Source organism: Cupriavidus sp. H39 (assembly GCF_050271075.1).
Lineage (GTDB): Bacteria > Pseudomonadota > Gammaproteobacteria > Burkholderiales > Burkholderiaceae > Cupriavidus > Cupriavidus necator_B.
Window position 1 is genome coordinate 3,043,025 of sequence record NZ_CP189848.1, and the last position, 453,442, is coordinate 3,496,466.

The window sequence follows — 453,442 nt, forward strand, 5'->3', positions numbered from 1 at the left end:
CCGCGCCCGGCCGTGGATGATGACCTGCGCGCCGGTGTCGCTGCTGGGCTTGAGCAGCACCGGGTTCATGTCGGTATGCGGCAACAGCCGCGCGGCCTGCGCCTGCAGCGCCTGGGCCCGGCCGATCTCGCCGCCGTCGGCGGTGACGGCGCTGTTCAGCGCCATGTTCTGCGGCTTGAATGGCACCACGGGGGTGCCGGCCCGGGCCAGCACCCGGCACAGCCCAGCCACGATGGTGCTCTTGCCGGCATCCGAGGTGGTGCCCTGGACCATCAACGTGCCGCGCAGGGCACCCGGCAACTGGAATTGCGAAGAGTCGGATTGCATCGGCGAATTATCGCACCGCCCCGCACGCGGGCCGTGCCATGCCCGGATGCGGCGGCTACAATACGCGGATGGAAACCCCGGCCATCGCACCCGCCACCGCGCCCGCCGCGTCCGGCACCAGCCCGGCCACCCAGCCGCACGCCGCCGCCAGCGGGGCCGGCAGCCGCCAGCTGACCCTGGTGCTGGGCGGCGCCCGTTCCGGCAAGAGCCATTTCGCCGAACAGCTCGCCACCGATCACGCCACCATCACCGGCGGGCCGGTCACCTACATCGCCACCGCGCACCAGGACCCGGCCCACGTCGACCAGGAGCTCGAGGTCCGCATCGCCCTGCACCGTGCCCGCCGCCCCGCCGACTGGCGCCTGGTCGAAGAGCCGGTGCACCTGGCCGATGCGCTCTACGCCAACGCGCGCCACGACGGCTGCATCCTGGTGGACTGCATGACGTTGTGGATCAACAACCTGTTGTTCCCCGAGGGCCGCGACTATCCCGAGCATGGCGTGATCACGCCGCCGGCTGCCTTCACGGAAGAAATCGAGGCACTGCTGAACGCCCTGCCCACGCTGCCCGGCCACGTCATTCTGGTCTCGAACGAGATCGGCTTCGGCGTGATCCCGATGGGCGCCATCACCCGCTTCTATGTCGATGAACTGGGTCGCCTGAACCAGAAGCTTGCCGCCGCGGCCGACTGCGTGCGGCTGCTGGTGGCGGGCATCCCGGTTGCGGTAAAGGGCGCCGATCCCGCATGCTGATGCTGGCCTGGCCGGCATGCGTGGCAGCGGCGTGGATCGGGGCACTGCTGGACCGCTGGCTCGGCGAGCCGCGCCGCTGGCATCCGCTGGTGGGCTTCGGCCGCCTCGCGGCCGCGCTGGAACGCCGTCTCAACCCTCCCGCGCAACGCGTGGCGCCATGGCGCCAGCGCCTCGCCGGGCTTGCCGGCTGGTGCGTGCTGGTGCTGGTCCCGGCCGCGCTGGCAGGGTGGCTGGCGGCCGCGGCGGCCGCCTGGCATCCGCTCGCCGCCCTGGCCATGCATGCGCTAGCGCTGTACGCGGCGCTGGGCGCACGCAGCCTGCATCAGCATATCGCCCCGATCGCCAGTGCCCTTGCCGCGTCTGACCTGCCCACCGCGCGCGCGCTGACTGCCCGCATCGTCTCGCGCGACACCGCCGATGCCGATGCCGAAGCGCTGGCCCGCGCCGCCTGCGAATCGGCGCTGGAAAACGGCAACGACGCCGTCTTCGGTGCGCTGTTCTGGTTCCTGGTGGGCGGCGCACCCGCCGTGATCGTGTTCCGGCTGGCCAATACGCTCGATGCGATGTGGGGCTACCGCACGCCGCGGCTGGTGTATTTCGGCTGGGCCGCGGCGCGCCTCGACGATGTCCTGAACCTGGTGCCGGCACGGCTGACCGCGCTGTCCTATGCCTTGCTCGGCGCCACCGCGCAGGCGTTGCGCTGCTGGCGCACACAGGCGCCGGCGTGGTCGAGTCCCAACGCAGGACCGGTGATGGCAGCGGGGGCCGGTGCCATCGGCGTGCAGCTTGGCGGTGCGGCGCGCTATCACGGTGAAATCGAACAACGCCCGCCGCTGGGCGCTGGCAGCGTGCCTGGCGCGGCGCACGTGATGGCGTGCCTGCGGCTGGTCGAACGCACACTTTGGCTGTGGCTGGCGCTGGCCGGAGCCAGCGCGCTGGCGGCACTGACGATATCCGCACCAGCATGAGTGCCACCGTGTCCCCGATCCGCCACGGCGGCGACCTGCTGGCCGCGGTGCGCCGCTACGGCCGCCCGGCCGACGACTGGCTCGACCTGTCCACCGGCATCAACCCCGACGGCTATGCGGTGCCGGCGCTGCCGGCGCAGGTGTGGCAGCGGTTGCCGCAGGACGACGACGGCCTGGCCGAACTGGCCGCGGTGGCATGCGGTGCGCCCCATGCGCTGCCGGTGGCTGGCTCGCAGGCCGCGATCCGCACGCTGCCGGCCCTGCTGCGCCCGGGCCGGGTTGGCGTCGCCGCGCTGGGGTACAGCGAATACGCGCCGGCGTTCGCCGCCGCGGGACATGCGGTGGTGCCGCTGGACGAGGCCGATTTCGCGCGGCCCGGGCTGGCCGACGCGCTCGACCATCTGGTCGTCGTCAACCCGAACAACCCGACCGCGCGCGTGCTGCCCGCCGCCACGCTGTTGCACTGGCATGCCGCGGTGTCGGCGCGGGGCGGCACGCTGCTGGTGGACGAAGCCTTTATCGATGGCCTGCCCGGCCATTCCGTCGCCGCGCACAGCGGCATGGACGGCCTCGTGGTGCTGCGCTCGATCGGCAAGTTCTATGGCCTGGCCGGCATCCGCTGCGGCTTCGTGCTGGCACAGCCGGCGCTGCTGGCGGCGCTGCGCGCGCGGCTGGGCCACTGGACCGTCTCGGGCCCGGCGCGCGAGGTGGCGCGGCTCGCGTTGGCCGACCATGCCTGGCGGCAAGCCACCCTTGTCCGCCTGCAAGCGTGCGGGGCCAGGCTGGCAGCGCTGCTGGACCGCCATGGCCTGCCATCCGTGATGCATCCGCTGTTCTGCTGGGTGCCGCATCATGACGCCGCGGCGCTGCACCACAAGCTGGGGCAACGCGGCGTCTGGACCCGTTACTTCGATGCCGCCGGTGGCTGCCCGCCGAGCCTGCGCCTGGGCCTGCCGCCGGAACAGCCGCACGCCTGGCAGCGGCTGGACGCGGCGCTGGCCGCGGTCACTGCCTGAACAACACTGCCGAATGCCATGCCGAACTGTCTGAACCCTGTGATCGCCGCCGCTCTGCTGCTCGCGTCACTGCCCGCGGCCGCGGCGGTGTCCGCCGTCGATGACGCGGGCCAGACCGTGACGCTGCAGCAGCCGGCGCGCCGCGTGATCGCGCTGGCGCCGCACGTCACCGAAATGCTGTTTGCCGCCGGCGGGGGCGACCGCATCGTCGGCACGGTCAGCTACAGCGACTACCCGCCACAGGCGCGCGAGATCGCACGTGTCGGCGACAACAAGGCGCTGGATCTCGAGCGCATTGCCGCGCTCAAACCGGACCTGATCGTGGTGTGGCGCCATGGCAATGCGCAGAAGCAGACCGACCGGCTGCGCGCGCTCGGCATCCCGCTGTTCTACAGCGAGCCGCGCAAGCTCGCGGCGATTCCGGAGAACATCGAGAAGCTCGGCACGCTGCTGGGCACCGAAGCCACCGCGCGGCGGGCCGCCGATGGCTTCCGCCAGCAGGTGGAGACGCTGCGCAAGACTTATGCGGCACGCCCGCCGGTGACCGTGTTCTACCAGGTCTGGCAGCAACCGCTGATGACGCTCAACGGCCAGCACCTGGTCAGCGATATGCTGGCGCTGTGCGGCGGGCGCAATCTGTTCGCGGCGGAGACGCCGTTGGTGCCGACCGTGTCGGTCGAGGCGGTCATCGCGGGCAACCCGGAAGCCATGCTGACGGCGGGAATAGGCGCCACGCGCTCGGACCAGCCGCTGCCCGATTTCGAGATGTGGCGGCGCTGGCAGCACGTCACGGCGGTGGCGCGCAACAACCTGTTCGTGATCGACGGCGACCTGGTCAACCGTGCCGGCCCACGCGCGGTGCAAGGCGCCGCGCAGATCTGCAAGGACCTCGACACGGCGCGCAGCCGCCGGCCCGCACGCTGATTCAACCAGCGCGGTTCCACCAGCGCAGCCGCGCCGCGCCCTCCTCCAGCCGGAAGCGGCAGCTGGCACCAAAGCCCAGCTCCCAGTTGAGCGTGGCCCCCAGCGGCACGCCCAGCCAGTGCGCCGCCAGCATGCGCATCGGGCCGGCATGGCCGACCACCCAGACGCATTGATCGCGTGCCCCCGCCAGCGTCGCGGCCCAGCCGACGACCCGCGCCATCGCCTGCGCCGGCGCTTCGCCGCCATGCGGGCGCGCGTGCAGCAGGTCAGCCGCCCACTGGTCGAGTGCGCTGCGGTCGATCGCATCCCAGGCCAGGCCCTCCCAGCTGCCGAAGTCGATTTCGCGCAGCGCGGGTTCGATGTCGATCACCGGAAACGGGTCGGGCCATGCCTGGGCCAGCGCCTGGACCGTGCCCAGCGCACGCGCCAGCGGGCTGGCCACGATGCGATCGGGGGCCGGCAGGCCGGCGATGATCCGTGCGGCGGGCGGCCTCAGCGGTGCCGCCAGCGGCAGGTCCAGGCAGCCATAGCAGGTACCTGCCGCCACCTGTGGCTGCGCGTGGCGGATCAGGACCACGTCCATGCCGCGGCCACCAGGTAGAGCAGGATCTCGGCGCATTGCTGGGCCATGCCCAGGCAGTCGCCGGTGTAGCCGCCGAGGCGGCGCACGAAGTAGCGGCCCAGCAGCAGGCGCAGACCCAGCAGCGCGCCGACAGCCGCGGCGCAGAACCATGGCGATACCAGCCACAGCGGCACCAGCCCGCACAGCAGCGCGAACACCAGGCCCGCGCCGGCCAGCTTCTGCGCCACCGGCTTGGCCTTGCCTTGCGCGCGCACATAGGCCAGCGTGGCGAGATAGCTGACCGCCATCGCCCGGCTGGCGCCATGCGCGGCAACCAGCACGGCGAGCAGCACCGCCATGCCGCCGCGCCCGGCAATGGCCACCAGCAACTGCCACTTCAGCAGCAGGGCCACCACCAGCGCGATCGCGCCGAACGCGCCGATGCGTGAATCATGCATGATGCGCAGCACGTCCTCGCGCTGCCACGCGCCGCCGAAAGCATCGACGCAATCGGCCAGTCCGTCTTCATGGAAGGCGCCGGTCAGCAGCAGCGTCGCGACCATGCCCAGCAGCACCGCCACGCCGGGCGGCCACCAAAGCGCCGCGCCCCACGTGACCAGCGCGCCCGCCCCGCCGACCAGCAGCCCGACCAGCGGGAAATAGCGCGCCGCGGCGTGCAGGTAATGCGGTTCGAAGCCGACCCAGCGCGCCAGCCAGCCCGGCAGCGGCACGCGCGTGAAGTAGCCCAGCGCCGTCAGGAAATAGCGCAGCTCGCCCGCCACGCCCGCGGGGCTGCGGGGGGCGGGTGCGGGTACCGGGTCGGTCGGCACGCTCATGGCGTCGCGGTGCTGACGCCAGCGCCGCTGAACGTAGCCATCTCGTTCAGGAATGCCGCCGCCGAGGCCAGCAGCGGCCATGCCAGCGCGCAGCCCGTGCCTTCGCCCAGGCGCAGGTCCAGCGCCAGCAGCGGCGCGGCACCGAACTGCGCCAGCAGCGCACGGTGGCCGCGCTCATGCGAGCAATGCGTGAACACGCAGTACTGCAGCACGTTGGGGTCCAGGCGTTGCGCCACCAGCAGCGCGGCCGTGGCGATAAAGCCGTCGACCAGGATCACCATGCGGCTGGCCGCGGCGGCCAGGAAGGCGCCGGCCATCATCGCGATCTCGAAGCCGCCGAAGGTGGCCAGCACGTCCAGCGGCGCCTGCGCATCGGCATGCAGCGCCAGCGCGCCCGCCAGCACCTCGCGCTTGCGCGCCAGGCCGGCATCGTCCAGCCCGGTGCCGCGCCCGATGCAGTCGTCCAGCGGCAGGCCGGTCAGCCGCTGCATCAGGCACGCCGCGGCCGACGTGTTGGCAATGCCCATCTCGCCGAAGCCGATCACGTTGCAGCCCTGCTGCGCATGGCGCAGCACGCGCGCCATGCCCGCGGTCATCGCCGCGGCGGCCTGCGCCGGTGTCATGGCGGGCTCGGCCGCGAAGTTGCGGGTGCCGTCGGCAATGCGGCAATTGACCAGGCCCGGCGCCGCCGGCAGCGGCACGCGCACGCCCGCGTCGACGATCTCCAGCGCAATGCCGTGCTGGCGCGAGAACACATTGATCGCCGCGCCGCCGGCCAGGAAGTTCTGCACCATCTGCGCCGTGACCTCGGCCGGATAGGCGCTGACGCCGGCGTCCGCGACGCCGTGGTCGGCGGCAAACACGATCACCGTGGGCCGCCGCAGCGCCGGCCGCGCCGTGCCGAGGATCAGGCCCAGCTGCAGGGCCAGCGCTTCCAGCCGGCCCAGCGCGCCGAGCGGCTTGGTCTTGTCGTCGATGGCGGCCTGCAGCACGGGGCGCAGCGCGTCGTCGAGCGGAGTGATTTCGGGAAACTGCATGATGCCTTGACTCGGTAATCCAGAAAAATGGGGCTACATTTCCACGCCGCGCTGGGCCTTGATACCCTGCTGGAACGCATGCTTGACGGGGGTCATGTCGGTGACGGTGTCGGCCGCCTCGACCAGCGCCGGCGGCGCGCCGCGGCCGGTAATGACGACGTGCTGCATCGGCGGGCGCGCGCGCAGGTCGGCAATGACCTGCTCCACATCAAGATAGTGCAGCTTGAGCGCGATGTTCAGCTCGTCGAACAGCACCAGGCCGATGCCGGGATCGCGCAGCATGCCGCGCGCCACTTCCCATGCGGCCTCGGCCTTGGCCACGTCGCGGCTGCGGTCCTGGGTTTCCCAGGTATAGCCCTCGCCCATCACGTGAAACGCGCATTCATCCGGGAAGCGCCGCAGGAACATCTCTTCGCCGGTGGGCTGCGCGCCCTTGATGAACTGGACCACGCCGGTGCGCATGCCATGGCCAAGCGCCCGCACCACCATGCCAAAGCCCGAGCTGGACTTGCCCTTGCCATTGCCGGTGGTGATGACGATCACGCCGCGCTCATCCTGCGCGGCGGCGATCTTCGCGTCGACGACTTCCTTCTTGCGCACCATGCGCGCCTTGTGGCGGGCATCGCGGTCCGGGTCTTGCACAGGGGGATTCTGGTTTTCAGTCATGGTCTGGTTTCGGTGGGGGCGGGCGCGCGCCATCGGGAATCAGCGCGGTATGCGCGCCGTCGCTGACGCTGACAATGGCGGTGCGCAGCGCCCGCGAGCAGTGTTCGGGGGTCAGCACCTGCGCCGCGGGGCCGTGCAGCGCGGTGCCATCTTCGGCCATCAGCAGGGCATGGGTGGCGTAGCGCAGCGCCAGCGTCAGGTCGTGCAGGATCACCACCACGGCATGGCGCCCTGCCCTGGCCAGCGCGGCCAGTTGATCCAGCACCAGGATCTGGTGGCGCAGGTCCAGGTGCGATACGGGCTCGTCCAGCAGCAGCAGCGGCGCCTGCTGCGCCAGCGCCGCGGCCAGCGAGACGCGCTGGCGTTCGCCGCCGGACAGTGTCAGCACGTCGCGCGCGGCCAGCGCCTCGATATCCATGGCGCGGATCACGTCATCGACGATACGGTCGTCCTCGCGCCCGGTCCAGCCCCAGCCGGACAGGTGCGGATGGCGGCCCACGCGCACGGCATCGACCACTGGCATCGGGAAGGTGTCATGGACGGCTTGCGGCAGGTAGGCGCGCTGGCGCGCCAGCACCGCCGGCTCCACCAGCGCCGGTGCGGTGCCGTCGATCTCGGCGCTGCCGCCGTCGGCATGCCGCAATCCGGCCAGCACCGTCAACAGCGTCGATTTGCCGGCACCGTTCGGGCCGGCGATGCACCACAGCTCGCCGGGGCCGATGGTCATGGTCAGGCGATCCACCAGCACGCGCTTGCCGGCGCGAAGCCGCACGTCGCGCAGCGCCAGCCGCGGGCAGGCCGCGAGCGGACGGGACCAGTGCGGGCTTCCGCTCATCGCGGCCTCCGCAACAGCAGGTAGAGGAAGGTCGGCACGCCCAGCAGCCCGGTGATCACGCCCACCGGCAGCTGCGCCGGTGCCACCACGGTGCGTGCGATCAGGTCGGCCGCCATCAGCAGCGCTCCGCCCAGCAGCGTCGCGGCCGGCAGCAGTAGGCGCTGGTCGTTGCCCCAGGCTAGCCGCACCAGGTGCGGCACCACCAGCCCGACAAAGCCGATCGACCCGGCCGTGGTGATGGCCGCGGCAATGCACAGCGACGCCAGCATGAAGGTCGCCAGCCGCACGCGGCCGACGCGCACGCCCAGCGACTGCGCCACGGTCTCGCCCAGCAGCATCACGTTGAGCGCGCGCGCCATCGGCATGGCCAGCAGCAGCGCCGCCGCCAGCATGGCGAGCGCGCCGCCGTAGCTGGCGGTGCCGCTCAGGTCGCCGGTCAGCCAGAACAGCATGCCGCGCAGGCGCGACTCCGGCGCGACCGACAGGATCAGCGTAATGACCGCGCCCCAGCCGGCGGCCAGGATCACGCCGGTCAGCAGCAGCCGCGCGCCGGCTTCGCGATGGCCGCCCTGGACGTGCGGGTGCAGCAGGTCGCGCCGCGCCAGCGAGGCCACCAGCACCATCGCCAGCAAGGCACCGATCGCCGCGGCGGCCTGCACGCCCCACCACGGCGCCAGCGCCAGCATTGCCAGCAGCGCGGCGGTGGACGCGCCGCCCGATACGCCCAGCACATAGGGCTCGGCCAGCGGGTTGCGCAGCAGCACCTGCATCAGCGCACCGGACAAGGCCAGCAGGCCGCCGCAGGCAAAGGCCGCGGCCGCGCGCGGCAGGCGCAGCTCGCGCACGATGGCGCCGGCGGTGCCGGTGTCGGCCCCGGTCAGCGCCTGCCACAGCGCGCGCGCATCGAGCGAAACGCTGCCGAGCGCCAACGACAAGGCGAACGCCAGCAGCGCCGCGAGCGCCAGCACCAGCCAGATCGCCAGGGCGCGCCGGAACTCAGACATGGCGCGCCCGCGCGCTCATCGCTGGCGCCAGCCCAGCGTGATGAAGCCCGCGCGCCCCTGCGTGTTGTAGGGGTAGGCGAGCTGGTAGTCCTTGTCGAACAGGTTTTCGACGCGGGCGGCGATGAACCATTGCTTGTCGATGTTGTAGCGTGCGTTCAGGTTGACGATACCGTATCCGCCCAGCCGGCGCGAGCCGGCATCCATGCGCGACGACGACAGCAGCCATTCGCCGCCAAAGCGCCAGTTGCCGAAGTTGCGGCCCACGTCGAGCGCGGCGTGGCGGCGCGCGCGGCGCAGCAGCTGGGTGTCGGTCTGCTCGTCGACAGGGTTCTGGAAGGTCACGCTGGCGCCGATATCGGTGCCGTAGACGCTGGCGCGCCACGAGGCCTCGATGCCCTGCACCTTGGCCTTGTTGACGTTCTGCGCCAGGAACATGCCGTTGGGCTGCAGGGCCGACACGATCAGGTCGTTGTAGCGCGTCTCGAACGCGGTCACGCGCAGCAGTCCGGCGCTGGCGGTGGTGTACTGCACGCCGGCCTCGACCGACTTGGCGCGCTCGGGCTGCAGGTTGGGCTGGCCGAAGTTGGGGTAGTACAGCTCGTTGAAGGTCGGCGCGCGGAACGCGTTGCTGACGTTGGCGATCAGCTTGAACGCGTCGGTCAGGTTGTAGCCATAGCCGGCGAAGAAGCTGCCCTGGTTGCCGAAGTCGGAATAGTGGTCGTTGCGCGCATTGAGCTGCAGCTGGTGCTTGCCGAAGCGCCCGTCATAGCCGCCGAACACCGAGAACACATTGCGCGTGGGGGCGCCGTAGGCGCTCGAGTCCAGCTCCTGCTGCAAGTAGTCGGTGCCAAACAGCAGCGTGTGGCCGGCGGCCAGCGCATACTCGTTCTGCCAGTTGAACTGGCGGTTGCGGGTATTGAAAGTGCCGTTGGGGTTGCCGTTGAGGAAGGTGTCGCTGCGGTCCTCGCTCTGCGACAGCTTGAAATGCGTGGTCCAGTCCGCGCCGAGCTTGCCGTTGACGAACGCCGACAGCGTGTACAGCTCGCTGTTGGTGCGGTTCTCGTCGGTGGGACGGCCAAAGGCGCTGTCGAACGACAGCTTGCTCTTCGCGTAGTAGCCGGTGATGCCCGCATCCCAGTCGGGCGTGAAGCGGTGCTTCACCTGGCCCGACACGCTCTGGTTCTCGTACGGGTTGTCGTTGGGGTTGGCGCGCGGTGCCTGCCTGGTGTTGATCGACGAGAAGCCGTCGGTCTTGAACGCCGACCCGGTCAGGTTGAACGAGGTATCGCCGACCTGGCCGCCATAGCCGACCGTGCCCTGGCGCGTGTTGTTGCTGCCGTACTCCACCTGCGCATTGGCCGCCGGCGCCTGGCCCGCACCGCTCTTGGTGAAGATCTGCACCACGCCGCCAATCGCGTCCGAGCCGTACAGCGCCGAGACGTTGCCGCGCACCACCTCGATCCGGTCGATCTGGTCGGGCAGGATATTGGCCAGCTGCGCGGTGCCGCTGCTGGCCGACGAGACCCGCACGCCGTCGATCAGGATCAGCGTCTGGTTGGAATTGGCGCCGCGCATGAACAGCGAGGTGTTGCTGCCCATGCCGCCGTTGGTGGAGAACTCCACCCCGGCCTGGCTGCGCAGCAGCGTGCGCAGGTCCGGCGCCTGCGAGTTCGCAATGTCCTGCTGCGTGACCACCGTGGTATGCGGCAGCGCCTCCGTAATGGCTTGCGCGGTGCGGGTGGACGTGACCACCACCGGCGCAAGCTGCGCGGTGCTGCTATCCGCCGCCTGGGCGAACGCAGTACCGGGAACCAGGGTGAACGAAGCCATGGCCGCCAGGATGGCGGGCACGGACGGACGCACCGCCGGGCTTGCCGGGCGGGTCGACCTGTGGAGCGATGAACGCATGATGCAGGACTGGATAGGAACGGCCGGGCCCGTTCCCCCGCGGGCCATATGGCGATGAGGCGTGCCGCGCACGGGCGGCAGCCCGCGTTCAGGCCGGTATCCGGGCTGGCGACACGAAACCGGCGCCTTCCCGAACCTGCGGTTCAGTGGCGTGTGGCCGGTCCTGCGGGCATGTGGCCTGGCATCCGATGACGGATGGGGCTTGCCAGCGGAGGCCGACAGTGGCTGTCGGCGAGGCTGGCGGATGCGCACCGCGGTCGCTTACCGTTGCGGGGGCAGCACAGGTTGGCCTGTCCGGCGCGCAGCTGGCCCGGCTCCCTGTTTCCCGTTGAACTGCCCTTTCGCCAGGGACGAAAAGGCGAGCACCTGGAACGTGCGCGAGTCTAGGGCGTTTCGCCCCCCGCGTCAACGCGGCGACCGCGCGCCGACAGTAGCGTTTTGTCACACTCTCGCGGCGTCTTGTGTGCAGAAGCCTGCAACTTCCATGCGGGCGGCCGGTCACAAACCTTTCCTCCGCATTGTGCATGCCGGCGCATCGGCTAGAATCGCGATACCTGACACTACTCCCATCATGACAGGCCCTATGCTCACCGAACTCGAACAACTGGCCGCCAAGATCGGGCGCGTGCTGCACCATGCGGACACCCTGGCGGCGGAGAACCAGCGGCTGCGCGACGAGATCGCACGGCTGGAGGGCGAAGCCGCGCAGTTGCGCGGCGAGCGCGAGGCCATGGCCGCCGACCGCGAACTGCTCAATATCAAGATCGAGGAAGCGCAGCTGCGCATCCAGTCCATCCTTGACAAGCTGCCGACCGCCAGCGACACACGCCAGCTCGACCTGCTCGGCGAAGCGGCCGCGGCGCAGGGCGCCGAAGCGCACAAGGCCCCCGGAGAACACGCATGAGCAACAAGCAAGTCGAAGTCAACATCGCCGGCCAGGCCTACCGCTTTGCCATCGCGCCCGAGAACGAGGCCGCGCTGCTCGAGGCGGTCGCACTGGTCGACACGCAGATGAACAAGCTGCGCAGCGGCAGCGCGGCCAAGGGCGTGGAGCGCGTGGCGGTGATGGCCGCCATCAGCATTGCCTCGGACCTGCTGTCGATGCAGCGCAAGCAGCAGGCCGAGGGCGCGATCCCGGTCGACGCCATCCGCGCGCGCATCCGCGAACTGAACGACCGCGCCGACGAGGCCCTGCGGCAATATGCCCACGTGGGCACCGGTACGCGCGGCTGAGCGCGGCAATGGGATGTGCTGCGGATGCCGCGCTGCCGCGCAAAATGTAACGACACGCGCGAGTGGACTTGGTATGCCCTGCGACGCGGTGTATAGTGTAGCCAGACTGCACGAGGCACCACAGAAGTGCAGCTGACAGGTCGGGTTATCGCGCCCGGCCGCCGTTTTCATCCCATCCTAGTCCGAAACGGCAAACGTCTGATATCCCGCACGTGGAGAGTCAGACGTTTGACAGTTTCCCTGCCTGGTTCGTGAGGGTCATAAACTCCTTGAACCGATATGCATTGCATGGTGCGGGATTATGTCGCGTGGGCGAGCGCGTCATCGCATTCATAGTCCGGGCCTGGCCTGGACTCCCTGAGTGGATGATGTACCCGAAATGCGACTTCCGCAGCCACTCTGAACCTCACTTGGGTTCAGGATGCCGATCCAGCGGCCGAGGCGGGGACCCCCTTAAAAAGGCGGTGGTTTTCTGAACCATCGCCTTTTTTCTTGCCTGCATGCTTGCCCCTGTTTTCTCGCACGGGCCTTCCTTTCCTGAGCAGCGCCGTGAGCCCTAACCAGAACCAACGCGCCCGCCAGTACTGGCTGATGAAATCGGAACCGGACGAAGCCAGCATCGATGACCTGGCCCGGGAACGCACGCTGCCGTGGACCGGCGTGCGCAATTACCAAGCACGCAACTTCATGCGCGATGCCATGCAGGTGGGCGACGGCGTGCTGTTCTACCACTCGTCGTGCCCGGAGCCCGGCATTGCCGGCCTGGCCGAGGTCTGTTCCCCACCCTACCCGGACCCGACCCAGTTCGACCCCAAGAGCCCGTATTTCGATGCCGCCTCGAAGGCCGAGGCCCCGCGCTGGCTGCTAGTCGACGTGCGCTTCGAAAGCAAGAGCCGCCTGATCCCGCTGGCCGAACTGCGCGAGCATGAAGCGCTGGCCGACATGGTGGTGCTCCGGCGCGGCAACCGGCTCTCGATCACGCCGGTGACGCCGGCGGAATGGCGCTTCATCACCGGCAAGCTGATGCGCTGAGCCCGGATGCGCCGGGCCCTGCCCCGCGCGCGGCAAGGCTGCCGACCACAATAACAACGACCTTCCAGACACGATGCCGTTCGACAACCTGCCGGTGCTGATCCCCGCGCTGCTGGCGCTGGGCGCTTTCACCGGTTTCTGCGCCGGCCTGCTGGGCGTGGGCGGCGGCATGATGATGGTGCCGTTCCTGACGCTGCTGTTCACCAGCCTGGGCTTTGCCGGCGAAGCCATCGTCCATATGGCGATCGCCACCTCGATGGGCACCATCCTGTTCACCTCGCTGTCGTCCGTGCGCGCGCACCACAAGCGCGGCGCGGTACGCTGGCCGATCGTGCTGGCGCTGGCGCCAGGCATCGTGATCGGTGGCATGGTCGGCGGTGGCAAGGTCTTTGCGGCGCTGAAGACCAGCTGGCTGTCGCTGGCGTTCGCGGGCTTCGTCGGCTTCTCGGCGCTGCAGATGCTGCGCAACCGCCGGCCCAAGCCCGGGCGCCAGCTGCCGGGCTTTGCCGGCATGGCCGGCGCGGGCGGCGTGATCGGCTTCCTGTCGAGCCTGGTGGGCGCGGGCGGCGCCTTTGTCTCGGTGCCGTTCATGACCTGGTGCAATGTGCCGATCCACAACGCGGTGGCGACCTCGGCCGCGCTCGGCTTCCCGATCGCCGCCGCCAGCGTGGCAGGCTACATCTGGAGCGGCTGGCAGTTGCCGGGCCTGCCGGCGGGATCGCTCGGATATATCTACCTGCCCGCGCTGCTGGTGATCGTCGGGGCCAGCGTGCTGACCGCGCCGCTGGGGGCGCGCACCGCGCATCGCATGGACGTGGGCCAGCTGCGCAGGATCTTTGCCGTGCTGCTGCTGTGCCTGGCCACGTATATGTTGTGGAAGGCCAGGCAGACGTTCTGACGGGCGATGTCACCCGCACGGGGGAAGCAAGGGTCTGGCGCGACGGCGTCGCAACAATCGTTTGCAATGTCGCGGAACGATCGCCCGGCGGGCCCCGTCTGATACCCATCATGTTTGAATGGGAGAACCACATGAAACAATGGCTCGCCGCCACCCTGCTCGGCACCACCGCCATCGTCGCCTCGGCGCACGGCGGCCCCGCGGAAACGCCGTCGGGCGTGCTGTCGCTGACCGCGCAGGCCGTCACCGAGGTGCCGACCGATATCGTCCACCTGACGCTGGCCGCGGAACAGGAAGGCGCGGAACCGGCGGCCATCTCCTCGGGCCTGTCGAGCCGGACCCAGGCCGTCATCACGCAGGCGCGCCGCGTCCAGGGCGTGACCGCCGAATCCGGCGGCTTCACCATCCATCCCAGCACCGACCGCAACGGCCGCATCAGCACGTGGCGCGGGCGCTCCGAGGTCATCCTGAAGTCGCGCGATTTCTCGGCGGTGTCAAAGCTTGCTGGCGAGCTGGCCAGCCAGATGCAGGTGCAGAACATCGCCTTCTCGCTGTCGCGCGAAGCACGCGAGGCCGCCGAGGCCAAGCTGGCCGAGCAGGCCATCGCGTCGTTCCGCAGCAAGGCGCAGGCCACCACCCGGCTGTTCGGCTACAACAGCTTCACCATCCGCGAAGTCAGCGTCAACGAGACCGGCATGGTGCCGCCGATGCCGCGCATGTACGGCGCCGCCAAGGCGATGATGGCCGACGCCGCGGTGCCGGTGCCGGTTGAAGGGGGCAAGACGCAGGTGACGGTGTCGGTGAATGGGTCGGTGCAGATGCTGAAGTAAGTTGGCGCTTTCGACCGACCGCTTGTGTGCTCCCCTCTCCCGCAAGCGGGAGAGGGAGCAAACCGCTCAGTGGTTGAAACCCCACAGGAAACCCCACGGCGTTTCGCGACCTTCCTCAAAGCACCGCGAACTGTTCCCGCAACACGTTCTTCTGCACCTTGCCCATGGTATTGCGCGGCAGCTCGTCCACCACGTGCACGCGCTTGGGCACCTTGAAGTTGGCGATGCGGCCCTTGAGGGTGCCGATCAGCGCGCCCTCGTTTATGTCCGCACCGGGCTTGCGCACCACCACCGCCACCACCGCCTCGCCGAAATCCGCGTGCGGCACGCCGATCACGGCACTCTCCGCCACGCCCGGCATCTCGTCGATAAAACTCTCGATTTCCTTGGGGTAGACGTTGTAGCCGCCCGAGATGATCAGGTCCTTGCTGCGCCCGACGATGGTCAGGTAGTGGTCCGGCACCGCGCGCTCACCGGCCTGGCTGACGATGGCGCCGCCGAAGCGGCCGACGTCGCCGGTCTTGAACCAGCCATCGTCGGTGAACTCTTCCCGGGTCTTCTCCGGCATGCGCCAGTAACCCTTGAACACGTTCGGGCCGCGGACCTCGACATTGCCGATCTCGCCCGGCGCGCACGGCTTGCCTTCGCCGTCGACCACGCGCACCGACACGCCCGGCAGCGGCATGCCCACGGTGCCGCCGATGCGTTCGCCCAGCGCCGGGTCATACGGGTTCGACACCAGCATCACGGTCTCGCTCATGCCGTAGCGTTCCAGGATGGTATGGCCGGTGCGCTCGCGGAAGGCATCGAAGGTTTCCAGCAGCAGCGGCGCCGAGCCCGATACGAACAGGCGCATGCGGCGGCAGGTGTCGTCGTCGAAGCGCGGCTCCTGCAGCATGCGCACGTAGTAAGTTGGCACGCCCATCATCACGGTGCAGCGCGGCAGGAATTTCAGCACTTGCGCCATGTCGAGCTTCGGCGCCCAGATCATCTTGGCGCCGGCCAGCAGCGCGCCATGCGACGCGACGAACAGGCCGTGCACGTGGAAGATCGGCAGCATATGCAGCAGCACGTCGTCGCTGCGCCAGCCCCAGAAGTCATGCAGCGTCTGTGCATTGGAGGCCAGGTTGCGGTGAGTCAGCATCGCGCCCTTGCTGCGCCCGGTGGTGCCCGAGGTATAGAGGATGGCGGCGAGGTCATCGTCCGCGCGCGCCACCGTGTCGAAGGCATCGGCCTTGCCCGCCGCGCGCGACAGCAGCGAGCCGCTGCGGTCGTCGTCCAGCGTAAAGACGTGGTTCACCCCGTGCCGGAACGCCACCTTGGAGACCCAGCCGAAGTTCTTGCTGCTGCAGACCACTACCGACGGCTCGGCATTGCCGACGAAGTAATCGATCTCGGCTTCCTGGTAGGCGGTGTTCAGCGGCAGGTAGACGTAGCCGGCGCGCAGCGTGGCCAGGTACAGGAACAGCGCTTCGGGAGATTTTTCTACCTGCACCGCCACGCGCGCGCCTTCGGGCAGGTGCAGCGAGGCCAGCAGGTTGGCCAGCTTGGCGGTGGCGCGGTCAAGGTCATCCCAGCTGTAGTACAGCCCGTCATGCGTCTCGATGCAGCAGGCGCTACGGTCAACGGGAAAGCGGGATTCGAACAGGGCGAACAGGTTGGCGTTCATGGCGAGGGTCGAACGAAAGGCTAAGAAAGCGAAGCAAGCGATGGTGGGAAGCAGTGCCGGCGGTGCGCCCTACTTCCCCTGGAACTGCGGTGGGCGGCGCGCGAGGAAGGCGGCGACGCCTTCGGCGTGGTCGGCGCCTTCGGCATAGGCAAAATGGGCGTCCAGCTCGGCCGGCGAAAGCGGTGCCGGCGACGGCGCCAGCCGGCGGATGGTGGCCTTGTTGATGCGCGCCGCGGCAGGCGCGCCGGCGGCGATGCGGCGCACCGTGGCGTCGACCTCCGCGGCCAGCGCACCGGGCGCGACCACGCGGGTCAGCAAGCCTTTTTCGCGCGCCTCGGCGGCATCGAAGACACGGCCCTCGAGCAGAATCTCGAGCGCCGCGGCACGCCCTGCCAGCGCCAGCAAGCCCTGCAGCTCGCCGGGCGCCATCGGGAAGCCGAGCCGGTTGATCGGCACGCCGAAGCGGCTGTCCGACGCGGCGATGCGCAGGTCGCAATGGCAGGCGATTTCCAGCCCGCCACCGACGCAGACGCCTTCGATCATCGCCACGGTGGGATGCGCGCATTGCGCCACCGCCGCCAGCGCGGGCGCGATGGTTGCCATGTGGTAGCGGCGCACCGCGACGGCGTCGCCGCGCTCCGCGGGAAACTCGGCAATGTCGGCGCCGGCGGCGAAATTGCCGTCGGCGCCGCGCACCACCACGCAGCGCAGCGAGGTATCGGCCGACAGCCGCGCAAAGCCCGCCGCCAGCTCGCGCCACATCTTCGCGGAAATGGCGTTGAGCTTGCCGGCGTGCGACAGCGTTACGGTGGCGGTGGTGCCTTGCGTGGCAAAGCGCACGGTGCCGCTCATGGGCGCTTCCCCTGGCTACGAATCGGCATTGGCATGGCCTGCGTCAGTCGATCTTGGCGCCGGACTGCTGCACCACCTGGGCCCAGCGGCGGATCTCGGCATGCTGGAACTGGCCGAACTGTTCCGGCGTGAACGCCGGGGTCTCGGAGCCGTTGTTGAGCCAGACTTGCTTGAGCTCCGGCGTGTTCAGCGCCTTCTCGGTCTCGGTGTAGAGGCGGTCGACGATGTCCTTGGGCGTGCCCTTGGGCACCCACATCGCGTACCAGGTCGAGACGTCGTAGTTGGGCACGCCGGCCTCGGCCGCGGTCGGCACGTTGGGGAAGGCGGCCGAGCGCTTGCTCGAAGCCACTGCCAGCGCCTTGATGCGGCCGGCGCGGATATGCTGCGCCGATGAGCCCAGGCCGTCGAACATCAGGTCGACCTGGCCCGCGATCAGGTCGGACAGTGCCGGGCCGGCGCCCTTGTAAGGGATATGGGTGATGAAGGTCTTGGTCTGGAGCTTGAACAGCTCGCCCGCCAGGTGGTGCGACGAGCCATTGCCGGCCGAACCGTAGTTCAGCTTGCCGGGGTTGGCCTTGGCGTAGGCAATCAGCTCCTGCAGCGTGTTGACCTTGACGCGGTTGGGATTGACCACCACCACCTGCGGCGGCTGCGCGATCACCGTGACCGGGATGAAATCCTTCTCGATGTCGTAGTCCAGCTTCTTGTAGAACGACGGCGCGATGGCGTGGTGGGCGCCGCCGATGAACACCGTGTAGCCATCCGGCGCGGCCTTGGCCGCAATGCTGGCGCCGACCGTGCCGCCCGCGCCGCCGCGGTTGTCGATCACGAACTGCTTGCCCAGCTGCTTGGACAGCTGCGCGGTCAGCGGGCGCGCGAAGGCGTCGGTGCCGCCGCCCGCGGGGAACGGCACGATCACCGTGACCGGCTTGGACGGCCAGGTATCGGCGTGCGCGGACGGGGCGGCGAGCATGGCGCCGGCACTGATGCCGGCCATGCCAAGGGCCATGCCCGCTGCGCGCGCGCAGGCGGCCAGGCTGAACTGACGACGATTCATCTTTGTCTCCTCTCTCTTCTGGAAAGTCAATCTGATCGCCGCGCGCGCCTGCAGGGGCGCCGCGCGGCTGGCTTTGCTTCTACGACATGGCTCCCGACAAAAGCCCGCGGCGCTCGCGGCACCGCGGGTGCGCGGGCGATTCCCGTGACCGGACCAGGATCACAGCAGCTTCCCGACGCTACGGCTGATGCGCGGATTGCCTGCGCCCAGGCGGGCCAGATTGTCATCCAGCGCCTCGGGCACGTAAAGGTAATTGACCATCATGCCGCAACTCTGGCTGCGGCCCTTGCGCGACAGGTCGGCGCCCCAGTTGAGCCGCTCCACGCAGGCGCCATTGCCGAGGTGGAAGCGCGCCACCGGGTCGGCCGGCATCGACTGGTTGCGTTCGCGCACCAGGAAATGCGCGGCCAGGGTCAGCGCGGTGTCGCGCACCACGGCATCGGCGGCATCCGGCGCCAGCGCCTCGAGCCACGCGGCGCCGTCGGCGGGCGCGTCGCCGTGCCGCTCGCTCCAGCGCCCCAGTCGCTTGTCACCCAGCACGCGCGCCACGGCGTCGCCGTCCTGCTTGCGCAGCCAGTCGGCAAACCCGGGGATCGGCGACAGCGTGGCGAACTGCTTCACTTTCGGGAATTCGCGCTGCACTTCCTCGATCACGCGCTTGAGCAGGAAGTTGCCGAAGCTGACGCCGCGAAGCCCTGGCTGCGTATTGCTGATCGAATAGAAGATCGCCCACTTGACCCGGCGCAGGTCTTCCAGCGGCGCGGCTTCGTCCAGCAGCGTATGGACATCGGCGGCCATCTCGGGGGCAAAGGCCACCTCGACAAAGATCAGCGGCTCGCGCGGAATGCGCGGGTGGAAGAAGGCGTAGCAGCGGCGGTCGGAATCCAGCCGGTTGCGCAGGTCGGTCCACGAGGCGATCTCGTGCACCGCCTCGTAGCGGATCAGCTTTTCGAGCAGCGACGCCGGCGAGTCCCAGGTGATCGGCTGCAGTTCGAGCAGGCCGACGTCGAACCAGTTGGAGAACAGCGCCTCGAGGTCGTCGTCGAGCGCGCGCAGCCCCGGCATGCGGCGCTGCCAGCGCAGCATGTCGGCGCGCAGCTGGATCAGGAAATGCAGGCCGCAGGCGCTGTTGCCACGCTGGCCGTGCAGCGCGGCCAGCCGCTTGAAGAAGCGGATGCGCGCGTTGGACAGCGCCTGGCCCAGCCCGGCCGGCCCAGCCTGCGCGCGGCCGGCGCGCGCACCTTTGTCGCCATCGGCCGCGACCTCTTCGCTGCCGGCGCTAGCCACCTCGGCCAGCACCGCCAGCATGCCGCGCCGTGTGGCTTCGCCGGCGGCTTCGTATTCGGCCTGCCAGGCCTGCGCGGCGGCATTGGCGGCGCCGTCGGTCAGGCGCGCGTCAAAGCACAGGCGCAGCTGCTCGCGCTGGCGGCGCGCCACGCGCGCCGCCAGCGGCGCCTCGCCATCGACCGGCGTGGCGGCCTTGGCATCGCCGGCATTGGCCTTGGCGTCGCCATCGCCCTTGCGCCCCCACCAGCGGCCCAGCCGCGACAGGATATTGGAGCCCGACGGCTCGCTCTCGCCCAGCGGCGCGCTGATCTTCTGGTCACCCGTGTCGAAGGAGTTCATGCGGTACCTGCCTTGGTGCATCGATCGGAACGTGGGAGAAAAATTCGGACTGGCATAGCGCGCGTTCGGAAGCTACTCTTCCGCGCCCGCCACGCGCAAGGCCGGCGGCGCGCGCACGGCCTTTACGTCTTGCGCGATCGCGGCGCCGCCGGCATCGAGCGCCTGCAGCGCGGCGCGCTGGCGCAGCAAATGGGTCTTCATCATGGCTTCCGCGCCTTCCGGGTCGCGCGCCTTGAGCGCGGCAAAGACGGTCAGGTGCTCGGCGCAGGATTCCTGGATCCGCCCCGGCAACTTCAGGCTCTTGTGGCGCGACAGCCGCAGCACCTTGCGCAGGTCGCTGATCAGCCCGCTCAGCCAGCGGTTGCCCGCCAGCCGCTGGATCGCTTCATGGATCTGGGCGTTGGTCTCGTAGTAGGCGTCGATCTCGCCGGCCTGCGCATAGCGCGCCAGGTCGGCGTGCAGGCCGTCGAGCGCGTCGAGGTCGGCGCGCGTGGCGTTGCGGGCCGCTTCATAGGCGCAACGCCCTTCCAGCAACGCCATCAGCGGGAAGATCTCGTCCAGGTCCTGCTCGGACAGTTCATTGACGAAACAGCCACGGCGCGGCTCCAGCCGCACCAGGCCCTCGGCGGCGAGGACCTTGAGGGCCTCGCGCAGCGGGGTGCGCGAGATGCCCAGGGTTTCGGCCATCGCGCTTTCATCGATCCATGCGCCGGGTACCAGCGTATGCGCGTCGATCATCGCGCGCAGCCGGTCTGCCACTTCCAGGTACAGCGCCTGCTGGACGATGCGCATCCCATCTCCTGTATCTCGCAGACCTACGGGCGCGTGCCCCTAAGTCATAATTCATAATTATGGATTAGGGCGCGAACGATACAAGGGATTTCGATGCTGCGCCGCAAGGCACGCAGGACAGCTTAGGGATCGGGGAATGAGGTGCGGCGGACGTTCCTTGCCTCCCCGCAAGGAACGCCCGCGCCTGAAAGAACTGCAAGTACCGCTTGATCATCGCACGCGGACACCGATGGCATCCGATGCGTGGGTCCATGGATTGACCTGGCGCTGGCCCTGCGCCACCCCTGTTGCAAACGCGCGAAGCGCGTGGATTTTCCCGTGCCCTTTGATCCGTGCAGCGCGGCTAACGCAATTCGACCCGAGAGCCGTACCCCCCCCTGGGCACTGCCGTGGCGGCTGTGGCTCGCCGCTCATCTTGTAACAAGAATACTAGCGATTTACGTGCCAATCGGGCTAAGCCCTTGATTTTATGGATGGCACCGGCTCAAAATTTGTTACAGGACGAGATCAGTGTAACAGAATGTTTCCGAAGCGTTACGAGGGTTTTCCATGGTGAGGACGTTGCGGCATAGGCCGGCCGCAAGCTCCGATGCAATTTGTGCCGTCGGCGGTATTTATCGGTGTCAGAATGTGAGGCCGTCGCCGCAATTGCCTTGGCTGGCATCGTTGCGATTTTGAAACAGCGCCGGCCACCGCAGGTTTCCCCGCTGGTTTCCCTGTATCAATCGCACATCCCTGGAGTTCACACCATGCAAGCTGGCAGCAGCGATTTCACACTGGCCCCCGCCCGGGCAGAACCAACATCACCCGCCGGCCCGCGCGCTGCCCCACTGCGGCCGCTCGGTCTTCGCTTCACCGGGTCGGGCTCCGAGTATTTCCGTATCTGGATTGTCAATGCGCTGCTGACCCTCGTCACCTTCGGCGTCTATTCGGCCTGGGCCAAGGTGCGCACGCTGCAGTATTTCTATCGCAATACTCAGCTGGACGGCGCCAGCTTCGACTACCACGGCAAGCCGTCGGCCATCCTGAAAGGCCGTGCCATCGTGTTTGCGCTGGTGCTCGCCTTCCAGTTGGCCTCGACCTTCTCGCCGTTCCTGGCGCTGGCGATGCTGCTGGTGCTGCTGGCGGTGTTCCCGTTGCTGCTGGTGCGCTCGCTGCGGTTCCGCATGGCCAACTCCAGCTACCGCGGCCTGCGCTTCGCCTTCACCGGGGGCGATGCCGCGGCCTACCAGGTGTTCGTGCTGTGGCCGCTGGCCGCGGTGGTCACGCTGGGCTTGCTGGGGCCGGTGGCGCACCAGCGCTTCAAGCGCTACCAGCACAACCACACCCGCTTCGGCACCGCACCGTTCGGCTTCCACGCCGGTGCGGGCGATTTCTACCGGGCCTATCTGCGTGCCTTCGGCGTGGTGCTGGCGGCCACGCTGGTGGCGGCCGTGGCCGGCTTCGTGATGGCGCCGGGCATCGGCAATTTCGGCGCGGCGGCGCTGCTTGGCTTAGGCATCGCCGGCTTCTACCTCGGCATGCTGGCGGTCAGTCCCTACCTGAGGGCGCGGCTGCAGAACGTGGTGTGGAGCCACACCACACTGGCGCCGCACGCCTTCCGCAGCGAGGTGGGGGCCGCCCGCCTGGTCTTTATCTTCGTCACCAACCTGATTGCCATCGCGCTGACGCTCGGCCTGTTCTTGCCGTTCGCGCGCGTGCGCACCGCGCGCTACCGGCTGCAATGCGTGACCATGCTGACGGCCGGCTCCCTCGACAGTTTCGTCGCCGGCGAGGTCCAGCAGGTGGGGGCACTGGGAGATGCGGCGGTAGACTGGTACGACATCGACATCGCGCTCTGACGCGCCATGATCCCGGTCACCTTCTTCGACGGCCGCTCGTCGCGCGCGCATCCGGCCACGCTGGCCGTGGAAGCGCAGCAAGCCGTGCTGCGCGACGCCGACGGCGCCGAATTGCGGCGCGCGCCGCTGTCGCAGCTGCGCGTGTCGGAGCGCGTGCGGCGCGCGCCCCGGCTGGTCACGTTTGATGACGGCGCCTTCTGCGAGGTCACGGACCATGCCGCCTTCGACCGCCTGCTGGCCGCCACCGGCCACCGCGACGGCCTGGTGGCGCGCGCGCAGAACAGCTGGCGCCTGGCCGGCCTTGCCGTGGCGGCGCTGGTGGCGCTGCTGGTGCTGGGCTACTACGTCTTGCTGCCGTGGGGCGCGGGCATGATGGCACGCGCGGTGCCGCCCGAACTCGAGGCCCGGCTCGGCCAGTTGACGCTGGCGAGCCTGGACCAGGGCATGGTCGGGCCGACCCGGCTGCCGGCCGCCGAGCAGGCGCGCATCCGTGCCAGCTTTGCGGCCCTGCGGCGCCCGAGCGACGCCGCGCACGACTACCGGATCGAATTCCGCCAGGGCGGTGAAATCGGCGCCAATGCGCTGGCCTTGCCGGGCGGCACCATCATCGTCACCGATGAACTGGTCGGCCTGGCCGGCACCGGCGCCGGCCTGATGGGCGTGCTGGCCCACGAAGCGGGCCACGTGGCGCGCCGCCACGGGCTGCAGCAGGTGATCCAGGGGTCGGCGCTGGCCGCGCTGTCGGCCTATCTGTTCGGCGATATCTCGTCGGTGCTGGCGGGAGTCCCCGCCGCCATGCTGACCTTGCGCTATTCACGCGACCACGAGCGCGAGGCCGACGCCTATGCCATCGACATCATGCAGCGCAACGGCCTGCCCCCGGCGGCGCTGGCCGACGTGCTGGTCGCGCTGGAACAACGCGCAGGCAAGCCGGCCGACGCGCAGGCGGGGCGTAGCGAAGAGTTCCTGTCGACGCATCCGCACACCCAGGCGCGCATCGACGCGCTGCGCCGCGCCGCCAGGTAGCCAGGTTCAGGCCGCCGGCTGCGGCGCGCCGGCGCCAGGCTGGCGGCGGTAGGCCCAGATCACCATGGCAATGCCCGCCAGGATCATCGGCAGGCTCAGCCACTGCCCCATCGACAGCTTCAGCGCCAGCAGGCCCAGGAAGTTGTCGGGCTCGCGCGCGAATTCCGCGGCGAAGCGGAACGCGCCGTAACCGATCAGGAAGACGCCCGACACCGCCCCCATCGGGCGCGGCTTGCGCGCGAACAGCCACAGGATGATGAACAGCGCCACGCCCTCGCCGGCAAACTGGTAGAGCTGCGACGGATGGCGCGGGATGTTGTCGCCGGCCTGCGGGAAGATCATGCCCCATGGCAGGTCGGTGGCACGACCCCACAACTCGCCGTTGATGAAGTTGCCGATGCGCCCGGCCGCCAGCCCGCAGGGGATCATCGGCGCAATGAAGTCGGTCACTTCCATCCAGTGGCGCCGGCGCAGCCTGCCAAACAGCCACATGGCCACCACCACGCCGAGGAAGCCGCCATGGAAGGCCATGCCGCCTTCCCATACCTTGAAGATCTCCAGCGGATGCGACAGGTAGTACGACGGCTTGTAGAACAGCACGTAGCCCAGCCGCCCGCCCAGGATCACGCCCAGCACGCCGAAGAACAGCATGTCGTCCAGGTCGCGCGTGGTCCAGCCCTTGGCGGCGATGTGCGGCTGGCGGATACGCAGGCGCCCGAACCACAGGAACATGACGAACCCGGCCAGGTACATCAGCCCGTACCAGCGGATCGCAAGCGGGCCCAGGTGGATGGCAACCGGGTCGAACTGGGGATGAATCAGCATGTTGGCGTGAATGGTGGTTGTGAAGGCCGCGGCTGGATTCAGCCAGACCAGGCCAGGTTCGACGTCCGGGTGCGGCGAAGGTTGCACCGCGATGCCGGCACCAGGCCCGCGCGCGCATCGTAGCCCGTAATGATGTCACAAAACCCCACCCGCCTCGGCGGCCAGCCCACCAGCCCGGCGCGCGATCACGGCCGAATAATCCATTTGACACACTAAAACGCAGGCGTCATTCTTGGCCCACAACATCGCCTGCCATGCCGTCGCGTGGCGGCATAGAACGAAAATTCCGGAGACTCCACCATGGCATTCAACAAGCGCTCCCGGCATATCACGCAAGGCGTGGCGCGTTCCCCCAACCGCTCGATGTACTACGCGCTCGGCTACCAGAAGGAAGACTTCGACAAGCCGATGGTGGGCATCGCCAACGGCCATTCGACCATCACGCCGTGCAACGCCGGCCTGCAGCGCCTGGCCGACGCGGCCATCGACGCGATCCGGGCCGCCGGCGCCAACCCGCAGGTGTTCGGCACCCCGACCATCTCGGACGGCATGTCGATGGGCACCGAGGGCATGAAGTACTCGCTGATCTCGCGCGAAGTCATCGCCGACTGCATCGAGACCGCGGCCCAGGGCCAGTGGATGGATGGCGTGGTAGTGATCGGCGGCTGCGACAAGAACATGCCGGGCGGCATGATCGCGCTGGCGCGCACCAACGTGCCGGGCATCTATGTCTACGGCGGCACCATCAAGCCGGGCCACTGGAAGGGCAAGGACCTGACCATCGTGTCGTCGTTCGAGGCCGTCGGCGAGTTCACCGCCGGGCGCATGAGCGAGGAAGACTTCGAAGGGGTGGAACGGAACGCCTGCCCGTCCACTGGCTCGTGCGGCGGCATGTACACCGCCAACACCATGAGCTCGTCGTTCGAGGCGCTGGGCATGTCGCTGCTGTACTCGTCGACCATGGCCAATCCGGACCAGGAAAAGGTCGACAGCGCCGCCGAATCGGCGCGCGTGCTGGTCGAGGCCGTCAAGCGGGATATCAAGCCGCGCGACATCATCACGCGCCGCTCGATCGAAAACGCGGTGGCGCTGATCATGGCCACCGGCGGCTCGACCAACGCGGTGCTGCACTACCTGGCGATCGCGCATGCCGCCGAAGTGGAATGGACCATCGACGACTTCGAGCGCATCCGCCGCAAGGTGCCGGTGATCTGCAACCTGAAGCCCTCGGGCCAGTACGTGGCCACCGACCTGCACCGCGCCGGCGGCATCCCGCAGGTCATGAAGATCCTGCTCAAGGCGGGCCTCTTGCATGGCGATTGCCTGACGATCACCGGCCGCACGCTGGCTGAAGAGCTGGAGAACGTGCCCGACACCCCGCGCGCCGACCAGGACGTAATCCTGCCCATCGAACGCGCGCTCTACGCCGAGGGCCACCTGGCCATCCTGAAGGGCAACCTGGCCGAAGAAGGCGCGGTGGCCAAGATCAGCGGCCTGAAGAACCCGGTGATCACCGGCCCGGCGCGCGTGTTCGAGGACGAGCAGAGCGCGATGGACGCCATCCTGGCCGACCGGATCAACGCCGGGGACATCCTGGTGCTGCGCTACCTGGGGCCCAAGGGCGGCCCCGGCATGCCGGAAATGCTGGCGCCAACCTCGGCCATCATCGGCAAGGGCCTGGGCGAGTCGGTCGGCTTTATCACCGACGGCCGCTTCTCGGGTGGCACCTGGGGCATGGTGGTCGGCCACGTCGCGCCGGAAGCGTGCGTGGGCGGCACCATCGCGCTGGTGCAGGAGGGCGACTCGATCACCATCGACGCGCACCAGCTGCTGTTGCAGCTGAACGTGCCGGACGAAGAATTGGCCCGGCGCCGCGCCAGCTGGAAGGCGCCGACCCCGCGCTATACGCGCGGGGTGCTGGCAAAGTTTGCGCGACTGGCGTCGACCGCGAGCAAGGGGGCGGTGACGGACTGACTGCGGAGTTGGTGGATATCTGAAAACCTGCGCGTGGTCGCAGGCTTTTGTTGTCTGGAGAGCGCTTGCAGGACCGTCGTCCCTGGCGGACGCACCCCTCTCCCGCAAGCGGGAGAGGGGTGCAAACCCTCAGTCCGTTCCCGGCGCCTTCTCCATCTCTTCCAGCGTCGCATCCAGCCACTCCACCAGCCGCGCTTCCAGCGACTGGGTCAGCTCGCTGGCCAGCTGCGCCGTCAGCGGTGCCAGCCGCGCCTGCAGCGTGGCTTCGGTGTGGGCGGCGACCACCTGCGGCCATTCGGTGCGAAAGCGCATCATCACGCGGCTCAGCAGTTCCGTGCGCAACGCGCGCAGGTCGTCCTCGCCGCCGTCCGGGGCTGCGGCCGGTTCCCCGTCGGGCTGGGCCGGCGCCAGCGCGTTGTCGAGCGCGGCGTCGCCGGTATCGCCCACCTGCATCACCAGCCCGGCATCGTCCATGCCGAAGGTGTCGATCACGCCATCGTCGGCCGCGGCGCCCGCCTGCGCCGGCGCCGCGGCGTCGGCATCGGGCAGTTCCACGACCTCGGTCAGCAGCGGGATGCTGTCGTGCGGCTCTGGCCGCGGGATCACCCGCGAAGTGGTGCGTTCGCTCATGCGGCGTCTCCCTTGGGCTGGCCGATGTCGTGGTGCGTCAGCGGATAGCCGCGTTCGCGGTAGAAGCGATAGCGCTGCCGGCCGGCCTCGCGCGCCACCTCACCCGCGCCCACCACCTCGATCAGCCGCTCGAAGCTGGCAAACTGGGCCGGGGCCTGGTCAGCCAGGTTGATCAGCAGCTGGTGGTGCGGCACGCCTTCGGTGGTGGCGGCCAGCAGGATCGGGGTGATCGCCGCGTTCGGGCTTTCCAGGCCGCAATGCGGCAGGAAGTCGAGCGCGGAGAAGGTCCACAGGCGCGCGTCCAGGTCGGCCAGCTGCGCCGGCGCGCCGTGGATCACCACCTTCTGCCCGGCGCCGTACGCCTTGCGGACCAGGCGGCAGACATAGCCGAGCACGTCCGGCACGTTGCTGTGGAAGTCGATGCGCGTCATGGACGGTTTCCGCTCCGGCTCTGTGGCGCCGCGGTCAGGCGGCGCGGTCCATCAGGAACTGCGTCAGCAGCGGCACCGGACGGCCGGTGGCGCCCTTGGCCGCGCCGCTCTTCCACGCGGTGCCGGCGATGTCCAGGTGGGCCCAGTCGTATTTCTCGGTGAAGCGCGCCAGGAAGCAGGCCGCGGTGACGCTGCCTGCCGGGCGCCCGCCGATATTGCCCATGTCGGCAAAGTTGGACTTGAGCTGGTCCTGGTACTCGTCGTCCAGCGGCATGCGCCAGGCGGTGTCCATGGCGCGGCGGCCGGCCTGCAGCAGCGCATCGGCGAGCGCGTCGGAGCGCGCGTACAGGCCGCTGTTGACGTGGCCGAGCGCGATGATGCAGGCGCCGGTCAGCGTGGCGACGTCGATCACCGCGGCCGGCTTGAAGCGCTCGACATAGGTCAGCGCGTCGCACAGGATCAGGCGGCCTTCGGCGTCGGTGTTCAGGATCTCGATGGTCTGCCCCGACATGCTGGTGACGACGTCGCCCGGCTTGGTGGCGATGCCGCTGGGCATGTTCTCGCAGGTGGGGACCACGGCGACGACATTGAGCTTCAGCCCCATCTCGGCCACGGCCTGGATGGTGCCCAGCACCGAGGCGGCGCCGCACATGTCGTACTTCATCTCGTCCATGCCCTCGCCCGGCTTGAGCGAGATGCCGCCGGTGTCGAAGGTGATGCCCTTGCCTACCAGCACCACCGGCGCCTGCTTGGCGCCGGCGCCGTCATAGCGCAGCACGATGAACTGAGGCGGCTCTTCGCTGCCCTTGGTCACGGCCAGGAACGCGCCCATGTTGAGGGCCTCGATCTGCTTGCGGCCGAGGATCTCGGCCTTGAGCTTGTGGCGCTTGGCGATGCTGCGCGCGGTATTGGCGAGGTAGGTCGGGGTGCAGATATTGGACGGCAGGTTGCCCAGGTCGCGCGTCAGCTCCATGCCGTTGGCGATGGCGGTGCCGCGCACCGCGGCCTGGGTGGCGGCGCGGGCGTCGCCGCTGTCGACCGCGATCACGACCTTGCGCAGCGACGCCTGGTCGTTGCCATTGGGCTTGCCGCTGGCGGCATGCTGGGCGTTGGCGCGCTTGAGCCCCGGATGGCGCTCCAGCAAGCGGTAGCCGGCCTCGCGCACCAGCGTGATGGTGGTGATCACGGCCCAGGCCACGTCGCGCTGCAGCGGCGCCTGCTGCGCCAGGCACCACAAGGCCGAGGTCGCGCGCGTGGACGACAAGGCACGCACCGCGGCGCGCACGGCATCGGCAAAGGCCTTGTCCGAGAACTCGGCCTCCTTGCCCAGCCCGACCAGCAGCACGCGCGCGGCGCCGACGCCGGCCACTTCATGCAACATCAGGTGGGTGCCGCGCTTGCCCTCGAAGTCGCCCTGCTTGACCAGCCGCGCCACCAAGCCCTTGGTGGCCACATCCAGGGCCTTGGCCACGCCGCCCAGGTTCTGGCCTTCGAACAGGCCGACCACCAGGCAGTCGGTCTTGGTCGCCAGGAAACCATTTTGGCCGGCTTTGCTCAAATCCAGGGCTTTTGTGCTAAATTCCATCGCGCTTCCTTCCAGGGGCTCGTTAGACACGAAAGCCTCCATTATCCGCGATTTTTACCCCGCGACCTGCCGCCGCTGATACGCCCCGGTCACGTTGACAGCACGCTGTGCCGTCAGCCAGCTGTTCTGCCAGGCACCTCGCACGGCACATCGCCCGATCCGGCCGGCAGCCCGGAACCGAACCCGCATGATCCTTCAACAAGCCCTGCGACGCGAGCTTGCCTACACCGCCGGGGCGGTGTTCCTGGTGATGCTGACCTTCATGCTCACCTCGCTCGTGATCCGCATCCTGGGGATGGCCGCCAACGGCAAGGCCAGCCCCAACGACGTGCTGATGCTGATCGGCCTGGCCACCATCGGCTACCTGTCGATCCTGCTGTCGGCCACGCTGTTCATTTCCACCCTGATCGTGCTGACGCGCTGGTACAAGGACTCGGAAATGGTGGTGTGGTTCTCAGCCGGCATCTCGCTGCGCGACCTGGTCAAGCCGGTGCTGCAGTTCGCCGCGCCCTTCATCGTGCTGGCGCTGCTGCTGGGCATGTTCGCCTGGCCGTGGGCCAACCAGCAGAGCGCGCTGTTCCGCGACCGCTTCGAGCAGCGCGGGGTGATGTCGATGATCGCCGCCGGACGCTTCATCGAGCCGGCCAAGGCCAACTACGTGCTGTTCATCGAGGGCATCGACGCCGACATGAAGCATGCGCGCAATGTCTTCGTCGCCAATGCCGAAGCCAACAAGATCGGCGTGGCGCTGGCGCACCAGGGCCAGTTCGAGACCATGCCCAACGGCGACCGCCTGGTGGTGATGGAGCACGGCCGGCGCTATTCCGGCACGCCCGGCCAGATCGACTACCGCATCGTCGAGTTCGAGCGCTATGCGGTCAAGATCGACAACAAGCCGCCCGAGTCCGAGGCCAGCCTGCCGCCCAAGAGCCGCGACACCATCGACCTGATCCGCAATCCCACGCGCGAGAACCTGGGCGAGCTGGTGTGGCGCATCTCGCTGCCGATCCTGGCCTTCAACTTCGTCATGATCGCGATCCCGCTGGCCTATGTGAACCCGCGCCTGGGCCGCTACACGCCGCTGGTGTTCGCGGTGCTGATCTACCTGACCTACAGCAACCTGATCAACCTGTCGCAGTCCTGGGTACGCAATGGCTCGATCCCGTTCTGGCTGGCCTGGTGGCCGATCCACCTGACGGTGTTCCTGGGGGCGCTGCTGCTGTTCCGCTATCGCCAGAACCGCAGCCTCGGCGGCTGGCGCGCCGTGTTCGGCATGCGCGGGCGCGATAGCCAGGCACGCGCTGCCACCGGAGGCCGGGCATGAGGATCCTGCGCGTCTATGAACGCTATTTCGGCCGGCTGGTGTATGGCGTGTTCGCCTTCATCCTGTTCGCGGTGCTGTCGCTGTTCGTGTTCTTCGACATGCTCAACGAGCTGGAGAACGTCAACGCCCAGTACACGTCGCTGATCGCGCTGTTCCACGTCCTGCTGCAAGCGCCCACGCGGGTGTACGAGGTGCTGCCGATCGCGGTGCTGATCAGCGCCATCTACGTGTTCTCGCAACTGGCCAGCCAGTCCGAGTACACCATCTTCCGCGTGGCCGGGCTGAACACGCGCCAGGCGCTGTTTTCGCTGTTCAAGCTGGCGGTGCCGCTGGCGCTGGTGACCTTTATCTTCGGCGAGTTCATCGGCCCGCGCGCCGAGCAATACGCGCAGAAGGTCAAGCTGGAAGCGATCGGCGCCACGGTGTCTGCGGGGTTCCGCTCGGGGGTCTGGGTCAAGGACCGCGACAAGAATGACGATGCCGGTGGCGAGATCACCCGCTTCGTCAATGTGGCGGGGCTGCGGCCGGACCAGACCATCACCGGCGTCACCATGTATGAGTTCGACCCGCAATACCGGCTGCGCGTGATCCGCGTGGCGCAGGAGGGGCGCTATCAGGGCGGCCAGTCATGGGAGCTGCAGAACGTCAGCGAGACCCGCTTCGTCGAACTGTCGCCACACGCGCAGGGCCCGCAGCCGGCGGCCGCCGCCGCGCGCGACGCGCTGGCGCCCGACTTCCGCGCCGAGCAGGTCAAGTTCCCGCGCGTGGCCATGCACTCCGAGCTGACGCCGCAGATCCTGTCAGTGCTGCTGGTCACGCCGGAGCGGATGTCGACGCTTGACCTGTTCCGCTATATCCGCCACCTGCGCGACAACAAGCAGGACACGCAGCGCTACGAGATCGCGTTCTGGAAAAAGGTCATCTACCCGCTGACGCTGTTCGTGATGGTGGCGCTGGCGCTGCCGTTCGCCTACCTGCACGCACGCGCCGGCGCGGTCGGCGTGAAGGTGTTCGGCGGCATCATGCTGGGGCTGTCGTTCCACCTGTCGAACACGCTGTTCTCGCACGTCGGCTTGCTGCATACATGGCCGCCGATCATCTCGGCGCTGGTGCCAGGCACGCTTTACCTGATGGTGGCGCTGCTGGCGCTGCGTTGGGTGGACCGGCATTAGGACAGGGATTGCCATGACCGCACCCGCCCAAGCCCTGGTCCTGTTCGCGCACGGCGCGCGCGATGCGCGCTGGCGCGAGCCGTTCGAGCGGCTGCAACAGAAGCTGGTTGCTGCCCTGCCCGGCTGCGACGTGCGGCTGGCGTTCCTGGAGCTGATGTCACCGCTGCTGCCCGATGCGCTGGCCGAACTCGCCGCGCGTGGCGTGGCCGAGGTCACGGTGGTGCCGGTGTTCTTCGGCCAGGGCGGCCATATCCGGCGCGATTTGCCTGCGCTGATCGACCAATGCCGGCAGGCTTACCCCGGCCTGCGCATTCATTGCGCGGACGCGGTGGGTGAGTCCGATGCGGTGCTGGAGGCGATTGCGGCTTACTGCGTGGCGTCGTTGCCTGGGGCTGCGCCCGCTTCCTGAAGTCCTGACCGCCTCAATGAAAAATACCCCGTGCCGGATTACCGCACGGGGTATTTTCTTTGACGCATCGATGCCGCCGGTTTGCTCCCCTCTCCCGCGAGCGGGAGAGGGGCCGGGGGTGAGGGCAGGCGCTGGCAATCACCATGGCGCCTCACTTCGTGGAGACTCCCGCCCTCACCCCCGCCCCTCTCCCATAAATGGGAGAGGGGAGAAAACCCTCAGGCAGCGCGCGGCGCGCGAACGTCCGTCACGCCCGCATCCTCCCGCGGCGCCTCGGTCGCGCGAGCCGCCAGCGCCGCGCCGATCATCAGCAGGCTCGGCTGCACCGGGTCGATCCATGCCGCGGCTTCCCCGGCCGCCATCCCGCCGAGCGTGAACTCACGGCTGCGCTGGCGCGGCGTGGTGGCGGCTTCCACCACCCACGCCGGCGTCGATGCGGGCTTGCCGTGCGCGATCAGCTGCGCGGCAATCGACGCCGCCTGGTCGCGGCCCATGTAGTAGACCAGCGTATCGGCCTTGACCGCGGCTTCGATATCGGGCGAGCCCTCGCCATCCGCCGCCTTGGCCTGGGTGGCAAAGGCCACGCTGCGCGACACGCCACGCTTGGTCAGCGGCTTGCCGATGGCCGACGCGGCCGCCAGCGCGGCGGTGATGCCGGGCACCACTTCATACTCGATGCCGGCCGCTTCCAGTGCCTGCAGTTCCTCGTCGGCACGCCCGAACAGCATCGGGTCGCCGCCCTTCAGTCGCACCACGCGTTCGTACTTGCTGGCCAGGTCGACGATCTGGCGGTTGATGAACAGCTGCGCGGTGGAGCGCTGGCCGCAGCGCTTGCCGACTTCGACCAGCTCCGCCTGCGGACACCAGGCCAGCATCTCCGGCGCCACCAGCGCATCGTGCAGCACCACCTGGGCTTCGCCCAAAAGCCGTGCACCACGCACCGTAATGAGGTCGGCCGCACCGGGGCCTGCCCCGATCAGGGTCACCTTGCCGTAAGCCTTCTGCGCCTGCTTGTCCATCTGCTGCCCCTTCCTGTCAGTTACCGATCAGGAGAACGCACGGATCATGCCTGCCGCGACCGTGTGGTTGGTGGCTTCGTCGATCAGCACGAACGCGCCGGTGGCCGGATTGTCGCCGTAGGCATCGCACACGATCGGCTTCTGCAGCGAGATCTGCACCGAACCGATGTCATTCAGGCGGATGTCGTGGCGGCCGGTCTCGTGCGACAGCGTATGCACGTCCAGCACGCGCTCCACCGCCGACACGCGCGCGAACACGCTGGCCGTGGTGTGCTTGAGCACGTACTTGCGCGACGGGTTCAGCGACTCGTCGTCAAACCAGCACAGGTCGGCCTGCAGCTTCTTGGCGGAAGCCGCGGTCGCATCCGCGGCGACGAACATGTCACCGCGTGATACATCGACGTCATCGGCCAGGCGCACGGTGACGGTGTCGCCGACGTTGGCCGATTCGGCGGCGCCGTTGGGCGTCAGCACTTCAGCCACGACCGCTTCGCGGTTGGCGGGCAGCACGCGCAGCTTCTGGCCGACGCGCACGGTGCCGGCTTCGACGCGGCCGGCATAGCCGCGGAAATCGTCGGATTGCGAGCCGTCCTGGCGGATCACCAGCTGCACCGGAAAGCGCAGCGCGGCGTCGTCCTCGGGCGCGGCTTCTTCCACCGGCAGGTCTTCCAGCAGGGGCAGCAGCGGCTCGCCCTGGTACCACGGCATGGCGTCGCTCTCGTGCACGATATTGTCGCCGCGCAGCGCCGAGACCGGCACGTAGCGCACGTCCTTCAGGCCCAGCTGTTCGGCCAGCTCGGCGTAGGCGGTCCGGATCTCGTTGAAGGTCTGCTCGCTGTAGTCGACCAGGTCCATCTTGTTGACGGCGACGATCACGTGCCGGATCTCCAGCAGCTTGAGGATCGCCGAATGGCGCTTGGTCTGCGCCAGCAGTTCGGCGCGGCCGTCCGTGACAGTCACGCGCGTGGCATCGACCAGCACGATGGCCGCGTCGGCGGTCGACGCGCCGGTGACCATGTTGCGGGTGTACTGCTCGTGGCCCGGCGTATCCGCGATGATGAACTTGCGGCGCGCGGTCGAGAAGTAACGGTAGGCCACGTCGATGGTGATGCCCTGCTCGCGCTCGGCTTCGAGGCCGTCGGTCAGCAGCGAGAAGTCGATCTGCTCGCCGGCGGTGCGCTTGTTCTTGGCGTTGGCCAGCGCGGTCAGCTGGTCCGACAGCACCGCCTTGCTGTCATACAACAGGCGGCCGATCAGCGTGCTCTTGCCGTCGTCGACGGAGCCGGCGGTGATGAAGCGCAGCAGGCCTTGATGGGTTGCTTGGTGAGTCATGTCTGGATCCTTTGCTGCGTGCGGCTTAGAAGTAGCCTTCCTTCTTGCGGCGCTCCATCGAAGCTTCGCTGGTCTGGTCGTCCATGCGGGTGGCGCCGCGCTCGGTGATCTCGGTCACCGCGGTCTCGGCGATGATCGCTTCCGGCGAATCGGCAACGCTGGCCACCGGGCAGGTGCAGCTGATGTCGCCGACGGTGCGGAAGCGCACCGACAGCACTTCGCTGACGTCGCCGTCCTGCTTGGGCGTGATCGGCGTGACCGGCACCAGCAGGCCGTTCTTGCGCACCACTTCGCGCTGGTGCGCGTAGTAGATCGGCGGCAGCGCCAGGTTTTCGCGGGCGATGTACTGCCACACGTCCAGTTCGGTCCAGTTCGAGATCGGGAACACGCGCATCTGCTCGCCCTGCGCCATGCGGGCGTTATACAGGGTCCACAGCTCGGGGCGCTGCGCCTTCGGGTCCCACTGGCCGAACTCGTCACGGAACGAGAAGATGCGCTCCTTGGCACGGGCCTTCTCTTCGTCGCGGCGGGCGCCGCCCATCAGCGCGTCGAACTTGTGCGCCTCGATGGTTTCCAGCAGTGTCACGGCCTGCGCGGCGTTGCGCGAATCGGTGTCCTTGCGCAGGCGCACGGTGCCGCGCTTGATCGAATCCTCGACATGGCCCACCACCAGGCGCGCGCCCAGTTCCGCCACGCGCTGGTCGCGGAAGGTGATCACTTCCGGGTAGTTGTGGCCGGTGTCGATATGCACCAGCGGGAACGGCAGCTCGATCTTGCGCTCGCCCAGGCGGAACGCCTTCAGCGCCAGGTGCAGCATCACGATCGAGTCCTTGCCGCCCGAGAACAGCAGCGCCGGGTTGCGGCACTCGGCCACCACCTCGCGGATGATGTAGATCGACTCCGCCTCCAGGCGGTCGAGATGGTCGTTCTGTACCTGCAACAGGTGAGCCACGCTATTGGTGGCTTCTGCGATGTCGTTCATGATGCCCATTTTGTTCCGGCCTCAATGCTTGATGTTCTGTTCGTGGAGCCCGCACTCTTTCGAGTCCTTGCTCTCCCACCACCAGCGCCCCGCGCGCACATCCTCGCCCGCGCGCACGGCACGCGTACAGGGCTCGCAGCCGATGCTGGGATAGCCCTTGGCGTGCAGGTCGTTGACCGGCACGTTGTGGCGCTTCAGGTAGGCCCACACCTCGGCCTCGCTCCAGTCGGCCAGCGGGTTGAACTTGGGGATACCGCGGGCCTCGTCGAGCTCCTCGAACGGCAGCTCGGCGCGCGTCACGGCCTGCTCGCGGCGCTGGCCGGTCATCCAGGCGTCGGCGTGCGACAGCGCGCGGTTGAGCGGCTCGACCTTGCGGATGCCGCAGCACGACTTGCGCGCGTCAATGCTGTCGTAGAAGCCGTTCAGGCCGTGCTTCTTCAGGTAGTTCTCGACGGCCTCGGCGTCCGGCGTGTACTGCTCGATGCTGTAGCCGTAGTGCGCCTGCACCTTGTCCAGCACCGCGAGCGTCTCGGCGTGCAGCCGTCCGGTCTGCAGCGTGAACACGCGGATGCCCGCACGCACGGCTTCGCTGCCGCGCAGGATCGCGTCGGTCAGCACCATGTCTTCGGCGGCCAGGCTCGAGGCAAAGCGCGCACGGAAGAAGCGCGCGGCGATGCCGGCCAGGCGCTCGTCCAGCTCGCGCTCTTTCTGCGCCAGCGCCTCGACGCTGCCGGTGTACTGCGGCGCCACCCACAGCGCGGGCGGGCGCAGGCCCGACACCGCGCCGCTGGCGTCCACCACCGGGATCTCGTTGAGCACCGCGCTCATGCCGTTTCCTTCGCCTGCGCGCCAACCTCGGCGCGCGCGCGGCGGAACAGCGGCAGCGGCTCGTCCACCGACGCCTGGTAGGTCACGGTGAACTCGGTGAAGCCCTTGATGGCGTCGTCGATGTTCTTGTCGGCGCGCACCGCGAAGGCGTCGAAGCCGCAGCGCTTCATGAAGTTGAGCTGGTCGCGCAGCACGTCGCCGATGGCGCGCAGCTGGCCCTGCCACTGGTAGCGGGTGCGCAGCAGGTAGGCCGTGGAGAAGCCGCGGCCATCGCGAAACACCGGGAAGTCCACCGCCACCAGGGACACGCGGTCGAAAACCGCGGCGGCGTCGCCCGGCTCGTCTTCCGGGGCCAGCCACACGCCGGTGCGGGCCACGTCGCGGCCCGCCAGCAGCGCTTCGTTGGCCTGCCACACCGACAGCGGGAACAGCACCGCGTCCTGGCTTTGCGCCGCGGCGGCGATCTGCTCGTCGGTCAGCGCTTGTTCCGCGGTGCCGCGCAGCACGGTCCAGGCGTCATCGACGATAACGGGGGTCACGTTGGCGCCGTCGCGTTGCAGTTGAATGATCTTTGCCATGTTCAGTCTCCGGTCCTCAGGCTTCGGCGCGCTCGCGCGGCTGCTTGTCTGCATACACGCGTTCCTTGAACGGGGCGATGCCGATGCGGGACAGGGTTTCGATAAAGCGCTCGTCCTCGATGCGGTTAGCAACGAAGGTGTCGATGATGCGGCTCACCACCTCGGGCATTTCCTCGGCGCTGAACGACGGGCCGATCACCTTGCCCAGCGCGGTCTGGTTGCCTTGCGCGCCGCCCAGCGTGACCTGGTACCACTCGGAGCCGTCCTTGTCGACGCCCAGCACGCCGATGTTGCCGACGTGGTGGTGGCCGCAGGCGTTGATGCAGCCCGAGATGTTCAGCGAGATCTCGCCCAGGTCGTAGACGTAGTCGAGATCGTCGAAGCGATCCTGGATCGCCTGCGCGATCGGGATCGACTTGGCATTGGCCAGCGAGCAGAAGTCGCCGCCCGGGCAAGCGATGATGTCAGTCAGCAGGCCGATGTTGGGGGTGGCCAGGCCGGCCTTCTTGGCCAGCTGCCACAGCGCGTACAGGTCCTGCTTCTTCACGTCCGGCAGCACCAGGTTCTGCTCGTGCGCCACGCGCAGTTCGCCGAAACCGAACTGGTCGGCCAGGTCGGCCACGGTTTCCATCTGCGCGTCGGTGGCATCCCCCGGCGGCGACACCAGGCCCGGCTTGGTCGACAGCGTCACCGCGGCGTAGCCCGGCACCTTGTGGCCGTGCACGCTGCGGCTGACCCAGCGCGCGAACGCCTTGTCTTCGAGCAGGTGCTTCTCGTACGAGGCGTCGGTGTCGGCCAGCTTTTCATAGGCCGGCGGCGTGAAGTACTGTGCCACGCGGTCGAATTCGGCCTGTGTCAGCGTGGCCGGGCCGTCCTTGCTGTGCTGCCATTCTTCCTCGACTTCCTGCGCGAACTTGTCGGCGCCGATCGCCTTCACCAGGATCTTGATGCGGGCCTTGTACTTGTTGTCGCGGCGGCCATAGCGGTTGTACACGCGGATGGCCGACTCGATGTAGGTCAGCATGTGCTGCCACGGCAGGTCGTCCTTGATGATCGTGCCCAGGATCGGCGTGCGGCCGAGGCCGCCGCCGGCCAGGATGCGCAGGCGCACTTCGCCGTCGGCATTCTTGTAGGCGTAGACGCCGATGTCGTGCATCTGCACCACCGCGCGGTCGTCGGCCGAAGCGGAGATGGCAATCTTGAACTTGCGCGGCAGGAAGGCGAATTCCGGCTGGAACGTGCTCCACTGGCGCAGCAGCTCGGCCAGCACGCGCGGGTCCACCGATTCGTCCGGCGCGACGCCGGCGAAGTGGTCGGTGGTGATGTTGCGCACGCAGTTGCCCGAGGTCTGGATGGCGTGCATCTCGACGCTGGCCAGCTCGGCCAGCACGTCGGGCACGCGCTCCAGTTCCATCCAGTTGTACTGGATGTTCTGGCGGGTCGAGAAGTGGCCGTAGCCGCGGTCGTATTCGCGTGCGATATGGGCCAGCTTGCGCAGCTGCTTCGACGACAGCAGGCCGTACGGAATCGCCACGCGCAGCATGTAGGCGTGGCGCTGCATGTACAGGCCGTTCTGCAGCCGCAGCGGCAGGAATTCTTCCTCGGTCAGCTCGTCCGACAGGCGGCGGCGCACCTGGTCACGGAACTGGGCGACGCGCTCGGCGACGATGCGCTGGTCATATTGGTCGTACTGATACATGGCGGGGTCCGTTCAGTATTCGTTGAATTCAGGAGACGAGCTTGATGGCGACGAGCGTCAGCGTGGTCGCCAGGGCGGCGCGCACCAGCCGCTCGGGCAGCGCCCGCGACAGTTGCGCGCCCAGCCAGATGCCGGGGATCGAACCCACCAGCAGCGCCAGCAGCAAATTCCAGTTGACGGTGCCAAGCCACACATGGCCCAGCCCGGCCAGTGCCGTCAGCGGGACGGCGTAGGCAATGTCGGTGCCGGCCACTTCGGCCGGCTTCATATGGGGATACAGCAGCAGGATCAGCGTAGCGCCGACCGCGCCAGCGCCGATGGACGAGACCGTCACCAGCACGCCAAGCACCACGCCCACCACGATGGTGGCGCCCGCCTGCTTGCGGCCTTCGAGCTGGAAGCGCGGATTGCGCGCCAGCCAGGCCAGCAGCTGCTTGCGGAACAGCAGCGACAGCACCGTCAGCAGCACCGACACGCCGATGGTCACGCGGATCGCATGCAGCCACTGCGCGTTGAGCTCGCCGGCGCTTTTCAGCACCAGGATGGCGGCCACGGCCGCCGGCAGGCTGCCGATGCAGAGGCGCCGCACCACCTGCCACTGCACGTGGCCGTGGGCGCGATGCGCGATGGTGCCGAAACCCTTGGTGATGGCCGCGAAGGCCAGGTCGGTGCCGACCGCGGTGGCTGGCGAGAAGCCGAACAGCAGCGTCAGCAGCGGTGTCATCAGCGAGCCCCCTCCCACGCCGGTCAGTCCGACGAGGACGCCTACAAACAGACCGGAAACGGTATAGGCCAGGGACATGGGGACTCGGTGGGCCCTGCCTGTGAGGCTCGCATCACAATTCGGGGGCTGCGAGCGGACGCACTAAGGGCAGGACGTTCATTAACAAAGTTCGAGAATCGTAATAAACTGGCCTCATACCTCAAACTAATAAGAAGTTGTTTGTTTATACGATGCGAGTTATATGAACCTGCACCAGTTTCGCTTCGTGCGCGAAGCCGTCCGGCAGAACTACAATCTGACCGAAGCCGCAAAAGCGCTCTACACGTCACAGCCAGGCGTCTCCAAGGCCATCATCGAGCTGGAAGAAGAGCTGGGTGTCGATATCTTCACGCGCCACGGCAAGCGCATCCGCAGCCTGACGGAGCCGGGTCGGCGCATTCTCGGCTCCGTGGAGAAGATCCTGCAGGAGGTCGAGAGCCTGAAGCGGGTCGGCATGGACTATGCCGCACAGGACCAGGGCAACTTCACCATTGCCACCACGCATACACAGGCACGCTATGCGCTGCCGCGAGTGATCGGCGAGTTCACCAAGCGCTACCCCAAGGTCCGGCTGTCGATCCAGCAAGGCAACCCGTCGCAGATCGCCGACATGCTGCTGCATGACCACGCCGATATCGGCATCGCCACGGAAGGCATCACCGACGACAAGAACCTGGTGTCGCTGCCGGGCTACCAGTGGACGCATATGGTGATCACGCCACCCGACCATCCGCTGCTGGACAAGAAGCACCTGGCGCTGGAAGACCTGATGGGCTACCCGCTGATCACCTACGACCCGAATTTCGCCGGCCGGCCCAAGATCGACAAAGCGTTCGAGCTGCGCCACCTGAAGCCGGACATCGTGCTCGAGGCGATCGATGCCGACGTGATCAAGACCTATGTCGAGATCGGCCTGGGCGTGGGCATCGTCGCTGGCGTGGCCTATGATGCCGAGCGCGACCGCAACCTGCGCGGGATTTCAGCCGGGCACCTGTTCGGCAGCAATGTGACGCACCTGGCGGTCAAGCAAGGCGCCTACCTGCGCAGCTTTGTCTACACCTTTATCGAGCTGTTCTCCCCGACGCTGAACCGCAAGCTGGTCGAACAGGCCATGTCGGGCGAGCACGAAGCCTACGAACTCTGAGCGCGGCAGCCCGTCGCCTCGCCATATAAGAAAGCAGAACCCAATATGCATTCCCAATCCGTCACGCCGCGCCGGCCGGAGGCGCTGTGAGCGAACCCATGAACGTACCCATGAGCGAAGCCCCCAGCGAACTGCCCCGCATCCACTGGACCGAGGACGGCACCGAGCGCAGCGCCGCCTGGCGCTCCGAGGCCGGCAACCCGCCGCCGCGCCGCGTGGTGGTCGCCGACGACACCACCAGCGCCGACACCGCCTACCGGCTCGCCTGCGAAGGCACGGCGCTGCTGTGGCGCGGCGACTTCCAGAACGCGCGCCAGCTGCTCAACGCCATGGCGCGGCGCACCGAGCGCAAGCCCAAGAAGGCAAGCCGGCCGGGCCACAAGGCCAAGGACGCGCCCGGATCCGTCACCGAGGCCTTCCACCTGCACCGGCTGGCACAGTCGCAGCGCGCCCGCACGCTCGGCATGCTGCTGCTGCCGTTCGAGGCCGACCACAGCGTGCCGCTGCGGCGCGCGCCCGATGTGCGCGAAGCCTGCGAACAGGTCTACGGCCCGGCCGGCGAGCCCTACGTGGCTTCGCTGCGCGAGCTGCTGGGCATGATCGGCGCCTTCGAATGGCGCAGGAAGGGCGTGGAGATCGCCGCGCTGGAAGACCGCATCCACCCGTGGTACGGCGTGTTCTCGCCGGTGCGCGGCGAGTACGTCGACCTGGTCGCGGCCGAACCGCTGCCGGCCACGACGCTGGCCTTCGATATCGGCACCGGCACCGGCGTGCTGGCCGCGGTGCTGGCCCGCCGCGGCGTGCAGCGGGTGGTGGCCACCGACCAGGACCCGCGCGCGCTGGCCTGCGCGCGGGAGAACATCGCCCAGCTCGGCTACGCCGCTCAGGTCGACGTGGTCGAGGCCGACCTGTTTCCCGCGGGCCGCGCGCCGCTCGTGGTGTGCAACCCGCCGTGGGTGCCGGCACGGCCCAGCTCGCCGGTGGAGCGCGCGGTCTATGACCCGGACAGCGCCATGCTGCGCGGCTTCCTGCAAGGGCTGGCCGAGCACCTGGAACCCGGCGGCGAGGGCTGGCTGGTGCTGTCCGACCTGGCCGAGCACCTGGGCCTGCGCCAGCGCGGCGAACTGACGGGCTGGATCGAAGCCGCCGGGCTGAAGGTGCTGGGCCGCTCCGACATCCGCCCGCGCCACCCGCGCGCGGCCGATGCCGCCGACCCGCTGCACGCGGCGCGCTCCGCCGAAATGACCTCGCTCTGGCGCCTGGGCGTACGCTAAAGCCGCTGCGGCGGGACCGGGGTGCCCCGCCCCGCCGAGTTCGGCTATCCTTCCCGTCACATATAAGAACGGAGGAGACGATGCTGAAACTGCCCCTGCGCCCCCTGCTGCTTGCCGGCGCGCTGCTCTTCGCCGGCGCCGCGCAGGCCGACATCCGCGTCGGCATCGATGTGTCCACCACCGGGCCGGCCGCCTCGATCGGCATCCCGTCCAAGAACACCGTGCTGATGTGGCCGCAAACGCTGGGCGGCCAGAAGGCGCACTACATCATCCTCGACGACGGCACCGACCCGGCCGCGGCGGTGCGCAACGTGCGCAAGCTGATCTCCGAGGAAAAGGTCGACGTGATCGTCGGCCCCAACATCACGCCCACCGCCATCGCCGCGCTCGACGCCGTGGCCGAGGGCGAGACGCCGATGGTGGCGCTGGCGGCCTCGGCCGCCATCGTCGAGCCGCAGAGCGACGCCAAGCGCCGCTGGGCCTTCAAGATGCCGCAGAACGACTCGCACATGGCCACCGTGCTGACCGAGTACATGAGCAACCACGGCGTCAGGACGGTCGGCTTTATCGGCTTTGCCGACGCCTACGGCGAAAGCTGGTGGCGCGAATTCTCGAAGCTGGCCGAGGTCCGCAAGATCAAGGTCGTTGCCAACGAGCGCTTCTCGCGCAACGACACCTCGGTCACCGGGCAGGTGCTCAAGCTGATGGCGGCCAACCCCGACGCGATCCTGGTCGCCGGTGCCGGCACCCCATCGGTACTGCCGCAGAAGACGCTGGGCGAGCGCGGCTACAAGGGCAAGGTCTACCAGACCCACGGCATCGCCACCTGGGACTTCCTGCGCATGGGCGGCAAGGACGTCGAAGGCACGCTGTTCCCGACCGGGCCGGTGGTGGTCGCGCGCCAGCTGCCCGAGAGCCACCCGGTGCGCAAGGTGGCGCTGGACTTCGTCAACCGCTACGAGGCCAGGTATGGCGCCGACAGCGTCACGCAGTTCGCCGGCGATGCCTGGGGCGCGTGGATGCTGCTCGACGACGCCGCCCGCCGCGCGCTGAAGCGCGGCGCCCAGCCGGGCACGCGCGAGTTCCGCGCGGCCATGCGCGACGCGCTGGAATCCACCACCAATCTCACTATCCCCAACGGCGTGATGAACCTGAACCCGAAGGACCACCAGGGCTTCGACCAGCGTTCGCGCGTGATGGGGGTGATCCGCAATGGCAAGTTTGCCTATGCGGGCGACAAGTAGCCCGCCGAATCAACGCATCAGGAAAGGAAGCATGGCATGAGCACCACTCAAACCCCCACCACTGTCGCCTTTATCGGCCTGGGCGCCATGGGCTCGCACATGGTGCGCAACCTGCTTGGCGCCGGCCACACCGTGCGCGCGTTCGTGCGCCGCCCGGAAGCGGCGGAGGCCGCGCGCCAACTGGGGGCTGAACCGTTCTTCACGCCGGCCGAGGCGGCACGCGGCGCCAGCGTCGTCTTCACCAACGTGACCTCGTCCGAAGACGTGCGCGAAGTCCTGCTGGGCGCGCAGGGCGTGATCCACGGTGCCGCGCCGGGCACCATCTGCGTGGACCACAGCACCATCTCGCCCATCGTCACGCGCGAGATCGCCGCGGCGCTGGCCGCGCGCGGCATCGAGGCGCTGGACTGCCCGGTGTCGGGCGGCACCATGGGCGCCGAGGCCGGCACGCTGACCATCATGGTCGGCGGCAAGCCCGAGATGCTGGAGCGCGTGCGGCCGCTGCTGCAGCGGCTGGGCCAGACCATCACCCATATCGGCGATCACGGCGCGGGCCAGGTCGCCAAGCTGTGCAACCAGATCGCCCAGGTGGTCAATATCGAAGGCATCGCCGAGGCCATGCGCTTCGCCGCCGCGCAGGACGTCGATACCGGCCGCGTGTTCGAGGCCATGGCGACCGGCATGGCCGGCAGCCGCATGCTGGACCTGATGGGCCCCAAGATGGTGGCGCGCAACTTTGCCGCCGGCATCGAGGCGCGGCTGCACGACAAGGACTTCGGGCTGGCGCGCGATATCGCCGAGGAAATCGGCCTGGAGCTGCCGGCGATGCAGGCCACCTCGGCGCAATTGCGCGCGCTGATGGACAAGGGCTGGGGCAAGGACGATACCTCGTCGCTGCTGCGCGTGCTGGAAGGTTGAGGCGCTGGCGCGCGGCGGGCGCTCAGCGCTCCATCAGCCGCAGTACCGCGCGCGTGAGGGCGCCGTCCGCGCGGGTCAGGCTGTCCAGCACATTGAAGTGATGGCAGTCCGGCAGCACCAGGTCGCTCGCCGCCGGATGCGCCACCTTGGCCGGCCACGCCGCGCGGATCAGCGCATGCTGGCGATGGTATTCGGCGGCCTCCAGCTCACCCACCGCGATGGCCAGCGGCGCCGCGTCGGCCGGCGCCATGTAGGCGGGCGACAGCCGCGCCACATCGGCTTCGGATAACTTCAGGTCGCACTGCAGGAAGGCCGCGCGCCGCAGCGGCTCCATGTCGTACAGCCCGCTGACCGAAAGCCCGCCCCGCACCAGGCCCGCGGGCAGGTCCGCGCCCAACTGCGGCCAGCGCGCGGCCATCAGCATCGCCACCAGGTGGCCCCCCACCGAATGCCCCGCCACGAACAGCCGGTCCGGATCATGGCCCAGCCGGTCCGCCTGCCGGTACAGCCAGGCCACGCTGCGCAACACCTGCCGCACGATCTCCGGCACCGTCGCCGCCGGCACCAGCGTGTAGTTGACCACCGCCACCGACACGCCCAGCGCCGGCAGCGCGCTGGCGACGAAGCTGTGGTCGTGCTTGTCCAGCGCGCGGTAATAGCCGCCGTGGATAAATACCAGCAGCGGCGGCAGGGCCCCGTTGGCGCGTTGCGCGGGGAAATAGTCCAGCGTCTCGCCCTGCGCATGGCGCGTGTCCTCGCCGGCATAGCTCAGGTCCGCCAGAAAAGGGCCGCGTGCGCGTACCTGCGCCGACCAATGCGCCCAGCGCGCCAGATGCGCCGGGTTGTCCGGCACATTGGCGCGATTGTTGTACTCACGGTCATAGAAGGCCGGATCCTGCGAAGGCAGGCTGGCAAGGCGCGCAAGCAAGTCTGGGTGGGTCATGGCGGTCTGGGGTGCGGTCGGGGATGCCGTCCGGGCGGCCGGCAGCGGCAAGGCTGGGCGCCATGCTACCGGATTTGCGCGGCGGCCGAAGCCCGCGTCTGCGGTTGTCCGGCGGCGCGATTTCCGGCATAATCCCCGGCTCAGCCAGGCGCCGGTTCCGGCGCCCCACACCTGCCCGGGTGGTGAAACAGGTAGACGCAGGGGACTCAAAATCCCCCGCCGCAAGGCGTGTCGGTTCGAGTCCGACCCCGGGCACCATCAATTCAGGCGCAAAGCCTTATCCCATAAGCCTTTCCGGGTGGTTCGGTCGCGTTTCTGTGGTAACTTCTGTGGTAAGTTGCCCATGTTAATCAAACGCGGCGTCATCTCCATCACCTTGAAATACTGCTACCTGCGCTCAGGGGTCTACTACTTCCAGCGGCCAGTTCCACGGGACCTTCAGGACCGGTACGGGAAAAAGCTGGTCAAGACGAACCTACGCACCTCTGATACAGCCACGGCTGCCCGAGCAATCGAGCGGATGAACCGACAGCTTGAGGAGGACTGGGCGATGCTCCGGGCTAGCCCGAACTCTTCCCTCAAGGCCACCAAGAAGCACGCTGAGGCATTTCTAGCTTCATGGGGCATCACCCCCTCAGGGGAGCTGGACGAGGCCGCTGAGGCCGCCCTATCGCTGCTGTATGACCACCTGGATAAGAAGCGAGAGGCTCACGCTGATGGCGATGAGGAGGTCTACCGCTCAGCAAGCGGGACTGAATTCCTGACCCCAGTAGAGGCCGCCGCCATTCAGATGGTAACGGGCACCCTCAAGCCCGCCCTGAGTGACATGCTGGACCTCTACCTTGAGACCCACCAGAAGCGCGGGGATGCAAAGTTTGAGACCTATGCCAAGCGTGCATTCGGTGGTCTGCTTGCCGCTATCGGGGACAAGCCCATTGATGAGGTAACACGCGAGGATGCCCGCAAGTACATCGCCAAGCAGCTTGAGAAGGGCAACAAGACCACCACCGTCCGGAGGCGGCTGAATACCTTCAAAGCGGCCATGACCATCTACATCCGCGAGAAGGAGCTGAACCGAGCTAACCCCTTTGAGGCCATCAAGATTGCCGCTGAGGGGTCTGATGCGGAAGACAGGGAGCCATTCACTCCTGAGGAGCTGGCGACGTTGGAGAAGAAGTGCCGGAGCCAGGACGATGACATGCGCTGGCTCTTGGCGATGCTCGCTGACACAGGGGCACGGCTGGCGGAGGTTGCCGGTCTCACGCTGGGGGAAATCAACCTCAAGGCAGACGTTCCCCATATCGTCATCCAGAGGCAGCCTTGGCGGGACCTGAAGACTGATTGGAGCGTCCGTGAAGTGCCCCTTATGGGGATGGCTCTGTGGGGTGCTAAGCGCGTGGTAGAAAGCGCCAAGCCAGGGCAGCGGTTCGCCTTTCCTCGCTACACGTCTGAGCAGAAGGGGTGCAACGCTGAATCTGCATCAGCGGGGGTAGCCAAGTGGCTCCGTACCAATGGCCTTGACCATACCGCCCATGAGCTGCGCCATACGATGGCTGACCGGCTCCGTGAGGTGCATTGTCCGGAGGAAGTCCGGCACTCCATCGGGGGATGGGCTACCCGGGGGGAAGCCGCAAGATATGGGAAGGGCTATTCCTTGCTCGTAAAACGGGAGTGGCTGAGCAAAGTCTGCCGGTAGCAGTTCTCACATTGATCCAACAACCAAGAACAATTACCAGATGGCCTCGCGATTCTCGGACAGAATTGGTGTTACTCAACCCCTTACCATCTTGCAACTCGATGGAATGGGCACATCGCTTCGCACATCATTGTGGAACGTACTCCACAACCACTTCGAGCACAAGACGGAGGACAGGTGGCGAAGCCTCGCTAGAATAGTCGCGCAGTATTTCCGGAAGACCCCAATAGATGACGTGCCAATTTTGGACCGTCAATGCCGTGAATGGATGAAGAGCTATTTCAACGCGCTTCAATGGCATGAGGTCTACAACCTTATCGAGTTCATAGCTGAGAACTTCCGCGCAGCGCAAGGCGCCTACGGCGCGGACAGCAGAAGATTCGTAGTCTCGATCAATTCGGCTCTCGAAAGCGAATGCTCGGGCTATCGTTTCGTGGGTGGCGTCCTATGTCCCGTGACGTCCAGTGATGAACTTTCCTCGATTGACGAAGCCATCAGATGCACTGCGGCATCGCGACTTCAGGGAGCGCAGGCGCATATTAAGACCGCCCTTTCGCTGCTCAGCAAGAAGCCAGAGCCCGACTTTCGGAACTCCATCAAGGAATCGATTAGCGCCGTCGAATCTGTAGCAAAGGTACTCGGCAAGGATGACGCGCAAGGACTGTCCGGAGCACTGAACGAGCTTGCCAAGAAGGCCCCGATTCACGGGGCTCTCAAGTCAGCCTTTGTCTCCCTCTATGGCTACACCAGCGATGAGAAGGGCATTCGCCATGCCCACCTGACTGAAGACTCGTCTGTAGGCTTTGATGAGGCCAAGTACATGGCGGTTGCCTGCTCCGCTTTCGTCAATTACCTCATCTCGAAGGCAAACAAGGCGGGACTACTCTAACAGCGGAGCTGCCCTCGGACTGGAACGCTGAGGCTCCTGACTGTCAATCCAGAATTGGGAACTCACTAAAGCGCCTGTCGCTCAAGTGGAACGACGTTCCCAACTGGACCAGTATGGGATACGCATGGGGCCTTCAGCAAGCCTCCACGCCCCTGCTATGGTCTCCCTATCGGCTACCCGAGGGAGGCCCTCCATGCCCTACCAGATTGCCGCTATGCGAGAGGGGCGCCACGTCTGCACGATTACCTTCCGTGTCAAGCGTGATGCCTTCGCAGTAGCCCGCGTCTGCGGATGCCTGCTGAAGTTCTCCGGTCCCGAGATGGACCAGCTTGATGCCAACCAACTCAGGCCCGACTGGCCCATCGTTAGGGTCGAAGGGTTGGACGGCTGGGTACAGGTGAAGAGGCTTGAGTGAGCTGAGGTCCGAGCGGCTACTCTTCCCCGCTTCCTCTCTCTCTCTGGGGCGCTGCGATAATAACCTGGCCGAAGAGTAGCGGCCTTAACGCAGAGCCCATCTTCCAAGTAGGCTTAGTAGCCCCCTAGCCGCGCCTCGACCGCCAAGGCAAAATCCGTCGCGAACCGGATGCAGAAATCCACATCGTCCGGGCTAGGCGCTTCGGAGTTCCTCTTAGACCGATAATAGGTTCCGCTAAGAACTCGCTGCAAGCCCGGCACGAACTCATTGAATCTCTGAAGTGCGGCAAGGTCGATAGGTAGCGAAACCGTGACGGCCATTCGTCGCAACGCGGTGATGTTCCGGTCGATATGCTTTGGCAAGTCTCTCCACGCTTGCTCCGTTTTGCGATCATGCTGAACGATGTCGGGAAGAAAGGAATACCTGGCGCTGTTAGGCAAGACATCCAGAAGTGCCAACACAGACAAATCCACGGCCTCTGCCGCTAGCCCCAAGGCTTCGTCTGACTCCCCTCGGCGTGCCGCTTCCGTGGCTGCGTGAAGCCGCTCTCGAATATCCGAGGCTTGCACAAGGTCCCCAAGAGAGATGCCTTCAAAATCTTGCCCAAAGAAACGCTGCGTTGCGGCGCCAAAAAAATCTGAGGCGTACTCCAGCAGTTGACGTGCGTCTGTTCGATCTGGGTACAGGCCATAGTGCTTAAAATTTACGCGCGCCTTATTTAGGTCTGTGAGCCGAGCCCGAAACGGAACCCTCAACTCCTCTTGCGCGCCAGCCGCCTGGTCAATGCGGTCAATTACCCCTGTGAAGTCCTTGGGCTCCTGACCCGTGCCACAACGCTGCTTGTAGACCGCACGCAGGAACATCTCCACCGCGTCCTGAGCCAGCGACACGGCAAGGCCGCTGTGAAGTGCACTCTGCCGCCGCTGGAAGTTTGTTGCCTCCGTGAACAATTGCTTCGCCAGCACGACTTGACGCAACTCCATACACGTATTCTCCGATTGGTATTGCGGGGGCGGCCCACTGAATGTCACAGTTCCGGAAGTGTCCGGAAGGGCTCCTATGATATAGCGAATGGGTTGTCTAGGTCCGCGAGGGCTTAAGGCCCCACCATATGGAGAGACCCCCGTGCGATTACTATAGATATAGGGAGAGACTGGCTATGGCTGGTTACTCTTCTACTTCTACCCTTCCAGTCACTCCAGCAACAGCAAGGAAGCTCTCTTCCATGATTGTTCTTGCATGATCCACCTTGGAGGCAGGGACCAGCACTGCGTCATGAATGGGTAGCCCAGTAACCCCAATCTCTCTGAGAGCCAGCAGCACACGGACCATTGCTTGACTCTCGATGAAGGGGACTGTCTGCCCCACCCCATTGAAGAGGAGATGCGCCACCTCCGCATTGTGGTCTAGCACTGCATCAACCACCTCCCGCACCTTCAGGCCAGCGAAGGCGCCCTTCAGCTCCTCCGGGAACTGGGTCAGCCGCTTCTTAGTATTGAGCATCGCCCCAAAGAGCTTCTTGATGCTGTCCCTGTACTCCCCCGCATAGCCTGGCACTGCATAGGCATCTCGGCCATCGTATGGGACACCAGCAAGGCCATAGAGAATCCTCGGGCCAGCCTGCGAATAGTCGAGCGAGACTGCCGGCTCACCGTCAATGGTGATTGCCTTCCTGTCCTCGCGGCGCAAGCCCATCCAGAAGCCGCCATACAAGCGCCCGCCTTGCGTGAATGAGCCATTGGTGAAGATGCGCTTCAGCGTTCTGTCAGCCGTGCAAACGTCAGCCCTTCCTGCAACCACTGGGCAAAGCCCGAGGGCTGCCGATAGAAGGCCGCCATTGATGGTATGCATCTCACTGCGGTAGCGGTGCGTGGTCTCATCGTCCTCATATTCCAGCGTTTCTACCTTAGCGTTTGCAATGCCGGTCTTCCGCCCCTTCTCCTTCCTCAGCTCGATAGCTTCCGCTCCGAGGTCAATGCCAAAGTCGGCATAAGTCAAGGAAGCAACCCGCAGCTTGGAGAGCAGCGTTGGGCCAGCTCGCATAACTGTCTGCTTGGTCTTGTCGCTAATATCCCCGCGCACCGCTTCCACCATACCGAGGGCTTCGAGGCTCCCGAGCACTGGCGATAGGGTCTCATTGATGATTGGCGAGCGGTAGCGGGACCGCTTCCGGTTCTGTTTACCGAGACCGATACGGACCCACGCGCCAGGTGATACCAGATGGCGAAGACCAACGTTGCAAACGATGGCCTCCACTTGTTCCCTGAAAAATCCGCTGTCCGGCCTCGGTCCGCTGGCGTTGACGAGTGCCCAAGCGGCCCTCCAGTGCCTCTACCTCCTGTCTCACTTCGTCAGCCAGGAGCCCCAGCCGCTCCCCAGCAGCGCGCCGATGTGGGTTGAACTTGGGTTCTCTTGTCATTGCATGTCACTCCTGTTTCACGACGCGTGGAGCCTTCAGCCGGGTCAGCTTCTTGTCCTTCGCCAGTTGCCGCATCAGTTCCCTGCCGACCTCCGTAACGAAGACCACAGCGCGGCCATTAACATCTCTGGACTCGAACCAGCGGCGGTCACCGTCACGGGCCTTGCGGGGGACATATTTGCCCTGCCTGCGGACTAGGTAGCCAAGCTCATTCAGGTCTCGGCACACGGCAACCGCATTGATGCCCTTGAGGGTCTTGGCGAAGTCGATAAGGGGTACTGGCGGGTCCGGATTGATGGGCGCATCCCAGTCAATCCATTCAGGTCCAGTAATGACCTTGACCTTCCGGGCTGCTGCCCGAGCAGCTGGAGCGGGCCTCTGGCTCCCGTTCGGGTCGTTCTTTCCCGCGAGTGCCGCTGCAGCTTTGGTCCCGGCCAGTTGGTCTTCCCCCTCCCACGGGAGCAAGCTGGCTTCTTCGATGCGCTGGCTCATTGGAATGCGCTCGATGGGAGGTTAGGAAGGAAGTCCACGCTGTAGGCAAACTCTCGGTCTTCCCACGGTTTGACGATGCCGGCGCTATAGCCGAGCGCCTCAGCAAGCCAGGCTGAATCAGCAGCCTCAGGAACCAGCGTGAGGAACTCAGGCGCTAGACCTTTCGCCCCTTGCCAGCCATATACCGAAAGCTGTCCCTCTTTGGCTTCTGCGCCCGGGAACCGCCAGAACCACTCAGCGTCGCCATCTGGGGAACTGATAACGCCGGACACAGCAATGGCCCTGCGCTCCTCGGCCAAGATGCGGAGGTGGTAAGCCAACTCACCTACAGTGACCCCGCCGTTTTCAAAAAGCACCGTGCCGCGCTTCGAGCGGGCAATAGCTGCCATGAGCGCATCCAGCGCGCCCTGCTTATGTTCATTCATGGGAATCTTGAAAAGAGAAAAAAGAAAGCCCCAGCGGGAGATGCCGGGGCAAAGTGAACTGTCTACTGCGAAAGCCGGGAGGCTTCCCGAATGCCTTGCACGAACGCTGCGGGGCCAGCAATCATCAACGCCCGCAGTTTGTTTCGGCGGACATCCTCCACGCGGCTCCCTTCAGAGTTCACGTAGGTAACGCGCAAGGCGTCCTGAAAGCCCTGAGCATCACCAGCAGCCAGCTTGCCAAGAGCCGTCTTGAACTGAGCTGGGTTGCCGGTCTGGTATGCCACATCTGCGAGAGCGGCCTTCTGGCCCTCGCTCATGGTTCCCCACATGCCTGGCTTGATGGCCTCTACCGATTGCTGAGCGAGGCCCACGTAGCGGGGCTTCGTGACACGTAGGAGCCGTGCTGCTTGCTCCTGCGTAATCTGCACCGTGCCTTCCTTGATGCCTTCTAGCTTCTCAGCAGGAATTCCGGCACGGCGGAAGTCTTCGGCCATCGTTTCCTTATTGGCGTTCAGGTTGTACCCGTAGCCGATGTTGTTCCCCGCCTTTGGGTTCGGGTCCTGAGTCGCCTTCAGGACCAGCCCTTCTCCCATTGCTGTGAGAGCAGCGAAGTGTTCCCCCTCTGCCACGAAAGACGCAGCTTGGTTCACCTGAATCTTCGAGCCCTGACCGGTAAGGCGGGACCCAGCGAGGCCAGTAAAATCGGGCTTGTCAGTGGGGAACAAGAAGCGCCGGGAGCTTACATCCGTGAATGCTTTCTCCTGAACCTGTTTAAGTTGCCGCGCTGTAGTCTCGTTGATCTGCCCCAGGCTCTTGGCTTTGGCAAGCAAGTCAGCGTTCTGTGCAAGGTCCTGCGCCGTGACAGAGCCGTCATTGAGCTTTTGCTTCAGCGCGCTCATGGAGGCCCGTTCGGTATCCGAAAGAATTTTCTGGGCTGCACCATACGTCATGATCTGACTAAACGTTACGTCCTCCAACTTGTGAATAGGAGCACCATTTACAAAGGCGGTGAGTTGGTAGTTGCCATCTTTGCTGTAGACCAGCCCAACGGATTGCATTGGTGACCGCGTTCCGCTGACAAACTCGCTCACCGACTCCATCGCGCCATGCAGGATGCCATCTTGAGGCACCATGCCGTACTTCTCTTGAGAGGCCTTGACGAATGAGCTAATTGCCCGGGCCACATCTGGACTAGCTTGACCATCCGGAACCTGCACATTAATTCGATTCGCTTGGTCATAGATGAAGTTGCCCTGAACCCTGCCCATGATGTACCTCCTAGCCTGCTCCGGAGTCGCGCTGGGATTTCGCTGGTAGTACCGCTGAAGGTCAGCTTGAGACCAGTTCGTAACCACGTTCTCATTGAGGGGAGCGCCGTAGCCGAACCGCTCAGCCATCCAGCCGACAAGGGGCCAACGCTGCCACCAATCGGTAGTAAGGTTCGCCACGGTTGCCGCTGTCTGCGCCTTCCACTCCGGTGTGCTGGAAAGCTCCTTTGCGAATTTGACAGACTCAGGCGATACGGCACGGTAGCCATTCTCCATTGCAGTCTTGGCACCAATGCCCCCTCGCACGTCGCGCGCGAAGGTATCGAAGACGGTGTCTGCCTTCTCGTCAAAGTACAGTGAACGCACTTGATCTGGGAGACCAGAATAGAGGGCCGCTGCAAGCATGAACTGACTTGATGGCTCCCCTCCTTTTGGCGGCACTGCATTGACCGTTCCGTCAATCAGAGCCTTCAGCCGAGAGTTCGCAATGTCACTGCGCCCTGAGCGCCCCGTGATGTCCACAATGGAACGAATCGCCTGTTGGACCTCAGGGAGCTGTGAGGGGTCGCCCCCTTGAGCTGAGGACGCAACCTGCATGAGAGTCTTCACGTCAGGGTCAGTGATGGTGTCCATCGCCTTCTGCGCGTGTTCCTTCGTGAGTCCCCATGCGGTCCCATTGCCGATGGCAGCCACAGACTGAGTGGTCACCTTCGCCTTTTCTGCCAGCTCCGTGTGATGTCGCCACGCAGTCAGCGCAGCGCCGGCGTTCTGGTACTGGTTAAGGGGGCCGATGCGGCTCACATAGGATTCAATCGGAGCCACATTGCCAGCCTTCGCTGCGTCCTCATCGGCTACTGCCTGCTTGAAGAAGTCAGCCTGCTGGCCCTGCTCAATCCGCTTGTTCTGCTGATTGACCGCCTGTTCCCGAGCGGAGGCAATGTGCGCCTTCATCTTCGGGTTCATATCAGCCAGCGTCAGGCCCGTTGCGGGGTCCTTGAAGTTGGTGAAGATGTCGAACAGCTCAGGCTGACCCCCAGCCTTGGCCGAGTTCATCTGCGCCTGCTGCAAGACCATCTCGGCCATCTCAGCGCGGGTCTGTAGGCCCATCTGCTTACGCACGGGCTCTACATCACTGACCAGCGCTTGGTACTGCTGCTCGGCTGTCTTCGATGGGTCCATAGCGGAGCCCAGCAGAGAGGACAGCGTTTGCGTAGCGTTCTCCTTCAAGCGCTGAAGTTGCACCTGGCGGAAGTCACCACGGACACTAGCGGCGGTCGCAGCGATGGACTTAGCGACAGCCTCACGGATTGCCGGGTCAGTGATGCCCTGTGTCTGCTCGCGGGTGTGCTGAGCTAGGAAGGCTTCCGGATTGAAGTCCTCAGCGTTCTTGCTCTGCTCATACTGGCCCAGAATGTCATTGCTGATCTGATTGCCAATCTTGGCCCCCACAGCCTGGCGGTAGCCCTGCGCGAAGGTGGGTGCGAAGGCGGGGTCAATCTGCTGGCCTTCAGGTAGCGCAGGGACTTGCACAGGACCATGCTCGGTGGGACCAAGGGTGTCCGCCAGTTGCCCGTTAGCTGCGCCAGCCTTGAATGCTGCGTCAGCCTCCTTGGCCCCCTGAACCTGCACGTACTGCTCAAGGGCTGGATTGAAGCTCTTCAGGCCCGTGATAAGGCCATTCAGAGTGGGGTCCTGAATGGGAGCTGCGAAGGTATCTACGGGGTGCGCTTGGGGGGTACTGAAGGTGGTCCGCTGGGATGCGCTGGCGGGGCCTTGTGGGCGCGCTGTGATGTCGCGCGGTGCTTGTTGTGGGTTCGGCATGGTGGTGGTGGTTCAGTGGGGATAGGATGTCACCCGCGAAGGGCTCTGAATTGCGAAGGAAACAGATGGGCGAAGACAAACGCTCGAACATCTGAAGGGGCTCGCCAGGAGCCCTGTAGAGGTCAGGTGGAGCCCTTAACGGTGGCATCGCCCTTCAGCTTGTTCATGCTGGTCTGGTAATTGACATACGCCCCACCGATTTGCAGCCCAGTACCAATGAGGCTTGGCGGTTGAATCTGAGCCTGCCTGCTTGTGACTGTGGCGTAGCTACCACGGGCTTGCTGGGCAAGCTGACGCTGAGCCGCCTGAGCATTGCCGCTGATGGCTGCCATGTCTTGACCGGCGTTGAAGTTGGCTTCGTTGTCCACGCGGTCATTCGTTCCGCCAGTGGTCCCAGACTCAGCCGATAGCGCCCTCAGGTGGGCGGTCTCAACCATCGCCTGGCGCGCGCGCTCGGACATCTGGTCCTTCGCCTGAGCATCCTGCTCGGCCTGCTGATTGCGAGCCTGAACTACGCTGTCGTCATAGGCGCGCTGGTTCGCATCGCTCTGCTTACTGGCCGCATGGTCAGCCTGCACAAAGCTGGCCGCAGCGGTGGCAGCACTGATTGCAAGAGAGGTCACCAGTAGCGTCGTAGTGGTCGGCTCACACATTGCCTAGGCCCCGGAAGAACAGACGGAAGACCTCGCCAGGCTTGCCGAAGCCAGCGCACTCATTACCAATGATGAAGCCCAAACGCTTGAGCCAGGCCACCGTAGCGGTGTTGTGGTCGCTCACCGCATTGCAGAGCATGCTGTAGCGGCCCTTGATGCTGTCCAGCCATGCGCGGGGGTGTTCGAACATGAGGCGCGGGTGCTGCTCCACCTCAGGGGCGCACAGCATCCAGACCATGCCCAGTTCCCCGTTACGCCCTACTCCGAAGGTAGCGACCACGTCACCGTTCTTCAGACAAGACCAAGCCTCATCGGAAAACCGGATTCCATCCAAGAGGCGGTCAACGGAGGGCCGATCACTGACCCGATAGAGTTCATCAAGGTCACTAGCGCGGAGCCGTGGGGCCAACGCAGCGGCGTCCTCTGGGGTTGCTGGGCGGTACTCGATACCGTCTCGAGTGGGCGCAGGGGGCCATACGGGCGTGCGCTGGCCTCGCTTGGCGCGATGTTTGTTTGCTGACATGGTTATGACTGGAGGACGAAAGGGAAAGCCGCAGGGATGGCAGGTGCCACCTCCACGGACCAGACCGGACAGGGAGTGTCTATCCCCCAGTGGCGCTGAAACGGTCAGATGGGAAGCGCCGGGTGAGAAGCTGCATATCGGGAAGTGCCATCAACGCTATCCCGCAAAAATCAGCTTTTTATCGAAAGGCGGGTTTTAGGGGTGCAATTGCCCGCTGCCCCTTGCTGTATAAGGCTTTGCGGGCTCCAGAAACGACAAAAGCGCCGACCGATTACCGGAGGGCGCTTCTTGGTGCGGCTGCCGGGGCCGCTGCGGATTACTCGCGAGAGTGTGGGTTTAGGCTTCCAGCGATGCAGACACCAGCCAGCGGCGCAGGATGAGCAGCTCCCAGCTACCCTTCTCCTCGCCTGCGTAGGCCTCGAACATGCGCGGGATGCGGGCACGCTCTACGTAGTCAGGACAGATGTGCAAGGCTCGCTTGCCGATGCGGAGGATGCTGGAGGCGCCGTCAATGGACAGCGAGAGGGGAATGCGGGGGAAGCGGGCGATACTGAAGACGGACATGCTTAAACACTCCAACAGAGCAAGTGCGCTTGGCAGGGCTGCTTCGCGTCACTGAGACCTCATGATACATACGCTGTATGTATGCGTCAATTCATCGTGTTGGCTTGAAATCTGGATGCTCGCCCAGCTTGATAAGGAGCAGCTCCCACGCAGCCAAGGGCATAGGTCGATGGTTCGAGCTTCCTTCCGGGGCGCTCCAAGCGTGCCAGGCCGTTACTGAAGCGTGGACCAATTGAGCGGCTTCGCCCCGGGTCAGTCCGTGCCGCTTGATGGTCTCGCGGAGCTGCTCCGGAGTGGGCTTCGTGAGTGTGAGCATGTGGGGAGCCTTGCGGTGTCAGTTTTCGATACCTGAAAGTTTACGCGGGGTCACAGCCGTTTACCACTGGCTTACCATGTGGCCTTTCGCTTATCCCATTCGGAGACCAAGGTGGAGGCAGACAACCACTACAAGCCAGTAGCAGACACATCTAACCCTCAGGCCCCCGGAAGGCTTCAGCGCCTTCTAACCATGCTCATCAAAGAGCGGGCCATCTGCGGCGCTGTCCTTACCATGGGGTGCTACTTCATAGGCTCAACGTACCACTCACGGTTCCTTGGTCATTTCCATCTGGATAGTCAGCTATTCCCGCTCGATACCGCGCGCTATTTCGTTCTAGGGGCACTAGCCGTCTTTAACTTCTGCGCCAATGCCCTAGGCGCGATGAACAGCCACCCGGCCCAAACAGCTCTTTGGGGCCTCGCGGTTGCCGCCTATGTGGCTGGCGTGGCCTGGCTCTTCGGCACAGAGCCCAAGGGCAGCCCAGCGAGTGGGAAGCGTTTCGAGACTGTGCGGCGCTGGCTTGAGAAGCTGAGCGAAATGCAGAGGCTCAAAGCAGCGATGCTGTGGGTCTTGATGGCGGTCCTTGGCCTGTACCTCATCCTCGCCTCCTTACTTGCCATCCTGCTGATAATTGGCTTGCCGGCCATCATTGGAGAGGTCGCAGCAAAGGCCGACTATCGGGATACCGTAAAGGCGTATGAGTCAGGGTGCAACGCTCCCGGCCCTGTCAGGTGCTTCCGGCTGGAACAAGATGGCAAGCCACCAATCGAGGGCTTCATCGTTGCATCTTCGCCAGAGCAGGTTGCCCTGTTTAACAAAGGCAGCATCAGTGTCCTTCCGCTGAAGGGCAACAGGCTTACATCGGTTGAGCCCCAAGGGAAGCAGTAGCATCCCGCTCAGGGTCCGGACGAAGGTCGTAAGGGACTCCTGCCTGTCTGCGATGACTTCATCAAACGCGGCAGCCTTCGGAGCCAGTACGGCCTTCTCAGCTTCCTGCTCGTCCACCCGTTTGCCCAATCCCATGACAATCTCTCCCTTGGCCTTCTCGGACAGATTGGGGAGGTAATGGGAGACAAACGCTTCCGCAGCGTTGGTCGTGGGGGCTACGTAACCGCCGTGCTTACGGATGCTCGGGAGGACTTCTGAGGTAACCCAGCGTTTGAACACCTTGGCCTCTGGCTTCTTACTGCTGAGGATGAGGGAGTACAGGCCGGATTCGTTGATGGATGATGCCCTCGGATTGCCCCGGGTATTTCCATAACGATTCGTTAGGGTATTCAGGTCGATAGGCTTCCGGTCATCGTCGTCCACGTGGTCAGCCAAGGACTTGCTGACGTTCACGTAGCCCAGCACATCGCAGATGTCCTTAGCGATGAACCAAGGTTCTCCCTGCTCGTCCGTAACGGTGCGGATTTGGTGGGCTTTGAAGGCGAAGGTGGTCAGATGGTTGATGGTGGCGTTACCAGAAGGACAAAGAGCCGGGATTGCCCCGGCCCTATTCAATGCGCACGTCACGATGGCATCTCTGCGGCCTACCCCTTTTTGAGCATGCCGCGCATGACAAACACTGCGACAACACTTAGAACCAAGGCCCCAACTAGCAGATTAGCAGTGGTGAACAACTTCCCCACAGCTATGTCATGCTGATAATCAGAATTAGCCTGAAGGGATGCGAAGCAATCCTTTCGCAGCTCAGGGAGACCCGTGTAGTTCTTCCCGCAATTATCCCGAGCCTCCTCCGCCGATTTCCTGTGCTCAGCTCCATATGTTTGAGCAAAGGGCATGATCGTACTTGCGATAAGCCCGCCAACAAGACCCGCCCCTAAGGCTATCTCTGCATCTGCCAAAGCACGCCGATGTTCTGCACGGGATTGATATAGCCGTTCATACCGGTCATTCGCTCTTTCCAGCCGGTCATATAGTCGGCCATCGCTGACGCTCTGCCCCCCAGCCGCCATGGAAGCACTGACAAGCTTTAGAAATACTGTGAAGTGCTTTCTCAATCGAGACACACCTGACGCTCCCAGAAGCTCCCAAGGGGTTCGATACACCGCCACAAGATAGGATTCCCGATGCGGCTTGGACCATGCTGAGCGATGGGGATGAACCGTGACGGTACACATCCCGCTTACATGTAGCGAATAAACTAGTGCCGCATGCTCCTCCATGACTGGGCTACTCTTGCCATCAAAGGAATCGATTGTCAGAGGGCGAAGGAGGCGGTTTGCGATGGCGTTGACTTGAAAGCTGTAGGCTCCTGCTGGCTGACTCGCCACAAAAAAACGATGTGGGCCGCCCTCAGTCAAGGTAGTCAACTCACTAGCCATTTCCCCAAGTAAGGGCTCCAGGCAAATTCGCCAATTCAGATGCGCAAAATCTGCAACATCTGTAGCGCGCGCATTGACCAAACGCTCGGCAGATGCGAGTTCCCTAATAGTCTTCCTCTTCCACATCCAGCCCATTGCCGTCCCTTGATCTCTTTGAGGGCGCCATGTTAGCGGAAATCACTGAGCTACTTAGGACTGCCTTAGGTACTGATACAGGGTCTCCCTGCTGATTCCCAAGTCCCGTGCAATGGCAGCCTTCTTCTCCCCTGCCTCCGCCCGCTGCTTGAGCAAGGCTACCTGCTCAGGGCTCAGCGATGCCTTACGGCCCTTGTAGACGCCCTTCTCCTTGGCGATAGCGATGCCCTCACGCTGGCGCTCGCGAATCAATGACCGCTCGAACTGTGCGAAGCCGCCCAGCATTGTCATCATCAGGGTAGCCATCGGGTCATCGTTCTGGCCGCTGAAGGTGAGCCGCTCCTTCACGAACTCGACGCTAACATGCTTGGCGGTCAGTTCACGGACCATGCGGAGGAGGTCTTCAGTGTTCCGGGCCAGGCGGTCCATTGAGTGGACCACCAGCGTATCGCCTTCCCGCAAATAGTCCAGTGCTGCTTGGAGCTGGGGCCGGTGAATGTCCTTGCCGCTGGCCTTGTCCATGAAGGTCTTGTCCACGGCCACGCCCTCAAGCTGGCGTTCCGTGTTCTGGTCTACCGTGCTGACTCGCACATAGGCGACCCGCTTGCCTGCGTTCATATCCTTGGCTCCCTGCCGTCGAAAGTGTCAGGATGAACTCTAAGACCCATCACGGGTAGTGTCAAGAAATTCTGAAATTAACCCTATCCTGACACGTATTGCAGAGGTCACCTGACGCCCAGCATGGGTGTACCCAAAGCTGACATCTCCAGACGCACCACGTCCTCTCTTGTGCTAAAAAGCCGACTGGACTTCACAGAGGTGCGTATGGCGACGATAAATGAAACTGGTAACGTGATTGCGCGATGCCCCACGTGCAAAGGCGCGCTCGCAACCTTCCAATGGCTAAAGGAAGGGCGGCAAGATCATGGTGCCATTGTGCGCGGGGATGATCGTCGCTCCACTCATTACCGGCTATTCCGCTGCGGGGGCTGCGGGCGAGGTGCCCTAGGCATCGTGGACGTTCAAGGCCCGTATCCCGGTTTCATTAGGCAACTGAAGGCCTTCGCATGGGAATCGATTGAGCAGCTTCAACTGCCACCCGCAACGCCGGTTGGGATTGCAGCAGAGTTCCGCGAGGGCGAACGGTGTTTGGAGGCTGGCTGCTTCCGAGCAGCCGCTGGGATGTTTCGTTCGGTCCTAGACAAGACGCTTCGCGCGAATGGCTACAAGGTGAAAAAAGGCACTCCGCTAGAACAGCAAATCGACATGGCTGCCAACGATGGTGTAATCACGGCAGCCAGGCGAAAGCGCGCACATGAAGAGATTCGCGTACTAGGGAATGACGTCTTGCATGAAGCATGGCGAGAGGTCCCTGGCGAAGAGGTGGAGACATCCCGACGCTACGCTCAGCATCTGCTCCATGACTTCTATGACGACAGGGAAACGGTCTTAGCGATACTTCGGGAGAAGGGGCGCGTGGCGGAGGAGGATGTGCCACCAGAAGAAGGCGGGCCAGAAACCTGAGGCATGGGCCGAGGGTTTTAAGGCAATCTTCACAACCCGTTAGAACTCCCGGCTCTTAATTTTCATCAGAGACCAAGCGACAAACATGAGCTGCCGCTTCCGCTCCCACTGGCTGGCATGGAGAGCGCAGCGCGGGAAGACCTCGGAGTAAGCCAGCCAGAGGGGCCTGTAATCGTCCTGCTCGCTGAGCTTGGTAAGTCGGTACTTCTCCTCCGGACTCAGCCGCTGCATGAGGCATTCGATGGTCTCCCCATCCTCAGCTTGCCTGGCAGCTTCATAGCGTTCAGAGACTATCCAGCCCGCAACGAGACTTGCAGCGAAGCCTGCTGCTGCCCAGTAGTGCCACGCCTTCCCAGCCATGTGTCCCCTCTCGATTGCCTATGCTTGGCGGTCGATTCTAGGAGCCAGGCTCTGCTGCCCCCTTCCCCTACCTCAGAGGGATTCATGCTGCTGCCGCTATTGGGTACACGCGCGTGCGTCTAATGGGCTGCGCGCGTTCACTATGGCGCGGGTGCGCATGCTGGCGCGCGAGGGGGTACGGGGGGAACCCGGCGCTGCGGCTTTATCAGATGACCTCTCGCACTTCTTCCATGAACATTTCAGTCCCTACAGGAAAGCCCCACGGAGGTGATAACCTAGCGCGGTCCCAATAGCGCGCCTGCCCGTTCATGAAAGAAGCTACGGTCCACTCCCTAGTAATCGCCCGCACCCTGCTTGAACAGGCCCAGCCGCTCTGCGCCGCAGATGACAGGTACATTGCCTCAGCGGGACTTGTGATCCTTCAGGACGCCCTTGAGGTGGTCCTATACGCCCTACTGATAGAGCTGGGAGTGGACGAAAAGAAGAACCTTGAGTCCAAGAGCTTCGATGAGCTGGTGGGTGAGTTGAAGTCTGCCGGAGTAGTGGTCCCCAAATCCGGAACACTGAAGGCGTTGAATAAGCAGCGCGTGCTGACAAAGCACTATGCACAGGTTGCGGAGCCCATCACAGTCCGCAACTACTACGATGCAGCCTCGGCGGCCATTGATGCGATGACAATGGCGGTAGTGGGCAAGAGCATTCGGGAGCTATTCATCGCGGACATCCTTGAGGATGGCGAGCCGAAAGAACACCTGAAGGCTGCCGAAGCTGCCGTGGCCAAAGGGCGCTATTTAGACTCCCTGATAGAAACAAGGAAAGCAATCTACATTGAGTTTGAAGACACGTACAACGTCTATGGCTGGCGGGACCACGACAGCAGGAAGGAGCTAGGCATACTCGGGATGTTCGGCAAAGGCGGATGGAACGCCCCGAGTTGGACAAAGAACAAGAAGTGGATAGACGAACACGTGAAGGTGCCAACTGATTACATCCAAATCGATTACCAGCATTTCCGCCTCCAAGCTCTGGAGCTGGGAATTCACACCGTCGAGCTAGAGAACCTCCGCCACATGACCCCGGATGTTTTCCGAGTGGACAAGAAGAGTGGTTGGTCTGTCCGTTACGCTGCTGAGTTCGAAGCGAATAATGCGACCGTGGAAAACGCGCGCTACTGCCTCGATAGGGCTGTCTCAATACTGCTCAAGAAGCAGATGCACAGGGACGCGGCGCGGAGGCCAAGTAGCAGCATCCCGTTTGACCCGCCCACGGTCTACATCGGGAGCGAAGTCTACAGCCGCCCAGACACAGGATCAGAAGTCGTGCATGTGGTTGCTGAGGGGTACACCTACTCCATCAAGGCAGTCTTGGACGGACTAGACGGCAAAGACCGCTACTATGAAGTCTGGGCGGAATCGGAGGCGAAGGAGGAAGGCAGTACGGGCAGAGGCTTGCTAGGCATGGCGAAGGATTTCCATCATGGTTACCTGCTGAAGCGCCCAGAATTGCCGGACCTTCCACCTTCGGAATTGCAGGGCGAAGACGTAGGCAGCGCCTAACTACGCAATTCGGTTCCCATCTTGGCTCCCCGGTTCGGTTCCCACTCAGCCAGCTCAGCGTGATCCCCCTCCAGAGTACAAAGGGGGGGGACAGCATCGGTTCGTGGTAACCTCTGTGGTAATTCTTCAATCCTACCACAGCGCAAAGCCAAGCCCAGTAAGGCTTTCCGGCTAGCGTCCTGAGTTCGAAAGTCCGACCCCGGGCACCATCTTTCCAGAGCTCTCCCGAAGTCCGCGCCCCGGTTCCACGAGTGCATTGCGAGCCTCGTCGCCGCAGTCCACCCGCATCAGACCGCATCGGACGCGCCAGCCTGTGCCGCAATCCGCGACCCTGTCGGACTGCGTCCACTGGCACGCCGCCGCCGCGCTTCCTATCCTATGGCATTGCCTTCGACCGGAGCCCGATGTGAAACGACCTGCCCCACGCCGCCCTCTTGCCTCACTCGCCCTTTCCACCCTCGCCTGTTCCGCGCTGCTGGCCGGCTGTGCCGGCGCCAACATGGAAAGCCTGACCCAGGCCGGCGGCAGCCTGTTCACCGCCGCGACCCTGTCGGACAGCAATGTCAAGACTCTGTCTGACCAGTCCTGCGCCGAGATGGACAAGAAGAACACCATCGCGGCGGCAGACAGCACCTACACCCGGCGCCTGGCCACCGTGATGAGCGGCCTGGGCAATACCGGGCTGCCGCTCGACGCCAAGGTCTACGTGACCAAGGACATCAATGCGTGGGCCATGGCCAACGGTTGCGTGCGGGTCTACAGCGGGCTGATGGACCTGTTGAGCGACGATGAGGTGCGTGGCGTGGTCGGCCATGAGATCGGCCATGTCGCGCTGGGCCACACCAAGGCGGCGATGCAGGTGGCCTACACCGCGGCTGCGGCGCGCGGGCTGCTGGGGTCGACCGGCATCGCTTCGCTGACGGCGCTGTCTTCGTCGCAGGTGGGCGCGCTGGCCGAGCAGTTCGTCAATGCACAGTTCTCGCAGCGCCAGGAGACCGCGGCGGACGATTATTCCTTTGACCTGCTGACGAAGAACGGCGCCAATCGCCAGGCGCTGGCGTCGGCGTTCCGCAAGATGTCGACGCTCGACGGCGGGCAATCGAGCATGCTCAGTTCGCATCCGGGTTCGCTGGAGCGCGCCAAGCATATCGAGGCGCGCCTCGCCGGCGGGCGCTGAGACCCGCGCATTCGCTGTTGCCGCCGCACCCGTCCGGGTGAGGCGGTTCTCCCCTGCATCGCCTGCGCAGCACGCGTCGCCCACCCGCGCTCTCGCCCTCGTCCGCCACCGCCGCCTCAAACCGCGCGCGCCATGTTGACGGCGTTTAATTCGCCGACAAAAGCTTTCAGTACCTCCGCCCCAACACGGCAGACATAATCGCTACGCCGCCTCGACACGGCCGCTGCGGACCGCGCGCGGTACTCGTTCCGCACCGCCGCTACGCGCGCCGTCATCGCCATGGCAGTCATTGGCCGTGACCGCCTTCATGCCGAGGGACATCCGGACTCGCCCTTTTCCAGAGGGAGCCCACTGTCCCACGTAGCCGTGCCCGGCGCCCCCGCATCGGATGCAACAACTACCCAACTCGCTTCACTCGCCTCAGGAGCCTTTGATGGATTGGTTGCACGAGATTTTCCAGAAGTCGCCCGAATCCGCACTGTTCCTTGCGCTGTCGGTCGGCTACGCGATCGGCAAGATCACCTTCGGGCGCTTCCAGCTGGGCGGGGTGGCCGGCTCGCTGCTCGCCGCGGTGGTGATCAGCCAGGTCGGCGTCGAGATCGACAACGGCGTGAAGGCGGTGATGTTCGCGGTCTTCATCTATGCGGTGGGCTATGAAAGCGGCCCGCAGTTCTTCAACTCGCTCAACCGCAGTTCGCTGCGCGAGATTGCCATGGCGGTGTTCATGGCGGTATGCGGCCTGGTCACGGTGGTGGTGCTGGCCAAGCTGTTCCATCTCGACAAGGGCCTGGCCGCGGGCCTGGCCGCCGGCGGCATGACGCAGTCGGCCATCATCGGCACGGCCGGCGACGCCATTACCAAGCTGGGCCTGCCGCCCGACCAGGTCAAGACGATGCAGGCCAACGTGGCGGTCGGCTATGCGGTGACCTATGTGTTCGGCTCGCTCGGCGCGATCATCGTTTGCGTCAACATCCTGCCGCGCTTCATGAAATCGGACCTGAAGACCGATGCCAAGAAGGTCGAGGCCCAGCTCAATGGCGGCCTGCCGCAGTATGGCCCGGGCCAGCGCGGCGCGCTGCCGCGAGTGGTCGGGCGGCTGTATCGTGTCAACGATGCTTCCGGCCAGACCATCGCGCAGCTGGAGATGGGCGGCGACGACCTGGTGACCGTGGAAAAGGTGCAGCGCGCCGGCAAGCAGATCGAGGTGACGCAGGACCTGGTGCTGCAGCACGATGACCTGGTGCTGCTGGTCGGCCGCCGCGATGCCATGGTGCCGACGGCGGCGCAGATCGGCAAGGAAGTGGCCGATGCCGACGGCATGGGCGCGGTGATGCAGTCACGCAACGTGGTATTTACCGCCAAGGGCATGAACAACAAGACCGTGGCCGAGATCGTCGACATGGTCGGGCGCGACATGCGCCATGGCGTCTATATCGAGCGCATCGAGCGCTACGACCACCCGCTGCCGCTGCTGCCCGACCTGAAGCTGCAGCACGGCGACATCATCACCATCTACGGCACCCCGGCCGACACCAGGCGCGCGGCGCAGACGGCCGGTTATGAGCTGGTCCCCAGCGAAAAGACGGACTTCGTCTACTTCGGCGCCGGCGTGCTGGTGGGCCTGCTGGTGGGCCTGCTGGTGTGGCGCGCCGGCTCGATTCCGCTGACGCTGGGCGCCGGCGGCGGCGCGCTGCTGTCCGGCCTGGTGTTCGGCTGGGCGCGCTCCAAGCACAAGATGTTCGGCGCCATGCCGACCGCCGCGTGCCAGCTGCTGAAAGACTTCGGCCTGGCCGCGTTCGTCGCCATCGTCGGCATCAATTCCGGCTTGCAGGCCGTGACCACGCTGCGCCAGAGCGGCTTGACCATCTTCATCCTGGGCGCGGTGGTGACACTGCTGCCGCTGTTCCTGACCATGCTGTTCGGCCGCTACGTGCTGCGGTATGACAACGCCGCGCTGCTGGCCGGCGCGCTGTCGGGCTCGCGCAGCGCCAACCCCGCCTTCGGCGGCATTCTCGACAAGGCCGAAAGCCCGGTGCCGACGGTGCCCTTCGCCATCACCTATGCGCTGGCCAACGTGCTGCTGACGCTGCTGGGCCCGCTGGTGGTGGGCCTGGTCTAGCGTTTCTCTTTGCCTCTCCGCTGCTGCGCGGGCCATGCCACGGGCGTTGGCCCGCCAACCAACCGACAAGCGTCTACACAGGAGCAAGCCATGAGCAAGTTCGATATCTCCAAGCTGTCCAGCCTCTCGCCGTTCGAACTGAAGGATGAACTGATCAAGCTGGCCAGCAGCGACGCCGAGCGCCTGATGCTCAATGCCGGCCGCGGCAACCCCAATTTCCTGGCGACGGTACCGCGCCACGGCTTCTGGCAACTGGGCCTGTTCGCGATGCGCGAATCGGAGCGCTCGTTCTCGTACATGCCGGAGGGCGTTGGCGGTTTTCCGCGCCGCGACGGCATCGAAGAGCGCTTCGACCTGTTTGCGCGCGAATACGCCGACATCCCGGGGGTGAAGTTCCTGGCCGGCGCGGTCTCCTACGTGCGCGACCAGCTCGGCCTGAGCGCGGGCGACTTCCTGTACGAGATGTGCGAAGGCATCCTGGCCTGCAACTACCCGGTGCCCGACCGCATGCTCAGGCTGTCGGAAACCATCGTCAGCCAGTACATCCGCAAGGAGATGATCGGCGACCATCCCTTCATCGGCGAGTTCGACCTGTTCGCGGTGGAAGGCGGCACCGCCGCCATGACCTACCTGTTCAACACCATCCGCGAGAACCACCTGCTCAAGGCCGGCGATACCATCGCGCTGGGCATGCCGATCTTCACGCCGTATATCGAGATCCCGGAACTGAACGACTACCAGCTGGTGGAGCTGTCGGTCGACGCCGATCCGGATTCACGCTGGCAGTATTCGAAAGCACAGCTCGACAAGCTGCGCGATCCCAAGGTCAAGGCCTTCTTCCTGGTCAACCCGAGCAATCCGCCGTCGGTGCGCATGAGCGACGAGAGCCTGGAGTACCTGGCCTCGATCGTCGAGGAGCGCCCGGACCTGATCATCCTGACCGACGATGTCTATGGCACCTTCGCCGACAACTTCGTCTCGCTGTTCGCGATGTGCCCGCGCAATACCATCCTGGTGTATTCCTTCTCCAAGTACTTCGGCGCGACCGGCTGGCGCCTGGGCGTGATCGCCACCAACCGCGACAATATCTTCGACCTGCAGATCGGCAAGCTGCCGGAAGCCACCCGCCAGGATCTGAACAAGCGCTACAGCTCGATCACCACCGAACCGCAGAATCTGAAGTTCATCGACCGCCTGGTCGCCGACAGCCGCACGGTGGCGCTGAACCACACCGCCGGCCTGTCGACGCCGCAGCAGGTGCAGATGGTGCTGTTCTCGCTGTTCTCGCTGATGGATACGCCGGACGCCTACAAGAATGCGATGAAGCGGCTGATCCGCAGCCGCAAGGCCGCGCTGTATCGCGAGATCGGCATTGCGCCGGACGCGGACGATCCCAACGCCGTCGACTACTACACGCTGCTCGATCTCGAACAACTCGGCGGCAAGGCGATCGGGCCCGAGTTCGTCAAATGGGTGCTGAATTCGGTCGAGCCCAACGAGCTGCTGTTCCAGCTGGCCGACGAGGCCGGCGTGGTGCTGCTGCCGGGCCGCGGCTTCGGCACCCGCCATCCGTCCGGGCGGGTCTCGCTGGCCAACCTGAACGAAGCGGACTACGCCAAGATCGGGCGCTCGATCCGCAAGCTGTTCGAGGCGTATGTGGAGAAGTACAACGAGGTCACCGGCAGCAAGGTGAGCAAGTACGTGGTGAAGAAGTAGGCCTGCGCCAGGCCTGCCACGGAGCCCGGCATCGCGCCGGGCTTTTCCTTTTCGTCCTGCCGGTCCTCAACGGGACTCGACAAACCCCAGCACCGTCGCCAGCATGCCGCGCAGCGCCGGCTGCAGCGCCGTCGCCAGCGCCTCGTCGTAGGCAAACGGGTAGACCTCGCTCATGTAGGCGCACTGCGACAGCTCCAGCTGCACCGCATGCACGCCCTCGGCCGGCTTGCCGTATTGCCGGGTGATGTAGCCACCCTTGAAGCGCCCGTTGAGCACCGCGGTATGGCCCGGCACCGCACTGGCCTGCTCCAGCAGCTGGCTGGCCAGCGCGGCGTCGCAGCTGTCGCCGTTGGCGGTGCCGAGGTTGAAGTCGGGCAGCTTGCCGTCGAAGAAGCGCGGCAGCACCGAACGGATCGAATGCGCGTCCCACAGCGCGACCGTGCCGTGCGCGGCCTTCAGCCGTGCCAGCTCGGCGGCCAGCGCCTGGTGGTACGGGTGCCAGATCGCGTCGCGCCGCGCGGCGATTTCCGCGTCGTCGGGACCGTTGCCGTCGGCATAGAGCGGCGTCTTGTCGAAGGTATCGACCGGGCACAGGCCGGTGGTGTCCTGGCCGGGATAGAGGTTGGCGTTGTCGGGGGGGCGGTTCAGGTCGACCACATAGCGCGAGTGCGTGGCCACCAGCACCGACGCGCCCAGGTCGCGGGCGAAATCGTACAGGCGTTCCAGGTGCCAGTCGGTGTCGGCCACGGTGCGCGCTTCGGCGGTCAGGCGCTGCGAGACGGACGCGGGCAGGTGCGTGCCGACGTGCGGCATCGACACCAGCAACGGGCGCGTGCCGCGGTGCAGGGTGAAAGCGGAGGTATCGGTGGAAAAGGACATGGTCATTGCGATGCAGTGGGCGTGCGCCCGGGTCTCAGTCGGCCAGCAGGCTGGCGCGTGCCGCGATGAACAGGCGCCCGGCCTCCGCCTGCAGCGGATGCGCGCCATGCTGCACGCGGATGCGGCCGGCGGTGCGGACTTCCGCTAGTGTCTCATGGCCGTGGCAGGCAAACACATGCGTGGCCAGCGCCTGGGCCCCGTCGAGGCCCGCCAGCGTCGGATGCGCGCCGTCCAGCACCACGAAGTCGGCCTGCTGGCCCGCTGCCAGTCCGGCCACCGCGCGGGCCGAGGCGCGCGCGCCGCCGGCCACCGCTTCCAGGTACAGGCGGTCCGCCACCTGCGCATGCGTGTCGGACGCCAGCACGTTGCGCCGCTGCAGTCCCAGCCGCTGCCCGTATTCGAACAGCCGCAGCTCCTCGGCCACGCTGACGCTGGCATGGCTGTCCGAGCCGATGCCCCATGCGCCCTGCTGCGCCAGGTAGGGCGCGGCCTCGAATACGCCGTCGCCCAGGTTGGCCTCGGTGGTCGGGCAGATGCCGGCCACCGCGCCGCTGTGGGCGAGGCGCCGGCGCTCGTCCCAGTCCATATGGGTGGCGTGCACCAGGCACCAGCGCGCATCGACTTCGACATGGTCGAACAGCCACGTCACCGGGCGCGTGCCCGACCATGCGATGCAGTCGTCGACCTCTTTCTGCTGCTCGGCGATATGGATATGGATGGGGGCCTGCGCGTCGATGTCCCGCAGTCCCGCCAGCGCGTGCGCCAGGCTTGGTTCCGGCACCGCGCGCAGCGAGTGCGGCGCCAGCCCGAGGCGCGCGCCGGACTGCGCGCACGCGGGGCGCAGCCGTTCCAGCAGCTTCAGCATCGCATCGGTGTCGTGCAGGAAGCGCCGCTGCCCGGCCAGTGGCGGCTTGCCGCCAAAGCCCGCGGCCTGGTACAGCACCGGCAGCAGCGTCATGCCGATGCCGGTGCGCTGGGCCGCGCGCAGCAGCCGCAGCGACATCTCGGCGGCGTCGGCGTATGGCCTGCCGCCCTCGTCATGATGCACGTAGTGGAATTCGCACACGCTGGTGTAGCCCGCGCGCAGCATCTCGATATAGAGCTGGGTCGCGACCGCCTCCAGTGTGTCGGGCGAGAGCCGCTGCGCGAAGCGGTACATCAGCGTGCGCCAGCTCCAGAACGAATCGGCGCCGGCCGGATCATCGCCCTGCGGGCGGCTGCGGAATTCCGTCAGGCCGGCAAAGCCGCGCTGGAACGCATGCGAATGCAGGTTGGGCATGCCCGGCACTACCGGGCCCGCCGCATGCGGCACGCCGGCGGCGGGCGTTGCCCCCGGCTGCACGGCGGTGAAGCGGCCCGGCTCGTCCCAGGCCAGCAGCACGTCGCGGGCCCAGCCGTCCGGCAGCAGCGCAAATGGCGCAAACAGTTGTCCGCTCATGCAGTGGCTCCCTCGCAGGCATGGACGCGCCCCTGGCGCACCACCGTCGCGACCGGGTTGCGGCCGAACCAGTACGCCAGCTCGGCCGGCGAATCGATGCGCCACAGCGCGAAATCGGCAACCCGCCCCGCCGCCAGCCGCCCGTGGCGATCGGCGGCGCCGAGCGCGCGCGCCGCGTGCATGGTCACGCCGGCCAGCGCCTCTGGCACCGTCAGGCGGAACAGGGTGCACGCCATATTCATCATCAGCAGCAGCGACGTCACCGGCGACGTGCCGGGGTTGTGGTCGGTGGAGATCGCCATCGGCACGCCGTACTGGCGCAGCAGCGCGATCGGCGGCAGGTTGGTGTCGCGCAGGAAATAGTAGGCCCCGGGCAGCAGCACCGCGACCGTGCCGGCTTCGGCCATCGCCGCCACGCCGGCCTCGTCGAGATGCTCGAGATGGTCGGCCGAAAGCGCACGGTGGCGTGCCGCCAGCGCGGCGCCGCCGAGGTTGCTCAACTGCTCCGCATGGAGCTTGACCCGCAGCCCGTGGCGCGCGGCGGCGTCGAACACCCGTTCCGTCTGCGCGATCGAGAAACCGATCGACTCGCAGAAGGCATCGACGGCATCGACCAGGCCTTCGCCGGCGAGCGCCGGCAGCATGGTGTTGCAGACCAGGTCGATATAGTCGTCGGCACGGCCCGCGTACTCCGGCGGCAACGCGTGAGCGCCGAGGAAGGTGGTGTAGACCGAGATTCCGAACTGCTCGCCCAGCCGGCGCGCCACGCGCAATTGCTTGCGTTCGGCTTCCAGGTTCAGCCCGTAGCCGGACTTGATCTCGATGGCGGTAACGCCCTCGGCCAGCAGCGGCTGCAGGCGCGCCGCGGCCTGCGCGAACAGCGTGTCTTCGTCGGCGGCGCGCGTGGCGCGCACTGTCGAGACAATGCCGCCGCCGGCGCGCGCGATCTCTTCATAGCCCGCGCCGGCCAGGCGCATGGCGAATTCGTCGGCGCGCTGGCCCCCATAGACCAGGTGCGTATGGCAGTCGACCAGCCCCGGCGTGATCCAGGCTCCGTTGGCGTCATGGCGCGGGGCACCGCGCCAGGCCTCGGGCAAGTCCGCCGCGACGCCCAGCCAGGCGATACGTCCGCGCTCGACCACCAGCGCGGCATCGCGAACGGCCTGCGCGGGATCGGCATCGGGCAGCAGGTGGCAGTTGTGCCAAACGCCGTCCGCGCTGGGGGCGGGCGGCAAGGAAGTCGGTGTCATTGACCAGGCTCCATGTCGAGGGTGACGCACAGGCACAGGGCCGCATCACCGGCAGGTTCGAACGCCAGCGTCGCTGCCGGGCCGTCCGCGCGAAGCAGCGCGCCTTCGCCCGCTTGCAGCCGCATGGCGGCATCCTTGGCCTGCCAGGCACCGCTGACGGCCAGCAGGCACAGCGCATGGCTGTCGGTGCTGATGGCAAACGCAGCGCGGAACGCTTCGACGCGCGCGCGGCAATGGCCACGCCGCGTCATCACGTTGAAGTCGCGCGTGGCGCCGTCGAGCAGCGCCGCCTGCAGGCTGGTATCGCCGGAGAAGCCGAACGGCTCGCCGACGCGTTCCAGGCGATGGCTGAAGCTGCCGTCGTCCGCGCACAGCGTCACGCCCGCGCCGTCCAGCAGCACGATCTGGCGATCGATGCCCGGAAACGCCGAGAACGGGCCGTCGCGTTCGATATCGGCGACGCTCAGGCGCCAGATAAAGTCATCCATGCCGGCGGCCGGCGGCCACACCGCGATCTCGCGCGTGTTGCCGCCGCCGTTCTTCCAGCGCGTGGGCGCGATATCGGCCAGCGCGAAGGGTTGAGATGGCACCGGGCTCATGCGCCCTTCACCATCGGCAGGTCCAGGCCCTTCTCGTGCGCGCATTCGATGGCGAGCGCGTAGCCCGCATCGGCATGGCGCATCACGCCGGTGGCCGGATCGTTCCACAGCACGCGTTCGATGCGCTTTGCCGCGGCGTCAGTGCCGTCGCAGACGATCACCACGCCCGCATGCTGCGAAAAGCCCATGCCGACGCCGCCGCCATGGTGCAGGCTGACCCAGGTGGCACCACCCGCGGTATTCAGCAGCGCGTTCAGCAGCGGCCAGTCGGACACCGCGTCGGAGCCATCGCGCATCGCTTCGGTCTCGCGGTTCGGCGATGCCACCGAGCCGCAGTCCAGGTGGTCGCGGCCGATCACCACCGGCGCCTTCAGCTCGCCCGACTTCACCATCTCGTTGAAGGCCAGCCCCGCGCGGTGGCGCTCGTCCAGCCCCACCCAGCAGATGCGCGCCGGCAGGCCCTGGAAGGCGATGCGGTCGTGCGCCATGTCGAGCCAGCGGTGCAGGGACTTGTCCTCGGGGAACAGTTCCTTCATCTTGGCATCGGTCTTGTAGATATCTTCCGGATCGCCCGACAGCGCGACCCAGCGGAACGGACCCTTGCCGCGGCAGAACAGCGGGCGGATATAGGCGGGCACGAAGCCGGGGAAATCGAAGGCGTTCTGTACGCCTTCGTCAAACGCGACCTGCCGGATGTTGTTGCCGTAGTCGACCGTCGGCACGCCCATCTTCTGGAAGTCGAGCATGGCCTGCACGTGCCTGACGATCGACGGGCGCGCGGCGGCCTCGACTGACTTGGGATCGTGCTGGCGTGCATGCTCCCACTGCGCAACCGTCCAGCCTTGCGGCAGGTAGCCGTTGACGAGGTCGTGCGCCGAGGTCTGGTCGGTGACGATGTCCGGGCGCATGCCGCCGGCCTGCGCGCGCTTGGCCAGTTCCGGCACGATGTCGGCGGCGTTGCCGAGCAGGCCCACCGAGATCGCCTGCTTCTTCTGCGTGGCCTCGGCGATCATCGCCAGCGCCTCATCCAGCGTGGTGGCCTTCTTGTCGAGATAGCGCGTGCGCAGGCGGAAATCGATGCGCGATTCCTGGCACTCGATCGCCAGCACGCAGGCACCCGCCAGCACGCCCGCCAGCGGCTGCGCGCCGCCCATGCCGCCCAGGCCCGCGGTCAGGATCCACTTGCCCGACAGGTCGCCGCCGTAATGCTGGCGGCCGGCCTCGACAAAGGTCTCGTAGGTGCCCTGCACGATGCCCTGCGTGCCGATGTAGATCCACGAGCCCGCGGTCATCTGGCCGTACATCATCAGCCCGGCGCGGTCCAGTTCGTTGAACTTGTCCCAGTTGGCCCAGTGCGGCACCAGGTTGGAGTTGGCGATCAGCACGCGCGGCGCGTCGGCATGGGTGCGGAACACGCCCACCGGCTTGCCCGACTGCACCAGCAGCGACTCGTCTTCACCGAGGCGGCGCAGGCTATCCAGGATGGCGTCGAAGCATTCCCAGTTGCGCGCGGCCTTGCCGATGCCGCCGTACACCACCAGGTCCTGCGGGCGCTCGGCCACGTCGGGATCGAGGTTGTTCTGGATCATGCGGTAGGCGGCTTCGATCAGCCAGTTCTTGCAGTGCAGCTGGGTGCCGCGCGGCGCGCGGATCTCGCGCTGGCCGCTCTGGAGGGCTTGGGGTTCGGGAGCGTTCATGTTGTGTTCTCCATTGGATAGCGCTGGTAGCGCGAGCAGGCCGGTATCGTGGCGATTGGTATGTCGTCGGTTTTGGGCTACGCTGGCCCTCACCCCCGGCCCCTCTCCCGCGCGCGGGAGAGGGAAGCAAACCACTGGCCTCTCCAGCACTGGCTGGGGTCTCCCCTCTTCCGCTTGCGGGAGAGGGGCGGGGGTGAGGGCCGGCGTATCAACCAGCGTTGGTCGGCAAGATTGCCCGAACCGCCGCAGGCCACCCCGCCCCCGCATCGCCCTGCACCACCCACTGCTTCATCGCCTCGATATCCGGCGCCAGGTAGCGGTCGCCTTCGACAAAATCCACCCTTGCACGGATACGTGCCAGTTCCTGCTCCACCAGCGGCGACGACTTCAGCGGCCGGTGGAACTCGATGCCCTGCGCCGCGGCCATGGCCTCGATGCCGACCACCACCGCGGTGTTGGCCGCCATCTCGCCCAGTCGGCGCGCGCCGTAGGTGGCCATCGACACATGGTCTTCCTGGTTGGCCGAGGTCGGCAGGCTGTCCACGCTGGACGGATGCGCCAGCGCTTTGTTCTCCGAGGCCAGCGCCGCGGCCGTCACCTGCGCGATCATAAAGCCCGAGTTCAAACCCCCGTCGCGCACCAGGAACGGCGGCAGGCCCGACAGGCCGGTATCGAGCAGCAGGGCCAGGCGGCGCTCGGAGATCGCGCCGATCTCGGCGATTGCCAGCGCGATGATGTCGGCGGCAAAGGCCACCGGCTCGGCGTGGAAGTTGCCGCCGGAGACCACGTCGCCCTGCGCCGAGAACACCAGCGGGTTGTCGGAGGCCGCATTGGCTTCGATCTGCAGGATGCGTGCGGCGTGCTGCAGGTTGTCCAGGCATGCGCCCATCACCTGCGGCTGGCAGCGGATCGAATACGGGTCCTGCACGCGGCCGCAGGCCTTGTGCGAGTCGACGATCTCGCTGCCGTCCAGCATCGCGCGCACGGCGCCGGCCACGGCGATCTGCCCGGCCTGGCCGCGGGCTTCATGGATGCGCGCGTCGAACGGCTTGACCGAGCCCTTGATGGCCTCCAGCGACAACGCGCCGGCGACCAGGCCGGCGGCAAAGGCGTCTTCGGCGGCGAACAGGCCCGCCAGCGCCAGCGCGGTCGACACCTGGGTGCCATTGAGCAGTGCCAGGCCTTCCTTGGGGCCCAGTTCGAACGCCTGCAAGCCGGCATGGGCCAGCCCTTCCGCGGCCGGCACGCGCTTGCCGCCCACCATCACCTCGCCCACGCCGATCAGCGTGCACGACATATGCGCCAGCGGCGCCAGGTCGCCCGAGGCGCCCACCGAGCCCTTGGCCGGGATGCATGGCGTCACGCCGTGATTGGCCAGCGCCAGCAGTGCCTCGATCAGTTCGGGACGCACGCCGGAATGGCCGCGCGCCAGGCTGACCGCCTTGGTGGCCAGGATCAACCGCACCGTGTCTTCGGCCAGGTCCGGGCCAGTGCCCACGCTGTGCGACAGCACCAGGTTGCGCTGCAATTGCGCCAGCTTGTCGTTGGGGATGCGCGTCTGCGCCAGCTTGCCGAAGCCGGTGTTGATGCCATAGACCACGGCGTCGGCGTCGATGATGTCCTGCACCGTGGCCTGCGCGGCGCGAACGCCCGCCCAGGCCGATTCGGCCATGGCCAGCCGGACCTCGCCGCGGTAGATGCGGCGCAGGTCGGCCAGGGTGACTTGGCCCGGCTGCAGCGTCAGCAGCGGACGGTTGGCTTGGTCATGTGGGCTCGCAGTCATTTGTATGTTCCTGTCTATACAGCTTAGGTGAAAATTTAGGTCGTCAGGCGGATTCTTGTGGAATCAGCCGAAAGCGGGATTGCCGTCGGCGCGGAAGCGGCTGCCGAGGCGGTAGCGGTTGCCCGGATGCAGGCAGCGCACAAAGGTCACCGGCACGCCGTTGGTCCAGGTGCGGCGCGTCAGCATCAGGCACGCCTGCGTCGGCGGCATTTCCAGCTGCGCGGCCTGTTCCGGCGTGGCAGCAATAGCGTCGACCACATGCTCGACCTGGTCGTAGGGCACATGGCGCAGCAGGTATTCGCCGGGCTGGGTCGCGCTGAAGTCCTGGCTGATGAAGTCTGGCGCCACGCGCGGGTTGACGTAGCGGTCTTCCAGCTGCACCGGCACACCGTCCTCGCGATGCACGCAGACCGAATGGAACACCGATTCGCCGGTGCGCAACTCCAGCGCCGCGGCCACCTCGATCGAGGCCGAGACGCGCTCGACCAGGATCACGTCGCAGGCGTAGTCATGCCCGCGCATGCGGATCTCGTCCTGCAGGTTGACCACCGACAGCAGCGTCGACTGCGGCTTGTGCTCGGCGACGAAGGTGCCCACGCCGGCCACGCGCACCACCCGCCCCTGCTCCTGCAGCTCGCGCAGCGCCCGGTTCACGGTCATGCGCGAGACGCCGAAGCGGTTCACCAGTTCCTGCTCCGACGGCACCCGGTCGCCCGGCTGCCACGCGCCGCTCTGGATCTGGCGGGCGATGTACTCCTTCACCTGCTGGTAGAGCGCGGTGGGAGAGGCAGAAGCGGAAGTCGGGGTGCCGGCGGCGTGGTTCATAAGGTCTTAGTGCTCGGCCGCGGCCATGGCCTCGGCGCGGATTTCCTCGGTCAGCCGCGCCTTGAGCGCGGAGAACTCCGGCGTGGTCTTGATCGTGTAATGGCGCGGGTGCGGAAAATCGACCGCGATTTCGCTCTTGATCCGACCCGGCCTGGCGGAGAACACCGCCACCCGGTTGGCCATGAAGATGGCCTCGTCGATATCGTGGGTCACGAATAATACCGTCTTGCGCGATGCCTCCCAGATGCCCAGCAGCAACTCCTGCATCAGCACGCGGGTCTGGTTGTCGAGCGCGCCGAAGGGCTCGTCGAGCAGCAGGATCTTGGGGTCGTTGGCCAGCGCGCGGGCAATCGCGGTGCGCTGCTGCATGCCGCCAGACAGCTGCTTGGGGAAATGGTGCTCGAAGCCGCGCAGCCCGACGCGCTGGATGAAGAAGTCGCTGCGCTCCTTCTGCTCGGCCGCGCTCATGCCGCGCTCGCGCAGGCCGAAGCGCACGTTCTGCTCGATCGTCAGCCACGGGAACAACGTGTACGACTGGAACACCATGCCGCGGTCCGCGCCCGGCGCGAACACCGGCTGGCCGTCAAGCAGCACGCGCCCGCTGGTCGGGGTATCCAGGCCCGCGACGATGCGCAGCAGCGTGGACTTGCCGCAGCCCGACGGGCCCAGGATGGTGACGAAGTCGTTGTCGCGCACTTCGAAATCGACCGGCTGCAGCGCCAGTGTCTGTCCGCCCCGCGGGTTGGAGAAGGTCCGCGAGACCTGCTGGATGGACAGTGCGCTCATTGGATCGAACTCCACGGGAACAGGCGCTGGTTGGCGCGCTTGAAGACAAGATCCGAGACCAGGCCGATGCAGCCGATCACGATGATGCCGAAGATGATCTGCCCGGTATTGAGCAGCGCCTGGCTGTCGGTGATCATGTGGCCGATGCCCGACGACGAGCCGATCAGTTCTGCCACGATCACGTAGGTCCAGGCCCAGCCCAGCACCAGCCGCAGGATCTCTGCGATCTCCGGCGCGGCGCCGGGGATCAGCACGCGCCGCACGATGCCGGCGCTGTTGGCGCCCAGCGTGTACGCGGCCTCGACCAGGTCCTTGCGCGCACCGCCGACCGCCACCGCCACCATCAGCACGATCTGGAAGAACGAGCCGATGAAGATCACCAGCAGCTTCTGGGTCTCGCCGATGCCGGCCCACAGGATCAGCAGCGGGATGAAGGCCGACGCCGGCAGGTAGCGGCAGAACGAGACAAAGGGCTCGAAGAAGGCCTCGGCCGCCTTGTACGCGCCCATGAAGATGCCCAGCGGCACCGCGAGCACCGCGGCCAGCACGAAGCCGCCGACCACGCGCCACACGGTCATGCCGATGTCGCCGATGAAGTTGTACTCGGTGAACAGGGTCAGGCCTTCCCTGGCCATCGTCATCGGGTCTGCCAGGAACGTGCGCGGCACGAAGCCGCCCAGTGTCACCACGGCCCAGATGCCGAAGAACAGCACGAAGAAGGACAGGCCGAGCATCCAGCGGGTGTTGGGCGCCACCGGCACCAGCGGTGCCAGCCACGGATGGCGCCGGCGCACCGGCGCTTCCCCGGCGGCGGGGGCCGCCACGGCGGCGGCCGGGGCGGGTGAACCAATGCGGGCTTGCGTCATGACGTCACGCCTCCTGAAAACTGCCGGGTTACTTGAGGAAACGCGCGTCGTACAGCTTGGTCACGTCCGGCACCTGGCGGATCACGCCGATGTCCAGCAGCACCGCGGCCGCTTCCTTGCTGAAACTGGCGAGCTCGCCGTCGAAGAACTTCTTGTTGGCCTCGCGATCCTGCCAGCGCAGGTAGGCGGACGACTTGGCGAACTGCTCGCCGGTCTGCTTGACCGCCGCGCCCATGATGTCGTTGGCCTTGGCCGGCTCCTTGCGGATCATCTCGAGCGCCTCGAAGTAGCTGTCGACCAGCGCCTGCGCGGCCTTGGGATTGTCCTTGAGCCACTTGGGCGCGCAGCCGAGCGTGTCGGTCACCATCGGATAGTCGAGCGTGGTCGCCAGGATCTTGCCCTTGTCCGGGTTCTGGCGCACCGTCGACAGGTACGGCTCATAGGTCATGGCGCCGTCGTTCTGCCCCGCCACGAAGGCTTGCGCCGCGGCCTGCGGCGACAGCGTGGTGGTCTTCACGTCCTTGAGCGACATGCCGTTCTTCTTCAGCATCCAGGCCAGGCCGAAGTACGGCGCGGTGCCCGGCGCATCGACGCCGATGGTCTTGCCCTTCAGGTCGGCAAAGCTCTTCACGTCGGTGCGCACGGCCAGGCCGTCTGCGCCGTAGGACTTGTCGAGCTGCACGATCTGGGTGATGGGCACGCCATTGGCGTTCCAGGCCACATGGGTCTCCACGGTGGTCGCCGCGCACTGGATCGCACCGGAGGCCAGCGCCAGGTGGCGGTCCTTCTGCGGGATCATCTTGATGTCGACGTCGACGCCGTTCTTCTTGAAGATGCCGGCCTTGTCGGCCAGCGTCAGCGGCGCGAAACCGGTCCAGCCGCTCATGCCCAGCGTCACCGGCGTGTTATCCGCCTGTGCCGCGCCCGCCCCCCATGCCGCCATCAGCATCGCTGCCTGCACTGCCCTCCGACCGCGAAACCTGCCTGGATTCCTCATCTGTACGCTCCTTTGGTGTGTCCGTCGACGGCGGGCCATGCGTGTGGCCGCGCTCGTTTTCGGGCATTAAACAATGCCTGTATATACAAGTCAACGTAGGGCTTTCACCAAGCAACCAGGAGGATAAATGCCCTGAAATGCGCCTTACATCACGAACGCGGCCCCATGGCGGGCACCACTCTGGCAACAGGGCACCAGTTCTGCGCACAGAAAGCGCTGCTGTATAGACAGGATTCAGACGACGCAGCTAGCCAGCAAACCCCATGCCAGGGCCTGGGATCCGCCGGAGGAAATCAGGCGTCGAAGAAGGCGTTGACGGTGGGATAACGCAGCCGCAGCCGCAGTTCGCGCTTGAGACGGCGGTTGTCGAGCCGGCGCGATTCGCTCATGAAGCTGAGCAGGGTCTTGTCCATGACCTGTAGCGCCTCGCCGCGCGTGATGCGCGGCGGACGCGGCAGCCCGCGGCGCGCGGCGACAAGGTCGAAATAGTCCGCCATGCGCAGCTCGGTATCGTCGCTGGCGTGGACCACGCGCTGCGGGCGCCCGCGGAACAGCGCCGCCACCATGATGCGCGCGAGGTCGTCGGCATGGATGTGGCTGGTATAGACGTCATCCTGCGGCACCAGCGCCGGCGTGCCGCGCTTGAGGCGCGCCACCGGCAGGCGGTCTTCGGCGTAGATGCCGGGGATGCGCACTACGCTGGTGCGCCAGCCGGCGTCGCGGCCGAACGCGCGCACCGCCTGCTCGGCGGCGACACGGCGGCGCGCGCGGGCGGTTTGCGGCCGCACCGCATGGAATTCGGCCACGCGCGCGCCTTGCCTGTCGCCGTAGACGCCGGAGGTGCTGGCGTAGACAAACGCAGCGCGGGGCCGGGTACGGTCGGGTAGAATGGCGGGCTCGCCGGGAAGCATGCCGGCAGCCGTCCTGGCACGGCGCCAGGCCGTCCGGCGCAATGCGGCGAGCAGTGCACGCGTGCGCGGATCGCCTTCGCCCTGCCCGGGTGGCGGCGCCAGGTCAAGCACCCGGGCGGCCAGCCCGCGCAGCCGTGCCAGCGTGGCCGGCCGGTCCAGGTCCGCCACCAGCGGCACCGCGCCGGCGGCACGCAGTTCGGCGCGGCGCGCCGGCTGCGAGGTCACGGCGAAGACCCGCATGCGCGACGACAGGATTCGCAGGCAGCGTGTCCCCACATCCCCGCAGCCTACGATCAGCAGGCGCGGGCGGCCCAGCCGGCGCGATGGCACCGGCAGCCGCGGAAATTGTGGAGCGCGCGCAGGCTGCAGCTTCGACAGAATTTGGCTCATAGACCGATTATGGCTTATCAAGTAACCGTCATGCCCAGCGGCCACAAGTTTGAAGTGGCCACGGACGAAACCATCCTCGGCGCTGCCCTGCGCCACAGCATCGGGCTGCCCTACGGCTGCAAGAACGGCGCCTGCGGGTCGTGCAAGGGCCGCGTGCTCGAAGGCAGCATCGTGCAGGGCGACCACGCCCCTTCGGCACTGACCGCCCAGGAAAAGACCGAGGGCCGCGCGCTGTTCTGCTGCGCCAACGCTGCCTCGGACATCACCATCGAATGCCGCGAAGTCCACGGCGCGGGCGACATCCCGATCAAGAAGGTGCCGTGCCGCGTGACCTCGCTGGAGCGCCTGGCCGACGACGTGATCGCCATCAAGCTGCAGCTGCCCGCCACCGAGCGCATGCAGTACCTGGCCGGCCAGTATGTTGAGTTCCTGCTGCGCGACGGCAAGCGCCGCAGCTATTCGATCGCCACGCCGCCGCATGAGGACGGCCCGATCGAACTGCATATCCGCCATATGCCGGGCGGTGCCTTCACCGACTACGTGTTCGGCGCGAAGGAAGGCCAGCCTGCCATGAAAGAGCGCGACATCCTGCGCTTCGAAGGGCCGCTGGGCAGCTTCTTCCTGCGCGAGGAATCGGAAGCGCCGATCATCCTGCTGGCGTCCGGCACCGGCTTCGCGCCGATCAAGGCCATCGTCGAGCATGCCGCCTACACCGGCATCACCCGCCCGATGACGCTGTACTGGGGCGGCCGCCGGCCCAAGGACCTGTATATGCACGCGCTGGCCGAGCAGTGGGCGCGCGACCTGCCCCACTTCAAATACGTGCCGGTGGTTTCCGACGCGCTACCCGAAGACAACTGGCAGGGCCGCACCGGCTTCGTCCACCAGGCGGTCATCGCCGATCACCCCGACCTGTCGGGCCACGAGGTCTACGCCTGCGGCGCGCCGGTGATGATCAACGCCGCACGCGGCGACTTCACGCGCCAGTGCCGCCTGCACGAGGATGCGTTCTTCGCCGACTCGTTCACCTCCGAGGCCGACATGCACGCGGCCCCCCCGGCGGCCTGAAGGCCGTCCACGCGCCGTTCCGCCAGCGCAACAGTGCCCGGGTCCGCCAAAATTCGTTTTGACACCCGGGCCCATGCGCCTTATATTTGCCCGCATGCACACGACCTTCAACCGACGCCGCAGCTTCCGTACGTCGCTCCCCGCTGGGGTGCCGCGCGGCTGACCGTCGACTGCGTCTGTTCATGTCAACGAGCCACGGGCAACCCCCGTGGCTTTTTGTTTTTGTTCTCGTTGCGTCTTTCGCGCCCGTCCGTCCATCGTTACACGCCGACCCCTGGAGTCCGCCATGGCATTTGCTGAGTATCCCGTCCAATCCCTGATGTACATCACCAACCGGCCCGAGCTCGTGTTCACCGAGGGCAAGGGCTCCTGGCTGACGGATCACAACGGCAAGCGCTACCTGGACTTCGTGCAGGGCTGGGCGGTGAACTGCCTGGGCCATTCCAATCCGGGCATGATCGAGGCGCTGGTGGCGCAGTCGAAGAAGATCATCAACCCGAGCCCGGCCTTCTACAACGAGCCGATGCTCAAGCTGGCCAGGCAGCTGACCGACCACAGCTGCTTCGACAAGGTCTTCTTCGCCAACAGCGGCGCCGAGGCCAACGAAGGCGCGATCAAGCTGGCGCGCAAATGGGGCCGCAAGCACAAGGATGGCGCCTACGAGATCATCACCATGGACCACAGCTTCCATGGCCGCACGCTCGCCACCATGAGCGCATCGGGCAAGGCCGGCTGGGACACCATCTTCGCGCCGCAGGTGCCGGGCTTCCCCAAGGCCGAACTGAACGACCTGGCCTCGGTGGAAAAGCTGATCACCGACAAGACCGTCGGCATCATGCTCGAGCCGGTGCAGGGCGAAGGCGGCGTGATCCCGGCCACGCGCGAGTTCATGCAGGGCCTGCGCGCGCTGGCCGACAAGCACAAGCTGCTGTTCATCGTCGATGAAGTGCAGGCCGGCTGCGGCCGCTGCGGCACGCTGTTCGCCTATGAGCTGTCGGGCGTGGAGCCGGACATCATGACGCTGGGCAAGGGCATCGGCGGCGGCGTGCCGCTGTCGGCGCTGCTGTGCAAGGCCGAGGTCGCCAGCTTCGAGGCCGGCGACCAGGGCGGCACCTACAACGGCAATCCGCTCATGACCGCGGTGGGCAGCGCCGTGATCGAGCAGCTGACCGCCCCCGGCTTCCTCGACGACGTCAAGGCCAAGGGTGAATACCTGAAGGAGCAGCTGCTGGCGCTGTCGGGCGAGTTCGGCCTCGAGGGCGAACGTGGCGAAGGCCTGCTGCGCGCGCTGCTGCTGGGCAAGGACATCGGCCCGCAACTGGTGGAGGAAGCGCGCGACATGGCCCCGCAAGGCCTGCTGCTGAACGCGCCGCGCGCCAACCTGCTGCGCTTCATGCCGGCGCTGAACGTCACGCGCGAAGAGATCGACCAGATGATCGGCATGCTGCGCACGCTGCTGAAGAAGCTGGGCTGACAAAAAAGCCTCGCGGGAGCGAGGCTTGAGAGCTACTGGCAAACGCTGCTCGTCGCAGGTTTGCTCCCCTCTCCCGCTTGCGGGAGAGGGGCCGGGGGTGAGGGCCGGCGTTTGCCAGCGCTACGAGCTTATGAAAACCGTTGGCCCTGCTTGATGTGGTTCCCAGCTAGACCACCCCTCACCCCGACCCTCTCCCCATGAGGGGAGAGGGGGAACACCTTGCTTAGGCTAGTTCGGGCGGCTTGGGAGCACCCAAAACCGTTCGATCTTGCTGGCGCCTTTACTCCCCCAGGTACGCCGCCCGCACCTTCGGATCGTCCAGCATCTGCCTGGCGTCCCCGCTCATGGTGATCAGGCCTGACTCCATCACGTAGCCGCGGTGCGCGGCCTGCAGCGCCAGGCGCGCGTTCTGCTCGACCAGCAGCACGGTCACGCCCTGCGCCGAGATGTCGCGCACGACCTCGAAGATCTTCTCCACCATGATCGGCGACAGGCCCATCGACGGCTCGTCCAGCAGCAGCACCCGGGGCTGGCTCATCAGCGCGCGCGCCATCGCCAGCATCTGCTGCTCGCCGCCGGACATGGTGCCCGCCAGCTGGTTGGCGCGTTCCTTCAGGCGCGGGAAGATGCCGAACATGCGCTCGACGTCGGCCTTGATGCCGGCCTCGTCGTTGCGCGTGTAGGCGCCCATCTGCAGGTTCTCGGTGATGGTCATGCGCGCAAACACGCCGCGGCCTTCCGGCACCATCGCCAGGCCGTGCTTGAGCAGCGCGTAGCTGGGCACGCCCTTGATCGACTTGCCCATGTACTCCACGTCGCCGCCGGCCCAGCCCTGCAGGCCGGTGATGGCCTTCATGGTGGTGGTCTTGCCGGCGCCGTTGGCGCCGATCAGCGTGACCAGTTCGCCGTCCTGGATTTCCAGGTCGATGCCCTTGACGGCCTGGATGCCGCCGTAGGCAACCTTCAGGCCGGAGATCTTCAATACTGTCTGTTTCATTGCAGGCTGATTCATGACGTCCGCTCCCGCGTCAGTGCGCCGAGGTGCCGAGGTAGGCCTCGATCACCGCGGGGTTGTTCTGCACCTCGTGTGGCAGGCCCTGGGCAATCACCTTGCCATAGTCCAGCACCGTCAGGCGGTTGCACAGTCCCATCACCAGCTTCACGTCGTGCTCGATCAGCAGGATGGTCTTGCCATCGTTCTTGATCTTGTCGAGCAGGCCGCGCAGCTCTACCTTCTCGGTCGCGTTCATGCCGGCGGCCGGTTCGTCCAGCGCCAGCAGCTTGGGCTCGGTCGCCAGCGCGCGGGCGATCTCCAGCCGGCGCTGGTGGCCGTACGACAGGTTGCGCGCGGTGAAGTTGGCGTATTTGCCGATGCCGACGTAGTCGAGCAGGTCATGCGCCAGGTCTTCGATGCCGTCTTCCTCACGCCGCACCGAGGGCGGGCGGAAGATCGCGCCGAACACGCCGGCCTTGGAGCGCACGTGGCGCCCGACCATCACGTTCTCGAGCGCGGTCATGTCGCCGAACAGCCGGATATTCTGGAACGTGCGCGCGATGCCGGCCTTGGCCACCTCATGCACGGCGGTCGGCTGGTAGGGCTTGCCACCCAGCACGAACTCGCCCGAATCCGGCGTGTACAGGCCGGTGATCACGTTGAAGAAGGTGGTCTTGCCGGCGCCGTTGGGACCGATCAGCCCATAGATCTCGCCCGGCTTGATCTGCAGGCCTACGTCGGACAGTGCCTGCAGGCCGCCGAAACGCTTGTTGACCCCCTGCACCGACAGGAGGAAATCGTTGTTGCTCATGTCTTCCTCCGGTTTACAGACGGCCGATATTGCCCGCGCGGCGCACCACCGGGCGGTCTTCCTTGCGCGGCGAGGGCCAGATGCCTGACGGGCGGTACAGCATCACGCCGACCAGGGCCAGGCCGAACAGCAGCTGGCGCAGCACCTCGGCATCGACGATCACATGGCCGAACAGGCCGGTCTGCATCGGCTCGGCGACCACGCGCAGCAGTTCCTGGAAACCCACCAGCAGCACGCCGCCCAGGATCACGCCCGGGATATGGCCCATGCCGCCCAGCACCACGATCGCCAGCACGTAGATCGATTCCCACAGCGTGAACGATTCCGGCGAGACGAAGCCCTGGAACGCACCGAACACCGCGCCCGATGCGCCGCCGAACGACGCGCCCATGGCAAAAGCCAGCAGCTTGATGTTGCGGGTGTTGATGCCCATCGCCTTGGCGGCGATCTCGTCTTCGCGGATGGCCACGAAGGCGCGCCCGATGCGCGAGTTCTGCAGCCGCAGGCTCACGAACACGATCACGATGACCAGGAACACCAGCAGGTAGTAGTACATGAACACCGGCGTGAACTTTAGCCCGAAGATCTCGTGCGACTTGGAGAAATCGAAGCCAAAGATATGCACGGGGTCGACCGCGGTGATGCCCTTGGGACCGTTGGTGATGTTGACCGGACGGTCCAGGTTGTTCATGAAGATCCGGACGATCTCGCCGAAGCCCAGCGTCACGATGGCCAGGTAGTCGCCGCGCAGCTTGAGCGTTGGCGCCCCGAGCAGCACGCCGAACGTAGCGGCTACCAGGATCGCGATCGGCAACACGAACCACATCGACACGTGGATGCCGGTGGGGAACAGCTGGTGGATCCACTCGAACTGGTTCGCCAGGTGGGGCGAGCCCAGCAGCGCCATCAGGTAGGCACCCACCGCGTAGAACGCGATATAGCCCAGGTCAAGCAGGCCGGCAAAGCCCACCACGATGTTCAGGCCTAGCGCCAGCATGATGTACAGCAGCGCGAAGTCCAGCACGCGGACCCAGTAGTTGCCGCCCAGGGTCTGGACGAAGAACGGTGCGCACAGGGCGATCACCAGGAAGCCAAGCAGTGCCGCCAGGGTCTTGGCCGGCACCTTGGATGGCGCCGCGACGGCGGCCGTGGATGGAATCGGAGTATTCATGGATTCGCTCTCCTCAGGCGCGATCCGCCACGCGTTCGCCCATGATGCCGGACGGACGGAAGACGAGCACGGTGATCAGTACGATGAAGGCAAAGACATCCTGGTAGTTCGAGCCGAACACGCCGTTGGTCAGGTCGCCGATGTAGCCGGCGCCGAGCGCTTCGATCAGGCCCAGCAGCATGCCGCCGACCATGGCGCCCGCAAGGTTGCCGATGCCGCCCAGCACCGCGGCGGTAAACGCCTTCAGGCCGGGAATGAAGCCCATGTAGAAGTGGGCGTTGCCGTAGTTGGTGGCCATCATCACGCCGGCCAGCGCGGCCAGGGTGGCGCCGATCATGAAGGTGGCGGAAATGACGAAATTGGGGTTCACGCCCATCAGGCCGGCCACCTTCTGGTTCTCGGCGGTGGCGCGCATGGCGCGGCCGAGCTTGGTGCGGTTGACCAGGGCCAGCAGGCCGGACATCACCATCACGGCCATGCCGATGATGACCATTTCCTTGCCGGTGATGGTGGCGCCGGTCGAGCCGATGTCGATCGGGTTGGACGGCAGCAGCTGCGGGAACGTCAGCGGGTTGCGCGACCAGATCAGCATGCCCATGGTCTGCAGGATGATGGAAACCCCGATCGCGGTGATCAGCGGTGCCAGCCGTGGCGCATTGCGCAAGGGCCGGTAGGCGATCCGCTCGATCGAATAGGACAGGATCGCGCAGACCGGCATGGCGATCAGCGTGGCAATCACCAGCGTCAGCCATTCAGGCAGGCCGGGGGCGAACTTCTGCAATCCGAGGATGGCTGACAGGGCGGTCAGCGCGCCGATCATCAGCACGTCGCCGTGGGCGAAGTTGATGATGCCGAGAATGCCGTAGACCATGGTGTAGCCCAGTGCGATCAGCGCATAAATGCTGCCGAGCACCAGACCGTTCACGATCTGCTGGATAAAGATATCCATGAAAACTCCTGCTTCAGTCCCAGACCTTACGGCATGGTGTGGATGCCGGGGGGACTCTGGTGTGTGATGGGTAACGTTGCGGTGGTGGTTTGCTGGTGAGCGGCCTGCCCTGCTCCATCCATGGTAAGGATGCTTCTACATTAGGCCAGGCTAAAAAGAACGGCACCGCAAAATACTCACGGTGCCGTTCGGATGGGCCGGTAAGCCCAGATTACATCTTCACGACGTCGAGGACGGACTTCTTCTTGTCCTTGTACTCGTACAGCGTGATGGTGCCTTCCTTCATGTCGCCCTTCTCGTCGAAGGCGATATTGCCGATCACACCCTTGTAGTTGGTCTTGGGCATTTCGGCCAGGATGGCAGCCGGTTCGGTCGAGTTGGCGCGCTTCATGGCATCGACGACGACCATCACGGCGTCATACGTGAACGGTGCGTAGATCTGCACCGGGGCGTTGAAGCGAGCCTGGTAGCGCTTGTCAAAGTCGGCACCGGTCTCCATCTTCGACAGGGCCAGGCCTGCCTCCGAGCAGATGATGTTGGTCACGGCATCGCCGGCCAGCTCGGCCACCTTGTCGGTGCAGACGCCGTCGCCGCCAACGATCTTGGCGCCGATGCCCAGTTCCTTGGCCTGCTTGGCGAACGGGCCGCCGGTGGCGTCCATGCCGCCGTACATGATCACGTCCGGCTTCTTGCCCTTGATCTTGGTCAGGATGGCCTTGAAGTCGGTGGCCTTGTCGTTGGTAGCCTCACGCGCGACCACGTTCACGCCGGAAGCCTTGGCGGTCTTCTCGAACTCGTCGGCCAGGCCCTTGCCGTAGGCAGTGGCATCGTCGACGATGGCCACGCTCTTGGCGTGCAGGGTCTTGGCGGCGTAGTTGGCCAGCGCCGGGCCCTGCTGGGCGTCGGTGGCGACCACGCGGTATGTGGTCTTGAAGCCTTGCTTGGTGTAGTCCGGGTTGGTCGACGACGGCGAGATCTGCACGATGCCGGCGTCGCTGTAGATCTTCGACGCGGGAATCGACACGCCCGAGTTCAGGTGGCCGACCACGGCCACGACCTTGGCGTCGACCAGCTTCTGCGCCACGGCGGTGCCGGTCTTCGGGTCGGCCGCATCATCTTCGCCGACCAGTTCCAGCTTGACCTTCTTGCCGCCGATCTCCAGGCCCTTCTTGTTGACTTCTTCCACGGCCAGGCGGGCGCCGTTTTCGTTGTCCTTGCCAAGGTGCGCGATGCCGCCGGTCAGCGGGGCCGCGTGGCCGATCTTGACGACGGTTTCGCCGCCGCCGGCTGCCGGCGCTGCGGGAGCCGCTGCTGCCGGCGCCGAAGAGGCCGCATCCGCCGGCTTTTCTTCCTTCTTGCCGCAAGCTGCGACCAGCGCCACTGCGGCCGCGATCGGCAGAATCTTGGCAAACGTGATTTGCATGAGTGATCTCCTAGGATTCACAAAAACAGGGATTTGCAACGCCGCCCGGACGTTTCCCCTGGACCGCCTTTGTTTAGTTTCAATTTGAAACGCGCGCATTGTATCCCCTTTCCAAGTCGATGCAATACGCGACGCAACATCCTTGACGATTTACCGGCCATTTAAGCTAGGGAATTTCCCCAATGCACAGATTGCGGCAATTCCCGCTCACATGACGCGGCCGCCCCTCCTTCTTACAAGAACCGTGCCTGCACCGCCCCAGGCGGCAAGGAAGCATCGCCGGCACCACCTATAATGCACCTTTATTAATTAGGTGTTCCATTTAAATCGCGTGGCGCTGCTCTCTAATGTGCAGAATGTAGCGCCGCACCATAATAGGGAAAACCCCAGCTTCGGGGATTACCCTGATTAGCGCCCCGGCACGAATCGCGGGCGTGCCGGCACCAGCGGCGGGCATTATCCCCAGCCTGGGAGACGCCAGAAACAAAAAGGGCGCCGCAACAGCGGCGCCCTTTTATCAGGCAGGCATTCAAGCGGCGGGCCACGCCCGCAACGCGCTCAGGCGGCTGCACTGGTAGGCAGCAAGCCGCGCGGCAGCGGGAACGCCATGTTTTCCTCGATGCCGTCGAGCGGCCGCACCTGGCGCGCACCCAGTTCGCGCAGGCGCTCGACGATGGACTGGGCCAGCGCCTCGGGCGCCGAGGCTCCGGCGGTCAGGCCGATGCGTCGCTTGCCGGCGACCCACTCCGGCCGCACCTGCTCGGGTGCGTCGACCATGTAGGCCGGCACGCCCAGCCGCTCGGCCAGTTCGCGCAGGCGGTTGGAGTTGGAACTGTTGGGACTGCCGACCACGATCACCACTTCAACCTGCGGCGCCATGAACTTCACCGCGTCCTGGCGGTTTTGCGTGGCATAGCAGATGTCCTGCTTCTTGGGCTCGCGGATCTCCGGGAAGCGGGCCTTGAGCGCGGCCACGATCTCGCGGGTCTCGTCCACCGACAGCGTGGTCTGGGTAACGTACGCCAGCCGCGACGGATCGGCGATCTGCAGCGTCTGGACATCGCCGACCGACTCCACCAGCACCATGCCGCCGTTGGCCTGGCCCATCGTGCCTTCAACTTCCGGGTGGCCGCGGTGGCCGATCATCACGATCTCGCAGCCCTGCGCGCGCAGCTTGCTCACTTCCACGTGCACCTTGGTCACCAGCGGGCAGGTGGCATCGAAGACGTGCAGTCCGCGCCGGGCGGCCTCTTCGCGCACTTCGCGCGACACGCCATGGGCGCTGAAGATGACGGTGGCGCCGGCGGGCACCTCGTCGAGCTCGCCCACGAACACCGCGCCCTTGCGGCGCAGGTCGGCCACCACATAGGCGTTGTGGACGATTTCGTGGCGGACGTAGATGGGTGCGCCGAAGCGCTCGAGGGCGCGCTCGACGATCTCGATGGCGCGGTCCACGCCGGCGCAGAAGCCGCGTGGCTGGGCCATCAGGATTTCTGCAGCGGGTGCGGGGGTCAGGTCGGGCATGCGGCGGTATCCGGACAGGTTCGACGTGGCAACGGTTCAGAGAATGCCGATCAGCTGCACGTCGAACAGGATGGTCTGCCCAGCCAGCGGATGGTTGAAGTCGAACAAGGCGGCGGTCTCGCCGATCTCCTTGAGCACGCCGGCGTACTTACCGCCGCCGGGCGCGTTGAACTCCACCAGATCGCCGGGGCTGTAGTCCTCTTCGAACGAACTGTTCTCGCGCAGCGTGGCCAGCGACACCCACTGCAGCAGCTCGGTGTTGCGGGGGCCGAAGGCCTGCTCCGGCGCCAGGCGGTAGGTCATGCGCTCGCCTTCGGGCATGCCCAGCAGCGCCTGTTCAAGCGTCGGCGCGAACTGGCCCTGCCCCAGCAGCAGCGTGGCGGGCTTCTCCTCGAACGTGCTGACGACCTCGGTGCCGTTCTCGAGCGCGATGCTGTAGTGCAGGGTCAGGAAAGAGTCGGCCTGGACAGTCTTGCGGCCAGCCGTGCCGCCGTCGGCTTCCGACGCGAAAGTTTGCAAATTCATGGGTGATCAACCAGGGAACAACCCGTATTGTATTCGACTGGCCCATAGCCCGCCGCCCCAGGGCCGCAGGCCCCTGTTCCTGACGCGACTACTCTGGATGCCCATGACCATTGCCAAATGGCCCGCCTGCGAGCGGCCCCGCGAGAAACTGCTGGAAAGCGGCCCTGCCGCCCTGTCCGATGCCGAATTGCTGGCCGTTTTGCTGCGCGTGGGCGCGGCCGGCAAGAGTGCCGTGGACCTCGCACGCGAGCTGCTGCACCGCTTCGGCTCGCTGACCGCCCTGTTCGCGGCCGAGGGGCACGCCCTGAGCGGCGTCCGTGGCATGGGCGCCGCAAAGTTCGCCCAGTTGCAGGCCATCCCGGAACTGGCCCGGCGCGCGCTGGCCGAGTCGCTGCGGCTGCCCGCCGGCTTCAACTCGCCGGAGTCGGTGCGCGGCTACCTGCGCCTGACTCTGGCACCGCTGCAGCATGAGGTCTTCATGTGCCTGTTCCTGGATCCCGGCAACCGCATGCTTGCCAGCGAGGAGTTGTTCCGCGGCACGCTGACGCGCACCTCGGTCTATCCGCGCGAGGTGGCGCGCCAGGCGCTGGCGCATAATGCGGCCGGCGTCATCGTTGCCCACAACCATCCGCGCGGCACCACCGAGCCCAGCCAGAGCGACATCCACCTGACGCGCGAACTGGCGCGCACGCTCGACCTGATCGATGTGCGGCTGCTCGACCACTTCATCGTGGCGGGGCATGAAATCCGCTCGCTGGCGGAATCCTGCGAGCGCCTGCCCGGGCTGTGACGCCTACGCCACGACTGAACCGGAGCGCAACACCCGGCTGCGGCAGAGCACAGAAGGCATTGATTCGCCGGGGGAATCCGGTCTATAATGCCCGTTTTGCTGAAGTCTCAACCGCTGCAGTCCGGGCCCGCGCGCCTTTTGTTGATCTGTTGCGAACATTGTCCACGAATAGAAGATTTAGGAGTGCTTCATGGCACGCGTCTGTCAAGTGACCGGGAAAGCGCCGATGGTCGGCAACAACGTTTCCCACGCAAACAACAAGACCAAGCGCCGTTTTCTGCCCAACCTGCAGAATCGTCGTTTCTTCGTTGAATCCGAAAACCGCTGGGTGAGCCTGCGCGTCTCGAACGCCGGCCTGCGCCTGATCGACAAGAAAGGCATCGACTCCGTGCTCGCCGACCTGCGCGCACGCGGCGAAGTCTAATTAGGAGTACATCATGGCAAGCAAGGGCGGCCGCGACAAGATCAAGCTGGAATCGACCGCAGGTACGGGTCACTTCTACACCACCACCAAGAACAAGCGCACCATGCCGGAAAAGATGGAGATCATGAAGTTCGATCCCGTCGCCCGCAAGCACGTCGCTTACAAGGAAACCAAGATCAAGTAATTGATCCGGTATCCCGCCAGAAAGCCCCGCCCTGCCGCGGGGCTTTTTGTTGCCCGGCGATTTCACCTCGGCCCCGTCTACTGATGCACGGGATGGTGCGCCGGGTGTAGACTTTGCCGTTTCCCCCACCTGCCAAGCGCCCTGCCGGCGCTCTCCTTGCACCATGAATTTCGACGTCGCCATCGTCGGCAGCGGCCTGGCCGGCCTTACGGTCGCATTGCAACTGGCCGACACCCACCGGGTGGCCATCCTCAGCAAGCGCGCCATGACGCAAGGCGCCAGTGACTGGGCGCAAGGCGGCATCGCCGCCGTGCTGGATTCTGGCGACAGCCATGATGAGCATACGCAGGACACGCTCGTTGCTGGTGCGGGGCTGTGCGATGAGGAGGCCACGCGTTTTATCGTGGAGCACGGGCGCGAGGCGATCCAGTGGCTGATCGACCGCGGCGTGCCGTTCACGCGCGACGCGCAGGCCGAGCTGGGCTTCCACTTGACCCGCGAAGGCGGCCATAGCCGCCGGCGCATCATCCACGCCGCCGACGCCACTGGCCATGCCGTGGTCAGCACGCTGCTGCAGCAGGCCACGCAGCACCCGAACATCACCATCCTGGAAGACCACTTCGCGATCGACCTGATCACTTCGCGCAAGATGGGGCTGCCGGGCAACCGCTGCTACGGCCTTTACGTGCTGGACGACCGCACCGGGGCCGTGCACACCGTCACCGCCACGCACACCGTGCTGGCCGCGGGCGGTGCGGGCAAGGTCTATCTTTACACCACCAACCCGGACACGGCCACCGGCGACGGCATTGCCATGGCCTGGCGCGCGGGCTGCCGGGTGTCGAACATGGAGTTCATCCAGTTCCACCCGACCTGCCTGTACCACCCCTATGCCAAGTCCTTCCTGATCTCCGAAGCGGTGCGTGGCGAAGGCGGGCTGCTCAAGCTGCCCGACGGCACGCGCTTCATGCCCGAGCACGATGAGCGCGCCGAACTGGCCCCGCGCGACGTGGTCGCGCGCGCGATCGACTTCGAAATGAAGAAGCGCGGACTGGACTGCGTCTATCTCGATATCACGCACCAGCCTGAAGCCTTCCTGAAAGAACACTTCCCGACCATCCATGCGCGCTGCCTGGAACTCGGCATCGATATCACGCGCGAGCCCATCCCGGTGGTGCCGGCCGCGCACTACACCTGCGGTGGCGTGGTCACGGACACCATGGGCCGCACCGATATCGGCAACCTCTACGCCGTGGGCGAAACCGCCTGCACCGGCCTGCACGGCGCCAACCGGCTGGCTTCGAACTCGCTGCTCGAATGCATGGTGATCGGCCGCGCCGCCGCGGAAGACATCGCAGCGCAGGACAAGGCCGGCGCGCCCAATATCGCGCTGCCAGCGTGGGACGAGAGCCGCGTGTCGGATGCCGACGAAGAAGTCGTGGTGTCCCACAACTGGGACGAGTTGCGTCGCATGATGTGGAATTACGTCGGCATCGTGCGCACCAGCAAGCGCCTGGAACGCGCGCAGCACCGCATCGTGCTGCTGCGCGAGGAGATTGCCGAGTATTACGCCAATTTCCGCGTCACGCGCGATTTGCTGGAACTGCGCAACCTGGTGGAGGTAGCCTCGCTGATCGTCGACAGCGCCTACTCGCGCCATGAAAGCCGCGGCCTGCATTTCAGCCGGGACTATCCGGATTCGTTGCCGAAAGCGCTGCCGACGGTCATGCAGCCGCCTGCAGTCCGCAAGCGCTGAGCCGCCAATCCGCCGACTGCGTGCTCCCTCTCCCGCTTGCGGGAGAGGGAAACAAGCCCTCAGCCAATGATCCGCAGCGAGTAATCCGTCGCGCGCACATCCTTGGTCAGCGCGCCCACCGAGATCCGGTCGACGCCGGTCTCGGCGAAGGTGCGGATGGTCTCGGCGTTGACGCCGCCCGACACTTCCAGCAGCGCCCTGCCCTGGTTGATCTTCACTGCGTCCTGCATCATCGGCACGGTGAAGTTGTCGATCAGCACCGACTTCGCCCCGGCGGCCAAGGCTTGTTCCAGCTCGGCCAGGGACTCTACCTCGATCTGCACCGACGCCTGCGTATCGAGCGCCAGCGCCGCCCGCATCGCCGCGCCGATGCTGCCGGCCGCGGCGATATGGTTTTCCTTGATCAGGATGCCGTCATACAGCGCCAGCCGCTGGTTCTCGCCGCCGCCGATACGGACCGCGTACTTCTGCGCCAGGCGCAGGCCGGGCAGCGTCTTGCGGGTATCGAGCACGCGCGCACGGGTGCCGGCGATCAGGTCGGCATAGCGACGCGTGGCGGTTGCCACGCCCGACAACAATTGCAGGAAATTCAGCGACGGCCGCTCGGCGGTCAGCAGCGCGCGGGCCGGGCCCGTAATCTCGCACACCACCGAGTCCGGCGCCATGCGGTCGCCTTCCTGCTGCAGCCATCGCACTGCCAGGGCCGGGTCCACCGCGCGCATGCAGGCATCGAACCACGGCTGGCCGCACAGCACCGCCGACTCGCGCACGATCACGCGCGCGTGCGCGGCCTTGTCCGCGGGCACCAGCAGGCCGGTCAGGTCGCCGCTGCCGACATCCTCCGCGATGGCCGCCTGCACGTTGGCCTGCAGCGCTGCCTGCAGAGCCGGGCCGTAGCTATCGAAAATCGGGTTCACGCTCATGCCGGGCCGATCCCCTGGAACAGCGCCTGCTCTTTGGCCAGGTCGGCCGACGGCCGTACATTGCGCTTCTGCGCGGCAGCGAAGTCCAGCATGCGGTCGATGCACGTGACCGCCTGGCGGCCGATCACGGGATCGACATGAATCTCGTTGCGGCCGGTCTCCAGCACCTCGGCCAGGTTGGTCAGCGCGTTCATCGCCATCCACGGGCAATGCGCGCAGCTCTTGCAGGTGGCGCTGTTGCCGGCGGTGGGCGCTTCGATGAAGCGCTTGCCCGGCGCGGCCATGCGCATCTTGTGCAGGATGCCGTTGTCGGTGGCGACGATGAATTCGGTCGCGTCCAGCTTCTGCGCGGCCTCGATCAGCTGCGAGGTGGATCCGACTACATCGGCCTGCGCCACCACGTTCTCCGGCGATTCCGGATGCACCAGGATCTTGGCGTTGGGGAATTCACGGCGCAGCAGGTCCAGCTCGATGCCCTTGAACTCGTCGTGCACCAGGCACGAGCCCTGCCACAGCAGCATGTCGGCACCGGTCTGCTTCTGGATATAGCTGCCCAGGTGCTTGTCCGGTGCCCACAGGATCTTCTTGCCCTGCGCATGCAGGTGCTCGACGATCTTCAGGCCGATGCTCGAGGTCACCATCCAGTCCGCGCGCGCCTTCACGGCGGCACTGGTGTTGGCGTAGACCACCACGGTGCGATCCGGATGCGCATCGCAGAAGGCGGCGAATTCGTCGGCCGGGCAACCCAGGTCGAGCGAGCAGGTCGCGTCCAGGTCCGGCATCAGCACGGTCTTCTCGGGGCTGAGGATCTTGGCGGTCTCGCCCATGAAGCGCACGCCGGCCACCACCAGCGTCCTGGCTTCGTGGTCGCGGCCGAAACGCGCCATTTCGAGGGAGTCGGAAACACAGCCGCCGGTTTCTTCGGCGAGGTCCTGCAGGTCGGCGTCGACGTAGTAGTGCGCCACCAGCACCGCATTGCGCTCCTTCAGCAAGCGGCGGATACGCTCCTTCAGCGACTGGCGTTCATCAGGCGACAGCACTGGCGGCACCTTGGCCCAGGCATGGGCCACGCAACTGGCGCCTGCGGCGTTTTCGGCATCCATCAGGTTCGGCTTCTCGAACTCGACGGTCTTGATCGATTGTGGGGTCATCTCCGGGTACTCCTCTAGACCTCCGCCAACAGGGTGCGGCCGGCCAGAACATGGGGGAGTTTATCTAAAACAAAAGCCCCGCCATGGGCGGGGCTTTGTCAAACCATACGGCGCGGCCGAATTGTATCAGGCGTAGCGGCGCAGGCGCAGCGAGAAATCATGCAGCGCCTGGATACCGCTGGCCTCGGCACGGTGGCACCAGGCCTGCAGCTGCTGCAGGAGCTGCTCGCGCGTCAGGTTGGAACGGCCCCAGATGGCGGCCAGTTCACGGCGCATTTCGACGAAAGTCTGCAGCGCCTTGTTGTGCTCGACGATGCTCGCCAGCTGCTCGCGCTGCTGCGCGGCCAGCTTGGTTTCCTCGCGGTGGAACCACTTGCCGGCGGGCTTGAAGCTGCGGTACTCAGCCACGCGCCCTTCCTTGAGCTTTTCCAGCTCCTGGCGGAACGCGCCCTTGACGGCCTTGGCGTAGCGCGCCATGACGTCATAGCGGTTGGCAATGATGGCTTCCAGCGTGTTGTGGTCGACCGGACGGGCTTCCACCAGGCGCGCCTTGGGCGGGGTCTTCTTGACCTTGGCCAGGCCGACCGCCTGCATCGCGCGGATATAGCCCCAGCCCACGTCGAACTCATACCACTTGATCGAAAACTTGGCCGAGGTCGGATACGTGTGATGGTTGTTGTGCAGCTCTTCGCCGCCGATGATCAGGCCCCACGGCGACACGTTGGTCGATGCGTCCTCGCAATCGTAGTTGCGGTAGCCCCACCAGTGGCCCAGGCCATTGATGACGCCGGCGGCATGGATCGGGATCCACAGCATCTGCACCGCCCACACGGTCATGCCGATCACGCCGAACAGCGCCAGGTCGATGATCAGCATCAGGCCGACGCCCTGCCAGCCGAAGCGCGAGTACACGTTGCGCTCGATCCAGTCGTTGGGGCAGCCATGGCCGAACTTGGCGACGGTTTCCTTGTTCTTGGCCTCGGCGCGATACAGTTCGGCGCCTTCCAGCAGCACCTTGCGGATGCCGCGGGTCTGCGGGCTGTGCGGATCGTCTTCGGTTTCGCACTTGGCGTGGTGCTTGCGATGGATGGCGGTCCACTCGCGCGTGACCATGCCCGTGGTCAGCCACAGCCAGAAGCGGAAGAAGTGCTGCGCGATGGGGTGCAGATCCAGCGACCGGTGCGCCATGCAGCGGTGCAGGAAGATGGTGACGCCGGCGATCGTGATATGCGTCATCACGAGCGTGTAGATGACGATCTCCCACCAGGTCCAGTTGGCGAGGCCGTTGGCGGCCCAGTCAAGAATAGTGTCGAACAAACTGTTCTCCGTCGGTTAAACAGGGACTTTCCCGTGCAAGCCGGCTCGGCCGGTACACACAACGCGCAGAAAAAATAGCTGCGAATCAGTTGATTGCGATAGCTGTCTGGCGCTTGCCACAGGACCCGAAGTCGCTCCGGGTTCCCCCGGGCAGGCAAGTCTGGTGCCGCCCGTGGCTAGCGGCTCGTGAATGCGAGCCAGGTACGAGCCGCTGCAATCTGGCGGCTGTCTGATGTCGGAGCGGGATGTCTCAACCCGCGACAACCCGGCATTCTACCGGATCGCAAAGGGCGCAAGCATACGCTATTTCCCGGATTTGGACGGGGCGCAACGGTTTTCGTTCCACGGGTGCTGAATCCGCCGCTCCCCCGGCCTGTAGCCTGCCGAGGCGCTCAGGAGGCGTTGGCGGCCTCTGGCAAGGGGTTCGCCGTCGGTGCGCCAGTGCCTGACACCGGGGTCTCATGCATCACACGCAACTCGCGCTGCGGGTATGGGATCGAGATGCCGTGCTCGCGCAGCGTGCGCCAGATGGCGCGGTTCATCGCCGACTGCACCCCGAGCTTGCCGTTTTGCGGATCGGCGACATAGACGGCGACTTCGTACTCGATGCCGCTGTCGGCGAACAGCACCAGGAAGGCGGCCGGCTCCGGATCAGGCAGGACGCGCGGCAGGTCGCGCACGCACGCCGTCAGCAGGGCGATCACGGTTTCCGGATCAGCGCTGTAGTCGGCCTGCACGCGGGTCGCCACGCGCACATTGGTATTCGAGAACGAATGGTTCTGCACCGACTGTGCCACCAGCTGTTCGTTCGGCACCAGGGTTTCGCCATCGCCATTGCGCACCACGGTGTAGCGGGTACGGATCTGCGACACGATGCCGGTGTACTTGTCCACCGTGATCTGGTCGCCCAGCTTGACCGAGCGGTCCAGCAGGATGATGAAGCCCGAGATGTAATTGCTGGCGATCTTCTGCAGCCCCAGCCCCAGGCCCACGCCGAGTGCGCCGCCGAATACCGACAGCACGGTCAGGTCGATGCCCACCAGCGACAGGCTCAGCAGCAGCGACACCAGCAGCAGCAAGGCCTTGGAGATCCGCGTCAGCACCACCTTCAGGTTGCCGTCGAGGTTGGCCGAACGCATCAGCCGCTCTTCCAGCCACGAGCCGAACCACAGCGCCACCAGCACCGTCAGCAGGATCCAGACCACCGCCATCAGGGTCTCGGCGACACCGATCTTCTGCTTGCCGCCAATGGAAAAGCGCACGCTCTCCATCCAGCCCACCACATCGCCCAGCACGCCCAGCACATACAGCGCCATGCCGACCCAGACCAGCGTGGTCAGGACCTTTTCCACCAGCAGCAGCATGCCGTGCAGCTGGCCGCTGCCCGACATCACGCGGCGCAGCACATAGAAGGTGAAATTCAGCGCGGTGATGCCGAACAGCGGCACCAGCGCCAGCCGCAGCACGCTGACCGGGATCAGCGGGGCCAGCGCAAAGCGGGCCACCAGCACCAACGCCCAGCCGGCGAGCGGAAACATCGCGCGCTCCAGGCTGGCGGCGGCAAAGCGCACCGAGAAGCTGGAACCTTCGTAGCGCGCCTCCAACCGCCGCACCACGAAGCGCGCCAGCGGCCACGCCACCGCCAGGCAGCCGGCCAGCACCAGCAATTGCCAGAAAAAGCCGGGACCGCCGGCATCGCGGATCAGGTCGTCCAGCATCTTGCCGAACATCGAATGCGAGGCTTTCAGGTCTTTCAGGCCGCCGAGGTCGGGCAGGGTTTCACCGTTCATGGTGGAGCTTCAGTGTGGGCCGCCCGCACGCGCGGCGGGCGGCGCGGCGGGGAACCGGGATCAGCTGGTGCGCTCCAGCACCGCGGCAAAGAAGCCATCGGTCTGGTGCAGGTGCGGGTACAAGGCAAACATGCCGTTGTCCGGCAGTCCCGCCACTTCGATCTTCTGCTCGGCCAGCACTTCGGCCGCCGGCACCAGTCGGAAGTTGGGGTGCGCCGCCAGGAAGTCGCGCACGATCTGCTCGTTCTCGGCTTCCAGCACGCTGCAGGTTGCGTAGACCACCCGCCCGCCGCCCTTCACCAGCCGCGCCGCGGAATCCAGGATCGCGCTCTGCTTGGCGGTCAGTTCCAGCACCGACTCCGGCGATTGCCGCCATTTCAGGTCGGGATTGCGGCGCAGCGTGCCCAGGCCGCTGCAGGGGGCGTCCACCAGCACGCGGTCGGCCTTGCCGGCCAGGCGCTTGATCTTGGCGTCGCGCTCCGAATCGATCAGCACCGGATGGACGTTGGACAGGCCGCTGCGCGCCAGCCGCGGCTTCAGGTTGGCCAGGCGCTTTTCCGAGACGTCGAAGGCGTAGAGCCGGCCGGTCGAGCGCATTGCCGCGCCCAGCGCCAGGGTCTTGCCGCCCGCGCCGGCGCAGAAGTCGACCACCATCTCGCCGCGCTTGGGCGCCACCAGGTTGCACAGCAGCTGGCTGCCCTCGTCCTGCACCTCGACCAGGCCATTGACGAAGATCGGCAGCTGGTTCAGCGCCGGCTTGCCAGCCATGCGGATGCCGGCCGGCGCCATCGGCGTCGGTTCGGCGCCGAGGCCTGCGGCCTGCAGCTCGGCCAGCGCGGCCTCGCGGCTGGTCTTGGCCAGGTTGACGCGCAGGTCCAGCGGCGCCGGGCGCAGCCAGGCGTCGCCCAGGGCCGCGGCAAAGGCCTCGCCATGCTGGCGCACCAGTTCGTCGTACAGCCACTCGGGCAGGTTGGCGCGCACGCGCGGCGCCAGGCTGGCGCGCTCGATGGTGGTCAGGCGGTCCAGCCATTCGGCTTCATCGGGATACAGGAACGGCGACAGCGTATCGCGGCCCAGCGTCGCCGCCAGTCCCAGCAGCGCCAGGCGGCGCGAGGCCGGCCCCGTGCCGCTCTCGGCAAACTGCGCGAACTCGACGCGCCGGCGCAGCACCGCGTAGATCGCTTCGGCAATGATGCCGCGCTCGCGGTGGCCAAGCTTGGCGTTTTCGCGGAAGTAGTAGCTGACCACCGCATCGGCGGGACGCGCGAACAGCATGACCTTGCCCAGCAGGCGATCGATATGCTGGATATGGGTGGCATGCAGCCCGCCATGCGTGCGCACCGGGGCGCCGTTGGCGTTGGGCGACTTGCGGATCGGGCTGCCCTTGCCCTTGCTGCGCGCGGGGGCGCGGCCCTCGCCGCGCGGCGAACGGTTGCCTGCCTGGGTACGGCTCATGCCTCGACTCCTGCCGCCGGGGTTGCGGCGGAGATGGCCATCAGCAATTGCGGTTCGGCCGGGTTGATAACGTTGACAACGCCGTTCTGGAGCTGCAGCCGGTCCTCGACGAACCACTGCACGGCGCGGGGGTAAATCACGTGCTCGCACGCAAGCAGGCGCTCGGCCAGGGTGGCGGGCGTGTCCGCCGGCTGCACGTCGAGTGCTGCCTGGATCACAATCGGGCCATGATCCAGCTCCGGCGTCACGAAATGCACGGTGGCGCCATGCAGCTTGACGCCGGCATCCAGCGCCTGCTGGTGGGTGTTCAGGCCGGGGAAGCACGGCAGCAGCGACGGATGGATGTTCAGCAGCCGGCCCGCGTAGCGGTCGACAAAGCCGGGCGTGAGTATACGCATGAAACCCGCCAGCACCACCAGGTCGGGGGCGTGCGCATCGATGGCCTCGGCCAGCGCCGCGTCGAATGCGGCCCGGTCAGGGTGCTGGCGATGGTCCACCACGCCGGTTTCAATGCCTTGCTGGCGCGCAAACTGCAAGCCCGGGGCGTCCGGCCGGTTCGACAGGACCGCCGCCACGCGGGCGGGCCAGCCGCCGCCTGCGCAGGCCCGGACGATGGCTTCCATGTTGGAGCCTCGCCCGGAAATCAAGATGACAATTTTTTTCATCGCGCAATTCTACCAAGGCGAGGGGCTAAACTCCGGTAAAGCCAAACCAGTACGTGCTTAATTCACGAGATCCGGACAGGCGCCAAACCGGGCATCTGTGGTAGCGAGGCCGTATCACCCGATTGACGGATTGTGACGCTTCGCCCCCTCTGCTAGAGTGGGCCCCACGTCCACGCGCCATTCCTGTGCATGACACAGGTCCTCTGCAGAGGTGACAACAAGGACGAAACGGGTAAATTGAACGGGAATTCGCATGTCGAACGCTGCACCGACGTTGTTGGTGGTCGATGATCATCCTATGGCCTTGTCAGGGACCACCGCCTTCCTGGCCGAAGTCATGCCGGATGTGGCAGTCCATGCCGCCGGCAGCGCCCGCGAGGCCCTGGCCAGCCTGCAGCAAGGCTTGCGCCCGGATATCGTGCTGCTCGATATCTGGCTGAACGACGGTACCGGCTTCGATGCCATGCAGACGTTCAAGACCGTGATCCCGGGCGCGCGCTTTATCTTCATGTCGGCCGAGGCCACCCCTGAAATCGTCGGCCGCGCCCGTGCGCTGTCGGCGTGCGGCTTCGTCGGCAAGCACCTGGATGCCAATGCCTTCACCGCCGCGGTGCGCAAGGTGCTGGCCGGCGACACCGCCTTCCCTACCGATGAAGCCCTTAACGGGCGCGCGCAGTCGTTCGGCCCGGCCCACGGCATTCCGGTCACGCCGGCGGAACTGGGCCTGACGCCGCGCCAGGGCTCGGTGCTGGCGCTGGTGCTGGAAGGCCTGCCGAACAAGGTGATCGCGCGGCGGCTGGGGCTGACCGAGAACACCGTCAAGGAACACGTGTCCGCCATCCTGCAGCGGCTGGGCGTGCGCACCCGCATGCAGGTGATGTCGCGCATGGAACGGTTCCGGCTGCGTCAGTAGGGCTCAGTAGGGCGAGCCACCGCCCTCACCGCTGGCGTGGGCCCGCCGGCCGCCCCCTAGGCCGGCCGCAGCCAGCGCCGTAGCAGCATCCGCAGCGAGGCCGGATCCACCGGCTTGGGCAGCACGAAATAGCCTGCCTCTTCCGCCGCCGCCAGCGCGGCTGACTTCAGATCCCCCGTCAGCAATGCGCTGCGCGCCTGCGGTTGCGTGTTCTGCCAGCGCTCGAGCAAGTCCAGGCCATTCTCGCTGCCGGGCAGGCGCAGGTCGCAGAAGATGATGTCCGGGCGCAGGCCCTGGGCAAACAGCTTGTCGGCCTCGGCACCATGCGCGGCGCAGGCCACGCGGATGCCCCAGGCCTCCATCAGCGCAATCCAGGCCTTGCGGATCTGGCTGTCGTCGTCGACCACCAGCACCGTGCCCTGCAGGCGATCGGGCTTGGCCTCCTGGGCTTGCGCCATGGCGCGCATCTCGCGCACGCTGGCCACGGTCTCGGCCGGCACCGGCGCCAGCGCGAACCAGAACACCGACCCCTTGCCCGGCACCGAGCGCACGCCATAGGTGCCCCGCATCAGCCGCACGCATTCCTTGAAGATCGCCAGCCCCAGGCCCAGGCCCTGCGACGGATCGCGCTGCGGGTTATGAACCTGGTAGTACGGCGAGAAGATGTCCGGCAGATGCTCGGGCGTGACGCCGGCACCGGTGTCCCAGACTTCCAGCCGCACGTTCTTGCGGCGCTGGCGCGCGGTCACCAGCACGCCGCCGCGCTGGGTGTAGCGCAGCGCGTTCTGCACCAGGTTGAACAGGGCCCGGCGCAGCAGCACCGGCTCGGCCATCGCGTACAGCTCGTCGGGCACGCGCGGGGTCAGGGTCAGCCCGCTTTCACGCGCGTCGGCGGCAAACTGGCTCATCACATCGCGGATCAGTGCGCCCAGTTCGCAGGGCTCCAGCGTGGGCAGCACCTTGCGCCCTTCCAGCTTGGACAAGTCCAGCAGCGAGCGGAACAACAGGTCGATGGTCTGGGTGCCCGCCGCCACCTGCTCCACCAGCGGATGCAGCGCGCTCGACTGGTTGCGCGCGCGCAGCGCCTCGACCAGCATCACCAGCGCATGCACCGGCTGGCGCAAGTCATGGCTGGCCGCGGCCAGGAAGCGCGACTTCTCTTCGCTGGCATGCAGCGCCCGCTCCTTTTCGTCCTGGAACTGCTTGGCCAGGCGCCGGCTGTCGCCCTCCAGCTGGATCGCGCGCACCAGCGTGACCTGCAGGTTGAAGGCGTGGCGCGACAGCATCAGTGCGTAGATCGCCAGCAGGCCCTGCACATAGGCGCCATGGCCCGGGAAAGCGAATTCCGCCATCAGCAGGTTTGGTACCAGGATCGGCACGCCGGCGTAGATCAGGTTCGACGGCACCGGTGCCTGCGATACCGCGCCGCCGGCAAGCACCCCGAGCGTCAGCAGGTACAGCACGCTGGAGAACACCGGCGAGCCTGTATACAAATGCAGCAGCGCCGAACTGCCCCAGGTCACGCCGGTCAGGAAAGCGACCGCGCGCATGTTGTTCCACCACTTGCGCGTGTGCGCGGAACGGCTCATCAAGGCGTGGTCGCGCTGGTAGCCAATGTAGAACCACAGCCCGCCGGCCGTCAGCACCAGCATTACCGCGCACCAGCCCAGCAGCGCAGCGCGGTTGACGTCGTTCCAGAAGCCGATGGTGGTCAGCGCGGGCAGCAGCACCGAGGAGACGATCGCGGTCGGCGCATTCTTGTGCACGATCGCCATCAGCTTGGCGCGCGTTTCGACGTCGAGCTCGGCGCTCGACTGAGGCAGGCCCCGGGGCAGGAGCCGGGAAAAGAACCGATAGGTCAGCGCTTTCAACTGGGAATCAGGAATGGGCGAAGATCGGGCACGCCGCGCGGCGACGCCTGCGGCAGGCCTGTAGTGGGCTACCGCAGTGGCCACCGCAGTGAGCCAAAGTGGCGCCTATCATGCCGCCTTTTGTGGCATAGCGCCATGGCGGGAGGGCCGGTTGCGGCACAAAAGCCGCAGCGCGGGGGCGAGCCCGGGCCGGCGGCAGCGGCAAGCCGACCCATTCGCCTTATAATGCTCGCTTTACCCGAATCCCTTCCCGCCGTCCCCGTGAAAGTCTTCCGCGGCCTGCCCAACGCCGAGAGCCGGGCGCCCTGCGCGCTCACCATCGGCAATTTCGACGGTGTGCATCGCGGCCACCAGTCGCTGCTCGCGCGTGCGCGCGCGGCGGCGGACGCGCGCGGCCTGCCGCTGTGCGTGATGACCTTCGAACCGCATCCCCGCGAGTTCTTCACGCCTGACAAGGCCCCCACCCGCATCGCACTGCTGCGCGACAAGCTGGAAAGCCTGCGCCGCAACGGCGTGGACCGCGTGGTGGTGGAACATTTCAACGCCCACTTTGCCGGCCAGTCGCCGCAGGAGTTCGTCGAGAACGTGCTTTGGCACGGCCTGCATACCCGCTGGCTGCTGGTCGGCGACGATTTCCGCTTCGGCGCCAAACGCGCCGGCGACTTTGCCTACCTGCAGGAAGCCGGGCGCCGCTACGGGTTCGATGTCGAGCAGATGGGCTCGGTGTCCGAAGGTGGCATCCGCATCTCCAGCTCGGCGGTGCGCCAGGCGCTGGCCGAGGGCGACCTCGAGCACGCGCGACGCCTGCTCGGGCACGGCTACGCCATCAGCGGCCACGTGATCCACGGCCGCAAGCTCGGCCGCGACCTCGGCTTCCCGACGCTGAACCTGCGCATTTCGCACAAGCGGCCCGCGGTCAGCGGCATCTTCGTGGTGCAGGTGCACGGCATCGCCGACCAGCCGCTGCCCGGCGTGGCCAGCATCGGCGTGCGCCCGACCATCGAGGACGCCGGCCGGGTGCTGCTGGAAGTCCACCTGTTCGATTTCAATGAAAGCCTGTACGGCAAGCTGGTGCGGGTCGAATTCATGAAGAAGCTGCGCGACGAGGCGCGCTTCGACTCCCTCGACGAACTCACCGCCGCGATCGCCAAGGATAGCGCCGATGCGCGCGCCTTCTTCGGCCTGACGGCGCCAGGCGCCGCGGCGGAAGGCATCGGCAGCCGCGATTTCGCCACCTCGGCCACCGACCGAATTAGGTAGCGGCCGGCGCCCCGCACCCCGCTGCGCGGGCCCGGTTCGCACGCCGCCTGCCCCAGTCTTTTCGCGCGCCCGCCGCCCAGCGCCGGCCGCGCGCCAACCGAATTGCCCTGAGAATCGAAATGTCTGACGACAAACGCGCCAAGCCCGAGAAGAACAAGTATCCCGTCAACCTGCTCGACACGCCCTTCCCGATGCGTGGCGACCTGCCCAAGCGCGAGCCGCAATGGGTCAAGCAGTGGCAGGACAAGCAGCTCTACAAGAAGATCCGCGCGGCGCGCAAGGGCGCGAAGAAGTTCGTGCTGCACGACGGCCCCCCGTATGCCAACGGCGATATCCATATCGGCCACGCCGTCAACAAGGTGCTGAAGGACATGATCATCAAGGCGCGCGGCCTGACCGGGCTGGACGCCGTCTACGTGCCGGGCTGGGATTGCCACGGCATGCCGATCGAGATCCAGATCGAAAAGAAGTTCGGCAAGGGCCTGCCGGTGCAGGAAGTCCAGGCCAAGGCACGCGCCTACGCCACCGAGCAGATCCAGCGGCAGAGGGTGGACTTCGAGCGCCTGGGCGTGCTCGGCGACTGGGACCACCCGTACCTGACCATGAACTACAGCAACGAGGCGGATGAGCTGCGCGCGCTCGGCAAGATCATGGAAAAGGGCTATGTGTTCCGCGGCCTGAAGCCGGTGAACTGGTGCTTCGACTGCGGCTCGGCGCTGGCCGAGGCCGAAGTCGAATACAAGGACAAGGTCGACCTGTCGATCGACGTGGGCTTCCCGTTCGCCGAAACCGACAAGCTGGCGCACGCGTTCAAGGTGCCGGTCGAGCAGATCAACGCCAGGCCTGGCTGGATCGTGATCTGGACCACCACGCCGTGGACCATCCCGAGCAACCAGGCGCTGAACGTGCACCCCGAGGTGGAATACGCGCTGGTCGACACCCCGCGCGGCCACCTGATCCTGGCTACCGAACGCGTCGAAGAGCAGCTGAAGATCTACGGCCTGCAAGGCGAGGTGGTGGCCACCACCACCGGTGCGGCCCTGTCGGAAATCCGCTTCCACCATCCCCTGGCCAGGATGGAGTCGGGTTATGACCGCCTCTCCCCCATCTACCTGGGCGACTACGTCACCACCGACACCGGCTCGGGCATCGTGCACTCGGCGCCGGCCTATGGCGTGGAAGACTTCCAGTCGTGCAAGGCCCACGGCATGCCGGACTCGGACATCATCAGCCCGGTGATGGGCAACGGCGTCTATGCCGCCACGCTGCCGCTGTTTGGCGGGCTGTCGATCTGGGACGCCAACCCCAAGATCGTCGATGCGCTGCAGGAATCGGGCAACCTGTTCAATTCGCACAAGTACACCCACAGCTACATGCACTGCTGGCGTCACAAGACGCCGATCATCTACCGCGCCACCTCGCAGTGGTTCGCGGGCATGGACGTGGATCCGGCGGAAGAAAACGGCAAGCCCGTGCCGACCCTGCGCGAGACCGCGCTGGCCGGCATCGACGCCACCGAGTTCTACCCGGCCTGGGGCAAGCAGCGCCTGCACAACATGATCGCCAACCGTCCGGACTGGACGCTGTCGCGCCAGCGCCAGTGGGGCGTGCCGATGGCGTTCTTCGTGCACAAGGAAACCGGCGCGCTGCATCCGCGCACGCCTGAACTGCTGGAAGCGATCGCCAGGCGCGTCGAGCAGCACGGCATCGAAGCCTGGCAGGCGCTGGACCCGGCCGAGTTGCTGGGCGACGAGGCCAGCCAGTACGAGAAGAACCGCGACACGCTCGACGTCTGGTTCGATTCCGGCACCACGCACTGGACCGTGATCCGCGGCTCGCACCGCGACGACCTGTACGACCCCAGCGCCGACCAGCCCGACGGCCGCCTGGCCGACCTGTACCTGGAAGGCTCGGACCAGCACCGCGGCTGGTTCCACTCGTCGCTGCTGACCGCCTCGATGCTGTATGGCAAGCCGCCCTACAAGGCGCTGCTGACGCACGGCTTCACCGTCGACGGCGAAGGCCGCAAGATGTCCAAGTCGATCGGCAATACCGTGTCGCCGCAGGACATCTCGAACAAGATGGGCGCGGAGATCATCCGCCTGTGGGTGGCGTCGACCGATTACTCCGGCGAGCTGTCGATCTCGGACGAGATCCTCAAGCGCGTGGTGGAAGGCTATCGCCGCATCCGCAATACGCTGCGCTTCCTGCTGTCCAACCTGTCCGACTACGACCACGGCAAGCACGCGCTGCCCGCCGCCGAGTGGCTGGAGATCGACCGCTACGCCGTGGCGCTGACCGCGCAGCTGCAGAAGGAAGTGCTGTCGCACTACGAAGCCTATGAATTCCACCCGGTGGTGGCCAAGCTGCAGACCTTCTGCTCCGAAGACCTGGGCGGCTTCTACCTCGACGTGCTGAAGGACCGCCTGTACACCACCGCGCCCGATTCGAAGGCGCGCCGCGCGGCGCAGAACGCGCTGTATCACATCACCCAGGCGATGCTGCACTGGATGGCGCCATTCCTGTCGTTTACCGCCGAGGAAGCGTGGCAGATCTTCGCCCACGGCACCGCGCACACCGACACCATCTTCACCAGCACCTATTACGCCGTGCCGGAAGTCGACGACGCCGACGACCTGCTGCAGAAATGGCACACGCTGCGCGAGGTGCGCGCCGAGGTCACCCGGCAGCTGGAAGCGGTGCGCGTGGAAGGCGAGATCGGCTCGTCGCTGCAGGCCGAGTTGACGATCCAGGCCGGCGGGCCGGTGCTGGACGCCCTGCAAAGCCTGGGCGACGACCTGCGCTTCGTGCTGCTGACCTCGTCGGCCAAGGTCGCGCCCGCGCCCGAGGCCGGCGACCTGCTGGTCACGGTGACGCCGTCGGCGCATGCCAAGTGCGAGCGCTGCTGGCACTACCGCGCCGATGTCGGCCACAACCCCGACCATCCCACTCTCTGCGGCCGCTGCAACAGCAACCTGTTCGGCGCCGGCGAACACAGGAGCCATGCCTGATGGCATCGACCACGTCCCGTTCGGCGCGCCCGGCGCGTCGCAACAACAAGGCTGCCAGCAGCACCACCCCGCTGTTGTGGATGGCCTTTGCGCTGCTGGTGGTGTTGCTCGACCAGTTCTTCAAGATCGTGATCGTGCGCAGCTTCAGCTACGGCGAATCGCGCCCGGTGACAGGCTTCTTCAACCTGGTGCTGGTCTACAACAAGGGCGCGGCGTTCAGCTTCCTGGCTGACGCCGGCGGCTGGCAGCGCTGGTTCTTCACCGGCCTGGGCGTGGTGGTGGGCGCGTTCATCGTCTGGCTGCTGTACCGCCATACCGGCCAGCGGCTGTTCTGCTTTGCGGTGTCGCTGATCCTGGGCGGCGCGGTGGGCAACGTGATCGACCGCGTGGTCTACGGTCACGTGATCGATTTCCTGGATTTTTACGTGCGCAATTACCACTGGCCGGCCTTCAACCTGGCCGACTGCGCCATCACGGTCGGCGCGGTGCTGCTGATCGTCGATGAACTGCGGCGGGTGCGCAAGCACTGAGCAGCGCCGGTATCATCTCCCTTCCCTCCCCAGCCAGGTTCCTCACCATGGATTTGCGCGGCAAGCACATCGTTCTTGGCCTGACCGGCGGCATCGCCTGCTACAAGTCGGCCGAGCTGGTCCGCCTGCTGACCAAGGCCGGAGCCACCGTGCAGGTGGCGATGACCGAGGCGGCGACGCACTTCATCACGCCGGTGACGATGCAGGCGCTGTCCGGCCGGCCGGTGTTCACGTCGCAGTGGGACGCGCGCATCGACAACAACATGGCGCATATCGACCTCTCGCGCGAGGCCGACGCCATCGTCATTGCTCCGGCCTCGACCGACTTCCTGGCGCGCCTGGCCAACGGCCTGTGCGACGACCTGCTGAGCACGCTGTGCATCGCGCGCGACTGTCCGCTGCTGGTGGCGCCGGCGATGAACCGCCAGATGTGGGCGGCCCCCGCCACCCAGCGCAATGCCGCGCAGCTGCGTGCCGACGGCGTGGTGATCCTGGGCCCGGGCAGCGGCGACCAGGCCTGCGGCGAGGTCGGCGACGGCCGCATGCTGGAGCCCGAAGAGCTGCTCGACGACATCATCGCCTTCTTCCAGCCCAAGCCGCTGCAAGGCAAGCGCATGCTGATCACCGCCGGCCCGACCTTCGAGGCGATCGACCCGGTGCGTGGCATCACCAACCTGTCGTCCGGCAAGATGGGCTTCTCGATCGCGCGCGCCGCGCGCGAAGCGGGTGCCGAAGTACTGCTGGTAGCCGGCCCTACCGGCCTGCCCACCCCGCGCGGCGTGATGCGCACCGACGTGCGCAGCGCCCAGCAGATGCATGACGCGGTGATAGCGCAGCTGGCCGGTGTGGATGTCTTTGTCGCGGTGGCCGCGGTGGCGGACTGGCGCCCGGCCGAGGTCGCGCAGCAGAAGCTGAAGAAGGCCAACGATACCGATACGCCGACGCTGCAGTTCGTGCAGAACCCTGACATCCTGGCCGCGGTCGCGGCCCGCACCGATGCGCCCTATTGCGTCGGCTTTGCCGCCGAGAGCGAGAACCTGGAGCAGTACGGCGAGCAGAAGCGCCAGCGCAAGGGCGTGCCGCTGCTGGTGGGCAATATCGGCCACCACACGTTCGGGCTGGACGACAACGAGATCGTGCTGTTCGACGCCGCCGGCATGACGCGGCTGCCGCGTGCCGACAAGCTGTCGCTGGCACGGCAGCTGGTCGCGGCCATTGGCCAGCGCCTGCCCGGGCCCGCGCGCCCCTGATTGTTAAAACGAATTCTTCGATACCGCTTATGACCCAGCCTCTGAACCCGACCGTCGAAATCAAGGTGCTTGATGCGCGCCTGAACGAGTGGGGCCTGCCCGCCTACCAGAGCGAGATGGCCGCCGCCATCGACCTGCATGCCTGCGTCGACGCGCCCGTCTCGATCGCGCCTGGCACGCCCGCGCAGCTGGTGCCGGCCGGCATCGCCGTGCACATGGGCAATCCGTACATGGCCGCGACCATCGTGCCGCGCTCCGGGCTGGGCCACAAGAAGGGCCTGGTGCTGGGAAATTCCATTGGTGTCATCGATGCCGACTACCAGGGCCAGATCATGGTCAGCGTCTGGAACCGCAACGCCCCGGGCACCGAGCCGATCGTGATCCAGCCGGGCGAGCGCATTGCGCAGATGATGTTCGTGCCGGTGCTGCGGCCGGTGTTCTCGACGGTTGAGGATTTCAGCCAGGACAGCGAACGCGGCGCGGGCGGCTTTGGCTCGACCGGCGTGCATCACGCCAAGGCCGGCGCCTGACCGGCTGTCTGCCTCGGCATCAAGCACTGGCGCCCCGCGGGGCGCCAGTTTGCATTTCAGCCCTGCTGTTCGAACAGCAAGGCCACGCCGCTGGCGGCGTGCACCGGCACCAGCGTCTCGCGCGGGCTCAGGTCATACGTCGGCACACCCTGCTCGCGCCAGCCGGCGCGCGCCGCCGCCAGGTCATCGGTGCGCAGCCGGATCGCCGCATAGCCCGGAACGTCGCGCCGGATATGCGCCGTGCCGGTGGCTGACGCCAAAGCCTGCGGCGTGCTGAGCACCAGTGCGGCATCGTCCAGCGCCAGGCTGCTGACATGTTCGCTCAGCTGCGTCAGCTCGCCGCCGGTCAGTTCCGCATAGGCACGCGCGGCGGCGTCCACCAGGGCCGGTGCCACCACCAGGAACATCGTCGCAATGCTCTGCGCGCCGTTGGCATGGCGCGTCCATTCAGGCCGCCACAGCAGTTCGGGCGTGCGGTGCTCGCAGACGAAGTAGCGCGCGCCCGGGGCGTCGTCGAGCGCGGTCACGCGGAACGTGGCCGGATGCTCGCTGCCATCGTCCAGGCGCACCGGACGCGAAAACTCGATCGGGTCCGAGGTATGCCAGCCGGCCGCGCGCAACCGCGCCGCGGTGGCAAAGGCATCGGCGCTCTTGCACGACATCGCCGCACAGCCGCCGCCGCGCGCCTGGGCGTCCCAGTAATACTGCCGGCTGGGATTGGGCGCGGTCACGTGCAACAGCTCGAGGTAGTCCCGCTGCAGCATGATGCAGTGATTCTGCGAGCCCAGCGTGTGGTAGCCGCGCGGCGTCAGCGTAAAGCCGAGCCGCTGCCAGGCCTGCGCCCCGGCATCGAGGTCGGGGCACACCACCACGGCGTGGTCGAACATTTCTGCTTGCGTTGCCATCGGCTTCCCCCCGGGTCACGGCGCGCGACCGCGCCGGACTGGCTCATTCAAACTGGATATTGGCCTTGCGCGCCACCGCCTGCCATTTGTCATGCTCGCGGCGCACCAGGTTGCCGAGTTCGGCGGGGCTGCCGCCGACAATCTCAAAGCCTTGCGCGGCCAGCGCATCGACCACGCGCGGCTGGCGCAGCGATTCGACCAACGCGTCATGGATGCGCGCAACCGTCGCCGGCGGCAGGTCGGCCGGACCAAACACGCCGATCCACGAATACGCCTCGAAACCCTTGATGCCTTGCTCGGCCACCGTGGGCACCTGCGGCAGCTGGCGCAGGCGGCTGGTGCCGGTCACGCCCAGCACCTTGATCGTGCGCGCGGCCACGTGCGCCTGCACCGCGGCGTAGCTGCTGAAGAAGATATCGACCTCATTGGACAGCACCGCCTGCACAGCCGGGCCGCCGCCCTTGTAGGGCACGTGCAGCATATGCACGCCGGCCTCAGTGGCCAGCGCCTCGGCCGCCAGCTGGTTCAGGCTACCGATGCCCGACGACGCATAGCGCACGCCGTCGTGCCTGGCCTTGGCAAGCGCCACCAGCTCACGCACATTCGACGCGGGCAGTGCCGGGTTGGCGGCAATCACCAACGGAAAGCGCACCAGCTGCGAGATCGGCGTGAAATCGCGGAAGGTGTCGTAGGGCAGCTGCTTGTAGGCAAACGGGTTGATCGCATGCGTGTCGAATGCCATCAGCAGCGTATTGCCGTCGGGCCTGGCGCGCGCCACGGTGCTCGACGCAATCAGCCCGCCCGCGCCGGGCTTGTTGTCCACTACCACGGTCTGTCCCAGTGCCGCCTTCAGACCGGGTTGCAGCTGGCGTGCGACGATGTCGACGCTGCCGCCCGGCGGGAACGGCAGCACCAGCGCGATCGGACGATTGCCCGCCGCGCCATCGGCGGCGCCTGCGGCGGCGGCATGGAACATCGGGCCCGGCACGGCGGCCAATGGCAGGATCTTGAGCAGCAGGCGGCGGCGCCGCGTGCGGTCGGCAGAGGACATCAGGGTTTTCAGGTGGGGCGTCGAGGCGGCCGGGACAAAAGAAACAGGGCGGCCGTGTGGCCGCCCCGCTATTTTGCCCGATGATCGACCCCGTTGCAGGCAACGCGGCCGATCATCGCTCAGGCTTCTGCGCGCTGCTCCTCGGGCGCCTCGGGCGGCTCGGGCTCGATCTCGGAGAAATCGAGCTTGATCTGGTCTTGTTCGTCCAGATCCACCACCACCTTGCCGCCGGAGACCAGGCGGCCGAACAGCAGTTCGTCGGCCAGCGCCTTGCGGATCATGTCCTGGATCAGGCGCTGCATCGGGCGCGCACCCATCAGCGGATCGAAGCCCTTGTGCGCCAGGAACTTGCGCAGCTTCTCGCTGAAGCTGGCTTCCACCTTCTTCTCGTGCAGCTGCTCTTCCAGCTGCATCAGGAACTTGTCGACCACGCGCAGGATGATTTCCTCATCGAGCGAGCGGAAGCTGATGGTGGCATCCAGCCGGTTGCGGAACTCCGGCGTGAACATGCGCTTGATGTCGGCCATCTCGTCGCCCTGCTCACGCGAGCTGGTGAAGCCGATGGTGGCGCGGTTCATGGTCTCCGCTCCCGCATTGGTGGTCATGATGATGATCACGTTGCGGAAGTCGGCGCGCCGGCCGTTGTTGTCGGTCAGCGAACCATGATCCATCACCTGCAGCAGGATATTGAAGATATCCGGATGCGCTTTCTCGATTTCATCCAGCAGCAGCACACAGTGCGGCTTCTTGGTGACGGCCTCGGTCAGCAGGCCGCCCTGGTCAAACCCGACGTATCCCGGGGGCGCGCCGATCAGGCGGCTCACCGCATGGCGTTCCATGTATTCAGACATGTCGAAGCGCAGCAGTTCGATGCCCATGATGAAGGCCAGCTGCTTGGCGACCTCGGTCTTGCCCACACCGGTGGGACCGGAGAACAGGAACGAGCCGATCGGCTTGTCGGTCTTGCCCAGGCCGGCGCGCGACATCTTGATCGCCGAGGCCAGCGCCTCGATCGCCGGATCCTGGCCGAACACCACCGACTTCAGGTCGCGTTCCAGCGTCTGCAGCTTGCTGCGGTCGTCCTGGTTGACGCTCTGCGGCGGGATGCGCGCGATGCGCGAGACGATGTCCTCGATCTCGCCCTTGCCGATGGTCTTCTTTTGCTTGGACTTCGGCAGGATGCGCTGCGCCGCGCCGGCTTCGTCGATCACGTCGATCGCCTTGTCCGGCAGGTGGCGGTCGGTGATGAAGCGCGCCGACAGCTCCGCCGCGGCGGTCAGCGCCGACGATGCGTACTTGACGCCGTGGTGTTCCTCGAAGCGCGACTTCAGCCCGCGCAGGATCTGCACGGTCTGGTCGACCGACGGCTCGACCACGTCGATCTTCTGGAAGCGCCGCGACAGCGCCGCGTCCTTCTCGAAGATGCCGCGGTATTCCGTGAAGGTGGTCGCGCCGATGCACTTGAGCTGGCCCGACGACAGCGCCGGCTTGAGCAGGTTGCTGGCGTCCAGCGTCCCGCCCGAAGCGGCGCCCGCGCCGATCAGCGTGTGGATCTCGTCGATGAACAGGATCGCGTTCGGATTGTCCTTGAGCGACTTCAACACGCCCTTCAGGCGCTGCTCGAAATCACCGCGGTACTTGGTGCCGGCCAGCAGCGCGCCCATGTCGAGCGAGTAGACGGTGGCCTTTTCCAGGATGTCCGGGACTTCGTTCTTGGTGATGCGCCAGGCCAGGCCCTCGGCGATGGCGGTCTTGCCGACGCCGGCTTCGCCCACCAGCAGCGGGTTGTTCTTGCGCCGGCGGCACAGCACCTGGACCACGCGCTCGACTTCGCTCTCGCGGCCGATCAGCGGATCGATCTTGCCGGCCTTGGCCAGCGTGTTCAGGTTCTGGGTGTATTGCTCGAGCGGGCTTTCCTTGCCGTCGCCGCCCTCGCCCTCGCCAGCCGCATCGCCGTGCTTGGCCGGCTCGGACTGGTCCTTGCGGATGCCGTGGCTGATGAAATTGACCACGTCCAGGCGCGTCACGCCCTGCTGCTGCAGGTAATAAACGGCGTGCGAATCCTTCTCGCCGAAAATCGCGACCAGCACGTTGGCACCGGTGACTTCCTTCTTGCCGTTGGAAGTCGACTGGACGTGCATGATGGCGCGCTGGATCACGCGCTGGAAACCCAGTGTGGGCTGGGTATCGACCTCGTCGGTACCCGGCACCACCGGCGTGTTGTCCGCGATGAAGTTCTTAAGGCTGGTGCGCAGGTCCTCAATATTGGCCGCGCAGGCGCGCAAGACTTCAGCTGCCGTGGGATTGTCGAGCAATGCCAGCAGCAGATGCTCCACGGTAATGAACTCGTGGCGCGCCTGCCTGGCTTCGACAAAAGCCATATGCAGGCTCACTTCCAATTCTTGCGCAATCATGCTTCCTCCATCACGCACTGCAGGGGGTGCCCCGCCTGCCGCGCGTGCGTTGACACCAGCTCGACCTTAGTCGCCGCGATATCCCTGGTGTAGATACCGCAGACGCCCTTTCCTTCCCGGTGCACGGTCAGCATGATCTGCGTCGCCGTTTCCCGGTCCCTGCTGAAATACTGCTGCAGGATCATCACGACGAACTCCATCGGAGTGTAGTCGTCGTTCAGCAGCACCACCTTGAACATGGCAGGCGGTTTCAGCGCCTGCTCTTTCCGCTCCAGGATGGTGCCCGCTTCGCGTTGTGGGACATTCGCAAGCCGTGTAGCCATGGCTTTATTCTAACCCTTACTCGCAACTCTGCAATTTGGGGAAAAGGCGGTGGATTCAAGAGTCCGGCCACCGGTTTTCCGTGGTGAATGGGAGCGGATGGTTCCGCGGAAGGCCTTGCAAGGCACGTCGCGGCACCGGCCGAAAAGCCGGGCCGCCGGCCGCCAATTCATGGCAACGGTAACACCGGGCGCCGTCCTGTTCCTGCCACACCCTTCTGGCAGTGGGGAATCCGCCAGCTTGACAGGGTCCGGCTTTGCCAGAAAAATCGGTCGCACACCCACCGAAGGCCAGCGAGCCAAAGCAACAGCCAAGGCGGGTGATCCGTGAGCAGGGAGGCCCACGGCCCGCGGCGGCGAGTCAGCAATCAGACTGGCCGCCGCACGATAGCACCTCGCCGCGCGTCATCGCCGGCCGCATTTCAGCACGCGGCCAGCCATGGCGCCGCAGTCCGTGCCGTCTGGCTGGCAAGCTTCCCCGCTTGAAAAATCTGCTATTTCGTTGGGGGAGTATATGGCAAGCGGTATCGTCAAATGGTTCAATGACGCCAAGGGATTCGGGTTCATCAAGCCGGACGAGGGCGAAGAAGAACTGTTTGCGCACTTTTCGGCTATCCAGATGGCGGGCTTCAAGACGCTCAAGGAAGGCCAGCGCGTCTCGTTCGAGGTGGTCCAGGGCCCGAAGGGCAAGCAAGCCACCAATATCCAGGACGCCAGCTAAAGCGCGCCGCGACCGCATCCCCGGCCACAGAGCCACCGGAGCGGTCAACCAGGGTGTGGGGGATTCCCCCGGGACGGGACCGATGCCAGCGCCCCGCTGGCCGCCAAGGCGGCGCAGCGGGCACCGGCTCGCATCAGCTGCACGCACATCCGATGGAAAGCCCGGCCTGGCGCCGGGCTTTCCGGTTTTTAGGCGCCCTTGCGGCGATCCTGGCGGCGCCCCTTCGAGGCCGTTTCAGGCCCACCCGTCGATTTTCAGGCCGCTGGCCTGTTCGGCCTCCTCCTTGGTGACCTTGCGCACAGTCTGGCCAAAGGTCCAGACATGGCCCTCGGCATCCCGGGCAGTGTAGGTGCGGTCGCCATAGAACTCGTCCTGCGGCTCGCGCACGATGGCGGCGCCGGCGGCCCGGGCGCGCGCGCAATGCTGGTCGAGTCCGTCCGGCAAATGCACGTGCACCGTCTGGGTGTTCTTGCCGCCGATCGATGCCGGGCTGGCGGTAAAGTCGGCCCACTCGCTGCCCACCATCAGGTAGCTGTCGCCGAAACGCATTTCGGAATGCACCAGCTGTCCTTGCTGGTCGCGGATCACCATGACCCGCTCGAAGCCGAACGCCCGCTCCAGCCAGTCCAGCGCCGCCAGCGGATCCTTGTAGAAGAGTGCCGCGCCGAAGGCGGTGCGGCGGAAGGGATCGTCCATGCCAGTCTCCCCGGGCGGGATGCCCGTCGAACCCTGACGTTCTAGCCAACGCCGCGGCGGCCGGCAAGAAAAAACCCCGGTGCCGGGTATCCGGTACCGGGGCTCTGCCGACAGTTCGCCCGCTGCAGCGGGAGTCTGTGCTTACATATTGTCGATCATCACCTGACCGAAGCCCGAGCACGAGACTTGGGTCGCGCCTTCCAGCAGGCGGGCGAAATCATAGGTGACCTTTTTGGACAGGATCGACTTCTCCATCGAAGCAATGATCAGGTCGGCGGCCTCGGTCCAGCCCATGTGGCGCAGCATCATTTCAGCCGACAGGATTTCCGAACCCGGGTTGACATAATCCTTGCCGGCGTACTTCGGCGCGGTGCCGTGGGTGGCCTCGAACATGGCCACCGAGTCCGACATGTTGGCGCCCGGCGCGATGCCGATGCCGCCAACCTGCGCCGCCAGCGCGTCCGAAACGTAGTCGCCATTCAGGTTCAGCGTGGCGATCACCGAGTATTCGGCCGGGCGCAGCAGAATCTGCTGCAGGAAGGCGTCGGCAATGGCGTCCTTGACCACGATGTCCTTGCCGGTCTTCGGGTTCTTGAACTTGCACCACGGGCCGCCATCGACCAGTTCGGCGCCGAATTCCTTCTGGGCCAGCTCATAGCCCCAGTCGCGGAAGCCACCTTCGGTGAACTTCATGATGTTGCCCTTGTGCACCAGCGTCACCGAGGGCTTGTCGTTGTCGATCGCGTACTGGATCGCCTTGCGCACCAGCCGCTCGGTGCCCTCGCGCGACACCGGCTTGACGCCGATGCCCGAGGTGGCCGGGAAACGGATCTTCTTCACGCCCATCTCGTCCTGCAGGAACTTGATGAGTTTTTTCGCCTGCTCGCTTTCCGCGGCCCATTCGATGCCGGCGTAAATGTCTTCCGAGTTCTCGCGGAAGATCACCATATCGGTCTTTTCCGGCTCGCGCACCGGCGAGGGCACGCCCTTGAAGTAGCGTACCGGGCGCAGGCAGACATAGAGGTCCAGTTGCTGGCGCAGCGCCACGTTGAGCGAGCGAATGCCGCCGCCGACCGGCGTGGTCAGCGGACCCTTGATCGACACCACGTATTCCTTCAGCACGTCCAGGGTTTCATCCGGCAGCCACACGTCGGGGCCGTAGACCTTGGTCGACTTTTCGCCGGCGTAGATCTCCATCCAGGCAATCTTGCGCTTGCCGCCATAGGCCTTGGCCACGGCCGCGTCGACCACCTTGATCATCACCGGGGTGATATCGAGGCCCGTACCGTCGCCTTCGATATAGGGAATGATCGGATTGTCCGGAACACTCAGCGAAAAGTCCTGGTTGACCGTGATCTTCTCGCCGGCCGGAACCTTGATGTGTTGGTACATGACGTCTCCAGTACGGAACGGTTGTGACTGCCGCCGGTTCGTGGCCGGGCGGCGAAATTCGGGAGATGGCGCTGTGCATTGTAGCGGGCCTGGATGCTCGCCCATACTGCCGGGCATCATGCCGGCGCCATGCCTGACCGGACTCAGTCTTATATAAGACACAAGACCAATTTTGTATTATGCAGCAATTTTTCATCATCCGCCAATCGGGCCCGACCCCGATCCGGCCGCTCTGACCGACCTGCGCCCGCCTCGCTGCGGCATACTTGCGCCCCATGACCCTGATTGCCCTGAACAAGCCGTTTGGCACCATGAGCCAGTTCTCGGAACACCCGACGCGACCAACCTTGTCGTCGTGCGTGTCCGTACCGGGCGTCTACCCGGCCGGGCGGCTCGATGCCGACAGCGAGGGGCTGCTGCTGCTGACTGATGATGGCGCGCTGCAGGCGCGCATCGCGGACCCGCGCCACAAGCTGGAAAAAACCTATCTCGCGCAGGTTGAAGGCGTTCCCGATGCCGGCGCCCTGGCCCGCTTGCGCGCCGGCGTGGACCTGGGCGATTTCGTGACCCGGCCGGCCAAGGTACGCGCCCTGGAAGCCCCGGACTGGCTGTGGCCCCGCCATCCGCCGGTGCGCTTCCGCGCCGCCATCCCGACGGCATGGCTGGAGTTGAAGATCCGCGAAGGCAAGAACCGCCAGGTGCGCCGCATGACGGCGGCAGTCGGCTTCCCGACGCTGCGGCTGATCCGGGTGGCAATCGGTCCGCTCGATCTGCGCGCCCTCGGGCTGGGGCCGGGGCAAAGCTGCGAGGTGCCGCCGGCCGAACTGGGACTCCCGCAGGCGATGCGGCCGGAGCGCCCTATTCCGGCGCCCGCCGCGGGCGGTTCCAGGAACGCACGGGAGAACGACACCAAGCGGCGCTTTCGTTACAGAAGTTACAAATAGGGCGTCAACGGAGGCAGCAACGGCCTCGTTCTTGTCGGGGACACGTCTACCCACGCGTCACAACTTTTCCGACTGTTCTTATCCTTCGAGGTAATACGCCATGAAAAAACTGATCGCTGCACTGGTTGTTGGCCTGTTTGCCACCGGCGCCTTCGCCCAGGCCGCGGCGCCTGCCGCTGCCGACCCCGCAGCGCCTGCGGCCACCAAGCAAGCCCCGAAGAAGACGACCAAGAAGAAGGTCACCCACAAGAAGCAAAGCAAGAAGAAGGAAGCCGCTCCTGCCGCCACCCCGGCCGCTTAACCGGCGCGGATGTCCCCGCCGGCGCTGTGCCGGCAGTAGAAGAAGGCAGGCCGCCATCCCGGCGCCTGCCTTTTTTTGTTGCTTGCCCGTGGTGGCGTGCTGATGTCGTCCCGCGCGCGCCGTCATGCGGGCAACGTGCGTTATGCTTGCGGCTGCCCGACGCCGTGCCATCCCTGACTGACCATCATGCCCTTGCCGCTGAAAAGCCTGACCTCAAGCTGCTGCTTCCTGGTTGCCGCCCTGTCGGCCGCTGTTGCCAACGCACAAGGCGCAATGCCCGTGGCGCCGCTGACAGCCGGCATGTACGCGATCCAGGCCGAGGTGGCTGCAACGCCCGCCGCGCGCGAGCAAGGCCTGATGTATCGAAAATCGATGGCGCCCAATGCCGGCATGCTGTTCGTATTCGAGCAGAAGGCGGGCCACTGCTTCTGGATGCGCAATACCGAGCTGCCGTTGTCGATCGCGTTCCTCGCCGACGACGGCACCATCGTCAATATCGAAGACATGGCGCCGCGCACCGACAGCAACCATTGCCCGAAGGCGGCCGTCCGCTACGCGCTGGAAATGAACCAGGGGTGGTTCGCGCAGAGGGGCATCAAGGCCGGCGCGAAGATCGGGGGATTGCCGCAGCCGCGCTGACTGGCGGCCGCGAGCGGCGCCGGCACGGAAGCCGGCGCGGGCCGCGCAGTTCAGTCGCGGAAATTGTTGAAGTCCAGCGGTGCTTCGGACACATCCTTGCGCAGCATGGCGATCACGTTCTGCAGGTCATCGCGCTTGGTGCCCGACACGCGCACCGCGTCGCCCTGAATGCTGGCCTGTACCTTGATTTTGCTGTCCTTGATCATGCGCACGATCTTCTTGGAGAGATCGCCGGTCACGCCCTTCTTGATGGTGATCACCTGCTTGACCTTGTCGCCGCTGATCTTGTCGATCTTGCCGTAATCCAGGAAACGCACGTCCACGTTGCGCTTGGCCATCTTGCTGATCAGCACATCCTTGACCTGGTCCAGCTTGAAATTATCGTCGGCAAAGGCGGTCAGTTCGTTTTCCTTGTGCTCGACCCGCGCGTCGGAGCCCTTGAAATCGAAGCGCGTTGAGATTTCCTTGTTGGCCTGCTCGACGGCGTTCTTCACCTCGACCATATTCGCTTCGCACACTACGTCAAACGACGGCATTGCATTCTCCTTGTGATCCGTATGCCCGGAAGCCGGCCGCGCACGGCGCCTTCCGTATAATCCAGCCTACCTCGCAGTTCCGGGTTGCCTGCGCACCAGCGGCGGCCGCGTCACCTTTCTCTTGCATGGCAGATTTCCACGAATTCTATCCCCTGCGTCGCCACAATACATTCGGATTCGATGCGCGCGCGCGCTTTGCGGTGCCTGTGCGCAGCGAGGCCGACCTGCGCGCCGCACTGGCCGACCCGCGCGCCGAAGGCCTACCGCTGGTGGTGCTGGGTGGCGGCAGCAATGTCGTGCTGACCGGCGATCTCGACGCGCTGGTGCTGCTGATGGAAATCCCGGGCTACCAGGCCGAAGCCACCAGCGACGGCGGCGATGCCTGGCTGGTCACCGCCGGCGCGGGCGAGAACTGGAACGCGCTGGTCAACCGCACCATCGCCGACGGCATGCCGGGCCTGGAAAACCTGGCGCTGATCCCGGGCACCGCCGGCGCGGCACCGATCCAGAACATCGGCGCCTATGGGGTGGAACTGCGCGAGCGCTTTGCCGGCGTGCGCGCCTATGACCGGCTGGCCGGCACCTTCGTCTGGCTGGATCTGCCAGCCTGCGAATTCGCCTATCGCGACAGCCTGTTCAAGCGCTCGGGCGCCGGGCGCTACATCATTACCGCGGTCACGCTGCGCCTGCCCATGGCATGGCAACCGGTGCTCTCCTACGGCGAACTGGCGCGGGAACTGGAGGGCCAGGGGGCGCCCGCCGCGGCCACCATCCGCGACGCCGTGGTCGCAATCCGCTCGCGCAAACTGCCCGACCCGGCGCAACTGGGTAACGCCGGCAGCTTCTTCAAGAATCCGCTGGTGAGCGCGACACAGCGCGACGCTCTGCTGCAAGACCATCCGGACCTGGTCAGCTATGCGCAGCCGGACGGCACGTACAAGCTGGCGGCGGGCTGGCTGATCGACCGCTGCGGCTTCAAAGGCCTGACCGACGGCCCGGTGGGCGTCTATGGCAAGCAGGCACTGGTGCTGGTGCACCACGGCGGCGGCACCGGCGCGATGCTGCTGGCGCTGGCCAACCGCATCGCCGATACCGTGCAGGCCCGCTACGGCGTGCGCATCGAGCCCGAGCCGGTGGTGCTGTAAGGCTGACGGGCCAGCCTGGCTGGCCCGCCGCGCCGGTCACGCGAAGTGGCAGACGTAGTCCAGCGTCTCCAGCACCTCGATGTCGAAGCTGCTGTTACCCGGCACGTTGAACTGCTGGCCGGCGCCATAGGTCTGCCAGGCTTCCGCGCCGGCCAGGCGCACGCGGCAGCTGCCGGCATTGATTTCCATGATTTCGGGCGCGCCGGTGTTGAAGGTCAGCGCCGCCGGGAAAATCACGCCCAGCGTCTTGCGGGTGCCGTCCGGGAACAGCACGGTGTGGCTCACGCACTTGCCGTCGAAATACAGGTTGGCTTTCTTGACGACCGATACGTTGTCGAACTGGCTCACTTCCATCTCCTTCACTGTCTTGAATCAGACGTAAAAAGAGGGGCCGTGGCGGCCCCTCCTCTGTGCATTCCGCGCGCGCTCAGTAGCGGCCGCAGAGCAGGTATTCCATCAGCGCCTTCTGCACGTGCAGGCGGTTTTCCGCCTCGTCCCAGACCACGCTCTTGGGGCCGTCGATCACGGCGGCCTCGACTTCCTCGCCGCGGTGCGCCGGCAGGCAATGCATGAAGAGCGCGTCGGGCTCGGCGCGGTCCATCATCGCGGTGGTGACCATCCAGTCCTTGAAGGCGCGCTTGCGGGCGTCGTTCTCGGCCTCGAAGCCCATGCTGGTCCACACGTCGGTGGTGACCAGGCTGGCGCCCTGGCAGGCCGCAAGCGGGTCGTCGAAGACCTTGACCAGGCTGGCGGCGGACGCCGGCACCATGGCCGGATCCAGCTGGTAGCCGGGCGGCGCCGAGAAATGGAAGGTGAAGCCGAGGCGCTCGGCGGCCTGGATCCAGGTGTACGCCATGTTGTTGGCGTCGCCGATCCAGGTGACCGTCTTGCCGCGGATGCTGCCGCGCTGCTCGATATAGGTGAACACGTCGGCCAGCACCTGGCACGGGTGGTATTCGTTGGTCAGGCCGTTGATCACCGGCACGCGCGAATGCGCGGCGAAGCGATCGATGATGTCCTGGCCGAAGGTGCGGATCATGATGATGTCGACCATGCGCGAGATCACCTGCGCCGCATCCTCGATCGGCTCGCCGCGGCCCAGCTGCGAGTCACGCGTGTTGAGGAACACCGCATGGCCGCCCAGCTGGTGGATACCGGCTTCGAACGACAAGCGCGTACGCGTGGAATTCTTCTCGAAGATCATGGCCAGCGTGCGGTCGTGCAGCGGGTGCCAGGTCTCGTAGTTCTTGAACTTGGCCTTCAGGATCCGCGCGCGGTCCAGCAGGTACTCGTACTCTTCGGGAGTGAAGTCGCTGAACTGGAGGTAATGCTTGATCGGGGTTGAGCTCATAAAACAAAGAAGGCGGCTCGGTGGGGACGCGCCGTCACGAACTGTGACCCACTGTTCATGACCCAAGCGCGCCGCGGAGCCGCCTTTTCGCGTCGCATACGCAATTTAACTGCAAGGATCATAAGGGATTATTTCTGCTTTGGCGAGCCCGGATCAACCCGGCCACGGCCTCCCGGCCGGTTGCGCTGACAGCTTCCTGACAGGATTTCGCCCTTATGCGCAACTCTTATATAAGATATAATACTGGCTGATTCACGCGGGGCCCGGCATACCCATGCCAGTGCCCGCCGCCGGCATCAAAAGTGCCCCTGCAGGACACCGACGCCCCGCCTTCCGGCTGGAACCAGCGCGAACCAATCGCGTCCCGGCCGCGTCAAACGGGCGCCCCGTCCAGCGGGCTTACCGTCGAGTCATCCGCCTCACCCGCAGTGTCCAGCCTCATGAACCCCAACGTTCGCGAATACTTTATCCAAGGCATTACCAAGGAAGGCAAGACCTTCCGCCCGAGCGACTGGGCTGAACGACTGTGCGGCGTGATGGCGCAGTTCCGCCCCGAAGGCGACAGCGGCGATCCGCGCCTGACCTACTCACCTTATGTGCGGCCGATCTTTGCCGGCAACGTCAAGTGCGTGGTGGTGGACGTGCGCTTGCGCGACATCGAACCCAAGGCGCTGGACTTCGTGCTGAACTTTGCCCGCGACAACAACCTCCAGCTGGTGGAAGCCTGCTCGCTCGAATAAGCCCGGCGGCACGGCGCCGGAAAAAGCAAAAAAGCTCGTCGGATGACGAGCTTTTTTGTTGGCGCATGCGCCGGTGCTGGGCCGCCTGGGGCGGCCCGCGCAGCTATCAGGCAGCCATCGACTTGATGGCAGCCGACAGGCGCGACTTGTGACGCGCAGCCTTGTTCTTGTGCACGATCTTCTTGTCGGCGATGCTGTCGATCACGGCTTGCGAGTTCTTGAAGATCTCGGCGGCAGCGGCCTTGTCGCCAGCGTCGATGGCCTTGCGGACGGCCTTGACGGCGGTACGCAGACGCGAACGCAGGCTGGAGTTGTGAGCGTTCTGGGCAACGGCCTGGCGGGCGCGCTTGCGGGCTTGTGCGGAATTTGCCATGTAAAAATATCCTGAATTCAGATGCGTGCCGCGGGGGACACAACAATTAAGTCATATCGAGCGACCCGGGATGCACTGACACACGAATCCGGAACGCAACTGTCCTTGTGAATCGGTGATTATACACAGATGCCGCCACACATGGCAAGACTGCAGGGACTTTGCCGGCGCAGGGATGCGCGCGGGGGCGATCGGCGGGACGATCCGTATAATAAGCGCCACATTGTGCCGGGCCACGTGGCGCGCCGGCAGCTTTCCTGCCCGGAGCGCGTCTCAGACGCATCCCGGCCTGCGGTGCCCCGGCACCGGTCCACCGTCCCGCACCCCGTCCGCATCTTGAACCTGCTCAAAGCGCTCGCCACCATCAGCAGCCTGACGATGCTCTCGCGCGTCACTGGCCTGGTGCGCGAGATCCTGATCGCCCGCGCCTTTGGCGCGTCGGACATGACCGACGCGTTCAACGTGGCCTTCCGCATCCCCAACCTGCTGCGCCGCATCTTTGGCGAAGGCGCGTTTTCGCAGGCCTTCGTGCCGATCCTGGGCGAATATCACACCAAGCGCGGCGATGCCCCGACCAAGGCCCTGATCGACGCCGTCGCCACCGTGATGACCTGGGTGCTGATGGGCGTGTCGCTGCTGGGCGTGATCGGCGCGCCGCTGGTGATGACGGTGGTCGCCACGGGTTTTCGCGGGCAGGCCGATACCTACACCGCGGCCGTGTTCATGACGCGGGTGATGTTCCCGTATATCGGGCTGATCTCGCTGGTGGCACTGGCCTCCGGCATCCTCAATACCTGGCGCAAGTTCGCGGTGCCGGCCTTTACGCCGGTGCTGCTGAACCTGTGCCTGATCGTGGCGGCGCTGTTCGTCGGCCCCCATATGGACCAGCCGATCTACGCGCAGGCGTGGGGGGTGCTGGTCGGCGGCGTGCTGCAACTGGCGATCCAGGTGCCGGCACTGCGGCGCCTGGGGGTGATGCCGCGCATCCGCTTCAACCTGCGCGCGGCGTGGTCGGATCCGGGCGTGCGCCGCATCCTGCGCCAGATGGGACCGGCGTTGCTGGCGGTGTCAGTTGCGCAGGTCAGCCAGATCATCAATACCAATATCGCCTCGCGGCTGGCGGCGGGCAGTGTTTCGTACCTGACCTATGCCGACCGGCTGATGGAATTCCCGACCGCGCTGCTGGGCGTCGCGCTGGGGACGATCCTGCTGCCGAGCTTGTCCAAGGCCAACGCCTCGGGCGACCATGCCGAGTACTCGAGCCTGCTCGACTGGGGCCTGCGCCTGACCTTCCTGCTGGCCGTCCCCTGCGCGGTAGGGCTGTTCGTGTTTGGCGCGCCGCTGACCGCGGTGCTGTTCAACTATGGCAAGTTCGACGCCCACGCGGTCGAGATGACGCGCCAGGCGCTGGTCTCGTATGGCGTGGGGCTGATGGGGCTGATCTCGATCAAGATCCTCGCACCCGGCTTTTATGCGCGCCAGGATATCCGCACCCCGGTCAAGATCGCGCTGCTGGTGCTGGTGATCACACAGGCCTGCAACGTGGCATTCGTGCCCTGGATCGGCCATGCCGGGCTGGCGCTTTCAATCAGCGTGGGGGCCACGCTCAACGCGCTGCTGCTGTTCTTGGGCCTGCGCCGGCGCGGCCTGTACCGCCCCGCGCCGGGCTGGTGGCTGTTCCTGGCGCAGTTGTGCGCTTCGGTGCTGCTGCTGTCCGGCATGCTGCTCTGGTTCGCGCGCAACTTCGACTGGATCGGCCTGGGCGCGACGCCGCTGCTGCGCATCGCGCTGCTGGCTTCGTGCCTGGTACTTGCAGCGGTGGTCTACTTCGGTACACTGTGGCTCATGGGACTGCGCTACTCTGCCTTCAGGCGCCGGGCCGGCTGATGGGTCAGCGGCAACTGCCATTGCCGGCTGAGCGGCCGCCAATGGTGACCCACGCTGCGCGCGGTGCCGGCGGCTGCACCGGGAAACCGACATGACATCCACCAAAGTCCTGGATTATTTCGCCAGCCTCGTGGCCGACGAAAACGGCATCCCGCTGACCGAGACCGCGCTGTCCGTCGCGCAGGATGCCTACCCCGACCTGGACCTGCAGGGCGAACTGGCGGCGCTGGACGTGCTGGCGTTGCGCCTGAAGCGCAGGATCGCCGAAGGCACCCCCGCGATCCAGCGGCTGCGATTGCTGAACCATTTCTTCTTTCGCGATCTCGGCTTCGGCGCGAACGCCAACGACTACTACGACCCCGACAACTCCTACCTGAACGTGGTGCTGCGCCAGCGCCGCGGCATCCCGATCTCGCTGGCGGTGCTGCACATGGAGCTGGGCCAGCAGATCGGCCTGCCGCTCAAGGGGGTGTCGTTCCCCAACCATTTCCTGCTGCGGATGACGATCCCGGCCGGCGAAGTGATACTGGACCCGCTCACCGGCGAGACCCTGTCGAAGGAACAGTTGCAGGAAATGCTGGACCCATACCTGGAGCGCGAGGGCATCAGCGACGCCAGCCAGGTGCCGCTGGGCCTGTTCCTGCGCGCGGCGAGCCACCGCGAGATCATCGCGCGCATGCTGCGCAACCTGAAGGCGATCTATCTGCAGGAGTCGCGCTGGCAGCGGCTGCTGGCGGTGCAGAACCGGCTGGTGATCCTGCTGCCGGGGTCGATCGAAGAAGTGCGCGACCGCGGCCTGGCCTATGCCAACCTGGAGTGCTTCCGCCCCGCGCTGGCTGACCTGGAAGCCTATGTCCAGGCCCGCCCCGACGCCGCCGATATCGGCCAGATCCGCGAACGCATGCCGGCGCTGCGGATGATGAGCCGCAGCCTCAGCTGACGCGGCTCAACTGACGCGGCTCAGCGCTCGACGCGCGTGGGCCGGCGCCGGTTGCCGCGCACCAGCTTCCACAGGCCGCCCAGCACCAGCGGCACCACGGCCGCGCCGATGCCGGCCAGCACGATCAGGTTCAGGTACTGGCGGATGAACGGCAGGTTGCCGAAGAAATAGCCGGCAAAGACCAGGCCAACCACCCACGCCACGGCGCCGACCACGTTGAACATCTGGAAGCGCGCGAAGGTCATTTGCGAGACCCCGGCCACGAACGGCGCGAAGGTGCGCACGATCGGCACGAAGCGCGCCATCACCAGCGTCTTGCCGCCGTGCCGCTCATAGAAGTCATGGGTGCGGCGCAACGCATCCTGGTCCAGGAAGCGCCACTGGTGGTCGAATACCTTGGGCCCGATCCAGCTGCCCACCAGGTAGTTGACGGTATTGCCGGAGATGGCCGCCACCAGCAGCAGGCCGATCAGTGCCCATTCGTTCATGGCCCCGGTCGCGCAGAAGGCGCCGGCGATAAACAGCAGCGAGTCGCCCGGCAGGAACGGCAGGACCACCAGCCCGGTCTCGGCGAACACAATCAGGAACAGGATGGCATAGACCCAGTGGCCGTACTGGTCGATGACCGTGCCGAGGTATTTGTCGACATGCACCAGCATGTCGATGAGCTGCAAAGCGAGATCCAAGTCGTTCCCCGTGTGGTGTATTGACTGTTTCGTTTCCATGCGGCGCCGGTGTCCGAGCCACGCCGCCATGGCCTGAATCATACAAGAGCGGCCGCGCCTTTCCCTCACCTCGGCAACCCGTCTGCGTGGGGGAACGTCCACGTATAATCGCCGGATGCCAGCCTCCCCTTCCAGCACCGCCTTGCGCACCACCCAACAACCGCGCCCGATCCGGCCACTGCCGGACCAGCTCATCAGCCAGATCGCCGCCGGCGAAGTGGTGGAACGGCCGGCGTCGGTGGTCAAGGAACTGCTGGAAAACGCGCTCGATGCCGGCGCCACGCAGCTGGGCATCCGGCTCGAGGAAGGCGGCGTGCGGCGCATCGTCATCACCGACAACGGCTGCGGCATTCCTGCCGCCGAGCTGCCGGTGGCGCTGATGCGGCACGCCACCAGCAAGATCGCATCGCTCGACGAACTCGAATCGGTGCTGACGCTGGGCTTCCGCGGCGAGGCGCTGGCCTCGATCGCTTCGGTGTCGCAGCTGTCGCTGACCAGCCGCACCGCGGCCGATGCCCATGCGACCCAGGTCAGCGCCGACTCGGGTACGGTGCAGCCGGCTTCCGGCGGCGTGGGCACCACGGTCGACGTGCAGCACCTCTACTTCAACACGCCAGCGCGCAGAAAGTTCCTCAAAACGGAACAAACCGAGCTGGGCCACTGCCTGGAGATGGTCCGGCGGGTGGCGCTGGCACGGCCGGACGTGACCGTCTCGGTGCACCACAACGGCAAGCCGCTGGAGCACTGGAATGCCGGTGACGTCGCCACCCGCACGGCGCAGGTGCTGGGCACCGACTTCGCCCGCGCCCGACTGGCGCTGGACGAGCACGCCGACACCCTGAGCCTGTATGGCTTTGCCGGGCTGCCCACTGCCTCGCGCGGGCGGCCGGACCAGCAGTACTTCTTTGTCAACGGCCGCTTCGTGCGCGACAAGCTGCTCAACCATGCGGTGCGCAGCGCCTACCAGGACGTGCTGCATGGCGACCGCTTCCCTTCCTACGTGCTGTGCCTGGACCTGCCGCCGGAGATGGTCGACGTCAACGTGCACCCGTCCAAGATCGAGGTACGCTTCCGCGAATCGCGCGCGGTGCATCAGTTTGTCTACCACGCGGTGCAGCGCTGCCTGGCGCGCCAGGCCGGCGCCAACGGCGACAGCCTGCATACCGATGCCGACGGCGTGATCACGCTGCCGCCCGGCGCTGCGTCGCCAGCCGGCGCAACGCCGCAGGCCGCCGGCGGCGCGGGCCAATGGATCAACTATTCGGCGGCACGGCAGACCGAACTGGGCATTGCCCAACCGCGCCAGGCTTACCTGGGCATGGTGCGCGAAGCCACGGCACCGGCGGCACGCCCCTACGGCACGCAGGGGACGGCTTCCGCCGGTTGGGCCGGCGCGTCGGCGCAACCGCCGGCATGGCTGGCCGACGCCCAGGCCGCGCGCGCCGAGGATCCGCCCGGCCTGCTGGACCGGCTGCCGCCGGTTCCGGCCATTGCCGATGCCGACCCCCAGGCCGGCGCGGCCGACGAACATCCGCTCGGCTATGCCATTGCCCAATTGCACGGCATCTACGTGCTGGCGCAGAATGCGCGCGGACTGGTGCTGGTCGACATGCACGCGGCGCACGAGCGCATCCTCTATGAGCAGATCAAGGCCGGACTCGACGCGCGCGACCTGGCCGTGCAGCCGCTGCTGATCCCCGTCACGCTGCCCGCCAGCCCGGTCGAGATCGGCGTCGCCGAAGAACACCAGGAGACGCTGACGCTGCTGGGCTTCGATATCGCCCCGGTGTCGCCGACCACGCTGGCGGTGCGGGCGGTGCCGGTGCTGCTGCAGCAGGCAGACGCCGAAGCGCTGGCGCGCGACGTGCTGCGCGACCTGCATGCCTACGGCGGCTCGCGCGTGCTGGCCGAGCGCCGCAACGAACTGCTCGCCACCCTGGCCTGCCACAGCGCGGTGCGCGCCAACCGCAAGCTCACCGTCGAGGAAATGAACGCGCTGTTGCGCCAGATGGAGCAGACCGAGCGCGCCGACCAGTGCAACCACGGCCGGCCCACCTGGGTGCAGCTGAGCGTGGCCGAGCTCGACCGGCTGTTCCTGCGCGGGCAATAAGCCGCGCCCCTCCCTGGATTCAAGGCTTGTCGATGTCCGCCGTCCCCCACGATTCCGCCGCGCATCCGCCGGTCATCTGCTTGCTCGGCCCCACCGCGTCGGGCAAGACCGCCGCCGCGCTGGCGCTGGCGGCCGACGCGCCGGTGGAGATCATCAGCCTGGACTCGGCGCTGGTGTACCGCGAGATGGATATCGGCACCGCCAAGCCCACGCGCGAAGAGCTGGCCGCGGCGCCGCACCACCTGATCGATATCATCGACCCGGCCGACAGCTACTCGGCCGCGCAGTTTGTCGGCGATGCCGAACGGCTGATCGGGCAGATCCGCTCGCGCGGCCATGTGCCGCTGATCGTGGGCGGCACCATGCTGTATTACAAGGCGCTGACGCAGGGCCTGAACGACCTGCCGCAAGCCGACGCCGCGCTGCGCGCCGAGCTGGACCAGCTCGCCGCGGAACGCGGCTGGCCGGCGCTGCACGCAATGCTGGCCGAGGTCGACCCGGTCACCGCGGCCCGGCTCGCCCCCAATGACGCGCAGCGCATCCAGCGCGCACTGGAAATCCATCGGCTGTCCGGCCAGCCGATGTCGGCACTGCTGGCGCGCCAGGCCGAGGGCCGTACCTTTGCCGGCGCGGCCGACCAGCGCTACCGCGTGATCGCGCTCGAGCCCTCGGACCGGCTGGCGCTGCATGCCCGCATCGCGCAGCGCTATGACGCCATGCTGGCGCACGGCTTTATCGACGAGGTCGAGCGGCTGCGCGCGCGTGGCGACCTCCATCCGGGGCTGCCGTCGATCCGCTGTGTCGGCTACCGCCAGGTGTGGGAATACCTGGACGGCGAGGCCGACTTTGCCACCATGCGCGAGCGCGGCATCGCCGCCACGCGCCAGCTGTGCAAGCGCCAGCTGACCTGGCTGCGCAGCACGCCCGAGCGGCTGGCGGTCGATTGCCTGGCGCCGGATTATGTCGACCAGGTGCGCAAGCTGGCGGACTTCGGGCACTAGGCCAATTGCACGTGAACTGGCTTGGCGCGTGACGGACAGGCGATAATTCCGAATCCCTGTACTCCGGAAAACCGACCCGCATGTCCAAGCCCGCCTTCACGCTGCGCCCCGCCACCGCCGCCGACAGTGAAACGCTGTTCAACCTGATCCTGGCGCTGGCCGAATACGAAAAGCTGACGCATATCGTCGAAGCCACGCCGCAGAAGATCGAGGCCGCGCTGTTCGGCGCGAAGCCGCAGGCCGAGGCCGTGCTGGTCGAAGTCGATGCCGAAGCGGGGCGCAAGGCGGTCGGCTTTGCCCTCTTCTTCCATAATTTCTCGACCTTCCTTGCCAAGCCCGGCCTGTACCTGGAAGACCTGTATGTCGATCCGGCCTGGCGCGGCCACGGCCTGGGCAAGGCTTTGCTCAAGCACCTGGCGGCACTGGCGGTCGAGCGCGGCTGCGGCCGCTTCGAATGGTCGGTGCTGGACTGGAACCAGCCGTCGATCGATTTCTACCAGGCCATGGGCGCCGACGTGTTGCCCGACTGGCGCATCTGCCGCGTGACCGGGGCCGCGCTGGACAAGCTCGGCGCAAAGTGACGCAGCACCGGTCGCCGGCGGTGTTATACACTTGATGTCGAACCGCCATACAATGACGGCACCAACTGTCTTTTTTCGGGACCGCGCCAACCGCCATGCCACGCACCAAAGCCGAACCGCCTGCCAAGCCTTCCGACGGTATCCCTGACACCGACGCGGACGGCGCGCGCGGTGCATCGGTGGAGGAAATCGCGGACCGTATCCTGACCGCGATCTGGGAACACCGCCTGCCGCCGGGCACCAAGCTGGTCGAGGAGAAACTGGGCGGCGTGTTCGGCGTGAGCCGTACCAAGGTGCGGCTGGCCTTCGCCAAGCTCGCGCACGAGGGCGTGCTGACCGTGCATCCCAACCGTGGCACCTTTGTCTCCAGCCCGAGCGTGGCGGAAGCACGCCAGGTGCTGCATTCGCGCCACCTGCTGGAACCCGCGCTGGTGCGCGACCTGGCCGGCGCGATCAGCGCCAGGGGCGTGCGCGCGCTGCGCGACACTACGCGCCAGGAAGCGCAGGCGCGCGACAGCAACGACCGCCGCGCCATCATCCGGCTGTCGGGCGAGTTCCACTGCAAGCTGGCCGAGATGACGGGCAACCAGTACCTCGGCAAGTACATGCGCGAGCTGTGCTCGCTGACCTGCCTCATCATCGCGCTCTATGACGCGCCGGGCGTGCCGTCGTGCCCGCACCATGAGCACGACGATATCGTCGATGCGCTGGAAGCCGGCGACGGCGAACGCGCCGCGCGGCTGATGCGCGAGCACCTCGGCCACGTCGAAAGCACGCTGCGGCTGGAATTGCCCGCGGAAGAAAAGGTAGACCTGGAAGCAGTGTTCGCCGCGGTCTGAGCCGCGGCGTTACCGTCGGGGGAAATGCGGCTTAGCGGTGCTCGATGCGCGCGGCCAGCGCCGCGGGCAAACCCAGCGTGGGCTTGGCATCGGGCCGGCGGAACGTGCCCGCGGTGGCCTTGCGCGGCTGCAGCGCGACCAGCGCTTCGGCCTGCTTGACGGCGGCGGCCATCTGGTCGACCACCGGCACCGCAATGCGGTCGCGCACGCGCGCGGCCAGGCCGGCCAGCGGCGCGCCGGCCAGGATCACCACATCGGCCTCGTCCTCCACCACGGCGCGGTTGGCCAGCTCCACCAGCACCGCTTCCTTCTCTTCCTGCACGTCCGACACCGAGGCAAAGCTGCCGTCGAGCATGCGGATGCCGGCCAGCCGGCCGCGCAGGCCGTGCATGTCCACGCATTCCTCATACCAGGGGCCCAGCGCGCGCGCAAAGGTAACGATGGCAAAGCGCCGCCCCAGCATGCATGCCGACAGCATCGCGGCCTCGGCCATGCCCACCACGGGCAGGTCGAACAGTTCGCGCGCGCCCATCAGGCCGGGATCGCCAAACGCGGCGATGACCGCCGCGTCGAACTGGCCGTGATGCTCGGCCAGCATTTCCAGCGCGATGGCGCCGCCGATCTGCGCCTCGGCGCGGGTGGCGATATACGGCACGCCGCGGCTGGCGGTCAGCGGCACCAGCTCGGTGCCGGGCGCGGCGGCTTCGGTGGCCGCGGCCATCAGGCGCGCGGTGATGCCTTCGCTGGTGTTGGGATTGAGAACGAGGATTCGCATATTGGAGATCAGGCAGGGTTGAGCAAGGACGCCAGCACGCTTTCGGCCAGCTTTGCGGCCGCCAGCACATTGCGGTCGGCACCGCGCGGGCCGGCGATCTGCAGGCCCACCGGCAGGCCGTCGCGGCCGCTGCCGCAAGGCACCGAAATGGCCGGCGCCAGCGCATGGTTGAAGAAGGGCGTGAACACCGCGTGGGCGCGTGGCTCCACCGCGACGCCACCGATCCGCTCCGGCCCCAGCCGGTCGTTGCGCCAGGCCACGCACGGCGTGGTCGGGCATAGCAGCAGGTCATAGCGGGTGAAGAAGCCGGCCAGCGCCAGCGCGATCTGGCGGCTGGCCTCGCGTGCGCGCGCCACCTCGGCGCCGGTCCACGCCAGGCCACGCTCGATCTGACGCGCGACGTCGGCATCGAACTGGTCCGGGTCGCGGCGCCAGGCGTCGCCATAGAGATGGGCCAGGCCGACATGCTGCAGCGGCATCAGGGCGGCCTCGTCGGCGCCCTGCGGCCATGCCGGATCGGCGCGTTCGATGCTGAGCCCGGCGGCCTGCAGCCGGGCCACGGCGTGCTCGAACGCCTGCGCGACGTCGTCGTCGACCGGCGTGTCCAGCCCCAGGCGCGGGCTGACCGCGATCTTCAGCGTATGCAGCGGCCGCGCCGCGCTTAGCGAAAAGCCCAGCGTATCGGGATCGCGCGGATCGGCACCGGCCAGCGCCTCGAACATCAGCTCGGCATCGGCGACGGTGCGCGTGATCGGCGCCATCACCTGGATACCGTTGAAGGCGTGCGGGAAGCCGATTGCATCGGGAATCGCGCCGTAGGAAGGCTTGAAGCCGACCACGCCGGCATGCGCGGGCGGACGCCGGCTGGAGCCGCCGCCATCGGTGCCCAGCGCCAGCGGCGCCATGCCGGCCGCCACCGCCACCGCGCAGCCGCCCGACGAACCGCCCGCGGTCAGCGTGGCATCGAGCGGATGGCGGGTCAGGCCGTAGACCTTGTTGGTGGTCAGTCCCTTGCAGGCGAACTCCGAGGTGTTGCCCATGCCGAGCACGATCGCGCCGGCCCGGCGCAGGCGCTCGACCGCAATCGCGTCAGCGGGCGCGATGAAGTCGCGGTACAGCTGCGAGCCCTGCGTCACGCGCCGGCCCTGGCACCAGATCACGTCCTTGACGATCACCGGCACCCCCGCCAGCAGCGGGCGCTCGCCCTGCGCCAGGCGCGCGCGCAGCTGCGCGAGATCGGCATCGACCAGTTCCTGGCGCTGCTCGAAGACGGCGTTGAGCTGGTCGTTGCGCGCCGCGATGCGGGCCTGGAACGCGGCGGCCACCTCGGCGGGATCGAGGCGGCCGGCGGCAACGCGGGCCGCGATGGTGGCGGCGTCCAGGCGGTTGGTCAGTTCCATATTGGCAGTGTGGGTCAAAACATCACTCACGCAAGGCGGCCGTCATAGCGTGCCACCCGAGGTGCGGTAGCGCGGCCGCGCCATTTCCGGCAGCCCGCACGGCAGGAACTCGCCGTGGCCCGCCTCGGCCATCACCTCGCCCTCGTGCGCCACCACCTTGCCGCGCACCAGCGTGGTCACCGGCCAGCCGGTCACGCGCAGGCCTTCATACGGCGTGTAGTCGACGGCATGGTGGAGGTCGGCGTTGCGGATCGTCACTTCGCGCTGCGGATCCCAGATCGCCAGGTCGGCATCGGCGCCGATGGCGATGGTGCCCTTGCGCGGATGCAGGCCGTAGAGCTTGGCCGGGTTGGTCGAGGTCAGCGCGACGAATTGGTTGACCGAGATGCGGCCGCCCACCACGCCTGCCGAGAACAGCAGCGGCAGGCGCGTCTCCAGTCCGGGAATGCCGTTGGGGATGTACTGGAACGGGACTTCCTGGCCGCCGGGCTTCTTGCCCTGCGCGTCTTCGTAGCGGAACGGTGCATGGTCGGACGAGAAGATGGTGAAGAGGCCGTCGGCCAGGCCGTCCCAGATCACTTGCTGGTTGCTGCGATCGCGCGGCGGCGGGCTGCACACGCACTTGGCGCCGTGGTAGCCGGGCTGGTCGAGGTCTTCGGCGGTCAGGAACAGGTATTGCGGGCAGGTCTCTGCAAAGATCTTCATGCCGCGGTTGCGCGCCCAGCGGATCTGCTCCACCGCCTCCTTGCCCGACACATGGACGATCAGGATCGGCACGTCGACCAGTTCGGAGAACGTAATGGCGCGGTGCGTGGCCTCGCGCTCGATCGCCATCGGCCGCGCCAGCGCGTGGAACTTCGGCGCCGTGTTGCCGGCCGCCTCCAGCTTGTCGGTCAGCCAGGCGATGCAGTCGGAGTTCTCGGCGTGCACCATCACCAGCGCGCCTTCGTGGCGCGCCACCGACAGCACCTCCAGGAGCTCGCGATCGTTCAGCTTGAGGTCGTCGTAGGTCATGTAGACCTTGAACGACGAATATCCCTCGCGGATCAGGCCCGGCAACTCGTCGTTCAGCACTGCCTCGGTGGGGTCGGCCACGATCAGGTGGAAGGCGTAGTCGACCACCGACTTGCCGCCGGCGCGGCGGTGGTAATCGGCCACCGCCGCGCGCAGCGAATGGCCTTTCTCCTGCGCGGCAAACGGGATCACGGTGGTGGTGCCGCCGCACGCCGCCGAGACCGAGCCGGTGCGGAAGTCGTCCGCCATCCGCAAGCCGTCCGGCATCGGCTGGTCCAGGTGGCAGTGCGCATCGACGCCGCCCGGCAGCACCAGCTTGCCGCTGGCGTCGATGGTCTGCACCGCCTCGCCCAGGTCATGGCCAAGCTGCACGATGCGGCCGCCGGCGATGCCGATATCGCACTGCATGGTGTCGCTGGCGGTCACCACGGTGCCGTTGCGGATGATGAGGTCGAACTGTTTCACGGTACGGTTTTTTCAGAAAGACAAGGGAGAGTCCGGCGCTTCAGCGGTCAGCGTCGGAGAGATGCATGCGTGCGGTCTCGCGGGCCGCGAATGCCGCCACCGCGATCAGCGCGCAGACTGCACCCAGGTAGAGCGCCACCGGCATGGTGCTGCCGAAGCGGTCGAGCAGGCCCACCGCGATCAGCGGGGCCAGCGCGCCGCCGAACACGCCGGCGAACTGGAAGCCCAGCGAGGCGCCGGTCACGCGCACCCGGGTGGCGAACAGCTCAGGCAGGAACGACGCCAGCGGCGAGAACATGAACGAGACCAGCACCATGCCGACGAACGACGCCAGCATGATCAGCGCCGGGCTGCCGGTCTTGATCAGCGCGAAGAAGGCGAAGGCCCACACCGCGCCGCCGATGCCGCCGATCATCAGCACCGGGCGGCGGCCAATGCGGTCCGCCAGCAGGCCGGCGATGGGAATGAACAGGATCTGCGCCAGCGCGCCCAGCAGCACGGCATTGAGCGCGATGCTCTTGGGCAGGCCCAGCTTGGTCGGCACGAAGTACAGCAGGAACAGCGTGAACACGTAGAAGGCGATATCGCCGCCCAGCCGTGCGCCGAAGGCGATCAGCAGCTGCTTCTTGTAGTTGCGCAGCACTTCCATGATCGGCGCGCGGGCTTCGGCATGCGATGCCTCCAGCTTCTCGAACATGCCGGATTCCCGTACGTTGGAGCGGATATAGAGCCCCACCCCGACCAGCAGCGCCGACAGCAGGAACGGCACGCGCCAGCCCCAGCTGAGGAAGGCTTCTTCCGAGACCTGCCAGGTCACCAGCGCGAACACGCCGTTGGCCAGCAGCAGGCCGATCGGCGCCGCCAGCTGCACCAGGCTGCCGAGCATGCCGCGCCGCTTACCTTCGGGATCCAGTTCATTCACCATGATCGCCGCCCCGCCCCACTCGCCGCCCAGCGCCAGGCCCTGCACCACGCGCAGCAGCACCAGCAGCAGCGGCGCCAGCGCGCCGGCCGCGGCATAGGTCGGCAACAGGCCGATGCCGAAGGTGGCCAGGCCCATCATGAGCAAGGTGATGATCAGGATGGACTTGCGGCCCATCTTGTCGCCGAAGTGGCCGAAGATTGCCGCACCCAGCGGCCGCGCCACGAAGGCCACGCCATAGCTGGCAAAGGACAGCAGCGTCGCGGTCAGCGGATCGCTCTGCGGGAAGAACAGCTTGGGAAAGACCAGCGCGGCGGCCGATCCGTAGATGAAGTGGTCGTAGAACTCGAGCGTGGTGCCGGCCAGGCTGGCCCCGGCGACGCGCGCGACTGACTGTTTCCGGGTCGACGCGCCGTTGTCGGCGGCGTCGATGCTGACTGCTTGCATGGTTGGATCCTCCAATGGTCCCTGGCCCGCCCGGGTGCACCGGTGATGCCGGCGTCGGATTCAGGCGTTGTCTCCGGACGCCGCATGCTTGTGCGGCGTCTTTGCTCAGTACATTAGGCCATAAACCGCCATACAATCAAGCAAAATATTGTTTGTCAGATGTGGTGCATGTGCATGCTGGAAGTTGGTGCAATGCACTAAGGCAGTTCCTGTCACAACATGGCGGCGCGGGGCTCGGGTAAACACCTAAGCACCCTATCGGGCCAAGCGGGCATAAAAAAAACGGCGCATGCCCGAAGGCATGCGCCGTTTTCTGTATCGAAGCGGAGGTTGCGTCAGATCACGATGGTCTGGGCCTCGCCCTCAGCCCGCTCGCGGATCTCACCGATCTGCCACACGGCTTCGCCAGCAGCCTGCAAGTGCCGGATGGCTCGTTCGGCGTCTTCCTTGGCAACGATCACGACCATCCCGATGCCGCAATTGAACACCCGGTGCATTTCGTCGTCCGCCACGCGGCCCTGCTGCTGCAGCCACTGGAACAGCGGCGGCAGCGTCCAGGCATCGCGATGCAGCACCGCCGTGACGTCCTGCCCCAGCACGCGCGGCACGTTTTCGGTCAGGCCGCCGCCGGTGATGTGGGCCATGCCCTTGACCGGCAGCGTTTCGATCAGCGACAGCAGCGGCTTCACGTAGATCCGGGTCGGCGCCATGATCGCGTCCTGCAGGCGCTGGCCGTGGAAGTCGGCGTTCAGGTCCGGCTTGGCCACTTCAATGATCTTGCGCACCAGCGAGTAGCCGTTGGAATGCGCGCCCGACGAGGCCAGGCCCAGCACCACGTCGCCCGGGGTGATGGTGCTGCCGTCGATGATTTTCTTCTTTTCGACCGCGCCGACGGCGAAGCCGGCCAGGTCGTATTCGCCGTCCGGGTACATGCTGGGCATTTCAGCGGTCTCGCCGCCGATCAGCGCGCAGCCGGCCAGTTCGCAGCCGCGGGCGATGCCCTGGATCACGGTGGCGGCGGTGTCGACGTCGAGCTTGCCGCAGGCGAAGTAATCGAGGAAGAACAGCGGCTCGGCGCCCTGCACCAGGATGTCGTTGACGCTCATCGCGACCAGGTCCTGGCCGACGGTGTCATGGCGATTCAGCTGGAAGGCGAGCTTGAGCTTGGTGCCGACGCCGTCGGTGCCCGACACCAGCACCGGCTCCTGGAATTTCTTCGACAGCTCGAACAGCGCACCGAACCCGCCGATGCCCGCCATCACGCCCTCGCGCATGGTGCGCTTGGCGAACGGCTTGATGCGGTCGACCAGCGCGTCGCCGGCATCGATGTCAACACCGGCGTCGCGGTAGGAAAGGCCTGCCTGGCCGGCGGTCGGGGATGCGCTCATGGGAACCTGCTTGTCCTGGAGGAAATAAAGTGAGGAATTCGGCGCTCGGGCCACCGCCGCTTCCGTCGCTTGGCATCGGAAGGCGGGCGCGAGTCCAGTAGAATCGCAATTTTAACGGATAGAGGCCCCCTGCTTCCAGTTTCCGGCGAGACCGCGCCGCGAAGCGCGCTGCCGCCCTCCCCCAACCATTGATGAATGCCCCGCTGCTGAACCAAGAGGCCAAGCGCATCCTGCTCTGGATCGTCGTGGCGGTCGCGCTGTTCGCCGCCATCATCGCGCTGGCGCCAGTGCTGACACCGTTCCTGTTCGCGTTCATCTTCGCCTATATCCTGAACCCCGGCGTAGACTGGCTGCAACGCCGCCGGGTGCCGCGCGCGATCGGCGTGACACTGATGATCCTGCTGCTGACAGTGATCTGCGTGATGCTGGCGCTGCTGCTGATCGCGGTGCTCCAGCGCGAGATCCCGCAGGTGCGCGAGCAGTTGCCGATCCTGCTGAAGAAGCTCAATTCGGTGGTGTCGCCCCGGCTGGCCGAGTTCGGCGTGCGCGTGCGCTTCGACTTCCCCGGCCTGCGCAACATGCTGTCGGACCGCTTCTCGGCCAGCCCGGAAGACCTGCTGGTGGTGCTGCTGAACTACGTCAAGGTGTCGGGCTCGGCGCTGATTGCGGTGGCAGGCATCGTCTTTATCGTGCCCATCGTCATGTTCTACCTGATGATGGACTGGCATATGGTGATGCGCCGCATCGAGGGCGTGGTGCCGCGCCGCTGGGTGCCCAAGGTGCGCGAGCTGAGCAACGAGACCGACGCGCTGCTGTCGCAATACCTGCGCGGCCAGATCCTGGTGATGGTGATCCTGGCGGCAATCTATTCGATCGGCCTGACCATCGCCGGCTTCGATATCGGCGTGCCGGTCGGGGTCTTCACCGGGCTGGCGGTGTTTATCCCGTATATTGGCTTCGGCGTCGGGCTGGTGATGGCGGTGCTGGCCGCGCTGCTGCAGTTCGGCAACTGGTACGGGCTGGCCGCGGTGGCGGTAGTCTATGGCTTCGGCCAGTTCATTGAAAGCTTTTACCTGACGCCAAGGCTGGTGGGCGAGCGCATCGGCCTGCACCCGCTGGTGGTGATCTTCGCGCTGCTCGCCTTCGGCCAGCTGTTCGGCTTCTTCGGCGTGCTGCTGGCGCTGCCGACCTGCGCGGTGCTGCTGGTGGGCGCGCGCCAGCTGCGGCGGGTTTACGTGGCCAGCGACCTGTACCGAAAATAACGGCTGCCGCGCGCCGCCCGCTCACGAACCTAGCCCGAAGTTAGCCATACGTCATGTCCCCGCGTCCCAAGCAACTGTCGCTCGAGCTGGGCAGCCCGCCGCCTTCGACCTTCGAGAATTTCGTGGTCGCGTCCAACCGCGAGGCGCTGCAGCGGCTGCGCGAACTGCCGCCCGCGCTCGCGCAGGAGCACGCCAGCGACCGGCTGATCTACCTGTGGGGCGAGGTGGGCTGCGGCCGCACCCATCTGCTGCATGCAGTGTGCGAGGCCGGGCCGCAGCACGGCATTCGCTGCCGCTACCTGAGCCCGCACCACCCGCTGTCTGATTTCCTGTTCGACCCGTGGTGCCAGCTCTACACCGTCGACGACGTCGAACTGCTTGACGAAGCGCGCCAGATCGCGGTGTTCTCGCTTTACAACGAGGTGCGCGCGCACGGGCGCACCGCGCTGGTGGTCGCGGGGGGCCTGGCTCCGCGCGCGATGCCGGTGCGCGAAGACCTGCGCACGCGCCTGGGCTGGGGCCTGGTGTACCAGGTGGCGCCGTTGTCCGACGACGACAAGAAGGCCGCCGTGCTGCATGCGGCACGCGAGCGCGGCCTGCAGCTGTCGCCCGAGATCACGCACTGGCTGGTCACGCGGCATTACCGCGACATGCCCAGCCTGATGGCGCTGCTGGACGCGCTCGACACCTACTCGCTCGAACGCAAGCGGCCGGTCACGCTGCCGCTGCTGCGCGAGATGTTCGCCGAATTCCGGGATTAGGCGGCGGCCCCGGCCCGCACGCTCCCCGCCCCCCATCCTGCCTTCAGGTAAAATCGCCGCCCATGAATCTGGCACTCTTTGACCTCGACCACACCCTGATCCCGACCGACAGCGACCATGAATGGGGCCGCTTCCTGGTCCGCCTGGGCGTCGTCGACGAGGTAATCTACCGGCAGAAGAACGACGAGTTCTACGGCCATTACAAGGCCGGCACGCTCGATATCCAGGCGTTCCTGCGCTTTGCGCTGGCGCCGTTGGCGGCCAACCCGCGCGACCGGCTCGACGCCATGCGGGTGCGCTTCATGCACGAGGTAATCGACCCGGTGATCACGCCGCAGGCCCGCGCGCTGGTCTACAAGCACCTCGAAGCCGGCGACCTGTGCGCGGTGGTCACCGCGACCAACAGCTTCGTCACCGCGCCGATCGCCGCGGCCTTCGGCATCAAGCACCTGATCGCGACCGAGCCGGCCACTGTCGACGGCAAGCCCGGCAGCCAGTTCACCGGCGAGGTCGAGGGCGTGCCCAGCTTCCGCGAAGGCAAGATCACCCGCGTCGAAGCCTGGCTCAAGGCCCAGGGCGCGGGCTGGGACAATTTCGAGACCACCACCTTCTACAGCGACTCGGCCAACGACCTGCCCCTGCTGGAGAAGGTCTCCGAGCCGATCGCCACCAACCCGGACGATCGCCTGCGCCACCACGCCGCCGCGGCAGGCTGGCGCATCATGGATCTGTTCTGACGTGATCAAGAAGCTCATTACCCGGCTGCTGGGCAAACCCGGCCCCAAGCAGCGCCGTACCGGCCGCGCCCATACGCCGCGCATCGTCGGCGCCGACGAACACCAGATCGACCCGTCGCTGCTGTCGCGCAATGCGGTCAAGGTCACCTCTACGCTGCAGCAGGCCGGCTACCAGGCCTACATCGTGGGCGGCGCCGTGCGCGACCTGCTGCTCGGCATCAAGCCCAAGGACTTCGACGTCGCCACCAACGCCACACCCGACCAGGTGCAGGCGCTGTTCCGCCGCTCGCGCATCATCGGCCGCCGCTTCCAGATCGTGCACGTGACCTTCTACGGCGGGCGCGAGCAGGAAATCATCGAGGTCTCGACCTTCCGCGCGCTGGTCGACGCCATCGCCAGCGAGACCTTGCCCGAAGGCCGGCGCCTGAAGCGTGCCGAACTCGACAGCAAGACCCATGCGATCGATGCCTCGGGCCGCGTGCTGCGCGACAACGTGTGGGGCTCGCAGGCCGAAGACGCGGAACGCCGCGACTTCACCATCAACGCGATGTACTACGACCCGGCCGCGCAGACCGTGCATGACTACCATCACGGCATGGAAGACATCCGCGCGCGCACGCTGCGCATGATCGGCGACCCGGTCACGCGCTACCGCGAAGACCCGATTCGGATGCTCCGCGTGGTGCGCTTTGCCGCCAAGACCGGTTTCGACATCGACGAGGCCACGCGCGAGCCGATCGCCGGGCTGGCCGAGCTGATCCACAACGTGCCCAGCGCGCGCCTGTTCGACGAGATGCTCAAGCTGCTGATGTCCGGCCACGCCTGGGCCTCGCTGCAGGAGCTGCGCAAGGCCGGCCTGCACCAGGGCCTGCTGCCGCTGCTGGACGTGGCGCTGGAGCAGCCCATGGGCCAGCGCTTCGTGCAGCTGGCGCTGGACAACACCGACCGCCGCGTGCAGGCCGGCAAGCCGGTGTCGCCAGGCTTCCTGTTCGCCGCGCTGCTGTGGCACCACGTGCTGCAGCGCTGGAACAAGCTGCGCGACGAAGGCGAGCACGCCATCGCCGCACTCAACACCGCCATGGACATGGTGCTGGAAAAGCAGACCGGCCAGCTCGCGATCCAGCGCCGCTTTGTCACCGACATGCGCGATATCTGGGGCATGCAGCCGCGCTTCGAGAAGCGCGTGGGCCGCATGCCGTTCCGGCTGCTGGAGTCGCCGCGCTTCCGCGCCGGCTTCGACTTCCTGCAGCTGCGCTGCCAGTCGGGCGAACTGCCCGAGGAACTGGCCGCGTGGTGGCAGGACTTCCAGGACGCCGACCCGGGTGAGCGCGAAGACCTGATCGATGCGGTGCGCGGCGCGCGCGGTGCCGGTGGCCATGGCGGCCAGGGCGGCCAGGCTGGCCAGGCCGGCCAGGGCAGCGAGGGCGAAAGCCCGGCCCGCAAAAAGCGCCGCCGGCGCGGTCCGCGGAAATCGGATAAAGTGTCCTCCCGGAGCGATACGGACGCGGGCGAGGCAGCGCATGCCGGCCCCGGCCAGCCGGAGGAAACTTAAATGACGCTTGCCTTCATCGGCATCGGGGCCAACCTGGGGGACGCCCGCCAGGCCATCAAGGACGCCATCGTGTGCCTGGCCCAGCAGGTCGGCATCACGGTGCTGGCGCGCTCGTCGCTCTATCGCACCGCCCCGGTCGATGCCGGCGGCGACGACTACTACAACGCGGTGGTCAAGGTGCAGACCTCGTTCACCGCGGCGCAGCTGCTGCGCATCTGCCACCACATCGAAGACCAGTTCGGCCGCGAGCGCCCGTTCCGCAACGCGCCGCGCACGCTGGACCTGGACCTGCTGCTGTTCGGCGACGAACAGCATGACCACGAGCACCTGACCGTGCCGCACCCGCGCCTGACCGAGCGCGCCTTCACGCTGGTGCCGCTGCTGGAGCTGGATGCCGCGCTGGCGATCCCGGGGCGCGGCCGCGCCGCCGACTACCTGGCCGGCGTGGGCGCGCAGCGAATCGAGAAGGTCTCGACCTGCAAGTGCCTGCGCATGCAGGCCGCCGCCGGCAAGACGGGCGATGGCGGTACGCCCGGCTGAGCCCGCCCGGCAGCGCCCGCGGCGCTGCGCTTCTCCACACTGACGCCCGGAGCGCCATGCTCGATCACCTGCGCCGCATTGTCGTCGAAGGCCCCGTCGGATCGGGCAAGACCTCGCTGGCCCAGCGCCTGGCGCGCACGCTGCAGGCGCAGGAACTGCCCGACAGCGCCCGCCGCAGCCCCTTCCTCGAGCCGTTCTACCGCGACCCCGCGCGCCATGCGCTGGCGTTGCAGCTGTGGTGCCTGACCCAGCGCGCCACGCAGCTGCAGCAGTGGCAAGCCGGCGTCGCCGCCGGCCAGCGCATGGTCACCAACTTCCTGATCGCCAGGGACCGGTTGCATGCCGCGCTGACCCTGTCCGAAGACGAGCTGGCGCTGTACGACGCCATCGCCGCGCGGCTGGCGCTGCCGCTGCAGCGCGCCGACCTGGTGATCGTGCTGCAGGCCACCCCGTCGCTGCTGCGCGAGCGCATCGTGCGCCGCGGCGAGCCGGGCGAGGCCGGCATCGACGAACACTACCTGCAGCGCCTGGCTGGCGCCTATGGCGAATTGTTCCACCGCTACGACGACGCCCCGGTGCTGGTGGTCGACACCGCCCATTTCAATCCGGTGGACAATGACGACGATTTCCGTACACTACTGTCGCGCATTGAAAACATGCGCGGCCGCAAGGCCTTCCTCAATCTCGCCGCGCCCTGACAGGCCTCGCCTGCCAGACACAACACAATAACGACGGCTGTCGTTGCCGTGCGGGCAGCCCTCCCGGCACCGGCAAGGCCGTCCTACACGGGCACTGCCATGAGCTACCTCCTCGATCCCTCCCGCAAGACCATCACGATTCCCAAACTGCAGGCGATGCGTGACGCCGGCGAGAAAATCGCCATGCTGACCGCGTACGACTCCAGCTTCGCCGCGCTGCTCGACTACTGCGGCGTGGAAATGATCCTGGTGGGCGACTCGCTGGGCAATGTGATGCAGGGCCAGCAGACCACGCTGCCGGTCACGCTGGAACAGATGGCCTACCACACCGAATGCGCGGCGCGCGGCAACCAGACCGCGCTGCTGCTGACGGACCTGCCATTCGGCACCTATCCGACGGCCGAGGCCGCGTTTGCCAGCGCCGTCACGCTGATGAAGGCGGGCGCGCAGATGGTCAAGCTCGAAGGCGGCGACTGGCTCGCCCCGATCGTGAAGTTCCTGGTCGAGCGCAGCATCCCGGTGTGCGCGCATATCGGCCTGACGCCGCAGTCAGTGCATGCGCTGGGCGGCTTCAAGGTGCAGGGCAAGACCGACGCCGGCGCGGCCCAGCTCAAGCGCGATGCGCTGGCCTTGCAGGCCGCCGGCGCCCAGGTGGTGCTGATGGAGGCGGTGCCGGCGGCGCTGGCCGGCGAGATCACGCAATCGCTGACGGTGCCGACCATCGGCATCGGCGCCGGCGCCGACTGCTCCGGCCAGGTGCTGGTGCTGCAGGACATGCTCAACATCTACCCGGGCCGCAAGGCCAAGTTCGTGCGCAATTTCATGGACGGCCAGCCTTCGATCGAGGCCGCCGTGCGCGCCTACGTAGCCGCCGTCAAGGACGGCAGCTTCCCCGCCGTCGAGCACACCTTCTCCGCCTGACGCGGTGGAGATCGGCACCGCCACCGCCGAAGCCTTCCGCCTGCTGGCCAGCGGCGACGCCGGCCTGTGGTTCATCGTCTGGACTTCGCTGATGGTAGCGGTGCTGGGGCTTGCCATCGCCACGGTGCCGGCGATCGCCGCGGCCTGGCTGATCGCCACGCGGCAGTTCCCGGGCCGGCGCGCGGTGGTGGTGGTGGCGCAGGCCTTCCTGTCATTCCCGACCGTGCTGGTCGGGCTGATCCTCTACCTGCTGCTGACGCGGCAGGGTCCGCTGGGCGGCCTGCACTTGCTGTTCACCCCTTCCGGCATGGTGCTGGGCCAGGCGGTGATCGGCTTCCCGGTGGTGCTGGCGTTTGCGCTGTCGACGCTGCAGGGTGCCGACGTGCGCCTGCGCGAGACCGCCTGGGTGCTGGGCGCCGGCCGCTGGCGCACCTTCACGACGGTGTTGCGCGAACTGCGCTTCGGGCTGATGGCGGCGGTGGTCGCCGGCTTTGGCCGGGTGATCGCCGAGGTCGGCTCGGCGCTGATGATCGGCGGCAATATCGAAGGCTCGACCCGCACCATCACCACCGCCATCGCGCTGGAAACCAGCAAGGGCGAATTTGCGCAAGGCATTGCGCTGGGCATGGTGCTGGTGGCGCTGGCGCTGCTGGTCAATATCGGCATGGCCTGGCTGCAGGGTGCCGGAGGCTTTCGCCAATGACTCCGTCCGTGGCCGCCGCCCATGGCCCGCTGCTGACCGTGCGCGGACTGGCGCGCACCATCGGCCTGCGCAAGCTGTTTGCCATCGACACGCTGGTGATCCCGCGCGCCGCCGCGATCGTCATGACCGGCATGAACGGCGCCGGCAAGACCACGCTGCTGCGCATGCTGGCCGGGCTCGAGGCCGCGCCCGGCGCGGTGGCGCAATGGACCGATGCGGACGGCCACGCGCATAGCGCACCGCTGACCCCGCTGCCGCCGGCGCTGCGCCGGCGCATTGCCTACCTGCACCAGCACCCTTACCTGTTCCGCACCTCGGTGCGCGAGAACATCGCCTACGGCCTGCGCGCGCGCGGGCTGCCGCACCATGAGATCGACTGCCGCGTGGGCGACGCGCTAGGCTGGGCCGGGGTCTCGCACCTGCAGGACACCGCGCCCGAATACCTGTCCGGCGGCGAGATCCAGCGCGTGGCGCTGGCGCGCGCCAAGGTGCTGGAGCCGGAATTGCTGCTGCTCGACGAACCCACCTCCAGCCTCGACGGCCACGCGCGCGAGCAGGTCATCGCGCTGGTCGGCGACCTCGCCGCCGAAGGCCGCACCGTGGTGATGATCTGCCACGACCGCGAGCTGATCAACCTGCCGGGCGTGGTGCGCTGGAAGCTCGGTGACGGCGTGCTGGACACCCACCACCCGTAGCCGTCGGACTAGGCGCGCAGCGTTGCCGGCATCACGCCGCGCAACGCGTTGACCAGCACGATGGCATCGGCGCGCGCCAGCATCGCGCGCGTAATCACGGCTTCCGCCACCGTCTCGCCGGGCGCCCCCAGCGCTGCCCCGCCCGCTTCCAGCACTACCGCGCGCATCACGCCCGGCAGGATATCGGCCGACAGCGGCGGCGTCAGCCAGCGGCCCTCGATGCGGACGAACACGGAACTGCGGCCGCCCTCGAGCAGTTCGCCGCACGTGTTGAAGAACAGCCGGTCGAAGCCGCCGGCGCGCTCGGCGGCTTGCCAGCCGGCATCGAAGACGGCGCGCGCACTGGTCTTGTGGCGGCGCAGCGGGTCGGCAACCGGCAATGGGTCCGGGGCGATGTCGATGCCGACCGGGCCCGCGGGCAACGGCGCCAGCGCGCCGCTGGCAAACGCCAGCGTGCCCGACTTGTCGACGCTCAGGCGCAGGCGCCAGGTTCCCGCCCCCAGTTGCGCCGCCTGCGCGGCAGCCGCATCGCGCGCGGAATCGGCATCGAAGGCAAAGCCGAACGCCTGCGCCGACGCCCCGATGCGCGCCAGGTGCCGTGCCAGGTGCGGGCATGCGCCGTCCTGCACGCGCATGGTCTCGAACAGCGTGAAGCCGGGATCGTGCCGGGTCAGGAAGCGCGCCTTCCAGCCGCATTCGGCAAATTCTTCCGCGGCCACGCTGTCATGGACGATGCCGCCGCCCACGCCCATCTCGCCGGCGCGCAGCCCGCTGGCCGCCGGCGGCGCCAGCACCAGCGTGCGGATCGCCACCGACAGGGCGAACGGGCCCGCCACGGCGTTGCCGCACGGAGCGTCGATCCAGCCGATCGCGCCGGTGTACAGGCCGCGCGGCGCGCGCTCCAGCTCGGCAATGATCTGCATGGTGCGCCGCTTGGGCGCGCCGGTGATCGAGCCGCACGGGAACAGCGCCGCCATCATCTCGCCAAAGCCGGTGCCGGGCCGCGCCGTCGCGGTCACCGTGGAAGTCATCTGCAGCACCGCGCCGAACGGCTGCACCGCGAAGCGCTCCGGCACCGCCACGCTGCCCGGCTGCGCGATGCGGCCCAGGTCGTTGCGCAGCAGGTCGACGATCATCACGTTCTCGGCGCGGTTCTTGGCGTCGGCGGCCAGCGCGGCGGCAGCCTGCGCGTCGCGCGCGGCGTCGCCGGCGCGCGGCGCGGTGCCCTTCATCGGCCGCGTCAGCAAATGGCCCTGGCCGTCGTGGCGCACGAACAGCTCGGGCGACAGCGACAGCACCATCGCGCCATCCGGCAACCTCGCCAGCACGCCATAAGGCACCGGCTGCGCCGCGCGCAGCCCCGCGTACAGCGCCACGGGATCGCCGAAGGCATCGCAGCGCAGGCGCTGGGTGTAGTTGACCTGGTAGGTATCGCCGGCTTCGATCCACGCGTGGATGCGAGCGATGGCGTCATCGAAGGCCGCGCGGGAGGTATCGGACCTGACTCCCATCAGGCCCGCCGGGCCCGGGTCCGCATGGGACTGCAGCCATGCCGCGACCGCTGCGGCATCGAGCCGTTGCAGGTCACGGAACCAAAGCAGCCGCAGCGCGCCGTCATGGAACGGCATGGCGTTGCCGGCATGCACCGGGGCATCGACCAGCGCACCGCCGAACTCGTAGGGGGCAAACAGCGTGGCGTGCCAGCCCTGGCGCCAGCCGTCGGCAAGCATGGCGTCGAGACATGCGATGTCGCTGCCGGCGGGAAGGATGTCTTCGTGGAGGAAGGCGGTGTAGAGGCGGGATGCTGCCTGCCCGGCCGGTGCGGTGGCGTCGTCGAGAAGGACGAAGACGTCCTCCCGCACTGAGGGGGTGCTCCCCTCTCCCGCTCGCGGGAGAGGGGCCGGGGGTGAGGGCGGGGGCTGGATGCTTGCTACCACGGGAAATCGTCAGGGGAAAACAGCGGGACGGCGATGCATTATCGCGCGGCGAGACAGGCCGGGAGGATATCTGGAACCTGGTCGCTGCTGCCAGCGCCGGCCCTCACCCCCGCCCCTCTCCCGCAAGCGGGAGAGGGGAGCAAACCAGCGGTTCGCCGATTCCCGGCGCCGCGCCAAAAACAAAACCGGCCACGCTCGCGCATGGCCGGTTCCCTACCGCAACCCGGATCAACTGAAGAAGCTCTTCACCTTGTCCAGCCAGGAGGTTTCCTGCGGGCTGTGGCGCGAGCCGCCCTCATGCACCGAGCGGTCGAACTGGCGCAGCATGTCCTTCTGCGCCTCGGTCAGCTTGACCGGCGTCTCCACGTTCACATGCACGTAGAGGTCGCCCGGGTAGCCGGAGCGCACGCCCTTGATACCCTTGCCGCGCAGCCGGAAAGTCTTGCCGGACTGGGTCGCCTCGGGTACCGGGAAGGTGGCCTTGCCGCTCAGCGTGGGCACTTCCAGGTCGCCGCCCAGCGCCGCGGTGGCGAACGAGATCGGCATCTGGCAGTGCAGGTCGTCGCCGTCGCGCTCGAACACGGCATGCGGCTTGATGTGGACTTCCACATACAGGTCGCCCGGGGGACCGCCGTTGATGCCCGGCTCGCCGTTTCCGGACGAACGGATCCGCATGCCTTCGTCGATGCCGGCCGGGATCTTCACTTCCAGCGTCTTCTGCGACTTCAGCTTGCCCTGGCCGTGGCACTTGGTGCAGGGCTTGGGGATGAACTTGCCGCTGCCGTGGCACTTGGGGCAGGTCTGCTGCATGGTGAAGAAGCCCTGCGACACGCGCACCTGGCCGGCGCCGTGGCAGGTCGGGCAGGTTTCCACGCTGGACCCCGGCTCGGCGCCGTTGCCGTGGCAGTGGTCGCAGTCGTCCCAGTGCGGCACGCGGATCTGCGCCTCGTGGCCGTGCGCGGCCTGCTCCAGCGAGATCTCCATGCTGTAGCGCAGGTCGGCGCCGCGATAGGCCTGCGGGCCGCCGCCGCCGCGGCGGCCGCCACCGCCGCCCTGGCCGAAGATATCGCCGAAGATGTCGCCAAAGGCCTCGGCGAAGCCGCCGTAGCCCTGCGCGCCGCCGAAACCGCCGGCCATGTTCGGGTCCACGCCGGCATGGCCGTACTGGTCATACGCGGCTTTCTTCTCCGGGTCGGAAAGCATCTCGTAGGCCTCTTTGGCCTCCTTGAATTTTTCCTCGGATTCCTTGCTGTCCGGATTGCGGTCCGGGTGGTATTTCATCGCGAGCTTGCGATAAGCCTTCTTGACTTCGTCTTCGCTCGCGTTCTTGCCTACCCCGAGCACTTCGTAATAGTCACGTTTTGCCATGGTGGCTCATTACCTCATTGGCCGGCGGGTGCAAGCGGCACCAGCCGGCGAATAGCAAAAAAGCCGAGCGCGGCATCCGACGGCGGTTTCCCGCAGGTCTGATGGCCGTCGCCCGGCGTCGGGGCGGGAGCGGCGCCGGCCAGTGCCTGCACCGCCGCCCGCGTACCCCGATTACTTCTTGTCGTTGACTTCCTTGAATTCGGCGTCCACAACGTTGTCGTCCTGCGGCTGGGCCTGCTGCTGGCCGCCGGCAGCACCCGCGGCACCGGCCGCGGCGCCTTCGCCAGCCTTGGCCTGCATGTCGGCGTAGACCTTCTCGCCAAGCTTCTGGCTGACTTCGGACAGCGCATTGACCTTGGCGTCGATCTCGGCCTTGTCGCCGCCGCGTGCGGCGTCTTCCAGTGCCTTGATCGCGGCCTCGATCTTTTCCTTCTCGCCCGCGTCGAGCTTGTCGCCGTACTCGGTCAGCGCCTTCTTGGTCGAGTGGATCAGCGCGTCGGCCTGGTTGCGGGCATCAGCCAGCTCGCGGGCCTTCTTGTCTTCCTCGGCGTTGGCCTCGGCGTCCTTGACCATGCGCTGGATCTCGTCTTCCGACAGGCCCGAGTTCGCCTTGATGGTGATCCGGTTTTCCTTGCCGCTGGCCTTGTCCTTGGCGCCCACGTGCAGGATGCCGTTGGCGTCGATGTCGAACGAGACCTCGATCTGCGGCGTGCCGCGCGGTGCCGGCGGGATGCCTTCCAGATTGAACTCGCCCAGCAGCTTGTTGCCGGTGGCCATCTCGCGCTCGCCCTGGTACACCTTGATGGTCACGGCCGGCTGGTTGTCGTCGGCGGTCGAGAACACCTGCGCATGCTTGGTCGGGATGGTGGTGTTCTTGGTGATCATCTTGGTCATCACGCCGCCCAGGGTCTCGATCCCCAGCGACAGCGGCGTCACGTCCAGCAGCAGCACGTCCTTGCGGTCGCCCGACAGCACCGAGCCCTGGATCGCGGCACCGACGGCCACGGCTTCGTCCGGGTTCACGTCCTTGCGCGCTTCCTTGCCGAAGAACTCCTTGACCTGCTCCTGCACCTTGGGCATGCGGGTCATGCCGCCGACCAGGATCACGTCGTCGATGTCGCTGACCTTGACGCCCGCGTCCTTGATCGCGGTGCGGCACGGCTCGATGGTGCGCGTGATCAGCTCTTCCACCAGCGACTCGAGCTTGGCGCGGGTCATCTTCAGGTTCAGGTGCTTCGGACCCGAGGCATCGGCCGTGATGTACGGCAGGTTGATCTCGGTCTGCTGCGAGCTCGACAGCTCGATCTTGGCCTTTTCCGCGGCTTCCTTCAGGCGCTGCAGCGCGAGCACGTCCTTGGACAGGTCGACGCCCTGGTCCTTCTTGAACTCGCCGATGATGTAATCGATGATGCGCTGGTCGAAGTCTTCGCCGCCCAGGAACGTATCACCGTTGGTCGACAGCACTTCGAACTGCTTCTCGCCGTCCACGTCCGCGATCTCGATGATCGAGATGTCGAAGGTGCCGCCGCCCAAGTCATACACGGCGATCTTGCGGTCGCCCTTCTCGTTCTTGTCCATGCCGAACGCCAGCGCGGCCGCGGTCGGCTCATTGATGATGCGCTTGACGTCCAGGCCGGCGATGCGGCCGGCGTCCTTGGTGGCCTGGCGCTGCGAGTCGTTGAAGTAGGCCGGCACGGTGATCACGGCTTCGGTCACCGGCTCGCCGAGGTAGTCCTCGGCGGTCTTCTTCATCTTGCGCAGCACTTCGGCCGACACCTGCGGCGGCGCCAGTTTCTGGTCGCGCACCGACACCCATGCGTCGCCGTTGTCGGCCTTGACGATGGCGTACGGCATCAGGCCGATATCCTTCTGGACTTCCTTCTCTTCGAACTTGCGGCCGATCAGGCGCTTGACCGCGTACAGGGTGTTGCGCGGATTGGTGACGGCCTGGCGCTTGGCCGGCGCGCCGACCAGGATCTCGCCGTCTTCCATGTAGGCGATGATCGACGGGGTGGTGCGGGCACCCTCCGAATTCTCGATGACCTTGGGCGTGTTGCCTTCCAGGATCGCGACGCAGCTGTTGGTGGTACCGAGGTCGATACCGATGATCTTACCCATTATTCTCTCCTCTTGAGCCAGCGCTATCCGCGCCGCTGCAATTCAACCTGAGGCCGAAATGTGGCCGTCCGGGGGCTTTTCAAGGGCAGAACCGGCAAATCCGAGTAATTTTCTCGGTTTCTGCCCCCACTCAACGGCGGGCGCCGCCCAAGCTTGAGCTGGCAGCGCTCACAAGCCGCATTTTGTGGTCGCTAAATTACTTTCAAGAAGCGTCGCGATCACGTTGCCACAGCACGTCCGAGCCGCCGCCGGCCCGGTTCAGCACCCGCGCCAGCACGAACATCAGGTCCGAGAGCCGGTTCAGGTACTGGCGCGGCGCCTCGTTGAGCGGCTCCGCCGCGCCCAGCGCCACCAGCGCGCGCTCGGCGCGCCGGCACACGGTGCGGCACACATGGGCCTGCGCCGCGGCGCGGCTGCCGCCGGGCAGGATGAACTCGGCCAGGCGCGGCAAGTTGGCGTTGTAGTCGGCCAGCCAGGTGTCGAGCCGCGCCACCTGCTCAGGCTTGAGCAGCGTGTAGCCCGGGATGGAGAGCTCTCCGCCCAGGTCGAACAGGTCATGCTGGATATCTAGCAGCGCGGCGCGCACGTCGGCGGGCAGGTCTTCGGTCAGCAGCACGCCGACGTGGCAGTTCAGCTCGTCGACGTCGCCGATCGCGGCGATGCGCAGGCTGTCCTTGCCGGTACGGCTGCCGTCGCCCAGGCCGGTGGTGCCGGCGTCGCCGGTGCGGGTGGCGATCTTCGACAGGCGGTTGCCCATGCCGGTCTCCTTTTCAGCGGTTTGTCGTGGGGAAATGGCGCATTATCGCGCCAGAGCCGATCCATTAGCCATGCGCGCCGCCTTCGCCGGACCCGGCCGCCGTGACGCGGCGGTTGTGCGGCTATCGGCCGAGCCGACGCCGCCTGAAGGTGCATGAGCCGCCGCGCGGCGTAGAATGCCGTTATTCGCCATTCGATAACCGGGTCGCGCCCCCTGCCTGCCTCCGGAAAGCCACTACCGGAACGCCTCGCCGGCAGCATCGCCGGCAACCTCGCCGCGCCGACCCGCCGGAGACCCGCATGAACCACCCCACGCCGTCCGCCTCGCTCTCACGCCGTCCGCTGCCCGCCGCGCTCGGCGACGCCCTCGCGGCCCGCTTCGGCGAGCGCTTCACCACCTCCGCCGGCGTGCGCGAGCACCACGGCCGTGACGAATCGCCGTTCCCGCCGGCGCTGCCGGATGCCGTGGTCTTCGCCCACAGCACCGAGGAAGTGGCCGAGGTGGCGCGGCTGTGCAACCAGCATGGCGTGCCGCTGATCGCGTATGGCGCCGGCTCGTCGCTCGAGGGCCACCTGCTGGCGGTGGCCGGCGGCATCAGCCTGGACCTGTCGCAGATGAACCGGGTGCTGGCGGTGCAGCCCGAGGACCTGACCGTGACGGTGCAGCCCGGCGTCACGCGCAAGCAGCTGAACCAGGAAATCAAGGACACCGGCCTGTTCTTCCCGATCGACCCGGGCGCCGACGCGTCGCTGGGCGGCATGTGCGCCACGCGCGCGTCGGGGACCAACGCGGTGCGCTACGGCACCATGCGCGAGAACGTGCTGGCGCTGACGGTGGTGACCGCCGACGGCCGCGTGATCCGCACCGGCACGCAGGCGCGCAAGTCGTCGGCCGGCTATGACCTGACCCGGCTCTTCATCGGCAGCGAAGGCACGCTGGGCATCATCACCGAGGTCACGGTGCGGCTGTACCCGCAGCCTGAAGCGATCTCCGCCGCGGTGTGCGCCTTCCCCAGCATGGGCAGCGCGGTGCAGGCAGTGATCCAGACCATCCAGCTGGGCGTGCCGGTGGCGCGCGTGGAATTCGTCGACGCGCTGGCGATCCGCGCCATCAACCGTCACGACAACCTGACCCTGCCCGAGACCCCGCACCTGTTCTTCGAATTCCACGGCACCGAGGCCGGCGTGCGCGAGCAGGCCGAGACCGTGCAGCAGATCACCGCCGAGCACGGCGGCCAGGGCTTCGAGTGGGCCACGCGCCCGGAGGACCGCAGCCGGCTATGGAACGCGCGCCATACCGCGTACTTTGCGATGCTGCAGCTCAAGCCGGGCTGCAAGTCGGTCACCACCGACGTGTGCGTGCCGATCTCGCGCCTGGCCGACTGCGTGACCGAGACCGAGAAGGACCTGAACGCGTCCGCCCTGCCCTGCCCGATCGTCGGCCATGTCGGCGACGGCAACTTCCACGTGGCGATCCTGGTCGACCCCGACAAGCCCGAGGAAATGGCGGAAGCCGAGGCCATCAACCAGCGCATCGTCGAACGCGCGCTGGCGATGGGCGGCACCTGTACCGGCGAACATGGCGTGGGCCTGCACAAGCAGCGCTTCCTGGTGGCGGAACACGGCGAAGACGCGCTGGACCTGATGCGCGCGATCAAGAATGCGCTCGACCCCAACCACATCCTGAACCCCGGCAAGATCTTCAGCGCCGCGCGCGCCGGCACGCAGTAAGGCGCCCGACGCAACGCACGGATGGCTTCCATGTTCAACCGCGTGCCGCCGCTGCACCTGCTGATCGCATTCGAGGCCGCCGCGCGCCTGGGCAGCTTCGCGCGCGCGGCCGAGGAGCTGTCGGTCACGCCCAGCGCGGTCTCGCACCGCATCAAGAATCTCGAAGAGCTGTGGGGCGAAGACCTGTTCGTGCGCGCCAACGCCGCGCTGCGGCTGACCGCCGCCGGCACGCGCTACCTGCGCAACGTGCAGGACGCGCTCAAGTCGCTCAACGAGCTGGCGCGGCCCGAATACAACAAGCTGCGCACGCGCCTGCGCGTGGCGATCCCGCCCACCTTCGGGCGCCAGCACCTGGTGCCGCGGCTGCCGGAGTTCGGCGCGCTGTACCCGCATATCGACCTCGAGCTGCACCTGGCGATCCCGTTCCTCGACGTCAAGGCCGAAGACACCGATGTCGAGATCCGCTACGGCACCGGCCGCTACCCGGACCTGAAGACGACCAGGCTGCTGGTGGAGCCGGTGTTCCCGGCCTGCGGGCGCGAATACTATGAGCGCGTCAACGGCCGCGCCATCACCCGGCCCGAGCACCTGCATGGCCTGGTGCTGCTGCGCAGCCCGCTGGAGCCGTGGAAGCCATGGTTTGAGACCGCCGGGCTGGACTGGCCCGAGCCGCAGACCGGCCCGCAGTTCAACGACATCGGGCTGATGCTGGAAGCCATCGCCTCCAACCAGGGCGTGGCGCTGGTGCGCCAGCGCATGGCGCGGCACTGGCTGTCGCTGGGGCAGATGGTGCGGCTGCTCGATGTGGAATCGGTATCGCCGCATGGCTACTACATTGTCGAGCGCGAACAGGCCCCGCTCAAGCCCGAGGCGCGCTATTTCGTCGACTGGCTGCTGAGCCTTGACTGGTAGGAGAACCGCCGCATGGAAATCCGCCTGCTGACCCCGGCCGATGCCGCAGCCTTCCACGCGCTGCGCCTGCAGGGACTGGCAGAGGCGCCCGAAGCCTTCGCCGCCAGCCTTGAGGAAGAACAGGAACTGGCGCCGGAGGCGGTGGCGCAACGCCTGGCGCCGAGCGCGGACAAGGCCATGTTCGGCGCCTTCGCATCGGGTGCCGGCGGCGACGCACCGGGCGGCCTGGTGGGCATGGTCGGGGTCATGCGCGAACCCCGGCGCAAGCACTCGCACAAGGCTTCGATCTTCGGCATGTACGTGGCGCCGGACTGGCGCGAGCACAAGCTCGGCCGGGCGCTGATGCGGCGCGCGCTGCAGCAGGCCGCCGCCATGCCGGGGGTGCGCCAGGTCACGCTGTGCGTCAATGCCGGCAGCGCGGGCGCGGTGCGCTTGTACGAGTCGCTCGGGTTCGAGCGCTTCGGGCTGGAGCCCGATGCGTTGTACGTCGCGCCGCACTTCCACGACAAGCTCGACATGGTGCTGCGGCTGCCGGCCCCTGCCGCGCAGCCGGAACGCTGAACGCAGCGCTACCTTCCGGGGCCGCCGGTGCTACGCTGAAACCGGGGCCAGCGCACGCCCGGCCATGATGAGCATTTTTGATCGGCCTGCCATGCGGAATTCACGTCCGGCGTGATGCCCGCGGCCGGTGCCCTGCGCTATAGTCAGCCGTCCTCCGCGGCCGGCAGGCCGGGCCCCGGCCGCCGCACAGGAGAGGCCCCACAGGAGTCGTTCATGAATGCCCCGCACGAAGCCCAACCCCTCGCCACCGGCAACGCCCAGGCCGCGGCCGACAGCCGCCGCGGCGCGCTGCTGGCCGGGCTGGCGCAGATCCTGCCCGACGCCGCGGTGCTGTGGAAGCCGGAAGACACCGTCCCCTATGAATGCGACGGCCTGGCTGCGTATCGCCAGGTGCCGATGGCGGTGGCGCTGCCCGACACCGAGGAGCAGGTCTGCGCCATCCTGCGGCTGTGCCACCAGCTGGGCGTGCCGGTGGTGCCGCGCGGCGCCGGCACCAGCCTGTCGGGCGGCGCCATGCCGATCGCCGAGGGCCTGGTGCTGTCGCTGGCCAAGTTCAAGCGGATCCTGTCGGTCGATCCGTATTCGCGCACCGCGGTGGTCCAGCCGGGCGTGCGCAACCTGGCCATCTCCGACGCCGCCGCGCCCCACAACCTGTACTACGCGCCCGACCCGTCGTCGCAGATCGCCTGCACCATCGGCGGCAATGTCAGCGAGAACTCCGGCGGCGTGCACTGCCTGAAGTACGGCCTGACCGTGCACAACGTGCTGCGCGTGCGCGCGGTGACGATGGCGGGCGAGGTGGTGGTGTTCGGCTCCGAAGCCCCCGACGCGCCCGGGCTGGACCTGCTGGCGGTGCTGATCGGCTCCGAGGGCATGCTGGCGGTGGTCACCGAGGTCACCGTGCGCCTGATCCCCAAGCCGCAGCTGGCGCAGGTGATCATGGCCTGCTTCGACGATGTCGAGAAAGGCGGCAACGCGGTCGCCGACGTGATCGCCGCCGGCATCATCCCGGCCGGCCTGGAAATGATGGACAAGCCCGCCACCGCCGCGGTCGAGCAGTTCGTGCATGCGGGCTATGACCTCGATGCCGCCGCCATCCTGCTGTGCGAGTCCGATGGCACGCCCGAGGAAGTGGCCGAGGAGATCGAACGCATGAGCGCGGTGCTGACGGCGTCGGGCTGCACCCGCATCGTGGTCTCGCAGAACGAAGCCGAGCGCCTGCGCTTCTGGAGCGGGCGCAAGAACGCCTTCCCGGCGGCGGGGCGGATTTCGCCGGACTATTACTGCATGGACGGCACCATCCCGCGCAAGCACATCGGCACGCTGCTCAAGCGCATCGAGGCCATGGAAGGCAAGTACGGCCTGCGCTGCATCAACGTGTTCCATGCCGGCGACGGCAACATGCATCCGCTAGTGCTGTTCGACGGCGGCGACGAGGACGAGTGGCACCGCGCCGAACTGTTCGGCGCCGACATCCTGGAAACCTGCGTCGAACTGGGCGGCACTGTCACCGGCGAGCACGGCGTGGGCGTGGAAAAGCTCAACTCCATGTGCGTGCAGTTCTCGACCGCGGAGCGCGACGCCTTCTTCGGCGTCAAGGCCGCCTTCGACCCCGCGCGGCTGCTGAACCCCGACAAGGCCATCCCGACGCTGGCGCGCTGCGCCGAGTACGGCAAGCTGCACGTGAAAAAGGGCCTGCTGCCGCATCCCGACCTGCCGCGCTTCTAAGCCACACCCCTGAGCCCCCGCCATGCCCGAAAACCCCCGCCGGCGCCAGCACCAGGAAGCCGTCGTGCGCCAGCGCCTGGGCCAGCCCGAGGCCGGCTGGCGCCAGCGCTGGTACACCATCATCTTCGAGGCCGACACCCGCGAAGGACGCAGCTTCGATGTCGCGCTGCTGATCGCCATCGTCGCCAGCGTGATGGTCGTGATGCTCGACAGCCTGCCGGCAATGAGCCAGCGCCTGGGCCGGGCCTTCACGGCGCTGGAATGGATGTTCACGCTGCTGTTCACGGCCGAATACGCCATGCGCATGCTGGTGGTGCGGCGGCCGTGGCGCTATGCGCTGAGCTTCTACGGCATCATCGACTTCATCTCGATCATGCCGACCTGGCTGGCGTTCTTCGTGCCGGAACTGCATTTCCTGATCGACGTGCGCCTGCTGCGGCTGATGCGCGTGTTCCGGATCCTGAAGCTGACCGTGTACTTCGAGGAAGCCGAGATCCTGTACCGCGCGCTGGTCAACAGCCGGCGCAAGATCTTTGTGTTCCTGGCCGCGGTGTTCATCATCACCGTGATCCTCGGCACCGTGATGTACGTGGTCGAAGGCCCCGAACACGGCTTCCACAGCATCCCGGTCAGCATGTACTGGGCCGTGGTGACGCTGACCACCACGGGCTTCGGCGACATGGTGCCCAAGACGGCGCTGGGGCAGTTCATCACCTCGCTGACGATCCTGCTGGGCTACGGCATCATCGCCTTTCCCACCGGCATCGTGGGTGCCGAGCTGGCCGCCAGCATCATGAAGCGGCCCCTGACGACACGCAGCTGCACCCGTTGCCTGACCGAGGGGCACGAGCCCGACGCGCAGTATTGCAAGCACTGCGGCAGCCCGCTGCCGGCCTATCAGAACGACCGGCCTGAAGTGCCGGGCGGCCGCGATGGCCCGACCGGCCCCTGAGCCCCGCCAGAACCTCCTACCCATTTCGCCCGACTATGCAAGCCACCCTCGACGCCTTCCGCGACGCCGTCCGGCAAGCCACCGAATCCCGCACCCCACTGCGGCTGCGCGGCGGCGGCAGCAAGGATTTCTACGGCCAGCCGCCGCAAGGCCAGTTGCTGGACACGCGCGCCTACACCGGCATCGTCGACTACGACCCGGCCGAACTCGTGATCACCGCGCGCTGCGGCACGCCGCTGGCCGAGATCGAAGCCGCGCTGGCGGAAAAGCGCCAGATGCTGGCGTTCGAGCCGCCCCACTTCGCCGTGCCCGGCCAGCCCGGCAGCGCCACGCTGGGTGGTGCCGTGGCCGCCGGGCTGTCCGGCCCGCGCCGGCAATCGGTGGGCGCGCTGCGCGACTTCATGCTGGGCGCGCAACTGATGGACGGTCGCGGCGAGGTGATGAATTTCGGCGGCCAGGTGATGAAGAACGTGGCGGGCTATGACGTGTCGCGGCTGCTGGCGGGGTCGCTCGGCACGCTCGGGCTGATCCTGCAAGTCTCGGTCAAGGTGCTGCCGGCACCGTTCGACGAGGCCACGCTGCGCTTCGAGATGGCGCAGGACGAAGCCATCCGGCAACTGAACCAGTGGGGCGGCCAGCCGCTGCCGCTGGCGTCTTCGGCATGGCATGCGGGAGTGCTGCATGTGCGCCTGTCCGGGGCCAGCGCCGCCGTGCGCGCGGCCTGCGCCAGGCTCGGCGGCGAGCGCGTGGACGCGGCGCAGGCGGCGGCGCTGTGGCAAGCGCTGCGCGAGCAGACCCACCCGTTCTTCGCGCCGGCGCAAGCCGGCCGCGCGCTGTGGCGCCTGGCGGTGCCCCCCGTGGCCGCGCCGCTGGCGCTGCCGGGCGAGCAACTGGTCGAATGGGGCGGCGGCCAGCGCTGGTGGCTGCCCGAAGACAGCTCGGCCAGGGCCGACGCCGAAAGCGTGCGCGCGGTGGCCCAGGCCGCCGGCGGCCATGCCACGCTGTTTCGCAACGGCGACAAGTCGATGGGCGTGTTCACGCCGCTGGCGTCGCCGCTGGCCGCGATCCACCGCCGCCTCAAAGAGACCTTCGACCCGGCCGGGATCTTCAATCCGCAGCGCATGTATCCCGGGCTCTGAGCCCGCATGCCAACACACCCCAGGCCCAACTTCCCCACACCATGCAAACGACCCTGGCCGATTTTCTCCGCGACACGCCCGAAGGCGAGGAAGCCAAATCCATCGTCGGCAAGTGCGTGCATTGCGGCTTCTGCACCGCCACCTGCCCGACCTACCAGCTGCTCGGCGATGAACTGGACGGGCCGCGCGGGCGCATCTACCTGATGAAGCAGGTGCTTGAAGGCCATGCCATCACCGAAAGCACGCGCCTGCACCTGGACCGCTGCCTGACCTGCCGCAACTGCGAATCGACCTGCCCTTCCGGCGTGCGCTACGGACGCCTGGTCGACATCGGCCGCAAGCTGGTCGACGACAAGCTGGAAGCCGAGGGCGTGCGGCGCCCCGCCAGCCAGCGCATCACGCGCTGGATGCTGCGCGAGGGGCTGACGCGGCCGGCGCTGTTCGGCACGGCGCTGCGCCTGGGCCAGACGGTGCGCCCGCTGCTGCCTGGCACACTGCGGAGCAAGGTGCCGGCGCTGTCCGGCAGCGCCGCGCCGGGCGCCTGGCCGCGTAACGTGCATGCGCGCAAGATGTTGTTGCTCGACGGCTGCGTGCAGCCGGCAATGTCGCCCAACATCAATGCCGCCACCGCGCGCGTGTTCGATCGTGTCGGCGTACAACTGGTGGTGGCGCGCGAAGCCGGCTGCTGTGGCGCGATCCGCTTCCACACCGGCGACCACGATGGCGGCCTCGACAATATGCGCCGCAATATCGACGCCTGGTGGCCGCATGTCGAAGCGGGCGCCGAGGCCATCGTGATGACCGCCTCGGGCTGCGGCGCGATGGTCAAGGACTACGGCCACTTGCTGCGCAACGACCCTCGCTATGCCGAGCGCGCGCGCCGCATCTCGGCGCTGACGCGCGACCTGTCGGAGATCCTGCCGGACTTTGCCGACGACCTGCACGCCGCCGCCGGCGCGGTGCCGCGCCACGGCCGGCGCGTGGCCTACCACCCGCCGTGCACGCTGCAGCATGGCCAGCAGATCCGCGGCAAAGTCGAAGCGCTCTTGACCGGCCTCGGCGTGGAAGTCAAACTCTGCGCTGACAGCCACCTGTGCTGCGGCTCGGCGGGCACATATTCGGTGCTGCAGCCGGAACTGTCCCAGCGCCTGCGCGACGACAAGCTCGCCAAACTGCAGGCGACGCAGCCCGAAGCCATCGTCTCGGCCAATATCGGCTGCATCTCGCACCTGCAGGGCGGCACCGATACGCCGGTCATGCACTGGATCGAACTGGTCGACCGGATGCTCGGCTGACCGGCACAAGGGGCCGGATCACGGCCGCGTGGTTGTCGCCCCTCTCCCGCTTGCGGGAGAGGGAAGCAATGCATAACCAGCGACCGCCCCCATGCTCCAGACCTTTGCCATCCTGTTGGTTTTCCAGTCCGTCGGCGAGGTGATCAGCTACGCGCTGACCCTGCCCGTGCCCGGCCCCGTGCTCGGCATGATCCTGCTGTTCGGCTGGCTCGTGTTCGACGACCGCCTGCTGCCCATCATCCAGGGCACCACCAGCGAACTGCTCAAGCACCTGTCGCTGCTGTTCGTGCCGGCCGGCGTCGGCATCATGGTCCACGCCAACCGCATCGAGGGCGAGTGGCTGCCGATCCTGGTCGCGCTGGTGGTGTCCACGTGGCTGGCCATCGCCACCACCGCCGTGGTCACGCGCATGCTGATGCGCAAGCGCACCGATATGCCCGACGCGCCGCGCACCGACGCCAAAGGGGAGCAGGCATGATGACGCCCCGCCTGAACGAGATCTGGGTCTACCTTGCCGCCAGCCCGCTGGTAGGGCTGACCGCGACGCTGCTGGCCTATGTCTTTGCCTTCCGCATCTATGAGAAATCGCGCTTCTCGCCGCTGGCCAACCCGGTGATGATCGCGGTGGCGCTGCTGGTCACGGTGCTGACCGTCACCGGCACGCCCTACAAGACCTACTTCGACGGCGCGCAGTTCGTGCACTTCCTGCTGGGGCCCGCGACGGTGGCGCTGGCGGTGCCGCTGTACCTGCAGCTGCCCAAGCTGCGCACCCATGTATTCCCGCTGCTGGCGGGACTGGTGGCCGGCTCGGTGGTGGCGGTGGTGTCGGCGGTAGGCATTGCCTGGCTGCTTGGTGCCTCGCCGGAAACGGTGCGCTCGCTCGCGCCCAAGTCGGTGACGATCCCGATCGCCATGGGCGTGGCCGAGAAGATCGGCGGGCTGCCGTCGCTGACGGCGGTGCTGGTGATGGCTACCGGCATCATCGGCGCGATCAGCGCCACCAGTGTGCTGAACCTGCTGCGCATTCGCGACTACAGCGTGCGCGGCTTCGCCACCGGCGTGGCGGCGCATGGCATCGGCACCGCGCGCGCGTTCCAGGTCAACCAGGAGGCCGGCGCCTTCGCCGCGCTGGGCATGGGCCTGAACGGCGTGCTGACCGCCATCCTGGTGCCGGTGATGGCGGCCTGGATGCCGCACTGACATCCTCCTGACAGCACGCTGTCAGCAGCCCCCGCGCATGATGCGAGCTCTTCCTTCCCCTACCTATGGAAACCAGGAGCCCATCATGAGCCATCGCCTGATCAACTGGCTGGAAATCCCCGTCGTCGACATGTCCCGCGCCGTCGGCTTCTACGAGCAGGTGTTCGCGATCAAGCTGCGCCGCGAGACCATGAGCCAGGTCGACATGGCCGTGTTTCCGCACCCCGATCCCGGCGGCGCGCTGGTGGCCGGCGAAGGCTACCGCCCCAGCAACTACTACGGCACCGTGCCGTACCTGCACGCGCCGGAACTTGACACGCTGCTGGAGCGCGCCGCGCGCGCCGGCGGCAAGACCGTGTTCGGGCCGCTGCGCCTGCCGGGCGAGATTGGCCGCATCGCGCATATCACCGACAGCGAAGGCAACCGCATCGGCCTGCACGAACCGGTGGCCGGATGACCCCCATGACCCACGCTGACCGATGAGCCGCCGTGCCGACCGCCTGTTCCAGATCGTGCAGGTGCTGCGCGGCCGCCGCCTGACCACGGCGGCGCTGCTGGCGCAGCGGCTCGGGGTGTCGGAACGCACCGTCTACCGTGATATCCAGGCGCTGTCGCTGTCGGGCGTGCCGGTCGAGGGCGAGGCCGGCATCGGCTACCGTCTGCGCGCCGACTTCGATGTGCCGCCGCTGATGTTTACCGCCATGGAAGTCGAAGCGCTGGTCGCCGGCCTGCGGCTGCTGAAGGCCTGGGGCGGCGGCGCGCTGGCCGCCGCGGCCGATCCGGCGCTGGAAAAGCTGATGGCCGCGCTGCCGCCGCCGCGCCGGCTGGCGGCGCAGCAAAGCCGCGTGTTCGCACCCGAGTACGTCAACCAGGCGCACGTGCGCGAGGCCTTCGATGTGGTGCACGGCGCGCTGGGCGCGCACAAGCTGTTGCTGCTCGACTACTGCGACGTGCAGCAGCGCGTCACCGAACGCGTGGTGATGCCGCTGGGGCTGTTCTTCTGGGGCAATGCCTGGCTGCTGGCCACGTGGTGCACCACGCGCGAGGACTACCGCAGCTTCCGGCTGGACCGCTGCCGCGCCATCCGCATGCTGGACGACCACTTCCACGAGACCCCGGACCGCTCGCTCAATGGTTTCCTGCGGGCGGTGCGCGCCAGCGGCACCTAAGGCTCAGGCGGCAGGGTCGGACAACAGCTTTTCGATATCGGCGCGCAGCTCTTCCGGCTTGGTGGTCGGTGCATAGCGCTTGAACACCGTGCCGTCGCGGCGCAGCAGGAACTTGGTGAAGTTCCACTTGATGCCCTGGGTACCGAGCACGCCACGCTTTTCGGTGGTCAGCCACTGGTACAGCGGATGGGCGGCGGGCCCGTTCACGTCGATCTTGGCGAACATCGGGAAGCGCACCGCGAAGCGCGTTTCGCAGAACTGCCCGATCTGCTGCGCATCGCCCGGCTCCTGCTTGCCGAACTGGTTGCACGGGAAGCCCAGCACCTCCAGGCCGCGCCCGTGGTATTCGTCATAGAGCTTCTGCAGGCCTTCGTACTGTGGCGTAAAGCCGCATTCGCTGGCGGTATTGACGACCAGCATCACCTTGCCCTGGAACTGCGACAGCGGCACCGGCTGGCCGGCGAGCGAGTTGGCTTCGAACTGGTAGACATTGCTCATGGCAGACTCCTGTAGGTAACCAAGCATACCGCCATGCGCATCGCCGCGCAGCCCTCAGATGACATTGAGATGCTCGGTGCCCGCCCCCAGGTCCGTGTCCTTGGCGTGTGTGCTGTGCAGCTTGATCATCAGGCGCAGGTCGTTGAGCGAGTCGGCATTGCGCAGCGCGTCCTCGTAGGTGATCTTGCCTTCCTCGTACAAGTCGAACAGCGCCTGGTCGAACGAGATCATGCCCTGCTCGCGCGACTTCTTGATGACTTCCTTGAGCTCATGGATCTCGCCCTTGAAGATCAGGTCGGCCACCAGCGGCGTGCCGATCATGATCTCCACCGCCGGCACCCGGCCCTTGCGGCCCGCGCGCGGCAACAGGCGCTGCGAGATCATCGCCTTCAGGTTCAGCGACAGGTCGATCAGCAGCTGCTGGCGCTTTTCCTCGGGGAAGAAGTTGACCACGCGGTCGATCGCCTGGTTGGCGTTGTTGGCGTGCAGCGTGGCCAGGCACAGGTGGCCGGTTTCGGCGTACTGCATCGCGTACTCCATGGTCTCGCGGTCGCGGATCTCGCCGATCAGGATCACGTCGGGCGCCTGGCGCAGCGTGTTCTTCAGCGCCACATGCCACGAGTCGGTATCGATGCCGACCTCGCGCTGCGTGACGATGCAGTTCTGGTGCGCATGCACGTATTCGATCGGATCCTCGATGGTGATGATGTGGCCGTACGAGTGCGCGTTGCGGTGGTCGAGCATCGCCGCCAGCGTGGTCGACTTGCCGGAGCCGGTCGCCCCGGTCACGATCACCAGCCCGCGCTTGGCCATCACCACGTCATGCAGCGTCTGCGGCAGGTCCAGATCGGCCACCGAGGGGATACGCGTATTGATGGTGCGCACCACCATGCCGGCCTTGCCCTGCTGGATGAAGGCCGACACGCGGAAGCGTCCGGCCTTGGGCGCGGTGATCGCAAAATTGCATTCGCGGCTGGTGTCGAAGTCCTGCACCTGGCGCTCGTTCATCACCGAGCGTACCAGGCCCAGCGCCTGGGTCGGGTTCAGCGGCTGCTGCGACACCGGCGTGATCTTGCCGTCGACCTTGATCGCCGGCGGAAAGTCCGAAGTGATGAACAGGTCCGAGCCGCGGTTGCTGACCATCAGCTCGAGCAGGTCGTTGATGTACTTGGCGGCGGATTCGCGGTCGAGCATGGCGGTGTCCTGCTGGAGGAAAAGCAAAGGGGGCCTCAGCCCATGAACGCGTCCGGATTCTTGGCAATCGCGCGCGCGTCGTTGTAGCTGATGACGCTGCGCTTGATCAGGTCCGACAGGCACTGGTCCAGCGTCTGCATGCCCAGCCCGCTGCTGGTCTGCATCATCGAGTACATCTGCGCGATCTTGTTCTCGCGGATCAGGTGGCGGATCGCGGGGGTGGCGATCATGATCTCGTGCGCGGCGGTGCGGCCGTTGCCGTCGCGCGTCTTCAGCAGCGTCTGCGAGATCACCGCCTCGAGCGATTCCGACAGCATGGTGCGCACCATGTCCTTCTCTTCGGGCGGGAACACGTCGACCACACGGTCGATGGTCTTGGCCGCGGAGCTGGTGTGCAGCGTGCCGAAGACCAGGTGGCCGGTCTCGGCCGCGGTCAGCGCCAGGCGGATGGTTTCGAGGTCGCGCAGTTCGCCCACCAGGATCACGTCGGGATCTTCGCGCAGCGCCGAGCGCAGCGCGTTGGCAAACGAATGCGTATGCGGCCCCAGCTCGCGCTGGTTGATCAGGCTTTTCTTGGAGCTGTGCACGAATTCGATCGGGTCTTCCACCGTGAGGATGTGGCCCATGTCGTTTTCATTGCGATGATCGACCATCGCCGCCAGCGTGGTGGACTTGCCCGAGCCGGTCGGGCCCGTCACCAGCACCAGCCCGCGCGGCTTCATGCACAGGTCGGCAAACACCGCCGGCGCGCGCAGTTCTTCCAGCGTGAGCACCTTGGAGGGAATGGTCCGGAACACCGCTGCGGCGCCGCGCTGGGTGTTGTAGGCATTGACGCGGAAGCGCGACAGGCCGGCAATCTCGAACGAGAAATCGATCTCGAGGCGTTCCTCGTAGGCCTTGCGCTGGGTGTCGCTCATGATGTCGTACACCATGGCGTGGACATCCTTGTGCGTCATCGAGGCGACGTTGATCCGGCGCATGTCGCCGTGGATCCGCACCATCGGCGGCATGTCCGCGGACAGATGAAGATCGGACGCCTTGTTCTTGACGGCGAAAGCCAATAGCTGCGCGATGTCCATCTATAATGACCCCACCCTGATTTGTTATCGGTACTTGACGTACCTTTTATATATGTTCGCCGGATTATGTCTGTGATTGCCGCCAACTTGCAAGCCGTGCGCCAGGGCATTGCGGCGGCAGCACAACAGGCCGGCAGGCAGCCCGCGGACATCGCCCTGCTGGCCGTTTCCAAGACCGTTTCCCCCGACCGCATAAGGGCCGCATACGCCGCCGGACAGTTCGCTTTCGGCGAGAACTACGTCCAGGAAGGCGTCGACAAGATCGCCGCGCTGGCCGACCTGCGCAGCCACCTGCAATGGCATTTCATCGGCCCGCTGCAAAGCAACAAGACGCGGCTGGTGGCGGAACATTTCGACTGGGTTCACGCCATCGACCGGCTCCGGGTCGCCGAGCGGCTGTCGGCGCAGCGGCCGGCCGGCCTGGCGCCGCTGCAGGTCTGCATCCAGGTCAATATCAGCGGCGAAGCCAGCAAGAGCGGCGTCGCCCCGGCCGAGGTCCCCGCGCTGGCGCATGCCGTCGCCAACCTGCCCGGCCTGCGGCTGCGCGGGCTGATGGCGATCCCCGCGCCCGCCGACGACCCCGCCGCGCAACGCCGCCCGTTCGCCGCCATGCGCGCCATGCTGCAGGCACTGCGCGCCGATGGACTGGCGCTCGACACGCTGTCGATGGGCATGTCGGGCGACATGGATGCCGCCATCGCCGAGGGCGCGACCCTGGTGCGGATCGGCACCGCCATCTTCGGCGCGCGCGGCTGAGCGCCCGCGCCCCGACCGAACCATTTCAGACCCCAGAGACCTACATGCTCGACACCCTCACCTTCGGCTTTCTCGGCGGCGGCAACATGGCTTCCGCACTGATCGGCGGCCTGATCGCCCGCGGCGTGCCAGCCGGCGCGATCCGCGTGGTCGACCCGTTCCCGGAAGCGCAGCAGCGCCTGGCGCGCGATCTCGGCGTGCATGCGGCCGGCGCGCCGGATGCCGCCTTCGGCGCCAGCGATGTGCTGGTGCTGGCGGTCAAGCCGCAGCAGTTCCGCGACGCCGCGGCGCAGCTGCTGCCGCACCTGCCGGCCGGCGGCAAGGGTAACCTGGTGATCAGCGTGGCCGCCGGCATCCGGCTGCAGGAGATGCAGCGCTGGCTCGGGGGTCGCAGCCGCGTGGTGCGCGCGATGCCGAATACGCCGGCGCTGTCGGGCGTGGGCATGACAGGCCTGGCCGCACCCGCCGGGCTGTCAGCCGAAGACCGGGCGATCGCCAGCGCCGTGGCCGAGGCCGTCGGCAAGTGCGTGTGGGTCAATGGCGATGACCAGATCGATGCCGTCACCGCGATTTCCGGCAGCGGTCCCGCCTATGTGTTCTATTTCATCGAGGCGATGCAGCGCGCCGCCACCGAACTGGGCCTGAGCGCCGAACAAGGGCGCGAGCTCGCGGTGGAAACCTTCCGCGGCGCGGCTACGCTGGCGGGACAGTCGCCCGAACCGGTGGCGACGCTGCGCGAGCGCGTGACGTCAAAGGGTGGGACGACCTACGCGGCGCTGACAGCGATGGAAGCCTCCGGCATCGCCGATGCCTTCGTGCGCGCGATGCATGCCGCGGCGGCGCGGGGCAAGGAGATGGGGGCGGAGTTCGGCAAGGATTGAGCCACGCCAGACCGCGGCCGCGCTGACTTGGCTGCCGCCTCTCGCGGACGCTCCCCTCTCCCGCGAGCGGGAGAGGGGAGCAAACCTTCTGCCCGCGTTAGGTCTCACCGCACCGCATACGCCACCGCCGTCCCCGCAAACACACAAGCCCCCAGCCAGTTGTTATGCCTGAACGCCGCGAAGCACCGCATCCGGTCGCGACCCCGGATCAGCGTGTAGTGGTAGCCGGCGCAGCCGATCGCGGCAATCAGCCCCACCCAATACGGCCACCCCAGGCCGAGCAGCACGCCCGCCCACGCCATCAGCGCAAAAAACGCGGCATAGCAAAGCATGATCGCCGCCACGTCGAAGCGCCCGAAGGTGATTGCCGAAGTCTTCATGCCGATCAGCAGGTCGTCGTCGCGGTCCACCATCGCATAGGCAGTGTCATACGCCACCGCCCAGAACACATTGGCCAGCAGCATCAGCCACGCCACCGGCGGCACCTGGTCCTGGATCGCGGCGAACGCCATCGGGATGCCGAAGCCGAAGGCAATACCGAGATACGCCTGCGGAATCGCAAAGAAGCGCTTGAAGAACGGGTACGTGCCCGCCACCACTGCCGCCACCACCGCCAGCCACTTGGTCAGCGCATTCAGCGGCAGCACCAGCGCGAACGCTACCAGCGCCAGCACGGCGGCCACCGCCAGTGCTTCCCACGCGGCGATCTTGCCTGCGGTCAGCGGCCGCTCCCTGGTGCGCTTGACGTGCTTGTCGAAGTCGCGGTCGGCCCAGTCGTTGATGGCGCAGCCTGACGAGCGCATCAGGAAGGTGCCGGCGACGAAGATCCAGAACAATCCCCACGCCGGCGGCCCGTCCGCGGCCATCCACATGGCCCACAGCGTCGGCCACAGCAGCAGCAGCGTGCCGATGGGCTTGTCGATGCGCACCAGGCGCGCGTAGAGGGCAAGGCGTTCAAGCATGGGGGTGGGGGGCAACGGCGAGTGTGTCTGCACGGCGTGGATCCGGGGCGGGCGATTCAATGAAAACGCGCCGCAGCCCGGACGGCTGCGACGCGCAGTGCCGGCTGCCGAAGGCGGGGCAGCCAGGAGAGCGAGCCGGCCTCAGGCCAGCATCGAGCGCAGCATCCACGCGGTCTTTTCATGCGTCTGCATGCGCTGGGTCAGCAGGTCGGCCGAGGGCTCGTCGCCGGCGGCGTCGATCACCGGGAAGATCGAACGCGCGGTGCGCACCACGGCTTCCTGGCCCTCGACCAGCTTGCGGATCATGTCCGTGGCCTCGGGCACGCCCTCTTCCTCGGCGATCGACGACAGGCGCGCGTATTCCTTGTAGGTGCCCGGTGCCGGGTAGCCCAGCGCACGGATACGCTCGGCGATCGAGTCCACGGCCAGCGCCAGTTCGTTGTACTGGGTCTCGAACATCAGATGCAGCGTATTGAACATGGGACCCGTCACGTTCCAGTGGAAGTTGTGGGTCTTGAGGTAGAGGGTATAGGTGTCCGCCAGCAGCTTGGACAGCCCTTCCGCGATCTTCTTGCGGTCCTTGTCGGAAATACCGATATTCACGCTCATCTCGTTCTTCTTTGCCATGGTAGATACGCTCCGTTCTGGTATAGCCACGAGGAGCGCCGCCGGGCTTGCCGATTCGGGGCCGGGCGGCGCGGTACCCCGCATTATTGCACCCGGCAACGGTCCCGGCCAAACCCTGCGCCGGGCAGCCGTTGGCGGCCAGGCACCTACTGCAGGTTCAGCGCCCGCTTCACGCCCTCGCCATAGGCGGGGTCGGCCTTGCTGAAGTGTTCCAGCTGCACGCGCACGATTGCCTCCGGCACGCCCTGCATCGCCGCCGCGATATTGGCGAACAGGCGCTGGCGCTGGCCTTCGTCGAACAGCCGGAACAGCGCGCCGGGCTGGCTGTAGTAATCCGTGTCGACGCGGTGGTCCCAGCGGTCGGCGGCGCCGTCCAGCGCCAGCGGTGGCTCCATGGCACGCTCGCTGGCTGCATAGGCGCTTTCGCGGTTGGGCTCGTAGTTGAGCTTGCCGCCCTGGTTGCCGTCCACGCGCATCGCGCCGTCGCGGTGGAAGCTGTTGTGGAACGGGCATTTCGGCGCATTGACCGGGATCTGGCTGTGGTTGATGCCCAGGCGGTAGCGCTGCGTGTCGCCATACGAGAACAGCCGCCCCTGCAGCATCTTGTCAGGCGAGAAGCCGATGCCGGGCACGATATTGGCCGGGTTCATCGCCACCTGCTCGACCTCGGCAAAATAGTTGTCCGGGTTGCGGTTGAGCTCGACCACGCCCACGTCGATCAGCGGGTAGTCATTGTGCGGCCAGACCTTGGTCAGGTCGAACGGATTGATGTGGTACTTCGCCGCCTCGGCTTCCGGCATCACCTGCACGCGCAGGTTCCAGCGCGGGAAATTGCCGCGCTCGATATGGTCGAACAGGTCGCGCTGGGCGCTCTCGCGGTCGTTGGCGACCACCCGGGCCGCTTCCTCGTTGGTCCAGTTCTCCACGCCCTGCTGCGACTTGAAGTGGAACTTGACGTAGAAGCGCTCGTTATTGGCGTTGATGAACGAGTAGGTGTGCGAGCCGAAGCCATGCATTTGCCGATAGTTCTGCGGCAGGCCGCGATCGCTCATCAGGATGGTGACCTGGTGCAGCGATTCCGGGTGGCGCGACCAGAAGTCCCACACCGCGACCGGGTCGCGCAGGTTGGTGCGCGGGTTGCGCTTCTGCGTGTGGATGAAGTCGGGGAACTTGAGCGGGTCGCGCACGAAGAACACCGGCGTGTTGTTGCCGACCAGGTCCCAGTTGCCTTCATCGGTATAAAACTTGATCGAGAAGCCGCGCACATCGCGCTCGGCGTCGGCCGCGCCGCGCTCGCCGGCCACGGTGGAGAAGCGGATGAACAGCGGCGTTTCCTTGCCGACCTCGGCGAACACCGAGGCCTTGGTGTACTGCGTGATGTCGTGCGTGATGCGCAGCGTGCCGTAGGCGCCGGAGCCCTTGGCGTGCACGCGCCGCTCCGGAATGACTTCGCGGTCGAAGTGGGCCAGCTTTTCGAGGAACCAGACGTCCTGCAGCAGCATCGGGCCGCGCGGGCCGGCGGTCTGCGCGTTCTGGTTATCGGCGACCGGTGCGCCGGCGGCAGTGGTAAGGGTGTCCTTCTTGCTCATCTTTTCCTCTTTGTGGGTGGGCTGCAAGGGGATGCCGCGTCAGAGCGCGGCGGCATAGCAGGCAAGGCAATCGAGCAGGCAGCGCCCCATGCGGAGGGGAATCGGGGGCTTGATCGGTGTCGTTGTCAGTGACTGGGCGCTGGGGCTCATCATCATTTCCTGTCTTGCGTCGACGCCATCCGCATCGACAGGAGCCAGTCTACAAACGATCTATCAAGTTGAGAATTTAATTATTTATACCTATGTATTAGGTCAAATCTATCCCGGATTGCTGCAACGTATAGCGGCATCAGGCCAGTGTCCGAAGACAGCCGGGCCAAATGCCCTGTGCCGTGGCAGAAACGACAACGGCCGCAGCGGAACGTCCGCTGCGGCCGTTGTCATGCCAGTAATGGGGCCGAATGCTCAGGCGGCTTCGGCCAGTTCCTTGGCGTCAAGCATGCGCACGCCGGGCAGGTCGCAGGCGGCCACGGCGTTGGCCAGCGCTTCCATCGCCGGCAGGCGGGTGAAGCTCTTGCGCCAGGCCAGCACCACGCGCCGGTCAGGCACCGGGTCGGCAAACGGCACGTACGACAGCATGTCGCCCTTGGCTTTCAGGTCGGGCACCGAGGTGCGCGGCAGCACGGTGATACCGACGCCGCTGGCCACCATATGGCGGATGGTCTCGAGCGACGAACCCTCGAAGGTCTTCTGGATGCCGTCGGCCGCCTGCGAAAAGCGCGACAGCTCCGGGCAGACGCCCAGCACATGGTCGCGGAAGCAATGGCCGCTGCCCAGCAGCAGCATGGTCTGCTGCTTCAGTTCCTCGGGATCGACCGCATGCGCCTGCGCCAGCTGGTGGCCGCGCGGCACGGCCACGACAAAGGGTTCGTCATAGAGCGGTCGCACCGTCAGGCCGGAATCCGGGAACGGCTCGGCCATCACCGCGCAATCGATCTCGCCCTGCTTGAGCAGCTCGATCAGCTTGTGGGTGTAGTTCTCCTGCAGCATCAGTGGCATCTGCGGCACGGTGTCGATCATCTGCTTGACCAGCGACGGCAGCAGGTACGGCCCGATGGTGTAGATCACGCCCACGCGCAGCGGCCCGGCCAGCGGGTCCTTGCCCTGCTTGGCGATTTCGCGGATGGCCATGGTCTGCTCCAGCACACGCTGGGCCTGCGCCACGATCTGCTCGCCGACCGACGTCACCGACACCTCGGAGGTGCCGCGCTCGAAGATCTGCACGTTGAGTTCGTCTTCCAGCTTCTTGATGGCGACCGACAGCGTCGGCTGCGACACGAAACAGGCTTCGGCGGCCCGGCCGAAATGGCGCTCGCGCGCCACGGCGACGATGTACTTGAGTTCGGTGAGCGTCATGACTTATCAAATCCGGGTAGGCGATAGATTTTACCTTCGATTGCTGGATCTGTCAGAGTGCCCACGCCATGCCAGCCGGTATGCGCCGGCTTCGGCACAAAGCGGCGCTCAAGCCTTCAGGTAATGCTCGCGGCCGCCGAGCCAGCGCGACAGGTGCGCTTCCACCGCTTCCGGATAGCGCTCCAGCATCAGCTCGGCAGCCGCCTGGGCGTACTCCACCAGCCAGGCATCGGTCTGCAGGTCGGCAAAGCGCAACATCGCCTCGCCGGACTGGCGCGCGCCGAGAAACTCGCCCGGGCCGCGGATCTCCAGGTCGCGCCGCGCGATCTCGAAGCCGTCGGTGGTCTCGCGCATGGTGGCCAGGCGCTCGCGCGCGGTCGGCGACAGTGGCGCCTGGTACATCAGCAGGCAGACCGATTCGGCGCTGCCGCGCCCGACCCGGCCGCGCAGCTGGTGCAGCTGCGCCAGGCCGAAGCGCTCGGCGTGCTCGATCACCATCAGCGAGGCGTTGGGCACGTCCACGCCCACCTCGATCACGGTGGTGGCGACGAGCACCTGCAGCCGGTTGGCGCTGAAGTCGTCCATCACCGCGGCCTTCTCCGCCGGCGGCAGGCGCCCGTGCACCAGGCCCACGCGCAGGTCGGGCAGCGCGGCCACCAGGGTTTCGTAGGTCTCGACCGCGGTCTGCAGCTGCAGCGCCTCGCTTTCCTCGATCAGCGGGCACACCCAGTAAACCTGCCGGCCTTCCGCGGCGGCATGGTGGATGCGCCCGATCACTTCGTCGCGGCGCTCGTCGTTGACCAGGCGCGTGACGATGGGCGTGCGCCCCGGCGGCAGTTCGTCGATCACCGAGACGTCGAGGTCGGCGTAGTACGTCATGGCCAGCGTGCGCGGGATCGGCGTGGCCGACATCATCAGCTGGTGCGGCACGGTTTCGGCCACGGTGGCCGCCGCGGGCGCAGCCTCGGCGGCACCGGCCTTGCCGCGCAGCGCCAGCCGCTGCGCCACGCCGAAGCGGTGCTGCTCGTCGACCACCGACAGTCCCAGCTTTGCGAAGCGCACGGTGTCCTGGATCAGCGCATGGGTGCCGATCACCAGCTGCGCCTCGCCCGCTTCCACGCGCGCCACGGCCGCCCGCTTCTCGCGCGCTTTCTGGCTGCCGGCCAGCCATGCCACCGGCACGCCCAGCGGTTCCAGCCACGCGGAGAGCTTGCGGAAATGCTGCTCGGCCAGGATCTCGGTCGGCGCCATCAGCGCCGCCTGGAAACCGGCATCGATGGCCTGGCACGCCGCCAGCGCGGCGACGATGGTCTTGCCGCTGCCCACGTCGCCCTGCAGCAGCCGGTGCATCGGGTGCGGCAGGGCCATGTCCGCGGCGATTTCCTCGACCACGCGCTGCTGGGCACCAGTCAGCCGGAACGGCAAGGCGGCCAGGAAGCGCGTCAGCAGCCCGCCCGCGCGGCGCGGCATGGTCGGCGCGGTCTTGTCGCGGCGCGCCGCGTGCGCGCGCCGCAGCGAAATCTGCTGCGCCAGCAGCTCGTCGAACTTGATGCGCTGCCAGGCCGGGTGCGAGCGATCGGCCAGCGCGGCCTCGCTTTCCTGCGGTGGCGGCGCGTGCAGCAGCCGCAGGCAGTCGGCCAGCGGGCGCAGCTGCAGGCGCGCCAGCGGTCCCTGCAGCACCGGTTGCGGCAGGGTCTCGGGCAAGGGGGTACGGGTCAGCGCGCCGCCGATGGCCTTGCGCAAATAGGCCTGCGGGATGCCGGCGGTGGACGGGTACACCGGCGTCAGGCGGTCGGGCAGCGCTTCGCCCGCCAGCACCGGGCGCACCGTCGGGTGGACCATTTCGGCGCCGAAGAAGCCGCCGCGCACCTCGCCGCGCACGCGCAGGCGCACGCCTTCGGCCATCTGCTTGGTCTGGCTGCCGTAAAAGTTCAGGAAGCGCAGGGTCAGTTCGCCGCTGTCGTCGGCAAGCTTGACCACCAGCTGGCGGCGCGGCCGGAACGTGACTTCGTTGGAGATGACCTCGCCCTCCACCTGCGCCGGCAGTCCCAGCCCGGCACGGTGGACGGCCTCGGCGATTGGCACCACCGTGGTCTCGTCCTCGTAGCGCATCGGCAGGTGCAGCACCAGGTCGACCGGGCGGCGCAGGCCCAGCTTGGCCAGCCGCGCGGCGGCGGAGGATGCGCCCGCGGCCTTGCCCCTGGCCGCGCCGGCCTTGCCGCGCGCGGGCGACGGCGCGTCGTTGGCGTCGGCAGGGTCCTGGATCGGTTCGGCGGCGGTTCCGGGCATCGGCGAAAAAAATGGCAGCAGTCGCTGCGGGCTTCTGGTTGGCTGGCGCGGCGCCGGCAAATGGACGGTATCACGCGCGGCGCGGCGGCAAGCGCGCCCGTGGCCTTACAATATCGGATTCGCCGATTGTACCCATGCCGGCTGCCAACCCGGGCAGCGGAGTGACGCGCCGTGCCCGGCGCCGCCTCCGCCACAGCCTGCAGACCGCGCAGCCCGCCCTTCCCACGATGTTGACGCTTTCCGATTTCGACTTTCCGCTGCCGCCTGAACTGATTGCCCAGAGCGCGCTGCCCGACCGCAGCGCCAGCCGGCTGCTGGTGGTGGACCGGCTCGCCCCCGGCGACAGCGCCGACGCGGTGCGCATGGTCGACCGCGCCTTCAGCGACATCGTCGACTACCTGCGTCCGGACGACCTGCTGGTGTTCAACGACACCCGCGTGATCAAGGCCCGCTTCTTCGGCCACAAGCCCAGCGGCGGCAAGATCGAGGTGCTGGTGGAGCGCGTGGTCGATACCCACACCGTGCTGGCGCAGGTGCGCGCGTCCAAGACGCCGGCCGAAGGCAGCGCCCTGCACCTGGCCGACGGCGCCTTTGCCGTGACCGTGGGCCCGCGCGTGGACCAGTTCTTCACGCTGCGCTTCCCCGAGCCGGCGCTCGACCTGATCGAGCGCTACGGCCGCCTGCCGCTGCCGCCGTATATCACGCACGACCCGGACGCCTACGACGAAACCCGCTACCAGACCGTCTACGCGCGCAGCCCCGGCGCGGTCGCGGCGCCCACCGCGGGCCTGCATTTCGACGACGCGCTATTTGCCCGGCTCGATGCCGCCGGCGTGCGCCGCGCCTTCCTGACGCTGCACGTCGGCGCCGGCACCTTCCAGCCGGTGCGCACCGAAAACCTGGCCGAGCACAAGATGCATTCGGAGTGGTACGCGATTTCCGCAGACTTGGCCCAGGCCGTGCGCGACACGCGCGCGCGCGGCGGCCGCGTGATCGCGGTCGGCACCACCTCGCTGCGCGCGCTGGAATCGGCCGCGCAGCCCGACGGCACGCTGGCCGCCGGCAGCGGCGACACCGATATCTTCATTACGCCCGGCTACCGCTTCCGCCTGGTCGATGCCCTGATCACCAACTTCCACCTGCCCAAGTCGACGCTGCTGATGCTGGTGTCGGCGCTGGCCGGAGTGCAAGCCATCCGCGCCGCCTACCGCCATGCGGTCGCGCAGCGCTACCGCTTCTTCAGCTACGGCGACGCCATGCTGCTGACCCGGCAGCCGGACGCCGCCGCGGCCTGATTTCAGACTATCCCACATGCTCAACTTCGAACTCATCACCACCGACGGCAACGCCCGCCGCGGCCGCGTCACGCTGAACCACGGCGTGGTCGAGACGCCGATCTTCATGCCGGTGGGCACCTATGGCTCGGTCAAGGCGATGTCGCCGCTGGAACTGAACGAGATCGGCGCGCAGATCATCCTGGGCAACACCTTCCACCTGTGGCTGCGCCCGGGGCTGGACGTGGTCAACGCCCACCAGGGCCTGCACAAGTTTATCGGCTGGGACAAGCCGATCCTGACCGACTCGGGCGGGTTCCAGGTCTTTTCGCTGGGCGATCTGCGCAAGATCACCGAAGATGGTGTCACTTTCGCCTCGCCGGTCAATGGCGACAAGCTCTTTCTGTCGCCCGAGATCTCGATGCAGATCCAGCGCACGCTGAACTCCGACATCGTCATGCAGTTCGACGAATGCACGCCGTATGAGATCGACGGCCGCCCCGCCACGCACGAGGAAGCCGCCAAATCCATGCGCATGAGCCTGCGCTGGGCCAAGCGCTCGCGCGACGAGTTCGAGCGCCTGGCCAACCCCAATGCGCTGTTCGGCATCGTCCAGGGCGGCATGTACGAAGACCTGCGCGACGAGTCGCTGGCGGGCCTGTCCGAACTGGACTTCCACGGCTTTGCCATCGGCGGGCTGTCGGTGGGAGAACCCAAGGCAGACATGATGCGCGTGCTGGAACACGTGGCGCCCCGCCTGCCCGCCAACAAGCCGCATTACCTGATGGGCGTCGGCACGCCCGAAGACCTGGTCGCCGGCGTCGCCGCCGGGGTGGACATGTTCGATTGCGTGATGCCGACCCGCAACGCGCGCAACGGCTGGCTCTTCACCCGCTACGGCGACGTCAAGATCAAGAACGCCGCGCACCGCAACGACCCGCGCCCGCTCGACGAGAGCTGCGCCTGCTACACCTGCCGCAATTTCTCGCGCGCCTACCTGCACCACCTGCACCGCGTGGGCGAGATCCTGGGCGCGCGCCTGAATACCATCCACAACCTGCACTACTACCTGCAGCTGATGCGCGAGGTGCGCGAGGCCATCGAGCAGCACCGCTTTGCCGACTTCCGCCGCCAGTTCGCCGCCGACCGCGCCCGCGGCACGCAGTGAACATCCCGGGCGGCGCGAACTTTCGCGCCGCCGGTGGTCGAATAGCCGGTCAAGGCGCGGCGCCCGCCGCGCAAGTTATCCCCAACGCACCCGAACAAACCCGTATTCCGCCCTAGAATGCCAGGGGCGGGCTGAGTGCGAATGGTAGAATGTTCGATTACTGATTGACTTTTGTGACGGAGAATCAACGTGCTGATTTCTAACGCATTTGCCCAGACTGCCGGTGCCGGCGGCGCGGCTGGCGGCCTGATGAGCTTCCTGCCCATCATCCTGATGTTTGGTGTGCTGTGGTTCATCATGATCCGCCCGCAGATGAAGCGTCAGAAGGAATCCAAGGCAATGCTCGAAGCGCTGGCCAAGAACGACGAAGTCGTCACCGCCGGCGGCATCCTGGGCCGCGTGACCAAGGTCACCGACCAGTACGTCAGCCTGGAAATCGCCGAAGGCACCGAGATCACGGTGCAGAAGAATGCCGTGACCACGGTGCTGCCCAAGGGCTCGCTGAAGGCGCTCTGATCTGCGGAGCGCGCGCGCGACTCCCGCCTTTGTCTTTTCCGGCATGCCCGTCCGCGCATGCCCCGGCAGCCGCCTTGATCCAGCCCGACGAAGCCCCCGCGGCTTCCATCCGCGGCTGCCAGGCGGCTGTTTGCCAAACCGGTTCGGCCCCGCCGACGTGGCGCGCCACGCCTGCGCCGGCCCCGCCAACCGCTGAATGACTGGCCCGAGATGAATCGTTATCCGCTTTGGAAATACCTCGTGATCCTGGTGGCCCTGGCCATCGGCATCATCTACACCTTGCCGAACTTCTTCGGCGAGGCGCCTGCCGTGCAGGTGTCCTCGGGCAAGGCCACGGTCAAGGTCGACCTGTCGATGCAGAAGCAGGTTGAAGATATCCTGGCGCAGAACCAGCTGCAGCCCGACGGCGTCTTCTTCGATATTTCCGGCCAGTCGGGCTCGGTCAAGGCGCGCTTCCGCACCACCGACGAGCAGCTCAAGGCCAAGGACGTGCTGTCGCGCACGCTGAACCCGGACCCGGCCGATCCCGCCTACGTGGTGGCGCTGAACCTGCTGTCGGGCTCGCCGCGCTGGCTGACCGCCATGCATGCGCTGCCGATGTACCTGGGCCTGGACCTGCGCGGCGGCGTGCACTTCCTGCTACAGGTCGACATGAAGGGCGCCGTCGACAAGAAGCTCGACAGCCTGGCTGGCGACGCGCGCACGCTGCTGCGCGACAAGAACATCCGCCACGGCGGCATCGACCGCGACGGCGAGCGCCTGACGGTGCGCTTCAACAACGCCGACGACGCCAGCCGCGCCCGCGCGCTGCTCACTGACAACCTGCGCGAAGTGGCCTTCGCCATGGACGGCAACAACATCGTCGGCACCTTCACCGAAGCCGCGCGCCGGGCCGTGCAGGACGCCGCGGTCAAGCAGAACATCACCACGCTGCACAACCGCGTCAACGAGCTTGGCGTAGCCGAGCCGGTGATCCAGCAGCAAGGCGCCGACCGCATCGTGGTGCAGCTGCCGGGCGTGCAGGACACCGCCAAGGCCAAGGACATCATTGGCCGTACCGCCACGCTGGAAGCACGCCTGGTCGACAACGACGCGCCGCGCAGCCCGCGCCCGGGCGACCCGATCCCGTTCGGCAGCGAGCTGTTCACGCAAGGCAACGGCGCCCCGGTGGTGCTGAAGAAACAGGTCATCTTCACCGGCGACCGCATCGAAAGCGCCTCGGCCGGCTTCGACCAGAACCAGCATCCTTCGGTCAACATCAAGCTCGACGCCCAGGGCGGCCGCGTGCTGCGCGACGTCTCGCGCGAGAACCTGAAGAAGCCGATGGCGATCGTGCTGTTCGAGAAGGGCAAGGGCGAAGTGCTGACCGTGGCGACGATCCAGTCCGAACTGGGCTCGAGCTTCCAGATCACCGGCTCGTACTCCACCGAGGCCGCCAACGACCTGGCGCTGCTGCTGCGCGCCGGCTCGCTGGCCGCGCCGATGGAGATCATCGAGGAGCGCACCATCGGCCCGTCGCTGGGCGCCGAGAACATCGAGAAGGGCTTTGATTCGGTCGCCTATGGCTTTGCCGCCATCGGCGTGTTCATGATCCTGTACTACATGCTGTTCGGCGTGTTCTCGGTGGTGGCGCTGGGCGTGAACCTGCTGCTGCTGATCGCGGTGCTGTCGATGCTGCAGGCCACGCTGACGCTGCCGGGCATTGCCGCCATCGCGCTGGTGCTGGGCATGGCCATCGACGCCAACGTGCTGATCAACGAGCGCATCCGCGAGGAACTGCGCGCCGGCGCATCGCCGCAGATGGCGATCGCGGTCGGCTTCGAGCGCGCCTGGGCCACCATCCTGGACTCCAACGTGACCACGCTGATCGCCGGCCTGGCGCTGCTGGCGTTCGGCTCGGGCCCGGTGCGCGGCTTTGCCGTGGTGCACTGCCTGGGCATCCTGACCTCGATGTTCTCGGCGGTGTTCTTCAACCGTGGCCTGGTCAACCTCTGGTACGGCCGCAAGAAGAAGCTGCAGAGCGTGGCCATCGGCCAGATCTGGAAGCCGGGCAATACCACCGACACGCCGGTCGCCAAGTAAGCGGTCCGCAGCACAACACGTAGTACAGAACAGGATTCAACATGGAATTCTTCCGCATCCGGCGCGACATTCCGTTCATGAAGCACGCGTTGATCTTCAACGTGATTTCCTTCCTGACGTTTGCCGCGGCCGTGTTTTTCCTCTGGCAAAAGGGCCTGCACCTGTCGATCGAGTTCACCGGCGGCACGGTGATGGAGGTCAGCTACCAGCAGGCGGCCGACCTGGAAAAGATCCGCGGCCAGGTAAGCAAGCTGGGCTACAGCGACGTGCAGGTGCAGAACTTCGGCACCTCGCGCGACGTGATGATCCGCCTGCCGCTGCAAAAGGGCGCGGACGGCAAGCCCGTGACCTCAGCCCAGCAGAGCGAGCAGGTGATGGGCGCGCTGACCGCGGCTGCGCCTGAGGTCAAGCTGCAGCGCGTGGAGTTCGTCGGCCCGCAGGTGGGCAAGGAACTGGCGACCGACGGCCTGCTGGCGCTGCTGTGCGTGGTGGCGGGTATCGTGATCTACCTGTCGTTCCGCTTCGAATGGAAGTTCGCGGTGGCGGGCATCATCGCCAACCTGCACGACATCGTCATCATCCTGGGCTTCTTCGCCTTCTTCCAGTGGGAGTTCTCGCTGTCGGTGCTGGCGGCGGTGCTGGCCGTGCTCGGCTACTCGGTCAACGAGTCGGTGGTGATCTTCGACCGGATCCGCGAGGCCTTCCGCAAGTACCGCAAGATGACCACCCACGAGGTCATCGACCACGCCATCACCAGCACGATGTCGCGCACCATCATCACCCACGGCTCGACCGAAATGATGGTGCTGTCGATGTTCTTCTTCGGCGGCCCGACGCTGCACTACTTTGCGCTGGCGCTGACGGTGGGCATCCTGTTCGGCATCTACTCGTCGGTGTTCGTTGCCGCGGCGCTGGCGATGTGGCTGGGCGTGAAGCGCGAAGACCTGGTCAAGGGCGAGAAGAAGGCCGACTCGACCGACCGCGACGACCCCAACTACGGCGCGCAGGCCTGAGCTCTGCCCTGCCGGAAAACAGAACGGCGCCCCGCGGGGCGCCGTTTTTCATGGCAAGGCCGGAGCCATTCAGGCCGGCATCGAGAACCGCTCGATCCATGCGGCCAGCCGGTCGGAGGCGAAGCTCTCGCTGCGCGGGGCGGCGCGGCAGACGATGGTGTCGCCGTCGCGGACGAACTTCAGCGCGCCGCCTGCCTCTTCCAGCCACAGCAGGCTGGCCAGCCAGGCGGCGTGCTGGGCCGACACCGCCGTGCCCACGGGCTCGGCAAGAAACTCGGCCAGCGCGGCCGGCTGGGTCCAGACCACCGCATCGCCGTCGCGGCGCACCACCTCGCTGCCAAGCGCGTCGGCAATCACGGCGGCGGCATCGGCAGCGCCCTTGCCGGCATTGGCGCTACGCAGCACGGCCAGGCGGGTGCCGACGGCATGGCCGAAGTTGCCGCTGCGCTCGGCTTCGGCGCGCACCAGGTCGGCATAGTCCATGCGCTGCCAGTCCGGATCGGCGTTGCGAGCCCCCACCAGGTCGACCGCGGCAAGGTAAGTGTCCACCGGCTGGAAATGGCCGGGACCAATCAGGCTCGCGCACAGCGCGTGCAGCATGCCGATGCGGGTCGCCACGGTCTGGGTCTGCAGCACCGCCAGCTTCTCGCGCACCAGTTGGTCCCGCTCCTTGCGCAGCCCGGACATTTCCAGCGCTTGCTTGAGTTCCATGCGCAGCGCGGTGATGTCCCACGGCTTCTTGATATAGCGGTGGATCTGCCCCTGGTTCACCGCCTCGACGGTCTGGTCGAGTTCCGAGTATGCCGTGGTCAGGATGCGCACGATATGCGGGTAGCGTTCGCGTGCATAACGCAGCAATTCGTTGCCATACTCGCCTGGCATGCGCTGGTCCGAGACCAGCACCGCCAGGCTGTCGGCGTGAGCGTCCAGCAGCGTCTTGCCCTCCTCCACCGAGCCGCCAGTCACCACCGGCGCCAGCGCGCCGATCGCGCGCTGGAAATATTTGACGGCGGTCGCTTCATCATCGACGAACAGAATCGCCGGGGGTGGTGCCTGGGTGGCAATCGGTTCGCTCATCGGTCACTCCTAATCATTCGATTCTTAAAATTTGGAAAGTCCAGCGTCACTGTGGTCCCGGCACCGGGCGCGGAGGCGATCCGGATACCACCACCGAAGGACTGCATGACGCGGTTGCAGAAAATCATGCCGAGGCCACTGCCGCCGGCGCTGGCGTGGGTTGTGACCGGATCGACCAGCAGGCGGTCCATCACCTCTGGCGGGATACCCGGGCCGTTGTCGCAGATGCGGATTTCCTGGTTGGGCTGGGTTGTCACGACGAAGCGCAGCGAGGGTTGATCCACGCCCGCCAGCGCGCGCAGCGCGTTGCTCATCACCGACGACAGTACCAGCGCGACGCAGTTGGGCAGCGTCTGCACCGGGAAATCGCCCTGCATGTCGACATCGACCCACTGACGCTGCGCGCCTGCGAACGGATACGTATCCAGCAGGGACGCCACCAGTGCGCCCGCGCTGACCTCGGTGCCGGCGTCGGCCGCTGGCGCCTTGCTGGCCGCGCTGTTGCGCACCGACTCCAGGAACGACGACAACACCGCCAGGCAATACTGCGCGTTGTCGTACATGGCGCCCGCTGCCTGCCCGATCTCACCTTGCCGCTGTTCGCTGTACTCAGCCTGGACGCGGCTTTCGATGCCCCGCGCGAAGTTGGCGATGGCGGCCAGCGGCGTGTTCAGTTCATGTGCCAGAAACGCCAGGGTTTCGTCGATCGCCATCAGACGATGCTGGCGCAGCGCGCGTTCCAGGTGCCGGTCGCCGGCCAGGTGCAGCACCTGGCGCACGTCGCTGACACTCAAAGGCTTTTCCAGGATGCGGAAGACTTCGCCGCTGTTGACGGTCTGCAACAGCATGTCCTTGTCGGCGTAGGCAGTCACCAGGATGCGCACGATTTGCGGATAGGCCTGCGCGACCTCGCGCAGCAGGTCGCCACCATCGCGACCGGGCATGCGGAAATCGGTGACCAGGATCGCGATCCGTCCGCCCTCCGCGCGCAGCGTCGCCATCGCCTCGTCGGCGCCGGCGGCAAGCAGGACCTCATACTCGCTGCCGACCGCGCGCGCAAAGTACTTGCGCGCCATGTCCTCGTCATCGACATAAAGGACGACGTTTGGCCGCGCTTGCTGGACTTCGCTCATGCGACTTACTCCGCGCGTGGCAGGTCGAAGCTGAACGCCGCCCACTGGCCCAGCTCGCTCTCGGCAAAAAGCTGGCCGCCGTGGCGCTCGATCACGGCATAGCTGATCGACAGCCCCAGGCCCAGGCCCTGCCCGACTTCACGGGTGGTGAAGAAGGGCTCGAACACCCGCGCCAGGTGTTCCGGCGCGATGCCTGGACCGTTGTCGCGCACGGACACGTGCAATCGGCCTTCGGTCCAGCGCACTGTGGTATGGATCGCGGGTTCGGTCGTGCCGGCCTTGCGCATGGCTAGCGCCGCGTTGGAAAACAGGTTGATCAGCACGCCGATGATGGCGGCCTCGTCGCCCAGCACCAGCGTATCTGCGGGCAACTCGCGCGTAACCTTGACGCCGCGCAACTCGTGCGCGGTCAGGCGGATCGAGGAATCCAACGCCTTTTCGAACATGAACGGCGTGCCTTCCACCTCCGCGCCCGGCTTGCGATAGGCGAAGGTCTTCAGATCCGAGACGATATGCTGGATGCGCTGCATCCCCTGCTTCGCGTCCACCAGGCATTCGGTCAGCGACTCGCTTTCCTTGGCCTGGGGTTCTTCCATTGCCACCTCGATCGCCATCAGGCAGAAGTTCACCGGATTGTTGACCTCATGCAACAGACCCGCGGCCAAGGTACCGATTGCGGCCATTTTCTCTTGCTGCAGCATCTGGCCCTTGATGTCGACCAGCTTGCGGTTGATGACCTCGAGTTCGGCGTTCTTCTCGGCCACCTCCGCCTTGAGGCGGAACAGCATGAAGCGCGCACGCTCGTTGAAATAGGTGTAGACGCCGCTGGCCGCGGCGGCAAACAACAGGAACAGCGAATTGACGATAAACGTGCCGAGCGGCTCGACGCCGCCGGGGTGAAACAGGCAGGCGAGCACATACAGCAGGTATGAAAGCACGCCGAACACCAGGTTCTGCCACAGGCCAAATGGCAGCGCGATGCCCGAAGCGAAGATCGCCAGGTTCAGTCCGACGCAATAGGGCGACTGCACCCCTTCGGTCTGCGAGATCATCCAGGCGATCATGATCTGCGGCAGCAGCAGCCAGGTCAGCGTCAGCCACGGCGCCAGGCGGCGACCGGCGGCGCTATACAGGACCACCACGACCCCGGCGATCAGCAGCGACACCACGACGCGCGCCACCGCAAAGGCAAACTGCTGCTGCGGATATTGGCCGTAGTCGAGTCCGACGCCCAGCAGGACCAGCACGATCGCGGTATAGGCGCCGCCGCGGCTGAAGGCCAGACGAAAATCGACCAGTTCGGACTGGTAGCCGGCGTAGAGTTGGTTGGTGCTCATGGCGTGGCCCGCGAGGACAGCCTCAGTCAATGGTGGCTTCCGCAAATACGTTGACTCCGGTGCTGTCGACGTAAATGCGGTGCGAATGCGAGTGTTCGGGCAGCAGTTGCGCCATGCCCGCATCGTCGCGATAGATCAGGTACCACTCGAGCAAGTGCTCCATGCCGAATTTCTCCGGATTATTGGCATGGACGTTGGTCACCAGGATCTGGCCGCCCGGCCGCGAGCGCGAGGCGAAATACGACAGCAGCCGGGCGCAGACCTTGTCGGACAGGTAGTCGAACAGGCCGGCGCAATAGACCGCGTCGAATTCCCGCGCAGCGGCATCGTCCGGCGAAATGCGCCGCTTGAGCAGCTCGTGCACCGACTGGTGCACCATCTCGACGGCGAACTTGTGGCCGGCGCTGGTGGCCGAGCGCTCGATCGAATTGCGCGTGTACTCGAGCGTCTCTTCGCTGAAGTCGACCAGCTGGAACGACAACAGCTCCGGGTTGGGGTATTCGCGCACAAAGCGCTGGATCTCGAAGGCCGGACCGCAGCCCACGTTGAGCACCCGGAACGGCCGGCCGGCGGCGCGCGCGCGTTCGGCCTGGCGCGTGAGGAAATCGATCAGCAGATCGATGCGATTGCGGTGCGCGGTCGCCACCGCCGCCTTGAGGAAGGCGGTATTGACGATCTGGAAGTAGGTGGTCGGGCCCTGTTGCGGGTCGCCCAGGATCTGGTTCACCATTTCATAGTCGCCGGCATAGCCGAGCGGCTTGGTGAAGGTGCGGTACACGAATGGCGCGCGCAGCAGCAACGGATGGAGCGCCGACTGCGCGTAAGTGCGGTGCACCGGGGCGATTTCGGCGTCCACGCGCTGGGCCTCGCCCTCGAGCCAGTCCAGGTAGGTCTTGGTCTTGGCCATGATCGGCGTGGCCAGCTCGTAGAACACGTCCTCGCGCAGCTTGCCTTCGGTCTTGGGCAGCGATTCGGTCAGGTCCACCTGCTCGACCCAGCGCGATACCTCGGACAGGAAGGCGCGCATCTCGTTGACCACGATCTGGTAGTCGCGCCGGATATTGAAGCGCGTATCCCAGTCCTGCACGAACAGCTCGGCTTCGCGCGCGACCGACTTGGGCTCGTTGTTCAGGTCGGACAGTTCGCGCCACTCGTCGATCAACGTCAGCGACACCACCGCGGTCAGGCCGGTGTTCACCAGGCTCATCACCACGGCCTTGCCGAGATAGGCATTCTTGGCGCCCATGCGGACGCTGAGCTCGCTCAGCACCTCGCTGACCTGCACGATCGAATACGGATTGTAGATTTCCATCACCAGAGACTTCCTCTGGAGATTGATGATCGTGCCCCGCACCTGCTCGCCCTGCGAGTTGCGGAAACTAACTACCGGATCGATTTGCGTTTTGGAGTACACGGTATAGCGCCAGGGAAAACCGGGAAACGCTGCGGGCCATACAGCCAGGGCAGAACGGCCGGGTACAGCATGAGGGCGAGGGGGTCGCGGGAATGGCTACCGGTGTCGGGACATGCAGCGAATGCTCATAGTGATGCGCTTTAGCCGGTTGCGGGCATGGCTGCCCCCCGCCGTGGCAGGAGTCGCAACACCCGGATCATGGTGAATTGCCGCGGGTCATTGTACTGTGCCCGTCGCAACTCGCACAACAAAGTGCCGTGGCAGCCCCGCGCATGGTGCAATACAACAAAAAAGGCCGGCATGGGCCGGCCTTGACAGCAGTTTGCCCGTCGCAGGGGGCCGCGCGCTCAGTCGGCGCGCACGCCTTCCACCTGGATGGCCAGCTTGACCTCGGGCTTGAAGCCCATCTTGACGCCATAGTCGAGGCCGAAATCGGCCCGGTTGAACTGGCCCACGGCATCGGCGCCGCAGGCTTCGCGCTTGAGCATCGGGTGCTGGATGCATTTGAAGTCGCGGATTTCCAGCTTGACCGGCTTGGACACGCCGCGCAGGGTCAGCACGCCTTCGACCTCGGTCGGCACGTCGCCCTTGAACTTGGAGAACTTGCCCTTGTAAGTGGCCTCGGGGAAGGCTTCGACGTCGAACATGTCGGGGCCCTTGGCGTGCTGGTTCAGCTTGGCATTGCCGAAATCGATCGAAGCCGGATCGATCTTGACCTCGACCGAGCCCGCCTTGGCGGCGCGGTCCAGCGTCACCACGCCGCTGGACTTGTCGAACTTGCCGCGCCAGGTCGACAGCCCGCCCAGGTGGTCGGCCTCGAAGCTGGGGTAGGTATGGGTCGGATCAAGGTTGTACGTCACGGTGTTGGCCGAGGCCACGCCGAAGGCGGCGGTTGCGGAAACGGCCGCGACGGCGGCAACGAGGGAACGCAGTTTCATGGTGTCTCCCGACAAATCAGGGTTGAGATGGAGCGGTTGAGGTAAGTCCTGGGTACGTCAGCGGTATGCCGGCCTTACTTCCTGGCCAGCACGATACGGAATTTGATCTGGACGTCGTCGGCTACCACGGAGGTGTCTTTCCATTCGCCGTCGCCGATATTGAACGCGGTGCGCTTGATCGGCAGCGCACCCTCGAATACCTGCGCGCCGCCCTCCTGGCGGTAGCTCGCGGGCACCACCACGTCCACGGTCTTGCCCTTGATGGTCAGCTTGCCGGCCACGTCGTACTTGCCCGGCGTGCCGTTCTTGATGCTGGTCGACTGGAACACCGCCTTGGGGTATCTGGCAGCGTCGAACCAGTCCTTGCCCTTCACTTCCTTGGTGGTCTCGGCATCGCCGATCTCGAAGCTGGACACGTCGATCTCGATCTTGGCCGATGACGTCGCCAGCTTGGCGGGGTCGAAGCTGACGTTAGCGTCGAACTTCTTGAACTTGCCCTCCATCGGCACGCCGATCTGGCGCGCCACCGCGGTTACCGAGCTTTTGGCGGCGTCGACCTGGGCCCAGGCCAGGTTGGCGGCGATGCCGGTGGCGGCCACGAGGGCGGCCAGGGTGGCGCGGAGAGTGGCCGAGCCGCGGCGGGAATTGCGTTTCATCACAGAAAACTCCTGTCAGGGACGGCGCCAGGGCGCCGCGGTACGAAAAAGTTGGCGCGCCAGGCTCAGCGCAGGAACGGCAGCATCCGGCCCAGCGTGCCGTCGCGGTCGACAAACTGGTGTTTCACCGCCGCCGCCGCATGGACCACGACCACCGCCGCCATCAGGTAGTTCAGCCAGATGTGGGTGAACTTCAGCACTTCCTTCAGGGCATCGCTTTTCTCGATCAGTGCCGGCATCTTCCACAGGCCCAGGTAGACCACCGGCACGCCCGCGGCCGAGCTGTACAGGTAGCCGCTGATGGGGACGATCACGATCAGCAGGTACAGAAGGTGATGCGCCCCGGCCGCCGCCCTGGCCTGCCAGGCCGGCGTGCCGGGCGCGACCGGCGGCGCGGCGTGGGTGGCGCGCCACAGCACGCGCAGCACGGCGACGGCGAAGATCGTCACGCCCAGCCACTTGTGCCAGGAGTACAGCTTGAGCTTGGTCGGCGTCAGCCCTGGAATGCCGGTCATATACAGGCCCAGCCCGAACGCGGCGAATATCGCCAGCGCAACCAGCCAATGCAGGGCAATCGCGGTGGCGCCGTAGCCGGCGGGGGCGGTGGCGGTAGAACGCATCGGATTCCTCTTGCCCGCGGCACGGGCGTTTCACAATTTTGGGGAAGGCAAGGGCGGGATCGAGCCGCCATTGCGCTTAGGATTCTCGCATTATTGCGGCGGGATGTGCGCCGATGCAGGACAGTCCTTCATTAAGTTATTCAAATGCTTTGAAGCGACATTCCGGCGCAGCCGTCACAAAGGCTCGGAAACAGCCCGGCAAGCTGGCCACAAAACAAAAAAAGCCATCCGGAGGATGGCTTTCCTTTCACTGCTGCCCGCCCTTGGGCGCGCGCCATGTGGCGTCAGATGCGCTCGGCGAGCACCACTGCCTTGCCGATATAGCTGGCGGGTGTCATCTCGAGCAGCAACTGCTTGGCGTCCTCGGGGATCGCCAGGCCGGTGATGAAGGTTTGCAGCGCCTCGCGCGAGATGCCCTTGCCGCGGGTCAGTTCCTTGAGCTGCTCATACGGGTTGGCGATGCCGAAGCGGCGCATCACGGTCTGCACCGGCTCGGCCAGCACTTCCCAGCAGTTGTCCAGGTCTTCGTCCAGGCGCTCCGGATTGGTTTCCAGCTTGCCCAGGCCGCGCAGGCAGGCCTCGTAGGCCAGCAGGCTGTAGCCGAAGGCCACGCCGATATTGCGCAGCACGGTAGAGTCGGTCAGGTCGCGCTGCCAGCGCGACACCGGCAGCTTCTCGGACAGGTGGCGCAGCACCGCGTTGGCCAGGCCCAGGTTGCCTTCCGAATTCTCGAAATCGATCGGGTTGACCTTGTGCGGCATGGTCGACGAGCCGATTTCGCCGGCCTTGGTCTTCTGCTTGAAGTAGCCCAGCGAGATATAGCCCCAGACGTCGCGGTTCAGGTCGAGCAGGATGGTGTTGGCGCGCGCGACCGCATCGAACAGCTCGGCCATGTAGTCGTGCGGCTCGATCTGGATGGTGTACGGGTTGAAGGTCAGGCCCAGGCGGGTCTCGATGACCTGCTTCGAGAACGCTTCCCAGTCGAAGCTGGGGTAGGCCGACAGGTGGGCGTTGTAGTTGCCCACGGCGCCGTTCATCTTGCCCAGCAGTTCCACCTGCTCGATGCGGTGGATCGCGCGCGCCAGGCGCGCGGCCACGTTGGCCATTTCCTTGCCCAGCGTGGTCGGGCTGGCCGGCTGGCCATGTGTGCGCGACAGCATCGGCTGGGCCGCATTGAGCCTGGCCAGCTCGACCAGGCGGGCGTGCACGCGCTTGAGCGTCGGCACCACCACCCCCTCGCGCGCGCCCTTGAGCATCATGCCGTGCGAGGTGTTGTTGATGTCTTCCGAGGTGCAGGCGAAGTGGATGAACTCGCTGGCGGCTTCCAGTTCGGCGTTGCCCTTGACCTGCTCCTTGAGCCAGTACTCGACCGCCTTCACGTCATGGTTGGTGACCGCTTCGATTTCCTTGATGCGGGCCGCGTCCGCCTCGCTGAACTTGTCCACCAGCGCCAGCAGCGCGGCCTCGGATGCGGCCGAGAACTTGGGCATGTCGGGCAGGCCGGCCTGCGACAGCGCGATCAGCCAGTGCACCTCGACCTTGACGCGGTTGCGCATGAAGGCCGCCTCGGACAGCCATTCGCGCAGCGCATCGGCCTTGGCGGCGTAACGGCCATCGATCGGGGACAGGGCGGTGAGCGGCGAAAGCGAGGAGGAGGTCATGCTGGAAACCGGGAAGGAAATGGAAGAAGAAGGCGACAAACAAGAGGCGCCGCGGGGGCTGGCGCTGTCAGTGCTGGCGGACGCGAACGGTAGCTGGATGCGCTCGTCACGTCGCATCGGCGGGGCCGCCCGCGCACGCGGCGCCGGCGGCCGGCGCTGCGCAACGCGCGATTTTACCACCCCTGCCCCGGCTCCGGGCAGCGGTAAAGCGCGGCCGTGGGGCATCGGTGCGCGAGCCCGCATTCGCCATGCGCCGCGGGTATACTCGCGCACGCCGTTCCAGTAGCCTGTTATGAAGTGCATCGGGCAAGCCATCGCCGCCTCCCCGCAGCCGCTGCCACCGAGCGACGATGCACTTCATAACAAGCTCAAGGGGAGAACATGAAGCTGTATGCATCCCGGACCAGTCCCTACGCGCGCAAGGTGCGCGTGGTAATGGCGGAGAAGAAGATCGAATGCCAGCTGATCGAAGAGGACGTCTGGTCGCCTGAAACCCGGATCGGCCAGTACAACCCGCTGGGCAAGGTGCCGTGCCTGGTGATGGAAGACGGCGCCGCGATCTTCGACTCGCGCGTGATCGTCGAATATGTCGACACGCTGACGCCGGTCAGCCGCCTGATCCCGCAAGGCGGGCGCGAGCGCCTGGAAGTGCGCTGCTGGGAGGCGCTCGCCGATGGCCTGCTCGACGCCGCGCTGCTGGTGCGCCTGGAGGCAACCCAGCGCGAGCCGCACGAGCGCAGCGAGCGCTGGGTGCAGCGCCAGCGCGGCAAGATCGACGCCGCACTGGTGGCCATGGCCCACGGCCTGGCGGACCGCCCGTTCTGTACCGGCACGCACTATTCGCTGGCCGACGTCGCGGTGGGCTGCGCGCTGTCCTACCTGGACTTCCGCTTCCCGGACATTGCCTGGCGCGAACGCCATCCGAACCTGGCGGCGCTGGAGGAAAAGCTGGCCAAGCGCCAGTCGTTCATCGATACGGAACCGCCGCGCGGCTGATCCCTCGTCGCCGACAGAAAAACACCCGCTCGCGCGGGTGTTTTTTCATGCTGCGGCGGTGCTTACTGAATGATCCCGCCACCCAGACAGACATCCCCGTCATACAGCACCGCCGACTGCCCGGGCGTGACCGCCCATTGCGGCTCGGCAAACCCCAGCGTCAGCGCGCCGGCGTCGACGGCTTGCACCGTGCAGGCGGCATCGCTCTGGCGATAGCGGGTCTTGCCCGCCATCGCCGCGCCCGCGGCCGGCGGCTCGCCGGCCACCCAGGACAGGTCCGACGCGGTCAGCACCGGCGTCAGCAGCCATGGATGGTCGTGGCCCTGCACCACGTAAAGCGTATTGCTCGCCATGTCCTTGCGCGCGACATACCAGGCGTCGCCATTGCCGTCGCGGCTGCCGCCCAGGCCGATGCCCTTGCGCTGGCCCAGCGTGTAGAAGGCCAGGCCGATATGCTCGCCGACCACCTTGCCCTCTGGCGTCTTCATCGGACCCGGTTTGGTCGGCAGGTAGCGGTTCAGGAAGTCGCGGAACGGGCGCTCGCCGATAAAGCAGATGCCGGTCGAATCCTTTTTCTTGGCGTTGGGCAGGCCGATCTCGGCCGCGATCTCGCGCACGCGGGTCTTGGGGATCTCGCCCAGCGGGAACAGCGTGCGCGACAGCTGCGCCTGGTTCAGCCGGTGCAGGAAGTAGCTCTGGTCCTTGGTATGGTCCAGCGCCTTGAGCAGTTCGAAGCGGCCGGCTGGGTTCTGGCGCACGCGCGCATAGTGGCCGGTGGCGATGGTTTCGGCGCCCAGCGACATGGCGTGGTCCAGGAACGCCTTGAACTTGATCTCGGCATTGCACAGCACATCCGGATTGGGCGTGCGGCCGGCCGAGTATTCGCGCAGGAAATCGGCAAAGACGCGGTCCTTGTATTCGGCGGCGAAGTTGACCGCCTCCACGTCGACGCCGATCAGGTCGGCCACCGAGACCACGTCGAGCCAGTCCTGGCGCGTGGAGCAGTATTCGCTGTCGTCATCGTCTTCCCAGTTCTTCATGAACAGGCCGATGACCTCGTAGCCCTGCTGCTTGAGCAGCCACGCGGTGACCGACGAATCGACCCCGCCCGACATGCCCACCACGACACGCTTGGCGGCACCGCTCACGACTGCGCCCCCGCTTGCAGCACCGACGGGTGCGTGTACAGCGCGTCGAGCGCGAAGCGCTTGCCGGCCAGGTAGTCTTCCACGCACGCCATCACCAGCGGCGAACGATGCCGTTCCGGGCACGCGCGCAGTTCGTCGGCACCCATCCAGACAGTGCGCACGATGCCGGTGTCGAGCTGGCGGCCGGCATCGAGCGAGCCGAGGTCGCCGGTAAAGGCAAAGCGCACATAGGTGACGTCGGTACCGGTGCGCGACGACATCGAACGCCCCATGTAGCAACCCAGCAGCGCGCGCGGCTCGAAGGTGTGGGCGGTCTCTTCCAGGGTTTCGCGGATGACGGCGCGGATCAGGCTTTCGCCCGGATCCAGGTGCCCCGCGGGCTGGTTCAGGCGCAGCCCGTCGGCGGTTTCCTCTTCCACCAGCAGGAAGCGGCCGCCGCGCTCGATCACGGCGGCAACGGTCACGCTGGCATTCCAATCACTTGACATGATGCTCAATTTTTAGGCAATCCCGCATTCTACCGGTTGCCGGCCCATCGTGCAGCGTGGCGGCGGGCGCCAGCGCCTCGCTCCAGGCCCGGCAAAAGCCGACCGGCCGGTCACCATTGCATGTCAGATTCCTGTAAGCTGCGGAAAAATTGTGCGCTGCGGCTTAACCTAGGTCCGGCAGCGCGCACGGGCCAGACGTCGGTCCGCCCAACCAGACAAGACGCCAGCTAAAGGAGAAATTGACGATGTACATCGGCATCCCGCAGGAGACGCGGGCCGGCGAGACTCGCGTCGCCGCCACCCCGGAGACCGTCAAGAAATACGTCGCCCAGGGCCACAAGGTAGTGGTGCAGTCCGGCGCCGGCCTCAGCGCCAGCCAGCCCGACAGCGCGTATGAGGCGGTCGGCGCCACCATCGGCAGCGCCGCCGACGCGCTTGGCGCGCAACTGGTGCTGAAGGTGCGCGCGCCCGATGCCGCCGAACTGGCGCAGATGAAGCCAGGCGCGGTGCTGGTCGGCATGCTCAATCCTTTCGATGCCGAGAACAACGCGCGCATGTCCGCGGCGAACATCACCGCCTTCGCGCTCGAAGCCGCGCCGCGCACCACGCGCGCGCAAAGCATGGACGTGCTGTCGTCGCAGGCCAACATCGCCGGCTACAAGGCCGTGCTGGTGGCCGCGCACCACTACCAGCGCTTCATGCCGATGCTGATGACCGCCGCCGGCACCGTCAAGGCGGCGCGCGTGCTGATCCTGGGCGCCGGCGTGGCGGGCCTGCAGGCCATTGCCACGGCCAAGCGGCTGGGCGCGGTGATCGAGGCCTCCGACGTGCGCCCCGCGGTCAAGGAGCAGATCGAATCGCTCGGCGCCAAGTTCCTCGACGTGCCGTTCCTGACCGACGAAGAGCGCGAGATCGCGCAGGGCGTGGGCGGCTACGCGCGCCCGATGCCGCCCGACTGGATGAAGCGCCAGGCCGAGCTGGTGCACCAGCGCGCGCTCCAGGCCGACATCGTCATCACCACCGCGCTGATTCCCGGTCGCAAGGCACCGGTGCTGCTGCAGGAAAGCACCGTGGCGCAGATGAAGCCCGGCTCGGTAGTGGTCGACCTGGCCGCGGCGCAAGGCGGCAACTGCCCGCTGACGGTGGCCGACGAAGTGGTGAACCACAACGGCGTGATCCTGATCGGCCATACCAACCTGGCCAGCATGGTCGCGGCCGACGCCTCGGCGCTGTATGCCCGCAACGTGCTGGACTTCCTCAAGCTGGTGGTCGACAAGGACGGACAGTTCACGCTCAACCTCGAAGACGACATCGTCGCCGCCTGCCTGATGTGCAGGGACGGCCAGGTCGTGCGCGAGGCGGCGTAGTTCCAACGGGCGCAGCGCATCCGGGCCAGCCCCGACCATACCGACTGCCTGTGCCCCAGCCCTCTCCCGCACGCGGGAGAGGGCGCACGCCAACGGTTAATCAAGAGCCACTGACCGATGGCGTGCGCCGACCGTAGTACTGCAAAGAACAACATAGCGACAACACGCTGCATCCCGGTTTCAAAGCAACGGAGGAGAAGTCGATGGAGATGGTGAACCACACGGTGATCAACCTGATCATCTTCGTGCTGGCGATCTACGTGGGCTACCACGTGGTCTGGACGGTCACGCCGGCCCTGCATACGCCCCTGATGGCGGTAACCAACGCGATTTCGGCCATCATCATCGTCGGCGCCATGCTCGCCGCGGGCCTGACCGAGGGCGGCGTCGGGCGCGTGATGGGCACGCTGGCGGTGGCGCTGGCCGCGGTCAACGTATTTGGCGGGTTCCTGGTCACCCAGCGCATGCTGGAGATGTTCAAGAAGAAGGAGCCGAAGGCCAAAGCGCCTGAAGCCAAGCCGGCACTGGCCAAGGAGGGCGCGTGATGACCGGCCTTGTCAGCATGAACCTCGTCACCCTGCTCTACCTGGTGGCATCGGTCTGCTTTATCCAGGCGCTCAAGGGGCTGTCGCACCCGGCCTCGGCGCGCAAGGGCAATGCCTTCGGCATGATCGGCATGGCCATTGCCGTGGTCACCACACTGGTGCTGATCGTCAAGTTGAAGAATGAATTCCTGGCGGCGGGCACGGCCCAGTCGTCGGTGGCCACCGGCATCGCGCTGATCTTCGCCGCGCTGGTGGTGGGCGGCGGCATCGGCGCCTACGTGGCAAAGAAGGTGCAGATGACCAAGATGCCGGAACTGGTCGCGGCGATGCACTCGCTGATCGGCCTGGCGGCGGTGTTCATCGCGGTGGCGGCGGTGGCCGAGCCGGCCGCGTTCGGCATCAGCCCGGCCGGCTCGCACCTGATCCCGCTGGGCAACCGCATCGAGCTCTTTATCGGCTGCTTCGTCGGCGCGATCACGTTCTCGGGCTCGGTGATCGCCTTCGGCAAGCTCGCCGGCCGCTACAAGTTCCGCCTGTTCCAGGGCGCGCCGGTGGTGTTTTCCGGCCAGCACATGCTGAACCTGGCGCTGGCCGTTGCCATGTTCGGCTTCGGCATCGCGTTCTTCATGACGCAGGAGTGGCTGCCGTTCCTGGTGATGCTGACGATCGCCTTCGTGCTGGGCGTGCTGATCATCATCCCGATCGGCGGCGCCGACATGCCGGTGGTGGTGTCGATGCTGAACTCGTACTCGGGCTGGGCCGCGGCGGGCATCGGCTTCTCGCTGAACAACCCGATGCTGATCATCGCGGGCTCGCTGGTGGGTTCGTCCGGTGCCATCCTCTCGTACATCATGTGCAAGGCGATGAATCGTTCGTTCTTCAACGTGCTGCTGGGCGGCTTCGGCGGCGCGACGGCGGCGGCGGCAACGGGCGACCAGCAGCAACGTCCGGTCAAGTCGGGTTCCGCCGACGATGCCGCGTTCCTGATGGGCAATGCCGAGACCGTGATCATCGTGCCGGGCTACGGCCTGGCCGTTGCACGCGCCCAACACGCGCTCAAGGAACTGACCGAGAAGCTGGCCGAAAAGGGCGTGACCGTGAAGTACGCGATTCACCCGGTGGCGGGCCGCATGCCTGGCCACATGAACGTGCTGCTGGCCGAGGCCGAGGTGCCGTACGACCAGGTCTTCGAGATGGAAGACATCAACAGCGAGTTCGGCCAGGCTGACGTGGTGCTGGTGCTGGGCGCCAACGACGTGGTCAACCCGGCGGCCAAGAACGACCCCCAGTCGCCGATCGCCGGCATGCCGATCCTGGAGGCGTACAAGGCCAAGACCATCATCGTCAACAAACGCTCGATGGCCGCCGGCTACGCCGGGCTGGACAACGAGCTGTTCTACATGGACAAGACCATGATGGTTTTCGGCGACGCCAAGAAGGTGGTCGAGGACATGTTCAAGGCGGTCGACTAAGGCCGTCCAGGCCCGCCCCGGCCCGCGCCCGGGCCGGGGCTGTGCCGCCCCTGGCGCGGGCCATGATCCGCGCCCGCCGGCCCTGCAGCAACAAAGGCCGGCCTCCCCTGCTGCCCCGCCGCACGCCGCCCTGGGCGCAAGGCGTGCCTTGCAAGGCAGCCATGGCGCGCTATACTGGCCTGCGAATACGCACGCTGGCTTGCCACTTGCGCCACGCCTGTGCCAACCCCTGCCCGCCGCTCCATGACCTTCAATCCGCACGACAGGAATCTGTCGGTCTTCCATCACCCAGTCCTGACTGTCCTTGTGGATGACAGCAAGTCCTTCATCGACAGCCTGGCGTTCCAGATGGATGCCGCGCGCGGGGTGATCACCTTCACCGACCCGCGCGAGGCGCTGCAGTGGATCCGCGAAGCCTACGCCACCCGCTTCCCGGGTTTCCTGCCGGTGCGCGTCACGCACGACGACCTGACCTTCCTGACCGAGCGCCGCACGGTCCAGCTGGACATCGACCGCATCTACCGCCAGATCCACGACGTCAACCGCTTCCTGCAGCCCGGCGTGGTCGTGGTCGACTATTCGATGCCACAGATGGACGGCCTGGAATTCTGCCAGGCGCTGCAGGACCTGCCGTGCAAGACCATCCTGCTGACCGGCACCGCCGACGAAAGCATCGCCGTGCAGGGCTTCAACCACGGGCTGATCGACCGCTACGTGAAGAAGCACGACAGCAATATGGTGGAGCGGCTGGACCAGGAAATCGAAGCCATGCAGCAGGCGTATTTCGCCACGCTGTCGCGCACGCTGCGCGAGCTGCTGACGCGACATTCGTTCTCGTTCCTGTCCGATCCGGCCATGACCGAGCGCGTGCGCCAGCTGACCGCGCGCTACGGCTTTGTCGAGTACTACCTGTACCCCAATCCCGCTGGCATCCTGCTGCTGACCGCGCAGGGCCACGCCACGCTGATGGTGATCGAGACCCGCGCCGGGCTAATGACGCAGGTGGAATCGGCCGAAGCCTACGATGCCCCCGCCGCGCTGATCGAAGGCCTGCGCGAAGGCCGGCTGGTGCCGTTCTTCTGGCCCGGCAACGGCATGTACACGCCGGCCTGCGTCGACTGGGAACAATATTGCCTGCCGGCCGAGCGCTGCGAAGGCAGGGAAGAGTTCTTCTATGCGCTGTTCGACCTGCCGCGCCACCTGCTGCAGGAACCGGTGGTCAGCCTGCAGAGCTTCCTGGCGGACTTCAGCCGCAACCCGGACGCGCTGACGGGGCGCAAGCGCCCCTGACGCCACAGGACCGGCGGCCGGCCGCGTTCAGTCTGCCTGTAGCGCCCGGTTGGCGCCGCGCACCATGTCGAAACGGAACAGCCGGCACTCGATATTGCCGTTGTAGAGCGGCGTGCGGCGCGATTCCTTCAGCCGCAGCCGGCGCGGGAAACCCAGGTCGCCTGTAAACACCCACGCCTGCCAGCCCGCGAAATGCTGCTTCAACGTGGTGGCGAAGGCGCTGGCGAACTGGTTGGCGGCCGCTTCTTCCACCTCGTCGCGCGGCAGTTCGTCTTCCGGCGCGCGGCGCTGGCCGCGCACCGCGATCCGCTCGCCGTACGGGGGATTCATCAGCAGCAGGCCCGGTTCGTCATAGGGCGGCTGCACGAAGCGCGCGTCCACCTGCTTGGTGCGCGCCTCGCCCGGCAGGCCGGCGCGTTCCCAGTTGGCGCGCGTGATCGCCAGCATGTCGGTGGAGATGTCCGAACCCACCACCTGCAGTTCATCGGCAGAGGCCAGCATGCGGGCGCGCTGCGCGTCCGACTTCAGCTTTTGCCAGGCTTTGGTATCCATGCCCTTGAGCCACTCGAAGGCAAAGCTGCGGCTGCCACCCGGGGCGATGCCCAGGGCCACCTGCGCGGCTTCGACCAGGAAGGTGCCGCTGCCGCACATCGGGTCGTAGAACGGCCGGGAAGTCTGGCCCGGCACCCAACCCGCCAGCCGCAGGATGCCGGCCGCCAGGTTTTCCTTCAACGGCGCCTCGCCCTTCTCGGTGCGCCAGCCGCGCTTGAACAGCGGCTCACCCGTGGTGTCGAGGTAGAGCGTGCAGTCGCGCTCGGTCAGGTGGGCATAGATGCGCACATCCGGGCTGACGGTATCGACGCTGGGCCTGGCTCCCAACCGCTCGCGCATGGCGTCGCAGACACCGTCCTTGACCCGCAGCGCGGTGAAATTGAGGCTGCGCAGCGGCGACTTGTGCGAGGTCAGGTCCACGCGCAGCGACTCGTCCGGCGAGAACCACTGCTCCCAGCGCACGCCGCGCGCCAGCGTGTAGATGTCGTCCTCGTGCCGGTAGCCGCGCGCGGCCACGCGCATCAGCACCCGGCTGGCAATGCGCGAATGCAGGTTGACCGCATAGGCGGCGGCCATCTCGCCCGAGAAATTGACGCCGCCCGGCACTTCCTGGTGGACCGTGAATGGCGCCAGCGCGGCCATGCCCGGCATCGCGGCGATCTCGCGCAGCTCTTCGGCGAGCGCGCTCTCCAGGCCGCGCGGGCAAGGGGCAAAGAAGGCTTGGGTCATAAGAGGGATTCCTGCAAACAAAAACGTCCGCCGTGGCGGACGGGGAAGTATCGGTAGCTTAGGTCAAGCCGCGGCCAGCGCGCGGTCGAGAAAATCGAGGCGGTCCTGGCCCCAGAATGGCTCGCCTTCATACACGTACCACGGCGCGCCGAATACGCCGGCCGAGATCGCATCCTGCGTGTTCTGCGCGTAGGCAGCCTGCACCGACTGCGCCTCGCTGGCCTTGAGCAGGCCGGCGCCATCCAGGCCGGCCTCGTCGGCGATCTGCGCCAGCGTGGCGGCGTCGGCGATATTGCGCTGCTGCGCCCACACCGCCGCGCCGATCGCGCCGGTCAGCGCCATCGCGCGCGCGGTGCCGTGCGCCAGTTGCGCGGCAATGATCAGCTTGCTGGCGGCGTCGCCCGACACCGGGAAGAACGTCGGCGCAAGGTTCAGCGGAATGTTCAGGAACTCGCTCCAGCGCCTGAGCTCCACCAGCCGGTACGCCTGCCGCTGCGGCGGACGCTGCGCCAACGGCAGCCCGCCCGAGACCGAGAACACCTTGCCCAGGTCGCACGGCTTCAGGTTCACCTGCGCGCCATGGCGCGCGGCGATGGCGCTGAATCGGGCATGGCCCATGTAGACATAGGGCGATTGCGGCGTCAGGTAGTAATCAACCAGTTTGCTCATCTCGGTTTCCGCGACGGAATAGGCAGCAATGTAAAGGCGGCCAGCCTCAGAACGGCTTGACCACGACCAGGATCACCACCGCCAGCAGCACCAGCACCGGCAGCTCGTTGAACCAGCGGTAGAACTTGTGCGAGCGCGCGTTGCGCCCCGCCTCGAACTTGCGCAGCAGCACGCCACAGCCGTGGTGGTAGCCGATCAGCACCAGCACCAGCGCCAGCTTGGCATGCATCCAGCCCTGCCCCGCGCCACGGCCGATGCCGTAGCCCAGGTACAACCACAACCCGAACACCACCGCGGGCACCGCCAGCATGGTCATGAAGCGGAACAGCTTGCGCGCCATCAGCAACAGGCGCTGCGTACTGGCCGCATCGTTTTCCATCGCCAGGTTGACGAAGATGCGCGGCAGGTAAAACAGGCCGGCGAACCACGAGACCACGAAGACGATATGCAGCGCTTTGACCCAGAGCATCGGCAGGCAGACGTTGGCGTAAGGTTGTTCTTGTTATCGGCGCTTGCGTCAGGTGCGGATCTCGCCGTGCCCGAAAACCACGTACTTGAGCGAGGTCAGCCCTTCCAGCCCGACCGGGCCGCGCGCATGCAGCTTGTCGTTGGAGATGCCGATCTCCGCGCCCAGGCCGTACTCGAAGCCATCGGCGAAGCGGGTCGAGGCGTTGATCATCACGCTGGCCGAATCGACCTCGCGGATAAAGCGCATGCCCGCCGAGTAGTTCTCGGTGATGATCGAATCGGTATGGTGCGAGCCGTATTCGTTGATATGCGCGATCGCTTCGTCCAGGCCGGCAACGGTCTTGATGGCGAGGATCGGCGCCAGGTACTCCAGGCGCCAGTCTTCCTCGCTGGCATCGACCAGGCCGCTGAAACCCGCCGCCTCCAGCGTGGCGCGGGTGGCCGGGCACACGCGCAGCTCGACGCCCTTCTCCTGATAGATGCGGCACAGCGGCGACAGCGCGGCGGCGGCGATGTCCTGCGATACCAGCAGCGTCTCCATGGTGTTGCAGGGCGCGTAGCGCTGGGTCTTGGCGTTGTCGCAGACGCGCACGGCGCGGTCCAGGTCGGCCTCGGCGTCGATATAGACGTGGCAGATGCCGTCCAGGTGCTTGATCATCGGCACGCGCGCTTCTTCCATCAGCCGCGCGATCAGGCTCTTGCCGCCGCGCGGCACGATCACGTCGACGTATTCGGTCATGGTGATCAGCCGGCCGACCGCGGCGCGGTCGGTGGTCTCGATCACCTGCACGGCCTCGGGCGGCAGGCCGGCCGCGGACAAGCCCTCGGCCACCAGCGCGGCCAGCGCGGTGTTGGATTCAATCGCCTCGGACCCGCCGCGCAGGATGGTGGCGTTGCCCGACTTCAGGCACAGTGCGGCGGCGTCGATGGTCACGTTGGGGCGCGACTCGTAGATGATGCCGATCACGCCCAGCGGCACGCGCATCTGGCCCACCTGGATGCCGGTCGGACGGAACTTCATGTTCGAGATCTCGCCGATCGGGTCGGCCAGCGCGGCAATCTGCTCAAGGCCCGCGGCCATGGTGGCGATGGCCTTGTCCGACAGCGTCAGGCGGTCGATGAAGGCGGCGTCCTGGCCGTTGGCGCGGGCGCGCTCGACATCGCGCGCGTTGACGGCCTTGAGCTGCTCGGCATCGCGGCGGATGGCGGCGGCGATGGTCAGCAGCGCACGGTTCTTGTCGGCGGTCGAGGCACGCGCCATCGCGCGCGACGCCGCGCGGGCCTGGCGGCCGACGCGGTCCATATATTGGTTGAGGTCGAGCTCGGTCATGTCAGTGGCCCTGGAGTGGTGGCCGTCAGTGTGTGTTTCTCCCTCTCCCGCAAGCGGGAGAGGGGAGCAAACCATCAGGGAAGCAACCTTCCGGGAGCAACCCTCAGCGCGCGATCATCAGCGCCAGTTGCTGCAGGCCGTCCCATGGTTCCGCCGGCAGCGGGCTGCCGCCCGGTGGCGGCATGTCCTGCAGGCCCTTGACCTGGCGGTCCAGCCGCGCGGCCAGCGCCAGCGCCGCTTCCAGCCGCGGCTGCGCCAGGCGCTGCGCGGCCTGCGGCACCAGCCGCTCGCGCGGGCCCCAGACGCGCAGTTCGCGCATCAGCACGCCCGCCGGCTTGCCGGCCGCCAGCCCTTGCCGGACCTTGGATAATACGCGAATTTCCTCGGTCAGCGCCCACAGCACCAGCACCGTGGCCTCGCCCTCGCCGCGCAGCCCTTCGAGCATGCGCACCAGCCGCGGCACGTCGCCCGAGAGCATCGATTCCGACAACTTGAACACGTCGTAGCGGGCCACGTTCAGCACCGCGTCGTGGACCTGATCGAAGCTCAGTTCGCCGGGCGGATAAAGCAGCCCCAGCTTCTGGATTTCCTGGTGCGCCGCCAGCAGGTTGCCCTCGACCTTGTCGGCGATGAACTGCAGCGCGCGCCGGCCCGGCTCGCCGCCCTGCACGCGCTGCTGTTGCAGCGCCAGCCGTTCGCCGACCCAGGCCGGCAGCCGGGTGCGGTCCACCGAGTCGACCTTGAGCGACACGCCGGCGCCTTCCAGCGCCTGGAACCAGGCTGACTTGGACGCCGCAAAATCCAGCCGCGGCAGCGTCACCAGCATCACCACGTCAGGCGACGGCTGCGCGGCCACCGCACGCAGCGCCTCGCCGCCATCCTTGCCAGGCTTGCCCGAGGGGATGCGCAGTTCAACGATCTTGCGGTCGCCGAACAGCGACATCGACTGCTGCGCCTCGACCAGCCGGCCCCAGTGGAAGCCGCGCTCGGCCACCAGCACCTCGCGTTCGGAGAAGCCGGCTTCCCGCGCCGTCGCGCGCAGCCGGTCGACCGCCTCCAGCACCAGCAAGTGCTCGTCGCCGTGCACCACGTACAGCGGCGCCAGCCCCTTGGCCTTGGCCTGGCGCAGGTGGGCGTCGAGCCCGTCGAGCTTGAGCTGCATGCCGTAAGCCTGCCCGCGCCCGCTCAGATCGCCTTGACGGCGGCCAGCCGGCGCATCAGCTGCTGCACGATATCGCGCTGCATGTCGCGGTACAGCTGCTGCTCTTCGTAGTCCTTGGCCAGCGTATTGGCTTCGTTGTAGGTCAGGTCGCGCGTCAGCACCAGCTGCGACGGCGCGATCAGTTCCTTGCCGGCGGGGTCGCGCAGGCGGAAGGTGAAGCGCTGGGTCAGGCGGTATTCACGCACCACGCCCTCGGTCGTGATCGACAGGATGGTCTTGGTGCGGGTGTCCTGCAGCACGTCCAGCAGCGCGTCGGCCTCTTTCTGGTCGGCCACCACCTGGGTGTCCGAGCCGCCGCGGATGGCGCGGCGCAGGTCCGCCCCCATCAGCGAATTGGGCGGGATGCCGATATAAAGCCGCTTGAAGGCGAAGTCCGAGTTGCCGCGCATGTGGAAGCCGCAGCCGGCCAGCAGACCCATGGCCGGGACTGCCAGCATTGCCGCGAGCACCTTGCGGCGTCCCAGGTTCAGTCGCTTCATTCTTGGCGATTCCTTTGTCAGGTTCGTGGGGGCAGGCGGCGCCGTCAAAGCACCACGTTGACCAGGCGGCCAGGCACCACCACGATCTTCTTCGGCGCCTTGCCTTCGGCAAACTTGGCCACGGTGTCGCTGGCGGCTGCCGTCGCCTCGATGGCGGCGCGGTCGGCGTCGGCGGGCACGGTGATGCTGCCGCGCACCTTGCCGTTGATCTGGAGCACCAGTTCGATCTCGCTGCGCACCAGCGCGGCTTCATCGACCTGCGGCCACGGCGCGTCGAGCAGGTCGCCGGCCTCGGCGGCGTAGCCCAGCTGTTCCCACAGGCCGTGCGTGATGTGCGGCACCACCGGGTACAGCACCCGCAGCAGGATGCCGAAGCCCTCGCGGCGCGCGGCCGGCGAGGCGGTCTTGGCATCGTCCAGCGCGTTCAGCATCTTCATGGTGGCGGACACCACGGTGTTGTACTGGATGCGCTGGTAGTCGTAGTTGGCCTGCTTGAGCACACCGTGGATCTCGCGGCGCAGCTCGGCATCGTCCGCGCCCGGCGCGCCGGCGGCACCGTCACGAATGGCGGCGGCGTTGGCATAGCCGTAGTTCCACACACGGCGCAGGAAGCGCGACGCGCCCTCCACGCCCGAACCGCTCCACTCCAGCTGCTGCTCCGGCGGCGCGGCGAACATCACGAACAAGCGCGCGGTGTCGGCGCCGTACTGGTCGATCAGCGCCTGCGGGTCGATGCCGTTGTTCTTGGACTTCGACATCTTCTCGACGCCGCCGATCACCACCGGCTGGCCGTCGGCGATCAGCGTGGCGCCCACCGGGCGGCCGCGCTCGTCGGTGCGCAGGTCGACCTCGGCCGGGTTGTACCAGTGCTTCTTGCCCGAGGCGTCTTCACGGTAGTAGGTCTCGTTGAGCACCATGCCCTGGGTCAGCAGGTTGGTGAAGGGCTCGTCGAACTTGACCAGGCCCAGGTCGCGCATGACCTTGGTCCAGAAACGCGCGTACAGCAGGTGCAGGATCGCGTGCTCGATGCCGCCGATGTACTGGTCCATCGGCATCCAGTAGTCGTTGCGCGCATCGACCATGGTGGCCGCATCCGGGCACGTATAGCGCATGTAGTACCAGCACGAATCGATGAAGGTATCCATCGTGTCGGTCTCGCGGCGCGCGGGCTTGCCGCACGACGGGCAGGTGCACTGCAGGAAGCGCGGGTCCTTGGCCAGCGGGTTGCCGGTGCCGTCCGGCACCAGGTCTTCCGGCAGCACCACCGGCAGGTCCTGCTCGGGCACCGGCACCACGCCGCAGCTGTCGCAGTGGATCAGCGGGATCGGCGTGCCCCAGTAGCGCTGGCGCGAGATACCCCAGTCGCGCAGGCGCCAGGTGGTTTTTTTCTCGCCCAGGCCCATCGCGCCCAGGTCGGCCGCGATCGCTTCCACCGCGGCCTGGTAGTCCAGGCCATCGTATTTGCCGCTGTGGATGCAGGTGCCGTGTTCCTTGTCGCCGTACCATTCCTGCCAGGCGTCGGTCGAATACGGCTGGCCCTTGACGTCGATCACCTGCTTGATCGGCAGCTGGTACTTGTTGGCGAAGGCGAAGTCGCGCTCGTCGTGCGCCGGCACGCCCATCACCGCGCCGTCGCCGTAGCTCATCAGCACGTAGTTGCCGACCCACACGTCGACCTTCTCGCCGGTCAGCGGATGCACCACCTGCAGCCCGGTCGGCATGCCCTTCTTCTCCATGGTCGCCATGTCGGCTTCCATCACCGAGCCGTGCTTGCATTCGTCGATGAAGGCAGCCAGTTCGGGGTTGTTCAGCGCGGCGTGCGTGGCCAGCGGGTGCTCGGCGGCAACCGCGCAGAAGGTCACGCCCATGATGGTGTCGGCGCGCGTGGTGAAGACGTAGAGCTTGCCGTCATTGATCGGCTTGCCGTCCTCGCCCGGGATGTCATGGGTGAAGGCAAAGCGCACGCCCACGCTCTTGCCGATCCAGTTCTGCTGCATCACCTTGACGCGCTCGGGCCAGCCCAGCTGGTCCAGGTCGCCAAGCAGCTCCTGCGCATAGTCGGTGATGCGCAGGTAGTACATCGGGATCTCGCGCTTTTCCACCACCGCGCCCGAGCGCCAGCCGCGGCCGTCGATGACCTGCTCATTGGCCAGCACGGTCTGGTCCACGGGATCCCAGTTAACGGTGCCGGTCTTGCGGTAGGCAATGCCCTTTTCCAGCATCTTCAGGAACAGCCACTGGTTCCAGCGGTAGTAGTCGGGGCTGCAGGTGGCGACTTCGCGCGACCAGTCGATCGCCAGGCCCATCGACTGCATCTGCTTCTTCATGTAAGCGATGTTGTCGTAGGTCCAGGCGGCGGGCGCCACGCCGTTGTTCAGCGCCGCGTTCTCGGCCGGCATGCCGAAGGCGTCCCAGCCCATCGGCATCAGCACGTTGTTGCCGTTCATGCGCAGGTAGCGCGCCATCACATCGTTGATGGTGTAGTTGCGCACGTGGCCCATGTGCAGCTTGCCCGACGGGTACGGCAGCATCGAGCAGGCGTAGAACTTGGGCTTTTCCTTGCCGTCGGGCCCGGCTGCATGCTCCGACACGCGATAGGCGTCGATGGCTTGCCAGTGCTGCTGGGCGGCTTGTTCAACGGCGGAAGGAAGGTATTTGTCTTGCATGGTCAAGGCAGCGTCTGCGCGGCAACTGGCCTGCCGGCATCCGGGGAGAATCGTTGGAAGGTAAGCGGCGGGCGCTGTCTGGGCGCCCGCCCGGCGTGCAATGCTAAAGCAATCGATTATAACCGTGGCAGCAGCGCTGGCCGCCCCCCGGGCGCGCCCTTACTTCAGGCCCAGCACGTCCTGCATGTCGAACAGCCCGCTGGGCTTGTCGGCCAGGAATCGGGCCGAACGCACCGCGCCGTCGGCATACGACTGGCGGCTGGACGACTTGTGGCTGATTTCGATGCGCTCGCCGATGCCGGCGAACATCACGGTGTGGTCGCCGACGATGTCGCCGCCGCGGATGGTGGCAAAGCCGATCGAACCGGGATCGCGCTCGCCGGTATGGCCTTCGCGGGCATAGACGGCGCAGGTCTTCAGGTCGCGGCCCAGCGCATCGGCGATCACTTCGCCCATCTTCAGCGCCGTGCCCGACGGGGCGTCGACCTTGAAGCGGTGGTGGGCCTCGATCACCTCGATGTCATAGCCGGTCGACAGCAGCTTGGCCGCCACTTCCAGCAGCTTGAAGGTGGCATTGACGCCGACGCTGAAGTTGGCGGCGAAGACAATGCCGATCGACCTGGCGGCGTCGGCCAGTGCTGCCTTGCCGGCCTCGTCGAAGCCGGTAGTGCCGACCACCATCTTGACCCCCAGCCGCTTCGCCGCGGCCAGGTGCGCCAGCGTGCCTTCGGGACGGGTGAAGTCGATCAGGCAGTCCGCGCCGGCCAGCCCGGCTTCCATGTCCGCCGTAATCGCCACGTCGGTGTTGCGGCCCAGGAACAGGCCCGCATCCTGGCCCAGCGCCGGCGAGCCCGGCACGTCGAGCGCGCCCGACAGCTTCACGCCCTCGGTGTTCAGCACTTGTTCGATCAGCATGCGGCCCATGCGGCCCGATGCGCCTGCGATGGCGATGTTCATGGTGTCTGGCTCAGCGGAATATGCGCGATGCGCGAAAGAGGAACGAGCCGGCCATGAATGGCCGGCCCGGAAAACCGGCGGCGCGCCGCAGCCGGCGCGCATGGTCGATCAGTTGGCGGCTGGCTTGGGCGCGTCGGCCGGCGCGGTGGCTGGTGCCGGGGCCGCCGCTTCGGCTGCGGGCTGGGCCGCTTGCGCCGGCTGCGCGGCGGCTTCCGGCTGCTGCGCCTGCCGCGGTACAAAATTCTCGACCGTGGTCTGCGGCTCGGCCGGGGCCGCGGCGGCGCTGGTGGAGATCTTGCCCGGCGTCTGCTCCTTGAGCGCCTTCTTCATGCCGTCGATTTCGGCAATCAGCTCATACTCGGACGGCAGTTCGTCGCCACCAAACTTGACCAGCCTGTCGCCGTCGAAGAACACCGTGTAGCGGCGCTGCTGCACCACGGGAGTATTGCCGCGGCGGAACGAGAACACATAATCCCAGCGGTTGGCATGGAACACGTCGGTCAGCAGCGGCGTGCCGAGCAGGAACTTGACCTGGTCGCGGGTCATGCCTTCGCGCAGTTGCGAGGCGGCTTCGCGCGAGACGAAGTTGCCCTGCACGATGTTGATCCGGTACGGCGTGATGGCGTTGGCTACCTTGCGCGAGGTGGAATCGTAGGCCGAGCAGGCGCCGGCCAGCAGGGCCGCGGCCAGCAGGGAGACAACCAGCGTCGGACGCATGGCGGACGAACGGATAGAACGCATGGATCTCGCTTCCGGGAGGGAAAGAAAAGTAACGCGGCAAAGGTCGGCTGCGCAGGCATGAAAACGGCGCTCAATGCGCCGATTGCACCACACGAACAGATTGCATCTGCCGCCGCAACCACATGGGACGGCAACCTCGCCGGGCGCGCGATGCCGACCTGGGACATCGTCGGCGCGAGCGACTTTTGCTGCCAAAACCCTTATGATTCAACTATCCAGACATTGTACTCTAGGGAGTCACCCACATGCCGAGTCCGGCGGACCTCAAGAATATCGGCCTGAAGGCGACCGTGCCCAGGCTGAAGATTCTTGAAATTTTTCAAACCAGCGAGCAGCGGCACCTGAGCGCGGAAGACGTCTACCGTATCCTGCTGAACGAGCATATGGATATCGGCCTGGCCACCGTTTACCGCGTGCTGACCCAGTTCGAGCAGGCTGGCCTGCTGTCGCGCAACAACTTCGAGTCCGGCAAGGCGATCTTCGAACTCAACGAAGGCAAGCATCACGATCACCTGGTGTGCCTGGACTGCGGCAGGGTCGAGGAATTCTTCGATTCGGAGATCGAGCAGCGCCAGCAAAGCATTGCGCGCGAGCGCGGCTTCACCCTGCAGGAACATGCGTTGTCGCTGTACGGCAACTGCACCAAAACCAACTGTCCCCACAGACTCAAACGATAAGCCGCTCGCTCCCTTGCCGGAGCGCAGACGTGCAACAAAAAACCGGCGCCTGGCGCCGGTTTTTTTTGTTGGAGGCTTGCCACCGCCGCGGGTCAGCGTGCCTGCAGATCCTGCAGGTCCTGCTCGGTCACCGCCCGGGCCGGGCGTGCCGGCGGCAGGCCGACGAACTCACCCACCACCTGGCGGAACAGGCCGCGCGCCCACACCAGCATCGGGTGGGTGTTGCGGCTGCGGTGCCAGAACATGTTCAGGCCAAGCGTGGTGTTCAACTCCGCCGGCAGCGGGAAAGCCTTCAGGCCATAGGTTTCGCAAGCCATGTCCTTGGTCAGCGCATTGACGGTGAAGATCATGTCCGTCTGCGAGGCCAGCTCGGCCTGGGCCCGCCATGAATGTACCGTCAGCGATGCATTGCGCTTCAGGCCGCGCTGCTGCAGCGCGTAGTCGAGCGGGATCAGCGAAGGCGCCGGGCGGCCCGCACTGCCGGAATGCGCCATGAAGATATGGCCGCAGTCCAGGTATTGCTCGAGCGTGCAATGGCCCTTCAGCACCGGATGGTCCTTGCGCGCGCACACCCACAGGTTGAGCGAGGTGACCATTTCCTCGACGATTTCCGGATGACGGGTCGGGAACGGCGAGAATGCCAGGTCGAGTTCGTTGGCGCGCATCGACGCGACATCGGTTTCCCACGAATGGGACTCGACCAGCTTGATATGCAGGTCAGGCGCCAGCGCCTTGATGCGCAGCACGAAACGGTTGAACACCGTATCGCCCAGTTCCGCGGCAAAGCCGATACTCAGCGTGCCAGTGGCAGTAGCCGGATCGAAGTTGTCCGCATCGCCCTCGTTGATGGACGACCACAGATCCAGCATGTCGCGAATCTTCGGCCCCAGCTCGAGCGCGCGCGGCGTCGGCGTCAGCCCGTGCGGGACGCGGATAAAAAGTGGATCGTCAAAGATTTCGCGCAGCCTGCCAAGCGAATGTGAGACCGCCGGCGCGGTCATGTGCATCTTCTCAGCCACGTAAGTGGCATTGCGCTTGCTCAGCAGCTCGGTGAAGATCACTAACAGCTTTGTGTCTACGTTCACCATGATCAGGCCCCCGGTCAGATTTTTCACAGCTAAGATGGCCCCACCACTTGCACTGGCTGCACATCAGATTTCAACAGCGTCTTAATAGTGTAAGAGGAAAAATCAAGCTCGGAAAGCAAATTCGGCATTTCTGAAAGCGCTACGGATGGCATAACTGCCAAAAATTGCGCGCTTTTGCTGCTATTGATTGCAAATGCGTACATTGCCGGCGGCGCAGCGAGCACTTCCACCGCCGGGTACACCAGCATCCCGGCTTCCATTTTTATCATTCTTTTCTGACGCAGGTATTTCAACGCCCCGGCCAAAGGAACGCCGCCGGCCGCGCAACTCGCCCGAGTCCCTGCCCAATAAACAAAAAACGCGCCCGCAGGCGCGTTTTCCACGGCGGCGGAAGCCGCCGATTACTTGGCCACCACGCGGGCCATTTCCAGCACCTTGTTCGAGTAGCCCCACTCGTTGTCGTACCAGCTCACGACCTTGATGAAGGTGCCGTCCAGCGCGATGCCGGCTTCGGCGTCGAAGATCGAGGTGCGTGCATCGCCGCGGAAGTCCGTGGCGACAACTTTGTCTTCGGTGTAGCCCAGCACGCCCTTCAGCGCGCCCTGGCTCTGGGCCTTCATCTCGGCGCAGATTTCCTCGTACGAGGCCGACTTTTCCAGCTCGACGGTCAGGTCGACCACGGACACGTCCGAGGTCGGCACGCGGAACGACATGCCGGTCAGCTTCTTGTTCAGCTGCGGGATCACCACGCCCACGGCCTTGGCGGCGCCGGTCGACGACGGGATGATGTTTTCCAGGATGCCGCGGCCGCCGCGCCAGTCCTTGTTGGACGGGCCGTCGACGGTCTTCTGCGTGGCGGTGGCGGCGTGCACGGTGGTCATCAGGCCGCGCTTGATGCCCCACTTGTCGTTCAGCACCTTGGCCACCGGGGCCAGGCAGTTGGTGGTGCAGCTGGCGTTGGAGATGATCGCCTCGCCCTTGTAGGTGTCGTGGTTCACGCCATACACGAACATCGGGGTGTCGTCCTTGGACGGGGCCGACATGATCACCTTCTTGGCGCCCGCGTCGATATGCTTCTGCGCGCCTTCCTTGGTCAGGAAGATGCCGGTCGACTCGACCACCACGTCGGCGCCGATCTCGCCCCATTTCAGCTCGGCCGGATCCTTGACCGCGGTCAGGCGGATCTTCTTGCCGTTGACGACCAGCGTGTTGCCGTCGACCGACACTTCGCCGTCAAAGCGGCCATGCACCGAGTCGTACTTCAGCATGTACGCCAGGTAGTCAGGCTCGAGCAGGTCGTTGATGCCAACGACTTCGATGTCCTTGAAGTTGGCGACGGCGGCGCGGAACACCATGCGTCCGATGCGGCCGAAGCCGTTGATGCCGATCTTGATGGTCATGACTGTCTCTCCTGAGGATCGATTGAAACCGGTGGGCGCCGCGTCTGCCGCGCGGCGCACCGCGCGGTTCCAGCGCCCGGATGCTTAGATAAGGGTGTCCTTCACCGTACGGACCACGTTCTCGACGGTAAAGCCGAAGTGCTTGAACAGCACGCCGGCCGGGGCCGATTCACCGAAGGTGTCGATGCCCACCACCGCCTGGACCTGGTACTTCCACCAGAAGTCCGTCACGCCCGCCTCGACTGCCACCCGCGGCACGCCGGCCGGCAGCACGCTGGCCTTGTAGGCGGTGTCCTGCTTGTCGAACACGGTGGTCGCGGGAATCGATACCACGCGCACGTGCACGCCTTCGGCGGCCAGGGCATCGGCAGCGCCGACGGCCAGGCCCACTTCGGAGCCGGTGGCCAGGATCACCGCGTCCGGACGGCCGGTCCTGGCGTTGACGCTGTCGCGCAGCACGTAGCCGCCGCGCGCGATATTGGCGCGGGTAGCGTCGTCGCGCTGCTGGAACGGCAGGTTCTGGCGGCTGAAGATCAGGCAGCTCGGACCGTTCTCGCGGCGGATCGCCTCGGCCCAGGCCACCGCGGTCTCGGTGGTGTCGGCGGTACGCCAGACGTCCAGGTTGGGGATCAGGCGCAGGCTGGCAACGTGCTCGATCGACTGGTGCGTGGGGCCGTCTTCGCCCAGGCCGATCGAGTCATGGGTGAACACGAACAGCGAGCGGATCTTCATCAGCGCCGCCATGCGCAGCGCATTGCGGCTGTAGTCCGAGAAGGTCAGGAAGGTCGCGCCGTAGGGGATGTAGCCACCATGCAGCGTGATGCCGTTCATGATCGCGCTCATGCCGAACTCGCGCACACCGTAGTTGATGTGGTTGCCCCAGGCATCGACGCGCACGGCCTTGCTGCCCGACCAGTTGGTCAGGTTCGAGCCGGTCAGGTCGGCCGAGCCGCCGAGGAACTCGGGCAGCACCGGGCCGAAGGCCTCGATGGTGTTCTGGCTGGCCTTGCGGGTGGCGATGGTCTCGGCCTTCTCCTCGCACTTGGCGATAAAGGCTTCGACGGCGGCGTCGAACGCGCCCGGCAGCTCGCCCTTCATGCGGCGGGTGAACTCGCCGGCCTCATACGGGTGGCGTTCGGCGTACGATTCGAACAGCGCGTTCCAGGCGCGCTCCAGCGCCTGGCCGTTGGCCTTGGCGTCCCATGCGTCATAGACCTCGGCCGGCACCTCGAACGGGGCGTGGGCCCAGCCCAGCGCCTCGCGCGTGGCCAGCACCTCGGCACCGCCCAGCGGAGCGCCGTGCACGTCGTGGCCGCCTTCCTTGTTGGGCGCGCCCTTGCCGATCTTGGTGCGGCAGCAGATCAGTGTGGGCTTGTCGCTGGCCTTGGCCTGCGCGATGGCGTTGTCGACCGCGACCACGTCGTGGCCGTCGATGCCGCGGATCACGTTCCAGCCGTAGGCCTCGAAGCGCTTCGGGGTGTCGTCGTTGAACCAGTGCACGACGTCGCCGTCGATCGAGATGCCGTTGTCATCCCACAGGGCAATCAGCTTGTTCAGCTTGAGCGTGCCGGCCAGCGAGCAGGCTTCGTGCGAGATGCCTTCCATCAGGCAGCCATCGCCAAGGAACACATAGGTGTAGTGGTCGACGATATCGAAGCCCGGGCGGTTGAATTCCTCGCCCAGCAGGCGTTCGGCCAGCGCCATGCCGACCGCGTTGGTGATGCCCTGGCCGAGCGGGCCGGTGGTGGTCTCCACGCCGGGGGTGATGCCGTATTCCGGGTGGCCGGCGGTCTTGCTGTGCAGCTGGCGGAAGTTCTTCAGCTCCTCGACCGGCAGGTCATAGCCGGTCAGGTGCAGCAGCGCGTAGATCAGCATCGAGCCGTGGCCGTTGGACAGCACGAAGCGGTCGCGGTCGGCCCACTGCGGGTTGCCCGGGTTGTGCTTCAGGTGCCGGCCCCACAGCGCCACGGCGATGTCTGCCATGCCCATCGGCGCACCGGGGTGGCCGGAATTGGCCTGCTGGACGGCGTCCATGGCAAGCACGCGGATGGCGTCGGCCATCAGCTTGGCGGGCTGGGAAGCAAAAGGACTTGTGGCGGGATGGGCAAGGGCGGACATGCGGGCGGATTCGGCGTGAGCCTTGGCGGCAGGAAAACCGCAATTTTAGCAGAAGCTAGGGGGTTTTCCGGACCCCCGGGACGCTCCCTGCGGCGGAGTCGGGGCGATCATCGCAGTCCTGCCATGCCATCGCGTGCCTGCAACCGGAACTATCCCGATCCCGGCATGCCTGATGCTTCACCCCCGCGCCCCGCCGACGCCGCCGCGCGCCGCTTCGACAGCTTAGCGCGGCACGCGTAAGATGCACTCTCGCACCGCGCGGCACGCCAGCCGCGCCGGGTTTCCCGCCATCCGGAGACGATCATGACCAGACCGGCCAACACCCCCTGGCTCACCCCCTACCTGACCGTGTCCAACGGGCGCGCCGCGCTGGACTTCTATGGTCGCGCCTTTGGCTTCACCCCCGGCAACGTGGTCGACGAGAACGGCGTCCCCACCCACGCCGAGATGCACTACCAGGGCCAGCTGGTGGTGATGTTCGCGCCTGAGGGCGCCTGGGGCAGCACCGCGCGCACGCCGCGCTCGCTGGGCGTCGAGTGTCCGCAAACCTTCTATGTCTATTGCGACGATGTCGACGCCATGCACCAGCGCGCGGTTGACGCCGGCGCGGTGAGCCTGATGGCGCCGGCTGACCAGTTCTGGGGCGACCGCTATTGCATGGTCGAGGATCCCGATGGCTACCGCTGGGGCTTCGGCAAGCCGCTCGCTCAGGCCAACCAGGCAGGCCAGGCAAGCTGATGGCGCCACGATTTTTCGTCGGCGGCGCAGACGCCGTGCTGGCTGCCGAATCGGATTTCCCGCTGCCCGAACCGGTGGTGCGCCATGCGCAGGTGCTGCGCCTGGCGCCGGGCGACGCCATCACGCTGTTCGACGGCCGCGGCGGCAGCCACGCCGCCACCCTGGTCGAACTGGGCAAGCGCCACGCGCTGGCGCGCATCGGCGCGCATGACGCGGCCGAGGCCGAGCCGCCCTTCCGCGTCACGCTGGCACAGGGCCTGGCGGGCGGCGACAAGATGGACTGGCTGATCGAGAAGGCCGTCGAACTTGGCGTCGCGGCGATCCAGCCGCTGCAGGCCAGCCGCTCGGTGGTACGGCTGTCCGGCGAGCGCGCGCAGAAGCGCCAGGCGCACTGGCAGGCGCTGGTCCAGGCCGCCTGCGAGCAATGCGGCCGAAATCGTTTGCCGGCGGTGGCGGAGGTCACTAACTTGGATACGTGGCTGGCGCGCGTCGCCCAGTCCGGCAGCGGCGGCACCAGACTGCTGGTGTCGCCGCGCGCCGCGCAAGCGCTGCCGGCGCTGGTGGCGGAACGGCGCGAGGCGTTGCTGGCCGATGGCGTCACCTTGCTGATCGGCCCGGAAGGCGGCCTGGCCACCGAAGAAGAACAAGCCGCGCTGCAGGCGGGTTTCACCGGCGTGTCGCTCGGCCCGCGCATCCTGCGTACCGAAACCGCTGGGCTCGCCTGCCTGGCAACTCTGAACGCCTTGCTGGGCGGATTCTGACGACGGGCCACCCCGGCCCTGTGTCACGTTGCAACCCTGACTGAAAGGAGTCGACCATGGGACTACTCGATAGCGTGCTGGGCGGTGTGCTCGGACAGCTCGGCGGCGCGCGCGGAGAGGGCGGCCAGGCCGGCGGGCTCGATCCCAAGCTCATGATGGCGCTCGGCCTGCTGGCAACGCTGGCCATGCGCAGCCGCGCCCAGGGCGGCGATGCCGCCGGCGCGCCCGCGGCCGATGACGGCCTGGGCGGGCTTGGCAGTCTCGGCGGGCTGCTGGGCGGCATGCTTGGCGGCGGCAGTGGTGGCACCGCGCCAGGCGACGCCACTGGCGGACTCGACCTGGGCTCGCTGCTCGGCGGCCTGCTTGGCGGCCAGGGCGGCGCGCCGGCCAACAGCCAGGCGCTGGGCGCGGCCGCCGGCGGCATCGGCGCGCTGCAGCAGATCCTGGCGCAGGCCGGGCTGGGCGAACAGGTCAATTCATGGATCGGCAGCGGCGCCAACCAGCCGGTCACGCCGTCGGCGCTGAGCGACGCGCTGAGCGACACCGGCGCGCTCCAGTCGCTGGCGCAGAGCACCGGCATGTCGCAGGACGACGTGGCGGCACAGCTGAGCGAAGGCCTGCCGGAACTGATCGACCGGCTCACACCGCATGGCCATGTGCCGGCGCAGGAATAAGCGCAACTCGCCCGAAAAGCAAAAAGCCCGCATCAGCGGGCTTTTTGCATGATCGGTCGCAGCTCGGCGCGGTCAGGCGAACGTCAGGCGAACGAATAGAACACGCGGAACTGCACCTTGCGCTCGCCCCAGAACTCCGCAGCGTCGCGGAACACGTCGAGCAGCACTTCGCGGGCTTCCTTGTCGAACTTCTGTGCGATCGGCAGGCCCTCCAGCACGATCACGAAACCCGGCTGCGGCCCAGCCTTGTAGATCATGTCGGTCAGGCAATCCGCCAGCGCGTCGAAATTCTTGCCGAAATGCTTGGGGAAGGTGAACGAGGTGGCAATGGTTTCCAGGATCTCCGCCTTGCTCGCGCAATGCGCGCAATTGGCATAGAGGAAATGCTGGCCGAGATCGGCCGCCGCCTGGGCCAGTTCCGGCACACGGAAGGCGCGGATCGACTGGACGATGTTCGGGCGCACCGTCTTGAACAGGTTCATGGCCCCCTCGCTGGTGCCGTCGTTCCAACCGGGACCGGCGGGCACGGCCACAGGCGCAGTCGCGGGCGGGAGTTTTTGCATGAGCTCGTGGCTCGGCATCATCAGCACGTTGTCGTATAGGTTCTGGGCCTGCTGCTGAGCCCGCTGCCAGCCATCTCCGGCGCCGCGCTCTTCGCGGGCGGCAAGGGCGTCGCCCAGTCCGAAAATGTCAGTCATCATTTGAGTATCCGTTTGAAGCTGTTGTAGTGGTCTTCCGTGTAGTAACAATCGTTGGCAGCGCGCTGTTCCCCGCCGCAGACGATCCGCTTGGCTCCCCGGTTCCCGCTCCTGGCGCTCTTGACCGTGTATTCGCGGTAATAACCGCGATCTCTTTGCGGCAGGATGCGTTCGTAGTTGCCGAATCTCGAGCCGTCCTTGTCATACGGGAACGGGCCGCCGGCTTCGATGCGCTCCAGGGTCTGCCGCGCTTCGTTGGGCAACTGCTGCACTGCAATGGTTCCCGGTCCTTCGGTCTGCGCCTGGCGCGCCAGCGTCGGCTGCGCCAGGGCCAGCACCAGCGCCGCGCCGGTCAGGGACCGGGCCAGCATGCGCGTCACGTGCCGCATCGGAGAAACTTGGAAACCCACGTTGCTTGTCTTGGTTGAACCGGAAATCGAGCCTGCCGCTGGTTGGGTAGACGATCTGTCCGGGCCACCCTGGCCGGCGCCCTGCGCCGCCTGAAGCGAAGCGCGATGGATGCCGACCGCACCGGGGCGCTCATGGCGAGCGCCTATATCAAAGGCGTAAGGTTACGCGCATGCACGCAATTAATCAATCCCGCCTCTGTTGCAGTGCGATTTCTTCAATTGTTTCAATATGTTAAGCGTATGTGTGCGCATACTAACCAATCCAGCATAGCGATAAAAAAAGCCGGGCGAACCCGGCTTTTCGTCACATTGACCCGGTTCGGGCCAGCGCAATCGGCTTAGCGCTTGGCAGCCGCGTCGACCACCACCAGCGACGTCATGTTGACGATGCGGCGCACCGTCGCGGACGGCGTCAGGATATGCACCGGCGCCTTCACGCCCAGCAGGATCGGCCCGATCGCGACGTTGTTGCCCGCGGCAACCTTGAGCAGGTTGTACGAGATATTGGCCGCGTCGATATTCGGGCACACCAGCAGGTTGGCTTCCCCCTTCAGCGTGCCGTCCGGCACCAGCTGGTCGCGCAGCTTCTGGTCCAGCGCGCAATCGCCGTGCATTTCGCCGTCGATCTCCAGGTCCGGCGCCTGCTCGCGGAGGATGGCGAGGGTTTCGCGCATCTTGCGCGCCGAGGGCGCCTCGGACGAGCCGAAGTTCGAATGCGAAAGCAGGCCGACCTTGGGTTCGATGCCGAAACGCTTCAGCTCTTCGGCGGCCATCAGCGTGATCGCGGCCAGTTCCTCGGCGCTCGGATCAACGTTGACGTGGGTGTCCACCAGGAAGATCTGGCGCCCCGGCAGCACCAGGCCGTTCATCGCCGCATAGACCTTGTTGGTGCCGCCCAGCACCTGGTCGATATAGCGCAGGTGCGCCGCGGTGTTGCTGACGGTGCCGCAGATCATGCCGTCGGCCTCGCCCTTGTGCACCAGCATCGCACCGATCAGCGTGGTGCGGCGGCGCATTTCCAGCTTGGCGTACTGCGGCGTGATGCCCTGGCGGGCCATCATGCGGTAGTAGGCGTCGGAATAGTCGCGGAAGCGCTCGTCGTGTTCCGGGTTGACCACGGTGAAGTCCACGCCGGCGCGCAGGCGCAGGCCGAAGCGCTCGATGCGGTGCTGGAGCACGGCGGGGCGGCCGATCAGGATCGGGTTGGCCAGCTTCTCGTCGACGATCACCTGCACGGCGCGCAGCACGCGCTCTTCCTCGCCCTCGGCGAAGACGATGCGCTTCTTCTCCATCTCGACCTTGCGCGCGGCGGCGTAGATCGGCTTCATCACCGTGCCGGAGTGGTACACGAACTGCTGCAGCTGCAGACGGTACGCATCCATGTCCTCGATCGGGCGCGCGGCCACGCCGGACTTCTTCGCGGCTTCGGCCACAGCGGGGGCCACCTTGACGATCAGGCGCGGATCGAACGGCTTGGGAATCAGGTATTCGGGGCCGAACGACAGATCCTGGATGCCGTACGCGGTGGCGACGATGTCGCTCTGCTCCTGGCGTGCCAGTTCGGCCAGCGCATTGGCCGCGGCAATTTCCATCTCGCGCGTGATGGTGGTGGCGCCGCAGTCAAGCGCCCCGCGGAAGATGAACGGGAAGCACAGGACGTTGTTGACCTGGTTCGGGTAGTCGGTACGGCCGGTGGCCATCACCGCGTCCGGACGCACTTCCTTGACCAGTTCCGGCGAGATTTCCGGATTCGGGTTGGCCAGCGCCAGCACCAGCGGCTTGTCGGCCATGCGCTGCACCATGTCCTGCTTCAGCACGCCCGCTGCCGACAGGCCCAGGAAGATGTCGGCGCCGTCGATCACTTCGCCCAGCTTGCGCTTGTCGGTCTTTTGCGAGAAGCGCGCCTTTTCCGGGTCCATCAGCTCGGTACGGCCCTCGTAGACCACGCCGGCCAGGTCGGTCACCCAGATATTCTCGATGGGCAGGCCGATGTCGACCAGCAGGTCCAGGCAGGCCAGCGCGGCCGCGCCGGCGCCGGAGGCCACCAGCTTGACCTTGGCGATATCCTTGCCGACCACTTTCAGGCCGTTGATGATGGCCGCGGCCACCACGATGGCGGTGCCGTGCTGGTCGTCATGGAAGACGGGGATCTTCATCTTCTCGCGCAGCTTGCGCTCGACGTAGAAGCACTCGGGTGCCTTGATGTCTTCCAGGTTGATGCCACCGAAGGTGGGCTCGAGCGCGGCGATGATCTGGACCAGCTTTTCCGGATCCTTCTCGTCGACTTCGATATCGAACACGTCGATACCGGCAAACTTCTTGAACAGCCCGGCCTTGCCCTCCATCACCGGCTTGGAGGCCGCGGCGCCGATGTCGCCCAGGCCCAGCACGGCGGTGCCGTTGGTGATTACCGCGACCAGGTTGCCGCGCGCGGTGTAGCGGAACGAGTTGGCGGGATCAGAAACGATTTCTTCACAGGCCGCGGCCACGCCTGGCGAATAAGCCAGGGCCAGGTCGCGCTGGTTCGACAGGGGCTTGGTCGGCGTGACCGAGATCTTGCCGGGAGTGGGAAACTCGTGATACTCGAGCGCCGCTTTGCGCAGCGCCTCGCGCTGCTGCTGTTTCAGATCGTCTTGGGACGGGGACTGTGGGCTGGTCATCGGCGCATCTTCCAATCGGTGGAGCCGTCATTGACGAGGCGGGGACGATTTGGCGGACCGGCTCCACGCGTCCGCCCTTCTCTTCCTTTGGAACCCAGCATTTTATATAGTGAAATACTATTTCACAATAAGCCTTTTAATTGGGGCACCTTTGCGATTCGGTACAATATGCCCCATCCTCCGGGGCAACACCAGCAAGCGTAGCGTCGACGCGCTGAAGCGGCGCAGCGCATGGCGGTCATGGCTATAGTGCGCGGCAGTATCTTGCTGAAATGCGACCGACACCCCATGCTGACGGTGCGCGCCCGCGGCGGATCTTCCAGCAAATACCACGGATTTCCTTCCAAACGCCGCCACCCATCCCCCGCCCGCCTCGGGCAGTTTCTCCACGATGCCCAACGCCCAGCCCGCCCCGCTTTCCGAATTCGACCTGATCCGCCGCTATTTCACCCGGCCGGTACGCAAGGCGGCGCTCGGCGTCGGCGATGACTGCGCGCTGGTCGAGGGCCGTCCCGGCCATCATCTCGCAATCAGCACCGACATGCTGGTCAGCGGCCGGCATTTCTTCCCCGATGTGGCGCCGCGCGCGCTGGGCCACAAGGCGCTGGCCGTGAATCTGTCAGACCTGGCCGCCATGGGCGCCGAGCCGCGCGCCTTTACGCTGGCGCTTGCCCTGCCCGAGGCCGAGCCCGAGTGGCTGGCCGAGCTGGCCGGGGGCATGCTGGCGCTGGCCGACGAACACGGGTGTGAACTGGTGGGAGGCGATACCACGCGCGGCCCGCTGACGCTGTCGCTGACGGTATTCGGCGACGTGCCGCTGCGCGCCGCACTGCGCCGCGACGCCGCGCGCCCGGGCGACGATATCTGGATCTCCGGCACCCTGGGCGATGCGCGGCTGGCGTTGGGCGACTGCCGCGGCGAATGGCTGCTGCCCGAGCCCGAATTCAGCCAGGTCCGGCCGCGCATGGACACCCCCACGCCTCGCATCGCGCTGGGCATGGCCTTGCGCGGCGTGGCGCATGCGGCCCTGGACATCTCCGACGGCCTGGTCGGCGACCTTGGCCATATCCTGTCGCGTTCGCAGGTAGGCGCGCTGGTCGATGTCGATGCCCTGCCCCGCTCGGCGGTGCTGGCGGGCCAGCCCGACGCCATCCAGCGCGAGTGCGTGCTGGCTGGCGGCGATGACTATGAACTGTGTTTCACCGCGCCGGCCGGCCACCGCGACGCGATTGCCGCGATCAGCGAACGGCTGGCGCTGCCATTGACGCGCGTCGGGGCCATCACGCCCGAACCCGGGCTGCGGCTGGTCGACCGCGCCGGCAACCCGACCCGCTACGAGGGCGCCAGCTTCGACCACTTCGCTGCCCCCTGACACCAGGTCACAGGCATGTCATGATGCCGGCATCGGCGCCTGCGCGGGCACGGGAGTCCCGCACGCATCGCAGCGCAAGCCGGCCATAACCATAAGCCGTATCGGCATCACACGAGCCAACTTTGATGTCCACCTTCCCTCCCGGGGCCGCGCCGCGCGACCCCGCCCTGACCCTGGAAGCCGGCCAGACCGTCAAGGTCACGCGCCCGAGCGCGCGCTTCATGCTGGCCCATCCGGCGCACCTGATCGCCTTAGGCTTCGGTTCCGGCCTGTCGCCGGTCGGTCCCGGCACCGTCGGTACGCTCTACGCCTGGCTCTCGTTCGTGGTGATTTCGCTGTGGATCGAGCCCGCCACCTGGCTGTGGATCATCGCCGGCGGCTTCGTCGTGGGCCTGTGGGCGTGTGCCCGCACCGCGCGCGACATGGGCGTGCACGACCACGGCAGCATGGTCTGGGACGAGATCGTTGCGTTCTGGCTGGTGCTGGCCTTTGTCATGCCGACCGGCTTTTGGGGCCAGTTCGCCGCGTTCCTGTGGTTCCGGCTGTTCGATATCGCCAAGCCGGCCCCGATCGGCCACTATGACCGCAGCCTGAAAGGCCCGGGCCTGCGCGGCGGCTTCGGCGTGATGTTCGACGACATCTTCGCGGCGTTCTACACGCTGCTGGTGTTTGCGCTGTGGCGCTCGTTCTGAGCGACGACGCCCGCCCTGTCATCAGCCATCCCCGCCGATCACCCACCGATTCCCACAAAACAAACCCTGCACCCATCATGTCCGTCAGCCGCCTGCTCGACCAGCTCGCCATCCAGGCCGGCGTCGCCCTAGCCGACAAATCCCTGATGCTGGCCACCGCCGAATCCTGCACCGGCGGCCTCGTGGCCGCTGCCATTACCGACGTATCGGGCTCGTCGGGCTGGTTCGAGCGCGGCTTTGTCACGTATTCCAATGAGGCCAAGTCCACCATGCTGGGCGTGCCCGCCAAGCTGATCCGGGATTACGGCGCGGTCAGCGAGGAAGTCGCGCGCGCCATGGCCGAGGGGGCGCTGCTCAACAGCCGCGCGCAGGTGGCGCTGTCGATCACCGGCGTGGCCGGCCCGAACGGGGGCACCCCCGAAAAACCGGTGGGCATGGTGTGCTTCGGCTGGAGCAACCGCATCACCACCCGTACCGAGACCCAGCGCTTTCGCGGCGACCGCGGCCAGATCCGCCGCCAGGCGGCCGAACACGCGATGCGGGGGTTGCTGGAATTGATCCGCAACGAGGCCTGAAGCAGCCTCCCTCCCGCAAGCGCCGGCGCCGCGCCGTTTTCCCCGCGCCAAAGAACAAACCGCGCCGTTTCTGAACTGCACCCCAAAAGTTGGACACCAACTTTTGGGGTGTTTTCATGTATAGGTACACCGAGCAGTTCAGGCTGTCGGTCATCAAGGAATATCTGGACGGGCAGGTAGGCGCCAGTACGCTTGCCAAGCGCCATGGAATAGACGACGGCACGGTGCGACGCTGGGTGGCAGCCTATCGGCTGCACGGCAAAGCCAGCCTCAAGCGCAGGTACAAGACCTACAGCGCCGAGTTCAAGCTCTCGGTGCTCGAGCGGATGCGCCGCCAAGGCTTGTCGCATCGGGAAGTGGCGGCGCTGTTCGACATTCGCAATATCGGCGCCATTGGCGTGTGGGAACGCCAGTATGATGCTGGGGGTTTAGAAGCTCTGACGCCTCGGCCTAAGGGACGGCGGCCCAGCAAGATGCCACAACGGACTCCCAAGACAAAGCCATCGCGGTCTTCAGACGACCGTACGCGCACACGCGAGGAACTCCTTGAAGAGTTGAACTACCTGCGCATGGAGAACGCGTACCTAAAAAAGCTCGACGCCTTGGTTCAAGCGAGCAAGACCTCTGCGCAACCCAAAAGGCGCAAATAGTGCTTGAGCTGAGGCAGCAGTTTCCATTGTCCGGTTTGCTGAGGGTGGCGGAGCTGGCGCGCAGCACCTTCTACTACCAGCAGGCGGTGCTCCAGGCCCAGGACAAGTATGCGGAGCTGAAAACGCGCATTCGCGAACTCTTCGCCCGACACATGGGTCGTTATGGCTACCGCCGCATCACAGCGGCGATCCGGCAAACCGGCACGGTCGTCAACCACAAGACGGTTCAGCGGCTCATGCGCGAGATGGGATTGAAGTCGTTGGTCCGGCCAAAGAAATACCGATCCTACAAGGGCATGGTGGGGCGTGTCGCGCCCAACGTTCTGCAACGGCGATTCCACGCCGAACGCGCGAATCGGAAGTGGGTAACCGACGTGACCGAATTCAACGTGGCCGGCGAGAAGCTCTACCTTTCCCCGGTGCTGGACCTGTACAACGGCGAGATCATCGCCTACGAGACTGCCCGCAGGCCCGCCTTTGAGATGGTGAGGAATATGCTGAAGAAGGCGTTCCGCCGCCTCGGCCCGAAGGATCGACCCATACTGCATTCCGATCAGGGCTGGCAGTACCAGATGCCGGCCTATCAGCAAATGCTCAAAAAGCGCAGCGTCCGTCCCAGCATGTCGCGCAAGGGCAATTGTCTGGACAACGCCGCCATGGAAAGCTTCTTCGGCACCCTGAAGTCCGAATTCTTCTACCTGAACAAATTCGCCAGCGTCGAGCAACTACAGCAAGGCCTGGCCCAATACATTCACTACTACAATCACGACCGCATCAAACTCAAACTAAAAGGGCTGAGTCCCGTGAAGTACAGGACTCAGCCCTCTCAAGCCTAGCCAATCACTGTCCAACTTTTTGGGGTCAGTTCATTTCGGGCGCGGTTTTTTTGTTTTGGCGCGGCGCTCAGCCGTGCCGATAGCGGTTGATGGTCTCACGCGTCTGCAGCGCGACCTGGCGCGCCGCCGAGGCAAAGTCCTTTTCCCGGCTGGCATAGAGGATGGCGCGCGACGAATTGATCATCATGCCGGTGCCGTCGGCGGTGCGCCCGGCCTTCACCGTGGCCTCGATGTCGCCGCCCTGGGCGCCGATGCCGGGGATCAGCAGCGGCATGTCGCCGACGATCTGGCGTACCCGTGCAATCTCGTTGGGGAAGGTCGCGCCGACCACCAGGCCGATCTGGCCGGTGGTGTTCCAGCGCTCGCGCGCGGCCTCGGCCACCAGCTGGTACAGCGGCTTGCCGTCGACCTGCAGGAATTGCACGTCCGAACCGCCCGGGTTGGAGGTGCGGCACAGCACGATCACGCCGCGGTCCGGGTAAGCCAGGTAGGGCTGCATGGAGTCGAAGCCCATGTATGGGCTGACCGTGACGGCATCGGCCCGGTAGCGCTCAAAGGCTTCCAGCGCATAGTGCTCGGCCGTCGAGCCGATGTCGCCGCGCTTGGCGTCCAGGATCACCGGGATGCCGGGGTGGGCGTCGTGGATATAGTGGATCAGCTGTTCGAGCTGGTCTTCGGCGCGCTGCGAATGGAAGTAGGCGATCTGCGGCTTGAAGGCGCAGACCAGGTCGGCGGTGGCGTCGACGATCTCGCGGCAGAACGAGAAGATGGCGCCGCCCGTCCCGGTCAGGGACAGCGGCAGCTTGTGCGGGTCAGGATCGAGTCCGACGCACAGGAGGGAATCGTTGCGCTGCCAGGCGGCAGCAAGCTGCTCGGTGAAAGTCATGGGTACTCGGAATGTCCTGGTGGCGCCGGCGCCTCATCGTTGAGGCCCATCGTTGGCCGATTGACTCGGCCGGCGCGGTTGGCCGCAGCGGCGTGAAAACCTTTCATCCCTGCAGCATATGTCGCTTTCGGCAATTTTACCCGCTGCGTGCTATGGTTTTGCGCTTCCTCTCAAAACAATGCGCGGCATCCCGCACAGCCGCGTCTCGTCATGTCTCTCGATCGCCGTGGTCTCTTCCTGCTTGTCATGCTGACACTCGCCTGGGGCATCAACTGGCCCATCATGAAAGTGGGCGTGGCGCATTTTCCGGCCATGGGCTTTCGCCTGCTGTGCATGGCCGGCGGCCTGGTGGCGCTGGGGCTGGCGCTGCGGCTGCGCGGCGATTCGCTGGCCGTGCCGCGGCGCGAATGGGCCACAGTATTCTGGCTGGCGCTTCCCAACATGGTGGTCTGGCATCTGTTCGCGATCTGCGCGGTCAAGATGCTGTCGTCGGGCCGCGCCGCCATCCTCGGCTATACCATGCCGATCTGGGCGGTGGTCTGGGGCCTGGTGTTCTTCCGCGAGCGCATCGGCGCGTGGGCCTGGCTGGGCATCGGTTGCGCGCTGGCGGGCACGGTGCTGCTGCTGTCGGGCGAGTTCGCCGCGCTGACCGGCAGCCCGGCCGGCACGCTGCTGATGCTGCTGGCCGCGGCCGGCTGGGGCTTCGGCACCCAACTGATGAAACGCACCCAGACCGACGTGCCGATCGGCGCCATGACCTTCTGGATGCTGGCCGTGACGCTGCCATTCCTGGCGCTGGGCTCGCTGCTCCTGGAAGACGGCTGGCGCATGCCCACCGCCGTCGAATGGGCCGCGATCGCCTACAACGCGGTGGTGGTATTCGCCTTCTGCCACCTGGTCTGGTTCAGGCTGGCGCGCAGCCTGCCGCCGGTGGTGTCGAGCCTGTCGATCATGTTCATCCCGGTGGTTGGCGTGTTCTACGGGATGTGGCTGTTGGGCGAGCAGCCGCACTGGCAGGACTACGCCGCGATCGTGCTGATGTTCCTGGCGCTGTCCTCGGTGATGCTCGCGCCGCTGCTGTGGCGCCGGCTGCGCGGCGTGCCAGGCTGAGCCCGCGGCGCTGCCGCGGTCGCGAGCCGGCAACGGTGCGGGCCAGTCGCGGAGATTTCACTTAACAAGCCACCCTCCGTTGGGCTACACTCGCGGCCATCACAATCCCGGAGAAATTACGTGGGCAGTAGCATCGGGTGTTCGAGTTGCCGCAGCAACGCTGCGACCTCTGCGAATGCCATGTCACTGCGGGCTGCGTAACGACGACCCGCCCGGAGCACCCGGCTCCGCGCTTCGTCGGCCTTGCCCGCAGTCAGAACTGCGGGCGAGTGTCTTTCCATGCCACCGGCGGCGCCTCCATGCGCGCCCACCGTGGCGGATCTTCCCTCTCCCGGCTAGCCAGCCAACCCAGGCAAACGCCATCGCCTTGTCCGCCCTGCCGGTGCAGCCGCGGGACAGCGCGATCACGCTTGCCCGTGGCCCGGCCTTGCGCGGCTTGCCGCCGGGCCATGACGGGGCATGATGCAATACCTGGGAATGCGGCGAGCCGCCTGCGCTTGTCTTCGCGCTTGTCTTTGTTTTTCGTCGCAATCAGCAATAAGGAATCCCGGGGATGATCAACCTGTTCGTCCTGCAAAAAGGCCGGCTTGCCCAGGAGCAGGTCGACGAGCGCAATGAGCTGCTGCAGCACAAGCCGATCTGGATCGATGTCGTCAATCCCGACGACGAGGAACTGAACTGGATCAAGGAAGCCTATGGCGTCGCCCTTCCTGAACTGGAAGACCTGGGCGACCTGGAAGCGTCCGCCCGGTATTTCGAGGGCGAGGACGAGAACATCCATATCCGCACCGACTTCCTGCTCGACGAGGAAGAGGTGTCGCGCAACGTGCGCGTGGCGTTCGTGCTGACCAAGGACGTCCTGTTCTCCATCCACGACGAAGACCTGCCGGTGTTCCGCCTGGTGCGGCTGCGCGCGCGCATGCGACCGGGGTCGGTGCGCAACGCCAAGGACGTGCTGATGGATTTGTACGCGACCGACGCCGAATACTCCGCCGACTCGATCGAGGAAATCTACGAACGCCTGGAAGAGGCCAGCCGCCGCGTGCTGGCCGAGAACGTGACCGATGCCGCCGCGGCCGACGTGCTGGAAACCATCGCCCGCGAGGAAGACCTGAACGGGCGCATCCGCCGCAACGTGATGGACACGCGCCGCGCAGTGTCCTTCCTGATGCGCAGCCAGCTGTTGTCGGCCGAGCAGCAGGACGAGGCGCGCCAGATCCTGCGCGACATCGACTCGATCGAGAACCACACCGCGTTCCTGTTCGACAAGATCAACTTCCTGATGGACGCCACCGTCGGTTTCATCAACATCAACCAGAACAAGATCATCAAATTGTTCTCGGTGGTGTCGGTGGCGCTGATGCCGCCCACGCTGATCGCCAGCATCTATGGCATGAACTTCAAGTTCATGCCGGAACTGGACTGGGGTGCCGGCTATCCGTGGGCGATTGCGCTGATGGCGGTGTCGGCGGCGATCCCGCTGGTGTATTTCCGCAGAAAGGGGTGGCTGAGCTGAGGCGCTGAACCGCCTACAGCTTGACTCCCCTCTCGCGCCTGCGGGAGAGGGGAGCAAACCCATCCCGGCAGCAAAGCCCTCAGTCGGGCAACGTCGCCGCCCCCATCCGCCGCGCGATGATGCCCGCCTTGGCGCGGAAATTCACGCGCACATTGGCGCAGTATTCCTTCTTGTCGAAGCACTTGGGCGCCGGCAGCGCCGCCGCCAGGCGCGCTGACTGGCCCACGCTGAGCTTGTCGGCGCTGGTGCGGAAGTAGTGCTGCGCCGCGGCCTGCGCGCCGAATACGCCCTCGCCCCACTCCACCGAATTCAGGTAGATCTCGTAGATACGCTGCTTGTCGAGCCAGAATTCGAGCATCCACGTGATCGCCAGTTCCTGGCCCTTGCGCAGGTAATGCTGCTCGGACGACAGGAACAGGTTCTTGGCCAGCTGCTGCGTGATGGTCGAACCGCCACGCACGATGCGCCCGCGCTTCTTGTTGCGCTCCCAGGCATCGAGCATGGCATCGAGTTCATAGCCGGGATGGTTGACGAAGTCGGCGTCCTCGCTGGCGATTACCGCGCGCTTGAGGTGGCGCGAGATGCGATCGTACGGCACCCACTGCCGGTCGAGGCCGCAGTTCCACACACGGACGCCGCACAGGCGCCAGCGCTCGGCGCGCATGAAGGTGGTGGTGGTGGGATTGAGATACTGCCAGCTGGCGATCTGCACGAAGAAGTACAGCTGCATCGCCACCACGCCGGCGGCCACGCAGCCCAGCAGGTAGCCGAGCCAGCGCAACGGACTGAAGACCGCGCGGGCAGGCGCGGCAGCGGTGCGGGCCGCACTGGCCGTGCGGTTGCGCTTGGCCACGGCGGGCGGCGTCCCGGTCAGCCCTTGCGTTCCGCCTGCAGCGCGGCGCGCAGCTCGGCCAGCACGGGCGCGGTGCGCGGGCGCACGCCACGCCAGATATAGAAGGCTTCGGCGGCCTGCTCGACCAGCATGCCCAGGCCGTCGCTCACGCGCGCGCCGCAGCGCGCGGCGAACTGCAGGAACACGGTGGGCTCGGCGCCGTACATCATGTCGTAGGCCAGCACGCCGTCGCCCAGCAGGAACTCGGGCACTGGCGGCACCTCGCCATGCAGGCTGCTGGACGAGGCATTGATGACCACGTCGACGGCTTCGTCCTCGGACAGGCCGTCGAGCGCGTCGAGGCCGCCGCCCCACAGCTCGACGCCATACTGGTCGGCGGCCTCGACAAACTCTTCGAGCATGTCGCTGGCGCGCGTTGCGGTGCGGTTGGCCACCACGATGCGCGCCGGCCGGCATTCGATCAGCGGCAGCATCGCGCCCATCGCGGCGCCGCCGGCGCCCAGCAGCAGCACGCGCTTGCCTTCGATCAGCGTGTCCAGGTTGTCCTGGATATCGCGCACCAGGCCGATGCCGTCGGTATTGTCGCCATGGATCAAACCTTCTTCGATCCACAGCGTGTTGACCGCGCCCGCGGCCTCGGCGCGCTCGGTCAGCCGGTCGGCCAGGTCATAGGCTTCCAGCTTGAACGGCACGGTCACGTTGCAGCCGTAGCCACCGTCGGCAAAGAACTGGCGCACGGTGTCGGCAAACCCGTCCAGCGGCGCCTCCAGGCGATCATATTGCACGGCCTCGCCGGTCTGGCGCGCAAAGGCGGCATGGATCGCCGGCGAACGGCTGTGCGCAACCGGGTTGCCGATCACCACATAGCGGTCGGAGCTGGCTTGGGAGGGGTCAGTGGATGTCATCAGCGTGCCTGCAAGCGGGTTTCCAGCCCGCTGCGCGAAAACTTGAAAGTGGATATGACTTCGAGGATGTCCTGGCGCGAGGCCATCTCGGCGGTAAACGCGCCGAACGGCGCGGCCGCGCGCACGATCGCCACCGCCTGGCGGTCCAGCGCGGGATCGCCCGAACTCTTGACCACGTCGATGGCGTCGACGTTGTAGCCGTCGCGGTTGTAGCCGAGCTTGCCCTGCCGGTTGACGTTGATCACCAGGATCAGCTGGCCATAGAGCGGCTTGCCGTTGCGTTGCGGGAAGTCCGTGGTGCCGCGCGCCTCGATCTTGCGGCGCAGCTGGTCGTAGTACTGCGCGTAGTCGACCGCCTGCGCGCTGGTGGCGGTCAGCTGGAAACGCTTGGGCCGCTTGGCGTAGTGCTCGAGGTTGCGGCCGATCTCGGCTTCCAGTTTGGCCATCTCGTCGGTCGAGGTACGCTCGTCCTGGCCGCGCTGCGGCGTGTCCTGGCGTTTCTCGCCCGGCTTGAGCGGCTGGTTGCGCACCGCCGGCGCGGCGTCGCGCGACTGGGTCAGCAGGCGCTGCTGCTCCTGTTCGAGCTGCTCGACGCGGCGCTGCACCTGGCGCACCAGGTCGCCCTCCTGCGTCAGCGTCTGCGCGGGCAGTGGCGTGGTGGCGCGCTGCAGATCATGGTCGCCGCCGCCGTCGAGGTTGGCCTGCGCCAGCGCCGTCGGCTTGCGCGGCTTCTGCGCCGACTTGGCGTTGACCAGCACCACGTCCAGCGCGGCATCGCTGCGCTTGATCTCGAAGACTTCCGGCGCAGCCACCCGCACCATCAGCAGCAACGCGTGCACGGCCACCGAAATGGCCAGCGCCCGGGCCAGCATACTGCTGTGGTGCCACCTGGCATGCCACCAGGGGCGGGAAGCGGCAAGAGTGGCGTTCACGATGGATGGATGAGGGCTCGGGAGACAACCGCGGCAGCACCGGTGGTGCCGGCTGGCAGACCGGGGCTGGGGCGCCCCGGATCAGACCCGCATTGTAAGGGAGCCCCGCGGATTTCCGAAGGCTTCAGCCGGCCGCCGGGGTGCCGGTGTCGCGCTCGCCCGACGCCTTGCCGGCGTCGTCGCCGACCGCTTTGGCCGGCTCGTGGTCGGCCACGACCGCGGCCTGCTCGGCGGCATCCTCGGCCGCCGCCTCGGCAGCGGCTTCGGCGGACAACTCAGCGGCTTCCTCGTCGCTTTCCAGCTCTTCTTCGGGGACTTCGCCTTCACCGGCAAAGATCTCCAGCACCCGGCACGAGACCTCCAGCGTGATCTCGTCGGTCTCGCCGATCTCCAGCAGCACCTGGGTGCCGCGCTGCGCCTGCACCAGCTCGGGCACGCGCGTGACCAGCGGGATCTCGGTGAAACGCACCGCCCCTTCCTTCAGCACCGAAGCCACCATGCGCTCGCGGTTTTCCTGCTTGAGCCAGCGCAGGCACCAGTAGCGCTCCATGGTCGACTGGTGGTCGGCATAGGCGGCGTAGGTGCCTTCGAAGTCGGCCACCGCGGCCAGCAGGTCGGCGTCCTTGGGCTTGAACGGCGCCACCAGCTTGGCGGTCACGCCGTGCTGGGCCACCGCCAGGATCTGCCACTGGTTGACCAGGTCGACATAGCGGCGCAGCGGCGAGGTGCTCCACGCGTACTGCGCCACGCCCAGGCCTTCGTGCGGCGCCGGGTAAGTCTGCATGCGCGTGCGGTGCATGCCCCACGCCTTTTGCGTGCGGTAGATGCCGGGCACGCCGTGGTCGGCCAGCAGCTTGCCCCAGGTGCTGTTGGCCAGGATCATCATCTCGGCGACGATCTTGTCCAGCGGCGAGCCGCGCTTGCGCTGCTCGATGCGCACGCGCTGGCTGCCGTCGGCCTGGTCGTCGAGATAGAAATTGAAGTCGGCACGGTTGTGGGTCTCGGGCCGCAGGCCGCTGGCCAGGCGCGCTTTCTGGCGCTCGTCGTACAGGTAGCCGGCAAAATGCCAGAGCTGCGTCAGCGCGTCGCGGAACGGGTAGTCGCCGGTGCCGTCGGCAAGCGAGGCCTCGGTGATGACCTCGTCGAGCAGGTTATGGCGCAGGTTGGCGGCGATCGGCACCAGCTCGGCGCGGGTTTCGCTGCCGGTGACCAGCCACACCGTCGGGTCCACCGTCACGTACAGCGACAGCGCGGGGCAGGTGCGCCCTTCCTGCAGCGTGTAGCGCTCCACCACCGCGTCCGGCAGCATGGTGATCTTGTCGCCCGGGAAATAGACCGTCGACAGGCGCTGGCGCGCGATCGCGTCGAGCGGCTCGCCGCGGCGGATGCCCAGCGCCGGCGCGGCGATATGGATGCCGATGCGCAGCTTGCCGTCGGGCAGCGGCGTCACCGACAGGGCATCGTCGATCTCGGTGGTGGTGACGTCGTCGATCGAGAACGCCTCGACCTGGGCCAGCGGCAGGTCGGCGGGCGGCTCGGGAACGTCGGTATCGGCAAAGCCAGTGCCCTTGGGAAAACACTCGGCGAGGAACTTGGCCTCGTGCAGCGCGCGCGCGCTGGCCACGCCGCCGGCGGCCACCATCAGCCGCATCGGCGACATGCCGAGCGCAGTGCAGGCGGCATCCATGGCCTTGTACTCCAGGCTGTTCTTGTCCGGCTTGAACAGCAGCTGCAGCACCTTGTTGCGGAACGATTCCGGCAGCGTCAGGGCCTTGAGCTGGTCTTCATACTCGGCCTGCACCAGCGCCTGCTGGCGCTTACGCTCGAGCGCGGCCAGCGCGGCCTTGAGCTGGTCTTCGGGCGCGCGCTGGTAGCGGCCACGGCCCTTGCGGCGGAAGTACACCGGGTTGCCGTGCAGCGCCATCGCCAGCGCCGCCTGCTGCACCGCGCCGGGCTCCGCCCCGTAGTATTCGGCGGCCAGCTCGGCAAAGCCGAACTCAGCCTCGGGGGCGCATTCCCACAGGAAGTCCAGGTCGATCTCGGCCACCAGCTCGCCGGTCTGGCGCAGCAGCTCGGCCGCCGACGGCTGCGCGAACTGCAGCAGCACATCGCGCGACTTGACCTTGGTGCGCTTGCCGGCTGGCAGCTCCACCTGGTAAGCCTCACCCTGCTGGTTCAGCACGGTGCCGGCGCGGATCTCGCCGCCTTCTTCGAACAGCAACTGCATCGATCGGTACTTTCAACTATGCGCGGAACCGCGCCGGGCAGCCCTGTGGCCAGCGCTGGAGCGGATCCTGTGGGAGAAATGGTGCCACCGCGCGCACCCGCCTGAACGCGCGCGAACGGAAACGAATGCGGCGCGCGCGGTGCCAGTGGAGGCCTGTCGCGAGGCGCCGGTCGCGCCGCACGGGCGCGGCCTGAGACCCGGAATGATACCGCACCCCGGTCCGGCCGCCCGGGGGCCAGCACCGGCACGGTGCGTCAGCCTTCGCGGGTTGCGGTAGCTGGCGTCGAAGCGCCTCGGCCTGTGGTCCGCAAATACCTGGGATGCGGTACCGCCTCGGTCCCCGGGGCCGGCCGCGATAGCAGGTCCGGCAGGAACACTTCGGTCACGAGCATCACGCCGTCGCCGCGCCGGAACACCGAGCGCCGCGCGGTCAGCATGGGCACGGGCGCCATGGCCGGCAGCACGCGGTGCAGGGCCTGGCGCAGCGGGTGGTGCGGCAGCAGGCGCGCAAACTGGAACGGCTCGCGCTGCACCGCCGGATCGACGAACAGGCGCCCGCCCAGAGGGCGCTCGCCCAGCCCGCGCAGGAACGGCCAGTCGCGGCGCGCATGGCGCAGGCGCACCACGGTGTGGGCGAATACGGCGGGGATGTCATCGCAGATCAGCAGCACCTCGCGCGCCAGCGCCGGGGTGCGGTCAGGCTGGCCGAGCGCCTGCCATTCGTCGGCCAGCGGGCGCTGCGGCGCCTGGAGCAGCCGCGCCACGCGAAAGCGCGCGGAGGCGGCCACCAGCCGCGCCGTCAGCGAGCCGTCATCGCCGGTGACCCAACGCCGCAGGTTAGGCGGAATGGCCGCATCGAAGGCCAGGTGCGGCCTCCAGCCGCAGCGGCGCACCGACTGCGCGCTCATGCCGGGCCGGCGCCGGCCGGCGTCTTGCCACCGGGACCATAGCCGCAGAAGGCGAGCACATCGTCGACGTAGTCGGCAAATTCGCTGATGCCGTGGTCGCTGCCCTCGATCACGCGGATATTCGCGCCGGGGCAGGCGTGCACCATTTCGCGATAATCCAGCACCTCGTCGCCGGTGGCCGCGATCAGGTAGTAGCGTTCGGGGCGGGTGATGGTGTCCACGCGCAGGTCCAGCAGCTCCTGCAGGTGGCGGCGCTCGACCGTGACCGAACCGCCGCCGTGCCACAGCGGCTGTTCGCCCAGGTATGTCTCGAGGTCGGTCCAGGGATGGATCGCGGGATTGAGCAGGACTGTCTTGCAGCCGTGCTGCTCGGCCAGCCAGCGCGCATAGAAGCCGCCCAGCGACGAGCCGACGATGGCGATTTCCTGGTCGCCACCCGCCTGCGCCGCGCGGATCGCCGCTTGTGCCTGGGCCATCGCCATGGCCGGCGAGACATTGAGCGTGGGACAGGCGTAGTACCGCCCCACGCCCCACTCGCGCATGCGCGCCTGTACCAGCTGGGCCTTGAATGATTGGGGGGAAGAGCGGAATCCGTGCAGATACAGCAGCATGGCGTTGCGTCCGGTCAGCGCGTCGTGCCCTGGGCCAGCGCGTCCAGCAGTTTCTGGTGCACGCCACCGAAGCCGCCGTTGCTCATCACCAGCACATGGTCGCCCGGCTGCGCCGCAGCGCGCACGGCCTGCACCAGCGCGCCCAGGTCCTGGAACGCGGTAGCGGTGGCGCCCAGCGGCGCCAGCGCTTCAGCTAGGTCCCAACCCAGCGCGTCCTTGCCGGCGGGAGCGCCGTAGCCGAACACCAGGTCGGCCTGCTCCAGGCTGGCCGGCAGCTGCGCCTTCATCACGCCCAGCTTCATGGTGTTGGAACGCGGCTCCAGCACCGCCAGGATGCGGCCCTTGCCGACGCGGCGGCGCAGCCCATCCAGCGTGGTCTGGATGGCGGTCGGATGGTGGGCGAAATCGTCGTAGACCGTCACGCCGCCGGCCATGCCGCGCACTTCCATGCGACGCTTGACGTTGGCGAAGCGCGACAGCGACGCGATCGCCTGCGCGGCCGGCACGCCGACGTGGCGCGCGGCGGCAATCGCGGCCAGCGCGTTCATGCGGTTGTGGGTGCCCTGCAGGTCCCAGACCACGGTGCCGGCGACAGCGTCGCCGAACCACACCTCGAACGCATCCTTACCCGACGCTGCCTGGGTGCCGGCAGCGTCGCTCTCGCGCCAGTCGCCCACGCCAAACTGCTCCACTTCGCTCCAGCAGCCGCGCTCCAGCACGCGCGCCAGGCTTTCTTCCAGGCCGTTGACGACGATCCGGCCCTGGCTAGGTACAGTGCGCACCAGGTGATGGAACTGGGTCTCGATCGCAGCCAGATCCGGGAAGATGTCGGCGTGATCGTATTCCAGGTTGTTCAGGATGGCGGTGCGCGGGCGATAGTGGACGAACTTGCTGCGCTTGTCGAAGAAGGCAGTGTCGTACTCGTCGGCCTCGATCACGAAGAAATCGGATTCGGTCACCCGCGCCGAGATGCCGAAGTTCTGCGGCACCCCGCCCACCAGGAAGCCCGGGTTGTAGCCGGCATCTTCAAGAATCCACGCCAGCATCGACGTGGTGGTGGTCTTGCCGTGCGTGCCGGCCACTGCCAGCACCCACTTGCGCGCCAGCACGTGCTCGCCCAGCCATTGCGGGCCCGACACATAAGGCAGGTTGCGGTCGAGGATGGCCTCCATCAGCGGGTTGCCGCGCGAGACCACGTTGCCGATCACGAACAGGTCCGACTCCAGCGACAGCTGGGCAGGGTCGAAGCCCTCGATCAGTTCGATTCCCTGGGCTTCGAGCTGGGTGCTCATCGGCGGGTAGACGTTGGCATCGCAGCCGGTGACACGGTGGCCGGCCTGCTTGGCCAGCACCGCCAGGCCACCCATGAAGGTGCCGCAGATGCCAAGGATATGAATATGCATGGGTTCCCGGAAAGACTTGAAGCCCGCAGGCGTGGGGATTCGGGCCCGGCGGCGCGGCGGCTGGGTTGGAGCCTTTCGGTGCGGCGGCGGCCAGGCAGGAAGCCTTCGATTGTACCCGAGCGCCAGCGCCCTTCGCTGCACTGCGGGAGCCCGCACAACGCGTGGGCGAACGCCTCCGGTATCATGGGGCATGAACCGACGTACCGCCCCTGACCCCTCCCGCCTGCGCGAGGAAATCGCCCAGGCCGCCGCCCGCATGATTGCCGAGGACGGTGCCGACTACGCCACCGCCAAGCGCAAGGCCGCGCGCCAGGTGCTGGGCGAACAGCGCGTCCCGGGCGAATGGCTGCCCGACAACGAGCAGGTCGAGGCCGAAGTGCGCGCCTACCAGGCGCTGTTCCACGCCGACAGCCAGCCGCGCGTACTGGCGCTGCTGCGCCGGCTGGCGGTGGTGGCCATGCAAGACCTGGCGCCGTTCCGGCCCTACCTGGTCGGGGCCGTGCTCAATGGCACCGCCACGGAACACTCGGATATCTATCTGCAGTGCTTCTGCGACAGCGCCAAGGACGCCGCGCTGCACCTGATCAATGCCGGGGTCGACTTCGAAACCAGCGAGAGCCGCCACTTCGGCGGCCGCGGCGAGGTCGAGACGCTCAGCTTCCTGTGGAAGGGCCAGTGGCCCGATCGGCGCGAGGCGCGCCTGCTAGCCGGAGAAGTCCGCGGGGAACTGGGTGCGCCAGTCGGCATCCATATAGCCCTGTATGATGCCGTCGATGAACGCGGCGCGGTGCGGGCAGACGCCTCTGGCCGCGCGGCACGCGCGGATGTGCAAGCCGTGCAAGCGCTGCTGGATGCCTCCGACGCCGCCGGCAACGCCTGACGCACCCACCTTACCTGAGGCACCCACCTTACCTTTACTGGTCCCCACGCGATCCCCATGACTGAAACCGTCGCTCCGCCCGCCCGCCGCTCCCGCCTCTGGCTGTGGATCGCTGTCGCCGTGATTGCCTGCGCCGCCGGGGCGTTCGCCGGGCTGTTCGTGTTTTCGCCCAAGCCTGCCAATGAACAGGCCGTCGAGACTTTGTTCCAGTCGCGCCTGCCGGACCCGGCCGGCACAGAACTCGATCTGGGCAAGTTGCGTGGCAAGACCGTGGTGGTCAACTTCTGGGCGCCCTGGTGCGGGCCGTGTGTCGAGGAAATGCCGGAACTGACCGCGCTGCATGAAGAGTTCAAGCACCGACAGGTTGAGTTTGTCGGCATCGGCATCGATTCCGCCGCGAACATCCAGCAGTTCACCCAAAAAGTGCCGGTGGCCTATCCGCTGGCCGTGGCCGGCTTTGCTGGCACGGAGTTGTCCCGTAATTTTGGCAACAGCGCTGGTGGACTGCCCTACACCGTCGTCATCAATCCTGACGGATCGGTCAAGTACCGCAAGATGGGACGCGTGACAGCGGACGAATTGCGCGCCGTGCTCCCGCGCACCTGACGCATTCTTCTGGCAACGTCGCCGAATTGCGCCGATTTTTTGAGAACTATCAACGTCACGGCCCGTTTTGGGGCGAAAGTGCTCAAAAGGCCCTCGCGGCGGCGTTGGTGGCTGTAAAGCCTTGTATCGCCCGCTAGACAAATCCCTCTAAGCTACGGTAATCTCCGCGCAATTTCGTTGATCTGGTCGAGCCGCCGTGACTGCAACCCGCTCCATCCGTCGCTCACCCCGCTACCGCAAGGTGCTGGTCCTGCATGGGCCAAACCTTAACTTGCTGGGCACGCGGGAGCCAGAGACTTATGGGCACACCACGCTGGCTGATATCGACGCAGCCCTTGCGGAACGTGCGGCGAAAGCCGGCATTACGCTGGATTCGTTCCAGTCCAACCACGAGGGAGCGCTGGTCGACCGCATCCACGCCGCCCGCGTGGCAGGGGTCGAGTTCATCATCATCAACCCGGCGGCCTACACGCATACCAGCGTGGCGCTGCGCGACGCGCTGGCCGGCGTGGCGATCCCGTTCATCGAGGTGCACCTGTCGAACGTGCACCGGCGCGAAAGCTTCCGGCACCACTCCTATTTCTCGGACGTGGCGGTCGGGGTGGTCTGCGGGCTGGGCTGGCAGGGTTACCTGCTGGCGCTGGACTATGTACTGGGCCAGGAGCAGCCCCCACCCGAGAGTTCGGGGAGCTGAACCCCCACAAGGATTTTTTGACAACCTGCGCGCGCCGCCCGGCGGCCTGCGCCCGTTGGCGTGCCTCGGCACGGCGGGCGTGGATTTCCGGTGGCCGGCACAACGATTGTTCCGCCATGGCCCGGTCCGGGCAGCGGCGGGAAACCCGATTCAGGAGGATAAAAAGATGGACCTGCGCAAGCTGAAGACGCTTATCGACCTGGTGGCCGAATCCGGCATCTCCGAGCTGGAAGTCACCGAAGGCGACGGCAAGGTACGCATCGTCAAGCAACCGCCGCAAGTCATCGCCGCGCCGATGGCCATGCCGCAGATGCAGGCCCTGCCGGCCGCCGCGCCGGCCGCGGCCGCTCCCGTCGGCGCCGCCGCACCGGCTGCCGAGCCCGCCGCCCAGCTGCCCGCCGGCCATGTGGTGACCTCGCCAATGGTGGGCACGTTCTACCGCGCCCCGTCGCCGGGCGCCGCGCCGTTCGTCAACGTCGGCGACTCGGTCAAGGAAGGCCAGACCGTCTGCATCATCGAAGCCATGAAGCTGCTCAACGAAATCGAGTGCGACAAGGCCGGCGTCATCAAGGAAATCCTGGTCGAGAACGGCCAGGCCGTGGAATACGGCCAGCCGCTGTTCGTCATCGGCTGACCCTGACCGGCATGCCGGCCCCGGGGCTGCCGCAGGCCGCGCAAGCGGTCCATTGCGGCCCTTCCCGCGCGGCATGCCACGGTGCTTCCCGCGTCAGGGACGTTGTGGGCTTCGCGGCCCGTTCCGTGCAGTTCCATGCAGTTCCCGCAGTTTCGCGGCCCGGATGGCCACAGGCCATCACGGAGCGCGCCCGGCGTGCCATTGCGCCACGCAGCGGGACCGCTACTGTTCTCGCAGAGAGAGACCATGTTTGAAAAAATTCTGATCGCGAACCGCGGCGAAATCGCCCTTCGCATCCAGCGCGCCTGCCGCGAACTGGGCATCAAGACGGTCGTGGTGTACTCCGAGGCCGACAAGGAGGCCAAGTACGTGCGCCTGGCAGACGAAGCCGTCTGCATCGGCCCGGCCCCGTCGCCCCTGTCATACCTGAACATGCCCGCCATCATCTCGGCCGCCGAGGTGACCGATGCGCAAGCCATCCACCCCGGCTACGGCTTCCTGTCCGAGAACGCGGACTTTGCCGAGCGCGTGGAAAAATCCGGCTTCGTCTTCATCGGCCCGACCGCCGACAGCATCCGCCTGATGGGTGACAAGGTGTCGGCCAAGCAGTCGATGATCAAGGCCGGCGTGCCGTGCGTGCCCGGCTCCGACGGCGCGTTGCCCGACGATCCCAAGGAAATCCTGGCGACCGCGCGCCGCGTCGGCTACCCGGTGATCATCAAGGCCGCCGGCGGCGGCGGTGGCCGTGGCATGCGTGTGGTGCATACCGAAGCTGCGCTGATCAACGCCGTCAACATGACGCGCGAAGAAGCCGGCCGCGCCTTCGGCAATCCCGAGGTCTACATGGAGAAGTTCCTCGAGAACCCGCGCCATGTGGAAATCCAGATCCTGGCCGACCAGCACAAGCAGGCCATCTGGCTGGGCGAGCGCGATTGCTCGATGCAGCGGCGCCACCAGAAGGTGATTGAGGAAGCGCCCGCACCCCATATCCCGCGCCGCCTGATCGAGCGCATCGGCGACCGCTGCGCCGAGGCCTGCAAGAAGATGGGCTACCGCGGTGCCGGCACCTTCGAGTTCCTGTACGAGAACAACGAGTTCTACTTCATCGAGATGAACACGCGCGTGCAGGTCGAGCACCCGGTCACCGAGATGATCACCGGCGTCGACATCGTGCAGGAGCAGATCCGCATCGCCTTTGGCGAGAAGCTGCGCTTGCGCCAGAAGGACGTGCAGTTCCGCGGCCACGCGATCGAATGCCGCGTCAACGCCGAGGATCCGTTCAAGTTCACGCCGTCGCCGGGCCGCATCACCGCCTGGCACATGCCCGGCGGCCCGGGTGTGCGGGTGGACTCGCACGCGTATGATGGCTACTTCGTCCCGCCCAACTACGATTCGATGATCGGCAAGATCATCACCTACGGCGCCACGCGCGAGCAGGCCATCGCCCGCATGCGCATCGCCCTGTCGGAAATGGTGGTGGACGGCATCCAGACCAACGTGCCGCTGCACCGCGAGCTGATGATGGACGCCAACTTCGTTGAAGGCGGCACCAGCATCCATTATCTCGAGCATCGCCTGGCAGAACGCGCGAAGGCCTGAGCATCGGTCTGAGCAACCCGCAGCAACAGAAGGAAGCCCGTGGCATTTCAGGAATGTGTGATCGAAGTGGCGCAGGACCAGGCCGAGGCCTGGTCTGACGCCCTGTTCGACCTCGGCGCGCTGTCGGTCTCGGTGGAAGACGCCGATGCCGACACGCCCGATGAACAGCCGCTGTTTGGCGAGCCCGGGCTGGAACCGAAGCAACTCGCGTGGAACCGCTCGCGCGTGGTCGCGCTGTTCGGCGACGACGCCGATCCGGCCGTGGTGGTGGCCGCCGCCGCCAACCAGCTCGACCTCGACCCGGTGCCGGCGTTTGAGCTGCGCGCGGTCGAGGACCAGGACTGGGTGCGGCTGACGCAATCGCAGTTCGAACCGATCCGCATCGGCGAACGCATCTGGGTGGTGCCATCATGGCACGACGCACCCGAGCCCGATGCCGTGGTGCTTGAGCTCGACCCGGGCCTGGCCTTCGGCACCGGCAGCCATCCCACCACGCGGCTGTGCATGCAGTGGCTGGAGCAGAACCTGAAGGCGGGCGAAACCGTGCTCGACTACGGCTGCGGCTCCGGCATCCTGGCGATCGTGGCGCGCAAACTGGGCGCGGGCGACACGGTCGGCATCGACATCGACCCCAACGCGGTCGAAGCGTCGCGCTACAACGCCGAACGCAACCACGTCGAGGCGTCGTTCGCGCTGCCGGAATCCGTGTCCGAAGCCAGCTACGACCTGGTGGTTGCCAATATCCTGTCCAATCCGCTCAAGCTGATGGCCGCCATGCTGAGCGCACGCGTGCGCGCCGGCGGGCGGCTGGTGCTGTCCGGCGTGCTCGAGCGCCAGGCCGAAGAAGTCGCCGCGGCCTACGCGCCCTGGCTGCCGCTGACGGTGTGGCGCAGCGAGGAAGGCTGGGTCTGCCTGCACGGCACCCGCCCCTGAATCCACCCCATGGCCGCCGTCAAGCTAGTCACGCGCTGCCCGGCCTGCCGCACCGCCTTCCGGCTGGTCGCCGACCAGCTGCGCCTGCGCCAGGGGCTGGTGCGCTGCGGCCAGTGCGAAACGGTGTTCGACGCGCGCGAGCACCTGATCGAGATTCCCCTGCCAGCGGGCACCACCGCGGGCAGTGCTCCGGCACCGAAGCCGGCAGCGGCTCCCGCGCCTGCCCCAGCGGCCGCTGAAGCCGCCACGCCGCCCGCATCGGCGCAAGCCGTACCGCCGACTGCCGCACCGACGCAGGCCTTCACCCCGACCATCGACCCTGGCTACGACGTGCCGGCGCTGGATGCGCCGACGATGCTGATGTCGTCGCCCGAGGACACCGCCGTGCCACCGCAGGCCGGCATGGACGATGCCGAGATTGAGCGCGCGCTGCGCGAAGCCAACGCAGCCGTCGCCGACCGCGATGCGCGCGACGCGCAGCGCCAGGCTGAAGGCGCGGTCGCCGAAGCGGCCTCGGCACCGGCGGCGCAGCAGCCCACTCCGGCATTTGCCTGGCCGGCGCTCGATCACGGCGCACTCGATAGCCCGGCCGGGAAACCTGCGGCGCCGGCTCCCGGCGCCATTCCCAGCGCAAGTGAATTCCTGCGCGCGGCATCGGCCGATACCGCGCCCGAGGCCGCGCCGTGGCCGGATCACACGCCGCGCCCGGCTGACATCCCCTCCCACCCGCAGCCGCCCGCGTCGCCGGCCGCGGTCCCCGCCGCTGGCGACGACGACGATGCGCCCGCCGCCGGTACCGACACCATTCCCAGCGCCACCGGCGGCGCCGTCGCGCGCGAGCAGGTGACCCGTCGCTGGGTCCGCGCCGAAGCGCCGGCCGGGCCGGTCTTCGCTCCTGACTTCCTGCGGCACGCGCGCGAGCGCGAACGCGAACGCCAGCCGCGCCAGCCTGTTGCGGTGCCGCGCGCTGCCTGGCCCGTGCTTGCCGTGGTGCTGGCCATCGCCGCACTGTTGCAGCTGGCATACCTGGGTCGCAGCCAATTGGCCGGGCATTTGCCGATGCTGCGCCCGGCACTCGAGGCGGCATGCGCGCCGCTGGGCTGCACCGTGCCGCCGTGGCGCGACATCGATGCGCTGCGTATCGAGACCTCGCAATTGCAGCGCCAGGATGAAGGCGGCGACACCTACCTGCTGGCCGTCACCCTGCGCAACCTCGGCCGCGCCAGCACCGCGCTGCCGGCGATCGAACTGGTGATGACCGACCTGCAGGACCAACTGCTGCTGCGCCGGGTGCTGCAGCCCGGGGAGTACCTGGAGCCGTCGCAGCAGGCCTTTGCCGCGCAAGGGCTGCGCGCGGGCATGGAGCTGCCGGTTCGGGTACGATTCCGGACGCAGCAGGCGCCAGCCAACTATCGCGTGCTGATTTTTTACCCCTGAATTCCTGGCCCGCCGCCGGACCGAATCCGAGTCTGGCGGCGGGCCTTGCCCCCGCTCCGGACCACAACCGGAAACCCATCAGATCTCAAGGAGTAGACATGAGCAACGTCACCCTCGGCGGCAACGCCATCGAAGTCGCAGGCAAGTTCCCGCAAGCCGGCGACAAGGCCCCCGCCTTCTCGCTGGTCGGCAAGGACCTGAAGGACGTCACGCTGGCCGACTTCGCCGGCAAGCGCAAGGTGCTGAACATCGTCCCGAGCCTGGATACCCCGGTGTGCCAGGCCTCCGCGCGCAAGTTCAACGAAGCCGCCAGCGGCCTCGCCAATACCGTGGTGCTGACCATCTCCGCCGACCTGCCGTTCGCCATGGGCCGCTTCTGCAGCGCCGAAGGGCTGGCCAACGTGGTGCCGCTGTCGACCATGCGCGGCGCCGAGTTCAAGGCCAACTATGGCGTCGACATCAAGACCGGCCCGCTCGCCGGCGTGACCGCCCGCGCCGTGGTGGTGCTCGACGAGAATGACACCGTCAAGTACAGCCAGCTGGTGCCCGAGATCAAGACCGAGCCCGACTACGACGCCGCCCTGGCCGCGCTGAAGTAACACGCGGCGCGCCTGCGATGTCAGCGGCCGCCCGCGACCACGGGGCGGCCGCTTCTGTTTTCTGCATGACTGCTTGCGCCCGCAAGGGCTTCTATCCACCAAACCAACCCGACACCTGGAGAGAGCATGGCCAGCCTGATCTGCGGCTCCGTCGCCTACGACACCATCATGACGTTCGACGGACGCTTCCGCGAACACATCCTGCCGGACCAGATCCACATGCTGAACGTCTCGTTCCTGGTGCCCGGCATGCGCCGCGAGTTCGGCGGCTGCGCCGGCAACATCGCCTACACGCTGAAGATGCTGGGCGGCGATCCGGTGGTGATGGCCACCGTCGGCATAGACGCCGAGCCCTACCTGGAATACCTGCGCAAGCTGGAGATCCCCACCGGCCACATCCGCGTGCTGCCGGAGACCTTCACGGCGCAGGCCATGATCACCACTGACCTGGACAACAACCAGATCACCGCCTTCCACCCTGGCGCAATGAGCCAGTCGCAGCTGAACCATGTCAAGGACGCGCTGGGCGGCGCGGCTGCGCCGAGCCTGGGCATCGTCGCGCCCGACAGCCGCGAAGGGATGCTGCACCACGCGCGCCAGTTCGCCGAAGCCGGCGTGCCGTTCATCTTCGACCTGGGCCAGGCCATGCCGCTGTTCAACGGCGACGACCTGCGGGAGTTCGTTGAACTCGCCAGTTACGTGACAGTCAATGACTACGAGGCGCAGGTCCTGCTGTCCCGCACCGCGTGGACCAGCGCCGAGGTTGCCGCGAAGGTCCGTGCCTTCGTCGTCACGCACGGCGAACGCGGCGCCAGCATCTTTGCCGATGGCCGCCAGTACGCGATCCCGGCCGTTGCGGCCGAGCGCATCGTCGACCCGACCGGCTGTGGCGACGCCTTCCGCGGCGGCCTGCTGTTCGGCATTGAAAACGGATTAGACTGGGAAACGACTGGCCGCCTGGCATCGCTGATGGGCTCGGTCAAGATCGCGCAGCAGGGTCCGCAGAACCACTGGTTGTCGCGCGAGGAAATCGGCAGCCGGTTCCAGTCTGCATTCGGGTACCGCTACGCCTGAGTTGCGGCCGCGCGTGGCGATTTTCGGGAACTGACATGAACCACAAGCTACGCGGCGGCGCGATTGCCGTCCTTGGGGCCACCCTGGTTGCCACGCTGGCGGCCGGCTGCGCCACGCAATCCAATTCCAACAGCGTCTACGGCACCGGCCAGGCACAGCGCGAGCAGACCGTGCGCTACGGCGTGGTCGAAGGCATCCGCGAGGTCACCATCCAGGGCTACCAGAGCGGCGCCGGCACGCTTGCTGGTGGCGCCATTGGCGGCATCGCGGCCGGCAGCACCATCGGCGGCGGCAACGGCGCGGTGGCGGCCGGCATCCTCGGCGCGGTGCTGGGCGGAATCGCCGGCAGCGCGGCGGAGAACAAGATCAACCAGCGCCGCGCGCTGGAGATCACCGTGCGCCTGGACAACGGCGAGATGCGCGCGATCACGCAGGAGGCCGACGAAGCCTTCCGCCCCGGCGAACGGGTGCGGCTGCTGTCCTCGGGCGGCGTGACCCGCGTCACGCACTGACGGCCAGTCACCCAAGGCGCAGCCCCAGGCGCCGCACCCGCAAGGGTGCGGCGCTTTTTCTTTGGCCGAGCGGGCGACCCGGCCCGCGCGCCCATGAAAAAACCCGCCGGGCGGTTGCCATCGGCGGGTTGGCAAGACCAGGTGTCTTGCGGACCGGATACGCGGTATCCGGTCATATGGGCACGACTTGCGTGCCGTCGTGGTTCCTTGCGGAACGGGTAAGTCCCACGCCGTGGCGGCGCAGCTTACGGACGGTTGCCCGTCGGGAACGGCCAGGCAGCAGCCGGGTTCAGCGCGGTCTTGGCAGCCGAAGCGGGAGCAGCGGCAGGGGCCGCGGCAGGCTTGGCGGCAGCCTTCTTGGCAGCCGGCTTCTTGGCAGCAGCCTTCTTGGCGGCCGGCTTCTTCGCAGCAGCCTTCTTGGCCGGTGCAGCCTTCTTGGCAGCAGCCTTCTTGGCGGGCGCCTTCTTGGCAGCAGCCTTCTTGGCCGGTGCTGCCTTCTTGGCGGCAACCTTCTTCACCGCGGCCTTCTTGGCCGGTGCCTTCTTGGCAGCAGCCTTCTTGGCCGGTGCGGCCTTCTTGGCGGCGACCTTCTTCACTGCGGCCTTCTTGGCCGGTGCCTTCTTGGCGGCTGCCTTCTTGGCCGGTGCGGCCTTCTTGGCGGCGACCTTCTTCACCGCGGCCTTCTTGGCCGGTGCCTTCTTGGCGGCTGCCTTCTTGGCGGCTGCCTTCTTGGCGGCCGGTGCAGCCTTCTTGGCGGCGACCTTCTTCACAGCAGCCTTCTTGGCGGCCGGCTTGGCGGCCTTCTTAGCCGCCGGCTTTTTCTTTGCAGCAGTTGCCATGGATAACTCCTTCACTAGAGAGTGAATATCGAATGACCTAAGTTGGCGACCCGACCGACCCGAGGCGCGCCACAGCAGCGCGGCCCCAGTCGAGCGAGCGATTCATCGGCGTGCGGCCCGACCACTGCTGCACGCTAATGAATTCGGTTGCAGGCGCACCGCCCATGGCGGTGACTTGGCGGCCGGCGCGAGCCCGCAAGCGGGTCTCGGGCACATGCCGCGCCCTGGAATATTCGATCAGCCCGCACCGCCCGTTGAGCCGGCGCGCGGCCAGAAATGAGGAGATATCGGACAGCTGGCCTGCGGTGCGGGCTTGGCCTCGCGCACGGCAGGCGGCATTCATTCGGTGGTAGCGGGTCCAACCCGTTAATGGACCAAGGGAGACTGCACGCGTTTTAAGAAGCCGGTCGGGCCTGGTCTGCGTCAAAGTTCTCGTGCTCCTCAGCTACTACCTTCGTCATTGCATCGAAGCGCGCATCGCGCTGGTTCGGTTCATCTTGCTTCCTGCTTCGCTGCAATGAAGTGAGACTCTTGTCAAGGCGAATCATAATTCGTTTGCACCATGATGTTAAGAAAAAAGTGCAAAAAAACTTGCCTGCATGTATCGCTCCAACTAGTTCTCACGCGCGTCGTCACGAAGACGTTGCCGACGACATCCAAACGCGTCGCGCGCATGCCAGTGCGGACGCCTACCTCGCATGCTCGCGCACGCTGTGCGATACCCCTTCGCTGATGGCTCGCGCCGCAGCTTTTACACACCGCCGCACGTATCGATGACACGCCGCGCAGCGTGCGCGCGACCACCGCGAAACGCTCTGCCGCGCGTCATCGCGCTTTCCGAAAAGCCGCATGGACAAAGGCTTTGCGGGCGATGCACCGAAACGCGGGCGACACCACTCACGCCGTGCGGCGGCGTGCTTCGACACGCGCGCGACGTGAACACCGGTGCGCGCTCTGCATGCTTTACACACTCGACCCGGCACGCGCACACCGCGCCGAGGCCAGTGCTCGACGACGCCGGCGTCGATCGCTGCGCGACACCATCGCCGAACGTGCGCGAGAGTGATGCGTGCACGCAACGGTTTGCATCGACGCAACATAGCAAGGGCATCGCGGAGGCATTGAAGCGTTGCGATCGAGCCAAGCCGCGACGACAGCGAAGCATCGCGGCAACACTCCGGCAGTCGCTGCGACGAAGTCTCGTCGTGCATGCTTGGCGCGAGCGCTTGCCGTTCGAATCCGGAGCGCGCGCGCTGTGCTCTGCGGATGCGTTCGCGCGCTCTCGAAGCATGCGGCAAGGTGCCGCCTGGCGCGTCGTACGTCCGCTTAGAGGATTGCTTCAACGGCTTCGCGCAGGCGCGTTTTGCTGCGCCACAAAAACCCGCAAACGCCCGCTCCGTGCGGCCTGGCGGGCAGCAGGCAGGGGCCGCCGACAGACCCGCGCCGGTCGGCGGCGGATTGCGGCGCGGCGGCTGCGCCAGTAGATTGGCGTGGCTACGGACCTCAAAGGAGACATCATGCGCAGCCCTTCCCCCCTTGCTTCCACCGTGCGCGCCGCGGTGCTTGCCGCCACCCTGCTCGGCAGCGCCGCGGCGATGGCGCAGGCCACGCCCAGCGGCACGTGGAAGACCATCGACGACAACACCGGCAAGCCGCGCGGGCTGGTCGAGATCACCGAGAAGAACGGCGTCTACAGCGGACGCCTGCTCAAGAGCTTCGTCGACAGCGACGGCAAGCCGCGGGTCTGCGACAAGTGCACCGACGCACGCAAGGACCAGCCGATCATCGGCATGACCATCCTGTCCGGCCTGCGCAAGACCGGCGACAACGAGTGGAGCGGCGGCGAGATCCTGGATCCGGAGAACGGCAAGGTCTACAAGAGCAAGATGTCGCTGGCCGAGGATGGCAACAAGCTCAGCGTGCGCGGCTTCATCGGCATCAGCCTGATCGGGCGCACCCAGACCTGGGAGCGCGAGCACTGATCGCTGCCGGGACTCAGGGTTTCTCCGGGGCATGCCGTGGCATGCCGGCTTGAAGGAGAAACGCCAGGCGAAAAAAAACCGGGCGGTTCATCACCGCCCGGTTTTTTTGTCCACGATGCTGCGCTTTACATGCGGTAGCGCAGGGTCGCCATGACGCTGCGCGGCGCGCCCGGCATGTTGAGGTTGGGGTTGGTCCCGTGCGCCGAGACGATGTAGCCCTTGTCGAACAGGTTGTACAGGTTCAGCTGGGCTTCGAAGGCGCCGCGGCGATACCAGGCCATCGCATCGGCGGTGACGTAGCCGGGCAGGGTCACGGTGTTCTGCGGGTCGGCATAGCGCGCGCCCACCAGGTTGGCGCCGACACCGACACCGAAGCCGTGGCCCAGGTCCTTGGTGACCCAGACGTTGCCGGAGTGGCGCGGCGTGATGGTGGCGCGCTTGCCCTGCAGCGCGGCGGTGGACTTGGTGATGGTGGCGTCAAGGTAGGCGTAGCCGGCCAGCATGCGCCAGCCGCTGCCGAGCTCGGCCGCGCCCGAAAGCTCCACGCCATCGGTGCGCTGCTCGCCGATGGGCAGCAACGCCGTGTTGGTGGCGTTGGCGACCTTGATATTGCTGCGCTCCAGGCGGAACACGGAGATCGTCGTGCTGGCCTTGCCGTTGAGCCAGTCGTACTTGGCGCCCACCTCGGTATTGTTGGTGGTCTCCGGCGACAGGTCCGCATTGTTCGCCGCCAGGGCAAACGCCTCGCCCGACGGCTGGAACGACTTGCTCCACGACACGTAGTACGACTGCGCCTTGGTCGGCTGCCACACCAGGCCGGCACGCGGGCTCCAGGCGGAGTCGCTGCGCGACAGGTCGCGCTGGCCGGCGATGCGGTTGCGGGTCTCCTGCTGGAAGTTGTCGTAGCGCACGCCCACCAGCGCCTTCCACTGCTCGCTGAAGGTGATCATGTCCTGGGTGTAGAACGCGAGCGTATCGAAGATGCCCAGGTTCGAGGTGGTCGGGTTGCCCGGCGCCTGGCGCGGCAGCACCGGCAGCACCGGGTTGAACAGGTCGAAGCTGCCCGGCACCGGCTTGGTGTTGTTGATCTGGTCCTTGTTCTGCTGGCCGATCTCCATGCCGTACAGGATCTCGTGCTTGGTGCCGAAAATCGTCGCCTTCTGGATCAGGTCGGTCTGGTTGAACCAGCCATGTTCTTCGCGGCGGACATTGCCGTGGTTCATGGTGAGGGTGCGCGCCGCTTCGTTGACCGCGGAGGTCAGCGTGTTGTTCCGATCCAGCGAATAGTGGTAATACCGCGTCGCATTGCGGATCGACCAGTTCTCATTGAAGCGATGGTTGATCGTGGCGGTGCCGGAGAACACGCGCGACTGCGAGTAGTCCGCATCGCGCGCGTTGGCCGCGCCGTAGTAGCGCGACGCCGGCACGTCCACGGGCCGCCCCTGGTAAGCCGGGATGCCGAAGTCGGTCACGCGGCGGTCTTCCAGGTAGTCAGCCTGGAACAGCACGGTGGTCTCGGGCGCCACGCGCAGCTCCAGCGACGGCGCGATCGCCTTGCGGTCGAGGAACTGCTGCGAGCGGTAGCTGTTGGCCTTCTCCACCGCGCCCGTGATGCGGAACGCCGCGGCGCCGTCGGCGAACACGCGGCCCACGTCGGCTTCGGCGCGGCGGTCGGCCCACATGCCATAACTCAGCGCGAAATCGGTGACGTCGATGCCCGGCTTCTTGGTGACGCGGTTGATCAGGCCGCCCGACGAACCGCGCCCGTACAGCACGGCCGCCGGTCCCTTGATGACCTCGACGCGGTCGACATTGGACAGATCGCGAAAGTACAGCGCGTCGTCGCGGATGCCGTCGACGAACTGGTCGGCGATGGCGGTGAAGCCGCGGATCGACACCTGGTCGCGCTGGCCATCGCCGGTGGAGAACGACACGCCCGGCACGTTCTTGAGCGCATCCTGCATCGAGGTGGCGTGCTGGTCGCGCATGACCTCGGCGGTCACCACGTTGACGGTCTGCGGGACGTCGCGCAGCGGCGCTTCGGTTTTGGTGGCGCTGACCGCATTGGGCGGGTTGTAGCCCTCGCCCAGCTCGCGGCTGACGTCAGCCTTGACGGTGACTTCCGGCAGCTGCGCCGAAGCCGCCGGTGTGGCCTGTGCCCATACCAGCGTGGGTTGAAAAACGAAGCTCCCCGCCACCGCGGCACATATCGGGTGAAGTTTTATTCTCATGGCCTGTAATCGACTGTAATAACTTTCAATAATCGGGCGCATTATCGATTACGGACTCGTCATGGTCAACGAGATTGCGAATTATTCCCATTCCCAATTCACATATGTTGCTTTCACCACAACTGCAGCGGATAACAAGGCCCGATTTGTGATCTTTGTTCGACTCGCGCGGATCGCGCTCAGGCCAGTTGCACGGCAAGCGCATCGCGCGCCTCGGCAATGAATGCCGACTCCCCACGCCGGCCCGGCAGCAGGAAGAACTCCGCCTCGGGCAGCCGCGGCAGGCCCAGCCGGGCGACGGTGGCGGCGTCGAGCGGCGCCACGCCGGGCCCGATCGCCGACGCGTTCAGGCACGACATGCCCAGCCCCGCCGCCAGCGCCAGATGCAGCCCCGCCACGCCAGACGCGGAGTGCGCGATCTCGAACGGCACCCGCTTGCGCAACAGCCGCTGTACCACGTACTGGTGCAGCGAGCAGGTATCCGGCAGCAGCACCAATGGCAGGGTCGCCGACAGGCTGTCGGCCTCCGCCGGCGCCGCCACCCAGGCGAGCGGCTCGCGCCGCAGCACGGTGCCGCGCGCGGCCGTCCCGCGCGTACCCGGCAGCCGCATGCTGAGGCCGATATCAAAGGCGTCGTGCTCCGCGGCGGCATCGATGGCCGCGCTCTTCATCACCGTCACGTGCAGGCGCAGATAGGGATAGCGCTCGCGCAGGCGCCGCAGCATCCCGGCGATCTCGCCCGGGCGGAAATAGTCGGTCACCGCCAGGCGCAGTTCGCCTTCCAGCGCATGGCCACGCAACTCCTGCAAGGCCAGTTCGTTCAGCGCCAGGATGCGCCGCGCGTGCGCCAGCAGCCGCTGCCCGGCCGGGGTCGGCTGCGCGCCGTGGCGGCCGCGGGTCAGCAGCGGCACGCCGGCGCGCTCCTCCAGCTTGCGCAGTTGCTCGCTGACCGATGACTGCGACAGGAACAGCCTGGGCGCCGCGGCAGAGAGGCTGCCGCTGTCGGCTACCGTCACAAAGGTGCGCAACTGGTCGGTGTCGAATCCACGCATGGCAAGCCTCCGGCAGGGCGAATTGGTTTCGGAATAGTCGATGGAATGTATCGGTTATTCCCGCTTTTCCGATACTACACCACGCCCTACCATGGCTTCACCAACCCGCCCAAACCCAAGGAGCCCGCCATGCCCCACATCGTCCTGCACCTGTCCGGCCAAGCCGATGCCGACCTTACCCGCCGCAGCGCCAGGGCGATTGCCGACCTGACCGAGCGCGCGCTCGGCAAGCAGCGCGACGTGATTGCCGTCACGGTCCAGTACATCCCGCACGACAGCTGGATCATCGCCGACGCGCCGCTGTCCGAGCAGGGCCGCAACGCCTTCCACCTCGATATCAGCGTGACCGATGAAACCAACACCAAGGCGGAGAAGGCGCAGTTCATCGCGGCCGTGTTCGAGACCATGTCGGGCCTGCTCGGCAACCTGCATCCGGTCTCATACGTCCACGTGATCGACGCCCGTGCCGCGGCGTATGGCTACGGCGGGCGCACGCAGGAGTATCGCCATCAGCATGGGTAAAGCTGGCCTTCTCCTTCATGCCGGCGGCCGCCACCGCTGCGGCCGCGGCGAGCCCCGAGGTTTCGCCGCGAGCCAAGCTGTGGCACAGTCGCCGGCTGATCCCTTTTCCTGACGCACAGAAAGAGACAACGCGCCACAAGCGCCGGCCCCCGCGCGGCAACGGACCGCACCTCAGGAGAAGGCAACCCTGAAGGAGATCCGATGTCGTTCCTGATCGTACTGGCAGCCCTTGCCTTTCTGATGTTCGCCGCGTACCGCGGCTACAGCGTGATCCTGTTCGCGCCGATCGCCGCGCTGGCGGCGGTGCTGCTGACCGACCCGTCGGCGGTGGCGCCGGTCTTCACCGGCATCTTCATGGAGAAGATGGTCGGCTTCGTGAAGCTGTATTTCCCCGTGTTCTTATTAGGCGCGGTGTTCGGCAAGGTGGTCGAGTTGTCGGGCTTTTCCGAGTCCATCGTCGCCGCGGCGATCCGCTATATCGGGCGGTCGCGCGCCAACGCGGTGATCGTCGCGGTGTGCGCGCTGCTGACCTATGGCGGCGTGTCGCTGTTCGTGGTGGTGTTCGCGGTCTACCCGTTTGCCGCCGAGCTGTATCGCCAGAGCAACATCCCCAAGCGGCTGATGCCGGGCGCCATCGCGCTGGGCGCGTTCTCGTTCACCATGGATTCGCTGCCGGGCACTCCGCAGATCCAGAACATCATCCCCACCAACTTCTTCAATACCACCTCGTGGGCCGCGCCGGTGCTGGGCGTGGCGGGGTCGCTGTTTATCCTGGTGGTGGGCCTGAGCTACCTGGAATGGCGCCGCCGTGCCGCGGCCGCGCGCGGCGAGGGCTACGGCACCAACCTGCGCAACGAGCCCGAACGCAGCCAGGCCGGCAAGCTGCCGCATCCGCTGCTGGCGCTGCTGCCGCTGGTGGTGGTGGGCGTGGCCAACTTCTGGCTGACGCGGATGATTCCGCTGTGGTACGGCGCATCCAGCAGCGTGGCGCTGCCCGGGCTGGCCAACCCGGTGGAAACCAAGATCGCCAGTGTCACCGCGATCTGGGCGGTGGAAGGCGCGCTGCTGCTGGGCATCGCCGTGGTGCTGGTGACCGCCTTCGGCGCCCTGCGCGAGCGCTTTGCCGAGGGCACCAAGGGCGCGGTCGGCGGCGCACTGCTGGCCTCGATGAACACCGCGTCGGAATACGGCTTTGGCGGCGTCATCGCCGCACTGCCCGGCTTTCTGGTGGTCAGCGATGCGCTGCGCGCCATCCCCAATCCGCTGGTCAATGCCGCGGTCTCGGTCAGCACGCTGGCCGGCATCACCGGCTCGGCCTCGGGCGGCATGAGCATTGCGCTGGCGGCGATGTCGCAGACCTTTATCGCGGGCGCGCAGGCCATGCAGATTCCGTTGGAGGTGCTGCACCGGGTGGTGTCGATGGCCAGCGGCGGCATGGACACCCTGCCGCACAACGGCGCCGTGATCACGCTGCTGGCAGTCACCGGCCTGACGCACCGCGAGTCCTACCGCGATATCTTCGCGGTCACGCTGATCAAGACCGCCGCGGTGTTCTTTGTCATCTCCGTGTATTTTCTGACCGGACTGGTTTGAAGCGTTGCCGGCCCGCGCGGGTTGTACATTGCCGGTGTTGTTAACTAGTGTGGTTGGGTGCCGCCGGGCGCCCGACCCGGCCAAACTGGAAGCCACCGATGAAGCAAGTCACCCTGCCCGACGGCGAGCGCGTCCCGGCGCTCGGCATGGGCACATGGAATATGGGCGAGTCGGCCGCCGCGCGCGCCGAAGAGATCGCCACGCTGCGCCTGGGGCTGGACCTGGGCCTGCGCCTGATCGATACCGCCGAGATGTACGGCGAAGGCCAGTCCGAGGCCATGATCGGCGAGGCCATCGCCGGCCGGCGCGACCAGGCCTTCCTGGTCAGCAAGGTCTACCCCTTCAATGCCAGCCGGCGCGGCACCGTGCAGGCGTGTGAGCGCAGCCTGAAGCGGCTGCACACCGACCGCATCGACCTGTATCTGCTGCACTGGCGCGGCGGCGTGCCGCTGGAAGAGACCGTGCAGGCCATGGAGGCGTTGCAGCGCGACGGCAAGATCCGCCACTGGGGCGTCAGCAACCTGGACCTGTCCGATATGCAGGAGTTGTGGGACGCGCCCGGCGGCAGCCGCTTGGCTGCCAACCAGCTGTTGTACAACCTGGGCCGGCGCGGCATTGAATGGGACCTGTTGCCATGGCTGCGCCAGCGCGGCGTGCCGGTGATGGCCTATTCGCCCATCGAGCAGGCACGGCTGCTGGGCAACCCCGGGCTAAAGCGCTTCGCCCGCGACCACGGCATGACCGCCGCACAGGCGGCGCTGGCGTGGCTGCTGGCGCAGGACGGCGTCATCGCCATCCCCAAGACCAGCCGGCGCGAGCGCCTGCAGGAGAACCTGGGCGCGCTGTCCAAGACGCTGTCGCCGGCCCAGCTGGCCGAGTTCGACCGCATCTTTCCGCCGCCCGACGGCCCCGGGCCGCTGGAAATGCTCTGAAGCGCGGCCGGCCCGCCGTCAGTTCTGGCCGGCCAGGTAGCGCTCGCGCTCGACGTAGCGCACCAGGTAGCTGCGCGCCTTGTCGCGGGTGTCGGTGGTTACGCGCGCCGCCGCCTGGCGCGCGCTGCTCTTGCCGTGCGATGACGACATCTGCGCCTCCAGATAGCCGCGGAACGCATCGTGCATCGCTTCCAGTTCAGGCTGGCACGCGGATAGCGCCAGGTCGGCCACGTCCTTCGACTGGCCCTTGGCCGACAAGTTGTCGTTCGCCCTCTTCTGCGTGCAGTCCATGTACTTGGCGCGCAGCGCCTGCCAGCCACTGGCGGGATCGGCGGCCGCGGACGCGCTCGCGCTGACATCGTTGGACGGACCCGGGGGCTGGGAAGCGCAGGCGGCCAGCAGGGCCAGCGAGGCCAGTGGCAGGGCGGTGAGAAGTTTTTTCATGGCGAATCGAGGCGGTCACAGGGCGCAGCGGCGTCACATGGGAGTTGGCTATGGGACGTACCGGGCGCAAGGCCCATTATTTTTGCCGCGAACGGCCATCCCGTACCACCTTCGTCACAAATGGAAACGACTCCTTGGCCTGAATCATTTGCCGGGGTGATTTCGGCGCCTATGCTTCAAAGACGACAACAACACCAAGGAGACGACATGAAACGTCGAACCTTCCTTTCGGCCAGCGCGGGTCTGGCCCTCGGCAGCCTGGCCATGGGCGCCTGCACCACCACCAAGCCCGGCGCGCCCAGCGACAAGGCGGCACGCCGGCGCGAGCTGGACTCTGGCGCGGACGCCACGCTGTCGCGCCTGTACAGCACGGTCAACGGCTCGCGCGAGCTGGGCAACCGCGCGCGCGGCATCCTGGTGTTCCCGAAGACCCTCTCGGCCGGCTTTATCGTCGGTGGCGAGTATGGCGACGGCGCCTTGCGCTCGGGCGGCGCCACGCGCGGCTATTACCGCCTGATTGCGGGCTCGGTGGGCTGGCAGATCGGTGCGCAGTCCAAGGCCGTCATCCTGATGTTCATGACGCAGGAAGCCTACGACAAGTTTGTGCGCAGCAGCGGCTGGACCGCGGGCGTCGATGCCACCGTGGCAGTGGCCACCGTTGGCGCAAACGGCGTGCTCGATACCAATACCGCCCAGCAGCCCATCGTCGGCTTCGTCATGACCAATGCCGGCCTGATGGCGGGCCTGAGCTTCGAGGGCAGCAAGATCAGCAAGCTCGACCTGTAACGGCGGGCTTGCCGTGGTCCGCCGCGGGGCCGTTGTGCCGCGCGGCGCCCTGCATTTTTCGCGGCCGTGGTCCGCGAGCGGATAGAATTCGTCCCTTTGGCCGAATTCCCATGTGGTTCAAGAATCTGCAGGTCCATCGTTTCGCCGCCCCGTGGTCGCCTAGCGCCGACGAGGTCGAAGCCAGCCTGGCGAAGCACGCCTTCTTTCCCGGTACCAGCCTCGAAATGCAGACGCAAGGCTGGGCCTCGCCCCGTGACAACGGCCAGCTGGTCCATACCGTCGGCCGCCAGATGCTGCTGACGCTGCGCACCGAAAAGAAGCTGCTGCCGACCACCGTGGTCAACCAGGTCACGCGCGCCCGGGCTGCCGAGATCGAAGAGCAGCAAGGCTACAAGCCGGGCCGCAAGCAACTGAAGGAACTGAAGGAGCAGGTCACCGAAGAGCTGCTGCCGCGTGCCTTCAGCATCCGCCGCGACACGCGCGTGTGGATCAACCCGGACCATGGCTGGCTTGCCATCGACGCCGCCGCCGCGGCCAAGGCCGATGAAGTGCGCGGCATGCTGTTCAAGGCGCTCGACCCGCTGCCGCTGATCAACCTGCACGTCAACCAGTCGCCGGTGGCGGCCATGACCGAATGGCTGGCCGGCGATGCGGCCCCCGGCGGCTTCACCGTCGACCAGGAAATCGAGCTGCAGTCCGGCGCCGAAAGCAAGGCCACGGTCCGCTATGTGCGCCACCCGCTCGACCCGGAAGACCTGCGCCGCCATATCGCCGCCGGCAAGCGCTGCACGCGCCTGGCGATGACCTGGAACGACCGCGTCTCGTTCGTGCTCACCGACGGGCTGGTGGTCAAGAAGCTGGCGCCGCTCGACGTGATCAAGGAACAGGCCGACGGCACCGCGCACGATGAAGACGAGCGCTTCGACTCGGACTTCACCATGATGGCGGGCGAGCTGTCCGGCCTGCTGGCCGACCTGACCGAGGCGCTCGGCGGCGAGCGCAAGGCCTGACCCCGACCCTCTCGGAGGCGCTGCCACCGGGCAGCGCCTCGCCGGCGGCTATTCCACCCAGTTCACCTTCGGGAAGCGCCCGGCGAATCCCGCCGGCATCGCCACTACCCGCTTCGCCACGTAGTCGAAAAAGACGAAGCCCGACTTGGCCATCGCGATCAGCGCGCCATCGGCCGGCCGCGTGATGCGGAAGATGATATCGCCGCCGTACTTGTTGAAGTCCATCACGCCCACTTCGAACAGCAGCTGGTCGCGTGCATGGGCCTCGTTGCGGTACATCGTGGCCAGGTCGGTGACGATGATGCCCACCCCTTCCTCGCGCACGTCCGCGCCGCCGAATTCAAACAGGAACCGCGCCCGCGCCTCGGAGATCATCGAGATCATCGAATCGTTGGCAAGGTGGTTGGCCGAGTTGATGTCGGTCACGCGCACGGTCAGGTGCGTGGCGTAGCAAAGCTGGTCGGCGGGCAGGTCGAGTTTGAGGCGGGCCATGATCGGTCGGGCAAGAAGAAATGGATCAAACGCCGCACGCGCCACAAGGCGCCGGCAGCGGGCGCCATCATAAGCGATGCGCCGGCGCCGCCCGTGCCCCGATTGCACCGCCGCCTTCATCCGGGTAAGTACTCCCCACCGTTTTCGTCCATCCCGCCGATGCCACGGCGCATGGCGGCCTCGTACGCTGCGCTTTGCCATGGCCACCGGCGCATCGACGCCGCGGAGCCGCAAGCCGACACGATGTCAACGACTGGAGGAAACACCATGCAAGCCGACCGCCGCAAGGCACTGCAATGGCTGGGAGCCGGATCCCTGGCCGCCACCGCTTCAACCCTCGGCATCGGCCGCGCCTGGGCCCAGCAGGCCTGGCCGGCGCGCCCCGTGCGGCTGGTGGTGCCCTACCCGCCCGGCGGCGCCACCGACGTGCTGGCGCGCGCGCTGGGCGACCCGCTGGGCAAGCTGTGGCAGCGCCCGGTGATCGTCGAGAACCGGCCCGGCGTCGGCGGCATGATTGGCGCCGACGTGGTCGCCAAGGCGCAGCCGGACGGCTACACGCTGCTGCTGGCCCTGCCCAGCCTGGTACAGACGCCCTACATGGTGGCCAAGCCGCCGTTCGACCCGCTGCGCGACCTGACCGCCATCGGCCAGCTGTGCACCTCCAGCCTGGTGCTGACCGCCAGCAGCGCGATGCCGCGCACGCTACCGCAAATGGTGAGCCTGGCCCGGTCCCAGCCGGACAAGTACTCCTATGGCACCTACGGCATCGGCACCGGCGCCCATCTCTACATGCAGGTCTTCCTGAAGAATGCCGGCGCGCAACTGGTCCACGTGCCGTATAAAGGCGAGGCCCCGATCGCCACCGACCTGATCGGCGGCCAGATCTCGCTGGGCACGCTGTCGCCGATGACGGTGCGCCAGCACGCGCGCACCGGCAAGCTGCAGCCACTGGCCATGACCGGCAACACCCGCGCGCCGATGCTGCCCGACGTCCCCACCTTCCAGGAACTCGGCTTCAAGGGGCTGGACGGCCCGGCCTGGCTGGGCCTGTTCGCCACGGCCGGCACGCCGCAGGCCATCGTCGACAAGATCGCGGCCGACGTAGAAACCGTGATGACCGCGCCCGACATCCGCCAGCGCCTGGGCGACCTGGGGCTGATCGTCAAGACCACGCAGCCGGCTGCCTTCGCGGCGACGACCCGGGCCGACCAGGCGTACTGGGGCAACGTGATCAAGGAAAACAATATCCGCCTGGAGTGAGGCATGGCAGCGCCGGCGTCTGCTTGCAGATGCCGGCTATCCCGCACCGGCGGGGCGCCGGCGGAACATCGCAGCGGCATCGAGGGCATGGCGCAACGCGTGGCCGAGATCCAGGCGGCATTCGAGGAGAACGCCGAACTGGTGGCGGGCGCGGCTGAAGCCGCGCGGGCACAGCGGGCGCAGACGGAAGGCTTGAACCGGGAGGTCGGTGTGTTCCGGCTGGACTGAGGCCCGGCCGGGGATTAATCGTCTTTTTCGTCGCCCGGCGTGCCGCCTCAGGCAACCAGCTTGCGGACACGGCGCTCCATTGCCGGGACGATGTATCCGGCACTCTTGGCCAGATTGACCTGCATCGCGGCCGCAGCGACGTCCATCAGCGACGGTTCGATGTCGTAACCCTTCGCGTTCATCCACAACAGCACCTCCCACAAATGCCAGAGGGCACTGGCGCCTTCGTGCACCGGAGCGGGAAAGGAAGCCGGATGGCCGAGCATCAGCTTGCGCATGTTCTGGCGCGACATGCCGACCGTATCCGCAATGTCCGTCAGGCCAACCAGGTCCGGTGCCGCTTCGATCAGCGTGGCGGACGGCATGGCGCGCCTAGCATCGGTGAGCGCGCTGACGATGGCGTCGGCCGCTGATTCCGCCTCGCGGTCGAACGCCAGCGCAATCCGGCCGACCACGCCCATACCCACGGTCGCATCGTCGCATCCGGCTTCATAGAGGCGTTCGACCAGCGTGTCGGGATCGCTGTCATCCGCCGGCAACTGGTATCTCAGGGTGAACGCGTATTCCATGGCGGTGGTTTCTCCGTCAGCTCGATTGGCACCACGACTTCGTACCGATGCAAGCAGTTGTCCACGATCCGACGGATTCGGGTGGCGTGGTTGGATGGGCTCATGGGTGTGCAATAGATGCTGATGACACAGAATTCCCCAGCACGGCATGCGCTGTCATTGTGCGAACAGTAGATCCGTCCCCAGGCATGGCCCCTGCCTTTCGCCGCCTCGACACGCCAGCCGCGAGACTCGGCGTGGGCTAGCGCACCTTCGATTTCCTTCTTGGGGTGTTGGGCACGGGCCATCGATTTCTCCAAGGCTAGAAGCATGGTCCAAGGTTGTCAAGTGACAACCACGAACACAAGCTATCTGCGATGCAAGGGGAGAATTGTCCGGCTATGCGCCGTTCGTGGCGTTAGGACGACTCTGTAAGCACGGCCTGCTGGCAGGTACGGAATCGCCAACCAGGCGCGGCAGACGCTGTCGTCGACCACTCCGACTCACGCCACCGCCGCCGCCCCACTCAGCCGGAACACCGCCACCGCCTCGCGCAGCGCCCGCGCCTGCTCCGCCATCGACTGCGTCGCCGCCGAAGCCTGCTCGACCAGCGCGGCGTTCTGCTGCGTGACCTCGTCGAGCTGGCCGACCGCCTGGTTCACCTGCTCGATGCCATGGCGCTGCTCGCCGGACGCCGCGGCGATCTCGTTCACGAAGCGCGAAACCTGCGCCATGGCCGCCGTCATCTCTTCGATCGTGCCGCCGGCGTTGCCGACCAACGCGTGCCCGGCCGCGACGCGCTCGACCGCCACCTCGATCAACGCCTTGATTTCGCGCGACGCCACCGCGCTGCGCTGCGCGAGCGTGCGCACCTCGTTGGCGACCACGGCAAAGCCACGCCCCTGCTCGCCGGCGCGCGCCGCCTCGACGGCGGCGTTCAGCGCCAGCAGGTTGGTCTGGAACGCGATGCCTTCGATCACGCCGACGATATCGCCCACCTTGGCGGAGCGCTCGGCGATCTCCTGCATGGTGGTGACGACATGCCCCATCACATCGACACTGCGCCCCGCGATATCGCGGGCCAGCGCCGTCTGCCGGGAAACCTGTTCAATATTCTCGGCGTTGGCGCGCACGGTCAGCGTCAGCTCATCCATGCTCGCGGCGGTCTGTTCCAGCGAAGCCGCCTGCTGCTCCGTGCGTGCCGACAGGTCAAAGTTGCCGTTCGCGATCTGCGCATTGGCCGCCGCCACGCCTTCGGCATTGCGCCGCACCAGGCCGACGACATCGGACAGGCTGTGCTGCATGTCGTGCAGCGCCTGCATCAGTGCGGCGATCTCATCCTTGCCGCGCGTATCGATCGGCGTCGACAGATTTCCCCTGGCCACCGTCTGCGCCACATTCAGCGCACGGGACAGCGGTCGCGTCAGCGCGCGGCTGAACACCATCGCGCCGGCCAGCCCGCAGGCGAACGCGGCGAGCATCAGCGCATAGCTCAGCATCGCGGCGTGGCTGGCGGTCGCGGCGGTCTGCGCGGACACAGCCGCGGCGTCCGCCGCGATCAGTCGCGCGGCCTCCTGCAGCAGGCGCGCCGGCTCGCGGTCGACACCGGCCACGACGCGGTCACCCGCGGCCGGATCGAACTGCGCCGCCTTGAAGGCCTCGAGGCCGCGCCGGTAGCCCTCGCCCATCGTGGCATGCGCGCTGGTGAACTGCGCCACCAGCGCTTTCGATTTGCCATCGGGCAGGCGCCCAGCCAGCGCCGCGCCACGTGCGCGGATCGCCGACTCGCGCGCGGCAAAGGCGGCCCAGTGCGTGTCCAGCCGCGCCGTGTCGCTGCCGCGCAGGATCGTGTTCTTCCACTCCTGGATCTGCTCCTTGAAATCCACGAGCATCGCCGTAACCAGCCGTTCTTCCTCGACCCGTTCGAGCACGACATGGTTGTAGTCGTCGATCGAGCGGTTCAAGGTACTCAGGCCGTACAGCGCGCCGGCGAACATGACGATAAGCGCCGCCGCGAAAGCGAGCGGGAGTTTGACTGCGATCTTCATTACGGATTTCCGATGGGCATGGGGACACCCCAGCGCAAGCGCTGGTATGGCATGGCTCTTATCGGCAGGGAGATCGGTAAGTTGAGGAGAGTATCGGGGCCCGGCCCCGTCAAAGTTGGGCAGCTTTCCTGCCGCGCGGCGCCCCGTGAGCGGCACGTACGCAGAAGCCGTCACGGTGCCGCCCGGTACGACCTTGTCCGTGGTGGTGCGCTGAGTGCGGGGGCACGGGATCGCGTGGCCGCGCCGGATACCGCAAGTGGGTGGGACCAGCAGGCGTACACTGGTGGTAACCGGTTCGCACCCGAGCGACCGACCCAGCCTACCCCATGCCTGTGTCCGCCCTGCCGATCTACTCCGAGCGCCTGACCCTGTCACCCTTCTGCGGACACGACGCAGCTGAGGCCTGGCCCTGCATCACCCCCACGCTCGCCCGCTACATGGATTGGGACCCCGCCCCGTCGCCCGAGGCGTTTCGTGAGGTATGGCAGGCATGGCTGCCGGCCATGGAAGACGGAACTGATTTTGTTTTCACCGTCCGCCGGACCAGCGACGGTCGTTTCCTTGGCCTGGCCGGGCTGCATCATGCCGACACGCCGGCACCGGAGTTCGGCATCTGGATCCGCGAAGACGCCCATGGCCACGGCTATGGCAAGGAAGCGGTGCTTGCCGTGGCAGGATGGGCAACGGCCGCATTGCGGCCAGCGCGCTTTGTATATCCGGCCGCTGAGCAGAACTGGAAGAGCCGCCGGATTGCGGAAGCGATGGGCGGCGTCGTGGTGGACCGGCAGCCGGCGCCCAAGTTCGTGCGGGTGGTCTATTCGGTGCCGGTGAAGTCGCTGGCTTGACCCATGGGCAACAGCGACCGAAGCACGCCAGCCAGTGAACGGGCCCCACACCACCGTTCAGGGCGTCGGGCTGATCAAAAATTCACCGCCCCTTCCACACCGGCGGGCGCTTGCCAACGAACGCTTCCACCCCCTCCCGGAAGTCGTCGCTGCCATAACACTGCCGCACGAGATCGTCGGTATCGGCCACCGCCGCCACGGTCTGGCGGCGCAACGATTCCTTGATGACCGCCTGCGTCACCGGCGCCAGTGCGCCGAGCCGTTCGCACAGCCCGGCGACTTCCGCTTCCAGCGCCTCGGGCGCATGCACGCCTTCAAGAAAACCGCAGGCCAGCGCCGCATCGGCATCGAGAATCTGCGCGAGCAACAGCATGCGTCGTACCGGTTGCAGCCCCCACGCCGCGCGCAGCTTGGCCAGGTTCTGCGCGGAAAGCGTGTTGCCCAGCGTCTTCGCGATCGGCACGCCGAAGCGGGCCTTGGGCGTTGCCAGCCGGAAGTCGCACGCGGTGGCGATGGCCAGTCCACCGCCCACCGCCCAGCCTTCGACGACCGCCACGGTAGGCATCGGCAACTGCTCGACCAGCGCGATGCCTTCATCGATACGCGCTTCATACGCGACCCCGTCATCGCCGCCCGAGAACTGCCGGAACTGCGCGATGTCGGTGCCGGCGACAAAGGCCTCGCCGCCCGCGCCGCGCAGCACCACTACGCGCGCGCCGGCCGTGCCTTCCGTGGCGAGAGCGCGACAATGCTCAGCAAGCTGCCCGTACATCGCCCACGTCATCGCATTGCGCGCGGCCGGGCGGTCGAAGGTAAGCGTCGCGATAGAGCCCTGCCGTGCCAACGTGACCCGGCCTTCGACGGGTGCCTGCTGCGGGGCGCTCATGCGCCGAACGCGCCGGCTGCCGCCAGCGACTGCTGTTCGTCCTGCGACAGGCCCAGCTCGGCGAGAATCTCTCCGGTGTGCTGGCCCAGCAGCGGTGGCGGTCGCCGTACCTGCTGCGGCGTGCCGCCCATCTTCACCGCGAAGCCGATATTGGGCACCTTGCCTTCGATCGGATGATCGATCTCGATGCGCATCTGGCGGTGCTTGCCGTGATCGCTATCGAACGCCTGCGGGTAGGTCAGGATCGGCCCGGCCGGAATGCCGACTTCAAGCAGCTGCTCGATCCAGTGGTCGGCGCTCTGCTTGACGAAGCTCTCCTCCAGCGCGCCGATCAGTGCCTGCCGGTTGGCCAGGCGCAGCGCGACCGTGGCAAAGCGCTCGTTCGCGAGCAGGTCGGGCCGGTCCAGCGTATTGCACAGCAGCTGCCACAGCTTCTGATTGGTCGCTCCCATCACGAAGTAGCCATCCGCTGCCTTCATCGCCTGGTACGGCGCGCTCATGCGGTTGGCGGTACCGAGGGGCTCAGGCTCGCGCCCGGTGCCCCAATATTCGCAGGTGTCCCACACCGAGAATGCCAGCGCCGAATCGAACAGCGACGCATCGACATACTGCCCCTTGCCGGTCTCCTTCGCGCCGATATAGGCGGACAGCATGCCGTAGGTGGCAAACAGCGCGCAGCCGATATCGGCCACCGGCACACCGGCTTTCACCGGCGCGCCGCCCGGGTAGCCCGTGACGCTCATCACGCCCGACATCGCCTGCGCCATCAGGTCGAATCCGGGCCGCGTGGCCCACGGCCCGCTCTGGCCGAAGCCCGAGATGCTGCAGTAGACCAGCTTCGGGTTGATCCGGCTAAGCGTCTCGTAGTCGATGCCCAGCCGCTTCATCACGCCGGGGCGGTAGTTCTCGACCAGGATGTCCGCCGTTTCGGCCAGCCGATACAGCACGGCGCGGCCGGATTCGGTCTTCAGGTCCAGCGTGACGCTGCGCTTGTTGCGGTTCATGTTCAGGAAGCCCATGCTGTCTGGCCCCTTCATCTTGAACCCCATCGAGCCGCGCGTCTGGTCGCCGCCGTCCGGCGGCTCGATCTTGATCACGTCGGCGCCAAGGTCGGCCAGCAGCATGCAGGCGTAAGGGCCGGCCATGACCTGGCTGACGTCGAGCACGCGCACGCCGGCCAGCGGCAGGGGCGTGGCGTTGGTCTGTGCCGCTTGGGCGCCGGAGTCGCGGAAATCAGTCATCGGTTGCGTCCTGGGAAATTGGTTCGTACTGCGCGCATCGGTGCGTCGGCGCTCGGCCATCAGCTCTCAGCCTTTACGCCGGCGTCCTTGATCACCTTGGCCCATTTGATCGATTCCGCGGTGATGTAGGCGGCGAACTGCTGGTTCGATCCGCCCGAGTCCTCGGCGCCAAAGCTCTTCAGCCGCTCGGCCACGTCCGGCATGGCCAGCACGCGGTTGACGTCTTCGTTCATGCGCTGCGCCAGCGCCGGCGGCATCCCCTTCGGGCCCACCAGCCCGTACCACGACGCCGCGTCCAGGCCCGGGAAGCCCGACTCCGCCAGCGTCGGCACGCCCGGATGGCTGGCCGCGCGCTTCAGGCGCGTCTGCGCGATCGCGATCACCTTGCCCTGCTGGATAAACGGCGTGGCCGCGGTCATGGTGTCGAACGCATAGTCGATCTGGCCGCCGAGCAGGTCCGCCACCAGCGGCCCCGAGCCCTTGTACGGCACGTGCACCACGTCGATCTTCGCCTGCATCCGGAACAGCTCCAGTGCCAGGTGCTGCGCCGAGCCGATCCCCGACGAGCCGAACGAAATCTTGCCCGGGTTCTTGCGGCACAGCGCCACGATGTCCGAAACCGTGCGCACCTTCTGTTCCGGACGGCAGGTCAGCATATTGGGCGTGACCCCGACCATCGAGATCGGCGTAAAGTCCGCGCGCGGGTCGTACTTGACGTCCAGCAGCGCCGGCGCGATCGCATGGCTGTTGACATGCGCCATCAGCAGCGTGGTGCCGTCCGGCGGCTGCTTGGCCACATAGGCCGCGGCGATGGCGCCGGTCGCGCCCGGCTTGTTCTCCACCAGCACGCTGGTGTTCCACATGACGCCCAGCTTCTGCCCGATCACGCGCGCCAGCACGTCCGTGCCGCCGCCGGGCGCGAAGCCCACCACGATGCGAACCGGCCCCGCCAAATTAGCCGCGCGCGCCAGACTAGGCACCGCCAGCCCGGCCGCTGCCGCCAGAAGAAATTGTCTGCGCCGCATTGCGTGTCTCCTCTCATCGTTATGGAGCCATCTTCCGCAATGCACCCGCCCAGGGCTATCGCTATTTTCAGGATTCAGGTTTCGCGTTTTGCGCAAGCACCTGCAGCACGCTCAACGCCGCCGACGACAGCGCGCCATGCGGCCGATGGCACAGCACAAAATGCCGCACCGCCCACTCCCCCGCAATCGGCAGCCGGACAAAGCCGCTGCCGCCCGCCACCTCGCGCGCAATCGCCTCCGGCATCACCCCGCCCCCCAGGTTCTGCGCCACCAGCGCCGCAATGCTGTCGAACCCGCTCACGCGCATGCGCATGCGCAGCACCCGCCCCGCCTCTTCCGCCAGCCGCTCCAGCCCGACCGAGATCGCCGAACTCTCGCCCAGCACGATCAGGTCGCAGTCCAGCACCTCCTCCGTCGTCACCTTCTTGCGCTTCGCCAGCGCATGCCCGCGCGCCACCACCAGCACCAGCCGGTCGCTGCGATACGGTGCGGTGGGCAGGTCGACCACGCCCAGGCTGCCCTCGTAGATGCCGATATCCACCGTGCCACGGCGCAGCGATTGCTGGACTTCCTGGCTGTTCATCTCCTGCAGGTCGATGCGGACACCGGGGCATTCGGTGGCACAGCGCTGGATGTCGAACGGCAGGAACTGGATCACGGCGGACTTGGGGGCGGCGACCCGCACCACGCCGAGGTCGCCGCCGACGAACGAGGCGGCATCGTCCTGCATGCGCTGGACGGTGTGGGTGATGCCGCGTGCGTGGGCCAGCAAGGCGCGGCCGGCCTCGGTGCAAGCCATGCCGTGGGGCAGGCGCTCGAACAGGGAGACGCCGAGTTGGGATTCCAGTTCGAGGATGCGTCTTGAGGCGGCGGCTGCGGCCAGATGCAGGCGTTCGGCGCCGCGGGTGATGCTGCCTTCATCGGCTACGGCGATGAAGAGCTGGATGGTGGTGAGGTCGAAATGGAGACGGGGTTGGCGTGAGTGGGCGGGGGACGTCACGGCGGGCGTTATTGGGGCGAGCTTTGGATAGGAGTTGGAGGAACCGGCACGGGCAAATTGAGCAGCGACTGCTGCGCGTGCCGGGCCATCTTCCGCTCAACGTCGCGCCTGGGCAATTGCGGGTTTCCCATGTGCCGATCGACGAACCTCAATGGTGTCGCATCCTAACTTGCTCACTCATAGCGCGGCATACCGAGGCAACAAATCCTGATCAGCTAGCCGAATCTCGATTGCGTTTGCCACACGAACATGCTCGGGGTTGAGTTCAGAGAATGGCTCGTCGGTGATGCTAATCACGAGACCGCACTGCAAACGAAGCCTGTCGCATCGAGCACGAAGTGGTGGCGCAAAGCGGGAAGCAGATTCTGTAGGGCGAGCCCAAGAGCGAGGCGTGGCGACGCGCCCGCCCCTCCACGCACAAAACACCTGACTAACGAGGCTTCTTGTCTGCTCGCTTGTTCGCTGCACGGGTGCGCGCTGCCTTTTGGGCCGCTTCAGAGCGGCCCGCTGCGCCCTTTGTCTTGGCCGCCTTCTCGGCGGCCGCGGAGCGATCTGCCGCGGTACGCTTGCTAGCAGCACGCTTGGCCTGGGCTGACAGTGCCTGAGGCGAGGCCCCGGCCGTGCTCTCTCGCTTGAGCGCCTTGATAGCGGCGCTGCGACGCTTGGCCGTGCTTTCGGAACTAGGCCGCCTTGGCGCCTTTTCGCTGGCACTCTTGGCTGTGAGCTTGGCCGCACTCTTGGCCGTCGCGGATTTGGAACCAGCCTTAGGGGGCAGGTCGACGCCCGCGCGGCGCGCTTCCGACAAGCCGATGGCGATGGCCTGCTTGGCCGAGCGCACGCCATGCTTGCCATGGCGAACGGCTTCGATCTCGTCACGGACAAAATGACTTGCCTGGGTGTTCGCCGATTTCCCCGCCCGCTTGTCCGCCTTTGCCTGCGCAATGCTGGATGCTTTTGGCATGATCGTCTCCATGATGTTCGCCGAAGTTGTTGAACCGAGGCATATGCCGTGCCAAGCTTCTAGGTGGTGGATACCGTCACTCATGAAGGAAAGCCTCGTTGCATCAGCCTGCGACAAGTGCACTCCGTGCGAAGAATCTACAAGTGGTTGGCTAAGGCATCGTTTGCCCGTTACTGGCGCCGGAAAACACTTGGGATAGCCGAACATCAACTTGCGCATGTTCTGGCAGGGCATGCCGACTTCATCGGCAATATCGGTGAGCCCACTAGACCGGCACCGCTCCGATCAGCGGACGGCATGGGGGGCCGGACCCGGTAAGGGCGCTCGCCATGGCCGCCTTCTCTGAATATGCCTCACGGACGACTGACAACGCCACGCGTCCTGGCAGGCCGGTACCCACGAGTGCTTCATCACAGCTTGCCTCGCCCAGGCGTTCGACCCGTGTTTCGATGTCGTGGATCTTCTGGGAGAAGGATGCTTTCGCCGCCCATGAGCTAGGTGCCAGGGAACGACGTCAGACCGTGGCTTGCGGTACCGCAATGCAGAGTTGTCTCATTGGCGGCAGTATCCGCAATCCTTAGCCTAGCTATCGGTGCTGAACACACCCCCCGCAGCGTTGCCACGTCCGACAGTCGTGGCGTGTCTTCCATAGCTTTCTGCTAAGGCCGGGCAGCGCGCATCGATACAAGACCCGAAAGGGGAAACATGCGGGCCGATCTGCGGGCGGTGTTCAAGTGCCCGGCCGCCCGGTTTGCACGGGCGAATCCAAATTTTGTTGGAGTTCGCTATGCGAAAAAACTCTTCCTCTGCGCACGTGCGCACATTCACTACCAGCTACCGGCATTTCCGCGTCAAGGCAACTGAAGGTAATCGCTATAGTGGGATGCGATGCGTTCCATGGATTCGACTAGGCGGCGTATGGTTGGAACGCGCTGGCTTCAAGATCGGGCAAGCGCTCAAAGTGGAAGTACGGAACAAGGTTGTCGTGATTTGGTCGGAGTAGCCGCAGCGGGTAGGGATTCGTAGCTACTTTTTTAGCTGCGAATCCCCAAATATTGCCAGCGACAAAGGAGACCAAAATAGGCAATCGCAAGCGATGGCGCGGATTGACAAAAGCAAAGGACAAGCCTCCCCGATTGGGCTGCAAATCTCTATGCTTCTTCTTTACTGTCCTGTTCGGCCAAGGCTATCTCAACCGACTTGCCTGCTGTATCCTTCCAAATACGACGAAGAGCGACGCCTTCCAAAATAGGGCTGGATCTCATCTTTTCCTTAGCAGATTTATCAGAGTTAGTCATACCCGCCATCTTCGAGTACTCGTAAAAAATACCCTTATTTTGTGCGAGAGTCCTATCAAAATGCTCGAACGTAAAGTCAATATTAATTGGCTGATAATCGTGTCGCTCCTGCACACCAATTGGCTGACCGAAGCGCTCGATATATAGAACAGAGTTGTGCTTGAGCGTTGCAATCTTAAATTTTAACGGCGTATCCTTGCAAAGCCGATGAATGTAGTCAGCAACGAATGGCTGATCCGCTCTATTGAGATGATAGAAATCATCAATTTGAACAAAGACGGCTTTTAATTTTCCAGATATTTTGAAAAAATCTCGAATCTTTGCCTTGTACCCCGGAAGATTGTGATTCAGGCGCTGCAACTTGTTTTCGTTGTGCGTGTATTTCTGCTCTATATCCGAAGAAGTTTTAAACAGCTTCTCCTGCGACATACTCGCATTTACCTCGATCGCCTCAACTTTCCCGCCAGCTTTAAGCGCAGCGGAATTCTTATCTTCTTGCTGATTGCTAGCGTTTGTTTTGACATCGATGGTCTGCTCGTCCGGCGACGAGCGCAACTCTGCAAGACTAGAGCGCAGATCATTAAGCGTGCTCTTTAAAGCCTTACTTTTACCAAACCACCCCAAGAGATTTCTGTCCAGCTCATTAAAGATAGCCTCGAGCAACTCGATGAGAACGTTCGGAAACGAATGATGCTTGAAATCCTCGCAATTTACATAAATTGCCCGCACTTCCCTTGGTAACTCGCGACGGGAATGATGCAGCAACAGCGTTTTACCACAGCCGCGACGAGCAAAAATACAATGACTCTGCTTTGCAGCCACATCACTAACAGTATGGCCAGTACTGATGTAGTCCACACGATCGTTGTTGAGTTGCGTGCGGAGATTTTCGTTAATAATGTCGCGTAGTTTAAGGAGCTTTTTATCTTGCGCCGTCATCAATGGACTCCACTAATCTGTAGTTTTTTTATTGAAAAGACCTATAACCCAACAAACAAGAAATTCTAACGAGATCGATTCCTGCCCGTATAAAAAAAGGCGCGGCGATCAACGAATCGCCACACCTCATTAGCAGAAAAGTCGACATGCGAGCTTGTGCGGTGGAATCGACCTTTACCTCACCGTCATTATCCTTTTCAATCCCAGCTCAACGCCCCACCCGTCTGATATTCAATCACACGCGTCTCAAAGAAGTTGCGTTCCTTCTTCAAGTCAATCATCTCAGACATCCACGGGAACGGATTCTCTTCGTTCGGGAACAGCTGATCCAGCCCAATCTGCTGGCACCGCCGATTGCAGATAAAGCGCAGATACGACTTGAACATCGGCGCATTCAGCCCCAACACCCCACGTGGCATCGTGTCCTCAGCGTACCGATACTCCAGATCAACAGCCTTCTTGAACAACTCCGTAATCTCAGCCTTAAACTCAGCCGTCCAAAGATGCGGATTCTCCAGCTTGATCTGGTTAATCAGGTCAATCCCAAAATTGCAGTGCAGCGACTCATCCCGGAGGATGTACTGATACTGCTCCGCAGCCCCAGTCATCTTGTTCTGCCGCCCCATCGCCAGGATCTGCGTGAAGCCCACATAGAAGAACAGCCCTTCCATGATGCAGGCGAACACGATCAGCGACTTCAGCAGCTTCTGGTCGTTTTCCGGCGTGCCGGTCTTGAACGACGGGTCGGTCAGCGTGTCGATGAACGGGATCAGGAACTCGTCCTTGTCGCGGATCGACTGCACTTCGTGGTACGCGTTGAAGATCTCGGCTTCGTTCAGGCCCAGCGATTCAACGATGTACTGGTAGGCGTGCGTGTGGATGGCCTCTTCAAAGGCCTGGCGCAGCAAGTACTGGCGGCATTCCGGCGCGGTGATCTGGCGGTAGGTGCCCAGCACGATGTTGTTGGCGGCCAGCGAGTCGGCGGTGACGAAGAAGCCGAGGTTGCGCTTGATGATGCGGCGCTCGTCTTCGGTCAGGCCGTTGGGGTCTTTCCACGTCGCGATGTCGCGCGACATGTTGATTTCCTGCGGCATCCAGTGGTTGGCGCAGCCGGCCAGGTACTTTTCCCACGCCCACTTGTACTTGAACGGGACCAGCTGGTTGACGTCGGTCGAGCCGTTGATGACGCGCTTGTCGGCGGCGTTAACGCGGCGGTTGCTTTGCGCGGCGGCGGCGTTGGGGTTGTTGCCCAGGATGCCGGCTTGCGTGGCGCTCGGCGGCAGGACGCCTTGCTGGTCAGCCGTGACGGCGGCAGCGGGTTGCAGGGCAGGCTGCGGTGCGGCCTGCGGGGTGGCTTGAACGTCGTCGTCCCAGCTCAGCATGATTGGTCCTCCGTGATTCGGTTGGGGGGGCGCGGTGGTTGGTCAGGTTTGACGCTTTACTTCGTTGATGCGCCGGCCCTCACCCCCGCCCCTCTCCCGCGAGCGGGAGAGGGGAGCAAACCGGGGGTTGTTTTTACTCTCTGGTTCTTCGCCTTACTGGCACGCTTCGCACTCTTCGAACCCAGGATCACCCGGGCGCATCGTGCAGACCGCGCCTTCGGCTTCCGGCATGGCCGGGGCCGATGCGGCGGCTGCGTCCAGGGACGACGTGCTGTCGCTACCCGACGACACCGCGTTCAGCGAGCCGCGCGACACGGTGGACTTCTCCACGTGGGTGGCAGCCATGGTGCGCAGGTAGTAGGTGGTCTTCAGGCCGCGCAGCCAGGCCAGCTTGTAGGTATCGTCCAGCTTCTTGCCGGAGGCGCCGGCCATGTAGATGTTCAGGGACTGGGCCTGGTCGATCCACTTCTGGCGGCGGCTGGCGGCTTCGACCAGCCAGGTCGGCTCGACTTCGAACGCGGTGGCGTAGATGTCGCGCAGGTCTTGCGGAATACGGTCGATGCGGGCCAGCGAGCCGTCGAAGTACTTCAGGTCGGCAACCATCACTTCGTCCCACAGGCCGCGTTCCTTCAGGTCGCGCACCAGATAGTCATTGACCACGGTGAACTCGCCCGACAGGTTGGACTTGACGTACAGGTTCTGGAAGGTCGGCTCGATGCACGCGGACACGCCGATGATGTTCGAAATGGTCGCGGTCGGGGCGATCGCGATGCAGTTCGAGTTGCGCATGCCGTGCTGCTTGATGCGGGCGCGCAGGCTGTCCCAGTCCATGGTGCTGGACAGGTCCACTTCCAGGTAGCCGCCGCGCTCTTCGGCCAGCAGCTTGAGCGAATCCTGCGGCAGGATGCCGCGGTCCCACAGCGAGCCGGTGTAGGTCTCGTAGCGGCCACGCTCTTCGGCCAGCTCGGTGGAGGCCTGGTAGGCGTAGTAGCACACGGCTTCCATCGAGGTGTCGGCGAACTTCACCGCAGCGTCGCTGGCGTACGGGGTGCGCAGCACGTGCAGGCAGTCCTGGAAGCCCATGATGCCCATGCCGACCGGACGGTGGCGCAGGTTGGAATTGCGGGCCTTTTCGACAGCGTAGTAGTTGATGTCGATGACGTTGTCGAGCATCCGCATGGCGGTGCGGATGGTCTTCTGCAGCTTGGCGTGGTCAAGCGCGTAAGAGCCATCGGCCTGTTTGGCCAGATGAGCGACGAGGTTGACCGAGCCCAGGTTGCAGACGGCGATCTCGCTGTCATTGGTGTTGAGCGTGATTTCCGTGCACAGGTTGGAGCTGTGCACCACGCCGACGTGCTGCTGCGGGCTGCGGATGTTGCACGGATCCTTGAAGGTGATCCACGGGTGGCCGGTTTCGAACAGCATGCCCAGCATCTTGCGCCACAGTTGCAGCGCGGGCAGCTTCTTGAACAGCTTCAGTTCGCCGCTGGCGGCCTTGGCTTCATAGCCCAGGTAGGCCTTCTCGAATTCCTTGCCGACCTTGTCGTGCAGGTCCGGGCAGGTGGCGGGCGAGAACAGGGTCCACTCGCCGCCTTCCATCACGCGCTTCATGAACAGGTCCGGAATCCAGTTGGCCGTGTTCATGTCATGGGTGCGGCGGCGGTCGTCGCCGGTGTTCTTGCGCAGCTCCAGGAATTCTTCGATGTCCAGGTGCCACGTTTCCAGGTAGGCGCAGACCGCGCCCTTGCGCTTGCCGCCCTGGTTCACAGCGACGGCGGTGTCGTTCACCACCTTCAGGAACGGCACCACGCCTTGCGACTTGCCGTTGGTGCCCTTGATGTGCGAGCCGAGCGCGCGCACGTTGGTCCAGTCATTGCCCAGGCCGCCGGCAAACTTGGACAGCAGCGCGTTTTCCTTCAGCGCTTCGTAGATGCCTTCCAGGTCGTCCGAGACGGTGGTCAGGTAGCACGACGACAGCTGCGAGCGGCGGGTGCCGGAATTGAACAGCGTCGGCGTGGACGACATGAAGTCGAACGACGACAGCAGCTGGTAGAACTCGATGGCGCGCGCTTCGCGGTCCTTCTCGTTCAACGCCAGGCCCATGGCGACGCGCATGAAGAAGGCTTGCGGCATTTCGATGCGGGTTTCATCGATATGCAGGAAGTAGCGGTCGTACAGGGTCTGCAGGCCCAGGTAGTTGAACTGGAAGTCGCGGCCGGCGTCCAGCGCGGCGCCCAGGCGGGCGAGGTCGAAGGTGGCCAGCTTTTCGTCGAGCAGTTCGGCTTCGATGCCGCGCGCGATGAACTTCGGGAAGTATTCGGCGTAGCGGGCCGACATCTCCGACTGGGTCACTTCGGTGCCCAGGATTTCCTTGCGGATGGTGTGCAGCAGGATACGGGCGGTGACCTGGCTGTAGTCCGGGTCTTTTTCGATCAGGGTACGCGCGGCCAGGATGGCGGAGTCGTACACCTGCGTCATCGGCACGCCTTCGTACAGGTTCTTCAGCGTTTCCTTCAGGATCGGCTCGGCGCTGACGGCCTTGCCCAGGCCGGAGCAGGCGTTGTCGATCAGGGCGTGCAGTGCGGCGACGTCCAGCGGCTTGGTCACGCCGGCATCGGTCACGTTAACGCTGATGCCGCCTTCCTGCACGCGGGCCACGGCCTGGGCGTTGGCCTGGGCGCGCTCGTCCTTGCGCTTCTCGCGGTACAGCACGTAGGCGCGGGCCACTTCATGCTCGCCCGAGCGCATCAGCGACAGCTCGACCTGGTCTTGCACGTCTTCGATATGGATGGCGCCACCGCTCGGGCGGCTGCGCACCAGTGCGCGCACCACGTTGTCGGTCAGCTGCTCGACGATCTCGCGCACGCGCGCCGAGGCCGCGCCCTGCCCGCCGTTGACGGCGAGGAAGGCCTTGGTCATGGCGACGGCGATCTTGGACGGCTCGAACGCCACCACGGCACCGTTGCGACGAATGATCTTGTGGTCCGGGTAGTTCGTATTGGCGGCGTTGGCGGGGGTCTGCTGCGCGGTCGGTGCGATACCGGCGGCGGCGCCACCCGTGGTGATTTCGTTCTGGGCCGTTTGCATGAGAACTCCTGTTTTTTACCCTGGAAATAAGAGACAAAAGAGCCCCTGGCGAAATGCGGCGAGAAAGAACGTCCCTCCCGGCTCGAAAGTGGGGGCGGACAGACTGCCTTTACGTGAACATTTCGCCAGGGACTCTTGTGATTCGCAGGCCTTGCAGGGAGGTTTGCAGTCGATGCGCGAACTTCGCGGCTGCTGCCTCGCCTGGGGCCGGCTCCCCGGTTTGACTACTAGATATAGTGGGTGATGCGGAAAACTGGGCTAAGTATAGTGAAAGGAATCCGAATGACCAGTCTTGACAACCGCTATTTGGGGCGCGCCGGCGCCTGTGCGGCAGCGCCACATGCCCGCAAGCCTAGTACGCGCAAGGGTTTCGGCCAGACCGTTCGCAACTGCACATTTCACAAAAATTTTTTTGATTGTTGCGAGGTTGCGATAGCCCCACACCGACGTGGGGCATGTGCGCCGGAATGGAGCGCGTACGGCGCCGAATGACGTTAGGAATTCGTCACCTGCCCCGCGGCGCCGGGGCACTGGTAAGGCAACATTGCGGGGACCACCCCTGCCTGCCTGGCAAACCGCGCCCAGTCGAAATGCGGGCCGGGATCGGTCTTGCGGCCCGGGGCGATATCGCTGTGGCCGGCAATCGCGCGCACCGGATAGGCGGCCATCAGCGCGGGCACCAGCGTGGCCACGGTGTCGTACTGGGCCAGCGTGAACGGCAGGTCGTCGCAGCCTTCGATTTCGATGCCGATGGAAAAATCATTGCAGCGCGCGCGCCCGAAGAAATCTGACTGCCCGGCATGCCAGGCCCGCTGGGTGCACGGCACGAACTGCACCAGCTCGCCGGTGCGGGTGACCAGGAAGTGCGCGGACACCTGGACCTGGTGGATGGTGGCAAAGAACGGATGCTTGCCGGGATCGAGCCGGTTCTGGAAGAAGGCCTCGATGTCGCCGCTGCCGAACTGGCCGGGGGGCAGGCTGATGTTGTGCAGCACCACCAGGTCCACCGGCATGCCGTCCGGGCGCGCGTCGAAGTTGGGCGACGGAACGCGGCGCGCGGCGGCAACCCAGCCGTCGGCATCAGGCAGATAGGGGGAACGCGCGGGCGCGGTCATGTCGTTCCCTCGCCTTCCGCTGGGCCGCGGTCGGCGGCATCCATGGCTTCGCGGATGCCCAGTTGCTGGATGCGGTAGCGCAGCTGGCGCAGGTTCAGGCCCAGCAATGGCGCGGCTGCGGTGCGATTGAAATTAGTCTGCGCCAGCGCCTGCAGGATCAGCTCGCGCTCGACGGCCTCGAGCCTGGCCGGCAGGTCGATCGGGAACACGATGCCGCGGCAGGCGCGCTCGGCAGGGTCGCCGGCGGGCTCGCGTTCGGGTGTTGCTGCGGTGGCAGTTGCTGCCGCCGGTGGCGGCTCAGCCTGAACCGGCGCGGGCGTGGCGGGTGCCGGCACGACCGGGACGCCCGCAGTGCCCCACGCGGCGTAAGCAGCGTAAGCGGGAGGCGGCACCGGCTGCGGCACCATCGCGGGCACCGGCGGGTGCAGCAGCCCGGCGTGTCCGGCGCCGGCGTCCAGCGGGCCCAGGTCGGCCAGCTCGATGTCTTCGCTTTCGGCAAACGCGTAGGCGCGCTCGAGCAGGTTTTCCAGTTCGCGCACATTGCCGGGAAACGGATAGGCCACCAGCCGCTGCAGCGCCGCCTGCGACAGCCGCTTCGGGTGCGCATCGCCGTAGCGCACCGCCAGGTGGTCCAGGATGGCGCGCGCCAGCACCGGGATATCTTCGCCGCGCTCGCGCAGCGTGGGCATGCGCAGCGCCAGCACGTTCAGGCGGTAATACAGGTCTTGCCGGAACTGCCCTGCCGCCACCATCGCGGCCAGGTCCTTGTGGCTGGCGCACATCACGCGCACGTCGACGGCGTCTTCGCGGCTGGCGCCGATCTTGCGCACGCGGCGCTCCTGCAAAGCGCGCAGCAGCTTGACCTGCATCGGCAGCGGCAGGTCGGCCACCTCGTCGAGCAGCAGCGTGCCGCCGTTGGCGGCCTGGAAGAAGCCGCCGCGCTCGGCGTCGGCGCCGGTGAAGGCGCCCTTGACGTGGCCGAAGAACTCGGACTCCATCAGGTTCTCGGGGATGGCGCCGCAGTTGACCGCGACAAACGGATGCGCGGCGCGCGCGCTGGTGGCATGGATGGCGCGCGCGGCGCGCTCCTTGCCGCTGCCGGATTCGCCGCTGATCACCACCGGCGCCATGCTGCGCGCCAGCCGCGACAGCGAGCGGCGCACCTCCTGCATCGCCGCGGAATGGCCGGGCAGCAGCGCCGCAGCGCGGTCGGCGGCCTGCTCCGCCGCCACGGCGGCGTCGGCATCGGCGCTCTCGCGCGGCGGGCGCCCCAGCGCATTCAGCACCAGGCTGCGCAACTGCTCCAGCGACACCGGCTTGGCGATGTAGTCGAAGGCGCCGGCCTTGAGCGCTTCCACGGCGTTGTCGGCGCTGCCGTAGGCGGTGATCACCGCCACCGGGATGCGTTCGGGCGCGGCCGACAGCTGGCGCACGATCTCGATGCCCAGCCCGTCGCCCAGGCGCATGTCGGTCAGCACCAGGCTGTAGCGGCCCTGCGCCAGCTTGTCGCGCGCCTCGGCCAGCGAGCCGGCCAGCACCACGTCATGGCCCATGCGGCGGATCGAGATGTCCAGCAGCTCGCGCAGGTCGGCCTCGTCGTCGATGACCAGGATGGGGTCGGGCGCGCGGGACGTTCGGGATGGCATGGGGCAGTGGCGGGATGGAGGACGGTTCAGGCGGCGGCCGCCGCGGCGGCTTCGGCGCTCTCGATGCGCAGCGTCAGCACGAAGGCCTTGGCCGGCAGTGTAGCGCGCGCGGCGGGGGCCAGCATGCCGGTGCGCTCGATCAGCGCCGGCAGCGAGATGGCGCCGTAGCGCACCTGGGCGTCATTGGCGCCGCACAGCTCGCGCGCCATGAACAGGCCCAGCCCGGTGCCCTGGGCATTACTGGTGAAGAACGGCTCGAACAGGCTGCGCTGGTGTTCGCGCGCCACCTCGGCGCCGTCGTTCCAGACGATCAGCTCGGCATGGTGCTGGTCCAGCGCATGGGCCAGCAGCCGTATCGAGCCCGGCAGGCGGCTGCAATAGCGCCAGGCGTTGTCCAGCAGGTTGCCCAGCACCTGCTGCAGCTGCGCGGCGTCGAACACCACCGGCTGGGCCACGTCGACGGTCAGGCGGATGGCATTGGCGTTGATGTCGGCGCGGCCCGCCGGGCGGGTCTCGCCGGCGCGCGGGCGGCGCTGGTGCATTTCGGCGCGCCAGCGCTCGACGATCTCCGGCAGCGCCTGCGTCAGGTGCACGGTGCTGCGGCCGGTGCGCGGCCGGCGCGACATCTGCAGCACGTCCGACACGACCTGGTCCAGCCGGCGCACGTTGTCGTGGATGATGCGCAGCAGGCGGGCGTCGATATCGACATCGGCCCCGCCGGGCTCCCGCGCGTCCGGGTCGTGCCGGCCGGAATCGCCGAGCAGCTCGCTGGCCTGGCTGATCGCCGCCAGCGGGTTGCGGATCTGGTGCGCGATGCTGGCCACCAGCCGGCCCATGGCAGCCAGCTTTTCCTGCTGCACCTGCTCGGCAATGCGTTCCCAGCTTTCGATATGGACCAGCACGGTGTCGCGCATCTCGCTGCGCAGCAGCGCTTCGTCCTCCTGCGACCACGCCATCGCCTCGTTCTGCGCAATGGCCAGGCGCAGGCGCCCGGCGGCTTCCGGCGACAGTTCATTCCAGGCGGCGGTGTCCAGCGCGGCCGGCACGGTGCGGCCATGCGCCATGGTCGAGCGCAGCCCGGCCAGGCCCGGCAGCACGAAGCGCAGGCGCAGCCGGGTATGCTGCATGGTGCCGTCGGCCAGCGCGGGGCCCGAGGCCATCGGCAGCAGCTGCAGGATGCGCGGCACATCGTCCTTGCTGCGCAGCCAGTCGCGCAGCATTTCCATCAGCGGCTGCAGGCGCGGGATGCGGCGCAGGTCGAACAGCACGGTATCGCCGCCGCCCCGCACGGCTTCGCCACCCGGCGCACCGCCCAGCTTGCGCGAGTAGATGCGCTCATGCGGTTGCACGCCCAGCAGCACCACTGCGGCGGGATTGGCGGCCACCACCGCGCCGTTGGCGCGCACCAGCATCACGCCGTCCTGCATATCGTTGACCATCAGCCGGTTGACCAGCTGCTGCAGGCGCAGCTCCTGCTCGCGCGCCAGCGCCAGACGCTCCTGCGCGATCTGGCGGTTGGCCAGCATATACATCAGCAGCGCGGCGATCATGAACACCAGGCCGAACAGGCCCGAGCCCAGCAGCCCGGCATCGGCCTGGCGCAGCAGGATGGTATGCATGAACGGGCCGCTCATCACCACCAGCGCGGAGATTGCGGCGGCAAACAGCGCGAATAGCAGGCTGGTCAGCGCGCCCGCTTCCAAAGCGGGCACCAGGAAGATCATGGCCAGGCCATCGGCCTGGCCGCCCTGCCCCAGCACGCTGAAGACCAGCGCCAGCAGCGCCAGGTCGGCCAGCACCTGCACGCGCACGCGCAGATGGAAATGCCGGCGCCACAGCGTCCCGGCCAGCATCGCCAGCGCAATGCCCAGGTAAGGCACGGCGACGGCCATGGCCGCGGCATGCTCGATCCCGCCCATGGCCTCCAGGCCAAAGGGCAAGGCCGGGATCGCGGCAGTGATGGGGGAAGCCGCCGTGCTGGCGGCGCCGGGGATCGGCTCGCCGCGCCGCATCAGCGCAAAGCCGACCAGCAGCAGCCCGACGGCAACGCGGGTCCAGCAGAAATAGCGCAGCAGGCGCCAGTGGAAGTCAGGCGGCTCGGGCTGGCGCCACAGCTGCGCCAGGCCGCGCCAGGCGTTCAGCCGCTGCCAGGCCGAGGGCGCCGGCCCGGTCATGGGCGCGGGCCGCTGCTGCCGTCGCCGCTGCCGTTGCTGCCTTCGGTCCGGCTTTCGTCAGGCAGGTGGCTGCGCCGGCAGTAGTGCAGGCCGCGCCAGGCAATGGCGTCGCCCTGCGGCAGGTGCACCCCGCACTGGGCGCACTGGACCATGCGCTCGGCGCTGGCGTCGGGCGTGCCGGCGGCGGCGTGCGCGCTGGCTTCGCGGGCCTGGCGGTCGCGATGCTCGGCCAGGCGGGCCTCGGCGCGGGCGCGCAGCCACCAGAAGACACCCAGCACCACGGCCAGCAGGATCAGGATACGTGCCATGAAAAATCAGAGCCGGTGCAAGACGACTTCAATCACGAAACGGCTGCCGACATAGGCCAGCAGCAGGATGCCGAACGAGGCGATGACCCAGCGCAACGCCACCTTGCCGCGCCAGCCCCGGAAGATGCGCCCGGCCAGGATGCCGCCGAACATGGCCCACGAGATCAGCGCGAACACCGTCTTGTGGTCCAGCCGGAACGCGCGCCCGAACAGCTCTTCGGAGAACAGCAGGCCCGAGCCGATGGTCAGCGTCAGCAGCACGAAGCCGGCGCCGATCAGCCGGAACAGCAGCTTTTCCAGCGTCAGCAACGGCGGCAGCAGGTCCAGCCAGCGCCCCAGCCACTGGCTGGGCTGCTGTTGGGGGGTCCGTGCCGGCGCATGCCGGAACCCGTGCAGGCGCCGCTCGGCCAGCAGCATCAAGAAGGCGTGGAACGCCGCCAGCGTGAACAGCCCGTAAGCCACGTTGGCGATGATGAAATGCAGCTTGAACAGCGGCCGCGCCGCGTAGCCCAGGATCTGCGAGCCGGGAAACGCCAGCGGCATCAAGCTGGCCACCAGCGCCACCGGGATCACGATCAGGCCCAGCCCCGCCAGCGAGAAGAAGAAACTCTCGATCCAGTAGATGCCCACGCCCAGCCACAGCATGGCCGACAGCGCAAAGGCAAAGCCGAACATCATGCGCTCGGCCGGGAAGATGGTTTCATGCAGCAGCATGCCGTGGCTGGCCAGCGCCGCCAGCATCAGCACGTGCCACCAGGCGGGGCGCCCTTCGCCGTGCGCGCCGCCCGCGGGCGGGACGGGGCCGCCGCCCGCCACCAGCACCGCGGTGGCAGACCCGCCGGCCGGGCCGGCAGCCGCCGCCACGCGCGGATGGCGCGTGGCCCAGCCGTGCCAGGCCAGGCCGCAATAGAGAAGTGCCGTCAGGGCATACAGTACAATGACCATTTACGCAGTTTACCTTAGTGCCCACGGCCGGTGGCGGCCCGCTTGAACCGGTGTCGCCGATGTTCCAGGCCTGCCCCGTGTGCCGGACCGCCTCCGATTTCAGCCCCGAGCCCTGCTCCGACTTCTCCCCCGATTCCTGCCATGCTGGACAATCTCACTCAACGCCTGGCGCGTGTGGTCAAGACCATGCGCGGCGAGGCGCGCCTGACCGAGGCCAACACCGCCGAGATGCTGCGCGAAGTGCGCCTTGCCATGCTCGAAGCCGACGTGGCGCTGCCGGTCGTGCGCGAATTCGTGGCCCGCGTGAAGGAAAAGGCCATGGGCGAAGAGGTGGTCAGCAGCCTCACCCCGGGCCAGGCCCTGGTCGGTGTGGTCCAGCGCGAGCTGACCGCGGTGATCGGCGGCGCCGATGCCGCCAGCGGCAACAACAAGGAAGCGGAGCTGAACCTCGCCGTGCAGCCGCCCGCGATCATCCTGATGGCGGGCCTGCAGGGCGCCGGCAAGACTACCACCGTGGGCAAGCTGGCCAAGTGGCTCAAGGAAAACAAAAAGAAGAAGGTGCTGACGGTCTCCTGCGACGTCTACCGCCCCGCCGCCATCGCCCAGCTCAAGACCGTGTCCGAGCAGGTCGGCGCCGAGTTCTTCCCGTCGCAGCCGGACCAGAAGCCGGTGGACATCGCCCGCGCGGCGGTGGACTGGGCGCGCAAGCATTACCACGACGTGCTGATCGTCGACACGGCCGGCCGGCTGGGCATCGACGAGGCGATGATGCAGGAAATCGCCGCGCTGCACGCCGAGCTGAAGCCGGCTGAGACCCTGTTCGTGGTCGACGCCATGCTGGGCCAGGACGCGGTCAACACCGCCAAGGCCTTCAACGACACCCTGCCGCTGACCGGCGTGGTGCTGACCAAGCTGGACGGCGATGCACGCGGCGGCGCGGCGCTGTCGGTGCGCCATATCACCGGCCGCCCGATCAAGTTCGTCGGCGTCGGCGAAAAGCTGGATGGCCTGGAGCCGTTCTACCCGGACCGCATGGCCCAGCGCATCCTGGGCATGGGCGACATCCTCGCGCTGGTCGAGGAAGCCCAGCGCGGCGTGGACATGGAAGCGGCCGAGAAGCTGGCCAAGAAGATCAAGAAGACCGGCGACTTCGACCTGGAAGACTTCAAGGCGCAGATCGGCCAGATGAAGAAGATGGGCGGCCTGGGCAGCCTGGTCGACAAGCTGCCGGCGCAGTTCGCCCAGCAGGCGCAGGGCGCCAACATGGACCAGGCCGAGAAGCAGGTGGCGCGCATGGAAGGCATCATCAACAGCATGACGCCGACCGAGCGCGCCAAGCCCGACCTGATCAAGGCCAGCCGCAAGCGCCGCATCGCCGCGGGCGCCGGCGTGCCGGTGCAGGAGGTGAACCGCCTGCTCAACCAGTTCGACCAGATGCAATCCATGATGAAGAAGCTCAAGGGCGGCGGCATGATGAAGATGATGCGCCAGATGGGCGCGATGAAGGGCGGCATGAAGGGCCTCTTCAACCGCTGAAGCCCGCTGCCGTACCCCACTGCCTCCCCGCAAAAGAACAGGAAAGACATCATGATGAGCGCCGAACAGGCCCGCGAGCTGTGGGCCAACTCCGAAGAAATCGTCTCCGCCGAAGAAGTCCAGGCCTCGCTGGACCGCATGGCCGCGGACATCACCGCCAGGATGGGCAATGCCTTCCCGCTGGTGCTGTCGGTGATGGGCGGCGCGGTGGTCTTCACCGGCATGCTGCTGCCCAAGCTGGCGTTCCCGCTTGAGTTCGACTACATCCACCTCTCGCGCTACAACAACAAGACCGTCGGCGGCGAGATGCAATGGCGCGTGGCCCCGCGCGAATCGGTCAAGGACCGCGTAGTGCTGGTGCTGGACGACATCCTCGATGAAGGCGAGACCATGGCGGCCATCCGCCAGCGCATCATGGACATGGGCGCGAAAGAATTCCACGCCGCGGTACTGTGCGAGAAGACGCTGAGCAAACCCAAGCCGATGCATCCGGACTTCTGCGGCTTTGCCGTGCCGGACCGCTATGTGTTTGGGTGCGGGATGGATGCGAAGGGGTATTGGCGCAACCTGGATTCGATCCGGGCGCTGGTTTGAGTCATCTGAAGGACTGACAGTTTGCTCCCCTCTCCCGTGCGCTGGAGAGGGGAGCAAGCATGTTACGCCTGGTGCGGCGCCAAAATCGGCCACAGCGACGCCAGCAGCAGCACCGCCATCCCGATATTGAACCCCCGCAGCACCCTGGGCCGCGCCAGCCAGCGCCGCAGCGCCGAGCCGCACAGCGCCCACAGCGCCACGCTGGGCAGGTTCACCACCCCGAAGATCGCCGACAGCAGCAGCACGTTGAGCCACAGGTTGCCGTGCAGCACATAGGTACTGCACGCGCCGACGGCCATCACCCACGCCTTGGGGTTGACCCACTGGAACGCCGCGGCGGCCCAGAAGCCCATCGGCCGCGCCACCTGCCGGTCCTGCACGCCGCCGGCCGTGGCCAGCTTCCAGGCCAGCCAGACCAGGTAGACCGTCGCCACCACGCGCAGCACCTGCCAGGTCCACGGGAAGGCGTGGAACAGCGATCCCAGGCCCAGCCCGACCAGCCCCACCATCAGCGCAAAGCCGATGCTGACACCGAGCAGGTGCGGCACGGTGCGCAGGAAGCCGAAGTTCACGCCCGAGGCGAGCAGCATCGTGTTGTTCGGACCAGGGGTGATCGACGACACCAGGGCAAAGCCGGCAAAAGCGGCAAAGACGCCGGTGCCGGCGGCGAGTTGGGACACTTCCATGACTGACTCCAGCGGGCGTTCATGTGTTTTCGGGAAATCAGTCTACGGCCACTTAACGGTACAGTACCGGTACACTTTGAGGAAAATGCGCCGATACAGGGCGGCCCGATTCGCCGCCCATCGCTCACCGTAGCGCGTGCCAGGCGACGCCCAGCGCCAGCAGCCACAGGACGGCGCCCGTCAGACGTTCGACCCATCGCACCGAACGCCCGAAGCGCGCGGCCAGCGCCGGATGCCCGATGCCATAGGCCACCAGCAGGTCCCAACCCAGCACGACGGCGAACATCCAAGCCCCATAGGCCAATTGCACCGCCTGGGGCGTGCGGCTGGCGGCCAGCACCGAGAACAGGCTGGCGTAGAACAGGCCATTTTTCGGATTCAGCACGGCGGACAGGAAACCGCTGGCAAGCTGGGCCAGCCAGGCTACGGGCGCGGCCCTGGCCGCAGCATCCGCCGCCGGGATCGACAGTTCGCCATTCGCGCGCAGCAGGCGCCAGCCCAGCCACGCCAGGTAAGCACAGCCTGCCCACTGCAGCGCCGCGAACCATTGCGGAGCATCGCGCATCGCCGCCATCCCGCCCAGCGCCAGGCCGATAAAGACGCCATTGCCCAGCGCAATGCCCAGGCAGACGGCGCCGGCGCGCCGCGGCCCGTGCAGCAGCGCACTGCGCACCACCAGGAAAAAATCCGGCCCGGGGCTCAGCAGCGCCAGCGCATGCGCGCCGGCCACCATGGCAAATTGCTGCCACGGCAACACCCCCGGTCCAAGATCGAAAACCATGTCCATGCCGACCCTCCGTGAAGAGTCCGCAGTGTCGTGCGCACCGAGGTGGCCGGTCTTGAAGAAAGTTGCGGTGGCGGCGCGGGCGGCGCCAGGGCTGGAGCCTCAGGCGGCGCGCTGGTAGCCGCGCGGTGTCATGGCCACGCGCTGCTTGAAGGCGCGCTGGAAATGACTCTGGTCGGCAAAGCCCAGCGCCAGCGCCACCTCCGCCAGCGCCGCGCCCTGGCGCAGCAGGCGGCGCCCCTGCTGGATGCGCAGGTCGAGCTGGTAGGCGTGCGGCGTCATGCCGGTTTCGGCGCGGAAGGCCCGGATCAGGTGGTAGCGGCTCAGGCCGCTGGCGCGCGCCAGTTCGGCCAGCGGCAGGCGCTCGGCATGGCGTTCGTGCAGCAGCTCGCACAACTGCGCCACGCGGGCGGAGACCGCAGCCGGCGCCGGCAGGGTCCGGCTGGCTGCGCCGGTGTCGATGGCGGCATGCAAGTCACCGATGAAGGCCACCAGCGCGGCGTCTTTCTCGACGCTGTCGGCGGGAGAGAACAGCGTGCGGTTCAACTCGCAGACCAGCCGGTAGGCCCGTGGGGACGCCATCACGCGGGCCGGCAGGCGGGCTTGTGCCGCGCTGTCTTCGTCCAGCACGGCCGCCACCCACGCCGGGTCGAAATGCAGCATCTGGTAGCTCCAGCACCCGTCCGGCAACGGGTTGCAGGCATGGACCTGGTGCGCGGGAATCAGCACCACCGTGCCCGGCCCCAGCACAGCGCGTTCATCGCCGCAGGCAAAGCGGCTGGTGCCGCCGTCGACAGCGCCGATCGACAGCGTGGGATGGGTATGCGGCAGGTAGCTGGCGCTGCTGTGGCGGGCGCGACGGCTTTCGGCAAACGGCAGCGCGGGATCGGCCCACCAGCAGCCGGCGGGTGGTGCGGCCACGGCGCGGCTCACGCCGCGCTGCGGTACGGACGTTCGCGCAGCCATTTGGTGGCAATCCACTTTTCGCCGGTGGCCACCGGCAGGCCGGCGTGCAGGGTGCGGTCATCCAGCGTACCGTCGGGCAGCAGGTAGCTGAAGTAGACCGCGTTGCCCTTGACCGGCGCCACCTCCAGGCCCACGCGCGGGAACGCGGTGGCGCCGCCCGCCTCGGGGGTGTTCAGGTAGATCACCAGGGTGGCGATGCGCTGCCCGCCGACGGCCAGCTGCCGCGCTTCGCCCGGGCGCTGCGGGTTGAAGTAATCGAAGTGCGGCTGGTATTCGCCGCCGGGCTTGTAGTTGAGGATCTGCAAGCCCTCGCCGTGATCGGCCGGCACGCCGGTGACCGCGGCGATGCGGGCCTCGATGCGCGCGATCAGCGCGTGCTCGGCCACCTGGAACATCGCCCCCATGCTGGTGCGGGCATCGATCAGGTTCTCGTCGCCGGTGTCGGGATTGACCACCGGCGAGCGCGCCAGCCGGCCGCGCGACAGCGCCACCAGGGCATCGCATTCGTCGTCGCTCAGCAGTTGCTGGAACAGCTGCACCTGCGGCGACGCCAGGCGGAACAGCACGGGCACCCGGCGGTCACCGCCATCGGCGGCGTAGGCCAGGGGCGTGCCGGTGGCGGCGGTTTCGATCTCGGGCTGGGCCGGCGGGGCCGCCGCCGCAGGGTCTTGCGCAAACGCCGCGGCCACTGAGCGGCGCGCGAACGCGTCGTCGTAGCCCGAGCGCAGCATCGACAGCACCAGCGCATCGGCCGCAAAGCCCTTGGCGATATGCCGGGCCAGCCATTGTTCGAGTTCGGGCGAGGATTCGGTGTAGCCGGCCTTGCCGCCGGCAACGGATGCTTCGCGGATCATGACGGATTGGCTGCGACGCGTTGCGACGAGAACGGGTTGCGGGCGGGCGGCTCCGCCACCGGCGCGCGCGGGCGCGACGGCGCGATCTCGGCATCGCCGGCGACGGTGACGGTGGCTTCGGAATACTGCCAGCGCTTCCACGCCGCCAGCACCGCGTTGGGATATTCCGGGCGGCCGCGGCTGCCGTTGTAGCGGCCCAGCGCCAGGTACAGGTCGCCCTGCTCGCGGTCCAGGTAGTAGCGCAGGATGGTGCAGCCGTAGCGCAGGTTGCTCTGCAGGTGGAACAGCTTGCGCGCATCGCTGTCGCCGATGGCGCGCACCCAGAACGGCATCACCTGCATCAGCCCGCGCGCGCCGGCCGAACTGATCGCGTACTTGCGGAAGTTGCTTTCGACCTGGATCAGGCCCAGCACCAGCGCGGGCTCCAGGCCGGCGCGCTTGGCTTCGTAGTAGGCCACCTCGATCAGCTCAACCCGCACCTGCGGCTCGGGGATGCGCGCGGCGAGCCGCGCCGACATCTCGCCCAGCCACTTCAGGTAGGCCAGGCGCTCGCCGCCGGAGGCGAACACCGGCCGCAGCGGCCGGTCATCGGCAATGGCCGCGGCGAGCGCGCCGCGCACCGAATCGGCCAAGTCTTCTTCCTTCTGCGCGCCGGCGTGCGCCGGCGTGGCCGCCAGGGCCAGCAGTGATACCAGCAGCGCGCCCGCCAGGCGGCGGGCGGCGGCGGTCATGCCGCGGGCGGCGCGCATGGGGTTCAGTTCGCCAGCAGGCTGCGCACGTGGCCGACCACTTCGGCCACGCTGACGGCGGTGGCCTGCGCGTCGCGCCGGCCCTGGTACTCGACCTTGCCTTCCTTCAGGCCACGGTCGCCCACCACCACGCGGTGCGGCACGCCGATCAGCTCCCAGTCGGCAAACATCACGCCCGGGCGCTCGCCGCGGTCGTCGAGGATCACGTCCACGCCGGCGGCGAGCAGCTCGGCATGGATGCGGTCGGCCTCGGCCTTGACGGCCTCGGAGCGGTCATAGCCGACCGGGCAGATCACCACCGCGAACGGGGCGATCGCTGCCGGCCAGATAATGCCGCGCTCATCGAAGTTCTGCTCGATCGCCGCGCCCAGGATCCGGGTGACGCCGATGCCGTAGCAGCCCATCTGCATCGGCTGGGTCTTGCCGGTCTCGTCCAGGAAGGTGGCGTTCATCGATTCCGAGTAACGCGTGCCCAGCATGAACACGTGGCCCACCTCGATGCCGCGGCAGATCTCCAGCGTGCCCTGGCCGTCCGGCGAGGCGTCGCCCGCCACCACGTTGCGCAGGTCGGCGACGATCGGCTCGGGCAGGTCGCGGCCCCAGTTGACGCCGGTGTAGTGGTAGTCGCGGTAGTTGGCGCCGCAGACAAAGTCGCTCATGTTGGCGACGGTGCGATCGGCGACCACCTTGACCGGCTTCTTCATGTCGATCGGGCCCAGGTAGCCGGGCGGCGAGCCGAAGGCTTCGACGATCTCGTTCTCGGTGGCAAAGCGGAACTCGGCCAGCCCCGGCACCTTGGAGGCCTTGACCTCGTTCAGCTCATGGTCGGCGCGGATCAGCAGCAGCCAGATCTGGGTGCCGGCGTCGCCGTCCGTGGCCAGCACGATCGACTTGACGTTGGTCTCCAGCGGCAGGTTCAGGAACTCGGCCACCTGCTCGCACTTGACCTTCTCCGGGGTGAAGGTCTTGACCAGCTCTTGCGTGGGCGCGGCGCGCTCTGCCACCAGCGGCAGCGCCTCGGCGGCCTCCATGTTGGCGGCGTAGGCGGAGGTGGGGCAATAGACGATGGCGTCTTCGCCGGTCTCGGCGATCACGTGGAACTCATGCGAGCCCGAGCCGCCGATGGCGCCGTTGTCGGCCGCCACGGCGCGGAATTCCAGCCCGAAGCGGCGGAAGATGCGCACGTAGGCGTCGTACATGTTCTCGTACGACTTGCGCAGGCCGTCGGTATCGCGGTCGAAGGAATAGGCATCCTTCATGGTGAACTCGCGCCCGCGCATGATGCCGAAGCGCGGCCGGCGCTCGTCGCGGAACTTGGTCTGGATCTGGTAGAAATTGACCGGCAGCTGCTTGTAGCTGCGGATCTCGGAGCGGGCGATGTCGGTCACCACCTCTTCGGAGGTGGGCTGGACCGCGAAGTCGCGCTCATGGCGGTCCTTCAGGCGCAGCAGCTCGGGGCCCATCTTGTCCCAGCGGCCGGTTTCCTGCCACAGCTCGGCCGGCTGGATCACCGGCATCGACAGCTCCACCGCGCCGGCGCGGTTCATTTCCTCGCGGACGATGTTTTCCACCTTGCGGATCACGCGCAGCCCGATCGGCATGTAGTTGTAGATGCCGGCACCCAGCTTCTTGATCATGCCGGCGCGCATCATCAGCTTGTGCGAAACGATTTCCGCGTCGGCGGGCGCTTCCTTGAGGGTGGAAATGAAGAATTGCGAGGCTTTCATCCGTAATTTCTCTCTGGGCCGCCAAGGTCGGAAAAATCCGTCCCGGCACAATCCGGGGGGCCGGCGGCGCTGAATTATGCGCACGCGCCTGAAACTGCCCTTCTGCTCGGGGAAAACCACCATCCCCCGGTCCGGGCCCGGCTGCGCGCTTCCTTTATAATCAGCGTAATTCTAAAGGATTCGAGGTGCAGTCATGCTCGATCGTGAAGGCTTTCGCCCGAACGTCGGCATCATCCTCCTCAACGCAAGAAACGAGGTTTTCTGGGGCAAGCGAATCGGCGAACACTCATGGCAGTTTCCGCAAGGCGGCATCAAGTACGGCGAAACGCCGGAACAGGCCATGTACCGCGAACTGCATGAGGAAATCGGCCTGCTTCCGGAGCACGTCAGGATCGTCGGTCGCACGCGCGACTGGCTGCGTTACGAGGTGCCGGACAAGTTCATCCGCCGCGAGATCCGCGGCCACTACAAGGGCCAGAAACAAATCTGGTTCCTGCTGCGCATGGCCGGCAGGGACTGCGACATCCACCTGCGCGCCACCGAGCACCCGGAATTCGATGCCTGGCGCTGGAGCCATTACTGGGTCCCGCTCGAGGCCGTGATCGAATTCAAGCGCGATGTCTACCAGATGGCGCTGACGGAATTGTCACGCTTCCTGAACCGGCATCCGCGCGTGCCGCTCAGTCCGTATGGTACGCATGGCGCCCATGGTGGCCACGGCGTGCACGGGCGCCACGGCGGGCCGCGCGGACAGGCGCTGAGCCGCGCCCAGGCCGCGCAGCAGGCCGACGCCGACGGCAATGCCGAAGCCCCCGGCACGGCCGAGTACGTTTCGCCGGCGACGCCGGTATCCACTTCACGGAGCACTGATGACTAGTTTGACCGGCGTGGGCCGCCGCAGCGGCCTGAGCGCGGCCGGATTGCTGCTTGCCGCGGCCAGCCTGGCCCTGGCCGGCTGCAAGACCACCGGCAAGGAGATGGCGGCGGAAGAAAGCACCTGGAACAACCCGTTCGCGCCCAAGACCTTCGAAGAAGCCAAGGCCATGCTGCCGGCCTTGCCGCAGGACGCCAACCTAATCCCGTTCTCGGTGGCGGGCACCGGCACGCTGTCGTTCGCGGTGGACAGCAAGTCGATCTCGGTGGGCAAGGATAACGTGGTGCGCTACACCGCGGTCACCACCAGCCAGAGCGGCGCGCGCAACGTGACCTTCGAAGGCCTGCGCTGCGACGCGTTCGAGCGCAAGCTGTACGCGACGCTGCCGAAGGGTGCCACCGAGTGGGTGCCCAACAGCAGCGACTACGGCGAGACCTGGCACCGCATGGAAACCGGGGCGCGCAACGCCTACGCCGCCACGCTGGCGGTGGATTTCTTCTGCGAGGGCCGCACCGTGGCCGGCACGCCCGCGGACATGGTGCGCGAGCTGCAATCGCGCGCACCGCGCCAGCGCTGAGCGCGCGCATCCGGCATAAAAAAACGGCGGAACTGCCTGGCAGTTCCGCCGTTTTTGCTGCCGTCGCTCAGACCAGCACCAGGTTGTCGCGATGGATCAGTTCCGGCTCGTTCAGGTGGCCGAGCACGGCTTCGATCTCGGACGAAGGCTTGCGCGCGATCAGCCGCGCTTCGGCGCTGGAATAGTTGGTGATGCCGCGCGCCACCTCTTTGCCTAGCGCATCGACGCAGGCGATCACCTCGCCGCGGGCGAATTCGCCCTGCACTTCGACCACGCCGATCGGCAGCAGCGACTTGCCGCCGCTGGTGAGCTTCTCGACCGCGCCGTTGTCGATCACGACCCGGCCGCGTAGCTGCAGGTGGTCGGCCATCCACTGCTTGCGCGCCGTCAGCCGGCCCGTCGGCGCCAGCAGCTGGGTGCCGATCGCCTCGCCGGCCGCCAGGCGCTCCAGCACGTTGGCCTCGCGCCCGGAGGCGATGGTGGTATGGGCGCCCGATTTGGCCGCGCGCTTGGCCGCCAGGATCTTGGTCAGCATGCCGCCGCGGCCGATCGACGTGCCGGCGCCACCCGCCATGGCTTCCAGCTCGGGCGTGCCGGCTAGGGCTTCGTCGACGAACTGCGCAGCCGGGTCCTTGCGCGGATCGGCGGTGTACAGGCCACGCTGGTCGGTCAGGATCACCAGCGCGTCGCCTTCGATCAGGTTGGTGACCAGCGCACCGAGCGTATCGTTGTCGCCGAACTTGATTTCGTCGGTGACCACGGTGTCGTTCTCGTTGATGATCGGCACCACGCCCAGCGACAGCAGCGTCAGCAGCGTGGAGCGGGCGTTCAAGTAGCGCTCGCGGTCGGCCAGGTCGGCGTGGGTCAGCAGCACCTGCGCGGTACGGATGCCATAGCGGCCGAACTGGCTCTCATAGACCTGCGCCAGCCCCATCTGTCCAACCGCCGCGGCGGCTTGCAGTTCATGGATTTCCTTCGGGCGCCGCACCCAGCCCAGGCGCTGCATGCCTTCGGCGATAGCGCCGGAGCTGACCAGCACCACTTCCTTGCCGGCCACGCGCAGCTTGGCGATCTGGGCCGCCCAGCGGGCGATGGCGTCGTGGTCGAGCCCCTTGCCGTCGTTGGTGACCAGGCTGGAGCCCACTTTGACGACGATGCGCTTTGCCTGCGCGATGACCGATTGCATGGTGGAAATCCTGTCTGCGATTGTGTTTCCCTCTCCCCCCTCAGGGGAGAGGGCAGGGTGAGGGGTGGTTTGACAAGGCGCCACGCCCGATCGGGCCCCCGCCCTCACCCCCTGCCCCTCTCCCGCAAGCGGGAGAGGGGAGCCAACCAGAGGCACGCGTCAGGCGCGCCGCTTATGCCTCGCCCTGCCCCTGGTCGACGTTATGCAGCCGTTCGTCCAGGCGGATGTCCGGCTCTGCCAGCGCCGCGGCCTCCTCGGCCTTGATCGCCTGCAGGTGGTCCTTGATCGCGTAGATCAGCTCGCGGCAGCCTTCGCCGGTCAGCGCCGAGATCTGGAACACCGGGCCCTTCCACTTGTAGCGCTTGAGGAAGTCCTTTACGCGGGTGGCACGCTCGTCCTCGGGCACCACGTCGAGCTTGTTCAGCACCAGCCAGCGCGGCTTCTCGTACAGCGTTTCGTCGTACTTCTTCAGCTCGTTGACGATGGCCTTGGCCTCGGCGACCGGGTCGACCGCTTCGTCGAACGGTGCCAGGTCCACGATATGCAGCAGCAGCCCGGTGCGCTGCAGGTGGCGCAGGAACTGGTGGCCCAGGCCCGCGCCCTCGGCCGCGCCTTCGATCAGGCCCGGAATGTCGGCGACCACGAACGATTGCTCGTGGTCCACGCGCACCACGCCCAGGTTGGGGTGAAGCGTGGTGAACGGATAGTCCGCCACCTTCGGGCGCGCATTGGAAATATGCGAGATAAAGGTCGACTTGCCGGCGTTGGGCATGCCCAGCAGGCCGACGTCGGCCAGCACCTTGAGCTCGAGCTTGAGCATGCGGCGCTCGCCCGGCTTGCCGTCGACCTGCTGGCGCGGCGCACGGTTGGTACTGGACTTGAAGTGCAGGTTGCCCCAGCCGCCCATGCCGCCTTCGGCCAGGCACACGCGCTGGCCATGCTCGGTCAGGTCGGCAATGACTTCGCCGGTGTCCATGTCGGTGATCAGCGTGCCTACCGGCATGCGCAGCGTGATGTCTTCACCGGCCGCGCCGTAGCAATCGGAGCCGCGGCCATTTTCGCCGTTCCTGGCCACATGCTTCTTGGCGTAGCGGAAGTCGATCAGCGTATTGATATTGCGGTCCGCCTGGGCGAACACGCTGCCGCCCCGGCCGCCGTCGCCACCATCCGGGCCGCCGAAGGGCACAAACTTCTCGCGCCGGAACGAGGCGCTGCCATTGCCGCCGTTGCCGGCAATGGCTTCGATTCGGGCTTCGTCGATGAACTTCATGATGGATTTTCCGTGATGGATCGGCAGATCGGGGACCGGCGTAGTTTACTTCGCCAGAAAAGAAAAAGCCCCGCAAGCGTTGCGGGGCCTTTCATCCTGCAAAGGCTGTGATCAGGCCGCCGGGACGACGCTGACTTGCTGCTTCTTGGCAGGGCCCTTGACGGCGAACTGCACGTGGCCGTCGATCAGGGCGAACAGCGTGTGGTCCTTGCCCACGCCGACGTTGTCGCCGGCATGCACGCGGGTACCGCGCTGGCGCACGATGATGCCACCGGCGTTGATGGCCTGGCCACCAAACACCTTCACGCCCAGACGCTTCGATTCGGAATCACGGCCGTTCCGCGTGGAACCGCCGCCTTTTTTCTGTGCCATGTCTTACTCCTGTCGCTTTACCGGATTACGCTCGATCGATCAGGCAACGATCTCTTCGATGCGCAGTTCGGTGTAATTCTGACGATGGCCCTGACGCTTCTGGTAGTGCTTGCGACGGCGCATCTTGAAGATCTTCACCTTGTCGTGACGACCCTGGGAGATAACGGTAGCCTTGACGGAAGCCCCGCTCACCAGCGGCGTACCAAACTTGATTTGGTCGCCGGCGCCCACTGCGAGCACCTGGTCGAGCGTGATTTCTGCGCCAATGTCTGCCGGTATCTGTTCTACTTTCAGTTTTTCGCCAGCAGCAACCTTGTATTGCTTGCCGCCGGTTTTTACGACCGCGTACATTGTCGAACCTCTCGGATGTGAATAAAACGCCGAAACCGCGCGATGCGGCCCCGGTTATCCCCCACCGGCAAGGACCCGCAAGGCGAGCGACTACCGGAGGAAACCGGGAATTGTAAACGAGATCTGGGAAAACCGCAAAGAAAACAGGCACATAGCCTGTGAGCGGCGCGGCCGGCACACCCGGTGACGGCTTCGCTCAGGTCAGATCGGCGAGAAGAAACCCCGCCAGTGCGGCAAACGCCACCCACCAGGCGGTGCGGCGCAGTGGGCGGCGAGGTACGGGCTTGTCCATGCCCGGATTATAGTAGCGCCGCTTATCGACGCCCTGCACGCATAGCCTGAGCCGCCGCCCGGCAAGAACCCGGGGCATGCATGCGTAGAACGCCGCGTGCATCGCATATAATCGACCGGTTTTGCGTAACGGTGATCTCATCTTGCCCCAGCCTTCCGCCACTGCCTTGCTTGCCCCGGTCGCTGCAGACATGCGCGCGGTCGATGCTGTTATCCGCCAGCGGCTGTCTTCCGAAGTCCCGCTGATCGAACAGATTGGCGAATACATCATCGGTGCCGGCGGCAAGCGCCTGCGCCCGGTGATCCTGCTGCTGACGGCGCGCGCGCTGGGCTACGACGGCAACCGCCACCATGAGCTGGCCGCCGTCGTGGAATTCATCCATACCGCGACCCTGCTGCACGACGATGTCGTCGACGAGTCCGAGCTGCGGCGCGGGCGCGACACCGCCAACGCCGTGTTCGGCAATGCCGCCAGCGTGCTGGTGGGCGACTTCCTCTATTCGCGCGCGTTCCAGATGATGGTCGATGCCGGCAGCATGCGCATCATGGAGATCCTGTCCAACGCGACCAACGTGATCGCCGAGGGCGAAGTGCTGCAGCTGCTGAACATGCACGACCCCGACGTCACCGTCGAGCGCTACCTGCAGGTGATCCGCTACAAGACCGCCAAGCTGTTCGAGGCCGCCGCGCAGCTGGGTGCGGTGCTGGCCGGCGCCGACGCACAGATGGAAGAAGCCGCCGCCGAATATGGCCGCCGCATCGGCACCGCGTTCCAGCTGATCGACGACATGCTGGACTACACCGCCAGTGCCGAGCAGATGGGCAAAAACGCCGGCGACGACCTGCGCGAAGGCAAACCCACCCTGCCGCTGCTGCACCTGCTGGAGCACGGCACCGCGGAGCAGCGCCAGCTGGCGCGCGACGCGATCGTGCAAGGCGGCACCGAGCATTTCGACGCCGTCTTTGCCGCGATCCACGCCAGTGGCGCGCTCGGGGTCACCTTCGAAGCCGCACGGCGCGAGGCCGAAGCCGCCGAGCAGGCGGCCCGGCAGTTCCCGCCGTCCGAACTGAAGGAAACTCTGATCCAGCTCTGCGCGTTCTCGCTGCAGCGACAGTCCTGACCCGGGACGCGCGGCGTTTGCCTCCGCCCTCTTCCATTCCAAAAAAAACACTGCTAAACTTACGTTCTTTGCTGCTGACGCCAAAACGTCTGCCGGCAGACCAAATCGGGGTGTAGCTTAGCCTGGTAGAGCGCTACGTTCGGGACGTAGAGGCCGGAGGTTCGAATCCTCTCACCCCGACCAGATTTAAAAAGGCCGAACTCAGTGAGTTCGGCCTTTTGCCATTCTGGCTCCGCGGAATTCCGCCACCCTTGTTGCGCCACGACGCTGGCGGACGGTCCGAAGCCCCCAACCCTGTCATTTATCAGCGCCATTTCTCCCCGCGCAAGTAGGGTTGCGCCCGTGTCGCGCAAACGCCAATACCCCGCCGTCATCGCCTTTACAAAAAGTGACCCCAGCGTCAAACTGCCCCGAGCCGGGGACGTGGGTACGTCCGCCCTTGCCTGCATGCCTTACCGCCTAACTGCATCGCGCACCTGCCATGACACTCGGACTTGCCCTGGCCCAGAGCCGGCGTATCGCGCCCGCCCTGCTTGCTCAGCTGGAGCAGGCCGCGCGTGAAAAGCAATCGCAGCTGATCGACGAGATCGTCGGCAGCGGCACCATGAGCGCGCACGACCTGGCGCTGTTCGCCGCGGACAAGTACCAGCTGCCGCTGCTGGACCTGGCCCAGTACAACCTCGCCAAGGTGCCGCCGGCGCTGGCCGGCAACCGCGAATTCCATGCCCACCGGTTGCTGCCGCTGGGCCGGCGCGAGAACCGCCTGGTCCTGGCGATCTCCGATCCGTCCAACCAGGCCGGCCTGGACGCGATCCGCGACAAGTACAAGCTGCCGGTCGAAGCGGTGGTGGTCGAGCACGACAAGCTGATGAAGCATGTGCGCGCCGCCGGCGAGGCGCTGGGCACGCTCAAGAACATCTCGCCGGTGCAGGCCGAGCGCAAGATGATCGAATACGATCCGGTGGCCGCCGCCGGCAACCAGCGCAACCGCACCACGGCCGACAACATCGACGACGCCCCAGTGGTGCGTTTCCTGCAGAAGCTGCTGACCGAAGCCTTCCACCGCGGCGCGTCGGACCTGCACTTCGAGCCGTTCGAGACCTTCTACCGCGTCCGCTTCCGCGTCGATGGCGTGCTGCAGGAGGTCGCGCGCCCGCCGCTGGACATCCGCGACAAGATCGCAACGCGCATCAAGGTGCTGTCGCGGTTGGATATTTCTGAAAAGCGCGTGCCGCAGGACGGCCGCATGAAGCTGCTGATCGCGCTGCCCAAGGACAAGGACGCCAAGGAAACCGTCGAGAAGGCGGTGGACTTCCGCGTGTCGACGCTGCCGACGCTGTTCGGCGAGAAGATCGTGATGCGGATCCTGGAATCGTCGTCCGACAAGCTCGATATCGACCAGCTCGGCTATGAGCCGGAGCAGAAGGCGCTGCTACTGGACGTGATCAAGCGCCCCTATGGCATGGTGCTGGTGACCGGCCCCACCGGCAGCGGCAAGACAGTGTCGCTGTACACCTTCCTGAACCTGCTGAACCAGGGCGACATCAATATCTCCACGGCCGAGGACCCGGCCGAAATCCAGCTGCCGGGCATCAACCAGGTCAATGTCAACGACAAGGCGGGGCTGACCTTTGCGGCGGCGCTGCGATCGTTCCTGCGCCAGGATCCGGACATCATCATGGTCGGCGAAATCCGGGACCTGGAAACCGCCGACATTTCGATCAAGGCCGCGCAGACCGGCCACCTGGTGTTGTCGACGCTGCACACCAATGACGCCCCGACCACGCTGACCCGCCTGATGAACATGGGCGTGGCCGCCTTCAACATTGCCTCGAGCGTGCTGATGATCACCGCGCAGCGGCTGGCGCGGCGGCTGTGCACCTGCAAGCGCGAGGGCGAGATCCCGCGCGAGGCCCTGCTGGAAGCGGGCTTTCGCGAGCACGACCTGGACGGCAGCTGGCAGCCCTACCACCCGGTCGGCTGCGAGCGCTGCAATGGCACCGGCTACAAGGGCCGCTGCGGCATCTACCAGGTGATGCCGATTACCGAGGCCATGCAGGAGATCATCCTGGCGCACGGGACCGCGCTGCAGATTGCCGAGCAGGCGCGCAAGGACGGCGTGCTATCGTTGCGCGAAGCGGGGCTGCTGAAGGTGAAGCAGGGCGTCACGTCACTCGAAGAAGTGCTGGCGACCACTAATACGTAGGGAAGCACCACACAACGTAAAGACAAGACGCAGAACAAGCGTCATTTGCATCGGGGGTCAATACCATGGCGACGCGCGCACCAGCAGCGAGCGCCCGGACGGGGGCACCGTCACGGGCCAAATCAGGGAAGGGACGCAAGGCCCCCACCCAGTACATCTTCGAGTGGGAAGGCAAGGACCGCAAGGGCAAGACCTTCACTGGCGAGCTGCGCGCCGAAAACCAGGCCGAAGTCACCGCCACGCTGCGCAAGCAGGGCCTGACCATCGTCAAGCTGAAAAAGCGCAAGGCCGCGCGCGGGCGCAAGATCACCGAGAAGGACATCGCCTACTTCACCCGGCAGCTGTCGACCATGCTCAAGGCCGGCATCCCGCTGCTGCAGTCGATCGATATCATCGCGCGTGGGCACGTAAATCCCAACTTCACCCAGCTGCTGTCCGACATCCGCTTCGACATCGAGGCCGGCAGCAGCATGGCCGCGGCGTTCCGGCGCCATCCGAAGTACTTCGACACGCTGTATTGCAACCTGATCGACGCGGGCGAACAGGGCGGCATCCTGGACTCGCTGCTGGAGCGCCTGTCGCTCTACATGGAGAAGACCATCGCGCTGAAGAGCCAGATCAAGTCGGCAATGATCTATCCGATCGCGGTGCTGACCGTGGCATTTGCCGTCACGGTGATCCTGATGCTGTTCGTGATCCCGGCGTTCAAGGGGGTGTTCTCCAGCTTCGGTGCCAACCTGCCCGCGCCGACGCTGCTGGTGATCGCGATCTCGGATTTCTTCGTCCAGTACTGGTACCTGGTGATCGGCGCACCGGTGGCCGGCATCAGTTTCTACCTGCGCGCACTGAAGAAATCCGAGAAGGTGCAGCGCGCCACCGACCGCGCACTGCTGAAGCTGCCGATCTTCGGCAACCTGTTCCGCAAGGCCGTGATCGCGCGCTGGACCCGCACGCTGGCGACGATGTTCGCGGCCGGTACGCCGCTGGTGGAGTCGATGGAGTCCGTGGCCGGCGCCGCCGGCAACTGGGTCTACTACGACGCCACCCGCGAGATCGAGCAATCGGTGCGCATCGGCACCAGCCTGACCAACGCGATGCAGGCGACCCATGTGTTCGACAACATGGTGCTGCAGATGACGCAGATCGGCGAAGAATCCGGCGCGCTGGACAACATGCTGCTGAAGGTCGCGGAGTTCTACGAGCGCGAGGTGGACGATGCCGTCGCCGCCATCTCCAGCCTGATCGAGCCGCTGATCATCGTGGTGCTGGGCGTGCTGATTGGCGGCATGGTGGTGGCGATGTACCTGCCGATCTTCAAGCTGGGCCAGGTGGTGTAAGCGATGCAGCCTGTGTGGTCCGCATCTCCCTATCCGACCGGCACCGCGCCGCTGCTGCACGCGCTGGCGGCGCTGCCGCCCGCCTTCCTGGTGGCGGCAGCGGCGCTGCTCGGGCTGGTGGTCGGCAGTTTCCTCAACGTGGTGATCCACCGCGTGCCGCGCATGATGGAGCGCGACGAGGCCAACTACATTGCCCAGTTGCGCGGCGACCCGCTGCCCTACCCCGGCCGCTACAACCTGATGGTGCCGCGCTCGGCCTGCCCGCATTGCGGCCACGCCATCGCCCCGTGGGAAAACGTGCCGGTGCTGAGCTATCTGTTGCTGCGTGGTCGCTGCTCGGCATGCAAGGCGCCGATCAGCGTGCGCTATCCGCTGGTGGAGCTGGCCTGCGGCGTGCTGAGCGCGCTGGTGGCTTGGCGCTTCGGCCCGGGCGCGCAGGCGCTGGCCGCGCTGGTGCTGGTATGGGGCCTGCTGGCACTGACCATGATCGATGCCGATACGCAATTGCTGCCGGACCAGATCACGCTGCCGCTGCTATGGCTGGGCCTGCTGCTCAACCTGGCCGGCCTGTTCGTGGCGCTGCCCGACGCGGTCATTGGCGCCGCCGCCGGCTACCTGGTGCTGTGGATCGCGTACTGGCTGTTCCGGCTGCTGCGCGGCAAGGAAGGCATGGGTTTCGGAGACTTCAAGCTGATGGCGGCGCTGGGCGCCTGGTTCGGCTGGCAGGCGCTGCCGGCGCTGGTGCTGCTGTCGTCGGTGGCCGGCGTGCTGTTCGGGCTGGCCAATATCGCGCTGCGTCGCCAGGAGCGCGATACGCCGTTCCCGTTCGGGCCCTTTATTGCGCTGGCCGGCGTGGTGGTGCTGCTGTTCGGCCCCGGCGTGCTGCCGTGGTTTGCCTGGTAACGGCCTGCCGCGGTGCCCGGCGGCTGCGGCCATGATGGAATAGCGGTTGAAGCCGCCGAAGCTGGTATCGTTGCGGCAACCAACGCCTGACTGAACCCCACATGCTGGAAATCGGACTGACCGGCGGCATCGGCAGCGGCAAGACCCGCGTGGCCGACATGTTCGCCGCGCGCGGCGCCGCGCTCATCGATACCGACCTGCTCGCGCATGAAATCACCGCCCCCGGCGGGCGTGCCATCCCGGCGCTGGTCGAGGCCTTCGGCCCGGGTTGCCTGCGCCCGGACGGCGCCATGGACCGCGATGCGATGCGCGCGCTGGTGTTTGCCGACCCGGCCGCCAAGGCGCGGCTGGAAGCCATCACGCACCCGCTGATCCGCGCGCTGACCACCGAACGCGCGCAGTCGATCCGCGCCGGGGGCGCGCATCCCTACCTGATCTACGTGGTGCCGCTGCTGGTGGAATCGGGCTCGTGGCGCGAGCGCGTGGGCCGCGTGCTGGTGGTCGACTGCAGCGAAGCCACGCAGGTGGCCCGGGTGATGTCGCGCAACGGCTTCAGCCGCGAGCAGGTATTGGCAATCATGGCCAGACAGGCGACACGCGGCGCGCGCCTGGCATGTGCCGACGACGTCATCGATAACGACGGGCCGGTCGAAGCCCTGGTGGCGCAGGTCGACCGGCTCGACCGCTACTACCGTGAACTGTCCGCCGCGGGCACGGTCCATCCATAACGCGCCGGGCCGGCGCTCTGGCGCATTGCATCACGCACGCGACATTGTCCTCCGACCTTGTCTCGCATAGAATGCGCTGGAACATGCCGGGAAATCGCCGCATAGTGCCGGTATCCAACGCGCATAGATCACCCTTTCCGGTATTTCCCGGGCCTCATTCTGCACCGGGCCGCCCCTGAAGCGCCCGACGCCCTGCACGGACACAGCACTTGATTCTGTACGAATACCCTTTCAACGAACGCATCAGGACACTCCTGCGCCTGGAGGACCTGTTCGATCGGCTGGAATACTTCCTCGGCCAGGATCATGCCCAGCAGCACCATGTCGCGCTGACCACGCTGTTCGAGATCATCGACGTCGCCGGACGCGCCGACCTGAAGACCGACCTGATCAAGGAGCTGGAGCGCCAGCGCCAGGCTCTGGCGCCGCTGCGCGCCAATCCGCAGATCGACCAGGACGCGCTCGACGCGGTCATCGGCGAGATCGAGCAGGGCATCGCCCTGCTCAACCAGACCGTGGGCAAGGCCGGCCAGTTGCTGACCGACAATGAGTGGCTGACCAGCATCCGCAGCCGCGCCATCATTCCCGGTGGCACCTGCGAGTTCGACCTGCCCGCCTACTATGCGTGGCAGCATCGTCCCGCCGAAGACCGCCGCGCCGACATCCTGAAATGGGCGCGTCCGCTGGTGTCGCTGCGCATGGGCACCACCATCGTGCTGCGCCTGCTGCGTGAAGCGGGCCAGAGCGGCAAGGTGATCGCCACCGGCGGCAGCTACCAGCAGATGCTGTCGGGCCGCAGCTACCAGCTGATGCAGGTCTACCTGGACGATTCGCTGCTGGCCTTCATCCCCGAGATGAGTGCCAACAAGTACATGCTGTGGGTGCGCTTCACGCAACAGGACGGCGACCTGCGCCCGCGCTCGGTCGATGCGGATATCCCGTTCCTGCTGAAACTCTGCAATTTCTGAAGCCTGCTGAACGCCATGCCTGCTGTCGTCAAATGCCCCACCTGCGGCACCGAGGTGGCCTGGGTGCCCGACAACAAATTCCGCCCGTTCTGTTCCGAGCGCTGCAAGCAGATCGATCTCGGCGCCTGGGCGTCGGAGAAATACGTGATCGGCGGCAAGCCGGGCGAGACCTCCGCCGACCAGCCTGAAGACGAGGACGACTGAAGGCGCGACGCAGGCGCACTCGCCTTCAGTGCGCCGCCGCCAGCACGCGGCGGTAGAAGCCCACGCACACCAGCACGAACACCGCCAGGCCCAGCCATTGCGCGGTCGCTTCAAACCCGCCCCCGACCAGCGCCAGCGGCGCATCGCTACCTGACAGGCCGATCACCGCGGCCAGCATCACGCCGACCAGGCTTTCACCGACGATCAGGCCGGACGCCAGCAGCGTGCCGCGCCGCTCGGCATGCGCCAGCGCCAGCTTCACATCGTCGCCGCGCGCGGTGGCGCGGCGGCGCTCGGCACGCAGCAGGAGCCACGACAGTACGGCGCCCACCACCAGCGCCGAGCTGATCGTCGGCGGCAGGTAGATGCCGATGCCCACCGCCAGCACCGGCAGCTGCGCCGGACCGGCACGGCGGCGCAGGACCTCGTCGATCGCGATCAGCACCACGCCCAGCCCGATGCCGATCAGGATCATGGTCCAGTTGAGCTGGTGGGTGAAGATGCCGGTGGCGATCGCGGTCATCAGCGTTGCCTGCGGCGCGGCCAGTGCCTGGTTGGGGTCCATGCCCGCGCGCGGCAGCGCGCCGGCGAAGCCGTAGGCGCTGTAGAGCAACTCCAGCACCGGTGGGATCACCGCGGCGCCAACCACGCAGCCGATCAGCAGCGCCACCTGCTGGCGCCACGGCGTGGCGCCGACCAGCCAGCCGGTCTTCAGGTCCTGCAGGTTGTCATTGGCGATGGAAGCCACCGCCACCACCGCCGAGGTGGTGAAGATCGCCAGCGCGATCGCGAACTTGCTGCCCTCGGACGTGTCCAGCAGCCCGTCGGCCTGGCCCGCCAGCAGGATCAGCAGCGACACCAGGATCACCGCGATGATGCCGATGCCCGAAATCGGGCTGGCCGACGAGCCCACCAGCCCGGCCATGTAGCCGCACGCCGCCGCCACCAGGAAGCCGAAGATGAACGCGAACACCACCGCATAGACCACCAGGCGCCAGCGCGCCGCGCCATCGAGCGGCGCCGGCGCGAGGAACCAGGCGAACACGGTCACCAGTACCACCAGCAGCGCCAGCATTACCAGCCCGATCCACTTCGCCGGCATGTCCTGCTGGGTGCGCGGCATCTTGCCTTGCCCCGCCGGGCCGCCCTGCAGCGCGCCGAACGAGGCGCGGATGCCTTCCAGCATCGGCCTGGCCAGTGACAGCAGCGTCCAGATTGCGGCGATGCCGATGGTGCCGGCGCCGATGAACCGCGCCTGCTGGCTCCACACCAGGGTGCCGAAGGCCGACAGCGTGGCGCCGTCCGGGCGCGGCGTGACGGCGGTCAGCCACGGCACCGCCACGCCCCAGGTCAGCACCAGCCCCAGCAGCATCGCCAGCCCGCCGACGATACCGACCAGATAGCCTGCGCCCACCAGCGCCAGCGAGAAGCCCATCGACAACCGCACCACCGAGGCGCCCGCCGACAGCCAGAAATTGGCACCCTCGGCCAGCACGCGCAGCCCGCCGGCGGCGAAGCTGAACAGCCCCGCCACCAGGCTTCCGGCCATCAGGTCGGCCAGGCCGGTCGCCTGCGGCTTCTGGCCCGGCGTGGCCTGCGCCGGCGCGGCGCTGCCCACGCGCAGGATTTCCGCCGCGGCTACGCCCTCGGGGTATGGCAGCTCGCTCTGCACCACCATGGCATGGCGCAGCGGGATGCTGAACACCACGCCCAGCATGCCGCCGGCGGCGCAGATCGCCAGCGTCTGCCAGAAGGGAAAGCCCTGCCAGTGGCCCAGCATGACCAGGCCGGGCAGGATAAAGATGATCGACGACAGGGTGCCGGCGGCCGACGCCTGCGTCTGCACCATGTTGTTTTCGAGGATGTTGGCGCCGGGAAAGAGCCGCAGCACGGCCATCGAGATCACGGCCGCCGGGATCGCCGACGAGAAGGTCAGGCCGACCTTCAGGCCCAGGTAGATATTGGAGGCGGTGAACACGACCGTGATCAGCGCACCGAGGACAATGCCGCGCAGGGTCAGTTCAGGCAGGGAAACGTCGTCGGCGATACGATCGACACGTAGCATGCTGGGTTCCTTTCCTGTGGATCCGGGCCGGCCCGGCCCGGGCGGCGCACAAGCGGGCGCCGCGGCCGCTTGTCAGTGATGCGGACGGCAAGCTCAGCCGTGGCGCGATTCCTCGGCCAGCCACGCCACCACGGGAATGGTTGCCGGCAGCAGCGGCCCCACCGTCACCGGCGTGCCCTGCCACGAGAACGCCTGGCCTTCGCGGCCGACGGGTTCGCCCTGCCAGGCCGTGACCTTGCAGAAATGCAGCCGCACATAGGCGTGCGGGTAGTCATGTTCCAGGATGTGCCAGCGCTCGCTTTGCGTGACATCAAGACCCAGTTCTTCATGCAGCTCGCGCGCCAGCGCCGCCTCCACCGATTCGCCCGGCTCGAGCTTGCCGCCGGGAAATTCCCAGTAGCCCTCGTAGGGCTTGCCGGCCGGGCGCTGTGCCAGCAGGAAGCGGCCGTCGGGCTGCACCAGCACCCCGACCGCCACCTCGGTCACCTTGCGCGGCGGGTTGCCGCCTGTGGTTGCAGGGTTCTGCGTCGCCACGCTCATGCCTTCGCCTCGCCGGGAACTTCCGGGAGATACGGCTTGCCGTGCTTGCCGCCCCAGTCGCGCGCGAACTGCCAGGCCACGCGGCCCGAGCGCGAACCGCGTTCCAGCGCCCACACCAGCGCGTCGCCGCGCGCGGCGGCGATGTCCTCGTCGGTACAGCCGAAGTGGCGGAGCCAGTGGCCGACGATGGCCAGGTACTCGTCCTGCTTGGGCGGGTAGAACGACAGCCACAGCCCGAAGCGCTCCGACAGCGAGATCTTCTCTTCCACCACTTCGCCGGGGTGGATCTCGCCGTCGTCGGTGTGGCGGTAGGTCTCGTTGTCCTTCATGTACTCCGGCAGCAGGTGCCGGCGGTTGGACGTGGCGTAGATCAGCACGTTGTCCGACTGCGCCGCCACCGAGCCATCCAGTGCCGACTTGAGCGACTTGTAGCCCGACTCGCCTTCCTCGAACGACAGGTCGTCACAGAAGATCACGAAGCGCTCGGGGCGTTGCGAGACCAGCTCGACGATATCGCCGAGGTCGCCCAGGTCGTCCTTGTCGACCTCGACCAGCCGCAGCCCGTCCTTGACGAAGGCATTGAGGCACGCCTTGATCAGCGACGACTTGCCGGTGCCGCGCGCGCCGGTCAGCAGCACGTTGTTGGCGGGCAGGCGGTTCACGAACTGGCGCGTATTGCCGACGATGGCGTCCTTCTGGCGCTCGATGTTCTTCAGGTCGTCCAGGTGGATCGGCGGCAGCTGGCGCACCGGCTGCAGGTAGCCGATATTGCCGAACAGGCTTTGCCGCTTGCGCCAGCGAAATGCCACGGCCTCCTGCCAGTCGGCGTCGCCCAGTTGCGGCGGCAGCCATTGTTCGAGTCGGGCGAGGAAATTGTCGAGGCGGGCGGCGAGGTCGGACATGGCGGGGACAATGACAGATTAGGAACGGTAGTCGGCGTTGATCGACACGTAGTCGTGCGACAGGTCGCAGGTCCAGACGGTGGCTTCGGCATGGCCGCGGCCGAGCGCGATGCGCACGGTGATCTCGGCCTGCTTCATCACGCGCTGGCCGTCTTCCTCGCGGTAGTCGGGGTTGCGGCCGCCGTCGCGGGCGACCCAGACATCGTCCAGCCACAGGTTGACGCGATCGACGTCCAGATCATCCACGCCGGCGTAGCCAACCGCGGCCAGGATGCGGCCCAGGTTGGGGTCCGAAGCATAGAACGCGGTCTTGACCAGCGGCGAGTGCGCCACCGCGTAGGCGATCTGGCGGCATTCCGCCACATCCTTGCCGCCTTCCACGCGGATGGTCATCAGCTTGGTGGCGCCTTCGCCATCGCGCACGATCATCTGCGCCAGCTCCTGCGCCAGCGCGGTCACCGCATCGCGCAGGGCCTCGAACGCGGGGCCTTCGGCGCGGTCGACCACCGCGCCGGATTTGCCCGTCGCGATCAGCACGAACGAGTCGTTGGTCGAGGTATCGCCGTCGATGGTGATGCTGTTGAACGAGTGGTCGGCGGCATGCGACACCAGCGCCTGCAGCACCGGCTGGGCCACGGCGGCATCCATGGCGATGAAGCCGAGCATGGTCGCCATGTTGGGGCGGATCATGCCGGCGCCCTTGCTGATGCCCGACAGCGTCACGGTCTTGCCGTCGATCTGCACCGTGCGCGAAGCCGCCTTGGGCTGCGTGTCGGTGGTCATGATGGCCTCGGCGGCGGCCAGCCAGTTGTCCGGCTTCGCGTTGGCGATGGCGGCGGGCAGGCCAGCCACCAGGCGGTCTACCGGCAGCGGTTCCAGGATCACGCCGGTCGAGAACGGCAGCACCTGCTCGGCGCCGATGCGCAGCTGCGCGGCCAGCGCGTCGCAGGTGGCGCGGGCATTGGCCAGGCCGGGTTCACCGGTGCCGGCGTTGGCATTGCCGGTATTGACCACCAGCGCCCGGATCCCCTTGCCCGACTTGTCCGCAACAGCGAGGTGTTCGCGGCAAACCTGCACCGGCGCGGCACAGAAGCGGTTGCTGGTAAAAACGCCGGCCACCGTGCTGCCTTCGGCCACGCGCACCACCAGCACGTCCTTGCGGTTGGCCTTGCGGATGCCGGCTTCGGCCCAGCCCAGCTCCACGCCGGCGACGGGTTTCAGGTGCTCTGCCTGCGGCAGCGGAAGATTGACGGGCATGTGGAACTCCTCTGTTGGAAGCGCGCTTCTGTTGTTGCTTGTTTCAGACGAACATGCCCGCGAAGGCGGGCATGTTCGATTACCTCTTGCGTCACTCCCCTGCGGCGGGGAGCAACGTCATGCCGGATGCCCGGCGTGGCTCAGTTCAGCTGAGCTTGCCGTGGCACTGCTTGAACTTCTTGCCCGAGCCGCACGGGCACGGGTCGTTGCGGCCGACCTTGGGCATGCCCGCCAGCGCCAGCTCGGCGGCGGCCATGGCCGTGCCGGTGCGGTGCGACGGCGCTTCCTCGACCGGCTCGCGGCCTTCGGCGAACTCGTCGTGCTTGTACTGCACGTTCTCCAGGTGCGACAGGCCTTCCTCGATCTCCTCGGAGGCCTGCTCGAGTTCTTCCGGCGACTGGATCTGCACGTTGAAGGTCACGCGCGTGACTTCGTTCTTGATCACGTCCAGCAGGCGCGCGAACAGCTCGAACGACTCGCGCTTGTATTCCTGCTTGGGATCCTTCTGCGCGTAACCGCGCAGGTGGATGCCCTGGCGCAGGTGGTCGAGCGCGGCCAGGTGCTCGCGCCAGTGGGTATCGATGCTCTGCAGCATGACCGAGCGCTCGAAACCGGCAAACGACTCGCGGCCGACCATCGCCACCTTGCTGTCGTAGCGCTCCGCCGCCGCCTTCATGATCAGGTTGAGCAGCTCTTCGTCCTCGATGCTCTGCGCGCCCTCGATGGTCTGCGCCAGCGGCACTTCCAGGCCCCAGTCCTCGCGCAGGCGCGTTTCCAGGCCGGCGATGTTCCACTGCTCTTCCATGGTGTCGGCCGGCACATGGTCGCGGAACAGCTCGACCAGCACGCTCTCGCGCAGGTTGGCCACCATCTCGCCGACGTCATTGGCTTCGAGCACGTCGTTGCGCAGCTTGTAGATTTCCTTGCGCTGGTCGTTGGCGACGTCGTCGTACTGCAGCAGCTGCTTGCGGATGTCGAAGTTGCGGCCTTCCACCTTGCGCTGCGCCGATTCGATCGAGCGCGTGACGATGCCGGCTTCGATCGGCTCGCCCTCGGGCATCTTCAGGCGCTCCATGATGGCGCGCACGCGGTCGCCGGCGAAGATGCGCAGCAGCTGGTCGTCCAGCGACAGGTAAAAGCGCGACGAGCCCGGGTCGCCCTGGCGGCCGGCACGGCCGCGCAGCTGGTTGTCGATGCGGCGCGACTCGTGACGCTCGGTGCCGACGATATGCAGGCCGCCGGCGGCCTTGACCTGCTCGTGCAGCGACTGCCATTCGTCTTCGAGCTGCTTGATGCGCGCCGCCTTGTCGGCATCCGACAGGCTGGCGTCCGCCGCGATGAAGCCGGATTGCTTTTCCACATTGCCGCCCAGCACGATATCGGTGCCGCGGCCGGCCATGTTGGTGGCGATGGTGATCATCTTCGGGCGGCCGGCCTGGGCCACGATCTCGGCTTCGCGCGCGTGCTGCTTGGCGTTGAGCACCTGGTGCGGCAGCTTCTCGCGGTCGAGCAGGCCCGACAGGTATTCCGACGTCTCGATCGAGGTGGTGCCCACCAGCACCGGCTGGCCACGCTCGTAGCAGTCGCGGATGTCGCGCACCACGGCGTCGTAGCGTTCCTTGCCGGTCTTGTAGATCTGGTCCTGCAGGTCCTTGCGCTGGGCCGGGCGGTTGGTGGGAATCACCACCACTTCCAGGCCGTAGATCTCCTGGAACTCATAGGCTTCCGTGTCGGCCGTGCCGGTCATGCCGGCCAGCTTCTCGTACATGCGGAAGTAGTTCTGGAAGGTGACGGTGGCAAGGGTCTGGTTTTCCTGCTGGACGCTTACGCCTTCCTTGGCCTCGACCGCCTGGTGCAGGCCGTCCGACCAGCGCCGTCCGGTCATCAGGCGGCCCGTGAATTCATCGACGATCACCACCTCGTCGTTCTGCACCACATAGTGCTGGTCGCGATGGAACAGGCTGTGCGCGCGCAGCGCCGCATACAGGTGGTGCATCAGGGTGATGTTCTGCGGCGCGTAGAGCGACTCGCCCTCGCCGATCAGCCCTTGCTGGACCAGTATTTCCTCAGCCTTTTCGTGGCCGGCCTCGGTCAGGTAGACCTGGTGGCCCTTTTCGTCGACGTAGTAATCGCCGGGCTTCTCGACGCCGGTGCCGTCGGCCTTTTCCTCGCCGATCTGGCGCTCGAGCAGCTTGGGGATGCCGTTCATGCGCTGGTAGAGGTCGGTCTGGTTCTCGGCCTGGCCGGAGATGATCAGCGGCGTGCGGGCCTCGTCGATCAGGATCGAGTCCACTTCGTCGACGATGGCATAGTTCAGCGGCCGCTGCACGCGCTGCGACGGGTCGTAGACCATGTTGTCGCGCAGGTAGTCGAAGCCGAACTCGTTATTGGTGCCGTAGGTGATGTCGGCGTTGTAGGCAGCCTGCTTTTCATCGTGCGCCATCTGCGACAGGTTGACACCCACCGACAGGCCCAGGAAGTTGTACAGCTTGCCCATCCACTCGGCGTCGCGCTGGGCCAGGTAGTCGTTGACGGTGACCACGTGCACGCCCTTGCCGGTGATGGCATTCAGGTACACGGCCAGCGTCGCGGTCAGGGTCTTGCCCTCGCCGGTGCGCATTTCGGCGATCTTGTTGTCGTTCAGCACCATGCCGCCGATCAGCTGCACGTCGAAGTGGCGCATCTTCATGACGCGCTTGCTGGCCTCGCGGCAGACGGCGAAAGCCTCGGGCAGCAGCGCCTCGAGCGATTCGCCGCCGGCGTGGCGCTGCCGGAAGGCCTCGGTCATGCCGCGCAGCTCGTCGTCCGAGAGCTGTTCGAACTTCGGCTCCAGCGCATTGATCTGCGCCACCGTGCGGCGATATTGCTTGATCAGCCGCTCATTGCGGCTGCCGAAGACTTTCTTGAGAAGGCCCGTGATCATCGATTGCTTTCACCTGCGCGGAACCGGGCTGGCATCCCCAGGGAAGGCGGGCTGCTCCGGCGGCCGGGCGCGGTAATGGATAGATTGGCGCAAAACGCCGAGTTTATCATGTGCCGGGGTCACGGCCGGCCGCGCGGGCGCTTGCGCAGGACCCGACGCCCCCTTGCTAGAATGGACGCATGCGCCGCTTCACCCATCCCGCCCTGCAGACCCCCGCGGCCAAGCCGCTCAATGACTGGTTGGCCAAGGCCGGCCCGGTCTCCGGACTGCTGCAGACCGCGCGCCAGCTGTCGGTGCTGGAAGCCGAAGTGCTGGCGCTGCTGCCGGCCGGCATGCGCGCCGGCCTCGCCGTGGCCGGCGTCAAGCGCGATCCGGTCGACCCCAACGGCCAGGTGCTGCTATTGCTGGCGGCCCATGGCGCGGCCGCGGCACGGGTGCGCCAGGTCGTCCCCACGCTGCTCGGTCGCCTGCAGCAGCGCGGCTCGCCGGTCACCTCGATCCGCGTGCGGGTGCAGCCGGAGGTGCAGCGCCATTCGGACTGGGAAGTCGAGCCCGTGGCACGGCCCCGCACCGGCGGCCGCATGACTGCCACCGGACTCGCCAACCTGGATCAGCTGGCACGCAGCCTGCCGGATTCGCCGCTGCGCGATGCGCTCAATACGCTGCTGGCCCACCACCGCTGACATGGCGGCCGGTGCCCCAAAAAAAAGCCGACCCTTGCAGGTCGGCTTTTTTGTCTTGGCGACGTGGCTCAGGCGAACGCCGGCTGCGCTTGCGGCAGGAACGCCACCGGCGCTTCCTCGACGCGGTCGAAGGTGACCAGCTCGTAAGCCTCCTGGTCCGCCAGCAGCGCGCGCAGCAGCTGGTTGTTCAGGCCGTGGCCGGACTTGTTCGCCACATAGGCACCGATCAGCGGGTGGCCCACCACGTACAGGTCGCCGATCGCATCGAGGATCTTGTGGCGCACGAACTCGTCGCCGTAGCGCAGTTCCTCGTTGTTCAGCATGCGGTGCTCGTCCAGCACGATCGCGTTGTCCAGGCTGCCGCCGCGCGCCAGGCCCATCTCGCGCAAGGCTTCGACCTCGTGCGCAAAGCCAAAGGTGCGGGCGCGCGCAATCTCGCGCACGTAGCTGGTGTCGGCAAAATCGATCGAGAAGGTCTGGCCGGTCTTGTCGACCGCCGGGTGGCGGAAGTCAATGGTGAACGACAGCTTGAAGCCGAAGAACGGCTCGAGCCGCGCCAGCTTGTCGCCTTCGCGCACTTCCACCGGCTTCTTGACGCGGATGAAGGTCTTCGGCGCGTTCTGTTCTTCAATGCCGGCCGACTGCAGCAGGAATACGAAGGACGCGGCGCTGCCGTCCATGATCGGGATTTCCTCGGCGTCGACGTCGACGTAGAGGTTGTCGATGCCCAGCCCGGCGCACGCGGACATCAGGTGCTCGACGGTGGAGACGCGCGCGCCATCCTTCTGCAGCACCGACGCCAGGCGCGTGTCGCCGATGGCCGACGCGGCCACGGGAATCTCGACGGCCTCGGGCAGGTCGACGCGGGTAAAGACGATACCGGTGCCGGCGGCCGCGGGACGCAGGGTCAGCGTGACCTTGCGGCCGGAGTGCAGGCCGATGCCAACCGTCTTCACCAGGGATTTGATCGTGCGCTGTTTGAGCATGACAGCCTCAACTATTATTAAAATCTATCGTGTTATCTTTTTGATTAAGGGATTTTACCACCACCTCAGGGCCGCTGCAGCCGGGTTTTGTTTCCGGCTGTTAACACACCCTTAACAAGTTGCGTATTTTCCACGTTTACCCGAACGACTGTGTCAGCCGCGCAACGCCGCCAGCACGGACTCCGCGCTGCTGACGCGGAATTCGCCCGGGGCCTCGACGTCAAGCCGGGTCACGACGCCGTCGTCGATCACCATCGCGAAGCGCTTGGCACGCACGCCCATGCCGCGCGCGGTGAGGTCCTGCTCCAGGCCCAGCGCGCGGATCCACTCGGCGCTGCCGTCGGCCATCATCCGCACCGTGCCGGCCACCTGCTGCTCGCGCCCCCAGGCGCCCATGACAAAGGCGTCATTGACCGAGACGCACCAGACCTCGTCCACGCCGGCTTTGCGCAGTGCCGCGGCGTGCTGAACAAAACCGGGCACATGCTTGGCCGAGCAGGTCGGCGTAAAGGCGCCGGGCAGGCCAAACACCACGATCTTGCGGCCGCGGACCAGGTCCGCCACCTTGAACGCATTGGGGCCGAGCGCGCAGCCATTGCTTTCGGTATCGAAGAATTCCTGCAACGTGGCGTCCGGGACGCGGGAACCGACAGTGATCATGGCTCTTGGTTTTCCTGGAGTGTCTGAAGGATAGGACGGATGCGCAGGCGCATGGGAATCGCGCCGGTGAAGGGCAACCTAACGATCATAGGCGCACTGTCCGCGTTGCTAAAGCCGGATCACATCCGGTGACATTCGCATGGATTGCGATACACGTTGCGGCAGCGGCGCAGGGCGAATCCGTGTGGAAGCTTGCTTGCGGACGCACCTACAAAGACGTCCGCGCGGCGCACCTTTTGGGTGCGCCGCGCGGACGGCGATACATCCCGACCGGGAAGGCGGGAAACCAGTCCGGGGAGGCGGCCAGCGGCACGCCCGTCCCGGCGACGGGATGCGGGTGAAGCTCAGTCCGGCGCAGGCGCGGCGCCGCCAGCAGCCCAACGGTTCACGTCAATCCATGCAAGGCACGCGCGGATGGGGAGCGCACGTGCATCGCGACCAGGCGACGCGTTCCGTCAGGCGGCCGGTGGAGGCACCGATGCCGCGCCAGGCAGCTTCAGTCTGCCTGCTTGCGCAGGAAGGCCGGGATATCGTACGTATCCACACCCTTTTCCTGCAGCGCCGCCACGTGGGCCGATGCCGACTCACGCGAGCTGCGCCACACTGCCGGCGTATCCAGGTTGCTGTAGTCCGGCGAGCTGTGCGTGGCCGCAGCAGCGCTCATGTTGGCCATCATCTGCACCGGCATGTTGTCGGTGCCGGTCTTGAGCAGGGTCATCGGCTGTTGCTTCTTGGCCGAGCGGCCCAGGCCCGTGGCCACCACCGTCACGCGCAGCGCGTCGCTCATCGAGTCGTCGTACACCGTACCGAAGATCACGGTCGCATCTTCCGCGGCGTAGCTGCGGATGGTGTTCATGACTTCCTTGGTTTCCGACAGCTTCAGCGAACGGCTCGCGGTGATGTTGACCAGCACGCCGCGCGCGCCGGACAGGTCCACGCCTTCCAGCAGCGGGCTGGCCACGGCCTGCTCGGCCGCCAGGCGGGCGCGGTCCACGCCCGACACGGTGGCCGTCCCCATCATGGCCTTGCCCTGCTCGCCCATCACCGTCTTGACGTCTTCGAAGTCGACGTTCACCAGGCCGTCAACGTTGATGATCTCGGCAATGCCGGCCACCGCGTTGTGCAGCACGTCGTCGGCGCACTGGAAGCACTTGTCCATCTCGGCGTCGTCGCCCATCACTTCGAACAGCTTCTCGTTGAGCACCACGATCAGCGAGTCGACGCTCGATTCCAGCTCGCTGGAACCGTGCTCGGCCACCTTGGCGCGGCGCGCGCCTTCGAAGTCGAACGGCTTGCTGACCACGCCCACGGTCAGGATGCCCATCTCCTTGGCGACCTGCGCAACGATCGGCGCGGCGCCGGTGCCGGTGCCGCCGCCCATGCCGGCAGTGATGAAGACCATGTGCGCGCCACGCAGGGCGTCGGCAATCTGCTCGCGGGCCTGATCGGCGCAACCGCGGCCGACTTCCGGCTTGGCGCCGGCGCCCAGGCCCGTATTGCCGAGTTGCAGCACGCGCGAAGCGGTCGAACGCTTGAGCGCCTGGGCATCGGTATTCATGCAGATGAATTCCACGCCCTGTACGCCGCGGCTGATCATGTGCTGCACGGCATTGCCGCCCGCGCCGCCCACGCCAACCACCTTGATGATGGTGCCGTCCATCACTTCCGTTTCGATCATGTCAAAGTCCATCACTGCCTCCGAGAAAAATCAGTCCCCAGACGATGCGGCCTCCCCGCCGCAACCCCTGGTTTCTGAACAAGAAACCAAAAAAAAGAAAATCTGAAAACTTCTCACCTGACACGCAGGCCTGTCCGGTAGACCGTCCTGCCTGCGCACCGTTGCATCGTCAGCGCGTCAATTTCCGCATCGATCAGAAATTGCCGACAAACCATTCCTTCATGCGGGTCCACACCTGCTTGACCGATCCGCTCTGCACCGCCACCTTGCGCCCGCGCATGCGTTGCACGCGGCCTTCCAGCAGCAGGCCCATCACGGTCGCGTAGCGCGGGCTCTTCACCACCTCGTGCAGGTTGCCGCGGTACTCCGGCACGCCCACGCGCACGGGCTTGAGGAAGATGTCCTCGCCCAGCTCGACCATGCCCGGCATCATCGCGGTGCCACCGGTGATGACCACGCCGGACGACAACAGTTCTTCGTAACCCGACTCGCGCACCACCTGGTGCACCAGCGAGTACAGCTCTTCGATGCGCGGCTCGATCACCGCGGCCAGCGCCTGGCGGCTGAGCGTGCGCGTGCCGCGGTCGCCCACGCCCGGCACCTCGATCATGTCTTCCGGGTCGGCGATCGCCTGCTTGGCGATGCCGTACTGGATCTTGATGTCCTCGGCATCCGGCGTCGGCGTGCGCAGCGCCATCGCGATGTCATTGGTGATCTGGTCACCGGCGATGGGGATCACGGCCGTATGGCGGATCGCGCCTTCGCTGAAGATGGCGATGTCGGTGGTGCCGCCGCCGATGTCGACCAGCACCACGCCAAGCTCTTTTTCGTCCTCGGTCAGCACCGCCAGGCTCGACGCCAGCGGCTGCAGGATCAGGTCATGCACTTCCAGGCCGCAGCGGCGCACGCACTTGACGATGTTCTGCGCGGCGCTGACCGCGCCGGTGACGATATGCACCTTCACTTCCAGCCGGATGCCGCTCATGCCGATGGGCTCGCGCACGTCTTCCTGGCCGTCGATGATGAATTCCTGCGTCAGGATGTGCAGGATCTGCTGGTCGGTCGGGATATTGACCGCCTTGGCGGTCTCGATCACGCGCGCAACGTCGGTCTGCGTGACCTCCTTGTCCTTGATCGCCACCATGCCGCTGGAGTTGAAGCTGCGGATATGGCTGCCGGCAATGCCGGTGAAGACCTCCGAAATCTTGCAGTCGGCCATCAGTTCGGCCTCTTCCAGCGCCTTCTGGATCGACTGCACGGTGGCCTCGATGTTGACCACGACCCCTTTCTTCAGACCCTTGGACTCAGACTGGCCCATCCCGATCACCTCGTAGCTGCCGTCGGGGCGCAGTTCCGCCACCACGGCCGCCACCTTCGAGGTGCCGATATCGAGACCGACCAACAGGTCCTTGTATTCCTTGCTCATCGGGTTTTCTCCGCGTTCTTGCTCTTCAGTCGCGTCGGATTGTTGTTGGAAGTACCTGAAACCGTTGCTGTCGCCGCCGGCCTGGGTGCATTCGCGGGTTTCGCCTTCGCCGCTTTCTCGGCCCGCACCGCCGCCGCGATCTGCGCCTCGGTCAGGAAGCGCGCGTTGGCGGCGCGGATGGCGAAGCCGTTGGGATAGCGCAGGTCGGCATACTCGATCTGGCTGCCCCATTGCTGCGTGACCTGCGGCCAGGCCGCGACGAAGCGGCGCACGCGCTGGTCCATCGCGGTGCGGTCCTCGTCGTTCTGCTCCCGGCCCAGTTCGACCTCCATGCCGTTGGACAGGCGTGCGCGCCAGGCATAGCGGCCGGACAGGGCCACCGCCAGCGGCTCGGCCTTGAGCGGCGTGAACCACTGGCGCATGACCTCGAGCTTCTCGATCACGTCGCCTTCGCTGTCGGGCGGCCCATCCAGTGCCAGCAGCTGCGCGTCTTCTTCCGCCTCGGCGGTGTTGGCGACAAAGATCTCGCCATAGGTATTGAGCAGGCGGCCGCTGTCGGGCGAGCCCCAGGTGCCGAGCGCCTCGTGTTCCTCGACCTCGACCGCCAGGCCGTTGGGCCATTCGCGGCGCACGCTGGCACGCCGCACCCATGGCACCGACTCGAAGGCCTGGCGCGCCGCGTTGAGGTCCAGCGTGAAGAAGTTGCCGGTCAGCTTGCCCAGCGCGCTGGCGCGCACGCTGGGCGCGTTCACGTGGCGCAGGGCGCCGCCGTCCATCGGCCCGATCTCGACGTGGGTGATGGCGAACACCGGCCGCTGCGCCAGCCACAGCAGGCCCGCCGCGAGCGCCATCAGCGCCACCACCGCATACAGCGTGGAGGCGATCAGGTTGAGCAGGCGTGCGTTATGCCACATGGTCCGGTGCGGTCCTGTCGGGTGGGGTTATTCGGGTTTCCAATGCTCGTTGGGATGCAGGTCCAGCGTGGCGGCGGCGATCACCTGCAGCACGAAGTCCTCGTAGCTGATGCCGACCGCGCGCGCCGCCATCGGCACCAGCGAATGGCCGGTCATGCCGGGCGAGGTATTCATCTCGAGCAGGAACGGCGTGCCGTCGGCGCGCAGCATCACGTCGGCGCGCGCCCAGCCGCGGCAGCCCAGCACGCGGTAGGCCTGCACCGCCAGCGCCTGGACCTGCCGTTCGACTTCGGCATCCAGGCCCGACGGGCACAAGTACTGGGTATCGTCAGTAAAGTACTTATTTTGATAGTCGTAGTTGGCCTCGGGCGCGACGATGCGGATCACCGGCAGCGCTTCGGCGGTGTCGCCCTCCCCCACCACCGGGCAGGTCAGCTCGGCGCCGTCGATGAAAGTCTCGGCGATAACGTCGTTGTCCAGCGCCGCAGCCTTGTCAAAGGCCGCGCGCATCTGGTCCGCCGCGGTGACCTTGCTCAGGCCGATCGACGAGCCCTCGCGCGCCGGCTTGACGATCAGCGGCAGGCCCAGCTCGGCGGCCACGGCGTCGAAGTCGGTGTCCGCATGCAGCATGGCGAAGCGCGGCGTGGCCAGCCCGTGCGTCATCCACAGGCGCTTGGTGGCCTGCTTGTCCATGGCCAGCGCCGATGCCAGCACGCCGCTGCCGGTGTACGGCACGCCCAGCTGTTCGAGCAGGCCCTGGATGGTGCCGTCCTCGCCGTAGCGGCCATGCAGCGCAATGAAGACGCGGTCGAAGCCGGCCGCGGCCAGCTCGGCCACGCCCTGCAGGCCCGGGTCGAAGCCGTGCGCGTCCACGCCGCGCGATTGCAGCGCGGCCAGCACGCCGTGACCGGACATCAGCGAGATCTCGCGCTCGGCCGAGCGCCCGCCCAGCAGCACGCCGACCTTGCCCAGCGACTTGGGATCGATATTGGGATGGGCGACGAAGCTCATGCCAGGCCCCCTTGCTGCAGCGGTTGCTGGTGCGACACCAGTTGTCCCGGCACGCCGCCAATCGAGCCCGCGCCCATGGTCACGACCACATCGCCGGTCCGTACGGCATTCAGGATGGCCTGCGGCATCTCTTCCATCTGCTCCACGAAAACAGGTTCGACCTTGCCGGCCACGCGCAGCGCGCGGGTCAGCGCACGGCCATCGGCGGCGACGATCGGCGCCTCGCCGGCGGCATAGACTTCGGCCAGCAGCAGGGCATCGACCGTGCCCAGCACCTTGACGAAGTCCTCAAAGCAATCGCGCGTGCGGGTAAAGCGGTGCGGCTGGAACGCCAGCACCAGGCGGCGGCCGGGGAACGCACCGCGCGCGGCGGCCAGGGTGGCGGCCATCTCCACCGGGTGGTGGCCATAGTCGTCCACCAGCGTGAAAGTGCCGGCGCCATCGGGGGTAGCCACTTCTCCGTAGCGCTGGAAGCGGCGGCCGACGCCGTGGAATTCACGCAGCGCCTTGACGATGGCGGCATCGGGCACTTCCAGCTCGGTGGCGATGGCGATCGCCGCCAGCGCGTTCTGCACGTTGTGCAGGCCGGGCAGGTTCAGCACGATCTCCAGCGGCGGCTCGGCATGGTGGTTGAGCTGGCGCAGCACCGTGAAGTGCATCTGGCCGTCGACCGCGCGCGCATCCACGGCGCGGATCTGCGCGTCTTCGGCAAAGCCGTAGCGCACCACCGGCTTGGACACGAACGGCAGGATCTCGCGCACGTTGGGGTCGTCGACGCACAGCACCGCGATGCCGTAGAACGGCAGCCGCTGGGTGAATTCGATGAACGCCTGCTTGAGCCGGGCGAAGTCGTGCCCGTAGGTGTCCATGTGGTCGGCGTCGATATTGGTGATGACCTCGATGACCGGGAACAGGTTCAGGAACGAGGCGTCCGACTCGTCGGCCTCGGCCACGATGAAGTCGCCGGTGCCCAGGCGCGCATTGGCGCCGGCAGAGTTCAGCCGGCCGCCGATGACGAAGGTGGGGTCGAGCCCGCCTTCGGCCAGCACCGATGCCACCAGGCTGGTGGTGGTGGTCTTGCCGTGCGTGCCGGCGATGGCCACGCCCTGCTTCAGCCGCATCAGTTCGGCCAGCATCACCGCGCGCGGCACCACCGGGATGCGCTGGCTGCGCGCGGCCAGCACTTCGGGGTTGTCGCCGCTGACCGCGGTCGACACCACCACCGCGTTGGCGCCGCGCACGTTGGCGGCGTCATGGCCGTGCATGACGGTGGCGCCCAGCGACGCCAGGCGCCGCGTGGCGGCGTTGTTGCCCACGTCCGAGCCCGAGACCTTGTATCCCAGGTTCAGCAGGACCTCGGCGATGCCGCTCATGCCGGCGCCGCCGATGCCCACGAAGTGGATGTTCTTGACGATATGCTTCATGCGATTGCTGCTTGTATAGGCTTCAGTCCCTGGCCAGCTGACTGCAGATCTCGGCGACGCGCCGGGTTGCCTCAGGTTTGGCCAGTCCGCGCGCCAGGCGCGCCATGTCTTTCAGCTGCGGCCGGGTCAGGCTGGCAATGGTCCGCGCCAGGCCCTCGGCCGTCAGGTCTTTTTGCTGCACGAGCAGGGCCGCGCCCTGGCTCGACAAAAACTGTGCGTTGGTGGTCTGGTGGTCGTCCACCGCGTGCGGGAACGGCACGAACAGCGCCGCCACGCCCGCCGCGGCCACTTCCGACACCGTCATCGCGCCGGCCCGGCAGATCACCAGGTCCGCGTCGGCATAGGCCCTGGCCATGTCGTCGATGAAGGGCAAGGTCTGCGCCGGGACCTGCGCCGCGGCGTAGTTGGCGCGCAGCGTATCGATCTGCTTGGCGCCGGCCTGGTGCGTCACCACCGGGCGCTCGGCCGCGGGCAATAGCGCGATGGCCTTGGGCACCACCTCGTTGAGCGCGGCGGCGCCCAGGCTGCCGCCCACCACCAGGATGCGCAGCGGGCCGTCGCGCTGGTCGTAGCGCGCCTCCGGGGCGTCCAGCCGCGCCAGTTCTTCGCGCACCGGGTTGCCGGTCCATTCGCTGCCGGGCAGCGCATCGGGGAACGCGCACAGCACGCGGTCGGCCACCCTGGCCAGCACCTTGTTGGCCAGGCCGGCGATCGAGTTCTGCTCGTGCAGCACCAGCGGCCGGCCCAGCAGCGAGGCCATCATGCCGGCCGGGAAGGTGATATAGCCGCCCATGCCCAGCACCACGCTCGGGCGCACCCGGCGCAGCGCGGCGAGGCTCTGCCAGAATGCGCGCAGCAGGTTCAGCGGCAGCAGGAACTTGGTCACCAGGCCCTTGCCGCGCAGCCCGCCGAACTGGATGAACTCCATCGGGATATCGTGCTTCGGCACCAGCGTGGCTTCCATGCCGGTGCGGTTGCCCAGCCAGACCACTTTCCAGCCCTGCGCGCGCAGCGCGTGCGCGACCGCCAGCCCGGGGAATACATGTCCCCCGGTGCCACCGGCCATCACGAGCAGCGTGCGCGGCTGCGTCATACCTTCCCTCCGCGCATCAGCATGCGATTTTGGCTTCGGCCGCTGCGCTTAACTTCCTGCTGACGCAGGAAGTTAGCCTTCGCCGAAACCGTGTATTGCTGCGCTCCGGTCATACCTTCCCTCCGCGCATCAATACACGGTTTTCGTAATCGATCCGCAACAGGATCGCCAGCGCTACGCAATTCATCAGGATGCCCGACCCGCCATAGCTCACCAGCGGCAGCGTCAGCCCCTTGGTCGGCAGCAGGCCCAGGTTCACGCCCATGTTGATAAAGGTCTGCCAGCCGATCCAGACGCCGATGCCCTTGGCCACCAGGCCGGCAAAGGTGCGGTCCAGCTGCAGCGCGGTGCGGCCGATATTGAAGGCGCGCCGCACCAGCCAGTAGAACAGCACGATCACCACCAGCACGCCGATAAAGCCGAATTCCTCGCCGATCACGGCGAGGATGAAATCGGTATGCGCTTCGGGCAGGTAGTGCAGTTTTTCGATGCTGCCGCCCAGCCCCACGCCGGCCCATTCGCCGCGACCGAAGGCGATCAGCGAGTGCGTGAGCTGGTAGGCCTTGCCCAGCGCGTTGCTCTCTTCCCACGGGTTCAGGTAGGCAAAGATCCGCTCGCGCCGCCACGGCGAGGCGGTGATCAGCAGCGCGAACGCGCCCACCGCCACCCCGACCAGCCCGGCAAACAATTTGCCATTGATGCCGCCCAGGAACAGGATGCCCATCGCCACCGCGGCGATCACCAGGAACGCGCCCATGTCAGGCTCCAGCAGCAGCAGCATGCCCACCACCACCACCGCCACGCCCATCGGCAGGAAGCCCTTGGACACGGTCTGCATCCACTCCTGCTTGCGCACGGTGTAGTTGGCCGCATACAGCACCACCGCCAGCTTCATCAGTTCGGACGGCTGGAAGTTCATCACACCCAGCGGAATCCAGCGCCGCGCGCCGTTCACGCCCTTGCCGACGAACGGCACCAGCACGATCACCAGCAGGATCAGCGCGAAGATAAAGAGCTTGGGCGCGTAGCGGTCCCATACCTTGACCGGCACCTGGAACGCGGCCAGGCCGACCGACAGCCCGATCCCCAGCGCGAAGGCATGGCGCAGCAGGAAGTGGCTTTCGCGATAGTTGGCGTAGCGCGGCGAGTCCGGCAGCGCGATCGAGGCCGAGTAGACCATCACCAGGCCGAGCGCGAGCAGCACGATCGAAACCCACAGCATGGGCTGGTCGTACTCCATCATGCGCGAGCGGGTCGGCTTGACGCCCGACACCGCGTCGCGCAGGCCGCCCCAGGCATTGCCGATGGTGGCGCCGATAAAACCGCTGCGCTTGACCTGTGCGTCGTTCATGGCAGGATCCCCCGGGACAGGGCCAGTTCTTCGACCGCGCCGCGGAACACCTCGGCGCGATGCACGTAGTTGCGGAACATGTCGAGGCTCGCGCACGCGGGCGACAGCAACACCGCATCGCCGGCTTCAGCCAGCCCGGCGGCCTGCGTCACCGCCTGTTCCAGCGTGGCGGCGTCGACCAGGCTGGCGCCGCTGCCCTGCAGCGCATCGCGCAGCTCCGCCGCGGCGCGGCCGATCAGCACCACCGCGCGCGCGTACTGCGCCACCGGCGCGGCCAGCGGCGAGAAATCCTGGCCCTTGCCCTCGCCCCCGGCGATCAGCACCACGCGTTTGTCCAAACCCGACAGCGCGGCCACGGTGGCGCCGACGTTGGTGCCCTTGCTGTCGTCGAAGTACTCGACGTCGTCGATGGTGGCGACCCACTCCACGCGATGCGGCTCGCCGCGGTACTCGCGCAGGCCGTGCAGCAGCGCGTTCATCGGCAGGTCGATGGCGCGGCACAGCGCCAGCGCGGCCATCGCGTTGGTGGCGTTGTGCATGCCGCGGATATGCAGCGCGTCGGCCGGCATCAGGCGCTTGTGGCGCACCGGCACCGCTTCCGGGGCGGCCTCGGCGGCCTTGCGGCGGCGCGGCTTGCCCTCCCCTTCCGCGTCGGGATCCGGCTCGGCCAGCACCAGCCAGGGCATGCCGCCCTCGCGCAGGATGCCAAAGCTGCCCGGGACTTCGGGCAGGTCGATCCCGAAGGTCACGGTGCGCGAGCCGGGGCGTGCCATGTCCAGCGTCAGGCGGTCGTTGCGGTTCAGCACCTGCACGCACTCGTTGCCGGCCGGGCCGAAGATGCGCGCCTTGGACGCGGCATACGCTTCCATCGAGCCGTGCCAGTCGAGGTGGTCCTGCGTCACGTTGAGCACGGTGGCGGCATGCGGCGCCAGCGTATGGGTGGTTTCCAGCTGGAAGCTCGACAGCTCGAGCACCCACACCTCCGGCAGCGACGCCGAGGCGATGCAGGCCGACAGCTTGTCCAGCGCCGACGGGCTGATATTGCCCGCCACTGCCACGCTCTTGCCGGCGCGCTCGACCAGGCGGCCGGTCAGCGCGGTGGTGGTGGTCTTGCCGTTGGTGCCGGTGATCGCCAGCAGCTTCGGCGCATAACCGGACTGGGCTTCGAGGTGGCGCAGCGCGCGCACGAACAGCTCGATCTCGCCCCACACCGGGATCCCGCGCGCCTGCGCCGCGGCCAGCAGCGCAGCGGTGGCGGGTTCCAGCGGCGACAGGCCGGGGCTGATCGCCACCAGGCCGATGCCTTCGAGCAGGCGCTCGGCGAACGGGCCGCCGACGAATTCGGCCGAAGTCAGTTCGGCCTGCAGGAAGACAAGGTTGGCGGGCGCCTCGCGCGTGTCGGCCACGCGCACCGCGCAGCCGTTCAGGCCACACCAGCGCGCCATGGCCAGCCCCGACTCACCGAGGCCCAGTACCAGCACATGAGGTTTTTGCAGCTCGCCGAACACTTCGATTTCCTGCCTTTGGTTTCCTGTATCTATCTAAAGCGCGCCGCGGGTCTTACCCCCGGCGCAACCATCAACGCAGCTTCAGCGTCGACAAGCCGATCAGCACCAGCAGCATGGTGATGATCCAGAAGCGCACCGTGACCTGGGTTTCCTTCCAGCCGCCCAGTTCAAAATGGTGATGCAGGGGCGCCATCCGGAACAGCCGCCTGCCTTCGCCATAGCGGCGCTTGGTGATCTTGAACCACGTGACCTGCGCCATGACCGACAGGGTTTCGACCACGAAGATGCCGCCCATCACAAACAGCACGATCTCCTGGCGCACGATCACCGCCACCGTGCCCAGCGCGCCGCCCAGCGCCAGCGCGCCCACGTCGCCCATGAACACCTGCGCCGGGTGCGCGTTGAACCAGAGAAAGGCCAGCCCCGCCCCGCCCAGCGCCGAGCAGAAAATCAGCAGCTCGCCCGCGCCGGGGATATGCGGGAACAGCAGGTACTTGCTGTAGACCGCGTTGCCCATCACATACGCGAACACGCCCAGCCCGCCGCCGACCAGCACCACCGGCATGATCACCAGGCCGTCCAGGCCGTCGGTCAGGTTGACGGCGTTGCTCGAGCCCACGATCACCAGGTAGGTCAGCACGATGAAGCCGGCCACGCCGAGCGGGTAGCTGATCTCCTTGAAGAAGGGCACGATCAGGTTGGACTTGTACGGCATGTCCAGCGACAGCCCGCCCTCGACCCAGTTCAGGAACAGCTCCCAGACCCGCACATTGCTGCTCTCGGATACCGAGAACGCCAGGTAGACCGCTGCCACCAGGCCGATCAGCGTCTGCCAGAAGAACTTCTCGCGGCTCGACATGCCGCGCGGGTCGCGATACACCACCTTGCGGTAGTCGTCGACCCAGCCGATCGCGCCATAGCCGAACGTGACCAGCATCACCACCCAGATAAAGCGGTTGCCCCAGTCGCACCACAGCAGCGTCGACACCGCGATCGACACCAGCACCAGCACGCCGCCCATGGTGGGCGTGCCGGACTTGACCAGGTGCGTCTGCGGGCCGATGGTGCGCACCGCCTGGCCGACCTTCAGCTCGGTCAGCTTGCGGATCACCCACGGACCGAACGCGAGGCCGATCACCAGCGCGGTGACGTTGGCCATCACCGCGCGGAAAGTCAGGTAGTTGACGACCCGGAGGAAGCTGTAGTCGTTTTGCAGCCACTGGGCCAGAGCCAATAACATCGTGTTGTCTTATTTAGTGTGCGGAAGTGTCTGCGACCAGCGCCGCGACCATCCGTTCCATGCGCATGAAGCGCGATCCCTTCACCAGCACGGCGCCCGCTTGCGCCACCATGCCCCCGCTGTCTTCCTCCAGTGCCTTCACCAGGGCTTCGGCGCTGCCGAAATGCCGGGCGCCAGCGCCGAACGCCTGCACCGCATGCACCGCCAGCGCGCCGGTGGCCCACAGCGCATCGATGCCGCGCGCCCTGGCATAGGTGCCGATCTCGTCGTGGAACGCCGGGCCCTGGTCGCCCACTTCGCCCATGTCGCCCAGCACTAGCACGCGCGGCGCGGCAAAGCCGGCCAGCACGTCGATGGCGGCGCGCATCGAGTCGGGGTTGGCGTTATAGGTGTCGTCGATCACCACCGTGCCGGCCGGCGTGTACTTGACCTGCAGCCGGCCCTTCACCGCCTTGAACCCGGCCAGGCCCGACTGGATCGCCGGCACATGCACGCCTGCCGCGAGCGCGCAGGCGATCGCCGCCAGCGCGTTGCGCACGTTGTGCTCGCCCAGCAGCGCCAGCCGCACCGCGAAGGCATGGCCCGGCGCGCGCACCTGCATCACCTGCACGCCGTCGACCAGTTCCACGGTGGCATGCACCTCGGCCTGCTGCGAGGTGCCGAACGACAGCGCACGGCGCGTGCCCGCGGCCGCGCGCCACACCGGTGCGTAGGCGCCGCCGCTTTCCGCGTCGAGCGGGAACACCGCCACGCCGTCGGCCGGCAGCGCCGCGATCGCGGCGGCGTGCTCGTGCGCCACGGCTTCCACGCTGACCATGAACTCCTGGTGCTCGCGCTGCGCGTTGGTGATCACCGCCACGGTGGGCTGGGCGATGCCGGCCAGGTAGACGGTTTCGCCCGGATGGTTCATGCCGAGCTCCAGCACTGCCAGCTGGTGCGTCGCGCGCAGGCGCAGCACCGTCAGCGGCAGGCCGATATCGTTGTTCAGGTTGCCGCCGGTGGCGAGGCGCTGGTCTTCGCCCACGGCCGCGGCAAAGATCGCCGCGATCATTTCCTTGACCGTGGTCTTGCCATTGCTGCCGGTCACCGCCACCGCCGGCAGCGTGAACTGGCGGCGCCAGCCGGCGCCCAGCTCGCCCAGCGCGATACGCGTGTCCGGCGCGACGATGGCCGGCACCGCGGCATCGACCGCGCGGCTCACCAGCACCGCGGCGGCGCCGCGCGCCACCACGTCGGCAATGAAGTCGTGCGCATCGAAGCGCTCGCCCTGCAGGGCCACGAACAGGTCGCCGGGCTCGACGCTGCGGCTGTCCGTATGCACGCGTGTGAACGTCACGGCGCCGTCGCCGCAGACGCGCGCGCCGGCGATCCAGCCGGCGGCTTGCTGCAAGGTGGTCATGGGGGTCTGGCTCATGCCGATACTCCGCGTGTGGCCAGTGCCAGGCGTACGTGTTCGCGATCCGAGAACGGCCGCTTGCGGCCCTGGATCTCCTGAGTGGCCTCATGGCCCTTGCCCGCCACCAGCACCACGTCGGCCGGCGCCGCGTGCCGGATGGCATAGAGGATGGCGGCGGCGCGGTCTTCGATCTGGCGGCCGCGCGCGCGCTCGGCCATGCCGTCGGCAATCGCGTCCAGGATGTCCTGCGGGTCTTCGCTGCGCGGGTTGTCGCTGGTCAGCACGACCTCGTCGGCCAGGCGCTCGGCGACGGCGCCCATCAGCGGGCGCTTGATCGGGTCGCGGTCGCCGCCGCAGCCGAACACGCACCACAGGCGGCCGTTGCGTGCCTGCGCCACCGGGCGCAGCGCGGCCAGGGTCTGCGCCAGCGCGTCGGGCGTGTGCGCGTAGTCGACCACGGCCAGGGGCGCCTGCGCGGCGTCGTGGCCGCTGCCCGCGCCGAACAGCTCCATGCGCCCTTCCACCGGCGCCAGCGCGCGCAGCGCGGCGATCGCCGCGTCCCACGCCACGCCGTTGGCCAGCGCCGCACCCAGCACCGCCAGCAGGTTGCTGACATTGAAGGCGCCGATCATCGGGGTCGCCATTTCCACGTGACCGAAGCTGCCGTCGATACGGAAGGCGGTACCGGTTGCCGTGGCGCGCACGTGGGTGGCACGCAGCCATTCGCCGCGTGGGCGGCGCACCGTGGCGGCGGCGGGGCCGTCGATGCCGTATTCGATCACGTGCGGCGCGGCGATGGCGGCGGCGTCGGCCGCCAGCAGGCGCTGGCCCATGGCGTCGTCGCGGTTGATCACCGCGGTGCGCAGGCCGTCCCAGCGGAACAGGCGCGCCTTGGCGGCCTCGTACTCGGCCATCGAGCCGTGGTAGTCGAGGTGGTCCTGGGTCAGGTTGGTCAGCACCGCCACCGAGAAATGGGTGCCGGCCACGCGCTCCTGCTCGAGGCCGTGCGAGGACACTTCCATCGCCACGGCGCGCGCGCCGGCATCGTGCAGCGTGGCCAGGCTGGCTTGCAGCTGCACCGCGTCGGGCGTGGTGAAGCCGGTTGCCCGCAGCGCGTCCGGGAAGCCGGTGCCGAGCGTGCCGATGGCCGCGCAGGGCGTGCCGGCGGCCTGCAGCACCCGCGCCAGCCACTGGCTGCACGAGGTCTTGCCGTTGGTGCCGGTGATGCCGGTCACGGCCAGGCCGCGCGCCGGGTTGCCGTGCCAGCCGGCGGCGATCGGGCCCGCCAGCTGGTGCAGGCGGCTTACGGCCAGGTGTGGCACGACGTCGCCGTAGGGCCAGTCGTAGCCATCGGCCTCATAGATCACGGCGCCGGCGCCGGCAGCGATCGCCTGCGCGATATAAGGCCGGCCGTCGGTGGCAAGGCGCGCGTTGCCGAGCACATAGGCGAAGAACACATCGCCGCGCGCCAGGCGCCGGGTATCGCCGCTCAGCTGCGCCGCGGCGGCCACGTTGGTACGCAGCCAGGCCAGCGCGTTGCTGGCCTGGGCGGTGACCTCGAGGGGGAGCAGGGGCTTGGCCGTCATCGGGTCGATCTCATTGGGTCGAGCTCCACGGTTCGCTTTCCTGCACCTTGTCGCTGACCACCAGCTGGCGGATCGGCGAATCGGGCTGGACGTTCAGGGCGCGCAGCGTGCCGCCGGTGATGGCCGCGAACGCCGGGCCGGCCACCAGGCCGCCGTAATGGCTGCCGGCGGTGGGCTCGTCCACGCTGACGGCGACGATGATGCGCGGGTTGGACATCGGCGCCAGGCCGATGAACGAAGCGCGGTACTTGCTGCGGTTATAGCCGCGCCCTTCATGCTTGTAGGCGGTGCCGGTCTTGCCGCCGACGCGGTAGCCCATCACCTGCGCCTCGGGCGCGGTGCCGCCGGGCGCGGTCACGGTTTCCATCATCGCGCGCACGTCGCGCGCCACCTGCGGCGACAGGATGCGCTCGCCGGTGGCGGGGCCGTTGGTGCGGAACATCGTGACCGGGATCAGCTCGCCGTCATGCGCGAAGATGGTGTAGGCGTGCGCCATCTGGAACAGCGACACCGACAGGCCATAGCCATACGACATGGTCGCCTGCTCGATCGGGCGCCAGCTCTTGTACGGGCGCACGCGCCCGGCCACCGCGCCCGGGAAGCCGATCTTGGGCGCCTGCCCCAGGCCGATGCTGGTGTACATGTCCCACATTTCCTGCGGCTTCATCAGCATCGCGATCTTGGTCGTGCCGATGTTGGACGACTTCTGGATCACGCCGCTCACCGTCAGGGCCCCGTAATTGTGGGTATCGCTGATGGTGGCGCCTTCGAAGTTGTACTTGCCGGTGGTGGTGATCACCGTCGACGGCGTCACCCGCTTGAGCTGCAGCGCCAGGCCGACGGTGATCGGCTTCATCATCGAGCCCGGCTCGAAGGTGTCGGTCAGCACGCGGTTGCGCAGCTGTTCGCCCGACAGCCGGGTGCGGTCGTTGGGGTTGTAGGTGGGCCAGTTGGCCAGCGCCAGCACCTCGCCGGTCTGGGCGTCGAGCACCACCGCGCTGGCAGCCTTGGCCTTGTGCTTGTCGACCACGGCCTTGAGTTCGTTATAGGCCAGGTACTGGATCTTGGCGTCGATCGACAGCTGGATGTCCTCGCCGTCGCGTGGGGTCTTGAGCACGCCGACGTCCTCGACCACGCGGCCGAGCCGGTCCTTGATCACCTGGCGCGCGCCGGCGCGGCCGGCCAGGCCGTTCTCGCGCGCCAGCTCGACGCCTTCCTGGCCGCGGTCTTCCACGTTGGTGAAGCCGACGATATGCGCCATCGCCTCCCCTTCCGGGTAGAAGCGCTTGTATTCGCGGGTCTGGTGGATGCCTTCGATCTTCAGCGCGGCGATCTTGTCGGCGACGTCGGGCAGCACCTGGCGCTTCAGGTAGACAAAGCCCTTGTCTTCGGACAGCTTCTTGCCCAGGTCCTTCTCGGACATGCCGAGCAGCCTGGCCAGCTGGCGGATTTTCGCGGCCTCGACCTGGTTGGGCACGTCCTCGGGCACCGCCCAGATCGCCTTGACCGGCAGGCTGGTGGCCAGCACCAGGCCGTTGCGGTCGAGGATCTTGCCGCGCGTGGCCGGCAGTTCCAGCGTGCGCTGGAAGCGCTTCTTGCCCTCGGCCTCGTAGAACTGGTTGCCGGGCCCCTGGATCCAGGCCGCGCGTACCGCCAGCGCGACAAACGCGGCGAACATCAGGAACACCACCAGCTTGGAGCGCCACATCGGCAGGCGCAGGCCCAGCACCGGGCTGGCCGCGAACTGGCCGCTGCGCGGCCGCGAGGCGGTGCCGTTGCGGTCACGGCGGGGCGGGTTGGGGCGGGCCATGCTCATCAGCGCGCCTCCGCTGCGCTGGCCGGCGCGGACGGTGCCGGCGGCAGCACGATGCCGGACAGGTACTGGGTCTTGCCGGGATTGACCGGCGCCATCTTCAGCTGCGCGCGCGCCGCATCGGCAATGCGCGCGCTCTTGCCCAGCGCGCTCTGCTGGTACTGCAGGCGCGACCAGTCGATATCGAGCTGCTTTTCTTCCGCCTGGGCGCGCTCCAGCGCGACGAACAGCGTGCGCGCCTGGTGCTGCGCGCTCACCAGCGACAGCGCGCACAGGATCAGCGCGGCGAGCAGGAAGAAGGTCAGGCGGTTCATGCGCGCGCACCTCCGCCGGCGGGCGCCGCGGACGGGGCCAGCTTTTCGGCCACGCGCATCACCGCCGAGCGCGCGCGCGGATTGGCGGCCACCTCTGCGGCGCCCGGCTTGTAGCGGCCCAGCAGGCGCAGCGTCGGCTGCGGCAGGTCGGCGGCGCGCAGCGGCGCGCGGCGCAGCGCCGGGTCGGCATCCTGCTGGGGACGGGCGTGCGCCGCCATGAACCGCTTGACAATGCGGTCCTCCAGCGAGTGGAAGCTGATCACCACCAGGCGCCCTCCGACCTGCAGCAGTTCATAGGCCGCCTTCAGCCCTCTTTCGAGGTCCTCAAGCTCTTGATTGACGTGAATCCGTAGAGCCTGAAAGGTGCGGGTCGCAGGGTCCTGACCCTTCTCGCGTGTTTTGACGGCTTTCGCCACGAGCGCGGCAAGGTCGGCAGTAGTGGCGATGGGTCCGCCATCGCCGGATTCGCTCCGGCGAGCAACAATCGCCTTTGCAATCTGTACAGCAAACCGTTCTTCCCCATAGTCTCGTATCACCCTGGCAATGTCCTGCTCTTCCGCCTGCGCCAGCCACTGGGCGGCAGTGATGCCGCGCGTGGTGTCCATGCGCATGTCCAGCGGGCCCTCGAAACGAAAGGAAAACCCCCTCGCCGCCTCGTCGATCTGGGGCGAGCTGATCCCCAGGTCGAGCAGCACGCCGGCGACGTGGCCGCGCCCCGACAGGCGCTCGGCCATGGCCGCAAAGCTGGCGTGCTCAATGGAGAAGCGGGCATCCTTGATGGTGCCCGCTTCTGCGATTGCTGCTGGGTCCTTGTCGAACGCAACCAGGGCCCCGTCTGGCCCCAGCCGGGCCAGCACCGCCCGGCTGTGCCCTCCCCTGCCGAAGGTGCCGTCGACATAGACCCCGTCGGGCCGCCAGACCAGAGCGTCGACGGCCTCGTCCAGCAGCACGGTGCGATGGTGCAGGGCGGGGGTTGCCGGGGTTCCGGTAGGACTCATGACCTCTTCAGAAAGAGAAATTCTTCAATGCTTCGGGCATGCCCTGCGCCATCGCCTGCTGTTCCTTGGCGGCGTAGGTTGCGGCATCCCACACTTCGAAATGGCTGCCCATGCCGAGCAGCATGACTTCCTTGTCGAGCATGGCGGCACTGCGCAGCTCCGGTGCGATCAGCACGCGGCCCGCGCCGTCCATTTCCACGTCGGCGGCGTTGCCCAGGAAGATGCGCTTCCACCAGTGCGCATCCATCGGCAGCGCTGCAATGCGCGTGCGGAAGTTTTCCCACTCGGGCCGGGGAAACAGCAGCAGGCAGCCATCCGGGTGCTTGGTCAGCGTCACCCGGCCCTCGGCCTGCTGTTGCAGCGCTTCGCGGTGCCGGGACGGAATGGACATCCGCCCCTTGGCATCCAGCGACAGCGCCGATGCTCCCTGAAACAAGCTCGCTCCCGGTCCACGCCGGCGCCGCGAGTGGTTCGCCGGCCGGCATGCGCGTGAATCCTTCCGTTCCGACTATGGCGAGAATCATCCCATGGCCGGGGCCCAATTTCACACAAAAATACACTTCCTCACACTATTTCCCACTTTAGAGGAAGCGATATGGCCGGTCAAGGCTGCAGGCAGGGCAGCAAACGAGATTTTTTTAATCAGAACAATGACTTAGCGCGCACACTTCACGCACCGGAAAAGTGAATCCTTAATGAAATGAAGATCTTAGGGAGGAAAGCAGAGAAACCACCTGAGAACCACTTGCGGAGGAACTGCCGACCGCGCGGGAAAGACCTGTCCCGGCGCGCGCCCAGAGGATACAACAATTGCCCGCCAGCCCCGATGAATTAGGGCCTGGCGGGAGCCGCCCGGGGTCGAGCGGCGGAACTCAGATGCGGTAGGCGGCGGTGGTCATCACGCGCGAGGCGCCGCGCATCAGCGCCCGCACCGGGGCGGGCAACGGCATGCCGCCGGCCTCGCGCGCGGCGTCGCCGTGGCGGATCTCGTCGTCGCGCATCTGTTCGAGGATGGCGCGCGAGCGGCCGTCGGCCTCGGGCAGGCGGTCCAGGTGTCCGCCCAGGTGGTGCTCGACCTGGCGCTCGGTCTCGGCAACGAAGCCAAGGCTGACGCGATCGCCGGCACGGCCGGCGACCCACCCGATAGCGAAGGCGCCGGCGTACCAAAGGGGATTGAGCAGGCTGGGACGCGAACCCAGCTCGCGCAGGCGCTCGGCGCACCAGGCCAGGTGGTCTTCCTCTTCGCGCGCGGCGGCGTCCATCTGCGCGCGCACGGCGCCGTTGCGCGCGGTCAGCTTCTGCGCCTGGTACAGGGCCTGCGCGCAGACTTCGCCGACATGGTTGATGCGCATCAGGCCGGCCACATGGCGGCGCTCCTCGGCGCTCATCTGTTCAGTGTCCGGCGCCAGCCGGTCAGCCGGGTTAGCGCGCGCCGAACGCGTGGCGCCGGCAATGGCGCGCAGGGCCACGTCGAATTCTTTGATCAGGGTGTCCATGTCGCAGAGGCGGTTGGTCTCGGTGCCCGGCAGCCCCTGCCATGGTGGGCTGCGCGGCCGCGGTGCGGCGCGCCGGGGCGCCATCGGGATTACCCGTATTGTAGCTTGCCTCTAATCGCCGCCAGCCCGCATCCCGCCTTGCCTTGTTACGCCCGGCTACTCAGAAACCCTGAGTTGTTAAAACAAGACAAGGGGTTGGGCCCCAATGGTGAACGAAAAGTTGTTTGTTACAGTACTTCGCAACTTCCAAGGAAGTTTGACGCGCGGGGGATGGAGACCATCAGGAGGTTCTTCCGCGCCGTCACCAATAATTCTTACAGTGGAGATCAACGAGCATGAAGAAATCGCTTCTGGCGCTGGCAGCGCTTGGCGCATTTGCTGGGGCGGCGCAGGCCCAATCGAGCGTGACCCTGTACGGTGTGGTGGATGCCAACATCGAATACGTGAGCAACATGTCCAGCGTCACGCCGTCGGCCGCCAATGGCCTGGCAACCGGCCCGGCGGAAAATGTCTTCCGGCTGACCTCCGGCGGCCTGTCCGGTTCGCGTTGGGGTCTGCGCGGCGTGGAAGACCTGGGCAGCGGCATGAAGGCGCTGTTCGTGCTCGAAAGCGGTTTCGGTCTCGATGATGGACGGTCGCAGCAAGGCGGCCGACTGTTCGGTCGTCAGGCTTACGTCGGCCTGGAAAGCGACCGCGTTGGGCGCTTCACCTTTGGTCGCCAGTACACCACGCTGTTCGACATGATGGCCAACTTCTCGCCGACCGGCTACGCCACCCAGTATGAGCCGGTGGTGGCGCAGCTGGGCCTGAACTTCCGCTCGGACAATACCGCCAAGTACACCGGCAAGTTCGGTCCGGTGACGGCGATCGCCCACTGGTCGTTCGGCAATGGCGTTGCCGGCGGCGGCGAGGTCCCGGGCCAGTTCCGCCGCGACACCGGCTACGGTGCGGGCTTGGCCTGGGCAGCAGGTCCGTTCGGCATTTCGGCGGCCTACGATCAGTACAACCCGACCCTGAACGCCGCCGGTGGCACCGGCGACTTCAAGAAGGCCGCCGTTGCCGCAAGCTACGCCTTCGGCCCGGCCAAGCTGATGGCCGGCTATCGCTGGGGCATGAACAAGGCCGCCAACGACAACAACATCCTGAAAGACAACTACTACTGGGTCGGTGCCAACTACCAGGTCACCCCGGCGCTGGGCCTGACGCTCGCCTACTTCTACGACGACGTCAAGAACCTGAACCTGGCCGCCAACGGCGCCACCAACAATATCAAGAACCCCTGGCAGATCTCGTTCGTCGCGGACTACAACCTGTCCAAGCGCACCGACGTCTACCTGACCACCGCCTACGCGAAGAACGCCGGCGTCAACTTCGACACCTCGGCCATCAGCTTCGCCAACGGCTACTTCCTGGGCACCGGCAAGGACAACATGGTCGGCGTTGCGCTGGGTATCCGCCACAAGTTCTGATCGCCTCCCCAGGCCGATCCTGCAAGGCACCTTCGGGTGCCTTTTTCTTTGGCGGCATCCGCCATGCAGGCCATAGGGCATCACCTCATCGGCGCGGCGGCGGGTGCCCACTAGAATGCATTGACCATCGCACCGTGGGCAATCCAGCGGGCCACACCAGGAGACCAACATGCAACCCACTCGCCGGCGCGTCGTTGCGCTGCTGCTGTCCGCCAGCCTTGGCCTGCTTGCCGGCCAGCCGGCGCTGGCCGCCGACCCGTATCCGGCCAAGCCGATCCGGCTGGTGGTGCCCTTTGCCGCGGGCGGCACCACCGACATCCTGGCGCGCGCCGTGGCCGCCGAACTGGCCAAGCTGCCCGGCTGGAACGTGGTGGTCGACAACAAGCCCGGCGCCGGCGGCAATATCGGCGCCGACATCGTCGCCAAGGCCGCGCCCGACGGCTACACGCTGCTGATGGGCACGGTCGGCACCCATGGCATCAACCAGTCGCTGTATGGCAAGCTGCCGTTCGACCCGATCAAGGACTTCGCGCCGATCACCGAGGTGGCGGCGGTGCCCAACGTGCTGGTGCTCAATCCGGCGTTTGCCCAGCAGAACAAGATCGACAGCGTCAAGGACCTGATCGCCTATGCCCGCGCCAACCCCGGCAAGATCAACATGGCCTCGAGCGGCAACGGCACCTCGATCCACCTGGCCGGCGAGCTGTTCAAGACGCAGACCCGGACCTTCATGGTGCACTTTCCGTACAAGGGCAGCGGTCCCGCGCTGACCGACCTGGCGGGGGGCACCGTACAGGTGATGTTCGATAACCTGCCGTCGTCGATGGCGCTGATCAAGAGCGGCAAGCTCAAGGCGCTGGCAGTGACCAGCGCCAAGCCGTCGCCGGCGCTGCCGGGCGTGCCAACCATCGCCCAGGCCGCGGGCCTGCCCCAATACGAGGCCAGCTCCTGGTTCGGCATGCTGGCGCCGGCCGGCACCCCGCCCGACATCATCCATCGCATCCAGCAGGAAGTGGCCAAGGCGCTGGGCGCCCCGGCGGTGCGTGAACGGCTGCAGGCACAGGGGGCCGAGCCGGTCGGCAACACGCCGGAACAGTTCGCCGCGTTCATCCGCGCCGAAACCACCAAATGGGCCAGGGTGGTCAAGGATTCCGGCGCCAAGGTGGATTGACGCCGCTTTGATCGCCGGCAGGGCCGCGGCGCCCATCGCGCATATACTTGAGGCATCAAATGTCGGCCGCCCGCAGCGCGGGTGGCCCCTGGCGGCTCTTGCCGCACACCGCGCACCGCTGCACTGAAGATGCCCAACCTGTCCCCCGCCGCCGGCGCCGAGAGCGCTCCCGTCGACCTGGAAACGCGAGCCGATCACACCGAGCACGAGACCCTGCGCCTGTGGCTGCGGCTGCTGACCTGCACCAACCTGATCGAGGCCGATATCCGCTCGCGGCTGCGCCAGGATTTTGCCTGTACGCTGCCCCGCTTCGACCTGATGGCGCAGCTCGACCGCCATCCGGAAGGGCTCAAGATGGGCGAGCTGTCGCGCCGCATGATGGTGACCGGCGGCAACGTCACCGGCATCACCGACCAGCTGCAGCAGGAAGGCCTGGTCTCGCGCGAGGCCCTGCCCACCGATCGGCGCGCCTATCTGATCCGCCTGACGCCGGCCGGGCGCGCCGCGTTCTCGCGCATGGCGCGCGCGCATGAGGACTGGATCGGGCAACTGTTCTCGGGCCTGGCCGAGACTGACCGGCGCGCCCTGTTCCGACTGCTTGGCCGGCTCAAATCCGGCCTGATCTCGCCATGAAACCGCTTGCCATCCTTACGCTGAGCGGCGGGCTGCTGCTGGCCGCCTGCAGCAGCCCGCCGCAGCCTCCGCAGGTTACCCCGGTGAATGCCACCATCAAGCTCGGCCGCGTCACCGAAAAGGTGTTCCTGACCCGCCTCGACGTGGCCCAGGTGCCGCCTTACTACGGCGGTGGCACCAGCGTCGGCGTGGGTGCCGCGAGCGGCGGCCATGGCGGCGGCGGCGTAGGCGTGGGCTTTGCCTTCGACCTTAGCCGGCTGTTCAGCAAGCCGGCGCCGGTGCAGCAGGTAGACCTGTTCCAGTACAAGGTGCGCACCCAGGACGGCGCGATGGTGTCGGCCAACGCGCCGGCGGTGCCGGGCCTGGAACCAGGTGCCTGCGTGCGGGTGATCTACCCCGACGACGGCCAGGAAACGCGGCTGGCGCCATCGAACGAGTGCTGAGCCTGGACGGCCCGGCCCGAATGCACAACGGCCTCCCGCGGAGGCCGTTGTCGTTTCCCGTGGCAGGACCGGGCGTTCAGGCTGCCTGGCGGCTGTCGCGCAGTTCGCGGCGCAGGATCTTGCCGACGTTAGTCTTCGGCAGTTCGGTGCGGAACTCGACATACTTGGGCCGCTTGTAGCCGGTCAGGCGCTCCTTGCAGAATTCGATCACGTCGGCCTCGGTCAGCGCCGGATCCTTCTTCACCACGAACAGCTTGACCACCTCGCCCGAGTGCGTGTCCGGCACGCCGACGGCCGCCACTTCCAGCACGCCCGGGCACTCCGCAACCACGCCTTCGACTTCGTTCGGATACACGTTGAAGCCCGACACCAGGATCATGTCCTTCTTGCGGTCGACGATCTTGGTATAGCCGCGCTCGTCCATCACGCCGATATCGCCGGTCTTGAAGAAGCCGTCCGGGGTCATGACCTTGGCGGTCTCGTCCGGGCGGTTCCAGTAGCCCGCCATCACCTGCGGGCCGCGGATGCAGATTTCGCCCGGCTGGCCCAGCGGCACGTCATTGCCGTCATCGTCGCGGATCACCACTTCGGTCGAGGGCAGCGGCATGCCGATGGTGCCCGAGAACGCATTGGTATCGGTCGGGTTGCAGGTGGCCGAGGGCGAGGTCTCGGACAGGCCATAGCCCTCGATGATGGGGCAGCCGGTCTTGGCCAGCCATTGCTTGGCCACCGCCTCCTGCACCGCCATGCCGCCGCCGTTGGCCACGCGCAGGCCGGAGAAGTCCACCTTGCCGATCTCCGGGTTGTTGAGCAGCGCGTTGTACAGCGTATTGACCGCCGGGAACATGTTGAACTTGTACTTCTGCAGTTCCTTGATGAAGCCCGGGATATCGCGCGGATTGGGGATCAGCACGCTGGTGCCGCCGCTGCGCATGCCCAGCAGGCAGCAGACCGTCAGCGCGAAGATGTGGTACAGGGGCAGCGCGGTGATGGTGATCGGCTGGTCGATATGGGCGCCCTTGTTCAGCGCCGGCTGCATCCATGCCTCGGACTGCAGCACGTTGGCCACCACGTTACGGTGCAGCAGCACCGCGCCCTTGGACACGCCGGTGGTGCCGCCCGTGTACTGCAGGAAGGCGATGTCGTCGGGCCCGGTGGTGGCCGGCTGCAGCGTCAGCTTGCGGCCTTCGGCCAGCACGCTGTTGAAGCGCACGCAGGTGGGCAGTTCCCACGCCGGCACCATCTTCTTGACGTTGCGCACGACAAAATTGACGATCGCGCCCTTCAGCCCGCCCAGCATGTCGCCCATGCTGGCGACCACCACGTGCTTGACCGGGGTCTTAGCCAGCACCTGCTGCAGCGTGGAGGCAAAGTTCTCCAGGATCACGATGGCTTCGGCGCCGCTGTCCTTGAGCTGGTGCTCGAGCTCGCGCGGGGTGTAGAGCGGATTGACGTTGACCACCACGAAACCCGCGCGCAGCACCGCCGCCAGCACCACCGGGTATTGCAGCACGTTCGGCATCATGATGGCCACGCGGGCGCCGGGACGCAGCCCGCGCGACTGCAGCCATGCCGCGAAATGGGTCGAGAGCCGGTCCAGTTCGCCGTAGGTGATGGCCTTGTCCATGCAGATGAAGGCCTTGCGGTCGGCATAGCTATGGAAAGACGCCTCGAGCAGCGCGGCAAGCGAGCGGAACTGGCTGGCATCGATCTCGGCAGGGACGCCGGCCGGGTAGTGTTTCAGCCAGATTCTTTCCATAGCACCGTCTCCTGAATTTTTGAATGGTCGTTCGATTTTGCCGAAATGCTAAACGTGCGCCCCGGTTAAAACAACAACTTAGACGAAGTCCTCAGGGTCGTTCGCCATTCCTTGCGCCCCTGGCGAGCATTATGCGCCACCGATCAGACCCAAGCAGCGGGATAACCACTAGGTGCCCGCTCCACGCTTACCCGCCGCTGGGCAGCACCAGCTTCATCATGCTGGCCGCGAGTTCCTGCGCCAGGGTCTCAGGGTCGGCGCGCCCGGGTTCGTGCCAGGTGTACAGGAACCCGACCACGCTGCCGATCGCATGCGCGGTCACGCGTGCGTCGCCGAAGGCGAACACGCCATCGCGCTGGCCTTCTTCCAGCAGGGCATAGAGGTCGCGGTAAAAGTCCCGCGCCATGCTGTCGAGCCAGGCCACCGTGTCCGGGCGCAAGTACTGCCGATCGCGGAAGCTCAGCGTGGCCGGCACATGGCAAGCCATGCAGCGCCGGGCCATCTCGAGCAGGCAGGTTTGCAGGCGGGTCTTGACGGGCTGCGCCGGGTCCGCGGTTTCGCGGATCACGGGCAGGCAGGTCTGTGCCGACTCCCGGCACAGGATGTCGAAGATCTCGTACTTGTCGGTAAAGTAGTAGTAGACCGCCGGCTTGGTCACGCCCAGCGCGCGGCACAAGTCGTTCATGGTCATGCCGGGGTAGCCCTTGCTATAGAAGAGCTGCGCGGCGGTATCGAGGATCTGCCGGCGGCGCGCCTCCTGGCGCTCGGCGATATGCGGGCGGGCCGGCTGGGGCTCCGTCGGCGCGCTCGACGGCGGGGCCAGCGGTTCGGATCTGGAAGCAGTCGACATGACGGCATTCTCGCATGGGCGCAGCGGCGTGGCACCGGGGCTGCCCGCTGCAAGCCAGCCTGGGCCTAGTTGGCCGCTGCCTTGCCGCCCGCGGTCAGCGTGTCGGTGCGGGTGGCCGGCGGCGCCAGCCGGCGCAATGCCGCCTCGCGCTCGGCGGCAGGCAGCGCGCCGAGGCGGCGCGCCTCGGCGTAAAAGCGCTGCCAGTCGCCGTCGCAGCGCGCCAGCAGCGCGGTGAAGGCCGGCACCCATTGCTGGTACGTCGCCACCGCGGCCAGGTGGGCGTTGCTGAGCGGCTGGTCGAACCAGCGGTCATAGCCGCTGTAGCCGCCCCACTCGGTACGCAGCCGCGCATAGCTGGCACGCAGGTCGACAAAGATCTTCGCCTTGCCCTCGCGCTTGGCCGCGTCGTCGAGCGGCGTCTGGTACAGCGCCACCAGCCGGTCGCGCGTGCCCAGCAGCAGCGCACGGAACTGCTGGCGCCGGGCATCGTACTGGCGATAGCTGGTACGCGCATCCTCTGATGCGTCCCGGTCCAGCCAGCGCTCCACGCCGGCCGCTTCCACCGCGGTGGCAAAGGACTCGTTGAAGGCCGTGTCGTTGCGCACGTACACGACCTGGTGCGCCAGTTCATGGAAGATCAGCCGCGCCAGCTCGCCCTCGGGCAGGTAGACGAAGGTATTGAGCAGCGGGTCATCGAAATAGCCCAGTGTCGAATAGGCGGGGACGCCTGCCACATAGGTCTCGAGCCCGTCGCGGCGCAAGCCTTGCGCATACTGCTCGGCGTCGGACTGGGCGTAGTAGCCGCGGTAGCTGATGCAGCCGACGATGGGAAAGCACCACTTGCGCAGCTCCATCGACAGCTCGGGCGTGGCGAACACGCTCCACACCACATAGGGCCGGTGCAGGTTGGCGTAGCGGCGGTAGCTGCCGTTGTCGGGCAGCTTCAGCTCGCGCGAGGCAAAGTCGCGCATGCGGCCCGCCAGCGCCAGCCGCTGCGCCAGGCGCGCATCGTTGGCGTCGCGTGCGCTGGCGATCGCGTCGGTCAGCGGCTGGGCCTGGGACATGACGCCCAGATGCCCGCCGATCGACTGCGCGTAATAGCCCACCGCCTCGCATCCTGCCGTCAGCAGGAGCACGCCCGACAGCGCCGCCGCCGGCAGCAGCGCGGCCCAGCCGCGGCGGACTCGCTGCGCCTTCATGCCGTCTCGACTGCCCCTTGCGCGCAGGCTTCGACCTGCACCAGGCAGTCGTAGAACACCGGCGCGCGGCCCAGGTCGGTCAGGCGCTGGCTGGTCAGCTCGTTGGCGTTCTTGCCGTCGGGCGCAAGCTTCTTCCACCAGATCGACAGCCCCACCACCAGCCCGCGCCGGGCGCGGTCGGTGACGCGGGCGCGCGCCACCATGCTGCCGCGGTCATTGAAGGCGCGCACCAGCGCGCCGGGCACGATGCCGCGCTCGGCGGCGTCGGCCGGGTGGATATCCAGGTGCGGCTCGCCCTCGGTGGCGCGCAGGCAGTCGACGTTGACGAACGAGCTGTTGAGGAAATTGCGCGCCGGCGGCGAGATCATCGCCAGCGGATAGCGCGCCGCCAGTTCAGGCGCGGTCTGCGGCGCTTCGTATTGCGGCACGTAGTCGGGGAGCGGATCGAAGCCGTCGCGCGCCATCGGCTCAGAATAGAACTGGCACTTGCCCGATGCGGTCGGGAAGCCGCCTTCGGCGAACGGTGCCGCCGGCAGCGCCAGCTTCTGCCACCCTTGCACTTTCAGCGACGCCCAGCTGATGCCGGCCGCGCGCGCGTCGTCCGGAATGATGGCCTGCGCGGCGATGGCTTCGTCGCTGTCGGCAAAGCAGGCGTCGGTAAAGCCCATGCGCTGCGCCAGGCGGCGGAAGATCTCGGTATTGGGCAAGGCCTCGCCCAGCGGCGCGATGGCGGCGTTGTTGGCCAGGAAATAGGTATGGCCATAGGCCTTGTGCACGTCGGTGTGCTCGAGCTGCGTGGTCGCGGGCAGGATGATGTCGGCATAGTCGGCCGTGTCGGTGCGGAAATGCTCCAGCACCACCGTGAACAGGTCCTCCCGCGCGAAGCCCGCGGCGACCTTGCCGGATTCCGGCGCCACCGCCACCGGGTTGCTGTTGTAGACCACCACCGCCTCGATGCGCGGCGCGCCAGGGGCAGGTTCGGCCAGCAAGGCATCGCCGATGGTGCTCATGTTGACGACACGCGGCAGCTGCTGCGGCCACCCCGGCAGCAGGTCCGGGCGCTGCAGCGCGGCCTCGTTGACCGGGAAGAAACCCGAGGTCGACAACTGCAGGCCGCCCGCCGGATGGCGCCAGGCGCCGACCAGCGACGGCAGGCACGCCACCGCGCGCACCGCCTGGCCGCCGCCGTGCACGCGCTGCATGCCGTAGTTCAGCCGGATCGCCACCGGCTGGCGCTCGCGCACCGCCAGCTGGCCGTAGAGCCCCGCCAGCCATTCGATGTCCTCGACCGGGATGCCGCAGATCGCGGCCGCGCGCGCGGGCGGGTAGGCCTGGGCGCGCTCGCGCAGCGCCTCGAAGCCGACGGTATGGCGCTCGATGTAGTCGTGGTCGAGCAGGCCGTCGCGGATCAGCACGTGGATCAGCGCCAGCGCCAGCGCGCCGTCGGTGCCGGGCATCAGCGCGAGATGGCGGTGGCACTTTTCGGCGCTCAGCGACCGGTACGGGTCGATCGCCACCAGCGTGGCGCCGCGCCGCTTGGCCTCCTGTGCGCGGGTCCAGAAGTGCAGGTTGGAGGCAATCGGGTTGCCGCCCCAGATGATCACGAGCTTGGCATCGACCACGTGCTCCATGTCCATCCCCACGCTGGCGCCGTAGGTGTAGCGCAGCGCGGTGGCGCCGGCGCTAGCGCAGATGGTGCGGTCCAGCCGCGACGCGCCCAGCTTGTTGAAGAAGCGCGCGGCCATGCTCTCGCCCTGCACCAGCCCCATGGTGCCGGCATAGCTGTACGGCACGATCGCCTGCGGATCGCGCGCCGCGATGGCCTGCAGGCGCGTGGCGATGGTGTCGAGCGCTTCGTCCCAGGAGATCGGCGCGAACTTGCCCTCGCCCTTCTTGCCGACCCGCTTCATCGGCGTGAGCAGGCGGTCCGGGTGATAGGTGCGCTCGGTATAGCGCGATACCTTGGTGCACAGCACGCCCTGCGTGCCGGGATGGTCGGGGTCGCCCGCCACCTTGACGGCGCGGCCGTCCTCGACGGTGACGAGCAGGGCACAAGTGTCGGGACAGTCATGCGGACAGGCGGCGCGGACGATGCGGGAAGCCATGGGGTCTCCGGGCGGGGGATGTGTTGTTTTTCGTTCGGTCGTACGGAACTGGAGAGGCCGGCGCGGGCGGCGGGTAGCGGCGCCCGCGCCGCGCCGGCTGGCGGCGCATGCCCCGGCGTCCGGGGCGATGGCGGGGGTATCTCGACCCGATTGTATTCGATTATGATGTGCCGGCGCGCTCGCGGCACAGACCGGGACGCGCACCATGCCGCACGCATCCGAGCAGCGCCGGCGACAGACCGGCCAACGCGGCGAACGGGTAACCGAACCATCATTCGCGGGGGTTTATGTCTTTCCAATCCGGGGTCAATGGCCGGCTTGCCGGCCTGCTGGTGGCGTTTGCCATCGGCTCGGGCGGCGCATCTGGCGCTGCCTTCGCAGCCAACACCGCGGCCAGCGCCGCTACCTCCGAGCACGGCGTCACCGCCGACACCATCCTGCTGGGCCAGTCCGCCGCGCTGACGGGCCCGACCGCGGTGCTCGGCAAGCAGATGAACTCGGGTGCGCGGCTGTATTTCGACCACATCAACCAGCAGGGCGGCATCCACGGGCGCAAGATCCGGCTCGAGGCGCTGGACGACTACTACGAGCCCGACCCAGCCGCCAAGAACACCAGGAAACTGATCGAGGAAGACCGCGTCTTCGCCCTGTTCGGCTATGTCGGCACGCCCACCAGCCAGGCCGCGCTGCCGCTGGCGATCCAGGCCAGGGTGCCGTTCTTCGGACCGTACACGGGGGCGCAGTCGCTGCGCGAGCCGCACAGCCGCTACGTGTTCCATGTGCGCGCCGGGTACAACGAGGAAACCGCGGCGATCCTGCGCCAGATCCAGACCACCGGGCTCAAGCGCGTGGCCGTGGTCTACAACGAGGACGCCTACGGCAAGGCCGGCCTGGACGGGCTTGAGCGCGCGCTCAAGGCCGCGCCCGGCAGCGGCGTGCAGATCGTCGCGCGCGAACCTGTGGTTCGCAACACCACCGAAATCGGCGACGCCATGCAGGGCTCGATGAAGGCGAACCCCGACGCCGTGGTCATGATCAGCGCCTACCGCACCGCCGGCGCCTTCGTGAAGGAAGCGCTGCGCCGCGGCTACAACGGCCAGTTCTACAACGTATCGTTCGTCGGAACGCAGGCACTGGCCAACGTGGTCGGCGCCCAGGGCAGCGGCGTGATCATCTCGCAGGTGATGCCGCACCCGGGCAACGCCACACTGCCGATCGTGCGCGAATACCTGCGCCTGCTGCAGGCCGCCGGCAAGCCCAGCGAATTCGACTACGCCAGCATCGAGGGCTTCATCGCCGCCAAGACCTTCACCGAAGGCCTGCGCCGCGCGGGCAAGGACCTGACGCGCGAGAAGCTGGTGACCGCGCTGGAATCGATGCGTAACTACGACCTGGGCGGGTTTATCGTCAACTTCACGCCGGAGAACCACGTGGGTTCGAAGTTCGTGGAGATGACAATCATCAATTCGAAGGGCCAGGTAATCCGCTGACGCGCTGAGCGAAACCGCATGTTGTCTCGCCTCTCCCGCTTGCGGGAGAGGCGAGCAAACCAGCGCTAGTTGGGGCGCCCTATTCCATGTCGTTCAGGTGACACGCCGAGAACCGCATCGGCGCAATCTCCTTCAGCAGCGGCTGCTCTTCCCGGCAACGCGGCATCGCATGCGGGCAGCGCGGATGGAAATGGCAGCCGCTCGGCGGGTTCAGCGGCGACGGAATTTCGCCACGGATCGCCACGTAGGTCTTGCGCGCCACCTCCAGCTTCGGCGCCTCCGCCAGCAGGGCTTGCGTATAGGGATGGTTGGGCGCGGCGAACACGTCCTCGGTCGGCGCAGATTCCACTACCCGCCCCAGGTACATGATCACCACCCGATCGCTGATGTGCTTGACCACGCCCAGGTCGTGGCTGATGAACAGGTAGGTCAGGTTCAGTTCTTCGCGCAGGCGCATGAACAGGTTCAGCACCTGGGCCTGGATCGACACGTCCAGCGCCGCGACTGACTCGTCGCAGACCAGGAACTCGGGTTTCACCGCCAGCGCCCGCGCAATGCCGATGCGCGCGCGCTGGCCGCCCGAGAACTGGTGCGGGAAGCGCCGCAGCACGGTCGGGTCCATGCCCACGCGCACCAGCATGTCCTCCACATAGCCCTTTTGCGCGGCGCGCCCGACCATGCCGTGCACCACCGGTGCCTCGCCGACGATATCGAGCACGCGCAGCCGCGGGTTCAGCGAGGCATACGGGTCCTGGAAGATCATCTGGATCGCCAGCTGCTTTTCGCGCCGCTTGTCGGGCGGCAGGTGGTCCAGGTTGATGCCGCGCCACAGCCGCTCCCCCTCGGTCAGCGAGTGCAGGCCCACGGCCATGCGCCCAAGCGTGGACTTGCCGCAGCCGGACTCGCCGACCAGGCCCACCACCTCGCCGGCGCGGATGCTCAGGTCCACGCGGTCGACCGCGTGCACCACCTCTTCATGCGCATGGGCGCCAAACAGGTTGGCAATGCGCGCGGCCGCGTCGAGCGACTTGACGAAGCGCTTGGACACGCCGCGCAACTCCAGGATCGGCGCGCCCGGCGTGGCGCCTTCTTCAGCGACAGGATTCGTCATCGGTCGGGATTGCAGTGCAGTGGCGCTCATGCCGCCTCCTGGTTGGCCAGCACCGGATGGAAGCAGCGCAGGCGGCGCCCGTCGGCGGCAGTTTCGAGCGGCGGCTCGATCTTGCAGGCCGCGGTGGCGTACGGGCAGCGCTCGCGGAACGCGCAGCCGCCCGGCAGGTTCAGCAGCGACGGCGTCATGCCCGGGATCTGCCGCAGCGGCGTGCCGCGCGGATTGCGCGACGGCGCCGAACGGATCAGGCCGTGGGTATAGGGATGCTCGGGACGTTCCAGCACCTGGCGCACATCGCCGGCTTCGACGATCTTGCCGGCATACATCACGCACACGGTATCGGCCAGCCCCGCCACCACCGACAGGTCATGCGTGATCCAGATCAGCGCCGTGCCCGACTCGCGGCACAGCGTCTGCATCTCGTACAGGATCTGGCCCTGGATGGTGACGTCGAGCGCCGTGGTCGGTTCGTCGGCAATGATCAGGTCGGGCTTGTTCAGCAACGCGATGGCAATCGCCACGCGCTGGCGCATGCCGCCCGAGAACTGGTGCGGGTACGCCAGCAGGCGCTCGTCCGGCGACGGGATGCCGACCCGCGCCAGCGCATTGCGCGCGCGCTCGCGCGCCACCGCCTTGCCGACATTCTCGTGCGCCAGCACCGCCTCGATCATCTGCGTATCGATGCGCAGCACCGGGTTCAGCGTCATCATCGGATCCTGGAAGATCATCGCGATGCGGTTGCCGCGCACGTCGCGCTGCTGCGCCGGCGTGAGCGCACGCAGGTCGCGCGTCATGCCGTCGCGGCTGGTCAGCGCGATGCGGCCGTCGACGATCTTCCCCGGCGGGTCGATCAGGCCCATGATCGAGTAGCCGGTCATGGACTTGCCCGAGCCGGACTCGCCCACCAGCCCCATGATCTCACCGCGGCCCACGGTGAAGGACACGTCATCGACGGCCCGGGCGATGCCGCCGCGCGTGTAGAAATGCGTTTTCAGGTGTTCGACCACCAAGGTCGGTTGTGCCATGTCGCGCTCCCGGTTATTGCGTCTGCAGGCGCGGGTTCAGCACATCGCGCAGCTGGTCGGCCACCAGGTTCATCGCCACGATGGTGACCACCAGCGCGATGCCCGGGAAAAAGCTGATCCAGTACTTGCCCGACAGCATGTACTGCTGGCCGTTCGAGATCAGCGAACCGAGCGACGGCTCGGTGACCGGCACGCCCAGCCCGAGGAAGGACAGCGTCGCCTCCAGCGTGATCGCCGAGGCCACCTGCAGCGCCGCGATCACGATCAGCGGCGGCAGGCAGTTGGGCAGCAGGTGCCGGAACATAATGCGCGCGGGGGGCAGGCCCAGGCAGGTGGCGGCCTCGATATACTCCTTGCGGCGTTCGACCAGCGCGGCGCTGCGCGTGGTGCGCGCATAGTAGGCCCACTGCACCGCCACCAGCGCGATCACGATATTGCCCAGCCCCGGGCGCAGGAAGGCCAGCAGGATCAGCGCCAGAAGGATCGGCGGGAACGACAGCTGCAGGTCGGCCACGCGCATGATCAAGGCTTCGATGCGCCCGCCCAGGAAGCCGGCCAGCAGGCCGAGTGTGGCGCCGAGCAGCAGCGCGATGATGGTGCTGACCACGCCCACGCCGATGCTGATGCGCAGCCCGTACATCACCGCCGACAGGATGTCGCGGCCCTGCTCGTCCGAGCCCAGCAGGAAGGTCATGCCATTGCCGGCCTGCTCGCCCGGCGCCAGGCGCGCGTCGAGCACGTCCAGCGTGGCCAGGTCATACGGGTTCTGCGGCGCCAGCCACGGCGCGAAGATGGCAATCAGGATGATGGTTACCAGCGTCGCCAGGCCGGCCACGGCGATCTTGCTGGCGAAAAACTCGGCGGCAAAGCGCCGCCACGGCGATTGCTCGCGCGCCGCGGCGGGCGGCAGGTTCTTGTCTTCGGGTTCCACAGTCACGGCGGTCATGGCTCAGCCCTTGTTGTCGGCAATGCGCACGCGCGGATCGAGCATGCTGTAGAGGATGTCCACCACCAGGTTGATCAGGATGAACAATGTCACGATCACCATCAGGTAGGCGACGATCACCGGCCGGTCCAGCAGCTGGATCGAGTCGATGATGAGCTTGCCCATGCCGGGCCAGGCAAAGATCGATTCCGTCACGATCGCAAAGGCGATGATCGAGCCGAACTGCAGCGCAATCACGGTGACGATGGGGATCAGGATGTTCTTCAGCACATGCACGCCGACGATGCGGGTGTTCGACAACCCCTTGGCGCGCGCGAACTTGACGTAGTCCTGCAGCATCGCCTCCTGCGTGCCGGCGCGCGTGAGCCGGATCACCATGGCGATGTTCAGCAGCGACAGCGTCACCGCCGGCAGGATCAGGTGGCGGATGCCGTCGACGGTCAGGAAGCTGAGCGGGATGCCCAGCACGCGCACGGTCTCGCCGCGGCCGTTCGAGGGCAACCAGCCCAGCTGCACCGCGAACACCATGATCAGCATCAGGCCGACCCAGAAGGTGGGCAGCGAGAAGCCCAGGATCGACACCGTCATGATCGACTTGCCGGCAATGCCCTTGGGCCTCAGCCCCGCCCACAGGCCCAGCGGGATGCCCAGCACGATCGCCAGCAGGATCGCGCAGACGGCCAGCTCCATGGTGGCGGGCATGCGCTCGAAGATCAGCTTGAGCGCCGGCGTGCCATGGGCGAACGACGTGCCCAGGTTGCCTTGCAGCGCATTCTGCAGGAACACCCAGTATTGCTCCCACAGCGGCTTGTCCAGGCCCAGCGCCGCGATGGTGCGCCTGATGTCCTCCTGGTCGGCCTGCGGGTTGATCAGGATGTCGACGGGATTGCCGATGGCAAAGACGCCCAGGAAAACCAGCAGCGACATGACGAAGAGCACGACCACGCTCTGCATCAGGCGCCGGATGATAAAGACCAGCATATTCAACCACTATCCTTTCGCGCGCGAATGCGCACCGCCCGGGAGCGCGATGCGCTTCCAGGCGGCGCGGCAGCCATGCGCGGCACCGCGAACTCAGCAGCAGGCAGCCTGCTTACTGGGGCTTGAAATTATGCGCGTACGTGCGCTCGTCGGTACGCGGCACGTAGACGATGCCCTTCTGCGTGGCCCAGGTGGTCACCTGCTGGTGGATCGGGATGATACCGCCATCGTTGATCGCGATCGCGGTGGCCTCCTGCAGCAGCTTGGAGCGTTCGGTGTCATCCACGGTCGACAGCGCCTTTTCCAGCACCACGTCCATCTTCGGGTTGCAGTACTCGCCCCAGTTGGTGGTGCCAAAACCCTTCTTGCTGTCCTCGCACGCCAGCAGCGCGCGCAGCGGCGAACTGACCTCTCCGGTCTGGGCGCCCCAGCCGAGCAGGCCGAACGACCACTCATGCTTGATGCCCTTGGACGAGTACGTGGCCATTGGCATGCCTTCGACCTTGGTGGCGATGCCGATGCGGGTCAGGTTCTGCGCAATGGTCTGCGCGATCTTCTCGTCGTTGACGTAGCGATTGTTGGGCGTGTGCAGTGTCACGCCGAAGCCGTTGGGGAAGCCCGCTTCCGCCAGCAGCTTCTTCGCGCCCTCGGGGTCGTACTTGACCGTCTTCAGGTTGGGGTTGTAGCCGAACAGCGTGGGCGGCACCAGGTTGTTGGTCGGCTCGGACAGGCCTTCCATCAGTCGGTCCTTGATGCCCTGCCGGTTGATCGCCATGCTGATGGCATTGCGCACCCGCGCGTCCTTCAGCGGGTTCTTGTCCATCGGCGCGCCTTCCTTGGTGGTGACGTAGGGCGACTTGTCGCGCTTGGCATCGAAATACAGGTAGATCACGCGGTGCGAGATCTTGGAGAAGAACGACAGCTTGGGGTCCTTGCGCACCTTGGGCAGGTCAGGCGTGGGCACGTTCTCGATGGCCTGCACATCGCCCGACAGCAGCGCCGCCAGGCGCGTTGCCGGGTTGGGGATAAAGCGCAGCGTGACCTTGTCCCAGGCCGGCTTGTTGCCCCAGTAATCGTTGTTGCGCACCAGCTCGACCCGGTCGTCGCGCGCATAGCTGACAAACTTGAACGGGCCGGTGCCGACCATGCCCTTGCCCTGCGCGAAGTCATCCGAGCTCAGGCCCTGCGTGGCCTTCTTCTGCACGATGAAGATCGAGGTCAGGTCGTTCAGCATCAGCGGATACGGCTGGCTGGTGGTCAGCTGGATGGTGTACTTGTCGATGATCTTCTTGTTGACGATCGCCTTGGTGTAGACGTCGAACTTGCCCGGGCTGTTCTGGATGGTGGCCGGGCGGTCCAGCGACCAGATCACGTCTTCTGCCGTCAGTTCGGTACCGTCGTGGAACTTCACGCCCTTGCGGATCTTGAATTCCCACGTGAGGTTATTGACGAGTTTCCACGACTCGGCCAGGCCCGGGATGATGCGGCTGTCCGGGTCCATCTTGGTCAGCGAGTCGAAGACATGCTCGGAAACGTTGATGTTGGAGAACAGGTTGTAGAAGTGCGGATCCATCGAGGTAGGCGGCGAACTCATGGCCAGTTTGAGGTCCGCGGCCTGGGCGGTGCCGGCCAGCGCGAGGCCAAGGGCCCCCGCCACCGACACCACGCCAATTGCCTTCTTGAAAGTGCGAAGGGACATCGCGCAATTCCCCCTGTAGGAAGTGAAGCAGACGTTTTGGGATCGGCAATGCGCGCGCGCAGCGGGTCACGAGCGGCGCTGCTTTTTGGTGCGATGGGGCATCATAAAGCCACGGTATTGCCGGCCGGGCACTTCAAGCATGAACTGTTCCAGCAGTGCACATGCCACGGCAATGCGGGGAAACCCACCCGCGCTGGCATATTGCACTGCGCCAACCGGGCAACCGCGCAGCAAATCGCCGCATTTTGGCGCTTTCGCGGGAGGCATCGTATGATCGGGGTATCCCATCGCTAACGCCTTTGACTCCGAGGCCGCCCGGCATCATGAAGCTCATCCCCGAAATCCTGCAGGCACAAGCCGAAATCCGCGCGATCCGGCGCGATATCCACGCCCACCCTGAACTCTGCTTCCAAGAGCAGCGCACCGCCGACGTGGTGGCGCGCAACCTGGAATCGTGGGGCATCGAAGTCCATCGCGGCCTGGGCACCACCGGCCTGGTCGGCGTGATCCGCAACGGTAGCAGCCCGCGCACCATCGGCCTGCGCGCCGACATGGACGCGCTGCCGCTGCAAGAAGCCAACATCTTCGACCACCGCTCGCAGCACACCGGCAAGATGCACGCGTGCGGCCACGACGGCCACACCGCCATGCTGCTCGGCGCGGCGCGCTACCTGGCGCAGCACAAGCCCTTCGACGGCACCGTGCACCTGATCTTCCAGCCGGCCGAGGAAGGCGGCGGCGGCGCGCGCGAGATGATCAAGGATGGCCTGTTCGAGCGCTTTCCGTGCGATGCGGTGTTCGGCGTGCACAACTGGCCGGGCATGCCGGTGGGCGCCTTCGGCACGCGCGCGGGCCCGCTGATGGCCTCGAGCAACGAGTTCCGCATCGTCGTGCGCGGCAAGGGCGCGCACGCCGCCATGCCCAACAACGGCAACGACCCGGTGTTCACCGCGGCGCAGATCGTATCGGCGCTGCAGGGCATCATTACGCGCAACAAGCGGCCGATCGATACCGCCGTGATCTCGGTCACGCAGTTCCATGCCGGCGATGCCACCAACATCGTGCCGGACCAGGCGTGGATCGGCGGCACGGTGCGCACGTTCACGGTGCCGGTGCTGGACCTGATCGAGCGCCGCATGGAAGAGGTGGCGCGCGCGGTGGCGGCGGCATTCGATTGCACCATCGAATACGAATTCCACCGCAACTATCCGCCCACCATCAACAGCGAAGCCGAGACCGGCTTTGCCGCCACGGTCGCCGCCGAACTGGTCGGCGCGGACAACGTCGACAGCAACGTCGAGCCCACCATGGGCGCCGAGGATTTTTCCTTCATGCTGCAGCACAAGCCGGGGTGCTACCTGTTCCTGGGCAACGGCGACGGCGGCCATCGAGACGCCGGCCACGGCATCGGGCCGTGCATGCTGCACAACCCGAGCTACGATTTCAACGACGAACTGCTGCCGGTCGGCTCGACCTTCTTCGTGCGGCTGGTGGAGAAGTGGCTGGCGCCTGCCTGACGGCATAAACCAGAGCGTGCCACAGCACGCCTGCCTGAAACAGGGCACTAGGATCACTACAGGGGAGCTTTGGCGATGGGGCGTTCGGCGCTGGATCGCGAGACCGCGCGCAGCTTCGCGCGCGTGGCGCTGGAGAATATCCAGCGCCGTTATCCGTACAAGCTGGACCACATGATGGTGGCCGCCGGCGACCTCGCCAGCCCCGCCGCCTGGCATCCGGTCTTTTGCGGCAGCTATGACTGGCACTCCAGCGTCCATATGCACTGGCTGCTGGCGCGGCTGCTAGCGCTGTACCCGGATCTTGCGGAAGCGCCACGCATCCGCGCCCTGCTCGATGCGCAGTTGCGCCCCGATGCCATGGCCGCCGAACTGGCCTACTTCCAACGGCCCGATTCGCGCACCTTCGAGCGCCCCTACGGCTGGGGCTGGATGCTGAAGCTGCAGGCCGAGCTGCTGGCGCTGGCGCGGCATGACCCGCACGCCTGCGCCTGGGCTGAAGCGTGCGCGCCCCTGGCCTCGCACCTGTCGCAGCAACTGGCGGATTTCCTTGATGCGGCGGCATTCCCGGTGCGCACCGGAACCCATTTCAACAGCGCCTTCGCGCTGGTCATGGCGCTGGCCTATGCGCGCGCGCATCAGGACCTGGCGCTGCGGCGCGCCATTGTGCGGCGTGCCCATCGCTGGTTCGGCCACGACCAGAAGTATCCGGCGCGCTACGAGCCGGGCGGCGACGAGTTCCTGTCCGGCGGCCTGACCGAAGCCGTGCTGATGCACGCCGTCATGGACGGCTGCGCGTTTTCGGAATGGTGGGAATTGTTTGTGCCGGGCCAGGCCGAGCTCGCCAATTGGCTGACACCGGTGGTGGTAACAAACCGCAGCGACCCCAAGACCTCGCACCTGGATGGACTGAACCTGTCGCGTGCCTGGTGCTGGCGCATGCTGGAACCTGCCCTGCCCGACCCGCTGCGGCCCCTGGCGATCCGCGCATGGTCGGACCATATCGACGCGGCGCTGCCGCAGGCCGTGGAAGGCGAGTATGTGTCAACGCACTGGCTGGCCTCGTTCGCGGTGCTAGCGCTGGCCGAACCGATCGGCGGCTGAGGTGCCGCCGCTGCGCTTCAATCCAGCGCGATGTCGCCGTACCAGGCTTCGGCCTTGCTCCGGGTGTTGTCGGTATCCGTCATGATGCCGACGGCGATGACGCGGCCCGGATCGGCGCCAAACGCCTTGCGGTAGTCGGCGCGCAAATCGCGCTCGTGGCAACGCCACTCATTGGCATGCTTCATGCCGCTATCCACCACGATCATGCGCACGCGATCGGTGTGCGGATTCTTTACCACGGCGCCTTCCGCGCGCTGCCCGCCCCAGATATACATCAGCGTGGCGTATGGCATCTCGCGTCCGGTGGTCAGCCGCGCCATCTCGTACATCAACTGGTCCTTGAGGGGCAGCGCGCCCTTGTCGCCGTCGAATGCAACGAACAGGCGCAGCGGCGAATCCTCGCGCGGGCCATGGCTGTTGTCGGCGTTGCGGATAATGCCGCTGGTCTTCCACGTCCAGCGCAGCATGCCGGGATCGCGCTCGCGCAGCGGTACATAGAGTCCGGAGGCGGAACTGTCGGCCTTGGCGTGCACCACGACGCGCTGGTCGACCTCGGCCATCGAATAAGTGGTCGGGATCTTGTTGCGGTTGATGGTCCATGGCTGCCAGCCGACGGGCAACTGGCCGCTGCGCGGCGAGGCCGAGAACAACGGCAGTGTGGCAAGGGAGGCTGGCGAGGCATCGGCGGCATCGCCATCGTCCCCGGCCTCGGCATCCTCGGCGCGGGTGTTGGCAACGGCCAACGCGTCGGGCCCGGGCACGGCGGTATCGCTCTGCACCGCTGCGTGGGCCGCCATGCGCTGCGTGAACGTCTGGCAATCGATCGCGGAAGTCGCGGCCATCGCGGCCGCGGGAGCCGTAGCCGCGTGGGGGGCTGACGGTTCAGGGGAAGACGATGCACATCCTGCCAGCAGCAGCGCACCGGCGGCGCCAGTCAAAACCAGCCGAAACTTCTTGGCCGTCATGTAACCCCTCGAAACCCGAAAACGCGGACCCGCTCTGTCGGCAACGGCCCGGTCTATTGCTCACTGCTTGCTGCAAACACATGTTGCAACCGCCTTCGTGCCACCCGTGGGCACTTGAGGGTCGAACATAGCAGAAGGCGCAGGGTGCCGGAATGCGCGACGACCCGGGTTGCAGCGCGAATACAACGGCTGTCGGCGTCCGAACGGTTTGCAGCAATTTCGCGACGCCAAAAGACAAAACCCCTCGCAGCGAATGCTGTCGAGGGGTTTTGCACAATAAGAGCCTGGCGATGACCTACTTTCACACGGGAATCCGCACTATCATCGGCGCGGAGCTGTTTCACGGACCTGTTCGGGATGGGAAGGGGTGGTTCCAGCTCGCTATGGTCACCAGGCATGAGGGGTTGTGGCGCTGTCCTGGGACAGCGTCACGAATCGGGATGTAGTGTTGGTTGTGTATGGACTGTGTCAACTGGCACAAGGCGAATCACTCACCAGGCAAAACACACTGGTTATAGGATCAAGCCTTACGGGCAATTAGTACTGGTTAGCTTAACGCATTACTGCGCTTCCACACCCAGCCTATCAACGTCCTGGTCTCGAACGACCCTTCAAGGAGGTCAAGCCTCCAGGGAATCCTCATCTTCAGGCGAGTTTCCCGCTTAGATGCTTTCAGCGGTTATCTCTTCCGTACATAGCTACCCTGCGATGCCTCTGGCGAGACAACAGGTACACCAGCGGTACGTCCACTCCGGTCCTCTCGTACTAGGAGCAGCCCCCGTCAAGATTCCAACGCCCACGGCAGATAGGGACCAAACTGTCTCACGACGTTTTAAACCCAGCTCACGTACCTCTTTAAATGGCGAACAGCCATACCCTTGGGACCGGCTACAGCCCCAGGATGAGATGAGCCGACATCGAGGTGCCAAACACCGCCGTCGATATGAACTCTTGGGCGGTATCAGCCTGTTATCCCCAGAGTACCTTTTATCCGTTGAGCGATGGCCCTTCCATTCAGAACCACCGGATCACTATGTCCTGCTTTCGCACCTGCTCGACTTGTCGGTCTCGCAGTTAAGCACGCTTTTGCCATTGCACTTTAGGTACGATGTCCGACCGTACCAAGCGTACCTTCGAACTCCTCCGTTACACTTTGGGAGGAGACCGCCCCAGTCAAACTGCCTACCATGCACTGTCCCCGACCCGGATTCACGGGCCAAGGTTAGAACCTCAAACAAACCAGGGTGGTATTTCAAGGACGGCTCCACGTGAACTGGCGTCCACGCTTCAAAGCCTCCCACCTATCCTACACAGATCGGTTCAAAGTCCAATGCAAAGCTACAGTAAAGGTTCATGGGGTCTTTCCGTCTAGCCGCGGGGAGATTGCATCATCACAAACACTTCAACTTCGCTGAGTCTCGGGAGGAGACAGTGTGGCCATCGTTACGCCATTCGTGCAGGTCGGAACTTACCCGACAAGGAATTTCGCTACCTTAGGACCGTTATAGTTACGGCCGCCGTTTACCGGGACTTCAATCAAGAGCTTGCACCCCATCATTTAATCTTCCGGCACCGGGCAGGCGTCACACCCTATACGTCCACTTTCGTGTTTGCAGAGTGCTGTGTTTTTATTAAACAGTCGCAGCCACCATTTTATTGCAACCCCTTCACCCTTCTGGCGCAGGCCAGTCAAGCTACCAGGGCGTACCTTATCCCGAAGTTACGGTACCAATTTGCCGAGTTCCTTCTCCCGAGTTCTCTCAAGCGCCTTAGAATACTCATCTCGCCCACCTGTGTCGGTTTGCGGTACGGTCTCGTATGACTGAAGCTTAGAGGCTTTTCTTGGAACCACTTCCAATTGCTTCGCAGCACTAGGCCGCTCGCCCCACACTCTTGAATTCCGCGCCCGGATTTGCCTAAGCGCCTTCTCCAATGCAGGGACCGGGACTTCCAACACCCGGACAACCTTCCGCGATCCGTCCCCCCATCGCATCATACGACGGTGCAGGAATATTAACCTGCTTCCCATCAGCTACGCATCTCTGCCTCGCCTTAGGGGCCGACTCACCCTACGCCGATGAACGTTGCGTAGGAAACCTTGGGCTTACGGCGAGGGGGCCTTTCACCCCCTTTATCGCTACTCATGTCAGCATTCGCACTTCTGATACCTCCAGCATCCTTTACAAGACACCTTCACAGGCTTACAGAACGCTCTCCTACCACGCACTTGCGTGCGTCCGCAGCTTCGGTATATGGCTTAGCCCCGTTACATCTTCCGCGCAGGACGACTCGATCAGTGAGCTATTACGCTTTCTTTAAAGGGTGGCTGCTTCTAAGCCAACCTCCTGACTGTTTTAGCCTTCCCACTTCGTTTCCCACTTAGCCATATTTGGGGACCTTAGCTGGCGGTCTGGGTTGTTTCCCTCTTGACACCGGACGTTAGCACCCGATGTCTGTCTCCCGTGATTGCACTCTTCGGTATTCGGAGTTTGCTATGGCGGGGTAATCAGCAATAGACCCCCCAACCATGACAGTGCTCTACCCCCGAAGGTGAGACACGAGGCACTACCTAAATAGTTTTCGGAGAGAACCAGCTATTTCCAGATTTGTTTAGCCTTTCACCCCTATCCACAGCTCATCCCCTAACTTTTCAACGTTAGTGGGTTCGGTCCTCCAGTACGTGTTACCGCACCTTCAACCTGGCCATGGATAGATCATCTGGTTTCGGGTCTACACCCAGCGACTCAACGCCCTGTTCGGACTCGCTTTCGCTACGCCTTCCCTAATCGGTTAAGCTTGCCACTGAATGTAAGTCGCTGACCCATTATACAAAAGGTACGCCGTCACCCCTTACGAGGCTCCGACTGTTTGTATGCATGCGGTTTCAGGATCTATTTCACTCCCCTCCCGGGGTTCTTTTCGCCTTTCCCTCACGGTACTGGTTCACTATCGGTCGATCACGAGTATTTAGCCTTGGAGGATGGTCCCCCCATCTTCAGACAGGATTTCACGTGTCCCGCCCTACTTGTCGTACACCTAGTTCCACAATCGTGTTTTCGCATACAGGGCTATCACCTGCTAGGGCCGGGCTTTCCATCCCGTTCTGCTAACACCACTGCTAAAGAGTACAAGGCTCTTCCCATTTCGTTCGCCACTACTCTGGGAATCTCGGTTGATTTCTGTTCCTGCAGCTACTTAGATGTTTCAGTTCGCCGCGTTCGCTTCCCTGACCTATGAATTCAGTCAGGGATGACCCATACGGGCCGGGTTTCCCCATTCGGACATCTCCGGATCAAAGCTTGTTTGCCAGCTCCCCGAAGCTTTTCGCAGGCTACCGCGTCCTTCATCGCCTGTGATCGCCAAGGCATCCACCACATGCACTTGTTCGCTTGACCCTATAACGAGTGTGTCTCGATGACTCGAAACCGTCGCTACAGGATGAGTTCTCGCATTTGTGCCGTATTCCAAGTCATCTTTCGATCACTTAAATACATTTTGGTTGATACAATCACAACCCGGTATCGCGTTATACAACTGTGCGTCTCATCAACGCACCGCGACACCTTTACTACATCCCATATTGTTAAAGAACAGCCGATTCGCAGGTGAGACCCGCGATCGCTTGGCAATGCCAAAGGGAAGCACTCAGTAAGCGCTTTCCTTTGACAACCAAACCAAGGTACCAGGTAGTTTCGTCCCGCTCGTAAGCGGTGGTGGAGGATGACGGGATCGAACCGACGACCCCCTGCTTGCAAAGCAGGTGCTCTCCCAGCTGAGCTAATCCCCCCTTCGGATAACTTGGTGGGTCTGGTAGGACTTGAACCTACGACCCCCGCCTTATCAAGACGGTGCTCTAACCACCTGAGCTACAGACCCTTGGCTGTAACAGCAAACAAACCGATAAGTGTGAACGCTAGGCTTGAGACACAAGCCTCTGGAAAGGAGGTGATCCAGCCGCACCTTCCGATACGGCTACCTTGTTACGACTTCACCCCAGTCATGAACCCTGCCGTGGTAATCGCCCTCCTTGCGGTTAGGCTAACTACTTCTGGCAAAACCCACTCCCATGGTGTGACGGGCGGTGTGTACAAGACCCGGGAACGTATTCACCGCGGCATGCTGATCCGCGATTACTAGCGATTCCAGCTTCACGCAGTCGAGTTGCAGACTGCGATCCGGACTACGATGCGTTTTCTGGGATTAGCTCCCCCTCGCGGGTTGGCAACCCTCTGTACGCACCATTGTATGACGTGTGAAGCCCTACCCATAAGGGCCATGAGGACTTGACGTCATCCCCACCTTCCTCCGGTTTGTCACCGGCAGTCTCTCTAGAGTGCCCTTTCGTAGCAACTAGAGACAAGGGTTGCGCTCGTTGCGGGACTTAACCCAACATCTCACGACACGAGCTGACGACAGCCATGCAGCACCTGTGTCCACTTTCCCTTTCGGGCACCTGATGCATCTCTGCTTCGTTAGTGGCATGTCAAGGGTAGGTAAGGTTTTTCGCGTTGCATCGAATTAATCCACATCATCCACCGCTTGTGCGGGTCCCCGTCAATTCCTTTGAGTTTTAATCTTGCGACCGTACTCCCCAGGCGGTCAACTTCACGCGTTAGCTACGTTACTGAAGAAATGAATCCCCAACAACTAGTTGACATCGTTTAGGGCGTGGACTACCAGGGTATCTAATCCTGTTTGCTCCCCACGCTTTCGTGCATGAGCGTCAGTGACGTCCCAGGGGGCTGCCTTCGCCATCGGTATTCCTCCACATCTCTACGCATTTCACTGCTACACGTGGAATTCTACCCCCCTCTGACATACTCTAGCCTGACAGTCACAAGCGCCATTCCCAAGTTGAGCTCGGGGATTTCACGCCTGTCTTATCAAACCGCCTGCGCACGCTTTACGCCCAGTAATTCCGATTAACGCTCGCACCCTACGTATTACCGCGGCTGCTGGCACGTAGTTAGCCGGTGCTTATTCTTCCGGTACCGTCATCGACCCCGGGTATTGGCCAGGGCCATTTCTTTCCGGACAAAAGTGCTTTACAACCCGAAGGCCTTCTTCACACACGCGGCATTGCTGGATCAGGGTTGCCCCCATTGTCCAAAATTCCCCACTGCTGCCTCCCGTAGGAGTCTGGGCCGTGTCTCAGTCCCAGTGTGGCTGATCGTCCTCTCAGACCAGCTACTGATCGTCGCCTTGGTAGGCTTTTACCCCACCAACTAGCTAATCAGACATCGGCCGCTCCTGTCGCGCGAGGCCTTACGGTCCCCCGCTTTCACCCTCAGGTCGTATGCGGTATTAGCTAATCTTTCGACTAGTTATCCCCCACGACAGGGCACGTTCCGATGTATTACTCACCCGTTCGCCACTCGCCACCAGGGTTGCCCCCGTGCTGCCGTTCGACTTGCATGTGTAAGGCATGCCGCCAGCGTTCAATCTGAGCCAGGATCAAACTCTTCAGTTCAATCTCTGTGTGGAAGCCTCGCGGCTCCCTCGCTCTTTCGAGCGGTCGCTCACTCTCAGAAAACTGACTGACCAGATCCGAAGACCCGGTCACGTTTTGCTGTGCGAGCACTGTATAACTTGAAGCAACACTGTCCGAAGACAGCGGCGTCCGCTACCCAGCGCCCACACTTATCGGTTGTTTGTTTGTTAAAGAACTTCGCCACCCGGCTTTGCCGTTCAGCGCGCCGCGTTGTCTGCAGCAGAGAAACGAGATTATGCAGAGCTTTCTTCGTTTCGTCAACCGTTTGCAGCAATCTTTTTTGCTGCCGTCAGCGCTGCAAACCTTGCTGCGCCAACCTTCCGGCCGACCCCGCATCCCTTGCTGCGCCTGCCTTGCAGGGGCCGCTTGGTGTTGCGAGGGGGCGAATAGTAGGCCGGTTTCGCCGCCCTTGCAACACCTTTGTCACGACAATCCGCTAAACGTTCCCGCGATTATCGCGTAAGCCCTTGAGCAGCAAGGAGAAACTCCGAAAGCACAGGGAAAGTGAAATGCAATACCCCTGCCGGGCCGTCGGGTATTCCTTAGCCCTGGTGTCAACGATGCTGGAAGTTCGGACTGCGCTTCTCGACGAAAGCGGCCATGCCTTCCTTCTGATCTTCGCTGGCGAAGGTGGCATGGAACAACCGGCGCTCGAAGTGAACCCCTTCTGCCAGCGACGTCTCGTAGGCGGCGTTGACCGACTCCTTGATCATCATGACCACCGGCAGCGAGAACCCGGCGATGGTCTCGGCCGCCGCCAGCACTTCGTCCAGCAGCTTGTCGGCCGGCACCACGCGGGACACCAGGCCCGAGCGCTCGGCCTCCGCGGCGTCCATCATGCGCGACGTCAGGCACAGGTCCATCGCCTTGGCCTTGGACACGGCGCGCGGCAGGCGCTGCGTGCCACCCGCGCCGGGCATGGTGCCGAGCTTGACCTCGGGCTGGCCGAACTTAGCGGAATCCGCAGCGATGATGATGTCGCACATCATCGCCAGCTCGCAGCCGCCGCCCAGCGCATAGCCGGCCACGCCGGCGATCACGGGCTTGCGGATCTTGCGGATGGTTTCCCAGTTGCGGGTGATGTAGTCGCCCTTGTACACGTCCATAAACGAATACTTGGCCATCATGCCGATATCGGCGCCGGCGGCAAAGGCGCGCTCGCTGCCGGTGATGACGATGGCGCCGATACCCTCATCCTGATCAAAGGCGGTCAGCGCGGCGCCCAGTTCGTCCATCAGCGCATCATTGAGCGCATTCAGGGCCTTCGGGCGGTTCAGCGTGACCAGGCCAACGCGGCCACGGGTCTCGACCAGGATGTTTTCGTACGGCATGTCTTCTCCTAGATATGGTCAGGCGGATGGCACGGGCGCCACCGGCTGCGGGCTATTCTGCCATCGGTTGCGGCGTGGCGGCGCGGGCGCCGGCTAGAGCATGTGCGCCAGGAATTCGCGGGTGCGCGCGTGGGCCGGCGCCCCGAACACTTCGCCAGGCGCGCCCTCTTCGAGAATCCTGCCGTCATCCATGAACACGACATGGTTTGCCACTTCCCGCGCAAACCCCATTTCATGAGTGACGACAAGCATGGTCATATGTTCTTCGGCAAGCTGCCGCATGGTGCGTAGCACCTCGCCGGTCAGTTCCGGATCGAGCGCGGAGGTGGGCTCGTCGAACAGCATGATGTCGGGTTCCATGGCCAGTGCGCGCGCGATCGCCACGCGCTGCTTCTGGCCGCCGGACAGCCGCGCCGGATAGCTGTCGCGCTTGGCCAGCAGGCCGACCTTGCGCAGCAGTTCCTCCGCCTTGGGGATCACCGCATCGCGCCGCAGCCCCTTGACGGTGACCGGGGCCTCGATGATGTTCTGCAGCACCGTCATGTGCGGGAACAGGTTGAACGACTGGAACACCATGCCCATTTTCCGGCAGATGCGGCGCACCTCCGCGTCCGCCACGTACCTGGCCGCGCCGTCGGGGCCGGCGGCAGCCAGCGTCTCGCCCTCGATGTGGAGGGTGCCGCGGTCGATCACCTCGAGATGGTTCAGGCAGCGCAGCAAGGTACTCTTGCCCGAGCCCGACGGGCCGATCACAGCCGTGACATCGCCTTTGCGCAGGGTCAGCGAAACGCCGCGCAAGACCTGCAGCGGCCCGAACGACTTGAAAATGTCCCGTGCCGCGATCATGACGCCGGGCGCATCGGGGGAAGGGGCGCCGTTCCGGCTAGTCATCATGTTTGGCATAGCGTTTTTCGAGATTCTGGAAGAACCAGGTCAGAATCAGCGTCATCACCAGATAAAAGAGCGCGGCGACGAGGAAAGGCGTGGTGGTGAAATCGCGCTGCACAATGCCGCGCGCGGTACGCAGAATGTCGTTGAGGGCCAGCACGTAGATCAGTGAGGTGTCCTTGATCAACGTAATGGTTTCATTGCTGACCGGCGGCAATACCCGGCTGACCATCTGCGGCAGTACCACCCGCCGCATGGTCTGGAAGTAGCTCATGCCCAGCGCCTTGCTGGCCTCATACTGGCCGCGGTCGACCGACTTGATTCCGGCGCGGAAGATTTCCGCGAAATAGGCGGCGTAGTTGAGCGCGAAGGCCACCACTGCCGCCGGAAAATCAGGCAGGCGCACGCCGATGACCGGCACGAACGGCAGCGCGAAATAGATGAACAGCATTTGCAGCATCAGCGGCGTGCCGCGCATCAGCCAGATATAGCCGTTGACCAGGCCGCTCAGCAGCGGCCATGACGAAATGCGTGCCAGTGCCAGCGCAAGCCCGAGCGGCACGGACAAGGCGAGCGTGATGGCGAACAGCGTCAGCGTGACTTTGGCACCCTGCGCCAGCGGCAGCAGAAGAGATAAGACGTAATCCATGCTCGCGCGTACAAGAAAGGGAGGACCCCGGGGCAAGCCCGGCTTAAGGATCCGAAGGGGCCCGGAGGTGGCGCGGCGCCCCGCCTGGATGGCGCGGGGCGTCACGCGGGTCTGGATTACTTGGTGAGGTCGGTACCGAACCACTGGGTGGCAATACGCGCCGCGGTGCCGTCCTGCTTCATCGACGCCAGGGTCTTTTCGAGTTTGCCGAGCAGTTCGGCGTCATCCTTGCGCACGCCGACGCCGTAATCCTCGGTGCCGAAGTTTTCGTCGAGTACCCGGTATTCGCCGGCACGCTTGCTGATCAGGTAGCGGCCCACCACTTCATCGACCACGATCGCATCGAGGCGGCCCGCCGACAGGTCCATCAGCGCCGTCACGTTATCGCCAAAGGTCTTGAGCTCCTTCAGGCTGGCGGCAACCTGGCTTTCCTTCTTGATGGCATCCACCGCGCTGCTGCCGTCCTGCGCGCCGACGATGCGGCCGGCCAGGTCAGCCTTGGCCTTCACCGGCGACTGGGTGCCGACGATGACGATCTGGTGGTTGGTCATGTAGGGAGCGGTGAAGCTGATGTTCTTCTTGCGCTCTTCGGTGATGGTCAGCCCGTTCCACAGCACATCGACGCGCTTGCCGTTCAGTTCCGCCTCCTTGGCGCTCCAGTCGATTGGCTTGAACTCGACCGTCATGCCGAGACGGCGGCTGGCCTCCTTGGCCATATCGATATCGAAGCCGACCAGCTCATTGTTGGCATCACGAAAGCCCATCGGCGGGAAATTATCGTCCAGGCCCACAATGACCTTGCTGGCCGTATCCGTGCCGGCAGCGGTGGCAGGCGCGGCTTCTTTCTTGCCGCACGCCGCGAACAGCGCGACGGAGGAGATCAGGAGTAATGCAGCGAACTTCTTCATAGGATTTCCAATGCGAATGGGAGAGCGGGAGAGCGCACCGGGCCTCGCGTGCGCAGGCCGGCGGGATTCAGATTGTTGTTGGCAGCGCGATTATAGAGCGGCGCCATGGGCCGGCATTGCGCAGCGGCAGGCATTTGCGCCGATCTCGCCTTCCCCCGCGGGCGAAAATTAATGCTACCATTTGCCGACCGACTGGTCGGTTTATTTAAGAGGCATCAGCCCGCACCGACCTCGAGTCCTCGGAATCCATTCGGCAGGAGACAACAATGCCCCCGACGTCCACGCCTGCTGGCCAGCCGGTCAGCATCGAGAGCGGCCCGGTCTTGCTGGCCTGGCAGGGCCCGGTCGCCATCATCACGCTCAATCGTCCCGACAAGCTCAACAGCTTCACTCGCGCCATGCACCAGACGCTGCAGCAGGCGCTCGACCACGTCGAGGCGGGCGGCGCGCGCGCCCTGCTGCTGACGGGCGCGGGTCGCGGCTTCTGCGCGGGCCAGGACCTGGCAGACCTGGATTTCACGCCCGGGCATATGACCGACCTGGGCGAGCTGATCGATACCTGTTTCAATCCGCTGATCCGCCGCTTGCAGGGGCTGCCGCTGCCGGTGGTGGCGGCGGTCAACGGCACCGCGGCCGGTGCCGGCGCCAACCTCGCGCTGGCCTGCGACATGGTGCTGGCGGCGCGCTCGGCCAGCTTTATCCAGGCCTTCGTCAAGATCGGGCTGGTGCCGGATTCGGGCGGCACCTGGCTGCTGCCGCAGCGCATCGGCATGGCGCGCGCGCTGGGCCTGGCCATGACCGGCGAGCGCCTGAGCGCCGAGGACGCCGAAACCTGGGGCCTGGTCTGGCAAACCATGGACGATCCGCTGCTGCCGGAACAGGCGCTGGCGCTGGCCACGCACCTGGCCGGGCAGCCGACGCGCGCGCTGGCCGCGATCAAGCGCGCCATGTATGCCAGCGCCACCGCCACGCTCGACGGCCAGCTCGACCTGGAACGCGACCTGCAGCGCGAGCTGGGCCAGTCCGCCGATTATGCGGAGGGGGTCAACGCCTTCCTCGCCAAGCGCGCCCCGCACTTCACCGGCAAGTAAACAGCGGGCCCGTCCCCGCATCCCCAGACAGGAGACCAGCTTGAAACAGGACCCCCAGGCCCTTGCGGAAGCCGCCGCGGCCGCCATGTATGAAGCCGACACCTGCAGCCGCTGGCTGGGCATCACGGTCCAGGCGGTGCGACCAGGCTATGCGCGCCTGACCATGCCGGTGCGCAAGGAATTCCTCAACGGCCACGGCATCTGCCACGGCGGCCTGATGTTTACGCTGGCCGATTCGACCTTCGCTTTTGCCTGCAACAGCCATAACATCAACACCGTGGCGGCCGGCTGCAGCATCGAGTTCCTCCGGCCCGTGCACGGCGACGATGTGCTGACCGCCGAGGCCACCGAGCAGGTCCTGTCGGGCCGGCACGGCATCTACGATATCCGCGTGACCAATGCCGCGGGCCAGGTGGTGGCGATGTTCCGCGGCAAGTCCGCGCAGATCAAGGGACACGTGGTGCCGCCGCCTGACGGAAGCGAAGGCGCCTGAGCAAGGCCTGGCCAGACACTGACGATAAACGCCCCCCGTGCAGGAGACCACATGAGCACGCGCCTGACCGATCTGCCCCTGGATCCGATCGAGACCGCCAGCCGCGCCGAGCTGCAGGCACTGCAGCTGGAGCGCCTGAAATGGTCGCTCCACCACGCCTACGCCAATTCGCCGGTCTACCGGCGCAAGTTCGACGAGGCCGGCGTGCACCCTGACCAGCTGCAAGCGCTGGCCGACCTGGCCCGCTTTCCGTTCACCAGCAAGCAGGACCTGCGCGACAACTATCCGTTCGGCATGTTCGCCGTGCCGCAGGACCGGGTGGCGCGCATCCATGCCTCATCCGGCACCACCGGCAAGCCCACCGTGGTGGGCTATACGCTGCAGGACATCGACAACTGGGCCACGGTGATGGCGCGCTCGATCCGCGCCTCGGGCGCGCGGCGCGGCGACAAGGTGCACATCAGCTACGGCTACGGGCTCTTCACCGGCGGGCTGGGCGCGCACTACGGGGTCGAGAAGGCCGGCCTGACCGCGATCCCGTTCGGCGGCGGGCAGACCGAGCGCCAGGTGCAGCTGATCCAGGACTTCAAGCCCGAGGTGATCATGGTGACGCCCAGCTATATGCTGGCGATCGCCGACGAATTCGAGCGCCAGGGCATCGACCCGGCCAGCACCTCGCTGCGCGTCGGCATCTTCGGCGCCGAGCCGTGGACGCCGGAGATGCGGCTGGCGATCGAGAAGCGCATGGGGATTTCCGCGGTCGACATCTATGGCCTGTCGGAAGTCATGGGGCCTGGCGTGGCCAACGAATGCGCCGAGACCAAGGACGGCCCCACCATCTGGGAAGATCATTTCTACCCGGAGATCATCGACCCGGACACCGGCGCGGTGCTGCCCGACGGCGAGTTCGGCGAACTGGTATTCACCTCGCTGACCAAGGAAGCGATGCCGGTGGTGCGCTACCGCACGCGCGACCTGACCCGGCTGCTGCCGGGCACGGCACGCGCGGCATTTCGCCGCATGGAGAAGGTCACCGGCCGCACCGACGACATGATGATCGTGCGCGGCGTCAACGTGTTTCCGTCGCAGATCGAGGAATTGATCCTCAGGCATGCCGAGCTGGCGCCGCACTACCAATGCGTGCTGGCCAAGGAAGGGCACCTGGATACGCTGACGGTGCGGGTCGAATGCGCGCACGGCAGCGAGACGGCAACGACGCAAAGCGCGCGCGCGCGGCTGGCGCACGAGATCAAGTCCTATATCGGCGTGACCGCCGGGATCGAGGTGCTGCCCGAGGGTGGCATCGAGCGCTCGGTGGGAAAGGCGAAGCGGATCGTGGACCAGCGCCCGCGCTGAAATCCGCCGGTTTGCTCCCCTCGCCCGCTTGCGGGAGAGGGGAGAGAATATTCGCAGTGTTAGCCCTGTAGAGGTCAGCTGCGCGGCATCAGCACCCACATCCTGCCGCCCTGCTTCATCCTGCCGGCGGTCTCGCCGGCCGCATCGCCAGCCCCCCAGAAGAAGTCCGCGCGCACGCCGCCCTTGATGGCGCTGCCGGTGTCCTGCGCGAACACCAGGCGCTGGATCGGCTCGGTCGACAGCGGACGCGTGGTCGACAGGAACACCGGCACGCCCAGCGGGATCGTGGCCGGGTCGACCGCGATCGAGCGCTCCGCGGTCAGCGGCACGCCCAGCGCGCCGACCGGGCCGTCGTTGCTGGGCGGCAGCTCGCGGAAGAAGACAAAGCGCGGGTTGATGTTCAGCATCTCCTCGACGCGGCCAGGATTGGCGCGCGCCCACGCCTTGATGCCCTGCATGGTGGCCTGCGCCGGGGTGATTTCGCCGCGGTCCAGCAGCCACTTGCCGAATGAGCGGAACGGCTGGTCGTTGGTGCCGCCGAAACCCACCCGCATCATGCTGCCATCCGCCATGCGGATGCGGCCCGAGCCCTGGATCTGCAGGAACGCGGCCTCGACCGCGTCGTCGACCCAGACCAGCTCGTTGCCGCGCATGGCGGGGTTCTGCAGCAGTTCGGCGCGCGCCGGCAGCGCGCGATTGCCGAACTGCGCCGGCTTGCGGTACAGCGGCACCTGGTACTTGCCCTGGCGCGTGCGCGAGCCATGCAGGATCGGCTCGTAGTAGCCGGTGATCAGGCCGCTGTCGGTGCCGTCGCCGTTGACCACGCGGTACGGCTGGAAGTTGCTTTCGAAATACGCGCGCATGGCGTCGATGTCGCCGGCGTTGACCATCATCCCGGCGGCGCAGGCGCGGTTCCATTCCGCGCGCTTTTTCAGCGCCTGGCAGCTTTGTTGCAGCGCGGGCCAGGCGGCGCGCACGTCGTCCTGGGACCAGCCGCCGATCTCGGCCCAGCTGGCCGCCTGCAGCCGGCCCTTCTGCGACGACGCCGAGGGCGGCGCGGTGCCGGACGGGGCCGTCTCGATGCGCGGCGGCGGGCCGCTCATGCAGCCGGCGAGCAGCGCCGCGGCGCCGGCCAGCGCCAGCCAGCCGCGCATGCGCCGCGCGGGCGAGGAAGAAACCTGGGAAACCTGTGGAGTCGGGAAAGCGTCCGCGTATGCCATCTTGCTGTTGTTCAAAGTCCTGGAAGGCGCAGCCTGCCGGGCCGCATTCCGCCGGAATGCCCCTACAATGCCACCGTCATCCCTCAACCACCGCCTGCGCCCCCGCGGGCCGCGCTGCATCTGCCATGAGCAAGTTCTTCGAAGCCCATCCCATGCTGCTGTTCGCCCTGGAAGCCGGCGTGGCGCTGTTCCTGCTGATCTTTATCGTGGTCTGGACCATGGGCACGGCGAAAAAGAACCCGCGTCCCACGCGCGCGCCGTCGGAGCACCCGTCGCGCCGGCCGGCGCAGGACGCCTCGCAAGCGCCGCCGCAGAATCAGGACCGCGCACCGCGCCCCTAGGTTCCCCGCACGTTCAGTGCAGCATGCGCGGCAGCACCAGCGCGAATTCCGGAATCGGCACCTCGAAGCGGTGGCCGTCCTCGGCCACGCAGAAGTACTCGCCCTTCATCGAACCGACGGGGGTCGAGATCGTCGCCCAGCTGGTGTACTCGAAATGCTCGCCCGGCTTGAGCAGCGGCTGGTGGCCGACCACCCCCAGCCCGGCGACTTCCTGGGTGCCGTTGTCGCTGTCGGTGATGATCCAGTGGCGCGAGATCAGCTGTGCCGCGACCTCGCCGGTATTGTGGATGGTGATGGTGTAGGCGAAGGCGTGGCGCCCGCGCTCGGGGTCGGACTGGTCCGGCAGGTACTGGGTGCGTACCGAGACGGAAAAAGCGTACTCGCTCATCGTGGCAGGGGCGGCGCGGCGCGCCGGGCAGGGAAAGGGGTAGCCGCATTGTGCGGGATGGGCGCGGCAGGGGCAAGAGCACCGGGCGGGCGTAGAATACCGGTCTTTGACCGCAGCGCCGCTTTTCCGCGCGCGCAGCGGCGATCACAGCATTCCCCCGCATTCACCGCCAGCCGTCATCATGACCCAGCCTACCTTCCGCATCGCTCCTTCCATCCTGTCCGCCGACTTTGCCCGCCTGGGCGAGGAAGTGCGCCGCGTGACCGAGGCCGGCGCCGACTGGATCCACTTCGACGTGATGGACAACCATTACGTGCCCAATCTGACCGTGGGCCCGCTGGTATGCGAGGCGATCCGCCCGCACGTGAGCGCGCCGATCGACGTGCACCTGATGGTGCGCCCGGTGGACCGGATCATCCCGGACTTTGCCAAGGCCGGCGCCAATATCATCACCTTCCACCCCGAGGCCAGCGAACACGTGGACCGTTCGCTCGCGCTGATCCGCGACCACGGCTGCCAGGCCGGCCTGGTGTTCAACCCGGCCACGCCGCTGCACCACCTGGACCACGTGATGGACCGCCTGGACGTGATCCTGCTGATGTCGGTCAACCCCGGCTTCGGCGGCCAGTCGTTCATCCCCGAGACGCTCAACAAGCTGCGCGCGGTGCGCCAGCGCATCGACGAATACACCGCGCGCACCGGCCGCACCATCCTGCTGGAAGTGGATGGCGGCGTGAAGGTCGACAACATCGCCGAAATCGCCCGGGCCGGCGCCGACACCTTCGTGGCGGGCTCGGCCGTGTTCGGCAAGCCCGACGCCGATGGCGGCTACCGCGGCATCATCTCGGCGCTGCGCGGCGAACTGGCCAAGGCCGCCCAATGACCGCGGGCGTGGTGCTGCGCCGCGCCGACTGGCGCGGCATCGAAGGCGTGATCGTCGACCTGGACGGCACCATGGTCGACACCGCGGGCGACTTCCACGCCTCGATCAACGCCATGCTGCTGACGCTGGCCCGCCAGCATCCCAACCTGGGGCCGGTGGCGCCGATGTCCGAGCAGGAGATCGTCAGCTACGTCGGCAAGGGCTCGGAAAACCTGATCCGGCGCGTGCTGGACGCGCGCTTTTCGCCGCTGCACGCCAACGGCCTGTTCGCCGACGCCTATGCGCTGTACGACCGCGAGTACCTTCGCATCAACGGCCAGTTCTCGCAGGTCTACCCAGGCGTGCGCGAAGGCCTGGCGGCGATGAAGGCGGCCGGGCTGCGGCTGGCCTGCGTGACCAACAAGCCTTACAGCTTCACCGAGCCGCTGCTGGCCAAGACCGGCCTGGCCCAGTACTTCGAACTGGTCTATGGCGGCGATGCCTTTCCGCTGCGCAAGCCCGACCCGTTTCCGCTGCTGAAGGTGGCCGATGCCTTCGGCCTCGAGCCGTCGGCCATGGCGGCGCTGGGCGACTCCGAAAACGACGCGCAGGCGGCTCGCGCGGCCGGCATGGGGGTGCTGCTGGTGCCCTATGGCTACAACCATGGCAACCCTGTACAAGGCGTCGACGCCGATGGTATAGTCGACTCCATTGCCCATGCCGCAGCGCTCTTTGCTGCACACTGGGCCGGTCATCGATAGTCCGTCGATCCCGACCAAATCCTGAACCTTCAATGTTTCTCAACCGCAAACGCATCTCTTCTGGCAGTGATCGGCAGGCCTGGCCCTGGCGTCGCTGGCGCGCCTCCCAACAGGCGTAAAGTGCGTTCGCGAGTCTGCTGACACGCCTTCGATCCGAGGGCGTCGCCACCACCGGCCCAGGCGACCAGCCATGCCGGGCATCATCACCCAAACCCGCCAACAGCCAGCGTAGCCTGATTTCTCTGCTACGTTTAGCTCAAGAACGCGCCGCGCGCCCTCTTTCCGGCCGTGTGCAGCCTTGTCCGCAAGCTTGCCGCACCACGGTCCGCAACCGGGGCGGACTTCCCATACGCTCCAGCCAACTCTGCCGACAAGCGGCACCGCGCCTGACCATCGCCCGCGGCGCGGGCCGAACAAGAGGACCGACATGACCGAACTGGAATTCAAATCGCTGGCCGACCAGGGCTACAACCGCATCCCGCTGATCGCCGAGGCCTTTGCCGACCTGGAAACGCCGCTGTCGCTGTACCTGAAGCTGGCCCAGTCGCAGACGCGCGGCATCAACACCTTCCTGCTGGAATCGGTGGTCGGCGGCGAGCGCTTCGGGCGCTATTCCTTCATCGGCCTGCATGCCCGCACGCTGCTGCGCGCCTTTGGGGAGCGCACCGAGGTGGTGACCGACGGCAAGGTGGTGGAAACCCACGAAGGCAACCCGCTGGACTTCATCGCCCAGTTCGAGAAGCGCTTCAAGGTCGCGCTGCGCCCCGGCCTGCCGCGCTTCTGCGGCGGCCTGGCCGGGTACTTCGGCTACGACGCGGTGCGCTATATCGAGAAGAAGCTGGCCCACACGCAGAAGCCTGACGACCTCAACCTGCCCGACATCCAGCTGTTGCTGTGCGAGGAACTGGCGGTCATCGACAACCTGTCGGGCAAGCTCTACCTGATCGTCTACGCCGACCCGACCACCCCTGAGGCCTACCCGCGCGCGCGCCAGCGCCTGCGCGAGCTGCGCATGAAGCTGCGCCAGCCGGTCGACGTGCCGGTGACCAGCCCGTCGGTGCAGACCGAGGTCTACCGCGAATTCGCCAAGGCCGACTACCTGGCCGCGGTGCACAAGGCCAAGGAATACATCATGGCCGGCGACATGATGCAGGTGCAGATCGGCCAGCGGCTGGTCAAGCCCTACCGCGACGCGCCGCTGTCGCTGTACCGCGCGCTGCGCTCGCTGAACCCGTCGCCGTATATGTACTTCTACAACTTCGGCGACTTCCAGGTGGTGGGCGCGTCGCCGGAGATCCTGGTGCGCCAGGAAGAGCGCAAGGTCGGCACCAACGGCGACATGCGCAGCGAACACATCGTCACCATCCGCCCGCTGGCCGGCACGCGCCCGCGCGGCAATACGCCGGAAAAAGACGCCCAGCTGGCCACCGAGCTGCTGCAGGATCCCAAGGAGATCGCCGAGCACGTGATGCTGATCGACCTGGCGCGCAACGACATCGGCCGCATTGCCGAGACCGGCTCGGTCAAGGTCACCGACAAGATGGTGATCGAGAAATACTCGCACGTGCAGCATATCGTCAGCTCGGTCGAAGGCACGCTGCGCGAAGGCATCAGCAACCTCGACGTACTGCGCGCGACCTTCCCGGCCGGCACGCTGTCGGGCGCGCCCAAGGTGCATGCGATGGAGATCATCGACGAGCTGGAGCCGCGCAAGCGCGGCATCTACGGCGGCGCGGTGGGCTACCTGTCGTTCGGCGGCGAAATGGACCTGGCGATCGCGATCCGCACCGGCATCGTCAAGGACGGCAACCTCTACGTGCAGGCGGCCGCCGGCATCGTCGCCGATTCGGACCCCGAAGCCGAATGGAGGGAAACCGAAGCCAAGGCGCGCGCCGTGATCCGCGCCGCCGAGCAGGTCCAGGATGGCCTGGACTCCGACATCTGAGAGAACAGGGGACAGACGCCATGCTGCTGATGATCGACAACTACGATTCGTTCACCTACAACCTGGTCCAGTACTTTGGCGAGTTGGGCGTGGACGTTCGCACCTACCGCAACGACGAGATCACGATCGAGGCCATCGAGGCGCTCAAGCCCGACCATATCTGCGTCTCGCCCGGTCCGTGCAGCCCGAAGGAAGCCGGGATCTCGGTGGCCGCGCTGCAGCACTTCGCCGGCAAGATCCCCATGCTGGGCGTATGCCTGGGCCACCAGGCCATCGGCGAAGCCTTCGGCGGCAAGGTGATCCGCGCCAAGCAGGTAATGCACGGCAAGGTCAGTACCATCGAGACCACCCAGCAAGGCGTGTTCAGCGGCCTGCCCAGGCACTTCGACGTGACGCGCTATCATTCGCTGGCGATCGAGCGCGAGACCCTGCCCGACTGCCTGGAGATTACCGCCTGGACCCCCGACGGCGAGATCATGGGCGTGCGCCACAAGACGCTCGCGGTCGAAGGCGTGCAGTTCCATCCCGAGTCGATCCTGTCCGAACACGGCCATGCGCTGCTGGCCAACTTCGTCAAGGCGCCGCGATGAGATTGCTCGACGCCGCGCCAACCCCTACGCACCACGCCCCGCAGACTTTCAACGAGGACGCCATGATCACGCCGCAAGAAGCCCTGACGCGCTGCATCGAACACCGCGAGATCTTCCATGACGAGATGCTGCACCTGATGCGGCAGATCATGCAGGCGCAGATCTCGCCGGTGATGGCTGCGGCAATCCTGACCGGCCTGCGCGTGAAGAAGGAAACCATCGGCGAGATCTCGGCTGCCGCGCAGGTGATGCGCGAGTTCGCCAACAAGGTGCCGGTGGCCGATCGCGAGAACTTCGTCGATATCGTCGGCACCGGCGGCGATGGCTCGCACACCTTCAATATCTCGACCGCGTCGATGTTCGTCGCGGCCGCCGCGGGCGCCAAGATCGCCAAGCACGGCAACCGCGGCGTCAGCTCCAAGTCGGGCAGTGCCGACGTGCTGGAGGCGCTGGGCGTCAACATCATGCTCACGCCCGAGCAGGTCGGCCAGTGCATCGAGCAGACCGGCATCGGCTTCATGTTCGCGCCCACGCACCATCCGGCGATGAAGAATGTCGCCCCGATCCGCAAGGAAATGGGCGTGCGCACCATCTTCAATATCCTGGGGCCGCTGACCAACCCGGCCGATGCGCCCAACATCCTGATGGGCGTGTTCCATCCCGACCTGGTCGGCATCCAGGTGCGCGTGATGCAGCGCCTGGGCGCGAAGCACGCCATCGTCGTGTACGGCAAGGACGGCATGGACGAGGTCTCGCTGGGCGCTGCCACGCTGGTGGGCGAGCTGAAGGACGGCGAAGTGCGCGAGTACGAGATCCACCCCGAGGACTTCGGCCTGTCGATGATCTCCAACCGCGGCCTGAAGGTGGCCGATGCGGGCGAATCGAAGGAAATGCTGCTCGAGGCGTTGTCCAACGTGCCGGGCACCCCGCGCGAGATCGTGTCGCTGAACGCGGGCACCGCGCTGTACGCCGCCAACGTGGCGGATTCGGTCGAAGACGGCATCCGCCGCGCGCGCGAAGCCATCGCCAGCGGCGCGGCCCGCCAGAAGCTCGACGCGTTCGTGCGGGCCACGCAGCAGTTCAAGGCCTGATCCCTTTATTTCTGGCAGATAGCCGCATGTCCGACATCCTGCAAAAGATCCTGGCCGTGAAGGCCGACGAAGTCGCCGCTGCGCGCAAGCGGCGCGACCTGCCCAGCCTGCGCGCGGAGGCTGAAGCCCTGCGCAGCGAGGCCGGCTTCGCGCCGCGTGGCTTTGAACGCGCGCTGCGCGACAAGATCGCCGCCGGCCACGCCGGCGTGATCGCCGAGATCAAGAAGGCCTCGCCGTCCAAGGGCGTGCTGCGCGAGCAGTTCGTGCCCGAGGCCATCGCCGAGAGCTATGCCGCGCACGGCGCGGCCTGCCTCTCGGTGCTGACCGACGAGCACTTCTTCCAGGGCCACGCCGACTACCTCAAGCGCGCCCGCGGCGCCTGCCCGCTGCCGGCGCTGCGCAAGGACTTCATGGTCGACCTGTACCAGGTCTATGAAGCGCGTACCTGGGGCGCCGATTGCATCCTGCTGATCGTCGCCGCGCTGGATCCGGGGCTGATGGCCGACCTGGAAGCCTGTGCGCACGAGCTTGGCATGGACGTGCTGGTGGAAGTCCATGGCGGCGATGAACTGGACGCGGCGCTGCGGCTGAAGACCCCGCTGCTGGGCGTGAACAACCGCAACCTGCGCACCTTCGAAGTGTCGCTGGACAACACCATCGGACTGCTGCCGCGCATGCCGGCCGACAAGCTGGTGGTGACCGAGTCCGGCATCCTCGGCGCTGCGGATGTGCAACGCATGCGCGACGCCAATGTGCATGCCTTCCTGGTGGGCGAGGCGTTCATGCGGGCCAAGGATCCTGGGGTTGAGCTGGCGCGGTTGTTTGGCTGAGACAAAACGCCTTGCCAACGCGCTAAGCCCGCCGGCGTTTTGCTCCCCTCTCCCGCTTGCGGGAGAGGGGCGGGGGTGAGGGCAGGCGCGTGCCTTGCGATATGGCGTGTTGGTGCGCAACGGCCCGGCCCTCACCCTAGCCCTCTCCCGCAAGCGGGAGAGGGGACCGGCTTGCGGTAATTCAAGCGATATCGCAGGACTCCTGCTCCTAAGCCCCCGCCCCACCATGCCCCAGGAAATCGAACTCAAGCTCGCCGTCCCCGACGCCGCCCTCGCTCCGCTCGCCGCCTGGCTCGACGCCAACGGCCAGCCGCAAGGCGAAGCCACGCTGCTTAACGTCTACCTCGATACACCCGAACGCAACCTGGCGCAGGCCCGCGCCGCACTGCGGCTGCGCCGCAAGGGCACGCAATGGCTGCAGACGCTGAAGACCGCCGGTAGCAGCCAGGGCGGCCTGGCCACCCGGCATGAGTGGGAAACCGAGATCGCCGGCGAGGCCATCGAGCTGCAAAGCTTTCCCGCTGAAGCGCAAACCGTGCTCGCGCCACTGATCGGCAGACTGGCAACGGTGTTCCGCACGGACTTTGTCCGCCGTACCTGGATCGTTACGCAGGACGGCGCGCGTATCGAGGCGGCGCTGGACACCGGGACCATCACCGCGCCGACCAGCGTGGCGCAGGAACGCATCCAGGAACTCGAGCTGGAATGGCTCGATGGCGATGCCGCGCACGCCGCCGATGCCTTGCGTGCCTTCGCCGCGCGCCTTGCCGCCGTGGCCGCACTGGCGCCCTCGGATCTGAGCAAGGCCGCGCGGGGCTACCGCCTGGCGGGAATCGCCGAGGGCAAGGCGTCATAATCGCGGTTTTGTCGCCGCGCCATTTCAGCATGCAAGCCGATCTCTTTGCCGCCGAAGCGCCTCGCGCTCCGGGTGAGCCCGCCCCCGCCGCCAGCCTGCAGGCCCAGGCCGATGCCCTGCCCGCCGCCTGGCGCGCCCTGCTTGAACCCTGCATCGCCGTGCCGGCGTGGCGGGAACTCGCCGCCTTCGTCGACGGCGAGCGCGCCGCCGGCAAGCCGGTGTTCCCGCACCATGTCTTCCATGCGCTGCACCTGACGCCGCCAGATGCGGTCAGGGTGGTCATCCTGGGGCAGGACCCCTACCACGGCACCGGCACGGTCGGCGGCGTGGAGCTGCCGCAGGCGCACGGGCTCGCCTTCTCGGTGCCGGAAGGCGTCAAGGTGCCGCCCAGCCTGCGCAACATCTTCAAGGAAATCGCCGCCGAATTCGGTGCCGACGGCAATTGCCCGCCGCGCACCTCCGGCAACCTGGAAGGGTGGGCGCGCCAGGGCGTGCTGCTGCTCAACACCGTGCTGACGGTCGAGCAGGGCCAGGCGGCCAGCCATGCGCGCCGCGGCTGGGAAGCCGTCACCGATTGCCTGATCCGGCACCTCGCCGCCACCCGCCCGAACCTGGTGTTCATGCTGTGGGGCAGCCATGCGCAGGCCAAGAAGCCGCTGCTCGGCGCCGGCCATTGCGTGCTGGAAGCACCGCACCCGTCGCCGTTGTCGGCGCATCGGGGCTTCCTCGGCTGCGGTCATTTCCGCGAAGCCAACCGCTGGCTGGAAGCCCACGGTCGCGCGCCGGTCGACTGGACCGCCGCGTGATCGTCTAGACCGTTGGCCGGAATTCGAAGCCGGCAAACTCGCCTTCGCCGCGCCCGACCTCGACAAAGGTCACTTGGGCCGCCGGCGGGCCGGTTTCCATCCAGGCCTGCAGCGCTTCCAGCTGCCTGACCGTGCCGTGCGCCATCACCTCGACCGTGCCATCGGCCCGGTTGCGCACCCAGCCGCCCAGCCCGAGCGCATCCGCCGCGTCGGCGCAGGCGGCGCGATAGCCGACGCCCTGCACGCGGCCGTGGGCAACGAGCCGCCAGGTTGCCTTCTTCATGGTGCTTTCCCCGTGAGCGCACGCGACGCATGCGCGTTGTGTCATCGACACTAAGTAAACTAGACCGCCATGCCGGGCGTTACCAAGAGATGCGCGCCGCCCGGCGCGATCAGCATGAAGCCGGCGGCATGCGGGCTTTGCCGTTGTCCGCCGGGGCCGCGAACCAGGGTCAGGCCACAAGCCTGGGCCCTCCAAGCTCGACCCAGCCCGAGAAGCGCCCATGATGCCACCCGCCGACCGCAGCGCGGCTCCGCCCGCCCCTGGCTTTGACAGCCAGCTGCTGCGCGCCCCGCCCAACCGCTTCGACCTGGCGCTGCTGCCGATCATCCTGGCCGTCATCGTGATGATCGCGTTCGCCGCGCAGCAGATGAATGTCCCGTTCCAGCCCGAGCGGCCACTGGCGGTGCACCTGGACGTGGCCTACCTGCCCTACTACCTGATGCGTACCAGCATCCGCATGCTGGCAGCGCTGGCGGCGTCGCTGCTGTTCTCGCTGGCCTTTGCCGCGCTGGCGTCCAAGAGCCGCACGGCGGAGAAAGTGCTGGTACCGGCGCTGGACATCCTGCAGTCGATCCCGGTGCTGGGCTTCCTGTCGATCACCGTGACCGGCTTCATCGCCCTGTTCCCGGGCAACCTGGCGGGCGTGGAGTGCGCGGCGATCTTCGCCATCTTTACCTCGCAGGCCTGGAACATGGCGTTCAGCCTGTACCAGTCGTTCCGCACCATCCCGGGCGACCTGCTGGAAGCCGCGGCCATGTTCCGGCTGTCGCCGTGGCAGCGCTTCTGGCGGCTGGAGGTGCCGTACGCCATGCCGGGACTGCTGTGGAACATGATGATGTCGATGTCCGGAGGCTGGTTCTTCGTGGTCGCGTCCGAGGCCATCTCGGTGTCGGGCCACGAGATCCGGCTGCCCGGCATCGGCTCCTATATCGCGCTGGCGATCCAGCAGCAGGATCTCGCCGCGATCGGCTGGGCCATCGGGGCGATGCTGGTCGGCATCCTGCTGTACGACCAGTTGCTGTTCCGCCCGCTGGTGGCGTGGGCCGACCGCTTCCGCTTCGAGACGCTGGCGCAGGACAAGCTGCCGCAGTCGTGGCTGCTGGACCTGCTGCGCCGCTCGGCATGGGTGGGCGCGCTGCTGGCGCAGGCCGCGGCGCTGGCCTCGCGCACGCTGGCCTGGGGCGCGCGCGCCCGCGTGCCGGCGCCGGCCGGTCCGGCCGATCCGCGCCGCGCGCAATGGCTGGGCCGTGCGCGTGACGCCGCGATCGTGCTGGTCGCACTGGCCGCGCTGCTGCGCGTGGGCTATTTCGTGCACAGCGAGGTGGGCTGGGCCGAAGTCGTCCATGTGCTGTGGCTCGGCACGCTGACCATGGTGCGGGTGATCGTGCTGATCGCACTGGCGGCGCTGGTGTGGGTGCCGATCGGCATCCGCATCGGCCTGAACCCGGACCTGGCGCGCATGGCGCAGCCGGTCGCGCAGTTCCTGGCCGCATTCCCGGCCAACCTGATGTTTCCGCTTGCGGTGATGCTGATCGCGCGCTTCGGGCTGAATCCGGAGATCTGGCTGAGCCCGCTGCTGATCTTCGGCACCCAGTGGTACATCCTCTTCAACGTGATCGCGGGGGCGTCGGGCATTCCCACGGAGCTGAAGCTGGCCGCCCGCAACTTCGGGCTGCGTGGCTGGCTGCTGTGGAAGCGCTTCCTGATTCCGGCGGTCTTCCCCAGCCTGCTGACCGGCCTGGTCACGGCCGCGGGCGGCTCGTGGAACGCCAGCATCGTGTCCGAATACGTGACCTGGGGCAACCGCACCATCGTCGCCACCGGCCTCGGCAGCTATATCGCCGAGACCACCGCGCGCGGCGACTTCCCGCGCATTGCGCTGGGCATCGGCGTGATGGCGCTGTTCGTGGTCGGCTTCAACCGGCTGCTGTGGAACCGCCTGTACCAACTTGCGCAGGAGCGCACCCGCCTGTAAGGCATGCAAGGCAACGATGGCAGAGAACATTGCAACCTCCACCGCGCCCGCGGTGATCGAACTGCGCGGCGTCGGCAAGATCTTCCGCACCGCCAGCCAGAGCGACCGCGCCGTGCTCGAGGGCGTGGACCTGACCCTGCGCGAGGGCGAGATCGTCGCCATGCTGGGCAAGTCCGGCTCGGGCAAGTCCACGCTGCTGCGCATCATGGCCGGGCTGGTCGGCGCCGATCGCGGCGAAGTGCGTTTTCGCGGCCAGCGCCTCGCCGGCACCGCCGAAGGCATCGCCATGGTGTTCCAGTCGTTCGCGCTGTTTCCGTGGCTGACGGTGCAGCAGAACGTCGAGCTCGGGCTGGAGGCGCAGGGCGTGCCCCGGGCCGAGCGCGAGCGCCGCGCCGAAGCCGCCATCGACATGATCGGCCTGGCCGGCTTCAACAGCGCGCTGCCGCGCGAATTGTCCGGTGGCATGCGCCAGCGCGTGGGCATCGCGCGCGCGCTGGTGACCGAGCCCGACCTGCTGCTGATGGACGAAGCGTTCTCGGCGCTGGACGTGCTGACCGGCGAAACCCTGCGCGACGAGATGCTGGCGTTGTGGGCAAGCGGGCGCGCCAATATCCGCAGCATCCTGATCGTTTCGCACAATATCGAAGAGGCGGTGATGATGGCCGACCGCATCGTGATCCTGTCGAGCGACCCGGGCCGCATCCGCGCCGAGGTGCCGGTTGCGCTGCCGCGGCCGCGCAACCGCGACAGCGCGCAGGTGCGCGCGCTGGTCGACGAGATCTACGCGCTGATGACGGCCCCCGCCGCCGAAGCGCGCCTGCCCGCGCCCGCGCGCGAGATCGGCTACCGGCTGCCGGACGCCGACATCAGCCAGATGGAAGCCATCCTCGACCTGCTGTGCGAGGCGCCGTTCAATTGCCGCGCCGACCTGCCGCACCTGGCCGACGAGGCCGGCCTGACCGACGACGAACTGCTGCCGGCCTGCGAGGCGCTGCAGCTGGTGCAACTGGTATCGATCGAGGCCGGCGATATCACCGCGACCGACGCGGGCCGCGCCTACTATGCCGCCGAACCCCAGCAGCGCAAGGCGATCTTCGGCCGGCAGCTGCTTGCCAACGTCGCGCTGGCCGCGCATGTGCGCCGCGAACTGGTGGCGAGCGAAGCGGGCGAGATCGGCGAGGAACAGGTGCTCGAGGAACTGGAGCAGTTCCTCAAGCCGGCGGAGGCCGAGCGCGTGCTGAGCGTGGCGATCGGGTGGGGACGGTATGGGGAGATTTTCGAGTACAGCTATAACAGCGGGCGGTTGACGTTGCCGGAGGATGAGGGGGTGCAAGGGCACGGCGTTTAGCCACGCCTGGGCTCTGCTCCCCTCTCCCGAAGCGGGAGAGGGGCGAAAACCGTGGGTTCGGGAACCCACAACTACGATCGCGCCCGCATCGCCCGCCCGATCGCCCCCGTTCGCAGCGCGATCTTGGCCGCGTCCTCGCGCAGCGCGCGCAGCCGGCGCTCCAGCACGGCGTTGGCCGGGCGGCCGGTGGAGCTGGAGGTTGGCCCGGCCTGTTCGCTCGACTCGCCCGCCGCGGCGGCCTGCACCAGCGTGTCGGTGCGGCGCTTGTCGGCGGAATCGGCCAGGCGGGCGCGGCGTTCGGCGGCGGCGTCTTCGGCGGCGTCGGCAGCCTCGGGCGTGAGGGTTTCGAGCACCGATGCCGCCGCCGATGCAGCCGCCGGTTCGCCCACCGCGGCCGCTGCGGCCGGAACCGCTTGCGGCTTGTCCGCATCCGCGGGCATTGCCTCCTTGCGTTCCGCCGGCGCATTGTCGCCGCGGATAAAGCCGGCGCCGCGGCTGCCGCCGCGCTCGTCGGCATGCAGCCGTTCGCTGGCCACCTGCAGGCTGTGGCTGGCGGCCTCGGTGGCTTGCTCGATCGCGGCCTCGGCGGCCGGAAGATCGAGTTCGTCGTAGTGCTGGCGCACCTGGATGCGCGCCGCCGCCACGTGCGCTGCCACCAGGTAGTTCTGCACGATGAAGCGGTTCAGGTTGTCCACCGCGCGATGCCGGCTCTTGGGCTCGTCCAGCATGCGCTGGAACGACGAGATCAGCGCCGACAGGTTGTCCATGAACTGCTTGCGCTGCACGCGGTAGGCAAAATCATCCTTGGCCCGGCGCAGCAGCAGGTCGCGCGTGGCGGCGATATAGCGGCGGTTGGCCTGCAGCACGTTCTCCACCAGCTTGGGGATGGCACGGTACTCCCAGCTTGGCAGCACGAAGCTGAACAGCGACGCGATGATGCCGCCGATCACCGTATCCACCAGCCGCTCGCCGGCCACGGTGGGGCTGTTCGGCATCAGCAGGTGGATCTGGATCAGCACCTGGATGCAGGCAGCAATCGCAGTGTAGCGGTACTTGATGGTGACGAACGCGGCGCTGGCCACCAGGGACAGGAACAGCACGCCCAGCAGGATCAGCGGCTGGTGCACCACCTTCAGGATCGCCACGGACACCACGCAGCCGATCAGCGTGCCGATCACGCGGTCGTTGTAGCGCTGCTTGGTCATGCTGAAGTTAGGCTTCAGGATGACGATGATGGTCAGCAGGATCCAGTAGCTATGCGACACGTACGGCAGATGTTCGGCGATCCACAGCCCCAGCGCCACCGCCATCGAGATCCGCAGCGCAAAACGGAACGCCGGCGAACGCCACTTCAGGTTGTCGCGCAGCACGCTCAGCTCATACTTCTGGCGCGTCAGGAACGGCGTCATGTCCGACCCGGGCAGCACCTTGGCCGGCTCCACCGGGGTGCGCGAGGCCTCGTGCAGCTGGCCGATCAGCGCGATCGCGCCGCGCATCATGTCCAGCGTCTCGACCAGCGCCGTCATCGCCGCCGGGTTGATATGGTGGTGGCGCAGTTGGGCGATCTCGGCCTCGACCGCGCGCAGGCCCTGGCGGTATTCCACCGTGGCGTACGAGCCGCGCCCGCGCGTGACTTCATAGGCGATCTCTTCCACGTCCTTGCACATCTGCAGCACCAGCGCGCGCAGGTGGTCCAGCACCGGCGTGCCGGCGAAGGTCTGGCGCAGCATCGGGTAGTCGGTGTTGGTCGACAGGATGTACTCGTACAGGTCCAGCATGCGCAGGTGCACCTGCACCAGCAGCCCGTCATGCGGGGTGCGGTTGCCGCGCAGCACCAGGTCGCGCGCGGCCTGCTGGCGCTCGGCCACCACGATCTGCTGGCGCACCAGCTGGTTGAACTGGGCCTCGAAGTCATTGCCGGCGTCGTAGAAGCCGGCCTTGATTTCGAGATAGCCGGCCAGCTCGTACAGCGATTCGGCCAGCACCTGCTGCTTGGTGCGGCGTTCGGTGACCCAGCTCACCAGCATCGCGTAACCGAGATAGGCGACCGCGCCGATGCTGAACAGCGCCGCGTGTTCCAGCGCGCGCCGCACCAGGAAGTCTTCGTTGATCGTGAGCGTCATCACGAACAGCGCCGAGAACTGCAGCGGCAGCGTCTTGTTGCCGTACACCGTCATCATGCCGGCCAGGAACGTCACCAGCACCAGCAGGAACGGCATCACGCGCGGGAACGGCGTGGCCAGCGCCACCACCAGCGTGACCAGGCTGCACAGCAGCACGCTGGCCAGCATCTCGTTGAACTTGTGGTTCAGCGGGCTGGGCAGGTCCATCAGGCTGGTGCACAGCGCGCCCATCGACACCACCATGGCGGTGGGCAGGTCGCTGAAGTGCAGCGCGATCAGCGTCGCGCCGATCACGCCCGTGGCCGAGCGCAGCCCCCGGTAGACATAGTGCGAATACAGGAAGGTGCGGGGATCGTGCGCGTATTGCATGCAGCGGGGCGGTGGACTGCGGTGGCGGTGGCTGGGGTCGCGGCGGAAGAAGACTAGCTCACTGGCCCAGCCAGCGCGAGCGCGCCGCGTGGCGTGTGCCCTCCGGCTTGAGCTTGTACTGCGCCGCCGGCTCGCGCGCCAGCGTCACCGGCAGGACCTGCAGCTCGTCGCGGCGGAAGGCGTGCACCTCGATGCGGTCGCCGGTGCGGTAGCGCGCCAGCAGCTTGTCGAGCTGGCCCGGGGCCACGCGCAGGCCGTCGACCGCCACCAGCAGGTCGCCGGCGGACAGGCCGGCGGCCTGCGCGGCGCCGCCGTCGAGCACCTGGGTGACGCGCACCCAGCCATCCTCGGTCTTGACCTTGATCCCCAGCGCCGCGGTGCGCGCCGGCTTCTGCGCCTCGGCCTTGACGCCGAACGCCTTGAACAGCGCCGGCAGCGGCAGCTCGCCGGTGCCTTCGGTCAGGGCGCGCAGCAGCGGCCCCAGGCGCAGGCCGGTGACGTCATCGAACAGCGCATGGACCTCGGCCTCGGTCACGCCGCGCTGCACCGCATCCGGCGCATAGAAGCCGCGGCCGTAGCTGCGCCACAGCGCGCGCATGACATCGTCGAGCGAGCGCCGCCCGCGGGTCTTGTCGCGGATGGTCAGGTCCAGCGCCAGCGCCACCAGGGCGCCCTTGGTGTAGTAGCTGACGATGGCGTTGGGTGCGTTCTCGTCCTGGCGGTAGTACTTGGTCCAGGCGTCGAACGAGCTTTCGGCCACGCTCTGCTTGGTGCGGCCGTTGCCGCGCAGCACGCCGTTCCAGGTCTTGGCCAGCATCTCGACGTACTGGGCCTTGGTGACGCAGCCCGAGCGCACCAGCACCAGGTCGTCGTAGTAGCTGGTGAAGCCCTCGAACAGCCACAGCAGCGGCGTGTAGGTTTCCTGCGCCAGCCGGTACGGCACGAACGCCGCCGGCTTGATGCGCTTGACGTGCCAGGTGTGGAAATACTCGTGGCTGCACAGCCCGAGGAAGGTGCGGTAGCCCTCGCTGGTTTCGCTGTTGCCGCGCACCGGCAGGTCATTGCGCGAGCAGATCAGCGCGGTGCTGGCGCGATGTTCCAGGCCGCCGTAGCCGTCGCTGGTGACCATGGTCATGAACACGTAGCGCCGGTTGCTGTCCAGGAACGGCGCCTGCGCGGTCCTGGGCTCGAACAGCCGGATCTGCGTCTCGCAGATGCGCTTCAGGTCGCGGCACACGCGCTCGAGGTCCAGCTGCGGCACGCGGCCGGTGAAGACCACGTCGTGCTGCGCGCCACAGGCGCGGAAGCTGGCCAGCTGGAAGGTGCCCATCTCGACCGGGTGATCGACCAGTTCGTCGTAGTCGGCCACCTGGTAGCGCCCGAAGCCGTAGCGCCTGGCGCCGTCGCGGCCCGGCGCCTCACGCATCGCGGTGGCCACGCGCCAGTCGCGGTAGGCCTCGCCCGCGGGCGCATGGATGTCGACGGTGCACGGGCGCTCGGCCTGCCCGTCCACGCACAGGAACACCGAGCTGCCGTTGAAGAAGCCGTGGGTGGTGTCCAGGTGCGCGGCGCGCACCGACAGGTCCCAGGCATAGACCTCGTAGCTGAGCGTCAGCGGGCCGTCGTCCAGGCTGACCGGCGCGGCCTGCCAGCGCTGCTTGTCGAGCTTGGTCAGCGCGATCTCGCGCCCGCCCGCGTCGGCGCGGATGCGCACGATATTGCGGGCAAAGTCGCGGATCATGTAGCTGCCCGGAATCCACGCCGGCAGCGAAAAACCCTGCCCGGCCGGATCGGGCTCGCTGACGGTGACGGTAACGGCAAACAGGTGCGCTTCGGGCTGAAGCGGGGCGATGGCGTAGCGGATCGGCGTCATGGGCACGATTGTAACGTCGGCGCCTGCGGGCAGCGCCGACGCGGGGATGCATCAGGGCACGGCTCAGCCGCGGTTCACATCCACCACCACGCGCCCGCGCATGCCGCCTTCCATGATCTTGCGGCCGGCCTCGATGGCATCGCCCAGCCCGATCTCGCGCGTCAGCGCATGCAGGCGGTCCAGTTCCAGGTCGCTGGCCAGCCGCTGCCAGGCTTGCTCGCGCAGCGGCATCGCCGCCATCACGCTGTCGATGCCGTGCAGCGTGATGCCGCGCAGGATGAACGGCGCCACCGAACCGGGAAAATCCAGCCCCTGCGCCAGCCCGCACGCCGTCACCACGCCGCCGTAGCGCACTTGCGCGCAGGCATTGACCAGCGTGTGCGAGCCCACCGAATCGACCACCGCGGCCCAGCGCTCCTTCTGCAGCGGCTTGCCGGGCACGCCCAGTTCGGCGCGGTCGATCACGTCGTCGGCACCCAGCGCCTTGAGGAAATCCGCCTCGCGCGTCTTGCCGGTCGATGCCACCACCTTGTAGCCCAGCTTGCTCAGCAGCGCGATCGCCACCGAGCCGACGCCGCCCGAAGCGCCCGTCACCAGCACCTCGCCGTCGCCCGGACGGACCGGGCCGTTGACGCCGCCGCGCTCCAGCGCCAGCACCGACAGCATCGCGGTATAGCCGGCGGTGCCGATGGCCATGGCCTGGCGCGTGGTGAAGGCAGCCGGCAGCGGCACCAGCCAGTCGCCCTTCAGGCGCGCGCGCTGCGCCAGGCAGCCCCAGTGGGTCTCGCCCACGCCGTAGCCGTTGAGCACCACCTTGTCGCCGGCCTGCCAGCGCGGATGCGCGGATTCCAGCACCGTGCCGGCGCCGTCGATGCCCGCCACCATCGGCCACTTGCGCACCACCGGCGAACGCCCCGTGATCGCCAGACCATCCTTGAAATTGATGGTGGAGTAATCGACGGCGACCAGCACGTCACCGTCCGCCGGCAATTGCTTGTCGTCGAGGGTGGCGATCGTGGCCTGGGTAGCGCCGTCGGCCTGGGTCAGCAGCAATGCCTGGAAAGTCATGGTGTCTCCTTGGTCGCCCTGGCGGCGATCTCATGCAACGATGGGAATGGCGCAAAGCACGACGGCCGGACAACTCCGGCCGCCAATCAAGCCGGGACAGGTCCGGCGCGCTTATTTCTTGATGCTGGCGAGCTTGCGCTCGAGCGTGGCGACGTCCGCCGCGCCGGGGATGCGCGTGCCGTCGGTGAAGAACACCGCCGGCGTGCCGGTCACGTTCATGCTGTGGCCCAGCGCCAGGTTCTCTTCCAGCGGGGTCTTGCAGCTGCCGTTGCCGGTCAGCGCCACCTGCTTGAGCATCCAGTCGCGCCAGGCCTTGGTCCGGTCGGCCGCGCACCAGACCTGCTTGGCCTTGGTTTCCGAATCCGGCGACAGCACCGGGTACAGGAAGGTGTACACGGTGATGTTGTCCATCTGCTGGAAGGTCTGCTCGATGCGCTTGCAGTAGCCGCAGTTGGGGTCGGAGAACACCGCTACCTGGCGGCTGCCATCGCCCTTGGTCCACTTGATTGCGCGCGCCAGCGGCAGGTCCGACCACTTGATGCGGTTGATCTCGGCGAGCCGCTCCTCGGTCAGGTTCGTGCCGGTGCGGGTATCGATCATCTCGCCGTTCAGGATGTAGCGGCCGGTGGCGTCGGTGTACACCACCTGGCCGCCGATATTGGCTTCGAACAGGCCGGGCACCGGAGTCTTGCCGACGCTTTTCACTTCGGCGCGGCTGCCCAGCATCTTCTGCAGGGACTCCTTGATGCGGTCGGTGCCGGGCTCGCCCGCCGCCATGGCATGCAGCGCGAAGCCCGCCGCGGCCAGCCCGCCGGCGATGGCCGTGATCGTGGCGTAGAGGGCGGGACGGCGGCGCAGGGATGGGAACATGTGGACTCCAGGGGGATTCGGTAAGGGTTCGGACGATGCGCGCGGGCTCAGCCCAGCGCGCGCCCGATCAGCAAGCGCTTGAGCAGGGACTGGCCGCCCACCGCGCGCATGCCGGTATTGCGCACCACCCGCGCCACGCTGCCCGGCAGCGAGAACAGCCGGTGCAGGCCATCGGTGGCAGCGGTCAGCGACAACAGGTCGGTGGCACGCGCGCGCTCGTAGCGGCGCAGCAGGCGCAGGTCGCCCTCGCTGCGGAAAGGTTCTTTGTCGGCCATCACGCGGCCAAGTTCCGCGACGTCGCGCAGGCCCAGGTTCATGCCCTGGCCGGCAAGCGGATGCACCACGTGGGCGGCGTCGCCCAGGAGCGCCACGTGCGGCTGCACGAACTGGTCGGCACGCTGCAGCACCAGCGGGAAGCCCTGCGCGGGCGTGACGCAGCGCAGCGCGCCGAACTGCGCGCCGACCGCGCCGCTGGCGCCTTGCATCACCGTGGCGGCCAGCGCCTCGGGCGACAGCGCCAGCAGTTCGCGCGCGTGGGCCTCGTCGGCGGACCAGACCATCGACACGTGGTTGTCCGGCAGTGGCAGCATGGCCAGCACTTCGCCGTTGGCGGGCTCTTCGTCGGCCATCAGCTTTTCCGGCGCGCCCAGGAACCACTGCCACGCGGTTTCATGGTGCGGCCGCTCGCAGGCAAAATTGGCTACCAGCCCGAGCTGGCGGTACTTGCGCGTGCTGACGCCGATATGGCATTGCTGGCGCAGCCACGAACGCGCGCCGTCGGCGCCGATCGCCAAGGCGGTGCGCACCTTGCCGCCGCCGTCGAGCGTCAGCGTGATGCCGTCGGGGTCGCGCTCGCACATGCCGGCGGTGCCGTCGTGCCATGTCACCTGGTGCTGGAAACCCAGCGCGGTGTCGAGCGCGCGCTCGACCAGGCGCGACTCGATGATCCACGCCAGTTGCGGCACCGCCGCGGCATAGGCGGAGAAATGCAGGTCGCCGTCGAAGCTGGGCGAGGTCTCGGCGGCACTGACGTCGCCGAACACGCGCATGTCGCGCACTGGCTGGATCCGCGCCGGGTCAAGCGCCTCCCACACGCGCATGCGTTCCAGCAGCGCCTGCGAGCTGGCGGAGAAGGCATAGATGCGGCTGTCCCAGTCGTCCGGCCCGGCGCTGCCCGCGGCGCGCGCCGGCTTCGGCGCGATCAGCGCCACGTCCATGCCCTGCTGGGCCAGCAGCAGCGCGCAAGACTTGCCGACGATGCCGCCGCCGACGACGGCAACCTGGAAAGCGGAGGATTTGCGCGCGGCGGGTCGCGCGGACGCGTGGGATCGGGTCATGGCTGGATTATAGCCACGTCACTCGCGGGCCCGTCCGCGCCAGGCCGCCCCGCCATGGTGGCTTGCAAGGCACCGGGAAAAAGCGGGGCGTAAGGTCAGGCAACCCGTGGGCGCGCTAGCTTTATATCTTCCGGTCATAAGCCTTAGAACAAAACAATAGGGTCCGCGGGACCGCCTTCGGACGCGCCTGCGCGTATATTGTTGAAACGAAATGTTTCAGGCCGGGGAACTAACCACCTGTACGGAGGTGGAACAATGTTTAAACAAACACTATTGATTGCCGTCGCCACTGCTGGGGCCATGGGCACGGCATTCGGGGGCACCGGTCTTCGCGACGTTTATACCGATGGCGCGAAGGTTTCGAAATTTGATGTGTACACCGATGGCGCGCGCACGACTGACACCCGCGACATCTATACAGACGGCGCACGGACTGCGGACAAGCGCGACACCTTCACGGACGGCGCGAAGACCACGGACATGCGGGACGGATTTACTGACGGCGCCTGATCACCAACCTGGCGATTGGCACCAGACTACGATGTACGGCCAAGCCTGACACCTTGGCCGTTTTGCTTTGCAGGCTGCGCTGTTGCCGTCGGCCTGTCTAAGCCGATGCACGCATCGGCATCCCGGATCTCCTACCCCCCGTCCTCCTTCGCCGCGCGGCACCGATCCGGCGCCCCAAAAGGTTACAATCGCGTTTTTGCGTGGCAAACGCAGGCAACCTCGCCGAGCCAGCGCGATGTGATGTCTTTGTCTCGTCCCCCGGCGGTCGCGCGCGAGCAGCGCCCGTCACGCGCCGAGGCCACCCGTGACATCACGCAACCCATTAATTCCGAAGACAACACCATGAGCCTCCAATGCGGCATCGTCGGCCTGCCCAACGTCGGCAAGTCCACGCTGTTCAATGCCCTGACCAAGGCCGGCATCGCCGCCGAAAACTATCCGTTCTGCACCATCGAACCCAATGTGGGCGTGGTGGAAGTGCCGGATCCGAGGCTCGCGAAGCTGGCCGAGATCGTCAAGCCGGAACGCATCTTGCCGGCTACGGTCGAGTTCGTCGACATCGCCGGACTGGTAGCGGGCGCCTCCAAGGGTGAAGGCCTGGGCAACCAGTTCCTGGCCAATATCCGCGAATGCGATGCCATCACCCACGTGGTGCGCTGCTTCGAGGACGACAACGTGATCCACGTGGCTGGCAAGGTCGACCCGCTGTCGGACATCGAAGTCATCAATACCGAACTGGCGCTGGCCGACCTGGCCACGGTGGAAAAGGCCGTGGCGCGCTACGTCAAGCCCGCACGCGCCGGCGACAAGGAAGCCCAGCGCCTGGTCGCCGTGCTGGAAAAGGCCCAGACCGTGCTCGACCAGGCCAAGGCCGTGCGCACCCTGGACCTGGCGCCGGAAGAGTGGGAAGCCATCCGCCCGTTCTGCCTGATCACCGCCAAGCCGACCATGTACGTGGCCAACGTGCGTGAAGATGGCTTCGACAACAACCCGCACCTGGATGCGGTGCGCGAATACGCCAAGCAGACCGATTCCCCCGTGGTCGCGGTCTGCGCCGCCATCGAGGCCGAGATCGCCGACCTCGACGACGCCGACAAGGCCGAGTTCCTGGCCGACCTGGGCATGGAAGAACCGGGCCTGGACCGCGTGATCCGCGCCGGCTTCAAGCTGCTGGGCCTGCAGACGTACTTCACCGCCGGGGTCAAGGAAGTGCGCGCCTGGACCATCCACGTCGGCGACACCGCCCCCAAGGCGGCCGGCGTGATCCACACCGACTTCGAACGCGGCTTCATCCGCGCGCAGACCATCGCCTATGACGACTTCATCGCCTTCAAGGGCGAGACCGGCGCTAAAGAAGCCGGCAAGATGCGCGCCGAAGGCAAGGAGTATGTGGTGAAGGACGGCGATGTGATGAACTTCCTGTTCAACGTCTGATTTCCGCGCGCTGCGCGATCCATCAGAAAGCCCGCCTCGCCGCGGGCTTTTTACGGGTGCGGCGACCCTCACGCTCGCTTCACAGCTTTTCCATCCCCTTCCCGCGCAAGCCCACCAGCAGCGCCTGCCCGTCCGCCCCCACGCGGAATTCCCCATACTGGGCCTGGGCGAAGCGCTTGCCCTGTCCCTCCTGGAAGAAATACGCGTCGGTCGACACCTGCACCTGCATGCCGCCCCAGCGCGCGCGCGCGGTCTGGTAGCACAGCAGTTGCTCGCCGGCCACCAGCGGCTCGGCGCCGTGCACGCGCACGAAGCTGGCAACGCCCTGTTCGTCGCGGCGGATCACGGCGACGCCGTCACGCGGAAGCCGGTCGTCGTGCGCCCGGGCGGCGCGGATCTGGTTGCCGAGGTCGAAGTTCAGCGCCATGTAGTCGCCCTGCATCAGCGAGCGCGGGTCCACCGGCGCGAGCTTGAGGAATACGGTATCGCCGCGCGCCAGCAGGCGCTCCTTGCCGGCGATGCCGACGGCGGCGAGCGCCAGCGTGAGGGCCCAGCCGATCAGGATCCAGCGTTTCATGCGGCCTCCATCGTTGCACGGCGCAGCAGCCAGGAGCGGCCGGCCAGCAGCAGTACGCCCGCGGCGGCGAGCGTGGCGGACTTGGCCAGCAGGGTCCAGTGCAGCGCCGAGTAGTACCAGATGAAGCCGATGGCGACGCTGGTAACGCCCAGCCCAAGCCACGGCATCGAGGCCCGGCGCAGCGCCAGCCCGAGCGCAAGCACGCCGGCCACCACCGCGGGCGCGGCTGCCATCAGTGCGCCGAATGCCACCAGGCCGCCCAGCACGGCGCCTTGCATGGCCGCTCCGAGGGCCAGGCGGCGGCATTCGGCCAGCGCGAAGCCCGCCAGCATCACCGTGACCAATCCGCCCGCGGCCCAGTGCGCCAGCGGGATGCGCGCCGCGTCGGGGCCCTCCAGCCAGGCCAGCGGATGGCTCATGCCGGTGACGACCAGCGCTGCCGCCAGCGTGAACAGCAGCGTCGCGTCGGCCAGCGGTTCCAGCAACGCATGGCGGCCGTCCGCGCACAAGCGGGCTTCGCCCAGCGTGAAACCGGCCGCCAGCGCAGCGCCGAGCGGCACCAGCCAGCCGAGCGACCACGTCAGCAACAGCCAGTCCTCCGGCTTGCCGCCGGCCAAGAAGAGATGCACGGCGCCGGCCAGCCCGAGCCACACGCCCAGCCCGCACAGCAGCCGGTGCAGCCGGTTGGGCACCAGCCAGGCCAGCGCGGCCTCGAACAGCGCCAGTGCGGCCCAGAAGCCAGCGCTCTCGGCGACGCGCGTGAAGCCCAGGGCCTCGGTCAGGCCGAACACGGCCATGCCCTGCCCGCTCAGGCTGACCGCCAGCGCGAACTGCCCCGCGGCGATGCCGCCGCCGCGCCAGTACAGCAGCGCCGCCAGCCCAATCATGGCCAGCCCGGTGACGGCCATCGCCACGCCGTTCTCGCGCGCGGCAACGAACACCGTGCCGACCAGGAAGAACTGGAAAAACAAGGCGCCCAGCCAGCCCGCCGCACCCATCAGGCAGCGCACCGCCCACGGCGTATGGGGGTGCGCGGGCGGCTCGCCCTGGACGGCGCCGCGTGCGGCGAGTTGTTGCCAGAGCCGTTGCTCGGCCTGCAATACGTTGGTCATGCCTGCTCCAGCTGGCTGCGCCAGGCCCGCATCAGCCAGGCGGCCGCGGCGGCGGCCAGGCCGATGGTGACCAGACCCAGCAACAGGAAAGCGCCGAAATCATCCTTGCCCTCGAACAGCACCTTGGCGATCGCGGCCACGGCCAGCACGATGGCGGTCAGGCAGGCCAGGCTCAGCACCACGATATCGAAGGCATGCCAGCGGAACCACCAGAGCAGCGCGGCCAGCGCCAGCACCGCCAGCACGAAAGCGGTGCCGTCGAAGTCGCTGCGCAGCAGGCTGGCCAGCCCGAGCGAGCCGGCATGCAGGCAGGCCAGCGCCGCCAGCAAGCGTCCGCCGGTCAGCCCGCGAAAGCCCAGCGCCGGCGCCTTCGCGCACAGCAACTGCCACAGCACCAGCTGCAGCGCCACCGCGCCCAGCAACGACAGCGTGGCAGTGCGCACGTGACGCGAGTCGAACAGCAGCGCAAACACCCCGTCGACGCCGAAACGGATGCTGAAATACCGCAGCAGCGCCACGTTGCCGACCACGATCACCAGCCACCAGTGCGGCGCCGCGCGCGCCGCCAGCGCCCACGGCACCGCCAGCAGCGCCCATAGCGCGAACAGCTGCCAGGCGTCGGCGCCAGTCTGGTAGGTCTGGCCGATCACGGCCAGCAACACCCCCGCCACCACCTGCGCGCCGCCCAGCGCGGCCCGGCCGGCGGCATCGCCCCCCGGCCGCAGCCAGGCCAGCCCCGCCAGCAACGTGACGGCGCCGGCCAGCAGGCCGAATTTGGAAAACTTGTGCAGGTCCTGCCAGTTGAAGGCGAAGAACACGATCACGCCGGCGCACAGCAGCGCGGTGCCCAGCGCCATCAGCGCCGTGTCCAGCCAGCGGCGCCAGTCCGCGGCGACGGGTTCGGTGCGCGCCCATGGCGCGGCAACCGCTGCCGGCGCCAGGCGGCCCAGCACGCGCCAGTGGGCCAGCGCCTGGCGGATGGCGCGCCGCTCGCCGACGGCGTCACCGCCAGCTTGGCCCCGTTCCCCGGCGCCACTTGCTCCGATGCTTGTGCCTTGCATGCTCGCCCTTGCGTGCTGGAATGACGGCGACTTTAGCAAAGTGATACGTGGGCCGCACCTGTTGCGTGGGAGGGGGCGTGCGATCGCGCTCGCATCTGGGCCCGGCCTGCGCGTGCCGGTATGCTGTGGCCTTTTATCCAGGCTGCGCCCATGACCCTCGGAATCCTTGCCGCCATCCATGATGAAGTCGACGGCCTCGTCGCCGCCATGCAACATGACGACAGCCGTGCCACGGTGCGCACCATCGGCATGCGCGACTACTACGCCGGCCACCTGTACGGGCAGCCGTGCGTGCTGGTGCTGGCGCGCATGGGCAAGGTGGCGGCGTCGGCCACCACGGTCACGCTGATCCGCGAGCTGGGCGCCACGCAGATCGTCTTCACCGGCCTGGCCGGCGGCATCGGCGCGGCAACACGGGTGGGCGACATCGTCATCGCCGACCGCACCCTGCAGCATGACCTGGACGCGCGCCCGTTCTTCGGCCGCCATGAAGTGCCGCTGCTGGAGCGCGCCGAATTCCCCGCCGATCCGGCGCTGACGGCGGAGCTGCATGCCGCCGCGGCGGACTTCCTGCGCCACGACCTGGCCGTCGACGTGCCGCGCGCAGTGCGCGAGAAATTTGGCGTCGAGTCGCCCGCCCTGCATCACGGCATGATCGCCAGCGGCGACCAGTTTATCGGCTCGCCCGCCGCCGTGGCCGAGCTGCGTGAGCGGCTGCCGGGCTTGCTCGCGGTCGAGATGGAAGGCGCCGCGGTCGCGCAGGTGTGCCACGAATACGGTGTGCCCTACGCGGTGATGCGGACCATCTCCGACCGCGCCGACGACACCGCGCACGTGGATTTTTCGGCGTTCCTGAAGGACGTGGCCAGCCACTATTCCAGCGGCGTGCTGCGCCGCCTGCTGGCAGCCAGGGCCTGAAGCCGGCCCCACGGGCGCCTGACCGGGATCAAACTGCGTGCAGATTTCGAACCTGGAGGTCCGTTCAGTATTTACCGTCAGCGCGGGCGCACGGTGCCCCAGACACCCACCAGCAGCGCCGACCCGGCGATCACCGCCAGCCAGCTGCTGAGCTGGCCGTCGACAAACCAATGCAGCGCGCGGCCGGCGTAGAACGCCGCCGCCGCACCCGCCGCCCCCAGCACCAGCGCGGCCGGCAGGGTCACCACGCGCCCTGCGGGATGCAGCCGACGCGCCGCCAGCCCCACCAGCAAACCCACGATCAAGGTGCCCAGCATCGGATTCTCCTGTGTTGTCCGCATCACAGCCGCAACCGGCCGCGCCGTAACGATACTGCAATCCGGGGCCCTGCCACCCACCGTGCCAGGCCACTGCAATGATCGGTCCCAGCGGTATAATGGCATCCGGTCCGGCCGCGCTCCGGACCACACCCGTCCCTACAATGCAACTGCTCGCGATCGGCATCAATCACACCACGGCACCTGTCTCGCTGCGCGAGCGGGTGGCGTTTCCGCTCGAGCAGATCAAACCGGCGCTGGGGACGCTGCGCTCCCACCTGTCGGGGCGCAGCGGCACCGAAGCCGCCATCCTGTCCACCTGCAACCGCACCGAGATCTACTGCGCCACCGACGTGCTGACGCCGGGCACGGATGGATTCGAGCACACCCTGCGCTGGCTGTCGCAGCATCACAACGTGCCGGCCGGCGAACTGGCCCCGCACCTGTACGCGCTGCCGCAGTCCGAGGCCGTGCGCCACGCCTTCCGCGTGGCCAGCGGGCTCGATTCGATGGTGCTGGGCGAGACCCAGATCCTGGGCCAGCTCAAGGATGCGGTGCGCACCGCCGGCGAAGCCGGCTCGCTCGGCACGTACCTGAACCAACTGTTCCAGCGCACCTTCGCGGTGGCCAAGGAAGTGCGCGGCCAGACCGAGATCGGCGCGCATTCGGTGTCGATGGCCGCGGCCGCGGTGCGGCTGGCGCAGCGTATTTTCGAAAGCGTCTCGACCCAGCGCGTGCTGTTTATCGGCGCGGGCGAGATGATCGAACTGTGCGCCACCCACTTTGCCGCGCAGCAGCCGCGCCAGATCGTGGTGGCCAACCGCACCGTGGAGCGTGGCGAGAAGCTGGCCGAGCAGCTCAGCGGCCAAGGCCTGACCGCCAATGCGATCCGCCTGTCGGACCTGGGCGAGCGCCTGCATGAGTTCGACATCGTGGTGTCGTGCACTGCCAGCTCGCTGCCGATCATCGGCCTGGGCGCGGTGGAGCGCGCGGTCAAGCGGCGCAAGCACCGCCCCATCATGATGGTCGACCTGGCCGTGCCGCGCGACGTCGAGCCTGAAGTCTCGCGCCTGGACGACGTCTTCCTTTACACCGTCGACGATCTCGGCGCGGTCGTGCGCGAAGGCAACGCCCTGCGCCAGGCCGCGGTGGCGCAGGCCGAGGCCATCATCGAAAGCCGCGTGCAGAACTTCATGCACTGGCTGGAAACCCGCAGCGTGGTGCCGGTCATCCGTGAACTGCAGAGCAGCGGCGAAGCCATCCGCCAGGCCGAGCTGGAGCGCGCGCGCCGCATGCTGGCGCGCGGCGACGATCCGCAGGCCGTGCTCGAGGCGCTCTCGGGCGCCCTCACGCGCAAGTTCCTGCACGGCCCCACACACGCGCTGAACCACACCCAGGGCGAGGACCGCGAGGCGCTGCTGCGCCTGGTGCCGGGCCTGTTCCGCCACAGCAGCCATTCCGAGCGCTAGCCGCGCTTGCCATGCCGGCGCGCCGCGCCGGCACGCCCTCGCCGCCGTCCTTGTCATTGCGGGAGCGGCCCGCCCCACCCCATTCCCTGTCCGCCCCGATGAAAGCCAGCATGCTTGCCAAGCTCGACCAACTGGCCGAGCGACTCGACGAAGTCAACGCCCTGCTCGCGCGCGAAGACGCGACCGCCAATATCGACCAGTACCGCAAGCTCAGTCGCGAGCATGCGGAGCTGTCGCCCGTGGCCGAACAATACAGCCAGTACCGGCAAGCCCAGGATGACCTGGCCACCGCGCAGGCGCTGCTCGACGATCCGGACATGAAGGACTTCGCCGCCGACGAGATCGCCGCCGCGCGCGAGCGGCTGGAAACGCTGCAGGCCAGCCTGCAGCGCCTGCTGCTGCCAAGGGATCCGAACGACGACCGCAACCTGCTGCTGGAAATCCGCGCCGGCACCGGCGGCGAGGAAAGCGCGCTGTTCGCCGCCGATCTGCTGCGGATGTACACGCGTTATGCCGAGCGGCGGCGCTGGCAGGTCGAGGTCATGAGCGAATCGGAATCGGACCTGGGCGGCTACAAGGAAGTGATCATACGGATCGCCGGCGATGCCGCCTTTTCCCGGTTGAAGTTCGAGTCGGGCGGCCACCGCGTCCAGCGCGTGCCAGCCACCGAGGCGCAGGGCCGCATCCATACCTCGGCCTGCACCGTCGCCGTGATGCCCGAGGCCGACGAGGTCGGCGAGGTCGAGATCAATCCCGCCGACCTGCGCATCGACACCTTCCGCGCCTCCGGCGCGGGCGGCCAGCACGTCAACAAGACCGACTCCGCGGTGCGCCTGACCCACCTGCCGACCGGCATCGTGGTCGAGTGCCAGGACGACCGCAGCCAGCACCGCAACAAGGACAAGGCGATGAAGGTGCTCGCCGCCCGCATCAAGGACATGCAGGCGCGCGCCGCGCAGGCCCGCGAGGCCAGCACGCGGCGCAACTTGATCGGCTCGGGCGACCGCAGCGACCGCATCCGCACCTACAACTTCCCGCAGGGGCGCGTGACCGATCACCGCATCAACCTGACGCTGTACAAGATCGACATGATCATGGACGGCGACATGGACGAACTGCTGTCGGCGCTGGCCGCCGAGCACCAGGCGGACCAGCTGGCAGCGCTGGGCGAAGACGCGTGAGCGCCACTTCGCGGCATCCCACCGAGGCTTCGGCGACGAACACCGCGTAAAGTCGCCGATATCTTTGTATTTCTTGTAAATGCTTGAAACAGCACTGGCAGGGGTAAGGTCGCTGTCTATAATCGATTTCGACCGACAAACGGAGAATGGTGCCGGGTAGTCACTCCCGAGAACATACCTAGGACGAAATCATGAAAAAACTGCTCGCGCTGTTGATGATCACCGCGGCCATGGCCGCTTGCAGCAAGAAGGAAGAAGCGCCGCCCGCCGCCTCGAACGCCGAGAGCGCCATGCAAAGCGCCGCGGAATCCGCCAAGGCCGCCGCAAGCGATGCCGCCGCTGCCGCCAGCAACGCCGCAGACGCCGCCAAGGCTGCCGCCAGCGACGCCGCCTCGAATGCGTCGGTCGCCGCGGAGAAGGCCAAGGAAGACGCCGGCCACGCCATGGAGAACGCCAAGCAGGCTGCCAAGGATGCCGTCAACGCCGGGGCCGACAAGGCCAAGGACGCCGTCAATAAGTAATCGTCCCGGCAGGGCCATTGCGCCCGCCGCCGCCGATGAGCGGTACACTGGCGCGAAGCCGGAAGCTTCACCGCAGAGCACCGCCCCAAAGCCCCGCCAGGTCGCGCACCGGTGGGGTTTTTTATAGCCGGCACCAGAACCGTTCCTTGCCCCTTTGATGTCCTCCCCCGATTCCACCGCGCTGCCGGCAACACCCACGCTGCGCGAGGCCCAGACCCTGGCCGCCATGGCAGGCCTGCCCGCACTTGAAGCGCGCATGCTGCTGACCCATGTCACCGGGCTGAGCCGCACGCAGCTGATCACGCGCGACACCGACATGCTCACCATCGCCCAGCGCGACGCGTTGGCCACGCTGCTGGCACGGCGGCTGGCGGGCGAACCGATGGCCTACCTGATCGGCGAGCGTGAATTCTTCGGCCGCAAGTTCCGGGTCACGCCCGATGTACTGATCCCGCGCCCCGACACCGAGGTCGCCGCGGAAGCAGCGCTGGCGCGGCTGGCCGCGGTGCCGCAGCCCAACGTGCTGGACCTGGGCACGGGGTCCGGCATCCTTGCCGTGACGCTGGCGCGCGAGCGGAGCGACGCGCGGGTCTGGGCCACCGACATCTCGCCCGGCGCGCTGATGGTGGCGCAGGACAACGCCCGCGCGCTGGGCGCCGATACCATCCAGTTCCTGGTATCGGACTGGTACGCGGCGCTGCCGCCGGACCTGCGCTTTCACCTGATCGTCAGCAACCCGCCCTATATCGCCGCCGGCGACCCGCACCTGGCCGAAGGCGACCTGCGCTTCGAGCCGATCGACGCGCTGACCGATCACGACGACGGCCTTTCCGACCTGCGCGCCATCGTCGGCGGCGCCGGGACGCGGCTGCTGCCCGGCGGCTGGCTGCTGATGGAACACGGCTATGACCAGGCGGCAGCCACCCGCCAGCTGCTGCAAGCCAGCGGATTCAATGAGGTCTTCACGGCGCGCGACCTGGCCGGGCTGGAGCGCTGCACCGGCGGACGCTGGCCGGGCGCACGGCCCGGCGGTACGGCCGCGGCGTCCTGAAGCGCGGCGTCGATTCCGGTAAAATCGCCTCAGTTACCCGCCGAGCGGCCCGGCCGAGCGGTATCCCATTCTCCCCAGGCGGCGCCCGCGACACGGCCCCGCCCCACTGAAAAGCAAACCATGAGCGACGTGCAGCAACAGATCGACCAGATCGTCAAGGGCAACCCGGTAGTCCTGTTCATGAAGGGCACCGCGCAATTCCCGATGTGCGGCTTCTCGGGCCGCGCCATCCAGATCCTGAAGGCCTGCGGCGTCGACGCGCCGACCACGGTCAACGTGCTGGACAATGAAGGCATCCGCCAGGGCATCAAGGAATACGCCAACTGGCCGACCATTCCCCAGCTCTACGTGAACGGCGAGTTCATCGGCGGCTCGGACATCATGATGGAGATGTACCAGAACGGCGAACTGCAAACCCTGCTGAAGGGCTGAAGTCCGCCATGTCGGGCGCTGGCGGCACACCGCAACGGCTGATCGTCGCCATCACCGGCGCCACCGGGGCGATCTACGGCGTGCGCCTGCTGCAGGTGGTGCGCGCGGCGCCCGCGGTGGAAACCCACCTGCTGATTTCGCCGGCCGGCGTGATGAACCTGCAGCACGAGCTGGACATCAGCCGGGCCGAGGTGGAAGCGCTGGCCAGCGTCGTGCACAACGTGCGCGACATCGGCGCCACCATCGCCAGCGGCTCGTTCCGCGCGCAGGCCATGGTGGTCGCGCCCTGCTCGATGCGCACGCTGGCGGCGATCGCGCATGGATTCTCGGACAACCTGATTACGCGCGCCGCCGACGTCACGCTGAAAGAGCGCCGCAAGCTGGTGCTGATGGTGCGGGAAACGCCGTTGAACCTGGCGCACCTGCGCAACATGACGGCGGTGACGGAAATGGGCGGGATCGTGTTCCCGCCGGTGCCGGGCTTCTACCAGAAGCCGCAAAGCATTGCCGAACTGGTCGACCATACGGTCGGGCGCGTGCTGGACCTGGTCGACCTGCCGCAGATCGGCCAGACCCTCGCGCCAAGTTGGGGCGGGCTCAACGCCCGCGCCGGCGACGCGGCCGGGAACTGAGTCCCGCCGCCGCGCTTGCCGGCTTACCAGTGGCGATAGCCGCGGCCATAGTAGCCGTAGCCGCCGTAGTAGTACGGCCGGGGCGCCACCACCACCGGCGCGGGCGCCACGTACACCGGCGCCGGGCCGACCGCCGGCCCGGCGGGCGTGGGATAGACGGCACAGCCGCCCAGCAGGGTCACCGATGCCGCAGCCGCAGCCAGTCCAATCGTCAGCATTCTCATCATTTCATCCTTGGGGTCGCAACGGGCATGTGCCTGCCTTGCTGCCGTTATACGGGCAGAACGCGTAATACGGCGTCAAGGCGGTGTAACGCTTGTTACCGTTCCCTACGCGCCCTGTCGCCCAACCCGGGATGCCGTCAGATCTCGAACCGTATCCCCTGCGCCAGCGGCAGCGAATCGCCGTAGTTGATGGTGTTGGTGGCGCGGCGCATATAGCCCTTCCACGCATCCGAGCCCGACTCGCGGCCGCCGCCGGTTGCCTTCTCGCCGCCGAAGGCGCCGCCGATTTCCGCGCCGCTGGTACCGATATTGACATTGGCGATGCCGCAGTCGCTGCCCGCCGACGACAGGAAGCGCTCGGCCTCGCGCATCGATTCGGTGAAGATGCACGACGATAGCCCATGCGCGGCGGCATTGTTCAGCGCGATGGCTTCGTCCAGCGTGGTGTACGGCATCAGGTACAGGATCGGCGCGAAGGTTTCGGTCAGCATGGTGTCGTGCTGAGCGTCGGTCATCACCAACGCGGGCCGCACGTAATACGCATGCGGATAGCGGTCGGCCAGCAGCCGCTCGCCGCCGGTGACGATATTGCCCTGCGCGCGGCACGCCGCCAGCGCGTTGGCCATGGCATCGCCCGCGGCGGTGTCGATCAGCGGGCCGACCAGCGTGCCATGCTCCAGCGGATCGCCGACCGGCAGGCGGTCGAACACGGTGATCAGCCGGCTCGCCATGGTGTCCATCAGGTCGGCATGGATAAAGCAGCGGCGCAGCGTGGTGCAGCGCTGCCCCGCGGTGCCGGCCGCGGCAAAGGTGATGGCGCGCACCGCCAGCTCGATATCGGCCGACGGCGCGACGATGGCGGCGTTGTTGCCGCCCAGCTCCAGGATGCTGCGCTTGAACTGCCCGGCGCAGGCGATGCCGACCTCGCGGCCCATGCGGGTAGAGCCGGTGGCACTGACCAGGCGCACCGCCGGGTGCGCCACCAGGTGGCTGCCCAGCATGCGCCCGCCCGGCAGCACCGCCGAGATGCCGTTGTGCTGGGGCGCCGCGGCAGCCAGCACGCGCTCGAGCAGGCCGTGTGCGGCCAGCGCGCACAGGGACACTTTCTCGGACGGTTTCCAGATCACGCCGTTGCCGCACACCAGCGCCAGCGCCGCGTTCCAGGCCCACACCGCCACCGGGAAGTTGAACGCCGAGATCACGCCGCACAGACCATACGGGTGCCAGGTCTCGCGCATGGCGTGCTGCGGCCGCTCGGAGGCAATGGTCAGCCCGTGCAGCTGGCGCGACAGCCCGACCGCGAAGTCGCAGATGTCGATCATCTCCTGCACCTCGCCCAGCCCTTCCTGCAGGATCTTGCCGGACTCGAGCGACACCAGCCGCCCCAGCGCGGGCTTGTGTTCGCGCAGCACCTCGCCGAAGCGCCGCACGATCTCGCCGCGCGCAGGCGCCGGCAGCAGCGCCCAGGTGCTCTGCGCCGCGTGCGCGCGCGCGATCAGGGCGTCGGCCTGCGCCGGCGTGCACGCCGGCACGTGGCCGATGGCCTCGCCATCGGCCGGCGAGCGCACCGTCACGGCGCCGGCCGGCGTCCCCTCCCGCCACGGCCGCGGCAGGCCCAGCGAATCCCAGCAGGCGGCAAACTCTTGCGCTTTCATACGAGGCTCTCCCGGAGCGGATGCTGCGTGTAATGGCGGCCGAAGCGGTTGGCAAGGAAGGCCTCCAGCGGCATCGACTCCTGCCGCACGAAGCCGGCCTGCGGCAGCGCGCCGGTGGCCACCAGGTCCAGCGCGGTGCAGATGCCGGCGGCGGTGGTCAGCTGGATCGCATTGACATGCCCGCCCTTGCCGTCCACCCCGCCGATGCGCGCCGAGAACGAAGCCTGCGTCAGCGGCCCGCGCCCGCGTTCGCCGCCGGCCGGATAGCCGGTGGCGGTGGCGAACACGATCACCACGTCCTGCTCGGTCACCGGAATGGCGCGGTCGAAAATATCGCGCAGCCAGTCGCGGCGTTCGCGCAGGCGCAGGTCGTTGAGCAGCAGCTTCATCAGCGCGCAGTGGCCGGGATAGCGGATCGACTTGTAGTCGACCTGGCGCGCCCGCCCCGCGAGCGTCTCGGGCAGCGTGCCCAGCCCGCCCGATGTATTAAAGGCTTCGTACTCGATGCCGTCCAGCGCAAAGCTCTCCAGACCTTCCAGCGCGGTCAGTTCCACGCGCCGGCCGTCGACGATGGCCTCGCACGGATTGCAGTACTCGTTGATCAGTCCCTCGGTGCTCCAGGTCAGGTTGTACTTGAGCGCGTTGCTCGGGTAGCGCGGCAGCGCGCCCACCCGCATCTGCAGATCCAGCAGCTCGCCGCCGCCGCGCAGGAAGCGCTGCGCGAGGTCGTGCCCGACCACGCCGATAAAGCCGGGCGCCAGCCCGCATTGCGGCATCAGCACCGAGCGCGCGCCCTGCGCCAGCTGGCGGATGGCCTGGGTCGCGGCCACGTCCTCGGTCAGGTCGAAGTAATGCACGCCCAGGCGCGCCGCCACCGAGGCCACGCTGATCGCGGCATGGAACGGCAGCGCATTGAGCACGGCATCGGCGCCGGCCAGCAGCGCGGCGCAGGTGCCGGGCTCGGTGGGATCGCCGGCGCGCGCCAGCACGCCGCGCGGCAGGCCATCGAGGCGGCGCCCGTCATGGTCGACCACGCTGACGCGGTAGTCGCCGCTGTCGTGCAGCATGGCCGCAATGGTGCGGCCGATCTTGCCGGCGCCCAGCACTGTCACATGCAGCGGGCGGGCCGCCGTGGGCAGGTCGCGCGGGGCCTGCCGGCCGAGGTTCGAGGCTTGCATGGTGTCTCCGTCCACAAGAAAGAGGGTTCCCGTTGACTGGAGTATGGAGAGCTCGGCCGACACAATGAAGGCCCAAGAACGACGAAAAACCGCCATAATCAAACGAAACGACGAGGCATCCCGACGTTATGACAGAACTCGACACCACCGATCGCTACCTGCTGTCGCTGCTGCAGGCGAACGCCCGCGAAAGCGCCGCCAACCTGGCCCGGCACCTGGGAATCGCGCGCACCACCGTGGTGGCGCGCATCGCGCGGCTGGAGCGCAGCGGTGTGATCGCCGGCTACGGCGTGCGCCTGGGCCAGCGCATGGAAGACAACGCCATCCTGGCCTATTGCGGCCTGTCGGTGCAGCCCAAGGCCGCGCCCGCGATCCTGCGCGCGCTGCAGCGGCTGCCGGAGATTGAAGAGGTCAATTCCGTCAGCGGCCCGGTCGACTACCTGGTGGCGATCCGCTGCGACACGCATGACCGGCTCGACCGGCTGCTCGACGAGATCGGCATGCTCGACGGCGTCAACCACACCACCACCTCGATCGTGCTGGCGCGCAAGCTCGACCGCCGGCGCGCCGCCGGCTGACGCGGTATGCTGCCAGACCCTTCAGCCTTTGCGGAGAAACAGAACATGAACGATCCGATCCGTGTCGCCGTGGGCGGCGTGACCGGCTGGGCCGGCGGCGAACTGGCGCGCGGCGTGGCCCATGCCGCCGACATGACCCTGGTGGCCGGCCTGTCGCGCGGCGCCGCCGGCCAGTCCCTGGCGCAGCTGACCGGCCATGCCGAGACCCCGGGCGTGGCCGCCGCCGGCATCGAAGCGCTGGGAGACACCCCATACGACGTCTACGTCGAATACACCAAGCCCGGCATCGCCAAGCACAACATCCTGCAGGCACTGGCGCACGGCGCGCACGTCGTGGTGGGCACCTCCGGTCTGACCGACGACGACTATGCCGAGATCGACGCGGGCGCGCGCCAGGCCGACCGGGGCGTGCTCGCCTGCGGCAATTTCGCCATCACGGTAGTGCTGCTGCAGAAGTTTGCCGAGATGGCCGCGCGCCACCTGGAACACTGGGAGATCATCGACTACGCCAAGGCCGGCAAGATCGACGTGCCTTCCGGCACGGTGCGCGAACTGGCGTACCGGCTGGGCCAGGTCAAGGCCGCCGCGCAGGCGGTGCCGGTCGACCAGGTCAACGGCCCGAAGGAAACCCGCGGCGCGACCATGTCGGGCACGCAGGTGCACGCGGTGCGGCTGCCGGGCTACCAGCTGGGCGTGGAAGTGATTTTCGGCGCCGATGGCCAGCGCCTGCATCTGAAGCACGAGGCCGGCGACGGCTCCAAGCCCTATGTTGCCGGCGCGCTGCTGGCGATCCGCAAGGTCCACACCGTGCGCGGCGTGGTGCGGGGGCTGGACAAGGTGATGGAGGGGCTCTGAAACAAGGCCCATCACGTCGCCCCCGCGAAAGCGGGGGTCAGTGACTTTGATGCGCTCGCCAGTTACCAGCTGCCCGGCTTTTCCGGCTTGGGCGCAGCCTTCGGCGCGGGCTTGGCGGCGGTCTTGCCGCCCTTGGCCGCCGGCGCCGAGGCCGGGTTGAGCTGCTTGTCGACCTCGGCGTCCTTGTCCGCCATCAGCGCACGGGCCTGCGGCAGCAGCATCTCGATGGTGCCGGTGTCAGGGTCTTCCGGCATCGCGTACAGCTCCACCGTCAGCGGCTTGTGCATCCATCCGGCATGCAGCGTCCTGACGGTCTTGCCGCCCTTGGCGGGCATGTCGACCTGCTCCTGGCGGAAGGGCTTGCCGTACAGCGCGCTGACGCTGTCGGCCGCGGCCTGCTGCGAGTTGGCGCCGGCGGTCGGCACCACCAGGCCGACCAGCGCATTGCGATCGACAAAGGCCAACACATAGGGGCCATCCATGAACGCCGGGCGTTGCGCGCGCGGCACGCCGACCTGGCGCATCAGGCCATCGCCCTTCAGTTCGACGCAAAAGCCGGTGACATCGCGGCCGTCGGGCGAGCGCTTGTCGGCGCAGTCCGGCAGCGCCGGCAGCGGGTTGCCGATTTCCAGCATGGCCAGCAGCGGCGACAGTGCGCTGTCTTCTGCCTGGCCCTTGGCCGCAGCGGTGGCCGCCGGCTTGGCGGCCGGTGCGGAGGCGGGGGTGGCGGCCGGGGCGGCATTGGCGCCAGCGGCGCCGAGCAGGCCGGCGAGCGCCAGCCCGGCAACGGGGAATTTCAAATCGGACTCCTGGTGAAAGGCTCCGGGGTTGGAGCCCGTCCCTGCCGGGTTGTTCCTGCGCGTGGGGATCGTGACGAACGACTCACTTCCCGCCGCGCCGGCAAGGGGACGTGCGCTAGCTTACCCGATGGCCCTGGCGGCGCAGGCACTTACGGCCCGCGCCGGCATCAACCGGCCGCCGCCTTGCGCGTCAGCGCCAGCGCCTCGCGCCGGAACGTGTGGCCGACCTGGTGGTAGAACGGGTGCGGCGAGAACTGCCGCGAAATGAACGAAGCCAGCAGCGACGCCGCCAGCAGGAACACCGTCAGGTCCTGCGTGCGCGTCATTTCCATCACGATCACGCTGGCGGTGATCGGCGCCTGCGTCGCCGCGGCCAGGAACGCCGCCATCGATACCAGCGCCAGCACGCGCGGCTCGGCCATGCCGCTGACCAAGTGCGCGACGTTCTCGCCGATGCCCGCGCCGATCGCCAGCGCGGGCGTGAAGATGCCGCCCGGGATGCCGGCGAAGTACGACACCACGGTCGCCACCAGCTTGGCCAGGCCGAACCACAGCGTGGCATGCGATTCGCCGTTGATCAGCGCCGCGGCCTGCTCATAGCCGGTGCCGAAGGTCGCGCCCGCGGTGGCCCAGCCGATGATCGCCACCACCAGCCCGCAGCCGAACGCCACCCACACCGGATGGCGCCCAGGCCAGTCGCGCCACGCCGCGGGCAGCAACGCGGGCACGCCACCCTTGAGCGCCTTGGCAAACACACCGCCCAGCACGCCGGTGACCACCGCGCACAGCAGCACCGGACCCCAGGCCTCATGCAAACCCAGCATCGGCACCTTGACCACGAAATACGGGTTGTTGCCCAGCACCGCCAGCGACAGGAAACCGGCGGTCAGCACGCCGGACAGCACCAGCCGGTCCCAGCGCACCGCGGTGCCGCGGCCCAGCTCCTCGATGGCGAACACCACCCCGGCCAGCGGCGTGTTGAACGCCGCCGCCAGCCCGCCAGCCGCGCCGGCCGCGATCAGCGCATTGGGATGGAAGCCGATGCGAAAACGCAGCTTCTCCTGGCACCAGCGGCCCCAGGCCAGCATGGCCGCCGCGCCCACCTGCACCGACGGGCCCTCGCGCCCGACCGAGGCGCCGGCCAGCAGCGCCGCGGCGGTCAGCACCACCTTCCACATCGACTGGCGCAATGACACCAGCATCGTCTGCGCCGGGCCCGACGGCGGCAGGGTGACTGCCGCGATCACCTGCGGGATGCCGCTGCCGCGCGCCTGCGGCGCCAGCCGGATGGTCAGCCAGCGCAGCGCGGCCAGCCCGAACGGCAGCATCACGAAAGCCAGCCACGGCGTGGCCTGCGTCAGCTGCCGGTTCCAGTGCAGCGCCACTTCGGCAATCCACGCGAACACCAGCGCGAACAGCCCGACGCAGCCCGCGCCGAACATGAATACGGCATAGCGCAGCGTGGTGCGCGAGATGCGCCCGGCTTGGCGCGACTTGCGCCACGCCGCCACGCGCGCGCGGCGGCTGATCTGGTTCAGCAGGCGGGGATCCGGCGGCGGCGTGCCGGCGTCGGGCGACGCCTGCGGGTCAGGCTTAGCGCCCGGGATATCGGGCGACGAACCGGGAGGCGTGGCATTGGGCTCGCGATCGGTCATGACGGGGGCGTGGCGCGTGGATGGCGTCGACTATACCCCCGTCTTCAATGCGATGACCGCCGTGCGGCCGGTGATCGGCGGATGAATGCAAGCCGTCCCTCAGTCCAGCGCGATGTTGTTCGCCTTGATCACCTTGCCCCAGTGCGCGCGGTCGGCCTCGATATAGCGGTCGATCTCGGCCTGCGTGCGCGGCGGCTGCACCAGCAGCCCCAGCGCGCTGAAGGTGGCGCGGAACTGCGGGTCCTTCAGCACGTGGTCGGCGGCGGCCTGCAGCCGGGCGACGGCGTCGGGCGGCGTCTGCGCGGGCACGGCCAGGCCGAACCAGGTGGCGGCCTGGAAGTTGGGATAGCCGCTTTCGGCCACGGTCGGCACGTCGGGCAGCACTTCGAGCCGATGGCGCCCGGTGACCGCCAGCGCCTTGAGCTTGCCCGCCTTGATATGCGGCAGCGAGGTGCTGACCACATCGACCATCAACTGCACGTCATTGGCCAGCAGCGCCGCCAGCGCCGGGGCGCTGCCGTTGTAGGGCACGTGGGTGACGCGGATGCCAAGTTCGGCCTTGAGCATCTCGGTGGCCAGCTGCAGCGCGTTGCCCAGCCCCACCGAGGCATAGTTGAGCTTGCCCCCCTCGGCCTTGGCGTAGGCCGCGAACTCGCGGATATTGGCGGCCGGCACCCGGGTGTTGGTGACCACCACCAGCGGCGCCTCGGCGCCGATGCTGAAGATGCGGAAATCCTTGGGCGGATCGTAGTTGATCTTCTTGTACAGCATGGGGTTGAGCACCATGCTGCCGTTGGTCGCCAGCACCATGGTGTAGCCATCGGCCGGCGCGCGCGCCACGCTGGTGGTGCCGATCATGGTGGCCGCCCCGGGGCGGTTTTCCACCACCACGGTCTGGCCCAGCTGGCGCGACATGCCGTCGGCCAGCGCGCGGCCGAACTGGTCGGTCGAGCCGCCCGGCGTGTAGGGCACCACCAGCTTGATCGGGCGATCGGGATAGGCCGCCTGCGCGGCCGCGCCCCAGATGGCCAGCGCACAGCCGGCGCCCGCTGCCAAGGCAGCGAGCCAGGCGCGCCTTGGGTTGAGCCCGGTCGATTGGGTCGGTTTGTTCTGCATCGCGTCTCCTCCTGTCGTTATCGGCTTGTGATCCGTGCAGTCCCCCGGGGCGCTCAGACGCGGCGCTGGCGGCCTTCCCAGTATCGGTCGCGCAGCCGGCGCTTGGCGAGCTTGCCGGTTTCGTCGCGCGGCAGCTGCGCCTCGACCACGATGCTGCGCGGCACCTTGAAGCCCGACAGCCGCTGGCGCAGCCAGTCGATCACCTCGGCCTCGCGGATCTCGACGCCCGGCATCGGCTGCACCATGGCCAGCAGGCGCTCGCCATACTCGTCGTCGGGAATGCCGAACACCACGCAGTCGGCCACGCCAGGGTAGCGCACCAGTTCATGTTCGATCTCGGCCGGATAGATGTTCACGCCACCGGAAATCACCATGTCCGAGGCGCGGTCGCAGATGAACAGGTAGCCGTCGGCATCGACATAGCCCATGTCGCCCAGCGTCACCAGGCCGTCGCGGTCGATGGCGGCGCGCGCGGCCTCATTGTTGCGGTAGCTGAAGTCAGGGTAAGCGGGCTGGCGCACGTAGACCAGGCCAATTTCCCCCGGCGCGCACTCGCGCCCGTCCGGATGCAGGATGCGCAGCTGAGCGTCGTCGACTGGCTTGCCGGCGGTGCCGGGGCGCGCGGCGGCATCGGCCGGAGTGGCCACGGTGATCATGCCGGCTTCGCTGGAGGCATAGGTTTCGTGGATCACCGGGCCCAGCCACGCCAGCATCGCGCGCTTGACGTCGGGCGCGCACGGCGATCCGGTCGAGGCGACGAAGCGGATCGACGACAGGTCGTACCTGGCACGCACCTCGGGCGGCAGCTTGAGCAGGCGCACGTACATGATGGGCACCAGGTAGAGCACGTCGATGCGGTGTTTTTCCACCAGCGCCAGCACCTGCTCGGCGTCGAAGCGCGGCGTCAGCACCAACCGTTCGGCCATCTGCAGCGCGTTCTGGATAAACGAGCCCGGCGCGCTGTGGTACAGCGGCGCCGACATCAGCGCGCGGCAGCCAGGCTCGAGGCCGTAGGTCTGCCGCACCACCGAGCGCATGCGCGCAAGCTGTTGCTCGAGCCGGTCCAGCGGCAGCGGCTGGCGCACCACGCCCTTGGGCCGGCCGGTGGTGCCGGAGGTGTACGCCATATGGCCGCGCGGTGCCACGCGCGGGCCGTCATAAGGCGGTTGCTGCGCGAGCCAGGCTTCATATTCGGTCGCGCCCTCGGCGGCCCCGCCCACCGACAGCACCGCCATGCCGGGCGGGATGGCGTCACGCACCGCGGGCAGCAGGTCGTCCTGCACCAGCAGCACCTTCGAACCACTGTCGGTCAGCAGGAAACGCACTTCCTCGGCGGTGAAGTGCCAGTTGATCGGGCAGTAATAGCAGCCGGCGATGCGGCAGGCATGGACCACGTCGGCATACACGGGATCGTTGCGCAGCAGGACCGCGACCACGTCGCCCTCCTGCACGCCCAGCGCGCGCAGGCCGCCGGCCAGCCGGGCGCCGCGCGCCAGCAGGACCTCGCCGCTGCGGTGCATGTCTTCATACCAAAGGTCCGTGGCCATCCGCTGTCTCCTTGCTTGGGTTCGGTCAGCCGACCACTGTATCGGCGTAGCCACACATCGACAATCAGGCGAGGTGGAATCACAATGTTGCGCCAGACGTGACAATCCTGCAGGCAATCCCCGATGGACCTTAACCTGATCCAGGCCTTCGTCGACATCGTCGATGCCGGCAACCTTGCCGAAGCCGGTCGGCGGCGCGGCGTCACGCGTTCGCAGGTCAGCCGCCAGTTGCGCGAGCTGGAGCACCAGGCCGGCGCGCAGTTGCTGCGCCGGACCACGCGCCGGCTCGAGCTGACCGAGCCCGGCCACGCGCTGTACCAGCACGGCGTGCGCATCCTGCAGGAAGTCGCCTCGGCGCAGGCCGAGATCGACAGCCTGGGCCGGACCCTGCGCGGCCATGTGCGCGTGAGCGTGCCGACCGGGCTGGGCGATGCCTATCTCGCGCCGATGCTGCTGCAGTTCGCGCAGAAGCATCCCGGCATTACGTTGCGGGTGTTCTTTGCCAACCGCGTCAACGACCTGATCGCGGCCGAGATCGACGTGGCGCTGAAGGTCACCTCGGCGCCGCCGCTGGACCACGTGGCGCGTGAAATCTGCGATATCCGCTGGCAACTGTATGCCTCGCCGCAGTACCTGGCCCGCATCCCGCCGGTACATGTGCCGCCGGACCTGGCCGGCTGCAGCTTCCTGTGCCCGCCCTACCCGCCTAGGCAGTTCCCGCTGTCGCTGTATCGCGACGGCCAGCGCGTGGACGTGGCGCTGACGCCCACGCTGCAGTCCGAGCACTTCCTGTTCCTGGCGCGCGCGGTGCGCGAAGGCCATGGCATCGGCATGCTGCCGGTCTATATCGGCTGGGAAGAAGTGCGCGCCGGCCATCTGGTGCCGGTGCTGCCCGACTGGCGCCCGGAGGGCCTGGGCAACAAGCTGTTCATCATCACCACGCCCAACCTGCACCCGTCGATGGCCACGCGCGCGCTGATCGGGTTCCTGCGCGAGGAACTGGGCAAGCTGGAGGTCTTCCGGGACGCGGTGATGTAGCCGGCACCGCTGGCCGGTGACCGCACGTTTTCCGTCAGTGCAGCCGCCGCCCGCCTGTGCGCTTTCAATTTGCAAGCTATGCTGCAGGGAGCTTGCAAATTGAAAGCAGGCGGCACCCACAGGCGAAAGACCATGCCCCCTACCGATTTCACTGCGATGCCCTGCCCGGTGGCCCGCTCGATGGCCGTGCTGGGCGAGCGCTGGGCCATCCTCGTGCTGCGCGAGGCCTTCTACGGCAGCACGCGTTTCGACGAGTTCGAACGCAACCTGGGCATCGCCCCCAACATCCTGAGCGCGCGCCTGAAAACGCTGGTGGCGCACGGGCTGCTGGCGCGCGTGATGCCCGAGGGCGGGGCCCGCCACGTCTACCAGCTGACCGACAAGGGCCGCGACTTCTTTCCGGCCTATGTGGCGCTCAAGACGTGGGCCGACCGCTGGATGACCGATGACAAGGGACCGCTGACGCTGTTGCAGGACCGCCGCACCGGTACCGAGATCGCCGGTCCCGCGTTGACGCGCGCCGACGGCAGCGCGATCACGCTGGACGACGTGCGCGTATTGCCGGGCCCGGGTGCCGGGCGCTTCCTGCACCGGCGCTTCGGCGACGCCGGTGCCGCGGCGGCGGGGTCGGAGACCCGCCATGACTGACACGCGCGCATTGCCCGTGGGAACGCTGCCGGCCGACGCGGTGCCGGCCACCGAGATCGCCCGCCGCATCGGCAAGCTGGCCGGCCCCACCGCGCTGATTGCCGTGCTGCAGGCGGCCGCGCAGCTGATCGAAACCTGGCTGGCCGCGCGCCAGGGCACGGCGGCGCTGGCCGGCTGGGCCGTGGTGCTGCCGTTCGCGCTGCTGCTGCAGCAGATGTCGACCGGCGCCATGGGCGGCGGCGTGGTCGCGGCCATCGCGCGCGCGCTGGGCGCCAACAAGCGCGACGATGCCTCGGCGCTGGTGGCGCATGCGCTGTGGATCGCCGTGGTCGCCGGCCTGGCGTTTGCCGTGGTGCTGGCGGGCTTTCCGCGCGCGGTGCTGGGCGCGGTGGCCGGCGCCACCGCCGCCGAGGCCGCCGCCACCTATGCGATCTGGCTGTTCGGCGCGGGCGCCGTCCCGGCCTGGCTCGCCAACACGCTGGCGTCGGTGCTGCGCGGCGGCGGCCGCCATGCGCTGGCGGCGCGCGTGCTGGCGCTGATGTGGGTGGCGTTCCCGGTGCTGTCGTGGCTGCTGGCCGAGCCCGCCGGCATGGGCCTGGCCGGCATCGGCGCGGCGCTGGCGGCGGTCTCGTGGGCCGCGGCGCTGGCCATGGCGATGGTGGTGGCGCGCGGCGGCGCGGGCTTCGTGCCGGTGCTGCGGGTGCGGCTGTCCTGGCCGCTGTTCGCGCGCATCCTGTCGGTGGGCCTGGTGGCGTGCGCGCTGGCCTCGGTGGCCAACCTGACCACCATCCTGGTCACCGCGCAGCTGCGCCACCATGGCACCGCCGCGGTGGCCGCCTACGGCATCTCGGCGCGGCTGGAATTCCTGATGATCCCGCTGGCCTTCGGCGTGGGCTCGGCGCTGACGGCGCTGGTCGGCGGTGCCGTGGGCGCCGGCGACTGGCACACCGCGCGGCGCACGGCGTGGGTGGGGGCATTGCTGGCATTGGCCATCGCTGGCAGCGCGGGCGCGGCCGTCGGCCTGGCGCCGGTGCGCTTCGCCAGCCTGTTCACCCATGACCCCGAAGTGATCGCCATCGCCGCGCGCGCGCTGTCATGGGTGGGGCCGGCATTCGGCGGCTTCGGGCTGGGCATGGCGCTGTACTTCGCTTCGATGGGCGCGGGCCGCATGCGCTGGCCGGTGGCGGCCGGGCTGTGCCGGATCGCGCTGGCCGTCGGCGGCGGCTGGCTGCTGGCCAATGTGTTCGGCATGGGCCTGGACGGGCATTTCCTGGGCGTGGCGCTGGGGATCACGGCCTACGGCGTGGTCACGGCACTGGGGGTCAGGCAAGGGGAGTGGTCGGCACGGTAGGTGGACGCGGCCGCCCGGCTACCGTCTCAGGACCTTCGCATCTCCCTGCATGCCTGCCTCGCGTACATCCTGCGGCACCGACGGCCAGCCGCCGCCCAGCGACTTGTACAGCGCCGCGGTGCCGGTCAGCACATCCACCTGCCCCTGCACCGCCGCCAGCTGCGCGTTGAACAGCTTCTCCTGCGCCGTGGTGACCTCGAGGTAACTGGAATAGCCGCCCTCGTAGCGCGCGCTCGACTGGTCGGCATAGACCACCAGGCTCTTCTCCTGCTGGCGCAGGCTGACCAGGCGGTTGCGGGTCTCGAGGCCGTTGGACAGCGCGTTGTTGACGTCGGCCAGCGCCGCCAGCACGGTGCCCTGGTAGGCCAGCATGGCCTGCTCGCGCTGCGCCGAGGCGGTCTGCACCTGGCCGCGGATGGCGCCGCCCTGGAAGATCGGCTGGGTCAGGCCCGCGCCGAACCCCCACACCTGCGAGGCGCCGTGCCACAGCCCTGCCGGTGTGCTGGCGATGGCGCCGAACAGGCCGCTCAGGTTGACCGCCGGCAGGTACAGCGCCTGCGCCGCACCGAGCTGCGCATTGGCGGCAATGGCGACTTGCTCGGCCTGCAGCACATCGGGCCGGCGCGACAGCAGCGCCGCCGGCAGGTCGGCCCCCACGGGCGGTGGCTGCAGCTCGTTGACGGGCTTGCCGCGTTCGATCGGTCCGGGCACCCGGTCCAGCAGCACCGACAACGCGTTTTCAGTCTGCATGATGGCGGTGCGTATCGGCGGGATGGACGCTTCCGTGGCATAGAAGTCGTCTTCCGCCTGTGACAGCTCCACCTGCGAGATCACCCCGCCCTCATAGCGCTGCCGGAAGATGTCCAGCCCCTCCCCGCGCGCCTTCAGCGTCTGCTGCGCGATTTCCAGCTGCGCGTCCAGTCCGCGCAGCGTGGCATAGCCCTGCACCACCGACGCCGCCAGCGACAGCACTACGCCGCGGCGGGCGTATTCGGCATTCCACAGGCTGGCCTCGGCGGCCTCGGCCTGGCGGCGGATGCGGCCCCACAGGTCGATCTCCCAGCTGGCATTGGCAAGCAGCTGGTAAGAATTGCGCGGCCCGTCCAGCGACGCGAATGGCGTGCCGTTGAAGCTGCCCAGGCGCTGCCGCGCCGCTGACCCCGACAGGTTCACCTGCGGGAAGAAGCCCGCGCGCGCCACCATCAGCTGGCCGCGGAACTCGTCGATCCGGGCCGCGGCAATGCGCACGTCGTAGCTGTTGTGCAGCGCGGTCTCCACCAGCCCGTTCAGCACCGGGTCGCCAAAGCTGTCCCACCAGGCGCTGTCCGCGGCGATCGTCAGCACGCCGGTGTCGACGCGGTACTGCGCCGGGTCGGGCGTCTGCGGCCGCTGGTAGTCAGGGCCGATGGCGCAGCCGCCGAGCGCCCCCGCCAGGCAGGCCGCGGCCAGCTTGCGGCACGCGCTCATGATGGCTCTCCCGCTGTCGGCGTGGTGGGTGGCGCGGTCGGCGTGGCATCGGCCTTCGACTTGGGCTTGCGCTCGGCCATGACCTCCAGCCCCCAGAAGAACATCGGGATGAAGAACAGCGCGATCACTGTGGCCCCCAGCATGCCGCCGATCACGCCCGTGCCCAGCGATTGCCGGCTCGCCGCCGAGGCCCCGCTCGCGATGGCCAGCGGCACGCAGCCCAGGATGAATGCCAGCGAGGTCATGATGATCGGCCGCAGGCGCAGCTTGGCGGCGTGAATGGCCGCATCATAGGCGCTGAGCCCTTCCTTCTCCCGCATTTCCACCGCGAACTCGAAGATCAGGATGGCGTTCTTGGCCGCCAGCGCGATCAGCACGGTCAGGCCAATCTGAAAATAGACGTCGTTCAGCATGCCGCGCATCAGGATGGCCAGCAGTGCGCCAAACAGCGCGAACGGCACGGCCAGCAGCACCCCGAGCGGCAAGGACCATTTCTCGTACTGCGCCGCCAGGATCAGGAACACCATCAGCAAGGCAAAAGCGAAGACGTACACGGCCGTGGAGCCCGCGGTTTTCTCCTCGTAGGCCTGCCCGCTCCATGCGTAGGCATACCCGGGCCCGAGCTCCTGGGCGATTTCCTCCATCGCCGCGATCGCCTGCCCCGAGCTGTAGCCGGGTGCGGCGTCACCCATGATCTTGGCCGCAGGGAAGTTGTTGAAGCGCGTGACGATATCGGCCCCAGGGATGTATTTGGTGGTGGTCACCGCCTTGATCGGCACCATGTCACCCTTGCTGTTGCGCACGTAGACGTTGTCCAGGTCCTCGGGCCGCGAGCGGTACCTCGGCTCCGCCTGCAGGATCACCTGGAAGAGCCGGCTGTTCTTCGGGAACTGGCTCACGTACAGCGAACCGAACATGGTCTGCAGCGCGGAGTACACCGACTCCACCGGCACGCCCTGCGTTTCGGAGCGCTCGCGGTCGACCTCCACCAGGAACTGGCGCGAGCGCGAATTGATGGTGGAGTTCACGCCGGTCAGCTCCGGCCGCTGGTGCGCCTTGGCAATGAACTGGTGCACCTTCTCCTCGAGCTGCTGGTAGGTGCCATCGGCCGTGCTCTGCAGCCAGAACTCGAAGCCCCCGGTGGTACCCAGGCCCGGGATGGAAGGCGGATTGATGGGAATGGCCACGCCGTCCTGGTAGGTGGAGAACTCCTTCTTGGCCTTGAGGATCAGGTCCGCCGCGCTCTCGCCCGGGCCGCGCTCGCCAAAGCCCTTGAGCGTGATGAACAGCGTGCCCGCATTGGCCTTGTTCTGGGAATCGATCAGGCTGTAGCCATCCACCGTCGCCACCGAGGATACGCCGGGCTGCCTGGCCAGCCACGCTTCGGCCCGCGCTGACAGATTGCCGGTGCGGTCAAGACTGGCGGCATCCGGCATCACCACGGCACCGAACAGGTAGCCCTGGTCCTCCACCGGCAGGAACGAACCAGGAATGCGCATGAACATCAGCACACTGACCGCCACCATCGCGATGATGATGGCGATCGACATCACGGTGCGCTTGATGACAACCTGCAGCGACTTGTCATAGCCGCCCACCATCCGGTCGAACGAATTGTTGAACCAGGTGAAGAAGCGGTTCTTCTTGTGCTCGCCAGGCTTGAGCAGGATGGCCGCCATCGCGGGCGACAGCGTCAGCGCCACCACGCCCGACAGCACCACCGACACCGCGATCGTGACCGCAAACTGCTTATAGAGCTGCCCCGTAATACCCGACAGGAAGGCCACCGGGATGAACACGGCCAGCAACACCAGCACAATGGCGACCACGGGTCCGCTGACCTCGTCCATCGCCTTCTTGGCGGCCTCCTTGGGTGGCAGCTTGAACTCGACCATGTTGCGCTCGACGTTCTCTATCACCACGATGGCGTCGTCCACCACGATGCCGATCGCCAGCACCATGCCGAACAAGGTCAGCATGTTCACCGAGAAGCCGAACGCGCTCATGCCGACAAAGGCGCCGATGATCGACACCGGCACGGCAAGGATCGGCACCAGGGTGGCGCGAAAGCTTTGCAGGAACAGGTACACGACCAGGATCACCAGGATCACGGCATCGCGCAGCGTATGCACCACCTCGTTGATCGACTCCTGCACGAAGTTGGTCGTGTCCAGTGCGATTTCATACTCCAGCCCGGGCGGGAAGCTCTTCTTCAGTTCAGCCAGCGAGGCGCGCACCTGCTTCGACACGTCCAGTGCGTTAGCGCCTGGCTGCTGGTAGACCGCCATCAGCGTGGCGGTCTTGCCCTTGTAGCGGCTGCGCAGCGAATAATCCTTGGAGCCGAGCTCCGCGTGCCCGATATCCTTGAGACGCACCAGCGCCGCGTCGCCGGATTGCGCGCGCAAGATCATGTTGTCGAACTCGGCGGGCTCGGTCATGCGGCCCTTGGTCGCGATCGGGAAGGTCTGCTGGACCGGGCCGGCCGTGGGTGACTGTCCGATGCGTCCGGCCGAAAACTGCTGGTTCTGGTTGGCGACCGCGTTCTTCACGTCCTCGGTGGTGATGCCGAGCGACGCCATGCGGTCCGGCTTCAGCCAGACGCGCATGGCGTAGTCCGGGCTGCCGAAGATGGAAGACTGGTTGGCGCCGGGAATGCGCTTGAGTGCGTCCAGCACGTAGATGTTGGCGTAGTTGCCGACAAAGGTCTGGTCGTAGCTGTTGTCCGGCGAGAAGATGGCGATCACCATCATGAACGCCGACGAGCGCTTCTGCACCGACACGCCCTGCGCCGTCACCGCTTCGGGCAGCGTGGGCAGCGCCAGGTTGACGCGGTTCTGCACGTCCACCTGCGCCAGTTCCGGATCGGTGCCGATCTCGAAGTATGTGGTCAGCGTCAGGTCACCCGTCGAGGAACTCGTCGAGTTCATGTACATCATCCGGTCCGCGCCGTTGACCTGCTGCTCGATCGGCGCGGCCACGTTCTGTGCGACCACCTCCGCGCTGGCGCCCGGGTACTTCGTGGTGACGGTGATCGACGGTGGCGTGATGTCCGGGAACTGGGCGATCGGCAGCTTGGTCAGCGCCACCAGCCCGCCCACGGTGATGATGATGGAGACGACCGACGCGAAGATGGGCCGGTCAATGAAAAAATGGGCAAGCTTCATGGCTTGCCTCCCGCCGCTGCCGTTGCCCCCGACGCCGGCGCAGCAGGCGCGGCCAGCGCGCCGGGCGCAACTTCCGGCCCGGCCTGCATCGCCTTGACGGGCGCCCCGGGCGCCAGGCGCAGCGTGCCGCTGACGGCAACGCGCTCGCCGGGCTTCAGCCCGGATCGCACCACCCAGTTGTTGCCGGTCCACTCGCCCACGTCCACGACGCGCTGCTGCGCCTTGTTGTCGGACCCGACAATCCAGACCATCTGGCCGCGCTGGGTCTGGACAATCGCCTCCTGCGGCACCGCGATGGCCTTCGTGCGCATCGCGCCATGCACCTTCACCCGCACGAACTGGCCGGGCCGCAATGTGCCTTCCGGGTTGGCCACCTCGGCACGGACCAGGTAGGTGCCGGTTTCCGCATTGAACGACGCATCCGCGAAGGCGATCCGCCCGTGGTTCGGAAACTCCTTGCCGTCCGCCATGACCACCACGATATCGAATGCGTCCTGTACCGGGTACTTGATGGCGCCTGACTCGCGCTCGCCCTGCATCTTCAGGACTTCGTTCTCTGACAGGCTGAAGTTGACCCACATGGGATCCAGCTTGGCCACGTAGGTCAGCAGGCTGTTGCTGGGATCGATATATGAGCCTGCCTGCCGCTTGGCAAAGCTTGACAGCCCGGCCACGGGTGACTTGATTGTCGTATAGCCCAGGTTGAGTTTGGCAGTGATCACATTGGCGCGTGCCGCCTCCACGGCGGCGGCGGCGGCGTGGGCCTTGCCGGTGGCGTCATCCAGGTCGCGCTGGCTCAGGGCGTTGCGCTCGGCCAGCGGGCGCACGCGCTTGAGGTCGGCCTGGGCCGTGGTCAGGCGCGCCTGCTGCTGCGCCAGTTCCGCCTCGGCGGCCTGCAGGGTAGCCTGGAACGGCTTGGGATCCATCAGGAACAAGGTCTCTCCGGCCTTGACCAGGGCGCCTTCGGTGTAGACGCGCTTGTCCAGGAAGCCACTTACCCGGGCACGGATTTCCACCTGCTGCGAACTCTGCGTCTGGCCGACAAAGTCGTAGACGATGGGTACGTCGCGCAGCGCCACGGTGATCACGCCGACTTCCGCCGCAGGCGGCGCCTGCGCAACCGGTTTTTCCTTGCCGCACGCTGCCAGTGCCATCGCACAGGCCAGCCACAGCGCGCCGCGCCATTGGAAAGCAGTGTTCACGGTTCCCCCTCTCCCGCCATGGTTTTGCATGCACTGGCTGCGCGCGCACGCCGGCGTGGGCAACGTTCCGCCGCACCTGACCGCCGGCCGCGCTCGCGTCTTCTCCGGCAGGGTACGGCGCGGCCCGGCAGGCGCCAATTCAATTCTTTCGTCGACGTCTTTACTGCTTTCGCGCGCGCCCCCCAGGCAGCGCCAGGTCAGTGGCAGGTCAGCGCCGTGTGGCCGCGGTCCTAGCGGCGGAAGCCGCCGTGGAAGCCGCCCCCGCGCATGCCGCCGGCCCGGCCGCCGAAGCCGCGGCCCTGCCATGCGCCCGCCATGCCCTGCAGGCGCTGCTGGCCGACCTCGCGCGCCTGGCGCTGCTGTTCCAGCCTGGCGGTGGCGTCGTTGCCCGGCTGCACCGGCTCCCAGCCGCCGGGGGTGTGCTTCTGCCAGCCGTTGTCGGTGTGCTGGTAGACCGAGCCGTCGTGGCCGGCGTAGACGTTGCCGTTGTTCCATACCACCGCGTTGTCCTTGCCCGGGTTGGCGATAAAACCGCGGCTGCCGGCGCTGTGCTGGCCGGTCTGCGTATTGCCCGCAATGCCGGCCTCGGCCGCGCCGATGCGGCCGGTCTGGGCGTCGTACCCTGCCGCCTGGCGCCCCGCCGCATAGTTGCCGGTGTAGGTGTTGCCCGCCACGCCGCCGCGCGCCGCGCCTTCGCGCCCGGTCGACGGGTTGGCGAAGCTGCCCTGGCGGCCGGCCGCGTAGTCGCCGGAATAAGGATTGAACGCGGCGCCGCGGCTGCCCTGGTAGCGCGCGCCGGTGGCCGGGTTGTAGCCGGCGCCGGCGGTGCCGCGCCATTCGGTGCCGGTCCAGGCGTTCCAGCCCTGCGCGTGGGTGACCGTGCCCTGGCCCCAGCGGCCGTAGAAGTTGGCCTGGTTCACGTTGACGTAGTTCCAGTTGTAAGGGCCGCCCCACCAGTACGGGCCCCAGTACGGCGAAGCCGCGCCCCAGAATGCGCCGGCGGCGAAGCCGAAGGCAAAGCCTTCGGCCAGGCCGATGCCGAAGCCCGCGCCGTAGCCGTAGGTGGCCGGATAGCCGTAGTAGACCGCGCCCACGTAGGGCGGATAGACATAGCCGGTGCCGTAGACCACGGTGCCGTCGGCGCTCACCACCACCCCCATGTAGCCCGGGGTATAGCCCACCACCACGGTCTGCGGCGTGACGGCGTAGATGCGCACATAGGTGACGTAGTACACCGGCGAGGTCGGCGGGATGGTGTAGATCGCCGACGGCACCTCGGTGGCAACCCGCCAGGGGCCGGCCGGTGCCGGCGCGGTGAACCAGACGCCGTTGGCCACCGCGTAATAGTGGCTGTTGTCGACCTCGATCACCGGCGTGCCGGTGTTGACCGCGTAGCTGAGCGAGGTGCCGGTGATTGGCGTAAAGCGCGGCGCGCCGTCATACGCCACCGTCAGGCTGGCCTTGCTGCGCGACACCGTGGCCGTCTGCGGGATGGTGGCGGCGATCTCGGCCTCGCGCGCCTGCGGCGTGCCGGGCACCGAGACCAGCACATTGGCCTTGGGATCGGTCGGCGGGATGCGGGCGAAGTCCGCCGGCAGCTGGCTGCCTGGCACGTACTGCCAAGGCCCGGTCAGCATCGGCGCGCGGAACCAGCGTCCCGAGACCAGCACGTAATACTGGTTGGCGGCCGGATCGACAAAGACCGCGTGGTCGGCATTGGCCATGGTCAGCAGGCTGACCCCGCTGACCGGCGCCATCTGCGGCGCGCCGCTGGTCACCACCAGCTCGGTCGGCTGCGTCGCGAACAGGATCGCCGGGGCCCGGGGCGGCCGCTTGCCGTCGGCGGGCAGCATCGCATCGGGTTGCATCGCGGCCGCCGCCTTGCCGGCCGCGCTCTCCAGCGCCTGGGGCACCGTGGCCATCACCTCCCAGGCGCCGCCGGCGGATTCCGAGCGATACCAGTAGCCGGCCGCCTTCAGGAATAGCTCGCCGCCGGGCGCGCGCAGCAACAGCGCGCGGCTGTTCAGCGCGCGTTCGTAAGCGGTACCGGGCACGGCGCGCCAGGCGGGCTCGCCATCGGCCAGCACCAGCAGCGTCGGCGTGGTGGCAAAGAGGATCTGCGGCGCGTCATTGCGCACCGCGACGCGGCCGGCTTGCGCCAGTTGCTGCGACACGGCGTAGCTGGCCTGCAGCTGGTCCAGCGGCACCGTCAGCCCATTGGCCGGCAGGCGCGACACCAGCGCCTGGCGCACGCGATCGGCGGCGTCGGGCCGGGTCGGAACTTCGACGCTGTCGACCGTGATCCGCGTCAGTTGCACCAGCCCGGAAGGCTTGTCGATATCGCCGATGGCCGAGAAATGGACCACGCCGTAGGTCGGCGCGCCGCCCTTCTCGCCCACCGCCACCGCGGCGCGCCCAGACAGGCGGTTGCCCTCCCAGGTCTCGATCTGGGGCTGGTACAGCTCAACATGGTCGGTGGCCGCATCAAAGTTGCGCGGCCACGTCAGGGTGGCCGCGGTCGGCGTGGATGGCGTGGCGGCCCGCGGAGCGAGCGGCGCCAGGGCGAGCCAGGCCGCCGCGATCAGCGCACTGGTCTGCTTAATCCGAAACGACATGGGTTTCTCCGGGAGGGCGCCTCGCGGGCACGATGCTGCACAACAGGCGGCCCATTTCGCGAATCTAGATGAGCCCGCCAGTGGGAACAATCCGATTTGAAAACATTCAGGATCCGCCAGAAAACGGACAGATCAGCCGCCCGCCCCGACCAACGCACGGATCGTCTCTACAACACAGGCGTTGGGGCGCCGCGCGGCGGCGTCAAGCCGCAATGCGCCGTTGCGGCACGCGCCGGCGCGGCGGGTGTGCATCTTGCATGGCCCGGTGCCGCCGTCGCGGCCCTTGAACCGGCCGCCGCGGCCCTCATCTGTGAACACTCCATTCCGGCTCCCGCCCATGCCTCCACGCACCACCATCCTGACCGCGGCCCTCATCACGGCGCTGCTGCACGGCTATATCGGGCTGCGCCTGTTGCCGGCCATGCCGGTACCGGTGGCGCTCAAGGCATTGGCCGTGGCCTGGCTGGCCCTGTCGTGCGCCCTGCTGCCGGCCGGACTGCTGGCGCGGCGCGTCAGCCAGCCGTGGTCGGACAGGTTGTCGTGGATCGGCATGCTTGCCATGGGGTTCTTCTCATCGCTGCTGGTGCTGACGCTGGTCCGCGACGTGGCCCTGGCCGCCGCCTGGCTGGCGGGGCATCTGTTCGGCTGGCGCGCGCCCAGCCTCGCCGCCGGCAGCGCGGTGGCGGTGCCGCTGCTGGCGCTGCTGGTCACGCTGGCTGGCTATATCAATGCGCGCCGGCTGGCGCGCGTGGTGGAGGTCGAGGTGCCGGTGCGCGGCCTGCCCGATGCGCTGCACGGCTTCACCATCGCCCAGATCAGCGACATCCATGTCGGCCCCACCATCAAGCGGCCCTACCTCGAGCGCATCGTCGAGCGCGTCAACAGTCTGCAGGCCGATGCCGTCGCCATCACCGGCGACCTCGTCGACGGCACCGTGCCGGAACTGTCCGCCCACACCGCGCCGCTGGCCCGGCTGCAGGCGCGCCACGGCGCCTACTTCGTCACCGGCAACCACGAGTACTACGCCGGCGCGGAGCCGTGGATCAGGGAGCTGCGCCGCCTGGGCCTGCGCGTGCTGATGAACGAGCACGTGGTGCTGCAGCACGACGGCGACACCCTGGTGCTGGGCGGCGTGACCGATTACTCGGCCGGCCGCTTCCACGACAGCCACCGCAGCGACCCGCACCGCGCCATCGCCGGCGCGCCGGCCGATGCCAGCGTGCGCGTGCTGCTGGCGCACCAGCCCCGCACCGCGCCCGCGGCAGCGGAAGCCGGTTTCGACCTGCAGCTGTCGGGCCATACCCACGGCGGCCAGTTCTGGCCGTGGAACCTGTTCGTGCCGATGCAGCAGCCCTACACCGCCGGACTGGTGCGGCATGGTTCGCTGTGGGTCTATATCAGCCGTGGCACCGGCTATTGGGGGCCGCCGAAGCGGTTCGGGGCGCCGTCGGAGATTACGCGGGTGAGGTTGGTCAGGGGCTAGAGCATTGCTGCTTCGCGCAGCAAAAAACCCTGCTCACTTACGAGGACCGGTCTTGTGCTTAAGACGTGAAACCCATTTTCGGACCTTATGACGCGTTCGACTGCTGCTGCGACGTCGGTCTACTTGCTCTTGTGGCCCATCGAGGAAAATGCCTTTTGACCCAAGTCTGTGAGCCGTCTCTTCCCTTGCCTTAGCGAGGCGACCTCGGATTTCGTCAGTCGAACGGAAACCGATGAGGTACCGCGCTTCATCCGCGGTGAGGGCGTCGGTGGCAATGCCGAAGATCTTCCGGATTTCATTACCATACCTCCTTTCCAGTTCTAGAATCGTCTTGCTGGGCGCCACCAGTCTACCAGAGCGACTTGCGTTGACCAGCACGATTGCCCCGACCACCTCTGCGCGATGGGCCTGAATATAGTTGGCCAGTTCCGCCAGGGTTCCTCCCATTGTCGTGACATCGTCCACCAGCACATAGTGCCCGCCTGGTTCGACATATCCAGTGAATTCTGCTCGCGAGATCATTCTTTCCATCGGATCTGCACCGGTGTGAAACACCCTGGTGAGCTGCACGATAGACTTGTCGATCACCCCGCCGAAAGCACTATGGAGATACACCGCCAACATATGGGGAATGGCGTTGTCACCGGTTGCTTCACGGGCGTGCGGCGCTACGAAAATGCATGAACTTGGGAAACCTCTGATTTGCAGGTCGGAAACCAAAGACGGCGCAAGATCGGAAATCAGTTGAATCGCTGCCTTGCCGTCACCAGCCTTTGCAGCTTGGTAACTTGGATGACTTTTAATATCCCGATCGGAACGGTAAAGAAAATGCGCCGACTCGACGGAATTGGGAAAGGGATGTTCGCGAACGATCTGGGTCGACGCCGACCGGCGACGGTGCCAGGGTCTCCGACTAGTAAGAAGCGAATGCTTTGACTTTCGCATCCGCCAAACCTATCCGGCATCACACTAATGCCAAAGGCATGGCGACAGTTTTCAGAAGTTTCGACACGCCGACCGCGAAATGTCATAAAAAAACCAAGCCCGCAGGCCTGGTCTTCCATCACACGCGAAACCCGATCACCGTGCAATCGGCTTATACCGGATCCGCTTCGGCTTGGCCCCTTCCTCGCCCAGCCGGCGCTTCTTGTCGGCCTCGTACTCCTGGTAGTTGCCGGGGAAGAACTCCACATGCGAGTCGCCCTCGAACGCCAGGATGTGGGTGGCGATCCGGTCCAGGAACCAGCGGTCGTGCGAGATCACCATCACGCAGCCGGCGAATTCCAGCAGCGCGTCTTCCAGCGCGCGCAGCGTTTCCACGTCGAGGTCGTTCGACGGCTCATCGAGCAACAGCACGTTGCCGCCGGCGATCAGCGTCTTGGCCATGTGCAGGCGGCCGCGTTCGCCGCCGGACAGCGTGCCGACCTGCTTCTGCTGGTCGCCACCCTTGAAGTTGAAGCGGCCGATATAGGCGCGCGACGGGGTCTCGTACCGGCCCACCGTCAGGATGTCGGAGCCGCCCGAGATCTCTTCGAACACGGTCTTGGTGCCGTCCAGCGCGTCACGGCTCTGGTCGACGAAGGCCATCTTCACGGTCGGCCCGATCTTGATCTCGCCGCTGTCCGGCTGTTCCTTGCCCGTCAGCATCTTGAAGAACGTCGATTTACCGGCGCCGTTCGGGCCGATGATGCCGACGATGGCGCCCGGCGGCACCTTGAAGCTCAGGTTTTCGATCAGCATGCGGTCGCCAAAACCCTTGCTGACGTTGTCGAACTCGATCACCTCGTTGCCCAGGCGCTCGCCCACCGGGATGAAGATTTCCTGGGTCTCGTTGCGCTTCTGGTAGTCCTGGCTGTTGAGCTCGTCAAAGCGGGCCAGGCGCGCCTTGGACTTGGCCTGGCGCCCCTTGGGGTTCTGGCGCACCCACTCCAGTTCCTTGTGCAGCGCCTTCTGGCGTGCCGATTCGCTCGCCTCTTCCTGCTTCAGGCGCGCTTCCTTCTGGTCCAGCCACGAGCTGTAGTTGCCCTTCCACGGGATGCCGTGGCCGCGGTCCAGTTCCAGGATCCACTCGGCGGCGTTGTCGAGGAAGTAGCGGTCGTGGGTCACGGCCACCACGGTGCCGGGGAAGCGCGTCAGGAACTGCTCCAGCCAGTCGACCGATTCCGCATCCAGGTGGTTGGTCGGTTCGTCGAGCAGCAGCATGTCGGGGCGCGACAGCAGCAGGCGGCACAGCGCCACGCGGCGCTTCTCGCCGCCGGACAGGTTGCCGACCTTGGCGTCCCACGGCGGCAGGCGCAGCGCGTCGGCAGCGATTTCCAGCTGCAGTTCGACGTTGTTGCCATCGCTGGCGGCCAGGATCGCTTCGTACTTGGCCTGGTCGGCGGCCAGCGCGTCGAAGTCGGCGTCCGGCTCGGCGTAGGCGGCGTAGATTTCATCGAGCTTCTTGCGCGCTTCAAACACGCCGCCCAGCGCCTCTTCCACCGACTCGCGCACGGTCTGCTCGGGGTTGAGCTGCGGCTCCTGTGGCAGGTAGCCGATGTTCAGGTTCGGCATCGGCGTGGCTTCGCCCTCGATTTCCTTGTCGAGGCCGGCCATGATCTTGAGCAGCGTGGACTTGCCCGAGCCGTTCAGGCCGAGCACGCCGATCTTGGCGCCGGGGAAGAACGACAGCGAGATGTCCTTCAGGATGTGACGCTTGGGCGGAACGATCTTGCCCACGCGGTTCATGGTGAAAACGTACTGTGCCATGGGTGCGTGCTGGAATGGGTGCGGGAATGGCGGGAGTGTATCAGGCACGCCGGGGCATGAAGCCCGCGCCAGCTGGCTTTGGCCCCCGCCGGTACAATTGCGGGTTCGACTTTCCGCTGATTTTCCGAGCCATCGCCATGAGCAAACCCGCCCTGACCCTGAAGTTCCAGTGCAAGAAGTGCACCAAACCCGTCACGCTGTACCTGCAGAAGACGTCGGCATGCTCGCACATCACCCCGTACCAGGGCTTCTGCAAATGCGGGGAGATGATGCGCCACGCCACTGGCGACAAGGACGCGGTCGAGTCCTTCGTCAACTCGCTGGACAACAGCTGGATGCACCACCATCACCACCACCACTAAGCAGGCCGCTGCGCGGGCTGCCGTCGCTGCCATGACCGAGACCTGGCGCCCCGCCGGCAAGGACCCGATGCGGTTCCTGGGCGGCTATCCGCCCGGCGTGCTGGAGCCGGTGCGCGAACTGATCGCCGCCGGCCGGCTCGGGGACCACCTTGCCCGCCGCTATCCGGGGCGCCACACCGTGCAGACCGACCGCGCGCTGTACGAATACGTCACCGATATCAAGCAGGAATACCTGCGCAGCGCGCCGCCGCTGCACAAGGTCGGCTTCGATGCGCGCCTCGATTCCGCGCAGCGCGCGCTGGGCCTGCATACCGCGATCTCGCGCGTGCAAGGCGGCAAGCTCAAGGCCAAGAAGGAAATCCGCGTGGCCTCGCTGTTCAAGGAAGCGCCGCCGGAATTCCTGCGCATGATCGTCGTGCACGAGCTTGCCCACCTGAAGGAAAGCGAGCACGACAAGGCCTTCTACCGGCTCTGCGAATACATGGAGCCACGCTACCACCAGCTCGAGTTCGATACGCGGCTCTACCTGGCGTGGCGGGAGCTGGAACGCGCCAGTCCCGCCAGTGCAGGCACTCAGGCGTCGCAGGCGTAGCGGAATGACCCGTTCAGGGTCTTGGGCAACACCAGCGTGCGCAGGTTGGCCGCCTGCGCCTTGGCGCACAGGCCCGCGCGCGTGGCGGCGTCGCGGTACTTGGTGGCGTACTCGATCTGGAACACCGGCTTGCCCTGCCCCGTGAACGCGGTATAGGCGCCGCACTCCTTGTACTGAAAGCACTGCTCGTTGATGGCGAAATCGAAGCTCGCGGCCAGGTCGGCCACCTGCTCCACGTCGTTCTTCAAACCCACTGCCAGCCCGCGCGCGTGCGCCTCGGCCGCCAGGAAGCGGTTGTAGTCCAGCTGCGTTTCCGCCGTCAGCGGCAGGCCGCTGCTGTTGTTATAGCCGTCCACGTTGTCCGGATCGACCGCATCGCAGCCCTTGCTGAGCGCCAGGTCCATGCGTGCCTGCATGATGCGGCGCACGTTGGCCGAGCTCGTATCCAGCCAGCGTTCACCGGCCCAGCCTGACAGCGGTGCGCCCTGGTCCGCCTCGGTGAACTGGTTGTAGTCGGGGCGCCAGTCCTCGGAACTGCCCGCCGAGAAATAGCAGATCACGCGCTGGCCCCGGGCATGCAGCGCATCGATGGTGGCCTGCGGCGTATCGAACAGGTCGAAGTCATAGGCGGTCACGGCATAGCTGGTGTTGAGCTTGCCGGTCAGCTGGATCTGCCAGGTGTCGCTGATGGCAGGCGCCCAGCGCGTGGTGACGCTGGTGGTGGAGGTGGTGCCGTACTTGGTGGCTTCTGTCGCGGCGGCCGGCGCGGCCATCGCCGGCGCGTCCCCGTCCCCGCCGCAGCCGCCCAGCGCCATTGACAGCGCAACGGACAGCATGGCTCCCGCCATGGCTGCAAATTTGCCGTGCATGATTTTCCCCTTCCTTATCGTTGTACCCCGTTGAAAAGTCATCGGCCCATGTTTTCCCTGCCTCGCACCGGCGGGCCTGCCGCTGTGGTGCTTGCAATGTAGCGGATTCATAGCCTGGTTTGGAATGCGCACCGGCCCGCTGTTCGTGCATTGCAACACATAACGTTCTTGACGCAACGCCGAGGCGCTATGTATAAAGAGCGCGTGGGTAGAAGCGGTCGATTGGACAGCAGCGGTGCAATGCCGCGACGTTCAACTGGAGATTGCTCACTGACGGAGTGTTTCGTCGGTGGCGCAGTGCTCCAGGCGCTTCCCTGACAAAGACTCCCGATCGCAGCATGCAAGGCCGGCCCCGCGGCGTTGTTCGCGCGCGCCCGCCGCATGCGTGTCCAACCTAGTCATTGTTAGGGGATCTCCCATGATCATCGACACCAGCTGTTATCCGACCAACCTGGTGGACCTGGCCTGGCGCCACGACGGCGACCCGTTTACCGGCGAGCGCCTGATCCAGATGATGGACGGCCCATTCACCATCAACGGCAAGCCGCGCCGCATCGACAAGGCCTTTATCCAGCCGCCGCAGGGCAACACCATCTACACCTACACCGACGGCGTGAAGTCGGGCAGCGAATCGATCGACGCGTACATGGCCTACACCGTCGAGATGGTGCAGAAGTATCCCGACCGCTTTATCGGCTGCTTCGTCTACAACCCGCGCTGCGGCGTGCAGAACGGCGTCAACGCGATCGAGCACTACGTGAAGAAGCTGGGCTTCAAGATGGTCCAGTTCCAGGCCAACATGCACGCCTACCGCCCGGACCGCGCGCTTGACTGGCTGCGCCCGGCGCTGCAGAAATGCGCCGAGCTGGGCGTGCTGGTCAAGCTGCATACCGGCGACGGCCCCTACAGCATTCCCACGGAATGGGTGCCGATGATGAAGGAGTTCCCGACGGTGAACTTCATCATGGCCCACTTTGGCGTGCAGACCGGCGGCGTGTACTGCTTCGAGCCGTTCCAGATGGCCATGGACATGCCCAACGTGTATTGCGAATCGGGCTGGTGCCTGCAGTCGCGCATCGTTGAGTTTGCCAAGGTGCTGCCCAAGCACAAGATCCTGTTCGGCTCCGACACCCCGCCCAACGAGCCCGGCATGTGGCTGCGCCTGCTGGAAGTGCTGTGCTTCGAGCCGCCCCAGGGCCTGAACCTGGATGAAGACACGCTCGAGGACTACCTCGGCAACAACGTCGCCCGGATGATCGGCCTGGAGCCGACCCCGGTCCCGCGCACGCTCGAAGAAGCGAAAGCGCGCCTGGCCGCGTAAGGCCAGCGCCCGCGGGCCAACGACAACGGACTCCGGAGCACACAACATGATTATCGATACCCATCTGCACCCGACCAATCTCGTCGACGAAGCCTGGCGCCACACCGGCGAGCCCTTCAACGGCGAGCGCATGCTCAAGATGATGGACGGCCCGTACATGATCAACGGCAAGCCGCGCCGCATCGACATGGGCTTTATCCAGCCGCCGCCCGGCAACACCGGCTACCGCGACGGCAACCGGCGCGGCCGCGAAGGCATCCGCGACTACATGGCGTATATCGCCGAGCTGTGCCAGAAATACCCTGACCGCTTTATCGGCAACTTCACCTTCAACCCGCGCTGGGGCCCGGAAGAAGGCGCGCAGGAGCTGGAATTCCACGTGAAGGAGTACGGCTTCAAGATGCTGAAGCTGCATGCCAACATGCACGGCTACCGGCCCGACCGCGCGCTCGACTGGCTTCGCCCGGCGATGAAGGTCTGCGCCAAGTACAACGTGGTGGTGCTGATCCATACCGGCGATGGCCCGTACACGATCCCGACCATGTTCTACCCGATCATCCGCGAATTCCCGATGGTCAATTTCATCATCGGGCATTTCGGCATCCAGACCGGCGGCAACTACTCGTTCGAGGCGTTCTGGATGGCAATGGACACGCCCAACGTGTACTGCGAATCGGGCTGGTGCTTCCAGTCGCGCATCGTCGAGTTCGCGCGCCAGCTGCCGCGCGACAAGATCGTGTTCGGCACCGACACCCCGCCCAACGAGCCCGGCATGTGGCTGCGCGAGCTGGAGATGCTGTGCGGCCCCGCGCCGCAGGGCATGGACCTGGATGAGGTCGGGCTGGAGGACTACATGGGCAACAACATCGCCCGGCTGGTCGGCATCGAGACCACGGCGCCGCCAAAGACGCAGGAAGAAGCGCTGGCGCGGCTGAAGGATACCTACGCCAGCACCCGCTAGCCGGTAGCAGTTCGGCAGGCAGGCACGGCACGGCGGCCGGGCGCATTTCCGGCCGCCGGGGCAGCCTTCGCCCTGGCCAACCCTGACCACAGGAGCCGATCATGAACTCACCTTCAGCGCCCTTTGCCTCGACGGCGGCGGCGCCCCAGCCTTTCCACGACACCTCGCAGGACTTCCACCAGTTCCTGGCCGCCTACCGCGAGGCCTTTCCCGAAGACGTACTGCATATCCGCGAGCCGGTCGGCGCCGACCAGGACCCGACCGCGCTGGTCTGGGCGCTGGCCGCGCAGGGCCGCCACCCGGCCTTGCTGTTCGACCATGTCGAAGGACTGGGCACGTCGCTGGCCACCAACCTCTTCGCCTCGCGCGAGCGCGTCGGGCGCATGCTGGGCGGCGTGCCGCCCGCCGGCATCCATGCCGAATACCAGGCCCGCAGCCGCCGCATGGTGGCGCCGCGCGTGCTGGATAGCGGCGCCGTCACCGGCCAGGTCGAAACGCAACACATCGACCTGCGCACGATTCCGGCGATCAAGCATTTCGCCACGGACCGCGGCCCCTACATCACCAACGCGATCCTGATCGCGGAGGATCCCGACAGCGGCATCGGCAATGCCAGCTACCACCGCTCGATGCTGCATTCGCCCACCGAGATCGCCACCAGCCTGCATTCGCGCGGGCACCTGTGGCGCATGCAGCAGCGCGCCGCCGAACTGGGCCGGCCGCTGCCGGTGGCGATGGTGATCGGCGCGCATCCGTTGTTCATGCTGGCCGGCGCCGCGCGGCTGCCGTTCGGCGTGGACGAGCGCCATGTAGCCGGCGGCCTGTTCGGCGCGCCGCTGGAAGTGGTACGCACGCCTCGCCACGGCATCCTGGTGCCGGCGCATGCCGAGATCGTGCTCGAGGGCGTGATCGATCCCGAGGCGCGCGTCGACGAAGGTCCGTTCGGCGAATTCACCGGCTACTCGTCGGACCGCTCGACCAACAACCTGGTGCGCGTGCAGAGCGTGATGCGCCGCACGGATGCGTGGCTGGTCGACGTGGTCGGCGGCAACTCGGCCGAGCACCTGAACCTGGGCCGCATCCCGCGCGAATCCGAGATGGTCGAGAAACTCAGGGAGCGCTTCCCCGGCGTCACCGCGGTGCACTACCCCAGCTCCGGCACGCACTTCCACGCCTACGTGGCACTGCGCCAGAGCCGGCCCGGCGAGGCGCGCCAGGTGATGCTGGGCCTGCTCGGCTGGGATCCGTACCTGAAGACCGTGGTCGCGGTCGACGAGGATGTCGACATCACGCGCGACGAGGAAGTGCTGTGGGCGATGGCCACGCACCTGCAGCCGCATCTGGATGTGGTGGTGGTGGATGGGTTGCCGGGCAGCGCGCTGGACCCTTCGGCATCGGGGGTGGGCACGACCTCGCGCATGGGGCTGGACGCCACGCGCGGACCTGCCTTCGACGGCATCCGGGCGCGTATCGACCCGGCCGCCATGGCGCGCGCGGCAGCGTTGCTGGCACGGCTGGAACGTGCGGCGTCCCACGTGCCGTAAGGGATAACCCGCTGAAAACGGCGAATTCATCGTGTCACCCGATCGATAAATCCGCCGCGAACGTTGTACCTTCCCGCCGCCGCTGTCATGCTGGACTGACAAGACAGGACAGGCGCGGGCATCGCACGAGAAGGATGGCACGACCATCCCGGACAGGAAACTGCCGGCGACCTTGGCGACACGTGAGCGCAATGCGCGACCGGCGTGATACCGACCAAAGGAGACAGCATGAACCCCACCTTGCCTGCGCAAGGGAATGCCCCAGTGCATCCCGTCGACGAGGTCCTGCCCCCGCCCCGCCTGCTCGCCCTCGGCCTGCAGCATGTGCTGGTGATGTACGCCGGCGCCATCGCCGTGCCGATGATCATCGGCGGTGCCCTCAAGCTGCCCAAGGACCAGGTGGCCTTCCTGATCGCCGCGGACCTGTTCTGCTGCGGCCTGGTGACGATGATCCAGAGCATCGGCATCTGGAAGGTCGGCATCCGCCTGCCGGTGATGATGGGCGTGACCTTCACCGCGATCGCGCCGATCATCGCCACCGGCTCGAACCCTGCGCTGGGGCTGCCGGCGGTGTTCGGCGCGGTGATGGTGGCAGGCATCTTCACCTACTTCGCCGCGCCCTATGTCGGCAAGATGGTGCGGTGGTTCCCGCCGGTGGTGACCGGCACCGTGGTGCTGGTGATCGGGATCTCGCTGATGCGCGTCGGCATTAACTGGGCCGCGGGCGGCAACCCCACCCTCAACACCGCGGCCGGTCCCGCGCCCAACCCCAACTTCGGCCTGCCGGTAAACATCGCCATCGCCACCGCGGTGCTCTGCACAGTGCTGGCGCTGGTGGCCTTTGCGCGCGGCTTCCTGTGCAACGTGGCGGTGCTGATCGGCATTGCGGTCGGCTTCGTGATCGCGCTGTCGCTGGGCAAGGTCAATTTCGACGGCCTCCACAACGCGCACTGGGTGGAGTTCATCACGCCCTTCCATTTCGGCTGGCCCACCTTCGACGCCATGACCGCGCTCACCCTGTGCGTGGTGATGATCGTGATCATGATCGAGGGCGTGGGCCAGTTCCTGGCGCTGGGCGAGATCGTGGGCCGTCCCGTGGGCTGCGACGACATCGCGCGCGGCCTGCGTGCCGACGGCGTGGGCGCGCTGGTGGGGGCGGTGTTCAACACTTTCACCTACACCTCGTACGCGCAGAACGTGGGGCTGGTGCAGGTCACCGGCGTGCGCAGCCGCTGGGTCTGCGCCACCGCCGGCGGCATCCTGGTCGTGCTGGGCTGCTTGCCCAAGCTGGCCTTCTTTGCCGCATCGATCCCGCAATATGTGCTGGGCGGCGCGGCGCTGGTGATGTTCGGCATGGTGGCGGCCACCGGCGTGCGCATCCTCGGCCACGTGGACTTTGTCGAGAACAAGAAGAACGCCTACATCGTCGCCGTCAGCGTGGCGCTGGGCATGATCCCGCTGGTGTCGGACAAGTTCTTCGCGCAGATGCCGGAGCTGCTCGCCAAGTTCTGCCAGAACGGCATCCTGCTCGGCACCCTGACCGCGGTGCTGCTGAACCTGCTGTTCAACGCGCGCTCGCCGGCCCCCCAGCCCCACGGCCTGGCCAAGGAACCGGCATGACGTAGTCAGCTGGCCTCGGCCAACCTGGCGCGATAGCGCATCAGCAGGTCGCGGAAGGCCTGGGCCGGCGGCGACAGCGACCGGTCCGCGTGCACCAGCAGCGAGATCTCGCGGTGGATCACCGGATCGGTCGGCATCACCGTGGCCAGCCCCAGCGCGGTGGTCAGCCGCGTGACCGCCGCGCTCATCACCGCGATGCCCAGACCGGCGTCGACCATGCCCACCATGGTCAGTGGCAGGAATACTTCGTGCACCCGCTGCAGCGAGATGCCGCGCGCGGCCAGCGCGGTGTCCAGGCAATCGCGGATCGGGTTGCCCTTGTGCGGCCCGATCACCGGCAGGCCCGCCACGTCCTCCCAGCGCAGCGTCTTGCGCCGGCGCAGCGGATGGTGCGCCGGCATCACGATCACGAACGGATCGGACATCAGCCGGTGCGCGCTCAGGTCGGGCTGTCCCTCGGGAATGGTGCCGATGCCGAAATCGACCTCGCCCGAGCTGACCATCTTGGTCACCTCGTGCTCGGACACGTCGTGCAGTTCCACCTTCACCCCCGGATGGCTCACGCAGAACTCGCGGATCACGCGCGGCAGCATCAGCGCCGCCTGGATCGACGAGGCCGCGATCGACACGCGCCCGCGCCCGAGCGTGCGCAGCTCGCTGGAATTCTCGATCACGCTGTCGATATCGGCCACCGCCTTTTTCACCAGCGGCAGCAGCTCTGCGCCCGCCTGCGTGATGTGCAGCTGTCGCGTGTGGCGGTCGAACAGCTTCAGGCCGAGGTTGGCTTCCAGCTCGTGGATCAGCGCGCTGACCGACGACTGCGACAGGTCCAGCTTCTCGGCCGCGCGGGTGAAGTGGCGCTCCTGCGCCACGGCGATGAACGCGCGCAGCTGGCGCAGCGACACGTTCATGTTGCTGAGGTTGGGCACGTTGTCTGCCTCCGGATATCGGGGTGCGCGCTTGCTTTGCCTGGGTCCGGCCAGCGCGTCTGATTCAGAGGGTAACACGATCAATTAATCCGTTTCCGGGTCTTTACCGATGAAGACCGTCCGCCCATGATGATTGCAACGGTGCGCGCCCCACAGCCCAGGCAGACGCCGCCGATGGCACAGACCAGGAGGAGCAATGAGAGCGTTTGAATACTTCGAACCGGCGACGCTGGCGGAAGCCTCGGCCATGCTGCACCGGTGCGGCGGCAAGGCCAGCGTGCTTGCCGGCGGCACTGATCTGCTGGTGCAGATCAAGGAGTCCGTGCGCCAGCCCGAGCAAGTCATCAATATCAAGAAGATCCCGGGCATGGACGTGCTGACCTTCGGTCCGGTCAACGGCCTGCGCATCGGCGCGCTGGTGACGACGCGCGCGGTGGAGACCACGGGCTTCGTGCAGCGCCACTACGCCAGCCTCGCCAGGGCGGTGACGGACTTTGCCTCGATCCAGGTGCGCCATCGCGCCACCGTGGTAGGCAATGTCTGCCGCGCGTCGCCGTCGGCGGATTCGATCGCGCCCTTGGTTGCCGACGGCGCCTCGGTGCACCTTTATGGCATGTCCGGCTCGCGCGAGCTGCGCGTGGAGGATTTTGTCACCGGCGTCGGCAGGACAGCCATCGCGGCGGACGAGATCGTTACCCGCATCACCGTGCCGGCGCCGCGCCCCAACACCGGTAAGGTCTACCTCAAGCATGGCCGCCGCGTGCAGATGGAACTGGCCACCGTCGGCGTGGCGGTATCGCTGACAGTCGATAACGGCCACTGCGCCGACGTCGGCATCGTGCTGGCCGCAGTCGGCCCCACCCCGGTACGTGCCGTGCGTGCCGAGCAGATGCTGCGCGGCCAGCGCGTGACCGACGCGCTGATCCTGCAGGCCGCGCACGCCGCCATGGGTGAGGCCCGTCCGATCAGCGACGTGCGCGCCAGCGAAGCGTACCGGCGGCAGATGGTCAACGTGCTGACCCGCCGCGCTCTCGAACAAGCCCTGGAGGCCGCCTTGCGCGGAGCATCATGCGAAAAATAATCGAACTCGTCATCAACGGCGAGCCGCGCGAGCTGGCGGTCGAACCGCACGGCACGCTGCTCGACGCCCTGCGCAACGACGCCGGCCTGACCGGCACCAAGAAGGGCTGCGATGTGGGTGAATGCGGATCGTGCACCGTCATCATCGACGGCCGGCCGATGAACAGCTGCCTGGTACTGGCGCCCGAGGCGCACGGCTGCCACATCACCACCATCGAAGGCGTGCAGCCCGCGCCCGACACCGTGCATCCGATCCAGGAGCAGTTCATGCAGTGCGGCGCCGCGCAGTGCGGCTTCTGCACGCCGGGCTTCGTGGTGATGGCCAAGGCGCTGCTGGATGAGAACCCGCATCCCACCCGCGACGAGATCCGCTTCGCCATTGCCGGCAACATCTGCCGCTGCACCGGCTACACCAAGATCATCGAGGCCATCGAGAAGACCGCCGAGGCCATGGACCCCGCGGGCTGCAAGGCCCGCGCCAGCGAGGAGGCATGATGACCCACGCCGTGATCGGACACAGCGTCAAGCGCACCGACCTGCTCGACAAGGTCACCGGCAACGCCCGCTACGTTGCCGACATGCCCTTCCCCGGCCTGCTGTTCGGCAAGATCAAGCGCTGCAACGTCGCCCACGCCAGGATCCGCCGCATCGACACCGCGCGCGCGCTGGCATTGCCAGGTGTCAAGGCCGTGCTGACCCACGAGAACGTGCCGCGCGTGCTGCACGCCGGCTCCCCGCATCCGCGCTCCGCCTCGGTGACCTGCGACCAGTACATCCTGGACGACAAGGTGCGCTACTGGGGCGAAGGCGTGGCCGCGGTGGCCGCCGTCAGCGAAGAGATCGCCGAGCGCGCGCTTGAGCTGATCGAAGTCGAATACGACACGCTGCCTGCCGTCTTCACCGCCGAAGATGCCGAGCGCTCCGACGCGCCGCGCATCCACGACCGCGAGCCTGGCGGCAACCTGGTGCTGCCGCCGGTCATCATCCGGCGTGGCGATGTGGAAGCCGGCTTTGCCGAGGCAGACTTCATCCTGGAAGGCGTCTACGAGGGCGGCCGCCCCACCCCCGCCTACATGGAGCCCAACGTGCTCACCTGCAGCTGGGACGGCAACGGCAACCTGACGGTGTGGATCTCCACCCAGACCGCCTTCATGGTGCGCGGCATCATGGCCGAGGTGCTGGGGCTGCCGCTGCACAAGGTGCGCGTGCTGGTCGACCACATGGGCGGCGGCTTCGGCGCCAAGCAGGACCTGTTCCAGCATGAGTTCCTGTGCGCGCTGCTGGCGCGCGAGACGCGCCGCCCGGTGCGCATGGAATACACGCGCGAGGAAACCTTCCTCGGTGGCCGCACGCGCCATCCGGCGAAGATCTGGCTGAAGCAGGGCTTTCGCAACGACGGCACCATCACCGCGCGCCAGGCGAAGGTGGTGTTCAATTCCGGCGCCTACGGCTCGCACGGCCCCGGCGTGACCAATGTCGGCACCGCTGCGATGGTGTCGCTGTACCGCTGCGACAACGTGCTGCTCGAAGGCCGCTGTGTCTACACCAACAGCCCGATCGCCGGCGCGTTCCGCGGCTATGGCGTAGTGCAGACCTACTATGCGCTCGACGTGCAGATGGACGAGGCGGCCGCGCACCTGGGCATCGATCCCGCAGAACTGAAGCTCAAGAACGCGGTGCGCGAAGGCGATATCGCGCCGTCGAACCATCCGCTGATCGGGCATGGCCTGGAAGCCTGCATCGAGAAAGGCATGGAACTGGTCGACTGGCACGCGCTGCGGCGTCGCCCGCGCGACACCAGCGGCCCGGTCCGCACCGGCTGGGGCCTGGGCTGCGAGATGCATGGCAGCAGCGCCTATCCCGGGATCAAGGAGCAGGGCAACGCCATCATCAAGATGAACGAGGATGGGACCGTGGTCCTGCTGACCGGCGCGGCCGGGCTGGGCACCGGTGCGCATACCGCCCTCGCGCAGATCGTGGCGGAAGAACTGACGTTGCCGTTCGAGGCGGTATCGGTCGTGCATGGCGACACCGATGTCGTGCCCTGGGACATCGGCGCCTTTGCCAGCCACACCACCTACATGGTCGGCAAGGCCGCGCAGATGGCGGCGGGCGAGATCAAGCGCCAATTGCTCGAGCGCGCCGCCAGGTTGATGGAGTGCGAGCCCGCGGACCTGACGCTCTCGGCCGGCGTGATCGCCGTGCACGACCGCGACGGCCCCACGCTGACGGTGCGCGAGGCGGTGATGCCGCGCAAGGGCATTCCCGCCGCGCAGCTGGTGGGCACCGCCACCTATCACCCGACCAAGTCGTATTCGTTCGCGGCGCATTTTGTCGAAGTCGCGGTCGATACCGAGACCGGCTTCATCACCGTGCGGCAGGTGGTGCCGGTGCACGATGTCGGCAAGGTGATCCACCCGGTGGCGGCCGCGGGCCAGATCGAAGGCGGCATCCAGCAGGGCATCGGCCATACGCTGTACGAGGACTACCAGATCGACATGCGCACCGGCCGCTCGCTCAATGCCAACTTTGTCGACTACAAGATGCCGCTGGCGATGGATATGCCGGAGATCCGCACCGTGATCCTCGAAGCCGCGCCGGACCCCGGCGGCCCGTTCGGCGCCAAGGGCGTGGGCGAAGACCCGATCGTCGCGATCGGGCCGGCGATTGCCAATGCGGTGTTCGATGCCATCGGCGTGCGCTTCCGGCACTACCCGATCAAGCCGGAACAAGTGCTGCAAGCGCTTGCCGAGAAGGCGGCGCAGGAAGGCGGGCAGCGATGACCCGCAAGCAACGCCTGGTCGTCGCCATCACCGGCGCCAGCGGCGCGGTGTACGGCGTGCGCATGCTGCAGGCGCTGGCGGCGCTGGACGGCTGGGAGACCCACCTGGTCTGCTCGCCATCCGGCCTGCTGACCGCGCACCATGAGCTGGGCCTGCAGCGCCCGCAGATCGAGGCCATGGCCGACGTGGTCCACAACGTGCGCGATATCGGCGCCACCATTGCCAGCGGCTCGTTCCGCTGCGATGGCATGGTGGTGGCGCCGTGCTCGATGCGCACGCTCGCCGCCATCGCCACGGGGCTGGCCGACAACCTCGTCACCCGCGCCGCCGACGTGATGCTCAAGGAGCGGCGGCGACTGGTGCTGCTGGCGCGCGAGGCCCCGTTCCACCTGGTGCACCTGCGCAACATGACCACGGTCACGGAGATGGGCGCCATCGTGCTGCCGCCGGTGCCGGCGTTCTACGCGCATCCGCAGTCGGTCGACGACATCGTCAACCACACCGTCGGGCGCGTGCTGGACCTGTTTGACGTGCCGCACGACATGGTGGAACGCTGGCAAGGCCTGCGCGCCAACGTCGCCACCGCCTGAGAAGTTCTCGCCTCGCCGTAGCGAGGCACGCAGTACCCAACCCGATAGAAATCAGGAGACAACATGAACGCACCTGCCGTCGCACAACAGCCGCCCGTCCCGGTCACCATCCTTACCGGCTTCCTCGGCTCGGGCAAGACGACGCTGCTCAACCACATCCTGACGCAGAAGCACGGCCATCGCATCGCCGTGATCGAGAACGAGTTCGGCGAGGTCGATGTGGACTCCGACCTGGTGATGACCTCGGACGAAGAGATCTACCAGATGACCAACGGCTGCATCTGCTGCGTGGTCGACGTGCGCACGGACCTGGTGCGCATCCTGCAGAAGCTGCTCGAGCGCCCCGAGCGCTTCGACCATATCCTGGTCGAGACCAGCGGACTGGCCGATCCCACCCCGGTGGCGGCCACCTTCTTCATGGACCATGAAGTGGCCAGGCAAGTCACGCTGGACGGCATCCTGACGCTGGTCGATGCGGTGCATATCGAAAGCCACCTGGACGACCCGCAGCTGACTGGCTTCGACAACCAGGCCGTCGACCAGATCGTCGCGGCCGACCGTGTGATCCTCAACAAGACCGACCTGGTCGACGCCGCGCAGCTCGACCGGCTGGAGGCCCGCATCCACCGCCTGAACGAGGGCGCGCAGATCCTGCGCTCCAACTTCGCGCAGGTAGACCTGGGCAAGATCCTGGGCATCGGCGGCTTTACGCCGGGCTCGATCCAGGCCGACGCGCATGATGCCCCCCACGGTCACGCCCATGCGCACGACCATGAGGATCACCAAGATCACGATCATGTCTGCGACGAGCACTGCGATCACGCGCACGATGACGATACGCATGGCCACCGCCACGATCCGTCGGTCACCTCGGTGTCGCTGGTGTTCGACCAGCCGTTCGACCGCCAGCGCCTGGAGCACGGCCTGAAGGCGCTGCTGGCCGCGCAGGGCGACGATGTGTTCCGGATGAAGGGGATCGTCGCGGTGGAGGGCGATGACCGCCGCTACGTGCTGCAGGCGGTGCACCGGCTGATGGATTTCCACCCCGCCGACGCATGGGGCGCCGAAGCCGCGCAGAGCAAGTTCGTCTTTATCGGCCGCCATCTCGACAAGCTGCGCTTGCAGACGCTGCTCAAGGTCTGCCTGCCCGTGGCGCAGGCCGCCTGATACCGCACCGGCGGCAGCAGTGCTGGCTTGCCGTCAGTCCTGTTGCCGCGCTGCCGCCCCCAACGTCTGCGACGGCAGCTCGCCGAACTCGCGCCGGTACTCGCGCGAGAACAGGCTCAGGTGGGTAAAGCCGTGCCGCAGCGCGATCGCGCTGACCATGCCCTTCTGTTGCGGCGCCCGCTGCAGGTCGGCGCGCGCGCCATGCAGGCGCAGCAGCCGCAGGTACTCCATCGGCGTGGTGTTCTTGCTCTTGCGAAAACCCAGCTGCAGCGTGCGCGCCGAGATCCCGCAGTGCGCGGCGATCTGCTCCAGCGTCAGCGGCTGGTCGAGGTTGGCGCGCAGGTAGGCAATGGCGTTGCGCACATAGTCCGGCAGCACGGCTTCGAACCGGCGCGGCAGCATATTGCCGTCCGCGGCAAAGCGGTCGAGCAGCAGCGTCGACAGTACGATGCGCTCGATGCTGGCATCCACCACCGGCACGCCGCTGCCTTCGCGCCGCACCCGCGTTTCCGCGCGCAGGTAGCCCACCAGCGCCTGCCAGCGCCCGGCGCGGCCATCGTCGGCCACCGGCTGCATGTCGAATTCGATCGGCGCCGGCGGCTCGAAGCTGAACTGCTGGCGGAACGCTTCTTCGATCAGCTGGCGGCGGATCACCACGCTGAAGCGCTCGCAGCCTGGGTCCAGCGACAGCGTGGTCGGCACGGTGGGCGAGAACACAAAGGTCGCCCCGGGCGGCATCAGCATCGCGCCACGCGGCGTCTCCACGCGGCATGTGCCCGCCAGCACGGTCTGGATCACGAACTCGTCCTTGTTCGGCTGCGGCTCGATCTGCACCGCCTGGTTGTAGGCGATGGTCACCAGCGTCAGCCGTCCGATGGTGCTGGTGTCGATGCGCGCATCGAGCGCCGCATCGGCCTCCGCTGCACGCAGCCGTGTCGGGCCGAACACGCGCCCGGACAGCGACTGGATCCGATCGAGGTCCCCGCCGCGGCTGAGTGGCGAACGGCATGCTGCAGCGAACCGTCCTGCGTTGGGTGACATGTTCGATAGGGACGGAAAAGTTGAAAGGAGCGGCCACGAGGACCTGGCCACTGACGACTCCAGGCGCATGCGCACGACTGCGCCAAATCTTGCTCACGCCCGCTGCGAACGCTCCCCTCTCCCGCGAAGTGGGAGAGGGGTGGGGGTGAGGGCCGGCGCATCAACGAAGTGCACCCCGTCGGTATGCAAGTGCCCGCCCTCACCCCTGCCCCTCTCCCGCAAGCGGGAGAGGGGAGCAAACACGCGGCGCGCGGCGCGCGGCACGCGCTCGCCGCGAAACACGGCATCCATCCTATGACCCCCACCTCTCTCACGCAACCCAAGGGAAACCCCTGATGCCCCAAGCACGCATTTTGCAAGCCTCATTGCGGCCCGGTGCCACGGCCTTCGCAATAACGCTATGACGGCATGCCGCGCCTCACTACTGTTCAAGGCATGCGTGCGCCATGCGCCGCGCATGGCACCGTGACGGACCGAGCCCGGCAACCACAGACCGGGCCAGCCGCCGCCGGCATGGCGCACTTCCCCCAGCACGCGGCAGGAGACAAACATCATGCAAGCAGCGGTTCATCCCGTCGACCAGATCCTGCCGGCCCGCGCCATGGCGTCGCTCGGCTTCCAGCACATGCTGGTCAGTTATCTCGGCGCCATTGCGGTGCCGATGATCGTGGCCGGGGCGCTCAAGATGACGCCGGCCCAGACCACCATGCTGATCAGCACCGCGCTGTTCACCTCCGGCATCGCCACGTTGCTGCAGACCGTGGGCTTCTGGAAGTTCGGCGTGCGCCTGCCGCTGATGCAGGGCGTGGCGTTCAGCTCCGTGGGCCCGGTCATCGCCATCGGCACCGATCCCACGCTGGGCTTCAACGGCGTCTGCGGCGCCATCATCGCCGCGGGCGTGATCGCGATGTTGCTGGCGCCCGTGATCGGCAAGCTCAAGCGCTTCTTTCCGCCGGTGGTCAGCGGTTGCACCATCACCGCGGTGGGCCTGTCGCTGTTTCCGGTTTCGTTTCACTGGTTTGGAGGCGGAAGGGGCGCGCCGGACTTCGGCGCGCCCATCTTTTTCCTGGTCGCCTTCGGCGTGGTGGCACTGATCCTGCTGATCAACCGGCACGGCTGCGAGCTGGTGCGCAACCTGTCGGTGGTGATCGGCCTGCTGGTCGGCGGCGCGGTGGCGTGGATGCTGGGGATGGGCAGCTTCGATGAAGTCGCGCGCGCGCCGTGGTTCACCATGGTGACGCCGTTCGCATTTGGCATGCCTACCTTTAACCTCGGCGCCATCACCACCATGGTGATCGTGATGGTGGTGCAGATGGTGGAATCGATGGGCCTGTTCATCGCCGTCGGCGATATCGTCAAACGCCCGCTGACCGAGCGCGACGCCACCCGCGGCCTCCGCGCCAACGGCCTGGCCAGCGCCATCGGCGGCATGTTCGCGGCGTTCCCGTATATCGCGTTCATGGAGAACGTGGGGCTGGTGATCGTCACCGGCGTGCGCAGCCGCTGGGTGGTCGCCACTTGCGGCGTGATGTTGTGCGCGGTGGCGCTGGTGCCCAAGATCGGCGCGCTGTTTGCTTCGATCCCCGCCGCGGCGCTGGGCGGAGCGACCATGGTGATGTTCGGCGTGGTCGTGGCGGCGGGCATCAAGACGCTGGGCGAGGTGGAATACGAGCGCAACCCCAACAATCTCTCCATCGTTTCCATCACGCTCGGCTGCGCGATGATGCCGGTGATGCTGCCGGGCATGCTGGAAAAGCTGCCCGGCTTCCTGCAGCCCTTTGTCCACAGCAGCGTGATCATCGCCTGCGTGGTTTCCGTGGTCCTCAACCTGATTCTCAACGGCCTGCCAGCGCGTGAAGCCGACGAACTGCCCGCCAGTGCCGACAACGTCCAAGGGGTCTGAAAACATGGTGCAGAACACCAACGCCACCAACGCCACTAACGCGCCGGCCGGCGCCCTGCTGATCCGCAACGCCGCCGCCGTGATGACCGGCCGCGCCGGCACTGCCGCGCGCGCGGGCGCCGCCGACCTCCGCATCCGCGACGGCCGCATCGCCGAGATCGGCGCCAGCCTGCCGCGCCATGAAGGCGAAGCCGTGCTTGACGCCAGCGGCTGCGTGGTCTACCCGGGCTGGGTCAATACCCACCACCACCTGTTCCAGAACCTGCTGAAGGCCGTGCCCAGCGGCATGAACGTCGGCCTGGAACAATGGCTCGCGTCCGTCGCCTACCCGCGCCTGGCGCGCTTCAGCCCCGAGATCTTCCGCACCGCGGTGCGGCTCGGCATGGCGGAGTTGCTGCTATCCGGCACCACCACCTGCGCCGATCACCACTACCTGTATCACCACGGCCATGGCGCCGAAACCGGCGACGTGCTGTTCGAGGTCGCGCAGGAACTCGGCATGCGCCTGGTGCTGTGCCGCGGCGGCGCGATCCAGTCGGCCTCGGATCATCCCGGCATGCGTGCCACCGCCCTGGTGCCCGAGACACTGGACGAAATGCTGGCCGATATCGAACGGCTGAAGACCCGCTACCACGACGCCGCCCCCGATGGCCTGCGCCGCGTGGTGGTGGCACCGACGACACCGACCTTCTCGCTACCGCCCGCGCTGCTGCGCGAACTGGCCGCCTTTGGCCGCGGTATGGACCTGCGCCTGCATTCGCACCTGTCCGAGACCGACAACTACGTCAAGTTCTGCCGCGAGAAATATCAGTGCACGCCGGTGCAGTTCGTCGCCGACCACGACTGGCTGGGACCGGATGTGTGGTTCGCCCACCTCGTCACGGTGAACCCGGAAGAAATCCGCATGCTGGCCGTGACCAATACCGGCATGGCGCACTGCCCCGTCAGCAATGCGCGGCTGGGCAGCGGTATCGCGCCGGTTCGCGCGATGGCGGATGCCGGCGTGCCGATTTCGCTAGGGGTCGACGGGGTCGCTTCCAATGAGTCGGGCAGCATGGTGCATGAGGCCAACTTTGCGTGGCTGGTGCACCGGGCGCTTGGCGGGGCCGGGCAAACGCGTGTGGAGGAAGTGATCCACTGGGGCACTGCGGGGGGTGCGCAAGTGCTGGGGCTGCCGGGGATCGGCACGCTAGCGCCGGGGCAGTCGGCGGACCTGGCGATCTATGACGTTAGCGGGCTGCGATTCCACGGGTTCCATGACATCGGCACGGCGCCGGTCGCGGCTGGAGAGCCTACGCCGGTTAGGGATGTACTGGTGCGGGGGCGGCAGGTGGTGCGGGATGGGGCGATTGTGGGGCTGGATTTGGAGAAGCTAAGGCGGGAGGCGCGGGAGGCGTTGGCGACGCTGGTGGATTAAGGGGGATCGGGGGCAGGTCCCCGGTGTCGCTCAATTAAAAACACTGGGACCCGCTACGTCGGCTATTGTGGTTTGCAACCCTTCTCAATGATCTCGATAAGTTCTAGTTTGTTGCGAGTCAAAAGCAGTCTTATGTCCATCTGCTGCCACGAGCCATCTTCCTCGACTGTTTCCACTTCATCGCGAAACGCGTCAGCTTTCTTCAGGGCTTCATTTGCTTTTCTCTTGCATTCTGGATTCAGCAGCTTCCTATCGATCCTCTGAATTTTTTTTTCGTACGCCTCGATGGCCTCAACATAGCAATTTTTTAGTATAAGACCACACCCCGAAGTGCATGTTTCTAGATTTCTTTTTTCTCGCTTTGCGCAAGCGTCGAATATTCGATTGCCTTGGCCAAACGATGGGCTTGCTATGGATGGCCCTGCCACAATCGTTGACAGGACCGACATAGAAACTACAAATAAATTAATTGGGCTCGGCATAATCAACCCTAACTGTAACGCCGCTGCGGGGCGTCAAAAAATCTTGTGTCGCCGCTGTTTCTACAGCATCAAACAATATGCGCTTTCCATATTGTGCGTAGGCCTGCCTTTCGTAATATCCATTGCCGCCGCCGTTTACGAGAACATTGACCCTGCCAATTGTCCGTGGATTAAAATCCTCGTCTGCCACGCGATTGATATTAGCTTCCTTTCCAGATTTATCCAGGGACTTCGCAACCCAGTAGTGCCCCCCGCTATCGCAAGCTATGAATGGATCGACTTCAACTTCAGTGGGATCGAAGCGCGGCGCCCAATGTTTAGGGATACCTGTCACTCGAATAATGCGCCCGTCAGCATCGCGCACCGTTGGGTCCCGCCAGTAGTGTCTTGAGTCGGCGCCGATTCTATGGTCCACATATGCACTGCTGTTGTGAGGGCGATTCCGAAACAGCCCATAGCTTTCGTAATTTCCGGCCCATGTTAGCTGCATGATTCCACGACCATAGAAGGCGGCATAGTACTGGGCCATCGGAATTTTAGGATGGGGGGCGCCTCTGCCATATTCGTATACGACTTGCCAGTGATCTGTCTCGATGATCGTTTGCGCGAAGAAATGTGCAAATCTATGGCGTGCAGAGCTGATTCCATACTTTCTCGCCACCCAGTTTAAATGCAATGCATAAGTTTTCAATCGAATTGCTGCGGTGGCGCGGCTCACTTTCCCGACCTCGAGGGCAGTCCTAACACGGCCTTGCTGCGAGTAGGACAGGCGTCTGGGGATAAGTCGCACCAGTTCTGCAAGCGATAGCCACCCGCACTTTCGAAACGCTCGTATAAACTCCCTCGGATTGAAGTGCCAATGTGTGCTCGGCAGTGGCCGTTCACCGATAGACTCGTCTTGTGCGTTGTATTGTGGAATGCGCAAGTTGGCTTGCTGCCAAAATGCGAGCGCATCGATATGAGCTCGCAAACGTGCAAACTGCTCTTCTTGCAGAGGGTTCGGGTTGCTCGGGCTCGCCGTCTTCAACCAGCCCCATCGTGCCTCTATCGCCGCAGCGTCCCATTCTGTAGGTAGTTTGCAGATCAGCGGTTTAAGGAATGACCGAACCGAAGGCGTATCCAGGCGCGCATGCACTTCATCCGCGGTAACGGCGCCATCGCGATTTACGTCCATGGCCTGCATGATAGCCGCGTCGTTGCATCGGCCGTCGCCGTCAACGTCTGTGAGGAGAAACCATCCGCGCCATTGCGGAAAGTCGGCATCGCTGAATTTGCGTACGCCTGGAGCGTTGAGATTGACCCAGCCCGTACCAGTGCGGGTACGAATTTGCCGCCAGTGCGGTACGTCTTCTGGAACAAGAGGATCAGGCCCGACTACGCGTCCAAAGCGTAGCAGTTCGTACACAGCGCTTGGTATAGGCCGTGCATGAGCAGGATATGTCTCACTGATATCGTTGGCATCTCGGTATATGTTGTACTCGGCATCTGGGACAGTCAATGGTTCACCAATCAGTGTGCCCGCCAACCCATAGGTTGTTACATATGCATGCCCGCGAGTACGTTCTACTCCTTCGCCTTCCGCATACCGCAGCCCCACGATCAATGCTTCCCCAAGCGGCACACCCCCCGGTAATGTCAGATGTGGCTGGGGCGGACGTTGGGCATATACCACGGTCGTCGCTTCGAGGTGGAAGTACAACTCGCCAAAAATGACATCGCTACGGCCGTCCGCATTCAATGGGAGAAGGCCGCTGTTTCGCCCGATAAGTTGTCCCAAATTCGCATCATCGCAAATGATTTCAAAATGAATTTGGTGTGGTTGACCCCTGATATATCCTGCTTGGCCCAGTTCGTCCTTTCGGTGGATGCTACGACCGGGTTGCACGGTAGTGCGCAAAGTGTGCATATGCACATACACCGAGAAAAACACAACTCGTGTGGAGGTGTTGCTTCGGCATGCGGCCCCTATTTCGGTTTCATGCCGAATGACGACTACGCCATCACTCGTCCTACCTTGATAGCGCAGTGGTGATTTGGGATCTGGCGCTGCGGGTGGTTCGGTCGAACCGCGCCGATATACGACTATCCCATCTGCAATGGCACGAACGGGTTCAACGTCATCATCGCCGCACGTCGGAGCGCGCAAGTGCAGGCCGCCATGCCATGCAAGTCTATCGCTGACCGGATATGAGCCGTAGCCTGGCTCCCCGCCCGGCATTGCCTTATCGAGCCATTGATTTTCCGTCTGATTGGATGCTCGTGGTGGCAGGAAAGGAGGACTAATCAGCATTGGATACCTTCACGGGTCGATCAAATGGAGAACGGGTAGTCGTCGTCTGCCGAAGACGGCGTATCAGGGAACAGCGGAAGGTCTCGATTGGTGGTCACAGGACCCTCGAACATCCTCTGCGCCGCCTTATAGGTAATCGGCCCCGGACATTCCACGGTGATATTGCCGCCCTCAATCGTGATGGCCGCCCCGCCGGCAGTCGCAATGCGGATCCGCTTCGCCGCAGCAAAATCCACATTCATATTGGCCGAGACGATGGTCAGGTCATCCCGCGCCGCCACCTTCAGCAAATCATGCTGTGCCTGGATATCGATATCATTCTGACCCGCCGTCAGCTGCAGACCGATGTTGTTTTCTCCGGCCGCGGACAGCCCGGCCGCAATGCCAATCGCCCGTCCCGCATGCAGGCGCGCCTGCCCTGCGACGGCAACGTTGTTGTCCTGCCCGCTGGCCAGCACCACGCTCTCGCCGCTGGCGATCTGCAAGTCCTGTCCCGCGACGACAGCCACGCCAGCCCTACCATTGAGGTGGACCATCGGCTCGATTTGATGCGGCACCTTGCCTGGCGTGTGGGTATTGCCATCGGCGGCATCACCCTGGGCCGCTTCAAGCGATTGCCCATCGACCATGCCGGCTGCGGCCCTGGCTTGTTTCGCCAACGGTGACTCATCGCCCATGCCAGTCGACAGTGCCTGGCTTTGATGCGTGGTCGCGCCATCGCTCAGCGTCTTGACCAAGTCGTCCGCCTGCCGCAACAACGCGATGCCGACGGCATTGTCGCCAGTCGGCAGCACGCGGCCCGTGACGGCATCGCGATAGGTGCTCAGCAATAGCCCGGCCCGGCCGCGCACGGCCGCATGGCCGTCGGTGCGCAGCTCGAACCCCTGCCCCCGGAAGCTGCCACGGCGGTTGTCCTGCTGGTGTATTACGTGGCCGAGGTTGAGCTGGGTGGCTTGTTCCGTCGTTGCCAGTTGCGTGCGCAGTTGGTCGTCGGTGTCGTCGAACACCAGTTGGTTGTAGCCCTTGCCGCCGTGCTCCTGGCTCTTGAAGCCGGTCAGCGCGGCGGCGTTGCGGTGGCCGTCCGGGTCGGTGCCCATGCCATGCCACGCCGGGCTGTTGCCGCCGGCGAGGTTGCCCTGGGCGCTCGGCTGATTGTCGGAGCCTATCGCATAGACACCGCTGGCGTCATAGGGCTGGGCGAACGTGGTCGCGGCCATCGAGTTGCCGCCCGGCGTGGGCGCGATGCCGGCTTCGCCGTGGCCGTTGTACAGCGCGCCGATCACGAAGGGCTGGTCGATATCGTTGTCCGCGAACTTGACCAGCACCTCCTGGCCGATACGCGGCAGCCATTGCCAGCCCATGCCGGCGCCGGCCTGGCGCTGCGCCACGCGCACCCAGCGGCTGCTGCGGTCATCAGGGCGTTCGCCGCGCTGCCAAGGGAAGCGCAAGCGGATCTGGCCGCGCGCGCTGGCGTGGTGTTCGGCAATGCCGTCCGGCTGCGTCTGGCCGTCCGGGCCGACCACGATCGCGGTATGGACGCCCAGCGGCGTAGCACGGCTGTACAGGCGCGGGCAATCGCCCTCCAGCACGCCGGCACGCCATGGCCGCCGCGCATCGAAGGCACGAAAGAGCGCAGCATCGCCGTGTGCTTGAGCCGCGGCCAGCAAGGCTCCGGTCGGGACCAGCCGCTCGGCTGCGTCGTTGAGAAAGCAGCTCACCAGGCCGGCGGTAATCGCTGCGGCATCGGGAGCCTGCGGTGGCGTCGCGAAGCACAACGCCACTTCCAACGGCCCCATCCGATCGGCGAGCGCGGCCCGCGTTTCCACAGCCAGGTTGTTGATGCCGCAGTGCTCAACCGCATCGAGCAACAGCGGATACCCCGCCGTATCGTCTTCCTGTGGCGGCAGGTGCGGGCAGCCGGTGACGGTCAGCCGTGTGCCGCTACGCAGCGTGCGAACGGAAGCGGCACCGGTGAACACGAGTGCACGCGCTTCGATGGCTTCCATCACCTGCTCGGCGACGCGCTGCGCGCTGGCCGTGTCCGGCGCCAGCGACAGGCTGACCGACAGGTAAGGATCCGGGCTGACTGCTCGGCCTGAGAAAACGCCGAAGCGTGCCGGCGCGTGGCCACGGATGGTGCGCTTGCTCTCAGGATTCCAGGCACCCACCGCCACGCCACCGACTGCGGCACGGGTTTCGCAGATCAACTGCTGGATGGCATCAGCCGATTCCTGGCTATGCGCACGGTGGTACCGGAAGCCGCCGCCTGCCGCTGACTCGGGGTCTTCCGGCAATTGCGCGCTGTCGGCAAAGATCACCACGGCATGCCCGAACGGCGCCTCCTCGTCTTCCGCCACGGTGTAGCCCAGGCCGGCCTCGGCCAGCAGGCGTGACAGGAAGTGGTAGTCGGTTTCGCGAAACTGCGCCAGGTGGGCGCGTTCGCCAAACGCGGCGATGCGGGCTTCGGCCCCGGCGGCATAGCGCCACCGCGCGTAGGGCGCATAGGGCTGCAGGATGGCTGCGATGATGCTGTCGAGCTTCCGGTCCTGGAACACCTGGCTGTGGCGCTGCTGCGTGGTCAGCCACAGCCAGGGCACCACGGTCAGGCGGTAGCGCGCGAGGCTGCCGTCGGCGCCAAGCTTTTCGGCCTGGCGGGTCAGGCCGGTGCGGCGCGATTGCCCGCCGTCCGCGAGCCTCGTGGTCAGCGTGACGCGTTGGCCGACGAGGCTATCCAGCGCGAGATCGACGTTGGCGCTGACCGCAACGATGCGCCATTCGAACAGCGCAGAGATTCCCTCGCGGCCGATCCAGGCTTCGACTGCCAGTTCGGCCAGCGCGCCTTCACCGTCCAGGGCATACAGGCGATGGGTAGAGGAAAACAGCTGTTGGTGAAAGCTTGCAGGATCCATTTTCCGATGCGTCAAACCGCCTAGTTCTTCGAACGCGCTATTGCGACCTCGGCGAATAGCAATCGGCTATTTGTGCCCTTGCAACTAAAGGAAATCAACGGAAAAAATCCCGATACGAAGCACTATCTTTATCTCGATCAAATACCCCGTAGATTCATCCCTTCAGCGGGACGAGAATTTCATTTCGAAATGTGCTCTTAGGATTTTGGCTATTTGCTGGCGGGCGACGATCCGGCAGGATGCTGCGTCCGTATGGGAATGCGAAGTGTCCTATCGCGTCGCGTGGCGCGGTACGGGAGACTGGGGCTGTCATCGAACAGCGGTGACCGAGTGTGGAAACTCGAATGTCTCAACCGAACGGTCGTCCGTGACGACCGTTCTTGCCTATACGTGCAAGCCATCCATGGCGGGCCGGATGAGGCAGCCGCAAGGCTGACCGGCAATGGTTGTGACACCGGTTTCCACCCTCGTCGTCAGGCCCGCCGCCCTCCTCTAGCGTCGTGCGGCGGACCTTCATGCAACGATAGGAGGTCCTATGTCGGAAATCGATCTGTCCTCGGCGCGGTACAGTTTGTTGGCGGTGGCGGCCGGTATTGATGGGGGGCTTGCGCTGCTGGAGCAGCAGAGCGAATGGTGGGAGGGCGGCTTTGGCGCGTTTTGCTTACTGGGATTGGTGAAGGCGCAGTTGGAGCGGGTGTTGGAGGAGGAGTGGCCCGGTTCTTAATGTGGGTGGCAAAGCGGTTTGTTCTCTACCGCTTGACTGCGCCTCTCTCCCGCTTGCAGGAGAGGGGCGTGCGTTAGGGCATTCATCCGGGCTACTAGCAGTGTGGCACCGTCCAAGTCGCGGGATACCCAATGCGCGCTCGGGTCGCCATCCCGGTCATCCATCAATGCTTTCGGTGTCGGCAGCGGCAAGGCAGCACCAGTGCCGGATTCGCCACGGAAACCTGACCTTGCCGCCGCATTGCCGGGTGCGAGCCCTCAGTGGATCTGGATTCCGCGCATGGCATGGATCCGCTCATGCTGTCGCTTCAACGCATCATACTGGCGCTGAAGTGTCGCGCTGGCATCAGGCGGAAGCGTCTTCATCAGGACGGACTGATACTCACGCCTGGCGGCATCTTCTTCGTGCTCGCACATTCCCAGCACGGCGTCGTCATTGTTTGGCTGCAGCATGTGGCGGAACGCCATCCAGCCGCGGAACAGCGTGCCATTCATGCTGCCGCGGTCAGCCGGCTGGCCGCCCATGGCACTGACCAGGGACTGCAATTCCTGCACCGATGCCCGGTAGGTTTCCGCGGTGGTGGTCAGGATGTCGCGAAGCTGTGCATCGCGCACTTCAGCGGCGCCGCTCATGCAGGCCAGTTCGCTGTCCTTGCCAGCTTCGATCAGCTGATTCAGCGCCAATACCGTTTGTTGCTGGTTGTCGCCCATGACATTCTCCCAACACATGCTGGGGCGGCGCGCAGCGTCGGCGCCGCCAGCTTGGCCAACGGAGGAACCGCCGCCGCGCAACCGGCCGTGAAAATGGCGTCGCAGACGCCTTCGAGTTGCATCGACTGGTTCGCGCCGGCCCTACTTGCCTGCTCGTCACGAGGCAAGGCGTGATTCCATGATAGGAGATGGGCTGCAGGAAGCGCATCGCGTCGCGTGGCGTGGTGCGGGAGACCAGGCCGTCATCGAACAGCGGTGACCCATGTGGAAACTCGAAGGGCCAGCAACCGGATGGCTCACAGAAAACCAATCGAGAACCAAGGCACTAACGTCAGCAACACCAGCGCCACAAACAACGCCGCCAAATGCGGCCACACCCGCGGCATCGCCACGTCCGGCGACACTCGGCCGATCGCGCAGGCAGCATAGAAGCCCACGCCAAACGGCGGCGCGAACAATCCCAGCCCCATCGCAAAGATCACCACCATGGCGTAGTGGACCTCATGCACACCGACCAGTCTGGCGATTGGAAACAGCAAGGGCCCGAACAGCACGATGGCCGGGATGCCTTCCAGCAGGCTGCCCAGAATCACGAACGCCAGCGCGGATACCAGCAGGAAGCCAAGCTTGCCGCCCGGCACCGTCGACAGGATCGTCACCAGGTCTTGGGCAAAGCCTGACTGCGTCAGCGCCCAGGCCATGGTGGTGGCGCAGCCGACAATCAGCAGGATCGCCCCCGACAGCGCCGCGGTATCGAGCAGCATCGGATAGATCTTGCGAAAGTCAAACTGACGGTACACCAGCACCCCGGCCAGCACCGTGTAGAAGATGCCGATAGTAGACACCTCCGTCGCCGTGGCCACGCCCTCCACCACGGCGGTGCGGATAATCACCGGCAATGCCAGCGCGGGCAGCGCCACCAGCAGGGATCTCAGCAGCGCCCTGCGCGACGGCCGCACCGTGCCGCCCATGTCTTCCTTGCGTGTCTGCCACCAGACCACGCATGCCATCATCACCAGCCCGACCGCCGCGGGCATCAGCCCACCGACAAACAGCGCGGTGATCGACACACCGGTCACCGATCCAACCGTGATCAGCACGATGCTCGGCGGAATGGTTTCAGACATCGCGCCCGATGCCGACAGCAGCCCGATCAGGTCACCGTCCTTGGCGCCGCGTTGCTTCATCTCCGGGAACAGCGCCGGCGCCACCGCGGCCATGTCCGCCGCCTTGGAGCCGGAGATGCCTGAGACGATGTACATCGCCCCAAGCAGCACATACTGCAGCCCGCCGCGAAGGTGGCCGATCAGGTTGGCGAGGAAGTTAATCATCGCGCGCGCCAGGCCGGTCATCTCGATCAGCCCGCCCAGGAAGATGAACAGCGGCACCGCCAGCAGGATCAGGTGAGACATGCCCTCCTGCATGCGGTTGGGAATGATGGACAGGGGCGTTGCCGTCGACAACGCCAGGTAGCACAGCGTGGACAAGCCAAAGGCAAAGGCGATGGGCACGCCGATCGCCACACACAGGACCAGCATCAGCAGGAAGAAGATCACCAGGTTGGCATTGCCCAACGCCATCAGTATGGGCGACAGCAGGTACAGCAACGCGCCGCCGGCAGCCACCAGCAGGCCGCTGAGCGCCACCTGTTTTCGGCTCGACCGTTGGAGCAGTTGGGTGGCTGCCGTCACCAGCATCAGCACGGCCCCGACCAGGACCGCGCTGGCGCGCCAGGCTTCGCTTACCTCTAACGTTGGTGTCGATACGTCCAGGTGTTCAGTCAGGTGCTCCCACGCAGGCCAGGCCAGCAACAGCAGAAACGCCATCACCAGCCACATGCCGAAGGCGTCGACCCAGGCGCGCGCTGCGGGCGACAGGTTCTTGATGAAGGTGGTGAGTTGCATGTGCGCGCTGCGATGCAGCGCAATGATGGCGCCGAGCATCGCCAGCCAAACGAACAGGATGCTGGCCAGTTCCTCCGTCCACAGGATTGGCGCGTGCAGCGCGTAGCGCGCGAAGGCGCCGCTCCCAAGGATCAGAATTTCGGCCAGCACGATCAGCGCCGCCGGCAATTCCACCACGCCCGCGAGGAAACGGCTCCTGCGGGGTCCGGCGATCAGCGGCGTACAGGCGGCAGGCGTGGCTAGGGGTTCGGCAGTGTGCTGCATCGATGTCTCCTGGTGCGTGCGGGTTTCATTGCGATCTGGGCCCCCTAGGCCAGCCGGCCAGTGTATTTTTCCAGCGCCGACCACGCATCCTCCCCGTACTTCCTGCGCCATTCCGTGTAAAAGCCCGCGCTTTGCAGCAGGTTGCGGAATGGTGCCGGATCTGGCCGGTTAAAGGTGACGCCGTAGCGAGCCATCTCCACCTGCGCTTCGGCATTGACGCGTGCGATATCCTCGCGCTGCTTCAGTGCCGCAGCGGTAAAGTGGGTGGTGAGCGCTGCCTGCACTTCCCCCGGCAGCGCCTGGAATTTCTTCGCGTTGCCGAAAATAAAATGGCCGTCCCAGGTATGCCCGGTAAGTGAACAGAATTTCTGCACTTCATAGAGCTTGCCGCTGCGGATCAGTCCGAGCGGCGTCTCCTGGCCATCGACCACCCGCGTCTGCAGCGCAGAATAAAGATCGGCAAACGGTATGACCGTCGGCGCGGCACCCAACGCCTTGAACATGGATACCCACAGTGGAATCGCCGGAACGCGGATCTTGAACCCCTTCAGGTCCGCGGGCGTATTCACCGGTCGGCTTGCCGACGTGATGTTGCGATAGCCGTTGTCCAGGCTTCTCTCGAACACATGCAGGTTCACCTTGCGCAGCAAGCCGCGCACATAGGCGCCGAGGTCGCCGTCCATGGCGGACCACACAGTGGCGTAGTCCTTGAAGGCATAGGGGATGCCGTTGATGCTGGCGGCCGGCACCCGCGTCTGCAGGTTGGTGCTGGCCGTCGACATGAAGTCGAGCGCGCCGGCAAGCGTCTGCGACACCATATCCGGCTCGCTGCCGAGCTGGCTGTTTGGATAGATCTGCAGGTCGACCTTGCCGCCAGTGTCCTTGCGGATGGCCTGCGCAGCTTCCACGATGCGTAGCGTGCCCGGGTGGTCCGCCGGAAACGCGGTGCCGTACTTCAGCCTGATGGTGGCGCCCTGGGCCAGGACGCATCCGATCGGCAGCGTCATGGCGATGCCGCCAACGGCAAGCGCGCCAAAACGGCGGCGGGTAAATGGGTTGGACATGGTGAAGTTGTCTCCTTGTGGTCTGGTGGGGGGTGGTTCAGAACGACAGCAGCGCGGCGGCGCCGCCCCCGCGCAGCACCGCCAGGTGGCGGGCAAGCCGGGCCGCCAGCAGAGGTGGCCACGGCTCGCTGCCAAAGACCGCGGCGTGTGCGAAGGCCTCGCGGACGGCGTCAGGATCGCTGTGCGCGCCCCGCAGGCGTGCCGCCAGCGCAGGCGCGCCGGAATCGTGCCAGGCAAGCGCTTGTTCGCGATCGCTGCGCAGCCAATGCAGCCACATCGCAAGCGCGCGCTCGAGATACGGCCGCTCTGCCCCGGCAATGGCGCGCAAGGCCGGCAGCCATCGCAGCGGCACCTTCTGCGTGCCGTCCGCCGCAATCTGAGCGGTGCGATGCTCGAGCGCGGTATTGCGCAGGCGCTGCAGCAAGGCCTCGCTGTAGCGCACCGCGTCATAGCCCGCCGGCACCTGCACGGTCGCCCGCAGGTCGGCCATTACGCCGTTGGCAAAGGCGCCGACAAGCGGATCCGCCATGGCCTCGGCAACGGTTTCCAGGCCGCACAACTGGCCGGCATAGGCAATGGCCGAGTGCGTGCCATTGAGCAGCTGCAGCTTCATGGCCTGGAACGGCCGGACATCGCCGGTCATCAGCGCGCCACCCGCTTCCCACGCCGGCCGCGGACCGGCAAAGCGATCTTCGATGACCCACTGCGAGTACGCCTCGCAGACGATGGCGCCCTCGTCGCGCAGGCCCAGGCGGTGTTGCGCGTCGCGGCGCGAGGCCGGGGTAGCGGCCGGCACGATGCGGTCCACCATGGTATTGGGAAAGGCCACGTCATCGCGCACGCGCCGGGCCAGCGCCGGATCGGTCAGCGCGGCGTATTGCCAGAGCAGCTTGCGCAGCGTATCGCCGTTTGCCGGCATGTTGTCGCAGCAAACGATGCTGAGCGGCGCCCCCGCGGGCCGGCGGCGCAGCCCCGCAGCCATGACGCCGAGCGTGCTCCTGGGCGTGTCCGGATGGGCCAGGTCATGCCGGATGTCGGCGTGGGTGGTATCGAGATCCGCGCTGGACGGCTGCACGCAGTAGCCTTTTTCTGTCACCGTGCAGGTGACTACGGCAAGGCCCGGATCGGCCAGCGCGCCGAGCACCTGGTCCAGCGTGTGCGGTGCATACCAGGCCTGCACGACGGCACCGATGATGCGCGTGGTGGCCGCCGGCCCTGCACGCTCGGTCACGGAGTAGAGACAGTCTTGCGCCGCCAGCGCGCGCGGCGTGCGCGGCTCGCGCAGGCTGACGCCGACGATGCCCCAGCGGGTATCTCCGTCACGGATCGCAGCCTCGGTGTACAGCGCCTGGTGCGCGCGATGAAACGCGCCCAGGCCGAGATGGACCACGCCGCGCGACAGCCGGCTGCGATCGTAGCCGGGCTGGCGCACCCCGGCGCGCGCGCGGCCACAGGTGCGTTGCGTCAGCCTCATGCGCGGTACCTCGGTGAGTGGATTGGCGACAGCATGGTGCGTGCATCCGCGTCGTTTTTCATGCGTTGCAAGGTAGCACGCGGCCATGGTGCGGAATGTGCGGGGCTTTCGCGATTCAACTGCGGCAAACGCTGCATTTGATTGCGGAATCGGCCGTACTCCGCCCCAATCGCGGCGCTGTACTCTTGACCTGCACTCAAACCGATGCAGACGCCGCGCGACGCGGCACCGCTGCGGACCACAACCACGACAATGCGGCCGGAGACACCCTTGAGGATCGAGCAGATAAAAACCATCGTCACTTGCCCGGGCCGCAATTTCGTGACGGTCAAGGTGGTCACCGGCGAAGGCGTGTACGGGCTGGGCGACGCGACGCTCAACGGCCGCGAACTGGCAGTGCGTGCTTATTTGGACGAGCACGTGATTCCTTGCCTGATCGGCCGCGATCCGCGCAGCATCGAGGACATCTGGCAGTACCTGTACCGCGGTGCCTACTGGCGCCGCGGCCCGGTGACGATGACCGCCATCGCGGCCATCGACATGGCACTGTGGGACATCCTGGGCAAGCTGGCCGGCATGCCGGTGTACCAGCTGCTGGGCGGCCGCAGCCGCCATGGGCTGATGGTGTATGGCCACGCCAACGGCCGCGACCACGCCGAAGCGGTCGATGCGGTGCACAGCCATCTCGATAAGGGCTACAAGGCGATCCGCGTGCAGGCCGGCGTGCCAGGCCTGTCGAAGGTATATGGCGTCGGCAGGCAGCCGGGCGCGTATGAACCGGCGGAGAAAGGCCTCCCGCCTGAGGAGCCGTGGGATACGTCGCTCTACCTGCGCCACACGCCGGAACTGTTCCGCAAAGTGCGCGAGGCCGTCGGCTTCGAGCCCCATCTGCTGCACGATGCGCACCACCGGCTGACGCCGATCGAAGCGGCTCGCCTGGGCGTGTCGCTGGAGCCGTACCGCCTGTTCTGGCTGGAGGACGCCACCCCCGCCGAGAACCAGGACGCCTTCCGGCTGATCCGCCAGCACACCACCACGCCGCTTGCGGTCGGTGAAGTCTTCAATTCCCTGTGGGATTGCAAGGACCTGATCAGCCGCCAGCTGATCGACTACATCCGGGCCACCATCGTTCACGCGGGCGGCATCACCCATGTGCGCCGCATTGCGGACTTCGCCGCGATCCACCAGGTGCGCACGGGCTTTCATGGCGCCACCGACCTGTCGCCGGTGTGCATGGCCGCGGCGGTCAACTTCGGGCTGTGGGCGCCCAACTTCGGCATCCAGGAGCTGATGCCGCACGGGCCGGTGGTCGACGAGGTGTTCCCGCACAACTACCGCTTCGAGGACGGTTACCTCGTGATGGATGAAGTGCCGGGCCTTGGTGTCGACATCGATGAGTCGCTGGCGGCCAGGTATCCGTATGAGCGCGCTTATCTGCCAGTGGCGCGGCTGTGCGACGGCGCGATGTGGAACTGGTAGCCATTGCACTCATGGTCCGGAACAAGGAGCCTGCATGTTTAGCGTAGTCGTCGAGCAAGCGCACCGCATGGCCGTGTGCGAGCGACCCAACCCGGTCCCGGCCGAAGGCGAGGTGCGGGTGCGCGTCCGCCTCGCCGGCATCTGCGGTTCGGACCTGCACATCTACCACGGCAAGAACCCGTTCGTGACCTATCCGCGCGTCATCGGCCACGAGTTCGTCGGCCATGTCGATGCGGTTGGCGCGGGCGTCAGCGCCTTGCGCATTGGCGAGCGGGTGGTGGTGGATCCGGTGGTCAGTTGCGGCCAATGCCACGCCTGCCGCATCGGCCGCCACAATGTCTGCAGCCGGCTCCAGGTGATCGGCGTTCACCGCGACGGCGGCTTCAGCCAGTACGCGTGCGTGCCGGCGGGCAACGCCTATGCGGTGCCCGCCGGCATGCCGGTCGCCAGTGCCGCGGTGATCGAGCCGTTCGCCGTGGCGGCCAACGTCACGCACCGCACCGGCGTACTGCCCACCGACGTGGCGCTGATCTATGGCGCCGGGGCGGTCGGCCTCAACTTGCTGCAGGTGCTCAAGCGCGTATATGGCATCCGCACCTTCATCACCGACCGCGTCGATGAACGGCTGGCATTGGCGCAAGCTTGCGGCGCCGCGGACGACGAAATCATCAACACCGCGCGCGAGCCGCTTGCCCGCGCGCTGGAGCGCCGCGGCGTAGCGGGCGGGCCGACGCTGATCTACGACGCGGTCTGCCATCCCGCCATCCTGGAAGAAGCCGTGAGTATCGCCGCGCCGGCAGGCCGCATCGGCGTACTGGGTTTTTCCGCCACGCCGTCGTCCCTGCCGCAGCAGGCGCTGACCAGCAAGGAACTGACCCTGTACGCCTCGCGCCTGAATTGCGCGATGTTTCCCACGGTCATCGACTGGATCACGCGCGGGCTGGTGGATCCGGGTCGGATCGTCACGCACCAGGTCAATTTCCGCGACGTCGCTTACGCGTTTGACCTCGCCGAAAGCCAGGCACGCGTCAGTTGCAAGGTGCTGCTCGACCTCGGCGAGGACGCCTGACATGGGCGCGGGGTTCGACATCGTTGCGCTGGGCGAGGCCATGGTGGAGTTCAACCACGCCGGCCCGCGCGATTCACGCACCTATCTGCAGGGCTTTGGCGGCGATACCTCCAACGCCGTCATTGCCGCGGCCCGCCAGGGCGCGCGCTGCGCCTACCTGACCAGGCTGGGCGACGACACGTTCGGCCGCATGTGCCTGTACCTGTTGCGCGGGGAGCACGTCGACACCAGCGGCGTCATCCTCGACGCATCGGCGCCGACCGGGCTCTACTTTGTCCATCACGGCCCTGACGGCCACGCCTTCACCTATCGGCGCTCGGGTTCCGCCGCCAGCCGGATGCAGCCAGCGGACTTGCCGGTCGCAATGCTGGAAAAAGCCACGTGGCTCCACGTCTCCGGCATCAGCCAGGCCATCAGCACGTCCGCCGCGCGTACCGTGCGCGAGGCCGTCCGCATCGCCCGCCAGGCCGGCACCCAGGTGTCCTACGATCCCAACCTGCGCCTCACGCTGTGGCCATTGGAACGCGCCCGCGAAGTCATCGTCGCAACCCTGCCACTGTGCGACCTGTTCCTGCCAAGCCTGGACGACGTGCGCCAGCTTGCCGGCATCGACGATCCCGCCCGCATCGTGGACTGGTGCCACCGCATGGGCGCCCCGCGTGTGGTATTGAAACTGGGCAGCCAGGGTTGCCTGGTATCCGACGGCCGGCAGCTGACCGCCGTGGCGCCATTCCGCGTCGACGCAGTCGATGCCACCGGCGCGGGCGACTGCTTTGACGGGACCTATCTCGCGCGGCTGGTGGCGGGGGATGATGCGGTGTCCGCTGCACGCTGGGCAGGAGTGGCGGCCGCGCTGGCAACCACGGGCTGCGGCGCCGTGGCCCCACTGCCAGGGGTGCAGGCAGTATGGAGTGCGCTGAACGGGCGTGAACGGTAGACAGCCGGCCTGCCTGGGCCGCCGCGCAGGTCTGTCCGTCGCCGCGCAGGCAGGCCGGTCAATCGCCTTTGAAACCCGACGCCTTGATCACTGGCGTCCAACGCGCCGAGAGCGCGCTGGCATATCTGGCGACTTCCTCAGGGGTGCTGCCTGGCAGGATGTCATAGCCGGCGCGCGCCAGCTTTTCACGAACATCCGGCATCGCCAGCACCTTGCGTACCGCCTGATACCACTGTGTCGCCATATCGGACGGCGTGTTGGCGCGGATGTAAAGCAGGTAGCGCGACGAGGTCGCGAGGTTGGGAAAACCGGATTCCGCGAAGGTCGGCACGTCGGGCAAGGCATCGGCTCGCTTCTCCCCCGCCACGGCCAGCACGCGCAGCTTGCCGCCGCGATGCAGTTCAGTGAAAGTCGTGATGGCATCCATGCCTGCCGCGATCTGGCTGCCCATCATTTCCGTCGCCATCGCCGCGCCACCGCGATACGGCACCAGCGTGCTGCCGGTGCGGGACTGGCTGACAAACTCCACGGCAAGGAAGTGCAGCAGCGTGCCAACCGTGCTGATGCCGATCGAATACTCGGCCGGTTTGGCCCTGGCGGCCTTGACGAAGTCGGCCAGCGTCCTGATGGGTGAGCTGGTGCTGACCGCAATGCCGAACTGGACGCCGGTCACATCGGTGATAGCCGTGAAATCGGTGGCAGGGTTGAAACGCATATTGCTATAGATCAGCGGCCCGATGAACATCGGATCGACGGGTGCCAGCAGCACGGTGTTGCCGTCGGCGGGCGCGTTCTTCAGGACTTCGGCCGCCACGCGCGTGCCTGCACCGGGGCGGTTGTCGACGATGACGGTTCGGCCCATGGCCTCTTTCAACTTCTCGGACAGCAGGCGGCCCATGTAGTCCGCCGGCCCGCCCGGCGGAAACGGCACGATGATGCGCGCCACGTTCTGCCCCCATGCGGCCCGGGAGAGCAAGCCCCCGGTGCACAGGGCGGCGGCGGTGCCGGCCAGCATAGCGCGGCGCGAAAGCCGCAAGGTGTCAGCAGGTTGACGTTCGTTCATGGGAAGCTCCTGGATCTAGATGCCGGGTTGCACGTCGGTGAAAGGGATAAAGCGCGCCGCGTCTTCGATAGCCTGGCCGGCGCGCAGCAGCAGGTCCTCACGGAAGCGCCATGCCATGAGCTGCACGCCGACCGGCACGCCGCCGGCCATGCCGGTCGGCACGGACAGCCCCGGCATGCCCAGCATGGCGGTTGCCAGCAACGGGCTCTGCGCGTCGATCAAGGCCTGGTTTTCTGCAGGCGTGCGGATATCCGCGTCTTGCACGCTGGGGCGCTGCCACGACACCGGCATCAGCACCAACGGATACGTTTGCATGAACAGCGACCAGTTACGTGCGATGGCCTGGCGCCGCGACAGGGCATCCAGGAAGCCATCGCGATCGGTTTCCTGCATCCCGTCGAGCAGGTTGCGCTGGCTTTTCCGCATCGCTTCATCGCCATGCTGGTCCACGCCCGCGACGAGGTTGCGGCGGCTGTCGTCGACGATAAGCGTGCGCCATAGCGCAGCCGCCTCGAGGAAATCAGGCAGGCTGGCTTCCTCGACGGCGTAGCCCGCCTGCTGCAGCCATTGCGCGGCGCGCTCCAGCGCCGCGCTGACCGCGGGATCGACGGGAATGCCCGGACAGCGGCTGAACAGCGCCACCCGGATCGGGACCGCTGGCAGCGGCAGTTCCATCGGCACCGGCACCCAAGCGGGGTCGCGCCCGTCGTGGCGGGCCATGGCCTGGTAGCCAAGCCGCAGGTCGGCAATGCTGCGTGCGAGCGGCCCCTGCACTGACATCAGCTGTGGCGTGATGCTTCGCTCGGCCGTGGCTGACGGGTTGTACGCCGGCACCCGCCCTGTAGTGGGCCGCAGGCCGACGACACCGCAGGCATACGCCGGATAGCGAATCGAGCCGCCGATGTCATTGCCATGCGCCAGCGCCCCCATGCCGGCAGCGACCGCCGACGCGGCACCGCCGCTGGAGCCGCCAGGGGTGATATCCGCATTCCACGGATTCAGCGTGCGCCCATGCAGGCCGTTTTCCGTGAACCACCGTGACGAATAGGTGGCGGTATTGCTGCGCCCGACGATAATGGCCCCGGCACTGCGCCAGTGCGCCACCACGGGCGCATCCTCGCGCGCGATGTTGTGCTTCAGCGGAATCACGCCGTTGGTGGTGGCATAGCCGGCCTGGTCGACATTGATCTTGATCGTGACCGGCACGCCATGGAGCGGCCCCAGCTCGGCGCCCTCGGCTACCTGGCGGTCGGCGGCATCCGCGCTGGCCAGCGCCTCTTGTGCCAGCACTTCCGGCAGGGCATTGAGCCTGGGGTTAAGGGCTTCAATGCGGGACAACACGCTGGTTGTGACCTCGCGGCACGAAATCTCGCGGCGCCGCACGGCATCGGCAATATCGACAGCGCTCCAGCGCCAGAGCAATTCAGCAGGTTTCACGTCAGGGCTCCCAGGATTCAGGCAATAGGAATCCCACCCGCCGTGTCGGCAGCGACGGCGGCGGTTGGGTGTGCAGGAAAAAGGAGGACGCTAGCGCGTCAGCAGAGTCAGTCGCCCGGGCGCATCAGCAAGCTCCCGCGGTCCACCCGGGACTCGGCCTCCAGGGCCAGGGATTCCGCATGCTTCATGTGCTCTTGCATCAGGGCGCGTGCGCGTTCGGGATCCCGCGAGCGGAAGGCTTCGATCAGCGCGTGGTGGCTGTGGAAGATCTCTTCATCGAACTCGCTGAAATCGTCTTGCGCGTTCCGTACCACGATGACGCGGCGGATGATGTCATTGAGCAGGCGGCAGAACAGCGCCAGCATCGGGCTGCTGCAGGCGTCAGCCAGGCGGTCGTGAAACAGCAGGTCGGCCTCCCGCCGCTCGTTCCATTCAGCGCTGCCGCCATGTTGCGGGTGGCTCAGTCCAACCAGCGCGTCCAGATCGGCGATGTCGGCATCGGTCAGGCGCAACGCGACGTTGGCCGCCAGTTCCGGTTCCACGGCGCGGCGCAATGCGTACAACGTGACAATGTCGACTGACTGGAAGTACAGGAAGTTGGAGACCGCCTCCAGGCATCGCTCATACGGCGGCTGCATCAGCGTGGCGCCGCCGTTCGGTCCCGTACTGACCTTGACCAGCCCTTGCGCCTGCAACGAGGCCAGCGCCTCGCGCACCGTACCGCGTGCCACGCCCATCTGCTCGATCAGGGCCGCTTCCTGCGGCAGCTTGTCTCCGACCTTCTGGTGCGTCTGCACGATCCAGCGCTTGATATCACTGACCACCTGGTCCGAACGCTTCACGCGTCTGCTGCCTTCTATCGGCTGCGTAGGCCTGGAATCCATTGCTCTCTATTTATGATCATAATTATCATGATTATGACCAAGGAGCCGGCTATTCCTATCCGGGTATTCCCGACGCCAATGTGAAATCGCGTTTTCGCTTAAGCAGGCATGGCAAGGCGCTCCCGAAGCGGCCGACATTGGCGCAGTGCGCTTGCGCAATGGCGAACCAAATCTGTCGATTCGGCCCATGGGCCTGGAGCGGCGCCTGGTACTGGCCTATACCTGACGCAAGCCAACCATTTTTCATGCCGAGGTATCCCATGCACCACGCCTTCCCGCCCAACGACCCCAACGCCATGGCCTACTGGCGCGCGCGCCGCATGGTGCGCGCGCTGCGCGGCTGGTATATCCACCTGCTGGTCTACGCCGTGGTCAATGCATGGCTGTGGTTCCGCTTCTTCTACTTTCCCTCGCCGTCCTGGTCGCATTACGCCACCACGGGCTGGCCCTGGCCACTGACCACCACGCTGGCCTGGGGCCTGGGACTGACCGTACACGGGTTGCTGGTCTGGACGCGGCTGTCGCGCCGCGGTCGCGACTGGGAACAGCGCAAGATCCAGGAATTCATGGATCGGCACTGATTCCCTGGCTGGCGTCGCGCGGTGCCGGCCAGGCTTACATCTGCCGGAACCGATGCATGTAGGCGCGCGATACCGGCAGTTCGGCATCGCTGTCACGCATCCTGACAAAGAGCCGGCCCGACTCGTCCCGCCGCGTGCCGGCCACGTATTCCATATTGACGATGGATGAGCGGTGGATCTGCCAGAACACCTCGGCATCGAGACCGGCAATCAGCTCTGCCAGCGGCGTGCGGATCAGGTGCTCGCCATCCCGGGTATGCACCACCACGTACTTGTCGTCGCTCTGGAAATACATCACCTCCTGGATCGGCACGTGGCTGGTGGTATTGCCGCGGCTGGCGCGGACCCAGCGCAGCTGGCCGCCTCCGTCCGCGCGCGGCTGGGCGCGCGTCAGCTGGTTCAGCAACTGCGCCAGTTCGGGCAGCGGTGCCGCTTCCTGCAACGCCTTGCGCAATCGCTCGATGGTGCGGCC

Annotated in this window: 412 protein-coding genes, 4 tRNA genes, 3 rRNA genes, 1 other RNA gene and 1 riboswitch (2 of these 421 cut by a window edge); of the genes, 184 read left to right on the forward strand and 236 right to left on the reverse strand. The window is 66.7% G+C overall.

What is annotated here, in order from left to right; all coding sequences use genetic code 11:
- Positions 1-327, reverse strand: partial view of a cobyric acid synthase gene (locus ACOCMH_RS29450; protein WP_427310953.1) — the start only. The gene continues 1,197 nt to the left of window position 1, outside the view; only the first 327 of its 1,524 coding nucleotides appear in the window; it begins with the start codon at positions 325-327; the stop codon falls past the left edge of the window.
- Positions 328-365: 38 nt separating this feature from the next.
- Here ACOCMH_RS29450 and cobU point away from each other — a divergent pair, with 38 nt between their 5' ends.
- From cobU to ACOCMH_RS29470, 4 genes are read left to right on the forward strand one after another with little or no spacing between them, the layout of a single operon-like run.
- Complete coding sequence (gene cobU / locus ACOCMH_RS29455; protein ID WP_427310955.1) at positions 366-1,079, forward strand: bifunctional adenosylcobinamide kinase/adenosylcobinamide-phosphate guanylyltransferase; 714 nt, start codon at positions 366-368, stop codon at positions 1,077-1,079.
- Positions 1,073-2,047 (forward strand): CobD/CbiB family cobalamin biosynthesis protein, encoded by a 975-nt coding sequence (locus ACOCMH_RS29460; RefSeq protein WP_427310956.1) that lies wholly within the window; start codon positions 1,073-1,075, stop codon positions 2,045-2,047. The genes cobU and ACOCMH_RS29460 overlap by 7 nt, the downstream gene beginning before the upstream one ends.
- A complete protein-coding gene (gene cobD, locus ACOCMH_RS29465; RefSeq protein WP_427310958.1) occupies positions 2,044-3,063 on the forward strand; it encodes a threonine-phosphate decarboxylase CobD in 1,020 nt (339 codons plus the stop codon). Before ACOCMH_RS29460 ends, cobD begins: the two co-directional genes overlap by 4 nt.
- Before the next feature lie 18 nt (positions 3,064-3,081).
- A complete protein-coding gene (locus ACOCMH_RS29470; RefSeq protein WP_427310959.1) occupies positions 3,082-3,987 on the forward strand; it encodes a cobalamin-binding protein in 906 nt (301 codons plus the stop codon).
- A 1-nt stretch (position 3,988) separates the two neighbouring features.
- Here ACOCMH_RS29470 and ACOCMH_RS29475 read toward each other — a convergent pair whose 3' ends face one another.
- From ACOCMH_RS29475 to ACOCMH_RS29505, 7 genes are read right to left on the reverse strand one after another with little or no spacing between them, the layout of a single operon-like run.
- Complete coding sequence (locus ACOCMH_RS29475) at positions 3,989-4,570, reverse strand: histidine phosphatase family protein (RefSeq protein WP_427310961.1); 582 nt, start codon at positions 4,568-4,570, stop codon at positions 3,989-3,991.
- On the reverse strand, positions 4,555-5,385 hold the full coding sequence (locus ACOCMH_RS29480; protein WP_427310963.1) for an adenosylcobinamide-GDP ribazoletransferase: 831 nt from the start codon (positions 5,383-5,385) through the stop codon (positions 4,555-4,557). Before ACOCMH_RS29480 ends, ACOCMH_RS29475 begins: the two co-directional genes overlap by 16 nt.
- Positions 5,382-6,422: a nicotinate-nucleotide--dimethylbenzimidazole phosphoribosyltransferase gene (gene cobT, locus ACOCMH_RS29485; RefSeq protein ID WP_427310965.1), complete on the reverse strand. Its 1,041-nt coding sequence runs from the start codon at positions 6,420-6,422 to the stop codon at positions 5,382-5,384. Before cobT ends, ACOCMH_RS29480 begins: the two co-directional genes overlap by 4 nt.
- Positions 6,423-6,455: 33 nt before the next feature.
- Positions 6,456-7,088, reverse strand: coding sequence for a cob(I)yrinic acid a,c-diamide adenosyltransferase (gene cobO, locus ACOCMH_RS29490; protein ID WP_427310966.1), 633 nt, complete (start codon positions 7,086-7,088; stop codon positions 6,456-6,458).
- Positions 7,081-7,923, reverse strand: coding sequence for an ABC transporter ATP-binding protein (locus tag ACOCMH_RS29495; RefSeq protein WP_427310968.1), 843 nt, complete (start codon positions 7,921-7,923; stop codon positions 7,081-7,083). Before ACOCMH_RS29495 ends, cobO begins: the two co-directional genes overlap by 8 nt.
- Complete coding sequence (locus tag ACOCMH_RS29500; protein WP_427310970.1) at positions 7,920-8,927, reverse strand: FecCD family ABC transporter permease; 1,008 nt, start codon at positions 8,925-8,927, stop codon at positions 7,920-7,922. Before ACOCMH_RS29500 ends, ACOCMH_RS29495 begins: the two co-directional genes overlap by 4 nt.
- A 15-nt stretch (positions 8,928-8,942) precedes the next feature.
- Positions 8,943-10,835, reverse strand: a complete 1,893-nt coding sequence (locus ACOCMH_RS29505) for a TonB-dependent receptor domain-containing protein (protein WP_427310972.1) — start codon at positions 10,833-10,835, stop codon at positions 8,943-8,945.
- A gap of 74 nt (positions 10,836-10,909) precedes the next feature.
- Positions 10,910-11,220: riboswitch (cobalamin riboswitch) on the reverse strand.
- A 198-nt stretch (positions 11,221-11,418) separates the two neighbouring features.
- On the opposite strand from ACOCMH_RS29505, the gene ACOCMH_RS29510 reads away from it, so the two are divergent.
- The 6 genes from ACOCMH_RS29510 (at position 11,419) to ACOCMH_RS29535 (ending at position 14,828) form a co-directional block, all read left to right on the forward strand.
- Positions 11,419-11,739 (forward strand): hypothetical protein, encoded by a 321-nt coding sequence (locus ACOCMH_RS29510; RefSeq protein ID WP_171515754.1) that lies wholly within the window; start codon positions 11,419-11,421, stop codon positions 11,737-11,739.
- The gene (locus ACOCMH_RS29515) at positions 11,736-12,068 is read left to right on the forward strand and encodes a cell division protein ZapA (protein ID WP_115704457.1); all 333 of its coding nucleotides are present in this window, start codon (positions 11,736-11,738) and stop codon (positions 12,066-12,068) included. Before ACOCMH_RS29510 ends, ACOCMH_RS29515 begins: the two co-directional genes overlap by 4 nt.
- Positions 12,069-12,302: 234 nt before the next feature.
- Positions 12,303-12,520: non-coding RNA, 6S RNA (gene ssrS, locus ACOCMH_RS29520), on the forward strand.
- Between the two features lie 97 nt (positions 12,521-12,617).
- Positions 12,618-13,100, forward strand: coding sequence for an EVE domain-containing protein (locus ACOCMH_RS29525; protein WP_336510599.1), 483 nt, complete (start codon positions 12,618-12,620; stop codon positions 13,098-13,100).
- A gap of 73 nt (positions 13,101-13,173) precedes the next feature.
- Complete coding sequence (locus ACOCMH_RS29530) at positions 13,174-13,998, forward strand: sulfite exporter TauE/SafE family protein (protein WP_427310975.1); 825 nt, start codon at positions 13,174-13,176, stop codon at positions 13,996-13,998.
- 131 nt (positions 13,999-14,129) lie between these two features.
- Positions 14,130-14,828 (forward strand): SIMPL domain-containing protein, encoded by a 699-nt coding sequence (locus ACOCMH_RS29535; protein ID WP_427310977.1) that lies wholly within the window; start codon positions 14,130-14,132, stop codon positions 14,826-14,828.
- Between the two features lie 115 nt (positions 14,829-14,943).
- Here ACOCMH_RS29535 and ACOCMH_RS29540 read toward each other — a convergent pair whose 3' ends face one another.
- The 5 genes from ACOCMH_RS29540 to ACOCMH_RS29560 form a co-directional block, all read right to left on the reverse strand.
- Positions 14,944-16,497: a malonate--CoA ligase gene (locus ACOCMH_RS29540; RefSeq protein WP_427310978.1), complete on the reverse strand. Its 1,554-nt coding sequence runs from the start codon at positions 16,495-16,497 to the stop codon at positions 14,944-14,946.
- A 69-nt stretch (positions 16,498-16,566) separates the two neighbouring features.
- Complete coding sequence (locus ACOCMH_RS29545) at positions 16,567-17,349, reverse strand: enoyl-CoA hydratase/isomerase family protein (RefSeq protein WP_427310980.1); 783 nt, start codon at positions 17,347-17,349, stop codon at positions 16,567-16,569.
- A gap of 43 nt (positions 17,350-17,392) precedes the next feature.
- Positions 17,393-18,406, reverse strand: a complete 1,014-nt coding sequence (locus ACOCMH_RS29550) for a Bug family tripartite tricarboxylate transporter substrate binding protein (protein ID WP_427310982.1) — start codon at positions 18,404-18,406, stop codon at positions 17,393-17,395.
- A 159-nt stretch (positions 18,407-18,565) separates the two neighbouring features.
- Entirely contained in the window at positions 18,566-20,032 is a 1,467-nt protein-coding gene (locus tag ACOCMH_RS29555; RefSeq protein WP_427310984.1) for a malonyl-CoA decarboxylase domain-containing protein, read from the reverse strand.
- Positions 20,033-20,104: 72 nt separating this feature from the next.
- The gene (locus ACOCMH_RS29560; protein ID WP_427310986.1) at positions 20,105-20,824 is read right to left on the reverse strand and encodes a GntR family transcriptional regulator; all 720 of its coding nucleotides are present in this window, start codon (positions 20,822-20,824) and stop codon (positions 20,105-20,107) included.
- Positions 20,825-21,573: 749 nt separating this feature from the next.
- Between ACOCMH_RS29560 and ACOCMH_RS29565 the strand changes: the two genes are divergently transcribed.
- Positions 21,574-22,665: a YjgN family protein gene (locus ACOCMH_RS29565; RefSeq protein ID WP_427310988.1), complete on the forward strand. Its 1,092-nt coding sequence runs from the start codon at positions 21,574-21,576 to the stop codon at positions 22,663-22,665.
- Between the two features lie 6 nt (positions 22,666-22,671).
- Positions 22,672-23,691 (forward strand): M48 family metallopeptidase, encoded by a 1,020-nt coding sequence (locus tag ACOCMH_RS29570; protein ID WP_427310989.1) that lies wholly within the window; start codon positions 22,672-22,674, stop codon positions 23,689-23,691.
- A gap of 6 nt (positions 23,692-23,697) precedes the next feature.
- Here ACOCMH_RS29570 and lgt read toward each other — a convergent pair whose 3' ends face one another.
- Positions 23,698-24,516 (reverse strand): prolipoprotein diacylglyceryl transferase, encoded by an 819-nt coding sequence (gene lgt / locus ACOCMH_RS29575; protein WP_116357238.1) that lies wholly within the window; start codon positions 24,514-24,516, stop codon positions 23,698-23,700.
- A gap of 300 nt (positions 24,517-24,816) precedes the next feature.
- Between lgt and ilvD the strand changes: the two genes are divergently transcribed.
- Positions 24,817-26,490, forward strand: coding sequence for a dihydroxy-acid dehydratase (gene ilvD / locus ACOCMH_RS29580; protein WP_427310991.1), 1,674 nt, complete (start codon positions 24,817-24,819; stop codon positions 26,488-26,490).
- Between the two features lie 129 nt (positions 26,491-26,619).
- Here ilvD and ACOCMH_RS29585 read toward each other — a convergent pair whose 3' ends face one another.
- From ACOCMH_RS29585 to ACOCMH_RS29595, 3 genes are read right to left on the reverse strand one after another with little or no spacing between them, the layout of a single operon-like run.
- Entirely contained in the window at positions 26,620-27,120 is a 501-nt protein-coding gene (locus ACOCMH_RS29585) for a hypothetical protein (protein WP_427310993.1), read from the reverse strand.
- The gene (locus ACOCMH_RS29590; protein WP_427310995.1) at positions 27,117-27,551 is read right to left on the reverse strand and encodes a DNA polymerase III subunit chi; all 435 of its coding nucleotides are present in this window, start codon (positions 27,549-27,551) and stop codon (positions 27,117-27,119) included. Before ACOCMH_RS29590 ends, ACOCMH_RS29585 begins: the two co-directional genes overlap by 4 nt.
- A gap of 34 nt (positions 27,552-27,585) precedes the next feature.
- Positions 27,586-29,136 carry a leucyl aminopeptidase gene (locus ACOCMH_RS29595; RefSeq protein ID WP_427310996.1) on the reverse strand — a complete coding sequence of 517 codons (1,551 nt, stop codon included), beginning with the start codon at positions 29,134-29,136 and terminating at the stop codon, positions 27,586-27,588.
- Positions 29,137-29,323: 187 nt separating this feature from the next.
- Here ACOCMH_RS29595 and lptF point away from each other — a divergent pair, with 187 nt between their 5' ends.
- Genes lptF through ACOCMH_RS29610 form a run of 3 tightly spaced genes read left to right on the forward strand, consistent with a single transcriptional unit; the run spans position 29,324 to position 32,041 of the window.
- Positions 29,324-30,460 carry an LPS export ABC transporter permease LptF gene (gene lptF, locus ACOCMH_RS29600; protein WP_427310998.1) on the forward strand — a complete coding sequence of 379 codons (1,137 nt, stop codon included), beginning with the start codon at positions 29,324-29,326 and terminating at the stop codon, positions 30,458-30,460.
- Positions 30,457-31,632 (forward strand): LPS export ABC transporter permease LptG, encoded by a 1,176-nt coding sequence (gene lptG / locus ACOCMH_RS29605; protein ID WP_427311000.1) that lies wholly within the window; start codon positions 30,457-30,459, stop codon positions 31,630-31,632. The genes lptF and lptG overlap by 4 nt, the downstream gene beginning before the upstream one ends.
- Positions 31,633-31,645: 13 nt before the next feature.
- Positions 31,646-32,041 (forward strand): sirohydrochlorin chelatase, encoded by a 396-nt coding sequence (locus tag ACOCMH_RS29610; RefSeq protein ID WP_427311002.1) that lies wholly within the window; start codon positions 31,646-31,648, stop codon positions 32,039-32,041.
- A gap of 218 nt (positions 32,042-32,259) precedes the next feature.
- On the opposite strand, the gene cobA is transcribed toward ACOCMH_RS29610, so the two are convergent.
- The 7 genes from cobA to ACOCMH_RS29645 are packed head-to-tail and all read right to left on the reverse strand — an operon-like array spanning position 32,260 to position 39,281.
- Positions 32,260-33,060, reverse strand: coding sequence for a uroporphyrinogen-III C-methyltransferase (cobA, locus tag ACOCMH_RS29615; RefSeq protein WP_427311004.1), 801 nt, complete (start codon positions 33,058-33,060; stop codon positions 32,260-32,262).
- Between the two features lie 27 nt (positions 33,061-33,087).
- Positions 33,088-34,392 carry a sulfate adenylyltransferase subunit 1 gene (locus ACOCMH_RS29620; protein ID WP_427311006.1) on the reverse strand — a complete coding sequence of 435 codons (1,305 nt, stop codon included), beginning with the start codon at positions 34,390-34,392 and terminating at the stop codon, positions 33,088-33,090.
- Positions 34,393-34,417: 25 nt separating this feature from the next.
- The gene (gene cysD, locus ACOCMH_RS29625) at positions 34,418-35,383 is read right to left on the reverse strand and encodes a sulfate adenylyltransferase subunit CysD (RefSeq protein WP_427311008.1); all 966 of its coding nucleotides are present in this window, start codon (positions 35,381-35,383) and stop codon (positions 34,418-34,420) included.
- A 12-nt stretch (positions 35,384-35,395) separates the two neighbouring features.
- Complete coding sequence (locus tag ACOCMH_RS29630; protein WP_427311010.1) at positions 35,396-36,202, reverse strand: phosphoadenylyl-sulfate reductase; 807 nt, start codon at positions 36,200-36,202, stop codon at positions 35,396-35,398.
- Positions 36,199-36,780, reverse strand: coding sequence for a DUF934 domain-containing protein (locus ACOCMH_RS29635; protein ID WP_427311012.1), 582 nt, complete (start codon positions 36,778-36,780; stop codon positions 36,199-36,201). The genes ACOCMH_RS29630 and ACOCMH_RS29635 overlap by 4 nt, the downstream gene beginning before the upstream one ends.
- A gap of 16 nt (positions 36,781-36,796) precedes the next feature.
- Entirely contained in the window at positions 36,797-38,479 is a 1,683-nt protein-coding gene (locus tag ACOCMH_RS29640) for a nitrite/sulfite reductase (RefSeq protein WP_427311014.1), read from the reverse strand.
- A gap of 28 nt (positions 38,480-38,507) precedes the next feature.
- Positions 38,508-39,281, reverse strand: coding sequence for a sulfite exporter TauE/SafE family protein (locus ACOCMH_RS29645; protein ID WP_427311016.1), 774 nt, complete (start codon positions 39,279-39,281; stop codon positions 38,508-38,510).
- A 163-nt stretch (positions 39,282-39,444) separates the two neighbouring features.
- On the opposite strand from ACOCMH_RS29645, the gene ACOCMH_RS29650 reads away from it, so the two are divergent.
- From ACOCMH_RS29650 to ACOCMH_RS29665, 4 genes are all read left to right on the forward strand, one after another.
- Entirely contained in the window at positions 39,445-40,386 is a 942-nt protein-coding gene (locus ACOCMH_RS29650) for a CysB family HTH-type transcriptional regulator (protein ID WP_171515777.1), read from the forward strand.
- Positions 40,387-40,496: 110 nt separating this feature from the next.
- Complete coding sequence (locus tag ACOCMH_RS29655; RefSeq protein WP_427311018.1) at positions 40,497-41,660, forward strand: methyltransferase; 1,164 nt, start codon at positions 40,497-40,499, stop codon at positions 41,658-41,660.
- An 80-nt stretch (positions 41,661-41,740) separates the two neighbouring features.
- A complete protein-coding gene (locus ACOCMH_RS29660) occupies positions 41,741-42,904 on the forward strand; it encodes an ABC transporter substrate-binding protein (protein ID WP_427311020.1) in 1,164 nt (387 codons plus the stop codon).
- A 36-nt stretch (positions 42,905-42,940) separates the two neighbouring features.
- Entirely contained in the window at positions 42,941-43,822 is an 882-nt protein-coding gene (locus ACOCMH_RS29665) for an NAD(P)-dependent oxidoreductase (RefSeq protein ID WP_427311022.1), read from the forward strand.
- 22 nt (positions 43,823-43,844) lie between these two features.
- Here ACOCMH_RS29665 and ACOCMH_RS29670 read toward each other — a convergent pair whose 3' ends face one another.
- Positions 43,845-44,765: an alpha/beta hydrolase gene (locus ACOCMH_RS29670; protein WP_427311024.1), complete on the reverse strand. Its 921-nt coding sequence runs from the start codon at positions 44,763-44,765 to the stop codon at positions 43,845-43,847.
- Positions 44,766-44,938: 173 nt separating this feature from the next.
- Here ACOCMH_RS29670 and ACOCMH_RS29675 point away from each other — a divergent pair.
- From ACOCMH_RS29675 to ACOCMH_RS29690, 4 genes are all read left to right on the forward strand, one after another.
- Positions 44,939-45,023 (forward strand) — tRNA-Leu (locus ACOCMH_RS29675).
- Between the two features lie 85 nt (positions 45,024-45,108).
- A complete protein-coding gene (locus ACOCMH_RS29680) occupies positions 45,109-46,461 on the forward strand; it encodes a phage integrase (protein ID WP_427311026.1) in 1,353 nt (450 codons plus the stop codon).
- A 40-nt stretch (positions 46,462-46,501) separates the two neighbouring features.
- A complete protein-coding gene (locus tag ACOCMH_RS29685; protein ID WP_427311028.1) occupies positions 46,502-47,350 on the forward strand; it encodes an AbiJ-NTD4 domain-containing protein in 849 nt (282 codons plus the stop codon).
- Positions 47,351-47,543: 193 nt separating this feature from the next.
- On the forward strand, positions 47,544-47,765 hold the full coding sequence (locus tag ACOCMH_RS29690) for a hypothetical protein (RefSeq protein ID WP_427311030.1): 222 nt from the start codon (positions 47,544-47,546) through the stop codon (positions 47,763-47,765).
- Between the two features lie 113 nt (positions 47,766-47,878).
- On the opposite strand, the gene ACOCMH_RS29695 is transcribed toward ACOCMH_RS29690, so the two are convergent.
- The 10 genes from ACOCMH_RS29695 to ACOCMH_RS29740 all read right to left on the reverse strand — a co-directional run bounded on the left by ACOCMH_RS29695 (position 47,879) and on the right by ACOCMH_RS29740 (position 59,329).
- The gene (locus ACOCMH_RS29695) at positions 47,879-48,748 is read right to left on the reverse strand and encodes a hypothetical protein (protein WP_427311032.1); all 870 of its coding nucleotides are present in this window, start codon (positions 48,746-48,748) and stop codon (positions 47,879-47,881) included.
- A 184-nt stretch (positions 48,749-48,932) separates the two neighbouring features.
- Positions 48,933-50,021 carry a hypothetical protein gene (locus ACOCMH_RS29700; RefSeq protein ID WP_427311034.1) on the reverse strand — a complete coding sequence of 363 codons (1,089 nt, stop codon included), beginning with the start codon at positions 50,019-50,021 and terminating at the stop codon, positions 48,933-48,935.
- Between the two features lie 169 nt (positions 50,022-50,190).
- Complete coding sequence (locus tag ACOCMH_RS29705) at positions 50,191-50,676, reverse strand: hypothetical protein (RefSeq protein ID WP_427311036.1); 486 nt, start codon at positions 50,674-50,676, stop codon at positions 50,191-50,193.
- On the reverse strand, positions 50,673-51,101 hold the full coding sequence (locus ACOCMH_RS29710) for a hypothetical protein (protein WP_427311038.1): 429 nt from the start codon (positions 51,099-51,101) through the stop codon (positions 50,673-50,675). Before ACOCMH_RS29710 ends, ACOCMH_RS29705 begins: the two co-directional genes overlap by 4 nt.
- A gap of 62 nt (positions 51,102-51,163) precedes the next feature.
- Positions 51,164-54,190, reverse strand: a complete 3,027-nt coding sequence (locus ACOCMH_RS29715; RefSeq protein WP_427311040.1) for a hypothetical protein — start codon at positions 54,188-54,190, stop codon at positions 51,164-51,166.
- A gap of 122 nt (positions 54,191-54,312) precedes the next feature.
- Positions 54,313-54,813: a virion core protein, T7 gp14 family gene (locus ACOCMH_RS29720; protein ID WP_427311041.1), complete on the reverse strand. Its 501-nt coding sequence runs from the start codon at positions 54,811-54,813 to the stop codon at positions 54,313-54,315.
- 22 nt (positions 54,814-54,835) lie between these two features.
- Positions 54,836-55,081 carry a hypothetical protein gene (locus ACOCMH_RS29725; protein ID WP_427311043.1) on the reverse strand — a complete coding sequence of 82 codons (246 nt, stop codon included), beginning with the start codon at positions 55,079-55,081 and terminating at the stop codon, positions 54,836-54,838.
- A gap of 621 nt (positions 55,082-55,702) precedes the next feature.
- Entirely contained in the window at positions 55,703-55,930 is a 228-nt protein-coding gene (locus ACOCMH_RS29730; RefSeq protein WP_427311045.1) for a hypothetical protein, read from the reverse strand.
- 1,021 nt (positions 55,931-56,951) lie between these two features.
- Positions 56,952-57,764, reverse strand: a complete 813-nt coding sequence (locus tag ACOCMH_RS29735; protein WP_427311046.1) for a BRO-N domain-containing protein — start codon at positions 57,762-57,764, stop codon at positions 56,952-56,954.
- Positions 57,765-58,765: 1,001 nt separating this feature from the next.
- A complete protein-coding gene (locus ACOCMH_RS29740) occupies positions 58,766-59,329 on the reverse strand; it encodes a recombinase family protein (RefSeq protein WP_427311048.1) in 564 nt (187 codons plus the stop codon).
- A gap of 396 nt (positions 59,330-59,725) precedes the next feature.
- Here ACOCMH_RS29740 and ACOCMH_RS29745 point away from each other — a divergent pair, with 396 nt between their 5' ends.
- The gene (locus ACOCMH_RS29745; RefSeq protein ID WP_427311050.1) at positions 59,726-60,235 is read left to right on the forward strand and encodes a DUF4145 domain-containing protein; all 510 of its coding nucleotides are present in this window, start codon (positions 59,726-59,728) and stop codon (positions 60,233-60,235) included.
- Positions 60,236-60,274: 39 nt separating this feature from the next.
- Here ACOCMH_RS29745 and ACOCMH_RS29750 read toward each other — a convergent pair whose 3' ends face one another.
- Positions 60,275-60,595, reverse strand: coding sequence for a hypothetical protein (locus tag ACOCMH_RS29750; RefSeq protein WP_427311052.1), 321 nt, complete (start codon positions 60,593-60,595; stop codon positions 60,275-60,277).
- Positions 60,596-60,903: 308 nt separating this feature from the next.
- Between ACOCMH_RS29750 and ACOCMH_RS29755 the strand changes: the two genes are divergently transcribed.
- The 4 genes from ACOCMH_RS29755 (at position 60,904) to ACOCMH_RS29770 (ending at position 67,163) form a co-directional block, all read left to right on the forward strand.
- Complete coding sequence (locus tag ACOCMH_RS29755; protein WP_427311054.1) at positions 60,904-62,151, forward strand: hypothetical protein; 1,248 nt, start codon at positions 60,904-60,906, stop codon at positions 62,149-62,151.
- 499 nt (positions 62,152-62,650) lie between these two features.
- Complete coding sequence (locus tag ACOCMH_RS29760; RefSeq protein ID WP_427313393.1) at positions 62,651-63,328, forward strand: M48 family metallopeptidase; 678 nt, start codon at positions 62,651-62,653, stop codon at positions 63,326-63,328.
- A gap of 433 nt (positions 63,329-63,761) precedes the next feature.
- Positions 63,762-65,447, forward strand: coding sequence for an aspartate-alanine antiporter (aspT, locus tag ACOCMH_RS29765; protein WP_427311055.1), 1,686 nt, complete (start codon positions 63,762-63,764; stop codon positions 65,445-65,447).
- A gap of 90 nt (positions 65,448-65,537) precedes the next feature.
- Complete coding sequence (locus ACOCMH_RS29770) at positions 65,538-67,163, forward strand: bifunctional aspartate transaminase/aspartate 4-decarboxylase (RefSeq protein WP_427311057.1); 1,626 nt, start codon at positions 65,538-65,540, stop codon at positions 67,161-67,163.
- Positions 67,164-67,229: 66 nt separating this feature from the next.
- Here ACOCMH_RS29770 and hutG read toward each other — a convergent pair whose 3' ends face one another.
- The 11 genes from hutG to ACOCMH_RS29825 all read right to left on the reverse strand — a co-directional run bounded on the left by hutG (position 67,230) and on the right by ACOCMH_RS29825 (position 79,584).
- Positions 67,230-68,042 carry an N-formylglutamate deformylase gene (gene hutG, locus ACOCMH_RS29775; protein ID WP_427311058.1) on the reverse strand — a complete coding sequence of 271 codons (813 nt, stop codon included), beginning with the start codon at positions 68,040-68,042 and terminating at the stop codon, positions 67,230-67,232.
- Between the two features lie 34 nt (positions 68,043-68,076).
- Complete coding sequence (locus ACOCMH_RS29780) at positions 68,077-69,480, reverse strand: formimidoylglutamate deiminase (RefSeq protein WP_427311060.1); 1,404 nt, start codon at positions 69,478-69,480, stop codon at positions 68,077-68,079.
- Entirely contained in the window at positions 69,477-70,730 is a 1,254-nt protein-coding gene (gene hutI, locus ACOCMH_RS29785) for an imidazolonepropionase (protein WP_427311062.1), read from the reverse strand. The genes ACOCMH_RS29780 and hutI overlap by 4 nt, the downstream gene beginning before the upstream one ends.
- Positions 70,727-71,329 (reverse strand): HutD/Ves family protein, encoded by a 603-nt coding sequence (locus ACOCMH_RS29790; RefSeq protein ID WP_427311064.1) that lies wholly within the window; start codon positions 71,327-71,329, stop codon positions 70,727-70,729. Before ACOCMH_RS29790 ends, hutI begins: the two co-directional genes overlap by 4 nt.
- On the reverse strand, positions 71,326-73,026 hold the full coding sequence (hutU, locus tag ACOCMH_RS29795) for a urocanate hydratase (RefSeq protein ID WP_427311066.1): 1,701 nt from the start codon (positions 73,024-73,026) through the stop codon (positions 71,326-71,328). Before hutU ends, ACOCMH_RS29790 begins: the two co-directional genes overlap by 4 nt.
- Before the next feature lie 208 nt (positions 73,027-73,234).
- Entirely contained in the window at positions 73,235-74,809 is a 1,575-nt protein-coding gene (hutH, locus tag ACOCMH_RS29800; RefSeq protein ID WP_427311068.1) for a histidine ammonia-lyase, read from the reverse strand.
- A 63-nt stretch (positions 74,810-74,872) separates the two neighbouring features.
- The gene (gene hutC / locus ACOCMH_RS29805) at positions 74,873-75,634 is read right to left on the reverse strand and encodes a histidine utilization repressor (RefSeq protein WP_171515791.1); all 762 of its coding nucleotides are present in this window, start codon (positions 75,632-75,634) and stop codon (positions 74,873-74,875) included.
- A 6-nt stretch (positions 75,635-75,640) separates the two neighbouring features.
- Positions 75,641-76,420: an ABC transporter ATP-binding protein gene (locus tag ACOCMH_RS29810; RefSeq protein WP_012353726.1), complete on the reverse strand. Its 780-nt coding sequence runs from the start codon at positions 76,418-76,420 to the stop codon at positions 75,641-75,643.
- Entirely contained in the window at positions 76,417-77,286 is an 870-nt protein-coding gene (locus tag ACOCMH_RS29815; RefSeq protein ID WP_427311070.1) for an ABC transporter permease, read from the reverse strand. Before ACOCMH_RS29815 ends, ACOCMH_RS29810 begins: the two co-directional genes overlap by 4 nt.
- A gap of 28 nt (positions 77,287-77,314) precedes the next feature.
- Positions 77,315-78,283, reverse strand: coding sequence for an ABC transporter substrate-binding protein (locus ACOCMH_RS29820; RefSeq protein ID WP_427311071.1), 969 nt, complete (start codon positions 78,281-78,283; stop codon positions 77,315-77,317).
- 293 nt (positions 78,284-78,576) lie between these two features.
- Positions 78,577-79,584, reverse strand: coding sequence for an NAD-dependent epimerase/dehydratase family protein (locus ACOCMH_RS29825; protein ID WP_427311073.1), 1,008 nt, complete (start codon positions 79,582-79,584; stop codon positions 78,577-78,579).
- A 9-nt stretch (positions 79,585-79,593) separates the two neighbouring features.
- Here ACOCMH_RS29825 and ACOCMH_RS29830 point away from each other — a divergent pair, with 9 nt between their 5' ends.
- Entirely contained in the window at positions 79,594-80,652 is a 1,059-nt protein-coding gene (locus ACOCMH_RS29830; RefSeq protein ID WP_427311075.1) for a CDP-6-deoxy-delta-3,4-glucoseen reductase, read from the forward strand.
- Between the two features lie 286 nt (positions 80,653-80,938).
- Entirely contained in the window at positions 80,939-82,126 is a 1,188-nt protein-coding gene (locus ACOCMH_RS29835) for an acetylornithine transaminase (RefSeq protein ID WP_427311077.1), read from the forward strand.
- Between the two features lie 280 nt (positions 82,127-82,406).
- Here ACOCMH_RS29835 and ACOCMH_RS29840 read toward each other — a convergent pair whose 3' ends face one another.
- The 7 genes from ACOCMH_RS29840 to ACOCMH_RS29870 all read right to left on the reverse strand — a co-directional run bounded on the left by ACOCMH_RS29840 (position 82,407) and on the right by ACOCMH_RS29870 (position 89,523).
- Positions 82,407-83,123: an ABC transporter ATP-binding protein gene (locus ACOCMH_RS29840; protein ID WP_427311079.1), complete on the reverse strand. Its 717-nt coding sequence runs from the start codon at positions 83,121-83,123 to the stop codon at positions 82,407-82,409.
- A 31-nt stretch (positions 83,124-83,154) separates the two neighbouring features.
- Positions 83,155-83,931, reverse strand: a complete 777-nt coding sequence (locus ACOCMH_RS29845; protein WP_427311081.1) for an ABC transporter ATP-binding protein — start codon at positions 83,929-83,931, stop codon at positions 83,155-83,157.
- Between the two features lie 13 nt (positions 83,932-83,944).
- Positions 83,945-85,102, reverse strand: coding sequence for an ABC transporter permease subunit (locus ACOCMH_RS29850; protein ID WP_427311082.1), 1,158 nt, complete (start codon positions 85,100-85,102; stop codon positions 83,945-83,947).
- Positions 85,103-85,115: 13 nt separating this feature from the next.
- Positions 85,116-86,051: a branched-chain amino acid ABC transporter permease gene (locus tag ACOCMH_RS29855; RefSeq protein WP_427311084.1), complete on the reverse strand. Its 936-nt coding sequence runs from the start codon at positions 86,049-86,051 to the stop codon at positions 85,116-85,118.
- A 211-nt stretch (positions 86,052-86,262) separates the two neighbouring features.
- Positions 86,263-87,474 carry a branched-chain amino acid ABC transporter substrate-binding protein gene (locus ACOCMH_RS29860; RefSeq protein ID WP_427311086.1) on the reverse strand — a complete coding sequence of 404 codons (1,212 nt, stop codon included), beginning with the start codon at positions 87,472-87,474 and terminating at the stop codon, positions 86,263-86,265.
- A 558-nt stretch (positions 87,475-88,032) separates the two neighbouring features.
- Positions 88,033-88,998, reverse strand: coding sequence for a 4-hydroxy-3-methylbut-2-enyl diphosphate reductase (ispH, locus tag ACOCMH_RS29865; RefSeq protein WP_427311088.1), 966 nt, complete (start codon positions 88,996-88,998; stop codon positions 88,033-88,035).
- 36 nt (positions 88,999-89,034) lie between these two features.
- Entirely contained in the window at positions 89,035-89,523 is a 489-nt protein-coding gene (locus tag ACOCMH_RS29870) for an FKBP-type peptidyl-prolyl cis-trans isomerase (protein WP_427311090.1), read from the reverse strand.
- Between the two features lie 103 nt (positions 89,524-89,626).
- Here ACOCMH_RS29870 and radC point away from each other — a divergent pair, with 103 nt between their 5' ends.
- From radC to nadB, 4 genes are all read left to right on the forward strand, one after another.
- On the forward strand, positions 89,627-90,313 hold the full coding sequence (gene radC / locus ACOCMH_RS29875) for a RadC family protein (protein WP_427311092.1): 687 nt from the start codon (positions 89,627-89,629) through the stop codon (positions 90,311-90,313).
- Positions 90,314-90,503: 190 nt separating this feature from the next.
- The gene (gene rpmB, locus ACOCMH_RS29880; RefSeq protein ID WP_006575661.1) at positions 90,504-90,737 is read left to right on the forward strand and encodes a 50S ribosomal protein L28; all 234 of its coding nucleotides are present in this window, start codon (positions 90,504-90,506) and stop codon (positions 90,735-90,737) included.
- A gap of 13 nt (positions 90,738-90,750) precedes the next feature.
- Entirely contained in the window at positions 90,751-90,921 is a 171-nt protein-coding gene (rpmG, locus tag ACOCMH_RS29885) for a 50S ribosomal protein L33 (RefSeq protein WP_010814980.1), read from the forward strand.
- Between the two features lie 163 nt (positions 90,922-91,084).
- On the forward strand, positions 91,085-92,677 hold the full coding sequence (nadB, locus tag ACOCMH_RS29890; protein WP_427311095.1) for an L-aspartate oxidase: 1,593 nt from the start codon (positions 91,085-91,087) through the stop codon (positions 92,675-92,677).
- Between the two features lie 59 nt (positions 92,678-92,736).
- On the opposite strand, the gene nadC is transcribed toward nadB, so the two are convergent.
- From nadC to purN, 6 genes are all read right to left on the reverse strand, one after another.
- Positions 92,737-93,600: a carboxylating nicotinate-nucleotide diphosphorylase gene (nadC, locus tag ACOCMH_RS29895; RefSeq protein WP_427311096.1), complete on the reverse strand. Its 864-nt coding sequence runs from the start codon at positions 93,598-93,600 to the stop codon at positions 92,737-92,739.
- Positions 93,597-94,751: a quinolinate synthase NadA gene (gene nadA, locus ACOCMH_RS29900; protein WP_427311098.1), complete on the reverse strand. Its 1,155-nt coding sequence runs from the start codon at positions 94,749-94,751 to the stop codon at positions 93,597-93,599. Before nadA ends, nadC begins: the two co-directional genes overlap by 4 nt.
- A 126-nt stretch (positions 94,752-94,877) precedes the next feature.
- Positions 94,878-96,068: a DesA family fatty acid desaturase gene (locus ACOCMH_RS29905; protein WP_171515808.1), complete on the reverse strand. Its 1,191-nt coding sequence runs from the start codon at positions 96,066-96,068 to the stop codon at positions 94,878-94,880.
- Between the two features lie 392 nt (positions 96,069-96,460).
- On the reverse strand, positions 96,461-97,858 hold the full coding sequence (locus tag ACOCMH_RS29910) for a mechanosensitive ion channel family protein (RefSeq protein WP_427311100.1): 1,398 nt from the start codon (positions 97,856-97,858) through the stop codon (positions 96,461-96,463).
- A gap of 60 nt (positions 97,859-97,918) precedes the next feature.
- A complete protein-coding gene (locus ACOCMH_RS29915) occupies positions 97,919-99,313 on the reverse strand; it encodes an RsmB/NOP family class I SAM-dependent RNA methyltransferase (protein ID WP_427311102.1) in 1,395 nt (464 codons plus the stop codon).
- The gene (gene purN, locus ACOCMH_RS29920) at positions 99,310-99,978 is read right to left on the reverse strand and encodes a phosphoribosylglycinamide formyltransferase (protein ID WP_171515811.1); all 669 of its coding nucleotides are present in this window, start codon (positions 99,976-99,978) and stop codon (positions 99,310-99,312) included. The genes ACOCMH_RS29915 and purN overlap by 4 nt, the downstream gene beginning before the upstream one ends.
- Positions 99,979-100,231: 253 nt before the next feature.
- Here purN and ACOCMH_RS29925 point away from each other — a divergent pair, with 253 nt between their 5' ends.
- On the forward strand, positions 100,232-100,891 hold the full coding sequence (locus ACOCMH_RS29925; protein WP_012353747.1) for a response regulator: 660 nt from the start codon (positions 100,232-100,234) through the stop codon (positions 100,889-100,891).
- A 56-nt stretch (positions 100,892-100,947) separates the two neighbouring features.
- On the opposite strand, the gene ACOCMH_RS29930 is transcribed toward ACOCMH_RS29925, so the two are convergent.
- Positions 100,948-102,762: a hybrid sensor histidine kinase/response regulator gene (locus ACOCMH_RS29930; protein WP_427311105.1), complete on the reverse strand. Its 1,815-nt coding sequence runs from the start codon at positions 102,760-102,762 to the stop codon at positions 100,948-100,950.
- A gap of 261 nt (positions 102,763-103,023) precedes the next feature.
- On the opposite strand from ACOCMH_RS29930, the gene ACOCMH_RS29935 reads away from it, so the two are divergent.
- The 5 genes from ACOCMH_RS29935 to dut all read left to right on the forward strand — a co-directional run bounded on the left by ACOCMH_RS29935 (position 103,024) and on the right by dut (position 109,343).
- Positions 103,024-104,022: a bifunctional riboflavin kinase/FAD synthetase gene (locus ACOCMH_RS29935; protein ID WP_427311106.1), complete on the forward strand. Its 999-nt coding sequence runs from the start codon at positions 103,024-103,026 to the stop codon at positions 104,020-104,022.
- A 119-nt stretch (positions 104,023-104,141) separates the two neighbouring features.
- The gene (ileS, locus tag ACOCMH_RS29940) at positions 104,142-107,033 is read left to right on the forward strand and encodes an isoleucine--tRNA ligase (protein WP_427311108.1); all 2,892 of its coding nucleotides are present in this window, start codon (positions 104,142-104,144) and stop codon (positions 107,031-107,033) included.
- Entirely contained in the window at positions 107,033-107,563 is a 531-nt protein-coding gene (gene lspA, locus ACOCMH_RS29945) for a signal peptidase II (protein ID WP_427311110.1), read from the forward strand. Before ileS ends, lspA begins: the two co-directional genes overlap by 1 nt.
- Positions 107,564-107,610: 47 nt before the next feature.
- On the forward strand, positions 107,611-108,813 hold the full coding sequence (gene coaBC, locus ACOCMH_RS29950; protein WP_427311112.1) for a bifunctional phosphopantothenoylcysteine decarboxylase/phosphopantothenate--cysteine ligase CoaBC: 1,203 nt from the start codon (positions 107,611-107,613) through the stop codon (positions 108,811-108,813).
- Between the two features lie 29 nt (positions 108,814-108,842).
- Complete coding sequence (dut, locus tag ACOCMH_RS29955; RefSeq protein WP_427311114.1) at positions 108,843-109,343, forward strand: dUTP diphosphatase; 501 nt, start codon at positions 108,843-108,845, stop codon at positions 109,341-109,343.
- Positions 109,344-109,399: 56 nt separating this feature from the next.
- On the opposite strand, the gene ACOCMH_RS29960 is transcribed toward dut, so the two are convergent.
- The 4 genes from ACOCMH_RS29960 to clpS all read right to left on the reverse strand — a co-directional run bounded on the left by ACOCMH_RS29960 (position 109,400) and on the right by clpS (position 114,036).
- Positions 109,400-110,248 carry a VOC family protein gene (locus ACOCMH_RS29960; RefSeq protein ID WP_427311115.1) on the reverse strand — a complete coding sequence of 283 codons (849 nt, stop codon included), beginning with the start codon at positions 110,246-110,248 and terminating at the stop codon, positions 109,400-109,402.
- A 43-nt stretch (positions 110,249-110,291) separates the two neighbouring features.
- Positions 110,292-111,299 (reverse strand): tripartite tricarboxylate transporter substrate binding protein, encoded by a 1,008-nt coding sequence (locus tag ACOCMH_RS29965; RefSeq protein ID WP_427311117.1) that lies wholly within the window; start codon positions 111,297-111,299, stop codon positions 110,292-110,294.
- Between the two features lie 119 nt (positions 111,300-111,418).
- On the reverse strand, positions 111,419-113,713 hold the full coding sequence (gene clpA, locus ACOCMH_RS29970) for an ATP-dependent Clp protease ATP-binding subunit ClpA (RefSeq protein WP_427311119.1): 2,295 nt from the start codon (positions 113,711-113,713) through the stop codon (positions 111,419-111,421).
- On the reverse strand, positions 113,710-114,036 hold the full coding sequence (gene clpS / locus ACOCMH_RS29975; protein ID WP_010814998.1) for an ATP-dependent Clp protease adapter ClpS: 327 nt from the start codon (positions 114,034-114,036) through the stop codon (positions 113,710-113,712). Before clpS ends, clpA begins: the two co-directional genes overlap by 4 nt.
- Positions 114,037-114,547: 511 nt before the next feature.
- Here clpS and ACOCMH_RS29980 point away from each other — a divergent pair.
- Positions 114,548-114,754 (forward strand): cold-shock protein, encoded by a 207-nt coding sequence (locus ACOCMH_RS29980; protein WP_012353757.1) that lies wholly within the window; start codon positions 114,548-114,550, stop codon positions 114,752-114,754.
- A 234-nt stretch (positions 114,755-114,988) separates the two neighbouring features.
- Here ACOCMH_RS29980 and ACOCMH_RS29985 read toward each other — a convergent pair whose 3' ends face one another.
- Both ACOCMH_RS29985 and icd read right to left on the reverse strand, forming a co-directional pair.
- Positions 114,989-115,450, reverse strand: coding sequence for a VOC family protein (locus tag ACOCMH_RS29985; RefSeq protein WP_427311121.1), 462 nt, complete (start codon positions 115,448-115,450; stop codon positions 114,989-114,991).
- Between the two features lie 141 nt (positions 115,451-115,591).
- Positions 115,592-116,842, reverse strand: a complete 1,251-nt coding sequence (icd, locus tag ACOCMH_RS29990) for an NADP-dependent isocitrate dehydrogenase (protein ID WP_427311123.1) — start codon at positions 116,840-116,842, stop codon at positions 115,592-115,594.
- A gap of 275 nt (positions 116,843-117,117) precedes the next feature.
- Here icd and ACOCMH_RS29995 point away from each other — a divergent pair, with 275 nt between their 5' ends.
- The 3 genes from ACOCMH_RS29995 (at position 117,118) to ACOCMH_RS30005 (ending at position 118,726) form a co-directional block, all read left to right on the forward strand.
- On the forward strand, positions 117,118-117,786 hold the full coding sequence (locus ACOCMH_RS29995; protein ID WP_427311125.1) for a pseudouridine synthase: 669 nt from the start codon (positions 117,118-117,120) through the stop codon (positions 117,784-117,786).
- Between the two features lie 100 nt (positions 117,787-117,886).
- Positions 117,887-118,087: a hypothetical protein gene (locus ACOCMH_RS30000; protein WP_427311126.1), complete on the forward strand. Its 201-nt coding sequence runs from the start codon at positions 117,887-117,889 to the stop codon at positions 118,085-118,087.
- A 186-nt stretch (positions 118,088-118,273) separates the two neighbouring features.
- On the forward strand, positions 118,274-118,726 hold the full coding sequence (locus tag ACOCMH_RS30005) for a DUF192 domain-containing protein (RefSeq protein WP_427311127.1): 453 nt from the start codon (positions 118,274-118,276) through the stop codon (positions 118,724-118,726).
- A gap of 50 nt (positions 118,727-118,776) precedes the next feature.
- Here ACOCMH_RS30005 and ACOCMH_RS30010 read toward each other — a convergent pair whose 3' ends face one another.
- Positions 118,777-119,262: a YajQ family cyclic di-GMP-binding protein gene (locus ACOCMH_RS30010; RefSeq protein WP_427311129.1), complete on the reverse strand. Its 486-nt coding sequence runs from the start codon at positions 119,260-119,262 to the stop codon at positions 118,777-118,779.
- Between the two features lie 125 nt (positions 119,263-119,387).
- On the opposite strand from ACOCMH_RS30010, the gene murB reads away from it, so the two are divergent.
- Positions 119,388-120,407: a UDP-N-acetylmuramate dehydrogenase gene (gene murB, locus ACOCMH_RS30015; RefSeq protein ID WP_427311131.1), complete on the forward strand. Its 1,020-nt coding sequence runs from the start codon at positions 119,388-119,390 to the stop codon at positions 120,405-120,407.
- A 36-nt stretch (positions 120,408-120,443) separates the two neighbouring features.
- On the opposite strand, the gene ACOCMH_RS30020 is transcribed toward murB, so the two are convergent.
- Both ACOCMH_RS30020 and argF read right to left on the reverse strand, forming a co-directional pair.
- Positions 120,444-120,755, reverse strand: coding sequence for a pyrimidine/purine nucleoside phosphorylase (locus ACOCMH_RS30020; protein WP_427311133.1), 312 nt, complete (start codon positions 120,753-120,755; stop codon positions 120,444-120,446).
- A 79-nt stretch (positions 120,756-120,834) separates the two neighbouring features.
- The gene (gene argF, locus ACOCMH_RS30025) at positions 120,835-121,758 is read right to left on the reverse strand and encodes an ornithine carbamoyltransferase (RefSeq protein ID WP_427311134.1); all 924 of its coding nucleotides are present in this window, start codon (positions 121,756-121,758) and stop codon (positions 120,835-120,837) included.
- Between the two features lie 440 nt (positions 121,759-122,198).
- On the opposite strand from argF, the gene ACOCMH_RS30030 reads away from it, so the two are divergent.
- Entirely contained in the window at positions 122,199-122,498 is a 300-nt protein-coding gene (locus ACOCMH_RS30030; RefSeq protein WP_012353767.1) for a DUF3579 domain-containing protein, read from the forward strand.
- Between the two features lie 106 nt (positions 122,499-122,604).
- On the opposite strand, the gene rpsT is transcribed toward ACOCMH_RS30030, so the two are convergent.
- Positions 122,605-122,871 carry a 30S ribosomal protein S20 gene (rpsT, locus tag ACOCMH_RS30035; RefSeq protein WP_010815010.1) on the reverse strand — a complete coding sequence of 89 codons (267 nt, stop codon included), beginning with the start codon at positions 122,869-122,871 and terminating at the stop codon, positions 122,605-122,607.
- A gap of 336 nt (positions 122,872-123,207) precedes the next feature.
- On the opposite strand from rpsT, the gene murJ reads away from it, so the two are divergent.
- Together murJ and ACOCMH_RS30045 are read left to right on the forward strand one after the other, a co-directional pair.
- Complete coding sequence (gene murJ / locus ACOCMH_RS30040; RefSeq protein ID WP_427311137.1) at positions 123,208-124,758, forward strand: murein biosynthesis integral membrane protein MurJ; 1,551 nt, start codon at positions 123,208-123,210, stop codon at positions 124,756-124,758.
- Between the two features lie 91 nt (positions 124,759-124,849).
- Positions 124,850-125,698: a SirB1 family protein gene (locus tag ACOCMH_RS30045; RefSeq protein ID WP_171515831.1), complete on the forward strand. Its 849-nt coding sequence runs from the start codon at positions 124,850-124,852 to the stop codon at positions 125,696-125,698.
- Between the two features lie 20 nt (positions 125,699-125,718).
- On the opposite strand, the gene ACOCMH_RS30050 is transcribed toward ACOCMH_RS30045, so the two are convergent.
- Complete coding sequence (locus ACOCMH_RS30050; protein ID WP_035821236.1) at positions 125,719-126,372, reverse strand: VTT domain-containing protein; 654 nt, start codon at positions 126,370-126,372, stop codon at positions 125,719-125,721.
- Positions 126,373-126,538: 166 nt separating this feature from the next.
- Here ACOCMH_RS30050 and mutL point away from each other — a divergent pair, with 166 nt between their 5' ends.
- The 4 genes from mutL (at position 126,539) to ACOCMH_RS30070 (ending at position 130,954) form a co-directional block, all read left to right on the forward strand.
- Positions 126,539-128,533: a DNA mismatch repair endonuclease MutL gene (gene mutL / locus ACOCMH_RS30055; RefSeq protein WP_427311140.1), complete on the forward strand. Its 1,995-nt coding sequence runs from the start codon at positions 126,539-126,541 to the stop codon at positions 128,531-128,533.
- 32 nt (positions 128,534-128,565) lie between these two features.
- Positions 128,566-129,534, forward strand: coding sequence for a tRNA (adenosine(37)-N6)-dimethylallyltransferase MiaA (gene miaA / locus ACOCMH_RS30060; protein ID WP_427311142.1), 969 nt, complete (start codon positions 128,566-128,568; stop codon positions 129,532-129,534).
- 80 nt (positions 129,535-129,614) lie between these two features.
- A complete protein-coding gene (locus ACOCMH_RS30065) occupies positions 129,615-130,115 on the forward strand; it encodes an N-acetyltransferase family protein (RefSeq protein WP_427311144.1) in 501 nt (166 codons plus the stop codon).
- Between the two features lie 95 nt (positions 130,116-130,210).
- On the forward strand, positions 130,211-130,954 hold the full coding sequence (locus ACOCMH_RS30070) for a GntR family transcriptional regulator (RefSeq protein WP_427311146.1): 744 nt from the start codon (positions 130,211-130,213) through the stop codon (positions 130,952-130,954).
- A 31-nt stretch (positions 130,955-130,985) separates the two neighbouring features.
- Here ACOCMH_RS30070 and ACOCMH_RS30075 read toward each other — a convergent pair whose 3' ends face one another.
- From ACOCMH_RS30075 to purM, 5 genes are all read right to left on the reverse strand, one after another.
- Positions 130,986-131,729 carry an aspartate/glutamate racemase family protein gene (locus ACOCMH_RS30075; RefSeq protein WP_115661260.1) on the reverse strand — a complete coding sequence of 248 codons (744 nt, stop codon included), beginning with the start codon at positions 131,727-131,729 and terminating at the stop codon, positions 130,986-130,988.
- 8 nt (positions 131,730-131,737) lie between these two features.
- Entirely contained in the window at positions 131,738-133,147 is a 1,410-nt protein-coding gene (locus ACOCMH_RS30080; protein WP_427311148.1) for an amidase, read from the reverse strand.
- A 24-nt stretch (positions 133,148-133,171) separates the two neighbouring features.
- On the reverse strand, positions 133,172-134,608 hold the full coding sequence (gene hydA / locus ACOCMH_RS30085; protein WP_427311150.1) for a dihydropyrimidinase: 1,437 nt from the start codon (positions 134,606-134,608) through the stop codon (positions 133,172-133,174).
- 40 nt (positions 134,609-134,648) lie between these two features.
- On the reverse strand, positions 134,649-135,977 hold the full coding sequence (locus ACOCMH_RS30090; protein ID WP_427311152.1) for an MFS transporter: 1,329 nt from the start codon (positions 135,975-135,977) through the stop codon (positions 134,649-134,651).
- Positions 135,978-136,312: 335 nt separating this feature from the next.
- Positions 136,313-137,365, reverse strand: a complete 1,053-nt coding sequence (gene purM / locus ACOCMH_RS30095) for a phosphoribosylformylglycinamidine cyclo-ligase (protein ID WP_171515839.1) — start codon at positions 137,363-137,365, stop codon at positions 136,313-136,315.
- A gap of 191 nt (positions 137,366-137,556) precedes the next feature.
- Here purM and ACOCMH_RS30100 point away from each other — a divergent pair, with 191 nt between their 5' ends.
- The 9 genes from ACOCMH_RS30100 (at position 137,557) to ACOCMH_RS30140 (ending at position 145,234) form a co-directional block, all read left to right on the forward strand.
- Positions 137,557-138,627: an AI-2E family transporter gene (locus ACOCMH_RS30100; RefSeq protein WP_427311155.1), complete on the forward strand. Its 1,071-nt coding sequence runs from the start codon at positions 137,557-137,559 to the stop codon at positions 138,625-138,627.
- A gap of 53 nt (positions 138,628-138,680) precedes the next feature.
- Positions 138,681-139,388: a DnaA regulatory inactivator Hda gene (gene hda, locus ACOCMH_RS30105; protein WP_427311157.1), complete on the forward strand. Its 708-nt coding sequence runs from the start codon at positions 138,681-138,683 to the stop codon at positions 139,386-139,388.
- A 62-nt stretch (positions 139,389-139,450) separates the two neighbouring features.
- The gene (locus ACOCMH_RS30110) at positions 139,451-140,125 is read left to right on the forward strand and encodes an HAD family hydrolase (RefSeq protein WP_427311159.1); all 675 of its coding nucleotides are present in this window, start codon (positions 139,451-139,453) and stop codon (positions 140,123-140,125) included.
- A gap of 1 nt (position 140,126) precedes the next feature.
- Positions 140,127-141,677, forward strand: coding sequence for a polynucleotide adenylyltransferase PcnB (pcnB, locus tag ACOCMH_RS30115; protein ID WP_427311161.1), 1,551 nt, complete (start codon positions 140,127-140,129; stop codon positions 141,675-141,677).
- The gene (folK, locus tag ACOCMH_RS30120) at positions 141,678-142,217 is read left to right on the forward strand and encodes a 2-amino-4-hydroxy-6-hydroxymethyldihydropteridine diphosphokinase (protein ID WP_171515844.1); all 540 of its coding nucleotides are present in this window, start codon (positions 141,678-141,680) and stop codon (positions 142,215-142,217) included.
- A 56-nt stretch (positions 142,218-142,273) separates the two neighbouring features.
- Positions 142,274-142,915: a deoxynucleoside kinase gene (locus tag ACOCMH_RS30125; protein ID WP_427311164.1), complete on the forward strand. Its 642-nt coding sequence runs from the start codon at positions 142,274-142,276 to the stop codon at positions 142,913-142,915.
- Positions 142,916-143,014: 99 nt separating this feature from the next.
- Positions 143,015-143,836, forward strand: a complete 822-nt coding sequence (gene panB, locus ACOCMH_RS30130; protein WP_427311166.1) for a 3-methyl-2-oxobutanoate hydroxymethyltransferase — start codon at positions 143,015-143,017, stop codon at positions 143,834-143,836.
- A 4-nt stretch (positions 143,837-143,840) separates the two neighbouring features.
- Positions 143,841-144,539 carry an ABC transporter permease gene (locus ACOCMH_RS30135; RefSeq protein ID WP_427311168.1) on the forward strand — a complete coding sequence of 233 codons (699 nt, stop codon included), beginning with the start codon at positions 143,841-143,843 and terminating at the stop codon, positions 144,537-144,539.
- Positions 144,536-145,234: an ATP-binding cassette domain-containing protein gene (locus ACOCMH_RS30140; RefSeq protein WP_427311170.1), complete on the forward strand. Its 699-nt coding sequence runs from the start codon at positions 144,536-144,538 to the stop codon at positions 145,232-145,234. Before ACOCMH_RS30135 ends, ACOCMH_RS30140 begins: the two co-directional genes overlap by 4 nt.
- 8 nt (positions 145,235-145,242) lie before the next feature.
- Here ACOCMH_RS30140 and ACOCMH_RS30145 read toward each other — a convergent pair whose 3' ends face one another.
- From ACOCMH_RS30145 to ACOCMH_RS30160, 4 genes are all read right to left on the reverse strand, one after another.
- Positions 145,243-147,171 (reverse strand): chorismate-binding protein, encoded by a 1,929-nt coding sequence (locus ACOCMH_RS30145; protein WP_427311172.1) that lies wholly within the window; start codon positions 147,169-147,171, stop codon positions 145,243-145,245.
- 228 nt (positions 147,172-147,399) lie between these two features.
- Complete coding sequence (gene dnaJ / locus ACOCMH_RS30150) at positions 147,400-148,539, reverse strand: molecular chaperone DnaJ (protein WP_306854298.1); 1,140 nt, start codon at positions 148,537-148,539, stop codon at positions 147,400-147,402.
- A gap of 171 nt (positions 148,540-148,710) precedes the next feature.
- On the reverse strand, positions 148,711-150,657 hold the full coding sequence (gene dnaK, locus ACOCMH_RS30155) for a molecular chaperone DnaK (RefSeq protein ID WP_171515850.1): 1,947 nt from the start codon (positions 150,655-150,657) through the stop codon (positions 148,711-148,713).
- 202 nt (positions 150,658-150,859) lie between these two features.
- On the reverse strand, positions 150,860-151,414 hold the full coding sequence (locus tag ACOCMH_RS30160; RefSeq protein ID WP_427311175.1) for a cob(I)yrinic acid a,c-diamide adenosyltransferase: 555 nt from the start codon (positions 151,412-151,414) through the stop codon (positions 150,860-150,862).
- A gap of 299 nt (positions 151,415-151,713) precedes the next feature.
- On the opposite strand from ACOCMH_RS30160, the gene ACOCMH_RS30165 reads away from it, so the two are divergent.
- The 11 genes from ACOCMH_RS30165 (at position 151,714) to ACOCMH_RS30215 (ending at position 162,100) form a co-directional block, all read left to right on the forward strand.
- Positions 151,714-153,144 (forward strand): FAD-binding oxidoreductase, encoded by a 1,431-nt coding sequence (locus ACOCMH_RS30165; RefSeq protein ID WP_427311177.1) that lies wholly within the window; start codon positions 151,714-151,716, stop codon positions 153,142-153,144.
- Positions 153,145-153,165: 21 nt separating this feature from the next.
- A complete protein-coding gene (locus ACOCMH_RS30170; RefSeq protein WP_171515853.1) occupies positions 153,166-154,056 on the forward strand; it encodes a LysR substrate-binding domain-containing protein in 891 nt (296 codons plus the stop codon).
- Positions 154,057-154,068: 12 nt separating this feature from the next.
- Positions 154,069-154,617 (forward strand): N-acetyltransferase family protein, encoded by a 549-nt coding sequence (locus ACOCMH_RS30175; protein WP_427311180.1) that lies wholly within the window; start codon positions 154,069-154,071, stop codon positions 154,615-154,617.
- A 213-nt stretch (positions 154,618-154,830) separates the two neighbouring features.
- Positions 154,831-156,345, forward strand: coding sequence for an FAD-linked oxidase C-terminal domain-containing protein (locus ACOCMH_RS30180; protein WP_427311182.1), 1,515 nt, complete (start codon positions 154,831-154,833; stop codon positions 156,343-156,345).
- A 22-nt stretch (positions 156,346-156,367) separates the two neighbouring features.
- Complete coding sequence (locus tag ACOCMH_RS30185) at positions 156,368-157,297, forward strand: ion transporter (RefSeq protein ID WP_427311184.1); 930 nt, start codon at positions 156,368-156,370, stop codon at positions 157,295-157,297.
- 35 nt (positions 157,298-157,332) lie between these two features.
- Positions 157,333-158,436: a glycolate oxidase subunit GlcE gene (gene glcE / locus ACOCMH_RS30190; RefSeq protein ID WP_427311186.1), complete on the forward strand. Its 1,104-nt coding sequence runs from the start codon at positions 157,333-157,335 to the stop codon at positions 158,434-158,436.
- A gap of 41 nt (positions 158,437-158,477) precedes the next feature.
- A complete protein-coding gene (gene glcF / locus ACOCMH_RS30195) occupies positions 158,478-159,731 on the forward strand; it encodes a glycolate oxidase subunit GlcF (RefSeq protein WP_427311188.1) in 1,254 nt (417 codons plus the stop codon).
- A 91-nt stretch (positions 159,732-159,822) separates the two neighbouring features.
- A complete protein-coding gene (locus ACOCMH_RS30200; protein WP_427311189.1) occupies positions 159,823-160,209 on the forward strand; it encodes a CidA/LrgA family protein in 387 nt (128 codons plus the stop codon).
- Positions 160,206-160,931, forward strand: coding sequence for an LrgB family protein (locus tag ACOCMH_RS30205; RefSeq protein WP_171515860.1), 726 nt, complete (start codon positions 160,206-160,208; stop codon positions 160,929-160,931). Before ACOCMH_RS30200 ends, ACOCMH_RS30205 begins: the two co-directional genes overlap by 4 nt.
- An 85-nt stretch (positions 160,932-161,016) precedes the next feature.
- Positions 161,017-161,388 carry a VOC family protein gene (locus tag ACOCMH_RS30210; RefSeq protein ID WP_427311191.1) on the forward strand — a complete coding sequence of 124 codons (372 nt, stop codon included), beginning with the start codon at positions 161,017-161,019 and terminating at the stop codon, positions 161,386-161,388.
- 22 nt (positions 161,389-161,410) lie between these two features.
- Positions 161,411-162,100 carry a helix-turn-helix transcriptional regulator gene (locus tag ACOCMH_RS30215; RefSeq protein WP_427311193.1) on the forward strand — a complete coding sequence of 230 codons (690 nt, stop codon included), beginning with the start codon at positions 161,411-161,413 and terminating at the stop codon, positions 162,098-162,100.
- A gap of 3 nt (positions 162,101-162,103) precedes the next feature.
- On the opposite strand, the gene ACOCMH_RS30220 is transcribed toward ACOCMH_RS30215, so the two are convergent.
- Genes ACOCMH_RS30220 through ACOCMH_RS30230 form a run of 3 tightly spaced genes read right to left on the reverse strand, consistent with a single transcriptional unit; the run spans position 162,104 to position 164,871 of the window.
- Positions 162,104-162,598 (reverse strand): glutathione peroxidase, encoded by a 495-nt coding sequence (locus tag ACOCMH_RS30220; RefSeq protein WP_171515863.1) that lies wholly within the window; start codon positions 162,596-162,598, stop codon positions 162,104-162,106.
- Positions 162,599-162,652: 54 nt separating this feature from the next.
- Positions 162,653-163,792, reverse strand: coding sequence for a PilT/PilU family type 4a pilus ATPase (locus ACOCMH_RS30225; protein WP_427311196.1), 1,140 nt, complete (start codon positions 163,790-163,792; stop codon positions 162,653-162,655).
- A 35-nt stretch (positions 163,793-163,827) separates the two neighbouring features.
- Positions 163,828-164,871, reverse strand: a complete 1,044-nt coding sequence (locus tag ACOCMH_RS30230; protein ID WP_025583874.1) for a type IV pilus twitching motility protein PilT — start codon at positions 164,869-164,871, stop codon at positions 163,828-163,830.
- A gap of 66 nt (positions 164,872-164,937) precedes the next feature.
- On the opposite strand from ACOCMH_RS30230, the gene ACOCMH_RS30235 reads away from it, so the two are divergent.
- On the forward strand, positions 164,938-165,627 hold the full coding sequence (locus ACOCMH_RS30235) for a YggS family pyridoxal phosphate-dependent enzyme (RefSeq protein WP_427311198.1): 690 nt from the start codon (positions 164,938-164,940) through the stop codon (positions 165,625-165,627).
- A gap of 44 nt (positions 165,628-165,671) precedes the next feature.
- A complete protein-coding gene (gene proC / locus ACOCMH_RS30240) occupies positions 165,672-166,508 on the forward strand; it encodes a pyrroline-5-carboxylate reductase (protein ID WP_427311200.1) in 837 nt (278 codons plus the stop codon).
- 104 nt (positions 166,509-166,612) lie between these two features.
- Here proC and ubiA read toward each other — a convergent pair whose 3' ends face one another.
- From ubiA to recG, 5 genes are all read right to left on the reverse strand, one after another.
- The gene (ubiA, locus tag ACOCMH_RS30245; protein WP_427311202.1) at positions 166,613-167,470 is read right to left on the reverse strand and encodes a 4-hydroxybenzoate octaprenyltransferase; all 858 of its coding nucleotides are present in this window, start codon (positions 167,468-167,470) and stop codon (positions 166,613-166,615) included.
- A gap of 141 nt (positions 167,471-167,611) precedes the next feature.
- Positions 167,612-168,097 carry a Dps family protein gene (locus ACOCMH_RS30250; protein ID WP_092306463.1) on the reverse strand — a complete coding sequence of 162 codons (486 nt, stop codon included), beginning with the start codon at positions 168,095-168,097 and terminating at the stop codon, positions 167,612-167,614.
- A gap of 146 nt (positions 168,098-168,243) precedes the next feature.
- The gene (locus ACOCMH_RS30255; RefSeq protein ID WP_427311204.1) at positions 168,244-169,686 is read right to left on the reverse strand and encodes a catalase; all 1,443 of its coding nucleotides are present in this window, start codon (positions 169,684-169,686) and stop codon (positions 168,244-168,246) included.
- Between the two features lie 405 nt (positions 169,687-170,091).
- Entirely contained in the window at positions 170,092-171,042 is a 951-nt protein-coding gene (locus ACOCMH_RS30260; RefSeq protein ID WP_427311206.1) for a LysR substrate-binding domain-containing protein, read from the reverse strand.
- 108 nt (positions 171,043-171,150) lie between these two features.
- Complete coding sequence (gene recG / locus ACOCMH_RS30265; protein ID WP_427311208.1) at positions 171,151-173,331, reverse strand: ATP-dependent DNA helicase RecG; 2,181 nt, start codon at positions 173,329-173,331, stop codon at positions 171,151-171,153.
- Between the two features lie 227 nt (positions 173,332-173,558).
- Between recG and queA the strand changes: the two genes are divergently transcribed.
- The 5 genes from queA (at position 173,559) to secF (ending at position 179,384) form a co-directional block, all read left to right on the forward strand.
- Positions 173,559-174,626, forward strand: coding sequence for a tRNA preQ1(34) S-adenosylmethionine ribosyltransferase-isomerase QueA (gene queA, locus ACOCMH_RS30270; RefSeq protein WP_427311210.1), 1,068 nt, complete (start codon positions 173,559-173,561; stop codon positions 174,624-174,626).
- A 16-nt stretch (positions 174,627-174,642) separates the two neighbouring features.
- Entirely contained in the window at positions 174,643-175,773 is a 1,131-nt protein-coding gene (gene tgt, locus ACOCMH_RS30275) for a tRNA guanosine(34) transglycosylase Tgt (RefSeq protein ID WP_427311212.1), read from the forward strand.
- A 189-nt stretch (positions 175,774-175,962) separates the two neighbouring features.
- Positions 175,963-176,289 carry a preprotein translocase subunit YajC gene (gene yajC, locus ACOCMH_RS30280; protein ID WP_171515873.1) on the forward strand — a complete coding sequence of 109 codons (327 nt, stop codon included), beginning with the start codon at positions 175,963-175,965 and terminating at the stop codon, positions 176,287-176,289.
- 210 nt (positions 176,290-176,499) lie between these two features.
- On the forward strand, positions 176,500-178,371 hold the full coding sequence (gene secD, locus ACOCMH_RS30285; protein WP_427311215.1) for a protein translocase subunit SecD: 1,872 nt from the start codon (positions 176,500-176,502) through the stop codon (positions 178,369-178,371).
- A 41-nt stretch (positions 178,372-178,412) separates the two neighbouring features.
- Entirely contained in the window at positions 178,413-179,384 is a 972-nt protein-coding gene (secF, locus tag ACOCMH_RS30290) for a protein translocase subunit SecF (protein ID WP_427311217.1), read from the forward strand.
- 69 nt (positions 179,385-179,453) lie between these two features.
- On the opposite strand, the gene ACOCMH_RS30295 is transcribed toward secF, so the two are convergent.
- The 8 genes from ACOCMH_RS30295 to purB all read right to left on the reverse strand — a co-directional run bounded on the left by ACOCMH_RS30295 (position 179,454) and on the right by purB (position 188,220).
- Positions 179,454-180,461 carry a response regulator gene (locus ACOCMH_RS30295; RefSeq protein ID WP_427311219.1) on the reverse strand — a complete coding sequence of 336 codons (1,008 nt, stop codon included), beginning with the start codon at positions 180,459-180,461 and terminating at the stop codon, positions 179,454-179,456.
- Positions 180,458-181,594, reverse strand: coding sequence for an ATP-binding protein (locus ACOCMH_RS30300; RefSeq protein ID WP_427311221.1), 1,137 nt, complete (start codon positions 181,592-181,594; stop codon positions 180,458-180,460). The genes ACOCMH_RS30295 and ACOCMH_RS30300 overlap by 4 nt, the downstream gene beginning before the upstream one ends.
- A gap of 5 nt (positions 181,595-181,599) precedes the next feature.
- Positions 181,600-182,931 carry a sensor histidine kinase gene (locus ACOCMH_RS30305; RefSeq protein ID WP_427311223.1) on the reverse strand — a complete coding sequence of 444 codons (1,332 nt, stop codon included), beginning with the start codon at positions 182,929-182,931 and terminating at the stop codon, positions 181,600-181,602.
- Positions 182,932-182,953: 22 nt separating this feature from the next.
- Complete coding sequence (locus tag ACOCMH_RS30310) at positions 182,954-184,345, reverse strand: class I SAM-dependent methyltransferase (protein WP_427311225.1); 1,392 nt, start codon at positions 184,343-184,345, stop codon at positions 182,954-182,956.
- Between the two features lie 347 nt (positions 184,346-184,692).
- On the reverse strand, positions 184,693-185,283 hold the full coding sequence (locus ACOCMH_RS30315; RefSeq protein WP_427311227.1) for a YceI family protein: 591 nt from the start codon (positions 185,281-185,283) through the stop codon (positions 184,693-184,695).
- 74 nt (positions 185,284-185,357) lie between these two features.
- Positions 185,358-185,939, reverse strand: coding sequence for a YceI family protein (locus tag ACOCMH_RS30320; protein WP_427311229.1), 582 nt, complete (start codon positions 185,937-185,939; stop codon positions 185,358-185,360).
- Positions 185,940-186,004: 65 nt separating this feature from the next.
- Positions 186,005-186,559: a cytochrome b gene (locus tag ACOCMH_RS30325; RefSeq protein ID WP_427311231.1), complete on the reverse strand. Its 555-nt coding sequence runs from the start codon at positions 186,557-186,559 to the stop codon at positions 186,005-186,007.
- A gap of 284 nt (positions 186,560-186,843) precedes the next feature.
- On the reverse strand, positions 186,844-188,220 hold the full coding sequence (gene purB / locus ACOCMH_RS30330; RefSeq protein WP_427311233.1) for an adenylosuccinate lyase: 1,377 nt from the start codon (positions 188,218-188,220) through the stop codon (positions 186,844-186,846).
- Here purB and ACOCMH_RS30335 point away from each other — a divergent pair.
- Entirely contained in the window at positions 188,219-188,506 is a 288-nt protein-coding gene (locus ACOCMH_RS30335; RefSeq protein ID WP_427311235.1) for a hypothetical protein, read from the forward strand. The genes purB and ACOCMH_RS30335 overlap by 2 nt on opposite strands.
- A 95-nt stretch (positions 188,507-188,601) precedes the next feature.
- A complete protein-coding gene (locus tag ACOCMH_RS30340; RefSeq protein WP_171515885.1) occupies positions 188,602-189,216 on the forward strand; it encodes a glutathione S-transferase C-terminal domain-containing protein in 615 nt (204 codons plus the stop codon).
- Between the two features lie 62 nt (positions 189,217-189,278).
- Here ACOCMH_RS30340 and mnmA read toward each other — a convergent pair whose 3' ends face one another.
- Both mnmA and ACOCMH_RS30350 read right to left on the reverse strand, forming a co-directional pair.
- Positions 189,279-190,364: a tRNA 2-thiouridine(34) synthase MnmA gene (mnmA, locus tag ACOCMH_RS30345; protein ID WP_427311237.1), complete on the reverse strand. Its 1,086-nt coding sequence runs from the start codon at positions 190,362-190,364 to the stop codon at positions 189,279-189,281.
- The gene (locus tag ACOCMH_RS30350; protein ID WP_427311239.1) at positions 190,361-190,852 is read right to left on the reverse strand and encodes an NUDIX hydrolase; all 492 of its coding nucleotides are present in this window, start codon (positions 190,850-190,852) and stop codon (positions 190,361-190,363) included. The genes mnmA and ACOCMH_RS30350 overlap by 4 nt, the downstream gene beginning before the upstream one ends.
- Before the next feature lie 245 nt (positions 190,853-191,097).
- Here ACOCMH_RS30350 and ACOCMH_RS30355 point away from each other — a divergent pair, with 245 nt between their 5' ends.
- The 4 genes from ACOCMH_RS30355 to ACOCMH_RS30370 all read left to right on the forward strand — a co-directional run bounded on the left by ACOCMH_RS30355 (position 191,098) and on the right by ACOCMH_RS30370 (position 195,526).
- Positions 191,098-192,219, forward strand: coding sequence for a Re/Si-specific NAD(P)(+) transhydrogenase subunit alpha (locus ACOCMH_RS30355; RefSeq protein ID WP_427311241.1), 1,122 nt, complete (start codon positions 191,098-191,100; stop codon positions 192,217-192,219).
- Positions 192,220-192,422: 203 nt separating this feature from the next.
- Positions 192,423-192,764 carry an NAD(P) transhydrogenase subunit alpha gene (locus ACOCMH_RS30360; RefSeq protein ID WP_035817213.1) on the forward strand — a complete coding sequence of 114 codons (342 nt, stop codon included), beginning with the start codon at positions 192,423-192,425 and terminating at the stop codon, positions 192,762-192,764.
- Positions 192,764-194,236: an NAD(P)(+) transhydrogenase (Re/Si-specific) subunit beta gene (locus ACOCMH_RS30365; protein WP_427311242.1), complete on the forward strand. Its 1,473-nt coding sequence runs from the start codon at positions 192,764-192,766 to the stop codon at positions 194,234-194,236. The genes ACOCMH_RS30360 and ACOCMH_RS30365 overlap by 1 nt, the downstream gene beginning before the upstream one ends.
- Positions 194,237-194,479: 243 nt before the next feature.
- Positions 194,480-195,526: a response regulator gene (locus ACOCMH_RS30370; RefSeq protein WP_018006347.1), complete on the forward strand. Its 1,047-nt coding sequence runs from the start codon at positions 194,480-194,482 to the stop codon at positions 195,524-195,526.
- 27 nt (positions 195,527-195,553) lie between these two features.
- Here the strand turns inward: ACOCMH_RS30370 and ACOCMH_RS30375 are convergent, their stop codons facing one another.
- From ACOCMH_RS30375 to ACOCMH_RS30415, 9 genes are all read right to left on the reverse strand, one after another.
- On the reverse strand, positions 195,554-196,807 hold the full coding sequence (locus tag ACOCMH_RS30375) for a THUMP domain-containing class I SAM-dependent RNA methyltransferase (RefSeq protein ID WP_427311245.1): 1,254 nt from the start codon (positions 196,805-196,807) through the stop codon (positions 195,554-195,556).
- Between the two features lie 63 nt (positions 196,808-196,870).
- Positions 196,871-197,476: a 2-hydroxychromene-2-carboxylate isomerase gene (locus ACOCMH_RS30380; RefSeq protein ID WP_427311246.1), complete on the reverse strand. Its 606-nt coding sequence runs from the start codon at positions 197,474-197,476 to the stop codon at positions 196,871-196,873.
- Between the two features lie 46 nt (positions 197,477-197,522).
- A complete protein-coding gene (locus ACOCMH_RS30385; protein WP_116337831.1) occupies positions 197,523-197,945 on the reverse strand; it encodes a CopD family protein in 423 nt (140 codons plus the stop codon).
- A gap of 48 nt (positions 197,946-197,993) precedes the next feature.
- On the reverse strand, positions 197,994-199,274 hold the full coding sequence (locus ACOCMH_RS30390) for a glutamate-5-semialdehyde dehydrogenase (RefSeq protein WP_427311249.1): 1,281 nt from the start codon (positions 199,272-199,274) through the stop codon (positions 197,994-197,996).
- A 103-nt stretch (positions 199,275-199,377) separates the two neighbouring features.
- Positions 199,378-200,436 (reverse strand): DNA polymerase III subunit delta, encoded by a 1,059-nt coding sequence (gene holA / locus ACOCMH_RS30395; RefSeq protein WP_427311251.1) that lies wholly within the window; start codon positions 200,434-200,436, stop codon positions 199,378-199,380.
- Between the two features lie 23 nt (positions 200,437-200,459).
- On the reverse strand, positions 200,460-200,975 hold the full coding sequence (lptE, locus tag ACOCMH_RS30400) for an LPS assembly lipoprotein LptE (protein ID WP_171515895.1): 516 nt from the start codon (positions 200,973-200,975) through the stop codon (positions 200,460-200,462).
- 44 nt (positions 200,976-201,019) lie between these two features.
- Complete coding sequence (leuS, locus tag ACOCMH_RS30405; protein ID WP_427313394.1) at positions 201,020-203,641, reverse strand: leucine--tRNA ligase; 2,622 nt, start codon at positions 203,639-203,641, stop codon at positions 201,020-201,022.
- Between the two features lie 159 nt (positions 203,642-203,800).
- Positions 203,801-204,598: a 4-hydroxy-tetrahydrodipicolinate reductase gene (dapB, locus tag ACOCMH_RS30410; protein ID WP_427311253.1), complete on the reverse strand. Its 798-nt coding sequence runs from the start codon at positions 204,596-204,598 to the stop codon at positions 203,801-203,803.
- A gap of 108 nt (positions 204,599-204,706) precedes the next feature.
- Positions 204,707-205,339: an outer membrane protein assembly factor BamE gene (locus ACOCMH_RS30415; protein ID WP_171515897.1), complete on the reverse strand. Its 633-nt coding sequence runs from the start codon at positions 205,337-205,339 to the stop codon at positions 204,707-204,709.
- A 245-nt stretch (positions 205,340-205,584) separates the two neighbouring features.
- Between ACOCMH_RS30415 and fur the strand changes: the two genes are divergently transcribed.
- Positions 205,585-206,016 (forward strand): ferric iron uptake transcriptional regulator, encoded by a 432-nt coding sequence (gene fur / locus ACOCMH_RS30420; RefSeq protein WP_171515898.1) that lies wholly within the window; start codon positions 205,585-205,587, stop codon positions 206,014-206,016.
- Between the two features lie 92 nt (positions 206,017-206,108).
- On the opposite strand, the gene ACOCMH_RS30425 is transcribed toward fur, so the two are convergent.
- The 4 genes from ACOCMH_RS30425 to tkt form a co-directional block, all read right to left on the reverse strand.
- Positions 206,109-207,104, reverse strand: coding sequence for a LysR family transcriptional regulator (locus ACOCMH_RS30425; protein WP_171515899.1), 996 nt, complete (start codon positions 207,102-207,104; stop codon positions 206,109-206,111).
- A gap of 29 nt (positions 207,105-207,133) precedes the next feature.
- On the reverse strand, positions 207,134-207,487 hold the full coding sequence (locus tag ACOCMH_RS30430) for a hypothetical protein (protein WP_427311256.1): 354 nt from the start codon (positions 207,485-207,487) through the stop codon (positions 207,134-207,136).
- Positions 207,488-207,505: 18 nt separating this feature from the next.
- Entirely contained in the window at positions 207,506-208,504 is a 999-nt protein-coding gene (gene gap, locus ACOCMH_RS30435) for a type I glyceraldehyde-3-phosphate dehydrogenase (RefSeq protein ID WP_062801710.1), read from the reverse strand.
- A gap of 84 nt (positions 208,505-208,588) precedes the next feature.
- Positions 208,589-210,622 carry a transketolase gene (tkt, locus tag ACOCMH_RS30440; RefSeq protein WP_427311259.1) on the reverse strand — a complete coding sequence of 678 codons (2,034 nt, stop codon included), beginning with the start codon at positions 210,620-210,622 and terminating at the stop codon, positions 208,589-208,591.
- A gap of 303 nt (positions 210,623-210,925) precedes the next feature.
- Between tkt and ACOCMH_RS30445 the strand changes: the two genes are divergently transcribed.
- From ACOCMH_RS30445 to ACOCMH_RS30455, 3 genes are read left to right on the forward strand one after another with little or no spacing between them, the layout of a single operon-like run.
- A complete protein-coding gene (locus ACOCMH_RS30445; protein WP_427311260.1) occupies positions 210,926-211,360 on the forward strand; it encodes a VOC family protein in 435 nt (144 codons plus the stop codon).
- Entirely contained in the window at positions 211,360-212,121 is a 762-nt protein-coding gene (locus tag ACOCMH_RS30450; RefSeq protein WP_427311262.1) for a 16S rRNA (uracil(1498)-N(3))-methyltransferase, read from the forward strand. Before ACOCMH_RS30445 ends, ACOCMH_RS30450 begins: the two co-directional genes overlap by 1 nt.
- A gap of 56 nt (positions 212,122-212,177) precedes the next feature.
- Positions 212,178-212,795: a YidB family protein gene (locus ACOCMH_RS30455; protein ID WP_171515905.1), complete on the forward strand. Its 618-nt coding sequence runs from the start codon at positions 212,178-212,180 to the stop codon at positions 212,793-212,795.
- 83 nt (positions 212,796-212,878) lie between these two features.
- Here ACOCMH_RS30455 and ACOCMH_RS30460 read toward each other — a convergent pair whose 3' ends face one another.
- From ACOCMH_RS30460 to ACOCMH_RS30470, 3 genes are all read right to left on the reverse strand, one after another.
- Complete coding sequence (locus ACOCMH_RS30460; protein WP_427311265.1) at positions 212,879-213,496, reverse strand: barstar family protein; 618 nt, start codon at positions 213,494-213,496, stop codon at positions 212,879-212,881.
- Complete coding sequence (locus tag ACOCMH_RS30465) at positions 213,493-213,864, reverse strand: ribonuclease domain-containing protein (RefSeq protein WP_427313395.1); 372 nt, start codon at positions 213,862-213,864, stop codon at positions 213,493-213,495. The genes ACOCMH_RS30460 and ACOCMH_RS30465 overlap by 4 nt, the downstream gene beginning before the upstream one ends.
- A gap of 377 nt (positions 213,865-214,241) precedes the next feature.
- Entirely contained in the window at positions 214,242-216,563 is a 2,322-nt protein-coding gene (locus ACOCMH_RS30470) for an NADP-dependent malic enzyme (RefSeq protein WP_171517732.1), read from the reverse strand.
- Between the two features lie 391 nt (positions 216,564-216,954).
- Here ACOCMH_RS30470 and thiL point away from each other — a divergent pair, with 391 nt between their 5' ends.
- The 4 genes from thiL to ACOCMH_RS30490 all read left to right on the forward strand — a co-directional run bounded on the left by thiL (position 216,955) and on the right by ACOCMH_RS30490 (position 220,688).
- Positions 216,955-217,935: a thiamine-phosphate kinase gene (gene thiL, locus ACOCMH_RS30475; protein ID WP_427311267.1), complete on the forward strand. Its 981-nt coding sequence runs from the start codon at positions 216,955-216,957 to the stop codon at positions 217,933-217,935.
- A gap of 125 nt (positions 217,936-218,060) precedes the next feature.
- Entirely contained in the window at positions 218,061-218,627 is a 567-nt protein-coding gene (locus ACOCMH_RS30480) for a phosphatidylglycerophosphatase A family protein (RefSeq protein WP_427311269.1), read from the forward strand.
- A 77-nt stretch (positions 218,628-218,704) separates the two neighbouring features.
- Entirely contained in the window at positions 218,705-219,202 is a 498-nt protein-coding gene (locus ACOCMH_RS30485; RefSeq protein ID WP_427311271.1) for a CinA family protein, read from the forward strand.
- A 116-nt stretch (positions 219,203-219,318) separates the two neighbouring features.
- A protein-coding gene (locus ACOCMH_RS30490; protein ID WP_427308559.1) for an IS3 family transposase occupies positions 219,319-220,688 on the forward strand; the annotation gives its coding sequence in 2 pieces (ribosomal slippage) (positions 219,319-219,802 and positions 219,802-220,688; 1,371 coding nt in all).
- A 67-nt stretch (positions 220,689-220,755) separates the two neighbouring features.
- On the opposite strand, the gene pyrF is transcribed toward ACOCMH_RS30490, so the two are convergent.
- Complete coding sequence (pyrF, locus tag ACOCMH_RS30495) at positions 220,756-221,574, reverse strand: orotidine-5'-phosphate decarboxylase (RefSeq protein ID WP_427311273.1); 819 nt, start codon at positions 221,572-221,574, stop codon at positions 220,756-220,758.
- A 210-nt stretch (positions 221,575-221,784) separates the two neighbouring features.
- On the opposite strand from pyrF, the gene ACOCMH_RS30500 reads away from it, so the two are divergent.
- Together ACOCMH_RS30500 and corA are read left to right on the forward strand one after the other, a co-directional pair.
- The gene (locus ACOCMH_RS30500) at positions 221,785-222,684 is read left to right on the forward strand and encodes a DMT family transporter (protein WP_427311275.1); all 900 of its coding nucleotides are present in this window, start codon (positions 221,785-221,787) and stop codon (positions 222,682-222,684) included.
- A gap of 553 nt (positions 222,685-223,237) precedes the next feature.
- Positions 223,238-224,200, forward strand: a complete 963-nt coding sequence (corA, locus tag ACOCMH_RS30505) for a magnesium/cobalt transporter CorA (protein ID WP_018006324.1) — start codon at positions 223,238-223,240, stop codon at positions 224,198-224,200.
- A 79-nt stretch (positions 224,201-224,279) separates the two neighbouring features.
- Here the strand turns inward: corA and mtgA are convergent, their stop codons facing one another.
- The 7 genes from mtgA to mpl all read right to left on the reverse strand — a co-directional run bounded on the left by mtgA (position 224,280) and on the right by mpl (position 232,039).
- Positions 224,280-224,981: a monofunctional biosynthetic peptidoglycan transglycosylase gene (gene mtgA, locus ACOCMH_RS30510; RefSeq protein ID WP_427313396.1), complete on the reverse strand. Its 702-nt coding sequence runs from the start codon at positions 224,979-224,981 to the stop codon at positions 224,280-224,282.
- 89 nt (positions 224,982-225,070) lie between these two features.
- Positions 225,071-225,958, reverse strand: coding sequence for a shikimate dehydrogenase (gene aroE, locus ACOCMH_RS30515; RefSeq protein ID WP_427311277.1), 888 nt, complete (start codon positions 225,956-225,958; stop codon positions 225,071-225,073).
- A complete protein-coding gene (locus ACOCMH_RS30520) occupies positions 225,958-226,890 on the reverse strand; it encodes an energy transducer TonB (RefSeq protein ID WP_427311279.1) in 933 nt (310 codons plus the stop codon). Before ACOCMH_RS30520 ends, aroE begins: the two co-directional genes overlap by 1 nt.
- 124 nt (positions 226,891-227,014) lie before the next feature.
- Positions 227,015-229,117: a ribonuclease catalytic domain-containing protein gene (locus ACOCMH_RS30525; protein ID WP_427311281.1), complete on the reverse strand. Its 2,103-nt coding sequence runs from the start codon at positions 229,115-229,117 to the stop codon at positions 227,015-227,017.
- A 254-nt stretch (positions 229,118-229,371) separates the two neighbouring features.
- A complete protein-coding gene (locus tag ACOCMH_RS30530; RefSeq protein WP_427311283.1) occupies positions 229,372-230,025 on the reverse strand; it encodes a chorismate--pyruvate lyase family protein in 654 nt (217 codons plus the stop codon).
- Positions 230,022-230,636 carry a YqiA/YcfP family alpha/beta fold hydrolase gene (locus ACOCMH_RS30535; RefSeq protein ID WP_427311285.1) on the reverse strand — a complete coding sequence of 205 codons (615 nt, stop codon included), beginning with the start codon at positions 230,634-230,636 and terminating at the stop codon, positions 230,022-230,024. The genes ACOCMH_RS30530 and ACOCMH_RS30535 overlap by 4 nt, the downstream gene beginning before the upstream one ends.
- Positions 230,637-230,650: 14 nt before the next feature.
- Entirely contained in the window at positions 230,651-232,039 is a 1,389-nt protein-coding gene (gene mpl / locus ACOCMH_RS30540) for a UDP-N-acetylmuramate:L-alanyl-gamma-D-glutamyl-meso-diaminopimelate ligase (RefSeq protein ID WP_427311287.1), read from the reverse strand.
- A gap of 190 nt (positions 232,040-232,229) precedes the next feature.
- Here mpl and ACOCMH_RS30545 point away from each other — a divergent pair, with 190 nt between their 5' ends.
- From ACOCMH_RS30545 to ACOCMH_RS30590, 10 genes are all read left to right on the forward strand, one after another.
- Complete coding sequence (locus ACOCMH_RS30545; protein WP_427311289.1) at positions 232,230-232,919, forward strand: UDP-N-acetylmuramate--alanine ligase; 690 nt, start codon at positions 232,230-232,232, stop codon at positions 232,917-232,919.
- A 57-nt stretch (positions 232,920-232,976) separates the two neighbouring features.
- Positions 232,977-233,525, forward strand: a complete 549-nt coding sequence (locus ACOCMH_RS30550; protein ID WP_427311291.1) for a TlpA family protein disulfide reductase — start codon at positions 232,977-232,979, stop codon at positions 233,523-233,525.
- 196 nt (positions 233,526-233,721) lie between these two features.
- Entirely contained in the window at positions 233,722-234,219 is a 498-nt protein-coding gene (aroQ, locus tag ACOCMH_RS30555) for a type II 3-dehydroquinate dehydratase (protein WP_171517719.1), read from the forward strand.
- Between the two features lie 166 nt (positions 234,220-234,385).
- Positions 234,386-234,853: an acetyl-CoA carboxylase biotin carboxyl carrier protein gene (gene accB / locus ACOCMH_RS30560; protein WP_427311293.1), complete on the forward strand. Its 468-nt coding sequence runs from the start codon at positions 234,386-234,388 to the stop codon at positions 234,851-234,853.
- Positions 234,854-235,099: 246 nt separating this feature from the next.
- Positions 235,100-236,452, forward strand: a complete 1,353-nt coding sequence (gene accC / locus ACOCMH_RS30565; RefSeq protein WP_171517717.1) for an acetyl-CoA carboxylase biotin carboxylase subunit — start codon at positions 235,100-235,102, stop codon at positions 236,450-236,452.
- A 39-nt stretch (positions 236,453-236,491) separates the two neighbouring features.
- Positions 236,492-237,385 carry a 50S ribosomal protein L11 methyltransferase gene (prmA, locus tag ACOCMH_RS30570; RefSeq protein ID WP_427311296.1) on the forward strand — a complete coding sequence of 298 codons (894 nt, stop codon included), beginning with the start codon at positions 236,492-236,494 and terminating at the stop codon, positions 237,383-237,385.
- A 9-nt stretch (positions 237,386-237,394) separates the two neighbouring features.
- Positions 237,395-238,822 (forward strand): DUF3426 domain-containing protein, encoded by a 1,428-nt coding sequence (locus ACOCMH_RS30575; protein ID WP_427311297.1) that lies wholly within the window; start codon positions 237,395-237,397, stop codon positions 238,820-238,822.
- Positions 238,823-238,920: 98 nt separating this feature from the next.
- Positions 238,921-239,421, forward strand: a complete 501-nt coding sequence (gene tpx, locus ACOCMH_RS30580) for a thiol peroxidase (protein WP_171517714.1) — start codon at positions 238,921-238,923, stop codon at positions 239,419-239,421.
- Positions 239,422-239,547: 126 nt separating this feature from the next.
- A complete protein-coding gene (locus ACOCMH_RS30585; protein ID WP_427311299.1) occupies positions 239,548-240,495 on the forward strand; it encodes a carbohydrate kinase family protein in 948 nt (315 codons plus the stop codon).
- 35 nt (positions 240,496-240,530) lie between these two features.
- Complete coding sequence (locus ACOCMH_RS30590; protein ID WP_427311300.1) at positions 240,531-241,007, forward strand: hypothetical protein; 477 nt, start codon at positions 240,531-240,533, stop codon at positions 241,005-241,007.
- A gap of 245 nt (positions 241,008-241,252) precedes the next feature.
- On the opposite strand, the gene ACOCMH_RS30595 is transcribed toward ACOCMH_RS30590, so the two are convergent.
- Positions 241,253-241,846, reverse strand: coding sequence for a histone H1-like DNA-binding protein (locus ACOCMH_RS30595; protein ID WP_427311302.1), 594 nt, complete (start codon positions 241,844-241,846; stop codon positions 241,253-241,255).
- Between the two features lie 1,517 nt (positions 241,847-243,363).
- On the opposite strand from ACOCMH_RS30595, the gene ACOCMH_RS30600 reads away from it, so the two are divergent.
- Entirely contained in the window at positions 243,364-243,828 is a 465-nt protein-coding gene (locus ACOCMH_RS30600; protein WP_427311304.1) for a DUF2147 domain-containing protein, read from the forward strand.
- A gap of 125 nt (positions 243,829-243,953) precedes the next feature.
- On the opposite strand, the gene ACOCMH_RS30605 is transcribed toward ACOCMH_RS30600, so the two are convergent.
- The gene (locus tag ACOCMH_RS30605) at positions 243,954-246,059 is read right to left on the reverse strand and encodes a TonB-dependent receptor (protein ID WP_427311305.1); all 2,106 of its coding nucleotides are present in this window, start codon (positions 246,057-246,059) and stop codon (positions 243,954-243,956) included.
- A 179-nt stretch (positions 246,060-246,238) separates the two neighbouring features.
- Complete coding sequence (locus tag ACOCMH_RS30610; RefSeq protein WP_427311307.1) at positions 246,239-247,111, reverse strand: LysR family transcriptional regulator; 873 nt, start codon at positions 247,109-247,111, stop codon at positions 246,239-246,241.
- A gap of 129 nt (positions 247,112-247,240) precedes the next feature.
- Between ACOCMH_RS30610 and ACOCMH_RS30615 the strand changes: the two genes are divergently transcribed.
- From ACOCMH_RS30615 to ACOCMH_RS30625, 3 genes are all read left to right on the forward strand, one after another.
- Positions 247,241-247,633 (forward strand): tautomerase family protein, encoded by a 393-nt coding sequence (locus ACOCMH_RS30615; protein WP_427311309.1) that lies wholly within the window; start codon positions 247,241-247,243, stop codon positions 247,631-247,633.
- Between the two features lie 201 nt (positions 247,634-247,834).
- Positions 247,835-249,226: a GntP family permease gene (locus tag ACOCMH_RS30620; protein ID WP_427311311.1), complete on the forward strand. Its 1,392-nt coding sequence runs from the start codon at positions 247,835-247,837 to the stop codon at positions 249,224-249,226.
- Between the two features lie 98 nt (positions 249,227-249,324).
- Positions 249,325-250,158 (forward strand): aldo/keto reductase, encoded by an 834-nt coding sequence (locus ACOCMH_RS30625; RefSeq protein ID WP_427311313.1) that lies wholly within the window; start codon positions 249,325-249,327, stop codon positions 250,156-250,158.
- Positions 250,159-250,176: 18 nt separating this feature from the next.
- Here ACOCMH_RS30625 and ACOCMH_RS30630 read toward each other — a convergent pair whose 3' ends face one another.
- On the reverse strand, positions 250,177-250,602 hold the full coding sequence (locus tag ACOCMH_RS30630) for a hypothetical protein (RefSeq protein WP_427311315.1): 426 nt from the start codon (positions 250,600-250,602) through the stop codon (positions 250,177-250,179).
- 207 nt (positions 250,603-250,809) lie between these two features.
- Between ACOCMH_RS30630 and ACOCMH_RS30635 the strand changes: the two genes are divergently transcribed.
- Positions 250,810-251,388 carry a BPSL1445 family SYLF domain-containing lipoprotein gene (locus ACOCMH_RS30635; protein WP_427311317.1) on the forward strand — a complete coding sequence of 193 codons (579 nt, stop codon included), beginning with the start codon at positions 250,810-250,812 and terminating at the stop codon, positions 251,386-251,388.
- Between the two features lie 110 nt (positions 251,389-251,498).
- The gene (locus ACOCMH_RS30640) at positions 251,499-252,398 is read left to right on the forward strand and encodes a recombination-associated protein RdgC (protein ID WP_427311319.1); all 900 of its coding nucleotides are present in this window, start codon (positions 251,499-251,501) and stop codon (positions 252,396-252,398) included.
- A 48-nt stretch (positions 252,399-252,446) separates the two neighbouring features.
- On the opposite strand, the gene ACOCMH_RS30645 is transcribed toward ACOCMH_RS30640, so the two are convergent.
- On the reverse strand, positions 252,447-252,890 hold the full coding sequence (locus ACOCMH_RS30645) for a thioesterase family protein (protein ID WP_427311321.1): 444 nt from the start codon (positions 252,888-252,890) through the stop codon (positions 252,447-252,449).
- 267 nt (positions 252,891-253,157) lie between these two features.
- Here ACOCMH_RS30645 and ACOCMH_RS30650 point away from each other — a divergent pair, with 267 nt between their 5' ends.
- A complete protein-coding gene (locus ACOCMH_RS30650) occupies positions 253,158-254,150 on the forward strand; it encodes a Bug family tripartite tricarboxylate transporter substrate binding protein (protein ID WP_427311323.1) in 993 nt (330 codons plus the stop codon).
- A gap of 3 nt (positions 254,151-254,153) precedes the next feature.
- Positions 254,154-254,378, forward strand: coding sequence for a hypothetical protein (locus tag ACOCMH_RS30655; protein ID WP_427311325.1), 225 nt, complete (start codon positions 254,154-254,156; stop codon positions 254,376-254,378).
- Positions 254,379-254,425: 47 nt separating this feature from the next.
- Here ACOCMH_RS30655 and ACOCMH_RS30660 read toward each other — a convergent pair whose 3' ends face one another.
- Together ACOCMH_RS30660 and ACOCMH_RS30665 are read right to left on the reverse strand one after the other, a co-directional pair.
- Positions 254,426-254,947, reverse strand: a complete 522-nt coding sequence (locus tag ACOCMH_RS30660; protein ID WP_427311327.1) for a DNA-binding protein — start codon at positions 254,945-254,947, stop codon at positions 254,426-254,428.
- Positions 254,948-255,429: 482 nt separating this feature from the next.
- Positions 255,430-256,974, reverse strand: a complete 1,545-nt coding sequence (locus ACOCMH_RS30665; RefSeq protein ID WP_427311328.1) for a methyl-accepting chemotaxis protein — start codon at positions 256,972-256,974, stop codon at positions 255,430-255,432.
- A 115-nt stretch (positions 256,975-257,089) separates the two neighbouring features.
- Here ACOCMH_RS30665 and ACOCMH_RS30670 point away from each other — a divergent pair, with 115 nt between their 5' ends.
- Positions 257,090-257,188 carry a M30 family zinc metallopeptidase gene (locus ACOCMH_RS30670; RefSeq protein ID WP_427311330.1) on the forward strand — a complete coding sequence of 33 codons (99 nt, stop codon included), beginning with the start codon at positions 257,090-257,092 and terminating at the stop codon, positions 257,186-257,188.
- Between the two features lie 112 nt (positions 257,189-257,300).
- Positions 257,301-257,819 (forward strand): GNAT family N-acetyltransferase, encoded by a 519-nt coding sequence (locus tag ACOCMH_RS30675; protein ID WP_427311332.1) that lies wholly within the window; start codon positions 257,301-257,303, stop codon positions 257,817-257,819.
- 82 nt (positions 257,820-257,901) lie between these two features.
- Here the strand turns inward: ACOCMH_RS30675 and ACOCMH_RS30680 are convergent, their stop codons facing one another.
- The 5 genes from ACOCMH_RS30680 to ACOCMH_RS30700 form a co-directional block, all read right to left on the reverse strand.
- A complete protein-coding gene (locus tag ACOCMH_RS30680; protein WP_427311334.1) occupies positions 257,902-258,705 on the reverse strand; it encodes an enoyl-CoA hydratase/isomerase family protein in 804 nt (267 codons plus the stop codon).
- Complete coding sequence (locus tag ACOCMH_RS30685) at positions 258,702-259,946, reverse strand: CaiB/BaiF CoA transferase family protein (RefSeq protein ID WP_427311336.1); 1,245 nt, start codon at positions 259,944-259,946, stop codon at positions 258,702-258,704. The genes ACOCMH_RS30680 and ACOCMH_RS30685 overlap by 4 nt, the downstream gene beginning before the upstream one ends.
- Positions 259,947-260,005: 59 nt before the next feature.
- Positions 260,006-260,971 (reverse strand): Bug family tripartite tricarboxylate transporter substrate binding protein, encoded by a 966-nt coding sequence (locus ACOCMH_RS30690; RefSeq protein ID WP_427311337.1) that lies wholly within the window; start codon positions 260,969-260,971, stop codon positions 260,006-260,008.
- 67 nt (positions 260,972-261,038) lie between these two features.
- Positions 261,039-261,971: a LysR family transcriptional regulator gene (locus ACOCMH_RS30695; RefSeq protein ID WP_427311339.1), complete on the reverse strand. Its 933-nt coding sequence runs from the start codon at positions 261,969-261,971 to the stop codon at positions 261,039-261,041.
- Positions 261,972-262,401: 430 nt separating this feature from the next.
- Positions 262,402-262,932 (reverse strand): DUF6496 domain-containing protein, encoded by a 531-nt coding sequence (locus ACOCMH_RS30700; protein ID WP_427313397.1) that lies wholly within the window; start codon positions 262,930-262,932, stop codon positions 262,402-262,404.
- A 787-nt stretch (positions 262,933-263,719) separates the two neighbouring features.
- Here ACOCMH_RS30700 and ACOCMH_RS30705 point away from each other — a divergent pair.
- Positions 263,720-263,935: a SymE family type I addiction module toxin gene (locus ACOCMH_RS30705; protein ID WP_427311341.1), complete on the forward strand. Its 216-nt coding sequence runs from the start codon at positions 263,720-263,722 to the stop codon at positions 263,933-263,935.
- 148 nt (positions 263,936-264,083) lie between these two features.
- Here the strand turns inward: ACOCMH_RS30705 and ACOCMH_RS30710 are convergent, their stop codons facing one another.
- The 8 genes from ACOCMH_RS30710 to ACOCMH_RS30745 form a co-directional block, all read right to left on the reverse strand.
- Entirely contained in the window at positions 264,084-265,169 is a 1,086-nt protein-coding gene (locus ACOCMH_RS30710; protein WP_427311342.1) for a hypothetical protein, read from the reverse strand.
- 197 nt (positions 265,170-265,366) lie between these two features.
- Positions 265,367-266,551 carry a ribonucleotide-diphosphate reductase subunit beta gene (locus tag ACOCMH_RS30715; RefSeq protein WP_427311344.1) on the reverse strand — a complete coding sequence of 395 codons (1,185 nt, stop codon included), beginning with the start codon at positions 266,549-266,551 and terminating at the stop codon, positions 265,367-265,369.
- Between the two features lie 153 nt (positions 266,552-266,704).
- A complete protein-coding gene (locus ACOCMH_RS30720; RefSeq protein WP_427311346.1) occupies positions 266,705-269,638 on the reverse strand; it encodes a ribonucleoside-diphosphate reductase subunit alpha in 2,934 nt (977 codons plus the stop codon).
- A 494-nt stretch (positions 269,639-270,132) separates the two neighbouring features.
- Entirely contained in the window at positions 270,133-270,753 is a 621-nt protein-coding gene (gene ampD / locus ACOCMH_RS30725) for a 1,6-anhydro-N-acetylmuramyl-L-alanine amidase AmpD (RefSeq protein ID WP_427311348.1), read from the reverse strand.
- The gene (locus tag ACOCMH_RS30730) at positions 270,750-272,399 is read right to left on the reverse strand and encodes a sigma-54-dependent transcriptional regulator (RefSeq protein ID WP_427311349.1); all 1,650 of its coding nucleotides are present in this window, start codon (positions 272,397-272,399) and stop codon (positions 270,750-270,752) included. The genes ampD and ACOCMH_RS30730 overlap by 4 nt, the downstream gene beginning before the upstream one ends.
- A 26-nt stretch (positions 272,400-272,425) precedes the next feature.
- Entirely contained in the window at positions 272,426-274,573 is a 2,148-nt protein-coding gene (locus ACOCMH_RS30735; protein ID WP_427311351.1) for a sensor histidine kinase, read from the reverse strand.
- Positions 274,570-274,881 carry a PP0621 family protein gene (locus tag ACOCMH_RS30740; protein WP_427311352.1) on the reverse strand — a complete coding sequence of 104 codons (312 nt, stop codon included), beginning with the start codon at positions 274,879-274,881 and terminating at the stop codon, positions 274,570-274,572. The genes ACOCMH_RS30735 and ACOCMH_RS30740 overlap by 4 nt, the downstream gene beginning before the upstream one ends.
- 6 nt (positions 274,882-274,887) lie before the next feature.
- Positions 274,888-275,826 (reverse strand): cytochrome C assembly family protein, encoded by a 939-nt coding sequence (locus tag ACOCMH_RS30745; protein WP_427311354.1) that lies wholly within the window; start codon positions 275,824-275,826, stop codon positions 274,888-274,890.
- 141 nt (positions 275,827-275,967) lie between these two features.
- Here ACOCMH_RS30745 and ffh point away from each other — a divergent pair, with 141 nt between their 5' ends.
- Together ffh and ACOCMH_RS30755 are read left to right on the forward strand one after the other, a co-directional pair.
- Positions 275,968-277,362 carry a signal recognition particle protein gene (ffh, locus tag ACOCMH_RS30750; protein ID WP_171517682.1) on the forward strand — a complete coding sequence of 465 codons (1,395 nt, stop codon included), beginning with the start codon at positions 275,968-275,970 and terminating at the stop codon, positions 277,360-277,362.
- A 51-nt stretch (positions 277,363-277,413) separates the two neighbouring features.
- Positions 277,414-277,956 carry a hypoxanthine-guanine phosphoribosyltransferase gene (locus ACOCMH_RS30755; RefSeq protein ID WP_171517681.1) on the forward strand — a complete coding sequence of 181 codons (543 nt, stop codon included), beginning with the start codon at positions 277,414-277,416 and terminating at the stop codon, positions 277,954-277,956.
- Between the two features lie 62 nt (positions 277,957-278,018).
- On the opposite strand, the gene ACOCMH_RS30760 is transcribed toward ACOCMH_RS30755, so the two are convergent.
- The 6 genes from ACOCMH_RS30760 to ACOCMH_RS30785 all read right to left on the reverse strand — a co-directional run bounded on the left by ACOCMH_RS30760 (position 278,019) and on the right by ACOCMH_RS30785 (position 283,722).
- Positions 278,019-278,642 carry a LysE family translocator gene (locus ACOCMH_RS30760; protein ID WP_427311355.1) on the reverse strand — a complete coding sequence of 208 codons (624 nt, stop codon included), beginning with the start codon at positions 278,640-278,642 and terminating at the stop codon, positions 278,019-278,021.
- 124 nt (positions 278,643-278,766) lie between these two features.
- Positions 278,767-279,429 carry a LysE family translocator gene (locus ACOCMH_RS30765; RefSeq protein ID WP_427311357.1) on the reverse strand — a complete coding sequence of 221 codons (663 nt, stop codon included), beginning with the start codon at positions 279,427-279,429 and terminating at the stop codon, positions 278,767-278,769.
- Between the two features lie 99 nt (positions 279,430-279,528).
- Positions 279,529-280,359, reverse strand: coding sequence for a helix-turn-helix domain-containing protein (locus ACOCMH_RS30770; RefSeq protein WP_427311359.1), 831 nt, complete (start codon positions 280,357-280,359; stop codon positions 279,529-279,531).
- On the reverse strand, positions 280,356-281,246 hold the full coding sequence (locus ACOCMH_RS30775; RefSeq protein ID WP_427311361.1) for a 2OG-Fe(II) oxygenase: 891 nt from the start codon (positions 281,244-281,246) through the stop codon (positions 280,356-280,358). The genes ACOCMH_RS30770 and ACOCMH_RS30775 overlap by 4 nt, the downstream gene beginning before the upstream one ends.
- Positions 281,243-281,995, reverse strand: coding sequence for a transglycosylase SLT domain-containing protein (locus ACOCMH_RS30780; RefSeq protein ID WP_427311363.1), 753 nt, complete (start codon positions 281,993-281,995; stop codon positions 281,243-281,245). Before ACOCMH_RS30780 ends, ACOCMH_RS30775 begins: the two co-directional genes overlap by 4 nt.
- A gap of 5 nt (positions 281,996-282,000) precedes the next feature.
- The gene (locus ACOCMH_RS30785) at positions 282,001-283,722 is read right to left on the reverse strand and encodes a proline--tRNA ligase (RefSeq protein WP_427311365.1); all 1,722 of its coding nucleotides are present in this window, start codon (positions 283,720-283,722) and stop codon (positions 282,001-282,003) included.
- Between the two features lie 193 nt (positions 283,723-283,915).
- On the opposite strand from ACOCMH_RS30785, the gene ACOCMH_RS30790 reads away from it, so the two are divergent.
- Both ACOCMH_RS30790 and ACOCMH_RS30795 read left to right on the forward strand, forming a co-directional pair.
- A complete protein-coding gene (locus ACOCMH_RS30790; RefSeq protein ID WP_427311367.1) occupies positions 283,916-284,599 on the forward strand; it encodes an RNA pyrophosphohydrolase in 684 nt (227 codons plus the stop codon).
- Positions 284,592-285,173 (forward strand): CNP1-like family protein, encoded by a 582-nt coding sequence (locus ACOCMH_RS30795; RefSeq protein WP_427311369.1) that lies wholly within the window; start codon positions 284,592-284,594, stop codon positions 285,171-285,173. Before ACOCMH_RS30790 ends, ACOCMH_RS30795 begins: the two co-directional genes overlap by 8 nt.
- A 67-nt stretch (positions 285,174-285,240) precedes the next feature.
- Here the strand turns inward: ACOCMH_RS30795 and proB are convergent, their stop codons facing one another.
- The 5 genes from proB to ACOCMH_RS30820 form a co-directional block, all read right to left on the reverse strand.
- Complete coding sequence (proB, locus tag ACOCMH_RS30800) at positions 285,241-286,359, reverse strand: glutamate 5-kinase (protein ID WP_427311370.1); 1,119 nt, start codon at positions 286,357-286,359, stop codon at positions 285,241-285,243.
- Between the two features lie 172 nt (positions 286,360-286,531).
- Positions 286,532-287,629: a GTPase ObgE gene (gene obgE / locus ACOCMH_RS30805; RefSeq protein WP_427311371.1), complete on the reverse strand. Its 1,098-nt coding sequence runs from the start codon at positions 287,627-287,629 to the stop codon at positions 286,532-286,534.
- A gap of 111 nt (positions 287,630-287,740) precedes the next feature.
- Positions 287,741-288,001, reverse strand: a complete 261-nt coding sequence (rpmA, locus tag ACOCMH_RS30810) for a 50S ribosomal protein L27 (protein ID WP_012353931.1) — start codon at positions 287,999-288,001, stop codon at positions 287,741-287,743.
- A gap of 39 nt (positions 288,002-288,040) precedes the next feature.
- Positions 288,041-288,352: a 50S ribosomal protein L21 gene (rplU, locus tag ACOCMH_RS30815; RefSeq protein WP_427311373.1), complete on the reverse strand. Its 312-nt coding sequence runs from the start codon at positions 288,350-288,352 to the stop codon at positions 288,041-288,043.
- A 196-nt stretch (positions 288,353-288,548) separates the two neighbouring features.
- Positions 288,549-288,836 carry a hypothetical protein gene (locus ACOCMH_RS30820; protein WP_427311375.1) on the reverse strand — a complete coding sequence of 96 codons (288 nt, stop codon included), beginning with the start codon at positions 288,834-288,836 and terminating at the stop codon, positions 288,549-288,551.
- Between ACOCMH_RS30820 and ispB the strand changes: the two genes are divergently transcribed.
- The 8 genes from ispB to ACOCMH_RS30860 all read left to right on the forward strand — a co-directional run bounded on the left by ispB (position 288,835) and on the right by ACOCMH_RS30860 (position 296,110).
- Entirely contained in the window at positions 288,835-289,764 is a 930-nt protein-coding gene (ispB, locus tag ACOCMH_RS30825; protein ID WP_427311377.1) for an octaprenyl diphosphate synthase, read from the forward strand. The two genes, ACOCMH_RS30820 and ispB, sit on opposite strands and share 2 nt — an antisense overlap.
- Positions 289,765-289,870: 106 nt before the next feature.
- Positions 289,871-289,947: transfer RNA gene (locus tag ACOCMH_RS30830), tRNA-Pro, on the forward strand.
- Between the two features lie 298 nt (positions 289,948-290,245).
- Complete coding sequence (gene pilB / locus ACOCMH_RS30835) at positions 290,246-291,970, forward strand: type IV-A pilus assembly ATPase PilB (protein ID WP_427311378.1); 1,725 nt, start codon at positions 290,246-290,248, stop codon at positions 291,968-291,970.
- 65 nt (positions 291,971-292,035) lie between these two features.
- Entirely contained in the window at positions 292,036-293,307 is a 1,272-nt protein-coding gene (locus ACOCMH_RS30840) for a type II secretion system F family protein (RefSeq protein WP_427311379.1), read from the forward strand.
- A 3-nt stretch (positions 293,308-293,310) separates the two neighbouring features.
- Entirely contained in the window at positions 293,311-294,210 is a 900-nt protein-coding gene (locus ACOCMH_RS30845) for a prepilin peptidase (protein WP_427311381.1), read from the forward strand.
- A 101-nt stretch (positions 294,211-294,311) separates the two neighbouring features.
- Complete coding sequence (gene coaE / locus ACOCMH_RS30850) at positions 294,312-294,938, forward strand: dephospho-CoA kinase (protein WP_427311383.1); 627 nt, start codon at positions 294,312-294,314, stop codon at positions 294,936-294,938.
- Between the two features lie 209 nt (positions 294,939-295,147).
- On the forward strand, positions 295,148-295,906 hold the full coding sequence (gene zapD / locus ACOCMH_RS30855) for a cell division protein ZapD (RefSeq protein ID WP_116337923.1): 759 nt from the start codon (positions 295,148-295,150) through the stop codon (positions 295,904-295,906).
- A gap of 15 nt (positions 295,907-295,921) precedes the next feature.
- Complete coding sequence (locus tag ACOCMH_RS30860; protein WP_013958063.1) at positions 295,922-296,110, forward strand: DNA gyrase inhibitor YacG; 189 nt, start codon at positions 295,922-295,924, stop codon at positions 296,108-296,110.
- 25 nt (positions 296,111-296,135) lie between these two features.
- On the opposite strand, the gene ACOCMH_RS30865 is transcribed toward ACOCMH_RS30860, so the two are convergent.
- The 5 genes from ACOCMH_RS30865 to secA form a co-directional block, all read right to left on the reverse strand.
- Complete coding sequence (locus ACOCMH_RS30865; protein WP_427311385.1) at positions 296,136-298,175, reverse strand: OPT family oligopeptide transporter; 2,040 nt, start codon at positions 298,173-298,175, stop codon at positions 296,136-296,138.
- A gap of 93 nt (positions 298,176-298,268) precedes the next feature.
- Positions 298,269-298,715 (reverse strand): NUDIX domain-containing protein, encoded by a 447-nt coding sequence (locus ACOCMH_RS30870; RefSeq protein WP_427311387.1) that lies wholly within the window; start codon positions 298,713-298,715, stop codon positions 298,269-298,271.
- Positions 298,712-299,617 carry an ATP-binding protein gene (locus ACOCMH_RS30875; RefSeq protein ID WP_171517661.1) on the reverse strand — a complete coding sequence of 302 codons (906 nt, stop codon included), beginning with the start codon at positions 299,615-299,617 and terminating at the stop codon, positions 298,712-298,714. The genes ACOCMH_RS30870 and ACOCMH_RS30875 overlap by 4 nt, the downstream gene beginning before the upstream one ends.
- Before the next feature lie 18 nt (positions 299,618-299,635).
- Positions 299,636-300,874, reverse strand: coding sequence for a bifunctional glutamate N-acetyltransferase/amino-acid acetyltransferase ArgJ (gene argJ / locus ACOCMH_RS30880; protein WP_427311389.1), 1,239 nt, complete (start codon positions 300,872-300,874; stop codon positions 299,636-299,638).
- Positions 300,875-301,019: 145 nt separating this feature from the next.
- Complete coding sequence (secA, locus tag ACOCMH_RS30885) at positions 301,020-303,797, reverse strand: preprotein translocase subunit SecA (RefSeq protein WP_427311391.1); 2,778 nt, start codon at positions 303,795-303,797, stop codon at positions 301,020-301,022.
- Between the two features lie 179 nt (positions 303,798-303,976).
- On the opposite strand from secA, the gene ACOCMH_RS30890 reads away from it, so the two are divergent.
- Positions 303,977-304,480: a DciA family protein gene (locus ACOCMH_RS30890; protein WP_427311393.1), complete on the forward strand. Its 504-nt coding sequence runs from the start codon at positions 303,977-303,979 to the stop codon at positions 304,478-304,480.
- 68 nt (positions 304,481-304,548) lie between these two features.
- Here the strand turns inward: ACOCMH_RS30890 and lpxC are convergent, their stop codons facing one another.
- The 18 genes from lpxC to coq7 form a co-directional block, all read right to left on the reverse strand.
- Complete coding sequence (lpxC, locus tag ACOCMH_RS30895) at positions 304,549-305,466, reverse strand: UDP-3-O-acyl-N-acetylglucosamine deacetylase (RefSeq protein WP_427311395.1); 918 nt, start codon at positions 305,464-305,466, stop codon at positions 304,549-304,551.
- A 153-nt stretch (positions 305,467-305,619) separates the two neighbouring features.
- On the reverse strand, positions 305,620-306,126 hold the full coding sequence (locus ACOCMH_RS30900) for a peroxiredoxin (protein WP_427311397.1): 507 nt from the start codon (positions 306,124-306,126) through the stop codon (positions 305,620-305,622).
- A 496-nt stretch (positions 306,127-306,622) separates the two neighbouring features.
- A complete protein-coding gene (gene ftsZ / locus ACOCMH_RS30905) occupies positions 306,623-307,816 on the reverse strand; it encodes a cell division protein FtsZ (RefSeq protein ID WP_018310619.1) in 1,194 nt (397 codons plus the stop codon).
- Between the two features lie 181 nt (positions 307,817-307,997).
- Positions 307,998-309,230 carry a cell division protein FtsA gene (gene ftsA, locus ACOCMH_RS30910; RefSeq protein ID WP_012353950.1) on the reverse strand — a complete coding sequence of 411 codons (1,233 nt, stop codon included), beginning with the start codon at positions 309,228-309,230 and terminating at the stop codon, positions 307,998-308,000.
- Positions 309,227-310,144: a cell division protein FtsQ/DivIB gene (locus tag ACOCMH_RS30915; protein WP_427311399.1), complete on the reverse strand. Its 918-nt coding sequence runs from the start codon at positions 310,142-310,144 to the stop codon at positions 309,227-309,229. Before ACOCMH_RS30915 ends, ftsA begins: the two co-directional genes overlap by 4 nt.
- A gap of 27 nt (positions 310,145-310,171) precedes the next feature.
- Positions 310,172-311,155 (reverse strand): D-alanine--D-alanine ligase, encoded by a 984-nt coding sequence (locus ACOCMH_RS30920; RefSeq protein ID WP_427311400.1) that lies wholly within the window; start codon positions 311,153-311,155, stop codon positions 310,172-310,174.
- Entirely contained in the window at positions 311,152-312,579 is a 1,428-nt protein-coding gene (gene murC, locus ACOCMH_RS30925) for a UDP-N-acetylmuramate--L-alanine ligase (RefSeq protein ID WP_427311402.1), read from the reverse strand. Before murC ends, ACOCMH_RS30920 begins: the two co-directional genes overlap by 4 nt.
- A gap of 22 nt (positions 312,580-312,601) precedes the next feature.
- Positions 312,602-313,672 carry an undecaprenyldiphospho-muramoylpentapeptide beta-N-acetylglucosaminyltransferase gene (murG, locus tag ACOCMH_RS30930; protein WP_427311404.1) on the reverse strand — a complete coding sequence of 357 codons (1,071 nt, stop codon included), beginning with the start codon at positions 313,670-313,672 and terminating at the stop codon, positions 312,602-312,604.
- A gap of 109 nt (positions 313,673-313,781) precedes the next feature.
- Positions 313,782-315,023, reverse strand: a complete 1,242-nt coding sequence (gene ftsW, locus ACOCMH_RS30935) for a putative lipid II flippase FtsW (protein WP_427311406.1) — start codon at positions 315,021-315,023, stop codon at positions 313,782-313,784.
- Positions 315,020-316,531 carry a UDP-N-acetylmuramoyl-L-alanine--D-glutamate ligase gene (gene murD / locus ACOCMH_RS30940; protein ID WP_427311408.1) on the reverse strand — a complete coding sequence of 504 codons (1,512 nt, stop codon included), beginning with the start codon at positions 316,529-316,531 and terminating at the stop codon, positions 315,020-315,022. Before murD ends, ftsW begins: the two co-directional genes overlap by 4 nt.
- Positions 316,532-316,601: 70 nt before the next feature.
- The gene (mraY, locus tag ACOCMH_RS30945) at positions 316,602-317,771 is read right to left on the reverse strand and encodes a phospho-N-acetylmuramoyl-pentapeptide-transferase (RefSeq protein WP_012353957.1); all 1,170 of its coding nucleotides are present in this window, start codon (positions 317,769-317,771) and stop codon (positions 316,602-316,604) included.
- A gap of 13 nt (positions 317,772-317,784) precedes the next feature.
- Positions 317,785-319,185, reverse strand: coding sequence for a UDP-N-acetylmuramoyl-tripeptide--D-alanyl-D-alanine ligase (locus ACOCMH_RS30950; RefSeq protein ID WP_427311410.1), 1,401 nt, complete (start codon positions 319,183-319,185; stop codon positions 317,785-317,787).
- Positions 319,182-320,753 carry a UDP-N-acetylmuramoyl-L-alanyl-D-glutamate--2,6-diaminopimelate ligase gene (locus ACOCMH_RS30955; protein ID WP_427311412.1) on the reverse strand — a complete coding sequence of 524 codons (1,572 nt, stop codon included), beginning with the start codon at positions 320,751-320,753 and terminating at the stop codon, positions 319,182-319,184. Before ACOCMH_RS30955 ends, ACOCMH_RS30950 begins: the two co-directional genes overlap by 4 nt.
- Before the next feature lie 10 nt (positions 320,754-320,763).
- The gene (locus ACOCMH_RS30960) at positions 320,764-322,569 is read right to left on the reverse strand and encodes a peptidoglycan D,D-transpeptidase FtsI family protein (protein ID WP_427311414.1); all 1,806 of its coding nucleotides are present in this window, start codon (positions 322,567-322,569) and stop codon (positions 320,764-320,766) included.
- Complete coding sequence (ftsL, locus tag ACOCMH_RS30965) at positions 322,569-322,880, reverse strand: cell division protein FtsL (protein WP_092306196.1); 312 nt, start codon at positions 322,878-322,880, stop codon at positions 322,569-322,571. Before ftsL ends, ACOCMH_RS30960 begins: the two co-directional genes overlap by 1 nt.
- On the reverse strand, positions 322,877-323,878 hold the full coding sequence (rsmH, locus tag ACOCMH_RS30970) for a 16S rRNA (cytosine(1402)-N(4))-methyltransferase RsmH (RefSeq protein WP_427311416.1): 1,002 nt from the start codon (positions 323,876-323,878) through the stop codon (positions 322,877-322,879). Before rsmH ends, ftsL begins: the two co-directional genes overlap by 4 nt.
- 7 nt (positions 323,879-323,885) lie before the next feature.
- Complete coding sequence (mraZ, locus tag ACOCMH_RS30975; RefSeq protein ID WP_018006227.1) at positions 323,886-324,314, reverse strand: division/cell wall cluster transcriptional repressor MraZ; 429 nt, start codon at positions 324,312-324,314, stop codon at positions 323,886-323,888.
- A gap of 436 nt (positions 324,315-324,750) precedes the next feature.
- Positions 324,751-325,374: a 2-polyprenyl-3-methyl-6-methoxy-1,4-benzoquinone monooxygenase gene (gene coq7 / locus ACOCMH_RS30980; protein WP_427311418.1), complete on the reverse strand. Its 624-nt coding sequence runs from the start codon at positions 325,372-325,374 to the stop codon at positions 324,751-324,753.
- A gap of 335 nt (positions 325,375-325,709) precedes the next feature.
- Between coq7 and ACOCMH_RS30985 the strand changes: the two genes are divergently transcribed.
- From ACOCMH_RS30985 to ACOCMH_RS31000, 4 genes are all read left to right on the forward strand, one after another.
- Positions 325,710-326,843: a porin gene (locus tag ACOCMH_RS30985; protein WP_171517645.1), complete on the forward strand. Its 1,134-nt coding sequence runs from the start codon at positions 325,710-325,712 to the stop codon at positions 326,841-326,843.
- A gap of 169 nt (positions 326,844-327,012) precedes the next feature.
- Positions 327,013-328,014: a Bug family tripartite tricarboxylate transporter substrate binding protein gene (locus tag ACOCMH_RS30990; protein ID WP_427311420.1), complete on the forward strand. Its 1,002-nt coding sequence runs from the start codon at positions 327,013-327,015 to the stop codon at positions 328,012-328,014.
- Positions 328,015-328,143: 129 nt separating this feature from the next.
- On the forward strand, positions 328,144-328,647 hold the full coding sequence (locus tag ACOCMH_RS30995; protein ID WP_427311422.1) for a MarR family winged helix-turn-helix transcriptional regulator: 504 nt from the start codon (positions 328,144-328,146) through the stop codon (positions 328,645-328,647).
- A complete protein-coding gene (locus ACOCMH_RS31000; protein WP_427311423.1) occupies positions 328,644-329,090 on the forward strand; it encodes a hypothetical protein in 447 nt (148 codons plus the stop codon). Before ACOCMH_RS30995 ends, ACOCMH_RS31000 begins: the two co-directional genes overlap by 4 nt.
- Positions 329,091-329,166: 76 nt before the next feature.
- On the opposite strand, the gene ACOCMH_RS31005 is transcribed toward ACOCMH_RS31000, so the two are convergent.
- From ACOCMH_RS31005 to ACOCMH_RS31020, 4 genes are all read right to left on the reverse strand, one after another.
- Positions 329,167-330,849: a long-chain fatty acid--CoA ligase gene (locus ACOCMH_RS31005; protein ID WP_427311425.1), complete on the reverse strand. Its 1,683-nt coding sequence runs from the start codon at positions 330,847-330,849 to the stop codon at positions 329,167-329,169.
- 187 nt (positions 330,850-331,036) lie between these two features.
- On the reverse strand, positions 331,037-331,699 hold the full coding sequence (locus ACOCMH_RS31010) for a TetR/AcrR family transcriptional regulator (RefSeq protein WP_427311427.1): 663 nt from the start codon (positions 331,697-331,699) through the stop codon (positions 331,037-331,039).
- A 65-nt stretch (positions 331,700-331,764) separates the two neighbouring features.
- On the reverse strand, positions 331,765-332,898 hold the full coding sequence (locus ACOCMH_RS31015; protein WP_427311429.1) for an aminopeptidase: 1,134 nt from the start codon (positions 332,896-332,898) through the stop codon (positions 331,765-331,767).
- Complete coding sequence (locus ACOCMH_RS31020) at positions 332,895-335,003, reverse strand: molybdopterin-containing oxidoreductase family protein (RefSeq protein WP_427311431.1); 2,109 nt, start codon at positions 335,001-335,003, stop codon at positions 332,895-332,897. Before ACOCMH_RS31020 ends, ACOCMH_RS31015 begins: the two co-directional genes overlap by 4 nt.
- 287 nt (positions 335,004-335,290) lie before the next feature.
- Here ACOCMH_RS31020 and ACOCMH_RS31025 point away from each other — a divergent pair, with 287 nt between their 5' ends.
- On the forward strand, positions 335,291-336,493 hold the full coding sequence (locus tag ACOCMH_RS31025; RefSeq protein WP_427311433.1) for an ABC transporter substrate-binding protein: 1,203 nt from the start codon (positions 335,291-335,293) through the stop codon (positions 336,491-336,493).
- A 79-nt stretch (positions 336,494-336,572) separates the two neighbouring features.
- Here ACOCMH_RS31025 and ACOCMH_RS31030 read toward each other — a convergent pair whose 3' ends face one another.
- The 6 genes from ACOCMH_RS31030 to ACOCMH_RS31055 form a co-directional block, all read right to left on the reverse strand.
- A complete protein-coding gene (locus ACOCMH_RS31030) occupies positions 336,573-337,604 on the reverse strand; it encodes an ABC transporter ATP-binding protein (protein ID WP_427313398.1) in 1,032 nt (343 codons plus the stop codon).
- Between the two features lie 26 nt (positions 337,605-337,630).
- Entirely contained in the window at positions 337,631-338,629 is a 999-nt protein-coding gene (locus ACOCMH_RS31035; RefSeq protein ID WP_427311435.1) for an ABC transporter ATP-binding protein, read from the reverse strand.
- A 13-nt stretch (positions 338,630-338,642) separates the two neighbouring features.
- On the reverse strand, positions 338,643-339,575 hold the full coding sequence (locus ACOCMH_RS31040; protein ID WP_427311437.1) for an ABC transporter permease: 933 nt from the start codon (positions 339,573-339,575) through the stop codon (positions 338,643-338,645).
- A gap of 3 nt (positions 339,576-339,578) precedes the next feature.
- Positions 339,579-340,556 (reverse strand): ABC transporter permease, encoded by a 978-nt coding sequence (locus ACOCMH_RS31045; RefSeq protein ID WP_427311438.1) that lies wholly within the window; start codon positions 340,554-340,556, stop codon positions 339,579-339,581.
- Between the two features lie 112 nt (positions 340,557-340,668).
- The gene (locus ACOCMH_RS31050) at positions 340,669-342,255 is read right to left on the reverse strand and encodes an ABC transporter substrate-binding protein (RefSeq protein WP_427311440.1); all 1,587 of its coding nucleotides are present in this window, start codon (positions 342,253-342,255) and stop codon (positions 340,669-340,671) included.
- 66 nt (positions 342,256-342,321) lie between these two features.
- Positions 342,322-342,543 carry a hypothetical protein gene (locus ACOCMH_RS31055; protein WP_427311442.1) on the reverse strand — a complete coding sequence of 74 codons (222 nt, stop codon included), beginning with the start codon at positions 342,541-342,543 and terminating at the stop codon, positions 342,322-342,324.
- 35 nt (positions 342,544-342,578) lie between these two features.
- On the opposite strand from ACOCMH_RS31055, the gene ACOCMH_RS31060 reads away from it, so the two are divergent.
- Positions 342,579-343,772, forward strand: coding sequence for a M20 aminoacylase family protein (locus ACOCMH_RS31060; RefSeq protein ID WP_427311443.1), 1,194 nt, complete (start codon positions 342,579-342,581; stop codon positions 343,770-343,772).
- Between the two features lie 75 nt (positions 343,773-343,847).
- Positions 343,848-344,873 carry a DUF2891 domain-containing protein gene (locus ACOCMH_RS31065; protein ID WP_427311445.1) on the forward strand — a complete coding sequence of 342 codons (1,026 nt, stop codon included), beginning with the start codon at positions 343,848-343,850 and terminating at the stop codon, positions 344,871-344,873.
- 17 nt (positions 344,874-344,890) lie between these two features.
- On the opposite strand, the gene ACOCMH_RS31070 is transcribed toward ACOCMH_RS31065, so the two are convergent.
- From ACOCMH_RS31070 to ACOCMH_RS31115, 10 genes are all read right to left on the reverse strand, one after another.
- On the reverse strand, positions 344,891-345,838 hold the full coding sequence (locus ACOCMH_RS31070) for a DUF3047 domain-containing protein (RefSeq protein ID WP_427311447.1): 948 nt from the start codon (positions 345,836-345,838) through the stop codon (positions 344,891-344,893).
- 282 nt (positions 345,839-346,120) lie between these two features.
- A 5S ribosomal RNA gene (rrf, locus tag ACOCMH_RS31075) occupies positions 346,121-346,233 on the reverse strand.
- 121 nt (positions 346,234-346,354) lie between these two features.
- A 23S ribosomal RNA gene (locus ACOCMH_RS31080) occupies positions 346,355-349,233 on the reverse strand.
- Between the two features lie 316 nt (positions 349,234-349,549).
- Positions 349,550-349,625: transfer RNA gene (locus ACOCMH_RS31085), tRNA-Ala, on the reverse strand.
- Between the two features lie 12 nt (positions 349,626-349,637).
- A tRNA-Ile gene (locus ACOCMH_RS31090) sits at positions 349,638-349,714 on the reverse strand.
- Between the two features lie 62 nt (positions 349,715-349,776).
- Positions 349,777-351,308, reverse strand: a 16S ribosomal RNA gene (locus ACOCMH_RS31095).
- Together the 16S, 23S and 5S rRNA genes with 2 tRNA genes alongside form the textbook arrangement of a ribosomal RNA operon.
- 575 nt (positions 351,309-351,883) lie before the next feature.
- Positions 351,884-352,660, reverse strand: a complete 777-nt coding sequence (locus tag ACOCMH_RS31100; RefSeq protein ID WP_427311449.1) for an enoyl-CoA hydratase — start codon at positions 352,658-352,660, stop codon at positions 351,884-351,886.
- 93 nt (positions 352,661-352,753) lie between these two features.
- Entirely contained in the window at positions 352,754-353,506 is a 753-nt protein-coding gene (locus ACOCMH_RS31105; RefSeq protein ID WP_427313399.1) for an amino acid ABC transporter ATP-binding protein, read from the reverse strand.
- Between the two features lie 37 nt (positions 353,507-353,543).
- Complete coding sequence (locus ACOCMH_RS31110; RefSeq protein ID WP_171516670.1) at positions 353,544-354,197, reverse strand: amino acid ABC transporter permease; 654 nt, start codon at positions 354,195-354,197, stop codon at positions 353,544-353,546.
- Positions 354,198-354,313: 116 nt separating this feature from the next.
- Entirely contained in the window at positions 354,314-355,105 is a 792-nt protein-coding gene (locus ACOCMH_RS31115; protein WP_427311451.1) for an amino acid ABC transporter substrate-binding protein, read from the reverse strand.
- Between the two features lie 266 nt (positions 355,106-355,371).
- Here ACOCMH_RS31115 and paaG point away from each other — a divergent pair, with 266 nt between their 5' ends.
- The 3 genes from paaG to paaK are packed head-to-tail and all read left to right on the forward strand — an operon-like array spanning position 355,372 to position 358,045.
- Positions 355,372-356,196, forward strand: a complete 825-nt coding sequence (gene paaG / locus ACOCMH_RS31120; protein ID WP_427311452.1) for a 2-(1,2-epoxy-1,2-dihydrophenyl)acetyl-CoA isomerase PaaG — start codon at positions 355,372-355,374, stop codon at positions 356,194-356,196.
- A gap of 40 nt (positions 356,197-356,236) precedes the next feature.
- Positions 356,237-356,689: a hydroxyphenylacetyl-CoA thioesterase PaaI gene (gene paaI / locus ACOCMH_RS31125; RefSeq protein WP_427311454.1), complete on the forward strand. Its 453-nt coding sequence runs from the start codon at positions 356,237-356,239 to the stop codon at positions 356,687-356,689.
- Positions 356,690-356,740: 51 nt separating this feature from the next.
- Positions 356,741-358,045, forward strand: a complete 1,305-nt coding sequence (paaK, locus tag ACOCMH_RS31130) for a phenylacetate--CoA ligase PaaK (RefSeq protein ID WP_427311456.1) — start codon at positions 356,741-356,743, stop codon at positions 358,043-358,045.
- 74 nt (positions 358,046-358,119) lie between these two features.
- On the opposite strand, the gene mltA is transcribed toward paaK, so the two are convergent.
- Positions 358,120-359,265 (reverse strand): murein transglycosylase A, encoded by a 1,146-nt coding sequence (gene mltA, locus ACOCMH_RS31135; RefSeq protein ID WP_427311457.1) that lies wholly within the window; start codon positions 359,263-359,265, stop codon positions 358,120-358,122.
- Between the two features lie 125 nt (positions 359,266-359,390).
- Here mltA and ACOCMH_RS31140 point away from each other — a divergent pair, with 125 nt between their 5' ends.
- Positions 359,391-359,606, forward strand: coding sequence for a hypothetical protein (locus tag ACOCMH_RS31140; protein ID WP_427311459.1), 216 nt, complete (start codon positions 359,391-359,393; stop codon positions 359,604-359,606).
- Between the two features lie 13 nt (positions 359,607-359,619).
- Here the strand turns inward: ACOCMH_RS31140 and apaG are convergent, their stop codons facing one another.
- Positions 359,620-359,994, reverse strand: coding sequence for a Co2+/Mg2+ efflux protein ApaG (gene apaG, locus ACOCMH_RS31145; protein ID WP_012353991.1), 375 nt, complete (start codon positions 359,992-359,994; stop codon positions 359,620-359,622).
- 181 nt (positions 359,995-360,175) lie between these two features.
- On the opposite strand from apaG, the gene rpe reads away from it, so the two are divergent.
- The 8 genes from rpe (at position 360,176) to ACOCMH_RS31185 (ending at position 367,735) form a co-directional block, all read left to right on the forward strand.
- Positions 360,176-360,877 carry a ribulose-phosphate 3-epimerase gene (rpe, locus tag ACOCMH_RS31150; RefSeq protein ID WP_427311460.1) on the forward strand — a complete coding sequence of 234 codons (702 nt, stop codon included), beginning with the start codon at positions 360,176-360,178 and terminating at the stop codon, positions 360,875-360,877.
- Positions 360,874-361,617, forward strand: a complete 744-nt coding sequence (gene gph / locus ACOCMH_RS31155) for a phosphoglycolate phosphatase (RefSeq protein WP_427311462.1) — start codon at positions 360,874-360,876, stop codon at positions 361,615-361,617. The genes rpe and gph overlap by 4 nt, the downstream gene beginning before the upstream one ends.
- A 427-nt stretch (positions 361,618-362,044) precedes the next feature.
- Positions 362,045-363,562, forward strand: a complete 1,518-nt coding sequence (gene trpE / locus ACOCMH_RS31160; protein ID WP_427311464.1) for an anthranilate synthase component I — start codon at positions 362,045-362,047, stop codon at positions 363,560-363,562.
- A gap of 20 nt (positions 363,563-363,582) precedes the next feature.
- Positions 363,583-364,152, forward strand: coding sequence for an aminodeoxychorismate/anthranilate synthase component II (locus ACOCMH_RS31165; protein WP_427311465.1), 570 nt, complete (start codon positions 363,583-363,585; stop codon positions 364,150-364,152).
- 62 nt (positions 364,153-364,214) lie between these two features.
- A complete protein-coding gene (gene trpD, locus ACOCMH_RS31170; RefSeq protein ID WP_171516808.1) occupies positions 364,215-365,243 on the forward strand; it encodes an anthranilate phosphoribosyltransferase in 1,029 nt (342 codons plus the stop codon).
- Between the two features lie 26 nt (positions 365,244-365,269).
- Positions 365,270-366,073, forward strand: a complete 804-nt coding sequence (trpC, locus tag ACOCMH_RS31175; RefSeq protein ID WP_427311467.1) for an indole-3-glycerol phosphate synthase TrpC — start codon at positions 365,270-365,272, stop codon at positions 366,071-366,073.
- Positions 366,074-366,299: 226 nt separating this feature from the next.
- Positions 366,300-366,929: a CYTH domain-containing protein gene (locus ACOCMH_RS31180; RefSeq protein ID WP_427311469.1), complete on the forward strand. Its 630-nt coding sequence runs from the start codon at positions 366,300-366,302 to the stop codon at positions 366,927-366,929.
- A gap of 29 nt (positions 366,930-366,958) precedes the next feature.
- A complete protein-coding gene (locus ACOCMH_RS31185; protein WP_427311470.1) occupies positions 366,959-367,735 on the forward strand; it encodes a uracil-DNA glycosylase in 777 nt (258 codons plus the stop codon).
- 4 nt (positions 367,736-367,739) lie between these two features.
- Here ACOCMH_RS31185 and ACOCMH_RS31190 read toward each other — a convergent pair whose 3' ends face one another.
- Entirely contained in the window at positions 367,740-368,018 is a 279-nt protein-coding gene (locus ACOCMH_RS31190; RefSeq protein WP_427311472.1) for an acylphosphatase, read from the reverse strand.
- 220 nt (positions 368,019-368,238) lie between these two features.
- On the opposite strand from ACOCMH_RS31190, the gene ACOCMH_RS31195 reads away from it, so the two are divergent.
- Positions 368,239-369,993 carry an ABC transporter permease gene (locus ACOCMH_RS31195; RefSeq protein WP_427311473.1) on the forward strand — a complete coding sequence of 585 codons (1,755 nt, stop codon included), beginning with the start codon at positions 368,239-368,241 and terminating at the stop codon, positions 369,991-369,993.
- Between the two features lie 16 nt (positions 369,994-370,009).
- On the forward strand, positions 370,010-371,341 hold the full coding sequence (locus ACOCMH_RS31200; RefSeq protein WP_427311475.1) for a nitrate/sulfonate/bicarbonate ABC transporter ATP-binding protein: 1,332 nt from the start codon (positions 370,010-370,012) through the stop codon (positions 371,339-371,341).
- A gap of 71 nt (positions 371,342-371,412) precedes the next feature.
- On the opposite strand, the gene ACOCMH_RS31205 is transcribed toward ACOCMH_RS31200, so the two are convergent.
- The 5 genes from ACOCMH_RS31205 to ACOCMH_RS31225 all read right to left on the reverse strand — a co-directional run bounded on the left by ACOCMH_RS31205 (position 371,413) and on the right by ACOCMH_RS31225 (position 378,981).
- Positions 371,413-373,833 carry an FUSC family protein gene (locus ACOCMH_RS31205; protein ID WP_427311477.1) on the reverse strand — a complete coding sequence of 807 codons (2,421 nt, stop codon included), beginning with the start codon at positions 373,831-373,833 and terminating at the stop codon, positions 371,413-371,415.
- Between the two features lie 58 nt (positions 373,834-373,891).
- The gene (locus ACOCMH_RS31210) at positions 373,892-375,706 is read right to left on the reverse strand and encodes a M61 family metallopeptidase (protein WP_427311478.1); all 1,815 of its coding nucleotides are present in this window, start codon (positions 375,704-375,706) and stop codon (positions 373,892-373,894) included.
- Positions 375,707-375,769: 63 nt separating this feature from the next.
- A complete protein-coding gene (locus tag ACOCMH_RS31215) occupies positions 375,770-376,774 on the reverse strand; it encodes an MDR family oxidoreductase (protein ID WP_427311480.1) in 1,005 nt (334 codons plus the stop codon).
- Between the two features lie 111 nt (positions 376,775-376,885).
- Entirely contained in the window at positions 376,886-377,644 is a 759-nt protein-coding gene (locus tag ACOCMH_RS31220; protein ID WP_427311482.1) for a DsbC family protein, read from the reverse strand.
- A 47-nt stretch (positions 377,645-377,691) separates the two neighbouring features.
- Positions 377,692-378,981 carry a UbiH/UbiF family hydroxylase gene (locus ACOCMH_RS31225; protein ID WP_427311483.1) on the reverse strand — a complete coding sequence of 430 codons (1,290 nt, stop codon included), beginning with the start codon at positions 378,979-378,981 and terminating at the stop codon, positions 377,692-377,694.
- Positions 378,982-379,236: 255 nt separating this feature from the next.
- Here ACOCMH_RS31225 and ACOCMH_RS31230 point away from each other — a divergent pair, with 255 nt between their 5' ends.
- Positions 379,237-379,491 carry a hypothetical protein gene (locus tag ACOCMH_RS31230; RefSeq protein ID WP_427311485.1) on the forward strand — a complete coding sequence of 85 codons (255 nt, stop codon included), beginning with the start codon at positions 379,237-379,239 and terminating at the stop codon, positions 379,489-379,491.
- Between the two features lie 342 nt (positions 379,492-379,833).
- Positions 379,834-380,925 (forward strand): redox-regulated ATPase YchF, encoded by a 1,092-nt coding sequence (gene ychF, locus ACOCMH_RS31235; RefSeq protein WP_427311486.1) that lies wholly within the window; start codon positions 379,834-379,836, stop codon positions 380,923-380,925.
- Positions 380,926-381,004: 79 nt separating this feature from the next.
- Here the strand turns inward: ychF and ACOCMH_RS31240 are convergent, their stop codons facing one another.
- Genes ACOCMH_RS31240 through ACOCMH_RS31250 form a run of 3 tightly spaced genes read right to left on the reverse strand, consistent with a single transcriptional unit; the run spans position 381,005 to position 383,675 of the window.
- The gene (locus tag ACOCMH_RS31240) at positions 381,005-381,502 is read right to left on the reverse strand and encodes a GDYXXLXY domain-containing protein (protein ID WP_427311488.1); all 498 of its coding nucleotides are present in this window, start codon (positions 381,500-381,502) and stop codon (positions 381,005-381,007) included.
- Entirely contained in the window at positions 381,499-382,614 is a 1,116-nt protein-coding gene (locus ACOCMH_RS31245) for a DUF4401 domain-containing protein (RefSeq protein ID WP_427311490.1), read from the reverse strand. Before ACOCMH_RS31245 ends, ACOCMH_RS31240 begins: the two co-directional genes overlap by 4 nt.
- On the reverse strand, positions 382,611-383,675 hold the full coding sequence (locus ACOCMH_RS31250) for a DUF2157 domain-containing protein (RefSeq protein ID WP_427311492.1): 1,065 nt from the start codon (positions 383,673-383,675) through the stop codon (positions 382,611-382,613). Before ACOCMH_RS31250 ends, ACOCMH_RS31245 begins: the two co-directional genes overlap by 4 nt.
- A 150-nt stretch (positions 383,676-383,825) precedes the next feature.
- Between ACOCMH_RS31250 and ACOCMH_RS31255 the strand changes: the two genes are divergently transcribed.
- The gene (locus ACOCMH_RS31255; protein ID WP_427311494.1) at positions 383,826-384,593 is read left to right on the forward strand and encodes a 5'-methylthioadenosine/adenosylhomocysteine nucleosidase; all 768 of its coding nucleotides are present in this window, start codon (positions 383,826-383,828) and stop codon (positions 384,591-384,593) included.
- Between the two features lie 77 nt (positions 384,594-384,670).
- Here the strand turns inward: ACOCMH_RS31255 and ACOCMH_RS31260 are convergent, their stop codons facing one another.
- Positions 384,671-384,910, reverse strand: coding sequence for a hypothetical protein (locus ACOCMH_RS31260; RefSeq protein ID WP_427311496.1), 240 nt, complete (start codon positions 384,908-384,910; stop codon positions 384,671-384,673).
- A gap of 164 nt (positions 384,911-385,074) precedes the next feature.
- Between ACOCMH_RS31260 and hemA the strand changes: the two genes are divergently transcribed.
- From hemA to ACOCMH_RS31290, 6 genes are all read left to right on the forward strand, one after another.
- Positions 385,075-386,379: a glutamyl-tRNA reductase gene (gene hemA / locus ACOCMH_RS31265; RefSeq protein WP_427311498.1), complete on the forward strand. Its 1,305-nt coding sequence runs from the start codon at positions 385,075-385,077 to the stop codon at positions 386,377-386,379.
- 98 nt (positions 386,380-386,477) lie between these two features.
- Positions 386,478-387,560 carry a peptide chain release factor 1 gene (gene prfA, locus ACOCMH_RS31270; RefSeq protein ID WP_427311500.1) on the forward strand — a complete coding sequence of 361 codons (1,083 nt, stop codon included), beginning with the start codon at positions 386,478-386,480 and terminating at the stop codon, positions 387,558-387,560.
- A gap of 191 nt (positions 387,561-387,751) precedes the next feature.
- Positions 387,752-388,081: a hypothetical protein gene (locus ACOCMH_RS31275; protein ID WP_171516700.1), complete on the forward strand. Its 330-nt coding sequence runs from the start codon at positions 387,752-387,754 to the stop codon at positions 388,079-388,081.
- A 157-nt stretch (positions 388,082-388,238) separates the two neighbouring features.
- Positions 388,239-389,132, forward strand: a complete 894-nt coding sequence (gene prmC, locus ACOCMH_RS31280; RefSeq protein ID WP_427311502.1) for a peptide chain release factor N(5)-glutamine methyltransferase — start codon at positions 388,239-388,241, stop codon at positions 389,130-389,132.
- Positions 389,133-389,252: 120 nt separating this feature from the next.
- The gene (grxD, locus tag ACOCMH_RS31285) at positions 389,253-389,564 is read left to right on the forward strand and encodes a Grx4 family monothiol glutaredoxin (RefSeq protein WP_115661047.1); all 312 of its coding nucleotides are present in this window, start codon (positions 389,253-389,255) and stop codon (positions 389,562-389,564) included.
- 8 nt (positions 389,565-389,572) lie between these two features.
- Complete coding sequence (locus ACOCMH_RS31290; protein WP_427311504.1) at positions 389,573-390,196, forward strand: UbiX family flavin prenyltransferase; 624 nt, start codon at positions 389,573-389,575, stop codon at positions 390,194-390,196.
- Between the two features lie 23 nt (positions 390,197-390,219).
- On the opposite strand, the gene ACOCMH_RS31295 is transcribed toward ACOCMH_RS31290, so the two are convergent.
- From ACOCMH_RS31295 to ACOCMH_RS31305, 3 genes are all read right to left on the reverse strand, one after another.
- Positions 390,220-390,414: a hypothetical protein gene (locus ACOCMH_RS31295; protein WP_013958138.1), complete on the reverse strand. Its 195-nt coding sequence runs from the start codon at positions 390,412-390,414 to the stop codon at positions 390,220-390,222.
- Positions 390,415-390,557: 143 nt separating this feature from the next.
- Positions 390,558-392,075 (reverse strand): L-piperidine-6-carboxylate dehydrogenase, encoded by a 1,518-nt coding sequence (amaB, locus tag ACOCMH_RS31300; protein WP_427311506.1) that lies wholly within the window; start codon positions 392,073-392,075, stop codon positions 390,558-390,560.
- Positions 392,072-393,253 (reverse strand): saccharopine dehydrogenase C-terminal domain-containing protein, encoded by a 1,182-nt coding sequence (locus tag ACOCMH_RS31305; protein WP_427311508.1) that lies wholly within the window; start codon positions 393,251-393,253, stop codon positions 392,072-392,074. Before ACOCMH_RS31305 ends, amaB begins: the two co-directional genes overlap by 4 nt.
- A gap of 128 nt (positions 393,254-393,381) precedes the next feature.
- Between ACOCMH_RS31305 and ACOCMH_RS31310 the strand changes: the two genes are divergently transcribed.
- Entirely contained in the window at positions 393,382-393,831 is a 450-nt protein-coding gene (locus tag ACOCMH_RS31310; protein WP_427311510.1) for an Lrp/AsnC family transcriptional regulator, read from the forward strand.
- Positions 393,832-393,876: 45 nt separating this feature from the next.
- Positions 393,877-394,686, forward strand: coding sequence for a 4-hydroxy-tetrahydrodipicolinate reductase (dapB, locus tag ACOCMH_RS31315; protein WP_427311512.1), 810 nt, complete (start codon positions 393,877-393,879; stop codon positions 394,684-394,686).
- Between the two features lie 62 nt (positions 394,687-394,748).
- Here dapB (ACOCMH_RS31315) and ACOCMH_RS31320 read toward each other — a convergent pair whose 3' ends face one another.
- From ACOCMH_RS31320 to ACOCMH_RS31335, 4 genes are all read right to left on the reverse strand, one after another.
- On the reverse strand, positions 394,749-395,486 hold the full coding sequence (locus ACOCMH_RS31320) for a hypothetical protein (protein ID WP_427311514.1): 738 nt from the start codon (positions 395,484-395,486) through the stop codon (positions 394,749-394,751).
- Between the two features lie 167 nt (positions 395,487-395,653).
- Positions 395,654-397,141 carry a chloride channel protein gene (locus ACOCMH_RS31325; RefSeq protein ID WP_427311516.1) on the reverse strand — a complete coding sequence of 496 codons (1,488 nt, stop codon included), beginning with the start codon at positions 397,139-397,141 and terminating at the stop codon, positions 395,654-395,656.
- 99 nt (positions 397,142-397,240) lie between these two features.
- Positions 397,241-398,257 (reverse strand): Bug family tripartite tricarboxylate transporter substrate binding protein, encoded by a 1,017-nt coding sequence (locus ACOCMH_RS31330; protein WP_427311518.1) that lies wholly within the window; start codon positions 398,255-398,257, stop codon positions 397,241-397,243.
- A 53-nt stretch (positions 398,258-398,310) separates the two neighbouring features.
- Positions 398,311-399,858, reverse strand: coding sequence for an acyl-CoA synthetase (locus tag ACOCMH_RS31335; RefSeq protein WP_427311519.1), 1,548 nt, complete (start codon positions 399,856-399,858; stop codon positions 398,311-398,313).
- A gap of 69 nt (positions 399,859-399,927) precedes the next feature.
- On the opposite strand from ACOCMH_RS31335, the gene ACOCMH_RS31340 reads away from it, so the two are divergent.
- From ACOCMH_RS31340 to ACOCMH_RS31350, 3 genes are all read left to right on the forward strand, one after another.
- The gene (locus ACOCMH_RS31340; RefSeq protein WP_427311521.1) at positions 399,928-400,842 is read left to right on the forward strand and encodes a LysR family transcriptional regulator; all 915 of its coding nucleotides are present in this window, start codon (positions 399,928-399,930) and stop codon (positions 400,840-400,842) included.
- A 132-nt stretch (positions 400,843-400,974) separates the two neighbouring features.
- Positions 400,975-401,490, forward strand: a complete 516-nt coding sequence (locus tag ACOCMH_RS31345) for a winged helix-turn-helix transcriptional regulator (protein ID WP_427311523.1) — start codon at positions 400,975-400,977, stop codon at positions 401,488-401,490.
- The gene (locus tag ACOCMH_RS31350; protein WP_427311524.1) at positions 401,483-402,841 is read left to right on the forward strand and encodes an MATE family efflux transporter; all 1,359 of its coding nucleotides are present in this window, start codon (positions 401,483-401,485) and stop codon (positions 402,839-402,841) included. Before ACOCMH_RS31345 ends, ACOCMH_RS31350 begins: the two co-directional genes overlap by 8 nt.
- An 18-nt stretch (positions 402,842-402,859) precedes the next feature.
- Here ACOCMH_RS31350 and ACOCMH_RS31355 read toward each other — a convergent pair whose 3' ends face one another.
- The 4 genes from ACOCMH_RS31355 to ACOCMH_RS31370 all read right to left on the reverse strand — a co-directional run bounded on the left by ACOCMH_RS31355 (position 402,860) and on the right by ACOCMH_RS31370 (position 411,289).
- A complete protein-coding gene (locus ACOCMH_RS31355) occupies positions 402,860-404,308 on the reverse strand; it encodes an efflux transporter outer membrane subunit (protein WP_427311526.1) in 1,449 nt (482 codons plus the stop codon).
- A complete protein-coding gene (locus ACOCMH_RS31360) occupies positions 404,305-407,472 on the reverse strand; it encodes an efflux RND transporter permease subunit (RefSeq protein ID WP_427311528.1) in 3,168 nt (1,055 codons plus the stop codon). Before ACOCMH_RS31360 ends, ACOCMH_RS31355 begins: the two co-directional genes overlap by 4 nt.
- Positions 407,469-408,674, reverse strand: coding sequence for an efflux RND transporter periplasmic adaptor subunit (locus ACOCMH_RS31365; protein ID WP_427311529.1), 1,206 nt, complete (start codon positions 408,672-408,674; stop codon positions 407,469-407,471). Before ACOCMH_RS31365 ends, ACOCMH_RS31360 begins: the two co-directional genes overlap by 4 nt.
- Positions 408,675-408,904: 230 nt before the next feature.
- Positions 408,905-411,289, reverse strand: a complete 2,385-nt coding sequence (locus ACOCMH_RS31370; protein ID WP_427311531.1) for a carbohydrate-binding family V/XII — start codon at positions 411,287-411,289, stop codon at positions 408,905-408,907.
- 337 nt (positions 411,290-411,626) lie between these two features.
- On the opposite strand from ACOCMH_RS31370, the gene ACOCMH_RS31375 reads away from it, so the two are divergent.
- Positions 411,627-412,772, forward strand: a complete 1,146-nt coding sequence (locus ACOCMH_RS31375) for a metallophosphoesterase (RefSeq protein ID WP_427311533.1) — start codon at positions 411,627-411,629, stop codon at positions 412,770-412,772.
- Positions 412,773-412,805: 33 nt separating this feature from the next.
- Here the strand turns inward: ACOCMH_RS31375 and ACOCMH_RS31380 are convergent, their stop codons facing one another.
- The gene (locus ACOCMH_RS31380) at positions 412,806-413,717 is read right to left on the reverse strand and encodes a phosphoribosyltransferase (protein ID WP_427311534.1); all 912 of its coding nucleotides are present in this window, start codon (positions 413,715-413,717) and stop codon (positions 412,806-412,808) included.
- Between the two features lie 135 nt (positions 413,718-413,852).
- A complete protein-coding gene (ettA, locus tag ACOCMH_RS31385; RefSeq protein WP_171516719.1) occupies positions 413,853-415,520 on the reverse strand; it encodes an energy-dependent translational throttle protein EttA in 1,668 nt (555 codons plus the stop codon).
- A 137-nt stretch (positions 415,521-415,657) separates the two neighbouring features.
- Here ettA and ACOCMH_RS31390 point away from each other — a divergent pair, with 137 nt between their 5' ends.
- Both ACOCMH_RS31390 and ACOCMH_RS31395 read left to right on the forward strand, forming a co-directional pair.
- The gene (locus tag ACOCMH_RS31390; protein ID WP_340528580.1) at positions 415,658-415,882 is read left to right on the forward strand and encodes a hypothetical protein; all 225 of its coding nucleotides are present in this window, start codon (positions 415,658-415,660) and stop codon (positions 415,880-415,882) included.
- 67 nt (positions 415,883-415,949) lie between these two features.
- Entirely contained in the window at positions 415,950-416,474 is a 525-nt protein-coding gene (locus ACOCMH_RS31395; protein WP_427313400.1) for a YgjP-like metallopeptidase domain-containing protein, read from the forward strand.
- On the opposite strand, the gene ACOCMH_RS31400 is transcribed toward ACOCMH_RS31395, so the two are convergent.
- Positions 416,456-417,343 (reverse strand): endo alpha-1,4 polygalactosaminidase, encoded by an 888-nt coding sequence (locus tag ACOCMH_RS31400; protein ID WP_427311537.1) that lies wholly within the window; start codon positions 417,341-417,343, stop codon positions 416,456-416,458. The genes ACOCMH_RS31395 and ACOCMH_RS31400 overlap by 19 nt on opposite strands.
- A gap of 418 nt (positions 417,344-417,761) precedes the next feature.
- On the opposite strand from ACOCMH_RS31400, the gene ACOCMH_RS31405 reads away from it, so the two are divergent.
- The 4 genes from ACOCMH_RS31405 (at position 417,762) to ACOCMH_RS31420 (ending at position 422,789) form a co-directional block, all read left to right on the forward strand.
- Complete coding sequence (locus tag ACOCMH_RS31405) at positions 417,762-418,664, forward strand: amidohydrolase family protein (RefSeq protein WP_115705056.1); 903 nt, start codon at positions 417,762-417,764, stop codon at positions 418,662-418,664.
- Between the two features lie 46 nt (positions 418,665-418,710).
- Positions 418,711-419,625, forward strand: a complete 915-nt coding sequence (locus ACOCMH_RS31410) for an amidohydrolase family protein (RefSeq protein ID WP_427311539.1) — start codon at positions 418,711-418,713, stop codon at positions 419,623-419,625.
- Positions 419,626-419,726: 101 nt separating this feature from the next.
- Positions 419,727-421,169 carry a UbiD family decarboxylase gene (locus ACOCMH_RS31415; RefSeq protein ID WP_427311541.1) on the forward strand — a complete coding sequence of 481 codons (1,443 nt, stop codon included), beginning with the start codon at positions 419,727-419,729 and terminating at the stop codon, positions 421,167-421,169.
- A gap of 228 nt (positions 421,170-421,397) precedes the next feature.
- Entirely contained in the window at positions 421,398-422,789 is a 1,392-nt protein-coding gene (locus tag ACOCMH_RS31420) for a nucleobase:cation symporter-2 family protein (protein WP_427311542.1), read from the forward strand.
- Positions 422,790-422,794: 5 nt separating this feature from the next.
- Here the strand turns inward: ACOCMH_RS31420 and ACOCMH_RS31425 are convergent, their stop codons facing one another.
- The gene (locus tag ACOCMH_RS31425; RefSeq protein ID WP_427313401.1) at positions 422,795-423,700 is read right to left on the reverse strand and encodes a LysR family transcriptional regulator; all 906 of its coding nucleotides are present in this window, start codon (positions 423,698-423,700) and stop codon (positions 422,795-422,797) included.
- Positions 423,701-423,914: 214 nt separating this feature from the next.
- Between ACOCMH_RS31425 and ACOCMH_RS31430 the strand changes: the two genes are divergently transcribed.
- The 5 genes from ACOCMH_RS31430 to ACOCMH_RS31450 all read left to right on the forward strand — a co-directional run bounded on the left by ACOCMH_RS31430 (position 423,915) and on the right by ACOCMH_RS31450 (position 429,338).
- Complete coding sequence (locus ACOCMH_RS31430; protein ID WP_427311544.1) at positions 423,915-424,799, forward strand: FAD binding domain-containing protein; 885 nt, start codon at positions 423,915-423,917, stop codon at positions 424,797-424,799.
- Positions 424,787-425,293 (forward strand): (2Fe-2S)-binding protein, encoded by a 507-nt coding sequence (locus ACOCMH_RS31435; protein ID WP_427311545.1) that lies wholly within the window; start codon positions 424,787-424,789, stop codon positions 425,291-425,293. Before ACOCMH_RS31430 ends, ACOCMH_RS31435 begins: the two co-directional genes overlap by 13 nt.
- Positions 425,293-427,581: a xanthine dehydrogenase family protein molybdopterin-binding subunit gene (locus tag ACOCMH_RS31440; protein WP_427313403.1), complete on the forward strand. Its 2,289-nt coding sequence runs from the start codon at positions 425,293-425,295 to the stop codon at positions 427,579-427,581. Before ACOCMH_RS31435 ends, ACOCMH_RS31440 begins: the two co-directional genes overlap by 1 nt.
- A complete protein-coding gene (locus tag ACOCMH_RS31445; protein WP_427311547.1) occupies positions 427,578-428,171 on the forward strand; it encodes a UbiX family flavin prenyltransferase in 594 nt (197 codons plus the stop codon). The genes ACOCMH_RS31440 and ACOCMH_RS31445 overlap by 4 nt, the downstream gene beginning before the upstream one ends.
- A gap of 63 nt (positions 428,172-428,234) precedes the next feature.
- Positions 428,235-429,338 (forward strand): CobW family GTP-binding protein, encoded by a 1,104-nt coding sequence (locus ACOCMH_RS31450; protein WP_427311548.1) that lies wholly within the window; start codon positions 428,235-428,237, stop codon positions 429,336-429,338.
- Positions 429,339-429,371: 33 nt separating this feature from the next.
- On the opposite strand, the gene ACOCMH_RS31455 is transcribed toward ACOCMH_RS31450, so the two are convergent.
- Positions 429,372-430,379 carry an AraC family transcriptional regulator gene (locus ACOCMH_RS31455; protein WP_427311550.1) on the reverse strand — a complete coding sequence of 336 codons (1,008 nt, stop codon included), beginning with the start codon at positions 430,377-430,379 and terminating at the stop codon, positions 429,372-429,374.
- Between the two features lie 553 nt (positions 430,380-430,932).
- On the opposite strand from ACOCMH_RS31455, the gene ACOCMH_RS31460 reads away from it, so the two are divergent.
- Complete coding sequence (locus ACOCMH_RS31460; protein WP_427311552.1) at positions 430,933-432,282, forward strand: nucleobase:cation symporter-2 family protein; 1,350 nt, start codon at positions 430,933-430,935, stop codon at positions 432,280-432,282.
- A gap of 4 nt (positions 432,283-432,286) precedes the next feature.
- Positions 432,287-433,699 (forward strand): amidohydrolase family protein, encoded by a 1,413-nt coding sequence (locus ACOCMH_RS31465; protein WP_427311554.1) that lies wholly within the window; start codon positions 432,287-432,289, stop codon positions 433,697-433,699.
- A gap of 465 nt (positions 433,700-434,164) precedes the next feature.
- Here the strand turns inward: ACOCMH_RS31465 and ACOCMH_RS31470 are convergent, their stop codons facing one another.
- Both ACOCMH_RS31470 and ACOCMH_RS31475 read right to left on the reverse strand, forming a co-directional pair.
- On the reverse strand, positions 434,165-436,471 hold the full coding sequence (locus ACOCMH_RS31470) for a M23 family metallopeptidase (protein ID WP_427311556.1): 2,307 nt from the start codon (positions 436,469-436,471) through the stop codon (positions 434,165-434,167).
- Between the two features lie 20 nt (positions 436,472-436,491).
- Positions 436,492-439,380 carry a type VI secretion system Vgr family protein gene (locus ACOCMH_RS31475; protein ID WP_427311558.1) on the reverse strand — a complete coding sequence of 963 codons (2,889 nt, stop codon included), beginning with the start codon at positions 439,378-439,380 and terminating at the stop codon, positions 436,492-436,494.
- A 535-nt stretch (positions 439,381-439,915) separates the two neighbouring features.
- Between ACOCMH_RS31475 and ACOCMH_RS31480 the strand changes: the two genes are divergently transcribed.
- On the forward strand, positions 439,916-440,104 hold the full coding sequence (locus ACOCMH_RS31480; protein WP_427311560.1) for a hypothetical protein: 189 nt from the start codon (positions 439,916-439,918) through the stop codon (positions 440,102-440,104).
- Positions 440,105-440,361: 257 nt separating this feature from the next.
- Here the strand turns inward: ACOCMH_RS31480 and ACOCMH_RS31485 are convergent, their stop codons facing one another.
- The 5 genes from ACOCMH_RS31485 to ACOCMH_RS31505 form a co-directional block, all read right to left on the reverse strand.
- Positions 440,362-440,814, reverse strand: a complete 453-nt coding sequence (locus ACOCMH_RS31485) for a PA2169 family four-helix-bundle protein (RefSeq protein WP_427311562.1) — start codon at positions 440,812-440,814, stop codon at positions 440,362-440,364.
- 296 nt (positions 440,815-441,110) lie between these two features.
- Positions 441,111-442,982 carry a TRAP transporter large permease subunit gene (locus tag ACOCMH_RS31490; RefSeq protein WP_427311564.1) on the reverse strand — a complete coding sequence of 624 codons (1,872 nt, stop codon included), beginning with the start codon at positions 442,980-442,982 and terminating at the stop codon, positions 441,111-441,113.
- Between the two features lie 44 nt (positions 442,983-443,026).
- Positions 443,027-444,046: a TRAP transporter substrate-binding protein gene (locus ACOCMH_RS31495; RefSeq protein WP_427311566.1), complete on the reverse strand. Its 1,020-nt coding sequence runs from the start codon at positions 444,044-444,046 to the stop codon at positions 443,027-443,029.
- 37 nt (positions 444,047-444,083) lie between these two features.
- Positions 444,084-445,520 carry a mannitol dehydrogenase family protein gene (locus ACOCMH_RS31500; protein WP_427311568.1) on the reverse strand — a complete coding sequence of 479 codons (1,437 nt, stop codon included), beginning with the start codon at positions 445,518-445,520 and terminating at the stop codon, positions 444,084-444,086.
- Positions 445,517-445,852, reverse strand: coding sequence for a hypothetical protein (locus tag ACOCMH_RS31505; RefSeq protein WP_427313410.1), 336 nt, complete (start codon positions 445,850-445,852; stop codon positions 445,517-445,519). Before ACOCMH_RS31505 ends, ACOCMH_RS31500 begins: the two co-directional genes overlap by 4 nt.
- On the opposite strand from ACOCMH_RS31505, the gene manD reads away from it, so the two are divergent.
- The 3 genes from manD to ACOCMH_RS31520 are packed head-to-tail and all read left to right on the forward strand — an operon-like array spanning position 445,773 to position 449,005.
- Complete coding sequence (gene manD / locus ACOCMH_RS31510) at positions 445,773-446,999, forward strand: D-mannonate dehydratase ManD (protein WP_427311569.1); 1,227 nt, start codon at positions 445,773-445,775, stop codon at positions 446,997-446,999. The two genes, ACOCMH_RS31505 and manD, sit on opposite strands and share 80 nt — an antisense overlap.
- A gap of 34 nt (positions 447,000-447,033) precedes the next feature.
- Entirely contained in the window at positions 447,034-448,068 is a 1,035-nt protein-coding gene (locus ACOCMH_RS31515; RefSeq protein ID WP_427311571.1) for a Zn-dependent oxidoreductase, read from the forward strand.
- A 1-nt stretch (position 448,069) separates the two neighbouring features.
- Complete coding sequence (locus ACOCMH_RS31520; protein ID WP_427311573.1) at positions 448,070-449,005, forward strand: sugar kinase; 936 nt, start codon at positions 448,070-448,072, stop codon at positions 449,003-449,005.
- Positions 449,006-449,063: 58 nt separating this feature from the next.
- Here the strand turns inward: ACOCMH_RS31520 and ACOCMH_RS31525 are convergent, their stop codons facing one another.
- From ACOCMH_RS31525 to ACOCMH_RS31535, 3 genes are all read right to left on the reverse strand, one after another.
- Positions 449,064-450,020: a Bug family tripartite tricarboxylate transporter substrate binding protein gene (locus tag ACOCMH_RS31525; protein ID WP_427311575.1), complete on the reverse strand. Its 957-nt coding sequence runs from the start codon at positions 450,018-450,020 to the stop codon at positions 449,064-449,066.
- Positions 450,021-450,083: 63 nt separating this feature from the next.
- On the reverse strand, positions 450,084-451,505 hold the full coding sequence (locus tag ACOCMH_RS31530; protein ID WP_427311576.1) for an amidase family protein: 1,422 nt from the start codon (positions 451,503-451,505) through the stop codon (positions 450,084-450,086).
- 107 nt (positions 451,506-451,612) lie between these two features.
- The gene (locus ACOCMH_RS31535) at positions 451,613-452,347 is read right to left on the reverse strand and encodes a FadR/GntR family transcriptional regulator (protein ID WP_427311578.1); all 735 of its coding nucleotides are present in this window, start codon (positions 452,345-452,347) and stop codon (positions 451,613-451,615) included.
- Between the two features lie 302 nt (positions 452,348-452,649).
- Between ACOCMH_RS31535 and ACOCMH_RS31540 the strand changes: the two genes are divergently transcribed.
- Positions 452,650-452,970 carry a 2TM domain-containing protein gene (locus ACOCMH_RS31540; protein ID WP_427311580.1) on the forward strand — a complete coding sequence of 107 codons (321 nt, stop codon included), beginning with the start codon at positions 452,650-452,652 and terminating at the stop codon, positions 452,968-452,970.
- Between the two features lie 34 nt (positions 452,971-453,004).
- Here the strand turns inward: ACOCMH_RS31540 and ACOCMH_RS31545 are convergent, their stop codons facing one another.
- Positions 453,005-453,442: the 3' portion of a LytR/AlgR family response regulator transcription factor gene (locus ACOCMH_RS31545; protein ID WP_427311581.1), read on the reverse strand. It continues 324 nt past the right edge of the window; the window shows 438 of its 762 coding nt (coding positions 325-762); its start codon lies off the right edge, out of view; its stop codon occupies positions 453,005-453,007.

Bases quoted from the DNA above. Each gene is read 5' to 3' on its own strand.
- cobU (WP_427310955.1), top strand. From the start codon at position 366: ATGCCCGGATGCGGCGGCTACAATACGCGGATGGAAACCCCGGCCATC.
- ACOCMH_RS29460 (WP_427310956.1), top strand. From the start codon at position 1,073: ATGCTGATGCTGGCCTGGCCGGCATGCGTGGCAGCGGCGTGGATCGGG.
- cobD (WP_427310958.1), top strand. From the start codon at position 2,044: ATGAGTGCCACCGTGTCCCCGATCCGCCACGGCGGCGACCTGCTGGCC.
- ACOCMH_RS29470 (WP_427310959.1), top strand. From the start codon at position 3,082: ATGCCGAACTGTCTGAACCCTGTGATCGCCGCCGCTCTGCTGCTCGCG.
- ACOCMH_RS29475 (WP_427310961.1), bottom strand. From the start codon at position 4,570: ATGGACGTGGTCCTGATCCGCCACGCGCAGCCACAGGTGGCGGCAGGT.
- ACOCMH_RS29480 (WP_427310963.1), bottom strand. From the start codon at position 5,385: ATGAGCGTGCCGACCGACCCGGTACCCGCACCCGCCCCCCGCAGCCCC.
- cobT (WP_427310965.1), bottom strand. From the start codon at position 6,422: ATGCAGTTTCCCGAAATCACTCCGCTCGACGACGCGCTGCGCCCCGTG.
- cobO (WP_427310966.1), bottom strand. From the start codon at position 7,088: ATGACTGAAAACCAGAATCCCCCTGTGCAAGACCCGGACCGCGATGCC.
- ACOCMH_RS29495 (WP_427310968.1), bottom strand. From the start codon at position 7,923: ATGAGCGGAAGCCCGCACTGGTCCCGTCCGCTCGCGGCCTGCCCGCGG.
- ACOCMH_RS29500 (WP_427310970.1), bottom strand. From the start codon at position 8,927: ATGTCTGAGTTCCGGCGCGCCCTGGCGATCTGGCTGGTGCTGGCGCTC.
- ACOCMH_RS29505 (WP_427310972.1), bottom strand. From the start codon at position 10,835: ATGCGTTCATCGCTCCACAGGTCGACCCGCCCGGCAAGCCCGGCGGTG.
- ACOCMH_RS29510 (WP_171515754.1), top strand. From the start codon at position 11,419: ATGCTCACCGAACTCGAACAACTGGCCGCCAAGATCGGGCGCGTGCTG.
- ACOCMH_RS29515 (WP_115704457.1), top strand. From the start codon at position 11,736: ATGAGCAACAAGCAAGTCGAAGTCAACATCGCCGGCCAGGCCTACCGC.
- ACOCMH_RS29530 (WP_427310975.1), top strand. From the start codon at position 13,174: ATGCCGTTCGACAACCTGCCGGTGCTGATCCCCGCGCTGCTGGCGCTG.
- ACOCMH_RS29535 (WP_427310977.1), top strand. From the start codon at position 14,130: ATGAAACAATGGCTCGCCGCCACCCTGCTCGGCACCACCGCCATCGTC.
- ACOCMH_RS29540 (WP_427310978.1), bottom strand. From the start codon at position 16,497: ATGAACGCCAACCTGTTCGCCCTGTTCGAATCCCGCTTTCCCGTTGAC.
- ACOCMH_RS29545 (WP_427310980.1), bottom strand. From the start codon at position 17,349: ATGAGCGGCACCGTGCGCTTTGCCACGCAAGGCACCACCGCCACCGTA.
- ACOCMH_RS29550 (WP_427310982.1), bottom strand. From the start codon at position 18,406: ATGAATCGTCGTCAGTTCAGCCTGGCCGCCTGCGCGCGCGCAGCGGGC.
- ACOCMH_RS29555 (WP_427310984.1), bottom strand. From the start codon at position 20,032: ATGAACTCCTTCGACACGGGTGACCAGAAGATCAGCGCGCCGCTGGGC.
- ACOCMH_RS29560 (WP_427310986.1), bottom strand. From the start codon at position 20,824: ATGCGCATCGTCCAGCAGGCGCTGTACCTGGAAGTGGCAGACCGGCTG.
- ACOCMH_RS29565 (WP_427310988.1), top strand. From the start codon at position 21,574: ATGCAAGCTGGCAGCAGCGATTTCACACTGGCCCCCGCCCGGGCAGAA.
- ACOCMH_RS29570 (WP_427310989.1), top strand. From the start codon at position 22,672: ATGATCCCGGTCACCTTCTTCGACGGCCGCTCGTCGCGCGCGCATCCG.
- lgt (WP_116357238.1), bottom strand. From the start codon at position 24,516: ATGCTGATTCATCCCCAGTTCGACCCGGTTGCCATCCACCTGGGCCCG.
- ilvD (WP_427310991.1), top strand. From the start codon at position 24,817: ATGGCATTCAACAAGCGCTCCCGGCATATCACGCAAGGCGTGGCGCGT.
- ACOCMH_RS29585 (WP_427310993.1), bottom strand. From the start codon at position 27,120: ATGAGCGAACGCACCACTTCGCGGGTGATCCCGCGGCCAGAGCCGCAC.
- ACOCMH_RS29590 (WP_427310995.1), bottom strand. From the start codon at position 27,551: ATGACGCGCATCGACTTCCACAGCAACGTGCCGGACGTGCTCGGCTAT.
- ACOCMH_RS29595 (WP_427310996.1), bottom strand. From the start codon at position 29,136: ATGGAATTTAGCACAAAAGCCCTGGATTTGAGCAAAGCCGGCCAAAAT.
- lptF (WP_427310998.1), top strand. From the start codon at position 29,324: ATGATCCTTCAACAAGCCCTGCGACGCGAGCTTGCCTACACCGCCGGG.
- lptG (WP_427311000.1), top strand. From the start codon at position 30,457: ATGAGGATCCTGCGCGTCTATGAACGCTATTTCGGCCGGCTGGTGTAT.
- ACOCMH_RS29610 (WP_427311002.1), top strand. From the start codon at position 31,646: ATGACCGCACCCGCCCAAGCCCTGGTCCTGTTCGCGCACGGCGCGCGC.
- cobA (WP_427311004.1), bottom strand. From the start codon at position 33,060: ATGGACAAGCAGGCGCAGAAGGCTTACGGCAAGGTGACCCTGATCGGG.
- ACOCMH_RS29620 (WP_427311006.1), bottom strand. From the start codon at position 34,392: ATGACTCACCAAGCAACCCATCAAGGCCTGCTGCGCTTCATCACCGCC.
- cysD (WP_427311008.1), bottom strand. From the start codon at position 35,383: ATGGGCATCATGAACGACATCGCAGAAGCCACCAATAGCGTGGCTCAC.
- ACOCMH_RS29630 (WP_427311010.1), bottom strand. From the start codon at position 36,202: ATGAGCGCGGTGCTCAACGAGATCCCGGTGGTGGACGCCAGCGGCGCG.
- ACOCMH_RS29635 (WP_427311012.1), bottom strand. From the start codon at position 36,780: ATGGCAAAGATCATTCAACTGCAACGCGACGGCGCCAACGTGACCCCC.
- ACOCMH_RS29640 (WP_427311014.1), bottom strand. From the start codon at position 38,479: ATGTATCAGTACGACCAATATGACCAGCGCATCGTCGCCGAGCGCGTC.
- ACOCMH_RS29645 (WP_427311016.1), bottom strand. From the start codon at position 39,281: ATGTCCCTGGCCTATACCGTTTCCGGTCTGTTTGTAGGCGTCCTCGTC.
- ACOCMH_RS29650 (WP_171515777.1), top strand. From the start codon at position 39,445: ATGAACCTGCACCAGTTTCGCTTCGTGCGCGAAGCCGTCCGGCAGAAC.
- ACOCMH_RS29655 (WP_427311018.1), top strand. From the start codon at position 40,497: ATGAGCGAAGCCCCCAGCGAACTGCCCCGCATCCACTGGACCGAGGAC.
- ACOCMH_RS29660 (WP_427311020.1), top strand. From the start codon at position 41,741: ATGCTGAAACTGCCCCTGCGCCCCCTGCTGCTTGCCGGCGCGCTGCTC.
- ACOCMH_RS29665 (WP_427311022.1), top strand. From the start codon at position 42,941: ATGAGCACCACTCAAACCCCCACCACTGTCGCCTTTATCGGCCTGGGC.
- ACOCMH_RS29670 (WP_427311024.1), bottom strand. From the start codon at position 44,765: ATGACCCACCCAGACTTGCTTGCGCGCCTTGCCAGCCTGCCTTCGCAG.
- ACOCMH_RS29680 (WP_427311026.1), top strand. From the start codon at position 45,109: ATGTTAATCAAACGCGGCGTCATCTCCATCACCTTGAAATACTGCTAC.
- ACOCMH_RS29685 (WP_427311028.1), top strand. From the start codon at position 46,502: ATGGCCTCGCGATTCTCGGACAGAATTGGTGTTACTCAACCCCTTACC.
- ACOCMH_RS29690 (WP_427311030.1), top strand. From the start codon at position 47,544: ATGCCCTACCAGATTGCCGCTATGCGAGAGGGGCGCCACGTCTGCACG.
- ACOCMH_RS29695 (WP_427311032.1), bottom strand. From the start codon at position 48,748: ATGGAGTTGCGTCAAGTCGTGCTGGCGAAGCAATTGTTCACGGAGGCA.
- ACOCMH_RS29705 (WP_427311036.1), bottom strand. From the start codon at position 50,676: ATGAGCCAGCGCATCGAAGAAGCCAGCTTGCTCCCGTGGGAGGGGGAA.
- ACOCMH_RS29710 (WP_427311038.1), bottom strand. From the start codon at position 51,101: ATGAATGAACATAAGCAGGGCGCGCTGGATGCGCTCATGGCAGCTATT.
- ACOCMH_RS29715 (WP_427311040.1), bottom strand. From the start codon at position 54,190: ATGCCGAACCCACAACAAGCACCGCGCGACATCACAGCGCGCCCACAA.
- ACOCMH_RS29725 (WP_427311043.1), bottom strand. From the start codon at position 55,081: ATGGTCTGGATGCTGTGCGCCCCTGAGGTGGAGCAGCACCCGCGCCTC.
- ACOCMH_RS29730 (WP_427311045.1), bottom strand. From the start codon at position 55,930: ATGTCCGTCTTCAGTATCGCCCGCTTCCCCCGCATTCCCCTCTCGCTG.
- ACOCMH_RS29740 (WP_427311048.1), bottom strand. From the start codon at position 59,329: ATGAACGCAGGCAAGCGGGTCGCCTATGTGCGAGTCAGCACGGTAGAC.
- ACOCMH_RS29750 (WP_427311052.1), bottom strand. From the start codon at position 60,595: ATGGCTGGGAAGGCGTGGCACTACTGGGCAGCAGCAGGCTTCGCTGCA.
- ACOCMH_RS29755 (WP_427311054.1), top strand. From the start codon at position 60,904: ATGAAAGAAGCTACGGTCCACTCCCTAGTAATCGCCCGCACCCTGCTT.
- ACOCMH_RS29760 (WP_427313393.1), top strand. From the start codon at position 62,651: ATGGAAAGCCTGACCCAGGCCGGCGGCAGCCTGTTCACCGCCGCGACC.
- aspT (WP_427311055.1), top strand. From the start codon at position 63,762: ATGGATTGGTTGCACGAGATTTTCCAGAAGTCGCCCGAATCCGCACTG.
- ACOCMH_RS29770 (WP_427311057.1), top strand. From the start codon at position 65,538: ATGAGCAAGTTCGATATCTCCAAGCTGTCCAGCCTCTCGCCGTTCGAA.
- hutG (WP_427311058.1), bottom strand. From the start codon at position 68,042: ATGTCCTTTTCCACCGATACCTCCGCTTTCACCCTGCACCGCGGCACG.
- ACOCMH_RS29780 (WP_427311060.1), bottom strand. From the start codon at position 69,480: ATGAGCGGACAACTGTTTGCGCCATTTGCGCTGCTGCCGGACGGCTGG.
- hutI (WP_427311062.1), bottom strand. From the start codon at position 70,730: ATGACACCGACTTCCTTGCCGCCCGCCCCCAGCGCGGACGGCGTTTGG.
- ACOCMH_RS29790 (WP_427311064.1), bottom strand. From the start codon at position 71,329: ATGAGCCCGGTGCCATCTCAACCCTTCGCGCTGGCCGATATCGCGCCC.
- hutU (WP_427311066.1), bottom strand. From the start codon at position 73,026: ATGAACGCTCCCGAACCCCAAGCCCTCCAGAGCGGCCAGCGCGAGATC.
- hutH (WP_427311068.1), bottom strand. From the start codon at position 74,809: ATGACTGCGAGCCCACATGACCAAGCCAACCGTCCGCTGCTGACGCTG.
- hutC (WP_171515791.1), bottom strand. From the start codon at position 75,634: ATGAACCACGCCGCCGGCACCCCGACTTCCGCTTCTGCCTCTCCCACC.
- ACOCMH_RS29810 (WP_012353726.1), bottom strand. From the start codon at position 76,420: ATGAGCGCACTGTCCATCCAGCAGGTCTCGCGGACCTTCTCCAACCCG.
- ACOCMH_RS29815 (WP_427311070.1), bottom strand. From the start codon at position 77,286: ATGACGCAAGCCCGCATTGGTTCACCCGCCCCGGCCGCCGCCGTGGCG.
- ACOCMH_RS29820 (WP_427311071.1), bottom strand. From the start codon at position 78,283: ATGAGGAATCCAGGCAGGTTTCGCGGTCGGAGGGCAGTGCAGGCAGCG.
- ACOCMH_RS29825 (WP_427311073.1), bottom strand. From the start codon at position 79,584: ATGAGCCAAATTCTGTCGAAGCTGCAGCCTGCGCGCGCTCCACAATTT.
- ACOCMH_RS29830 (WP_427311075.1), top strand. From the start codon at position 79,594: ATGGCTTATCAAGTAACCGTCATGCCCAGCGGCCACAAGTTTGAAGTG.
- ACOCMH_RS29835 (WP_427311077.1), top strand. From the start codon at position 80,939: ATGGCATTTGCTGAGTATCCCGTCCAATCCCTGATGTACATCACCAAC.
- ACOCMH_RS29840 (WP_427311079.1), bottom strand. From the start codon at position 83,123: ATGAAACAGACAGTATTGAAGATCTCCGGCCTGAAGGTTGCCTACGGC.
- ACOCMH_RS29845 (WP_427311081.1), bottom strand. From the start codon at position 83,931: ATGAGCAACAACGATTTCCTCCTGTCGGTGCAGGGGGTCAACAAGCGT.
- ACOCMH_RS29850 (WP_427311082.1), bottom strand. From the start codon at position 85,102: ATGAATACTCCGATTCCATCCACGGCCGCCGTCGCGGCGCCATCCAAG.
- ACOCMH_RS29855 (WP_427311084.1), bottom strand. From the start codon at position 86,051: ATGGATATCTTTATCCAGCAGATCGTGAACGGTCTGGTGCTCGGCAGC.
- ACOCMH_RS29860 (WP_427311086.1), bottom strand. From the start codon at position 87,474: ATGCAAATCACGTTTGCCAAGATTCTGCCGATCGCGGCCGCAGTGGCG.
- ispH (WP_427311088.1), bottom strand. From the start codon at position 88,998: ATGCCCGACCTGACCCCCGCACCCGCTGCAGAAATCCTGATGGCCCAG.
- ACOCMH_RS29870 (WP_427311090.1), bottom strand. From the start codon at position 89,523: ATGAATTTGCAAACTTTCGCGTCGGAAGCCGACGGCGGCACGGCTGGC.
- radC (WP_427311092.1), top strand. From the start codon at position 89,627: ATGACCATTGCCAAATGGCCCGCCTGCGAGCGGCCCCGCGAGAAACTG.
- rpmB (WP_006575661.1), top strand. From the start codon at position 90,504: ATGGCACGCGTCTGTCAAGTGACCGGGAAAGCGCCGATGGTCGGCAAC.
- rpmG (WP_010814980.1), top strand. From the start codon at position 90,751: ATGGCAAGCAAGGGCGGCCGCGACAAGATCAAGCTGGAATCGACCGCA.
- nadB (WP_427311095.1), top strand. From the start codon at position 91,085: ATGAATTTCGACGTCGCCATCGTCGGCAGCGGCCTGGCCGGCCTTACG.
- nadC (WP_427311096.1), bottom strand. From the start codon at position 93,600: ATGAGCGTGAACCCGATTTTCGATAGCTACGGCCCGGCTCTGCAGGCA.
- nadA (WP_427311098.1), bottom strand. From the start codon at position 94,751: ATGACCCCACAATCGATCAAGACCGTCGAGTTCGAGAAGCCGAACCTG.
- ACOCMH_RS29910 (WP_427311100.1), bottom strand. From the start codon at position 97,858: ATGAACGGTGAAACCCTGCCCGACCTCGGCGGCCTGAAAGACCTGAAA.
- ACOCMH_RS29915 (WP_427311102.1), bottom strand. From the start codon at position 99,313: ATGAGCCGTACCCAGGCAGGCAACCGTTCGCCGCGCGGCGAGGGCCGC.
- purN (WP_171515811.1), bottom strand. From the start codon at position 99,978: ATGAAAAAAATTGTCATCTTGATTTCCGGGCGAGGCTCCAACATGGAA.
- ACOCMH_RS29925 (WP_012353747.1), top strand. From the start codon at position 100,232: ATGTCGAACGCTGCACCGACGTTGTTGGTGGTCGATGATCATCCTATG.
- ileS (WP_427311108.1), top strand. From the start codon at position 104,142: ATGTCTGACGACAAACGCGCCAAGCCCGAGAAGAACAAGTATCCCGTC.
- lspA (WP_427311110.1), top strand. From the start codon at position 107,033: ATGGCATCGACCACGTCCCGTTCGGCGCGCCCGGCGCGTCGCAACAAC.
- coaBC (WP_427311112.1), top strand. From the start codon at position 107,611: ATGGATTTGCGCGGCAAGCACATCGTTCTTGGCCTGACCGGCGGCATC.
- dut (WP_427311114.1), top strand. From the start codon at position 108,843: ATGACCCAGCCTCTGAACCCGACCGTCGAAATCAAGGTGCTTGATGCG.
- ACOCMH_RS29960 (WP_427311115.1), bottom strand. From the start codon at position 110,248: ATGGCAACGCAAGCAGAAATGTTCGACCACGCCGTGGTGGTGTGCCCC.
- ACOCMH_RS29965 (WP_427311117.1), bottom strand. From the start codon at position 111,299: ATGTCCTCTGCCGACCGCACGCGGCGCCGCCGCCTGCTGCTCAAGATC.
- clpA (WP_427311119.1), bottom strand. From the start codon at position 113,713: ATGATTGCGCAAGAATTGGAAGTGAGCCTGCATATGGCTTTTGTCGAA.
- clpS (WP_010814998.1), bottom strand. From the start codon at position 114,036: ATGGCTACACGGCTTGCGAATGTCCCACAACGCGAAGCGGGCACCATC.
- ACOCMH_RS29980 (WP_012353757.1), top strand. From the start codon at position 114,548: ATGGCAAGCGGTATCGTCAAATGGTTCAATGACGCCAAGGGATTCGGG.
- ACOCMH_RS29985 (WP_427311121.1), bottom strand. From the start codon at position 115,450: ATGGACGATCCCTTCCGCCGCACCGCCTTCGGCGCGGCACTCTTCTAC.
- icd (WP_427311123.1), bottom strand. From the start codon at position 116,842: ATGTACCAACACATCAAGGTTCCGGCCGGCGAGAAGATCACGGTCAAC.
- ACOCMH_RS29995 (WP_427311125.1), top strand. From the start codon at position 117,118: ATGACCCTGATTGCCCTGAACAAGCCGTTTGGCACCATGAGCCAGTTC.
- ACOCMH_RS30000 (WP_427311126.1), top strand. From the start codon at position 117,887: ATGAAAAAACTGATCGCTGCACTGGTTGTTGGCCTGTTTGCCACCGGC.
- ACOCMH_RS30005 (WP_427311127.1), top strand. From the start codon at position 118,274: ATGCCCTTGCCGCTGAAAAGCCTGACCTCAAGCTGCTGCTTCCTGGTT.
- ACOCMH_RS30010 (WP_427311129.1), bottom strand. From the start codon at position 119,262: ATGCCGTCGTTTGACGTAGTGTGCGAAGCGAATATGGTCGAGGTGAAG.
- murB (WP_427311131.1), top strand. From the start codon at position 119,388: ATGGCAGATTTCCACGAATTCTATCCCCTGCGTCGCCACAATACATTC.
- argF (WP_427311134.1), bottom strand. From the start codon at position 121,758: ATGAGCTCAACCCCGATCAAGCATTACCTCCAGTTCAGCGACTTCACT.
- ACOCMH_RS30030 (WP_012353767.1), top strand. From the start codon at position 122,199: ATGAACCCCAACGTTCGCGAATACTTTATCCAAGGCATTACCAAGGAA.
- rpsT (WP_010815010.1), bottom strand. From the start codon at position 122,871: ATGGCAAATTCCGCACAAGCCCGCAAGCGCGCCCGCCAGGCCGTTGCC.
- ACOCMH_RS30045 (WP_171515831.1), top strand. From the start codon at position 124,850: ATGACATCCACCAAAGTCCTGGATTATTTCGCCAGCCTCGTGGCCGAC.
- mutL (WP_427311140.1), top strand. From the start codon at position 126,539: ATGCCAGCCTCCCCTTCCAGCACCGCCTTGCGCACCACCCAACAACCG.
- miaA (WP_427311142.1), top strand. From the start codon at position 128,566: ATGTCCGCCGTCCCCCACGATTCCGCCGCGCATCCGCCGGTCATCTGC.
- ACOCMH_RS30065 (WP_427311144.1), top strand. From the start codon at position 129,615: ATGTCCAAGCCCGCCTTCACGCTGCGCCCCGCCACCGCCGCCGACAGT.
- ACOCMH_RS30070 (WP_427311146.1), top strand. From the start codon at position 130,211: ATGCCACGCACCAAAGCCGAACCGCCTGCCAAGCCTTCCGACGGTATC.
- ACOCMH_RS30075 (WP_115661260.1), bottom strand. From the start codon at position 131,729: ATGCGAATCCTCGTTCTCAATCCCAACACCAGCGAAGGCATCACCGCG.
- ACOCMH_RS30090 (WP_427311152.1), bottom strand. From the start codon at position 135,977: ATGCAAGCAGTCAGCATCGACGCCGCCGACAACGGCGCGTCGACCCGG.
- purM (WP_171515839.1), bottom strand. From the start codon at position 137,365: ATGAGCGCATCCCCGACCGCCGGCCAGGCAGGCCTTTCCTACCGCGAC.
- ACOCMH_RS30100 (WP_427311155.1), top strand. From the start codon at position 137,557: ATGAATGCCCCGCTGCTGAACCAAGAGGCCAAGCGCATCCTGCTCTGG.
- hda (WP_427311157.1), top strand. From the start codon at position 138,681: ATGTCCCCGCGTCCCAAGCAACTGTCGCTCGAGCTGGGCAGCCCGCCG.
- ACOCMH_RS30110 (WP_427311159.1), top strand. From the start codon at position 139,451: ATGAATCTGGCACTCTTTGACCTCGACCACACCCTGATCCCGACCGAC.
- folK (WP_171515844.1), top strand. From the start codon at position 141,678: ATGACGCTTGCCTTCATCGGCATCGGGGCCAACCTGGGGGACGCCCGC.
- ACOCMH_RS30125 (WP_427311164.1), top strand. From the start codon at position 142,274: ATGCTCGATCACCTGCGCCGCATTGTCGTCGAAGGCCCCGTCGGATCG.
- panB (WP_427311166.1), top strand. From the start codon at position 143,015: ATGAGCTACCTCCTCGATCCCTCCCGCAAGACCATCACGATTCCCAAA.
- ACOCMH_RS30140 (WP_427311170.1), top strand. From the start codon at position 144,536: ATGACTCCGTCCGTGGCCGCCGCCCATGGCCCGCTGCTGACCGTGCGC.
- dnaJ (WP_306854298.1), bottom strand. From the start codon at position 148,539: ATGGCAAAACGTGACTATTACGAAGTGCTCGGGGTAGGCAAGAACGCG.
- dnaK (WP_171515850.1), bottom strand. From the start codon at position 150,657: ATGGGTAAGATCATCGGTATCGACCTCGGTACCACCAACAGCTGCGTC.
- ACOCMH_RS30160 (WP_427311175.1), bottom strand. From the start codon at position 151,414: ATGGGCAACCGCCTGTCGAAGATCGCCACCCGCACCGGCGACGCCGGC.
- ACOCMH_RS30165 (WP_427311177.1), top strand. From the start codon at position 151,714: ATGAACCACCCCACGCCGTCCGCCTCGCTCTCACGCCGTCCGCTGCCC.
- ACOCMH_RS30170 (WP_171515853.1), top strand. From the start codon at position 153,166: ATGGCTTCCATGTTCAACCGCGTGCCGCCGCTGCACCTGCTGATCGCA.
- ACOCMH_RS30175 (WP_427311180.1), top strand. From the start codon at position 154,069: ATGGAAATCCGCCTGCTGACCCCGGCCGATGCCGCAGCCTTCCACGCG.
- ACOCMH_RS30180 (WP_427311182.1), top strand. From the start codon at position 154,831: ATGAATGCCCCGCACGAAGCCCAACCCCTCGCCACCGGCAACGCCCAG.
- ACOCMH_RS30185 (WP_427311184.1), top strand. From the start codon at position 156,368: ATGCCCGAAAACCCCCGCCGGCGCCAGCACCAGGAAGCCGTCGTGCGC.
- glcE (WP_427311186.1), top strand. From the start codon at position 157,333: ATGCAAGCCACCCTCGACGCCTTCCGCGACGCCGTCCGGCAAGCCACC.
- glcF (WP_427311188.1), top strand. From the start codon at position 158,478: ATGCAAACGACCCTGGCCGATTTTCTCCGCGACACGCCCGAAGGCGAG.
- ACOCMH_RS30200 (WP_427311189.1), top strand. From the start codon at position 159,823: ATGCTCCAGACCTTTGCCATCCTGTTGGTTTTCCAGTCCGTCGGCGAG.
- ACOCMH_RS30205 (WP_171515860.1), top strand. From the start codon at position 160,206: ATGATGACGCCCCGCCTGAACGAGATCTGGGTCTACCTTGCCGCCAGC.
- ACOCMH_RS30210 (WP_427311191.1), top strand. From the start codon at position 161,017: ATGAGCCATCGCCTGATCAACTGGCTGGAAATCCCCGTCGTCGACATG.
- ACOCMH_RS30215 (WP_427311193.1), top strand. From the start codon at position 161,411: ATGAGCCGCCGTGCCGACCGCCTGTTCCAGATCGTGCAGGTGCTGCGC.
- ACOCMH_RS30220 (WP_171515863.1), bottom strand. From the start codon at position 162,598: ATGAGCAATGTCTACCAGTTCGAAGCCAACTCGCTCGCCGGCCAGCCG.
- ACOCMH_RS30225 (WP_427311196.1), bottom strand. From the start codon at position 163,792: ATGCTCGACCGCGAATCCGCCGCCAAGTACATCAACGACCTGCTCGAG.
- ACOCMH_RS30230 (WP_025583874.1), bottom strand. From the start codon at position 164,871: ATGGACATCGCGCAGCTATTGGCTTTCGCCGTCAAGAACAAGGCGTCC.
- ACOCMH_RS30235 (WP_427311198.1), top strand. From the start codon at position 164,938: ATGTCTGTGATTGCCGCCAACTTGCAAGCCGTGCGCCAGGGCATTGCG.
- proC (WP_427311200.1), top strand. From the start codon at position 165,672: ATGCTCGACACCCTCACCTTCGGCTTTCTCGGCGGCGGCAACATGGCT.
- ubiA (WP_427311202.1), bottom strand. From the start codon at position 167,470: ATGCTTGAACGCCTTGCCCTCTACGCGCGCCTGGTGCGCATCGACAAG.
- ACOCMH_RS30250 (WP_092306463.1), bottom strand. From the start codon at position 168,097: ATGGCAAAGAAGAACGAGATGAGCGTGAATATCGGTATTTCCGACAAG.
- ACOCMH_RS30255 (WP_427311204.1), bottom strand. From the start codon at position 169,686: ATGAGCAAGAAGGACACCCTTACCACTGCCGCCGGCGCACCGGTCGCC.
- ACOCMH_RS30260 (WP_427311206.1), bottom strand. From the start codon at position 171,042: ATGACGCTCACCGAACTCAAGTACATCGTCGCCGTGGCGCGCGAGCGC.
- recG (WP_427311208.1), bottom strand. From the start codon at position 173,331: ATGCCCGGAACCGCCGCCGAACCGATCCAGGACCCTGCCGACGCCAAC.
- queA (WP_427311210.1), top strand. From the start codon at position 173,559: ATGTTGACGCTTTCCGATTTCGACTTTCCGCTGCCGCCTGAACTGATT.
- tgt (WP_427311212.1), top strand. From the start codon at position 174,643: ATGCTCAACTTCGAACTCATCACCACCGACGGCAACGCCCGCCGCGGC.
- secD (WP_427311215.1), top strand. From the start codon at position 176,500: ATGAATCGTTATCCGCTTTGGAAATACCTCGTGATCCTGGTGGCCCTG.
- secF (WP_427311217.1), top strand. From the start codon at position 178,413: ATGGAATTCTTCCGCATCCGGCGCGACATTCCGTTCATGAAGCACGCG.
- ACOCMH_RS30295 (WP_427311219.1), bottom strand. From the start codon at position 180,461: ATGAGCGAACCGATTGCCACCCAGGCACCACCCCCGGCGATTCTGTTC.
- ACOCMH_RS30300 (WP_427311221.1), bottom strand. From the start codon at position 181,594: ATGAGCGAAGTCCAGCAAGCGCGGCCAAACGTCGTCCTTTATGTCGAT.
- ACOCMH_RS30305 (WP_427311223.1), bottom strand. From the start codon at position 182,931: ATGAGCACCAACCAACTCTACGCCGGCTACCAGTCCGAACTGGTCGAT.
- ACOCMH_RS30315 (WP_427311227.1), bottom strand. From the start codon at position 185,283: ATGAAACTGCGTTCCCTCGTTGCCGCCGTCGCGGCCGTTTCCGCAACC.
- ACOCMH_RS30320 (WP_427311229.1), bottom strand. From the start codon at position 185,939: ATGAAACGCAATTCCCGCCGCGGCTCGGCCACTCTCCGCGCCACCCTG.
- ACOCMH_RS30325 (WP_427311231.1), bottom strand. From the start codon at position 186,559: ATGCGTTCTACCGCCACCGCCCCCGCCGGCTACGGCGCCACCGCGATT.
- ACOCMH_RS30335 (WP_427311235.1), top strand. From the start codon at position 188,219: ATGCTGGAAACCGGGAAGGAAATGGAAGAAGAAGGCGACAAACAAGAG.
- purB (WP_427311233.1), bottom strand. From the start codon at position 188,220: ATGACCTCCTCCTCGCTTTCGCCGCTCACCGCCCTGTCCCCGATCGAT.
- ACOCMH_RS30340 (WP_171515885.1), top strand. From the start codon at position 188,602: ATGAAGCTGTATGCATCCCGGACCAGTCCCTACGCGCGCAAGGTGCGC.
- ACOCMH_RS30350 (WP_427311239.1), bottom strand. From the start codon at position 190,852: ATGTCAAGTGATTGGAATGCCAGCGTGACCGTTGCCGCCGTGATCGAG.
- ACOCMH_RS30355 (WP_427311241.1), top strand. From the start codon at position 191,098: ATGTACATCGGCATCCCGCAGGAGACGCGGGCCGGCGAGACTCGCGTC.
- ACOCMH_RS30360 (WP_035817213.1), top strand. From the start codon at position 192,423: ATGGAGATGGTGAACCACACGGTGATCAACCTGATCATCTTCGTGCTG.
- ACOCMH_RS30365 (WP_427311242.1), top strand. From the start codon at position 192,764: ATGACCGGCCTTGTCAGCATGAACCTCGTCACCCTGCTCTACCTGGTG.
- ACOCMH_RS30370 (WP_018006347.1), top strand. From the start codon at position 194,480: ATGACCTTCAATCCGCACGACAGGAATCTGTCGGTCTTCCATCACCCA.
- ACOCMH_RS30375 (WP_427311245.1), bottom strand. From the start codon at position 196,807: ATGACCCAAGCCTTCTTTGCCCCTTGCCCGCGCGGCCTGGAGAGCGCG.
- ACOCMH_RS30380 (WP_427311246.1), bottom strand. From the start codon at position 197,476: ATGAGCAAACTGGTTGATTACTACCTGACGCCGCAATCGCCCTATGTC.
- ACOCMH_RS30385 (WP_116337831.1), bottom strand. From the start codon at position 197,945: ATGCTCTGGGTCAAAGCGCTGCATATCGTCTTCGTGGTCTCGTGGTTC.
- ACOCMH_RS30390 (WP_427311249.1), bottom strand. From the start codon at position 199,274: ATGACCGAGCTCGACCTCAACCAATATATGGACCGCGTCGGCCGCCAG.
- holA (WP_427311251.1), bottom strand. From the start codon at position 200,436: ATGCAGCTCAAGCTCGACGGGCTCGACGCCCACCTGCGCCAGGCCAAG.
- lptE (WP_171515895.1), bottom strand. From the start codon at position 200,975: ATGAAGCGACTGAACCTGGGACGCCGCAAGGTGCTCGCGGCAATGCTG.
- leuS (WP_427313394.1), bottom strand. From the start codon at position 203,641: ATGCAAGACAAATACCTTCCTTCCGCCGTTGAACAAGCCGCCCAGCAG.
- dapB (WP_427311253.1), bottom strand. From the start codon at position 204,598: ATGAACATCGCCATCGCAGGCGCATCGGGCCGCATGGGCCGCATGCTG.
- ACOCMH_RS30415 (WP_171515897.1), bottom strand. From the start codon at position 205,339: ATGCGTTCTATCCGTTCGTCCGCCATGCGTCCGACGCTGGTTGTCTCC.
- fur (WP_171515898.1), top strand. From the start codon at position 205,585: ATGCCGAGTCCGGCGGACCTCAAGAATATCGGCCTGAAGGCGACCGTG.
- ACOCMH_RS30425 (WP_171515899.1), bottom strand. From the start codon at position 207,104: ATGGTGAACGTAGACACAAAGCTGTTAGTGATCTTCACCGAGCTGCTG.
- gap (WP_062801710.1), bottom strand. From the start codon at position 208,504: ATGACCATCAAGATCGGCATCAACGGCTTCGGCCGCATCGGACGCATG.
- tkt (WP_427311259.1), bottom strand. From the start codon at position 210,622: ATGTCCGCCCTTGCCCATCCCGCCACAAGTCCTTTTGCTTCCCAGCCC.
- ACOCMH_RS30445 (WP_427311260.1), top strand. From the start codon at position 210,926: ATGACCAGACCGGCCAACACCCCCTGGCTCACCCCCTACCTGACCGTG.
- ACOCMH_RS30450 (WP_427311262.1), top strand. From the start codon at position 211,360: ATGGCGCCACGATTTTTCGTCGGCGGCGCAGACGCCGTGCTGGCTGCC.
- ACOCMH_RS30455 (WP_171515905.1), top strand. From the start codon at position 212,178: ATGGGACTACTCGATAGCGTGCTGGGCGGTGTGCTCGGACAGCTCGGC.
- ACOCMH_RS30460 (WP_427311265.1), bottom strand. From the start codon at position 213,496: ATGATGACTGACATTTTCGGACTGGGCGACGCCCTTGCCGCCCGCGAA.
- ACOCMH_RS30465 (WP_427313395.1), bottom strand. From the start codon at position 213,864: ATGCTGGCCCGGTCCCTGACCGGCGCGGCGCTGGTGCTGGCCCTGGCG.
- ACOCMH_RS30470 (WP_171517732.1), bottom strand. From the start codon at position 216,563: ATGACCAGCCCACAGTCCCCGTCCCAAGACGATCTGAAACAGCAGCAG.
- thiL (WP_427311267.1), top strand. From the start codon at position 216,955: ATGCCCAACGCCCAGCCCGCCCCGCTTTCCGAATTCGACCTGATCCGC.
- ACOCMH_RS30480 (WP_427311269.1), top strand. From the start codon at position 218,061: ATGTCCACCTTCCCTCCCGGGGCCGCGCCGCGCGACCCCGCCCTGACC.
- ACOCMH_RS30485 (WP_427311271.1), top strand. From the start codon at position 218,705: ATGTCCGTCAGCCGCCTGCTCGACCAGCTCGCCATCCAGGCCGGCGTC.
- pyrF (WP_427311273.1), bottom strand. From the start codon at position 221,574: ATGACTTTCACCGAGCAGCTTGCTGCCGCCTGGCAGCGCAACGATTCC.
- ACOCMH_RS30500 (WP_427311275.1), top strand. From the start codon at position 221,785: ATGTCTCTCGATCGCCGTGGTCTCTTCCTGCTTGTCATGCTGACACTC.
- corA (WP_018006324.1), top strand. From the start codon at position 223,238: ATGATCAACCTGTTCGTCCTGCAAAAAGGCCGGCTTGCCCAGGAGCAG.
- aroE (WP_427311277.1), bottom strand. From the start codon at position 225,958: ATGACATCCACTGACCCCTCCCAAGCCAGCTCCGACCGCTATGTGGTG.
- ACOCMH_RS30525 (WP_427311281.1), bottom strand. From the start codon at position 229,117: ATGCAGTTGCTGTTCGAAGAAGGCGGCGAGATCCGCGCCGGCACCGTG.
- ACOCMH_RS30530 (WP_427311283.1), bottom strand. From the start codon at position 230,025: ATGAGCGCGCAGTCGGTGCGCCGCTGCGGCTGGAGGCCGCACCTGGCC.
- ACOCMH_RS30535 (WP_427311285.1), bottom strand. From the start codon at position 230,636: ATGCTGCTGTATCTGCACGGATTCCGCTCTTCCCCCCAATCATTCAAG.
- mpl (WP_427311287.1), bottom strand. From the start codon at position 232,039: ATGCATATTCATATCCTTGGCATCTGCGGCACCTTCATGGGTGGCCTG.
- ACOCMH_RS30545 (WP_427311289.1), top strand. From the start codon at position 232,230: ATGAACCGACGTACCGCCCCTGACCCCTCCCGCCTGCGCGAGGAAATC.
- ACOCMH_RS30550 (WP_427311291.1), top strand. From the start codon at position 232,977: ATGACTGAAACCGTCGCTCCGCCCGCCCGCCGCTCCCGCCTCTGGCTG.
- accB (WP_427311293.1), top strand. From the start codon at position 234,386: ATGGACCTGCGCAAGCTGAAGACGCTTATCGACCTGGTGGCCGAATCC.
- accC (WP_171517717.1), top strand. From the start codon at position 235,100: ATGTTTGAAAAAATTCTGATCGCGAACCGCGGCGAAATCGCCCTTCGC.
- ACOCMH_RS30575 (WP_427311297.1), top strand. From the start codon at position 237,395: ATGGCCGCCGTCAAGCTAGTCACGCGCTGCCCGGCCTGCCGCACCGCC.
- tpx (WP_171517714.1), top strand. From the start codon at position 238,921: ATGAGCAACGTCACCCTCGGCGGCAACGCCATCGAAGTCGCAGGCAAG.
- ACOCMH_RS30585 (WP_427311299.1), top strand. From the start codon at position 239,548: ATGGCCAGCCTGATCTGCGGCTCCGTCGCCTACGACACCATCATGACG.
- ACOCMH_RS30590 (WP_427311300.1), top strand. From the start codon at position 240,531: ATGAACCACAAGCTACGCGGCGGCGCGATTGCCGTCCTTGGGGCCACC.
- ACOCMH_RS30595 (WP_427311302.1), bottom strand. From the start codon at position 241,846: ATGGCAACTGCTGCAAAGAAAAAGCCGGCGGCTAAGAAGGCCGCCAAG.
- ACOCMH_RS30600 (WP_427311304.1), top strand. From the start codon at position 243,364: ATGCGCAGCCCTTCCCCCCTTGCTTCCACCGTGCGCGCCGCGGTGCTT.
- ACOCMH_RS30605 (WP_427311305.1), bottom strand. From the start codon at position 246,059: ATGAGAATAAAACTTCACCCGATATGTGCCGCGGTGGCGGGGAGCTTC.
- ACOCMH_RS30610 (WP_427311307.1), bottom strand. From the start codon at position 247,111: ATGCGTGGATTCGACACCGACCAGTTGCGCACCTTTGTGACGGTAGCC.
- ACOCMH_RS30615 (WP_427311309.1), top strand. From the start codon at position 247,241: ATGCCCCACATCGTCCTGCACCTGTCCGGCCAAGCCGATGCCGACCTT.
- ACOCMH_RS30620 (WP_427311311.1), top strand. From the start codon at position 247,835: ATGTCGTTCCTGATCGTACTGGCAGCCCTTGCCTTTCTGATGTTCGCC.
- ACOCMH_RS30625 (WP_427311313.1), top strand. From the start codon at position 249,325: ATGAAGCAAGTCACCCTGCCCGACGGCGAGCGCGTCCCGGCGCTCGGC.
- ACOCMH_RS30630 (WP_427311315.1), bottom strand. From the start codon at position 250,602: ATGAAAAAACTTCTCACCGCCCTGCCACTGGCCTCGCTGGCCCTGCTG.
- ACOCMH_RS30635 (WP_427311317.1), top strand. From the start codon at position 250,810: ATGAAACGTCGAACCTTCCTTTCGGCCAGCGCGGGTCTGGCCCTCGGC.
- ACOCMH_RS30640 (WP_427311319.1), top strand. From the start codon at position 251,499: ATGTGGTTCAAGAATCTGCAGGTCCATCGTTTCGCCGCCCCGTGGTCG.
- ACOCMH_RS30645 (WP_427311321.1), bottom strand. From the start codon at position 252,890: ATGGCCCGCCTCAAACTCGACCTGCCCGCCGACCAGCTTTGCTACGCC.
- ACOCMH_RS30650 (WP_427311323.1), top strand. From the start codon at position 253,158: ATGCAAGCCGACCGCCGCAAGGCACTGCAATGGCTGGGAGCCGGATCC.
- ACOCMH_RS30655 (WP_427311325.1), top strand. From the start codon at position 254,154: ATGGCAGCGCCGGCGTCTGCTTGCAGATGCCGGCTATCCCGCACCGGC.
- ACOCMH_RS30660 (WP_427311327.1), bottom strand. From the start codon at position 254,947: ATGGAATACGCGTTCACCCTGAGATACCAGTTGCCGGCGGATGACAGC.
- ACOCMH_RS30665 (WP_427311328.1), bottom strand. From the start codon at position 256,974: ATGAAGATCGCAGTCAAACTCCCGCTCGCTTTCGCGGCGGCGCTTATC.
- ACOCMH_RS30675 (WP_427311332.1), top strand. From the start codon at position 257,301: ATGCCTGTGTCCGCCCTGCCGATCTACTCCGAGCGCCTGACCCTGTCA.
- ACOCMH_RS30680 (WP_427311334.1), bottom strand. From the start codon at position 258,705: ATGAGCGCCCCGCAGCAGGCACCCGTCGAAGGCCGGGTCACGTTGGCA.
- ACOCMH_RS30685 (WP_427311336.1), bottom strand. From the start codon at position 259,946: ATGACTGATTTCCGCGACTCCGGCGCCCAAGCGGCACAGACCAACGCC.
- ACOCMH_RS30690 (WP_427311337.1), bottom strand. From the start codon at position 260,971: ATGCGGCGCAGACAATTTCTTCTGGCGGCAGCGGCCGGGCTGGCGGTG.
- ACOCMH_RS30700 (WP_427313397.1), bottom strand. From the start codon at position 262,932: ATGCCAAAAGCATCCAGCATTGCGCAGGCAAAGGCGGACAAGCGGGCG.
- ACOCMH_RS30705 (WP_427311341.1), top strand. From the start codon at position 263,720: ATGCGAAAAAACTCTTCCTCTGCGCACGTGCGCACATTCACTACCAGC.
- ACOCMH_RS30710 (WP_427311342.1), bottom strand. From the start codon at position 265,169: ATGACGGCGCAAGATAAAAAGCTCCTTAAACTACGCGACATTATTAAC.
- ACOCMH_RS30715 (WP_427311344.1), bottom strand. From the start codon at position 266,551: ATGCTGAGCTGGGACGACGACGTTCAAGCCACCCCGCAGGCCGCACCG.
- ACOCMH_RS30720 (WP_427311346.1), bottom strand. From the start codon at position 269,638: ATGCAAACGGCCCAGAACGAAATCACCACGGGTGGCGCCGCCGCCGGT.
- ampD (WP_427311348.1), bottom strand. From the start codon at position 270,753: ATGACCGCGCCCGCGCGTTCCCCCTATCTGCCTGATGCCGACGGCTGG.
- ACOCMH_RS30730 (WP_427311349.1), bottom strand. From the start codon at position 272,399: ATGCCATCCCGAACGTCCCGCGCGCCCGACCCCATCCTGGTCATCGAC.
- ACOCMH_RS30735 (WP_427311351.1), bottom strand. From the start codon at position 274,573: ATGACCGGGCCGGCGCCCTCGGCCTGGCAGCGGCTGAACGCCTGGCGC.
- ACOCMH_RS30740 (WP_427311352.1), bottom strand. From the start codon at position 274,881: ATGGCACGTATCCTGATCCTGCTGGCCGTGGTGCTGGGTGTCTTCTGG.
- ACOCMH_RS30745 (WP_427311354.1), bottom strand. From the start codon at position 275,826: ATGGTCATTGTACTGTATGCCCTGACGGCACTTCTCTATTGCGGCCTG.
- ffh (WP_171517682.1), top strand. From the start codon at position 275,968: ATGCTGGACAATCTCACTCAACGCCTGGCGCGTGTGGTCAAGACCATG.
- ACOCMH_RS30755 (WP_171517681.1), top strand. From the start codon at position 277,414: ATGATGAGCGCCGAACAGGCCCGCGAGCTGTGGGCCAACTCCGAAGAA.
- ACOCMH_RS30760 (WP_427311355.1), bottom strand. From the start codon at position 278,642: ATGGAAGTGTCCCAACTCGCCGCCGGCACCGGCGTCTTTGCCGCTTTT.
- ACOCMH_RS30765 (WP_427311357.1), bottom strand. From the start codon at position 279,429: ATGGACATGGTTTTCGATCTTGGACCGGGGGTGTTGCCGTGGCAGCAA.
- ACOCMH_RS30775 (WP_427311361.1), bottom strand. From the start codon at position 281,246: ATGATCCGCGAAGCATCCGTTGCCGGCGGCAAGGCCGGCTACACCGAA.
- ACOCMH_RS30780 (WP_427311363.1), bottom strand. From the start codon at position 281,995: ATGCGCGCCGCCCGCGGCATGACCGCCGCCGCCCGCCGCCTGGCGGGC.
- ACOCMH_RS30785 (WP_427311365.1), bottom strand. From the start codon at position 283,722: ATGAAAGCCTCGCAATTCTTCATTTCCACCCTCAAGGAAGCGCCCGCC.
- ACOCMH_RS30790 (WP_427311367.1), top strand. From the start codon at position 283,916: ATGCTCGATCGTGAAGGCTTTCGCCCGAACGTCGGCATCATCCTCCTC.
- ACOCMH_RS30795 (WP_427311369.1), top strand. From the start codon at position 284,592: ATGACTAGTTTGACCGGCGTGGGCCGCCGCAGCGGCCTGAGCGCGGCC.
- proB (WP_427311370.1), bottom strand. From the start codon at position 286,359: ATGCAATCGGTCATCGCGCAGGCAAAGCGCATCGTCGTCAAAGTGGGC.
- obgE (WP_427311371.1), bottom strand. From the start codon at position 287,629: ATGAAGTTCATCGACGAAGCCCGAATCGAAGCCATTGCCGGCAACGGC.
- rpmA (WP_012353931.1), bottom strand. From the start codon at position 288,001: ATGGCACAGAAAAAAGGCGGCGGTTCCACGCGGAACGGCCGTGATTCC.
- rplU (WP_427311373.1), bottom strand. From the start codon at position 288,352: ATGTACGCGGTCGTAAAAACCGGCGGCAAGCAATACAAGGTTGCTGCT.
- ispB (WP_427311377.1), top strand. From the start codon at position 288,835: ATGCGCGCGGTCGATGCTGTTATCCGCCAGCGGCTGTCTTCCGAAGTC.
- ACOCMH_RS30820 (WP_427311375.1), bottom strand. From the start codon at position 288,836: ATGTCTGCAGCGACCGGGGCAAGCAAGGCAGTGGCGGAAGGCTGGGGC.
- pilB (WP_427311378.1), top strand. From the start codon at position 290,246: ATGACACTCGGACTTGCCCTGGCCCAGAGCCGGCGTATCGCGCCCGCC.
- ACOCMH_RS30840 (WP_427311379.1), top strand. From the start codon at position 292,036: ATGGCGACGCGCGCACCAGCAGCGAGCGCCCGGACGGGGGCACCGTCA.
- ACOCMH_RS30845 (WP_427311381.1), top strand. From the start codon at position 293,311: ATGCAGCCTGTGTGGTCCGCATCTCCCTATCCGACCGGCACCGCGCCG.
- coaE (WP_427311383.1), top strand. From the start codon at position 294,312: ATGCTGGAAATCGGACTGACCGGCGGCATCGGCAGCGGCAAGACCCGC.
- ACOCMH_RS30860 (WP_013958063.1), top strand. From the start codon at position 295,922: ATGCCTGCTGTCGTCAAATGCCCCACCTGCGGCACCGAGGTGGCCTGG.
- ACOCMH_RS30865 (WP_427311385.1), bottom strand. From the start codon at position 298,175: ATGCTACGTGTCGATCGTATCGCCGACGACGTTTCCCTGCCTGAACTG.
- ACOCMH_RS30870 (WP_427311387.1), bottom strand. From the start codon at position 298,715: ATGAGCGTGGCGACGCAGAACCCTGCAACCACAGGCGGCAACCCGCCG.
- ACOCMH_RS30875 (WP_171517661.1), bottom strand. From the start codon at position 299,617: ATGTCCGACCTCGCCGCCCGCCTCGACAATTTCCTCGCCCGACTCGAA.
- argJ (WP_427311389.1), bottom strand. From the start codon at position 300,874: ATGCCCGTCAATCTTCCGCTGCCGCAGGCAGAGCACCTGAAACCCGTC.
- secA (WP_427311391.1), bottom strand. From the start codon at position 303,797: ATGATCACGGGCCTTCTCAAGAAAGTCTTCGGCAGCCGCAATGAGCGG.
- ACOCMH_RS30890 (WP_427311393.1), top strand. From the start codon at position 303,977: ATGCGCCGCTTCACCCATCCCGCCCTGCAGACCCCCGCGGCCAAGCCG.
- lpxC (WP_427311395.1), bottom strand. From the start codon at position 305,466: ATGCTCAAACAGCGCACGATCAAATCCCTGGTGAAGACGGTTGGCATC.
- ACOCMH_RS30900 (WP_427311397.1), bottom strand. From the start codon at position 306,126: ATGATCACTGTCGGTTCCCGCGTCCCGGACGCCACGTTGCAGGAATTC.
- ftsZ (WP_018310619.1), bottom strand. From the start codon at position 307,816: ATGGACTTTGACATGATCGAAACGGAAGTGATGGACGGCACCATCATC.
- ftsA (WP_012353950.1), bottom strand. From the start codon at position 309,230: ATGAGCAAGGAATACAAGGACCTGTTGGTCGGTCTCGATATCGGCACC.
- ACOCMH_RS30915 (WP_427311399.1), bottom strand. From the start codon at position 310,144: ATGTGGCATAACGCACGCCTGCTCAACCTGATCGCCTCCACGCTGTAT.
- ACOCMH_RS30920 (WP_427311400.1), bottom strand. From the start codon at position 311,155: ATGAGCTTCGTCGCCCATCCCAATATCGATCCCAAGTCGCTGGGCAAG.
- murC (WP_427311402.1), bottom strand. From the start codon at position 312,579: ATGAAGCATATCGTCAAGAACATCCACTTCGTGGGCATCGGCGGCGCC.
- murG (WP_427311404.1), bottom strand. From the start codon at position 313,672: ATGACGCAGCCGCGCACGCTGCTCGTGATGGCCGGTGGCACCGGGGGA.
- ftsW (WP_427311406.1), bottom strand. From the start codon at position 315,023: ATGAACGACGCACAGGTCAAGCGCAGCGGTTTTATCGGCGCCACCATC.
- mraY (WP_012353957.1), bottom strand. From the start codon at position 317,771: ATGTTATTGGCTCTGGCCCAGTGGCTGCAAAACGACTACAGCTTCCTC.
- ACOCMH_RS30950 (WP_427311410.1), bottom strand. From the start codon at position 319,185: ATGAGCCAGACCCCCATGACCACCTTGCAGCAAGCCGCCGGCTGGATC.
- ACOCMH_RS30955 (WP_427311412.1), bottom strand. From the start codon at position 320,753: ATGACGGCCAAGCCCCTGCTCCCCCTCGAGGTCACCGCCCAGGCCAGC.
- ACOCMH_RS30960 (WP_427311414.1), bottom strand. From the start codon at position 322,569: ATGAGCATGGCCCGCCCCAACCCGCCCCGCCGTGACCGCAACGGCACC.
- ftsL (WP_092306196.1), bottom strand. From the start codon at position 322,880: ATGAACCGCCTGACCTTCTTCCTGCTCGCCGCGCTGATCCTGTGCGCG.
- rsmH (WP_427311416.1), bottom strand. From the start codon at position 323,878: ATGAGTCCTACCGGAACCCCGGCAACCCCCGCCCTGCACCATCGCACC.
- coq7 (WP_427311418.1), bottom strand. From the start codon at position 325,374: ATGGACACCCTGATCAAAGAATTCGACGTGGCCCTGCGCGCCATTGCC.
- ACOCMH_RS30985 (WP_171517645.1), top strand. From the start codon at position 325,710: ATGAAGAAATCGCTTCTGGCGCTGGCAGCGCTTGGCGCATTTGCTGGG.
- ACOCMH_RS30990 (WP_427311420.1), top strand. From the start codon at position 327,013: ATGCAACCCACTCGCCGGCGCGTCGTTGCGCTGCTGCTGTCCGCCAGC.
- ACOCMH_RS30995 (WP_427311422.1), top strand. From the start codon at position 328,144: ATGCCCAACCTGTCCCCCGCCGCCGGCGCCGAGAGCGCTCCCGTCGAC.
- ACOCMH_RS31000 (WP_427311423.1), top strand. From the start codon at position 328,644: ATGAAACCGCTTGCCATCCTTACGCTGAGCGGCGGGCTGCTGCTGGCC.
- ACOCMH_RS31005 (WP_427311425.1), bottom strand. From the start codon at position 330,849: ATGGAAAGAATCTGGCTGAAACACTACCCGGCCGGCGTCCCTGCCGAG.
- ACOCMH_RS31010 (WP_427311427.1), bottom strand. From the start codon at position 331,699: ATGTCGACTGCTTCCAGATCCGAACCGCTGGCCCCGCCGTCGAGCGCG.
- ACOCMH_RS31015 (WP_427311429.1), bottom strand. From the start codon at position 332,898: ATGAAGGCGCAGCGAGTCCGCCGCGGCTGGGCCGCGCTGCTGCCGGCG.
- ACOCMH_RS31020 (WP_427311431.1), bottom strand. From the start codon at position 335,003: ATGGCTTCCCGCATCGTCCGCGCCGCCTGTCCGCATGACTGTCCCGAC.
- ACOCMH_RS31025 (WP_427311433.1), top strand. From the start codon at position 335,291: ATGTCTTTCCAATCCGGGGTCAATGGCCGGCTTGCCGGCCTGCTGGTG.
- ACOCMH_RS31030 (WP_427313398.1), bottom strand. From the start codon at position 337,604: ATGACGAATCCTGTCGCTGAAGAAGGCGCCACGCCGGGCGCGCCGATC.
- ACOCMH_RS31035 (WP_427311435.1), bottom strand. From the start codon at position 338,629: ATGGCACAACCGACCTTGGTGGTCGAACACCTGAAAACGCATTTCTAC.
- ACOCMH_RS31040 (WP_427311437.1), bottom strand. From the start codon at position 339,575: ATGACCGCCGTGACTGTGGAACCCGAAGACAAGAACCTGCCGCCCGCC.
- ACOCMH_RS31045 (WP_427311438.1), bottom strand. From the start codon at position 340,556: ATGCTGGTCTTTATCATCCGGCGCCTGATGCAGAGCGTGGTCGTGCTC.
- ACOCMH_RS31050 (WP_427311440.1), bottom strand. From the start codon at position 342,255: ATGTCCCTTCGCACTTTCAAGAAGGCAATTGGCGTGGTGTCGGTGGCG.
- ACOCMH_RS31055 (WP_427311442.1), bottom strand. From the start codon at position 342,543: ATGGGATACCCCGATCATACGATGCCTCCCGCGAAAGCGCCAAAATGC.
- ACOCMH_RS31060 (WP_427311443.1), top strand. From the start codon at position 342,579: ATGAAGCTCATCCCCGAAATCCTGCAGGCACAAGCCGAAATCCGCGCG.
- ACOCMH_RS31065 (WP_427311445.1), top strand. From the start codon at position 343,848: ATGGGGCGTTCGGCGCTGGATCGCGAGACCGCGCGCAGCTTCGCGCGC.
- ACOCMH_RS31070 (WP_427311447.1), bottom strand. From the start codon at position 345,838: ATGACGGCCAAGAAGTTTCGGCTGGTTTTGACTGGCGCCGCCGGTGCG.
- ACOCMH_RS31100 (WP_427311449.1), bottom strand. From the start codon at position 352,660: ATGCCGTACGAAAACATCCTGGTCGAGACCCGTGGCCGCGTTGGCCTG.
- ACOCMH_RS31105 (WP_427313399.1), bottom strand. From the start codon at position 353,506: ATGATCGCGGCACGGGACATTTTCAAGTCGTTCGGGCCGCTGCAGGTC.
- ACOCMH_RS31110 (WP_171516670.1), bottom strand. From the start codon at position 354,197: ATGGATTACGTCTTATCTCTTCTGCTGCCGCTGGCGCAGGGTGCCAAA.
- ACOCMH_RS31115 (WP_427311451.1), bottom strand. From the start codon at position 355,105: ATGAAGAAGTTCGCTGCATTACTCCTGATCTCCTCCGTCGCGCTGTTC.
- paaG (WP_427311452.1), top strand. From the start codon at position 355,372: ATGCCCCCGACGTCCACGCCTGCTGGCCAGCCGGTCAGCATCGAGAGC.
- paaK (WP_427311456.1), top strand. From the start codon at position 356,741: ATGAGCACGCGCCTGACCGATCTGCCCCTGGATCCGATCGAGACCGCC.
- mltA (WP_427311457.1), bottom strand. From the start codon at position 359,265: ATGGCATACGCGGACGCTTTCCCGACTCCACAGGTTTCCCAGGTTTCT.
- ACOCMH_RS31140 (WP_427311459.1), top strand. From the start codon at position 359,391: ATGAGCAAGTTCTTCGAAGCCCATCCCATGCTGCTGTTCGCCCTGGAA.
- apaG (WP_012353991.1), bottom strand. From the start codon at position 359,994: ATGAGCGAGTACGCTTTTTCCGTCTCGGTACGCACCCAGTACCTGCCG.
- rpe (WP_427311460.1), top strand. From the start codon at position 360,176: ATGACCCAGCCTACCTTCCGCATCGCTCCTTCCATCCTGTCCGCCGAC.
- gph (WP_427311462.1), top strand. From the start codon at position 360,874: ATGACCGCGGGCGTGGTGCTGCGCCGCGCCGACTGGCGCGGCATCGAA.
- trpE (WP_427311464.1), top strand. From the start codon at position 362,045: ATGACCGAACTGGAATTCAAATCGCTGGCCGACCAGGGCTACAACCGC.
- ACOCMH_RS31165 (WP_427311465.1), top strand. From the start codon at position 363,583: ATGCTGCTGATGATCGACAACTACGATTCGTTCACCTACAACCTGGTC.
- trpD (WP_171516808.1), top strand. From the start codon at position 364,215: ATGATCACGCCGCAAGAAGCCCTGACGCGCTGCATCGAACACCGCGAG.
- trpC (WP_427311467.1), top strand. From the start codon at position 365,270: ATGTCCGACATCCTGCAAAAGATCCTGGCCGTGAAGGCCGACGAAGTC.
- ACOCMH_RS31180 (WP_427311469.1), top strand. From the start codon at position 366,300: ATGCCCCAGGAAATCGAACTCAAGCTCGCCGTCCCCGACGCCGCCCTC.
- ACOCMH_RS31185 (WP_427311470.1), top strand. From the start codon at position 366,959: ATGCAAGCCGATCTCTTTGCCGCCGAAGCGCCTCGCGCTCCGGGTGAG.
- ACOCMH_RS31190 (WP_427311472.1), bottom strand. From the start codon at position 368,018: ATGAAGAAGGCAACCTGGCGGCTCGTTGCCCACGGCCGCGTGCAGGGC.
- ACOCMH_RS31195 (WP_427311473.1), top strand. From the start codon at position 368,239: ATGATGCCACCCGCCGACCGCAGCGCGGCTCCGCCCGCCCCTGGCTTT.
- ACOCMH_RS31200 (WP_427311475.1), top strand. From the start codon at position 370,010: ATGGCAGAGAACATTGCAACCTCCACCGCGCCCGCGGTGATCGAACTG.
- ACOCMH_RS31205 (WP_427311477.1), bottom strand. From the start codon at position 373,833: ATGCAATACGCGCACGATCCCCGCACCTTCCTGTATTCGCACTATGTC.
- ACOCMH_RS31210 (WP_427311478.1), bottom strand. From the start codon at position 375,706: ATGACGCCGATCCGCTACGCCATCGCCCCGCTTCAGCCCGAAGCGCAC.
- ACOCMH_RS31215 (WP_427311480.1), bottom strand. From the start codon at position 376,774: ATGACTTTCCAGGCATTGCTGCTGACCCAGGCCGACGGCGCTACCCAG.
- ACOCMH_RS31220 (WP_427311482.1), bottom strand. From the start codon at position 377,644: ATGTTCCCATCCCTGCGCCGCCGTCCCGCCCTCTACGCCACGATCACG.
- ACOCMH_RS31225 (WP_427311483.1), bottom strand. From the start codon at position 378,981: ATGACCCGATCCCACGCGTCCGCGCGACCCGCCGCGCGCAAATCCTCC.
- ACOCMH_RS31230 (WP_427311485.1), top strand. From the start codon at position 379,237: ATGTTTAAACAAACACTATTGATTGCCGTCGCCACTGCTGGGGCCATG.
- ychF (WP_427311486.1), top strand. From the start codon at position 379,834: ATGAGCCTCCAATGCGGCATCGTCGGCCTGCCCAACGTCGGCAAGTCC.
- ACOCMH_RS31240 (WP_427311488.1), bottom strand. From the start codon at position 381,502: ATGAAACGCTGGATCCTGATCGGCTGGGCCCTCACGCTGGCGCTCGCC.
- ACOCMH_RS31245 (WP_427311490.1), bottom strand. From the start codon at position 382,614: ATGACCAACGTATTGCAGGCCGAGCAACGGCTCTGGCAACAACTCGCC.
- ACOCMH_RS31250 (WP_427311492.1), bottom strand. From the start codon at position 383,675: ATGCAAGGCACAAGCATCGGAGCAAGTGGCGCCGGGGAACGGGGCCAA.
- ACOCMH_RS31255 (WP_427311494.1), top strand. From the start codon at position 383,826: ATGACCCTCGGAATCCTTGCCGCCATCCATGATGAAGTCGACGGCCTC.
- ACOCMH_RS31260 (WP_427311496.1), bottom strand. From the start codon at position 384,910: ATGCTGGGCACCTTGATCGTGGGTTTGCTGGTGGGGCTGGCGGCGCGT.
- hemA (WP_427311498.1), top strand. From the start codon at position 385,075: ATGCAACTGCTCGCGATCGGCATCAATCACACCACGGCACCTGTCTCG.
- prfA (WP_427311500.1), top strand. From the start codon at position 386,478: ATGAAAGCCAGCATGCTTGCCAAGCTCGACCAACTGGCCGAGCGACTC.
- ACOCMH_RS31275 (WP_171516700.1), top strand. From the start codon at position 387,752: ATGAAAAAACTGCTCGCGCTGTTGATGATCACCGCGGCCATGGCCGCT.
- prmC (WP_427311502.1), top strand. From the start codon at position 388,239: ATGTCCTCCCCCGATTCCACCGCGCTGCCGGCAACACCCACGCTGCGC.
- grxD (WP_115661047.1), top strand. From the start codon at position 389,253: ATGAGCGACGTGCAGCAACAGATCGACCAGATCGTCAAGGGCAACCCG.
- ACOCMH_RS31290 (WP_427311504.1), top strand. From the start codon at position 389,573: ATGTCGGGCGCTGGCGGCACACCGCAACGGCTGATCGTCGCCATCACC.
- ACOCMH_RS31295 (WP_013958138.1), bottom strand. From the start codon at position 390,414: ATGCTGACGATTGGACTGGCTGCGGCTGCGGCATCGGTGACCCTGCTG.
- amaB (WP_427311506.1), bottom strand. From the start codon at position 392,075: ATGAAAGCGCAAGAGTTTGCCGCCTGCTGGGATTCGCTGGGCCTGCCG.
- ACOCMH_RS31305 (WP_427311508.1), bottom strand. From the start codon at position 393,253: ATGCAAGCCTCGAACCTCGGCCGGCAGGCCCCGCGCGACCTGCCCACG.
- ACOCMH_RS31310 (WP_427311510.1), top strand. From the start codon at position 393,382: ATGACAGAACTCGACACCACCGATCGCTACCTGCTGTCGCTGCTGCAG.
- dapB (WP_427311512.1), top strand. From the start codon at position 393,877: ATGAACGATCCGATCCGTGTCGCCGTGGGCGGCGTGACCGGCTGGGCC.
- ACOCMH_RS31325 (WP_427311516.1), bottom strand. From the start codon at position 397,141: ATGACCGATCGCGAGCCCAATGCCACGCCTCCCGGTTCGTCGCCCGAT.
- ACOCMH_RS31330 (WP_427311518.1), bottom strand. From the start codon at position 398,257: ATGCAGAACAAACCGACCCAATCGACCGGGCTCAACCCAAGGCGCGCC.
- ACOCMH_RS31340 (WP_427311521.1), top strand. From the start codon at position 399,928: ATGGACCTTAACCTGATCCAGGCCTTCGTCGACATCGTCGATGCCGGC.
- ACOCMH_RS31345 (WP_427311523.1), top strand. From the start codon at position 400,975: ATGCCCCCTACCGATTTCACTGCGATGCCCTGCCCGGTGGCCCGCTCG.
- ACOCMH_RS31350 (WP_427311524.1), top strand. From the start codon at position 401,483: ATGACTGACACGCGCGCATTGCCCGTGGGAACGCTGCCGGCCGACGCG.
- ACOCMH_RS31355 (WP_427311526.1), bottom strand. From the start codon at position 404,308: ATGAGCGCGTGCCGCAAGCTGGCCGCGGCCTGCCTGGCGGGGGCGCTC.
- ACOCMH_RS31360 (WP_427311528.1), bottom strand. From the start codon at position 407,472: ATGAAGCTTGCCCATTTTTTCATTGACCGGCCCATCTTCGCGTCGGTC.
- ACOCMH_RS31370 (WP_427311531.1), bottom strand. From the start codon at position 411,289: ATGTCGTTTCGGATTAAGCAGACCAGTGCGCTGATCGCGGCGGCCTGG.
- ACOCMH_RS31375 (WP_427311533.1), top strand. From the start codon at position 411,627: ATGCCTCCACGCACCACCATCCTGACCGCGGCCCTCATCACGGCGCTG.
- ACOCMH_RS31380 (WP_427311534.1), bottom strand. From the start codon at position 413,717: ATGCGAAAGTCAAAGCATTCGCTTCTTACTAGTCGGAGACCCTGGCAC.
- ettA (WP_171516719.1), bottom strand. From the start codon at position 415,520: ATGGCACAGTACGTTTTCACCATGAACCGCGTGGGCAAGATCGTTCCG.
- ACOCMH_RS31390 (WP_340528580.1), top strand. From the start codon at position 415,658: ATGAGCAAACCCGCCCTGACCCTGAAGTTCCAGTGCAAGAAGTGCACC.
- ACOCMH_RS31395 (WP_427313400.1), top strand. From the start codon at position 415,950: ATGCGGTTCCTGGGCGGCTATCCGCCCGGCGTGCTGGAGCCGGTGCGC.
- ACOCMH_RS31400 (WP_427311537.1), bottom strand. From the start codon at position 417,343: ATGCACGGCAAATTTGCAGCCATGGCGGGAGCCATGCTGTCCGTTGCG.
- ACOCMH_RS31405 (WP_115705056.1), top strand. From the start codon at position 417,762: ATGATCATCGACACCAGCTGTTATCCGACCAACCTGGTGGACCTGGCC.
- ACOCMH_RS31410 (WP_427311539.1), top strand. From the start codon at position 418,711: ATGATTATCGATACCCATCTGCACCCGACCAATCTCGTCGACGAAGCC.
- ACOCMH_RS31415 (WP_427311541.1), top strand. From the start codon at position 419,727: ATGAACTCACCTTCAGCGCCCTTTGCCTCGACGGCGGCGGCGCCCCAG.
- ACOCMH_RS31420 (WP_427311542.1), top strand. From the start codon at position 421,398: ATGAACCCCACCTTGCCTGCGCAAGGGAATGCCCCAGTGCATCCCGTC.
- ACOCMH_RS31425 (WP_427313401.1), bottom strand. From the start codon at position 423,700: ATGAACGTGTCGCTGCGCCAGCTGCGCGCGTTCATCGCCGTGGCGCAG.
- ACOCMH_RS31430 (WP_427311544.1), top strand. From the start codon at position 423,915: ATGAGAGCGTTTGAATACTTCGAACCGGCGACGCTGGCGGAAGCCTCG.
- ACOCMH_RS31435 (WP_427311545.1), top strand. From the start codon at position 424,787: ATGCGAAAAATAATCGAACTCGTCATCAACGGCGAGCCGCGCGAGCTG.
- ACOCMH_RS31440 (WP_427313403.1), top strand. From the start codon at position 425,293: ATGACCCACGCCGTGATCGGACACAGCGTCAAGCGCACCGACCTGCTC.
- ACOCMH_RS31445 (WP_427311547.1), top strand. From the start codon at position 427,578: ATGACCCGCAAGCAACGCCTGGTCGTCGCCATCACCGGCGCCAGCGGC.
- ACOCMH_RS31450 (WP_427311548.1), top strand. From the start codon at position 428,235: ATGAACGCACCTGCCGTCGCACAACAGCCGCCCGTCCCGGTCACCATC.
- ACOCMH_RS31455 (WP_427311550.1), bottom strand. From the start codon at position 430,379: ATGTCACCCAACGCAGGACGGTTCGCTGCAGCATGCCGTTCGCCACTC.
- ACOCMH_RS31460 (WP_427311552.1), top strand. From the start codon at position 430,933: ATGCAAGCAGCGGTTCATCCCGTCGACCAGATCCTGCCGGCCCGCGCC.
- ACOCMH_RS31465 (WP_427311554.1), top strand. From the start codon at position 432,287: ATGGTGCAGAACACCAACGCCACCAACGCCACTAACGCGCCGGCCGGC.
- ACOCMH_RS31470 (WP_427311556.1), bottom strand. From the start codon at position 436,471: ATGCTGATTAGTCCTCCTTTCCTGCCACCACGAGCATCCAATCAGACG.
- ACOCMH_RS31475 (WP_427311558.1), bottom strand. From the start codon at position 439,380: ATGGATCCTGCAAGCTTTCACCAACAGCTGTTTTCCTCTACCCATCGC.
- ACOCMH_RS31480 (WP_427311560.1), top strand. From the start codon at position 439,916: ATGTCGGAAATCGATCTGTCCTCGGCGCGGTACAGTTTGTTGGCGGTG.
- ACOCMH_RS31485 (WP_427311562.1), bottom strand. From the start codon at position 440,814: ATGGGCGACAACCAGCAACAAACGGTATTGGCGCTGAATCAGCTGATC.
- ACOCMH_RS31490 (WP_427311564.1), bottom strand. From the start codon at position 442,982: ATGCAGCACACTGCCGAACCCCTAGCCACGCCTGCCGCCTGTACGCCG.
- ACOCMH_RS31495 (WP_427311566.1), bottom strand. From the start codon at position 444,046: ATGTCCAACCCATTTACCCGCCGCCGTTTTGGCGCGCTTGCCGTTGGC.
- ACOCMH_RS31500 (WP_427311568.1), bottom strand. From the start codon at position 445,520: ATGAGGCTGACGCAACGCACCTGTGGCCGCGCGCGCGCCGGGGTGCGC.
- manD (WP_427311569.1), top strand. From the start codon at position 445,773: ATGCGGCCGGAGACACCCTTGAGGATCGAGCAGATAAAAACCATCGTC.
- ACOCMH_RS31515 (WP_427311571.1), top strand. From the start codon at position 447,034: ATGTTTAGCGTAGTCGTCGAGCAAGCGCACCGCATGGCCGTGTGCGAG.
- ACOCMH_RS31520 (WP_427311573.1), top strand. From the start codon at position 448,070: ATGGGCGCGGGGTTCGACATCGTTGCGCTGGGCGAGGCCATGGTGGAG.
- ACOCMH_RS31525 (WP_427311575.1), bottom strand. From the start codon at position 450,020: ATGCTGGCCGGCACCGCCGCCGCCCTGTGCACCGGGGGCTTGCTCTCC.
- ACOCMH_RS31540 (WP_427311580.1), top strand. From the start codon at position 452,650: ATGCACCACGCCTTCCCGCCCAACGACCCCAACGCCATGGCCTACTGG.